General features: G+C 55.4%; 412 protein-coding genes, 7 tRNA genes, 3 rRNA genes, 6 pseudogenes, 1 riboswitch and 1 other annotated feature (1 of these 430 cut by a window edge). Of the genes and pseudogenes, 177 read left to right on the top strand and 251 right to left on the bottom strand.

Annotated features, from left to right (window positions below):
- Window positions 1–98 precede the first annotated feature (98 nt).
- The 4 genes from xseB (at window position 99) to FCN45_RS04700 (ending at window position 4191) form a co-directional block, all read left to right on the top strand.
- A complete protein-coding gene (xseB, locus tag FCN45_RS04715) occupies window positions 99–341 on the top strand; it encodes an exodeoxyribonuclease VII small subunit (protein ID WP_101762436.1) in 243 nt (80 codons plus the stop codon).
- The gene (gene ispA, locus FCN45_RS04710) at window positions 341–1240 is read left to right on the top strand and encodes a (2E,6E)-farnesyl diphosphate synthase (protein WP_137385265.1); all 900 of its coding nucleotides are present in this window, start codon (window positions 341–343) and stop codon (window positions 1238–1240) included. Before xseB ends, ispA begins: the two co-directional genes overlap by 1 nt.
- A gap of 19 nt (window positions 1241–1259) precedes the next feature.
- Window positions 1260–3125 carry a 1-deoxy-D-xylulose-5-phosphate synthase gene (gene dxs, locus FCN45_RS04705; RefSeq protein ID WP_137385264.1) on the top strand — a complete coding sequence of 622 codons (1866 nt, stop codon included), beginning with the start codon at window positions 1260–1262 and terminating at the stop codon, window positions 3123–3125.
- Between the two features lie 91 nt (window positions 3126–3216).
- A complete protein-coding gene (locus FCN45_RS04700; RefSeq protein WP_137385263.1) occupies window positions 3217–4191 on the top strand; it encodes an aldo/keto reductase in 975 nt (324 codons plus the stop codon).
- Between the two features lie 166 nt (window positions 4192–4357).
- On the opposite strand, the gene thiL is transcribed toward FCN45_RS04700, so the two are convergent.
- The 5 genes from thiL to nrdR all read right to left on the bottom strand — a co-directional run bounded on the left by thiL (window position 4358) and on the right by nrdR (window position 7938).
- Window positions 4358–5335: a thiamine-phosphate kinase gene (thiL, locus tag FCN45_RS04695; protein ID WP_137385262.1), complete on the bottom strand. Its 978-nt coding sequence runs from the start codon at window positions 5333–5335 to the stop codon at window positions 4358–4360.
- A 46-nt stretch (window positions 5336–5381) separates the two neighbouring features.
- Window positions 5382–5801, bottom strand: a complete 420-nt coding sequence (gene nusB / locus FCN45_RS04690; protein WP_007887007.1) for a transcription antitermination factor NusB — start codon at window positions 5799–5801, stop codon at window positions 5382–5384.
- A 19-nt stretch (window positions 5802–5820) separates the two neighbouring features.
- Window positions 5821–6291: a 6,7-dimethyl-8-ribityllumazine synthase gene (ribE, locus tag FCN45_RS04685; RefSeq protein WP_007887008.1), complete on the bottom strand. Its 471-nt coding sequence runs from the start codon at window positions 6289–6291 to the stop codon at window positions 5821–5823.
- A 90-nt stretch (window positions 6292–6381) separates the two neighbouring features.
- Complete coding sequence (gene ribD, locus FCN45_RS04680; protein ID WP_137385261.1) at window positions 6382–7485, bottom strand: bifunctional diaminohydroxyphosphoribosylaminopyrimidine deaminase/5-amino-6-(5-phosphoribosylamino)uracil reductase RibD; 1104 nt, start codon at window positions 7483–7485, stop codon at window positions 6382–6384.
- A 3-nt stretch (window positions 7486–7488) separates the two neighbouring features.
- Complete coding sequence (nrdR, locus tag FCN45_RS04675; RefSeq protein ID WP_008103978.1) at window positions 7489–7938, bottom strand: transcriptional regulator NrdR; 450 nt, start codon at window positions 7936–7938, stop codon at window positions 7489–7491.
- 205 nt (window positions 7939–8143) lie between these two features.
- On the opposite strand from nrdR, the gene lysM reads away from it, so the two are divergent.
- Both lysM and FCN45_RS04665 read left to right on the top strand, forming a co-directional pair.
- On the top strand, window positions 8144–8584 hold the full coding sequence (gene lysM, locus FCN45_RS04670; protein WP_101762442.1) for a peptidoglycan-binding protein LysM: 441 nt from the start codon (window positions 8144–8146) through the stop codon (window positions 8582–8584).
- A gap of 14 nt (window positions 8585–8598) precedes the next feature.
- Window positions 8599–9159: a DUF3251 domain-containing protein gene (locus FCN45_RS04665; RefSeq protein ID WP_137385260.1), complete on the top strand. Its 561-nt coding sequence runs from the start codon at window positions 8599–8601 to the stop codon at window positions 9157–9159.
- Window positions 9160–9217: 58 nt separating this feature from the next.
- Here FCN45_RS04665 and secF read toward each other — a convergent pair whose 3' ends face one another.
- From secF to queA, 5 genes are read right to left on the bottom strand one after another with little or no spacing between them, the layout of a single operon-like run.
- Window positions 9218–10186, bottom strand: coding sequence for a protein translocase subunit SecF (gene secF, locus FCN45_RS04660; protein ID WP_101762444.1), 969 nt, complete (start codon window positions 10184–10186; stop codon window positions 9218–9220).
- Window positions 10187–10196: 10 nt separating this feature from the next.
- Window positions 10197–12044 (bottom strand): protein translocase subunit SecD, encoded by a 1848-nt coding sequence (gene secD, locus FCN45_RS04655; RefSeq protein WP_101762445.1) that lies wholly within the window; start codon window positions 12042–12044, stop codon window positions 10197–10199.
- Window positions 12045–12069: 25 nt separating this feature from the next.
- Window positions 12070–12402: a preprotein translocase subunit YajC gene (gene yajC / locus FCN45_RS04650; RefSeq protein WP_008103990.1), complete on the bottom strand. Its 333-nt coding sequence runs from the start codon at window positions 12400–12402 to the stop codon at window positions 12070–12072.
- A gap of 24 nt (window positions 12403–12426) precedes the next feature.
- The gene (tgt, locus tag FCN45_RS04645; RefSeq protein WP_061717469.1) at window positions 12427–13551 is read right to left on the bottom strand and encodes a tRNA guanosine(34) transglycosylase Tgt; all 1125 of its coding nucleotides are present in this window, start codon (window positions 13549–13551) and stop codon (window positions 12427–12429) included.
- Between the two features lie 34 nt (window positions 13552–13585).
- Window positions 13586–14656 carry a tRNA preQ1(34) S-adenosylmethionine ribosyltransferase-isomerase QueA gene (gene queA, locus FCN45_RS04640; protein ID WP_137385259.1) on the bottom strand — a complete coding sequence of 357 codons (1071 nt, stop codon included), beginning with the start codon at window positions 14654–14656 and terminating at the stop codon, window positions 13586–13588.
- Window positions 14657–14839: 183 nt separating this feature from the next.
- On the opposite strand from queA, the gene FCN45_RS04635 reads away from it, so the two are divergent.
- The 3 genes from FCN45_RS04635 to FCN45_RS04625 all read left to right on the top strand — a co-directional run bounded on the left by FCN45_RS04635 (window position 14840) and on the right by FCN45_RS04625 (window position 17764).
- Window positions 14840–15421: an ACP phosphodiesterase gene (locus tag FCN45_RS04635; RefSeq protein WP_137385258.1), complete on the top strand. Its 582-nt coding sequence runs from the start codon at window positions 14840–14842 to the stop codon at window positions 15419–15421.
- A 92-nt stretch (window positions 15422–15513) separates the two neighbouring features.
- On the top strand, window positions 15514–16764 hold the full coding sequence (locus FCN45_RS04630; RefSeq protein ID WP_101762448.1) for a mechanosensitive ion channel family protein: 1251 nt from the start codon (window positions 15514–15516) through the stop codon (window positions 16762–16764).
- 190 nt (window positions 16765–16954) lie between these two features.
- On the top strand, window positions 16955–17764 hold the full coding sequence (locus FCN45_RS04625; RefSeq protein WP_137385257.1) for an inositol monophosphatase: 810 nt from the start codon (window positions 16955–16957) through the stop codon (window positions 17762–17764).
- Window positions 17765–18098: 334 nt separating this feature from the next.
- Here the strand turns inward: FCN45_RS04625 and proY are convergent, their stop codons facing one another.
- From proY to phoB, 6 genes are all read right to left on the bottom strand, one after another.
- Entirely contained in the window at window positions 18099–19454 is a 1356-nt protein-coding gene (gene proY, locus FCN45_RS04620) for a proline-specific permease ProY (protein WP_101762450.1), read from the bottom strand.
- A 67-nt stretch (window positions 19455–19521) separates the two neighbouring features.
- The gene (gene brnQ / locus FCN45_RS04615) at window positions 19522–20841 is read right to left on the bottom strand and encodes a branched-chain amino acid transporter carrier protein BrnQ (protein WP_101762451.1); all 1320 of its coding nucleotides are present in this window, start codon (window positions 20839–20841) and stop codon (window positions 19522–19524) included.
- Window positions 20842–21243: 402 nt separating this feature from the next.
- Window positions 21244–22347 carry a cobalamin-independent methionine synthase II family protein gene (locus FCN45_RS04610; protein WP_137385256.1) on the bottom strand — a complete coding sequence of 368 codons (1104 nt, stop codon included), beginning with the start codon at window positions 22345–22347 and terminating at the stop codon, window positions 21244–21246.
- Window positions 22348–22513: 166 nt separating this feature from the next.
- Window positions 22514–23440, bottom strand: a complete 927-nt coding sequence (locus FCN45_RS04605) for a PstS family phosphate ABC transporter substrate-binding protein (protein ID WP_137385255.1) — start codon at window positions 23438–23440, stop codon at window positions 22514–22516.
- A 657-nt stretch (window positions 23441–24097) separates the two neighbouring features.
- Complete coding sequence (gene phoR / locus FCN45_RS04595; protein WP_137385254.1) at window positions 24098–25408, bottom strand: phosphate regulon sensor histidine kinase PhoR; 1311 nt, start codon at window positions 25406–25408, stop codon at window positions 24098–24100.
- Window positions 25409–25428: 20 nt separating this feature from the next.
- Window positions 25429–26118, bottom strand: a complete 690-nt coding sequence (gene phoB / locus FCN45_RS04590; RefSeq protein ID WP_007887040.1) for a phosphate response regulator transcription factor PhoB — start codon at window positions 26116–26118, stop codon at window positions 25429–25431.
- Between the two features lie 197 nt (window positions 26119–26315).
- On the opposite strand from phoB, the gene sbcD reads away from it, so the two are divergent.
- Together sbcD and FCN45_RS04580 are read left to right on the top strand one after the other, a co-directional pair.
- Entirely contained in the window at window positions 26316–27533 is a 1218-nt protein-coding gene (sbcD, locus tag FCN45_RS04585) for an exonuclease subunit SbcD (protein WP_110867760.1), read from the top strand.
- The gene (locus tag FCN45_RS04580; RefSeq protein WP_137385253.1) at window positions 27530–31213 is read left to right on the top strand and encodes an AAA family ATPase; all 3684 of its coding nucleotides are present in this window, start codon (window positions 27530–27532) and stop codon (window positions 31211–31213) included. Before sbcD ends, FCN45_RS04580 begins: the two co-directional genes overlap by 4 nt.
- A gap of 57 nt (window positions 31214–31270) precedes the next feature.
- On the opposite strand, the gene FCN45_RS04575 is transcribed toward FCN45_RS04580, so the two are convergent.
- Genes FCN45_RS04575 through FCN45_RS04565 form a run of 3 tightly spaced genes read right to left on the bottom strand, consistent with a single transcriptional unit; the run spans window position 31271 to window position 32969 of the window.
- Window positions 31271–31924 (bottom strand): DUF799 domain-containing protein, encoded by a 654-nt coding sequence (locus FCN45_RS04575; RefSeq protein ID WP_137385252.1) that lies wholly within the window; start codon window positions 31922–31924, stop codon window positions 31271–31273.
- The gene (locus tag FCN45_RS04570) at window positions 31921–32280 is read right to left on the bottom strand and encodes a DUF4810 domain-containing protein (RefSeq protein WP_101762458.1); all 360 of its coding nucleotides are present in this window, start codon (window positions 32278–32280) and stop codon (window positions 31921–31923) included. The genes FCN45_RS04575 and FCN45_RS04570 overlap by 4 nt, the downstream gene beginning before the upstream one ends.
- A gap of 11 nt (window positions 32281–32291) precedes the next feature.
- Window positions 32292–32969, bottom strand: coding sequence for a CsgG/HfaB family protein (locus FCN45_RS04565; protein ID WP_101762459.1), 678 nt, complete (start codon window positions 32967–32969; stop codon window positions 32292–32294).
- Between the two features lie 154 nt (window positions 32970–33123).
- Between FCN45_RS04565 and FCN45_RS04560 the strand changes: the two genes are divergently transcribed.
- Window positions 33124–33543 (top strand): cell envelope integrity TolA C-terminal domain-containing protein, encoded by a 420-nt coding sequence (locus FCN45_RS04560; RefSeq protein WP_101762460.1) that lies wholly within the window; start codon window positions 33124–33126, stop codon window positions 33541–33543.
- On the opposite strand, the gene FCN45_RS04555 is transcribed toward FCN45_RS04560, so the two are convergent.
- Together FCN45_RS04555 and FCN45_RS04550 are read right to left on the bottom strand one after the other, a co-directional pair.
- Window positions 33473–34564 (bottom strand): AraC family transcriptional regulator, encoded by a 1092-nt coding sequence (locus tag FCN45_RS04555; protein WP_137385251.1) that lies wholly within the window; start codon window positions 34562–34564, stop codon window positions 33473–33475. The genes FCN45_RS04560 and FCN45_RS04555 overlap by 71 nt on opposite strands.
- Before the next feature lie 151 nt (window positions 34565–34715).
- Complete coding sequence (locus tag FCN45_RS04550; protein WP_137385250.1) at window positions 34716–35720, bottom strand: phosphotransferase enzyme family protein; 1005 nt, start codon at window positions 35718–35720, stop codon at window positions 34716–34718.
- Window positions 35721–35979: 259 nt separating this feature from the next.
- Here FCN45_RS04550 and eat point away from each other — a divergent pair, with 259 nt between their 5' ends.
- Complete coding sequence (gene eat / locus FCN45_RS04545; RefSeq protein WP_061717487.1) at window positions 35980–37344, top strand: ethanolamine permease; 1365 nt, start codon at window positions 35980–35982, stop codon at window positions 37342–37344.
- A 195-nt stretch (window positions 37345–37539) separates the two neighbouring features.
- On the opposite strand, the gene mak is transcribed toward eat, so the two are convergent.
- Window positions 37540–38451, bottom strand: a complete 912-nt coding sequence (gene mak / locus FCN45_RS04540; RefSeq protein ID WP_110867766.1) for a fructokinase — start codon at window positions 38449–38451, stop codon at window positions 37540–37542.
- A 145-nt stretch (window positions 38452–38596) separates the two neighbouring features.
- Between mak and rdgC the strand changes: the two genes are divergently transcribed.
- Window positions 38597–39508 carry a recombination-associated protein RdgC gene (rdgC, locus tag FCN45_RS04535; protein ID WP_008106069.1) on the top strand — a complete coding sequence of 304 codons (912 nt, stop codon included), beginning with the start codon at window positions 38597–38599 and terminating at the stop codon, window positions 39506–39508.
- A gap of 127 nt (window positions 39509–39635) precedes the next feature.
- Here rdgC and ppnP read toward each other — a convergent pair whose 3' ends face one another.
- The 7 genes from ppnP to aroL form a co-directional block, all read right to left on the bottom strand.
- A complete protein-coding gene (ppnP, locus tag FCN45_RS04530; protein ID WP_101762466.1) occupies window positions 39636–39920 on the bottom strand; it encodes a pyrimidine/purine nucleoside phosphorylase in 285 nt (94 codons plus the stop codon).
- A 104-nt stretch (window positions 39921–40024) separates the two neighbouring features.
- Window positions 40025–40702, bottom strand: a complete 678-nt coding sequence (locus FCN45_RS04525) for an AroM family protein (RefSeq protein WP_137386851.1) — start codon at window positions 40700–40702, stop codon at window positions 40025–40027.
- 2 nt (window positions 40703–40704) lie between these two features.
- Window positions 40705–41637, bottom strand: coding sequence for a DUF1177 domain-containing protein (locus FCN45_RS04520; protein ID WP_110867768.1), 933 nt, complete (start codon window positions 41635–41637; stop codon window positions 40705–40707).
- Window positions 41638–41652: 15 nt separating this feature from the next.
- The gene (locus FCN45_RS04515) at window positions 41653–43212 is read right to left on the bottom strand and encodes an OPT/YSL family transporter (RefSeq protein ID WP_137385249.1); all 1560 of its coding nucleotides are present in this window, start codon (window positions 43210–43212) and stop codon (window positions 41653–41655) included.
- 189 nt (window positions 43213–43401) lie between these two features.
- On the bottom strand, window positions 43402–44154 hold the full coding sequence (locus tag FCN45_RS04510) for an IclR family transcriptional regulator (protein WP_137385248.1): 753 nt from the start codon (window positions 44152–44154) through the stop codon (window positions 43402–43404).
- Between the two features lie 356 nt (window positions 44155–44510).
- The gene (locus tag FCN45_RS04505; protein WP_101762471.1) at window positions 44511–44702 is read right to left on the bottom strand and encodes a YaiA family protein; all 192 of its coding nucleotides are present in this window, start codon (window positions 44700–44702) and stop codon (window positions 44511–44513) included.
- Window positions 44703–44810: 108 nt separating this feature from the next.
- A complete protein-coding gene (gene aroL / locus FCN45_RS04500) occupies window positions 44811–45335 on the bottom strand; it encodes a shikimate kinase AroL (protein WP_137385247.1) in 525 nt (174 codons plus the stop codon).
- A gap of 283 nt (window positions 45336–45618) precedes the next feature.
- On the opposite strand from aroL, the gene FCN45_RS04495 reads away from it, so the two are divergent.
- The gene (locus FCN45_RS04495; RefSeq protein WP_137385246.1) at window positions 45619–46311 is read left to right on the top strand and encodes a DUF2076 domain-containing protein; all 693 of its coding nucleotides are present in this window, start codon (window positions 45619–45621) and stop codon (window positions 46309–46311) included.
- On the opposite strand, the gene FCN45_RS04490 is transcribed toward FCN45_RS04495, so the two are convergent.
- Window positions 46312–46755, bottom strand: a complete 444-nt coding sequence (locus FCN45_RS04490; protein ID WP_008106050.1) for a YaiI/YqxD family protein — start codon at window positions 46753–46755, stop codon at window positions 46312–46314.
- Between the two features lie 147 nt (window positions 46756–46902).
- Between FCN45_RS04490 and proC the strand changes: the two genes are divergently transcribed.
- A complete protein-coding gene (gene proC, locus FCN45_RS04485; protein ID WP_137386850.1) occupies window positions 46903–47715 on the top strand; it encodes a pyrroline-5-carboxylate reductase in 813 nt (270 codons plus the stop codon).
- Between the two features lie 195 nt (window positions 47716–47910).
- Here proC and FCN45_RS04475 read toward each other — a convergent pair whose 3' ends face one another.
- From FCN45_RS04475 to FCN45_RS23595, 7 genes are all read right to left on the bottom strand, one after another.
- Window positions 47911–49440: an FAD-dependent oxidoreductase gene (locus FCN45_RS04475; protein WP_137385245.1), complete on the bottom strand. Its 1530-nt coding sequence runs from the start codon at window positions 49438–49440 to the stop codon at window positions 47911–47913.
- Window positions 49441–49565: 125 nt separating this feature from the next.
- Window positions 49566–50735, bottom strand: coding sequence for an N-acetylglucosamine-6-phosphate deacetylase (locus FCN45_RS04470; RefSeq protein ID WP_137385244.1), 1170 nt, complete (start codon window positions 50733–50735; stop codon window positions 49566–49568).
- Complete coding sequence (locus FCN45_RS04465) at window positions 50728–51501, bottom strand: glucosamine-6-phosphate deaminase (RefSeq protein WP_137385243.1); 774 nt, start codon at window positions 51499–51501, stop codon at window positions 50728–50730. The genes FCN45_RS04470 and FCN45_RS04465 overlap by 8 nt, the downstream gene beginning before the upstream one ends.
- A gap of 1 nt (window position 51502) precedes the next feature.
- Complete coding sequence (locus tag FCN45_RS04460) at window positions 51503–53026, bottom strand: sodium:solute symporter family protein (protein ID WP_101762478.1); 1524 nt, start codon at window positions 53024–53026, stop codon at window positions 51503–51505.
- A 288-nt stretch (window positions 53027–53314) separates the two neighbouring features.
- Window positions 53315–53617 (bottom strand): PsiF family protein, encoded by a 303-nt coding sequence (locus FCN45_RS04455; RefSeq protein ID WP_101762479.1) that lies wholly within the window; start codon window positions 53615–53617, stop codon window positions 53315–53317.
- Window positions 53618–53719: 102 nt separating this feature from the next.
- Window positions 53720–53974 carry an anti-adapter protein IraP gene (gene iraP / locus FCN45_RS04450; protein ID WP_101762480.1) on the bottom strand — a complete coding sequence of 85 codons (255 nt, stop codon included), beginning with the start codon at window positions 53972–53974 and terminating at the stop codon, window positions 53720–53722.
- Window positions 53975–54185: 211 nt separating this feature from the next.
- The gene (locus FCN45_RS23595; protein ID WP_168197446.1) at window positions 54186–54329 is read right to left on the bottom strand and encodes a hypothetical protein; all 144 of its coding nucleotides are present in this window, start codon (window positions 54327–54329) and stop codon (window positions 54186–54188) included.
- A 253-nt stretch (window positions 54330–54582) separates the two neighbouring features.
- On the opposite strand from FCN45_RS23595, the gene FCN45_RS04445 reads away from it, so the two are divergent.
- Window positions 54583–57663, top strand: coding sequence for a beta-galactosidase (locus FCN45_RS04445; RefSeq protein WP_137385242.1), 3081 nt, complete (start codon window positions 54583–54585; stop codon window positions 57661–57663).
- On the opposite strand, the gene FCN45_RS04440 is transcribed toward FCN45_RS04445, so the two are convergent.
- On the bottom strand, window positions 57602–58906 hold the full coding sequence (locus FCN45_RS04440; RefSeq protein ID WP_137385241.1) for a multidrug efflux MFS transporter: 1305 nt from the start codon (window positions 58904–58906) through the stop codon (window positions 57602–57604). The genes FCN45_RS04445 and FCN45_RS04440 overlap by 62 nt on opposite strands.
- Window positions 58907–59298: 392 nt before the next feature.
- On the opposite strand from FCN45_RS04440, the gene FCN45_RS04435 reads away from it, so the two are divergent.
- Window positions 59299–59550 (top strand): biofilm development regulator YmgB/AriR family protein, encoded by a 252-nt coding sequence (locus FCN45_RS04435; RefSeq protein WP_101762483.1) that lies wholly within the window; start codon window positions 59299–59301, stop codon window positions 59548–59550.
- Window positions 59551–59562: 12 nt separating this feature from the next.
- On the opposite strand, the gene FCN45_RS04430 is transcribed toward FCN45_RS04435, so the two are convergent.
- The 3 genes from FCN45_RS04430 to FCN45_RS04420 all read right to left on the bottom strand — a co-directional run bounded on the left by FCN45_RS04430 (window position 59563) and on the right by FCN45_RS04420 (window position 63287).
- Window positions 59563–59880 (bottom strand): hypothetical protein, encoded by a 318-nt coding sequence (locus FCN45_RS04430; protein WP_137386849.1) that lies wholly within the window; start codon window positions 59878–59880, stop codon window positions 59563–59565.
- Between the two features lie 171 nt (window positions 59881–60051).
- On the bottom strand, window positions 60052–60351 hold the full coding sequence (locus FCN45_RS04425) for an I78 family peptidase inhibitor (protein WP_101762485.1): 300 nt from the start codon (window positions 60349–60351) through the stop codon (window positions 60052–60054).
- Window positions 60352–60698: 347 nt separating this feature from the next.
- Window positions 60699–63287, bottom strand: a complete 2589-nt coding sequence (locus FCN45_RS04420; RefSeq protein ID WP_137385240.1) for an EAL domain-containing protein — start codon at window positions 63285–63287, stop codon at window positions 60699–60701.
- A 219-nt stretch (window positions 63288–63506) separates the two neighbouring features.
- On the opposite strand from FCN45_RS04420, the gene FCN45_RS04415 reads away from it, so the two are divergent.
- Window positions 63507–64154: a CPBP family intramembrane glutamic endopeptidase gene (locus tag FCN45_RS04415; RefSeq protein ID WP_101762487.1), complete on the top strand. Its 648-nt coding sequence runs from the start codon at window positions 63507–63509 to the stop codon at window positions 64152–64154.
- A 41-nt stretch (window positions 64155–64195) separates the two neighbouring features.
- Here the strand turns inward: FCN45_RS04415 and FCN45_RS04410 are convergent, their stop codons facing one another.
- The gene (locus tag FCN45_RS04410; RefSeq protein ID WP_137385239.1) at window positions 64196–64927 is read right to left on the bottom strand and encodes an SDR family NAD(P)-dependent oxidoreductase; all 732 of its coding nucleotides are present in this window, start codon (window positions 64925–64927) and stop codon (window positions 64196–64198) included.
- Between the two features lie 99 nt (window positions 64928–65026).
- Between FCN45_RS04410 and FCN45_RS04405 the strand changes: the two genes are divergently transcribed.
- Complete coding sequence (locus FCN45_RS04405; RefSeq protein WP_137385238.1) at window positions 65027–65407, top strand: helix-turn-helix domain-containing protein; 381 nt, start codon at window positions 65027–65029, stop codon at window positions 65405–65407.
- Window positions 65408–65440: 33 nt separating this feature from the next.
- Here FCN45_RS04405 and FCN45_RS23590 read toward each other — a convergent pair whose 3' ends face one another.
- Window positions 65441–65608: a hypothetical protein gene (locus FCN45_RS23590; RefSeq protein WP_168197444.1), complete on the bottom strand. Its 168-nt coding sequence runs from the start codon at window positions 65606–65608 to the stop codon at window positions 65441–65443.
- A gap of 212 nt (window positions 65609–65820) precedes the next feature.
- Here FCN45_RS23590 and FCN45_RS23585 point away from each other — a divergent pair, with 212 nt between their 5' ends.
- Together FCN45_RS23585 and FCN45_RS04400 are read left to right on the top strand one after the other, a co-directional pair.
- Window positions 65821–65991, top strand: a complete 171-nt coding sequence (locus tag FCN45_RS23585) for a hypothetical protein (RefSeq protein WP_007887091.1) — start codon at window positions 65821–65823, stop codon at window positions 65989–65991.
- Window positions 65992–66102: 111 nt separating this feature from the next.
- Complete coding sequence (locus tag FCN45_RS04400) at window positions 66103–66336, top strand: hypothetical protein (protein WP_110867781.1); 234 nt, start codon at window positions 66103–66105, stop codon at window positions 66334–66336.
- Between the two features lie 114 nt (window positions 66337–66450).
- Here the strand turns inward: FCN45_RS04400 and yniD are convergent, their stop codons facing one another.
- The 5 genes from yniD to FCN45_RS04380 form a co-directional block, all read right to left on the bottom strand.
- Window positions 66451–66558, bottom strand: coding sequence for a small membrane protein YniD (gene yniD / locus FCN45_RS23710; RefSeq protein WP_021507251.1), 108 nt, complete (start codon window positions 66556–66558; stop codon window positions 66451–66453).
- Between the two features lie 79 nt (window positions 66559–66637).
- On the bottom strand, window positions 66638–67066 hold the full coding sequence (locus FCN45_RS04395) for an OsmC family protein (RefSeq protein WP_101762490.1): 429 nt from the start codon (window positions 67064–67066) through the stop codon (window positions 66638–66640).
- 62 nt (window positions 67067–67128) lie between these two features.
- Window positions 67129–68319, bottom strand: coding sequence for an FMN-dependent L-lactate dehydrogenase LldD (gene lldD / locus FCN45_RS04390; RefSeq protein ID WP_137385237.1), 1191 nt, complete (start codon window positions 68317–68319; stop codon window positions 67129–67131).
- Complete coding sequence (gene lldR / locus FCN45_RS04385; protein ID WP_101762492.1) at window positions 68316–69083, bottom strand: transcriptional regulator LldR; 768 nt, start codon at window positions 69081–69083, stop codon at window positions 68316–68318. Before lldR ends, lldD begins: the two co-directional genes overlap by 4 nt.
- Window positions 69084–69259: 176 nt before the next feature.
- The gene (locus FCN45_RS04380) at window positions 69260–70432 is read right to left on the bottom strand and encodes a cyanate transporter (protein WP_137385236.1); all 1173 of its coding nucleotides are present in this window, start codon (window positions 70430–70432) and stop codon (window positions 69260–69262) included.
- An 87-nt stretch (window positions 70433–70519) separates the two neighbouring features.
- Between FCN45_RS04380 and FCN45_RS04375 the strand changes: the two genes are divergently transcribed.
- Window positions 70520–71380, top strand: a complete 861-nt coding sequence (locus tag FCN45_RS04375) for a LysR family transcriptional regulator (protein WP_137386848.1) — start codon at window positions 70520–70522, stop codon at window positions 71378–71380.
- Between the two features lie 88 nt (window positions 71381–71468).
- Entirely contained in the window at window positions 71469–72830 is a 1362-nt protein-coding gene (locus FCN45_RS04370; RefSeq protein ID WP_137385235.1) for an amidohydrolase family protein, read from the top strand.
- A gap of 123 nt (window positions 72831–72953) precedes the next feature.
- Here the strand turns inward: FCN45_RS04370 and FCN45_RS04365 are convergent, their stop codons facing one another.
- Window positions 72954–73151, bottom strand: coding sequence for a hypothetical protein (locus tag FCN45_RS04365; protein ID WP_137385234.1), 198 nt, complete (start codon window positions 73149–73151; stop codon window positions 72954–72956).
- A 402-nt stretch (window positions 73152–73553) separates the two neighbouring features.
- Here FCN45_RS04365 and dbpA point away from each other — a divergent pair, with 402 nt between their 5' ends.
- From dbpA to FCN45_RS04350, 3 genes are all read left to right on the top strand, one after another.
- A complete protein-coding gene (dbpA, locus tag FCN45_RS04360) occupies window positions 73554–74933 on the top strand; it encodes an ATP-dependent RNA helicase DbpA (RefSeq protein ID WP_101762496.1) in 1380 nt (459 codons plus the stop codon).
- A gap of 141 nt (window positions 74934–75074) precedes the next feature.
- Window positions 75075–76037: a chemotaxis protein gene (locus tag FCN45_RS04355; RefSeq protein WP_008105989.1), complete on the top strand. Its 963-nt coding sequence runs from the start codon at window positions 75075–75077 to the stop codon at window positions 76035–76037.
- Window positions 76038–76478: 441 nt separating this feature from the next.
- Entirely contained in the window at window positions 76479–78035 is a 1557-nt protein-coding gene (locus FCN45_RS04350) for a methyl-accepting chemotaxis protein (RefSeq protein WP_110867787.1), read from the top strand.
- 45 nt (window positions 78036–78080) lie between these two features.
- On the opposite strand, the gene FCN45_RS04345 is transcribed toward FCN45_RS04350, so the two are convergent.
- From FCN45_RS04345 to FCN45_RS04330, 4 genes are all read right to left on the bottom strand, one after another.
- Window positions 78081–79370 (bottom strand): HAAAP family serine/threonine permease, encoded by a 1290-nt coding sequence (locus tag FCN45_RS04345; protein WP_110867788.1) that lies wholly within the window; start codon window positions 79368–79370, stop codon window positions 78081–78083.
- Between the two features lie 380 nt (window positions 79371–79750).
- Window positions 79751–80746: a glycosyltransferase family A protein gene (locus FCN45_RS04340; RefSeq protein WP_101762499.1), complete on the bottom strand. Its 996-nt coding sequence runs from the start codon at window positions 80744–80746 to the stop codon at window positions 79751–79753.
- Window positions 80743–82050 carry an oligosaccharide flippase family protein gene (locus tag FCN45_RS04335; protein ID WP_137385233.1) on the bottom strand — a complete coding sequence of 436 codons (1308 nt, stop codon included), beginning with the start codon at window positions 82048–82050 and terminating at the stop codon, window positions 80743–80745. Before FCN45_RS04335 ends, FCN45_RS04340 begins: the two co-directional genes overlap by 4 nt.
- 16 nt (window positions 82051–82066) lie before the next feature.
- The gene (locus FCN45_RS04330) at window positions 82067–83044 is read right to left on the bottom strand and encodes a glycosyltransferase (protein ID WP_137385232.1); all 978 of its coding nucleotides are present in this window, start codon (window positions 83042–83044) and stop codon (window positions 82067–82069) included.
- 1025 nt (window positions 83045–84069) lie between these two features.
- Here FCN45_RS04330 and FCN45_RS04325 point away from each other — a divergent pair.
- The 6 genes from FCN45_RS04325 to FCN45_RS04300 all read left to right on the top strand — a co-directional run bounded on the left by FCN45_RS04325 (window position 84070) and on the right by FCN45_RS04300 (window position 94375).
- Window positions 84070–85710 carry a sensor histidine kinase gene (locus tag FCN45_RS04325; RefSeq protein WP_137385231.1) on the top strand — a complete coding sequence of 547 codons (1641 nt, stop codon included), beginning with the start codon at window positions 84070–84072 and terminating at the stop codon, window positions 85708–85710.
- Window positions 85703–86395, top strand: coding sequence for a response regulator (locus FCN45_RS04320; RefSeq protein WP_110867792.1), 693 nt, complete (start codon window positions 85703–85705; stop codon window positions 86393–86395). Before FCN45_RS04325 ends, FCN45_RS04320 begins: the two co-directional genes overlap by 8 nt.
- Window positions 86396–86565: 170 nt before the next feature.
- Entirely contained in the window at window positions 86566–87654 is a 1089-nt protein-coding gene (locus FCN45_RS04315) for an ABC transporter substrate-binding protein (protein ID WP_137385230.1), read from the top strand.
- Window positions 87655–87727: 73 nt separating this feature from the next.
- Window positions 87728–89497, top strand: a complete 1770-nt coding sequence (locus tag FCN45_RS04310) for an iron ABC transporter permease (RefSeq protein ID WP_110867794.1) — start codon at window positions 87728–87730, stop codon at window positions 89495–89497.
- Window positions 89490–90560, top strand: coding sequence for an ABC transporter ATP-binding protein (locus FCN45_RS04305; RefSeq protein ID WP_137385229.1), 1071 nt, complete (start codon window positions 89490–89492; stop codon window positions 90558–90560). Before FCN45_RS04310 ends, FCN45_RS04305 begins: the two co-directional genes overlap by 8 nt.
- Window positions 90561–90847: 287 nt before the next feature.
- Window positions 90848–94375: an autotransporter outer membrane beta-barrel domain-containing protein gene (locus FCN45_RS04300; RefSeq protein WP_168197473.1), complete on the top strand. Its 3528-nt coding sequence runs from the start codon at window positions 90848–90850 to the stop codon at window positions 94373–94375.
- 126 nt (window positions 94376–94501) lie between these two features.
- Here FCN45_RS04300 and FCN45_RS04295 read toward each other — a convergent pair whose 3' ends face one another.
- The 8 genes from FCN45_RS04295 to proB all read right to left on the bottom strand — a co-directional run bounded on the left by FCN45_RS04295 (window position 94502) and on the right by proB (window position 101881).
- Window positions 94502–96247, bottom strand: coding sequence for a glycosyl hydrolase family 28-related protein (locus FCN45_RS04295; RefSeq protein WP_101762507.1), 1746 nt, complete (start codon window positions 96245–96247; stop codon window positions 94502–94504).
- Window positions 96248–96449: 202 nt separating this feature from the next.
- A complete protein-coding gene (locus FCN45_RS04285; RefSeq protein WP_137385227.1) occupies window positions 96450–96743 on the bottom strand; it encodes a hypothetical protein in 294 nt (97 codons plus the stop codon).
- Entirely contained in the window at window positions 96740–97090 is a 351-nt protein-coding gene (locus FCN45_RS04280; RefSeq protein WP_101762510.1) for a hypothetical protein, read from the bottom strand. The genes FCN45_RS04285 and FCN45_RS04280 overlap by 4 nt, the downstream gene beginning before the upstream one ends.
- Window positions 97087–97554, bottom strand: a complete 468-nt coding sequence (locus tag FCN45_RS04275) for a glycoside hydrolase family protein (protein WP_101762511.1) — start codon at window positions 97552–97554, stop codon at window positions 97087–97089. Before FCN45_RS04275 ends, FCN45_RS04280 begins: the two co-directional genes overlap by 4 nt.
- Before the next feature lie 183 nt (window positions 97555–97737).
- Window positions 97738–98013, bottom strand: a complete 276-nt coding sequence (locus FCN45_RS04270; protein WP_110867800.1) for a hypothetical protein — start codon at window positions 98011–98013, stop codon at window positions 97738–97740.
- A gap of 415 nt (window positions 98014–98428) precedes the next feature.
- Window positions 98429–99160: a S24 family peptidase gene (locus FCN45_RS04265; RefSeq protein WP_137385226.1), complete on the bottom strand. Its 732-nt coding sequence runs from the start codon at window positions 99158–99160 to the stop codon at window positions 98429–98431.
- Between the two features lie 353 nt (window positions 99161–99513).
- Window positions 99514–100767 carry a glutamate-5-semialdehyde dehydrogenase gene (proA, locus tag FCN45_RS04260; RefSeq protein ID WP_137385225.1) on the bottom strand — a complete coding sequence of 418 codons (1254 nt, stop codon included), beginning with the start codon at window positions 100765–100767 and terminating at the stop codon, window positions 99514–99516.
- Window positions 100768–100777: 10 nt separating this feature from the next.
- Window positions 100778–101881, bottom strand: coding sequence for a glutamate 5-kinase (gene proB / locus FCN45_RS04255; RefSeq protein WP_101762515.1), 1104 nt, complete (start codon window positions 101879–101881; stop codon window positions 100778–100780).
- A gap of 245 nt (window positions 101882–102126) precedes the next feature.
- Here proB and ompC point away from each other — a divergent pair, with 245 nt between their 5' ends.
- Window positions 102127–103218, top strand: coding sequence for a porin OmpC (gene ompC, locus FCN45_RS04250; protein WP_101762516.1), 1092 nt, complete (start codon window positions 102127–102129; stop codon window positions 103216–103218).
- Window positions 103219–103299: 81 nt separating this feature from the next.
- On the opposite strand, the gene crl is transcribed toward ompC, so the two are convergent.
- The 3 genes from crl to gpt form a co-directional block, all read right to left on the bottom strand.
- Window positions 103300–103701 (bottom strand): sigma factor-binding protein Crl, encoded by a 402-nt coding sequence (gene crl / locus FCN45_RS04245; RefSeq protein ID WP_008108946.1) that lies wholly within the window; start codon window positions 103699–103701, stop codon window positions 103300–103302.
- 102 nt (window positions 103702–103803) lie between these two features.
- Window positions 103804–105051, bottom strand: coding sequence for an esterase FrsA (gene frsA / locus FCN45_RS04240; protein ID WP_110867802.1), 1248 nt, complete (start codon window positions 105049–105051; stop codon window positions 103804–103806).
- A gap of 121 nt (window positions 105052–105172) precedes the next feature.
- The gene (gene gpt / locus FCN45_RS04235; protein WP_007887137.1) at window positions 105173–105631 is read right to left on the bottom strand and encodes a xanthine phosphoribosyltransferase; all 459 of its coding nucleotides are present in this window, start codon (window positions 105629–105631) and stop codon (window positions 105173–105175) included.
- A 255-nt stretch (window positions 105632–105886) separates the two neighbouring features.
- On the opposite strand from gpt, the gene pepD reads away from it, so the two are divergent.
- The 4 genes from pepD (at window position 105887) to FCN45_RS04215 (ending at window position 111299) form a co-directional block, all read left to right on the top strand.
- Window positions 105887–107347, top strand: a complete 1461-nt coding sequence (gene pepD / locus FCN45_RS04230; protein ID WP_167391190.1) for a beta-Ala-His dipeptidase — start codon at window positions 105887–105889, stop codon at window positions 107345–107347.
- A gap of 359 nt (window positions 107348–107706) precedes the next feature.
- Complete coding sequence (locus tag FCN45_RS04225; protein WP_137385224.1) at window positions 107707–109212, top strand: sugar ABC transporter ATP-binding protein; 1506 nt, start codon at window positions 107707–107709, stop codon at window positions 109210–109212.
- The gene (locus tag FCN45_RS04220; protein ID WP_101762520.1) at window positions 109209–110207 is read left to right on the top strand and encodes an ABC transporter permease; all 999 of its coding nucleotides are present in this window, start codon (window positions 109209–109211) and stop codon (window positions 110205–110207) included. The genes FCN45_RS04225 and FCN45_RS04220 overlap by 4 nt, the downstream gene beginning before the upstream one ends.
- A 27-nt stretch (window positions 110208–110234) precedes the next feature.
- Window positions 110235–111299 (top strand): sugar ABC transporter substrate-binding protein, encoded by a 1065-nt coding sequence (locus FCN45_RS04215; RefSeq protein ID WP_137385223.1) that lies wholly within the window; start codon window positions 110235–110237, stop codon window positions 111297–111299.
- A 117-nt stretch (window positions 111300–111416) separates the two neighbouring features.
- Here the strand turns inward: FCN45_RS04215 and dinB are convergent, their stop codons facing one another.
- A complete protein-coding gene (gene dinB / locus FCN45_RS04210; RefSeq protein WP_101762522.1) occupies window positions 111417–112472 on the bottom strand; it encodes a DNA polymerase IV in 1056 nt (351 codons plus the stop codon).
- Between the two features lie 244 nt (window positions 112473–112716).
- Between dinB and dpaA the strand changes: the two genes are divergently transcribed.
- Window positions 112717–113460, top strand: a complete 744-nt coding sequence (gene dpaA / locus FCN45_RS04205; protein WP_101762523.1) for a peptidoglycan meso-diaminopimelic acid protein amidase — start codon at window positions 112717–112719, stop codon at window positions 113458–113460.
- Here dpaA and FCN45_RS04200 read toward each other — a convergent pair.
- The gene (locus tag FCN45_RS04200; RefSeq protein WP_008108933.1) at window positions 113431–114198 is read right to left on the bottom strand and encodes a class II glutamine amidotransferase; all 768 of its coding nucleotides are present in this window, start codon (window positions 114196–114198) and stop codon (window positions 113431–113433) included. The genes dpaA and FCN45_RS04200 overlap by 30 nt on opposite strands.
- A gap of 48 nt (window positions 114199–114246) precedes the next feature.
- Window positions 114247–114828, bottom strand: coding sequence for a D-sedoheptulose 7-phosphate isomerase (gene lpcA, locus FCN45_RS04195; RefSeq protein WP_064740353.1), 582 nt, complete (start codon window positions 114826–114828; stop codon window positions 114247–114249).
- A 243-nt stretch (window positions 114829–115071) separates the two neighbouring features.
- Here lpcA and fadE point away from each other — a divergent pair, with 243 nt between their 5' ends.
- Window positions 115072–117516 carry an acyl-CoA dehydrogenase FadE gene (fadE, locus tag FCN45_RS04190; RefSeq protein WP_137385222.1) on the top strand — a complete coding sequence of 815 codons (2445 nt, stop codon included), beginning with the start codon at window positions 115072–115074 and terminating at the stop codon, window positions 117514–117516.
- 37 nt (window positions 117517–117553) lie between these two features.
- Here fadE and FCN45_RS23705 read toward each other — a convergent pair.
- Together FCN45_RS23705 and FCN45_RS23580 are read right to left on the bottom strand one after the other, a co-directional pair.
- A pseudogene (locus tag FCN45_RS23705) lies at window positions 117554–117727 on the bottom strand (hypothetical protein); the annotation flags it as partial.
- The gene (locus FCN45_RS23580; protein WP_158238605.1) at window positions 117679–117819 is read right to left on the bottom strand and encodes a hypothetical protein; all 141 of its coding nucleotides are present in this window, start codon (window positions 117817–117819) and stop codon (window positions 117679–117681) included. The pseudogene FCN45_RS23705 and the gene FCN45_RS23580, both read right to left, overlap by 49 nt.
- A 217-nt stretch (window positions 117820–118036) precedes the next feature.
- Between FCN45_RS23580 and FCN45_RS04185 the strand changes: the two genes are divergently transcribed.
- From FCN45_RS04185 to FCN45_RS04175, 3 genes are read left to right on the top strand one after another with little or no spacing between them, the layout of a single operon-like run.
- The gene (locus tag FCN45_RS04185) at window positions 118037–118558 is read left to right on the top strand and encodes a DUF2778 domain-containing protein (protein ID WP_137385221.1); all 522 of its coding nucleotides are present in this window, start codon (window positions 118037–118039) and stop codon (window positions 118556–118558) included.
- Complete coding sequence (locus FCN45_RS04180; RefSeq protein WP_246862551.1) at window positions 118533–118805, top strand: hypothetical protein; 273 nt, start codon at window positions 118533–118535, stop codon at window positions 118803–118805. The genes FCN45_RS04185 and FCN45_RS04180 overlap by 26 nt, the downstream gene beginning before the upstream one ends.
- Window positions 118806–119297 (top strand): type VI secretion system tube protein TssD, encoded by a 492-nt coding sequence (locus FCN45_RS04175; protein WP_101762526.1) that lies wholly within the window; start codon window positions 118806–118808, stop codon window positions 119295–119297.
- A gap of 316 nt (window positions 119298–119613) precedes the next feature.
- Here FCN45_RS04175 and FCN45_RS23700 read toward each other — a convergent pair.
- Both FCN45_RS23700 and mtnK read right to left on the bottom strand, forming a co-directional pair.
- A pseudogene (locus FCN45_RS23700) lies at window positions 119614–119733 on the bottom strand (hypothetical protein); the annotation flags it as partial.
- 52 nt (window positions 119734–119785) lie between these two features.
- Window positions 119786–120985, bottom strand: coding sequence for an S-methyl-5-thioribose kinase (gene mtnK / locus FCN45_RS04170; protein WP_137385220.1), 1200 nt, complete (start codon window positions 120983–120985; stop codon window positions 119786–119788).
- Window positions 120986–121090: 105 nt separating this feature from the next.
- Here mtnK and mtnA point away from each other — a divergent pair, with 105 nt between their 5' ends.
- Window positions 121091–122110, top strand: a complete 1020-nt coding sequence (gene mtnA, locus FCN45_RS04165) for an S-methyl-5-thioribose-1-phosphate isomerase (RefSeq protein ID WP_137385219.1) — start codon at window positions 121091–121093, stop codon at window positions 122108–122110.
- 128 nt (window positions 122111–122238) lie between these two features.
- Here mtnA and FCN45_RS04160 read toward each other — a convergent pair whose 3' ends face one another.
- The 3 genes from FCN45_RS04160 to FCN45_RS04150 are packed head-to-tail and all read right to left on the bottom strand — an operon-like array spanning window position 122239 to window position 124077.
- Window positions 122239–122781: an acireductone dioxygenase gene (locus tag FCN45_RS04160; RefSeq protein WP_101762530.1), complete on the bottom strand. Its 543-nt coding sequence runs from the start codon at window positions 122779–122781 to the stop codon at window positions 122239–122241.
- Window position 122782: 1 nt separating this feature from the next.
- Entirely contained in the window at window positions 122783–123466 is a 684-nt protein-coding gene (gene mtnC / locus FCN45_RS04155; protein WP_137385218.1) for an acireductone synthase, read from the bottom strand.
- Window positions 123463–124077, bottom strand: a complete 615-nt coding sequence (locus FCN45_RS04150; protein ID WP_101762532.1) for a methylthioribulose 1-phosphate dehydratase — start codon at window positions 124075–124077, stop codon at window positions 123463–123465. Before FCN45_RS04150 ends, mtnC begins: the two co-directional genes overlap by 4 nt.
- A 131-nt stretch (window positions 124078–124208) precedes the next feature.
- Here FCN45_RS04150 and FCN45_RS04145 point away from each other — a divergent pair, with 131 nt between their 5' ends.
- The 4 genes from FCN45_RS04145 (at window position 124209) to FCN45_RS04130 (ending at window position 126984) form a co-directional block, all read left to right on the top strand.
- Window positions 124209–125369, top strand: a complete 1161-nt coding sequence (locus tag FCN45_RS04145; protein ID WP_101762533.1) for a pyridoxal phosphate-dependent aminotransferase — start codon at window positions 124209–124211, stop codon at window positions 125367–125369.
- A complete protein-coding gene (locus tag FCN45_RS04140) occupies window positions 125357–126127 on the top strand; it encodes an amidohydrolase (RefSeq protein WP_137385217.1) in 771 nt (256 codons plus the stop codon). Before FCN45_RS04145 ends, FCN45_RS04140 begins: the two co-directional genes overlap by 13 nt.
- Before the next feature lie 132 nt (window positions 126128–126259).
- A complete protein-coding gene (locus tag FCN45_RS04135; protein ID WP_101762563.1) occupies window positions 126260–126571 on the top strand; it encodes a type II toxin-antitoxin system HigB family toxin in 312 nt (103 codons plus the stop codon).
- On the top strand, window positions 126568–126984 hold the full coding sequence (locus tag FCN45_RS04130; protein ID WP_137386846.1) for a type II toxin-antitoxin system HigA family antitoxin: 417 nt from the start codon (window positions 126568–126570) through the stop codon (window positions 126982–126984). The genes FCN45_RS04135 and FCN45_RS04130 overlap by 4 nt, the downstream gene beginning before the upstream one ends.
- Before the next feature lie 43 nt (window positions 126985–127027).
- Here FCN45_RS04130 and katG read toward each other — a convergent pair whose 3' ends face one another.
- The 10 genes from katG to hpxU all read right to left on the bottom strand — a co-directional run bounded on the left by katG (window position 127028) and on the right by hpxU (window position 136569).
- Window positions 127028–129226 carry a catalase/peroxidase HPI gene (katG, locus tag FCN45_RS04125; protein ID WP_137385216.1) on the bottom strand — a complete coding sequence of 733 codons (2199 nt, stop codon included), beginning with the start codon at window positions 129224–129226 and terminating at the stop codon, window positions 127028–127030.
- Window positions 129227–129368: 142 nt separating this feature from the next.
- Window positions 129369–129704 (bottom strand): hydroxyisourate hydrolase, encoded by a 336-nt coding sequence (gene uraH, locus FCN45_RS04120; RefSeq protein ID WP_101762537.1) that lies wholly within the window; start codon window positions 129702–129704, stop codon window positions 129369–129371.
- Window positions 129701–130195, bottom strand: a complete 495-nt coding sequence (uraD, locus tag FCN45_RS04115) for a 2-oxo-4-hydroxy-4-carboxy-5-ureidoimidazoline decarboxylase (RefSeq protein WP_137385215.1) — start codon at window positions 130193–130195, stop codon at window positions 129701–129703. Before uraD ends, uraH begins: the two co-directional genes overlap by 4 nt.
- 9 nt (window positions 130196–130204) lie before the next feature.
- A complete protein-coding gene (hpxK, locus tag FCN45_RS04110) occupies window positions 130205–131461 on the bottom strand; it encodes an allantoate amidohydrolase (RefSeq protein ID WP_137385214.1) in 1257 nt (418 codons plus the stop codon).
- Entirely contained in the window at window positions 131458–132693 is a 1236-nt protein-coding gene (locus FCN45_RS04105; RefSeq protein WP_137385213.1) for an alanine--glyoxylate aminotransferase family protein, read from the bottom strand. The genes hpxK and FCN45_RS04105 overlap by 4 nt, the downstream gene beginning before the upstream one ends.
- A 21-nt stretch (window positions 132694–132714) precedes the next feature.
- Window positions 132715–133446 carry an amino acid ABC transporter ATP-binding protein gene (locus FCN45_RS04100; protein WP_101762541.1) on the bottom strand — a complete coding sequence of 244 codons (732 nt, stop codon included), beginning with the start codon at window positions 133444–133446 and terminating at the stop codon, window positions 132715–132717.
- Window positions 133427–134083 (bottom strand): amino acid ABC transporter permease, encoded by a 657-nt coding sequence (locus tag FCN45_RS04095; protein ID WP_097097590.1) that lies wholly within the window; start codon window positions 134081–134083, stop codon window positions 133427–133429. The genes FCN45_RS04100 and FCN45_RS04095 overlap by 20 nt, the downstream gene beginning before the upstream one ends.
- Window positions 134083–134748: an amino acid ABC transporter permease gene (locus FCN45_RS04090; RefSeq protein WP_061717544.1), complete on the bottom strand. Its 666-nt coding sequence runs from the start codon at window positions 134746–134748 to the stop codon at window positions 134083–134085. The genes FCN45_RS04095 and FCN45_RS04090 overlap by 1 nt, the downstream gene beginning before the upstream one ends.
- A gap of 3 nt (window positions 134749–134751) precedes the next feature.
- Entirely contained in the window at window positions 134752–135537 is a 786-nt protein-coding gene (locus FCN45_RS04085; protein WP_097094836.1) for a transporter substrate-binding domain-containing protein, read from the bottom strand.
- Window positions 135538–135729: 192 nt separating this feature from the next.
- Complete coding sequence (hpxU, locus tag FCN45_RS04080) at window positions 135730–136569, bottom strand: MurR/RpiR family transcriptional regulator HpxU (protein WP_101762543.1); 840 nt, start codon at window positions 136567–136569, stop codon at window positions 135730–135732.
- 121 nt (window positions 136570–136690) lie between these two features.
- Here hpxU and FCN45_RS04075 point away from each other — a divergent pair, with 121 nt between their 5' ends.
- Genes FCN45_RS04075 through hpxZ form a run of 4 tightly spaced genes read left to right on the top strand, consistent with a single transcriptional unit; the run spans window position 136691 to window position 140252 of the window.
- Window positions 136691–138277, top strand: coding sequence for a gamma-glutamyltransferase family protein (locus FCN45_RS04075; RefSeq protein WP_137385212.1), 1587 nt, complete (start codon window positions 136691–136693; stop codon window positions 138275–138277).
- Between the two features lie 12 nt (window positions 138278–138289).
- Entirely contained in the window at window positions 138290–138475 is a 186-nt protein-coding gene (gene hpxX, locus FCN45_RS04070) for an oxalurate catabolism protein HpxX (RefSeq protein ID WP_061723592.1), read from the top strand.
- Window positions 138472–139866, top strand: a complete 1395-nt coding sequence (locus FCN45_RS04065) for an AtzE family amidohydrolase (RefSeq protein WP_137385211.1) — start codon at window positions 138472–138474, stop codon at window positions 139864–139866. The genes hpxX and FCN45_RS04065 overlap by 4 nt, the downstream gene beginning before the upstream one ends.
- A 2-nt stretch (window positions 139867–139868) precedes the next feature.
- The gene (hpxZ, locus tag FCN45_RS04060) at window positions 139869–140252 is read left to right on the top strand and encodes an oxalurate catabolism protein HpxZ (protein WP_137385210.1); all 384 of its coding nucleotides are present in this window, start codon (window positions 139869–139871) and stop codon (window positions 140250–140252) included.
- A gap of 130 nt (window positions 140253–140382) precedes the next feature.
- Here hpxZ and puuE read toward each other — a convergent pair whose 3' ends face one another.
- Genes puuE through FCN45_RS04045 form a run of 3 tightly spaced genes read right to left on the bottom strand, consistent with a single transcriptional unit; the run spans window position 140383 to window position 142822 of the window.
- Window positions 140383–141342: an allantoinase PuuE gene (gene puuE, locus FCN45_RS04055; protein WP_137385209.1), complete on the bottom strand. Its 960-nt coding sequence runs from the start codon at window positions 141340–141342 to the stop codon at window positions 140383–140385.
- A gap of 29 nt (window positions 141343–141371) precedes the next feature.
- Window positions 141372–142103 carry an allantoin racemase gene (gene hpxA / locus FCN45_RS04050; protein WP_101762548.1) on the bottom strand — a complete coding sequence of 244 codons (732 nt, stop codon included), beginning with the start codon at window positions 142101–142103 and terminating at the stop codon, window positions 141372–141374.
- Window positions 142100–142822 carry a GntR family transcriptional regulator gene (locus FCN45_RS04045; RefSeq protein WP_137385208.1) on the bottom strand — a complete coding sequence of 241 codons (723 nt, stop codon included), beginning with the start codon at window positions 142820–142822 and terminating at the stop codon, window positions 142100–142102. The genes hpxA and FCN45_RS04045 overlap by 4 nt, the downstream gene beginning before the upstream one ends.
- Window positions 142823–142967: 145 nt before the next feature.
- Here FCN45_RS04045 and FCN45_RS04040 point away from each other — a divergent pair, with 145 nt between their 5' ends.
- Window positions 142968–144461, top strand: coding sequence for an NCS1 family nucleobase:cation symporter-1 (locus FCN45_RS04040; RefSeq protein WP_137385207.1), 1494 nt, complete (start codon window positions 142968–142970; stop codon window positions 144459–144461).
- 194 nt (window positions 144462–144655) lie between these two features.
- On the opposite strand, the gene FCN45_RS04035 is transcribed toward FCN45_RS04040, so the two are convergent.
- Together FCN45_RS04035 and dnaQ are read right to left on the bottom strand one after the other, a co-directional pair.
- Window positions 144656–144732, bottom strand: a tRNA-Asp gene (locus FCN45_RS04035).
- 134 nt (window positions 144733–144866) lie between these two features.
- Entirely contained in the window at window positions 144867–145598 is a 732-nt protein-coding gene (dnaQ, locus tag FCN45_RS04030; RefSeq protein WP_137385206.1) for a DNA polymerase III subunit epsilon, read from the bottom strand.
- Here dnaQ and rnhA point away from each other — a divergent pair.
- Window positions 145552–146119, top strand: a pseudogene (rnhA, locus tag FCN45_RS04025) (ribonuclease HI). The gene dnaQ and the pseudogene rnhA overlap by 47 nt on opposite strands.
- Here the strand turns inward: rnhA and FCN45_RS04020 are convergent.
- A complete protein-coding gene (locus FCN45_RS04020; protein ID WP_137385205.1) occupies window positions 146104–146838 on the bottom strand; it encodes a class I SAM-dependent methyltransferase in 735 nt (244 codons plus the stop codon). The pseudogene rnhA and the gene FCN45_RS04020 overlap by 16 nt on opposite strands.
- Window positions 146839–146878: 40 nt before the next feature.
- On the opposite strand from FCN45_RS04020, the gene gloB reads away from it, so the two are divergent.
- Both gloB and mltD read left to right on the top strand, forming a co-directional pair.
- On the top strand, window positions 146879–147634 hold the full coding sequence (gene gloB, locus FCN45_RS04015) for a hydroxyacylglutathione hydrolase (protein WP_137385204.1): 756 nt from the start codon (window positions 146879–146881) through the stop codon (window positions 147632–147634).
- Window positions 147635–147705: 71 nt separating this feature from the next.
- Window positions 147706–149079, top strand: a complete 1374-nt coding sequence (gene mltD, locus FCN45_RS04010) for a murein transglycosylase D (protein WP_137385203.1) — start codon at window positions 147706–147708, stop codon at window positions 149077–149079.
- A 150-nt stretch (window positions 149080–149229) separates the two neighbouring features.
- On the opposite strand, the gene FCN45_RS04005 is transcribed toward mltD, so the two are convergent.
- Together FCN45_RS04005 and FCN45_RS23695 are read right to left on the bottom strand one after the other, a co-directional pair.
- Window positions 149230–150033, bottom strand: a complete 804-nt coding sequence (locus FCN45_RS04005) for an endonuclease/exonuclease/phosphatase family protein (protein WP_008105211.1) — start codon at window positions 150031–150033, stop codon at window positions 149230–149232.
- Window positions 150034–150323: 290 nt separating this feature from the next.
- Window positions 150324–150446 (bottom strand): annotated as a pseudogene (locus FCN45_RS23695) (hypothetical protein); the annotation flags it as partial.
- Window positions 150447–150543: 97 nt separating this feature from the next.
- Here FCN45_RS23695 and yafC point away from each other — a divergent pair.
- On the top strand, window positions 150544–151452 hold the full coding sequence (gene yafC / locus FCN45_RS03990; RefSeq protein ID WP_137385202.1) for a DNA-binding transcriptional regulator YafC: 909 nt from the start codon (window positions 150544–150546) through the stop codon (window positions 151450–151452).
- Window positions 151453–151467: 15 nt separating this feature from the next.
- On the opposite strand, the gene dkgB is transcribed toward yafC, so the two are convergent.
- The 7 genes from dkgB to gmhB form a co-directional block, all read right to left on the bottom strand.
- Window positions 151468–152271 (bottom strand): 2,5-didehydrogluconate reductase DkgB, encoded by an 804-nt coding sequence (gene dkgB / locus FCN45_RS03985; protein WP_137385201.1) that lies wholly within the window; start codon window positions 152269–152271, stop codon window positions 151468–151470.
- Window positions 152272–152441: 170 nt separating this feature from the next.
- A tRNA-Asp gene (locus FCN45_RS03980) sits at window positions 152442–152518 on the bottom strand.
- A gap of 102 nt (window positions 152519–152620) precedes the next feature.
- Window positions 152621–152736 (bottom strand): 5S ribosomal RNA (rrf, locus tag FCN45_RS03975).
- 106 nt (window positions 152737–152842) lie between these two features.
- Window positions 152843–155748, bottom strand: a 23S ribosomal RNA gene (locus tag FCN45_RS03970).
- 215 nt (window positions 155749–155963) lie between these two features.
- Window positions 155964–156038: transfer RNA gene (locus FCN45_RS03965), tRNA-Glu, on the bottom strand.
- Between the two features lie 88 nt (window positions 156039–156126).
- Window positions 156127–157665, bottom strand: a 16S ribosomal RNA gene (locus tag FCN45_RS03960).
- The 16S, 23S and 5S rRNA genes sit together here with 2 tRNA genes alongside, the layout of an rRNA operon.
- A 410-nt stretch (window positions 157666–158075) precedes the next feature.
- Complete coding sequence (gene gmhB / locus FCN45_RS03955) at window positions 158076–158636, bottom strand: D-glycero-beta-D-manno-heptose 1,7-bisphosphate 7-phosphatase (RefSeq protein ID WP_137385200.1); 561 nt, start codon at window positions 158634–158636, stop codon at window positions 158076–158078.
- Window positions 158637–158823: 187 nt separating this feature from the next.
- Between gmhB and metN the strand changes: the two genes are divergently transcribed.
- The 6 genes from metN to proS all read left to right on the top strand — a co-directional run bounded on the left by metN (window position 158824) and on the right by proS (window position 164397).
- Entirely contained in the window at window positions 158824–159855 is a 1032-nt protein-coding gene (gene metN, locus FCN45_RS03950) for a methionine ABC transporter ATP-binding protein MetN (protein WP_101762027.1), read from the top strand.
- Window positions 159848–160501 (top strand): methionine ABC transporter permease MetI, encoded by a 654-nt coding sequence (locus tag FCN45_RS03945; RefSeq protein ID WP_101762028.1) that lies wholly within the window; start codon window positions 159848–159850, stop codon window positions 160499–160501. Before metN ends, FCN45_RS03945 begins: the two co-directional genes overlap by 8 nt.
- Before the next feature lie 37 nt (window positions 160502–160538).
- On the top strand, window positions 160539–161354 hold the full coding sequence (locus FCN45_RS03940) for a MetQ/NlpA family lipoprotein (RefSeq protein ID WP_110867582.1): 816 nt from the start codon (window positions 160539–160541) through the stop codon (window positions 161352–161354).
- Between the two features lie 129 nt (window positions 161355–161483).
- Window positions 161484–161885: an Rcs stress response system protein RcsF gene (gene rcsF, locus FCN45_RS03935; RefSeq protein ID WP_101762030.1), complete on the top strand. Its 402-nt coding sequence runs from the start codon at window positions 161484–161486 to the stop codon at window positions 161883–161885.
- On the top strand, window positions 161882–162589 hold the full coding sequence (gene tsaA / locus FCN45_RS03930; RefSeq protein WP_137385199.1) for a tRNA (N6-threonylcarbamoyladenosine(37)-N6)-methyltransferase TrmO: 708 nt from the start codon (window positions 161882–161884) through the stop codon (window positions 162587–162589). Before rcsF ends, tsaA begins: the two co-directional genes overlap by 4 nt.
- An 89-nt stretch (window positions 162590–162678) precedes the next feature.
- Window positions 162679–164397 carry a proline--tRNA ligase gene (proS, locus tag FCN45_RS03925; RefSeq protein ID WP_110867580.1) on the top strand — a complete coding sequence of 573 codons (1719 nt, stop codon included), beginning with the start codon at window positions 162679–162681 and terminating at the stop codon, window positions 164395–164397.
- Window positions 164398–164427: 30 nt separating this feature from the next.
- Here the strand turns inward: proS and arfB are convergent, their stop codons facing one another.
- Window positions 164428–164838, bottom strand: coding sequence for an alternative ribosome rescue aminoacyl-tRNA hydrolase ArfB (gene arfB, locus FCN45_RS03920; RefSeq protein WP_137385198.1), 411 nt, complete (start codon window positions 164836–164838; stop codon window positions 164428–164430).
- 214 nt (window positions 164839–165052) lie between these two features.
- Here arfB and FCN45_RS03915 point away from each other — a divergent pair, with 214 nt between their 5' ends.
- Complete coding sequence (locus tag FCN45_RS03915; protein ID WP_036622231.1) at window positions 165053–165253, top strand: YaeP family protein; 201 nt, start codon at window positions 165053–165055, stop codon at window positions 165251–165253.
- Window positions 165240–165503, top strand: coding sequence for a Rho-binding antiterminator (gene rof, locus FCN45_RS03910; protein WP_101762034.1), 264 nt, complete (start codon window positions 165240–165242; stop codon window positions 165501–165503). The genes FCN45_RS03915 and rof overlap by 14 nt, the downstream gene beginning before the upstream one ends.
- A gap of 39 nt (window positions 165504–165542) precedes the next feature.
- Here the strand turns inward: rof and FCN45_RS03905 are convergent, their stop codons facing one another.
- The 21 genes from FCN45_RS03905 to rpsB form a co-directional block, all read right to left on the bottom strand.
- Window positions 165543–165851 carry a cytochrome c gene (locus tag FCN45_RS03905; RefSeq protein ID WP_101762035.1) on the bottom strand — a complete coding sequence of 103 codons (309 nt, stop codon included), beginning with the start codon at window positions 165849–165851 and terminating at the stop codon, window positions 165543–165545.
- Between the two features lie 14 nt (window positions 165852–165865).
- A complete protein-coding gene (tilS, locus tag FCN45_RS03900) occupies window positions 165866–167167 on the bottom strand; it encodes a tRNA lysidine(34) synthetase TilS (protein WP_137385197.1) in 1302 nt (433 codons plus the stop codon).
- 54 nt (window positions 167168–167221) lie between these two features.
- The gene (locus FCN45_RS03895) at window positions 167222–167611 is read right to left on the bottom strand and encodes a VOC family protein (protein ID WP_008108470.1); all 390 of its coding nucleotides are present in this window, start codon (window positions 167609–167611) and stop codon (window positions 167222–167224) included.
- 75 nt (window positions 167612–167686) lie between these two features.
- Window positions 167687–169837 (bottom strand): lysine decarboxylase LdcC, encoded by a 2151-nt coding sequence (locus tag FCN45_RS03890; protein ID WP_137385196.1) that lies wholly within the window; start codon window positions 169835–169837, stop codon window positions 167687–167689.
- Between the two features lie 375 nt (window positions 169838–170212).
- Window positions 170213–171172, bottom strand: coding sequence for an acetyl-CoA carboxylase carboxyl transferase subunit alpha (gene accA, locus FCN45_RS03885; protein WP_101762038.1), 960 nt, complete (start codon window positions 171170–171172; stop codon window positions 170213–170215).
- A gap of 12 nt (window positions 171173–171184) precedes the next feature.
- Complete coding sequence (gene dnaE / locus FCN45_RS03880) at window positions 171185–174667, bottom strand: DNA polymerase III subunit alpha (RefSeq protein ID WP_137385195.1); 3483 nt, start codon at window positions 174665–174667, stop codon at window positions 171185–171187.
- A 31-nt stretch (window positions 174668–174698) separates the two neighbouring features.
- Window positions 174699–175325 (bottom strand): ribonuclease HII, encoded by a 627-nt coding sequence (gene rnhB, locus FCN45_RS03875; RefSeq protein WP_137385194.1) that lies wholly within the window; start codon window positions 175323–175325, stop codon window positions 174699–174701.
- Window positions 175318–176466 (bottom strand): lipid-A-disaccharide synthase, encoded by a 1149-nt coding sequence (gene lpxB, locus FCN45_RS03870; protein ID WP_101762041.1) that lies wholly within the window; start codon window positions 176464–176466, stop codon window positions 175318–175320. Before lpxB ends, rnhB begins: the two co-directional genes overlap by 8 nt.
- 3 nt (window positions 176467–176469) lie before the next feature.
- A complete protein-coding gene (gene lpxA / locus FCN45_RS03865) occupies window positions 176470–177258 on the bottom strand; it encodes an acyl-ACP--UDP-N-acetylglucosamine O-acyltransferase (RefSeq protein WP_101762042.1) in 789 nt (262 codons plus the stop codon).
- 3 nt (window positions 177259–177261) lie between these two features.
- Window positions 177262–177717: a 3-hydroxyacyl-ACP dehydratase FabZ gene (fabZ, locus tag FCN45_RS03860; RefSeq protein WP_007893924.1), complete on the bottom strand. Its 456-nt coding sequence runs from the start codon at window positions 177715–177717 to the stop codon at window positions 177262–177264.
- A gap of 189 nt (window positions 177718–177906) precedes the next feature.
- The gene (gene lpxD, locus FCN45_RS03855; protein ID WP_137385193.1) at window positions 177907–178932 is read right to left on the bottom strand and encodes a UDP-3-O-(3-hydroxymyristoyl)glucosamine N-acyltransferase; all 1026 of its coding nucleotides are present in this window, start codon (window positions 178930–178932) and stop codon (window positions 177907–177909) included.
- A 3-nt stretch (window positions 178933–178935) separates the two neighbouring features.
- Complete coding sequence (locus FCN45_RS03850; protein WP_007893920.1) at window positions 178936–179436, bottom strand: OmpH family outer membrane protein; 501 nt, start codon at window positions 179434–179436, stop codon at window positions 178936–178938.
- A gap of 95 nt (window positions 179437–179531) precedes the next feature.
- A complete protein-coding gene (gene bamA, locus FCN45_RS03845) occupies window positions 179532–181943 on the bottom strand; it encodes an outer membrane protein assembly factor BamA (RefSeq protein WP_137386845.1) in 2412 nt (803 codons plus the stop codon).
- Between the two features lie 51 nt (window positions 181944–181994).
- The gene (gene rseP, locus FCN45_RS03840) at window positions 181995–183344 is read right to left on the bottom strand and encodes a sigma E protease regulator RseP (protein WP_137385192.1); all 1350 of its coding nucleotides are present in this window, start codon (window positions 183342–183344) and stop codon (window positions 181995–181997) included.
- Between the two features lie 12 nt (window positions 183345–183356).
- A complete protein-coding gene (cdsA, locus tag FCN45_RS03835; RefSeq protein ID WP_101762046.1) occupies window positions 183357–184214 on the bottom strand; it encodes a phosphatidate cytidylyltransferase in 858 nt (285 codons plus the stop codon).
- A gap of 18 nt (window positions 184215–184232) precedes the next feature.
- Window positions 184233–184985, bottom strand: a complete 753-nt coding sequence (gene ispU, locus FCN45_RS03830; RefSeq protein WP_007893909.1) for a (2E,6E)-farnesyl-diphosphate-specific ditrans,polycis-undecaprenyl-diphosphate synthase — start codon at window positions 184983–184985, stop codon at window positions 184233–184235.
- 165 nt (window positions 184986–185150) lie between these two features.
- Entirely contained in the window at window positions 185151–186353 is a 1203-nt protein-coding gene (gene ispC, locus FCN45_RS03825) for a 1-deoxy-D-xylulose-5-phosphate reductoisomerase (protein ID WP_206098209.1), read from the bottom strand.
- 114 nt (window positions 186354–186467) lie between these two features.
- Window positions 186468–187025, bottom strand: coding sequence for a ribosome recycling factor (frr, locus tag FCN45_RS03820; RefSeq protein ID WP_036649587.1), 558 nt, complete (start codon window positions 187023–187025; stop codon window positions 186468–186470).
- 142 nt (window positions 187026–187167) lie between these two features.
- Complete coding sequence (gene pyrH, locus FCN45_RS03815; RefSeq protein ID WP_007893903.1) at window positions 187168–187893, bottom strand: UMP kinase; 726 nt, start codon at window positions 187891–187893, stop codon at window positions 187168–187170.
- Between the two features lie 154 nt (window positions 187894–188047).
- Window positions 188048–188899, bottom strand: a complete 852-nt coding sequence (gene tsf / locus FCN45_RS03810; protein WP_101762048.1) for a translation elongation factor Ts — start codon at window positions 188897–188899, stop codon at window positions 188048–188050.
- 182 nt (window positions 188900–189081) lie between these two features.
- Window positions 189082–189801: a 30S ribosomal protein S2 gene (gene rpsB, locus FCN45_RS03805; RefSeq protein ID WP_007893898.1), complete on the bottom strand. Its 720-nt coding sequence runs from the start codon at window positions 189799–189801 to the stop codon at window positions 189082–189084.
- A gap of 318 nt (window positions 189802–190119) precedes the next feature.
- On the opposite strand from rpsB, the gene map reads away from it, so the two are divergent.
- The 4 genes from map (at window position 190120) to FCN45_RS03785 (ending at window position 195226) form a co-directional block, all read left to right on the top strand.
- Window positions 190120–190914 (top strand): type I methionyl aminopeptidase, encoded by a 795-nt coding sequence (gene map / locus FCN45_RS03800; protein WP_008108487.1) that lies wholly within the window; start codon window positions 190120–190122, stop codon window positions 190912–190914.
- Between the two features lie 70 nt (window positions 190915–190984).
- A complete protein-coding gene (gene glnD / locus FCN45_RS03795; protein ID WP_137386844.1) occupies window positions 190985–193639 on the top strand; it encodes a bifunctional uridylyltransferase/uridylyl-removing protein GlnD in 2655 nt (884 codons plus the stop codon).
- Between the two features lie 76 nt (window positions 193640–193715).
- On the top strand, window positions 193716–194540 hold the full coding sequence (dapD, locus tag FCN45_RS03790) for a 2,3,4,5-tetrahydropyridine-2,6-dicarboxylate N-succinyltransferase (protein ID WP_008108489.1): 825 nt from the start codon (window positions 193716–193718) through the stop codon (window positions 194538–194540).
- Between the two features lie 293 nt (window positions 194541–194833).
- Window positions 194834–195226, top strand: coding sequence for a DUF3461 family protein (locus FCN45_RS03785; RefSeq protein WP_007893894.1), 393 nt, complete (start codon window positions 194834–194836; stop codon window positions 195224–195226).
- A 42-nt stretch (window positions 195227–195268) separates the two neighbouring features.
- On the opposite strand, the gene FCN45_RS03780 is transcribed toward FCN45_RS03785, so the two are convergent.
- The 4 genes from FCN45_RS03780 to dgt form a co-directional block, all read right to left on the bottom strand.
- Window positions 195269–196495 carry an alginate lyase family protein gene (locus FCN45_RS03780; RefSeq protein WP_137385191.1) on the bottom strand — a complete coding sequence of 409 codons (1227 nt, stop codon included), beginning with the start codon at window positions 196493–196495 and terminating at the stop codon, window positions 195269–195271.
- The gene (locus FCN45_RS03775; RefSeq protein ID WP_061718082.1) at window positions 196495–197652 is read right to left on the bottom strand and encodes a CdaR family transcriptional regulator; all 1158 of its coding nucleotides are present in this window, start codon (window positions 197650–197652) and stop codon (window positions 196495–196497) included. The genes FCN45_RS03780 and FCN45_RS03775 overlap by 1 nt, the downstream gene beginning before the upstream one ends.
- A gap of 184 nt (window positions 197653–197836) precedes the next feature.
- Window positions 197837–199279 (bottom strand): serine endoprotease DegP, encoded by a 1443-nt coding sequence (gene degP, locus FCN45_RS03770; RefSeq protein WP_137385190.1) that lies wholly within the window; start codon window positions 199277–199279, stop codon window positions 197837–197839.
- 136 nt (window positions 199280–199415) lie between these two features.
- Complete coding sequence (dgt, locus tag FCN45_RS03765) at window positions 199416–200909, bottom strand: dGTPase (RefSeq protein WP_137385189.1); 1494 nt, start codon at window positions 200907–200909, stop codon at window positions 199416–199418.
- 97 nt (window positions 200910–201006) lie between these two features.
- Here dgt and mtnN point away from each other — a divergent pair, with 97 nt between their 5' ends.
- The 3 genes from mtnN (at window position 201007) to FCN45_RS03750 (ending at window position 202867) form a co-directional block, all read left to right on the top strand.
- The gene (gene mtnN, locus FCN45_RS03760; protein ID WP_137385188.1) at window positions 201007–201705 is read left to right on the top strand and encodes a 5'-methylthioadenosine/S-adenosylhomocysteine nucleosidase; all 699 of its coding nucleotides are present in this window, start codon (window positions 201007–201009) and stop codon (window positions 201703–201705) included.
- Window positions 201698–202501, top strand: coding sequence for a vitamin B12 ABC transporter substrate-binding protein BtuF (btuF, locus tag FCN45_RS03755; protein ID WP_137385187.1), 804 nt, complete (start codon window positions 201698–201700; stop codon window positions 202499–202501). The genes mtnN and btuF overlap by 8 nt, the downstream gene beginning before the upstream one ends.
- A gap of 114 nt (window positions 202502–202615) precedes the next feature.
- Complete coding sequence (locus tag FCN45_RS03750) at window positions 202616–202867, top strand: hypothetical protein (protein WP_101762055.1); 252 nt, start codon at window positions 202616–202618, stop codon at window positions 202865–202867.
- A gap of 35 nt (window positions 202868–202902) precedes the next feature.
- On the opposite strand, the gene erpA is transcribed toward FCN45_RS03750, so the two are convergent.
- Window positions 202903–203250, bottom strand: a complete 348-nt coding sequence (erpA, locus tag FCN45_RS03745; RefSeq protein WP_007893884.1) for an iron-sulfur cluster insertion protein ErpA — start codon at window positions 203248–203250, stop codon at window positions 202903–202905.
- Window positions 203251–203450: 200 nt separating this feature from the next.
- Between erpA and hemL the strand changes: the two genes are divergently transcribed.
- Window positions 203451–204731, top strand: coding sequence for a glutamate-1-semialdehyde 2,1-aminomutase (hemL, locus tag FCN45_RS03740; protein WP_008108498.1), 1281 nt, complete (start codon window positions 203451–203453; stop codon window positions 204729–204731).
- Between the two features lie 59 nt (window positions 204732–204790).
- Here hemL and fhuB read toward each other — a convergent pair whose 3' ends face one another.
- The 4 genes from fhuB to fhuA are packed head-to-tail and all read right to left on the bottom strand — an operon-like array spanning window position 204791 to window position 210702.
- On the bottom strand, window positions 204791–206767 hold the full coding sequence (fhuB, locus tag FCN45_RS03735; protein WP_137385186.1) for a Fe(3+)-hydroxamate ABC transporter permease FhuB: 1977 nt from the start codon (window positions 206765–206767) through the stop codon (window positions 204791–204793).
- On the bottom strand, window positions 206767–207645 hold the full coding sequence (gene fhuD, locus FCN45_RS03730; protein WP_137385185.1) for a Fe(3+)-hydroxamate ABC transporter substrate-binding protein FhuD: 879 nt from the start codon (window positions 207643–207645) through the stop codon (window positions 206767–206769). The genes fhuB and fhuD overlap by 1 nt, the downstream gene beginning before the upstream one ends.
- A gap of 9 nt (window positions 207646–207654) precedes the next feature.
- On the bottom strand, window positions 207655–208449 hold the full coding sequence (fhuC, locus tag FCN45_RS03725) for a Fe3+-hydroxamate ABC transporter ATP-binding protein FhuC (RefSeq protein WP_007888799.1): 795 nt from the start codon (window positions 208447–208449) through the stop codon (window positions 207655–207657).
- Between the two features lie 54 nt (window positions 208450–208503).
- The gene (gene fhuA, locus FCN45_RS03720; RefSeq protein ID WP_137385184.1) at window positions 208504–210702 is read right to left on the bottom strand and encodes a ferrichrome porin FhuA; all 2199 of its coding nucleotides are present in this window, start codon (window positions 210700–210702) and stop codon (window positions 208504–208506) included.
- 335 nt (window positions 210703–211037) lie between these two features.
- Here fhuA and FCN45_RS03715 point away from each other — a divergent pair, with 335 nt between their 5' ends.
- A complete protein-coding gene (locus FCN45_RS03715) occupies window positions 211038–212864 on the top strand; it encodes a glycosyltransferase family 25 protein (protein WP_137385183.1) in 1827 nt (608 codons plus the stop codon).
- Between the two features lie 43 nt (window positions 212865–212907).
- On the opposite strand, the gene mrcB is transcribed toward FCN45_RS03715, so the two are convergent.
- Both mrcB and hrpB read right to left on the bottom strand, forming a co-directional pair.
- Window positions 212908–215451: a bifunctional glycosyl transferase/transpeptidase gene (mrcB, locus tag FCN45_RS03710; protein ID WP_137385182.1), complete on the bottom strand. Its 2544-nt coding sequence runs from the start codon at window positions 215449–215451 to the stop codon at window positions 212908–212910.
- Between the two features lie 98 nt (window positions 215452–215549).
- Entirely contained in the window at window positions 215550–218024 is a 2475-nt protein-coding gene (hrpB, locus tag FCN45_RS03705) for an ATP-dependent helicase HrpB (protein WP_137385181.1), read from the bottom strand.
- Window positions 218025–218060: 36 nt separating this feature from the next.
- Between hrpB and thpR the strand changes: the two genes are divergently transcribed.
- The 9 genes from thpR (at window position 218061) to panD (ending at window position 225070) form a co-directional block, all read left to right on the top strand.
- Complete coding sequence (thpR, locus tag FCN45_RS03700; RefSeq protein ID WP_137385180.1) at window positions 218061–218600, top strand: RNA 2',3'-cyclic phosphodiesterase; 540 nt, start codon at window positions 218061–218063, stop codon at window positions 218598–218600.
- Window positions 218601–219305, top strand: coding sequence for a DNA/RNA nuclease SfsA (gene sfsA / locus FCN45_RS03695; protein ID WP_101762065.1), 705 nt, complete (start codon window positions 218601–218603; stop codon window positions 219303–219305).
- A 247-nt stretch (window positions 219306–219552) separates the two neighbouring features.
- A complete protein-coding gene (dksA, locus tag FCN45_RS03685) occupies window positions 219553–220008 on the top strand; it encodes an RNA polymerase-binding protein DksA (protein WP_007888770.1) in 456 nt (151 codons plus the stop codon).
- A gap of 70 nt (window positions 220009–220078) precedes the next feature.
- Complete coding sequence (gene gluQRS / locus FCN45_RS03680) at window positions 220079–221008, top strand: tRNA glutamyl-Q(34) synthetase GluQRS (protein WP_137385179.1); 930 nt, start codon at window positions 220079–220081, stop codon at window positions 221006–221008.
- 38 nt (window positions 221009–221046) lie between these two features.
- A complete protein-coding gene (gene pcnB, locus FCN45_RS03675; RefSeq protein ID WP_206098210.1) occupies window positions 221047–222459 on the top strand; it encodes a polynucleotide adenylyltransferase PcnB in 1413 nt (470 codons plus the stop codon).
- The gene (gene folK, locus FCN45_RS03670) at window positions 222456–222941 is read left to right on the top strand and encodes a 2-amino-4-hydroxy-6-hydroxymethyldihydropteridine diphosphokinase (RefSeq protein ID WP_137385178.1); all 486 of its coding nucleotides are present in this window, start codon (window positions 222456–222458) and stop codon (window positions 222939–222941) included. Before pcnB ends, folK begins: the two co-directional genes overlap by 4 nt.
- Before the next feature lie 42 nt (window positions 222942–222983).
- Window positions 222984–223778: a 3-methyl-2-oxobutanoate hydroxymethyltransferase gene (panB, locus tag FCN45_RS03665; RefSeq protein ID WP_137385177.1), complete on the top strand. Its 795-nt coding sequence runs from the start codon at window positions 222984–222986 to the stop codon at window positions 223776–223778.
- 15 nt (window positions 223779–223793) lie between these two features.
- Entirely contained in the window at window positions 223794–224648 is an 855-nt protein-coding gene (gene panC / locus FCN45_RS03660; RefSeq protein WP_137385176.1) for a pantoate--beta-alanine ligase, read from the top strand.
- 41 nt (window positions 224649–224689) lie between these two features.
- On the top strand, window positions 224690–225070 hold the full coding sequence (gene panD, locus FCN45_RS03655; RefSeq protein WP_137385175.1) for an aspartate 1-decarboxylase: 381 nt from the start codon (window positions 224690–224692) through the stop codon (window positions 225068–225070).
- 54 nt (window positions 225071–225124) lie between these two features.
- Here panD and FCN45_RS03650 read toward each other — a convergent pair whose 3' ends face one another.
- From FCN45_RS03650 to hpt, 7 genes are all read right to left on the bottom strand, one after another.
- Window positions 225125–226210 (bottom strand): CfaE/CblD family pilus tip adhesin, encoded by a 1086-nt coding sequence (locus FCN45_RS03650; protein WP_168197443.1) that lies wholly within the window; start codon window positions 226208–226210, stop codon window positions 225125–225127.
- Between the two features lie 88 nt (window positions 226211–226298).
- On the bottom strand, window positions 226299–228926 hold the full coding sequence (locus tag FCN45_RS03645) for a TcfC E-set like domain-containing protein (protein WP_137385173.1): 2628 nt from the start codon (window positions 228924–228926) through the stop codon (window positions 226299–226301).
- Window positions 228927–228970: 44 nt separating this feature from the next.
- A complete protein-coding gene (locus FCN45_RS03640; RefSeq protein WP_137385172.1) occupies window positions 228971–229462 on the bottom strand; it encodes a CS1 type fimbrial major subunit in 492 nt (163 codons plus the stop codon).
- Window positions 229463–229521: 59 nt separating this feature from the next.
- On the bottom strand, window positions 229522–230241 hold the full coding sequence (locus tag FCN45_RS03635) for a fimbrial protein TcfA (protein WP_137385171.1): 720 nt from the start codon (window positions 230239–230241) through the stop codon (window positions 229522–229524).
- Between the two features lie 348 nt (window positions 230242–230589).
- Complete coding sequence (locus FCN45_RS03630) at window positions 230590–231360, bottom strand: ABC transporter permease (RefSeq protein WP_101762076.1); 771 nt, start codon at window positions 231358–231360, stop codon at window positions 230590–230592.
- Window positions 231357–232283 (bottom strand): ABC transporter ATP-binding protein, encoded by a 927-nt coding sequence (locus tag FCN45_RS03625; RefSeq protein WP_101762077.1) that lies wholly within the window; start codon window positions 232281–232283, stop codon window positions 231357–231359. The genes FCN45_RS03630 and FCN45_RS03625 overlap by 4 nt, the downstream gene beginning before the upstream one ends.
- Before the next feature lie 192 nt (window positions 232284–232475).
- Window positions 232476–233012 (bottom strand): hypoxanthine phosphoribosyltransferase, encoded by a 537-nt coding sequence (gene hpt, locus FCN45_RS03620; RefSeq protein WP_110867551.1) that lies wholly within the window; start codon window positions 233010–233012, stop codon window positions 232476–232478.
- Between the two features lie 165 nt (window positions 233013–233177).
- On the opposite strand from hpt, the gene FCN45_RS03615 reads away from it, so the two are divergent.
- On the top strand, window positions 233178–234467 hold the full coding sequence (locus FCN45_RS03615) for a cystathionine gamma-synthase family protein (protein ID WP_137385170.1): 1290 nt from the start codon (window positions 233178–233180) through the stop codon (window positions 234465–234467).
- Here the strand turns inward: FCN45_RS03615 and cueO are convergent.
- Window positions 234460–236049, bottom strand: a complete 1590-nt coding sequence (gene cueO / locus FCN45_RS03610; RefSeq protein WP_101762080.1) for a multicopper oxidase CueO — start codon at window positions 236047–236049, stop codon at window positions 234460–234462. The two genes, FCN45_RS03615 and cueO, sit on opposite strands and share 8 nt — an antisense overlap.
- Window positions 236050–236226: 177 nt before the next feature.
- Here cueO and FCN45_RS03605 point away from each other — a divergent pair, with 177 nt between their 5' ends.
- A complete protein-coding gene (locus tag FCN45_RS03605; protein ID WP_007888732.1) occupies window positions 236227–236574 on the top strand; it encodes a YacC family pilotin-like protein in 348 nt (115 codons plus the stop codon).
- Between the two features lie 291 nt (window positions 236575–236865).
- On the opposite strand, the gene FCN45_RS03600 is transcribed toward FCN45_RS03605, so the two are convergent.
- The 3 genes from FCN45_RS03600 to FCN45_RS03590 are packed head-to-tail and all read right to left on the bottom strand — an operon-like array spanning window position 236866 to window position 239878.
- A complete protein-coding gene (locus tag FCN45_RS03600; protein WP_101762081.1) occupies window positions 236866–237627 on the bottom strand; it encodes a DeoR/GlpR family DNA-binding transcription regulator in 762 nt (253 codons plus the stop codon).
- A 6-nt stretch (window positions 237628–237633) separates the two neighbouring features.
- On the bottom strand, window positions 237634–238614 hold the full coding sequence (locus FCN45_RS03595) for a D-threonate 4-phosphate dehydrogenase (protein WP_137385169.1): 981 nt from the start codon (window positions 238612–238614) through the stop codon (window positions 237634–237636).
- Complete coding sequence (locus FCN45_RS03590) at window positions 238607–239878, bottom strand: four-carbon acid sugar kinase family protein (RefSeq protein ID WP_137385168.1); 1272 nt, start codon at window positions 239876–239878, stop codon at window positions 238607–238609. The genes FCN45_RS03595 and FCN45_RS03590 overlap by 8 nt, the downstream gene beginning before the upstream one ends.
- 182 nt (window positions 239879–240060) lie before the next feature.
- Here FCN45_RS03590 and FCN45_RS03585 point away from each other — a divergent pair, with 182 nt between their 5' ends.
- The 4 genes and pseudogenes from FCN45_RS03585 to FCN45_RS03570 all read left to right on the top strand — a co-directional run.
- Entirely contained in the window at window positions 240061–241209 is a 1149-nt protein-coding gene (locus FCN45_RS03585) for an iron-containing alcohol dehydrogenase (protein ID WP_137385167.1), read from the top strand.
- A 17-nt stretch (window positions 241210–241226) separates the two neighbouring features.
- The gene (locus FCN45_RS03580) at window positions 241227–242111 is read left to right on the top strand and encodes a dihydrodipicolinate synthase family protein (protein ID WP_137385166.1); all 885 of its coding nucleotides are present in this window, start codon (window positions 241227–241229) and stop codon (window positions 242109–242111) included.
- 86 nt (window positions 242112–242197) lie between these two features.
- Window positions 242198–243151 carry a phosphoglycerate dehydrogenase gene (locus tag FCN45_RS03575; protein ID WP_137385165.1) on the top strand — a complete coding sequence of 318 codons (954 nt, stop codon included), beginning with the start codon at window positions 242198–242200 and terminating at the stop codon, window positions 243149–243151.
- A 43-nt stretch (window positions 243152–243194) separates the two neighbouring features.
- Window positions 243195–244502: pseudogene (locus FCN45_RS03570) on the top strand (MFS transporter); the annotation flags it as partial.
- Between the two features lie 61 nt (window positions 244503–244563).
- On the opposite strand, the gene yacL reads toward FCN45_RS03570, so the two are convergent.
- From yacL to FCN45_RS03555, 3 genes are all read right to left on the bottom strand, one after another.
- On the bottom strand, window positions 244564–244926 hold the full coding sequence (yacL, locus tag FCN45_RS03565) for a protein YacL (RefSeq protein WP_101762088.1): 363 nt from the start codon (window positions 244924–244926) through the stop codon (window positions 244564–244566).
- 170 nt (window positions 244927–245096) lie between these two features.
- On the bottom strand, window positions 245097–247694 hold the full coding sequence (gene acnB / locus FCN45_RS03560) for a bifunctional aconitate hydratase 2/2-methylisocitrate dehydratase (RefSeq protein ID WP_101762089.1): 2598 nt from the start codon (window positions 247692–247694) through the stop codon (window positions 245097–245099).
- Between the two features lie 238 nt (window positions 247695–247932).
- The gene (locus FCN45_RS03555; RefSeq protein ID WP_246862548.1) at window positions 247933–248190 is read right to left on the bottom strand and encodes an aldo/keto reductase; all 258 of its coding nucleotides are present in this window, start codon (window positions 248188–248190) and stop codon (window positions 247933–247935) included.
- Window positions 248191–248202: 12 nt separating this feature from the next.
- Between FCN45_RS03555 and FCN45_RS03550 the strand changes: the two genes are divergently transcribed.
- Both FCN45_RS03550 and FCN45_RS23870 read left to right on the top strand, forming a co-directional pair.
- Window positions 248203–248445 carry a LysR substrate-binding domain-containing protein gene (locus FCN45_RS03550; protein ID WP_246862547.1) on the top strand — a complete coding sequence of 81 codons (243 nt, stop codon included), beginning with the start codon at window positions 248203–248205 and terminating at the stop codon, window positions 248443–248445.
- Between the two features lie 280 nt (window positions 248446–248725).
- The gene (locus tag FCN45_RS23870) at window positions 248726–248872 is read left to right on the top strand and encodes a Hok/Gef family protein (protein ID WP_137385164.1); all 147 of its coding nucleotides are present in this window, start codon (window positions 248726–248728) and stop codon (window positions 248870–248872) included.
- 144 nt (window positions 248873–249016) lie between these two features.
- On the opposite strand, the gene lpdA is transcribed toward FCN45_RS23870, so the two are convergent.
- The 4 genes from lpdA to pdhR all read right to left on the bottom strand — a co-directional run bounded on the left by lpdA (window position 249017) and on the right by pdhR (window position 256083).
- Window positions 249017–250441: a dihydrolipoyl dehydrogenase gene (gene lpdA / locus FCN45_RS03540; protein ID WP_008108560.1), complete on the bottom strand. Its 1425-nt coding sequence runs from the start codon at window positions 250439–250441 to the stop codon at window positions 249017–249019.
- Between the two features lie 173 nt (window positions 250442–250614).
- The gene (gene aceF, locus FCN45_RS03535) at window positions 250615–252510 is read right to left on the bottom strand and encodes a pyruvate dehydrogenase complex dihydrolipoyllysine-residue acetyltransferase (protein ID WP_137385163.1); all 1896 of its coding nucleotides are present in this window, start codon (window positions 252508–252510) and stop codon (window positions 250615–250617) included.
- A 14-nt stretch (window positions 252511–252524) separates the two neighbouring features.
- Entirely contained in the window at window positions 252525–255191 is a 2667-nt protein-coding gene (gene aceE / locus FCN45_RS03530; RefSeq protein WP_101762093.1) for a pyruvate dehydrogenase (acetyl-transferring), homodimeric type, read from the bottom strand.
- Between the two features lie 127 nt (window positions 255192–255318).
- Window positions 255319–256083 (bottom strand): pyruvate dehydrogenase complex transcriptional repressor PdhR, encoded by a 765-nt coding sequence (pdhR, locus tag FCN45_RS03525; RefSeq protein WP_008108566.1) that lies wholly within the window; start codon window positions 256081–256083, stop codon window positions 255319–255321.
- Between the two features lie 513 nt (window positions 256084–256596).
- Here pdhR and aroP point away from each other — a divergent pair.
- The 3 genes from aroP (at window position 256597) to FCN45_RS03510 (ending at window position 260471) form a co-directional block, all read left to right on the top strand.
- Entirely contained in the window at window positions 256597–257952 is a 1356-nt protein-coding gene (gene aroP, locus FCN45_RS03520) for an aromatic amino acid transporter AroP (RefSeq protein ID WP_137385162.1), read from the top strand.
- A 162-nt stretch (window positions 257953–258114) separates the two neighbouring features.
- Window positions 258115–259521 carry a glycoside-pentoside-hexuronide (GPH):cation symporter gene (locus FCN45_RS03515; RefSeq protein WP_137385161.1) on the top strand — a complete coding sequence of 469 codons (1407 nt, stop codon included), beginning with the start codon at window positions 258115–258117 and terminating at the stop codon, window positions 259519–259521.
- A complete protein-coding gene (locus FCN45_RS03510; RefSeq protein WP_101762097.1) occupies window positions 259518–260471 on the top strand; it encodes a family 43 glycosylhydrolase in 954 nt (317 codons plus the stop codon). Before FCN45_RS03515 ends, FCN45_RS03510 begins: the two co-directional genes overlap by 4 nt.
- Here the strand turns inward: FCN45_RS03510 and ampE are convergent.
- Window positions 260453–261307: a beta-lactamase regulator AmpE gene (gene ampE, locus FCN45_RS03505; protein ID WP_101762098.1), complete on the bottom strand. Its 855-nt coding sequence runs from the start codon at window positions 261305–261307 to the stop codon at window positions 260453–260455. The genes FCN45_RS03510 and ampE overlap by 19 nt on opposite strands.
- A 16-nt stretch (window positions 261308–261323) precedes the next feature.
- Window positions 261324–261875, bottom strand: coding sequence for a 1,6-anhydro-N-acetylmuramyl-L-alanine amidase AmpD (gene ampD / locus FCN45_RS03500; protein ID WP_137385160.1), 552 nt, complete (start codon window positions 261873–261875; stop codon window positions 261324–261326).
- A 181-nt stretch (window positions 261876–262056) separates the two neighbouring features.
- Between ampD and nadC the strand changes: the two genes are divergently transcribed.
- The 4 genes from nadC (at window position 262057) to hofC (ending at window position 266154) form a co-directional block, all read left to right on the top strand.
- On the top strand, window positions 262057–262953 hold the full coding sequence (gene nadC / locus FCN45_RS03495; protein WP_137385159.1) for a carboxylating nicotinate-nucleotide diphosphorylase: 897 nt from the start codon (window positions 262057–262059) through the stop codon (window positions 262951–262953).
- 177 nt (window positions 262954–263130) lie between these two features.
- Window positions 263131–263574, top strand: coding sequence for a prepilin peptidase-dependent pilin (ppdD, locus tag FCN45_RS03490; protein WP_101762101.1), 444 nt, complete (start codon window positions 263131–263133; stop codon window positions 263572–263574).
- The gene (gene gspE / locus FCN45_RS03485) at window positions 263574–264962 is read left to right on the top strand and encodes a type II secretion system protein GspE (RefSeq protein WP_101762102.1); all 1389 of its coding nucleotides are present in this window, start codon (window positions 263574–263576) and stop codon (window positions 264960–264962) included. Before ppdD ends, gspE begins: the two co-directional genes overlap by 1 nt.
- A complete protein-coding gene (gene hofC / locus FCN45_RS03480) occupies window positions 264955–266154 on the top strand; it encodes a protein transport protein HofC (protein ID WP_137385158.1) in 1200 nt (399 codons plus the stop codon). The genes gspE and hofC overlap by 8 nt, the downstream gene beginning before the upstream one ends.
- A gap of 33 nt (window positions 266155–266187) precedes the next feature.
- On the opposite strand, the gene FCN45_RS03475 is transcribed toward hofC, so the two are convergent.
- Window positions 266188–267228, bottom strand: a complete 1041-nt coding sequence (locus FCN45_RS03475; RefSeq protein WP_137385157.1) for a GMP reductase — start codon at window positions 267226–267228, stop codon at window positions 266188–266190.
- A 218-nt stretch (window positions 267229–267446) separates the two neighbouring features.
- Here FCN45_RS03475 and coaE point away from each other — a divergent pair, with 218 nt between their 5' ends.
- Genes coaE through yacG form a run of 3 tightly spaced genes read left to right on the top strand, consistent with a single transcriptional unit; the run spans window position 267447 to window position 269009 of the window.
- A complete protein-coding gene (gene coaE, locus FCN45_RS03470; RefSeq protein WP_101762105.1) occupies window positions 267447–268055 on the top strand; it encodes a dephospho-CoA kinase in 609 nt (202 codons plus the stop codon).
- Window positions 268056–268059: 4 nt separating this feature from the next.
- On the top strand, window positions 268060–268803 hold the full coding sequence (gene zapD, locus FCN45_RS03465) for a cell division protein ZapD (RefSeq protein ID WP_101762106.1): 744 nt from the start codon (window positions 268060–268062) through the stop codon (window positions 268801–268803).
- Window positions 268804–268811: 8 nt separating this feature from the next.
- Entirely contained in the window at window positions 268812–269009 is a 198-nt protein-coding gene (gene yacG / locus FCN45_RS03460) for a DNA gyrase inhibitor YacG (protein WP_061718119.1), read from the top strand.
- 27 nt (window positions 269010–269036) lie between these two features.
- Here yacG and mutT read toward each other — a convergent pair whose 3' ends face one another.
- Window positions 269037–269432 carry an 8-oxo-dGTP diphosphatase MutT gene (gene mutT, locus FCN45_RS03455; RefSeq protein WP_101762107.1) on the bottom strand — a complete coding sequence of 132 codons (396 nt, stop codon included), beginning with the start codon at window positions 269430–269432 and terminating at the stop codon, window positions 269037–269039.
- Window positions 269433–269620: 188 nt separating this feature from the next.
- On the opposite strand from mutT, the gene FCN45_RS03450 reads away from it, so the two are divergent.
- Complete coding sequence (locus tag FCN45_RS03450; RefSeq protein ID WP_101762108.1) at window positions 269621–270007, top strand: response regulator; 387 nt, start codon at window positions 269621–269623, stop codon at window positions 270005–270007.
- Window positions 270008–270049: 42 nt separating this feature from the next.
- Here the strand turns inward: FCN45_RS03450 and secA are convergent, their stop codons facing one another.
- The 21 genes from secA to ilvI all read right to left on the bottom strand — a co-directional run bounded on the left by secA (window position 270050) and on the right by ilvI (window position 295320).
- Window positions 270050–272755: a preprotein translocase subunit SecA gene (gene secA / locus FCN45_RS03445; RefSeq protein WP_101762109.1), complete on the bottom strand. Its 2706-nt coding sequence runs from the start codon at window positions 272753–272755 to the stop codon at window positions 270050–270052.
- Between the two features lie 76 nt (window positions 272756–272831).
- The gene (secM, locus tag FCN45_RS03440; RefSeq protein WP_222185270.1) at window positions 272832–273332 is read right to left on the bottom strand and encodes a secA translation cis-regulator SecM; all 501 of its coding nucleotides are present in this window, start codon (window positions 273330–273332) and stop codon (window positions 272832–272834) included.
- 274 nt (window positions 273333–273606) lie between these two features.
- On the bottom strand, window positions 273607–274524 hold the full coding sequence (gene lpxC / locus FCN45_RS03435; protein ID WP_097094933.1) for a UDP-3-O-acyl-N-acetylglucosamine deacetylase: 918 nt from the start codon (window positions 274522–274524) through the stop codon (window positions 273607–273609).
- A gap of 101 nt (window positions 274525–274625) precedes the next feature.
- Entirely contained in the window at window positions 274626–275780 is a 1155-nt protein-coding gene (ftsZ, locus tag FCN45_RS03430; protein WP_008108602.1) for a cell division protein FtsZ, read from the bottom strand.
- A 71-nt stretch (window positions 275781–275851) separates the two neighbouring features.
- Window positions 275852–277108 (bottom strand): cell division protein FtsA, encoded by a 1257-nt coding sequence (gene ftsA / locus FCN45_RS03425; protein WP_007888634.1) that lies wholly within the window; start codon window positions 277106–277108, stop codon window positions 275852–275854.
- The gene (gene ftsQ / locus FCN45_RS03420) at window positions 277105–277944 is read right to left on the bottom strand and encodes a cell division protein FtsQ (protein ID WP_101762111.1); all 840 of its coding nucleotides are present in this window, start codon (window positions 277942–277944) and stop codon (window positions 277105–277107) included. The genes ftsA and ftsQ overlap by 4 nt, the downstream gene beginning before the upstream one ends.
- A 1-nt stretch (window position 277945) precedes the next feature.
- Window positions 277946–278866, bottom strand: coding sequence for a D-alanine--D-alanine ligase (locus FCN45_RS03415; protein ID WP_137385156.1), 921 nt, complete (start codon window positions 278864–278866; stop codon window positions 277946–277948).
- Window positions 278859–280334, bottom strand: coding sequence for a UDP-N-acetylmuramate--L-alanine ligase (murC, locus tag FCN45_RS03410; protein WP_101762113.1), 1476 nt, complete (start codon window positions 280332–280334; stop codon window positions 278859–278861). The genes FCN45_RS03415 and murC overlap by 8 nt, the downstream gene beginning before the upstream one ends.
- A gap of 71 nt (window positions 280335–280405) precedes the next feature.
- Window positions 280406–281464, bottom strand: coding sequence for an undecaprenyldiphospho-muramoylpentapeptide beta-N-acetylglucosaminyltransferase (murG, locus tag FCN45_RS03405; RefSeq protein WP_137385155.1), 1059 nt, complete (start codon window positions 281462–281464; stop codon window positions 280406–280408).
- Entirely contained in the window at window positions 281461–282675 is a 1215-nt protein-coding gene (gene ftsW / locus FCN45_RS03400; RefSeq protein ID WP_101762115.1) for a cell division protein FtsW, read from the bottom strand. The genes murG and ftsW overlap by 4 nt, the downstream gene beginning before the upstream one ends.
- Window positions 282675–283991, bottom strand: coding sequence for a UDP-N-acetylmuramoyl-L-alanine--D-glutamate ligase (gene murD, locus FCN45_RS03395; protein WP_137385154.1), 1317 nt, complete (start codon window positions 283989–283991; stop codon window positions 282675–282677). Before murD ends, ftsW begins: the two co-directional genes overlap by 1 nt.
- Window positions 283992–283993: 2 nt before the next feature.
- Complete coding sequence (mraY, locus tag FCN45_RS03390) at window positions 283994–285076, bottom strand: phospho-N-acetylmuramoyl-pentapeptide-transferase (RefSeq protein WP_007888613.1); 1083 nt, start codon at window positions 285074–285076, stop codon at window positions 283994–283996.
- Window positions 285070–286431: a UDP-N-acetylmuramoyl-tripeptide--D-alanyl-D-alanine ligase gene (gene murF / locus FCN45_RS03385; protein WP_137385153.1), complete on the bottom strand. Its 1362-nt coding sequence runs from the start codon at window positions 286429–286431 to the stop codon at window positions 285070–285072. The genes mraY and murF overlap by 7 nt, the downstream gene beginning before the upstream one ends.
- A complete protein-coding gene (gene murE, locus FCN45_RS03380; protein WP_137385152.1) occupies window positions 286428–287915 on the bottom strand; it encodes a UDP-N-acetylmuramoyl-L-alanyl-D-glutamate--2,6-diaminopimelate ligase in 1488 nt (495 codons plus the stop codon). The genes murF and murE overlap by 4 nt, the downstream gene beginning before the upstream one ends.
- Window positions 287902–289668: a peptidoglycan glycosyltransferase FtsI gene (locus tag FCN45_RS03375; RefSeq protein WP_137385151.1), complete on the bottom strand. Its 1767-nt coding sequence runs from the start codon at window positions 289666–289668 to the stop codon at window positions 287902–287904. The genes murE and FCN45_RS03375 overlap by 14 nt, the downstream gene beginning before the upstream one ends.
- Window positions 289669–289684: 16 nt before the next feature.
- Window positions 289685–290005: a cell division protein FtsL gene (ftsL, locus tag FCN45_RS03370; protein WP_101762119.1), complete on the bottom strand. Its 321-nt coding sequence runs from the start codon at window positions 290003–290005 to the stop codon at window positions 289685–289687.
- Window positions 290002–290943 (bottom strand): 16S rRNA (cytosine(1402)-N(4))-methyltransferase RsmH, encoded by a 942-nt coding sequence (gene rsmH / locus FCN45_RS03365; RefSeq protein WP_101762120.1) that lies wholly within the window; start codon window positions 290941–290943, stop codon window positions 290002–290004. The genes ftsL and rsmH overlap by 4 nt, the downstream gene beginning before the upstream one ends.
- Window positions 290944–290945: 2 nt before the next feature.
- Complete coding sequence (mraZ, locus tag FCN45_RS03360) at window positions 290946–291404, bottom strand: division/cell wall cluster transcriptional repressor MraZ (protein ID WP_007885013.1); 459 nt, start codon at window positions 291402–291404, stop codon at window positions 290946–290948.
- A 489-nt stretch (window positions 291405–291893) separates the two neighbouring features.
- Entirely contained in the window at window positions 291894–292904 is a 1011-nt protein-coding gene (gene cra, locus FCN45_RS03355) for a catabolite repressor/activator (protein WP_101762121.1), read from the bottom strand.
- Window positions 292905–293101: 197 nt separating this feature from the next.
- The gene (gene ilvN, locus FCN45_RS03350; protein ID WP_007885011.1) at window positions 293102–293593 is read right to left on the bottom strand and encodes an acetolactate synthase small subunit; all 492 of its coding nucleotides are present in this window, start codon (window positions 293591–293593) and stop codon (window positions 293102–293104) included.
- Window positions 293594–293595: 2 nt separating this feature from the next.
- Window positions 293596–295320, bottom strand: coding sequence for an acetolactate synthase 3 large subunit (gene ilvI / locus FCN45_RS03345; RefSeq protein ID WP_137385150.1), 1725 nt, complete (start codon window positions 295318–295320; stop codon window positions 293596–293598).
- 732 nt (window positions 295321–296052) lie between these two features.
- Between ilvI and leuL the strand changes: the two genes are divergently transcribed.
- From leuL to leuD, 5 genes are all read left to right on the top strand, one after another.
- Complete coding sequence (gene leuL, locus FCN45_RS23865; RefSeq protein WP_099686952.1) at window positions 296053–296136, top strand: leu operon leader peptide; 84 nt, start codon at window positions 296053–296055, stop codon at window positions 296134–296136.
- A 93-nt stretch (window positions 296137–296229) separates the two neighbouring features.
- Window positions 296230–297792, top strand: a complete 1563-nt coding sequence (gene leuA, locus FCN45_RS03335) for a 2-isopropylmalate synthase (protein ID WP_101762123.1) — start codon at window positions 296230–296232, stop codon at window positions 297790–297792.
- 2 nt (window positions 297793–297794) lie between these two features.
- The gene (gene leuB, locus FCN45_RS03330) at window positions 297795–298886 is read left to right on the top strand and encodes a 3-isopropylmalate dehydrogenase (protein WP_137385149.1); all 1092 of its coding nucleotides are present in this window, start codon (window positions 297795–297797) and stop codon (window positions 298884–298886) included.
- A gap of 4 nt (window positions 298887–298890) precedes the next feature.
- The gene (gene leuC, locus FCN45_RS03325) at window positions 298891–300297 is read left to right on the top strand and encodes a 3-isopropylmalate dehydratase large subunit (protein WP_101762125.1); all 1407 of its coding nucleotides are present in this window, start codon (window positions 298891–298893) and stop codon (window positions 300295–300297) included.
- Window positions 300298–300300: 3 nt separating this feature from the next.
- Window positions 300301–300906, top strand: a complete 606-nt coding sequence (gene leuD / locus FCN45_RS03320) for a 3-isopropylmalate dehydratase small subunit (RefSeq protein WP_101762126.1) — start codon at window positions 300301–300303, stop codon at window positions 300904–300906.
- Window positions 300907–300942: 36 nt separating this feature from the next.
- Here the strand turns inward: leuD and FCN45_RS03315 are convergent, their stop codons facing one another.
- Window positions 300943–302130 (bottom strand): MFS transporter, encoded by a 1188-nt coding sequence (locus FCN45_RS03315; RefSeq protein ID WP_137385148.1) that lies wholly within the window; start codon window positions 302128–302130, stop codon window positions 300943–300945.
- 254 nt (window positions 302131–302384) lie between these two features.
- On the opposite strand from FCN45_RS03315, the gene sgrR reads away from it, so the two are divergent.
- From sgrR to thiQ, 4 genes are all read left to right on the top strand, one after another.
- A complete protein-coding gene (sgrR, locus tag FCN45_RS03310; protein ID WP_137385147.1) occupies window positions 302385–304046 on the top strand; it encodes an HTH-type transcriptional regulator SgrR in 1662 nt (553 codons plus the stop codon).
- Between the two features lie 35 nt (window positions 304047–304081).
- Window positions 304082–304177, top strand: a riboswitch (TPP riboswitch).
- Between the two features lie 46 nt (window positions 304178–304223).
- Window positions 304224–305210: a thiamine ABC transporter substrate binding subunit gene (thiB, locus tag FCN45_RS03305; protein ID WP_137385146.1), complete on the top strand. Its 987-nt coding sequence runs from the start codon at window positions 304224–304226 to the stop codon at window positions 305208–305210.
- Window positions 305210–306796 carry a thiamine/thiamine pyrophosphate ABC transporter permease ThiP gene (gene thiP, locus FCN45_RS03300; protein ID WP_137385145.1) on the top strand — a complete coding sequence of 529 codons (1587 nt, stop codon included), beginning with the start codon at window positions 305210–305212 and terminating at the stop codon, window positions 306794–306796. The genes thiB and thiP overlap by 1 nt, the downstream gene beginning before the upstream one ends.
- Window positions 306780–307481 carry a thiamine ABC transporter ATP-binding protein ThiQ gene (gene thiQ, locus FCN45_RS03295; protein ID WP_137385144.1) on the top strand — a complete coding sequence of 234 codons (702 nt, stop codon included), beginning with the start codon at window positions 306780–306782 and terminating at the stop codon, window positions 307479–307481. Before thiP ends, thiQ begins: the two co-directional genes overlap by 17 nt.
- On the opposite strand, the gene FCN45_RS03290 is transcribed toward thiQ, so the two are convergent.
- Window positions 307478–308242 (bottom strand): DedA family protein, encoded by a 765-nt coding sequence (locus FCN45_RS03290; RefSeq protein WP_137385143.1) that lies wholly within the window; start codon window positions 308240–308242, stop codon window positions 307478–307480. The genes thiQ and FCN45_RS03290 overlap by 4 nt on opposite strands.
- A 164-nt stretch (window positions 308243–308406) precedes the next feature.
- Between FCN45_RS03290 and polB the strand changes: the two genes are divergently transcribed.
- The 3 genes from polB (at window position 308407) to rluA (ending at window position 314505) form a co-directional block, all read left to right on the top strand.
- On the top strand, window positions 308407–310767 hold the full coding sequence (gene polB / locus FCN45_RS03285; protein ID WP_137385142.1) for a DNA polymerase II: 2361 nt from the start codon (window positions 308407–308409) through the stop codon (window positions 310765–310767).
- 152 nt (window positions 310768–310919) lie between these two features.
- The gene (gene rapA, locus FCN45_RS03280; protein ID WP_110867512.1) at window positions 310920–313826 is read left to right on the top strand and encodes an RNA polymerase-associated protein RapA; all 2907 of its coding nucleotides are present in this window, start codon (window positions 310920–310922) and stop codon (window positions 313824–313826) included.
- A 19-nt stretch (window positions 313827–313845) separates the two neighbouring features.
- A complete protein-coding gene (gene rluA, locus FCN45_RS03275) occupies window positions 313846–314505 on the top strand; it encodes a bifunctional tRNA pseudouridine(32) synthase/23S rRNA pseudouridine(746) synthase RluA (RefSeq protein ID WP_137385141.1) in 660 nt (219 codons plus the stop codon).
- A gap of 194 nt (window positions 314506–314699) precedes the next feature.
- Here rluA and djlA read toward each other — a convergent pair whose 3' ends face one another.
- Complete coding sequence (djlA, locus tag FCN45_RS03265) at window positions 314700–315512, bottom strand: co-chaperone DjlA (protein WP_061718138.1); 813 nt, start codon at window positions 315510–315512, stop codon at window positions 314700–314702.
- 182 nt (window positions 315513–315694) lie between these two features.
- Between djlA and lptD the strand changes: the two genes are divergently transcribed.
- Genes lptD through apaH form a run of 6 tightly spaced genes read left to right on the top strand, consistent with a single transcriptional unit; the run spans window position 315695 to window position 322514 of the window.
- A complete protein-coding gene (gene lptD / locus FCN45_RS03260) occupies window positions 315695–318064 on the top strand; it encodes an LPS assembly protein LptD (RefSeq protein ID WP_225614463.1) in 2370 nt (789 codons plus the stop codon).
- Between the two features lie 54 nt (window positions 318065–318118).
- The gene (surA, locus tag FCN45_RS03255) at window positions 318119–319414 is read left to right on the top strand and encodes a peptidylprolyl isomerase SurA (protein WP_137385140.1); all 1296 of its coding nucleotides are present in this window, start codon (window positions 318119–318121) and stop codon (window positions 319412–319414) included.
- On the top strand, window positions 319404–320396 hold the full coding sequence (gene pdxA / locus FCN45_RS03250) for a 4-hydroxythreonine-4-phosphate dehydrogenase PdxA (protein WP_137385139.1): 993 nt from the start codon (window positions 319404–319406) through the stop codon (window positions 320394–320396). Before surA ends, pdxA begins: the two co-directional genes overlap by 11 nt.
- Window positions 320389–321213, top strand: coding sequence for a 16S rRNA (adenine(1518)-N(6)/adenine(1519)-N(6))-dimethyltransferase RsmA (rsmA, locus tag FCN45_RS03245; protein ID WP_008108647.1), 825 nt, complete (start codon window positions 320389–320391; stop codon window positions 321211–321213). The genes pdxA and rsmA overlap by 8 nt, the downstream gene beginning before the upstream one ends.
- A 4-nt stretch (window positions 321214–321217) precedes the next feature.
- On the top strand, window positions 321218–321595 hold the full coding sequence (apaG, locus tag FCN45_RS03240; protein WP_101762139.1) for a Co2+/Mg2+ efflux protein ApaG: 378 nt from the start codon (window positions 321218–321220) through the stop codon (window positions 321593–321595).
- A 49-nt stretch (window positions 321596–321644) separates the two neighbouring features.
- Entirely contained in the window at window positions 321645–322514 is an 870-nt protein-coding gene (gene apaH, locus FCN45_RS03235) for a bis(5'-nucleosyl)-tetraphosphatase (symmetrical) ApaH (protein ID WP_137385138.1), read from the top strand.
- Window positions 322515–322567: 53 nt separating this feature from the next.
- On the opposite strand, the gene folA is transcribed toward apaH, so the two are convergent.
- From folA to ribF, 10 genes are all read right to left on the bottom strand, one after another.
- Window positions 322568–323050 carry a type 3 dihydrofolate reductase gene (folA, locus tag FCN45_RS03230; RefSeq protein ID WP_137385137.1) on the bottom strand — a complete coding sequence of 161 codons (483 nt, stop codon included), beginning with the start codon at window positions 323048–323050 and terminating at the stop codon, window positions 322568–322570.
- 285 nt (window positions 323051–323335) lie between these two features.
- Complete coding sequence (locus FCN45_RS03225; protein WP_137385136.1) at window positions 323336–324478, bottom strand: porin; 1143 nt, start codon at window positions 324476–324478, stop codon at window positions 323336–323338.
- A 237-nt stretch (window positions 324479–324715) separates the two neighbouring features.
- A complete protein-coding gene (gene carB / locus FCN45_RS03220; protein WP_101762143.1) occupies window positions 324716–327940 on the bottom strand; it encodes a carbamoyl-phosphate synthase large subunit in 3225 nt (1074 codons plus the stop codon).
- Window positions 327941–327953: 13 nt separating this feature from the next.
- Entirely contained in the window at window positions 327954–329102 is a 1149-nt protein-coding gene (gene carA, locus FCN45_RS03215; protein ID WP_137385135.1) for a glutamine-hydrolyzing carbamoyl-phosphate synthase small subunit, read from the bottom strand.
- Between the two features lie 469 nt (window positions 329103–329571).
- Complete coding sequence (gene dapB, locus FCN45_RS03210; RefSeq protein WP_137385134.1) at window positions 329572–330387, bottom strand: 4-hydroxy-tetrahydrodipicolinate reductase; 816 nt, start codon at window positions 330385–330387, stop codon at window positions 329572–329574.
- 221 nt (window positions 330388–330608) lie between these two features.
- Window positions 330609–331562 (bottom strand): 4-hydroxy-3-methylbut-2-enyl diphosphate reductase, encoded by a 954-nt coding sequence (gene ispH, locus FCN45_RS03205; RefSeq protein ID WP_064737614.1) that lies wholly within the window; start codon window positions 331560–331562, stop codon window positions 330609–330611.
- Window positions 331543–332013 (bottom strand): FKBP-type peptidyl-prolyl cis-trans isomerase, encoded by a 471-nt coding sequence (fkpB, locus tag FCN45_RS03200; RefSeq protein ID WP_101762146.1) that lies wholly within the window; start codon window positions 332011–332013, stop codon window positions 331543–331545. The genes ispH and fkpB overlap by 20 nt, the downstream gene beginning before the upstream one ends.
- A gap of 3 nt (window positions 332014–332016) precedes the next feature.
- Window positions 332017–332523: a signal peptidase II gene (gene lspA, locus FCN45_RS03195; RefSeq protein WP_101762147.1), complete on the bottom strand. Its 507-nt coding sequence runs from the start codon at window positions 332521–332523 to the stop codon at window positions 332017–332019.
- Entirely contained in the window at window positions 332523–335342 is a 2820-nt protein-coding gene (ileS, locus tag FCN45_RS03190; RefSeq protein ID WP_137385133.1) for an isoleucine--tRNA ligase, read from the bottom strand. Before ileS ends, lspA begins: the two co-directional genes overlap by 1 nt.
- 27 nt (window positions 335343–335369) lie before the next feature.
- Window positions 335370–336308, bottom strand: a complete 939-nt coding sequence (gene ribF, locus FCN45_RS03185; protein WP_101762149.1) for a bifunctional riboflavin kinase/FAD synthetase — start codon at window positions 336306–336308, stop codon at window positions 335370–335372.
- A 318-nt stretch (window positions 336309–336626) separates the two neighbouring features.
- Between ribF and rpsT the strand changes: the two genes are divergently transcribed.
- Window positions 336627–336890: a 30S ribosomal protein S20 gene (rpsT, locus tag FCN45_RS03180; RefSeq protein ID WP_036619798.1), complete on the top strand. Its 264-nt coding sequence runs from the start codon at window positions 336627–336629 to the stop codon at window positions 336888–336890.
- Between the two features lie 53 nt (window positions 336891–336943).
- On the opposite strand, the gene nhaR is transcribed toward rpsT, so the two are convergent.
- The 4 genes from nhaR to dnaK form a co-directional block, all read right to left on the bottom strand.
- On the bottom strand, window positions 336944–337846 hold the full coding sequence (gene nhaR / locus FCN45_RS03175) for a transcriptional activator NhaR (RefSeq protein WP_137385132.1): 903 nt from the start codon (window positions 337844–337846) through the stop codon (window positions 336944–336946).
- Window positions 337847–337881: 35 nt separating this feature from the next.
- On the bottom strand, window positions 337882–339060 hold the full coding sequence (gene nhaA, locus FCN45_RS03170; RefSeq protein ID WP_137385131.1) for a Na+/H+ antiporter NhaA: 1179 nt from the start codon (window positions 339058–339060) through the stop codon (window positions 337882–337884).
- A gap of 231 nt (window positions 339061–339291) precedes the next feature.
- A complete protein-coding gene (gene dnaJ / locus FCN45_RS03165) occupies window positions 339292–340425 on the bottom strand; it encodes a molecular chaperone DnaJ (RefSeq protein WP_101762152.1) in 1134 nt (377 codons plus the stop codon).
- Window positions 340426–340529: 104 nt separating this feature from the next.
- Complete coding sequence (gene dnaK, locus FCN45_RS03160) at window positions 340530–342434, bottom strand: molecular chaperone DnaK (RefSeq protein ID WP_101762153.1); 1905 nt, start codon at window positions 342432–342434, stop codon at window positions 340530–340532.
- 300 nt (window positions 342435–342734) lie between these two features.
- Between dnaK and satP the strand changes: the two genes are divergently transcribed.
- The gene (gene satP, locus FCN45_RS03155; protein WP_101762154.1) at window positions 342735–343295 is read left to right on the top strand and encodes an acetate uptake transporter; all 561 of its coding nucleotides are present in this window, start codon (window positions 342735–342737) and stop codon (window positions 343293–343295) included.
- Window positions 343296–343333: 38 nt separating this feature from the next.
- Here the strand turns inward: satP and FCN45_RS03150 are convergent, their stop codons facing one another.
- The 3 genes from FCN45_RS03150 to tal form a co-directional block, all read right to left on the bottom strand.
- Complete coding sequence (locus tag FCN45_RS03150; protein ID WP_137385130.1) at window positions 343334–344644, bottom strand: MFS transporter; 1311 nt, start codon at window positions 344642–344644, stop codon at window positions 343334–343336.
- Between the two features lie 110 nt (window positions 344645–344754).
- The gene (gene mog / locus FCN45_RS03145; protein ID WP_101762156.1) at window positions 344755–345342 is read right to left on the bottom strand and encodes a molybdopterin adenylyltransferase; all 588 of its coding nucleotides are present in this window, start codon (window positions 345340–345342) and stop codon (window positions 344755–344757) included.
- A 120-nt stretch (window positions 345343–345462) separates the two neighbouring features.
- Window positions 345463–346416 carry a transaldolase gene (gene tal / locus FCN45_RS03140; protein ID WP_137385129.1) on the bottom strand — a complete coding sequence of 318 codons (954 nt, stop codon included), beginning with the start codon at window positions 346414–346416 and terminating at the stop codon, window positions 345463–345465.
- 212 nt (window positions 346417–346628) lie between these two features.
- Between tal and yaaA the strand changes: the two genes are divergently transcribed.
- Window positions 346629–347405, top strand: coding sequence for a peroxide stress protein YaaA (gene yaaA, locus FCN45_RS03135; protein WP_137385128.1), 777 nt, complete (start codon window positions 346629–346631; stop codon window positions 347403–347405).
- A gap of 230 nt (window positions 347406–347635) precedes the next feature.
- Here the strand turns inward: yaaA and thrC are convergent, their stop codons facing one another.
- From thrC to FCN45_RS03110, 5 genes are all read right to left on the bottom strand, one after another.
- Window positions 347636–348919 carry a threonine synthase gene (thrC, locus tag FCN45_RS03130; protein ID WP_008108676.1) on the bottom strand — a complete coding sequence of 428 codons (1284 nt, stop codon included), beginning with the start codon at window positions 348917–348919 and terminating at the stop codon, window positions 347636–347638.
- Window positions 348920–348922: 3 nt separating this feature from the next.
- Window positions 348923–349852, bottom strand: a complete 930-nt coding sequence (gene thrB / locus FCN45_RS03125; RefSeq protein ID WP_137386843.1) for a homoserine kinase — start codon at window positions 349850–349852, stop codon at window positions 348923–348925.
- A gap of 2 nt (window positions 349853–349854) precedes the next feature.
- Window positions 349855–352317 carry a bifunctional aspartate kinase/homoserine dehydrogenase I gene (thrA, locus tag FCN45_RS03120; RefSeq protein WP_110867500.1) on the bottom strand — a complete coding sequence of 821 codons (2463 nt, stop codon included), beginning with the start codon at window positions 352315–352317 and terminating at the stop codon, window positions 349855–349857.
- A gap of 27 nt (window positions 352318–352344) precedes the next feature.
- Window positions 352345–352464, bottom strand: a sequence feature (Thr leader region).
- Window positions 352403–352471, bottom strand: coding sequence for a thr operon leader peptide (thrL, locus tag FCN45_RS03115; RefSeq protein WP_137386842.1), 69 nt, complete (start codon window positions 352469–352471; stop codon window positions 352403–352405). (Overlaps the previous feature by 62 nt.)
- 189 nt (window positions 352472–352660) lie before the next feature.
- A complete protein-coding gene (locus FCN45_RS03110) occupies window positions 352661–353365 on the bottom strand; it encodes a tRNA/rRNA methyltransferase (protein ID WP_101762160.1) in 705 nt (234 codons plus the stop codon).
- A 589-nt stretch (window positions 353366–353954) separates the two neighbouring features.
- On the opposite strand from FCN45_RS03110, the gene arcA reads away from it, so the two are divergent.
- The gene (gene arcA, locus FCN45_RS03105; protein ID WP_137385127.1) at window positions 353955–354671 is read left to right on the top strand and encodes a two-component system response regulator ArcA; all 717 of its coding nucleotides are present in this window, start codon (window positions 353955–353957) and stop codon (window positions 354669–354671) included.
- Window positions 354672–354717: 46 nt separating this feature from the next.
- Here arcA and creA read toward each other — a convergent pair whose 3' ends face one another.
- Entirely contained in the window at window positions 354718–355191 is a 474-nt protein-coding gene (creA, locus tag FCN45_RS03100) for a protein CreA (protein WP_101762161.1), read from the bottom strand.
- 194 nt (window positions 355192–355385) lie between these two features.
- Here creA and robA point away from each other — a divergent pair, with 194 nt between their 5' ends.
- On the top strand, window positions 355386–356264 hold the full coding sequence (gene robA, locus FCN45_RS03095) for an MDR efflux pump AcrAB transcriptional activator RobA (RefSeq protein WP_101762162.1): 879 nt from the start codon (window positions 355386–355388) through the stop codon (window positions 356262–356264).
- 37 nt (window positions 356265–356301) lie between these two features.
- On the opposite strand, the gene gpmB is transcribed toward robA, so the two are convergent.
- Entirely contained in the window at window positions 356302–356949 is a 648-nt protein-coding gene (gpmB, locus tag FCN45_RS03090) for a 2,3-diphosphoglycerate-dependent phosphoglycerate mutase GpmB (protein WP_101762163.1), read from the bottom strand.
- 51 nt (window positions 356950–357000) lie between these two features.
- Here gpmB and yjjX point away from each other — a divergent pair, with 51 nt between their 5' ends.
- A complete protein-coding gene (yjjX, locus tag FCN45_RS03085; protein ID WP_101762164.1) occupies window positions 357001–357522 on the top strand; it encodes an inosine/xanthosine triphosphatase in 522 nt (173 codons plus the stop codon).
- Here the strand turns inward: yjjX and trpR are convergent.
- Together trpR and sltY are read right to left on the bottom strand one after the other, a co-directional pair.
- A complete protein-coding gene (gene trpR, locus FCN45_RS03080; RefSeq protein ID WP_101762165.1) occupies window positions 357519–357842 on the bottom strand; it encodes a trp operon repressor in 324 nt (107 codons plus the stop codon). The genes yjjX and trpR overlap by 4 nt on opposite strands.
- 44 nt (window positions 357843–357886) lie before the next feature.
- Window positions 357887–359806, bottom strand: coding sequence for a murein transglycosylase (sltY, locus tag FCN45_RS03075; RefSeq protein ID WP_137385126.1), 1920 nt, complete (start codon window positions 359804–359806; stop codon window positions 357887–357889).
- Between the two features lie 258 nt (window positions 359807–360064).
- On the opposite strand from sltY, the gene atzF reads away from it, so the two are divergent.
- The 8 genes from atzF to urtE all read left to right on the top strand — a co-directional run bounded on the left by atzF (window position 360065) and on the right by urtE (window position 371797).
- Window positions 360065–361861 carry an allophanate hydrolase gene (gene atzF / locus FCN45_RS03070; protein WP_137385125.1) on the top strand — a complete coding sequence of 599 codons (1797 nt, stop codon included), beginning with the start codon at window positions 360065–360067 and terminating at the stop codon, window positions 361859–361861.
- Window positions 361862–361863: 2 nt separating this feature from the next.
- Entirely contained in the window at window positions 361864–365481 is a 3618-nt protein-coding gene (gene uca / locus FCN45_RS03065) for an urea carboxylase (protein ID WP_137385124.1), read from the top strand.
- A gap of 9 nt (window positions 365482–365490) precedes the next feature.
- On the top strand, window positions 365491–366189 hold the full coding sequence (locus tag FCN45_RS03060; RefSeq protein ID WP_110867493.1) for a GntR family transcriptional regulator: 699 nt from the start codon (window positions 365491–365493) through the stop codon (window positions 366187–366189).
- A gap of 28 nt (window positions 366190–366217) precedes the next feature.
- The gene (gene urtA / locus FCN45_RS03055; RefSeq protein ID WP_110867492.1) at window positions 366218–367486 is read left to right on the top strand and encodes an urea ABC transporter substrate-binding protein; all 1269 of its coding nucleotides are present in this window, start codon (window positions 366218–366220) and stop codon (window positions 367484–367486) included.
- A gap of 185 nt (window positions 367487–367671) precedes the next feature.
- The gene (gene urtB, locus FCN45_RS03050; protein WP_137385123.1) at window positions 367672–369237 is read left to right on the top strand and encodes an urea ABC transporter permease subunit UrtB; all 1566 of its coding nucleotides are present in this window, start codon (window positions 367672–367674) and stop codon (window positions 369235–369237) included.
- Window positions 369237–370313: an urea ABC transporter permease subunit UrtC gene (urtC, locus tag FCN45_RS03045; RefSeq protein WP_137385122.1), complete on the top strand. Its 1077-nt coding sequence runs from the start codon at window positions 369237–369239 to the stop codon at window positions 370311–370313. Before urtB ends, urtC begins: the two co-directional genes overlap by 1 nt.
- Window positions 370306–371097, top strand: a complete 792-nt coding sequence (gene urtD, locus FCN45_RS03040; RefSeq protein ID WP_137385121.1) for an urea ABC transporter ATP-binding protein UrtD — start codon at window positions 370306–370308, stop codon at window positions 371095–371097. The genes urtC and urtD overlap by 8 nt, the downstream gene beginning before the upstream one ends.
- A 1-nt stretch (window position 371098) precedes the next feature.
- Window positions 371099–371797, top strand: coding sequence for an urea ABC transporter ATP-binding subunit UrtE (gene urtE / locus FCN45_RS03035; RefSeq protein ID WP_137385120.1), 699 nt, complete (start codon window positions 371099–371101; stop codon window positions 371795–371797).
- An 85-nt stretch (window positions 371798–371882) separates the two neighbouring features.
- Here urtE and FCN45_RS03030 read toward each other — a convergent pair whose 3' ends face one another.
- From FCN45_RS03030 to rbsK, 5 genes are all read right to left on the bottom strand, one after another.
- Window positions 371883–372284, bottom strand: a complete 402-nt coding sequence (locus FCN45_RS03030; RefSeq protein ID WP_137385119.1) for a hypothetical protein — start codon at window positions 372282–372284, stop codon at window positions 371883–371885.
- Window positions 372262–372648: a polymorphic toxin type 44 domain-containing protein gene (locus FCN45_RS03025; RefSeq protein WP_137385118.1), complete on the bottom strand. Its 387-nt coding sequence runs from the start codon at window positions 372646–372648 to the stop codon at window positions 372262–372264. Before FCN45_RS03025 ends, FCN45_RS03030 begins: the two co-directional genes overlap by 23 nt.
- Before the next feature lie 197 nt (window positions 372649–372845).
- On the bottom strand, window positions 372846–373859 hold the full coding sequence (locus FCN45_RS03020) for an aldose 1-epimerase family protein (protein WP_137385117.1): 1014 nt from the start codon (window positions 373857–373859) through the stop codon (window positions 372846–372848).
- Complete coding sequence (gene fucP / locus FCN45_RS03015) at window positions 373856–375181, bottom strand: L-fucose:H+ symporter permease (protein WP_137385116.1); 1326 nt, start codon at window positions 375179–375181, stop codon at window positions 373856–373858. Before fucP ends, FCN45_RS03020 begins: the two co-directional genes overlap by 4 nt.
- 9 nt (window positions 375182–375190) lie before the next feature.
- Complete coding sequence (gene rbsK, locus FCN45_RS03010; RefSeq protein WP_137385115.1) at window positions 375191–376108, bottom strand: ribokinase; 918 nt, start codon at window positions 376106–376108, stop codon at window positions 375191–375193.
- Between the two features lie 360 nt (window positions 376109–376468).
- Between rbsK and deoR the strand changes: the two genes are divergently transcribed.
- Both deoR and ettA read left to right on the top strand, forming a co-directional pair.
- On the top strand, window positions 376469–377239 hold the full coding sequence (gene deoR, locus FCN45_RS03005) for a DNA-binding transcriptional repressor DeoR (RefSeq protein ID WP_101762370.1): 771 nt from the start codon (window positions 376469–376471) through the stop codon (window positions 377237–377239).
- 255 nt (window positions 377240–377494) lie between these two features.
- Window positions 377495–379162: an energy-dependent translational throttle protein EttA gene (gene ettA / locus FCN45_RS03000; RefSeq protein WP_097095007.1), complete on the top strand. Its 1668-nt coding sequence runs from the start codon at window positions 377495–377497 to the stop codon at window positions 379160–379162.
- A gap of 50 nt (window positions 379163–379212) precedes the next feature.
- On the opposite strand, the gene nadR is transcribed toward ettA, so the two are convergent.
- The 3 genes from nadR to serB all read right to left on the bottom strand — a co-directional run bounded on the left by nadR (window position 379213) and on the right by serB (window position 382942).
- Complete coding sequence (gene nadR / locus FCN45_RS02995; RefSeq protein WP_110867484.1) at window positions 379213–380439, bottom strand: multifunctional transcriptional regulator/nicotinamide-nucleotide adenylyltransferase/ribosylnicotinamide kinase NadR; 1227 nt, start codon at window positions 380437–380439, stop codon at window positions 379213–379215.
- A 126-nt stretch (window positions 380440–380565) separates the two neighbouring features.
- A complete protein-coding gene (gene radA, locus FCN45_RS02990; protein WP_007886867.1) occupies window positions 380566–381951 on the bottom strand; it encodes a DNA repair protein RadA in 1386 nt (461 codons plus the stop codon).
- Between the two features lie 13 nt (window positions 381952–381964).
- Window positions 381965–382942, bottom strand: a complete 978-nt coding sequence (gene serB, locus FCN45_RS02985) for a phosphoserine phosphatase (RefSeq protein ID WP_137385114.1) — start codon at window positions 382940–382942, stop codon at window positions 381965–381967.
- Between the two features lie 107 nt (window positions 382943–383049).
- On the opposite strand from serB, the gene FCN45_RS02980 reads away from it, so the two are divergent.
- A complete protein-coding gene (locus FCN45_RS02980; RefSeq protein ID WP_110867483.1) occupies window positions 383050–383730 on the top strand; it encodes a YtjB family periplasmic protein in 681 nt (226 codons plus the stop codon).
- On the opposite strand, the gene yjjJ is transcribed toward FCN45_RS02980, so the two are convergent.
- The 4 genes from yjjJ to FCN45_RS02960 form a co-directional block, all read right to left on the bottom strand.
- The gene (gene yjjJ / locus FCN45_RS02975; protein ID WP_137385113.1) at window positions 383727–385049 is read right to left on the bottom strand and encodes a type II toxin-antitoxin system HipA family toxin YjjJ; all 1323 of its coding nucleotides are present in this window, start codon (window positions 385047–385049) and stop codon (window positions 383727–383729) included. The genes FCN45_RS02980 and yjjJ overlap by 4 nt on opposite strands.
- A gap of 121 nt (window positions 385050–385170) precedes the next feature.
- Window positions 385171–385854, bottom strand: coding sequence for a pyrimidine 5'-nucleotidase (yjjG, locus tag FCN45_RS02970; protein WP_137385112.1), 684 nt, complete (start codon window positions 385852–385854; stop codon window positions 385171–385173).
- Window positions 385855–385862: 8 nt separating this feature from the next.
- Entirely contained in the window at window positions 385863–386303 is a 441-nt protein-coding gene (gene rimI, locus FCN45_RS02965) for a ribosomal protein S18-alanine N-acetyltransferase (protein ID WP_101762185.1), read from the bottom strand.
- The gene (locus FCN45_RS02960; RefSeq protein ID WP_137385111.1) at window positions 386275–386685 is read right to left on the bottom strand and encodes a DNA polymerase III subunit psi; all 411 of its coding nucleotides are present in this window, start codon (window positions 386683–386685) and stop codon (window positions 386275–386277) included. The genes rimI and FCN45_RS02960 overlap by 29 nt, the downstream gene beginning before the upstream one ends.
- Window positions 386686–386917: 232 nt before the next feature.
- Between FCN45_RS02960 and rsmC the strand changes: the two genes are divergently transcribed.
- The 4 genes from rsmC (at window position 386918) to FCN45_RS02940 (ending at window position 388405) form a co-directional block, all read left to right on the top strand.
- Window positions 386918–387949: a 16S rRNA (guanine(1207)-N(2))-methyltransferase RsmC gene (gene rsmC / locus FCN45_RS02955; protein ID WP_101762187.1), complete on the top strand. Its 1032-nt coding sequence runs from the start codon at window positions 386918–386920 to the stop codon at window positions 387947–387949.
- 132 nt (window positions 387950–388081) lie between these two features.
- Window positions 388082–388168, top strand: a tRNA-Leu gene (locus FCN45_RS02950).
- Window positions 388169–388202: 34 nt separating this feature from the next.
- A tRNA-Leu gene (locus tag FCN45_RS02945) sits at window positions 388203–388289 on the top strand.
- Between the two features lie 29 nt (window positions 388290–388318).
- Window positions 388319–388405, top strand: a tRNA-Leu gene (locus tag FCN45_RS02940).
- Between the two features lie 93 nt (window positions 388406–388498).
- On the opposite strand, the gene FCN45_RS02935 is transcribed toward FCN45_RS02940, so the two are convergent.
- Window positions 388499–388783 (bottom strand): DUF1435 domain-containing protein, encoded by a 285-nt coding sequence (locus FCN45_RS02935; RefSeq protein ID WP_137385110.1) that lies wholly within the window; start codon window positions 388781–388783, stop codon window positions 388499–388501.
- Between the two features lie 227 nt (window positions 388784–389010).
- Here FCN45_RS02935 and FCN45_RS02930 point away from each other — a divergent pair, with 227 nt between their 5' ends.
- From FCN45_RS02930 to FCN45_RS02920, 3 genes are all read left to right on the top strand, one after another.
- Window positions 389011–390105 (top strand): diguanylate cyclase, encoded by a 1095-nt coding sequence (locus tag FCN45_RS02930; protein WP_137385109.1) that lies wholly within the window; start codon window positions 389011–389013, stop codon window positions 390103–390105.
- A gap of 167 nt (window positions 390106–390272) precedes the next feature.
- Window positions 390273–391067 (top strand): siderophore-iron reductase FhuF, encoded by a 795-nt coding sequence (fhuF, locus tag FCN45_RS02925; RefSeq protein WP_137385108.1) that lies wholly within the window; start codon window positions 390273–390275, stop codon window positions 391065–391067.
- Window positions 391068–391162: 95 nt separating this feature from the next.
- Window positions 391163–391627, top strand: a complete 465-nt coding sequence (locus FCN45_RS02920) for a YbaK/EbsC family protein (RefSeq protein WP_008107722.1) — start codon at window positions 391163–391165, stop codon at window positions 391625–391627.
- On the opposite strand, the gene FCN45_RS02915 is transcribed toward FCN45_RS02920, so the two are convergent.
- The 4 genes from FCN45_RS02915 to FCN45_RS02900 form a co-directional block, all read right to left on the bottom strand.
- Entirely contained in the window at window positions 391624–392844 is a 1221-nt protein-coding gene (locus FCN45_RS02915; protein WP_101762192.1) for an MFS transporter, read from the bottom strand. The two genes, FCN45_RS02920 and FCN45_RS02915, sit on opposite strands and share 4 nt — an antisense overlap.
- Before the next feature lie 241 nt (window positions 392845–393085).
- Window positions 393086–394063: a nucleoside hydrolase gene (locus FCN45_RS02910; RefSeq protein WP_137385107.1), complete on the bottom strand. Its 978-nt coding sequence runs from the start codon at window positions 394061–394063 to the stop codon at window positions 393086–393088.
- A 12-nt stretch (window positions 394064–394075) separates the two neighbouring features.
- Window positions 394076–395098, bottom strand: a complete 1023-nt coding sequence (locus tag FCN45_RS02905; RefSeq protein ID WP_101762194.1) for a LacI family DNA-binding transcriptional regulator — start codon at window positions 395096–395098, stop codon at window positions 394076–394078.
- Window positions 395099–395173: 75 nt separating this feature from the next.
- Window positions 395174–396556, bottom strand: a complete 1383-nt coding sequence (locus FCN45_RS02900; RefSeq protein ID WP_101762195.1) for an MFS transporter — start codon at window positions 396554–396556, stop codon at window positions 395174–395176.
- A 584-nt stretch (window positions 396557–397140) separates the two neighbouring features.
- Here FCN45_RS02900 and FCN45_RS02895 point away from each other — a divergent pair.
- Window positions 397141–397695, top strand: a complete 555-nt coding sequence (locus FCN45_RS02895; RefSeq protein ID WP_137385106.1) for a histidine phosphatase family protein — start codon at window positions 397141–397143, stop codon at window positions 397693–397695.
- Here the strand turns inward: FCN45_RS02895 and FCN45_RS02890 are convergent.
- Window positions 397692–398645 (bottom strand): YncE family protein, encoded by a 954-nt coding sequence (locus tag FCN45_RS02890; protein WP_137385105.1) that lies wholly within the window; start codon window positions 398643–398645, stop codon window positions 397692–397694. The genes FCN45_RS02895 and FCN45_RS02890 overlap by 4 nt on opposite strands.
- Window positions 398646–399059: 414 nt before the next feature.
- On the opposite strand from FCN45_RS02890, the gene FCN45_RS02885 reads away from it, so the two are divergent.
- Complete coding sequence (locus FCN45_RS02885; RefSeq protein ID WP_137385104.1) at window positions 399060–400073, top strand: glycosyltransferase family 32 protein; 1014 nt, start codon at window positions 399060–399062, stop codon at window positions 400071–400073.
- Here FCN45_RS02885 and FCN45_RS02880 read toward each other — a convergent pair.
- Window positions 400047–400970, bottom strand: coding sequence for a LysR family transcriptional regulator (locus FCN45_RS02880; RefSeq protein WP_137385103.1), 924 nt, complete (start codon window positions 400968–400970; stop codon window positions 400047–400049). The two genes, FCN45_RS02885 and FCN45_RS02880, sit on opposite strands and share 27 nt — an antisense overlap.
- A 120-nt stretch (window positions 400971–401090) precedes the next feature.
- Here FCN45_RS02880 and FCN45_RS02875 point away from each other — a divergent pair, with 120 nt between their 5' ends.
- A complete protein-coding gene (locus FCN45_RS02875; RefSeq protein ID WP_101762200.1) occupies window positions 401091–401480 on the top strand; it encodes a tautomerase family protein in 390 nt (129 codons plus the stop codon).
- Window positions 401481–401693: 213 nt separating this feature from the next.
- The gene (opgB, locus tag FCN45_RS02870; protein WP_101762201.1) at window positions 401694–403985 is read left to right on the top strand and encodes a phosphatidylglycerol--membrane-oligosaccharide glycerophosphotransferase; all 2292 of its coding nucleotides are present in this window, start codon (window positions 401694–401696) and stop codon (window positions 403983–403985) included.
- Here the strand turns inward: opgB and FCN45_RS02865 are convergent.
- A complete protein-coding gene (locus tag FCN45_RS02865) occupies window positions 403982–404695 on the bottom strand; it encodes a GNAT family N-acetyltransferase (RefSeq protein WP_137385102.1) in 714 nt (237 codons plus the stop codon). The genes opgB and FCN45_RS02865 overlap by 4 nt on opposite strands.
- Window positions 404696–404802: 107 nt before the next feature.
- Here FCN45_RS02865 and FCN45_RS02860 point away from each other — a divergent pair, with 107 nt between their 5' ends.
- The gene (locus FCN45_RS02860) at window positions 404803–406251 is read left to right on the top strand and encodes a PLP-dependent aminotransferase family protein (RefSeq protein ID WP_137385101.1); all 1449 of its coding nucleotides are present in this window, start codon (window positions 404803–404805) and stop codon (window positions 406249–406251) included.
- On the opposite strand, the gene FCN45_RS02855 is transcribed toward FCN45_RS02860, so the two are convergent.
- The 4 genes from FCN45_RS02855 to FCN45_RS02840 form a co-directional block, all read right to left on the bottom strand.
- Window positions 406248–406760: an RcnB family protein gene (locus tag FCN45_RS02855; RefSeq protein WP_137385100.1), complete on the bottom strand. Its 513-nt coding sequence runs from the start codon at window positions 406758–406760 to the stop codon at window positions 406248–406250. The genes FCN45_RS02860 and FCN45_RS02855 overlap by 4 nt on opposite strands.
- Window positions 406761–406916: 156 nt before the next feature.
- Window positions 406917–408062, bottom strand: a complete 1146-nt coding sequence (locus FCN45_RS02850; RefSeq protein WP_246862546.1) for a serine hydrolase — start codon at window positions 408060–408062, stop codon at window positions 406917–406919.
- 183 nt (window positions 408063–408245) lie between these two features.
- Window positions 408246–409028 (bottom strand): MetQ/NlpA family ABC transporter substrate-binding protein, encoded by a 783-nt coding sequence (locus FCN45_RS02845; RefSeq protein WP_101762205.1) that lies wholly within the window; start codon window positions 409026–409028, stop codon window positions 408246–408248.
- Between the two features lie 17 nt (window positions 409029–409045).
- Window positions 409046–410062 carry an isopenicillin N synthase family oxygenase gene (locus FCN45_RS02840; RefSeq protein ID WP_137385099.1) on the bottom strand — a complete coding sequence of 339 codons (1017 nt, stop codon included), beginning with the start codon at window positions 410060–410062 and terminating at the stop codon, window positions 409046–409048.
- 214 nt (window positions 410063–410276) lie between these two features.
- Between FCN45_RS02840 and FCN45_RS02835 the strand changes: the two genes are divergently transcribed.
- On the top strand, window positions 410277–410954 hold the full coding sequence (locus FCN45_RS02835; RefSeq protein ID WP_137385098.1) for a YecA family protein: 678 nt from the start codon (window positions 410277–410279) through the stop codon (window positions 410952–410954).
- A gap of 82 nt (window positions 410955–411036) precedes the next feature.
- Here the strand turns inward: FCN45_RS02835 and FCN45_RS02830 are convergent, their stop codons facing one another.
- Window positions 411037–412086, bottom strand: coding sequence for a DUF1176 domain-containing protein (locus tag FCN45_RS02830; RefSeq protein WP_137385097.1), 1050 nt, complete (start codon window positions 412084–412086; stop codon window positions 411037–411039).
- Between the two features lie 214 nt (window positions 412087–412300).
- Between FCN45_RS02830 and FCN45_RS02825 the strand changes: the two genes are divergently transcribed.
- Together FCN45_RS02825 and FCN45_RS02820 are read left to right on the top strand one after the other, a co-directional pair.
- Entirely contained in the window at window positions 412301–413446 is a 1146-nt protein-coding gene (locus FCN45_RS02825; RefSeq protein WP_137385096.1) for an ImmA/IrrE family metallo-endopeptidase, read from the top strand.
- On the top strand, window positions 413443–413934 hold the full coding sequence (locus tag FCN45_RS02820) for a DUF4411 family protein (protein ID WP_137385095.1): 492 nt from the start codon (window positions 413443–413445) through the stop codon (window positions 413932–413934). Before FCN45_RS02825 ends, FCN45_RS02820 begins: the two co-directional genes overlap by 4 nt.
- Before the next feature lie 24 nt (window positions 413935–413958).
- On the opposite strand, the gene FCN45_RS02815 is transcribed toward FCN45_RS02820, so the two are convergent.
- Complete coding sequence (locus FCN45_RS02815) at window positions 413959–414852, bottom strand: LysR family transcriptional regulator (protein ID WP_137385094.1); 894 nt, start codon at window positions 414850–414852, stop codon at window positions 413959–413961.
- 88 nt (window positions 414853–414940) lie between these two features.
- Here FCN45_RS02815 and FCN45_RS02810 point away from each other — a divergent pair, with 88 nt between their 5' ends.
- A complete protein-coding gene (locus tag FCN45_RS02810) occupies window positions 414941–415720 on the top strand; it encodes an NAD(P)H-dependent oxidoreductase (RefSeq protein WP_137385093.1) in 780 nt (259 codons plus the stop codon).
- Window positions 415721–415750: 30 nt separating this feature from the next.
- Here FCN45_RS02810 and FCN45_RS02805 read toward each other — a convergent pair whose 3' ends face one another.
- From FCN45_RS02805 to FCN45_RS02780, 6 genes and pseudogenes are all read right to left on the bottom strand, one after another.
- The gene (locus FCN45_RS02805) at window positions 415751–416080 is read right to left on the bottom strand and encodes a DUF1493 family protein (protein WP_008107769.1); all 330 of its coding nucleotides are present in this window, start codon (window positions 416078–416080) and stop codon (window positions 415751–415753) included.
- Window positions 416081–416207: 127 nt separating this feature from the next.
- Window positions 416208–416594, bottom strand: a complete 387-nt coding sequence (locus FCN45_RS02800; RefSeq protein ID WP_101762211.1) for a DUF1090 domain-containing protein — start codon at window positions 416592–416594, stop codon at window positions 416208–416210.
- A 94-nt stretch (window positions 416595–416688) separates the two neighbouring features.
- On the bottom strand, window positions 416689–417117 hold the full coding sequence (locus FCN45_RS02795) for a hypothetical protein (protein WP_137385092.1): 429 nt from the start codon (window positions 417115–417117) through the stop codon (window positions 416689–416691).
- Window positions 417095–417511 (bottom strand): polymorphic toxin type 44 domain-containing protein, encoded by a 417-nt coding sequence (locus tag FCN45_RS02790; protein ID WP_137385091.1) that lies wholly within the window; start codon window positions 417509–417511, stop codon window positions 417095–417097. The genes FCN45_RS02795 and FCN45_RS02790 overlap by 23 nt, the downstream gene beginning before the upstream one ends.
- A gap of 3 nt (window positions 417512–417514) precedes the next feature.
- Window positions 417515–418000 (bottom strand): annotated as a pseudogene (locus FCN45_RS02785) (Hcp family type VI secretion system effector).
- 480 nt (window positions 418001–418480) lie between these two features.
- Window positions 418481–419191, bottom strand: a complete 711-nt coding sequence (locus tag FCN45_RS02780) for an IclR family transcriptional regulator (protein ID WP_110867461.1) — start codon at window positions 419189–419191, stop codon at window positions 418481–418483.
- A gap of 171 nt (window positions 419192–419362) precedes the next feature.
- Between FCN45_RS02780 and FCN45_RS02775 the strand changes: the two genes are divergently transcribed.
- Complete coding sequence (locus FCN45_RS02775; protein ID WP_137385090.1) at window positions 419363–420055, top strand: RraA family protein; 693 nt, start codon at window positions 419363–419365, stop codon at window positions 420053–420055.
- Complete coding sequence (locus tag FCN45_RS02770) at window positions 420055–421005, top strand: NAD(P)-dependent oxidoreductase (protein ID WP_137385089.1); 951 nt, start codon at window positions 420055–420057, stop codon at window positions 421003–421005. Before FCN45_RS02775 ends, FCN45_RS02770 begins: the two co-directional genes overlap by 1 nt.
- Window positions 421006–421314: 309 nt before the next feature.
- Here FCN45_RS02770 and FCN45_RS02765 read toward each other — a convergent pair whose 3' ends face one another.
- Both FCN45_RS02765 and FCN45_RS02760 read right to left on the bottom strand, forming a co-directional pair.
- On the bottom strand, window positions 421315–422655 hold the full coding sequence (locus tag FCN45_RS02765; protein ID WP_110867458.1) for an MFS transporter: 1341 nt from the start codon (window positions 422653–422655) through the stop codon (window positions 421315–421317).
- 601 nt (window positions 422656–423256) lie between these two features.
- A tRNA-Leu gene (locus tag FCN45_RS02760) sits at window positions 423257–423341 on the bottom strand.
- A gap of 273 nt (window positions 423342–423614) precedes the next feature.
- On the opposite strand from FCN45_RS02760, the gene FCN45_RS02755 reads away from it, so the two are divergent.
- Entirely contained in the window at window positions 423615–424124 is a 510-nt protein-coding gene (locus tag FCN45_RS02755; protein WP_137385088.1) for a DUF2501 domain-containing protein, read from the top strand.
- A 45-nt stretch (window positions 424125–424169) separates the two neighbouring features.
- Here FCN45_RS02755 and FCN45_RS02750 read toward each other — a convergent pair whose 3' ends face one another.
- On the bottom strand, window positions 424170–425546 hold the full coding sequence (locus tag FCN45_RS02750; RefSeq protein WP_137385087.1) for a PLP-dependent aminotransferase family protein: 1377 nt from the start codon (window positions 425544–425546) through the stop codon (window positions 424170–424172).
- Window positions 425547–425656: 110 nt separating this feature from the next.
- Between FCN45_RS02750 and FCN45_RS02745 the strand changes: the two genes are divergently transcribed.
- The 3 genes from FCN45_RS02745 (at window position 425657) to FCN45_RS02735 (ending at window position 427678) form a co-directional block, all read left to right on the top strand.
- Window positions 425657–426136 carry a carboxymuconolactone decarboxylase family protein gene (locus tag FCN45_RS02745; protein ID WP_137385086.1) on the top strand — a complete coding sequence of 160 codons (480 nt, stop codon included), beginning with the start codon at window positions 425657–425659 and terminating at the stop codon, window positions 426134–426136.
- A gap of 95 nt (window positions 426137–426231) precedes the next feature.
- Window positions 426232–426867, top strand: coding sequence for a hypothetical protein (locus FCN45_RS02740; RefSeq protein WP_137385085.1), 636 nt, complete (start codon window positions 426232–426234; stop codon window positions 426865–426867).
- A 133-nt stretch (window positions 426868–427000) separates the two neighbouring features.
- On the top strand, window positions 427001–427678 hold the full coding sequence (locus FCN45_RS02735) for a MarC family NAAT transporter (protein ID WP_110868046.1): 678 nt from the start codon (window positions 427001–427003) through the stop codon (window positions 427676–427678).
- Window positions 427679–427768: 90 nt separating this feature from the next.
- On the opposite strand, the gene FCN45_RS02730 is transcribed toward FCN45_RS02735, so the two are convergent.
- Genes FCN45_RS02730 through FCN45_RS02720 form a run of 3 tightly spaced genes read right to left on the bottom strand, consistent with a single transcriptional unit; the run spans window position 427769 to window position 431568 of the window.
- Window positions 427769–429025, bottom strand: a complete 1257-nt coding sequence (locus FCN45_RS02730; protein WP_137385084.1) for a cytochrome c — start codon at window positions 429023–429025, stop codon at window positions 427769–427771.
- A 4-nt stretch (window positions 429026–429029) separates the two neighbouring features.
- A complete protein-coding gene (locus tag FCN45_RS02725; RefSeq protein ID WP_110868048.1) occupies window positions 429030–430799 on the bottom strand; it encodes a GMC family oxidoreductase in 1770 nt (589 codons plus the stop codon).
- Between the two features lie 37 nt (window positions 430800–430836).
- Window positions 430837–431568 (bottom strand): gluconate 2-dehydrogenase subunit 3 family protein, encoded by a 732-nt coding sequence (locus tag FCN45_RS02720; RefSeq protein ID WP_110868049.1) that lies wholly within the window; start codon window positions 431566–431568, stop codon window positions 430837–430839.
- Window positions 431569–432100: 532 nt separating this feature from the next.
- Here FCN45_RS02720 and FCN45_RS02715 point away from each other — a divergent pair.
- The 3 genes from FCN45_RS02715 to FCN45_RS02705 all read left to right on the top strand — a co-directional run bounded on the left by FCN45_RS02715 (window position 432101) and on the right by FCN45_RS02705 (window position 436850).
- On the top strand, window positions 432101–433669 hold the full coding sequence (locus FCN45_RS02715; RefSeq protein ID WP_137385083.1) for an ABC transporter substrate-binding protein: 1569 nt from the start codon (window positions 432101–432103) through the stop codon (window positions 433667–433669).
- A 320-nt stretch (window positions 433670–433989) separates the two neighbouring features.
- Window positions 433990–435492 carry a helicase HerA-like C-terminal domain-containing protein gene (locus tag FCN45_RS02710; RefSeq protein WP_137385082.1) on the top strand — a complete coding sequence of 501 codons (1503 nt, stop codon included), beginning with the start codon at window positions 433990–433992 and terminating at the stop codon, window positions 435490–435492.
- An 80-nt stretch (window positions 435493–435572) separates the two neighbouring features.
- Complete coding sequence (locus FCN45_RS02705) at window positions 435573–436850, top strand: DUF445 domain-containing protein (protein WP_137385081.1); 1278 nt, start codon at window positions 435573–435575, stop codon at window positions 436848–436850.
- 32 nt (window positions 436851–436882) lie between these two features.
- Here the strand turns inward: FCN45_RS02705 and lptG are convergent, their stop codons facing one another.
- A complete protein-coding gene (gene lptG / locus FCN45_RS02700; protein WP_137385080.1) occupies window positions 436883–437959 on the bottom strand; it encodes an LPS export ABC transporter permease LptG in 1077 nt (358 codons plus the stop codon).
- Entirely contained in the window at window positions 437959–439059 is a 1101-nt protein-coding gene (gene lptF / locus FCN45_RS02695) for an LPS export ABC transporter permease LptF (RefSeq protein ID WP_110868051.1), read from the bottom strand. The genes lptG and lptF overlap by 1 nt, the downstream gene beginning before the upstream one ends.
- A gap of 269 nt (window positions 439060–439328) precedes the next feature.
- Between lptF and pepA the strand changes: the two genes are divergently transcribed.
- The 4 genes from pepA to FCN45_RS02670 all read left to right on the top strand — a co-directional run bounded on the left by pepA (window position 439329) and on the right by FCN45_RS02670 (window position 444904).
- Complete coding sequence (gene pepA / locus FCN45_RS02690; RefSeq protein WP_101762227.1) at window positions 439329–440840, top strand: leucyl aminopeptidase; 1512 nt, start codon at window positions 439329–439331, stop codon at window positions 440838–440840.
- 174 nt (window positions 440841–441014) lie between these two features.
- Window positions 441015–441476: a DNA polymerase III subunit chi gene (locus FCN45_RS02680; protein ID WP_061718226.1), complete on the top strand. Its 462-nt coding sequence runs from the start codon at window positions 441015–441017 to the stop codon at window positions 441474–441476.
- Window positions 441477–441478: 2 nt separating this feature from the next.
- Window positions 441479–444334 carry a valine--tRNA ligase gene (locus FCN45_RS02675; RefSeq protein WP_137385079.1) on the top strand — a complete coding sequence of 952 codons (2856 nt, stop codon included), beginning with the start codon at window positions 441479–441481 and terminating at the stop codon, window positions 444332–444334.
- 66 nt (window positions 444335–444400) lie between these two features.
- On the top strand, window positions 444401–444904 hold the full coding sequence (locus FCN45_RS02670) for a GNAT family N-acetyltransferase (RefSeq protein ID WP_137386840.1): 504 nt from the start codon (window positions 444401–444403) through the stop codon (window positions 444902–444904).
- A 183-nt stretch (window positions 444905–445087) separates the two neighbouring features.
- Here FCN45_RS02670 and FCN45_RS02660 read toward each other — a convergent pair whose 3' ends face one another.
- Window positions 445088–445849: a tRNA-(ms[2]io[6]A)-hydroxylase gene (locus tag FCN45_RS02660; protein ID WP_101762230.1), complete on the bottom strand. Its 762-nt coding sequence runs from the start codon at window positions 445847–445849 to the stop codon at window positions 445088–445090.
- Window positions 445850–445909: 60 nt separating this feature from the next.
- The gene (rraB, locus tag FCN45_RS02655) at window positions 445910–446332 is read right to left on the bottom strand and encodes a ribonuclease E inhibitor RraB (RefSeq protein ID WP_008104254.1); all 423 of its coding nucleotides are present in this window, start codon (window positions 446330–446332) and stop codon (window positions 445910–445912) included.
- A 161-nt stretch (window positions 446333–446493) separates the two neighbouring features.
- Between rraB and argF the strand changes: the two genes are divergently transcribed.
- The 4 genes from argF to ridA all read left to right on the top strand — a co-directional run bounded on the left by argF (window position 446494) and on the right by ridA (window position 449620).
- Entirely contained in the window at window positions 446494–447501 is a 1008-nt protein-coding gene (gene argF, locus FCN45_RS02650) for an ornithine carbamoyltransferase (protein ID WP_137385078.1), read from the top strand.
- A gap of 243 nt (window positions 447502–447744) precedes the next feature.
- Window positions 447745–448680, top strand: a complete 936-nt coding sequence (gene pyrB / locus FCN45_RS02645; protein ID WP_137385077.1) for an aspartate carbamoyltransferase — start codon at window positions 447745–447747, stop codon at window positions 448678–448680.
- A gap of 10 nt (window positions 448681–448690) precedes the next feature.
- Window positions 448691–449155: an aspartate carbamoyltransferase regulatory subunit gene (gene pyrI, locus FCN45_RS02640; protein WP_007886734.1), complete on the top strand. Its 465-nt coding sequence runs from the start codon at window positions 448691–448693 to the stop codon at window positions 449153–449155.
- A gap of 78 nt (window positions 449156–449233) precedes the next feature.
- On the top strand, window positions 449234–449620 hold the full coding sequence (gene ridA / locus FCN45_RS02635) for a 2-iminobutanoate/2-iminopropanoate deaminase (protein ID WP_137385076.1): 387 nt from the start codon (window positions 449234–449236) through the stop codon (window positions 449618–449620).
- A gap of 153 nt (window positions 449621–449773) precedes the next feature.
- Here ridA and FCN45_RS02630 read toward each other — a convergent pair whose 3' ends face one another.
- A complete protein-coding gene (locus FCN45_RS02630; RefSeq protein ID WP_137385075.1) occupies window positions 449774–452158 on the bottom strand; it encodes a beta-N-acetylhexosaminidase in 2385 nt (794 codons plus the stop codon).
- A 263-nt stretch (window positions 452159–452421) separates the two neighbouring features.
- Between FCN45_RS02630 and nrdD the strand changes: the two genes are divergently transcribed.
- On the top strand, window positions 452422–454560 hold the full coding sequence (nrdD, locus tag FCN45_RS02625; RefSeq protein WP_137385074.1) for an anaerobic ribonucleoside-triphosphate reductase: 2139 nt from the start codon (window positions 452422–452424) through the stop codon (window positions 454558–454560).
- Complete coding sequence (nrdG, locus tag FCN45_RS02620; RefSeq protein ID WP_137385073.1) at window positions 454557–455123, top strand: anaerobic ribonucleoside-triphosphate reductase-activating protein; 567 nt, start codon at window positions 454557–454559, stop codon at window positions 455121–455123. The genes nrdD and nrdG overlap by 4 nt, the downstream gene beginning before the upstream one ends.
- Here nrdG and FCN45_RS02615 read toward each other — a convergent pair.
- Window positions 455016–456050 (bottom strand): permease, encoded by a 1035-nt coding sequence (locus FCN45_RS02615; protein WP_137385072.1) that lies wholly within the window; start codon window positions 456048–456050, stop codon window positions 455016–455018. The genes nrdG and FCN45_RS02615 overlap by 108 nt on opposite strands.
- A 238-nt stretch (window positions 456051–456288) precedes the next feature.
- On the opposite strand from FCN45_RS02615, the gene FCN45_RS02610 reads away from it, so the two are divergent.
- Complete coding sequence (locus tag FCN45_RS02610) at window positions 456289–456810, top strand: type 1 glutamine amidotransferase domain-containing protein (protein WP_137385071.1); 522 nt, start codon at window positions 456289–456291, stop codon at window positions 456808–456810.
- A 38-nt stretch (window positions 456811–456848) separates the two neighbouring features.
- Here the strand turns inward: FCN45_RS02610 and FCN45_RS02605 are convergent, their stop codons facing one another.
- Window positions 456849–457274 (bottom strand): YhbP family protein, encoded by a 426-nt coding sequence (locus FCN45_RS02605; protein ID WP_137385070.1) that lies wholly within the window; start codon window positions 457272–457274, stop codon window positions 456849–456851.
- Window positions 457275–457354: 80 nt separating this feature from the next.
- On the opposite strand from FCN45_RS02605, the gene FCN45_RS02600 reads away from it, so the two are divergent.
- Window positions 457355–457642, top strand: coding sequence for a GIY-YIG nuclease family protein (locus FCN45_RS02600; RefSeq protein WP_101762240.1), 288 nt, complete (start codon window positions 457355–457357; stop codon window positions 457640–457642).
- Here FCN45_RS02600 and FCN45_RS02595 read toward each other — a convergent pair.
- Window positions 457626–458132, bottom strand: a complete 507-nt coding sequence (locus FCN45_RS02595) for a GNAT family N-acetyltransferase (RefSeq protein ID WP_137385069.1) — start codon at window positions 458130–458132, stop codon at window positions 457626–457628. The two genes, FCN45_RS02600 and FCN45_RS02595, sit on opposite strands and share 17 nt — an antisense overlap.
- Complete coding sequence (locus tag FCN45_RS02590; RefSeq protein WP_137386839.1) at window positions 458126–458650, bottom strand: SCP2 domain-containing protein; 525 nt, start codon at window positions 458648–458650, stop codon at window positions 458126–458128. The genes FCN45_RS02595 and FCN45_RS02590 overlap by 7 nt, the downstream gene beginning before the upstream one ends.
- A 203-nt stretch (window positions 458651–458853) precedes the next feature.
- Here FCN45_RS02590 and FCN45_RS02585 point away from each other — a divergent pair, with 203 nt between their 5' ends.
- From FCN45_RS02585 to FCN45_RS02575, 3 genes are all read left to right on the top strand, one after another.
- Entirely contained in the window at window positions 458854–459849 is a 996-nt protein-coding gene (locus tag FCN45_RS02585) for a peptidase U32 family protein (protein WP_137385068.1), read from the top strand.
- Window positions 459850–459858: 9 nt separating this feature from the next.
- Window positions 459859–460743: a U32 family peptidase gene (locus FCN45_RS02580; protein ID WP_137385067.1), complete on the top strand. Its 885-nt coding sequence runs from the start codon at window positions 459859–459861 to the stop codon at window positions 460741–460743.
- A 117-nt stretch (window positions 460744–460860) separates the two neighbouring features.
- Window positions 460861–461373: the 5' portion of a luciferase-like monooxygenase gene (locus FCN45_RS02575; RefSeq protein WP_137385066.1), read on the top strand. 498 nt of this gene lie beyond the right edge of the window; 513 of the gene's 1011 nt are visible here — the first part of the coding sequence; its start codon is at window positions 460861–460863; its stop codon lies beyond the right edge, outside the window.

The following is a 461373-nucleotide window of genomic DNA, read 5'->3' as shown; positions in this document are numbered from 1 at the left end:
AGCAACCTTCATCACATTCATTATTTTGCTAATTAATCCTCGTCAGCTACCATGACCGATTGCAAGATGATCTCCTAACCTGTGAGTCGACACTGATTATGCCGAAAAAAGCCGAAGCGCCTGCCAGTTTTGAAAGCGCATTAGAGCAGCTGGAACAGATTGTCAGCCGCCTGGAAAGTGGCGAGCTGCCGTTAGAGCAGGCGCTGAACGAATTTGAACGCGGCGTACAATTGGCACGTACCGGTCAGCAAACCCTGCAGCAGGCAGAGCAGCGTGTGCAAATTCTGCTTAGCGATGAGAAAGATGCCGCCCTCGCCCCTTTTACCCCGGAAAATGAGTAATGGATTTCGCTAAACTGCTGAGCGCTTACCATCAACGCGTTAACCAGGCATTGACGCGCTTAATAGATCCACTTCCTTTTCAGAGTTCTCCTCTGGTGAATGCCATGGAGTATGGGGCATTATTAGGCGGTAAGCGTCTGCGTCCCTTTCTGGTGTACGCAACAGGCGAAATGCTAAAGGCCGATGCCGCCAGCCTCGATGTGCCGGCTGCGGCCGTGGAATGCATCCATGCTTATTCCCTGATACATGACGATCTGCCGGCGATGGACGACGATGCGTTACGCCGCGGGCAGCTAACCTGCCATATTAAATATGGTGAAGACACGGCGATTCTCGCCGGCGATGCTCTGCAAACTTTGGCCTTTTCGATTCTGGCCGATCAGCCGATGCCCGGCGTCAGCGCCGACGCGCGTATTGCGATGATTTCCGAACTGGCGCAGGCCAGCGGCGTAGCAGGCATGTGCGGCGGTCAGGCACTGGATTTGGCGGCGGAAGGCAAAAGCATCGATCTGGCGCAGCTGGAACAGATTCACCGCCATAAAACCGGCGCGTTAATTCGCGCCGCGGTACGTCTTGGCGCATTAGCCGCCGGCGATCGTGGCCGCGCCGCGATGCCGCTGCTGGATACCTACGCCAATGCCATCGGACTGGCGTTTCAGGTGCAGGATGACATCCTCGATGTGGTCGGCGATACCGCCGTGTTAGGAAAAACACAGGGCGCGGATCAGGCATTGGGTAAAAGCACCTATCCTTCATTGATGGGGCTGGAAAATGCCCGCAGTAAAGCCTGGGATCTTTATCAAGAGGCGCTCGGCGCGCTCGATATTCTGGCGGCACAGTCTTACAACACACTCGCCTTACAAGCGCTGGCAAGCTTCATAATTGAACGCGATAAATAACTTTCATAATGAGTCTCTGATGAGTTTTGATATTGCAAAATACCCGACACTGGCGTTAGCCAACACGGTTCAGGAATTACGTTTATTACCGAAAGAAAAACTTCCGGAGCTGTGTGACGAACTACGTCAGTATCTGCTGGATAGCGTGAGCCGATCTTCCGGCCACTTTGCATCGGGTCTGGGCGTCGTCGAGCTAACAGTGGCGCTGCATTATGTTTATAACACCCCCTTTGATCATCTGGTGTGGGACGTGGGCCATCAGGCCTATCCGCACAAAATTCTGACCGGACGCCGCGATCGCATCGGCACCATCCGCCAGAAAAATGGCCTGCATCCGTTCCCGTGGCGCGGTGAGAGTGAGTACGACGTGCTGAGCGTAGGTCACTCCTCCACCTCGATCAGCGCCGGGCTCGGCATGGCGGTTGCCGCCGAACGTGAAGGCAAAGGCCGTCGCACCGCCTGTATTATTGGCGATGGCGCGATCACCGCTGGCATGGCGTTTGAAGCCATGAACCACGCCGGTGACATCAAGCCGGATATGCTGGTGATCCTCAACGACAACGAGATGTCGATCTCCGAGAACGTGGGCGCACTCAACAATCGTCTGGCACAGATTCTCTCCGGGAAAACCTATTCACGCCTGCGCGAAGGCGGCAAGCGTGTATTGGGCGGTTTGCCGCCGATTAAAGAGCTGGTGAAGCGCACAGAAGAGCACCTGAAAGGCATGGTGGTGCCGGGTACGCTGTTTGAAGAGCTGGGCTTTAACTACATCGGCCCGGTAGATGGTCACGACGTGCTGACGCTGGTGAGCACGCTGAAGAACATGCGCGATCTTAAAGGTCCGCAGTTCCTGCACATCATGACCAAAAAGGGCAAAGGTTATGCCCCGGCGGAAGAAGATCCGATTACCTGGCATGCGGTACCGAAGTTCGATCCCGCCAGCTTAGCGCTGCCGAAAAGCGTGCCAGGCTTACCAAGCTACTCGAAGATTTTCGGCAACTGGCTGAGCGAAATGGCGGCTGACGATCCGCGCCTGATGGCGGTCACGCCAGCGATGCGCGAAGGATCGGGCATGGTGAGCTACTCACGCGACTATCCGCAGCAATATTTTGATGTGGCGATTGCCGAGCAGCACGCGGTAACGTTCGCGGCGGGTATGGCGATTGGTGGTTACAAACCGGTTGTGGCGATCTACTCGACCTTCCTGCAGCGCGCCTACGATCAGCTGATCCACGATGTCGCCATCCAGAAATTGCCGGTGCTGTTTGCTATCGATCGCGGCGGCATTGTCGGCGCGGATGGTCAAACTCATCAGGGCGCATTTGATATCGCGTTCTTACGCTGCGTGCCAGAGATGGTGATCATGACGCCAAGCGATGAAAACGAATGTCGTCTGATGCTTTATACCGGATATCACTATCAGGATGGCCCGAGTGCGGTGCGTTACCCGCGCGGTACCGGCACCGGCGCAACGCTGGAACCGCTGGCGAGCTTGCCGCTGGGCAAAGGTATTGTGAAGCGTCGCGGCGAAAAGCTGGCGATCCTTAACTTCGGTACTTTGCTGCCAGAAGCCGCTGCCGCTGCGGAAGCGCTGAATGCCACGCTGGTGGATATGCGTTTTGTGAAGCCACTCGATGAAGGACTGATTGCCGAGCTGGCGGCCAGCCACGATTCGCTGGTTACGCTGGAAGAAGGCGCCATCAAAGGCGGCGCCGGCAGCGGCGTCAATGAGTACGTGATGGCAAAACGCCTGCGCGTGCCGGTGCTTAACCTCGGCCTGCCGGATGAGTTCATCCCGCAAGGTACGCAGGAAGAAGTACGTCAGGATTATCAGCTGGATGCCGCCGGTATTCAGCAGAAAATCACTGACTGGCTCGCCCAGTAATCTGCCCGACTCGCTCACCGCCCGGTGAGCGAGCCTGCTGCTATGCTTAGGGAACGATTTCCCTCAAGCATAAGAGCAGGAGCCCAAATAGATGAAAATTATTCCCCTAGGCCAAACCGACTTACAGGTTTCACGTCTCTGTTTAGGCTGCATGACTTACGGCGATCCCACGCGCGGCAATCACGCGTGGACGCTGCCTGAAGAGAGCAGCCGACCGTTGATCAAGCAGGCGCTGGAAGCCGGCATCAACTTCTTCGATACCGCTAACAGCTATTCCGATGGCAGCAGCGAAGAGATTGTGGGCCGGGCGCTGAAAGATTTTGCCCGTCGCGATCAGGTTGTGGTCGCCACCAAGGTCTATTTCCCGCTGAGTAATCTGTCACAAGGCTTGTCGCGTCAGAATATCCTGCAATCGATTGATGACAGCCTGACGCGCCTTGGTATGGAGTATGTCGATCTGCTGCAGATTCACCGCTGGGATTACGCCACGCCGATTGAAGAGACGCTGGAAGCGCTGCATGAAGTGGTGAAATCCGGCAAGGCGCGTTACATCGGCGCATCATCAATGCACGCATCGCAGTTTGCTCAGGCGCTGGATCTGCAAGAGCAAAATAACTGGGCACGCTTTGTCAGCATGCAGGATCAGTACAACCTGATTCAGCGTGAGGAAGAGAATGACATGCATCCGCTGTGTCAGCGCGAAGGGATCGCGGTGCTGCCGTGGAGCCCGCTGGCGCGCGGTAAACTCACGCGTCCATGGGGCGAAACCACCGCACGTTCGGTATCGGATAATGTGATGGAGAAGCTGTATACCGGCACCGAAGAGAACGATGCGGCAATTGCCGAGCGTCTGGCTAATGTAGCCGCCGATAAAGGCGTGACGCGCGCGCAGGTGGCGCTGGCGTGGCTATTACATAAACCGGCGGTCACCGCGCCGATCATTGGCGCTTCGCGCGAGCAACAGTTCGCCGAGCTGGTGAAAGCGGTGGATGTTGAATTAAGTGAGAATGAGATTGCCGAGCTGGAAACGGTATATCAACCGCATCCGGTGGTAGGGTTTGAGTAAGGTAGACCATTCCCCTCACCCCAGCCCTCTCCCGCAAGCGGGCGAGGGAGCAGAACGTGCAGTACCCACCTAATTGTCCCCTCTCCCACTTGTTGGAGCAGAACGAGCAGTCCCTACCTAATCGTCCCCTCTCCCGCTTGTGGGAGAGGGTTAGGGTGAGGGCAATTTACTTCGCGCCGAAGTGATCAAACCCTTTCACATCTACACTGCGCGGCTTGCCGTTCTCCAGCAAACTCAGCCCTTCCGATTCGGGTGCAATCTGCCCAATACAAGTATAAGGCACACCAAAATGGCCGAGCGCCACGTCAATCGCGCCACGGTTCACTTCTGGCACGGTAAAGCACAGCTCGTAATCTTCGCCGCCGCTCAACGCCCATTTCAGCACCAGTTCAGGCTCGAAGTGATCGCGCAGGGCAGCTGAAAGCGGTAACGCGTCGAGATTGATGCGAGCGCCAACGCGGCTGGCGGCCAGCACATGGCCGAGATCGGAAATCAGGCCATCAGAGATATCGATCGCCGAGGTTGCCAGACCGCGCAGCGCCTGGCCTTGCAGCACGCGCGGCATTGGACGCAAATGGCGTTTGATCAACGCTTCGTGCACCGCCGGATCGTTCAGGCGATGGCGATGCTGCAGCAACGACAAACCGGCCGCGCTGTCACCCAAGGTGCCGGTGACAAAGATCCAGTCGCCTGGCTTCGCGCCCGAACGTTTCAGCGCCCTTCCCACTGGCACTAAACCGTGAATGCCGAGCGTCATGCTCAGCGGTCCGCGCGTGGTATCGCCACCAATCAGCTGCATATCGTAATAATCCAGCAGCTCAAACAGGCTGTCGCTAAAGGCCGCCACCCACGGTTCATCAATTTCAGGCAGCGTTAATGCCAGCGTCAGCCAGGCCGGATCGGCGCCCATGGCGGCTAAATCGCTGAGATTAACGGCGACGGCTTTGTAGCCGAGATCGGCGGGATGGATATCACGTAAGAAGTGGACGCCTGCAACCAGCGTGTCGGTGCTGATGGCAAGTGTCTGTTTTTCTGGCACGTTAAGTAACGCGCAGTCGTCACCAATTCCTTTCTCCACATCGCGGCGGGAGCTGGTGACGCGGTTAAAGTAACGTGCAATCAGTTCGAATTCACCACAAGACATAAGTCAGGTCTCAATGAGAAAAAGGCCGGATAACCGGCCTTTAACGCTATTTTTTGTTTGGTCGAATTTGCGGGGCAGCTTTGTCGAGCACACCGTTGACGAATTTGTGGCTGTCTTCAGCACCAAACACTTTTGCCAACTCGATGCCTTCGTTGATGGCCACTTTATACGGCACATCAGAACGCTTGCTCAGCTCATACAGCGAAATACGCAGGATGGCTTTTTCTACCTGGCCCAGCTCTTCCAGCTGACGCGACAGGTAAGGCTTCATCAGACCGTCCAGGTACGCGCTGTTAGTCGCCACACCGGCCAGCAATTCGCGGAAATAGCTAATATCGACGTCTTTGACGTCTTGTTCCGCCAGAAACTGGTATTCCACATCGGCAATGTCGTTCTTAGACAGCTGCCAGGAGTAAAGCGCCTGGACAGCGCACTCACGGGCGCGACGACGAGCAGCAGGTTTCACAAAATTCCCCTTACAAAAATCAGGCTTTGATGGCTTTCAATACGTTGATCATTTCGAGTGCAGTCAGGGCCGCTTCGGCACCTTTATTACCTGCTTTCGTGCCGGCGCGTTCAATCGCCTGCTCGATATTTTCAGTGGTCAACACGCCGAAGGTCACCGGGATTTCGCTGGTCATCGCGACGTGCGCAATGCCCGAGCTGGCTTCACCGGCCACATATTCGAAATGTGCGGTGCCGCCACGGATGACAGTGCCCAACGCAACAATGGCGTCGTGCTTACCGGCTTTCGCCAGTGCGCGTGCTGCCAGCGGCAGTTCGTATGCACCTGGAACCCAGACAACGGTGATGTTATCTGCTTTCACCTGGCCGATGCGCTTAAGTGCGTCAATCGCGCCGTCCAGCAGGCTGTCATTAATGAAGTTGTTAAAACGCGCAATTACGATGGCAATGTTTGCATCAGGCGTGGCAACAGGAGCTTCGATAACTTTCATACATATCCTTTGGGTTGTTTTATGGCCCCGCAGAAGGGGGCGGATTCTATCATACTCTTTGGCGACGCGCTCAGGCTTTTCCGCGCGCTTTCAGCGCGGCGTCAGCGTCAGGCGCAGATCATCGCCAACCAGGCGCACATCGCTAAAATTCAGGGCCGGCGCATCGGCCAGCTGTTCCAGTCCGGGCAGCGTGCACAGGCCGCGTGCGGCATTTCCTAACAGCTTTGGCGCCATGTAAACAATCAGCTCATCCACCAGGCCCGCTTGCAGCAAAGCACCCGCTAATCCGGCACCCGCTTCCACCCACACGCTGTTGATCTGGCGCTGGCCGAGCAACATCATCATCGCGACCAAATCAAGCTGTTCACCACGCTGGGGCACCGCAATCTGGGTCACGCTGGCGGGCCACGCGTGTTGATCGGGCTCGCAGCGCATCAGCCAGGTTTCGCCTGGCTGATCAATCAGTCGGTGTTGCGGCGTGACGCGCTGTTGGCTGTCAATCACCACGCGCACCGGCTGACGCAGCTGGCTTTCATCAAGCTGCGCACGCACCTCTTCATTCAATTCCCTCCAGCGTACCGTGAGCGACGGATTGTCAGCCAACACCGTGGCGCTGGTGCTAAGAATAGCTGAACTCTGGGCGCGTAAACGTTGCACATCGCGCCTTGCGGCCGCGGAGGTGATCCACTGACTTTCGCCACTCGCCATGGCGGTGCGGCCATCAAGGGATGCGCCGAGTTTCAGCTGGATCCACGGGAATCCGGTCCGCATACGTTTGAGAAAACCCCGGTTCAGCGCTTCCGCTTCGTTCATCATCAGGCCATGACTGACGTCGATGCCCGCCTGCTGTAAACGGTAGAGTCCACGTCCTGCCACCTGCGGATTGGGATCCTGCATCGCGGCGACCACGCGCGTCACGCCTGCGGCAATCAGCGCATCGCAGCACGGCGGCGTGCGTCCATGGTGGCTACAAGGTTCCAGCGTGACATACGCGGTTGCGCCAGCAGCTCGTTCGCCCGCCATACGCAGCGCATGCACTTCGGCATGCGGTTCGCCGGCGCGCTGATGCCAGCCTTCGCCGACAATCTCGCCCTCGCGCACAATCACGCAGCCGACGTTGGGGTTAGGTGTGGTGGTAAAGCGTCCGCGCCGCGCCAGTTCCAGCGCGCGCGCCATATAGCGTTCGTCAGTCATGGATTAGTCCTGTAGGCGGGCGATCTCTTCACCAAAATCGCGAATATCTTCGAAGCTGCGATAGACCGAGGCAAAGCGAATGTAGGCCACTTTATCGAGCTTTTTCAGCTCATCCATCACCAGATTGCCGATCAGTGCGCTTGGCACTTCGCGTTCACCGGTGGCACGCAGCTGAGTTTTAATATGATTGACCGCGCTTTCAACCGCATCGGCGCTGACGGGGCGTTTTTCCAGCGCCTTAATCATGCCGCTGCTGAGCTTGTCTTCATTGAAGGGTTCACGCACATCGTTGCTTTTTACCACGCGCGGCATCACCAACTCTGCCACTTCAAAGGTGGTAAAACGCTCATGACACACCAGACACTGACGACGGCGACGCACCGACGATCCTTCACTAACCAGACGAGAATCAATCACTTTGGTGTCCACAGCGGAGCAGAATGGGCAATGCATGAGGCTTCCTGATGCGAGATAAATAGGCCACACAGTGTAGCGCGATCGCGCCACAAAATGTATGTGTGTGGCACATAATGTGTGAATCCCCGTTTGTGACGTTAAGCCAAATGCAAGACATCACCTACATGACCACAGGCAAAAAACCACTACGCTTAAAGAGCCGCCAGCAAGGCGGCCAACATCATAAAAATCTGGAGGATGTATGGGTCTATTTGATTTCGTGAAAGATGCTGGAGAAAAACTGTGGGATGCCGTCAGTGGCGGCGGCGACGATGCCAGCAAGAAATTGCAGGATCACATCAACAAACTCGGTTTGCCCGACAGCGATAAGGTCAAGGTGGATGTCAAAGGCGATACCGTTACTGTGACTGGTGATGGCATCTCTCAGGAGTTAAAAGAGAAGATTCTGGTGGCCGCCGGTAACGTCGCGGGCATCACCAAGGTGGATGACAAGGTCACCGCCAGCGATGCCGCTACGCCCGCGAAATTCTATACCGTGAAAAAAGGCGATACCTTGAGTGCGGTATCGAAAGAGGTCTACGGAAATCCTAATGAATACAACAAGATTTTCGAAGCGAACAAGCCAATGCTGACGCATCCTGATAAGATCTACCCTGGCCAGGTTTTACGAATTCCCGAATAAAGAAAGGACATTGCATGACGATCAGGACGTTTTGGGCTCCGGCAGCACTCTCTTTGCTGGTTCTCAGTGGTTGCAGTTCAACGCCGGTTTCACCGCAGGTCAAAGAGTTGCATCAGGAGGTGAGTCAGCTTAATCAGCAGATGCGCAAGCTGACCAATCAGGCAACGGCGCTGGAGATTCAGGGACAGCTGAACAGCCAATCCACCCAGGGCGCGTCGCTGTTGCCGCAAGCCAATACGCCGGTGGAGTTACAGACGCAGCTAGGTAAATTGCGTTTGTCACTCTCGCAGGTGGCGGGTGAAGCCAGCGGCAGTCGCGCCAATCTGAATATCCGCTCGACCGATGATCAGCCGATTCCGGCACTGCGCGCGACCGTGGTATGGGGCGAAATGGATCCGACCAGCGGCAAACCGCTTAACGCGGGCAGCCTGAGCCAGACCATCGAGGTTCCTGCACAGTTAATGCCGCGCAGTTCCGTTAGCGTACCGCTGCGACTCAGCGGGTTAACCCCGGAGCAACTCGGCTACGTGCGCGTGCACGAGGTTGAGCCTCCAGCGGCGAAAACCACGCCCTGATCGACAGGCATAAAAAAACGGGCTGCCAATGGCAGCCCGTTTACTTTCTGACTCCGCGTTACGGCAGAATCGAAGGCTGATCTGCGCCCTCTTTTTCCACTTTCTGCACCAGCATATGTTCACGCTTCATGCCGAGTTTCAGCGCCAGCGCTGAAGAGACATAAATCGATGAAATGGTACCGATGGTGACACCGATCAGCATGGTCAGTGAGAAGCCTTTCAGCAACGCACCACCAAACACGAACAGGATCATGATCATCGCCAGCGTGGTGATGGAGGTGATCAAGGTACGGCTCAGCGTCTGGGTCAGCGACACGTTAGTGATGTCGTAAGAAGAACCGCGGCGAATCTTGCGGAAGTTCTCACGAATACGGTCGGATACCACGATCTTATCGTTAAGCGAGTAGCCAATTACCGACATCAATGAGGCGACAATCGTCAGGTCGATTTCGACGTGCGCCAGCGACAAAATGCCACAGGTGATGATCACATCGTGCGCCAGCGCCAGAACGGTGCCGAGCGCTAAACGCCACTCAAAGCGGAAGCCGATGTAGATCAAAATCGCAATCAGCGCTGACAATAGCGCCATCGCACCGGCCTGCGCCAGATCGCTACCCACGCTTGGGCCAACGAACTCGATACGTTTCACGGTAGCGTTCTGCTGCGTGGTCTGGCTGATAGACGCCAGCACTTTATTGCCCAGTTCGGTGCCGGCATTGCCGGTGGCCGGAGGCATACGCACCATCACATCACGGCTGCTACCAAAGTTCTGCACCAGCGGCTCTTCAAAGCCCGCTTTCACCAAACCTTCACGCAGCGCGTCGAGATCCGCCGGTTTTTCCAGGTTAATCTCAATCACCGTTCCGCCGGTAAAGTCGAGGCCCCAGTTGAAGCCTCGCACACCGACAATGACGATAGATGCCACAATCAGCAGACCGGAGATGATGAAAGCCAGCTTATCCCAGCGCATAAAGTCGACGACTTTACGCCCGTGGTTTAGCTGCTCAATACTATATTCCTGTGCCACAACGCACTCCTCAGATAGACAGCTTGTTGATGCGTTTGCCGCCGTACACCAGGTTAACGATGGCACGGGTGCCGACGATAGCGGTAAACATTGAGGTTGCGATACCGATAGCAGTAGTAATCGCAAAACCTTTGATTGAACCGGTACCGACCGCATAAAGAATGATCACTTTGATAAGCGTAGTGACGTTGGCATCGACGATACTGGAGAAGGCGCCTTTATAGCCTTCATGAATCGCCTGCTGTACCGAGCGTCCGTTACGCAACTCTTCTTTAATACGTTCGTTAATCAACACGTTAGCATCGACCGCAACCGCCAGCGTCAGCACGATACCGGCAATACCCGGCATGGTGAGCGTCGCGCCTGGCAGCAGTGACATGATGCCGACAATCAGCACCAGGTTACACAGCAGCGCGCTGGTAGCGATAAGACCAAACTTCTTGTAGAACACCACCATGAACAGGATCGACGCAATCAAACCCCACAGGCAGGCTTCGAGGCCTTGTGTGATGTTCTGCTGACCCATGGTTGGGCCGATAGTACGCTCTTCTACAATCTGGATTGGCGCAATCAACGCACCCGCGCGCAGCAGCAGCGACAGCTGACGTGCTTCGTTTGCATTATTGATACCGGTGATACGGAAGCTGTTACCGAGGCGCGACTGAATGTTCGCCACGTTAATCACTTCTTCCTGTTTCACCAGAATCGACCGGCCGTTGGCATCTTTCTTACCGCTGTCTTTGTACTCCACAAACAGGGTCGCCATCGGCTTACCGATGTTGTCCTTGGTGAAGTTGGACATCATGTTGCCGCCCGCGCCATCCAGTGAAATGTTCACCTGCGGCTGGTTATACTCATCCATGCTCGACGTGGAATCAGTGATGTGATCACCGGTCAGAATCACACGCTTGTACAGCACCACTGGCTGCCCGTCGCGGGTTTTCTTCACTTCCGAATCGCCGGGCACACGGCCGCTGGCCGCTGCGGTTGGATCCACGCTGGTGTTCACCAGACGGAATTCCAGCGTGGCAGTTGCGCCCAGAATCTCTTTGGCGCGCGCGGTGTCCTGAATACCCGGCAGTTCCACCACGATGCGGTCAGAACCCTGACGCTGCACCAGCGGTTCGGCAACGCCGAGCTGGTTCACACGGTTACGCAGAATGGTGATGTTTTGCTGCACCGCATATTCACGCGCTTCGCTCAGACGCGCATCACTCATCACCGCACGCAGCGCATCGCTGCCCTGGCTTGAGATCACCAGATCACGGTGGCGAGTAGACAAGTAGCTGATTGCCGCATCACGGCTGGCGCCGTCACGGAAACGCACTTCTACGCCATAGTTCGCGATTTTATTAACGGTGGTATACGGAATGCTTTTGTCGCGCAGATCGCTGCGCAGGCTGTCGGCGTTCTGCTCTTGCAGTTTGCCCAGAGCCGTATCCATATCCACTTCCATCAGGAAGTGAACGCCGCCGCGCAGATCAAGACCGAGTTTCATCGGTTCCGCGGACAGCATGCTCAGCCAGCGAGGCGTTGCCGGCGCAAGGTTAAGGGCCACAATGTAGTCTTCGCCCAGCGCGCTGGTGAGTGCATCACGCGCGCGCAGCTGTCCATCCTGCGTTGCAAAGCGGGCCAGAATGGCACCATTTTCCAGAGCGAGGGATTTGCTCTCGATATTGTCTTGTTTTAATACGGTCTGGATCTGATCCAACGTTTGCTCACTGGCGGCGCCACCGCGCGCACCAGTGATCTGAACGGCCGGATCCTCACCATAAAGGTTAGGAAGCGCATAGAGCAGGCCGACGAGAATCACGACGACCAGCATGATGTACTTCCACAAAGGATAACGGTTTAACACGGCAGTTCCCTTCGGGAAGAAAAAATTACAGCGCCTTCAAAGTACCTTTCGGCAGAACGGCGGCCACGAAATCACGTTTAACAACTACTTCAGTGGTGTCGTTCAGGGCAATAGAAACATAGCCAGTTTCTGCCACTTTTGTCACACGGCCAACTAAACCACCGCTGGTCAGCACTTCATCACCTTTAGAGATGGAATCCATCAGTTTCTTGTGATCTTTAGTACGCTTCTGCTGTGGACGCAGAATCATGAAGTAGAAGATCAGACCAAATACCACCAGCATGATCACCAGAGAATACGGACTTCCCTGAGACGGTGCGCCTGCTGCGGCTACGGCGTCAGAAATGAAAAAGCTCATTAAATTTCCCTCATTGATGAATTATCAGACGTTCAGCGGAGGAACCGCCTTCCCCGTCCGTTGGTAGAACTCGCTAACAAAGTGCTCTAATTTACCCTCTTCGATAGCCTTACGTAAACCGGCCATCAAACGCTGGTAATAGCGCAGATTGTGAATCGTATTCAGGCGTGCGCCCAGTATTTCGTTACAGCGATCAAGATGATGCAAGTAGGCGCGGCTATAATTGCGACAGGTGTAACAATCACACTCTGCATCCAGCGTTGCGGTGTCATCTTTATACCGGGCATTACGAATTTTCACCACGCCATCGGTAACAAACAGATGACCATTGCGCGCATTGCGCGTTGGCATAACGCAGTCAAACATATCGATACCGCGGCGAACGCCTTCCACCAGATCTTCTGGCTTGCCGACGCCCATCAAATAACGCGGTTTGTCTTGCGGAATTTGCGGACAGACGTGCTCCAGGATTCGGTGCATGTCCTCTTTAGGTTCACCCACCGCCAGGCCGCCCACAGCGTACCCATCAAAGCCAATCTCTACCAGACCTTTAACCGAGACATCTCGTAAATCTTCGTAAACACCGCCCTGAATAATGCCGAATAATGCATTTTTATTGCCGAGTGAATCGAAGCGATCGCGGCTGCGTTGTGCCCAGCGCAACGACATCTCCATCGAACGTTTGGCGTAATCCCAATCCGCCGGATATGGCGTACATTCGTCGAAGATCATCACCACGTCAGAACCGAGATCGAACTGAATCTCCATCGACTTTTCCGGATCGAGGAAAATCGGATCGCCGTTGATCGGGTTACGGAAGTGCACGCCCGCTTCGGTGATCTTACGGATATCGCCAAGGCTAAACACCTGGAAGCCGCCGGAATCGGTAAGGATCGGTCCTTGCCAGTTCATGAAATCGTGCAGGTCGCCGTGCAGTTTCATGATCTCCTGACCTGGGCGCAGCCACAGGTGGAAGGTGTTGCCGAGCAGGATTTGCGCGCCGGTCTCTTTCACTTCCTCCGGCGTCATGCCTTTCACCGTGCCGTAAGTGCCCACGGGCATAAATGCTGGGGTTTCAACAACGCCACGATCAAAGACCAGACGTCCACGGCGCGCGCGCCCGTCGGTAGTATCTAATTCAAATTTCACATTAACCTCTGATCAGAGAAACAGTCTGATTCAATTATGCGCCGACGCTTTCGTCAGGCGCTTGTGGATTACGGGTGATGTACATCGCATCCCCGTAGCTAAAGAAACGGTACTGCTCTGCCACCGCGCTGTGATAAGCCGCCATGGTGTGCTGATAACCAGCAAAGGCCGAAACCAGCATAATCAGGGTCGATTCCGGCAGATGGAAGTTGGTGATCAGCGCATCGATCACCTGATAGTGATAGCCGGGATAGATGAAAATCTGTGTGTCATCGAAGAAGGGTGCAATCAGCGCATCCTGGCTGGCCTTCGCGGCGCTCTCCAGCGAACGTACTGAGGTGGTGCCCACGGCGACCACTTTGTTGCCGCGTGCTTTACACGCCAGCACCGCATCCACCACATCCTGCGGCACTTCCGCGTATTCGGCATGCATAATGTGATCTTCGATGGTTTCAACGCGCACCGGCTGGAAAGTCCCGGCACCGACGTGCAGCGTGACAAACGCCATCTCGACGCCTTTAGCTTTCAGCGCTTCCAGCAGCGGCTCGTCAAAGTGCAAACCGGCGGTCGGTGCGGCAACGGCGCCGGGACGCACGCCGTACACGGTCTGGTACAGCTCACGGTCAGCATCTTGATCCGGACGATCAATATACGGCGGCAGCGGCATATGGCCGACGCTGTTAAGAATATCCAGCACCGCGCGATCGTCTTCGAAGGCGATCTCAAACAGTGTGTCATGGCGCGCCACCATCGTGGCTTTGACACTTTCGTCATCGCCCAGCAGCAGCGCTGCGCCCGGCTTGGGCGCTTTGGAGGCGCGCACGTGCGCCAGCACGCGCTTATCGTCCAGCATGCGCTCAACCAGCATCTCGATTTTGCCGCCGCTGGCTTTACGCCCAAAGACGCGCGCCGGAATCACGCGGGTGTTGTTGAACACCAGCAGATCGCCCGGATTGAGCTTATCCATCACGTCTGTAAATACGCCGTGGCTTAACGCGCCGCTTGGACCATCCAGCGACAGCAAGCGGCAACCGCTTCGCTGCGCCTGCGGATAGTGGGCGATTAAGGATTCTGGCAACTCAAAGGTAAAATCGGCTACGCGCATGCTTCACTTCTTCAGGACTTAAAATCAGGCGGCATAGTCTAGCGGAAAAGCGGCAAATTCTGAACAACTGGCTGAGTTTCTGTGATTCTGCGAATACACAAAATAATTCGAGGTGCAGGCAGGCGGCAAACGAGAGCAGCTCACGCACCTGTAACTTGAAGTATGACGTGTATATAATGCGCCATGAACTTTCTCGCTCACCTTCACCTGGCGCAGCTGGCTAACAGCTCTCTGCTGGGCAATCTCATGGCCGATTTCGTGCGCGGCAACGTGCAATCACAATGGCCTGCATCGGTGGTGGATGGCATTGCCATGCATCGTCGCCTCGACGTCCTGACCGATAACCTGCCCGAAGTGCGGATGGCGCGTGCGCTGTTTCGTCCGGAAACGCGCCGCGTGGCCCCCATCACGCTCGACGTGATTTGGGACCACTTCCTCGCGCTACACTGGGATAAATTCCACCCAACGCAGTCGCTGGTGGCATTTACCGCGGCGGCTGAACAAAACATCGTGCCGCAGCTGGCGGGCACGCCGGAAGGTTTCATCGAGCTGAACGCCGTGATGTGGCGCGAACGCTGGTTTGAGCACTATGCCGAACCAACGCGGCTGGCACGCGTGCTCAACGGCATGGCGCATCGCCGTCCGCGCTTAGCCGCGCTGCGCGACTCCTATCAGGATTTTGTTGATCACTACGAGCAACTTAAGCCGCTGTTCTTCCAGTTTTATCCGCGCTTAATGGCCGCCGCGCGCGCGCAGGAATTGTAATATTAGGTAATTCAAGACCCGTCTGTTGGACGGGAAATTTCCCATCACCTACCCTGCGTGACCTTAATCTTCGTCACACTCAGGGAAATCTCATGCAGCATCTTATTGCCAACCGGCTCGCAGAAGCCGGTCTTAGCTACACGCACATCCTGGCGTTGGGGATAGTGATTGCCATTATCTTTGCCATCTCACTGCTTACTCACGCCATTCTGCACCGCGCTATCTTGCCGCTGCTGCGTCGCTACACCGAGAAAAGTAGCCGTCAGTGGCCAAAAGCGCTGATTAACAGTCGCCTGTTTAGCCGCAGCGTCTGGCTGATGCAAGGTGTGCTATTCAAATTACAGACTGAACTCTTCCTGCACGACAGTGCTCAGATCTACGCAGCGCTGCTGATTTTCGCCCAGCTGTGGATGATGGTCTTCGCCCTGCTGATGTTGTTCTCCTTGCTGGATTTACTGCAGCAGCTCAGCGCGAACAGCATGCTGGCACAGCAATTACCGCTGCGCGGTATTATCCAGAGCGTGAAATTGATCGCCGCCATTTTAATGGTAATCATGATTATTTCGCTGCTGTTGGGTAAATCGCCCGGCGTATTGATCACCGGACTCGGTGCCATGACCGCGGTGCTGATGCTGGTATTTAAAGATCCAATTCTGGGTCTGGTGGCCGGTATTCAGTTGGCGGCCAATAATATGCTGAAAATGAATGACTGGCTGGAAATGCCGAAATATGGCGCGGACGGTGCGGTCATCGATATTTCTTTAACCACGGTAAAAGTGCGCAACTGGGATAACACCATTGTAACCATTCCCGCTTACGCCTTAATTTCAGACTCCTTTAAAAACTGGCGCGGTATGTCGGAATCCGGTGGGCGTCGCATTAAGCGCAGCATTCATATTGATACCACCAGTATTGGCTTCCTTGATGATGCCATGATGCAGCAGCTGAAAAGTGCGCATCTGCTGGCACCGTATCTGGATAGCAAAAGCGAAGAAGTGGCCGCATGGAATGCGCAACTGGGCTGTGATTTAGATTCGCCACTCAACGGTCGCCGCCTGACGAATATCGGTACCTTCCGCGTCTGGCTGCAGAGCTGGCTGGAGCAGCATCCGCGTATTCACAAAGAGATGACGTTAATGGTGCGGCAGTTAGCACCAGGTGAAAACGGTTTGCCGCTGGAAGTGTATGTATTCACCAACACCACGGTGTGGAAAGAGTACGAGAATATTCAAGCGGATATCTTTGACCATATTTACGCGGTGCTACCTACTTTTGGTCTGCGCGTCCATCAATCGCCAACCGGTAATGACATGCGTCAAATTGGCGTAAGAACCCGCCACTAAGGCTTCATCCCGAATTACCCGCCAGTAAGAAGAAAAATTTCACTGGCGGGCTTTTCCCCCTCTTGTCACGCGCAGCCATCTGCGGCTTAATGAAGCCTTTCTTAACTTTTGTTAACTTCGTCACACAGCCAATACGCCATTTTTGGCGTCTGTCGTTGCTTCGCCAGCCTGAAAATCATAAGAGGGAAAGATGTCATCAGCTTCGCTTACCGAACTCGACGCACGTTATCATTTCGCCTGTGATGTTGCCAAAACCGCCGCCAGCCGGGCTCTATCCTGGTATCAGCAACGTCATCAATTAGTGGTTGAGCATAAGAAAGATCTGCAGGATGTGGTCAGCGAAGCCGATCGCAACGTTGAGGCCTTGGTCAAGCATCTGATCCACGAACGCTTTCCTGACGATGCGGTGTTGGGTGAAGAGAGCGGCGGCAATACTGCTGGCGCACGCTTTATCTGGGTGCTCGATCCGATTGATGGCACCAGCAGCTTTCTTAACGGCTTGCACAACTGGTGCGTATCGCTGGCGATCGTTTGTGAAAACGAAGCGGTGATTGGCGTGGTGTGCGATCCCAATCATCATGAAACCTTTCACGCCTGCCGCGGCAAAGGTGCTTGGGTTAATGATAAGCGCATTCAGGCGCACAGCGCGCAGCAGCTCGATCAGGGATTGCTTGGTCTGAGCAGCTCCAACAGCCAACCGATTGAACCGCTGACCACTTTTATCAGCGCATTACTGGCGCAGGGCGGCATGTTTATCCGCAACGGCTCGGGGGCGTTGATGAGTGCATGGGCGGCGGCCGGTCGCTTAATTGGTTACTACGAAGCGCATATGAATCCGTGGGATGGCTTGCCGGGCATTGTGCTGATGCGCGAAGCGGGCGGCATTACCAACGATTATCTGGCTAATCACGGCTTGCAGAACGGCAATCCGGTGCTGCTGGCTAATGCGGTGATTTATCCGCAGCTGAAAGCGCTGCTGCCTGGGCATTTACCGTTATAATTTCCGTAATCGGTTAAGTTCGTTAATTTATGCGAACTTAACCTTCATGCAAAATTACTTAAGCGCGCTGTAAGTAATATTCTATTCCGAAGTGAGAATTTTCTCTTTTTTTCTTAAACATCCCGGCATCAATAAAAATACGATATGCTGCGCAAGTCAAACATCCCTTAGTAATACTTATTTTCTCCTTTTTTGTTGTTCTTTTTCGGCGCCAGGATGCGCCGAGATATTTTTCGGCATTTTATTATTTCGGGATGGCGTGATTATTTTTTAATATTATTTTTAATCGTCATCGATAAAAAAGGTCGCCATCAATGGCGACCTTACAATATCATCAGCTTTTACGCTTTTTCACTAGCGGCCACGCCAGTAATAGCAGCGCAATCCACGCAAAACCAACGTACAGCGACACGCGCGTATCCGGGAAGTAACCAATCAGCCCAATAATGAAGGCCAGGAACAGCACGCCGAACCATGCGGTAGCGCTACCGCCCGGCATGGCAAAATCCAGCTTACCGGCTTGCTCTTTGCCAATCTTGCGGCGGAAGGCGATCTGCGACAGCAGAATCATGATCCACACCCAAACGGTAGCAAAGGTCGCCAGCGAGGCGATCACCAGGAACACTTTCTCTGGCATCAGGTAGTTGAGATACACCGCAATCAGCATCGCCAGCATCATCACCAAAACGGTCACCCACGGAATTCCGCGATTCGAAACCTTCTGGAATACCTTCGGTGCGTGGCCCTGTTGCGCCATGCCGTGCAGCATACGCCCCACGCCAAACACATCGCTGTTAATCGCCGACAGCGACGCCGTCAGCACCACGAAGTTAAGAATTGATGCCGCCGCCGCAATCCCCAAATGCTGGAAGGTCAGCACGAACGGACTGCCAGAAGTGCCCACCTGATTCCACGGATAAATCGACATGATGACGAACAGCGTACCAACGTAGAACACCAGAATACGCATCGGTACGGAGTTGATGGCGCGTGGAATCGATGTCTTCGGATCTTCCGCTTCACCGGCAGTAATCCCGATAATCTCAATGCCGCCGTAGGCAAACATCACCATCTGCAGTGACAGCAGCATGCCGACAATGCCGTGCGCGAAGAAGCCGCCGTTGGTCCACAGATTGTGAATGCCGGTCGGCTGGCCGCCGTTGCCGATGCCCCAGAAAATCATGCCGAAGCCGGCGAGAATCATGATGATGATGGTGGCGACTTTGAAAAAGGAGAACCAGAACTCCACTTCGCCAAAGACTTTCACGCTCATCAGGTTGATGGCGCCGATAATCAGCACCACGCTCAGCACCCAAATCCAGTGCGGCACATCGGGGAACCACACGCCCATGTAGATACCAAAAGCCGTTACGTCGGCAATCGCCACAATCAGGATTTCAAAACAGTAGGTCCAGCCGGTGATGTATCCGGCCAGCGGGCCGAGATAATCCTGCGCATAGCGCGAGAATGAGCTGGCCTGCGGATTGTTGACCGACATTTCCCCCAACGCACGCATGATGATGTACGCCACCGCACCGCCGATGATGTACGCCAGCAGCACGCTTGGGCCTGCCATTTTGATAGCATCTGCCGAGCCGTAAAACAGCCCGGTGCCAATCGCCGATCCCAGCGCCATAAAGCGAATGTGGCGCGTGCTCAGTCCGCGTTTGAGCTTATTGGTTTCTTGCATAACACTCAGTACCTTGAAAATGAAAAACCACGGGCAAGCCCGTGGTTGGAATTAACAGCAATGTCGCTTACTGATGAACCGCGACCTGCTCACGTCCTTTTGCCCGATCAACTACCGCGGCAATCACCAGCATCGCCAGCGATGGTGGCAACCAGGAAAGTCCCTGATCGGCCAGCGGCAGATGCTGACTGAACAGCGGCAACACATCTTTAAAGCTGGTGGTTTTGATGGCATCAACGATACCGAACAGCAGGCTTACCAGCATGGTCGGCGCGATAATACGCGAACTTTTGTTCCAGAACTTCAGCGTGAAGCTCAGCACCACCAGCACGATGCATGGCGGATAAATCGCCGTCAGCACCGGAATCGAGATCTGAATCAGATGGCTCAGACCGAGATTCGACACCACCATCGAGAACAGGCCCAGAATAAATACCAGCGTTTTATACGACAGCGGAACATATTGCGCAAAGAATTCTGCACAGGCGCACGTCAGGCCCACCGCCGTCACCATGCAAGCGACGAAGATCAGTGCCGCAAGGAAGAAGCTGCCCATGCCGCCGAAAGTCTGCTGCACATAAGCATGCAGAATTTCAGCACCGTTCGCGCTTTGCGCCACTAATGCGCCGCTATCGTTACCGAGTTTGAACAGCGTCAGGTAAATCAGCGTCAAACCGATACCGGCGATGATGCCCGCCAGCATGGTGTAGCGCGTCAGCAGTTTGGCATCTTCAACACCGCGTGAGCGCGCCGCATTGACGATGACGATACCGAACACCAGCGCTCCCAGCGTATCCATGGTCAGATAACCATTAACGAAACCGCTGGAGAAGGCGGCACGCTGATACTCTTCGGTGCCCGGCGAAACGCCACCTGCCGGCCAGATCAGCACGGCAACGCCGAGCACAATCAGCGCCAGAATTTTCAGCGGAGCGAGGAAGTGGCCGACGGTATCCAGCAGTTTGCCCGGATACAGTGAGATGCCAATCACCAGCGCGAAGTAAATCAGGCTGTAAATGAACAGCGGCAGCGTGCCGTCGCCGGTCAGCGGTGCAATACCTACGGCAAAGGAAACGGTGGCGGTACGCGGCGTGGCAAACAGCGGGCCAACAGCCAGGTAACACACGGTCGCCAGCAGCAAGCCTGCGGCTTTACCAATCGGCGAGCTCAGCGCATCAATGCCGCCGCCCACACGCGCCAGCGCGATGACGGTGATCACCGGTAAGCCAACAGCCGTAATCAGGAAGCCGAAAGCCGCAATCCAAACGTGTTCGCCAGACTGAATCCCCACCATCGGTGGGAAGATGATATTTCCTGCGCCAACGAACAGGGCAAACGTCATGAAGCCCAGCGCCAGGATATCCTTGGAGGTTAAACGATGTGTCATAAACTTCTGTACTGCCTGTAGCTGATGTTGCGGTGGAAGTTGAGTTCGTGTTGTCCTCTGGATGCGCTAAAACAAGGGCTTATCAGGCAAGACCAGCGTGTTATGCGGGACTAATCGTTAAAGCGCAGGTGATTTAATCTACTTTTCTTCTGTTCGCAGAGGGATAAATCGACAACGGCGCAAATTAGAACGTTTATAGCGAAGAAAGGCAATACAGGATCGAAAAACCAGAAGGATATAACAAGATAGTGGTAGAAAGCAGTGAATCACGGTGGAATAGCGGCAAAACACCTCAGATGATTTGCTAAATGTTTCCTCGATGCGAGAGATCTCTTTGCATAAATCAGCCTGCAGATGCACAAAAGGCGCGATTTACGCGCCTGTTTGGCTAACTTTACAGCATTACCAGACTGTTCTTGCTATATCGACCACCAGACGAATCTTCTGCCACTGCTGCTCTTCGCTCAGGCTGTTGCCCTCTTCGGTTGAGGCAAAGCCACACTGCGGGCTGAGGCAGATTTGATCAAGACTCACGAACTGTGCTGCTTCCTGCAAACGCGCTTTCACCTGCTGCGCATCCTCCAGCTCGCCGGTTTTGGTGGTGATCAAACCCAGCACCACTTGCTGATGACCCGGCTTGAGGAAGCGTAGCGGCTCGAAACCACCTGAACGTTCGTTGTCATACTCAAGGTAGAAAGCATCGATATTCACGCCGCCAAACAGCACTTCGGCGACCGGCTCATAGCCACCTTCGGAAATCCAGGTTGAGCGGAAGTTGCCGCGACACACATGCAGCCCAACGGTCAGATCCTCTGGCTTACCTTCCAGTGCAGTATTCAGCACTTCAGCATAGATGCGCGCCAGTTCCTGTGGATCTTCACCACGCTCGCGGATCTGCTGCTGCTGTTCGGTTGAGCACAGATAGGCCCACACCGTGTCATCCAGCTGCAGATAACGGCAACCAGCCGCATAAAACGCTTTGATGGCGTCTTTGTAGGTCTGCGCCAGATCGGCGAAGTACTCTTTCAGATCGGGATACACCGTGGCATCGATCACCTTACGGCCACCGCGGAAGTGCAGCACGCTTGGGCTGGGAATGGTCATCTTGGCAACCGCATCGCCCGCCACGCTTTGCAGGAAGCGGAAGTGCTCCAGCATCGGGTGTTGAGGATTAAAAGCCACTTTACCGGTGACTTTCACGCCGTGCGCTTTGGTCTGCACGCCGTTGAACTGAATGCCCTGCTCCGCTTCGAACAGCTCGACGCCATGCAAATCGCCGAAGAAATCGAAGTGCCACCAAGCGCGACGGAATTCACCATCGGTAACGATCTGCAGGCCGTTGGCACGCTGCTGCTCCACAACATGGCGGATTTCGCGATCTTCAACCTGACGCAGTTGATCAGCGTTGATTTCGCCATTGGCAAACTGCACACGCGCCTGCTTGATGGCTGCGGGACGCAGAAAACTGCCGACGGTATCGGCGCGGAACGGGTTATGACGTGGCATTTTATCTCCTGGCTGAGCGCATAGTTGCGTCAGGGTATAATTTCGCTGGGTTATTTCAGCCATCTGGACGGCTATATGTCCACGAAGAATGCCACGCTGTTACCCTTTCGGCAACGGAAGAAAATTCAGCTTACATGAAACTATTTCATGTTCAGATGCACGTTCTTCAATTTCCCTCAATTGCCGCTCGCGCTTGCGCCATCTGGCTATCTGATAATGGCAGATAACCCGCTTCGCTCACCCGACGCTGACCTTGTGGCGATAACACCTGATGCAGAAAGGCATTCACCAGCGGCGGCAGCGGTTTGCCGGGTGCTTTGTTGACGTAGATATAAAGCGGGCGCGACCACGGATAGCGGCCGTTGCGAATCGATTCGGCATCCGGCATCACGCTGTCGCCGTTCGCCGTGACCACCGGTAGCATTTTCACGCCGCTGAGATGAAAGCCAAAACTGGCATAACCGATGCTGTTGGGCGTGGCGGCAACGGCTTGTACCACCGCCGCAGAGCCGGGGAATTCAGCGACATCAGCACGGAAATCACCTTTGCACAGCGCCTGCTGCTTAAAGAAGCCCCACGTTCCCGACGCCGAGTTGCGGCCATAGCGCTGGATGCTGCGCGTGGCCCACTGGCCTTCGCTCAGGCCGAGATCGCCCCAGCGCTGCGGCACCTGTTGCCCGCCGCACAGACGCGTGATGGAGAACAGCGCATCGAGTTGTTGCGGCGCGATGCGCGACAGCGGATTGTCCTGATTAACCACTACCACCAGCGCATCCATCGCCACCGGCACCGCCAGCGGCGGATAGCCGTAGCGCGCGGTAAAAAGTTGACGTTCGTCGATCTGCATCGGCCGGCTCATCGCGCCCAGCTGGGCAGCACCAGCCGCCAGCGCGGTCGGCGCAGTAGAAGATCCCGCCGCCTGCACCTGAACGTTGACGCCCGGCGACTGGCGGCTGAAATCCTCGCCCCATAATGTCATCAGATAACCCAGCGTATCCGATCCAACGCTGCTCAGATTGCCGGTTAGCATGGTTTGTTGGCCGTGTACCAAAGCAGAGCAAAGCAGCAAGAGGGAGATCAACAGCGATTTCATTGGCGATTCCGCAATTCAGTAAGACGCCTATTCTGGAGCGGCGCGATTTATCACGCAATACATTGCGTATGGGTTGTTAATGAGGCGGGAATTGGTCTCCATGAATGGCGTAATGCTTGTCAGTTAAACCAACGACGAGTGCGCAGGCCGGGGGCACTTTTGGTCCGGCGGTCCTCGCGCCGCTTACGCGGTACCTTCACTTCGCTCGTCTGCCTGACGGACCGGCGGAGACGGGACTTCCTTGTCCCGGCTCCGCCTTTCGCCCGCGTCCTGCGGGCTCTCCTGGCTTCCTCGCTTCGTTCAGCGCTGCGGATTGCCGGGCCAAAAGTGCCCCCGGCCTGCTCATAAGCTTCAGTGCGTGTTGTTGAAAAGGACTCATTCGCTTCAGGCGCTGGCGCGTCTGCTGCGGCAAAAGGGCCATTCGCAGCGCTGAGGCTTTTACGTTGGGCCAGGAGCCTCGCGCATGGATGCGCGAGGCAGTTCGGGGTCGGCCAGGGAAGGCCGATCCGCGAACGGTCCGTCGGCACAACGTGGAAGCCGAAGGTACCGCGCTAGCGGCGCGAGGACGGCCCGTGACGCAGCAGATGTGTCAGCGCCCGCACCAAAAAGGCTTTATTAACTGATAAGTATGGCGCCATGAATAGCGATCCTACGACCTTAATTAACCCGCTCTTGCATCACGTTAGCCACAATCAAGCGTGGCGGCAGCAGGAAGCTGAAACAGGTTTCCTGATGCGGCACGCTGGTGATCTCCAGCCGCGCGTTGTGATGTCCCAACGCATGCTTCACGATCGCCAGCCCCAATCCGCTTCCGCCGGTGGCGCGCGAACGCGCTTTATCCACGCGATAGAAACGCTCGGTGAGGCGTGGCAGATGCTGCTCGCTAATGCCCGGCCCGTCATCACACACCTTAAACTGCGCGCCTTGTTTGGTGCGCAGCCAGCTGATGTCGATGCGCGTGCCATCGGGCGTGTGATTCACCGCGTTGTAGACCAGATTGGAAATGGCGCTACGTAGCTGCTCATCATTGCCGAACACTTTCAGATGCGGATCGGTATGGAAATGGATGGTGTGACGTCCCTGACTCAGCGTTTCCGCTTCACGCTGCAATAGCATCAGCATGCCCGGCACATCCACCGTCTCTTTGAGATCGATGGCCGGCGCCGCTTCGATACGCGACAAGGTCAACAACTGCTTCACCAGGCTGTCCATGCGGCGTGTCTGCTCTTGCATGGTATGCAACGCCTTGCTGCGCGTGCGCTCGTTCATCACCGAGTCGTCCATCATTTCCAGATAACCCTGCAATACCGTTAACGGCGTGCGCAGTTCATGACTGACGTTAGCAAAGAAGTTGCGTCGCGCGCCTTCCAGCTGGTGCATCTGGGTGACATCACGCGCCACCATCAGCCACTGACCTTCGCTGTAAGGCATCACGCGGAATTCCATATGATGCTGATTATTAAGGATCTGCGTCAGCGGCATGTCGAACTTGCGCTGGCGGATATAGCGGGAAAATTCAGGATAACGCAGCAAATTGAGGATGTTCTGGCCGTTATCTTCCGGCCAGCGCAAGCCAAGGTGCTGCTGCGCCAGGCCGTTGCACCAGAAAATAGTGCCCTCTTCGGTGGTCAGCACCACCGCATCCGGCAGCGATTCTGCTCCGCTGCGGAAACGTTTGATCAGATTGCCCAGCTCGCGCCGCCGCCGCCGGTTGCGCAATTGCATCTGGTACAGGCCATAAAACAGCGGTTCCCAGCTGCCGCGTCCGGTGGGCGGCGTCATTGAACGATCGACCCACAGCCAGTGCGACAGACGCATCAGATTTCTGAAGTGCCAGAACATCACGCCGGTCACCGCAATCAGCAGCAGCCACGGCAGATATCCGAACAACAGACCCAACACCAGCGCAGGTAAACAGACCAGCGCCAGCTCGGTCAACAATCTCTTCCAGGAGAGTCGTTCCAGCACGGTAAACACTCCGTTTACGTTTAATAGCGGGCAGAGAAACGATACCCTGTTCCGCGCACGGTTTGAACCATGCGATCGTGGCCGGTTAATTCCAGTGCTTTACGTAAACGGCGAATATGCACATCGACGGTGCGATCTTCGACATACACATTGGTGCCCCAAACATGGTTCAGCAGCTGTTCGCGGCTGTACACGCGTTCCGGGTGGGTCATAAAGAAGTGCAGCAGTTTGTACTCGGTCGGTCCCATCTCCAGCGGCGTGGTTTCCGACATCACACGATGTGAGGAAGGATCAAGGCTCAGGCCCTGCATCTCAATCACCTCTTCCACCGCCATCGGTGAAATACGGCGCATCACCGCTTTGATACGCGCCATCAGCTCTTTCGGTGAGAATGGCTTGGTGATGTAATCATCCGCGCCCACTTCCAGACCGCGCACGCGATCTTCCTCTTCACCGCGCGCCGTCAGCATCATCACCGGAATGTCGCGCGTCATGGCTTCGCGCTTCAAATGCTTAATAAACTGAATCCCGCTGCCGCCGGGCAACATCCAGTCCAGCAGAATCAAATCAGGCCAGGGTTCGATCAGCTTACCAATCGCGCTGTCATAATCTTCCGCCTCAATAGGCTGGTAATCATTCTGTTCCAGCACGAAACATAACATTTCACGGATGGGAGCTTCGTCTTCCACAACCAAAATGCGCTTAGCCATTGTAACTCCTGCTAGTGTGACACCGTGTCACTGGGATTTGCGGCGCCATTATGCGTCAGTTTTGTGACACTTTTATGAAAACACCGCCCTAAGATAGATAGATAAAAAACAGAAATGTCACAATAAAATTCTGCTTTTTTTCTTTGTGATCTTAAGTGGTTATAATTCGCCTTCGCTAAACAGAGCACGGAGCAAACATGCGCATCATTCACACCGCTGACTGGCATCTCGGTCAGTTCTTTTACAGCAAAAGTCGCGCGCGGGAACATCAGGCGTTTCTCGACTGGCTGCTGGATCAGATTGTGCAGCATCAGGTGGATGCGCTGATTATCGCCGGCGATCTGTTTGATACCGGTTCGCCGCCGAGCTACGCGCGTGAAATGTTTAACCGATTTGTGGTGGCGCTGCAGCCAAGCGGCTGCCAATTGGTGGTGCTGGCGGGCAATCACGACTCGGTGGCGACGCTGAATGAATCGCGCGAGCTGCTGGCCTGCCTGAATACGCAGGTGATCACCAGCGCCACGCCGCAGGGCGAACAGCAGGTGTTAACCCTGAAGCAGCGTGATGGCGCGCCGGGTGCGCTGCTGTGCGCCATTCCTTATCTGCGTCCGCGCGACATTCTGCGCAGCCAGGCCGGCCAATCCGGCCGCGAGAAGCAGATCTCGCTGCTGGAGGCGATCGAGCAGCATTATCAGCACTGTTTTGCCGCCGCGCAGGCGCAGCGCGATGCGCAGGACGTTACGCTGCCGATCATCGCCACCGGCCATCTCACCACCGTTGGCGTGACTAAAAGCGATTCAGTGCGCGACATCTATATCGGCACGCTGGATGCCTTCCCGGCGCAGGCGTTTCCGCCCGCCGATTACATCGCGCTCGGTCACATCCATCGCGCCCAGCGCATCGCCAACAGCGAGCACATTCGTTACAGCGGCTCGCCGATTCCGCTCAGTTTTGATGAGCTTGGCCGCGAGAAAAGCGTCTTCCTGCTGGAATTCAGCACCACGCTCGATACCGTTACGCCGCTAACCATCCCGCACTTCCAGCCGATGCAGATGCTGAAAGGCTCGATGGCGGAGATTGAACATCAGCTGGCGCAGTTCAGCGCGAGCGCCAGCGAACAGCCAGTCTGGCTGGATATTGAGATCACCACGCAGGAATATCTCAGCGATCTGCAACGTCGCATTGAAGCGCTCACCGAAAATCTGCCGGTCGAAGTGCTGCTGGTGCGCCGCAGCCGCGAACAGCGGCAGCGCAGCCTCGAACGGCTGGAGAACGAAACCCTGAGCGAACTAAAAGTGGAAGACGTGTTTGCTCGCCGACTGGCGCAGGAAGATCAGCTGGATGCCGGGCAGGCCGAGCAGTTAACGCAGCTGTTCCGCACCCAGCTTGCCGCGCTGGAGAATCCATCCGCATGAAAATTTTGACGCTACGTTTTAAGAACCTCAATGCGCTGCGCGGCGAATGGTTTATCGATTTCCGTCGTGAGCCCTTTGCCAGCAACGGCTTGTTTGCCATTACCGGCGCCACTGGCGCGGGCAAAACCACCTTACTCGATGCGATTTGCCTGGCGCTCTATCACCAGACGCCGCGCCTCGGCACGCTGTCGCAAACCCAGAACGAGCTGATCACCCGCGACACCGCCGAGTGTCTGGCGGAGGTGGAGTTTGAGATCAAAGGCGAAGCCTGGCGCGCCTTCTGGAGCCAGAACCGCGCGCGCGGCCAAGCCGACGGTAAGCTGCAGGCACCGCGCGTCGAGCTGGCGCGTGTGGCCGATAATCAGATCATCGCCGATAAAGTTGGCGACAAGCTGAAAGCGATTGAGACCCTGTCGGGGCTCGATTTCGCCCGTTTTACCCGCTCAATGATGCTGTCGCAAGGCCAGTTTGCCGCCTTCCTGAATGCCAAACCCGGCGAACGCGCCGAGCTGCTGGAAGAGCTGACCGGCACCGAAATCTACGGACAAATCTCGGTGCAGATCTACGAGCGCTGGCGCACCGCGCGCAGCGAGCTGGATACGCTGCGCGCCCGCGCCGGCGGCATGTCGCTGCTCGATGAAGCGCGCCGGGCAGAATTGACGCAGCAGCTGGCGGAACTTGGCACGCAGGAGAAAATCCTGAGCGAACAGCTAACGCTGGCGCAGCATCAGCAGCAATGGCTGGTGCAGCAGCAACAGCTAACGCAAGAGCAGCAGCAGGCCGAACAGACGCTGCTTGCCGCGCAACAGGCCTGGCAGCAGGCGGATGGCGATCTTCAGCGGCTGGCGCGCGCCGAACCGGCAGAAAAACTGCGCGAGAAGTTGCAGCAGCGCGAACAGTTGCAGGGCGATCTCCGTGCGCTGGAACAGCAATCGCAGCAGCTGCAAGCGCAACGGCAGCAAGCCAAAACCGCGCTGCAACAGGGCGAAAACCATTATCAGGCTGCGCAGCAGGCGCGCGAACAGGCGTTACAGCAACAGCAGCAGCTTGAAACGCTGCTCACCGAGCAGGTTATCCCGCTCGATCAACGCATCACCACCCTCTCGCAGCAGCTGGATGAACAGCAGCGATTGCATCTGCAGCAGCAACAGGCGCTGCAATCCAGCCAAACCGCACTCAGCCAGCAACAGCAGGTAAGTGAACGTTTACAACAACAGCTGGCGCAGCAGCAGGAATTCCGCACTCGCGAAGCCGCTGTCGCCCATTGGGGCGCGGAGTTAACGCGCTGGCAGGCGGAGATTACCCGACTGGATGAGCGCGAGCAGACGCTGACGCAGCTGATCGCACAGCACCAACAGCAGCGCAGCCAGCTGGAGCAGCATCAACAGGCGCAGGCTCAGCGTGAACAGGCGGCGCAACCGTTGCAGCAAGCCGAAGCGCAGGCCGCGCAGCAGCGCCTGCAAGCGGAGCAAGCACTGACTTCACTTGAGGCGGAGATCGGCAGCGCGCAACTGCGCGACGCCCTGACGCAGCATCAAACCCAACGCCCTGCGCGCCAGCAACTTAACCAGCTCGCCGCGCAGTGGCGCGCGCTGCAACCGCAGCGGTTGCAGCGTCAGCAGAAACTGGCGCAGCTCCAGCAGCAGCATCAGGACGCGGAACAGGCGTTACAGGCGCTGCGCGAGGAGTACAAACGGGAACATCAGGCGCTGCTCGATGTGCGCAAAATCTGCGAGCTGGAGCGCACCATCGCCCAGCTGGCCGACGAGCGCGCTAAACTGCAGCCGGATCAGCCCTGCCCGCTGTGCGGCTCGTGCCAGCATCCGGCGATTGCGCAATATCAGCAGCTTGAGCCCGGTGCCAATCAGCAGCGTTTAATCGCGCTGGAAACGTGCGTGGCGCAGCTAAAAGAGTCCGGCACCGCCAAAGGCGAGCAGCAGAAACTGTCGCTGCAACAGCAGCAGGCGTTGCAGCAGGAGATCAGCGATTACGATCAGCAACTGGCGACGGTGAACACCCAATGGCAAGCGCTGAGCGGTGAGCTGGCACTTACCTGCACGCTGGAGCAGCAGGACGATTTTGCGCAATGGCAACAGCAGCAGGATGCGCAGGAACAGCTGCAGCAACAGCAGCTGCAGACGCGGGAAAACGCCGCGCGTGCGCTGCAGCAGGCGAAGGATGCGCATCTGCAACAGCAGCAGCTGTGGCAGCAGCATCAGAATCAGCAGCAGCTGGCGCAGCAGCAGATCGCCAGCACGCAGCAGACGCTGGATGAAATCAGCCAGCGCGAGGCCAGCGAACGCAGCGCCATGCAGCAACTGGCGCAGCAGCTGGAACAGCAGCTGACGCAGCATCAACTCGTCCTGCCAGATGTCGCTGAGCGGGAAAGCTGGCTGCGCACCCTACAACAACGCTGGATCGCATGGCAGGAAAATGAACGGTTACACGGCGAGTTGCAGCCACAGCTGGCGAAAGCCGAAAGCGAGCGCAGCAGCCTGCAGCAGAATCTGGCGCGTGAACAGCAGCGGCTGGATGAGCTGCAGCAGACGCTCAGCGCTTTGCAGCAGCAGCGCCAGCAGCAGCAACAACAGCGTCAACAGCTGTTTGGCGATCGTCAGGTGGCAGAAGCCCGGCAGCAGCAGCATGTTGCGCTGCAACAGTGTGAACAGGCGCTGGCGCAGCAGCTTCAGCAGTGGCAACAGGCGCAAAGCTTGCTGCACGGCCTGAATGGCCAGTGCGAGCAGATCGCGGCGCAGCAACACACCTTACGTGAGCGCGCTGCCGCCGCAGAAAGCGCCTTCCTCGCCGCGCTGCAGCAGAGTGATTTTGCGGATGAAAGCGCGCTACGTGCCGCTCTGCTGGAGGAGCGCGAGGTGCAGCAGCTGCGCCAGCAGTTGCAGACGCTCGATCAACAGCGCCAGCAGCAGCTCACCCTCAGCGAACAGCTTATGCAGCGCTGGACGGCGCATCAGCAGCAGCGGCCTTTGGAACTTAGCGACGAGATCGCCGCCACGATTCAGCAGCAGCTGGAACAGCTGCGCGTGACGTTACGTGACAATGCCCGTCAACAGGGCGAAGCGCAGCAGCAGTTACACAGCGATGCACAACAGCGTTTGCAGCAGCAATCGTTGCTGACGCAAATCGCCACCGATGAAGTGGAACTGGCGCAGCTGGGCCGTCTGAACGATCTGGTGGGTTCGGCCAAAGGCGATAAATTCCGCCGCTTCGCACAAGGTCTGACGCTCGACCATCTGGTGTGGCTGGCGAACCGTCAGCTCGATCGCCTGCACGGTCGCTATCTGCTGCAGCGCCGCATCAGTGAAGAGCTGGAGCTGGAAGTGGTTGATACCTGGCAAGCTGACGCCACGCGCGATACGCGCACGCTATCGGGCGGCGAGAGTTTTCTCGTCAGCCTGGCGCTGGCGTTAGCGCTGTCAGATTTGGTGAGTCATAAAACGCGCATCGAATCGCTGTTCCTCGACGAAGGCTTCGGCACGCTGGATGCCGAGACGCTGGATACCGCGCTGGATGCGCTCGATGCCCTCAACGCCAGCGGCAAAACCATCGGCGTGATCAGCCATGTCGGAGCGATGAAAGAGCGTATTCCGGTGCAGATCCGTGTCCGCAAGATGAATGGCCTGGGTTACAGCAAGCTGGAGTTGCCGGGCGATCTCGCTTAAAAACGCACCATTGGTAGCGGCGCGATAAATCGCGCCGCTACGATTCACTGCATTCTTTTATCGCGTACTCACCAACTTATAACGGGGGCCGGCCAGCAAACCGCCCTGCTCGTTCTGCGCCAGCAGACGGGCGCTGGTCACACCGGCGATGGTGTGTGCCTTATCCGATACATTGCTGGCGATCTGCTTGATTGCCGCTGACACCAACATGCCAATGATACCGCCATTATTGTTGTTGCCATCTTCCGCGTCGCTGGCGGTGGCAATGCCTTGCCACAGCTCTTTACCGCTGCGCAAATCCACCAGACGCGCCGTCGCCGACACCCTGGTCACGCTCTGGATCACCTGATAGCTGCTGCCGTAATCGGTCACTGAAATGTACAGCGCGCTGTCGGCGTGGAAGATGTCATGCAGACGCTGCGGGCTGACAGCCTGAATTTCATGGCCGTTGGTCAATCCGTTCTGCTGGAAGGTTTCATCCACCACCGCCACCGGGAACACGTAATAGCCCGCTTCCGCCAGCGGACGCGTCACCAGCGAGGTGAAGCTGTTCGCCGCGTTCACATCCGGCGCGCGGTTATCCGCAGGCAGCACCAGAATTGAGGCCGGCTTGCTGGCGCGGAAGGCGCTGTAATCGTATGGTTTTTTATGCGCGCAGCCGGTCAATAGCAGCGTGGCCAGCACGCCTAAAGACACAATCAGCTTTTTCACTGGGCAACTCCTTGTTTTTTCTTCATCAGAAAGTCCATATAGGGCGCCGATTCCGGGAACAGCTGCTTCTCGGTGGCAAACTGGCCGAAGGCTTTATCGGTAGCACCGGTTTTGGCGTACAGCAGGCCGAGCTGCGCGTGCAGGCCCGGCGCAACCGGTTTGTTGACCGATTTGGCTTTTTCAATATCCAGATTCAACGCTTCGATCTGCTTCTGCGGATCGCTATCTTTTTTGTAATAGCTATAGATCTGCTGCTGGTAATCGCCCCAGTAATAGATCGGTTCCGGCCCTTTTGGCGCACAGCCAGCCAGCACACCCGCAGCGATCAGCGCCGCACTCAGTTGCAACCCTTTCATGCTCAATATCCTTATTTCGCCGGACGCCATGCGCCGCTGTTAATGCCATCCACTAAATGATCTACCGCTTCACGAATCGCCAGATCCATCACTTTGCCGTTGAGAGTGGAGTCATAGCTGGCGGTGCCGCCGAAACCGACGATCTCACGCGCTGACAGCTTGAATTCACCCGCGCCCTGCGCGCTGTACACCACTTCTGAGGTGGTGACATCCACCACATTCAGGTTGACTTTGGCATAGGCGATCTGGTTCTTACCGCGCCCCAAAATGCCCCACAGCTGTTGATCGCCCACTTCTTTGCGACCAAATTCGGTGATATCGCCGGTGATGATGTAAGTCGCACCTTTGATGTTCTGCTCGCTCTTCTTAAAGCCGGCTTCCTGCTGCAACTCTTTCAGGTTGCTGCGATCCAGCACGTTGAAGCGATTGGTCTGCTGCAGGTGCGTGACCAAAATGGTTTTCGACTGATTGCCAAGACGATCCACGCCATCGGAGAAGATGCCGTTCATGTACGAGGAGCGATTATCAAACTGGCCAACCGCAATCGGGCTGCGCACGCCCTGATACGCGGGCTGGCTGGCCGCACGCACCTGTGGCGCTTCAATGGCGCGTGACGATTCGGTCGCACAGCCGCTGAGCAGCGTGGCGCTTAACAAGGAGAGTGCCGCAAGGGCATATTTTTTCTGCATTTCTAATCCATGAATCAAAAGGAGATAAAGCCGCAAGGCTGCGGCAAATTCTGGTTCTGCCGATAGTCAGAGTAATGCCATAGCATTGGTTGAGTCGGTCTGTAGACTGTCGGCAGTGAGGGAGAGGAACTTTAGTGAAAACACAGGCATATTAATGAATTTAATTAATCGAATGGCGGGATTATTGGGCGGGTTAATGATTATTGCGACGCTCAGCGCTTGTCAGCATTCTCAGCCAAAGCAACAGGATAGCATCGCCAACCTGTGTCAGCCGCAGAGCGCACCGGGCAGCGCATCCTGCAAATGGACTGATGAGATGCAGCATCAGCTCAACCAGCATTTCCGCGATGCGCGCCGTTATGCCGGTCAGCAATGTCTGGTGCGGCTTGAGTGGCAAAACAGCGGGCGCTACGCGGTGACGCAGACGCAAGGCGACGAAACGCTGTGCCTGCGCGCCTGGCAGTTGATTGGTCAAAGCAAAGATTTACCGCCGCCGCCGGACGCTAGCCAGCCAGCGTGGTTCGGTTTTGCCCCGGCAACGCCGAGCCATCCTGGCGCCACTGGCGCGGGCTGATGCCAAACCAGCGGCGGAAGGCGCGGGAGAAAGCGCTGACTTCGGAATAGCCGAGCAGCAGCGCCATCTCTGAGATCGGCAGCTGCTTCTGTTGCAGATAGTGCGTCGCCATCTCGCAGCGCACCTTGTCCACCAGCGCCGTGAAACTGCTGCCCTCCTCACGCAGCCGCCGTTGCAGCGACCAGCTCGACAAGCCCATTTTTTCGGCAATCTCTTCCAGCACCGGTTCGCCCTGCATCAGCGACAGATTGACCTGCGATCGCGCCTGCTCCACCACGCTTTGCAGGCTGGCACAACTGTTCAGGCGGCGGATAGCATCCTGCATCACCATCAGCAACATCGGATCTTGTTCCGGCATGCTGCGCAGCAGATCGCGTTTCGGGATCAGTAATGAGTTGAACGGTTGATCAAACCACACCGGCGCATCAAATACTTTGCAGTGCTCGTGCCACTGCTCCGGGCGCGGATGTTCGAAGTGCACTTCACGCGGTGCCCAGTTTTTGCCGGCAACGTGGCGGATCAAGTTGAGAAACATGCCGAGCGTCAGCTCCGCATCCTGACGTCTGGAGAGGATCGCGCCGTGGCGCACCTGATAATCGAGCCGCCAGCACTCGCCTTTATCCACCAGCCGCGTCAGCGTGTCGTGCTGATGCCACGGAAAGGCATTTACCACGTTGTGCAGCGCCTGCTCCAGCGTGGGCGAACAGAGGCCGATATACCCAATCAAGCCTAATGACTGCGGTTTGAACTGCTTACCGTAATGCAAACCGAAGTTATCAAAACCGGAATGACGCGCTGCCTCTTCCATCACGCGGCAGTAGTTCACCAAACCCAGGCTTAGCGTGGGGCTCGCCAGCAGTTCGGAGTTGATGCCGCTGATGCCAAAAATACGATCGACATCGCCGCCTTTGTCAGTGATAAACCCGCTCAGTCCGGTGGCCGCCGCCGCCAAAACGCCGCGGTTGCTGGCGCTGACGGACAAGGCGCTCAAGGCTTCAGTGGGTGTTATGAGTGATTGCATCGGAACCTCTGCGTGTGGCGCGAGTGAAACAGGTTGAGGATTCCAGCAATATTCGTACCAGGCGGATGATTTGCGGATTTTGTCGCAGGGTCGCCATGAATGGCGACCTTTGCTGCGCCGCGACAGCGCAAAGCTGCTCACTGCTGGTGCATCAAACGCCAACCGGCAGCTGATTGGTTTCCAGATAACGTCGGCAGAGGCGCACCGAGTGATCGGCCCAGCGCGGCCCAAGGCTCAGTGCCATTTCCGTTTCCGCGTGTGATCCCATCCACGCGGTCATCTGAATGCGGCGCTGGATCAGCAGCGTCGGCACCAGCGCCATCTCGTCATCACTGATGTGCGCCACTTTTTCGTAACCGAGGATCCAGTTATCCACCCATTCGGCGGCGCGCGGATGGTGCTCAACAAAACTGATCGCCGCCGCCAGATCGTGCAGATACCAGCCGAGTCCGCAGTCATCAAAGTCGATCACCCGCGTTTCGCCTTTATGCAGCAGCAGGTTGGTCAGACGCAGATCGGCGTGGATCAAACCATAACGATCCGCCCCTTTGCCAAAGCCCTGTAGCTCCTGCCCGACGCGCGCTACCGCTTCGGCGACGATACCGTGATCGGCCGGATTGAGGTTCGGCGCATCCTGCCAGCGTCCCCAATGGCTATGATCGCTGACCATGGTGTGATGATCCCAGATGATGCGCTGAAAACCCGCCGGTTTCTGCCAGCTGCGGCTGTGCTGATGCAAGCGCGCGGTGATGTGACCCAGCTGCTGAAACGCTTTGGGATCGACATCGGTGGTGGGCATGTCACCCTCAATCCAGTGGAACAACACGGCGTAGCGCTGGGCGCCGTTTGCCATCGGCAGCGTCAGCACGGTCTCACCCTCGCTGGCCGGGATCGCCTGCGGCACCATGATGCCAATGCCACGCAGCGCATCCAGCCACAGCAGCTCGCTCTGAATGTCCGCTTTGCTGTGATAGTTAGGACGATGCAGACGCAGCGCGTAGCGTTTGCCCGCCGCCTGCAACAGGAAGGTGGCATTTTCCGAGCGGCACAGCAGCTTGAGTTCGCCGCGCAGTGCCGCGGGATAACGGGCCAGCGCCTGATGCGCCAGCAAGGTGATTTCAGTATCGGTTAAGGTATCGGACTGTTCGGCACTCATTCATCAATCTCCAGCATCAAGCAAGTGGTATCAGCATGGGATGACGTCGTCCTGACTGCTTGACCGCAGACAACCCAAAGTTGACCGCAGCGTGCATCTGGCACTTTTCTTGCCTTAGAGTTGACCGTGGAGGACAAAACTCACTGCGCCCGCGTCAAGTTTTCCCGCGTCCGGCAGCGGCATTATCACTTCACTGTAGCGCAAAGATAAAAAAGCGCGGTGAAGCTGCCGCACCAACAATGACGACGGGGAGAAGATGATGACGAATAAGCTCAAACCCACGCTGGGCACCCTGCATTTGTGGGGCATTGCGGTTGGACTGGTGATTTCCGGGGAATATTTTGGCTGGAGTTACGGCTGGGGCGTGGCGGGCACGCTAGGGTTTCTGATCACCACCGCGATGATCGCCACCATGTATACCTGCTTCATTTTCAGCTTTACCGAACTGACCACCGCGATTCCGCATGCGGGCGGTCCGTTTGCTTATAGCCGCCGCGCGTTCGGTGAAACCGGCGGCTTGATCGCGGGCCTCGCCACGCTGATTGAGTTCGTGTTCGCACCGCCGGCGATCGCCATGGCGATTGGCGCTTACCTCAACGTGCAATATCCCGATCTCAATCCGAAAACCGCCGCGGTCGGCGCCTATATCGTCTTCATGACGCTGAACATTCTCGGCGTTAAGCTGGCGGCGATGTTCGAATTGGTGGTCACCGTGCTGGCGGTTCTGGAGCTGCTGGTGTTTATGGGCGTGGTGTCGCCGGGCTTCAGCATCGCCAACTTTGCCGCTAACGGCTGGGCGGGCAGCGATCACTTCGGCATGCCGGCGATGTCTGGCATCTTTGCCGCGATTCCGTTCGCCATCTGGTTCTTCCTGGCGATTGAAGGCGCGGCGATGGCGGCCGAAGAGGCCAAAGATCCCAAACGCACCATTCCCAAAGCCTATATCACCGGCATTCTGACGCTGGTGGTGCTGGCGATTGGCGTGATGCTGCTGGCCGGTGGTGCTGGCGACTGGCGCAAGCTGTCGGACATCAACGATCCGCTGCCGCAGGCAATGAAGATGATTGTGGGTGAAAACTCCAACTGGATGCACATGCTGGTGTGGATTGGTCTGTTTGGCCTGATTGCCAGCTTCCACGGCATTATTCTCGGCTATTCGCGCCAGTTCTTCGCCCTCGCCCGCGCCGGTTATCTGCCGCAAAGTCTGGCGAAGCTGTCACGCTTTCAGACGCCGCACCGCGCGATTATCGCCGGCGGTTTGATTGGCATCGCCGCGATCTACAGCGATGGTTTCATTAATCTGCAAGGCATGACGCTGACCGCTGCGATGATCACCATGGCGGTGTTCGGCGCGATTGTGATGTATCTGATGAGTATGCTGAGCCTGTTCAAACTGCGTCGCACTGCGCCAGAGATGGAACGCAGCTTCCGTGCGCCTGGCTATCCGATTGTGCCGGGCATTGCGCTGGTGCTGTCGCTGGTGTGTCTGGTGGCGATGCTGTGGTTCAACCCGGTGATTGGCGGCCTGTTTGTGGCGATTATGGCGGTGGGATATGTCTACTTCCTGGCGACGAAAGCCCAGCGCGATAACGCGCCGCAGGATTCGATGTTAGTGGGTGAGTGAGTGGGTTCGTGCTGGCTGTCCCCCATCCCGGCCTTCCCCCGCAAGCGGGGGAAGGAGACGCTGCCACATGCAGCTTCAGCACTAACATGTGGCAGCATCTTCCTCCCCCATTTATGGGGGAGGACCGAGGAGGGGGAAAGCGAGCACAAACCGAGGAGGGGGAAAGCGAGCACATACAGAGGTGCGTAACAGAAACTACCCTTTCAACGGCCACAACCATGCCGCCCCGCGCACGCCGCTTGAATCGCCATGTACCGCCTTCAGCACTGGCGTTTCACACTCGCGGCCAAACACCCACTGCTTCATCAGCGCCGGCACGGTTTGGTACAGGCGATCGTTGTTACTCATGCCGCCGCCCAACACAATCACATCGGGATCCAGCAGATTCACGACCTGCGCCAGTGATTTCGCCAGACGCATTTCGTAGCGATTCATCGCCAGTTCCGCCACCGGATCCTGCTGCTCAATCAGCTTGATGATCTCCGCGCCTTTCAGCGCTTTACCGCTCAGACGCTGATAATCGATAGCGAAGCCGGTACCCGATACAAAGGTCTCAATGCAGCCCTGCAATCCACAATAACAGGGCACTTCCGCACGATGGCGCAATTCATCCTCATCCATCCACGGCAGCGGATTGTGGCCCCACTCACCAGCATTGCCGTTACCGCCAATGCGCGACTCACCGCCAATCGCTACGCCCGCGCCCGATCCGGTGCCGATAATCACCGCAAACACCAGCGGCTGACCCGCGCCCGCGCCATCTACCGCTTCGGAAACCGCCAGACAATTCGCGTCGTTGGCAATACGCACGTCACGATTCAGCGCCTGCGCTAAATCCTTATCCAGCGGCTGACCGTTCAGCCAGGTGGAGTTGGCGTTTTTCACCCGCTGCGTGTAGGGCGAAATCGTGCCGGGAATGCCGATGCCGACCGTGCCCTGCTGGCCGGTTTTCTCCTCCGCCAGCAGCACTAAATCGACAATCGCCTGAACCGTGGCAGCGTAGTCGTCACGCGGGGTGTTAACGCGATGACGGAACAGCTCCTGACCCTGATCAGATAGTGCAATCACTTCAATTTTGGTCCCGCCTAAATCAATCCCGATGCGCACGATTTATTCCTCATTATTCGTTCTGGTGACCAATACAGTAGAAGGCTGAATCGGGAAAGGCAATGAAACCAATCCGATGTTTCGCTATCATGCGCGCTGACTTTGAGACTTGTGCGCCCGATCGCACCCACGGTAAGGAATCCCGATGTTGTGGTTTAAAAATATGATGGTTTATCGTCTGAATCGTGACATTCCGCTGTCCGCAGACGATCTGGAAAAACAGCTCGACGCCTTTACCTTTTCGCCATGCGGCAGCCAGGATATGGCGAAAACCGGCTGGGTTTCACCGATGGGCAACCGCAGCGAAGCGCTGACGCACGAAATCAACGGTCAGATGGTGATTTGTGCACGCACCGAGCAGAAGATTCTGCCGTCGCCGGTAGTGAAGCAGGCGCTGGAAGCCAAAATCGACAAGCTGGAGGCGGAACAGAGCCGCAAGCTGAAGAAGACCGAGAAAGATTCGCTGAAAGATGAAGTGCTGCACAGCTTGCTGCCACGCGCGTTTAGCCGTTTCAGCCAGACGTATATGTGGATCGACACCGTTAATAACCTGATCATCGTCGATTGCGCCAGCGCCAAGAAAGCCGAAGATACGCTGGCGCTGCTGCGTAAAAGCCTCGGTTCGCTGCCGGTGGTGCCGCTGACGCTGGAAAATCCGATCGAACTGACGCTGACCGAATGGGTGCGTTCGGGTGAACTGCCCGCCGGTTTTGCCCTGATGGATGAAGCCGAACTGAAAGCGATGCTGGAAGATGGCGGCGTGATCCGCTGTAAGAAGCAGGATCTGATTTCCGACGAAATCGCTACACACATTGAAGCCGGTAAAGTGGTCACTAAACTGGCGCTTGACTGGCAGGAACGCATTCAGTTTGTTATCGCCGATGATGCTTCAGTGAAGCGTTTGAAGTTCAGCGACACGCTGCGTGAGCAAAATGATGACATCGACCGCGATGATTTCGCCCAGCGTTTCGATGCCGATTTCATTCTGATGACCAGCGAACTGGCCGCACTGATCAGCAATCTGGTCGAAGCGTTAGGCGGCGAAGCGAAGCGTTAATCCTCTCGATCCTGGTCGCCATTAAGGGTGACCCCACGACAAACCAGCAGGATTTTCGTGGGGTGCGCAATAAAAAAACCTGCGCTTCAACAGAAGTCGCAGGTTTAAGATGTTCTAAAGCTTGAGTTTAGAGGTAGCGGCACAGATAAGAAGAAGGCTCTGCCACCTGCAGATGGAATTCGCTTTGGCCTGGCACGTTGAAGCTGGTGCCAGCTTCGTACCATTTCCACTCGGTTTCGCCCGGCAGCAGCACTTTCAGCGCGCCGCTCACCACCGTCATCTCTTCCGGTTGATTGGTGCCGAAGGTGTATTCACCTTCGGCCATCACGCCAACGCTGGCACGGCCAATGGTCACGCTGTCGAAACCAATGGATTTCACTTTTCCGTCGAAATACTCACTTGTATTGAGCATATTACTTCCTCACAGCACATTATCGTGACTGGCAGATTACTAAGGAACTCACTGATCTGTCACGCGAATTAGCGCCACAGATCGCAACTTGTGATCTCCCTGCGTTAGACGATCAATTCTGCCGCCAGCTTGGCCACCAGCACGTTCGACAGCAGTACCGGAATGCCCAGCATTTTCTGCAGGAAATCGCGGTGCTGCTGGTGATAGCCGATGCAATCCAGCACCACCACATCCGCGCCCTGCTCCTGCAGCGACAAGCCCGCTTCCACCAAATCGGCCTGCTCCGCCAGATACGGACTGGCGACGGCAAAACACGGCGGAGTGGTCAGATTGCGCCACTTGTTGGCTTGCTCGGCAATCTGCTCTTCCACCGGCACCACAATCCCGACTTTATGATCTTGCACAATCGCGCTTACCAGCGGCGGGATGATGCGATCGGGCTCCAGCAGCAAGGCGGATTGGGTTTTCAGCGCGCCAAACTCGCCGGTGCACAGCAGCAAAATGGTGTCATAGCCCTGCTGCTCCAGCGCGTTGATCTTACGTTGCAGTCCCTGCTCCACTTTTGCTACGGACAGGCGCACCTGCTCGCCGCTGGTCATACGCGATACCAGCACCTTGTCGCCCGGCGCGGGCGCATACTGCAGCTCAACTTCGGCTAGCGTCAGGCCGTCAAGTAAACCGGCATGCGCTACCTGCTCGGCGGGCAGATGTTCCAGCAGCAGCGGCAGAATGTCGCTACGCGGTGATTGACCAATCGTCAGTGTGACCAGGGAGATGTTCATCATCAGGCTTTCCGGGTGCGCAGATGGCTGAGACTACCATACAAAGAGAGCAGCAGCGCGTACTCTTGTGGGTCGTAGAAGTGACAGGTTTCACGCCCGAACTCTTTCGCCACTTCCACCGCAAACTTCACGGCTAAAGCGATATCCACTTCGTGGCTGGCGCCGGTGCCGCAGCCCGGCACCACCGATTCGGCACAGATCGCCACGCCGACCACCGGCACATCCGTCGCGGTGGAAGGTTGCAAAATACTGTTGAGGTGATAAACCCCGTTGCCGTATGGCGTGATGTCCTGCGTGGTGATCGGGAAGGTAACCGCCGGTTTGCCGCTGGTCATCTCCATGATGCGTAACAGATCTTCTGACACGCGCAGGATGTAGCCCTCTTTCACCGTCGGCGACAGCGCGTAGCCTTTGTGATTGAGAATGCGGTTACCTTTGGTGGTATCGATCGACAGAATCGCATCAACACCAGCGATCACTTCGTTGTCATTCATGGTGATGTCGTCGCACGGCGAATCCATGAAATCGACTGGCTCGTGCGGACGGGTTGGCGCATCCGGGCAGATGTGGGTGGTGATAATCACATCACCGGCCAGCACGTCGCCTTTGGTCTGCATCTGCGCCAGCTTCAACGCACTGCTCACCGCTGCGACGGCGCCATCGGCATCCGACACCATACCAATGCGCGTTGGACGCGCACCGATACCGCCGAGACGGCCAATGATGCCGAGCGTTGGCGCACTGCCGCCGTTGCTTTTGCCCTGCGCGCCGGGGATATCGATGCGGACGAAATCGGTCCGCCCTTTTGGCCCGCTAACGCGTTTCGTGCTGGCGGTGACGCCCGGATAGGCCGCGAACAGATCGACCACCTGTTGGCCATCGATGTAAGCGCTATCGAGTAACTCAAAGACCTGCAGTGTCTGCTGTAAACTCATCATCAATTTCCTGGATTATTTTTTGCTGCCGCTGGCAAAAAGTGAATGGAAGAAGCTGTAGAGCGCGTCGCCCGCGATAAATCCGGCGGCCATCACCTCCATCGGTGAACGTCCACGCTCGCCCCACACGCGCAGGATGATAATGCGCAGCGCGATGCCCACCATCACCGCCCAACCTGCCGCGGCGTTGTTGATTAACAAGCCGGTCGCCAGCAGGACGCCAAGCTGACGTTTTGGTCCGCCGATCAACTGAATAATCGCGCCCGGAATCGCCCACATCAGCAGGTTGCCGGCTATCCCCGGTTCGGCACCGGCCTGAATGGTTTTGGCATAGACGCGCGCCACCGGCGGCAGCAGATTCTCGGCAAAGAAAATGGTGTGCGCGTACCACACCACGGGAATACAGATCACAAAGGCAATCATCGCGGCGATCAGCTGGATACGGCGACCCCACAGCTCTTGCTGCACATCGGCACCGTTACCGCGCAGGATAAAGCCGGCTTTCAGGTCATAACCCATATCGGCAAACGCCGGACCGGTAGCGGCGGTAAAACCACACAGCAGGCACAAGGCCAGCGGCGGGAAGCCGAGCAGAATACCGAGAATCAGGGTGATCAGCGCCACCGCAAAGGCCGGGAACCAGCCAGAGTGCATGGCAGCGATACCAACAATCAATTCATGCATGAAGGCAGCAAAGGCAGCGTAAAGGATAAACAGCACCAGCATCGGCAGGCCCATCTGACTCCACAGACCGCCCGCCAGCGCCAGCAGCGTGGAGATGACGATGTAACCGACGGTGCCGAAACCCAGCGAACGTTTGACTTCGCTGTCGCTACGGCTGACGTTGACCTGATCATTGCGGCGGCTGCGAATCACCTGCACCACCTGAATTAACGCCACCAAACCGGCACCGACCATCACGCCGTGCGGAATATAGAGTGCGTTGATATCAATGCCAGCAACCGGTTGCGCGTAGGCGCGCAGCAGGAAACCCATACCGAGCATGCTGAGCGCCCAGATATTACCGATAAACGCGGTACCAAATGCCGACATCGGGATCTTCAGCATCGAACCCACGATGCCGCCAACAATCCCCACCACCAGCAGCCAAGCCTGACGACCGCCTTTGTCACCGGCTTTGATCGCTTCGGCTGCCGCCACGCCCGGCGGCCACGCATTGCTGGCCGGGAAGACGCGGGTATCAAATAGACGATAGAGTAAATAAGCATCGAGCAGCATCGCCGCGCTGACGCCTACAAACAGCGGCAGCACCAGTTGCGGCTCACCCAGCGCCCACGGCACCGCAATCGGCATCAACAGGCTGTTGGCCGCACCGAAGGTGGCAGAGGAGATGGCGGTTTGCGCGAGGTTTTGTACTTCAATGGAGCGATAGCGACGAAACCATTGCAGCGGAATACGCGCCAGCAGCATGGCAAACAGCGCGCCGATAATAGAGGTATTGGGTGTTACCCCAATGGTGGTAATAAGCTGAACCCCAATGATGGCGCCGGCAACGGACAGCAGAACCAGCATTAAGGCAACGCCAACGCTTTTTATTGGATTATTTTGACGCATGAGATCCCCGTATTTTCACCCTGTAGAAAACGCTTTAATTCGCAGTGCCCGACACGCGGGACATCAACGTTTTTATATTAATCGTTCCCTGATTATTGAAATAAGCAGGTCCGAGGACCTGCTATTTCCCTGGTGTGGCGCGAATAAACGCCTTCAAAACTAAAATAGGGTTTCCTGTTTTGGACAGGATTATGCGCCGTATTTTTCGGCCATCAGTGCAGCCGTTGCGCGTAGTTCGCTGAGCAGCCTCTCCGGATATCCGGGCGCCGCTTCTTGCGATAAAAACGAGAGACACAGCGCGGCACTTTCACCGCGATGTTTATTGGTTACCGCGACCGCCAGCGAACTGATGCCCGGCAGCGTCTCATTGCGCGCCAGTGCCCAGCCTTGCTGGCGAATTACCGCTAACTCTTTGCATAACGCATCGACGCTCAGCGGCGAGTTCATCGAAGCCGCCTGCCAGTTGCTGGCAAAACGTTCGCGAACCTCGTCATCACTGAGCTGCGCCAGTAGCACGCGTCCGGTCGAAGTGCCGGTTAATGAAACGCGCGAGCCCGGCGGCGTCACCAACTGGGTGAAGAAGCGGCCGTGATACATGCGCATCACCAGCACATCGTCGCCATCCAACACCGAGATATAACCCATGCAACCGCTGCTGGCCGCCAGGCGCGCCATCGGCGCCGACGCGCTATCCACCAGCGGCGTCGACAGATAGTGACCCGCCACCGACAGCAGCACGCGACCAATCTGGAAGCAGCGGCTCTCTCCATCACGCTCAAGTAAGCCTTCACTTTCCATGGTCGCCAACAGGCGCGAGACCGTGCTTTTCGGCATGCCTAACGCATCCACCACCTCGGTAAAGGTCAAGCCGGGATGGCCCTGCGTCACGCCAAAGCGCTGAAACAGCTTCAGTACAGCGGAGGCATTTTCGAGTGTGGTCATGGCGTTGGTTTCACTATATGGAACACAGTTCCTCTTTCAATAACCAGAAAGTAAAGCGCGATGCTTTGACGGTCAAGCGCAAATTTTAAGCCGGACGTTTCTGAGGGAATTTAAGGCAGAATAAAATACGGCGTGAAGTGGGAAATAAATGACGTAATCAGGTGAGTTAAATATTCCGCAGGAAAGTGTGTAACTTTTTTGGAATATTGCAGTTTTTCGGCTGAGATTCTTTACCCTAAATAATTCAAGTTGCAGGGAGGCGGCAAATGGGTGAAACCCAGGAGCTTACTTAGGTAAGTGACTGGGGTGAACACATGCAGCCAACGCACCTGCAGCTTGAAATATGACGGGTAAACTTAATCTTTTTCAGCGTCTTCGTAGCGCTCTTTGGCATCTTGCGCTTCGGTTTCGCTTTTGTGTTCGCTTATTAATGTATCGGGTTTGGGATGGTCGGCACGCAATTCATACCAGGTGACGGTTTGATCCGCCGAACCTTTTTCAACGGCGACAATACGCGCGACGCGCGGATAGGGTGGTTTCGTTGGCATTGTTTTCCCTCTTCTATCAGTTGTCCACAGACAGCGGTGATCCTCTGCCTAACGCTAAGTATAGACAACTGAGGATCGCTGCAAAGAAACAGAGAGAAATCTGAGGGTTTAGCTGGCGCGCGCTAAAGAGAGCGATTGCAGAATTTGCTCTACTACGCGATCGGGCGATTGCATCGCGTTGACTTCATGATGCGCGGTTTGGCGATACAAATGAGCACGCTCACGCAAAATATCGCCCATCTCTTCGGCAATCGGGCGGCCGGTTAAGGTGGGACGCTGCGCGGCTTCCGGCTGATGTTCCAGACGATCGGCCAGCACGTCTGCAGGCGCGTTCAGCCAAATCACCTGGCCGTGTTCGCGCATAAAGCGACAATTCACTTCCGCCAACACCATGCCGCCGCCGGTGGCGATGACCGTATTCGGAGCGGTGACCGCGCGCAGCGATTCCGTTTCGCGGGCGCGGAAGCTATCCCACCCTTCAGATGCCACAATCTCCGCCACGCTGCGTTGCGTAGTGAGTTGCAAATAGTGATCGGTATCGTTAAAGGCATAGCCCAGCGCTTGCGACAGCGCCTGGCCAACCGTGGTTTTACCGCAACCGCGTGCGCCGATCAGATAGATGGGTAATGACATCCGGGCTCATCCTCCGCCGTAATGTGCCGCACGGGCAACGTCATCAGGTCAATAATGCGTCGCATAATACCTGGATTTTATTTTATCAGCCACCCGCGAGGCACGATTTACGCGTATTTCAGTCACATCCTAAGCTAGTCCTTTGATTAAGCTGCAAAAAACAATGCATGAATCGTGCATCGGGCCAAATGTAACAGCGGCCAACATTTCCTTACCAGGCCGCTGATTTACTTTCTTTGGTCGCGCCCTCATATATGAGGCATACCTTAACGGAGGGTTCCCCATGCAAAGCGAAGAACAACAACTTATTGAAAACCTGTTCAGCCGACTGAAACAGGCTGAGACGCAAAGCGGCCCGCGTGATGCTGGCGCAGAGCAGTTAATCAAACAGCATTTACAGAATCAGCCCGGCGCGCCTTACTACATGTCACAGGCGATCCTGATTCAGGAAGCGGCGCTGAAAAAGCTTAATGCGCAGGTTACGGATCTGGAAAATCGTCTGGCGCAGGCGCAGCAGCAACAGGCACCGCAGCAGAGCAGCGGCGGTTTTCTCTCCAGCCTGTTTGGTGGCGGATCGCGCCCGGCGGCACAGCAGCAGCCAGCGTGGGTGAATCCACCGCCGCAGCCACAACAGCAATATGCGCCACCACAGCAGCAATCTGCTGCGCCGGCGGCACGCGGCACCGGCTTCCTCGGCGGCGCATTGCAGACGGCCGTTGGCGTGGCGGGCGGCGTGGTGATGGCGGATATGCTGACCAGCATGTTCCACCATTCGCAGCCGGAAGAGATCGTTAACATCATCAACGAACCGGCGCTGCCGCAGGTCGATAACAGCCTCGACACCTTTAACGGCAACGACAGCAACAATGCGTTCCTGAATGATAACTCGGGCTGGGATAACAACCTGGCGGACAACAATGATTTCGGTGACTTTGGCAGCGGCGGCGACTTTGACGACGATGATAGCTTCGTCTGATCAGCGCTGACGTAACCACTTATCTAGTTCATTGGCGAACAGTTGGCGGTCGCGTTGGCTTAAGGTCGACGGGCCGCCACTCTGAATCCCGCTGGCGCGCATCGTTTCCATAAAGTCACGCATGGTTAAGCGCTGACGAATGGTGTCTGTTGAATAACGCTCTCCGCGCGGATTCAGCGCCGCAGCGCCCTTCTCCAGTACTTCTGCCGCCAGCGGAATATCGCCGGTGATCACCAGCTCGCCGGGCTGCACCCGTTTCACAATCTCGTTATCCGCCACGTCAAACCCGGCAGCAACCTGCAGCGTTTTCAGCCACGGCGACGGCGGTACGCGCAGCGGTTGGTTGGCGACAAAGGTCACGGTAACTTTGGTGCGCTCAGCCGCGCGGTACAGCACTTCTTTGATGACATTGGGACAGGCATCGGCATCAACCCAAATCGACATGATGACTCCTTTTTCACAGACAATGAGGCTGATCTTGCCGTGCTACGGCAGAATGGCAACTGTTTTTGCTGGCCGCCCGCCTTGTTATTAATCCTCGCTGACGTAAGCTTACCCCCACAGAAAATGAACCACTTAGAGGATAAAGCGATGCTGGAGAAGAAAATCGGGTTTGTCGGCTGCGGCAATATGGCGAAAGCCATCATTAGCGGACTGGTCAACAGCGGGCAGATCGCCCCCGCCAATATCTGGGTGTTCGACCGTAAGCCCGCCACCAATCAGGCGATGGCGCAGCAATATGGCGTCACCGCCGCAGACAGCGTGGAAAGTCTGGCGCGCGAAGTGGATATCCTGTTTGGCGCGGTGAAACCCAATGTGATTCTCAAAGTACTGAAAGATCTTGCCGGCCAGCTGAAGAAAGATGTGCTGGTGGTCTCGATCGCCGCAGGCGTGACGCTGGATTCTCTGGCATCGGTGCTCGGCCACGATCGCAAAATCATCCGCGTGATGCCCAATACGCCATCACTGGTGAACGAAGGTATGACCTCGGTGACGCCAAACGTGCTGGTGGAAGCGCATGAAGTGGATGAAGTGGTGGGGATTTTCGAAAGCTTCGGCAAAGCGGCGGTGGTAAATGAATACCTGATTCACGCGGTGGTTGGCGTGAGCGGCTCAGCGCCAGCCTATGTGTTTATGTTTATCGAAGCGATGGCCGATGCGGCGGTGCTCGGCGGCATGCCGCGTGCGCAGGCATATCAGTTTGCGGCACAGGCGGTCAAAGGTTCGGCGCAGATGGTGCTGGAAACCGGCAAGCATCCCGGCGAGCTGAAAGATATGGTGTGCTCGCCAGGCGGCACCACCATCGAAGCGGTGAAAGTGCTGGAAGAGAAAGGCTTCCGCGCCGCGGTGATGAATGCGATGCAGCAGTGTATGGCGAAGTCTGAGGCATTGAGTAAGCAGTGATCGGTGCGCTTTGCCCCTCACCCTAACCCTCTCCCGCAAGCGGGAGAGGGAACTGATCGAGCATGTGGCAAACTCCCGCAAGCGGGAGAGGGAACGGATCGAGCATGTGGCGAACTCGCGCAAGCGGGAGAGGGGTCCGATCGGGCATGTGGCTGCGTCTCCCTCTCCCTGTGGGAGATGGCCGGGGTGAGGGCATCAGGCCGCTGCGTACGCCTCATACAGCGCAATACCCTGCGCCAGCGTCATGGGCTGCTGCATCTCCTGCACCAGCGCTGCTGTCAGCGTATATAACCCGGCAGAACACACCGCCGCAATCATCCCCTCCTGACAATAGAAAGCGATAAACTGCTTATTCTGCAGCGATCCCAGCAGCCGGTAATCGTCCCACTCTTCCGCATGCCCCAGATACTCATAGCGGGTACCGTAATGCGCGGTCCAGAAGAACGGCACGCGGTCATACAGGATCTTTTTCCCTAACATATTCAGCGCCGCGATGCGCCCTTGCTGGTGCGCAACGCGATAGTGCTCAATGCGTTGTGGGCCCTGCACTGACGGATAACTGGCGATATCACCGGCCACCCAGATGTTATCGGCCACGCGCAGCTGGCTGTCGGTAAGCAAGCTGCCATCGTCCTCCAGCGGCAGGTCGTGGATGAATGAGGTCGCCGGCACCACGCCCGTGCCAAACAGCACCAGGCTGGCATCGACTTTTTTGCCACTCTTCAGGCGCACGGCAGTGACTTTGCCCTCGCCTTCCAGCGCCACGGGATCGCCTTCGACAAACTTCACGCCGTTGCTGCGATGCAGATCGTAAAAGTGGCGGCCAATCTCTTCGCCAAACTGTTTAGCAAACGGCAGCGGATGGCGCGCAATCACCGTGACATCAACATCACGATTACGCAGCGAACCTGCCATCTCCATACCGATAAAGCTGTTGCCGATAATCACCAGCTGCTCGGTTTTATCCACCTCTTTGAGTAACTCATCGGCTTGATTAAGCGATCGCAGCAGATGCACGCCGTCGAGATCGTTACCCGGTATATCGAGCGGTTGCGGCACGCCGCCGCTGGCAATGAGCAGTTGGTCAAACTTCACTTGCTGACCGCCTTTAAGGATCAGCGTTTGCTCAAGCGCTTTGAGCTGCTCGACATCGCCCTGAATCCGCTCCACCGTACCCAGCACATCCTGCTGCAGCAGCTTAGGTACATCCTCAATCGCCATTTTGCCGGACGGCACGAATTTGCTCAGTGCGGTGCGATCGTAAGGTGCGGCCGATTCCCGCTCGATCAACACAATATGCCCTTTAAAACCTTCATCGCGTAGCGTCCAGATTGCCGCACTCCCCGCCGCGCCCGAACCGAGAATCACGCATACCGGTGACTCACCTTGTGCGGAGGGCGCACTGGCGGGCGACATCGCCTGTGGGCTGACCAGCACTTTGCCTTGTTCGATGCGCACCGGATAACGCTTAAGATTCGCCAGCGCCAGCGGCTCGCACATCTGCCCATCCTGCAGCTGAAACACCGCTTTGTGCCACGGACAGATCAGCTTGTCGCCACACACCGCGCCCTGCTCTAACGGCGCCCCGGCGTGCGGGCATTTGGCCTGAAACGCCTGCACCCGCTCATCGTCACGAATCAGTACCACATCGGTGTCGCCGACGGTAAATTTGGTGGGTTTGCGCTGTGCCAGCGACTTGAGTTCCACGACAGTTTGATAGCTCACGTTAGGCCTCCTTTCTTGTGGTTTTTGAGGTAATCAGCAAATCCCTACAAAGAGTAAGCCTGGCAAAGCATGGTGATTTGTCCGCATCGACAACGCGTTACGGTAGGTAAGTTATTGTTTATTCGCTAAAGATAATCTTCACCATACCGCCACACGACAGCGCCTTGCTTCACACAGCCGCGTAAAGCCACGCCGCCGTCCGCCTGAGCAGCCAGCAGCAGCACATCGGCGGGTGCGCCGCAGGCCAAACCTTGTTGCTGCGGCAGATTGAGCTGCCGCGCCGGACGAACAGACGCCATCTCAATCGCCTGCGCCAGCGTCGCCAGCTGATGGCGCAGCAGGAAGTTCACGCCCTCCAGCAAACCACGCGCCGATCCCGCCAGCAGCTGCGGCGCATCGGCGATGCTCAGGCGTCCGCTAGCGCTAAGCTGCACGCGGCCGCCAATCGCGGTGTCGTAGATGCCCGGCGGCTGCCCAGCGAACGAGGTGACGTCACTGACCAGCAGCGCCTGCTCGCCTTTGGCACGCAGGAACACTTTCAGCACGTCCGCCGGCAGGTGATCGCCATCGGCAATCAACGTGGCCGTCAGCGCATCTTCCGCCAGCTGCTGCCAGATGTAATTGGGATGACGCGGCAGTTGCAGATGCGCGCCGTTGCCGAGATGGGTGGAGAGCGTCGCACCCGCGTCAACCGCCGCGTGAATTTGCGCTGGCGTGGCGGACGTATGCCCAATGGCGACGCGCACCTGCTGCGCCACACAATGTTTGATCAGCGCATCGCTGTGCGGCCATTCCGGTGACAGCGTGAGCAGGCGAATATGCTGCTGCGCGGCTTGCTGCCAGCTGTCGAACAGTGCGATATCCGGTGCGCGAATCGCCTCGCGCGGATGCGCACCGCGCGGCCCATCTTCAGGCGACAAAAAAGGTCCTTCCAGATGAAACCCCGGAACGGCGCGTGCCACGTCAGGATACTGCTGGCGGGCGCTGGCGAGTCGCTGCATCGCCTGCGCAATTTCCTCCGGCATGGCGGTGATCACCGTTGGCAGAAAGCTGGTGACGCCCTGCTGCCACAGCGCGCACGTGGCGTTTAGCACATCCTCTTCGCTAAAAGGAAAGTGGTTGAAATCGACGCCCTGAAAGCCGTTGACCTGCAGATCGACCAAGCCCGGCGCGAGGATAATCTCCTCTTCCAGTTTATTCAGCGCGCGCACATCACTGATGGTGCCGTGCTCAATCTCCAGCTCAATCGGTCGCATCGTGCGGTAATCGCGACCGCGCAAAATGAGGTTAGTCAAAGGTCACCTCCGGGCAGGCATCGCTGTCGGTATAGAGCGTGCAATCGGCATGCTGGCGCAGGCACGTCGCCGGACACGCGGTCGAGATCGCATCCTCAAGCGTTGCGCGCACCGCCGCGCGTTTGCTCGCACCCGGCACCATGCAGAACAGCCGCGCACCACTCATCAGGGTGGGAATGGTGAGCGTCACGGCATGCGTCGGTACCGCCTCGAAACTGGCGAAACAGCCATCGTTAACCTGCTGCTGGCGGCAGGCATTATCCAGTTGCACCACCTTAACGGTGAAAGGATCGTTGAAGTCGGCCACCGGCGGATCGTTGAAGGCTAAATGGCCGTTCTCGCCAATACCCAGGCACACTGCATCAATCGGTGCAGCGGTAAGTTTTGGCGCGTAATCCGCACAGATCACGGCAGGATCGCCGCAAGATGGGATCAAGTGAACTTCGCCAGGCTGCACCACATCAAACAGCTTCTGGCGTAAAAAGTGGCTGAAACGCTGCGGCGCATCCGTCTCCAGCCCGATGTACTCGTCCATATGGAAAGCGTGAATACGCGACCAGTCGATATCCTTTGCCGCAATCAGCGCGGCGAGAAACTCGTTTTGCGAGGGCGCGGCGGCAAACACCATGCGCACCACATGCTGTTCACTCAGCCGTTGACGCAGAAACGCGGCCACATCCTGCGCCGCAGCAGCACCTAATGCCGCGCGGCTGGCGAAGCGTTTGATCCGTAAGCGATCTCGGGTTCCCTGTTGTAAGAGCGTCATGTTATCCCTCCTGAGAGACGTTACTTTTATGCGCCCAGCGCTGTGCGGCTGGCGCATCCTGATCCTGATTGAGTGCGTTCAGCAGCTGATCTACTTCCGGGCGCACCGGCGCGCGGCGTAACCAGCCCATCACCACAAACAGCACCAGCGAGGACATCACCGGCGCAGCCACCACGGTGGCGGTGCTGACATCGGTAAAGACAAATTTCACGCAGAAGAAAGTGCCGACGCCGATCGCCCAACTCACCAGCGCGGCGGCGCTGCCGCTGCGACGAAATGCCGGCAGCAAACCCAGCAGCATGGGAATGGAGATCGGGCCGACTAAGCCGCCAAACCAGATGATCAGCAGCGACAGCACGCCGCCGAAGTGGCTGGCGTTCATGGCAATCACCAGCGTGGTGATAATGAAGATAAAAGCGGTGAGCCGCGCCACCAGCAGCGAGCTTTTACCGCGCTGAAAGTGTTTCGGCAGCATGCCGGGCAGGATATCGCGCGTCACCACCGCCGTAATGGCGTTGGCATCCGACGAGGTCATCGACAGCGTGTGAGTAAACATCGCCACCAGCACCAAACCCACTAGACCATTCGGCAGCAGCTCCATCGCCATCATCGAATAAGAGCGCGACGGATCGCTGAGATTGGGAAACAGCAGCGGCGCTGCCCACATCGGCCAGAACAGAATCAGCGGCCAGATGAGATAGAGCGCGGCGGAGAGGCGCGCCGCTTTGCGTGCATCGCGGCCGGCGGGCGCGGCTATAAAGCGCTGCGCCAGATTCCAGGTGCCGCCGTTGTAGCTCAGCGTGTAGATGACGAAATAGGCGAGAATAAAGCCGATGCTGTACGGCTCCTGAATAATCTGGGTATGGGTTGGCGGCAAACGCTGCCAGATGGTGAACAGTTCAGCAAATCCGCCGAGATGCACCGCCACCGCGACCACCATCACAATCGCGGCCACAAATTGCACCACGAACTGGCCGAAGTCGTTGCAGGCATCCGCCCACAATCCGCCCATCACGGTGTAAAACAAACTCAGCGCGCCGGAAACGCAGATGCCAATCAGCGGATCGAGTCCGGTGAAGACGTTGATGATGACCGCAATTGCCGCCCACTTCGCGCCGACGTCAAAAGTTTTCAGCAGCACCCCGCTCCACGCCAGCACCATTTGCGTTGGCAGGTTGTAGCGCGTGGCGAGATATTCCATCGGCGATTCGATGTTCATATAGATGCGCAAGCGCGCCCAGCGCGGCGCAAACAGGCGTGAACCTATCAACACCGCAATCGCGATGGGAAACGCCCACCAAAAATAGATGGTGATGCCCATGTTGTAAGCCACCGCCGCATAGGCGACAAACACCGCCGCGCTGTAGCCTGACATATGATGCGACACGCCCGACAGCCACCACGGCATTTTGCCGCCAGCCGCAAAGAAATCACGCGTGCTGCCTACCTTGCGCATCGCCCACAAGGTTATAGCCACAATCATCAGCGCATAAAGCGCCATCACAGCATAATCAAGCACATTCATAGCAGACTCCACAGGTAAAGGCTGCCCAACGAACGCTCTGGCTTCGCGGGGATTGAGCGGATGGAATAATTAGTCATTATTTAGGACTAAAGCATCCTGGCAGCGTTATTGGTGCGGTTTTGTGATGAGGATCCTGATATGAGTTTTTCCTCTGACGTGATAAGTAAAATTGAATATGTTTGCGCCGCAGCTTACAGCAATAAAAAAAGGGTTCACGCTAAACATGAACCCTTATTCCTTTTCACGCATGAGTGATTTAAAAACGGCGACGATTTATCGCTAATTAAATCAGCTTTTCTTCAGGCACGAACTCATAAACGTTTTACGTGCATCGCCGGTGAGCTTTTTATCGCTCGCATCAGCATTACAGGTTTTCATCTTCATTTGTTGCGGCGTCATACTGCCTATTTTGCTGTCTTTTTTCAGACAGTCACTCATAAAGCTTTTACGCGCATCGCCTTTCAGATTTTGTGTACCGGCGCTCTGGTTACACTGGGTCATTTTTTCCTGCTGTGCGGTTTTCTCTGCCGCACTCGCTCCGCCTGCAATCAGCAAGCCTGCTGTCATTATTGCCAAAAGACACGATTTCATTACCGGATTCTCCGTAGCATTATTGCTCTCTAAGCATGGCACGGAATAAGCAAATACGAGAAATCGATAATGACAATTGCCTGCAAAAACAGGCGATAGCCATTATACGCGCGGATGATGCAGCAACTTCTCTACGTAATTACGCAACATGGTGGTATCGGGCGTTTCAGCCGCGGGAGCGACGGGCGGCATGGCTAATTTAATAGCGGCCTCAATGTCGTGGAATTGATCGGGATTCAGTTTGCGCAGCATCGCGGTTAACACGATTTCTAATGCCTCGACCTGAGCCACTAATTCTTTAGACTCTTCTTCTTTTTCAGCCAGCTTTAGAAGGAGTTCCGCAATCAGGTTTTTCATGCGACAAGCTCAATGAGAGAAGAAAAACAGACGTTAGCATTGCGCTGAATAAAACAACAAGGATTTTTAAGCCGTTTTAGAGAAAAAACAGCCAAACGGCAGAATAAAAAAAACCGGCTAGATTTCAATAGTTAATAGCGAAACGTTTCTCTGAACGCTTAATGGTGAATTGAAACGTTTCGCTTATTCTATTAATTAACGCCGGTGCTAATTAGCGGGGCCCCATAAAGCCGCGACCCGGACCGCCGCCACCATGACCGCCGCCCCAACCGCCGCCACCCGGAGGTGGGAAAATACAACCGCTCAGCGCGGTGACCAATGCCACAACTGCGGCGATTTTAATCATACGGACCATAATTACCTCGGAATGGTGAAATCGGGCTGAGTGTATGAGGCCGCACCGGGCACGACAATACAGAATTCTCCGCAACCCGGCGCTATTCATCTCTGCTCACCACGCTTAACAATTTACTGGCACTAAAGCGGCAAAAACATTGCACGGGTGACATAGATTGCTGCCAACGCGCTGCGCAAAATCGTGGTTGATCGCTTTACAGCCGGTGCGATTTCACGCAATGTGAGCGCATTACAATAAATGAGATCTCATCATGAGCTTATCTGCTGTCTCCCTGAGTGAAATTCTGGCGCGCCGTGACTGGGAAAATCCGGTGATCACCAGCCTTAATCGACTGGATGCGCATCCGCCGTTTGCCAGCTGGCGCGACGAAATCAGCGCGCGCGACGATCGCCCTTCGCCTTCACGCCAGCTATTGAACGGCCAATGGAGCTTCAGCTACTTCACGCAGCCGGAAGCGGTACCGCAAAGCTGGCTGCTGCAGGATTTGCCTGGCGCCGATGCGCTGCCGGTGCCCGCAAACTGGCAGCTGCACGGCTTTGACGCGCCAATTTATACCAATGTGCAGTATCCAATTCCGGTAACGCCACCTTTGGTGCCGCAACAGAATCCTACTGGATGCTACTCGCTCACATTCAAAGTGGATGCTAGCTGGCTGCAACAGGGCCAGACGCGCATTATCTTCGACGGCGTAAATTCGGCCTTCTTCCTGTGGTGTAACGGCCAGTGGATCGGCTATTCGCAGGACAGCCGCCTGCCCGCCGAGTTTGATCTCACTCACGCTTTGCAGCCCGGCCAGAACCGCTTAGCCGTGATGGTGCTGCGCTGGTGCGATGGCAGCTATCTGGAAGATCAGGATATGTGGCGCATGAGCGGCATCTTCCGTGATGTCAGCTTGCTGCATAAGCCGGAGACGCAGCTGGCCGATGTGCAGATTGAAACCGCGCTGAGCCCGGAATACCTGCGCGGCGATCTGCGTGTCAGCGTCAAGATCCACGCCGGCGATCGTCAGCCCGCGCAGTGCCGTCTGCGCGTCAGTTTGTGGCGCGGCGACAGCTGCATTGGTGAGCAGGAACAGGCACCCGGCAGTGCGATTATCGACGAGCGCGGACATTATCCCGAACGCGCCCTGCTGATCTTGCCGGTCAACCAGCCGCAGCTGTGGAGCGCCGAAACGCCGCATCTCTATCGCGCGGTGGTGACGCTGATGGATGAAAACGGTGCCGTGCTCGAAGCCGAAGCTTACGACGTCGGTTTCCGCCGCGTCAGCATTGAACAGGGCCAATTGTGCCTCAACGGCAAGCCGCTGCTGATTCGTGGTGTGAACCGCCATGAACATCACCCGGAAAACGGTCAGGTGGTGGATGAAGCCAGCATGCGCCGCGACATCGAGCTGATGAAGCGCCACAACTTTAACGCGGTACGCTGCGCGCACTATCCTAATCATCCGCTGTGGTATCGCCTGTGCGATCAATACGGCTTGTATGTGGTGGATGAGGCGAATATCGAAACGCACGGTATGCAGCCCATGAATCGCCTCTCCAGCGATCCGCGCTGGTTCGCCGCCTACAGCGAGCGCGTCACGCGCATGGTGCAGCGCGACCGCAATCATGCCTGCATTATTATCTGGTCGCTGGGCAACGAATCAGGTCACGGCAGCACGCACGATGCGCTCTATCACTGGGTGAAAAGCAGCGATCCGACGCGTCCGGTGCAGTACGAAGGTGGCGGCGCCAACACCGCCGCCACCGATATCGTCTGCCCGATGTACGCGCGCGTCGATCAGGATCAGCCTTTTCCGGCGGTGCCAAAGTGGTCGCTGAAAAAGTGGATTGGTTTGCCGGGCGAGACGCGGCCATTGATTCTGTGTGAATACGCCCACGCGATGGGCAACAGCTTTGGCGGTTTCGCTAAATACTGGCAAGCCTTCCGCCAGTTCCCGCGCTTGCAGGGCGGCTTTGTCTGGGATTGGGTCGATCAAAGCCTGACGCGCTACGACGACAACGGTGAAGCCTGGCAAGCCTACGGCGGGGATTTTGGCGATACGCCAAACGATCGCCAGTTCTGCATGAACGGGCTGTTTTTTGCCGACCGCTCACCGCATCCGGCGCTGTTTGAAGCCCAGCGCGCGCAGCAGTTCTTTCAGTTTCAGCGGGATGCTAACGAGCCGTATCGCTTTACCGTCAGCAGCGAATATCTGTTCCGCCGCAGCGATAACGAAGTGCTGCGCTGGTCAATCGAGCAGGATGGCGTTGCCATCGCCAGCGGTGAATTGCCGCTCGATCTCGCCGCTCAAGGCAGCCAGACCTTTACGCTGCCCGCCAGTGAAGATTTGCAGGGCAACGCGTGGCTGAATCTGGCGGTGCATCAAATCAACGCCACGCCGTGGTCCGAAGCGGATGCGCGCGTCGCCTGGGATCAGTGGCCGCTGCCCGCTGCGCTGCCGGTGCGCGTTGTGGAGATCGGTGCCACCGCGCCGGAACTGATCGCCAATCACGATTTGGTGGCGGTGGTTGTGCCGCAGCAGCGCTGGCACTTCTCGCGCCGCAGTGGCGAGCTGGTGCAATGGTTTGTTGATGATGAAGAAACGCTGATCACGCCGCTGCAGGAGTGCTTTATTCGTGCGCCGATTGATAACGATATCGGCACCAGCGAAGCTGCCAATGTTGATCCCAATGCGTGGGTCGAGCGCTGGAAACGTGCGGGCTACGATGAGTTGCAAGCGGTGCTGGTGGATATGCAAGTCGATAGCCTGAAACACAGCGTGCTGATTGAAACCTGGCATCAGTGGCTGGCCAACGGTCAGCTGGCTTTCACCAGCCATAAACGCTATCAAATTAATGCTAACGGTGAGTTGTCCATTAGCGTCAATGTGGAACAGGCGCCCGGTCTGCCGCCGCCGGCACGCATCGGGCTGCGCTGCCAACTGGCGAAGTCGCCGCAGCAGGCGAGCTGGCTCGGTTTAGGCCCGCACGAGAACTATCCGGATCGCCAACTGGCGGCGCAGTTCTCGCGCTGGCAGCTGCCGCTGGCAGCGCTCAGCACCGCGTATGTGTTCCCCGGTGAAAATGGTTTGCGCTGCGGCACGCGTCAGTTACAGAGCAATGGCTTGCAGGTGAGCGGCGACTTCGCCTTTTCGCTCAGTCGCTTCAGCCTTGAACAGCTGCGTGCCACCTCGCATCGCCACTTATTGCAGCAAGAGGAGGGCTGCTGGCTGCACCTCGACGGCTTCCACATGGGCGTCGGCGGTGATGATTCATGGAGCCCAAGCGTTAGCCCGGAGTTTTTGCTTTCTCAGCAGCGCTGGCACTACGCGCTGACGTTGCGTCAGTAGGTTTTTCTGCGGTTTCACGCTGGCTCAAAGGTGGAGTCAGCGTGGTTTTCGGCCGACGATAGAAGCGGCGCAGGAAGATCACGTTAACCATCACCACCATCGCCGTGGCGAAGAACACCCAGCGATAGCCGGTTGCCGCCGATACCGCCGCGCCCAGCAGCGGACCCGCCACGTTACCCAAGTACATAAACGATTGGTTGTAGCCGAAAATGCGCCCGGTGACGTTATCGCGTGAATGCCGCACCAGCAGCGTTTGCACCGCCGGCATCATGGCGCCATCGGCAAATCCCAACAGGAAACGCAACACGCCCAACTGCGTCGCGCTGGTGACAAACGACATCGCCACCAGCAGCAATAATGACACCATCATGGTGGCGAGCAGAATGCGTTGCGTGCCAATACGATCGCCGAGTTTACCCAGCCGTGGCGCGGAGATCAGCGCCGATACGCCCGGCAGCGCGGCGATCACCCCGCTGAGAAACGCGATGTTCTGCGCATTCGGTGCCAGCTCACGCACGAACAGCGTCAGGATGGGGTTCACCGAGCCGTTGCACATCTGAATCACCATGGTGGTGAAGAACAGGCAGATCATTAAGCGCGGATTATCGAGGGTGCGAAACACGTCGCGCCCGCTCAGCTTGTCCTGCTTGCTAACCGGCGTATAACCGGTCTCTTTTATCAGAAACAAAGTGACGAGAAAGCTCACCATCAGCAGCACGGCGGTGACGATAAACACCATGCGTAAACCGAGCCAGTCCGCCAGCAAACCGCCAATCATCGGCCCGAGAATGACGCCGCTGATTTGCCCGGTGGAAACACAGCTCAGCGCCCAGCCGCTGCGTTCGCGCGGTACCTGCGCCGCCACCAGCGCCATCGCATTGGGAATGTAGCCGGACGTAAGGCCCATCAGCGCGCGCAGCAGCAACAGCTGCCACGCCTGAGTGACAAACGCCTGCAGCAGAATCACCGCGCCCATGCCGAAAGAGGCGCGCAGCAGCATTAGCTTGCGCCCTTTACGGTCAGCAAGGCTGCCCCACAACGGCGCGACGGCGGCAGAAACAATGAAGGTGACGCTGAAAGTGAGTCCAGACCAGACGCTGAGCGCGTTAGCGCCACGAATCCCGAGTTCTTCCACATACAGCGGCAGGAAGGGAATGATCTGACTGATAGCAAGGCCGGTAAAAAAGCAGCCAAACCAAACGGATATCAGATTAACTTTCCAGGACTCGATGGAGCGTAACATGGGCGTGGGCATCAGCAGAATGAAACGAGAGTTCAGTCTAACAATCTCATAACATTACCGGACGGCAAAACATGGCATGGGCGAAAAAACGCAGTTTTACACTGTCGAGCGTGATTTTGCTCACAGCAAATCATGTCTGAAAGCCGTTTTTTAGTGTCTTTATGTGCTGAAACCCTGCCTGCCGCAAGATAAGCGCATCGCAATGGCAGGCAAACGTGAAAAAATATGTCTACACGTTACTGACAATATTCCACACCGCATCTATGTTTAAAAAACCACCAGTTATCACTGGCGACGCGCTGTCTGTTCTGGGCAGTCCGCATGATTAAACCCAATTTCCCCATGCTGCCATTATCCGGCGGTGGGCATCGTTGTCTCTGCGGAGGTCAGCTATGAGAACCCAGCCAAACAGCGCCAGTCGGGCGATTACCGACTACTTCAATAGCCCAGCCTGGCATGCACCGCATGAGAGCGACATGTTAGCGGCGATCATGCGCGAACTGATGGATGACGGACAGCCTGCCACCAGCAAAGCGATTATTGCGCGCGTGATTGATAAGCTGGAATTTGAAGGGGATGAACAGCAGTTGCAGAGCTACCGCAACTTACTGGCAAAACTGCTGGAATCGGGGCCGCAGAAATAGCGGCCCACGCCACTATTTTACCGCACGCAGATGGTCGGCTTCGCTGACAAATGCCTTGCCGCTTTGACGCTGGTACAGGCAGAGTTCGCGTCCGACCTGATTTTTCATGTGCTTTTGCGGATAGCGACCTTCCAGCAGCAGCGCATCAAAGCCCACGCTATCATCATACGGAATCGGCTTACCCACCAATTTCGCTGTCTTCAGGCCGCTGGCCTTGAGACAGCTTTGCTGCATATTTTTGTCGTTCTGCTGCCATGCGGCTTCGCTCGACGCCTGCGCCAGCGGACTCAACAACATCGTTAACAGCAGCAATTTTCCACGCGTTCTCATCATCACTCCTCCATCAGCCTTGCAGGCCGAAAGATAAAAAAATTCCCGCCGCAGCGGGAAGAAATAAGACGAACATTGCATATTCGAGAGTGACGAGGAAATCTCCGTAGTGCGCAGTTATCCTCGCCCGGCGCTGTGACAGCCATATGACAATGCAATGTCGTTTTTTTGTTATCCGCAGTACACCCGGGAAATTTTACCGCTTTGATCCGCCGCGAAATTTATCCGACGCAGATTGAAATCCATCGTTACCGCTGAATTCCACGGAATAGCACGCACGGGCACCGCGAAGCGTTTGTTGTCGAGCGTCGATAATGGCTGACCAACGTAGTTTTGGTATTGCGATGCGCCGCACTGATCGGTTTCCGGATCGTGGCTGGCAGCCGCGCTGGCGTCAGGTTTGCTGGCTGACTGGCAAGCGGTCAGGGCAAAAAAGGCCGTTACCAGTAGCGCTTTTCCATAATGGGTCACAAGTTTCTCCTCCTGGATAAATAGACAACCGGTTTTTGAGAGTAGCAAAGCGTGACCGTGAAACGGAAATTTTTACAGCAGATTGGTCGCACTAATCAGCTCAAAAGGGCGATCTTCCTCTCAAAAGTTAGGATTAATCGCACGCACTGTCTAAAAATCAATCCGCCAGCCACTACAATTAACTAAGAATTTTCTTAGCGAGGAGGCAATGATGGAACTGGTGATTTTTGTTGGCTTCGCCGCTCTGATGACGTTTGTTGCGATCAGAGTGCGTTAAAAGGCCGCGCACATTTCGTAGCGGCGCGATTTATCACGCAATGCATTGCGCCGCTACAATGTGTGCAAAATCAATTAACGGTTTCCTCTTCCTGTAACCGCGCATTAAAGGCTGCCAGCGACATGGGTCGGCCAAGGACATATCCCTGCCCTTCTTCACATGACAGCGCTTTCAGCGCCTTTAGCTGTGCTTCGGTTTCAATCCCTTCTGCGGTAATGGTCAGCGCAAACGCGCGAGCCAGACCGACAATCCCCGCCACCACCGATTGCGCCTGCTGCGATTCCGGGAACTCCTTCATCCATGAACGATCGATCTTCAAGCCGTTGAATGGGAAGGTTTTCAGATAGCCCAACGCCGCATAGCCGGTACCAAAATCATCCACCGTCAGCCGCACGCCGAGCGCGCGCAGGCCTTGCATGATCTCCAATGCGCGATCCGGATTTTCAAAAGTGACGTTTTCGGTGATCTCCAGCTCCAGCCGTGTGGCCGGTAATCCACTCACCTCCAGCGCATGCGCCACGCGCTGCACCAGATCGTTATTACGAAACTCCACCGGCGAAATATTCACAGAAACATAGCGCTGTTCGCCCCAGTCGCGGGCGTCCGCGCATGCGCGCATCAGCACCCAATCGCTGATCGCAGCGATCAGGCCGTTCTCTTCCGCTAATGGAATAAAGCGATCGGGTGTGATCCATTGGTCGTCAGCTATCTGCCAGCGAATCAGCGCTTCCGCGCCAGCCAGCTGCCCGCTTTGCAGCTGATAGCGCGGCTGGTAATGCAGCGTGAAGGCGTGATTGTGCAGCGCGCCCTCAATCGCCTGCACCATGTCGCGTTTTGACTGCAGATGGTTCGCCATATCGGTGGAGTACCAAACCCACCGATCGCGTCCGGCACTGCGCGCCTGAGCCAGCGCAATATCGGCCAGGCGTAACAGCGCTTCCGGCTGAGCCGCATCCTGCGGTGCTGATACGATGCCCATGCTGGCGGTGAGGCTAATTTGATGCGATCCGCTGATGATCGGTTGATGCACCATGCGCTGCAGCGCACGACAGCGATATTCCACACCCGCCCGCGTGCTTTCGCGCAGCAGCAAAATAAAGGCATCGCCGCCGAGCCGGGCCGCCAGTTCATTCGGCGCCAGCAAGCTTTTCAGCCGTGTCGAGATCTCATTCAGAACGTCATCACCGACTGCGTGGCCCCACGTATCGTTGATCGGTTTGAACTGATCGAGATCGAAACTGATGACAAACAGCGGATCATCCGCGCTGACGCACTCCAGATACGCGGTTAAATACTCCTGCAGCTGCATGCGGTTCGCGAGGCCGGTCAGCATGTCATGACGTGACAGAAACTGAATGCGCGCTTCGGCGTCCACTTCATGAGTGATATCCGACACCGTGCCGCGAAAACCCGAGCGCAAGCCGTTACGCCGAATGGCTTTCGCCATTAACTGCCCAATGCGGCGCTCGCCGTTGGCCGACATAAACTGGCAGCGCAGCGGCACAGGTTTCACCTCTTCGCCTTGACGCATCAGCCAGGAGACCAGCGAATGGCTGGGATGGCTCAGCAGTTGATCGAGCGGACGTCCAATCCAGCTTTTCACTTCATGGCCGGTCACCGCAGCAAAGCGCGACGAGAGATAACAGAGGCGGCCCTGTGCGTCGACTTCCCAAATCCAGTCCGACGCGGCTTCCGCCAGATCGCGAAAACGCTCTTCGCTGTTGGCCAACTCACGCTGACTGATCGCCAGCATTTCAAAGCGACGATCGGAGATCACCGCGTTGTGCAGTGCATGCCGCAGCACGCGACGCGTAACCAGCGCCACCGCCAGCGCGGTGAACAGCAGCAGCGGCATCATCAGCCACATCACGCCGAAGCCGGGATTTTTCGGCTGCCAGCGCAGCACCAGGGGTTCGCCCTGCAGCACCGGCTCCACCAGCCGTGGCTCAAACCGCGCATCGTTTAGATCGCTGGCGATGCGCGGTTCAATCACATTCAGGGCTTTGCCCAGCGTTTGCAGTTTTTGTGGCGTGAAAGTGTTAACGAACACCATGACCGAAGCGGGGCCGGGCATCGTCGGCAAATCCTGTCCTTTGCCCGGCGTAATCGGCGCGGCCACGACAATCGCCGGGTTACTCTCCACCAGCGCATTGCCTGCAACGGCGTCATGCCGTGAGCGCGCCGCGCTTAGCAGTACGTTGCTTTGTGCGCCTAACAAGCTCTCAATCGAAGCATCCGATAATTCACCGTTAATCACCGCATAGCGGGTTTTCCCATTGCCATCGACCACGAACACGCCGTCGTAGTGATACTCCTTGTAAAGCCCCGGACCAAAGTTCTCTTCGTCCCACGCCCAAACCTTATTGACCGTCAGATGCAGGTTCTTCCAGCCTTCGCCCCAGTTAGCATAATCGCGCGCATCGACGAGCATCTGTTGCTGCTGTTGCTGCCACGCCTGACGCATCAGATTGGCATCCTGCTGGATTGAGTCGATGTTTTGTCGATGGGCGATAACCAGCACCATCACCACAGAGAGAAGTAGCACGCCAAACAGCAGCGAGGATAAGGTGCGCAGAATGCGCCGCGTCAGCCTTACCGTGTGTGCTTCCATATTGGTCCTGGCGGCCAGTGCCGTGTGCCGGTGAAACTCAGAATTCATGCGCATTGCTCGTAGAATACAGGCAGCAAAAAAAGGCGGATGACAACGCAGACTGCGCACATCTCCACCCTGTAAGGGTTTGATCGGTTATCGGCCCCAAGCGCCGCAGATTTAGTCTTGTTGGTGGAATATTTGAGCAGCGCAAATGTGCAGCACGCCACCTCGACAGGGATGATCGGCGTTGCTACTATGCGCTCTCCTCTGCTCGCTGAGTCGCCTATGGACACCCAATCCGACAAAGTTACGTTAACGCTGTTCTACGTGGGTAGCTTTGTGGTCTATTACCTTGTGACCATGCTGGTTACGCTGTTTCCCAATTACGGGATGCTGCGTACCAACGGCTTGCTGATGCCGGTGCTATGCCTGGTGGAGTTTGCGGTGATCTATCCGCTGTACCGTTTTTACTGTCAGCGTCGCAGCGACATTCCGCTGGGCTTTGTGCGTCCAATGCAGGCGCTGCTGTTTATCGGTTTGCTGTTTGCTTTGATGGTGGCGCAGACGCAGTTTCTGCAACCCGAAGGCTGGCTGATTGCGCAATCGCAGCAGGGACGCAGCTCGATGTTGATTCTGCTGCTCACCGCCGTGCTGCTGGCGCCGGTGTTTGAAGAAGTGCTGTTCCGGGGATTTTTACTGCAAGGTTTTCTGTTGTGGGCGCCGAGAAGCCGTTTTGCCTGCATGCTGCTCACCTCCCTGCTGTTCGCCGCGATGCATACCCAATATGTGCACTGGGAAACGCTGGTTGCCTTAACGCTGTTTTCCATGCTGCTGTGCTACGCGCGCCTGCGCAGCAACAGCCTGGCGCTACCGATTTTCCTGCACACGCTGAACAATTTAATCGCTATCCTGCCCGCCTGGTATTTCGCCTGACCAAAGCAAAACAGCCATCCTGAGATGGCTATGTATGATGCTTACACCTGTGTCAAACCGCCATCCACACAGATTTCTGCGCCCGCGATGTAACTGCTCTCGTCACTGGCGAGGAACAGCGCGACGTTGGCCACCTCTTCGGGCTTGCCCATTCTGCTGAGCGGAATAGTGCTGGTGATGCCGTTGCGCACCTCTTCAGAAGCCGCCCGCATCATATCGGTATCGATCGGGCCGGGCGCCACCACGTTAATGCGGATACCGCGCGCAGAGAGCTCGCGCGTCCAGGTACGGGCAAAGGATCGCAGCGCGGCTTTACTGGCGCTGTAAACGCCGTATCCTTCGGTGCCAATCACATCGGCAATAGAACCAATCAATACCACGCTGGCGCCGGGCTTCAGCAGCGGCAACGCGGCCTGCAGGGCAAACACCGGCGAGCGCACATTGAGGCCGAAGATGTGATCAAAATGCTCAGCGCTAATCTCATCAATGGTGGCGTACTCCGCCATCCCAGCGTTGATCACCAACACATCCAGCTGGCCGGATTCACGCGTGATCGTTTCAATAATGCGCGTCAATTCACTCTGCTGGCTCACATCGGCACGCAGCGGATGCGCGTTGCCGCTGATGCTGCTGCTGGCGGTCTGTAACTCCTCGTCACGGCGCGAGGTAAACCAGGTGGTAGCGCCCTCACTGGCAAAACGCTGGCTGATTGCCAGACCAATTCCTTTTGCGCCGCCCAGTACCACTGCCACTTTGTTATCCAGTCTGCTCATCTGCTCTCTCCTGTTTGGGTAGAAAGCTGATGGTATATATTTTATATTTAATAACAATTACGCACTTCATTTATACCAGATATCGCGGAGTATATCGCCATGGCAGAGATCGACGGTAACAGCTTGAGAGATGTAGGAAAAACCCGGCCGGTGCTGGAGCACATCACCAATAAATGGTCGATTTTAATTCTCACCGTGCTTTGTACTAAGCCGTCGCGTTTTAACGAGATTCGTCGTCGGCTGGATGGCATCACTCACAAAGCGTTGGCGGATGCGTTAAAGCGGCTGGAGCGTAATGGGCTGGTGAATCGCGAAGTGCTGAACACCGCGCCAATCGGTGTGGAATACAGCCTGACGCCGCTGGCGCAGACGCTGCAACAACCGTTTATCGCGTTGTATGACTGGGCGCTGGAGCACGGTCCATCACTGGAACGCGCGCAGGAAGAGTACGACCGCACCCACACGGATGAGATCGCCTAGGGCCGCCATTCATGGCGACCGCTGGCACAAAAATTACTCTTTTTCCGCTTCGAAATGGGTTTTGAACTGTTCGTAGATAGAAATCATGTTGGAAGCATCACCGTGCAGCGGGCTCAGTTTTCCCGCGCGCACCAGTTCAATCACCAGTTGCAAGGCGGCTTGTTTTGGGCTGCTGGCTGGTTGGGCAATTTCGTTCGACATGTTAACTCACTCATCGTTTTTATCAGGGCCGCATAGTTTATCCCAGATTGAGCTACGGTTGCGCACTGCGATGCGTATAATCTTGCGAGCCGGACAAGAAAGCCGCTCAGGGTGATAATTGACTCTCAACGCGTTTAGCTATACTGGATCAAAAAAGGGAACGACCAGCCACACATTCCGTACCAGCGAGAAGGTGTTAAAGGAGTCTGATTATGCTGATTGGTTTTGTTTTATTAGTGAGCGCGTGTGGGCATGATGCCTGTGATGCCTTACCGGTTTCGGAGCGTATCTATCCGACCAAAGTGGCCTGTGAGCAGATGGCCGATCGCATCCATAAAGTGCGGCCAAATGTGGTCTTACTTTGTGGCGAAGTGCACCGTTAATTCGGTGCCAGCTTGATTAAAGTTGCGCAAATAGTAGCCAAACGGCATTGCAAGAATGGGTTGTAGCGTTCAAAATATAAGCTGCTTTTCACTATCATCGTTGTGAATCCAATGAAAACATCTCGCCCCCGTCGTCCAAACGGACGCTGGGTTTATTACATTTTGTATGATGGCATTCTCTGGCCCTGCCCCGTACGTTGGGAATGGGAAAGCGGCTTCGGTGGCTGGCTGCCATTCTATTTCTCGCCCACGTTTGAGTTCGTGGCGGGCGATCCACGCAAGGCGTATCGCATTGCGCGCAGCAGTGCGCGTAACGTACGCCAGACAGACGGTGAGTACGCCTGATTGATTAGCCAATCTGCCATGGGAACCATGACGCCGTGAGCAGGTAGTGCAGTAACTCCAGCACCAAAATCACCATCACCAACACGCCAAGCTTGTGGCTGCTGATCCACTCTTTCATCCCCATATCATCGCCGCCCAGCGAATCAGCATCAGCGCCCCGCAGATGCACAACAGCACCACGATCATTTTCCAGTGTTTGGTTGCAGCCAGTTTTTTTGCCACGCATCCTCCAGACGACAGAAAGCAACGGTGCGCCCTAAGGCGCACCGTTGATTCTAACGCTGGTCACCCATTTGGGCGATTATTTATTCAGCGTGTAGTCGAGCGTGATTTCAGCATTCAGTACCTGAGAAACCGGGCAGCCCGCTTTGGCTTTCTGGATGATCTCATCAAACTTCGCGTCATCAATGCCCGGTAAGACGATGGCGCTGGTCAGCGCGATTTTGGTGATGGCAAAACCGTCACCCTTTTTATCCAGCGACACATCCGCGGTGGTATCAATGCTTGTTGGCGGATGCCCTTCATTGCCCAACATCAATGACAACGCCATTGAGAAGCAAGCAGCGTGCGCAGCACCAATCAGCTCTTCCGGGTTAGTGCCCTTCTGGCCTTCAAAACGGGTATTGAAACCGTACGGTTGATTGCTCAACACGCCGCTTTCGGTACTTACCGTACCTTTGCCTTTAATATCGCCTTCCCAATGGGCCGATCCTTTCTTATGAATGGTCATGTCATTCCTCCTGTTGTGTTCGACAGCTATTGAGTATAGACAACATGACTCATTCTGCTGGATTAGCTCACCGCGCGTGGACGCGCCGGACTCAAGCCCGCCTCGCTCAACAGCGCGTTAGCCTGCACCAGCGAAGCCTGCGTAATCTCTTTGATCGATTTCGCGCCGGTCAGCGTCATCGCCACTTTCATCTCTTTCTCAATCAGGTTGAGCAGATTTTCAACGCCGCGCTGACCTTGCGTTGCCAGCGCATAGACAAACGCGCGTCCCAGCAGCACGCTGTCGGCTCCGAGGGCGATCATCCGCACCACATCCAACCCGCTGCGAATCCCGCTGTCGGCGAGAAGGGTAATATCGCCTTTCACCGCATCGGCAATTGCCGGCAACGCGCGCGCCGACGACAGCACGCCGTCCAGCTGACGCCCGCCGTGATTCGACACCACAATGCCATCGGCACCAAATCGCACCGCATCGCGCGCATCTTCCGCGTCGAGAATGCCTTTAATCACCATCGGGCCATCCCAGAATTCACGAATCCACTCCAGATCTTTCCAGGAAATCGACGGATCGAAATTGTTCGCCAGCCAGCCGATGTAATCTTCCAGCCCGGTCGGTTTACCAAGATAAGTGGAGATGTTGCCGAGGTCGTGCGGACGGCCATGTAAACCGACATCCCACGCCCATTGCGGATGGGTTGCCGCCTGCCAGTAACGACGCAGCGGCGCATTGGGGCCGCTCATGCCGGAGTGCGCATTACGATAACGTGCGCCCGGCGTCGGCATATCGACAGTGAACACCAGCGTGGTACAGCCGGCGGCTTTGGCGCGCTCCAGCGCGTTGCGCATAAAGCCGCGATCGCGCAGCACATAGAGCTGGAACCACATCGGACGATTAATGGCCGGCGCCACTTCTTCAATGGGGCAAACCGACACGGTTGAGAGCGTAAACGGAATGCCTTTCAGCGCCGCCGCGCGCGCCGCCTGCACTTCACCGCGTCGCGCATACATGCCACACAAGCCGACCGGCGCCAGCGCCACCGGCATCGACAGGGTTTCGTTGAACAGCTTGGTTTCGAGGCTCAACTCCGACATGTTTTTCAGCACGCGCTGGCGCAGCGCCACGTCGGAGAGATCGGCGACATTGCGCTTCAGCGTGTGCTCGGCGTAAGCGCCGCCATCCAGATAGTGAAACAAGAACGGTGGCAAGATGCGTTGCGCCGCGGCGCGATAGTCACTGGCAGCAGAAATGATCATCCGTTATTTTCCTTGTGCTGAGGTTGGTGGCCCGGCAGACGCGTAATGCGCGCCTGGCGCGCCTCATCTTCATGCAGGGTTTTCATAGTGGTGTGAACAAAGCCGAGATGATCCATCGCCGCCTGGCGCGCCGTTTCCGCATCACCGGCCATCACCGCATCAAACATCGCCTGATGCTGTTCGTTAAGACGATTAAAAATCACCGGATGGGTATACATGCGCTGACGGCTGTGCAGCACCGAGGATTGCAGCAGATCGAAAAAGCCGCGCATGGTCTGCAGCAGCACCACATTGTGCGAGGCTTCGGCGATGGCGAGATGAAAACGCAGATCGGCCTGCGCCGCGAGATCGGCATCGTCGCTCTGCTTAATCTTCAGCAGCGCATCAAAGGCGTAAGCCAGCCGCTCTTTATCGGCTTCGGTGGCGCGCAACGCCGCATGCCACGCCGTGCTGGCCTCTATTGCGTGACGCGCTTCAAGGATGTCGTAGCGATAATCGGGATCTTCAGCCAGCAGTTGACGAATCGGCTCTACGATGCGCTGTTCCGACCATGGCTGCTGCGGCTGACGCAGCCAGGTGCCGCCACCGCGTTTACTGATTAACACGCCGCTGCTGATCAGTTGCTGGATCGCCTCGCGCAGTGACGATCGCGATGAACCAAACTCGGCCGCCAGCGCGCGTTCGGACGGCAGCCGCATGCCCGGCTCCAGCTGATGCTCGGTAATCCAGGCGCAGAGCCGCGCCCGCAGCGTATTTTCGGTCATCGCATTATCCTGAGAAAGGCTCCCCCACGATGCTGCATTGGTAGGACCAAAATGCAGCAGGGCGGGCTTGATGGAGGAGAATGGTTAATGCTTTGTTATTTCGATGCAACGAAACAGGCGGGATTTTTCATGTTATGTGACGACGCGGCCACATTTGAATCTTTTGGTAGGACCAATTACGCCGCAGTCCGGCCAAAGGCCCGATCATAACTGCGCGGATGAAAGCGCAGGTTCAGCAAAATCAGCCCGACCGTCACCGCCGCCTGCATCAGCCAGACGCTGGAAAAACTGTGGGTTAATGCCTGCAGCTGACCGGCGATAAACGGCATGCAGCCGGCGATGATAAAGCCCGCGCCCTGCATAAACGCCACCAGCCGTGCACCGGCCTGCGGATGCGGCAGGTGATCAAGCGCCAGCACCATCGCCAGCGGGAATGCCGCGCCCAGACCAAATCCGGCAATCGCAGCCCACAGCCACGGCGCGAACAGCGGAGCAAACAGAAAGCCGCTCATGCCGATCAGCTGACAAACCAGGCTGATAATCAGCTGCGGACGCCGATCCGCCTTACGCGCCAGCAGCGGCATCAATAGCGCGCCCGCAACCTGACACAGAATCATTGCGCCGAGCAGCGATCCGCCGGCCTGCGCCGACCAGCCAAGATGATGATAGGCATCCGGTAGCCACGCAACACAGGTAGCGTAACCACCGTTCACCAGGCCAAAACTGATTGCCAGCGTCCAGGCGCGCGGCGTGCGCCACAGCGACGGCAGCGCAACGTTTTCCGTACTGGCGGCGGTTGGTACGCGCACGTAAAGCCACAGTGCAATCGCCAGCAGCACCGGCAGCGCCCAGCCGCTCAGCGCCAGCGGCTCGCCCAAATGATCGCTGAGCCACGGCGATAACGCCGCCCCCAAACCGCCGCCGCCCATCAGCGCACCGGCCCACAATCCGGTGACCGGCGCGCTGCGCTGCGCAAAGCGCTGACGAATCAGGCCCGGCATCGCCATCTGTACCACGCCCACGCCAAGGCCGCCAAACAGCGCGCTGACCACCAGCCAACTGCCGTCGTGGATCACGCCACGCGCCGCCAGCGCCAGCAGCAGCAGCGTCAATCCGGCCAGCAGCAAGCGTTGCAGCGGCACGCGCTGCATCAGCGAAGCGCTCAGTAGCGCGACCGCGCCCATCATCACCATCGGTACCGCAGGCAGCAGCGAAGCCGCCAGTGAAGAGAGTCCCATCGTCTGCCGAAGCTGGCCGAGTAACGGACTAAGAGAAGTGAGTAACGGTCGCATATTCAGCCCAGCCACTACCAAAGCGGCGAGCGTTAATCCGTTGAAATGTCGATTCATACACAATCCAGCTGCAAAGAGGTTGTCAGCATCGCAGCAGTCGTTACTATTTGGAAATGAAATAACACCATAATGACCAGTGGAAAAATGAATCGTCAGCCGATGTTTACCCCGCAGCAACTGCTGAGTTTTGTCGCGGTGTGTGAAACCGCCAGCTTCACCCGCGCCGCCGAGCGCGTGCATCTGTCGCAATCCACCGTGAGCCAGCAGGTGCGTCGGCTGGAAGAGATGATCGGTAAACCGCTGTTGCAGCGCACGTCGCATCAGGTGGCGCTCACCGAAGAGGGCGAGAAGCTGCTGGGCTATGCGCGCCGCATCATCGCGCTAAACGGCGAAGCGCACGACGTGCTGAGCGATAAATGGCGCGACGGCGTGCTGCGCCTTGGCGTGCCGGAAGATTTCGCCGCGCCGACCGCCGGTTTGCTGGCGGAGTTCAGCCGCGATCATCCGCAACTGCGCCTTGATGTGATGAGCGGCATGTATGTCGATTTGCATCGCGCCTGGCAGCGTGAGGAGCTGGATATCATGCTGATCAAACAGCCGGGCGGTGAACGTCCGCTGGCTGCGCGCCCCGAGCCGCTGCTGTGGCTGGACAGCGCCGCACATCCCTGCTTTGAGCAAACGCCGGTACCGCTGGTGGTGTTCCCGCAGCTCGGTTTATATCGCGAGGAGATGGCGCAGACGCTGGATAGCCTCGGCCGCAGCTGGCGCATCAGCTACAGCAGCGCCAGTTTGGTGGCGCTCGCCAGCGCCAGCGCCGCCGGATTGGGCTTAACGCTGCTGCCCGCCAGCTGCCGCTTGCCTGAGCATCGCGTATTAGGGGAAGCCGATGGTTTACCCACCATCAACCATTTTGAACTGGCGCTATTTTGCCGTGCGCCGCAGGACGAACTGCAGCAGGCGCTGGCCGCCGCGCTGGTGACCTTTTGTCAGCTGCAGTGGCAGTGATTTTTCCACTGCTAACCAGTGGCAAATATCGCAGCGCGCTGCGTAGAGTTTTGCCAGATTAAGCATTTCTCATTTGATGGAACCTCTGATGCAACTGACCTCTCCCACCCGTCGTGAATTTCTTAGTCTGACCGCCGCCGGAAGCCTGCTGGCCGCCGGCATCAGCTACGCTGCACCCACTTCACCGCTGCTCGCTAACAGCACACAGCCGCACACGCCGCCACCGCGCGTTGCGCACTACCAGCTGCTCAATGTCCGCCTCGAAGAGGGCTTTGAGCGCGACGGTAAAGAGGTGATCGCCACGCGCACCGCGCTGTACGACATCACTATCAAAGACGGCACTTTCGCGGCGATTGATGCCGCAGGCAAAGCGCGCAACGCCGCCCTGCCTCAGTGGGATGCCAACGGCGCCCTGCTGCTGCCGCGCACCCGCGATATGCATATCCATCTCGACAAAACCTTTTACGGTGGTCCGTGGGAAGCGCCGCGTCCGCGTCAGGGCAAAACCATCATGGATATGATTGCGCGCGAACAGGTGCTGATCCCGCAACTGCTGCCAACGTCGCAGGCGCGTGCTGAAGCGATCATTGGTTTGCTGCACAGCAAAGGCACCACCGAAGCGCGCAGTCACTGCAATATCGATCCGGTTAGCGGCCTGAAAAGCCTTGAGCATCTCAAGCTGGCGCTGGCGAATCATGCGGAATTCCCGTGTGAAATCGTTGCCTTCCCGCAGCACGGTTTACTGCACTCGAAGGTTGATGGCTTGATGCGCGAAGCGATGCAGATGGGCGTGCAGTTTGTCGGCGGGCTGGATCCGACCAACGTGGATGGCGCGATGCAGGCGTCGCTGGATGCGATGTTCCAGATCGCCCTCGATTTCCAGCGCGGCGTGGATATCCATCTGCACGAAACCTCGCCATCCGGCGTGGCGGCCATTCAGTACATGATCGACACCATCGCGAAAAACCCGCAGCTGAAGGGCAAAGTGACGCTGAGCCACGGTTTTGCGCTCGGCACGCTGGAAGGCAAAGCGCTGGATCAGATGATTACGGGCATGGCCGAGCAGCAGATGAGCGTGGCGTCGACCATTCCGATTGGCAAGCTGACCATGCCGCTGCCGCAGTTGCAGGCGGCGGGCATCACGGTGATGACCGGCACGGACAGCGTGATCGATCACTGGTCACCGTTTGGCACCGGCAGCATGCTGGAGAAAGCCAATTTGTACGCGCAGCTGTATCGCGGTTCCGATGAGTTCGGTTTGAGCCGCGCGCTGCATATCGCCACTGGCGGGATTTTGCCGCTGTCGAATCAGGGCGAACGTCAGTGGCCGAAGGTCGACGATGAAGCCAGCATGATGCTGGTCGAGGCCAGCTGCTCCGCCGAAGCCGTCGCCCGCATCTCCCCGGTCCGCGCCACCTTCCACCGCGGATTGCCAGTGTTCAGTGCGTAAGCCAAAAATCGCACATTCCCGTAGCGGCGCGTGGTTGAAGGCACCCAACAAAAAAGCCTCCGCAAGGAGGCTTTACGTACGACATAAACAGGCAGCATGCGCACACCCGGTGAGTGCTGGATTTTACGAAAGCATCTGAATCGCCAGCGCATACAGCCGCTGGTTTTCATCGTCGCTGACAGGCTCTTCTTCCGCGTAACAGGCAATCATAGAGCTGACTTTATCCGAAGATAAGGTTTCCCCATGCAGATGCAGCGTTAACACGGCGCGGCCGACGATTTTCAGAATGCCTTCGTTTTGTCCCTGGACATAATGACTCAATGAAATGACCTCTGAAATATTATGGGTATTTACTGATTAGCCAAACGGCGGGGTAAATATAAAGCAAATCGGCCATTCGTTTTAATCAGAATTTTACCTAAGCGAAGCCATTCATTAGCACAATACTTATAAGTAAGCATTAACAAACCCTGATAATGCTTGTTTAATAACGCTAATTCTCCTTTTTCGTTGCATATGCCGAGGTTTAGCGCCTTCATTGCAGAATAAAATCAACCTCAAAAGCATTAGAACTTCGCAACAGTATGCGTATAAAAACGAGACAAGCCTGCTATAACGCTAACGGTTTTCAGGCAGGCAGCAGAAGCGCTTTTGCCATTGCCGATCACGCCCCTTTCTGCCAGACTGACCGCCGCCATCCTACCCGCAATTAGAGACTTTCCCGTGACTGCTTTTTCTACCCTGACGCAACTGCCCGCCAGCCAACTCGATAACCTGCGCGAGATGGGTTTCGACGCCATGACGCCGATTCAGGCCGCTTCCCTGCCCGCGATTCTGGAAGGGCGCGACGTGCGTGCGCAGGCGAAAACCGGCAGTGGCAAAACCGCCGCCTTTGGCGTGGGTTTGCTGAACCGCATCGATAACAGCCAGTTCCACACTCAGGCGCTGATTCTGTGCCCGACGCGTGAACTGGCCGATCAGGTCAGCAACGTGCTGCGTCAGCTGGCGCGTTTTACCCGCAACATCAAAATTCTGACGCTGTGCGGCGGCCAGCCGATGAGCGCGCAACGTGATTCTTTAGTGCATGCGCCACATATCGTGGTGGGCACGCCGGGCCGTTTGCTCGATCACCTGAAGCGCGACAACCTTGATCTCAGCCAGCTGCAAACGCTGGTGCTGGATGAAGCCGATCGCATGCTGGAGATGGGCTTCCGCGACGACATGGAAGCGATCATCGGCTTTACGCCAGAAACGCGCCAGACGCTGCTGTTTTCTGCCACCTGGCCGGATACCATCGCCAGTCTCAGCCAGCGTTTTCAGCGCGATGCGCTGGCAGTCGCCACCGAAGATAAAACCGAGTTACCGACCATCGAGCAGCAGTTTATTGAAGCCAGCGCCAAAGAGCGCCACAGCCTGCTCGGCGCGCTGCTCAGCCAGCAACAACCGGCCTCCTGCGTGGTGTTCTGTAACACCAAGCGCGAATGTGACGACGTTGCTGCCGCGCTGAACGAGCGTGATATCAGTGCGTTAGCGCTGCATGGCGATCTGGAGCAGCGCGATCGTGAGCGCGTGCTGATTCGCTTCGCCAACGGCAGCATCCGCGTGTTGATCGCCACCGACGTCGCTGCACGCGGTCTGGATATTAAATCGCTGGCGCTGGTGGTGAATTTCCAGCTGGCGTGGGATCCGGAAGTGCACATTCATCGCATCGGCCGTACCGGCCGCGCCGGTGAGAAAGGGTTGGCGGTAAGCTTTGTTGCCCCCGACGAAATGGTGCGCGCCAATGCGCTGGAAGAGTATCTGCAGCAGAAGCTCAATTGGGTTTCCTCCAGCTCGCTGAAAGGCACCAGCGCCAAATCGCTGCCGGCGACCAAAATGACGCTGTGCATTGATGGCGGCCGCAAAGCCAAAATCCGTCCGGGCGATATTCTCGGCGCGCTGACCGGTGAAGCCGGATTCAGCGGCGACCAGATCGGCAAGATCGATATGACCGCCACCCACGCCTATGTTGCCATCGACGCCGCTCAGGCGAAGAAAGCGCTGATCAAGCTGAAAGAGGGCAAGATCAAAGGCAAAAGCGTGCGCGCCATTCTGCTGAAGTAAAGAGTACACGCGTGAGGGCGATCGCTCTCACGCTAAAATTTCCGCTATCTCCCCCTTCATTTTTTTTCTCTTCTGCCGATAAGTTAATCATGGCGATATTGCCCTGCCCTTTACTCAGCCCAGATCTGCTCCGAGGCCATGATGGATAATTTTCAGAAAGAGATCGATGAACGCGCCAACCTTGCGCTTTCCAATAAATTCGAACTGCTGTTGTTCCGACTGGGTTCCGATCAGCTGAAAGGCAAATCTGAGCTGTACGGCATCAACGTGTTTAAACTGCGTGAAATCGTGCCGATGCCCACCATCACCCGCGCCGCTGGCATGCAATCGCCGCTGCTTGGCATGGCGAGTATTCGCGGCCAGTTTATTCCGGTTATCGATCTGCCCGCCGTCACCGGCTGCAAACCAGAAACCGGCCTTAACCTGCTGCTGGTGACCGAATATGCGCGCAGCACTCAGGCGTTTGCGGTGGAATCGGTGGAGAACATTGTGCGTCTCGACTGGAGCCAGGTGCACACGGCGGAAGCGGGCATCGGTAGCCGCAACATCACCAGCATCGCCTGTCTGGATACCGACGGCCAAAGTAATAATCTGGCGATGGTGCTGGACGTTGAGCAGATTCTGTATGACATCATTCCTTCAGTGCGCGGCGTTGAGCCAAGCGCAGAGACCGCCAAAGACTTCAATCTGAAGCCGGGCCAGGTGGCGATTGTGGCGGAAGATTCCAAAGTGGCGCGTCAGCTGCTGGAGCAAGGCCTGAAAAGCATGGGCATCCCGGCGATTATGCACAACACCGGTCTGGAAGCCTGGATCAAAATTAACGAGATGCAGAAAGAAGCGGCTGCTAATGGTGAGTCGATCCACGACAAGATCGCGCTGGTGCTGACCGATCTCGAAATGCCGGAAATGGATGGCTTTACCTTAACGCGCAACATCAAACGCGATAACAACCTGCGCCAGATTCCGGTGGTGATCCACTCTTCACTCTCCGGTAGCGCCAACGAAGATCACGTGCGTAAAGTCGGTGCCGATGGTTACGTGGCGAAGTTCGAAATTAACGAGCTGTCGAATGTGATCCACGGCGTGTTGAAAAAGCCGCGTTAATGATCGTAACGCCACCGTTCATAGCGTAATGCTTGTCAGTTAAGACCTGAAACCCTTAATTACCGAGAGCACACCTTGTAGCGGCGCAATTCATTGCGCGATAAATCGCGCCGCTACGGAATGTGCGGTGATTTGATAAGGTGCTTAACTGATCGGCATTACGCCATTCCTGGCGACTCTTCAACCAGGATCCTCCCGCCTCACTTTCCCATCCAGTCAAAAATCAAGGTTAACGTCATTAATCAAACCGTGACGCATCTCTAAAAAATTAAAGTTAAAACATTAACAACCGATAACTGATAGCGCTTGCGCTGGTGCTGCCATACCAGATTTGTCACGCTGCGTAACCATTTTTACCTTAGAAAACATCAACCTGATGCGGGCGCCTTGCCTGCTTTTCCGTCTTGAAAACATCAATTTTTGGCATTACGGGGAGAACCAATGTTGAGCTTAAAGAATATGAAGGTCGGCGTCCGTTTGGGCATCGCCTTTGGTTTAGTGGTGGCACTGTTAGTCATTGTCGGCATCACGTCGATTACCAAAATTAACAACATCAAAACCGGTATTACGTCGATTGTGGAAGACCGTTACGTAAAAGTGCGTCTCGGTTTTGACGTCCGTGACGGTGTTAACGATCAAATTAAATATCTGCGTGGCATCGTGATTGATACCACGCGTCCGGAAAATAACGTTAAACGTTATCAGCAACTCGCCGAAGCCACTGAGCATACCAACAACGCGATGAATAAAATCAAAGCGATACAGGTTACCGAAGTGGGTAAAAAGAAAATCGCCGGGCTGCTGGCGGCCAGTGACAAATTCGAGGCCGAGAAACATCAGCTGATTGAGCTGGTACGCGCTGGCGATGCAGACGCCGCCAGCACCTATGTACTGAAATCCATTACCGATACGCAAAACGCTTTCCTGGCGAGCGCGGTGGCGTTTGCCGATTCGCAATCGCAGCAGTTACAGCAAGAAGGCGCGAAGATTATTGATAACGGATCATCTGCTATTGAGATGACGCTAATCTTCTCTGCTCTCGCCATTGCGGCCTCCATCGTATTAGGCTTTATGCTGACGCGTTCAATTGTGCGTCCGCTGAATGAAGCGGTGGAAATCGCCGGGAAAGTCGCGGCAGGCGATCTCAGTTCGCACATTGAAATCAGCGGTAAAGATGAAACCGCCGTGCTGATGCAGGCGCTGCAGGCGATGAACGACAATCTGCTCACTATCGTTTCCGATGTGCGCGCCGGTTCCGATACCATTGCTGTCGCCTCGAATCAAATCTCCAGCGGTAATATCGATCTCTCATCACGCACCGAACAGCAGGCCAGCTCGCTGGAAGAGACCGCATCGGCGATGGAACAGATGACCGCCACCGTCAAGCACAACGCCGAAAACGCGCGGGAAGCCAATCAGCTGGTGGCCAACACCTCCAACGTGGCGAAGCAAGGCGGCGTGGTGATGGAACAGGTGATCGAGAAGATGGAAGCCATTACGCTCTCTTCGAAGAAGATCGTCGATATTATCAGCGTGATCGACTCCATCGCCTTCCAGACCAACATACTTTCCCTTAACGCCGCAGTCGAAGCCGCACGCGCCGGTGAGCAAGGCCGTGGTTTCGCCGTGGTAGCCACCGAAGTACGTAATCTGGCGGCGCGTTCGGCATCTGCCGCGAAAGAGATCAAGGTGTTGATTGAGGATTCGGTCGCGCAGGTGGATGAAGGTAGCCGTCTGGTGACGCACGCCGGTTCAACGATTGGTGAAGTGGTCAACAGCGTGAAGAGCGTGGCGGATATTATGAGCGAAATCACCATTGCCAGCAGCGAGCAAAGTAGCGGGATTAGCGAGATCAACTCAGCGATTACGCAGATGGAGGCGGTGACGCAGCAGAATGCCGCGTTGGTGCAGGAAGCCTCAGCGGCGTCGCAGGCGTTGCAGGAACAGGCGGATCGCCTGGCGCAGTCGATGAGTGTGTTTAAAACGGCTGCGGTGTAATGATGATAAGGTCGCCATGCCTGGCGACCTTTCTGATATGTATGCTTAACTGACCAGCGAATAAGCAATCGACGAAATCGCCAGCACGCCAACGATCACCACAAACACGTTACTGATTTTTCCGCTGTACTGACGCATCGCCGGCACTTTCTGAATGGCATACATCGGCATCAGGAACAGAATCATCGCAATAATCGGCCCACCCAGCGTTTCGATCATGCCCAGAATACTGGGGTTCAGCGTCGCCACCAGCCAGGTGGTCAGCAGCATAAACGTGGTGGTCAGGCGATTCAGACGCTGCGGCGTGACGGTTTTACCGCGGCTGCGCAGAGACTTCACCACCATGCCGTTAAACCCTTCACGCGCCCCCAGATAATGCCCGAGAAACGACTTCGTGATCGCCACCATCGCCACAATCGGCCCCATCCACGCAATCATCGGTACATTAAAGTGGTTGGCTAAATAGGACAGAATAGTGATGTTCTGATCTTTCGCCGCCTGCAGATCGGCGGGCGACAGGCTCAGCACGCAGCTGAACACAAAGAACATCACCGTCACGACCATAAGCAGATGGGCGTTCGCCAGGATGCGCGAACATTTCTTCTCCGCGCCTGCGCCGTACTCATCGCGTTTGGCAACGGCAAAAGAGGAGATAATCGGCGAATGATTAAAGGAGAACACCATCACCGGAATCGCCAGCCACAGCGTCATCAGAATGCCGTGGCCGCTTACATTCGCATCTAACGACAACGTTTCCAGCGCTGCACCATGCCAGTGCGGCACCAGATAAGCCGCCAGCAGCATCAGCACCGCCACAAACGGGAACACCAGTATGCTCATCGCTTTCACAATCATCTGCTCGCCAAAGCGCACCACCGTCATCATGCCGATGATCAGAATCAGCGACAGCAGCGCACGCGGCGGCGAAACCAGCCCCAGCTGATGCACGATAAAGCTATCAACGGTATTGGTGATCGCCACGCTGTACATCAGCAGGATCGGATAGATAGCAAAGAAGTAGAGCAAGGTGATGATCTTGCCAGCGCCCACGCCAAAGTGCTCTTCCACCACTTCGGTAATGTCTTCGCCGGGATTTTTACCGGAGAGCACAAAGCGCGTTAACGCGCGGTGCGCGTAATAGGTCATCGGGAAGGCAAGAATCGCCATGATAATTAGCGGAATCAGCCCGCCTGCACCGGCGTTAATCGGCAGGAAAAGCACGCCCGCACCAATCGCCGTACCGTACAGACCCAGCATCCACACGGTATCACTCTTACGCCAGCCCTTAGCCGCCGTTTCTACGGTGCCAAGCGTACCGGTTTGTGAGTTGTCCATCTGTCTCTCCAGAATTACAAGCTTTATCAACATGCAGCCACAAAGATGGCTACCCATCATGGCGTGGGCTGCTCCGCCCGGCCGGAACGCAAAGGATGACGCTTCATGAGATGAAATTCACGCATCCTGATGTTTTGCGCCGCAGTAAATGCACGAAACATGCGCGCAATCGATTGCATGGGGCGCTATTTGACATGAGACGCGGAATGAGTGCAAGAAGGAGTAACGGGGAGTCAGCAGAAAGGCGTGAGGAAAGTGGAAAGGTGTGGCAACGCTGGGCTGTTACCACGGGTAGTACAGATGACATAAAGAGCAACTCCCCCGGCCACTAGCCTCTGATACAGCAAATGCGTCCAGAGGCTAACGCCGGGAGAATTTAATTAGAATGCGCGCATTCTGTAGAGTGCATAAAGAAAATAGTACGCTGTGAGTGTATTCAAATTCATAATCATGTACTTCAATTTTTCATTTTTATTCAGCAGGATGAAAATACCTTTTGAGTATTTACCCCGCTTTATTTGATCAATTTCCTGGGCAATATCCGCAGGTGAAAACGATGAGTGATACATTGCGGTCACGATTTGCATATCCAGCGCCAGTACACGTTTGGAGATGCCTTTAAGAAAATAGTCGAGATCGCTGGCCTGATATTTACTGATGATCGAATCATACAGTGCGGTGAGAAACTGTTTACGTACTTTCAGTTCACTGTATTGCACTTTACGCTTCGATAATGAACCCGCCACGTCTTCATAATGATAAGCCGCACCCGGCGTGACCAGAAAATTGCTAATGCAGCTGAAGAATTTAAGGTTAAATAGCAAATCTTCGCTCATGGAGATACCTTCCAAAAAGCGCAGGTTCAACTCCTCAATAATCTGACGGCGATAACATTTGTTATGCAGATAACCGATGTTATCACTCATCTCCAACTCACCGAGCACATAAGGAATGTCCTCCTGACTGAAGAAGCCCGCCTGCGACACTTTGCCCACGCGGTTGTCGTTGAGGTTGCCCACCATCAAATCGACAGATTCCGCTGGCCAGGCATCGAGATTCTGTTTGAAGATCATCAGGAAGTTATCATCCACCCAATCATCCGCATCGAGGAATAACACATATTCACCGCTGGCTTGCTGCATTCCGCTATTTCGAGCGGCGCTGACACCGGCATTAATTTGGTGAATTACCGTGACCTGCGAATAAGCACTGAACTCCTGCAGAATATTCGCGGTTGAATCGCTGCTGCCATCATTAACCACAATCACTTCGTAACTGCTGAACGTCTGTTTAAGCACGCTCAGTAAGGTACGTTTAATGGTTTTTTGTGAGTTATAGACGGGAATGATAAGACTAAACAGGGGTTTTTCATTCATGATAAACTCTCTTTACTGTCTGAGGTTTTGATATTGTTAAATAACAGCCATAGTTTCCTGGGATTGATAAAAATTTGATGAATACGCATTACGGGTTGAGCAGGGAAAAAGTAATTAAGCAGGGAGAAAGATAAAAACTCGGTTAATACCACGCTCATGGCCGCGCCATTTAAACCGAAATAAGGAACCAACAATAAAGAGGAGGCCACGCAAATTAATAACACCACGAAGGTTTTCTTCACTAAATAGCGATATCCGTTGTACTTAATAATGAAACGATCCATCACGCTGCTTAGCACCGCGCACATCGCACCCACGCTGAGTAACAGCGTTGGCGCTACCGCATCGAGATACTCCGCACCGTAAAAGTCACGGATAAACCATCCGGACAATAACCAAATCGCCAGAATCACCAACGACGAGACACCTATCACCAGCAGATGTAATTTCTGCGCTTTGATAATCGATTGCCGATCGTCACGTTCGGCAAAGAACGCCGGGAAAAAGGAAGCCAGCAAGGCATTGGGTAAAAATACCCACGCGGTGGCGAGCGTCAGCGCGACAGAGAAAATCCCCGCCTCTTTCACGCCAAGGAAATACGACACGCTGATTTGGTTAACGCGGGTATAAATCGCCACCGCAATCACGGAAAACACCAGAGAAATACCGGACGCCACCATATAGCGTGAATATTTCTTCATCTGGCGCAGTGCCGGAATCGGTACCTGACGATGGTATTTCAGGAATATCGTCAGTTTGATGGCAAAAGGAATAAAGGTCGCCAGTACGATGGGAATCGACAACAGTTGCGGATCCAGACCGTAATACGAAATAAAGAAGCGCACGGTTAAACTGATCGCCAGCCCCGCCAGATTGGCGATGACATTCAGGCGCGCATTGAGCATCGCCTCATTGTAGATATTGACCAGATCGAGTGAAGAAAACAGACAGGCAATCGCCGCTGCGCAGACAAATACCCGCGCTTCAGCACTCCACTCTTCGCCCATAATCAGCATGCCGCTGGCTGCCAGAACGCCGTAAATCACTAACACCAGCAGAAAGGTCGCCATCATTAAGCGCATGCCGGAGTGATGATTTTGCGATAAGCGTTTCAGCAGAATCACATCGCTGCCCATCAGCGCGATGCTTTGGATGAACTGAAAGACCAGCATCGAAATCGAGATAATGCCGAAGGTGGTGGGCCCCACATATTTCGCCACATATGAGGTGACAAATATCAGGCCGAACACCGCAATCAGCTTTTCAGCGATCATCCACATGGAGTTTTTTAATTTATCTTTCACAACTCAACCTCAGCGTTTATTTCTGTGCCAGGCGGCGCAGACGCGATACCAGTCGTGGACTGACAAAAAACAGCGCAAAGTACAGGCTCCACGGATTGAGCATCAATCCTGATGTGAAATAGGACTTAAAGCTGCGACGGTAGAGCGAAATATATTCATCAATAAAGGCGCGGCTGAATCCGTCGCTGTGCAGCGCTTTATAGATATAAGACGAGGTCACTTTTAAATAGAGATGGTAATAACAGCGGCTATGCTGCGCGGATAAAAACGCCTGCATGCCATTAAACGAACGCGCAAAGGAGAAATGCTTTTCGCGTAACGCCGATCGTGTGGCGGAGTTGGTGGATTCCACATAGTGATAAACCACCTGCTGGGTGAAGATCACCTGACGATCCTGTTGCAGGTGCAGGTAATTGACCACAAACAGCAGATCTTCGAAGTTATAAATCTCTTCGTTAAAGGTGAGCTGATGCTGACGAATCACATCACCACGAAACACCTTGTCGCAGATGCCGTGACGCGGATTGAAATAGAGCAGATCGTTAATCGCCGCCGAAGCGGTCAGCTGGCGCACGTCACTGCTGTTGGCCGGGAAATCGAGCGGATCGCCTTGAGGCGTGAAGTGCTGCGATTCCCCACCCACCATGGCGATGTTGTTTTGCATCAGCCGCACATAGGTGGCAAATGCGCTGGCCGGCAGAAAATCATCGGCGTCTAAGAAGCACAGCAGTTTGCCGCGCGATGCGTGAATGCCCTGATTGCGCGCCGACGAAACGCCGCCGTTGGTTTTATCGATGATATGAAAATGCGGGTAATGGGCGTAATTCTGCAATATCGCGAGCGAGTTATCGCTGGAACCGTCATTAATAAAGATCGCTTCAAAACGGCTTTCTTCCTGCTGTAGCAGGCTATCAATGCATCGCTCCAGATACGCCGCGGCGTTATACACCGGCACGATGACGCTGATTAAAACGTCGTTAACGGGATTTTGCATATAACCTCTGGACTCTGTCGGAGTAAAAGTTGCGGGCGGAAAAAAAATTTGCTGAACATTGCAGTGATTAACAGTGCACGTTGCTTGCGCCCGGCTTAACATTTATTGCCTGTCTATTTCAGAGTTTCCTCAGGTCAAATAAAACTGGCCTTTAATTCTCTGTAAAAAAATCGCTAAATAAGATAATCGCCAAATAAACCGTGCAGATTTATTCTGCTTTCGTCAGGTAAAACAGGCAGGCTACCGCCCCAGGCTTGCAGCTACCTGTTTACTGACTACGCATAAACCCATTTTTCAGGCATAAAAAGGCTGCGCTGCGCTCGTAAGAGTTCAGTTAATTTTCAGCCAGTTACGTTTTATCTTGTGGTGATTTGGCTTAATAGCGTCACCACGTCATTCACGGCGAACTTAAATTAAATTTTTATCTGTCTGGTAATGAGCGTAAAAAAACGCTGGCGTTTTTATCGCGCTCATCACCAAAAACAAGAAATGCCGACCGGGGCTGAGTAGGTGCATCAACAGACGGGCCTTCTCAACGAACGTCACGACATTAACGATATTTGCTGTGTGCCCTGCACTTTTATTACTTCGGCGCGTCTTTTTGCGTTCCGATGAGTGCAAGTGGCGTTAATTCAGTGCGACGCTTGCGGTCGCACTGCAACGGGCTTAATGCCCAAAATTTGCGATCTAATTCAAAACTTTTCCCGGCATTCTCACCACTCCGGGTTATAAGGTCAATGGTTGCCAGGCCAAACCGGAATTTACTCAGAGAAAGGCTGGATTAAACAACGGCGCATAGATTAGCCGTGGTGAATTGATTTTTTGCCGATTGATTAGCGCCACAGCAGGCGAATACCAGGAATAAGATGGGAATATCGCTGACATGGTGCCAACAGTAACCAGCGCCTAAGCCGCGCCGGGATTGAAGCCAGCTCACAACTCTGAAGATAGCGTGTCACGGCACGCATTTTCGCGTGCTAGTCTCCAGCCATGCCTCTCTCCAGTTTCTCTTTACTGCAGGTTGTATGAAACGCAGATTATCTTTCCAGGTAAAACTCTTCCTGTCGCTGGTGCTGTTTTCCTGCCTGCTACTCGCCTTGCTGGGCACCATTCTGTTTCATTTTATCGATCGCCAACTGCATCACGATTTGGGACAGCGCGCGCGGGTGCAGGCCAGTGAGATTGCGCTGATGCCCGGCCTGGCGGAGAAAGTAGCGCGCCGTGATATCGCTGGCATCGCCGCGCTGATTCAGCCGCTGCGCAACCAAAGCGATGCCAGCTATATCGTGATTGGCGACACGCAAGAACACCATCTCTACCACTCGGAATCACCGGAGCGCCTCAATCTACCGATGATTGGCGGCGACAATGCCGAGGTGCTGCAGGGCAAAACCATTATTTCGGTGCGCAAAGGCGGTATCGGCGTGTCGCTGCGCAGCAAGGCGCCAATCTTAAATGCCCAGCATCAGGTGATTGGCATTGTCTCGGTGGGTTATCTCACTTCCTATATTGCCAATATCAACGTTAGCCTGCTGTGGCAGGCCAGTTTGTATGGCGTGGCGCTGCTGTTGCTGCTGTTTATTTTTTCCTGGATGTTTAGTCGCAACCTGAAAAAACAGATGTTCTGGCTGGAGCCAAAGGATATCGCCCTGCTGGTGCTGCAACAAAAGGCGCTGCTGGAAGCGATGTATGAAGGCGTGTTTGCGGTCAACGCGGAGCGGCAGCTGATTCTCATCAACCGCGCCGCACGCGAGTTGCTGGATATTCAGCAGAGTGAAAGTGAACTGCTGGGGAAACCGCTGGATGCGGTGTTGCAGATTCCTGCAGCGTTTTTGCGCCAGCATGAGGTGAAAACTCACGATCACGTTACCGTGCTCAATCAGCGTCAGGTGATCGTTAACCGGGTGGCGATCGAGCTGGAACCCGGCGAGCCTGGCGGTTGGGTATGCAGCTTCCGTGATAAAAACGACATCAATACGTTGAGCAGCCAGCTGAGCCAGGTGAAACGCTATGCGGATAATTTACGCATCATGCGTCATGAACAGCTGAACTGGACCGCCACGCTGGTCGGCCTGTTACAGATGCAGCGTTACGACGACGCGATGCGCTACATCCACGCGCAATCAGCTGGCGCGCAGCAGGTGCTGGATTTTGTCTCGGCGCGCTTCACCTCACCCGCGCTCTGTGGGCTGCTGCTGGGGAAATATGTCAGTGCGCGGGAAAAAGGCGTGGAGCTGAAATTTGATCCGGCCTGCCAGCTGAGCCGCATTCCTGCCGCACTGAGTGAAACGGCGTTGATGTCAGTGATTGGTAATCTGCTGGATAACGCCGTCGACGCCACGCTCAATGCCACAACGCCCGCCGCCCCGATAGAATTGTATATTTCTGGCCGTAATCAGGAGCTGTTAATTGAAGTGGCCGATCAGGGTTGCGGCATCGATGACAGCATTAAACCGCATCTGTTTGAGCAAGGCGTCACCAGCAAGCCGTCCAGCGAAGACGATATGTTCGGTGCAGAGCATGGCATCGGCCTCTATCTGGCGGCAGGTTATGTACAGCAGGCGGGCGGCAGCATTGAGATCAGCGACAACTCACCGCAGGGAACCATCTTCTCGGTGTTTATTCCGTTCCAGCCCGCCGCATTAACAGGACTTTCCCATGAATAATGCTAAGCCGCTTGATGTGGTGATTGTGGAAGATGAGCCGCATCTGGCCGATCTGCATCGTGAATATATTGAGCAGAACTTTCATCTGCGCGTGGTCGGCATTGCCGCGACGCTGGCGCAGGCGCGCGCGCTGATTGCTGCGCATCAGCCACGCCTGCTGCTGCTCGACAACTATTTACCGGATGGTCAGGGCGTAACCTTGATTGATGACCCGCTGCTGAAGCGTTTTGAGTGTTCGGTGATTTTCATCACCGCCGCCAGCGACATGCAAACCTGCAGCCACGCGATGCGCAGCGGTGCCTTTGACTACCTGCTGAAACCGGTGTTTTTCCATCGCCTGCGCGCGTCGCTGGAGCGCTTCATGCTGCTGGTGCAGACCCTGCGTCAGATGAAGAATGTCGATCAACAGGCGCTGGATAAGTTGTTCAACCTGCCAGCCAGTGACGCGCCTGCCGCGCCATCCACCAAAGGCATTGAGTCGATTACGCTGGAACGGGTTAAAGGCTTTTTTAACGCAGCACCGCACAGCAGCTGGTCGGTTGAACAGGTGGTAGAAAACATCGGCATCAGCAAAACCACCGGCCGCCGCTACCTCGAATATTGCGTAGAGATCGGATTTATTGGCGTCGAGATGCAGTACGGCAATATCGGCCACCCGCGACGGCTGTACCGCAAAATCCTGTGATCTTGCGCAAATCCCGCGCGCGGCCACTTGTGGTTTTTATGGTGTTAATTGCCTAAACGACGCCAACAATCACACTTCGTGAAGATAACAATCCGTCACCTCTTGTGTGGAAAAGGCGATCGGCTATGTTGACCTTTAGTTCCTCAAATGTAACTAAAAGGTTAATTATAATGTCGAACACTTTTCCTCTGTCTCTGATTGCCGCCACTGTGTTTGTTTCCATGTCAGCCGTAGCGGCTCCGCCGCAAGGTTACCCTTCGGACTACCAAAGCGTGATTGATGCCGCCACCAAAGAGGGCAAAGTGGTGGTCTACTCCACCACCGACATCAAAGCAGCTGGGCCGCTGGTCAAAGGCTTTGAGGCCACTTATCCCGGCATCAAAGTTGAATATAACGATATGAACAGCACCGAGCTGTACAACCGTTTTATCAGTGAACAAGCTTCGGGTGGCACCAGCGGCGATGTGGTGTGGAGCTCCTCAATGGATACCGGGCTGAAGCTGGCGACCGACTACGCGCAGGAGTACAAATCCCCTGAACTGGCGCAGCTGCCGAAGTGGGCGGTGTGGAATAACAAGGCGTACGGCACCACCTACGAACCGGTGGTCTTTATCTACAACAAGCGCATGATCCCGGCCGGTGACGTGCCCGATTCGCACGCTGCGTTAGCCAAGCTGATCGCCAGCCAGACCGACAAATTCAAGAGCAAAGTCACTACCTACGATATTGAGAAATCGGGCCTCGGCTTCATGCTCTCAGTACAGGATGCCAAAGCCGACCCCAACTACTTCAAAACCCTGGCCGACGTGGCGAAAGGCGGTTTAGCCGTGCAGTCTTCCACCGGCACCATGATGGAAAGGGTTTCATCCGGCGAAAACCTGATTGGCTTTAACATTCTGGGTTCTTACGCCGAAGCGCGCGCCAAAACCGATCCGTCGCTGGGCATCGCTTATCCGAAGGATTACACGCTGGTGCTGTCACGCGTCTCGTTCATCAGCCAGCAAGCGCAACACAGCCATGCGGCTAAGCTGTGGCTCGATTACGTGCTGTCTGAAAAAGGGCAAAGCATTCTGGCCAATCAAGCCGACATCCCTTCCCTGCGCAACGATATTGAAGGCAAAAATGACATTGATGGCTTGACCAAAATGTTAGGTAACGCGCTGAAACCGATCCCGGTTGATGAAAGCCTGCTGGAATATCTGCAACCGAAAAAACGTCTGGATTACATCAAACAGTGGCGCACAGCCGCCGGTAAATAACGGCAGTACCGAAGCGCGGCCGCTGCGTCGCGCTTCTCTTTCTGTTATCTGATTCGCCATTCAGGGTCTCAATATGCGTGCATTGCAGAGAAAGTGGCAAAGCCTGCCGCGCGGCGTTGTGGTGCTGATAACCGCGCTGGTTATCTACGTTCCGCTGTCGTTTATCGTGATACAAAGTTTCTTGTCCGCCCCGTTCTTTTCGCCGTCGAAAGCGTGGAGCCTCGAGTCGTTTGAATTTATTTTCACCGATCCCGACTTCTATAAAGCGCTGCGCAGCGGATTTATTCTCGCCTTCGGGCTGGTGATCATCGCCATTCCGCTGGGCGGTATTCTGGCGTTTCTGATGGTGCGCACCGATCTGCCCGGCCGACGCATCATTGAGCCGCTGATCCTCGTGCCAATTTTTGTCTCGCCGATGGTACTCGGCTTTGGTTACGTGGTGGCGGCGGGCCCGGTGGGATTCTTCTCGCTGTGGGCGCAATCGCTGTTCGGTTTTGTGCCGTGGAATATCTACGACATGTCGAGCATTGTGGTGATCGCCGGGCTAACGCACGTCCCGCACGCCTATCTGTATATCTCTTCTGCGCTGCGCAGCGTGGGATCGGATGTGGAAGAAGCGGCGCGTATTGCGGGTGCGACACCGCTGCAGGTGATGACGGCGGTGAGCTTGCCGATGGTGCGTCCTTCAATGCTGTATGCCACCGTGCTGCTGTTCTTCCTCGGGCTGGAGGTGTTCGGCCTGATGCTGGTGCTGGGCGATCCCGAAGGCAACATGGTGTTGGCCACCTATCTCTATCAGCTGACTAACAAACTCGGCACGCCTTCTTATCATCTGATGGCTGCCGTGGCGGTGGTGCTGATCTGTATCACCATTCCGCTGGTGATGCTGCAACGCCGCCTGATGCGCACCGCCAATCGCTTTGTCACCGTAAAAGGTAAAGCCTCACAGGCGCGTGCGCTGCCGCTGGGCAAATGGCGCTGGGTGGCCGGTGCAGTTGTCGCCTTCTGGCTGACGGTGACCATTGGCGTGCCGCTGCTGGGCGTGGTGCTGCGTGCGTTTATCTCAAACTGGGGCGTTGGCGTCTCGCTCTGGGATGAGCTGTCGATCAAAACTTTTCAGACTATCTGGGCGCAGCCTAACCTGCTGCGCGCCATCGTCAACTCGATGGCGATTGGGGTGATTGGCGGCGCGCTGGCGGTGGTGTGTTATCTGTTTATCGGTATCGCTATGCACCGCAAACCCGATAACACCACGCGCTTTCTCGACTACAGCGTGCTGGTGCCGCGTGCGGTGCCGGGCTTGCTGGCCGGCCTGGCGTTTCTCTGGGTGTTCCTGTTCCTGCCGATGTGGCTGGATAACTCGCTCAAATCGGGCTGGCTGTCTGATTTCGTCTGGTCGCAGTGGCTGCGCGATAACCTGATCGTCTGGCTGCGGTCACTGCGCAGCACCATCTTCAGCGTCTGGCTGGCGTATACCGTGGTGTGGATGGCGTATGGCCTGCGTCTGATCTCGTCCACGCTGCTGCAGGTCGGGCCGGAACTGGAAGAGGCGGCGCGCAGCACCGGCGCCACGCGCGGACAGATCACGCGTCACGTCACCATTCCGTTATCCCGTTACGGCCTGATTGGCTCATGGCTGCTGATGTTCCTGATTTTCGAGCGCGAATATTCCACCGGCGTGTACCTGCTTTCGCCCGGCACGGAAACCATCGGCTCCATGCTGGTTTCCCTGTGGGCGGCGGGCGCGATAGATATCGTCGCCGCACTCTCGTTTATTAACATCCTGCTGGTCGTGGTCGGTTTGGGTATTGCCTTGCGATTTGGAGTCAAATTACATGATTGAATTATCGGTCGAGAACCTGCACTTAACTTACGGCGACAATCCGGTGCTGAAAGGCGTGTCGATGAACTTGCAGCGCGGCGAAGTGGTTTCTCTGCTTGGTCCGTCCGGTAGCGGCAAAACCACGCTGCTGCGCGCGGTCGCCGGGCTGGAGAAGCCAACGCAAGGCACGATTGTGATTGGCAACAACACGGTTTACGCCGGCACGCCGCGCAGTGAGATCCCAGCGGAAGAACGTAATCTGGGGTTAGTGTTCCAGTCCTACGCCTTGTGGCCGCACAAAACCGTGTTCGAGAACGTGGCGTATCCGTTAAAGCTGCGCAAAGTGGCGGCGGCGGAGATCACCCAACGCGTGCAGGATGTGTTGGCGCAATTGGGTTTAGGCCACCTTGGTAAACGCCATCCGCACCAGCTTTCTGGCGGTCAGCAGCAGCGCGTGGCAATTGGTCGTGCCCTGGTCTACAACCCGCCGGTGATCCTGCTGGATGAGCCGTTGTCGAATCTGGATGCCAAGCTGCGCGAAGAGGCACGCGTGTTCCTGCGTGAGCTGATCATCAAACTGGGCTTGTCGGCGCTGATGGTGACACACGACCAGAATGAGGCGATGGCGATTTCCGACCGTATTTTGCTGCTCAATAACGGCAAAATCGAACAGCAAGGCACGCCGCAGGAGATGTACGGCTCACCGAAAACCCTGTTCACCGCCGAGTTCATGGGCAGCAACAACCGGCTACACGGCAAAATCACCGAGCTGCGCGACGGCAAAGCGCGCATTGAGGGCAAAGGCTGGGCGTTGTGGGGATTGGCGGGCACAGGCGTGCAAAACGGCCAGGAAGCGACGGCGGTGATCCGCGTCGAGCGGGTGAAACTGGTCGAGGGGCCGGGCGAAAATCAGCTGGAACTGCCGCTGCTCACCAGCATGTATCTGGGCGATCGCTGGGAATATTTGTTCCGCACCCAGGGCGATGATTTTGTCATTCGTGCTTATGGCAGCGAGGTGCGCGATCCGCAGCACTGCCATCTGGCATTGCCGGAAAACCATGTGTGGATTTTCCCGAAATCCTGATGTTTAAGGGGGCGGCCAGCCGCCTCCTTTCTTCACTGATAATCCTCATCAAAAATAATTTTTTTAAAAACAGAATAAACAGCGACACATCACCTCCTGCTATTAAATACGCCGCTCAATAATTAAATTCTTTCTGTACTTATCTTATTCAAGACATGTCTTACCCGGATTTTTACCGCACCTTTCATATTCTCTCTGCCATCAAGTTATATCCATCCCTTAATCATCCCGCGCGCGAATCAACGTTTTATTTCGGCGTGAGATACTTTTACAGGCAGAGAGTCAAAATGAATAAAAACTATCGGGTTATCTGGAACCACAGCCAGGGTAATTATGTTGTCACCTCCGAACTGGCACGCGGCAAAGTGAAATCATCCCGTTCCAGCACAGCACGTCGCCTCACCGCAGGCTGCGTGGCGACGGCCTTTATGGCGCTTGCCAGCGTCGGGATTATCCAGCCCGCGCTGGCCGACCCCGCCTATGGCGAATATGCTTCTGGCGCGGGCAATATTATTAATATTCAGGATAAGGACGTGGCTACCAGCGATGACAGCGCACACGCCTTATTTGTTGAAAAAGGCGCCACCGCGCACAGCAATAATATGAACTTCACGACCAGCGGTAAAAAAGCGTTCGGGGTTAATGTTGATGGTGCGGGATCGAGTATTGACATAAGAGGCGGTACGATTACCACTACAGGCGCACAGGGATATGGTTTAGTGGCTGGCAATGGCGGCAAGTTAATGGCCAGCGATGTTACCTTGAATACTTCCAGCGTGGGCGTTTACGCCGATAAATCCAAAATTCTGGCCAGGAACCTGAGCGTACAGGCTAACGGCTATGGCATTTACGGCATTAATCAAGGCGCTAAGATTGTAATTGCTGACAGCAATGTAAATGTAAGCGGTAATGACGCTTACGCGTTACTGGCTGAAGATGGCGGCAACGTTACCAGTACCAACAGCCATTACACTACATCAGGCAAAAACGTTTACGGCGCATGGGTCAACAAGGGATCTGAACTCACTATTATCGGTGGCAGCATCACAAATACTGGTAATGGTAGCACCGGCATTCTGGCTAAAAGCGGTGGACGTTTAAATGTTGATGGAGTGACAGTGGTATCTACCAGCCAGGGCATCAACAGCTATAGCTCAGCCGTGGCGAATGTGGCAAACAGTCACGTCACCGTGACGGGTAAAGAGGCCTACGGATTGCTGGCTGAAAACGGTGGAAAGATGACCAGCACAGATAGCCATTATATTACCACAGGCGACAATGCCTACGGCACGTGGGTAAATACCGGATCGGAACTGAATATTTTCGGTGGCAGCATCACAACCACCGGTAAAGCCGGTTATGGGATGTTTGCTAAAAATGGCGGTATTCTGAATGCTGAAAATGTCTCAATTGATTCGCAGGGCGTGGGCGTTCAGGCATCTAATAAATCTACCATTTCGCTCAAAGATGTTCAGGTGAAATCGGTAGGACACGGCATTTATGCTAATCAATCCATGACTGATGCTGAAAATATGCAGATTGATGCAGGAGGATATGGTGTCTGGGCCAAAAGTGAGGGCGCCCGGATAAATATCAATAACAGCACAATTTCTTCAGCGGCAACTTTAGGTGGTGCAATTACCGCCAGTAGCAAAGGATTAGCCAACGTTCGTAATAGTAAACTAATTGCCTTGGATAGTGATTCTGCTGGTATCTATGCCAATTATTCAGGACAAGTCGATGCTGAAGGTGTAGATATTGAGATCATGAATAGCGGGAATGGTGCACAATCAACTTATAGTGGAGTAATAAACATAATCAATTCAAAAATAGAAAGCCATAGCGGCGGCAATGTATTTCAAGCTGAAAGTGGCTCCGTGTTAACGGCTGACAATGTTTTTGCAGAAATGGATAATAATAACAACCCAGAAGAAATAGTTACTGCTATACATATCGCTAACGCTTATGTAAGCTCCGCTGACCCTACGGCTAACATTAATAATTCATTTTTACATATCAAAGGAAATAACGCCGCTGGAATTGTGACTTCATATACTAAAGGTGAAATCAACCTGAATAACACAATATTGACGGTAGATAATGGGCCTGCAATCGTCGCTTATAACCAGGCCTTAACGACGGTGAATCTTGATAACAGCCTGTTGTCCGGCACAACGCTGCTCGAAACCGGGCTCAACCCGTACGGCGGTGATGCAGGAGCGGACGTGCGCGGTATTACGGTTAACGCCAGCAATCATTCTCAACTGCAGGGCGATGCCAATATTGATCGCAGCAAAACGCAGGCCAGCAGCGTCAGCCTGGATTCCGGTTCACGCTGGCAGGGTGCCGCGCATGATTTGCAGGATCTGAGCTTAGCGGGCAGCAGCCAGTGGAATATGACCGGCAGCTCCACCGTCGACAGCCTGACGGCCAAAGACAGCACCATCATCTTCGATCACAGTGCAGGCGATTTCCACACCTTAACCGTTAAGGGCGATTACCACGCTGACAACGCCAAACTGGTGATGAACCTTGCGCTGGCGGGTGACGATGCGGCTAGCGATAAACTGCATATTGCCGGCAACGCCAGCGGCACCACCAAAGTTCAGGTGCACAATGCGGGCGGTAAAGGTGCTGCCACGCTGGAGGGCATTGAGTTGATTCGCGTTGAGGGCACGCAAAACGGTGAGTTCCTGCAGGATGGTCGCATTGTCGGCGGCGCGTGGGATTATGCGTTGGTGCAGGATAAAAATGGTAAGTGGCGCCTGGTTAGCGATCCGATTCCCGTTGATCCAACGCCTGTCGATCCCATTAAAGACGAGGGCGGCGATACGGGCACCGTCATTGCACCGGAGGTGCCGCAACCGAAACGTACCCCGCGTGCCCGTCCGGAAGTCGGCAGCTATATTGCCAACCTTGCGGCGGCCAGCAAGCTGTTTACCCTGAGCGCAGCCGACCGTCCGGGCGTGACAGAATACCGTGATGCGCTGACCGGCAAAGTGGAAAAAACCACGCTGTGGCTGCGCAACGAAGGCGCGCACGGACGCTTCAGTGACAGCACCGCGCAGCTGAAAAGCATCACCAACAGCTACATGACGCAGCTGGGTGGCGACATCGCACAATGGAGTTTGAATGGCAGCGACCGTTTCAGCCTCGGCGTGATGGCAGGTTACGGCAATGCCAAAAGCAATACGCTGTCGAAAACCACCGGCTACAGCGCCAAAGGCCAGGTTAACGGCTACAGCGGCGGTATCTATGCCGGCTGGCAGCAGGACAGCCAGACGCGCAGCGGCGCCTTTGTCGACAGCTGGCTGGCCTACAACACCTTCAATAACAGCGTAAAAGGTGAAGGTCTCGGTCAGGAAAGCTACAAGTCGAAGGGGATGACAGCGTCACTGGAAGGCGGCTACAGCTTCGCCTTCGGCGAGCAGCAGCAGTATCGCCTGCAGCCGAAAGCGCAGGCGGTGTGGATGGGCGTAAAAACCGGCGATTACACCGAGCAGAACGGCACCCGCGTCAGCGCCACCGGCAACAATAACGTGCAAACCCGCACTGGCGTTCGGGCAACCATGCACACCGCCACCGCGCAGCCTTACGCTGAAGTGAACTGGCTGCATAACACGCAGCGCTTCGGCAGCAAACTGGATGGCGTGAAGATTGAGCAGGCGGGTGCGCGCAATATCGGCGAAGTGAAACTGGGTCTGGAAGTGAATCCGAGTCAGCACGTCGGCATCTGGGGCGGCATCGCGCAACAGGTTGGCGGCAAAGGCTTCAGCGATTCCAGCGCCGCGCTGGGCGTCAAAGTCAGTTTTTGATAGCGCAATCGGCCTCTTTTGATCAGAGCATCGCTGGAAACAGCGGTGCTTTTTTTATGGCCAGTGCGCTTTCCCCACAAACAAAAAAAGGCGAGGCCGAAGCCTCGCCAAAAAAGGTGCTGGACCTCAATCGTAATAAGGAAGTTTACGATCGACACCGTTAATGTTGACCAGCACAAAGCCCGTAGGCGCGGTTTTGTTGGTCGGCGTACCGGCCGCCGTCGCGACCGTCAGCACCCCTTTCTCGTTCGCGCCAATGCCGGCCAAACCGTTGTGCAGCCCGAAACGCGCCGCCGGTTTGAAACCGCCCAGTTTGGTGGTATCGGTCACGACCGAGAAGTCCTGCTGGAACAGCGAGCAGGAACCGGTATCGAAACGCGTTGGACCGGTGCATTTCAGGTTCATCATGGTGTCACCGCTGTTGGCGCGCAGTTTTACCCACACCGCCGCATAGGTGGTGCCGACGCGGCTGTAGCGGATATCCAGCACCGCAGGTTGTCCCATGTGATAGGCATCAGCCCACACCGTTTCCAGACGCTGCAGATTGACCCAGGTTTTGCCGGTCGCCGCCACGTTGACCGGTGAACCGGCAGTGCCCGTTGGCTGAGTGGCATCCGCTTTACCAATAAACTCCATTACCCACTGCTGGTTAGCGTTCGGGAAGAACAGCTGCCCAACGCGATACCAGTTATCGGTATCGGTGTTATTAGTAATTTTGTAGCCGCTGAAGTAGCCCGCGCGCAGCGATCCGGTCATAAAGGTGCCGTAGTTCTCGTCGCGACGGTAGCCATACTCAAAGGTGGATAACCAACGTCCAGCCGCCGCATCCAGGCTGAGTTTTGCGCCGGATTGCAGATTGAGCTGACGGATCACCACGCGCGCATTGTTGAGATTCAACGGCGTACCGCAATCCTCAATGTTCAGCGTATCCACCGTCCAGCCGCCGTCGGAGAGATCGCCCGGATTACGCGTGTGCTCAATCCACACGTTGCGAATAATCCCCTGCGTCACGCGCGGCATGTAGAGCGTGGCATCGCCATAACCGGTCTGGAAGTTACAGTTACACAGCTCAATCGCCGTGGAGTGATCCCACGCGCCTTTTGGCGAGTTTGACCAGCCGACATCAAACACGCGTCCGTAGGTATACAGGGTGTAAATCTGGTCGAATTTACTGTCGAGGGTATCCAGCACTTTGATCACCGTACCGCCGTTATTCTGCGCGCGGAAACAGTAGATATTGACGGTGGTGCCTTCGATACAGGTGTTTTCGAAGAACGGCTGCACGTTGCTGCACATGTCGGCAGTGATGGTGCTTTTGTTGGTGGTGATATCGGCGGATGCCTGGCCGTTCCACGCAATACCGCGGATTGAGGTACGACGCGCCTTCACCTTGAACACCGTGTTGGCGCTTTTGTCGGAAATGATGGTGGTGCGCGGCAGCGAACCCAGCTCAACATCATCCCCCTGCAAACCGAAGAAGGCGCGCTCGGTACCGCTGATGTCGATGGGGCTAATCAGGAATCGACCGCCTGGAAAACGCACCGGTAATGCGGTGATGTTGCCTGAGTAGCTTTGCGTCCACGCCAGCATACGGTTAAACGCCTCGGTATCGTTGGCGTAACCGTCGCCTTTGGCACCGAAGTGATAAACGTTGATTTCGGTGGGATCGTTAATCACGCGTTTCCAGTAAAAACCGTTACCGATCACCAGCGTACCGCCATCTTCTACCGCCGTGGTGGTGCCGATAAAACCGGTAAAATCACCGCCACCGTGGAAGGTGGAGTCCGCGTTGTAACGACGTAAGAATGCCAAATCGCCGTTTTTGGCCGGTACAGTGGTGCGCAGTTCTGCATAAGAGTTAACTTCGATCATCATAGCCTCCTCGGCTTTTCGGGTAGGTAATGCAAATGCATGAGAGCAGCGTTACTGAGCCGGCTGGCCGCAGTGCTGATCCCAAAGATCGTTGTGGTTGTTGATGGCGCGCACGGTGCGAACGTCCATGCGCTCGGCGTCATTGCCGTGGGTATAAATCGGGGAAAACAGGGTGCAGGCTGAGTCGATGACGACGGGAGATTCAGGGCTGGTGATACTTCGATTGCTGCAACTTGTCACGAGCAGCAGCGTCATCAAGATTAAGGTTGCTGGCTTCCACACGTTTGGCCTCCTCGCGCAGCAGTTGCTGCTGTTGGTTAACCGCTACCGCTTGCGCCGCGGCTTTATCGGCGCGCTCGACGGCGGCCTGGGATGCTTGCTGCACCTTGCCGATTTTCTTGCCACCGAAGTAGCTGGCAACCAGCGCAGCGATGACGCCCGCCAGCGCGGCAATCCAGTGCCAGCTGCCGCCGAACAATGTCATGAGCAATGTCATACTTTTTCCTCCATCGCATTTTTCTGCTGGTTGAGGCCTTTCTGGCGGATGAATTGGGCAATCACGCCCATCGCCACCATAAAGGCGCCAATCAGCCCCAGATAGTTGTGCGGCAGAATCGCTTTCACGTCGGGCGGCATGCTGTTCCAGGCATCAAGCGCAGCGGTGGGAAATGATTGCACCCACGCGCTGAGCATCGAACCGAGCGACGCCAGCCATACCGACCAGGTTTTGAATAACAGCCGCGCATGTTTCACGAACTCCAGCGTGGTGAAGCGCTGCATCACCAACACCACCACAATCACTGCCAGCACCGCGGTGACAAAAATCAGCAGTTTCAAATTCATAGCAGCCCCCGATAGATGTCGTAGGTGCCGCTGCGCATCACTTCGGCATGGCGCCGTGCGCGACCCGACGTTTGTCTTGCCCACAGGCTGTCGAGCATGGCGTTGGCCGCGCTGTTGAAATCGCCCTGCGTAATGGCGGTGAGCATGCCGCGAAACATCGCCAGCCCATCCACCCCCAGCTGATATCCCATGCTGATCAGCACATCGCTGCGCGCCTCATTGCATTTGGCCAGCGCCTGCTGCACCAGCGCACGCTGATGCATCTGCTGCACCTTGCCCTCGACAATGCACTGCTTCCACACATCGCCGACGGGACGCGGCACCTGGAAGATGTAGTTGCTAAGCGATGCCCCTTTGGGGCCGATGCGAATGCCGCCAGCGACCGTGGGGAAACCCAGCGAGTCGAGGTAAGGCGCTTCGCGGTAACCCTCTTCGAAATTCAGGATGGCAATAATCTGGCTCATAGAAATTCCTCTTTGACGGGGCGCAACAGCCTGAAAATGGCTGCGCAAAACGGCAAAAAACATAAATCCTGCTGATCGTTTACGACATTGAGCGCGTTTTCATATAAGCGAAACGCTCAAGAATGGTTAAACAGTGAGCAACAATGGAACGTTCCGTTTAAAACTGGGGAAAGTGATGCAGGGTTAACGCACGGCATACAAATAGACGTGGGGCAGACAGCAGTTATCAAAGCTGGGTTGTGCCTGCTGAACACGAACGGGCGCTAGCACGGCGCTGTCAACGCGCGACAGCGTCTGGCGCTGGCAGATGCGTTCAGCGGTGCGCAAGGTGACGTTTTCGTATTCGATGCCGAGTGCGCTATCGATGCTGCGCTTAAGGCTGAGGGACTGCCGTCGCCGATGGCGGCGCGTGCGTGCATTGCCTGAAAATACTGACTTTCCGTACTGGATAATCGCCATAACTCCTCCTGTTAATGAGTCTTTGGCGATGGGGTGGCAGGCACGGCAATTCGGCTGAGGCCGACGCGTTCGTTATTCCTCTGGAAAATACCCGACGTCAACTTACCCGGCTGCTTTCGCGGCCAGGGTGAAGTAGAGGAGAGTGAAAATCAGAGGGCAACTGACAACGCTGCAAAGTGCGTATCCACCCCATCCCAAAGTTCACTAACTTTGGATGGTATGTATCGCGCTTGTGCAGCGCCTCAATTGTTTAAGAGCGGGCTCATCCGTGAGCAGGTATGTTGTCCATCCATGCTCAAATTATTAACAGGTTCTAATGCATTGGCAAACACCAATGGTTAATTTTTTATTTACCGTCAGTTAAATTAATGATTTCAGCCAAAATATTTTTTTGCCGCAATCTGACGTTTTGTGATCAGCCCAGGATTTGGTAATCCCGCGCCTGGCTCATGATCACCCGCGCCACCACTTGCAGCGTCCTGGCTTCTTCCAGCGTGAGGTACCAGGTTTCATAGCGCTTGTTATCGGAGATTACCGCGACCTTTTTGTGCTGAAGTTGCAGGCGTTTGAGATAGAGCTGATCGTCAAGCGTGAACAGGTAAATGCCATCGCCATCGAAGCGATGCACGCTGATATCGACAAACAGCTGATCGCGCGGCGCAAAAGTGCCGGCCATCGAATCGCTGTTCAGCGCGATGAGGCGAATATTTTCCGCCGGGCGGCCATTAAACAGCACCCGCGCCTCTTCCAGCCCATATTCAATGGCTTGAATGGTTTCCACCAGTTCATCGCGCGAAGAGCCGCTGCGCGCACCGTGCTGGCCGATATCCAGACTCTCCACGCGAAACAGATGTTTTGGGTTCACCAGACTGCGCTGCGTCAGCAAGGCGGCCGGTTTTTCCATGCCAAATTGCAGCCACTCCACGCGCACGTCGAGTAACTGGCTGAGCGCCAGTAGATTATTATCATCGGGGATCGATTGCCCGTTAAACCATTTCCACACCCCCGGCGTTGAGATCTTGCATCCCCTCTCTTGCAGAGCCAGCGCAACCTGTTTATTCCGTCCATGTCCGACAATTCCCGCGCTTTCGCATGCGGCAATCAGCCTGGCAGTGAATGCTTGTCTCGTACTTTCTTTTTTAACCATCAGTTAATAATCTGCCTTCAGTAAAAGACTGAATGTTATTTTCATTTTTGCTACCAGTTCATTTTATATTACCGGCAGTTTACTACCCAACCGCTTTTATCAATGAAGCTGGACAATCATTATCCCCTTCGGTTAGGGCGAAACCAGTGTTCAGTGCCATATCGCTTGTTCTGACAGGGGTTTTCAGGATTGTTCTGTCGCAATAAGACCAGCATCTAAAGGAAAAAATGGGTGAAAAGCCGCGAGCCCGCCATAGATGACAGAAATAAATCAAAAAGCTCTTGGAATAACTGGATCGAAAACGAAAAAAATGGGCACCGTTTTCGGTGCCCATTGTCATGCAGGAGCGAACATTAGCGACGTAGCGTATCGTCGCCCCACCCTATCCATTTGTAGGTGGTCAGCGCTTCAAGTCCCATTGGACCACGCGCATGCAGCTTCTGCGTACTGACCGCCACTTCGGCACCGAGGCCAAACTGGCCGCCGTCAGTGAAGCGTGTGCTGGCATTAACGTATACCGCCGATGAGTCAACCTGGTTGACGAAGCGATTGGCATTGCCAATGCTGCGCGTCAGAATGCCATCAGAGTGCTGCGTGCCGTGCTCACGGATATGCGCGATGGCTTCATCAATATCCGCCACCAGCTTGACGTTCAGATCGTTGGACAACCATTCGTCATCATAATTTTCCGCTTGCACCGCCACCACCTCGGCAGCACCGTTTTGCAGCAGCGCCAGCACATTTTCGTCGGCGTGCAGCGCAATCTTCTCTTGCGCCATACGTTGCAGGAATGCCGGAATGAATGTGTCCGCCTGATCGCGATGGATCAGCAGCGTTTCCAGCGAGTTGCAGGCGCTTGGCCGCTGCTTCTTGGCATTGACGATCACCTCCAGCGCGGCCTCGGTCTCCATGGTTTCATCGAGATAGAGATGGCACACGCCGATGCCGCCGGTAATCACCGGAATGGTGGAGTTTTCACGGCACAGCTTGTGCAAACCTGCTCCGCCGCGCGGGATCAGCATATCGACGTAGCGATCGAGCTTCAGCAGCTGATTCACCAGTTCACGATCCGGGTTTTCAATCGCCTGCACCGCGCCTGCTGGTAAACCGTGCTGGGTCAGCGCATTTTGGATCACGCGCACGGTGGCGGCGTTGGTGCGATAAGTCTCTTTGCCGCCGCGCAGAATCGCCGCGTTGCCGGTTTTCAGGCACAGCGATGCCACATCAACAGTGACATTAGGACGCGCTTCATAAATCACGCCAACCACACCCAGCGGCACGCGACGACGTTCAATGCGCAGGCCGCTATCAAGCTGGCCGCCATCCATCAATTGCCCCACCGGATCGGCCAGGCGACACACCTGACGCACATCATCGGCAATGCCTTTCAGACGCTGCGGGTTGAGCGTCAGGCGATCGAGCAGCGCTTCGCTCATGCCATTTTGGCGTGCATCCGCCAAATCCTGCTCGTTCGCCGCCAGGATGTCCGCGCTTTCCGCTTCCAGACGATCGGCGATGGTGAGCAGCACCTGATTTTTTTGTTCGGTGGAGAGTTCTGCCAGTTTGTACGACGCAGCGCGCGCCGCTTTACCCATCTCTTCTAACATTATCTGCTCCTTAACTGACGATCATATCGTCGCGGTGCACCGCTACCGGGCCATATTCGTAACCGAGGATCTCGCCGATTTCCTGGCTGTGATGACCGGCAATCATGCGCATGGCATCGCTGTTATAGCGCGTGACGCCGTGGGCGATATCGCGCCCTTGCAGATTGCGAATGCGGATCACTTCACCGCGCGAGAAGTTGCCCTGCACGTCACGGATGCCTTTTGGCAGCAGCGAACTGCCGCGCTCCAGCATCGCGGCCAGCGCACCATCATCGATGGTGATTTCGCCCGCCGGCGGTGCGCCAAAGATCCAGCGCTTGCGGTTTTCCAGTGGCGACTGCTGCGCGTGGAAACGCGTACCGACCGGTTTGCCATACAGCACATCGCTAATCACATCCGGACGACTGCCGGCGGCGATGATCACATCGATCCCCGCGCGACAAGCGACGTCCGCCGCCTGCAGCTTGGTCGCCATGCCGCCGGTTCCCAGGCCCGACACGCTGCCGCCCGCGAGGGTGCGTAACGCATCATCGATCTGGTGCACGTCGCTGATCAGCTCCGCTTCCGGATTGGTACGCGGATCGGCGGTGAACAACCCTTGCTGATCGGTCAGCAGCAGCAGTTTATCCGCGCCGCCCAGCATCGCCGCCAGCGCCGACAGATTGTCGTTGTCGCCCACTTTAATTTCAGCAGTGGCCACCGCATCGTTCTCGTTAATCACCGGCACGATGTGGTTGTCGAGCAGCGCGCGCAGCATGTCTCGCGCATAAAGGAAACGTTCACGGTCTTCCATATCAGCGCGCGTCAACAGCATCTGCCCGATGTGAATGCCATAAATCGAGAACAGTTGTTCCCACAGCTGGATCAAACGGCTCTGCCCCACCGCAGCCAACAGCTGCTTTGAGGCGATGGTAGGCGGCAGTTCGGGGTAACCAAGGTGTTCGCGTCCGGCGGCAATGGCGCCAGAGGTAACGATAACAATGCGATGGCCCGCGGCGTGCAACTGCGCACACTGACGAACCAACTCCACCATGTGCGCCCGATTCAACCGGCGTGAACCGCCGGTGAGGACGCTAGTACCCAACTTGACCACAAGGGTCTGACTGCCACTCATGTTTTTCCTGCCATGTAAGAAAAAAATCTGCGAAGGGACGTTTTATCAGGAGTGAGCAAGGAAGCCAACAACAGCAAGGGGAAAAGCACAAAAATCCCCTGACAATGCGGTAGACCAAAAGTTCGCGATTAACAAGAAAGCCGAAAAACTGTCATAAAACGTTCATCACCAACCGGTAAAAAGTCGGTGTTTTACAAAACCTTTCACGGGTACAACAAATTTTACTCATTGGGATTGATAGCAAAATGAAGAAGAGCACACTGGCATTAGTTGTATCAGCGCTGGCACTGGCTTCCACCGCAAACGCCGCAGAAGTGTATAACAAAGACGGTAATAAACTGGACTTCTACGGCCGTGTTAAAGCTGAACACTACTTCAGCGATAACGCGTCAAGCGACGGTGACAAATCTTACGTGCGTATCGGTTTCAAAGGCCAGACGCAGATTAATGACCTGATGACCGGTTATGGTCAGTGGGAATATCAGTACAACGCGAATAATTCTGAAGGTTCTGATGCCAACGCAGGCAACAAAACCCGTCTGGGCTTTGCTGGTCTGAAATTCGGCCAATACGGTTCATTCGACTATGGTCGTAACTATGGCGTGTTGTATGACGTCGAGGCCTGGACTGACGTATTCCCAGAGTTCGGCGGTGACGGTACCGCGCGTACCGATAACTTCATGACTGCGCGTGCAACTGGCGTAGCCACTTACCGCAACAGCAACTTCTTTGGCCTGGTTGATGGCCTGCGCTTCGCGCTGCAATATCAGGGCAAAAACGACGCCACCAGCGCTAACGCCCGTGGCAGCATCACCGATACTTCTCGTCAGAACGGCGACGGTTACGGTGCGTCACTGGGTTACACCATTGCTGACACCGGTATCAGCCTGATGTCGGCCATCACCTCTTCTGACCGTACTAACCAGCAGCAGCTGCAGGCGCTGGGAAGCGGTGATAAAGCGGAATCATGGGGCGCCGGTATCAAGTATGATGCGAACAGCATCTACCTGGCTTCAATCTACACCGAAACCCGCAACATGACGCCAATCGGCACCCGCGGTTTTGCTAACAAAGCGCAGAACTTCGAAGTGGTAGCGCAGTATCAGTTCGACTTCGGCCTGCGTCCGTCCCTCGGCTATATCCAGACCAAAGGCAAAGACATTGAAGGGATCGGTGACGAGGATCTGGTTAAATACATTGATGTGGGCATGACTTACTATTTCAACAAAAACATGTCGACCTTTGTGGATTACAAAATCAACCAGTTGGATGACAACAACAAGCTGAACCTGAACAACGATGACGTTGTAGCCGTTGGCTTAACTTACCAATTCTGATTGAGCTGTACCCTCGTTGTGTCTATAAAAAAAGAGCCGGCTCATCACCGGCTCTTTCCTTTTTAAACCCTTAAAAGTCTATCAGGCGCTCAGTTTCACTGGCTCTTCTTTAAAGCCTTCCGCCGGGCGCAGATCGAGTTTCTGTTCCAGCAGCATCGCTTTCAGACGCTCATGGAAATTACGCAACGTGCTTTCCACTTTGGCATTGTTCTCTTTGCCTTTGATGGTCGCAGCGCCCCAATCACCCGCTTTATCAAACAGGCCAAAATGATATTCGTATGTGAAGTGATCTTCATAGGCTTCCAGCGTCATCCACCAGCCCCAAAACTCACGCAGCTCAGGTGCAGGCTTGACGTTGACACACGCTGCCAGGCAATCGAAGAAGAAGCGTGTCTCTTCACATTTGCCTTCACGGATATACGGCCCCAATTCGGTGAAGCGCTTAAGCAGGCGACTACGGGGGTGACCACTCGGTAATGTCATCTCTTTTCCCTTAACCCTTTAAATTGCACTTCCAGCTTTCCATTAACATAAAAATGGAAAATCCCGGATATAAGTAGTAGCAGAGTTCAGAGATTTCGCCAGTTAGCCTTTCAACTGTTTTTCCAGCCAGTCACAAATTTGATTGAGCGCTTTGTCAAAACTGGCAAAAACCGGCTTGGCGGGAATCGCCAGCGTCTTGCCCTGCGACGAGGAGTTGGCGATCAACTGCGCGTCTGTTTCCGGACCGAAAATATCATCCGGCCAATAAGCCGCCAGCATCGGCGTTGGCGTGCGGCGGCCGAGTAAGCCTTGCACCTTCAACGAGTAGCGGTTGAGTTCAGTACGCAGATTGCTGTCGGAGGTTGAGGACATACCGAGACGGCTCGCCAGCATATCCATGTACATATCTGGTAGCTGTTGCTGCTGTTGCGCATCCACAAACACGCTGTGCACCATGGCTCCCAGCGTCGCTACCGCGCGTACTCGCGGCACTTCCAGATAGGCCAGACGTGTCGCCACGTTAGCACCGAAGCGGTAGCCCAGCAGCGCCACACGGGTGTGATCGATCCATGGCACATTGCTCAGTTCACGCAGCACCTGCTGATGCACCTGGCTGGTGTCCTGATTCAGCATCCATTTGCTGCTGAAGCCTACCGATGGCATATCCAGCGTCAGCATGGCGATGCCGCGCGGCGCGAGATAGTCGTGGAACAGGCGATAGTGATCGCTCTGCAGCGAATCAAGGCCGCCGCACAGCAGCACGGTGGGATACGGCGCTTCGGCTTGCGCGGGCATATGCAGGAACCCCGTCACCGGACTGCCGCCGCTCATCGGAAAAGTCAGGGATTTAAGTTCGCCCGGCAGACGCTGCGTGGCCTCTTCGTAGGCGCGATTGGCCAGCACCTGCGCCTGATCGGCCAGCTCGTCGCCTTTGATGTAAGGGTAAGCCGCGAGGCTGAAAAGATTGGCGGCGTGCAGCCAATGCTGACCTGCATCGTCATGGTTTTCGCTCTCTAACGCGCGCTGCTGCCAGATCGCCGCCTGCTTCGACCACTCATAATTCCAGTTGCCGCCGCGATAGCCAATCACGGTATCGAGCAAGGCTTCATTGGTGCGTTCGAACTCGCTCACCGCGATACGCGCCAGCACTTCGCTGATCTCCTGCGGCGACAGACCGCGCCACGTCCACAGCAGCTTGTTCAGCATGCGATACCAGCCGCGCTGCGTATCGCCTTCGAGGGCGTTATGCACCTGCACGGCGGCGTGATGCTGGCGGTGCACTAATGAGGAGGTTTCCGGGTGTTTAAAACGGGGTTTGAACAGTTCTTCGCTCAGGTTTTTATCAGACATCTCAGCTATTCTCCTGCCAACAACGTGGCGATGGCTAAGAGTGTACTGCACCCGCCATACGCGCGCGAGGCGCAGAAAGCACAACGCCCGGCATAACCGGGCGTTGTTTGCGATGCATCAATTAGCTTTTGACGATTGGCGGGATGTAGACCACGCCCATGTCCCAGGGCTGCTCGATCCAGGTGTTCTGCGGGATATCGACAATGTAGTCGTCCACCAGCGCACGGCCAGCTGGCTTAGCGAAGATGGTGCAGAAACGCGCTTTTGGATACATGTCGCGGATCGCCTGCGCGGTGCCGCCGGTATCCACCAGGTCATCAATCACGATGAAGCCTTCACCGTCGCCTTCGGCACGCTTCAGCACTTTCATTTCGCGCTGATGATCGTGATCGTAGCTGGAGATGCACACGGTATCGACGTAGCGAATACCGAGTTCACGCGCCAGCAGCGATGCCGGAACCAGACCACCACGGCTCACCGCGATGATACCTTTCCACTGTTCCACAGGAAGCAGGCGCTGGGCCAGTTTACGGGCATGGATTTGCAACATGTCCCAGGTTACGACGTATTTTTCGCTCATATAAAGGAATCCCGGCCAAGAAACTTGGCTTAAAAAATATGCAAGGGGGAAAAGGTTGCGCGAGATTATAAGGATCTGACGCCTTAAAAACCAGCATCTGTCTTACTGGTTGCAGGTTTTTAGCGCGGCTGATTACGCACCCGGCGAGAAACAGTGATATTCTCAGGCCCATCACGTCAGATCTTCTGACGACGATTTTTACTGGAAACCCGCGTGCGTGCGGTATGTCCGCCACGCTGACACAGGAGATGCATGGTGTCTGAATTGTCGCAACTTTCACCCCAACCGCTGTGGGATATTTTTGCCAAAATCTGTTCCATTCCGCACCCTTCTTACCACGAAGAAGCACTGGCCGAACACGTTGTCGGCTGGGCAAAAGAGCAAGGTTTGTGGGTTGAGCGCGATCAGGTTGGCAACATCCTGATTCGTAAACCCGCTACCGCCGGTATGGAAAAACGCACGCCGGTGGCGCTGCAGGCGCACCTCGATATGGTGCCGCAGAAGAACAATGACACGGTGCACGACTTCACCAAAGATCCGATTCAGCCGTATGTTGATGGCGAATGGGTGAAAGCGCGCGGCACCACGCTGGGCGCGGATAACGGCATTGGTATGGCGTCTGCGCTGGCGGTGCTGGCTGACAACAGCCTGATCCACGGTCCGCTGGAAGTGCTGCTGACCATGACCGAAGAGTCCGGTATGGACGGCGCCTTTGGTTTACAGCCGAACTGGCTGCAGGCCGACATTCTGATCAACACCGACTCGGAAGAGGAAGGTGAGATCTACATGGGTTGCGCCGGTGGTATCGACTTCATCACCACCCTGCCGCTGACGCGTGAAGCGATTCCTGCGGGCTATGAAACCCTGAAGCTCACGCTGAAAGGCCTGAAAGGCGGTCACTCCGGTGCCGACATTCATCATGGTCTCGGCAACGCCAACAAACTGCTGGCACGCTTCCTGGCGCTGCACGCGCGTGAACTCGATGTTCGTCTGATCGAATTCACCGGCGGTACACTGCGTAACGCCATCCCGCGTGAAGCTTTTGCTACGTTGGCGATCGACAGCCATAAGGTTGATGCACTGAAATCTGCTGCGGCACATTTCCAGGCGACGCTGCTGAACGAGTTGGGCATTAAAGAGAAGAACATCGCCGTGGTCACCGAGTCGCTGGCGCATCAAGGCCAGGCGCTGAACGCTGACAGCCGCGATCGTTTCCTTAATTTGCTAAACGCTACGCCAAACGGCGTGATTCGTAACTCTGACGTGGCAAAAGGCGTGGTGGAAACCTCGCTGAACGTCGGCGTGGTTACGATGGATCAGGACAATGCCGAAATCATCTGCCTGATTCGTTCACTGATCGATACCGGTAAAGATTGGGTGGTTGAAGTGCTGACCTCGCTGGCCGATCTGGCCGGGGCGAAAAGCGCACCTAAAGGCGGCTATCCGGGCTGGCAGCCTGATGCCGATTCACCGGTGATGGCGCTAACGCGCAAAACTTATGAAGCGCTGTTTGGTAAAACGCCGAACATTCAGGTGATTCACGCCGGTCTGGAGTGTGGTTTGTTCAAGAAGCCGTATCCAAACATGGATATGGTGTCGATTGGCCCAACCATAACCGGCCCGCATTCGCCGGATGAGCAGGTTCACATCGAAAGCGTGGGCTTGTACTGGAAACTGCTGACCGCGCTGCTCAGCGTGGTGCCAGAAAAAGCGTAAGATTGCGCTTTCGCGATGAACCCGACTTCGGTCGGGTTTTTTTATGCCTGCGAAGGATTGCGCAATAAATTGCGCCGCTACAAAAGTGACGTGTGAAAGGTGTGGAAATAAAACGCTGTAAATACCGTAGCGGCGCAATTTATTGCGCAAATCTACAAACAGCACATCCCGCTGAATAAATACGATTACACCTCTCGGTTAACCCAAATCTTTCCATCAAACCAGATTTAGCCGCCATAACGTCCAGATGTCTGGATGGCTAATAAGATTTCGTGCTAGCTTATGCCCTTTCGTTCGTTGCCGAGAGTGATGGTTCAGGAAAAAATGCCCCCAACTCAACTAATTAAAGGCCCGGTTCAATGAGTGCGATCAACCGCCTGGAGATGCGTAATATCTCCATTGCCTTTGGCGGTTTCGCCGCGCTCGCGCAGGTGGATTTTCTGACTGAAGGCGGCTCGGTGCATGCGTTGACGGGCGCTAACGGCGCCGGAAAATCTACGCTGATGGCGGTGCTGGCTGGCGCACACGATCATTACAGCGGTGAGATTCTGCTGGATGATGTGCCGGTCACTATTCGCTCACCGCGCGATGCCAAAAAGCTCGGCATTCATCTGGTGCAGCAGGAAGTGGATGTGGCGCTGGTGCCACAGCTCAGCTTGGCCGAAAACATTCTGCTCGATCGTTTAGCTGAACCGGGCCACGCCTACAGCTGGCGTGAGATTCGCCGCCAGGCGCGTACGTTACTGGCGCAGCTGGAAGTGAACATCGACGTCAACCGTTTGGTGGAGCGCTGCTCGCTGGCAGAGAAGCAGCAAATCCTGCTGGCGCGCGCCCTGTCCCATCACTGCCGCTTTCTGATCCTGGATGAACCCACCGCCCCGCTCGATCAGCATGAGAGCGAGCGCCTGTTTACCGTGGTGCGCCGCTTGCAGTCCAGCGGCATTGGCGTGGTGTTTATCTCGCACCGCATTCACGAACTGAAAGCGATTTGCGACCGCTTAACGGTGTTGCGCGATGGTCGTCTGATCGAAAGCAGCCCGATGGCGGCGCTAAACGGTGAGCAGATCGTGGAAAAAATGCTCGGACATCGGCTCGATGATGTTTTTCCGCCGCGTCGCGCGCGTGCAACTCAGCCGCTGCTGCTGTCGGTGGAAGGCTTACACGACGATCGGCTACTGCAGGATATTTCGCTGCGTCTGCACAAAGGGGAGATTCTGGGCATTGCTGGTCTGGCGGGTGCCGGTAAAACCGAGCTGTGTAAAGCGCTGTTTGGTGCCAGCAAAAGCTGCGTGATAAAGGGCGAACTGCACGGCAAACCGTGGCGACCGCGTTCACCACATGATTCAGTAGAAAACCGCATGGCGCTGGTGCCGGAAGAGCGCCGCAAAGAGGGCATTTTCATCGATGAACCGGTGAGCATGAATCTGAGCATCAGCGCCGATAACAGCTTCTCGCGCTGGAGCCTGTTTGGTCATCGCCAGGCGTGGCGTTGGGCGGAAGCGGTGATTCAGCGCCTGAATGTGCGCACCACCGGACCTGGGCAAATCCTGCGTCGTTTGTCGGGCGGCAATCAGCAAAAAGTGGCGATTGGCAAGTGGCTGCGCAACAACGCCGATGTGCTGATTTTTGATGAGCCGACGAAAGGCGTCGATATCAAAGCCAAAACCGATCTGTTCACGCTGATCGATGGCTTAGCGCGTGAGGGCAAAGGCATCATTTATGCCTCGGGCGAGTTTTCTGAATTGGTCGGTCTGTGCGACCGCATTTGTGTGCTCTGGGATGGGCGCATTGTGGCAGAGATGGAGGGCAACACCGCCACAGAAGAGGCACTTTTGCTTTATTCCACCGGAGGAACACCTGCGTGAGCAGCAAAGAACTATCCCTAAACTCGCAGCCTTCTCTGCGCCATCAGCTGTTTGATTTCCTCTATAAGTGGGGCATGTTGCTGACCGTGGTGATTTTGATTGCCGCATTTGGTCTTGCTTCGGACAGCTTCCTCGAACCGACCAACATCATTAACATCCTGCGCTCGATTGCCATCGTCACGGTGATTGCGATTGGCGTGTCGATTTCGCTGACCATTGGCGGCTTTGACCTGTCGGTGGGATCCACCGCTTCGCTGGCCAATGCGCTGGTGATTTCGCTATTCGTCTGGCACGGCTTTGGCACCACCGAAGCCATCATTATTACGCTGCTGCTGTGTACGCTGGTTGGCTTGTTCAACAGCTTCCTGATTGTGGTGCTACGTATTCCCGACATGCTCGCCACCCTCGCCACGCTGTTTGTGATTCAGGGCGTGGCGATGACCTACAGCTTTGGTGGTTCCATTACCGAGAATATGGTGCTGCCGAGCGGCGACATGGCCGAAGGCACCATTCCTGCGGCCTTTGGCCTGCTCGGCCAGGTGCCGACTATCGTGATTATCATGCTGGTGGTCACCATTGTGGCGCAGCTGGCGCTGTCGCTGACTAAGCATGGCCGTCGTATGTATGCGCTGGGCGGCAATCCTGAAGCGGCGCGTCTCTCCGGTATTCGTACCACGCGCTATCGCGTGCTGGCGTATGTGCTTGCCTCGCTGCTGGCTGGCTTGGGCGGCATTTTGCTGGCATCACGCATCGGCTCTTCGCAGGTGAATGCCGGCGGCGGTTATCTGATGGATGCCGTTGCCGCGGCGTGGATCGGCTTCTCGCTGGCCGGTTCGGGCAAACCGAATGCGCTGGGTACCTTGGTGGGCGCCATCATTCTTGGTGTGTTGCAGAACGGGCTGGTGATGTTGTCGGTGCCCTATTACGCGATGGACATTATTAAAGGCCTGGTACTGGCGCTGGCGCTGGCGATGACTTACATCCAGCGCCGTTAAGGCGCGTTTAATCAGAAAGAGACCATAATGAAAAAAATTACCCTTTCGCTGCTGGCGGTTAGCCTGCTCAACGCCAGCGCCGCCTTCGCCGATGCCGCAGTGCCTGCGGTTATCGCTAACCATGAAGGCCCGGTACGCATCGCCATCATCCGCAACCTGGGTTCGGACGATAACACCACGCAGTTTGTCGCCGGTGCGATTCAGCAAGGCCGCCAGCTGGGCTTTAAGGTCAGCACTTTCCTCAGCAATGGCGACGATGCGCGCTTCCAGGATTTCGTGAACCAGGCGATTAGCCAGAAATATGACGGCATTATCCTGTCGCACGGTAAAGATCCCTACTCGACGGCGCTGGTGCAGCGTATTGCCGCAGCGGGCATTAAGCTGTCGGTGTTTGATACGCCGGTTAATACGCCGGTAGAGGGCGTCACCGTGACGGCGCAGAATGATGCTTCGCTGGCACAGGAATCGCTCGGCAGCTTAATCAAAGACTTCAACGGCAAGGCGAATATCGTCAAGCTGTGGGTGGCCGGTTTCCCGGCGATGGATCGTCGTCAGGTGGTGTATGAGAAGCTGCTGAAAGAGAATCCGGACATTCATCAGCTGGAGTCGATTGGCGCGGTTTCATCTGATGTACAGGGCGATACCGCCAACAAGATTGGCGCGATTCTGGCGAAATACCCGAAAGGCAAGATCGATGCGATCTGGGGTTCGTGGGATGCCTTCAGTCAGGGCGCGTATAAAGCCCTGCAGGAGAATGGTCGTACCGAGATCAAACTGTATAGCATCGACGTATCCAATCAGGATCTGCAGTTGATGCATGAAAAGAACAGTCCTTGGGTACAAACCGTAGCGGTGGATCCAAAAACCATTGGCGCGGTGAATATGCGTCTGGTGGCGAACAAGATTGCAGGCGAAACCACACCGGCGACTTACGAGTTTAAAGCGTCATCGATTTCTCAGCAGCAGTTGAACAGCCAGCAAGGCGCGGTCAACGTGGCGTCGCTGAATAAGATCATTCCAGGCTGGGGCGAAAATAACGATTTCATCGCGCCATGGTTTGCAACGCTGGAAGCGAAGTACGGTAAGAAGTAGTTTTCCCTCACCCTAACCCTCTCCCACATGTGGGAGAGGGAACCGATTAGCGCGGTTTGTTTTACTCCTTCTCCCGCTGGCGGGAGAAGGCCGGGATGAGGGGCAGCGCGCACAATCTCACAACCCCAACACCAACTGCCGCTCCAACTGCGGATCCACCATCGTGACATGCAATCCCACCAGCCGCACGCCGCGCCCTGCTCTGCGTTCATCCCACGCCTGACGCGCCACCGCGATCATGTCATCTTTATTCAGCACCGGCCAAACGTGCTCCTGCGTGGTTTGCTGGAAATCATTGAACTTCAGTTTCACGCCTTGCCGGGCGATCTGCTTATCCGGCTTGATGGCGGTTAAGCGGCGATCCAACTCCGCATAGAGAAAATCAATAATCTCCAGACACTGCTCCCAGCTGTGAATATCTTCCATCAGGGTACGTTCAACGCCGAGCGATTTGCGTTCGCGCTCAACCACCACATTGCGCTCATCCACGCCGTTGCTGCGTTCCCACAAGATGCGGCCAAACTTGCCAAAGCGTTTAAGCAGCAGCGCCAGATCGGCGCGCTGCACATCCGCGCAGGTGCGCAAGCCCATCTCTTCCAGCTTTTTAGTCGCCACTTTACCCACGCCAGGAATTTTACTGAGCGGCAGCGTCAGTAGAAAATCGGACATCGCGTCCGGCGTAATCACATATTGCCCGTTGGGTTTGTTGAGATCGGAAGCGATCTTGGCGAGAAACTTGATCGGCGCGATGCCGGCGGAAGCGGTCAATCCGGTTTCACGCAGGATATCGGCACGAATCGCCTGCGCCATTAATGTCGCCGAGCCATGGCAATGCAGGCTGTCGGTCACATCCAGATAGGCTTCATCCAGCGACAGCGGTTCAATCAGCGAGGTGTAACGTGAGAAGATGTCGCGGATCTGGCGGGAGGCTTCTTTATAGGCATCAAAGCGGCCGGGCAGCAGCCGCAGATGCGGGCAGAGTTTCAGCGCCATGCCGGTCGGCATCGCGCTGCGCACGCCATATTTACGTGCCGGATAGTTCGCGGTGCTGATCACGCCACGTTGCACGCGGCTGCCGCCAATGGCGATAGGAATATCACGTAAAGAGGGATCGTCGCGCATCTCAACCGCTGCATAAAAGCAGTCCATATCGACATGAATAATTTTGCGCATACGCCCTCCCAGATACTGGATAAGTATACAGCAGCGAAAAATATCGGCAATATTTGTTGAGAGCGAGATTAAAGTTTACAAATTAGTGGTCGTATTCCTTTTAGGAACGCGCCATTTTCTCGGACACTGGCTTGATTAAAAGCCAGACAATGTTAATGTTGCGCTGCGATAGCGGATATTTCCGATAATGCAATACCCGGACGCACAGCGTCATCGTCTCTCTCCACATCAAGGTATCTACAGAATGGGCAGAATCGCATTAACGCTTGCGATGATTCTTATGCCGCTCCTTAGCTGGGCAATGAACCCCGAGCCTACGCAACCGCTGGCTCCGGTGAGCAAAGAGTTAAAGAAACAACTAATTGGCACCCCCGTTTTTATTCAGATTTTCAAGGAAGAGCGTACGCTGGAACTGTACGGCAAAATCGGGAATGAATATCGTCTGCTGGACAGCTATCGCATCTGTAATTTCTCTGGCGGTTTAGGACCTAAACGTCGTCAGGGCGATTTCAAAAGTCCGGAAGGCTTTTATAACGTTAAGCTGAACCAGTTAAAACCGGATAGCCGTTTTTATCGCGCTATTAATACCGGTTTTCCCAATCAGTACGATCGCGCTAAAGGCTATAACGGTAACTATTTAATGATTCACGGAGATTGCGTGTCAGTGGGCTGCTACGCAATGACGGATGCATCGATGGATGAGATCTTCGCCTACACCAACGCCGCGCTACGTAATGGTCAGCAGGAGATTCAGGTCAATATCTATCCGTTCCGCATGACAGACAGCAATATGCAGCGTCATAAATACTCGACGTACATTAACTTCTGGCGTGAACTGCAGCCGGGCTATGCGTACTTCGCTAAGTACCGTGTGCCGCCTACCGTGAACGTGACGGCCACCGGCCAATATGCGGTGAACAGCACGCCGGTGATCGCTACACCGGATGCTGCCTCGAAATCATTCCTGGCGCTCACCCAGGCAAAATAGTGCCCACTCGCCTGGCACTATCCGGTGCCAGGTTTCATTGCCCGTCAGCGGTTGCGTAGCAATCACCGTTACCACATCTTGCGGCGTCGTCTGCTGCTGAAAATCAATTTCCACATCCTGATCGAGCAACGTCGCTTTGCCAAACGGCGCACGGCGCGTAATCCAGTAGAGATTGGTCGAACAGAACGCCATCAGATAGCGCCCATCCGATAACAGCATGTTGAAGACACCCTTCTCACGCATTTCTGCTGCCAGCTCGGCAATGTAGCGGAACACCGCTGGCCAGTTGCCCGGCGTGCGCGGATAACGCTCGGTCAGTTTGTGCAGCATCCAGCAAAATGCTTTCTCGCTGTCGGTTTCACCAATCGGACGAAATGGCCCGGTATCCAGCTGACGATAACCTTTGAGCTGACCATTGTGTGCGTAGGTCCAGTTGCGGCCCCACAGCTCACGCGTGAACGGATGGGTATTTTCCAGCGACACTTCACCGCGATTCGCCTGGCGGATATGCGCCACCACCGAATGCGATTTGATCGGGTATTCCTGCACCAAACGGGCTATCGGCGAGTTAAAGCTCGGCTGCGGATCTTTGAAGGTGCGGCACCCTTTTCCTTCATAGAACGTGATGCCCCAACCATCTTTGTGCGGCCCGGTTCCACCGCCACGCTGCACCAGACCGGTAAAACTGAAACAGATGTCCGTGGGGACATTGGCGCTCATCCCGAGCAATTCGCACATAGCAACCGCCTTAAGTTAGATCCTCTCGCGCGCGGCGAGAGGAACGCATCATGACTTAACCATCTCTTTTTCAATCAACAGCATCAGAATATGGATCACTTTGATGTGGATCTCCTGAATGCGGTCGGCATAGCCAAAGTGCGGCACACGAATTTCGATATCCGCGGAACCTGCCATCTTGCCGCCATCTTTGCCGGTCAGAGTAATCACTTTCATGCCTTTCGCGCGCGCAGCTTCCACGGCTTTGATGATGTTGGCAGAGTTACCGGACGTAGAAAGACCCAGCAGCACATCGCCTTCACGGCCTACCGCTTCGATATAGCGCGAGAACACATAGTCATAACCAAAATCGTTACTGACGCACGACAGATGGCTGACATCAGAAATGGCAATCGCCGGGTAGCCAGGACGGTTTTCACGGTAGCGTCCAGTCAGCTCTTCAGCAAAATGCATCGCATCGCAGTGCGAGCCGCCGTTACCGCAGGAGAGCACCTTGCCGCCCGCTTTAAAGCTATCGGCCAGCAGAACTGCGGCGCGCTGAATGGCGTGAATGTTGGCTTCGTCACTCAGGAACGTGTTGAGCGTATCGGCTGCTTCATTGAGTTCTGAGCGAATAATGTCCTGATACATAGAGATGTCCTTTAGAGGAAAGATTGACCCGGCAAGTTTAACGGAATGGGGCTAAGCCGCAAAGCGCCTGCCTTAAGGAAAAGCGCGGCGTCTCGAGCAAGTTTGGCCGTTGTTGCGCATCGTGCAACGAATTTGTGAGATGTGTTGTAATTGCGATGTAAACAGATTGATAAATTTTGCCCCATATTCTAAACCTACACCCATAACAGGTCAGACCTCTTACTACTTATGGAGTGGTTCATTATGTTGGTTGCCTCAATCGTTGCGACGCTAATCCTGCTTAGCGTGTTGTTCTACCACCAAATTTCGCTTCAGCTGAGCAGCGTAATTCTGCTGCTGTGGACCGGCGCACTGGCGGCCGCTGACCTATGGACGCCATGGATGCTGCTGCCGCTGGCGATTATTCTGCTGCCATTTAACCTGCCGGTGATGCGTCGCAGCCTGTTCTCGAAACCGGCGCTGCACAGCTTCCAGAAAGTGATGCCGCCGATGTCGCGCACTGAAAAAGAGGCGATCGATGCCGGCACCACATGGTGGGAAGGCGACCTGTTCCGCGGCAAACCGGACTGGCAGAAGCTGCACAACTATCCGCAGCCGCGCCTGACCGAAGAGGAGCAGGCCTTTATCGATGGTCCGGTCGAAGAAGCGTGCCGCATGGCGAACGACTTCGAAATCACCCATGAAATGGCCGATCTGCCGCCGGAGTTGTGGGCGTATCTGAAACAGCATCGCTTCTTCGCCATGATCATTAAGAAAGAGTATGGCGGCCTGGAATTCTCCGCCTATGCGCAGGCGCGCGTGCTGCAGAAACTGGCGGGCGTCTCCGGCATTCTGGCGATCACCGTTGGCGTACCGAACTCACTCGGCCCCGGCGAACTGCTGCAACATTACGGTACCGATGAGCAGAAAGATCATTACCTGCCGCGCCTGGCACGCGGTGATGAGATCCCGTGCTTTGCACTGACCAGCCCGGAAGCGGGTTCGGATGCCGGCGCAATTCCCGATACCGGCGTGGTGTGCATGGGCGAGTGGCAAGGTCAGCAAGTGCTGGGCATGCGTCTCACCTGGAACAAGCGCTATATCACGCTGGCACCGATTGCCACTGTATTGGGCCTGGCGTTTAAACTCTCCGATCCGGATCACCTGTTGGGCGATACCGCAGAGCTCGGCATCACTTGCGCACTGATCCCAACGCACACGCCTGGCGTAGAAATCGGCCAACGTCACTTCCCGCTTAACGTGCCGTTCCAGAACGGTCCGACGCGCGGTAAAGACATTTTCGTACCCATCGACTACATCATCGGCGGCCCATCCATGGCCGGCCAGGGCTGGCGCATGCTGGTGGAGTGTCTTTCAGTCGGTCGCGGCATCACACTACCTTCGAACTCAACCGGCAGCCTGAAAAGCATTGCGCTGGCGACCGGTGCCTATGCGCATATCCGTCGCCAGTTCAAAGTCTCTATCGGCAAGATGGAAGGTATCGAAGAGCCGCTGGCGCGCATTGCTGGTAACGCCTACGTGATGGATGCTGCCGCGACACTGATCACCAGCGGCATTATGCTCGGTGAAAAACCGGCGGTGCTATCGGCGATTGTGAAGTATCACTGCACCCATCGCGGTCAGCGCGCGATTATCGACGCGATGGATATCGCTGGCGGTAAAGGCATTATGCTGGGCGAAAACAACTTCCTGGCGCGGGCTTATCAGGGCGCACCGATCGCCATCACCGTGGAAGGCGCTAACATTCTGACGCGCAGCATGATCATCTTCGGCCAGGGCGCGATCCGCTGCCATCCGTGGGTGCTGGAAGAGATGAACGCCGCAGCGAAAAACGATCTGGTGACCTTTGACCGCGCGCTGTTCAGCCATATTGGCCACGTAGGTAGTAATAAAGTACGCAGCCTGTGGCTGGGCTTAACCGGCGGCCGCACTAGCGCCACACCAACCCGCGACGCCACGCGCCGCTACTATCAGCACCTTAACCGTTTGAGCGCCAACCTCGCGCTGCTGTCAGATGTATCGATGGCGGTGCTGGGCGGCAGCCTGAAACGTCGTGAACGTATCTCGGCGCGTCTCGGCGATGTGCTGAGCCAGATGTATCTGGCCTCCGCCACCCTGAAGCGCTATGACGATGAAGGCCGCAACGAAGCTGATCTGCCGCTGGTACATTGGGGCGTGCAGGATGCGCTGCATCAGGCCGAAGTGGCGATGGATGATTTGCTGCGTAACTTCCCGAACCGCATGGTGGCCGGTGCGCTGCGACTGGTGATCTTCGCCGGTGGTCATCACTGCCCGGCACCGTCCGATAAACTGGACCACAAGCTGGCGAAACTGTTGCAGCTGCCTTCTGCGACCCGTACCCGTTTGGGCCGTGGTCAATATCTGGCACCAAGCGCACATAATCCTGCAGGTCAGCTGGAGCAGGCGCTGCAGGATGTGATGGCCGCCGAAGTGATTCACGATCGTTTATGCAAGCAGCAGAAAAAACATCTGTCATTTACCCGACTGGATGCGCTGGCACAAGAGGGCCTGAAAGCGGGCTGGATTGATGAGAGCGAAGCGCAGGTCTTGATCCGTGCTGAAGCCAGCCGCCTGAAAGCGATTAACGTCGATGATTTTGCGCCGGAAGCGCTGGCGGTGCCAAAGCCGCAGACGAAATCCAACCCGCGGGCCAGTGAAGCCGCTTAAAAACAAAAAAGCCTCTGCAGGGAGTAATGCCAGTCAGTTAAGCCTGACTGGCATTTTTTCTTTTGCCTGTCGGATACTTCCAGGGCCTCTCTTTCTCCACTCTCGGCAATGACCTCTCCCGTCGCCCCGCAGTTTGACTATCTGGTTTTTTGCTGCGCAGCGTCAGCCGGTTATTCTGCAGCCCCTGCTTGATTTCCCGATACCGGAGCTCATTACTTCGGCGACGGCGCGCACGGCGGCTTCACTGCAGCTGAGTTTGGTGGCGGCGTTCTTAAAATCCTGATCGGTCAGCGTCTGCGACATAACGAATATCCTGTTTGTGTCGCACGTCTTGCGCGAAAGGGGGGGGGGGTTGTTCGTTGAGATTCTCTATCTCTCGTTGTTGTTTTACAACGCCAATAGCAAAGCGTGATCGTAAAAGCTTTATTGATTACCAACTCTAATTATTTCTGGTCCTGACAATCTGAGGGATGTAACGTAAACATCAGTTACTACATGGATTAAAGGTTAGGGATTAACGATGCCAATTATCGGTAAGATGATTTTGAACGGCGCAGATTTCGTGCCGTTGAATCTGTATGGCGTGGGCGTCTTCATGGCGTTTTCCGGAAAAGGTGCCTACAGAAATATTCCTGCATGTATGGCCGTCCCAAACGTTGGGCCTATCCCACCGGGTAAATACTGGATTGTTGAGCGTGGGAGGGGTGGCCTGCTGTCATGGGCTAAGGCAAAGTCACAGGATTTATATAACCGCGTTTTTAACGGTGCTGAATTTGATCGCGACGAATGGTTTGCTTTATATCGTGACGATCTGAGCATTGATGATGAAACGTGGATTAATGACGTCAAACGCGGATTATTTCGCCTTCATCCCGGCCGCGTATCTGAAGGATGTATAACTCTCCACCTTAATTCAGACTATGCGCTAATTCGTAATGCCCTTCTGAGAACAGCGCCGATCCCGGTTCCTTGCATGAAAAATTTAATGGCGCGCGGATACATTGAGGTGGTTGCCGGTGGTTATTCAAACACTTGCCCGTAGAGCGGTCAAAGTCGCTTTTTTTCTCGCGCTGATGCTCGTTGTCGCCCGTACTCTGGGCCCGCCAGAGTTATGGTTTAACGAACAATTAGCCTTGAAAATCGGCCAAATGATCTACGGGAATGAAGAGATTGGAGCGGATCGTTTTTACGACATCTATTTCTACATGTCCGTATGCACAGTGATTCCCATCACGGTTGTTATTTACATTTTAACAATGAAGTTAATCAAAAAAATAAGGAGCAAATAAATGCCAATTCCTCCGTATATGTGGCTTAAAGACGATGGTGGCGCGGATATTAGAGGTTCTGTCGATGTTCACGAACGTGAAGGCAGCATTGAAATTATCGGCCTGAGCCACGGTATTAACCTGCCGGTAGACACCGCTAACGGCAAAATAACCGGCACGCGCCAGCATTCATCAATGATGATCGAGAAAGAGGTGGATAGCTCAACGCCTTATCTCTATAAAGCAGCGGCCACCGGCCAGACGTTGAAAAGCGCCGAAATTCGTTTCTACAACATCAGCGATGCGGGCCAAGAGGTGTGCTATTACACCGTGCTGATGGAAAACGTGAAAGTCACCGGCGTTAACTGCGGCGTGGCCAACACAAAACTGTCGGGCAATGACAAGCTGAACCACACGGAAAGCGTCAGCCTGCAGTATGAAAAAATCACCTGGCGTATTGTGGATGGTAATATCCAGTACACGGACGCATGGAACGAACGTCCTTCTGCGTAATCCGTTAGTAATTAACTTTCACTCAGCAAATAAAGCTTTTCCAAAGAACTTCGAAGAATTTTAAGCCTTGCCACAGTCTGAACGTGACAAAATGATCGCAAGCGCTGATGTTTTTAGCATCGACTTAAACGTTCACACCGATAAGATTGTGCGTGGCCGTCTGGATGACATCAACGCAGGGAAAATTACTGTCATTGAATCGTCCCTTCAGCTGTTACCGAATGAGCCGGGTGTTAAACACATCGTTATGAAGCTAAAAAATCCAGCTTAAACGTGAAATAAAAAAAGCCCCGGAAACGGGGCTAATGCCAGTCAGTTAAGCCTGACTGGCATTTTTTCTTTTGGCTGTCGGGTACTTCCAGGGCCTCTCTTTCTCCACTCTCAGGAACGACCTCTCCCGTCGCCCCGGCAGTTTGACTATCTGGTTTTTTGCTGCGCAGCGTCAGCCGGTTATTCTGCAGCCCCTGCTTGATTTCCCGACACCAGCATTAACCCGCCTGACGAATCCGCGCAATCAGCGCATCCACATCAGCAACATGATCGGCAGCCAGAATCAGCGTGCGTCCCAGCGTGATACAGCTGCGAATACACTCGGTGCGCATGGTCTGATCTTCAATCTGTTTGAAATCCGCAACGTGAGACATTCCCACCGTGCGGCGGATCAACTCGGTACCGCAATAACCCAAGGTATCGCGCCATACTTTGCGCAGGAAAGATTCGGCGTAACCGGGATAGGCCAGCGCCACATCGCGGGTTTTCTCTTTCGCCAATTCCAGGAAGCGGCTGGCAAACTGATTACAAATATCCTGCACGTCACTCAGACGACGTTCTCGCCCTTCTGCCGCCTCACGCGGTGCCAGCAAGCCCGGCAGGCAGCAGTAGTTGATCAGCAAGTTGCCAATCGCGCTGCCGACATCAAAACCTATCGGCCCAAAGTAACCAAACTCCGCATCAATCACTTTCAGGCTGCCATCGGCGACAAAGATGGAACCGCTGTGTACATCGCCATGCAGCAAGGCTTCCGCATCGGCGAAGAAACGGTGTTTGAGACCGGCCACGGCGATTTTTAGCGCATCGTCGCTGCGCAGGCTGACCACCAGCGATTCCAGTGCCGCAGGATATTTGTTGCGCTCATGGTCAATAAACGGATCGTTGAAGAATAAATCTTCGGTGATTTCGCACATTTCCGGATTAATGAAACGCGCCACTTCGGCTTTTTTCTTATGCGGATGCAGGAAGAAATCGGAGGTATGGAACAGCGTCTGCGCTAGATATTCGCCAACCTGACGACCGGCCTGCGGATAATACGCACCCTTCACCAATTCGCTCCGCCAGATACGATGACTGGAGAGATCCTCCATCACCATCACCGCCAATTCGGCATCGTAATGAGTGACGTTGACGGTGTGCTGCGGGCAATGTTTGTAGTGCTCAATCAACGTCTGCGCTTCGAGACGCGCACGATCCAGCGTGAGCGGCCAGGATTCACCGACACAACGCACATAGGGCAGCGCCTGTTTTACCACCACGCGGCTGCGGCCTTGATTATCGAAAATTTTAAACACCAGGTTGAGATTGCCATCCCCGATCTCCTCGGCGCTCACCAGCGCTGACGGATCGTCCACGCCGCCAAATTGTTGAGCATATTCCACAGCATCGGCAGCATTGAACGTACGGTATTGCGACATTGCCTGTTCCTCGATTATCGATAGTAATAAGCCGTTCAGACGTCTATACATCCGTTACGCATGTTGGCACAATAGCCAGCATTAACGCAACAGGGATTTCACACCATGCAAACACTTCGTACCACCAGCCTTGAGGTCCGCGATAATCAATTATGGATCCTTGACCAGCAGGCGCTGCCACAACAACAAAACTGGCTGCCCGCGCACAGCGTCACGCAGTTGGTCGAACATATTCATGCCTTGCGCGTGCGCGGTGCGCCGCTGATTGGCCTCTCAGCCAGTCTGCTGCTGGCGCTGCTGGGTGAGCAAGGCGCAGCGCGCACGGAATTAGCGACGGCGCTTGAGGTGCTGCGCGCGGCGCGCCCAACGGCGGTGAACCTGATGAATAACCTTGATCGCATGAAAACTGCGTTGGCCGAGAGTGATTTCGTCACGGCGCTGAGCCGCGAAGCGCTGCGTCTGGTGGCCGAAGATAAGCAACTGTGTGACAACATCGCCCGCGCCGGCAGCACGCTGGTAAAACCGGGCAGCCAGCTGCTGACGCACTGCAATACCGGCGGGCTGGCGACTGCGGGCGTCGGCACGGCGCTCGGCGTTATCGCTTATGCCCACCAGCAAGGTTTGGTGAAAAATGTCTGGGTGGATGAGACGCGACCGCTGCTGCAAGGTGGCCGTTTAACCGCGTGGGAGCTGGGTGAGCTAAACATTCCTTATCAGCTGATTACCGACTCGATGGCCGCCAGTCTAATGGCGCGCGGCGTGGTCGATGCTATTTGGGTCGGCGCGGATCGTATCGCAGCGAATGGTGATGTCGCGAACAAGATTGGCACCTATAGCCTGGCCGTGCTGGCGCACTATCACGGTATTCCGTTCTACGTCGCCGCACCGCACACCACGCTGGATCGTCAATGTCCAAACGGCGACGCCATCCCTATCGAGCAGCGCGCCGCCAGCGAAGTGACCGGCGTTGCAGGCAGTTTTGGTAGCGTGCAGTGGGCACCGGAAAGTGCGGCAGTCTATAACCCGGCCTTTGATGTGACGCCAGCGGCGTTGATTAGCGGTTGGGTGCTGGATACGGGTGTGGTAACGCCTGCGCAGGTAGAGGAAGGGATATTTTTGCCGTAAATAGGCGCGATTTTCCCCTCACCCTAACCCTCTCCCACAACTGGGAGAGGGAACCGAGCGAGCAAATCTGCACGCTTGGTTTTCTCCCTCGCCCGCTTGCGGTAGAGGGCCGGGGTGAGGGCAAAAAATCACGCCAAACGCGGATACGCATCAGCAATCTTATCGCCGGTGAAATTCGCGACCCAGCCTTCCTGATTATCGAAAATGCGGATCGCGGTAAAGTGCGGCTCAGAACCCATATCAAACCAGTGCGCCGTGCCAGCGGGCACCGAGATCAGATCATTCTTCTCACACAAAATCTGATACACCTCGCCCTCCAGATGCAGACAGAACAGCCCTGAACCTTCAACAAAGAAGCGTACTTCATCTTCGCTATGCGTATGTTCGTTAAGGAACTTGGTGCGCAGCACCTCTTTCTGCGGATTATCCGCACGCATGCTCAGCACATCCCAGCTCTGATAGCCCTTCTCGGCCACCAGACGATCAATCGCATGTTGATAGGCGTTAATCACCGTCTCTGCATCAGGATCCGCACCCAAATCGCGATCGGCTTCCCAGCGTTCAAAGCGCACGTTTTTCGCGTTAAGACGCTCGCGAATCGCCTCGGCATCGGTGCTGTGCCACACCGGTTGCTGGGCTTCGGTATCGGTAAAAATGGTCAATGCACTCATGTTAAATCGACTCCGGTTTAATCTGGGAAAAATCGTTGACCTGGTGATGACGACTGGCGTTATCCGCCGCGCCACGAATTAACTGCACGGTATGCCAGCCCGCATCCGCTGCCGCATCCAGCTCCTGATGAATATCCGAGAGGAACAGCAATGACGCAGGCGCAAGGCCGATTTTTTCGGCGATATTGCGATACGATTGCGCTTCACGTTTCGCGCCGACGCCGGTATCAAAATAGCCGCTGAACAGCGAGGTTAAATCACCTTCATCGCTGTAGCCAAATAACAGTTTTTGCGCGGCCACCGATCCCGAGGAATAAACATATAGACCAATCCCCTGCTGCTGCCAGCGCGCAAAAGCCGGCAGCACGTCGGGATAAAGGTGGCCGGTGAACTGGCCTTCAACGTAGCCGGCGCGCCAAATCATGCCCTGCAGGGCTTTGAGGCCCGGTGATTTGCGATCCTCATCGATATAATTCGTGAGTGTGGTAATCAGCTCCTCCAGCGTGACCTGAGGCGCAGCGGACTCTGCACGCACCGCGTTGAGTGCGGCGGCGACGTTTTCATCGGTATGATTTTCCCGCACGTACGCCGCTAAATGCTGACGCGCATAAGGAAACAATACCTGATGCACAAACTGGATATCGCTGGTGGTGCCTTCAATATCGGTAACAATGGCGCGGATCATTTGGCCTCCAGCAGGCGACGTTGCAGTTCACATTCAAACAGAAATTCCAGACCTTCCAGATGGCGACGCGCTTCGTTCACGTCCTTGCCCCAGCAGGTCAAACCGTGGCCGCGCAGCAGAAAACCATATTGCAGCGGCGTAGCGGCGGCAAAAGCTTCAATGCGCTGCGCCAGCGCCGTCATGTCCTGATCGTTATCGAACAAGGGAATGGCGATGGTGTTCAGATGCGTCTGCTGCCCGGCCAGCGTTTTCTGCATCTCATAACCACTGAGCAGCAGCGCATCGCCCTTCTCCACCCGCGACAGCACCGTCGAGTTGACCGTGTGCGTATGCAGCACCGCACCCGCCTGCGGAAACAGGCGATAAATCAAGGTATGCAGACCGGTCTCCGCCGAAGGCGTGCGGCCCGATGGCACAGCGTTGGTAGCAATTTCAACCTGGATAAAATCATCGCGCGTCAGGCTGCCTTTATCTTTGCCGGACGCACTCAGCAGACAATACTCCGCGTCCTGCCGCACCGACATATTACCGCCGGTCGCAGGTGCCCAGCCTTTGCCACCAATCCAGTGGCAGGCAGCCACTAAATGTTCCAGTGGAAGAAAATCCGTCATAGCGATATACCGACTCCGCAGGTTAGTTTAGACGTCTAAGCGTCTCGATTGCCAAATGTTAACATCCTGTTTATAGTGGCAGCAACACAGGGTTTCTCCGCAACGACATTCGCGCTTAAGGCCACAAAACAATGACGCAGCACAACCTGATCCCCGAGAGCAAATTACCGGCGCTCGGCACCACCATCTTTACGCAAATGAGTGCGTTAGCTCAGCAGCACAACGCCATCAACCTGTCGCAAGGCTTCCCCGATTTTGACGGTCCGCGCTATTTGCAGGAGCGCCTGGCGCATCACGTGAGTCAGGGCGCCAACCAATATGCACCGATGATCGGCGTACTGCCACTGCGTGAGGCGATTGTTGAGAAAACCGCCGCGCTTTACGGCCACACGCCTGACGTCAACAGCGATATCACCGTGACGACGGGCGCGACAGAAGCGTTGTACGCAGCGATCACCGCGCTGGTGCGTCAAGGTGATGAAGTGATCTGCTTTGACCCAAGCTACGACAGCTACGCGCCTGCGGTGCAATTGGCGGGCGGCGTGTTAAAACGCATCGCCCTGCAGCCGCCGGGTTTCCGCGTTGACTGGCGCGAATTCCGCGGCCTGCTGAGCAGCAAAACCCGCTTAGTGATCCTGAACACGCCGCATAATCCGTCCGCCACCGTGTGGCGCAAAAGCGATTATGCCGAGCTGTGGCAGGCGATTGCGGAGCAGGAAATCTATGTGCTGAGCGACGAAGTGTATGAGCACATCTGTTTCACTGAAGAGGGCCACGCCAGCGTGTTAGCGCATGCTGAACTACGTCAGCGATCCATCGCGGTGTCATCTTTTGGTAAAACCTTCCACATGACCGGCTGGAAAGTGGGTTACTGCATTGCCCCGGCGGCGATCAGCGCTGAAATCCGCAAGGTGCATCAATATCTGACCTTCTCGGTGAATACGCCGGCACAGCTGGCGATTGCCGACATGCTGCGTCAGGCGCCTGAGCACTATCGCGAATTGCCGGAGTTCTACCGCGCGCGCCGCGATCGCTTTATCCAGGCGCTATCCGCCAGCCGTTTCAAGCTGCTGCCGTGTGAAGGCACTTACTTCCTGCTGGTCGATTACAGCGCCATTTCCGATCTGGATGACGTGAGCTTCTGCCAGCTGCTGACCAAGGAAGTCGGCGTGGCGGCGATTCCGCTGTCGGTGTTCTGCGCCGAACCTTTCCCGCACAAGCTGATTCGCCTGTGCTTTGCCAAACAGGAAGCGACGCTTGACGCCGCTGCGGAGCGCTTATGTCAACTTTGAAAATTACCGTTCTGCAGGAAACCCTGAGCTGGATGGATGGCGCGGCTAACCTGCGTCATTTCGACGGTGTGCTGAAAGGCATTACAGGCCGCGACATCATTCTGCTGCCGGAAATGTTCACTACCGGTTTTGCTATGGAAGCTGCCGAAAGTTCGCTGCCGCAGGATGACGTCGTGGCGTGGCTGCACGCGCACGCGCAAACCAGCAATGCGTTAGTCGGCGGCAGCGCGGCAATCCAGACGGAAAAAGGCGCGGTGAACCGCTTCTTGCTGGTCGAGCCAGACGGCACGCTGCATCAGTACGATAAACGTCACTTGTTCCGCATGGCCAATGAACATCAGCACTATGTGGCGGGTGAAACGCGTGAAGTATTTGAGTGGCGCGGCTGGCGGATTCTGCCGCAAATTTGCTACGACCTGCGCTTCCCGGTTTTTTCGCGTAACCACAACGATTACGATTTGGCGCTGTATGTCGCCAACTGGCCGGCTCCGCGTGCGCTGCACTGGCAATCGCTGCTGTTAGCCCGTGCAATTGAAAACCAGGCTTATGTCGCCGGTTGTAACCGCGTCGGCAGCGATGGCAATCAGCATCAATACAGTGGCGACAGTCGAATCATTTCACCGCTGGGTGAGATTCTGGCGAGTGGAGAGCCCTTTGCGCGTGCGCGTCTTGATGCGGAGCTTTCGCTGGAGGAGCTGCAAGCCTACCGCGAACGCTTCCCGGCTTGGCGTGATGCGGATGGGTATACGCTGAAGTAACCTCTTTGCCGCGTGGACGCTGCGCGGCACATTTTCCCCTCTCTTAAAAACCCGCTAAAATTTTGTTTCCTGCTTGGAAACATGGCATTGTTGCGCTACGATGTTTCCATGTTGGAACATGTCGAGGGAATGATGCATGTTATCTCAAGGAAAGTGTTTACAGAAGCGACACGGAGTTTTCCAAATGATGCAGCAGCATTGGATGCAACTTATCGAACTTTAAATGGCAACGATTTTGCCGATCCAGATGCGCTCAGAGCCTTTTTTCCAAGTCTTGACCGAATGAAATACCGGGCGAAATGGTGGGTGATTAACGTGGGTGGAAATAATCTCAGAGTGATGTTTTTTGCTGATTTTATAGCCCAACGAATCTTCATTAAACACGTTGTAACGCATGCCGAGTATGACAAATGGGTAAAGCATTATCGGGAGAACAAAGAATGATCGCCGAAGCCATCCAGGCCAGCAACAATCTGATTAAAGCCGTCCCGCTGCTGGGCGGAAGTAACGCGAAAGCTGATTATGAGCAGGCGTTAGAACTGGTGGAGTATCTGATTGAACATCAACCTGATCATCCGCTGATTGAAATGCTCACCGATAAAGTGGCGAAATATGAAGATAGTGCGCCGGAATTTGCCGCGTTCAACGCGCGTGTCACTGCATTACCTGGCGGTGTCGCGTTACTGCGGGTGTTGATGGATCAACATAATCTCAATCAGTCATCCTTCGTGAATGAAATTGGTCAGCGTTCTTATGTAAACCGAATTTTGAAAGGAGAACGTTCGTTGACAGACAAACACAAAGCCGCGCTGGCTAAACGTTTTAACCTGCCTTTCGAAGCATTTCGCGAAGATTAAAAGAGGAAGCCGCAGCAGAGAAATCCGCTGCGGCTTTTTAAGCTTACAGCTCGAAGCGATCCAGATTCATCACTTTTGTCCATGCGGCAACGAAGTCGGTCACGAACTTCTGCTTCGCATCGCTGCTGGCGTAAACCTCGGCCAGCGCGCGCAAGATAGCATTCGATCCAAACACTAAGTCGGCACGTGTCGCAGTGAACTTCACTTCGCCGCTCAGACGATCGCGACCTTCAAACAGCTCTTCGCTCTCATCGGTGGCTTTCCACGCGGTACGCATGTCGAGCAGATTAACAAAGAAATCATTGCTCAGCACACCAACGCGATCGGTGAATACGCCGTGCTGGCCGCCGTCGAAGTTGGTGCCCAATACGCGCAGGCCACCGAGCAACACCGTCAATTCTGGCGCGCTCAGCGTCAGCTGTTGGGCTTTATCCAGCAGCAGCGTTTCGGTTGAAGAACCTTTGGCGCTGCGGCGATAGTTACGGAAACCATCGGCCAACGGCTGCAGGAAGTTGAACGACTCAACGTCGGTTTGATCCTGACGCGCATCCACCCGGCCCGGCGTAAACGGCACTTGCGTTGCCACGCCAGCGGCTGAAGCGGCCAGTTCGATACCCACGCTACCTGCCAGCACAATGACATCGGCCAACGATGCTTTGCCTGATTCCTGCTGAATCTTTTGCAGGATTGGCAGCACATCATTGATTACGCTGGCATTCACCGCCCAATCTTTCTGCGGCGCTAACGCCAGACGCGCACCGTTGGCTCCGCCACGTTTGTCACCGCCACGGAAGGTGGAGGCTGAAGCCCAGGCCACTGAAACCAGCTGGCTGACGCTCAGACCTGAAGCCGCAATGCGCGCTTTAATCTCGCTGATATCAGCCGGCGTTGGCTGATGAATCGCCTGCGGTAATGGATCCTGCCACAGCAGATCTTCCTTCGGCACTTCCGGGCCGATGTAACGCGCTTTTGGTCCCATATCGCGGTGCGTCAGTTTGAACCAGGCGCGGGCAAAGGCTTCGTTGAACGCCTGCGGATCGTTGAGGAAGCGGCGCGAAATCTTGCCGAACTCTTCATCGAAACGCAGCGTCAGATCGGTCACCAGCATAGTCGGTTTACGTTTTTTCTCTGGATCAAACGGATCCGGGATAATCGCTTCGGCATCAACCGCTTCGAACTGGATGGCGCCCGCTGGGCTGCGTGTCTGTACCCATTCGTATTTGAACAGGTTCTCGAAGAAGTAGTTGCTCCACTGCGTGGGAGTTTGCGTCCACACCACTTCCAGACCTGAAGTGATGGCATCTTTACCCACGCCGCTGCCATAGCTGCTGGTCCAGCCAAGGCCCTGCGCTTCAATCGGTGACTCTTCAGGGTCAACGCCAACATGGCTGGCTTCTGCCGCGCCGTGGGTTTTACCCAAGGTATGACCGCCAGCAATCAGCGCCACGATCTCTTCATCGTTCATGCCCATGTTGCCGAAGGTGGCACGAATCGCCGGCGCCGCTGATTTTGGATCGCCGCTGGCTTCCGGTCCTTCCGGGTTGACGTAGATCAGGCCCATTTCGGTGGCGCCCAACGGTGCATTGGCCAGCGCTTCTGGATGGCGATGCGCCAGCCATTCGGTTTCATGGCCCCAATCCACATCCATATCCGGTTCCCACACGTCTTCACGACCGGCACCAAAGCCGAAGGTGCGGAAGCCGGCGTTTTCCAGCGAGACGTTACCTGCCAGAATGTAGAGATCGGCCCAGGAAATTTTTTGACCATATTTCTGTTTTACCGGCCACAACAGGCGACGCGCTTTATCGAGGCTGACGTTGTCCGGCCATGAGTTCAGCGGCGCAAAACGTTGCTGACCGCGACCTGAACCGCCACGACCATCAATGGTGCGATAAGTACCCGCGCTGTGCCACGCCATGCGAATGAACAGCCCAATATAGCTGCCCCAGTCGGCTGGCCACCAGGATTGCGAATCGGTGAGAAGTGCGCGGATATCGGCTTTTAACGCGGAGTAATCCAGTTTGCTGAATTCGTCGCGGTAGTTGAAGGTGTCACTAAGCGGGTTGGAACGGTTGGAGTGCTGGTTTAACAGATCGACGCGTAACATATTGGGCCACCAGTCGCGGTTGGATGTCCCGCCACCGGCGCCGCGCGCCAGAACACTCTTCTCTTCAGACGCCCCGTGATGAAAGGGGCACTTGCCTGCGGCTGCTGCATTATCGTTATTGTCGTACGTGCTCATGTTTATCGGCTCCATTGGCTTCATATTGCTTTCTACTATGCGACTAAGATTAGCCGCACTTGCGCCAGGAATATATTTGGATGAACCGAAGGTTTTGATAGTTACTGGCTTTCAAGCGCAGCGCGTGAAGTGGCGCACATTATCAGCTGCCGCGATAAGTCGACCATGACCACGGCGAGATGAGAAACGGCAGATGATAATGGCTGCCTGTGGCGCCAATCACGAAATCAATCTGCGCACTCACGTAGAGCGCATCGCGCCCTTCGGCAGCAAAGTAGTCGCCAATTTCCGCCGTCAAACGGTAATGACCTGGCGCCAGCGGTTCGGGCGTCAGATCTTTAATGCGTCCGTCGCTGTCGGTGTTGCCTTCCACCAGCGGCAGCCAGCCTTCCGGGCTATTTTGCTCGAGCGAAACCGCCACGCCAATCGCCGGTTTGCCCAGCGCGGTATCGAGAATATGCGTCGTAATGGTGCTCATGTGATGCTCTCCTTTAGCCGCAACAGGGTAATTTCACGCAGCTGCGCCAGCGCTTCACGCTGTTCACTCGCTGCATCATTGTTAAGCCGACGCTGCAATTCCGCCAGCATCTCTTCGCCGCTGCGCCCTTTGGCACGAATCAGAAACACCCGGCCAAAGCGCTGCTCATAGGTTTGATTGCCCGCCAGCATCGACAATTGCAGCGCGCCGTCCGCCTGCTGCATCGCCGACTGCTCACTGCGCGACAGCGTGGCCTCTTTGTCCGCGCCCGCCACGTTGTCGCCAATGCGTGGATGGGCACTCAGCGCCTGCTCAAGATCAGCGGCTTGCCACAACTGCGCCAAACGATCGGCTTCGGCCTGTAAAGCCGCAACGTCGGCGAAAGGTCGCGCCGCCACCAGCGCCTGCTGCCAGGCGGGAATCGCCACGCAGTGCGCAATCGCCGTCTGCGCAGCTTGAGGTGAAAGCTGATTAAAGTTGACCAAATCCATCTTTATTCCTTAGCGCGCAATATCGCAAACCGCTTGCAGATACGCCTGTACGCCCAGCGCCACATCAGCGGTTTGTACCGATTCCGCCGGATGATGGCTGATGCCGCGATGGTTGCGCACAAACAGCATGCCCACCGGCCAGCGCTCGGCGATAGCAATTGCATCGTGTCCGGCGCCGCTCGGCAGCGACAGGCTGCGCCCTTGCACGGTTTCTACCGCGTGGCTCAGCGCCTGCTGCAACCGCGCATCACAGGCGGTAGCGGCAATGTGGTAATACTCGTTGGCGCTGAAGGTTAAGCCGCGACGCAGCGCAATCGCCTGCGCCTGCGTCAGCAGCGTGGAGAGTAAACGCTCCAGCGGCTCATCCTGCGGACCGCGCACGTCGAGCGACAGCTGCACTTCACCGGGGATGACGTTGACCGCGCCCGGCAAGCAGCTCAGCGTGCCGACGGTCGCCACCAGCTGCGGATCGTGCTCTTGCGTGGTGTGCTCAATAAACACCATCCATTCAGCGGCAGCGGCCAGCGCATCTTTGCGATGCGTCATCGGCACAGTGCCCGCGTGACCCGCTTCACCGATAAAGCTGCAGTTCAGACGACGCGCGCCGTTGATCGCCGTGACCACGCCAAGCGCCAAATCTTCCTGCTCAAGACACGGACCTTGCTCGATATGCAGTTCCAGATAGGCGGCAATGTCATTGACCTGACGCGCCGCGTCGTGAATCTTCGCCGCATCGAAACCGACATCCTGCATCGCTTCCGCCACGGTGATGCCGTTGCCATCCGGGTGCGTCACCCAGCTTTCCGGCCAGCTGCCGGTAATACCACGGCTGCCGAGCAGCGTAATGCCGAAGCGCGTGCCCTCTTCGTCGCCGAAGCCGACAATCTCAATCGCCAGCGGCAAACGCTGCTGCCGATCGTGCAGCCACTGCACGGTTTCAATGGCGCTTAACACGCCGAGCATACCGTCGTAGCGACCGGCATTGCGCACCGTATCCAGGTGCGAACCGAGCAGCAGCGCCTGCGCGCCCGCCTGCGCCGCTTCGTAGCGACCGCAAATGTTGCCCACCGCATCCTGCCACGTCGTCATGCCCGCGGCCTGCATCCATTCGCCGACGCGCGCGCTAGCACGCAGCTGTTCCGGCGACAGATAAACGCGCGTCAGGCCATCTTCGCTTTCGCTGATCTCAGCCAGCGCATCACAGCGCGCCATGACGCGAGCGGCGGCGATCTGCGCCTCGCTGGCGGTCATCAGGCTTTTATTCATGCGCGGCTCCCGTAAAGATCCCACGCCGCCTGCATCCCCGCGCCTTGCGTGGTGCGGAAGCCAACATGATTCAGCACCGCTTCCAGCGCGCTCAGGGTTTGCATCACGCAATCTTTACGCGCGTTGTAGCCCATGGTGCCGATGCGCCACACTTTGCCATGCAGCGGACCAAACGAAGTGCCGATTTCGATACCGAAATCTTCCAGCACCAGCTTGCGCACCTGATCGCCATTCACGCCCTGCGGGATCACCACGCCGAGCACGTTATTCATTTTGTTTTTTAAATCGCCAAAGGTTTCGAGGCCCATGCCCTGAATGCCTTTCAGCAGCGCATCGCCGTGCAGCTTGTGGCGCGCGATGCCGTTATCTAATCCCTCTTCCATTATCAGACGCGCACATTCACGCGCGCCAAACAGCGCGGTGGTGGCTTCGGTGTGGTGATTGAGGCGCTCCGGGCCCCAGTAATCCATGATCATGCCGAGATCAAAATAGTTGGAGTAGATCATCTCGTCGTCACCATCCTGATGATCGGCAGTGCGGATGCCCTCTTCCACGCATTTGCGCTTGCGGATCACCGCTTCCATCTGCGGGCTCAGCGTGATTGGCGACGTACCGGATGGACCGCCAAGGCACTTCTGCATCCCGGCGGAGACCGCATCCAGGCCCCACGCATCGGTTTCAAGCGCGTTACCGCCGAGCGACGCGGTGGCATCGGTGTAGAACAGCACGCCATACTTCCGGCAAATCGCGCCCAACGCTTCCAGCGGCTGCAGCATGGTGGTGGACGTATCGCCCTGCACCGTCAGCAGCAGGCGCGGCTGCACTTTTTTGATCGCGTCTTCGATCTGATCCGGCGTAAACACTTCACCCCACGGCACTTCAATGGTGTGCACTTCCGCGCGGCAGCGGCGGGCAATTTCACACAGCAGATGACCGAAACGGCCAAACACCGGCACCAGCACTTTGTCGCCCGGACGGATCGCCGACAGCAGGATCGCTTCGATACCGGCGCGTGACGTGCCGTCGATCAGCATCGTCCAGCGGTTTTCAGTGCGGAATACGCCACGGTACAGCGCCATCACTTCGTTCATGTAGTGCGTCATCGCCGGATCGTACTGGCCGATCAGCTGGCTCGACATGGCGCGCAGCACGCGCGGATCGGCATTGATCGGGCCCGGTCCCATCAACAGACGCTGTGGCGGATTGATTTGCGAAAATTGGCTGATATCCATGTTGTATTCCTTAAAGAAAGCTTAGAGGCGCACGGTAGAGATAAACTGCTTCAGCTCCGCGGTTTGCGGATTGGCGAACAGCGTTTTGCTGTCGCCCTGCTCCCAGACGCGCCCCTGATGCATAAAGACCACGCGATCGCCCACGTCGCGGGCGAAGTTCATTTCATGGGTGACAAGAATCAACGTCATGCCTTCGGCGGCCAGCTGCTCCAGCACTTTCAGCACTTCGCCCACCAGCTCGGGATCGAGCGCGGAGGTGATCTCATCACAGAGTAAAACTTTGGGCTGCATCGCCAGCGCACGGGCAATCGCCACGCGCTGCTGCTGACCGCCCGACAAATTGGCCGGATAGTAATTGATGCGCTCACCGAGGCCGACTTTCTCCAGCATCTGCGTTGCCAGCGCACGGCATTCGGCTTCACTTTTCTTCAGCACACGGCGCGGCGCCAGCATCACGTTTTCCAGCGCCGTCATGTGCGGGAACAGATTGAAGTTCTGGAACACCATGCCGACCGAACGGCTAATTTCACGCGCCTGCGATTCGCGGTCGGTAATTGTCATACCGCCGAGTTTGATGCTGCCTTCCTGATAACCTTCCAGCCCGTTCATGCAGCGCAGCAGGGTACTTTTACCCGATCCGCTGCGGCCGATAATCGAGATCACTTCACCGTGATCGACATCGAGATCGACACCTTTCAAGACGTGGTTATCGCCGTAGTACTTCTGTACCTGATTAATGGTGATGAGCGGCATTGAATTTTTTCTCCAGGTACTGGCTGTAACGCGACAGCGGATAACACATCAGGAAGTAACCGAGCGCTACCAGGCCAAACACCTTGAACGGCTCATACGTCACGTTATTCAAAATGGTGCCGGCTTTGGTCAGCTCGACGAAACCGATAATCGAGGCCAGCGCGGTGCCTTTAATCACCTGCACGGCAAACCCAACCGTAGGCGCGATGGCGATACGAATCGCCTGCGGCGCGACCACGCGAAACAGCGTTTGACCAAAGGTCAGGCCGAGACAGCGCGACGCTTCCCACTGCCCTTTTGGCAGGGCACGAATGCTGCCGTACCAGATATCCACCAGAAACGCGCTGGTGTAGAGCGTTAAGGCCAGCGAGGCGGCGGTCCATGGCGCGACATCGATGCCGAACAAGCCGACACCGAAGAAGGCGAGGAATAGCTGCATCAGCAGCGGCGTGCCCTGAAACAGCTCGGTGTAGGCGCGCACCAGGCGCATCGGCCATTTACGTTTCAGCAGGCGCATAAACAGCAGCGGCAAGGTCACCAGCGTGCCGCCAAAAAACGCCACCAGCGAAAGTAAAATTGTCCAGCGCGCTGCCAGCAGCAGGTTGCGCAGGATGTCCCAGTCGGTAAATTGCGTCATCATGCCGGCTGCGCTCCCAACCATTTACGTCCCAGCGCCAGCAGCAGTTGGCGCATGGCAATCGACAACGCCAGATAGATCAGCGTGGTCACGAAATAGACTTCAAAACTCAAAAAGGTGCGCGACTGAATCAGGTTGGCGGCGAAGGTCAACTCTTCGTACGACACCTGCGACACCACCGACGAGCCGAGCATCACAATGATGCATTGGCTGACCAGCGCCGGATAAATACGCTGCAGCGACGGCGGCAACACCACGCGAATAAAGGTTTGCGTGCGGGTCAATCCCAGCACGCGCCCCGCTTCCCACTGGCCGCGCGGCGTCACCTGAATCCCGGCGCGAATAATTTCGGTGCTGTACGCGCCAAGGTTAATCAACATCGCCAGCAGCGCGGCTTCACCCGCCGTGAGTTTCAGACCCAGATTGGGCAAACCAAAGACGATGAAAAACAGCTGCACCACAAACGGCGTATTACGAATCAGCTCGACGTACAGGCCCCAGATGCGGCTCGCCCAGCTCGGTTTGCCGCTGCGCAGCGCCGCGCCGAGAATACCGAGGCTGACACCGCCCACGGTGGCGAGCACGGTGATCTGAATCGTGACCCACAGTCCGGCCAGCAACTCTGGCCAGTGCGGCCAGAGATCGGCGAAGTTAAGTTGCGCCATACTTTATGCGCCGAGGTTCGCTGGCAGCGGCGCTTTCAGCCACTCTTCCGACAGCTTGTTCAGCGTGCCGTCTTTGATTCCCTGCTCAATCAGCGCATTCACTTTCTCTTTCAGCGCCGGCTCATCTTTTTTCAGGCCGATGTAGCACGGTGAATCTTTCAGCATAAACTGGGCAACCGGCGCTTTTTCGGCGTTCTGGCGCGCAATCGCCGCCACCACCAGGTTGCCCGTCGCAACGTACTGCACTTGTCCGGAAAGGTAGGCCGACAGCGTGGTGTTGTTATCTTCATAACGCTTCACCTGCGCCTCTTTCGGGGCGATATCGCTTAACACCATATCTTCCACTGCACCGCGCGTGACGCCGATCGATTTGCCGCTCAGCGCTGCCGCATCTTTCAGCGTTTCGCCTTTCGGACCAAATACGCCGAGGAAGAACGGCGCGTAAGCGCGGGTGAAATCGATCACTTTTTCACGCTCGGCGTTTTTACCCATGCTGGAGATCACCAGATCGACTTTATCGGTCTGCAGATACGGCACGCGGTTGGCACTGGAAACGGGCACCAGCTGCAACTTCAGTTTCATCTGTTTGGCGAGATACTTCGCCATGTCGATATCGTAGCCCTGCGGCTGCAGGTCAGTACCCACGGAACCGAACGGCGGGAAGTCTTGCGGAACCGCCACGCGGATCACGCCGCGCTTTTGGATATCCTGCAGCTGATCGGCCATCGCACTCCCGACCTGCGCCATCAGCAATGCCGCGCCCGCTACCGCTAATAATACTTTTTTCATTTTGCACCCCGGTGAGTTTACGTGAAACAAAAGATTCTTGATGAATCATTCTGCAACTAATGTGCCAACCGCAGTGCCGGGAGAAGAAAGGAGAAAAAACGGGGTTTTACCGCGTTGAAGGCAACAAAAACGGGCATCGCGCCCGTTGGAATTAACGATCAAAAACAGTGCAATGCACCACAATGGCGCCCGTTAACGGTGTTCCAGCTCGTCGAGATGCTGATAAAGATCGGCAATTTGATGGATGCGCTGACGGCCCTGCGACAACATTTCATGCAGCAACGCATTCGCCAGCAGGTTAATCAGACTCATGGCGGAGGCGTAGCTATCAAAAGCGGAAACGCTGTCGAGCGGCGCGCAAAGCTGCCAGCGCGCCAGCGTGATAATGCCCTGCGCCTGCGGCTCACACAGCGCCAGCACCGGAATGTTGCTCTGCTGCAGCTGCTGCATCAGCGGACGAATGATGCGTGGACGGCGGCGAAACGCCATCACCACCACGATATCGTCGGGCGTGATATCCACCAGCTCTTCGCCCAACGTCTGGCCCGGCTGCGGCAGCACATGCACCTGCGGACGCGCCTGCATCAGCTGCTGACGCAGGTGCAGCGCCACCGGATAGGCGTTACGCATGCCGATGATAAATACCCGTTTTGCCGCGCCCAGCGCGCTAATCACCTCGCCAAACTGCTGTGGATCGATGCTGTTGACCCACTGCGTCAGGTTGGCCATCTCCTGCTTATAGTGGCGTGACAGCAAGGTGTTGCCCTGCACCGCATCGCGGTTATCGGTGAGCGGCATGCCGCTCTGGCGCAGGATGCGCAGCTCGTCGCGCATGTCCTTATATTTCTCGTAACCGAGACGCTTGAATAAACGGCTGACCGTGGCCTTCGACACACCGCTCAGCCGCGCCAGCTCGGCGCTGTTGTAGCTGATCAGGTCATCAAAGTGGTCAAACACGAAGTCGGCAATGCGCTGCTCTTGCGGCGACAGTTGCGGATAGTGACTACGAAGGCGTTCATCAAGTTGTTTCATCATCGGTCCTGTAACTTTCGTTTCATCACAAGCTAGCATAAATCGATCCAGATTGATGTCCGTTCAAAACTGGAACAGCTCTTGCTTCCCATTAACCACGTACCCAGAAAAAGAGTTCTTTATGATACAGAGCAACATGGCGCCGTTAGGCATGGCCGTTACGCCGCACCATCTCGCCAGCGAAAGCGCGTTAGCGGTGCTGCGCGAAGGCGGCAATGCGCTGGAAGCAATGGTGGCGGCCGCAGCCACCATCGCCGTGGTTTACCCGCACATGAACGGTTTGGGCGGCGACGGCTTCTGGCTGGTGGTGCCGCCAAACGGCGATCCCATCGCCATTGACGCCAGCGGCGCAGCCGGTTCGCTGGCACACCTTGATTTCTACCATGGCGAAACGCAGATTCCGCATCGCGGCCCCAAAGCCGCCTTAACCGTGGCGGGTACCGTCAGCGGCTGGCAGGAAGCGTTAACGCTGGCGCAGGAACTTGGCGCGACGCCGCTGCCGTTAACCCGCCTGCTGCGCGATGCAATTCGCTATGCCGCCGACGGCATTCCGGTCACCGCCTCGCAAGCCGCAGCCACCGCCGCCAAACAGCACGAGTTGCAGCATCAACCTGGTTTTGCCGCCACCTTTTTACCGGACGGCAGCGTGCCGCTTGCCGGCAGTCGCTTTACCCAGCCGGCGCTGGCGAATACGCTGAGCATGCTGTGCGATCACGGGCTGGAAAGTTTCTATCGCGGTGAACTGGCGCACCATCTGGCGCGCGAAATGACTGCGCTGGGGATGCCGATCACGCTGGAGGATTTGCAGACGCACCAAGCCCGGCGCTGCACGCCGCTGCATCTGGCACACAGTGAAGGCGATATCTGGAACATGACGCCGCCAACGCAGGGTTTGGTGTCGCTGGCGATCCTCGGCATTACCGATCGGCTCAATATGGCTGACGCCGATGAAGCGCAAACCGTGCACCGCATCGTCGAAGCCACTAAAAAAGCCTTTGCGCTGCGCGACAAGCACATCACCGATCCGCGCCACATCGACATTGATGTGCAGCTTCTGCTGGATGAGGAACACCTCAGCACGCTGGCGGCGCAGGTGGACGATCAACAAGCCGCTGCGTGGGGCACCGGGCGCGGGCCGGGCGATACCGTGTGGATGGGCGTGATGGACAGCAGCGGATTAGCGGTTTCGTTTATCCAGAGCGTTTATCACGAATTCGGCAGCGGCGTGGTGCTGCCCGGCACCGGCATCACCTGGCAAAACCGGGGTGCCGCCTTCAGCCTGCAACCCGATCATCTGCTGGCGCTGCAGCCGGGCAAACAGCCGTTCCACACCCTCAATCCCGCTGCCGCGCGTCTCAAAGATGGCCGCACCATGGTGTACGGTTCGATGGGCGGCGACGGCCAACCGCAAACCCAGGCGGCGATTTTCACCCGTCACGTGATTCAGGGACATCCGCTACAGCAGGCGGTGAGCGCGCCGCGCTGGCTGCTGGGTCGTACGTGGGGACAATCATCCGATTCGCTCAAGCTCGAAGCGCGCATCGCGCCGGAAACAGTGCAGCAGTTGCGTGCGCTCGGCCATGAGGTTGAACTGCTACCCGATTTCAGTGAAGTGGTCGGCCATGCGGGCGCGATCGTCAGACACAACAACGGCATGCTGGAAGGCGCGTTCGATCCGCGCAGCAACGGCAGCGCCGCCGGTTTCTAACGGAGATTATTGATGAGTTCACAACCGGACTGGGCCACCTATATCGCCCAAATGGAGCAGATTCTGGCGCTGGAGCTGGATGATGCGCGCCGCGCCGAGCTGCTGACGCAGTTCAACCGCATCGCCGCCATGGCCGAGCCGCTGATGGCGCTGCCGCTCGACGATCGCCTGGAAGTGGCGGGAGTGTTTCATCCATGAAACTGTCGTCATTATCGATTAATGCCCTGCAGCAGGCGCTGAGTCAGGGCGAGATCAGCGCCCGCGATATCGCGCAAAACACGCTGGCGGCGATTGAACAGCATAAGGCGATCAACGCCTGGACCGAAGTCACCGGCCAGCGCATGCTGCGCGAAGCCGATCAGATCGATCTGCAGCGCCAGCGCGGTGAAGCTTTGCCGCCGTTAGCCGGCATTCCTTACGCGGTGAAAAACCTGTTTGATGTCGCCGGACACAGCACCTTAGCCGGTGCCAGCCTGTTCAGCGCACGCGCGGCGGCACGCGAGGATGCGTGGGCGGTGAGCAAACTGCGCCAGTCTGGCGCGCTGCTCTCCGGCATGCTGAATATGGATGCCTATGCTTATGGTTTTACCACGGAAAACACCCATTACGGCGCAACGCGCAACCCGCGCGATTTAACCCGCGTGGCGGGCGGATCGTCCGGCGGTTCAGCGGCAGCGGTGGCAGCGGGTTTGGTGCACTTCTCGCTCGGTACCGACACTAATGGCTCGATCCGCGTGCCCGCTTCACTGTGCGGCATCTTTGGCCTGAAGCCGACCTTTGGCCGCCTGTCGCGCAGCGGCAGCCATCCGTTTGTCGCCAGCCTCGATCACATCGGCCCGTTTGCCCGTTCGGTTGAAGATTTGAGCCTGGTGTACGACACCTTGCAAGGTGCCGATGCCAGCGATGCCTTCCAGGCCGCGCAGCCCGCCTCGCCAGCTAGCGCAGGGCTCAGCAAGGGCGCAGAAGGCGTGCGCAGCGCGGTACTCGGCGGGTTCTTCTCAACCTGGTGCAGCGATGAAGCGCGTGCCGCCGTGGCGGTGGCAGCTAAAGCGCTGCAGGCAATCGACGAAGTGACCTTGCCGAATGCGGAGATCGCACGCTCGGCGGCCTTTATCATGACCGCCGCAGAAGGCGGCAATCACTACCTGCCGATGCTGCGCACGCAACCGGAGCAGTTCGAGCCCAACTCGCGTGAGCGCCTGCTGGCCGGTGCAATGCTGCCTTCGGCGTGGTACGTGCAGGCCCAGCGTTTCCGCCGCCACTTCCAGCAGCAGGTGCTGCCGCTGTTTGAGCAATTTGACGTGCTGATTGCGCCCGCCACGCCCTGCACCGCCACCACCATCGGCCAGGAAACCATTCATATCAACGGCCAGCATTTGCCGACGCGCGCCAGCATGGGCATGCTAACCCAGCCGATTTCGTTCCTCGGCTTACCGGTCTGTACCGTGCCGCTGCAAACCGCCAGCGGCTTGCCGATAGGCTTGCAGCTGATCGCTGCGCCGTTTAAAGAACATCTGGCACTGCGCGCTGCCTGGGCGCTGCAACAGCAAGGGCTGACGCTGCCACAAACCACATTAATGGATGCCTGAAGATGACACCTGAACATATCGATCGCCCGGCAATTCTCGCCGAAGTCACCGCCGCCTTTTACCGCTATGAGCAAGCGCTGATCGGCAATGATGTGGAGGTGCTGGATGAGCTGTTCTGGCACGACAAACGTACCGTGCGTTTGGGCGCGGGTGAGAATTTGTATGGCATTGATGAGATCCGCGCTTTTCGCGCGGCGCGGCCGTCAAAAGGGTTGGAACGCGAGTTACGTAATACGGTGATCACCACTTTTGGCGATGACTATGCGGTGTGCAGTACGGAGTTTACGCGTGAAGGTGTAGAGAAGATCGGACGCCAGCAGCAGACGTGGGTGCGATTACCGTGCGGCTGGCGGATTGTCGCGGCGCAGGTGAGTTTGATGAGTTGAGTTGGGTGGTTTTTCCCTCACCCTAACCCTCTCCCGCACGCGGGAGAGGGATGATTAGGTGGAGTGATCTGATACATCGCGGCGGGATCGGCTCCTTCTCCCGCTGGCGGGAGAAGGTTGGGATGAGGGGCTAAGCGCTCGGTGCCGGATGCGTCGCGATCCAGTGATCGGCGATTTGCTGCCGCGTACACACCCACACATCCTCATGCTGCTGAATGTGATCAAGGAAGCGCTGCAAACCACGGAATTTCCCCGGACGTCCCAGTAAACGACAGTGCATGCCAATCGACATCATCTTCGGTGCCGTTTCGCCCTCTTCGTACAGCACATCAAAGGTGTCGCGCAAATAGGTAAAGAACTGCTCCGCCGTGTTGAAGCCCTGCGGCGAGGCGAAGCGCATATCGTTGCACTCCAGCGTGTAAGGGATGACCAGATGCGGTTTAACCGTGCCGTCCTGACAGGTGACCTGCGTCCAGAACGGTAAATCGTCGCCGTAATAGTCGCTGTCATAGCTAAAGCCGCCCTGCTCGACCACCAAACGTCGGGTGTTGGGGCTGTCGCGGCCGGTGTACCAGCCGGTTGGCGCTTTGCCAAACAGGTCGGTTAACACGTCCACCGCCTGCTGCATGTGCTGGCGCTCGGTTTTGGCATCCATCGCCTGATAGTGAATCCAGCGCCAGCCGTGGCTCACTATGTCGTAATCCGCCGCTTTGATCGCCTCAACGATGTCCGGATGACGCGCCAGCGCCATCGCCACGCCAAACACCGTCAGCGGCAAACCGCGCTTTTGAAACTCATTGTGGATGCGCCAGAAACCGGCGCGCGATCCGTATTCATACAGCGAATCCATCGACATATGGCGATCGGCGTAGCTGGCCGCGCCGATGATATCGGAAAGAAACTGCTCGGAACCGGCGTCGCCATGCAACACGTTGTTCTCGGCGCCCTCTTCGTAATTAAGGACAAACTGCACCGCGACGCGCGCTTTGCCCGGCCACTGCGCATGCGGCGGGTTGCCAGCGTAGCCGATCAGATCGCGGGGATAGTTTTTGTTGAAGCTGTACTCTTTCTTGCCAGATACATCATTCATTCTGTAAGTTCCTGTCGCTCAACCAGTGGTTAGTTTAGGTGCTGAAAGGCTCCGCTGAGCGGTTTTTCGCGTGGATAATCGAGATCGCCATGCTTGCTGGTACCAAAGCCTAGCGCCACCAGCGACTCCACCATTTTTACCGCAGCGCTGACCCCGTCGATTACCGGCATGCCCAGTTCTTTGGTGAGATCCTGCGCCAGCGTAGCCATACCGCCACAGCCCAGCACAATCGCGCCGCTGCCATCTTCGCGTTTGGCCTGCATGCAGCGCTGACGCACTTTCTCCTGCGCCACGCCGCTGCCGTCTTCCAGCGCCAGCACCGGCAGATCGATGGCGTGCAGCGCGGCACAATGGTGTGTGAAGCCATATTGCTGCAGCAGATGGCGCGCAATCACCAGCGTGCGCGGCAAGGTGGTGACAATCGAAAAGCGCGTCGCTACCAGCGTGGCGGTGTGCATGGCCGCTTCCGCAATGCCAATTACTGGGCCGCTTGCCAGTTCACGCGCCGCCAGCAATCCCGGATCGCCGAAGCAGGCAATGATATGGCCGCTCACGCCCTGCTCTTTGCCGCGTTTCACCTGCTCCAACACACCAATCGCCGCGATGGCCTCATCAAAATGACCTTCAATCGACTCGACGCCGTGAGTCGGGCACACCGCCAGAATCTCGGTGCCCGGCGCGGCGACGGCGCGCGCGGCAGTACCCATGGTTTCCGTCATCGCTAAGCTGGTGTTGGGATTGATGACCTGAATCAGGCTCATGATGCCGCTCCTTTGTTACCGGCAAATAACCGGGTGAAATCAGGCAAGGTTTCGCCGCTGCGCTCAAAGTGCAGGCTGGCAACAATATGTTCGAAGTGATGCTGCAGCGCCGCCGTCAACCCCGGCAGATCTTTTTGCCGCAGCAGATCCACCAGCCGATCATGATGATCGCATCGGCAGCCGCGCTGCCACGGTGCACCGTAAGCGGCAATCACCAGCGACGAACGCTGCGTCAGGCGCGTCACCATATCGGTGAGCACTGCGTTACCGGAGATCGCCTGCAGCTGAATATGAAAGGCGGCGGAGAGACGAATCGCCGCGGCACCATCGTGCTGGTCATGTGCCTGCTGCTCTTCTTCAATCAGCACGCCGAGTGCCGCTAAGTGCGGTGCCTGCACGTGGCTCAGCACCGCTGGCAGATTGGCGCACTCTAATAAACTGCGGGTGGCAAAGATGTCGCGGGCTTCATCCACGCCCGGCGTCGCCACCTGTGCACCACGCCTGGGCGACAAGGTGATCATTTGCACCGCGGCGAGGCGTTGCAGCACCTTACGAATGCCGGTGCGGCTCACGCCGAAGACTTCCGATAAGGCTTCTTCCGGCAATTTACTGCCCGGCGGCAGTTGATGCTCAACGATGGCGGTAAGCAGCGCCTGATAGATAGGTTCATCGCGATCGTTCAGATCGGCAGCCGTTTTCTGGCCTGTTTCACTCTTCATTACCTGCTCCGGTAAGTGACTGCGTGCTGCACATCGTATACGTGAAATTAATTTTTTGTATACAAGAAATCATTTCTGGCCTGGATCCTGCAATACCGTTTCACGCTGTGATTATTTTTCCATGATGTAGAGAGGAGCAGGTTTCATGCCAAATCATTCTGAAGTGACCTCGCGGGTGGCCTCTGAAGCCAACGCACAATACAGTCCACGTCTGTGTAATGACGATCTGGCGCCGACGCGCGACCAGAACTGGTCGTGGTACAACATCTTTTCGTTCTGGATGTCGGACGTGCACAGCATGGGCGGCTACGTGGTGGCCGCCAGCTTCTTTACCCTCGGGCTGGCGAGCTGGCAGGTGCTGCTGTGCTTGTTAGTGGGCATCTGCATTGTGCAGCTGTGCGCCAATCTGGTGGCCAAACCGAGCCAGATGGCGGGCGTACCGTACGCAGTGATTTCGCGTCAGGCGTTTGGCGTGTTTGGCGCTAACATCCCGGCGATTATTCGCGGGCTGATCGCTTTTGCGTGGTACGGCATCCAGACTTATCTTGCGGCTAACGCGCTAATGCTGGTGCTGCTGAAGTTCTTCCCCACCCTGAGCAGCATGACGCAAAGCAGCTGGCTCGGCTTATCTCAGCTGGGCTGGTGTTGTTTCGGTGTGATGTGGTTACTGCAGGCGATGGTGTTCTGGCACGGCATGAACGCGATTAAACGCTTTATTGATGTCGCCGGTCCGGCGGTGTACGTGGTGATGGTGGCGCTGGCGGGCTGGATTGTATACAAAACCGGTTTCGATGGTATCTCCTTTACGCTGGCCAGCAAGCAGTTGAGCACCGGCGAGCAAACCTGGCAGATGATTACCGCCACCGCGCTGGTGGTCTCCTACTTCTCCGGTCCGCTGCTGAATTTTGGTGACTTCTCGCGTTATGGCAAAAGCATGGGCGAAATTCGTCGCGGCAACCGCTGGGGCTTACCGTTCAACTTCCTGCTGTTCTCGATTGTCACCGTGGTGATTGTCTCCGGTACGCAATCGCTGTTCGGCAGAATGATCACCGATCCGATTGAAACTGTCAGCATGGTGGGTAACGACGTGGCGGTGGCGATTGGCCTGCTGACCATGATTATCGCTACCATCGGCATTAATATCGTGGCGAACTTTGTTTCGCCGGCATTCGACTTCTCTAACTGTTCACCGCAGAAAATCAGCTTCCGCACCGGTGGCATGATTGCCGCAGTTGGTTCGGTGTTACTGACGCCGTGGAACCTGTTCCAGTCGCCAGAACTGATTCACTACACGCTGGATGTGCTGGGCTCGTTTATTGGGCCGCTGTTTGGCATCCTGGTGGCCGATTTCTATCTGATTAAACGCAGCAAAGTCTACGTGGATGACCTGTTTGATGACACGCCGAAAGGCCGTTACTGGTATCGCGGCGGCTTCAACCCGAAAGCAATTGCCGCGCTGCTGCCGTCGGTGGGCATTTGTCTGGTGATCAGCTTTATTCCTTCACTGCATGCGGTGGCGAACTTTAGCTGGTTTATCGGCGTGGCGTTGGGTGCGGGCTGCTATCGCTGGCTGGCGCGCGCTGACCGCGACGAGTCGGTGGCGGCGTATCGCGCGACGGTGGCGGTACAGAAGGATTAAGTTGCGTGCGCGCTGGCCCTCATTCCATCCTTCGCCCGCTTGCGAGAGAAGGGGCAGCTCGCTGCGAGGGTTAACATCGAGCGCGATCAGCGCCTTCGCCCAGTTGCGTGAGAAGGCGGGGGATGAGGGAAAATGACACCATTTAGAAAAAGCAAAAAGCCGATGCATTTCTGCATCGGCTTCTTTAAATAGATTGGCGGAACGGACGGGGCTCGAACCCGCGACCCCCTGCGTGACAGGCAGGTATTCTAACCAACTGAACTACCGCTCCGCGCTTTGTTCCCCGTCGAGAACGAGGCGCATATTAATAGCAGCTTTCACACCCGTCAACGCTTTTTCTGTGGGAATGTTTCGTTTGACGTTTTTTTCAGCTTAACGTCGATTTTGCACGCAAAATCAGCCGTTTTACACGCGCCACAAGCAGCTACCACCCTTCTTCTGCACCAAATCCAGACGACCTTCGTGCGCAGCAATCTCTTCATCGCTGGCGCTGACCACGCGCAGACCTGAAGTCGGACGCACAATGCGCTGAATGTTCTCCGCGCCGCCCTGATTGTTCTGCTCGCCGTCCAGAGAAAATGCCAGCGAGGTTTGACCGCCGGTCATCATCAGGAATACTTCGGCCAGAATCTCGGCATCGAGCAGTGCGCCGTGCAGCGTACGCTTGCTGTTGTCTATCTCATAACGGTTGCACAATGCATCGAGGCTGTTGCGCTTGCCGGGATACATCTTACGCGCCATCGCCAGGCTATCGGTGATCTGGCAGAAGGTTTCGGTTTTGCCAATATCCCGCTTCAGCATGCCGAATTCATAATCCATAAAGCCGATATCGAACGATGCGTTATGGATCACCAGCTCTGCGCCACGGATGTAATCAAGGAATTCGTCAGCGATATCCGCAAACATCGGCTTATCAGCAAGGAATTCATCGGCGATACCGTGAACGCCGAACGCTTCCGGATCCACCAGCCGATCGGGCTTCAGATACATATGGAAGTTGTTGCCGGTCAGGCGACGGTTGATCACTTCAACCGCACCAATTTCAATGATGCGATGTCCTTCATAATGCACACCGATCATGTTCATGCCGGTGGTTTCAGTATCGAGGACGATCTGGCGGTTATTTGCAGTGCTCATAAGACTCGTTTTATGTCAGACTTGGCGTTTTTTCAGAAGGAAGTCTACCAGAGATGCGCAAACAGGTAGAAATATTCACCGATGGATCTTGCCTGGGCAATCCCGGTCCCGGCGGTTATGGCGCCATATTACGTTATGGCGCGCATGAAAAAGAGTTCAGTACAGGTTATCGCCTCACCACCAACAATCGCATGGAAATGATGGCGGCTATCGTGGCGCTTGAAGCGTTAAAACAGCCGTGTGAGGTGGTGATCAGCACCGACAGCCAATATGTTCGTCAGGGTATCACCAGTTGGATCCACAACTGGAAGAAGCGCGGCTGGAAAACCGCCGATAAAAAACCGGTGAAAAATGTCGATCTATGGAAACGTCTCGATGTGGCGCTCAGCAACCATGAAATTAAGTGGGAATGGGTAAAAGGCCACGCGGGGCATCCGGAGAACGAACGCTGCGACGAACTGGCACGCAGCGCGGCGGGAAAGCCCACTCAGGATGATATCGGTTATCAGGTTGAATCCTGATCCTTCACTTCACGAAACTGGCGCGTGACGTTAACCGTTTGCCGTAGCTGGCTTTGACTCAGATTCTTCTTCATTTTGGTGGGCGTTAGCGGGAACGTACGTTTACGTGCCACCACAAAGTTCAAACAACCGAGCGCCGGTAAATGCGCGCTGATCACCCTGCCGCCCTGCCGATGCCACGGCACCACCTGAAAACGGGTGCGGTAAACCACCTCATAATTCAGCAGGCCCAGCCAGTCGAGCAATCGTACCTGGCTGAACATCCGTCCACTCCACGGCGCGCGCGAGTGCAAACCCGGAATGCCTTTGCTAATCCCTAATAAACTGAAAGGGTTGAAGCCACTGATGATCATCCAGCCATCATCGATTAATACCCGATCCACTTCACGCAGTACGCGGTGCGGATCCTGACTCCACGCCAGCGTGTGCGCCAGTAAACAGGCATCAACGGATTTAGATTCAAAGGGTAATTGCGTGTTATTGGCGATAACCTGTAATTCATCGCCCTCAATGCCCACATTCACCTGATGCGATATGGCACACTGGCTGGTGTTGATTTCTGCGCTGAGGCTGCCAATTTTAAGCATATGAAAGCCATACAGCTTGCCGAGATAAGGCTGCAGTTGCTGAGTGAGCGCGTCGCGAAAATAGTCTCCCATTGGCATATCGCGCCAGGAGCGCGGTGCAGTCAGGATTTGGCGTGTTTTAGCCGGCTTCATGCTCTACCATTTTCCTTTTTCTACGACCTGAGAGGTGTTTATGAATCTTACCAGCATTCCCGCATTGCAGGATAACTACATCTGGACACTGACGGACGATGACAACAGGTGTTTGATAGTCGATCCTGGGGAAGCACAGCCGGTGCTGGATAAAATCAGCGCCAATCATTGGCAACCCGTGGCGATTTTGCTGACACATCATCATCACGATCACGTCGGCGGTGTGGATGAGCTGCTGCAGCACTATCCCGATGTGGCCGTTTTCGGTCCAGAGGAAACGGCAGATAAAGGGGCGAAGCGTATTGTGGCCGAAGGTGATGAATTTACCCTGCTTGGGCTGAATTTCCGTGTCATCGCAACACCCGGTCACACTTTAGGACATATCTCATATTTCAGCTCCCCTTATCTTTTCTGTGGTGACACGATGTTTTCTGGCGGCTGCGGGCGATTATTTGAAGGCACTGCAGAGCAAATGTTCGAATCATTTCAAAAACTTAATCAGCTCCCTGAAGATACTCTCGTTTGCTGCGCGCATGAGTACACTTTATCCAATATGAAGTTTGCTGCGGCTATTCTGCCCCACGACCCTAAAATTTTGGCAAGGTATCAGCAAATTAAGGACTTACGCGCAGAAAACCGCATCACTTTACCAACAAAACTGGCCTTAGAGCGGGAAATAAATTTATTTTTACGCACGCAAGAGGCTGATTTACAACAGGCTTTAGGCACTAATGTCTCATCATCAGCGTTATGGCAAACTTTCGCCGATCTACGCGAGAAGAAAGACCGCTTTTGATATTTGAGGTTGTGTTGTGGTGGACCGTCACGTATAGTTGCTCGTCTTTTAAGCGAACTATTGACACACACATGAAGGCTAAAGCGATCTTACTCGCCTCGGTCTTGCTGGTAGGATGTCAGGCATCAAGGAATGACGCCAATATCCCCGTACAGCATGCCCAGAGTCTGTCTTCAGCTGGTCAAGGTGAAAATGGAAAGTACGGAGATCGATTGTTGTCGCCGCGATGGCAGGATGATGGAACAAGCCTCGCAGAAGATACTGATCTCTGGAATCACATTAGTGACGAGTTGAAGATGGGGATTCCGGAAAACAGCCGGATCCGCGAACAAAAAACAAAATTTTTAAAAAATAAGAGCTATCTCCACGATGTAACATTACGGGCAGAGCCGTACATGTACTGGATTGTCGAGCAGATACAGAAACGTAAAATGCCGATGGAACTGGTACTGCTACCCATAGTGGAGAGCGCTTTTGACCCACACGCAACATCTTCTGCGAATGCCGCCGGCATCTGGCAGATTGTTGCACAAACGGGCAAAAACTATGGTTTGAAACAGAACCAATGGTACGACGGACGCCGCGATGTGGTGGCCTCGACCAAAGTAGCGCTGGATATGATGCAGCGTCTGAACGGTATGTTTGACGGCGACTGGTTACTGACCATCGCCGCCTATAACAGCGGTGAAGGACGTGTGCTGAAGGCGATGAAACAGAATAAGGCGCGCGGTAAGCCGACTGACTTCTGGAGTTTATCGCTGCCCCGCGAGACCACGGTTTACGTACCTAAAATGTTGGCCTTGAGTGAGATTCTCAAGAACAACAAGCGTTACGGTATCAAACTGCCGACCCCGAACGAGAGCCGTGCTTTAGCTCGCGTAGAGGTGGGACAGCAGATTGAACTGACGCAGGCCGCCGATATGGCCGGAATGTCTCTCAGCAAGTTGAAGACATTTAATGCCGGTTATAAAAACGGTGCCACTGCGCCAAATGGACCGCACTACATTATGGTGCCGAAGTCCAACGTTGCTAAGTTGCGCGATTCACTGGCTTCCGGTGATATCGCTTCCGTGCAGCCTACCGAGATGGCGAAAGTCAGTGCGGCAGGAAACAGCTATACGGTACGCAAAGGCGACACCTTGTCTGGCATTGCCAACAAGCTTGGCGTAAGCGTCAGTGCACTGAAACAGCAGAACAATCTGCGCAGCGCTTCAGTTCGTACCGGTCAGACTCTGACCGTGAGCGGCAAAGCGAGCACGCAATTGGCTGATAACGGCAACAGCATCACCTACCGTGTACGTAAGGGTGATTCTTTTGCCAGTATTGCTAAACGCCACGGTGTGAACACCAAAGACGTTATGCGCTGGAACAGTGACGCTAAAGACATTCAGCCGGGCGACAAGCTCACGCTGTTTGTGAATAATAGCGCAACACCTGATACCTAATGCCCCGAAAAGGCTGACTTTTGTCAGCCTTTTTCATTTTCTGCTTTTGCTAAATTCTGCATATCGCCTGTTCAGGCTCTGACTCGCCCTTCCCTGTATTATTTCAGCTGAACATTAACTGTTGCGAGACGTGAGTTCGAGCGTATTAGCTTAACGCTCGATACCGTAGAGAGAGTTGAACTCAACCAGCAGCGGATTGTGATCTGATGCGCGCGTCACCAGTACAGAAGCTTCACTGACCTTCATATCGCGGTAGAAGACGAAATCCAGTGGGCGCCCAAAGGCTTTTCGGCGATGGTCATCGGTGAAGTTCACCTCACGCAAAGACATCTCCCGCGCAAAGCGATACAGCGCATTCATGCGCTGGCGGCTCCAGGCGTTGAAATCCCCCGCCATGATCACCGGCCCACGATGATGTTGAATCTGTTCGCCAATCGGCCCCAACTGTTTGCTGTAGACATCGACACCGAGACTGAAATTGACCGCGTGGATATTCACCACCATCAGCATTTCGCCCGTGGGTAATGGATACGCCGTGACCAGCGCAGATTTGGCCAAACGCAGCAGCGGCTCACGTTCCCTTAGTGGGCAACAGTACACAGGGTGCGCAGACGCCAACGTCATGACGCCGGAAGGATGTTGCGGTAAGACAAAGGCTGGCACCTGATCGGCCGCGAGATAGTTACTGGTGGCGAATTTGACCAGTTCAGGCGTGGCCTGCGCCTCCTGCAGCAGAACAAGGTGGGCATCTTTGCCAAAACCCTGGAGCACAGACATCCAGTCTGCACGCTGTTGCTTGAAGATATTCCAGACTAAAACTCGCAGTGTGGGATCAGCTGGCAAAGGTGCGCCAGGCGGTAATGCCTGCCCAAGATGCAGCATTGCCCCCGGCGGAAAAATCCGTTCTGCTGGCTGACCTGCTACATAACGCATTGAATAAGTTTTTTTCCGCACTTTCCCGCCCAACTGGTTTACGACTCGTACTTCTCCTGACTGTTATAGGGATTTTAGCGCGGGGTTTCAATTGGTGTTCTTGATTGTCGGAATTCGCCTCACAGCTTACCAATGTAAAAGCCTGCCAGCTGGCAGGCTTTCGTGCGGGTTATTCCATCGCTATCGCAGTCTGAGCTTTATCGAGTTGGCCACTCAATCGCACTAGCAGCAGCGTGCCAGGTACATACACCGTACCGATCCACGGGGTTTGCGCCAGTCCATAATATTCAACAATGCAGAATCACACTCACTGCGGCAGGCAGCGTAGTACGGAGTTGTTCAGCGATGGTTGGGCTCAGAACGACAATAACAAATTCTGTCGTTCCGATCGCACAGGCACTGGTCGTCAGCGGCCAAAGTGCAGTTGGCGTGATTAACTCCCATTAAGGTTTTGATGGGCGTTGATGTTGCCGCATGCTTTAATGACAATAAGATGCAAAGTGAGAGTGGACTTTTGCTTTTGGAGGGATAATGAAAGCATCGTCAGATGAGCTTAAAGTGTTTATCGCTGTAGTGGAGAGCGGCAGCTTTAGTCGCGCTGCAGAACAGTTGCAGATGGCCAATTCAGCGGTGAGTCGCACGGTTAAAAAACTGGAGAATAAGCTGGGTGTCGCGCTCTTAACGCGTACTACGCGTCAGCTAGCGCTCACTCATGAGGGCGAGCATTATTTTCGCCGCGTGCAAAAGTTGATGCAGGAGATGTCAACCGCCGAGAGCGAGTTGATTGAGCGTCAGATGGCGCCTCAGGGCGTACTGCGTATTGATGCTGCTACACCCGTAATTCTGCATCTGTTGCTACCGATGATTAAACCCTTTCGTGAGCGCTATCCCAATGTCACACTATCGCTCATATCTTCAGAGAGCTTTATTAACCTCATCGAACGTAAAGTCGATGTGGCGATTCGCGCTGGCAATTTGACGGATTCTACACTGCGCGCTCGTTTGCTCTTTATAAGCTATCGCAAATTAGTGGCGACGCCGGCTTATCTGGCGAAATATGGTGTCCCTGCATCAACAGCTGATTTGGCTCAGCATGAATGCCTTGGCTTCGTTGAAACGCCACGCTTAAATCGCTGGCCAGTCGCAGATGAAGGTGGCGATCTTTATGACATCACTCCAGGAATGTCATCTAACAGCGGCGAAACGCTTAAACAGCTAGTGCTAGGCGACCAAGGTATCGCGTGTTTATCAGATTTTATGGTAGATAAAGAGATAGCCGATGGTACTTTTATTGAACTGCTTGCTGAACAGCGTATCCCAGTTGAGATGCCTTTTAATGCAGTCTATTACAGTGACTTAGGAGTTAGCCAACGCGTTAGGGCGTTTATCGATTTTCTGAGTGAATGGGTTAAAGCTCAGCCCTGGCGAGTGCAGGGCTGAAAAGGGATGCAGCGATTAATCCCAGTCTGGCGCCAAACCTTCTGGACCCACTAAGCGCTGATGACGATCCAGCGCGGCAATATTTGCCATATCTTGATCGTCTAGCTGCAGATCAACCGCTGTCATGTTGCTCGCCAGGTTTTCACGTTTGGTTGATGACGGGATCACCGCGTAACCTAACTTCATCGCCCATGCCAAAACAACCTGTGCCGGAGTAGCTTTGTGCTTCTGTGCAATGGTATTAATTACCTCATCCTTCAGCGCTTCTCCATAAGCTAACGTCATGTAAGAAGTGATGTGAAGACCATTCTTTTTAGCAAAATCAACCACCTGCCGATTCTGCAGAAAGGGATGCAGCTCAATCTGGTTAGTCGCTATATTTTCCAGGCCAACCGCGTCAATCGCCTCTTTCATCAAAGCAATTGGGAAGTTTGAGATACCAATTTGCCGCGTCAGGCCTGCTTCTTTTGCTGCCATCAATGCCAACATGCTCTCTTTTACCGATACCGCCGATCCGGGAGAAGGCCAGTGGATTAAAGTGAGATCGACATAATCGGTGCGCAGTTTCGCCAGACTTTCTTTCAAGCTGGGAATCAACTTCTCAGCCGAAAGATTCTCAATCCAGATTTTGGTGGTAATAAACAAGTCGCCACGTACTACACCACTCTCAGCGATCGCCAGGCCCACAGCCGCTTCATTTTCATAGATTTGCGCAGTATCAATTGTGCGATAGCCAAGTTCCAACGCAGTTTTAACTGAATGGATTACAACGTCATCTTGCAGGCGGAAAGTACCTAAACCAAAGGCGGGGATTGTCATGATTTCCTCATCGTATAGCGTTATGTTTCGATGGGAATTATTTTGGCAGGTTTATTGTTGCTGAAAAATCCGTTTATAAGCAGAAGAATTTTGATTTTTTATCAACAATAATGAAAAAAATTGCAGATATGAAAAAGCCCTGACTTTTCAGTCAGGGCTTATCAATTAAGTGGCGGAACGGACGGGGCTCGAACCCGCGACCCCCTGCGTGACAGGCAGGTATTCTAACCAACTGAACTACCGCTCCACCGATTCTGTACTGATATCAGACAATCGTTCTGATTCCAGGTGTTTCGCCCTTCCCGCGTCACAGGGAAGGTCACGACCCGGTAACGGGTCTTAAATTGATGCCTGGCAGTTCCCTACTCTCGCATGGGGAGGCCCCACACTACCATCGGCGCTACGGCGTTTCACTTCTGAGTTCGGCATGGGGTCAGGTGGGACCACCGCGCTAAAGCCGCCAGGCAAATTCTTTGTGCAAAAACGAATAACATTCGCCTCCGCTGATTCTTTAATCCGTAAACAAGCTGAAAATATCCGGTCTCTCAGACCAAAACGCCTCTGGCGTTGTAAGGTTAAGCCTCACGGGTCATTAGTACCGGTTAGCTCAACGCATCGCTGCGCTTACACACCCGGCCTATCAACGTCGTAGTCTTCAACGTCCCTTCAGGACCCTCAAGGGGTCAGGGAGAACTCATCTCGGGGCAAGTTTCGTGCTTAGATGCTTTCAGCACTTATCTTTTCCGCACTTAGCTACCGGGCAGTGCCATTGGCATGACAACCCGAACACCAGTGGTGCGTTCACTCCGGTCCTCTCGTACTAGGAGCAACCCCCCTCAATTCTCCAGCGCCCACGGCAGATAGGGACCGAACTGTCTCACGACGTTCTAAACCCAGCTCGCGTACCACTTTAAACGGCGAACAGCCGTACCCTTGGGACCTACTTCAGCCCCAGGATGTGATGAGCCGACATCGAGGTGCCAAACACCGCCGTCGATATGAACTCTTGGGCGGTATCAGCCTGTTATCCCCGGAGTACCTTTTATCCGTTGAGCGATGGCCCTTCCATTCAGAACCACCGGATCACTATGACCTGCTTTCGCACCTGCTCGAGCCGTCACTCTCGCAGTCAAGCTGGCTTATGCCATTGCACTAACCTCCTGATGTCCGACCAGGATTAGCCAACCTTCGTGCTCCTCCGTTACTCTTTGGGAGGAGACCGCCCCAGTCAAACTACCCACCAGACACTGTCCGCAGCCCGGATTACGGGCCTACGTTAGAACATCAAACATTAAAGGGTGGTATTTCAAGGTTGGCTCCACGCAGACTGGCGTCCACGCTTCAAAGCCTCCCACCTATCCTACACATCAAGGCTCAATGTTCAGTGTCAAGCTATAGTAAAGGTTCACGGGGTCTTTCCGTCTTGCCGCGGGTACACTGCATCTTCACAGCGATTTCAATTTCACTGAGTCTCGGGTGGAGACAGCCTGGCCATCATTACGCCATTCGTGCAGGTCGGAACTTACCCGACAAGGAATTTCGCTACCTTAGGACCGTTATAGTTACGGCCGCCGTTTACCGGGGCTTCGATCAAGAGCTTCTCCTTGCGGATAACCCCATCAATTAACCTTCCGGCACCGGGCAGGCGTCACACCGTATACGTCCACTTTCGTGTTTGCACAGTGCTGTGTTTTTAATAAACAGTTGCAGCCAGCTGGTATCTTCGACTGCCTTCAGCTCCATCCGCGAGGGACTTCACCTGATGACAGCGTGCCTTCTCCCGAAGTTACGGCACCATTTTGCCTAGTTCCTTCACCCGAGTTCTCTCAAGCGCCTTGGTATTCTCTACCTGACCACCTGTGTCGGTTTGGGGTACGATTTCGTGTTACCTGGAGCTTAGAGGCTTTTCCTGGAAGCAGGGCATCAGTTACTTCACCACCGTGGTGGCTCGTCGTCACGCCTCAGCGTTAATAAGAGTCCGGATTTACCTGAACTCTCCGCCTACACGCTTAAACCGGGACAACCGTCGCCCGGATAACCTAGCCTTCTCCGTCCCCCCTTCGCAGTAACACCAAGTGCAGGAATATTAACCTGCTTCCCATCGACTACGCTTTTCAGCCTCGCCTTAGGGGTCGACTCACCCTGCTCCGATTAACGTTGAACAGGAACCCTTGGTCTTCCGGCGAGCGGGCTTTTCACCCGCTTTATCGTTACTTATGTCAGCATTCGCACTTCTGATACCTCCAGCATGCCTCACAGCACACCTTCAACGGCTTACAGAACGCTCCCCTACCCAACAACGCATACGCGTCGCTGCCGCAGCTTCGGTGCATGGTTTAGCCCCGTTACATCTTCCGCGCAGGCCGACTCGACCAGTGAGCTATTACGCTTTCTTTAAATGATGGCTGCTTCTAAGCCAACATCCTGGCTGTCTGTGCCTTCCCACATCGTTTCCCACTTAACCATGACTTTGGGACCTTAGCTGGCGGTCTGGGTTGTTTCCCTCTTCACGACGGACGTTAGCACCCGCCGTGTGTCTCCCGTGATAACATTCTCCGGTATTCGCAGTTTGCATCGGGTTGGTAAGCCGGGATGGCCCCCTAGCCGAAACAGTGCTCTACCCCCGGAGATGAGTTCACGAGGCGCTACCTAAATAGCTTTCGGGGAGAACCAGCTATCTCCCGGTTTGATTGGCCTTTCACCCCCAGCCACAAGTCATCCGCTAATTTTTCAACATTAGTCGGTTCGGTCCTCCAGTTAGTGTTACCCAACCTTCAACCTGCCCATGGCTAGATCACCGGGTTTCGGGTCTATACCCTGCAACTTAACGCCCAGTTAAGACTCGGTTTCCCTGCGGCTCCCCTATACGGTTAACCTTGCTACAGAATATAAGTCGCTGACCCATTATACAAAAGGTACGCAGTCACCCCATAAAGAGGCTCCCACTGCTTGTACGTACACGGTTTCAGGTTCTGTTTCACTCCCCTCGCCGGGGTTCTTTTCGCCTTTCCCTCACGGTACTGGTTCACTATCGGTCAGTCAGGAGTATTTAGCCTTGGAGGATGGTCCCCCCATATTCAGACAGGATACCACGTGTCCCGCCCTACTCTTCGAACTCACAATCTGTGCACTTTCGTGTACGGGGCTGTCACCCGGTATCGCGCGACTTTCCAGACGCTTCCACTAACGCACAAACTGATTCAGGTTCTGGGCTGTTCCCCGTTCGCTCGCCGCTACTGGGGGAATCTCGGTTGATTTCTTTTCCTCCGGGTACTTAGATGTTTCAGTTCCCCGGGTTCGCCTCGCAACACTATGTATTCATGTTGCGATGATGCACTGGGTGCACCGGGTTTCCCCATTCGGACATCGTCGGCTGTAGCGGTTCATATCACCTTACCGACGCTTTACGCAGATTAGCACGTCCTTCATCGCCTCTGACTGCCAGGGCATCCACCGTGTACGCTTAGTCGCTTAACCTCACAACCCACAGGCGTTTTGCAACGCGCGCAGACTGCAAGCATTTGAGAGACTCGAACATATCGCCGCTTCATTCTTATTACGGAGAATGAAGACGATACGTCGTTTCAATTTTCAGCTTGTTCCGGATTGTTAAAGAGCAGTATCTCAGACGCAGCTCGTAAGCTTCGTTTGAGATACGTCGTGGAGACACCTTTCACCTGTCACCAAGCAAGTGGCGTCCCCTAGGGGATTCGAACCCCTGTTGCCGCCGTGAAAGGGCGGAGTCCTAACCGCTAGACGAAGGGGACACGATAGTGTCACGACTTCGCAGCCGTCTTGCTCATTACTTTCTATCAGACAATCTGTGTGAGCACTTCGCGGGAAGGTATCTTCAGGTAAGGAGGTGATCCAACCGCAGGTTCCCCTACGGTTACCTTGTTACGACTTCACCCCAGTCATGAATCACAAAGTGGTAAGCGCCCTCCCGAAGGTTAAGCTACCTACTTCTTTTGCAACCCACTCCCATGGTGTGACGGGCGGTGTGTACAAGGCCCGGGAACGTATTCACCGTAGCATTCTGATCTACGATTACTAGCGATTCCGACTTCACGGAGTCGAGTTGCAGACTCCGATCCGGACTACGACGCACTTTATGAGGTCCGCTTGCTCTCGCGAGGTCGCTTCTCTTTGTATGCGCCATTGTAGCACGTGTGTAGCCCTACTCGTAAGGGCCATGATGACTTGACGTCATCCCCACCTTCCTCCAGTTTATCACTGGCAGTCTCCTTTGAGTTCCCGGCCGAACCGCTGGCAACAAAGGATAAGGGTTGCGCTCGTTGCGGGACTTAACCCAACATTTCACAACACGAGCTGACGACAGCCATGCAGCACCTGTCTCAGAGTTCCCGAAGGCACCAAAGCATCTCTGCTAAGTTCTCTGGATGTCAAGAGTAGGTAAGGTTCTTCGCGTTGCATCGAATTAAACCACATGCTCCACCGCTTGTGCGGGCCCCCGTCAATTCATTTGAGTTTTAACCTTGCGGCCGTACTCCCCAGGCGGTCGACTTAACGCGTTAGCTCCGGAAGCCACTCCTCAAGGGAACAACCTCCAAGTCGACATCGTTTACGGCGTGGACTACCAGGGTATCTAATCCTGTTTGCTCCCCACGCTTTCGCACCTGAGCGTCAGTCTTTGTCCAGGGGGCCGCCTTCGCCACCGGTATTCCTCCAGATCTCTACGCATTTCACCGCTACACCTGGAATTCTACCCCCTCTACAAGACTCCAGCCTGCCAGTTTCGAATGCAGTTCCCAGGTTAAGCCCGGGGATTTCACATCCGACTTGACAGACCGCCTGCGTGCGCTTTACGCCCAGTAATTCCGATTAACGCTTGCACCCTCCGTATTACCGCGGCTGCTGGCACGGAGTTAGCCGGTGCTTCTTCTGCGGGTAACGTCAATCGGTGAAGCTATTAACTTCACCGCCTTCCTCCCCGCTGAAAGTACTTTACAACCCGAAGGCCTTCTTCATACACGCGGCATGGCTGCATCAGGCTTGCGCCCATTGTGCAATATTCCCCACTGCTGCCTCCCGTAGGAGTCTGGACCGTGTCTCAGTTCCAGTGTGGCTGGTCATCCTCTCAGACCAGCTAGGGATCGTCGCCTAGGTGAGCCATTACCCCACCTACTAGCTAATCCCATCTGGGCACATCCGATGGTGTGAGGCCCGAAGGTCCCCCACTTTGGTCTTGCGACGTTATGCGGTATTAGCTACCGTTTCCAGTAGTTATCCCCCTCCATCGGGCAGTTTCCCAGACGTTACTCACCCGTCCGCCACTCGTCACCCGAGAGCAAGCTCTCTGTGCTACCGTTCGACTTGCATGTGTTAGGCCTGCCGCCAGCGTTCAATCTGAGCCATGATCAAACTCTTCAATTTAAGTTTGATTTGCTGAAACCAGTTCAGCGGTGCTCATCTGTAAAACGTCATAATGAATTTCATTATGTGTTCACTCGTGAGGCTTTGATATTTTTTTTGCGTCCGGAGACGCTGATATCAATCCTGCGAGTGCCCACACAGATTGTCTGATAAATTGTTAAAGAGCGTTGCGAACAGCGGCTGAACCGTCTGTCGCGAGGTGGCGTATACTACGCTACTCTCCTTCGGAGTCAAACACTTTTTTCAGCGCTTTCATCCGGCGGGATGAATTTCTTCACTCCCTGCCAAGCCGTCTGCGTTGCCGCTTTGCCGTCTCAGTGGTGGCGCATTATAGGGAGTTATTCGGAGCTGACAAGTGCAAATTTCAAGTTTTTTGCTGTTCGCTTGAAATTTGCGCAAAAGACCCGTTTTCAGGCCTTTTTGATGCGTGCTGGCAGCTCTGCCAGACTGTTAATCACCCAATCCGCCACTGCTTCCCCTTCTGCCGTTACCGGCTTGCCACTACGCACCAGCACTTTGGTACCCACACCCGCTGCTAACGCCGCCTGCATATCTTCTATTTTGTCGCCTACCATATAAGAAGAAGCCATATCGATATCCAGATGCTGCTGCGCGGAGAGCAACATGCCCGGCTGCGGCTTACGGCAATCACACTGCTGGCGATACGCTTCTACCGTGGCATCTGGCAAATGCGGACAGAAATAGATGCCATCCAAATCAACATCACGATCGGCCAGCGACCAATCCATCCATTCTGTGAGTTGCATAAACTGGTCTTCGGTAAACATGCCACGCGCAATGCCCGACTGGTTAGTCACCAGTACCAGCGCATAGCCCATCTTCTTTAACGCCTGTAGCGCTTCGATGGTGCCATTAATGAATTCGAAATTATCGATTTCATGAACATAGCCGTGATCAACATTCAATGTGCCATCACGATCAAGAAAAATAGCCGGGACTTTGTTCGCCACGTAGAAACTCCTGCTGAAAATGTGTCGCTAAGTATCGCATGATTGCGTATAGCGAGAGAATGGCAGTTTGAATGACTTCCATTGATTTAGCCGTCTGGATGCCTTAACATCCATCCAAATTTCGCACAGCCCTGCTGAGTGAAGCCCGATACACCACGGATTATGCAACACGATAATAAATAAACTAATGATTAAACTCGAAAATATCACCAAAGTGTTCCAGCAAGGCTCACGCACCATTCAGGCGCTATCCAACGTCAGCCTGCATGTGCCTGCTGGACAGATCTATGGCGTCATCGGTTCCTCCGGTGCCGGTAAAAGTACCCTGATTCGCTGCGTCAATCTGCTGGAGCGCCCAACCTCCGGACGCGTGCTGGTTGATGGCCAGGAATTAACCACCCTTTCTTCTGGCCAATTGACGCTGGCACGCCGCCAGATTGGCATGATTTTCCAGCACTTTAATCTGATGAACTCCCGCACCGTCTCCGGTAACGTGGCGCTGCCATTAGAGTTAGGCAATCTTTCGCGCGAACAGATAAAGAAGCGCGTTAGCGAATTGCTGGATCTGGTGGGATTATCAGACAAGCATGATAGCTGGCCAGCGAATCTCTCTGGCGGACAAAAGCAGCGTGTTGCGATTGCCCGCGCACTGGCGAGCAATCCTAAGGTGCTGCTGTGTGATGAAGCCACCAGCGCACTGGATCCTGCAACCACGCGTTCGATTCTGGAGCTGCTTAAGGACATTAACCGTCGTCTGGGCATTACCATTCTATTGATCACCCATGAAATGGATGTGGTGAAACGCATCTGCGATCAGGTTGCGGTGATCAGCAATGGTGAGTTAATTGAAAAAGACAGCGTGAGCGAAGTGTTTTCGCATCCGAAAACGCCGCTGGCGCAACAATTTATTCAATCGACGCTGCATCTGGATATCCCCGACGACTACCAGCAACGCATGGCGCCACAGCCAACAGCTGATAGCGTGCCGCTGCTGCGTCTGGAGTTCACCGGCAAATCGGTGGATGCTCCGCTACTGTCAGAATCGGCTCGACGCTTTAACGTTAATAACAACATCATCAGTGCGCAGATGGATTACGCCGGCGGCGTGAAGTTCGGCATCATGCTGGCTGAGATGGATGGCAGTGAAACAGATACACAAGCCGCGATTGCCTGGCTGAAAGAAAATCATGTGAAAGTAGAGGTGTTGGGTTATGTCTGAAGCGATGATGTGGTTACTGACGCGTGGCGTCTGGGAAACGCTGATGATGACCTTCGTCTCTGGTTTCTTTGGTTTTGTCCTCGGTCTTCCGATTGGCGTGCTGCTGTATGTGACGCGTCCCGGCCAGATTCTGGCCAACAACGCGCTTTATCGCGTGCTGTCGGCGCTGGTGAATATCTTCCGTTCGATTCCGTTCATTATCCTGCTGGTATGGATGATTCCGTTCACCCGCGCCATAGTCGGCACCTCGATTGGCTTGCAAGCCGCGATTGTGCCGCTAACCGTCGGCGCCGCGCCGTTTATTGCACGTATGGTGGAAAACGCCCTGCTGGAACTGCCAACCGGATTGATCGAAGCATCTCGCGCCATGGGCGCCACCCCGCTGCAGATCGTGCGTAAAGTCCTGCTGCCGGAAGCGCTGCCAGGTCTGGTGAATGCCGCTACAATTACCCTGATTACGCTGGTTGGCTACTCCGCAATGGGCGGAGCGGTTGGCGCAGGCGGTTTGGGCCAGATTGGCTATCAATACGGTTACATTGGCTATAACGCCACCGTAATGAACACCGTGCTGGTTTTGCTGGTTGTGCTGGTCTATTTAATCCAATTCTGTGGCGACCGCATTGTACGTGCTGTGTCCCATAAGTAAGCAAGCAACATCAATAGTCCTCTATTAAGGAAAGGATATGTCTTTTACATTTAAAAAGATTGCCGCTGTGGGTGCTCTGATTGGCGCAATTGCGCTGGCAGGATGCGATCAGAAAGCAAAAGATCCAAACCACATTAAAGTGGGTGTGATTGTCGGCGCTGAACAGCAGGTTGCTGAAACTGCAGTGAAAGTGGCGAAAGAGAAATATGGCCTCGATGTTGAGCTAGTGACCTTTAACGATTACGTGCTGCCAAACGAAGCGCTGAGCAAAGGTGATATTGACGTTAACGCCTTCCAGCATAAGCCGTATCTGGATCAGCAGATCAAAGATCGCGGTTACAAGCTGGCCATTGTGGCGAACACCTTCGTTTACCCAATCGCCGGCTACTCGAAGAAAATCAAATCACTGGATGAACTGCAGGACGGTTCACAGGTTGCTATCCCGAACGATCCAACCAACCTGGGACGTTCACTGTTGCTGCTGCAGAAAGTCGGCCTGATCAAACTGAAAGATGGCGTTGGCCTGCTGCCAACCTCACTGGATATCACTGAGAACCCGAAAAAGCTGAAGATCGTTGAGCTGGAAGCGCCGCAGCTGCCACGTTCACTTGACGATCAGCAGATCGCACTGGCGGTGATCAACACCACGTACGCCAGCCAGATTGGTCTGACGCCAGCGAAAGATGGCATCTTCGTGGAAGACAAAGATTCACCTTACGTGAACCTGATTGTCAGCCGCGAAGACAACAAAGACGCTGAGAACGTGAAGAAGTTTGTGCAGGCTTACCAATCAGACGAAGTGTCTGAAGCGGCCAACAAGATCTTCAACGGCGGCGCAGTGAAAGGCTGGTAATGTTCACCTTTCATGCCTTGCAGGGCGGCTTCGGCCGCCCTTTCTTTTGCCATAAATTGCACCTGACTTGTTATTTATTGTCGTCCTTGTTTCAATAACGCCACTTTTTTATTACTTGAGGATGTTGCCATGCGTTTTTTACCGCTCTGCTTGTTAGCATTGATGCTAACCGGGTGTGTGCGTGAATATCACCCGATAAGCAGTGCTCCTTCTCGTCCGCAACAGGCATCCAGCGAACCACAACGTAAACCGACTCCACGTCCCGCGCCGGTGAAGATCTACACCGATGCGACCGATCTGGTCAGCAACCCGTTCCGCGATTTGGGCGAAGTCTCTGCTGAAGATTGCCAGAGCAGCAGCCAGGATTCGCCTCCTAACATCAACACCGCGCGCAAGCGCCTGCAGATTCGCGCAGCCGGCATGAAAGCCAACGCCGTCCTGCTGCATAAGTGCGAAATTGTCACCAGCACGCCGGGATGCTATCGCCAGGCCATTTGCCAGGGCTCCGCACTGAAAGTATCAAATCAATGAGTGAGTTTGCCTTTGCGCAAATCGGCGTAATTCGTTCGCCGTGGAAAGAGAAGTTTGCCGTCCCGCGCCAGCCCGGTCTGGTGCAGGATGGCGGCGGCGAGCTGCATCTGCTACCACCTTACAATCAGCCGGAAGCGGTGCGCGGGCTGGAAGCGTTTAGTCATTTGTGGGTGCTGTTTGTGTTCCACCAAACGATGGAAGGTGGCTGGCGTCCGACCGTGCGTCCCCCGCGCCTCGGTGGCAATGCGCGTATGGGCGTGTTTGCCACCCGTTCAACCTTCCGCCCCAATCCTATCGGCATGTCGCTGGTTGAGTTAAAAGGCATTCGCTGCGAGAAGCAGCAGGTGATCTTGCAGCTCGGCAGCCTCGATTTAGTCGATGGCACGCCGGTGGTGGATATCAAACCTTATCTGCCGTTCGCCGAAGCGCTGCCTGATGCGCGCGCCGGGTTTGCGCAGGCGGCGCCTGATGCCACCATGCCGGTGTGCTTTTCGCCGCTGGCGCAGAGCCAGCTTCAGCTGCAGCAGAAAACCCATCCGCAGCTAGCGCGTTTCATTAGCGAAGTGCTGGCACAGGATCCGCGCCCGGCTTACCGTAAAGGTGAGACGGAAGATCGTGAATATGCCGCCTGGCTACTCGACTTTAACGTGCGCTGGCGCATTGATGAGGCAGGAACCGAGGTGATCGCCCTCGATCCCCGTTAAAACCCGCTTTTGAGTGATTGATCTCGCTGGTACACTAGCCGCCAGAAAAATTTTGTCAGTTTCCTTCCGTATAACTGGAATCGTAATCAATGCGTACTACTCAATATCTGCTCTCCACTCTGAAGGAGACACCTTCCGATGCAGAAGTGATCAGCCACCAGCTGATGCTGCGCGCCGGCATGATCCGCAAACTGGCTTCCGGTCTCTACACCTGGTTGCCGACCGGGATTCGCGTGCTGCGAAAAGTTGAAAACATCGTGCGTGAAGAGATGAACAACGCCGGTGCGATTGAGATCTCCATGCCGGTGGTTCAGCCTGCCGATCTGTGGGAAGAGAGCGGCCGTTGGGAGCAATACGGCCCGGAACTGCTGCGCATTAAAGATCGTCACGAACGTCCCTTCGTGCTGGGTCCAACCCACGAAGAAGTGGTCACCGATTTGATTCGCAACGAGCTGAGCTCTTATAAACAGCTGCCGCTCAATCTGTATCAGATCCAGACCAAATTCCGCGATGAAGTGCGCCCGCGTTTTGGTGTGATGCGTTCACGCGAGTTCATCATGAAAGATGCTTACTCGTTCCACACCACGCAGGAATCGCTGCAGGAAACCTACGACGCGATGTACCGCGCCTACAGCCAGAGCTTCAGCCGTATGGGCCTGGATTTCCGCGCCGTACAAGCTGACACCGGTTCTATCGGCGGCAGCGCATCACATGAATTCCAGGTGCTGGCGCTGAGCGGTGAAGATGACGTGATCTTCTCCAGCGAATCCGATTACGCGGCCAACATTGAAAAAGCCGAGGCCTTAGCGCCGGCTGGCGAGCGTCCGCAGGCCACAGAAGCCATGACGCAGTTCGATACGCCAAACGCCAAGACTATCGCCGAGCTGGTTGAGCAACATCAGTTGCCGATTGAGAAAACCGTTAAGACGCTGTTCGTCAAAGCCACCGAAGAGAGCGGCCACACGCTGGTTGCCCTGCTGCTGCGCGGCGATCATCAGCTGAACGAAATTAAAGCGGAGAAGCTGGATATCGTCGCTGAACCGCTGGAGATGGCGAGCGAAGAACAGATTCGCGCGCTGCTGGGTGCCGGTCCAGGCTCGCTCGGCCCGGTCGGTTTGACCATGCCAGTGATCGCCGATCGTACTGTGGCAAAAACAGCTGACTTCTGCGCGGGTGCCAACATTGATGGCAAACACCTGAGCGGCATCAACTGGGGCCGCGATCTGCCAGAACCGCGCGTGGAAGATATCCGTAACGTGGTGGAAGGCGATCCAAGCCCAGACGGCAAAGGTACGCTGCTGATTAAACGCGGTATCGAAGTGGGCCACATCTTCCAGCTGGGTACCAAGTACTCCGAAGCGATGAAAGCAGCGGTTCAGGGCGAAGATGGTCGTAACCAGGTGATGACCATGGGCTGCTACGGCATCGGTATCACGCGCGTTGTGGCGGCGGCAATTGAGCAGAACAACGACGAGCGTGGCATCATCTGGCCTGCGGCATTGGCACCGTTTGAAGTGGCCATTCTGCCAATGAATATGCACAAATCTTTCCGTGTGCAGCAGTTGGCTGAAGAGCTGTACAACACGCTGCGTGCCAAAGGCATTGACGTGATTCTGGATGACCGTAAAGAGCGTCCAGGCGTGATGTTCGCGGATATGGAGCTGATTGGCGTGCCGCACACCATCGTAATTGGCGATCGTAATCTCGATAACGAAGAGATTGAGTACAAGGCGCGTACCGCCAGCGAGAAGCAGATGATTAAGCAACATGACATCGTCGACTTCCTGGTGAAAGCACTCAACAAGTAACGCTAAAACGCCTCCAGCCGGAGGCGTTTTTTATTTCACCTTTCCACGCATCGCCTTCACGTTACTGCGCCGCGTTTTACCTTCCAGCCGCCTCACTTTAGAGCCGTGCGTCGGTTTGGTCGCACGCCGCACTTTTTCCACCGTGGTTAACTCCCGAATCAGATTTATCAGCCGCTGCACGGCCGCTTCCCGATTCATTTCCTGGCTGCGATGTTCCTGTGCTTTGATGATCACCACGCCTTCCGCGGTAATCAAATGATGGCTCGCCGCCAGCAGTCGCTCTTTATAAAACGGCGGCAGCGATGAGGCATGAATATCAAATCGCAGGTGAATCGCCGTCGACGTTTTATTCACATGCTGGCCACCGGCACCTTGCGCACGGATGGCACTGAGTTCCACTTCATTATCTGCAAGTGAAAGCGATCGAGACAGCACAATCATCTGTCACCTACCGTTTGGCTCGACGTTGCGTCGCGTAATAACCTGTTCATCAACTTAACCTTTTGTGCGCACGCTGAATGCATAAGACCAGCGCGAAATGTCACTTTTGCCCATTTGCTTGCATCATTCCCGTGACGACCGGGCTGATTTCGATGAAATTCCTGTGATATAGTCGCCTATCATCCAGAGTATCAACTCTGCTGAGGAGGTGTATGTGCAAAAGTATTGTGAGTTAGTTCGCCAGAAGTATGCCGAAATTGGTAGCGGCGACCTTGGGTATGTGCCAGACGCCATAGGTTGTGCGTTGAAGGCTCTCAACGATATTGCCGCTGATTCTGCGCTAAACTCTTCTCTCAGGGAACAAGCAGCGTATGCCGCTGCAAACTTATTGGTGAGCGACTATGTTGACGAATGAAGCCTACAAACCCATCAACTGCGATGATTACGACAACCTTGAACTCGCCTGCCAAAAACATTGGACGCTGTCGTTAGAGTTAAAAAACGGCGATCAGCTCAAGGCCAAAGCCGTGGACATGGTCTCACGTAAAAACGTCGAGTACCTTGCCGTCGATCTTTCAGGCGAGACCCGCGAAGTGCGGCTCGACCACATCGCCAGCTTCACACATCCGGAGCTGGGCACCGTCGTCGTCAGCGAAGACGAGTAAAACCTCTCTCGGGCGGGAATCACATCCCGCCCACCTCGCTTAAGGTTTTAACGAACTGTAATACGCCGATAAATCTGCCATATCCTGATCGCTCAATCCCGCTACAAACGCTTTCATCACTTCCGCCTGGCCGCCGCTCCGCTCGCCTTTTTTATAGGCTTGCAGTGAATGCAGCAGATAAGGCGCATGTTGCCCGGCCAGATTGGGATAAAGCGGCACCGCGCTTTTGCCCTCCGCACCGTGACACGCCATACAGCTTGCCGCTTTTTGCGCCCCCGCATTCACATCGCCGTCGGCCAACGCCGGCAGCGCCGCAGCGAATAACGCCGCGGCCATCCAAAGTTTCATCATTGCTCTCCATTTTATTGTTGTGGTGACCAGATCGCCTGCCAGCCTTGCTCGTTGCTGGCTGCGCCTTCGCGGGTAATAAACAGCCCCGGCGCGCTAATTAACGTCTGGTTAAAATAAATCAACGGAATACGTTCGCGCTGCCAGGGCGCAACGCCCAGCTCTTGCCACAGCTTCTTCATCTCGCGGCCACCTGCGCGCCCCTGTATATGATAATAACCCTGCGCCTGGAAGCGGATCGTGATCGCTTCATCCGCTGCAGGCTGGCGCAGCTCGGCAATCCACGCATTCGCGTGCAGCGAACCTAAACCAGCGGGTAAATTAAGCGGCTGCGTGCGGTCTTGCCAGGTTAGCAAGTGCTGACTAAGTGAAGGCTGCGGCGGTAACCAATAGAGTTGCTGGCGATAGCGGCGCAGCTCAAAAGCGCCGAAACGCAAACAAGGTTTGGCGTCTTCACGGCTGTTGATGACTTCATCGGTGATGCGTTTCAATGCCTCGCGCGAAGGCATCGCGCCGCCCTGTTGAGCAATCCAGCGGCGTAAAAGCGCATGACGCCGCGCTTCGCTCATGTTCATTAACGGCGGGAAGTGCAGTGCGCCCTGCGCATCGCTAAGCTGCGCCAGCTGTTCCGCCAGCAACTCGTCGAGCAGTTGCTCCTGCTCGCCACAGAGCGCGGCGCTGCGTGCACTGGCGGCACTGAAGTGCGGCCAGCGCGCCTGCAGCTGCGGCAGAATCTGCTGACGCAGGAAGTTGCGGTCATAGCGGCTATCGGCGTTGCTTTCATCTTCAATCCAGCGCAGTTGATGCTCGGTAGCATAGTTTTCCAGCTGCTGACGGCTAACGTCGAGCAACGGACGCAGATGCCGATGTTCACCCATGCTGCGCTGCAGCGGCATCGCGGCCAAACCCGCCGGTCCGCTGCCGCGTTTTAACGCCAGCAGCAACGTTTCCGCCTGATCGTCAAGGTGCTGAGCGGTAAGTAAGTGTTCACCGGGTTGCAGATGCTGAAACAGCGCCTGATAGCGTGCTTCGCGGGCAGCCGCTTCAATGCCGTTGGCGCGGCCATCAACCTGCACATGCAGCACTTCACAGGGAATCTGCCACTGCTGGCAAACTTGCTGGCAATGCAGCGCCCAGCTATCGGCATTCGGGCTAAGACCATGATGGACGTGTAACGCGCGCACGCGTAGCGCTGGCTGCTGACGTTGCCAGCAGACCAATTGATGCAGTAGCACGGTGGAATCAAGTCCGCCGCTGAACGCCAGCACATAGCCAGCGTCGGGTGTCAGCAGCGAAGCAAGATGAGATAAAGACATGAGCGCGTTCCGTCCGGGCGAGCCACCGAATTGCGGCTCGCGGCGGACGCTAGTTTACGCCTGATACAGCTCCAGCGGCAAACCATCCGGATCGGGGAAGAAGGTGCAGGCTTTACCGGTTAACGCATCGATACGAATCGGCTCACACGTCACGCCCTTCTCCGCCAGCGCCGCTATGGACTGCTCAACATCCTCAACGCAAAACGCCAGATGACGCAGGCCGCAGGCTTCCGGTCCACTAACGCGTGGCGGCGGCGAGGGGAAAGAGAACAGTTCGATGGTATAAACCCCGTTCAGGCCAAGATCGCCTTTCCACGAGTCACGCTCGGCGCGGTAATATTCACCCAACAATTCAAAGCCCAGCACATCACAATAAAACGCCTTACTGCGCTGATAATCGGTGGCAATAATGGCGATGTGATGGATCTGTTTAATCTGCAGCATAGCGACTCCGGTTTTCACATAAGCCGCTTACCCTACGTGGCAAATGCGACGATGAAAAGAGGTGATTGTCCTAAGTTAGCCTTCATCATCTTCACGCAATACGCGCACCAGATAGCGCCCATCGTCCGTCAACGTCGCACCGTGAATGTCGGTCTCGAAGCCGGGATAGTGCCGGCCGATGGTGCAGAGCATCAGCAGAAAATCGAGTACGGAACGGCTCTCTTCGGTGATCATCTCGCCCGGCATCACCACCGGCACGCCAGGCGGATACGGCAGAATCATGTTGGCGGAAATGCGCCCCACCAGTTCGCGAATATCCACCGTTTCCACCTGACCTTTTACCTGGCGCTGAAATGCCTGATGCGGCGTCATCTTCATCTCCGGCAGTACGTCGAACGCTTTCAACATCAGGCGAGGCAGATCATGTTGCAGGATCAATTGATGAATACCCTGCGCCAGCGTTTGAATGCGCATGTTGCGGTAGAAGTCGGGATCTTCAGCGTAGAGATCCGGCAACATGTTTTTCACGCGCAGGTTGAGATCGTATGCACGCTTAAACTCCGTCAGCCCACGCAGCACGCTCATCGCTTTGGTTTTATCGATGCCGATGCTGAACAGGAACAGCAGATTGTATGGCCCGGTTTTCTCCACCACGATGCCGCGCTGATCGAGGAACTTCGCCACCAGCGCGGCTGGAATGCCCTCTTCCGCCATGTTACCCAGCTCGCTCATGCCCGGCGTCAGAATGGTGACTTTGATCGGATCGAGATACATATGATCGCGATCGGCATGGGTGAAACCGTGCCAATCCTCCTCGCCCGGCTGGATCGGCCAGCATTCGGCCTGATCGACCTGCTCCGGCTGCCAGATATCAAAGAACCAGCCGTCAGACTCTTCCCGCAAGCGTTGAATCTCACGACGGAAATGGAGCGCACGTTCAACCGAGCGGTTGATCAGTCGCTTACCCGGATTGCCGCGCAGCATCGCCGCCGCGGTTTCAATCGACGAGACAATCGCGTAGCTCGGCGAGGTGGTGGTGTGCATCATGTAGGCTTCGTTGAAGGTGTGCTCGTCGTAATCGCCTTTGATGTGAATCAGCGAAGCCTGCGAGAACGCCGCTAACAGTTTGTGCGTCGATTGCGTTTCATAAATCACTTTGCCGGGAATACGATCGCCGCTCATGCCGCTTTTACCGGCATAGATCGGATGGAAATTGGTGTACGGCACCCACGCAGAATCAAAGTGGATCGATGGCACATCCAACGTCTGTTTGATGAACTGCGTGTTGTACAGCAGGCCATCGTAGGTTGAGTTGGTGATTACCGCATGCACCGGCCAGCTGGCACGCGGCGTGGCGTTGACCTTTTGCTGGATGCTGTCACGCGTAAACTCGCGCTGCGGAATGCCGCCCAGAATGCCCAGCGCGTTGCGCGTCGGTTTGAGCCAGATTGGGATGATGTCGCTCATCATCAGCAAATGGGTCAGCGATTTATGGCAGTTGCGGTCAATCAGCACCGTGCTACCCACAGGCGCCGCATACATGCCGACGATTTTGTTCGAGGTCGAGGTGCCGTTGGTCACCATGTAGCTTTGCTCAGCGCCAAAGGTGCGCGCAACGTACTCCTCCGCTTCCAGATGCGGGCCGGTGTGATCGAGCAATGAACCCAATTCCGTGACCGAGATCGAGACATCCGCTTTTAAGGTGTTCGAGCCAAAGAAGTCATAAAACAGGCTGCCCACCGGGCTTTTCTGGAAGGCGCTGCCGCCCATGTGACCCGGCGTGCAGAAGGTGTATTTGCCCTCTTTGACGTAGGTGAACAACGCTTTAGTTAGCGGCGGCGTGATGTTATCGATGTACTCATCGGTGTACTGACGAATATGCAGCGCGATGTCATCGGCAGCGCTCAGGGCATACTCGAAGAAGTGCAGCGCCATGCGCATCTCGTTGATGCTGACATCCATCTGCGAATGGGTGTTGATGAAGGCATAGAGCGGCAGATATTCATTAAGCTGATTGATGTCGCTACACAGCGCCAGACTGTAATCGTCCCAGTCAAAAATCACACCGCAGATACGCGGATTGTGTTCAATCAACTTCAGCAGGTCGCTGGCATTATTGGGGTAAACGGTTTGGAAGCCTTGCAGCTTGAGGGCAGCATCCAGTTCGCGAATAGGCTCATCTTTGTAGAAAGCGCCGTGCGGTCCCATGATCGCAATAATATTCAATGCTCACCTCCTGTGGTGTTGTGGCACTGAATAAGGATAGCGAAAACCGCGCGCGGATAAACCTGGAATGCTCTGCTGTTGAGTGATTGCAACCGAATGCTAATGCACCAGAAAAGCCACGATCAAGCCAAAGGGGACAGGAAAGACCAGCCCGAAGAGCAAAGCGTCCGAGCCATGGATGGCGAGGCCGATCTGCATGGATGCAGTTATTCTTTGCGATCGGGCTGGTCTTTTCTGGACCTTGCACCGGAGTCACAGCGAAATCGTCGAACCAGTTAGCCATGGATGGCTACCCTACGGATGGCTGATCAGAATGGTGTTCGTTCGACATAAAAAAAGCGGACCAAGGTCCGCTTCTTGCTTAGATCTGATGTATCAAGCGTAGCCGTAGTTCATCAGGCGCTGATAGCGACGGTTGAGCAACTCTTCGGTGCTCAGCACATCGAGATCGGCCAGATCCGCCAGCAGTTGCTGCTTAAGAGAAGCCGCCATATCTACCGGTTGACGATGCGCGCCGCCCAGCGGTTCAGGAATGATGGAATCGATCAGCTTCAGCTCTTTCAGACGCTCAGCTGTGATACCCATCGCTTCCGCAGCCAGCGGAGCTTTATCGGCGCTTTTCCACAGGATCGACGCACAACCTTCCGGTGAAATCACCGAATAGGTGCTGTACTGCAGCATGTTGACTTTATCACCCACGCCGATTGCCAGCGCACCACCGGAACCGCCTTCGCCGATTACGGTACAAATCACCGGAATTTTCAGGCCAGACATTTCACGCAGGTTGCGTGCGATCGCTTCTGACTGACCGCGCTCTTCTGCACCCACGCCCGGATAAGCTCCCGGCGTATCGATGAAGGTGATCAGCGGCATCTTAAAGCGTTCAGCCATTTCCATCAGACGCAGCGCTTTGCGATAGCCTTCTGGTGCCGGCATACCGAAGTTACGACGAATTTTCTCTTTGGTTTCGCGACCTTTCTGATGACCAATGATCATCACTGGACGACCGTCAAGACGGGCAATACCGCCGACAATCGCTTTATCATCGGCATAAGCACGATCGCCAGCCAGTTCGTCGAAATCATCAAACGCGTTGCGGATATAGTCCAGTGTGTAAGGACGCAGCGGATGACGCGCGAGTTGCGCCACTTGCCATGCGCCTAAATCGGAGAAGATTTTACGGGTCAGCTCAACGCTTTTTTCGCGTAAACGCTGCACTTCCTCATCCAAATTAATATCGTGTTTCTCATCCGAACGGCCAATCGATTTTAACGAGTCGATTTTCGCTTCAAGCTCTGCGATTGGCTGTTCAAAATCCAGGTAATTAAGACTCATAATGTTCCTGTTTTAGTCAAACTCCAGTTCCACCTGCTCCGATCCTACTAACGACCGCAAATCGTTGAGTAAACGATCGCTGGGCGAAATACGCCACGCTGCACCAAAGCGTAGCTTCGCTCGCGCATCGGCTCTCTGATAGTAAAGATGCACCGGAATGGTCCCGGAACGATGAGGCTCCAGAGACTGGCGGAGACGGTTTAAAAGCTGGTCATCAATTTGCCTGTCCGTCAGCGAGATAGCAAGTCCGCGCGCGTATTTTTCCCGCGCTTCGTCGATGTCCATCACTTCTCGAGCGGTCATTTTAAGGCCACCGCTAAAGTCATCAAAGCTGACCTGTCCACTGACGATCAGGATACGGTCCTTCTCCAGCAACTGCTGGTATTTATCTAACGCATCGGTAAATAACATCACTTCAAGACGACCAGAACGATCGTCAATGGTACAAATACCAATTCGGTTACCGCGTTTAGTGACCATCACACGGGCGGCGATCACCAGCCCCGCCGCGACGGTTACTTTACCACGATCTGTCGGATGCATGTCTTTCAGCCGCATGCCGCCGACGTAACGCTCAATTTCTTTCAGATACTGGTTAATCGGATGTCCGGTAAGATAGAGACCTAAAGTCTCACGTTCGCCATCCAGTTGAATTTGTTCCGGCCACGGCGTGATGCTGGCGTACGATTTCTCTACCTGCTCTGGCTCTTCGGCCAGCACGCCAAACATATCGGCCTGGCCGATGGCTTCAGCTTTAGCATGCTGATCGGCCGCTTTTAATGCATCGCCGAGTGCACTCATCAAAGCCGCGCGATGCGGGCCGAGACGATCGAATGCGCCCGACATGATCAGTTTTTCCATTACGCGACGGTTGATCTTTTTGGTGTCGGTGCGCGCACAGAGATCAAACAGCTCTTTGAAGTAGCCGCCTTCATTACGCGCATCAATGATCGCTTCGATCGGGCCCTCACCCACGCCTTTGATCGCGCCGATGCCGTAAACGATCTCGCCTTCGTCATTGACGTGGAACGGATACAAACCGGCGTTGATGTCTGGCGGCAGCACTTTAAGGCCCATGCGCCAGCATTCGTCGACCAGGCCAACCACTTTCTCGGTGTTATCCATATCAGCGGTCATTACGGCCGCCATAAATTCTGCCGGATAGTGCGCTTTCAGCCACAGCGTTTGATAAGAAACCAGCGCGTAAGCGGCGGAGTGCGACTTGTTAAAGCCATAACCGGCAAATTTTTCTACCAGATCGAAGATTTTCATCGACAGCTCACCGTCGACGCCCATCTTCTCCGCACCGTCCCGGAACACCGAACGCTGCTTCGCCATCTCTTCGGGTTTCTTTTTACCCATCGCACGACGCAGCATGTCCGCGCCGCCCAGCGTATAGCCAGACAGCACCTGCGCAATCTGCATCACCTGTTCCTGATACAGAATGATGCCGTAGGTCGGCTCCAGCACCGGCTTCAGGGTTTCGTGCTGCCACTGAATATCCGGATAAGAGATCTCTTCGCGACCGTGCTTACGGTCAATGAAGTTATCTACCATGCCCGATTGCAGCGGTCCCGGACGGAATAGCGCCACCAGTGCGATCATATCTTCGAAGCAGTCAGGCTTCAGACGTTTGATCAGATCTTTCATGCCGCGCGATTCAAGCTGGAACACCGCCGTGGTTTCCGAGCGCTGCAGCATATCAAAGCTTTTCTTGTCATCCAGCGGAATGGCGGCGATATCAATCGGTGGCAAACCCTGCTTTTCACGGCGCGGGTTAATCATCTTCAGCGCCCAGTCGATGATGGTAAGCGTACGCAGGCCAAGGAAGTCAAACTTCACCAGCCCGGCATATTCCACGTCATTCTTATCAAACTGGGTAACCGGGAATTGCCCGTTTTCATCGCAGTAGAGCGGCGCAAAATCGGTGATTTTGGTCGGCGAGATCACCACACCACCGGCATGTTTACCGGCGTTACGCGTGACACCTTCCAGTTTGCGCGCCATGTCGATCAGCGCTTTCACCTCTTCATCAGCCTCGTAGATCTCCGGCAGCTGCGGTTCAGCCAGGAAGGCTTTCTCCAGCGTCATGCCCGGATCCGGCGGGATCAGTTTCGAGATACGATCAACAAAACCGTACGGATGACCGAGTACGCGTCCCACATCGCGGATGACCGCTTTCGCCGCCATGGTACCGAAGGTGATGATCTGCGATACCGCATCGCGTCCATACATATCGGCCACGTGATCGATCACCTGATCGCGCTTCTCCATGCAGAAGTCAACGTCAAAGTCAGGCATCGACACACGTTCCGGGTTCAGGAAACGTTCGAACAGCAGGTCAAACTCCAGCGGATCGATATCGGTGATTTTCAGCGCATACGCCACCAATGAACCGGCACCCGAACCGCGGCCTGGGCCGACGGGAATGCCGTTGTCCTTCGACCACTGAATAAACTCCATCACGATCAGGAAGTAGCCCGGGAAGCCCATCTGGTTGATAACAGTGAGTTCAATCTCCAGACGTTCATCATATTCCACGCGTTTTTCTGCGCGCACCGCCGGATCCGGGAAGAGGAATTCCATACGCTCTTCCAGGCCTTCACGTGACTTCGCCACGAGGAAGTCTTCAGTGCTCATGTCACCGGTGGGGAACTGCGGCAGGAAATATTCGCCGAGGCGCACCGTCACGTTACAGCGCTTAGCAATCTCTACGCTATTTTCCAGCGCTTCCGGAATGTCCGAGAACAGCTCGCACATCTCCTCTTCACTGCGCATATATTGCTGAGGACTGTAGTTGCGTGGACGCTTGGGATCGTCCAGCGTATAGCCGTCATGAATTGCGACGCGGATTTCATGCGCATCAAAATCTTCTTCATTCAGGAAGCACACTTCGTTGGTGGCAACGACGGGAATGCCTTCGGCCACCGCCAGCTCGACGGCGGCATGCAGATATGCTTCTTCATCGGCGCGACCGGTGCGCATTAATTCCAGGTAATAACGATTCGGGAAGTGTTCCTGATAAAAGCTTAAACACTGCGCCACCATTGCGCTATTGCCGCGCAGCAGACTGCGGCCCACGTCGCCGCGACGTCCGCCAGACAGCAGAATCAGGCCTTCGCCCAGCTCCAGCAGCCAGTCGCGATCGATGATTGGGCCCGCAATGCCGTAACCGCGCTGATATGCACGTGAAATCAGCAAGGTCAGGTTTTGATAACCGGTGTTATTGGCCGCCAGCAGCGTTAACTGTGTCAGCTCATCGCCCATCAATTCGCTGGCAACCTGGAAGTCAGCACCAATAATCGGCTTGATCCCCGCGCCGTGTGCGCTACCGTAAAAACGCACCAGCCCGCACAGGTTGATGTAATCGGTAATGGCAATCGCCGGCATGCCCAGCGCAGCCGCCTTCTTGACTAAGGGTCCGGTTTTCGCCAGACCATCAACCATGGAGTAATCACTGTGGACGCGCAGATGTATAAAACGAGGTTCAGCCATATCAGTTTCCGGTTAAAACAGCGTCAGGCTATTAAAGCGTAGTTGGCTGGCGGGCTGCCAGCACGTCGGCATCAATCAAGGCGTTACGCACCGGCGCAAAGCTGCGACGATGATGAGGTGTGGCGCCGTGCTGCGTCAGCTTTTCCATGTGCAGCGCGGTTGGATAGCCTTTGTGTTGCGCAAAGCCATATTGCGGGAACAGCAGATCCAGTTCGGTCATTTCACGATCGCGCGTGACTTTTGCGATGATCGAGGCGGCACTGATCGCTTGCACCAGGCTATCACCCTTCACCACCGCCTGCGAGGGCATCGGCAGCGCCGGGCAACGGTTGCCATCGATCAGTACGAAGTCCGGTGCAATGTGCAAACCCGCGACCGCGCGCTGCATCGCCAGCATGGTGGCGTGCAGAATATTGAGCTGATCGATCTCCTCTGGCTCGGCACGACCAAGGCTCCAGGCCAGCGCCTTCTCTGTGATCTCGTCATACAGCGCCAGACGACGCTTCTCGGAGAGCTTTTTCGAGTCGGCCAGTCCGGCAATCGGGTTGGCGGGATCGAGGATCACCGCCGCCGTGACCACGGCGCCAACCAGCGGGCCGCGCCCTACTTCATCAACGCCAGCAATCCGCTGCGCGTTGGGATAGATAAATTCAGCCATTGATAATCTCCAGTACCGCATCCGCCGCCTGCTCATCGGCATTCCAGCGAATCTGTTGATGCAGTTCGGTGAAGGTTTTCAGTAGCGCTTCGCGCTCCGGGCCAGCGTGCAGTAACGGCTCCAGCGCCGCGGCGAGCGCGTCGGGCTGGCATTCGTCCTGCAGCAACTCTTTCACCAGCTCGCGACCGGCCAGCAGATTTGGCAGGGAAACGTACGGTGTTTTTACCAGACGTTTTGCCAGCCAAAAAGTAGACGGCTTCATGCGATAACCGACCACCATCGGGCATTTCGCCAGCATGCACTCCAGCGCGGCGGTGCCAGACGCAAGAATAGCGGCATCGCTGGCCAGCATCGCCTGACGGCCTTTGCCATCCAGCAAATGCATCGGCAGTTCTGGCGCAACTTGCGCTTTGATCTGCTCAAACTGCGCGCGGCGTTTGGCGTTCACCAGCGGCACCACGATTTCCAGCGTGGGATAGCGCTGACGCAGCAGCTGCGCGGCGCGCAGGAAATCGGCGCTGAGCATTTCCACTTCGGCACCGCGACTGCCCGGCAACAAGCCAAGGCAAATCGCCTCGTCAGCAATGCCTAACTCCCGGCGCGCTGCCAGCTTATCGGGCTGCAGCGGCATCGCATCAGCCATAGTGTGGCCGATAAAGCGGCACGGCACGTTAAAACGATCGTAGAACGCTTTTTCAAACGGCAGAAATGCCAGCACCAGATTGGTGTTGCGGCCGATTTTGAAAACGCGCTTTTGACGCCACGCCCAAACCGAAGGGCTGACGTAATGAATAGTGCGAATGCCTGCGCGCTTGAGGCGACCTTCCAGCGTGATGTTGAAATCCGGCGCATCAATGCCCACGAACACATCCGGCTTGAGTTCGGTGAAGCGCTGCGTCAGGTCACGACGAATTTTCAGCAGACGCCGCAGGCGTCCCAGCACTTCGACGATGCCCATCACCGCCAGCTCTTCCATCTCATACCAGGCTTCGCAGCCTTCGGCCTGCATCAGCGGACCGGCCACGCCAACAAAGCGCGCATCAGGATGGCGCGCTTTTAACGCACGGATGAGACCTGCACCAAGAATATCGCCGGAGGTTTCTCCGGCGACCAGGGCAATCGTTAGGGGACGCGCTGACATGGATTAACGAATCAATCCACGCGTTGAACGGGCAAAGAAGTCATAGAAAGGCTGCACTTCACTGTGTTGTTTCGCCAGCTCTTCAATCTCTGGTTTCACTTCATCCAGCGTTTTGCCGCTGCGGTACAGCAGTTTGTACGCGTTGCGAATGGCATGCAGCGCTTCTTTGCTAAAGCCGCGACGCTTCAGACCTTCGATGTTGATACCGTATGGCGTTGCGTGGTTGCCCTGCGCAATGACATAAGGCGGCACATCCTGCGCGACGCCTGAACAACCGCCAACCATCACGTGAGCACCAATGGTGCACCACTGATGTACCGCCGTCATGCCGCCGATAATCGCAAAATCATCAACGGTGACGTGACCGCCCAGCGTGGCATTGTTAGCAAAGATGCAGCGATTGCCGATCACGCAGTCATGCGCGATGTGAGCATTCACCATCAGCAGGTTATCGCTGCCGACTTTAGTCACATTGCCGCCCTGTGTGGTGCCACGATGAATGGTGACGCTCTCGCGGATGCGGTTACGATCGCCAATTTCAACGCGCGTCGGTTCGCCCGCATATTTCAGGTCCTGATTCACTTCACCGATGGAAGCGAACTGGTAGATCTGATTGTCTTTGCCGATACGCGTGTGGCCGTTCACCACCACGTGCGATTTGAGTACGGTTCCTTCACCAATTTCCACATTAGCGCCGATAAAGCAGAACGGGCCGATATGAACATTGGCGCCGATGACGGCACCCTCTTCAATGACAGAACTGGGATGGATATTGGCGGTTGAATCAATCACTTATTATGCCTCCCGGCTACGGGCACACATCATGGTCGCTTCACAGACAATTTTGCCGTCCACGGTCGCCACGCCTTTAAAGCGTGTCAGACCACGACGGGTTTTCTCGAAGGTCACTTCCATGATCATCTGATCGCCCGGCACAACCGGACGTTTGAAACGGGCTTCATCGATACCAGCGAAGTAATAGAGTTCGCCTGGTTCCAGTTTCCCAACGCTTTTGAACGCCAGAATACCGGTCGCTTGCGCCATCGCTTCCAGGATCAGAACGCCTGGGAAAATCGGCTTACCAGGGAAGTGTCCCTGGAAAAACGGTTCGTTAACAGAAACGTTCTTCACCGCGCGCAGATATTTATGCTCTTCAAAATCCAGCACGCGATCAACCAGCAAGAAAGGATAGCGGTGTGGCAGCAGTTCTAAAATCTCTTCAATTTTCAGAGTATGCGTTTCAGTAGTCAAAATACTCTTCCTGTCCTAAAAATCTGATGGCATCAATAACACGGCCTGCACCGATCAAAATGATCTTCCGCAGGCCGCAAATTAGTTCGGGGCGTTTCGCTTTCTTACGATACCTGCTGCCATTCTCGGGTTACCGAAGGTGGAAGAAAGTACACTTCTTGTTATGAAAGCAAGTAGCGTGGGATGCGTTTAGTCGTCTTTACCGACCTTACGTTCGATGGCTTTTAAGCGTTTGCTTATTTCATCGATGTTCATCACCAGCGCTGCTGTTTTACGCCAGGTTTTGTTGGGTTGCAGTGGAATACCCGACGAATATACGCCTGGCTCTGTGATCGGGCGCATTACCATGCCCATGCCCGTTACGGTCACTTTGTCACAGATTTCCATATGGCCGTTAATGACGCTGGCGCCGCCAATCATACAGTAACGTCCAATCTTCAGACTACCCGCCATGATCACACCACCCGCAACAGCGGTGTTATCACCAATCACGACGTTGTGCGCAATCTGACACTGGTTATCTATGATAACACCATTGCCGATCAGAGTGTTATCCAGCGCGCCGCGATCGATGGTAGTACAGGCACCAATTTCAACCCGATCACCAATCACGACGGTACCCAGCTGCGGGATTTTCACCCAATTGCCGCGATCGTTAGCATACCCGAAACCATCAGCACCAATGACGGTGCCGGACTGAATCAGACAATCCTGACCAATCTGGATTTCGTGATAAATCGTGACGTTAGCCCACAAACGTGAGCCGCGACCGATACGCGTCTGCTTACCAACAAAACATCCTGCGCCAATAACGACGTCGTCACCCAGCTCTACGCCAGACTCGATCACCGCATTTGCGCCTACCGAAACGTTGTTACCCAGCTTAGCCGTTACATCGATCACCGCGCTGGGCGCGATATTCTGCGCGGGCTGCGGCGTGGTGTCCAGCAGTTGTGCCATGCGGGCATAAGTCAGGTAAGGATTTTTCACCACCAGGGCGGCCGTTTTACACCACTCCAGATCCGCTTCCGTCAGCACCACGGCTGAAGCCTGGATAGTAGCGAGCTGCTCGCGGTAGCGGCTGTTTGCAAGAAAAGTGATTTGGCCAGTTGTGGCGGATTGCATAGAAGCAATGCCGGAGATGACGATATCGCCATCTCCGTGCAATTCTGCATCCAACTGCTGGGCTAAATCAGCCAGTCGAATTGATGACATCAATTATTTAACCTGTTTTACAACGTCAGCAGTGATGTCTTTAGCATCAGAAGAAGAGTACAGCACGGCCTGAGAGTCCAGAACCAGATCGTAACCTTCGCTTTTCGCTACAGACTGAACAGCGGTCTGGATTTTAGCCAGCAGCTTGTTACGCTCCTGCATCTGACGAGTTTGGTTGTCTTTGTCAAAAGCCTGTGCTTTTTGTTCAAAGGCAGCACGCTCAGAAGAGATTTGCTTCTCTTTCTTGGTGCGGTCGCTCGCTTTCATGGTCGATGCATTACGCTGCAGATCCTGAATTTCTTGCTGGATCTTCTGCTGCTGAGATTGGAGGTCAGAGGCGCGGCTCTGGAATTCACCTTCAAGCTGTTTAGCAACAGCGGCACGCTGCGGAGACTGCTGGAAAACCTGGCTCAGGTTTACGACGGCAACTTTATCAGCCGCTTGGGCACCCGCAGAAGCAGCTAATGCAACACCCAGAGCAGCAGCACAGAACAACTTTTTCACTATAAACTCCTTACCTCAACGTGTGTGTTTGCAGCGTGCCACATTATCAGGCAGCACGCATGCAAGACGGTATTTTCACTTCCCTGCTCAGAGCCTTACCAGGTTTTACCAATGTTAAACTGGAATTGCTCTGACTTGTCTCCCTCGACTTTCTTCATCGGCTGGGCGTATGAGAAGACCAGCGGCCCTAACGGTGACATCCACTGCAGTGCCACACCGGCAGAGACGCGAATGTTGTTAGGATCGCTGTAATCTGGCACACCCGCCGCGCGTGTTTCCGCAGTGTTCTGCCATTTGGTATCCCAAACGGTACCGGCATCCATAAACACCGAGGTACGCACGGAATTCGCATACTTCTCGCTCAGGAACGGCGTTGGTGTAATCAGCTCCAGGCTGGCAATCGCCATGGCGTTACCACCAACCGCATCGTCCGACTTACAGACGCCGTTTGGATCAGAGATCTTACAGTTTGACGAGCCATCGTTCAGGTACGCAGCTTTAGGACCAATGGTGTTGGACTGGAAGCCACGAACCGTGCTCGAGCCACCGCCGTAGAAGTTCTCATAGAACGGCATCTCTTTTCCATTAAGTCCGTCACCATATCCTACACGGCCACGGCCTAACACCACCCACGTACCATCGCGGTTCAGCGGCACATATTGCTGGCTATCCAATGTCGCTTTATAGAACGCATTATCAGAGCCTGGAATCGTCACTTTACCGTTCAGGTTGGTACGGTTACCGCGCGTAGGGAAGAAGCCGCGGTCTAAAGTGTTATAGGTCCAACCGTAGTTGAAGGTGAAATCATCTGCAGAGAAATCACCGTCATCGTTTAAGCCCTGATGGCGACCGACCGAATCCAGATAACGCCACATCGCAACCTGAGGACGCATGTTGGACAGGTCGTTATGCACATAACCTAAACCAACACGCAGGGTGTTATTTTCATTGACCGGGAAGCCCAGCGTACCGTCGAGACCATAACTTTTGTTGGTATAGTCAGACAGGTCGGCGTTATCGGCTTTGAAGTCGTTATAGAACAAACGACCGCCAAGGCTCACGCCGTCGACCGTGAAGTACGGATCGGTCAGTGAGAACTCAGCATAGGTCTGGTAATCGTTTTTGGTACCGCTGATGCCTACAGTGTTACCGGTGCCGAGCCAGTTTTCCTGGGTCACGCCCACCTGGAAGCTGACGCCACTTTCAGTACCGTAACCGACACCAAAGTTGAAAGTACCGGTGTTACGCTCTTTCACCTTGTAGACCACATCAACCTGATCCGGCGCACCCGGAACACGTTGCGTATCCACATCCACGGTTTCGAAGTAACCGGTACGATTCAGACGCTCTTTACCCTGATCGACGAGGTCGCTGCCCAACCAGGCACCTTCCATCTGACGCATTTCACGGCGCAGTACGGAATCTTTTGAGGTGTCGTTACCTTCAAAGCGCACTTTACGCACGTAGTAACGGTTGCCCGCATCCACGTTGATATGCAGCTTGACGGTTTTATCAGCATCGTTGATTTCTGGCTGCGTCATTACGCGCGGATAGGCGTAACCGTAGCGACCCAGCAATTTCTTGATGTCATCTTCCATCTGGGTGACTTTGGTGCCGTTATACAGCTCACCCGCTGGAATCCTGGTCATCTTTTCGATTTCAGCAGAATGGCCCGCCATGCTGCCGTTCACGATCACGCCGGCAATCTTGTACTGATCGCCTTCGTTAATGTTCACGGTGATGTAGATGCCTTTCTTATCTGGCGTCAGGCTCACCTGCGTGGAATCGATGTTGAAACGCGCATAACCGCGATCCAGATAGAAGCTGCGCAGGGTTTCGAGATCGCCCGCTAACTTCTGTTTCTGGTATTTACGATCGCCCACCACGTTCCACCATGGCACTTCGTCACGCAGTGAGAAGCGCGAGATCAGTTCGTCAGAGGTAAATGCTTTATTACCGACGATGTTGATCTGCTGGATCTGCGCTGAAACGCCTTCCTGGAAGACGAATTTTAGATCCACGCGGTTGCGCGGCAGCGGCGTAGCTATCGCTTTGACGCTGGCGGTGTATTTACCGACGCTGTAGTAGAAGTCTTCCAGCCCCTTCTCGATTGAAGAGAGCGTGGTGCGGTCCAGCGCTTCGCCAACGCGCACGCCAGACGCTTCGAGGTTCTGTTTCAGCTGATCTTCTTTCACCGCTTTGTTGCCGGAGAAAGTGATGTTGGCAATGGTTGGACGCTCTTTCACCTGAACAATCAGGGTTGTACCGTCACGCAGAACCTGCACATCTTCAAAGTTACCGGTGGCGAACAGTGAGCGAATGGTGTTTCTAACATCATCGTCATTCACCGTATCACCGACACGTACCGGCATGCTGAGCAGAGCCGCGCCGACGGCGACTCGCTGGAGACCTTCGAAATGAATGTCCTTCACTACGAAATCGTCTGCACCGTAAACGGTGGCGCTGCTGAACAGCAGCGACGCTATGAGCAACTTTTTCATCGCCATCGTTGTTATGCGTTTTCCTAACACATCCCGCGCCTGTATGCGTTCCAGCTATTACAGACGTGAGAAATCATTGAAAAGTGCAAGCCCCATTAACAGCACTAGCAATATTGAGCCAATGCGATAACTAAAGTCCTGAACTCGCTCGGACACCGGTCCACCTTTGATCTTTTCGATCGCCAGAAAGAACAGATGACCACCATCTAAAACCGGCAGAGGGAACAGGTTAATGATGCCCAGGTTGACGCTGATCAGCGCCAGGAACATCAGGTAATAAATCACCCCGTACTCAGCTGATAACCCTGCACCCTGCGCGATCGAAATCGGCCCGCTCAGGTTATTCAGCTTCACATCCCCGATTATCAACTTGCCCAGCATGGAGACTGTTAGCTTCATCAACTGCCAGGTTTTTACACTGGCTTCGCCGATCGCCGCAAAAGGTCCATACTGCCTTACCGTTTTGTACTCATCAGGCAGCGGAATCACACGCGGAATGACACCCGCGAAGCCTTCCGCTTCATTGCCCGGTTTCGCTTCCGGCGTTAACGTCAACGCCACAGGTTCGCCGTTGCGCTCGATATCTAGCGCCATGTTTTTGCCCGGATTGTCCCGCACCTGTGCCGCAAAAGCCTGCCACTGTGATAATGGCTGACCATCGACTTTAACGATCCTATCGCCCGCTTGCAAACCAGCATTGCTTGCCGGTGAGTTTGCCTGAACTTCGGCTAAGGTCGTTTCAATCTGCGGCCCACGTGGACGAATACCTAAAGCGACCACCGGATCCTGTTTATCAGGCTCAAATTGCCAATCGCGCAAATTTAATTGCTTTTGCTGCGTGGCTTCTTCGCCAAATAGCGAGACGGTAAGCGTGGCATCGCTGTCGCCGATTTTACCGATCAGCGCCATACGCACAGCATCCCAATCAGGCGTTTCGATACCATCTACCGCTTTAAGTTCCATGCCGGAGGTAATTTGCGCTTCGGCAGCGACCGAACCGTTCAGAATTTCACCAACCACAGGACGCACACCTGGTACGCCGTGGATAAACACGACCCAGTAAGCAAAGATGGCGAAGATGAAGTTGGCGATAGGACCGGCTGCGATAATCGAAGCACGCTGCAGCACGGTTTTGTTGTTGAAGGCTTGATGACGCAGCTCGGCGGGAACGCTTTCAACGCGTTCGTCGAGCATTTTGACGTAGCCGCCAAGAGGGATCAGCGCGATGACATATTCGGTGCCCTGACGATCGCTGCGACGCCACAGCGCTTTACCAAAGCCAATCGAGAAACGTTCAACTTTAACACCGCAGCGGCGCGCCACCCAGAAATGGCCAAACTCGTGCACGGTAATTAGCACGCCAAGGGCCACGATAAAGGCGGCAAAACTCCAGAGTATACTCAACATCGCCAGCTATCCTCAGAGGGTGCGAAACACCAACAGCAGCAGGCAGGCAAACACCGGCACCGCAGCAGTCAGGCTATCAATACGATCGAGAATACCACCGTGCCCCGGAATCAAGTTACCACTGTCTTTAATGCCCGCTTCACGCTTGAACATACTTTCTGTCAGGTCGCCCAATACCGATGCCAGCGTCGCAATCACCGCACAGATAATGAGCGTGCCCGGCGCCACCGAAAGCGGTGCCAGCAGAGCAAACAGCCAGGCGATGATGGCAGATGACAATAGGCCACCGAAGAAACCTTCCCAGGTTTTACCCGGAGAGACTTTCGGTGCCAGCTTGTGTTTGCCAAACAGGCGACCAAACATGTAAGCACCGGAATCTGCGCCCCAGACAAGGAACATCACGAACAGCAGCCACCATGCGCCAGCGAAATGGTCAGTATCATAATGATACTGACGCAGCGCCATCATGCCCCAGAAGAACGGAATCAAGGTAAGCACGCCAAACAGTAGGCGCAGCGTACGTGAGTGACGCCACAATGCGGCAGAAGCGGGATAGAACAGTACTAAGATGAGCGCGACAATCCACCACAACAGCGATGCCCAGAGCGAGCCTTCCATCTGGAATTGGTGCAGATTGCGTTGATAGGGTTCAAGGGTAAAGAGCATCGCGGACAGCAACAGGCCGCAAAGCACGGCCAGCCAGATACGTTGCTGACGCGTTTTCATGCCAGCAAACTGCCCCCATTCCCAGGCGGCAAGCATGCAGATGATGATAGTGATAATCGCAAAACCGGACAGGGGTAACCAGAACAGTGCAGCGATCACCAGCGGAATCAAAATTAACGCGGTAATCAGACGAGACTTCAGCAAAGGTTACCCCCAAATTGCTTAGGCGCCGCCTGGTGCAGTACCGCCATAGCGTCGCTCCCGCGTAGAGAATGCATTCAGTGCACCTTCAAAAACGTTTTCATCAAAATCAGGCCAAAGAACATCGGTAAACCAAAACTCAGCATAGGCGATTTGCCACAGCAGGAAGTTGCTAATCCGATGCTCTCCCCCGGTCCTTATCACTAAATCCACTGGCGCCAGCTCCTGCATACACAGATACGGAGCCAGGCTTTCTTCGGTAATCTGGTCAGGACGCAGTAAACCTTCCTGAACCTGTTCGGCCAATTTTCTGGCACCCTGGATAATATCCCAACGGCCGCCATAGTTGGCAGCAATGTTTAGGGTCAGTCCATTATTTTGCTGAGTCAGTTCCTCGGCGCGGCGAATGCGTTCCTGAATTCGGTTATTGAAACGACTGATATCGCCAATAATGCGCAGACGCACATTGTGTTTGTGCAGGCTTTTGACTTCGCTGTCGAGCGCCCAGACAAACAACTCCATTAACGCTGTCACTTCCTGAATCGGACGGCTCCAGTTTTCACTGCTGAACGCATAAAGCGTGAGCGCTTCCAGTTTATGGCTAACCGCAAAGCTGACAGCCCGGCGTACTGATTTTACCCCGGCTTTGTGGCCTGAAATACGCAGTTTGCCCTGATTTTTTGCCCAGCGACCATTACCATCCATAATGATGGCCACGTGACGTGGCGTGCAGTACGACTCGTCATCGATTGTGTTGTGATTGTTGGACGACATAACGCGTAATAATTCCTTTCATCAGAAATGCTGTGGTTTCTGAATACATTGCGCCTGCAGCAAACTCCGGCAAACACGCCAGATGACATCGAAACAATGTCGGCTGTGAAACGCGAGCGAGCGACTATACCATTTTCACCCAGAGCGAACAAATAGCGGGAACTATCAACCTGCTAAACGAAAGCGCGGTAACAATTCATTGGCACGCACGCGCGCTAACCGATCGATCTCCATCACCTCGTCAATGCTGCCCGGCTCCTGACAACTCAGGGACGCCAGCACTTCGCTGTTGATGGCGGCGATATCGGTAAAGCGAATCTGGTGCTGCAGAAAAGCTGCCACCGCCACTTCATTCGCTGCATTCAGCGATGTCGTAGCGGCCTGACCTGTGGCACAGGCATCAATCGCAAGCTTCAGGCAAGGATAGCGCTCGTAGTCCGGCTCGGAAAACGTCAACGACTTCATGCGCGTGAAGTCGAGCGGCGTTACGCCCGCAGAAATACGTGCTGGCCACGCCATGCTGTGCGCAATAGGCGTCCGCATATCCGGAGAGCCCAGTTGCGCCAGCACGCTGCCGTCGCAATAACGCACCATCGAATGGATAACCGACTGCGGATGCAGGATCACCTCCATCTGCGCGTCAGTCGCATTAAACAGCCAGCGGGCTTCAATGTATTCAAGACCTTTATTCATCATGGTGGCCGAATCAACGGAGATTTTACGCCCCATTGACCAGTTCGGATGCGCACAAGCCTGATCCGGCGACATACCGGCTAAATCCGCTAATGGCGTGTCACGAAAAGGACCACCCGATCCCGTAAGGAGAATCGACTCGATGCCGTTTCCCCGCAGATCAGCGTACCCCAACTGATGCTGTATGGAAGCGGGTAAACTCTGAAAAATGGCGTTGTGCTCGCTATCGACCGGCAGCAATTGCACCTGATGTTGGCGTACCGCCTCCATAAACAGACGGCCGCATGTGACAAGCGACTCTTTGTTGGCCAGCAGCACGGTTTTACCGGCGCGAATCGCCGCCATGGTGGGCTGTAAACCTGAGGCGCCAACAATCGCCGCCATCACCTGATCCACGTCATCCAGCGCGGCCAATTCGCAGGCTGCCTGAACGCCGGAGAGCACTTCGGTATTAACGTTGAGTGCTTTCAGTCGCTCACGCAGCGCTTGTGCGGAAATCTCGTCGGACATCGCGGCATAGCGCGGTTGGAATTGCAGGCATTGTTCAGCCATCAACGCCACATTCTGGCCAGCCACCAGCGCGGTCACCTGATAAAGTTCAGGATTTGCGGCAATCACCGCCAGCGTGCTGGTACCAATGGAGCCGGTCGATCCCAGCAGAGTTAATCGCTTCATCATGCTATCCCTGTGAAGTCGTGGAGAGTGTCCGCAAAAGCGCCAGACACAATGTAAAACGCCGCCAGAGTCGAACACGTCTCTGAACGGCGTTTTGAAAAGCAGTTGATGGAATCAGAAGTCCATCAGTTCCTTTTCTTTATCGGCCAATGCGGCATCAACACTCTTGATGTGCGCATCGGTCATTTTCTGGATCTCGTCCTGCGTACGACGTTCGTCGTCTTCGCTGATCTCTTTGTCTTTCAGCAGCGCTTTGATCTTATCGTTGGCGTCACGGCGGACATTACGCACAGAAACACGGCCCTGCTCTGCTTCGCCACGTACGATCTTGATCAGGTCTTTACGACGCTCTTCGGTCAGCGCTGGCAGCGGCACACGAATATCGCTACCGGCTGAGCTTGGGTTCAGACCCAAATCAGACGTCATAATCGCTTTCTCAACCGCAGCGCTCAGCGAGCGATCAAATACGTTGATTTTCAACGTACGTGAATCCTCAACCGTCACGCTAGCCAGCTGGCGCAGCGGCGTTGGCGTACCGTAATAAGGAACCACAATGCCGTCGAGCAGTGAAGGCGAAGCGCGGCCGGTGCGGATTTTGCTGATGTTGTTTTTAAATGCATCCACACATTTTTCCATGCGCGTGTCTGCATCTTTTTTAATGTCGTTAATCACGTTGAAACCCTTGAATTCGGTTGACCTGGCCATTTCCGGGCTAACCGGAAGCGGTATCGATAAACATCGATCATCCTAATTGCTGCGCGATGTCAGAGCATCGCGGCAAAAGAATATACCTTATTTTAACGCGCGTCGGGTATTAATGCGTAATCAGGGTGCCTTCTTTTTCACCCATCACGACGCGACGCAATGCGCCAGGCTTGTTCATGTTGAAGACGCGGATAGGCAGCTTGTGGTCACGCGCCAGCGTAAAGGCGGCGAGATCCATCACTTTAAGCTCTTTATCCAACACTTCTGCATAGCTCAGTTGGTCATACAGCGTGGCATCCGGGTTTTTCACCGGATCTTCAGAGTAGACGCCGTCTACTTTGGTGGCTTTCAGTACCACGTCGGCTTCGATTTCGATGCCGCGCAGGCAGGCTGCAGAGTCAGTGGTAAAGAACGGGTTGCCGGTACCGGCCGCGAAGATCACGACGCGGTTGTTACGCAGCAGGCTGATCGCTTCTGCCCAGCTGTAGTTATCACACACGCCGTTCAGCGGAATCGCTGACATCAAGCGCGCATTGACATACGCACGGTGCAGCGCGTCACGCATTGCCAGGCCATTCATTACTGTTGCCAGCATGCCCATATGGTCGCCGACCACACGGTTCATGCCCGCCTGGGCCAGACCTGCGCCGCGGAACAGGTTACCGCCACCAATAACCACACCCACCTGAATGCCCAGCTCAACCAGCTCTTTCACCTCTTGCGCCATGCGGTCAAGCACGCTCGCGTCGATGCCAAAACCTTCGGCACCTTGCAGTGCTTCGCCACTCAGTTTTAGCAGGATACGTTGATATACAGGTTTTGCGTTGGTCGCCATGGTCAGTTCTTCCTGGAAGATATGATGAAAAGGAGAAGTAAAATCTGGTCGATCATCCGCAAAGCCCGCGAGAAAAGCTATTGGGATGAGACTGAAAGTGCTGCACTAAATCGCAGACAAAAAAGAACCGCCTTGTGGCGGTTCTTTCGGACCATTAAGACTGTTTGGACATTGCAGCAACTTCTGCTGCGAAGTCAGCTTCAACTTTCTCAATGCCTTCGCCCACTTCGAAGCGGATGAAGTTGATGACGTCAGCGTTTTTCTCTTTCAACGCCTGGCCAACGGTTTTGCTTGGGTCGATAACGAAAGCCTGACCGGTCAGAGAAACTTCGCCGGTGAATTTCTTCATGCGGCCTTCAACCATTTTCTCTGCGATTTCTTTTGGCTTGCCAGACTGCATGGCGATATCCAGCTGAACCTGGTACTCTTTCTCAACCACGTCTGCAGACACGTCTTCTGGCTTAACGAATTCTGGCTTGCTCGCAGCGATGTGCATAGCAACTTGCTTGCTCAGTTCTTCGTCAGCACCGGTGGTAGAAACAACCACACCGATACGTGCGCCATGCTGATAGCTGTTCAGCTCAGCGCCTTCCAGGATAGCAATACGACGGATGTTGATGTTCTCACCGATTTTCGTAACCAGCGCTACGCGTTCTTCTTCGAACTGCGCTTTCAGAACTTCCACATCGGTAACTTTGCCAGCGACAGCTGCATCCAGAACCTTGTCAGCAAACGCCTGGAAACCGCCATCTTTTGCAACGAAGTCGGTCTGGCAGTTTACTTCCAGGATCGCCGCGAAGCCGTCAGCGATTTTGGTTTTGATCACGCCATCAGCAGCAACGTTGCCTGCTTTCTTAGCCGCTTTGATTGCGCCAGATTTGCGCATGTTCTCAATCGCCAGCTCGATGTCGCCGTTCGCTTCGGTCAGCGCTTTTTTGCAGTCCATCATGCCTGCGCCAGTACGCTCACGCAGTTCTTTTACCAATGCAGCGGTAATATCAGCCATTCCAGAATCCTCGATTCGTCTCTGTGTGCTCACACACTGTCAGAAACTTGTTGCGGAAAATTTACTCTGCCCCGCTCGCTCTGTAGTGAGCGTGACAGACTTAGATAAAATAAAGGGGCCTGAACGGCCCCCTTAACAGATAACATCTGATGTCTAAGGGCTCTTAGAAAGAGCGAACCTTATTAAGCTTCAGCAGCTTCTTCAGCCTGCTCAGCCAGATCCTGTGAACGGCCTTCGCGCACGGTAGTGGCAACGGCAGTCAGGTACAGGCTTACAGCACGGATCGCATCGTCGTTACCTGGGATAACGAAGTCAACGCCGTCTGGATCAGAGTTGGTATCAACGATAGCAAATACTGGGATACCCAGGTTGTTTGCTTCTTTGATAGCGATGTGCTCGTGATCAGCGTCAACAACGAACAGTGCATCCGGCAGACCGCCCATATCTTTGATACCGCCCAGGCTGTTTTCCAGCTTGGCCAGTTCGCGAGTGCGCATCAGCGCTTCTTTCTTGGTCAGTTTGTCGAAAGTACCGTCCTGAGACTGAGACTCAAGATCTTTCAGGCGTTTGATTGACTGACGAACGGTTTTCCAGTTAGTCAGCATGCCACCCAACCAGCGGTGGTTTACGAAGAACTGGTCGCAGCTCAGAGCTGACTCTTTTACCGCTTCGGCAGCAGCGCGCTTAGTACCAACGATCAGGATCTTACCTTTACGGGAAGAGATCTTTTTCAACTCAGCCAGAGCGTCGTTGAACATTGGCACAGTCTGCTCGAGGTTGATGATGTGAACCTTGTTACGTGCGCCGAAGATGAATGGCTTCATTTTCGGGTTCCAGTAACGGGTCTGGTGACCAAAGTGAACACCAGCCTTGAGCATGTCGCGCATTGAAACAGTTGCCATGATTACCTCTAAAGTTTGATTTGGGGTTGGGCCTCCATGTATCCCATACGACCGACCTCTTTCAAGGCACCCCGGCGTATGTGTCGATACATGTGTGTTTTAGTACACATAATGAGTTTTATGCGTTTCCTGCCAGCCAAACGTCGGTGACAGAGAATCGTCGGCGCGCTTTATACCACAATGCGCAGGAATACGCCAATAGTAGTTGAGCGCCGCAGGCGCAGACAATCGCCATTTGGCAGCCCTTTTGCTGGCTGCTAACATGACTGCCACAGAACTCATTATTGTCGAAAATTTCGACGATTGCGGATTAATTTAATGGCTATTTCAATTAAAACCCCTGAAGAAATCGAAAAAATGCGCGTGGCGGGCCGCCTTGCCGCTGAAGTGCTGGAGATGATTGCCCCGCACGTGGTGCCTGGCGTCACCACCGGTGAACTGGATCGTCTCTGTCACGAACACATCACGCAGAAGCAGCAGGCGATTTCCGCCTGCCTCGGCTATCACGGCTTCCCGAAATCGGTGTGTATTTCGGTGAATGAAGTGGTATGTCACGGTATTCCGAGCGACGATCGCGTGCTGAAGGATGGCGACGTGGTTAACGTCGATGTCACGGTGATCAAAGATGAGTATCACGGCGATACCTCAAAAATGTTCATCGTCGGTAAAGCCACCATTCAGGGCGAGCGCCTGTGTCGCGTTACTCAGGAAAGTCTCTATATCGCGCTGCGTCTGGTGAAACCGGGTATTCGTCTGCGTGAACTGGGCCGCGCGATTCAGCAGTATGTCGAAGCACAGGATTTTTCGGTGGTGCGCGAGTATTGCGGTCACGGCATCGGCAAAGGCTTCCACGAAGAGCCGCAGGTACTGCATTACGACGCGGATGATAGCGGCGTGGTGTTGCAAGCAGGCATGACCTTCACCATTGAACCGATGGTCAATGCCGGTGATTACCGCATCCGCACCATGAAGGATGGCTGGACCGTGAAAACCAAAGATCGCAGCTTGTCCGCGCAGTATGAGCATACTATTGTGGTGACAGAAAACGGCTGTGAGATTCTGACGCTGCGTGAAGACGACACCATTCCAGCGGTGCTTGAAAACGTCGCGTAATCATCTCGCTAACAGTACCAGGCCGGCTTATCGCTGGCCTTTTTTATGTGCGTAATGAAGAGGCATGTTGATGAGTGGTAGCGTGACCGAAGCAGTACACAAAGGCCTGACCGATTCCCCCGCCAGCTGGCCCGATGACGCCCTGACGCGCGACAAGCTCAAACACTATCTTGAGCAATTCCAGCAGCACCTGGGCATTGCATTTGATGCGGGCACCGATATTGAATCTCTGATTGATGCCCGCACGCTGTTTATAGATCGCTTATTGCGTCGTCTGTGGCGCTTCTTTGGTTTTGACCAGATGAAGGAGATCGCACTGGTTGCCGTTGGCGGTTATGGTCGCGGCGAACTGCATCCGCTCTCCGATATTGATGTGCTGATCCTCAGCCGCCAGCCGCTGGACGACACAGCCGCGCAGCGCACCAGCGAGCTGCTAACGCTGATGTGGGATTTGAAGCTGGAAGTTGGTCACAGCGTACGTACGCTGGAAGAGTGCCTGCTGGAAGGCTTATCCGATCTCACGGTCGCCACCAACCTGATTGAATCGCGCATGCTCACCGGCGATGTGGCGCTGTTTCTCGAACTGCAAAAGAACATCTTCAGCGATGGTTTCTGGCCGTCTTCACGCTTCTTCGCCGCCAAAATTGAAGAGCAACAGGAGCGCCACCAGCGCTATCACGGCACCAGCTACAACCTTGAACCGGATATCAAAAGCAGCCCCGGCGGCCTGCGCGACATACACACGCTGCAATGGGTGGCGCGTCGTCACTTTGGCGCCACCACCATGGATGAGATGGTTGGTTTCGGCTTTATCACCGAAGCGGAACGCAATGAAATCAACGAGTGTCAGGAATTTTTGTGGCGCATTCGCTTTGCGCTGCACTTAACGCTGCCACGCTATGACAATCGTCTGCTGTTTGATCGACAACTCACCGTCGCTCAACGCCTCAACTATCTGGGCGAAATCAATGAGCCGGTTGAGCGCATGATGAAGGACTTCTACCGCGTCACGCGCCGTATCGGCGAACTCAATCAGATGCTGCTGCAGCTGTTCGATGAAGCGATTCTGGCGCTGTCGACCACTGAAAAACCGCGCAACATTGATGACGATTTCCAGATTCGCGGTGACCTCATCGACCTGCGCGATCTCACGCTGTTTGAGCGTGAGCCGCAAGCCATCCTGCGCATGTTCTACGTGATGGTGCGTAACGAAAACATCAAAGGTATTTACTCCACCACGCTGCGGCAGTTGCGCTATGCGCGCCGCCATTTGAAGCAGCCGCTGTGTCAAATTCCTGAAGCGCGTGAAACCTTTATGGCGATTCTGCGTCATCCTGGCGCGGTTAAGCGTGCGCTGGTGCCGATGCATCGTCACAGCGTGTTATGGGCCTATACGCCGCTGTGGGGCAACATCGTCGGTCAGATGCAGTTCGATCTGTTCCACGCTTACACGGTGGATGAGCACACCATCCGCGTGCTGCAGAAGCTGGAGAGTTTTGCCGACGAAGCCACGCGCCCGATGCATCCGCTGTGCGTTGAACTCTGGCCGCGCCTGCCACAGCCGGAACTGTTGCTGATGGCTGCGCTGCTGCACGATATCGCCAAAGGCCGCAACGGCGATCACTCCATTCTCGGCGCGCAGGATGCGCTCGACTTTGCCGAACTACACGGACTGAACTCCCGCGAAACGCAGCTGGTTGCCTGGCTGGTACGCCATCATTTATTGATGTCAGTCACCGCGCAGCGCCGCGATATTCAGGATCCCACCGTGATTCAGCAATTCGCCGAAGTGATGCAGAACGAAAATCGCTTACGCTATCTTGCGTGCCTGACGGTTTCCGATATCTGCGCCACCAATGAAAGCTTGTGGAACAGCTGGAAGCAGAGCCTGTTGCGCGAGCTGTTCTTCGCGACCGAAAAACAGCTGCGCCGCGGCATGGAAAACAGCCCGGATCTGCGCGAGCGCGTGCGCCATCATCGTCTGCAAGCGCTGGCGCTGCTGCGGATGGAAAACCTCGACGAAGAGCGTTTGCACCATATCTGGAGTCGCTGCCGCGCCGACTATTTCCTGCGCCACACACCGAATCAGCTCGCCTGGCATGCGCGTCATTTAATTCATCACGATCTCAACAAACCGCTGGTGCTGGTCAGCCCGCAGGCCACCCGCGGCGGTACCGAGATCTTTATCTGGAGCCCGGATCGTCCGCACCTGTTTGCTGCGGTGGCCGGCGAGTTGGATCGCCGCAATCTCAGCGTGCATGATGCGCAGATCTTTACCAGTCGCGATGGCATGGCAATGGACACCTTTATTGTGCTGGAGCCGGATGGCAGCCCGCTGGCCGCTGATCGCCATCCGCTGATCATTCAGGCGCTGGAACAAGCCATCACGCAAAACGAATGGGTTCCGCCGCGTACGCGTCGCCAGTCTGCGCGCCTCAAGCATTTCAGTGTCGATACCGAAGTCAATTTCCTGCCGACGCACACCGACCGCCGCAGTTATCTGGAATTGGTCGCGCTCGATCAGCCCGGCTTGCTGGCGCGCGTGGGTGAAGTGTTCGCCGATTTGGGCGTGTCGCTGCACGGCGCACGCATCAGTACGATTGGTGAACGGGTTGAGGATCTTTTCATCCTCGCCGATAGCGAGCGGCGTGCGCTTGGGGTGGAAATGCGCAATGTGTTGCAACAGAGGTTGACAGAGGCCCTTAATCCAAACGATAAAGTGTGACCGCAATCGATTAATCAAATTTATTTACCGTGCCAGTGCGATGCTGGCACCCGTATTACAGACTTAGGAAATCATTATGCAACAGTTACAGAGCGTTATCGAATCTGCCTTTGAGCGCCGCGCCGACATCACGCCATCTAGCGTAGACAGCGCGACCCGCGATGCTATCACTCAGGTTATTGGCCTGCTGGATAGCGGTGAACTGCGCGTGTCTGAAAAGATCAACGGTGAGTGGGTAACGCATCAGTGGCTGAAGAAAGCAGTGCTGTTGTCGTTCCGCATCAACGACAATCAGGTCATGGAAGGGTCGGAAACCCGCTTCTACGACAAAGTGCCAATGAAGTTTGCTGGCTGGGATGAAGCGCGTTTCAAAAACGCCGGTTTCCGCGTTGTGCCACCCGCTGCCGTGCGTCAGGGCGCATTCATCGCACGTAATACCGTGCTGATGCCTTCCTACGTCAACATCGGCGCTTACGTTGATGAAGGCACCATGGTTGATACCTGGGCGACCGTGGGTTCTTGCGCGCAGATCGGTAAAAACGTCCACCTGTCAGGCGGCGTGGGCATCGGTGGCGTGCTGGAGCCGCTGCAGGCTAACCCAACCATCATCGAAGATAACTGCTTCATTGGCGCACGTTCAGAAATCGTGGAAGGCGTGATCGTCGAAGAAGGTTCCGTGATTTCCATGGGCGTTTACATCGGCCAGAGCACCAAAATCTTTGACCGCGAAACCGGCGAAGTGCATTACGGTCGCGTTCCGGCGGGTTCCGTGGTGGTTTCCGGTAACCTGCCGTCTAAAGATGGTAGCTACAGCCTGTACTGCGCGGTAATTGTGAAGAAAGTTGACGCTAAAACGCTCAGCAAAACAGGCATTAACGAACTGCTGCGCAGCATCGACTGAGCTTCTCCTGCCTGAAGATCTTCCCGACGGGCCTGCCTACAGGCCCGTAATTATTTGTTTACACTCCCGCCAGAATTACCTGTTTCGCGCCGCGAATTAACACGTGCGTTTATTTTTCAAACAGTTCATAATCCGCGCCAAGTTAACTCCGGTCGCGCACTGTTTATCCCGGTTTTTGTGTCTACAGTTGATTAAGTATGCCGTAAGCGTTCCGGTTGCCGCGTTTCTGCTGCATCCCGAATGATGATGATAGTCCTGCGCGCTCACCCACTCTTAGATGGAATATAAACGCTATGTACGACAACCTGAAAAGCTTAGGTATCAGCAACCCTGACGACATCGACCGTTACAGCCTGCGTCAGGAAGCTAACAACGACATTCTTAAAATCTACTTCCGCAAAGACAAAGGTGAATTCTTTGCTAAAAGCGTGAAATTCAAATATCCACGTCAGCGCAAAACCGTTGTCGCCGATCACACCAGCCAGGGTTACAAAGAAGTGCAGGAAATCAGCCCGAACCTGCGTTATGTGATCGATGAGCTGGACCAGATTTGCCAGCGCGACCAGGTTGAAGTGGATCTGAAGCGCAAAATTCTGGCGGATCTGCGCCATCTGGAAAGCGTGGTCTCGAACAAGATCGCTGAAATCGAATCAGACCTTGATCAGCTGACCCGCAACAACCGTTAATTTCGCGCTTTAAATAACAGGCCAGCCGATGCTGGCCTTTTTTTATGGCTGCTGATAAGGCAGCGAAAGCAGCCAGGTATCACGCTGTGCCTGCCTCACCGCCCCACTCTTTTGATCTTTCCATTGCGTCTGCATGATCCACTGTTGATAACGCGGCTGCTGCAGGCTGTTATCGGCCATTGAAAGCAGCGGAATGATGCGCTGGCTCACGCGATCACGATTTTTCCACGGCCAGAGTTTAGTGGCATCGCTGTACGGCGCCATCATGTCGAGCGCAGCCAGCAACGATCCGCCCGGCTGCTGGCTATGCCATAAATCGCCTAACCCTGCTTTACCGGCTAGCTGCGCCAATGCGCTAAGCGCTTGCAGATTGAAGTAGCTGTAATGGAAGGATCGCGTGCGCGCTAACTCTGCGGGCTGGCTGCCATCGGCACGAATTTGCAGCGCTATTTTATTGCGCGCCAACTCTACCATCGCTGTGACTGTCTCGCGATCGCCCAGATACCACGCGATTCCCGCCACCTGCGTGCAATACCAACTACCATGATTATTCACCGCCGCCGCTTCTTGCAGTGCTAGCGGATTGTGCCGCAGCCAGTGCAGATACTCGCTAAACCACTGCTGCATCGCTTGCTGATCGGCAGGCTGCCAACCGGGCGCATTGCGTAGCAAAGTCAGCGCATCCACCACGCGCGTGGCAAAGTAGCGCCCATCGAGCACGCCATCATGGCGGCCCGCGGATCGGCCCGGAATGCCTTGAGCAAAGTTAAGATTAGGGTGCATACGGCTGGTGGGATTGATGAACCAGTGACGCATCATCGCCAGCGCTTTGTCGGCATAACGTTGATCGCCAGAAAAATACCAGGCCAGCGTCAGCGCCTGAAAATCAGCGGTAAAGCGCGCCAGCCGCACGCCATCACTTTGATCATTCTTACTGGCAGGATTCACTTCGCCATCACGACGCTGCCACGGCAGGCCGTCGGCGCTGCTGGCGTCCGGCCACCAATAGGCGCTCAGGCTTAAATAATCCTGCTTCGAGCCGCTCGGCGGCAACATACCTTTATCGGTGACGCTGGGATTGGGGTGTTGCAGCGCGTTATCCGCTTGCTGTTTAAGCTGATGCCAGGCGTCGAGCGTTGGCGGCGCGGCCTGATGATGTGCCAGCTGCTGCTTAACTTTCTGCAGATCGTTTAACGAGAGAAAGGCCGGATCGTTAGCCACACTTAGCGCGCTATACAGCCACAGCAGCGCAATCCACAGGTTCCTCATTAACTTTGCTCATCCAGTTGAAGCGCCACGTACAGCAGTAAGCGATCGTCAAAATTGCCCAGATCGAGCCCGGTAAGCTCGGAAATACGGTTGAGGCGATACTCCAGCGTGTTGCGATGAATGAACAGCGCGCGTGCCGTGGCGCTGGGTTGCACGTTGTGGCTGAACCACGCCACCAGCGTGCGTCGCAGCAAGCCATTGTTATCCATGCTTTTCAGCTTTGCCAGCGGGCGCGCCAGTTCGTTGGCCTGCCAGCCGCCGCGTAAACTGTCGAGCAGCACCGGCAGCACCAGATCCTGATAAAAATAGCTGCGCTGTTCCGGCATGCGCTGTTTGCCCACCATCATGGTGGTACGCGCGGTGCGGTACGAACGTGCGATGCTGCCGGGACCGGTAAAGTAGTTGCCGAGCGCGATGCGCATTCGCACCTGGCCGCTCTCCTTCATGCGTTGCAGCAGTTGATCCACGCGGCGGCGATGATCGTCCTGATCGTAGCGGCCATGCGCATTCAGTGCCGGTTTCAGCACCACCATTTCGGTGAGTGAAACAATCGCAATCAGGTTGTCGCGTTCCGGCGTGGTCAGCAGCGTTTGCAGCTGTTGCAGCTCGGACATGGCGCTATCAACGCCGAGCTGGCCGCTGTCCACTTCCACCACCGCCACCACGCGCGGTTGATTGAGATCGATGCCGAGCCGCTGCGCCCATTCGCTGAGCGCTGGCGATAAGGTTTCGCTGCGCACCAGATTCAGCACCAGCTCTTCTCGCAAGCGGCTATCTTGCGCCAGCATGTGTAACAAACGCGCCTGTTCCAGCATCATTTCGGCGGTCATACACACCAATTCGCCGTAGTGACGCAGCGTTGCCGGTTGGCCGGTCAAACCGATCACGCCGACGATATCGCCATCAATACGCAGCGGCAAATTGATGCCAGGACGCACGCCGTGCAGATGTTTTGCCACCGCTTCGTCGATGTCTACCACACGCCCTTGTGACAGCACCAAAAGCGCGCCTTCGTGCAATTCGCCAATGCGCTCACGATCGCCACTGCCGATGATGCGACCACGTGCATCCATCACGTTGACATTGCTATCAATAATTTGCATGGTGCGGGCAACAATATCCTGAGCCAGTCGCGCATCGAGATGATAGGTGGCCATCAAACACTCCGGAGATAAGGACGAACAGACAGAATACGCATCCGTTACGGCGCTGACATTGTGCAACTGCACATAGCCAGCGGGATTATGCGGGATTTGCGGTAAGCGTCACATTCAGTACCGGACATTTGCACAGACACAAAAAAGGCGAGCCAAAGCTCGCCTGTTATCAACAACCTGAAACTTACTGCATCAGCAGATACAGGCTGCTGTCACCGCGCTGCACGTTAAGTGCCAGCACCGAAGGTTTGGTGTCGAGCACTTTACGCAGCTCGCCAAGATTAGCTACGGCTTGCTGGTTGACACCCAGAATCACGTCACCTTTCTTCAAGCCAATTCGCGCCGCTGCGCTGCCAGGCTTGACGCTATCGACGCGCACGCCTTTCTGGCCGTTGGTATCAATATTGCTGAGATCGGCACCTTCAATACCGGTGTAAATGGTGGCGGACTGCACTTTATCCTGCGAGCTCTGCTGCAGTTCAACGCTGACGTTCACCGGTTTGCCTTCGCGCAGCAGGCCCAGCTGCAGCTTGGTACCGACCGGCAGCGAGCCGACTTCGGCACGCAGCGCTGCAAAGCTGGTCAGCGCTTTACCGTTCATCGACACCACCACGTCACCCGCTTTCACGCCGGCTTTCGCCGCAGCAGAGTTCGGCAATACCTGGCTAACAAAGGCGCCGCGCTGCGCATCGACTTTCATCGCTTTCGCCAGCTCTGAGTTCAGCTCGGTGCCCATAATGCCCAGCTCGCCGCGTTTCACCTGACCGTACTCCACCATCTGCGCGGTAAGGTTTTTCACCATTGAGCTAGGGATCGCAAAGCCGATACCGATGTTGCCGCCGTCCGGCGCCAGAATCGCGGTGTTAATCCCGATCAGCTCGCCGTTAAGGTTTACCAATGCGCCACCGGAGTTACCACGGTTAATCGCCGCATCGGTCTGGATGAAGTTTTCGTAATTTTCAACGTTCAGGCCGCTGCGGCCCAGCGCCGAAACAATCCCCGAGGTCACCGTTTCGCCAAGGCCGTACGGGTTACCAATCGCCACGGTGTAATCGCCGACGCGCAGGTTGTCGGAGTCGGCAATCTTAATTGCGGTGAGGTTTTTCGCATCCTGCAGCTGAATCAGCGCGATATCTGATTGTGGATCTTTACCGATCACTTTGGCGTCGTAACGACGTCCATCGCTGAGCTGCACCTGGATTTTGGTCGCGTTATCCACCACGTGGTTGTTGGTCACCACATAGCCTTTATCCGCGTTAATTACCACACCGGAACCCAGCGCACGGAACTGCTGTTTCTGCGCGTTAGCACCGCCATCCGCGCCGCCGTCACCACCGCCGTTTTGACACATGGGTGAGCTTTGGAACGGTGAACCGTCCTGGCAGAACGGAGAATTATCACCAAAGAATTGCTGGAACTGCTGCGGCATACGCGGCGTTTTAACCGTCGTCGAGCCTTCCACACTGATACTCACCACGGAAGGCATGACTTTTTCCAGCATGGGTGCCAGGCTTGGCAATTGCTGGCTGGAAGAAGAAGCGGTCTCTGCGGCAAATGCACTCACAGGGCTCAACGTCGCCGCGCCGAAACTCAGCGCCAACGCCAGCATAATTGTGTTTTTTTTCATTTATCTGTGTCTCTCTAAGAATTACGGCCAGACCATTGCTGTGGTCGTGATGGTGAGATTAAGTTTTTAGCGCGAAGTTCCTAATAAAGTTTTAGGTAAAGGTAAAAAATTGTTCTTCATCTTTACAATTGTGCGCTTATTCAACCGCCATTAAACGACGATATTCATCCCAGGCATAATTGTCCGTCATCCCACTAATGTAGTCCTGAATCAGACGCGCACGATAATAACGTTCCCACAACAAGCGCTGATATTTATGCTCAACAATTAATGAGCGCATGTGTTGTTGATAGGCCTTTCGATGTTTGCCGGAAAGCTTATGAAACAAGCGGGTTTCAATCGGATGCTTTGCCAGAAAGTCTTCGTTCATCAAGGTGGTAAATTGCTCGTAATCCAGCAACAGCAGTGACTGATATATTTCGAGCAAACCTTTAATTACCCGATAACCCTGCAATTCCAGTTGTTCAACTTCCGGATGATTAAACACCTGCTGACGCGCAACCGTTTTAAATAGTTTTAGCAAGCGACCTTCTTCACCATCATCTTCCAGTAAAGCGTGATTAAAATCACCTTCGAAAATAGCCGGTAAGTTGTCGATGAAACGCTTAACCGCATGGCTAACCAGCACGTTTTGCACGTTAACCCTCAATGACATAAAGAATTGATCGCTGATACTGCGGCGTTTTTTCTGATTAGCCTCTTTCCAGGCATCACCGATAGTGCGGCTGAAAACATCGCCGTTTTTTACCGCGCCCCAGGCATCCAATAAATGCTTATACAACGTTTCAACATGGAAGATGTCTTTTTCTACGGCGTCATCCAAATCGGCAATGCAATAAGAGATATCGTCGGCGGCTTCCATTATCCAGGTAAGCGGGAAACGATGGTGCTGTTTAATATTGGTCGCTTCACGCAACTCAGCCACATATTCTCGCTCAGATAAATAGAAGCCCGGCTTTTTCATTAATACGCTAAATTCAGCCGGTTTATCGCCTTGCCACCATGCGGGCGCGGTATATTTCAAAATACAGGCGACCTGCGCATAGCTGAGATTGAGTTGCAGCAGCGTATGCACCAGGCGAATCGCCTGCGCGTTACCCTCGAAATGGCATAAATCTTGACGAATCATTGCATTCAACTGGTCAAAAGCGGCGCGCTCAGCCTCATCGGCAACGCCCGCCACCAGCGGATCGACCAGCTCGGCAGGCAGATTTTCGTCGAACCAGTCATTGATCGCCGCCTCGCCAAAATGACCAAACGGCGGATTGCCGACATCGTGCAGTAAACAGGCCATCTCAATCAGGCTTTCGAAGGCACCTTCAAACTCATCCAGCCCATAATTCGCCAGCCCGCCGCCCTGGGTTTTCAGCGCTTGCAGAATCTCTTTGGTGATATATCGCCCGGTTTGCTGCACTTCCAGCGAGTGCGTTAGACGCGAACGCACCGCCGCATTGCGCTCGAGAGGGAATACCTGGGTTTTCTGTTGCAGACGACGAATCGCCGCGGAGTTAATAATACGTCCGCGATCGCTTTCAAAGTGGCGGGTAATAAAGTATTCCTCTTCGGGATCTTTGCGGCTGGTATAAGGGCGGGTGAAACTGATCTTCTTCCTGAAATTGATCGTCGCCATAATTACCCCTTATTTTTTCGTGAATTCTTCCTCAATCAGCCATGTTAGACTATGCCTCACTTTTGCGGGTTACATCCATTAAATTAGCGAGATTCTTATGAAAGTAGGCATTATTGGCGCGATGGAGCAGGAAGTTACACTGCTGCGTGACAAAATCGAAAACCGCCAGACACTGACGCTGGCCGGCTGCGAAATTTACACCGGCACGCTGAATAGTGTTGAGGTGGCGCTGCTGAAATCAGGCATCGGCAAAGTGGCTGCCGCGCTCGGCACCACCTTGCTGCTTCAGCTGTGCAAGCCGGATGTGGTAATCAACACCGGTTCTGCCGGCGGATTGGCGCCAACGCTGAAAGTGGGCGATATCGTGGTGTCGGATGAAGTGCGCTATCACGATGCCGACGTCACCGCCTTCGGTTACGAGCCAGGCCAGATGGCCAGCTGCCCCGCCGCTTTCGTGGCGGATGACAAACTGATTGCCGCCGCCGAAATGGTTATCAAGCAGCTCGACCTCAACGCGGTACGCGGTTTGGTAGTGAGCGGCGATGCGTTTATCAACGGCGCTGCACCGCTGGAACACATCCGCACCACCTTCCCGCAGGCGATTGCGGTGGAGATGGAAGCGACCGCAATTGGTCACGTTTGCCATCAGTTCAAGGTGCCATTTGTGGTGGTGCGCGCCATTTCTGACGTCGCCGATCAGGAATCACACCTCAGCTTCGATGAGTTCCTCAGTGTTGCGGCAAGACAATCTTCTTTGATGGTAGAAAACCTGCTGGTTCAGCTGGCGCGTGGCTAAAAACCTGCTGCTTGGGCTGTTGCTGCTGTGCAACAGCCTGTTCGCTGCCGCGCCGCGCGTCATCACCCTTTCGCCGCATCTGACGGAACTGGCCTTCGCCGCAGGCATTACGCCGCTCGCCGTCAGCGCCTTCTCCGATTATCCCGCGCAGGCCAACGCGCTGGAACAGGTGGCGAACTGGCAAGGCATTAAAGTGGAACGCATTCTGCAACTGAAGCCGGATGTGGTGCTGGCGTGGCGCGGCGGTAATCCACAGCGGCAAATTGAACAGCTGCAGCGTTTCGGGGTTAAGGTTGAGTGGATCGATCCGCAAACCATTGACCAAATGATCGATGCGCTGGCGGCGTTACAGCGCTGGAGTCCGCAGCCGCAGCAAGCCATCGATGCGGCGCAGGCATTACGCGCGCAGGAAGCGGCGCTGCGCAAGCAGTATCAGCAAAGTACGCCGCTGCCGCTGTTTTTGCAGTATGGTCAGCAGCCGCTGTTTACGGCTTCGCGTAACACCATGCAAAACCAGGTCATTGAGCTGTGCGGCGGCAGGAATATTTTTGCCGATAGCAGCGTTAGCTGGCCGCAGGTGAGCCGCGAACAGGTGCTGATGCGCCATCCGCAGGCGATTGTCATCGGGGGTGATGCCGCTCGGGCCGCCAGCATCGCGCAATATTGGCAGCCGCAATTGGATGTGCCGGTGATCGCTATCAATGACGACTGGCTGAGCCGTCCGGGGCCTCGCATGCTGCTGGCAGCGAAACAGCTGTGTGCAGATTTACATCCGACGAAAAAAAGCACTAATTAAGATTAAAGATTCGGCATAAATTGTCGTAAATCATAATACAAGGCACAGCGGCCACGTATGCTCTGTGCCCATTTTTAGCGCTAAGCGCAATTTTGTCTTCACCAGGAACTATTCATGACCAGAGCACTGCTGCTGGCCATAGGGCTCGTGATCGCTGCACCTCTGAGTGCGGCCACGTCGACCGGCTCTATCGCCGCTACCTTAACGTTATTCTCGCGTTGCGATATCTCACGCCAGAGTGAACACTCTCTGCCAAAAGTAGATTGTGGACGTCACTTTAGCGCGCAGCCGCGCATTACCGAACGAGTATTAAAACGCGATGCTAAACGCCGTGAATCTGCGCGTTTAGTGACTATTGAATGGTAGGAATCTGGCTACCAGAACGGCAGCCAGAAGCAGCATTAGATGCTGAAGGAAGAACCACAACCGCAGGTGGTTTTGGCATTCGGGTTGGTCACGATAAAACGTGAACCTTCCAGGCCTTCGGTGTAATCCACGGAACCGCCCACCAGATATTGCAGGCTCATCGGATCCACCACCAGCGCCACGCCTTGTTTCTCGATGGTCATGTCACCGTCATTCATTTGATCGTCAAACGTGAAGCCGTACTGGAAACCGCTGCAACCGCCGCCGGTAATATAAACGCGCAATTTCAGCTCGGGATTCTCTTCATCAGAAATCAGGTTTTTTACTTTTTTTGCTGCTGCATCAGTGAATTGCAAAGGCAGCGCTGCTAAGTCGTCACTCATCTTTTACTCCGGGTAAACGTCGAGGTCAGAAAACGACCTTAATCTCGCTATTATCTGCCAGCCGTCCAGTGCAATCAAGTCTCACGCTTGACACTGCGTGCCGCCGCATGCGCAGGAAAGTATATACCCTAAACTTTAGCGCAAGCCGTTATTCCCGTAGAATGGCGCCAGATTTTTTCCCGAACAGCAGGAGCAGAACAATGAGTAAGTCAGAAAACCTGTATGCCGCAGCGCAACGCCTGATCCCCGGCGGTGTGAACTCCCCGGTACGTGCATTTACCGGTGTGGGCGGTGTGCCGCTGTTCATCGAACGCGCTGACGGTGCGTATCTGTATGACGCCGACGGCAAAGGCTATATCGATTATGTCGGTTCGTGGGGCCCGATGGTGCTGGGTCATAACAACGCCAACATCCGTAACGCGGTGATTGAAGCGGCTGCGCGCGGTCTGAGCTTCGGCGCGCCAACCGAGATGGAAGTGAAAATGGCCGAGCTGGTGTGCGAGCTGGTGCCCAGCATGGACATGGTCCGCATGGTTAACTCCGGCACCGAAGCCACCATGAGCGCCATTCGCCTGGCGCGCGGCTTCACCCATCGCGACAAAATCATCAAGTTCGAAGGCTGCTATCACGGCCACGCCGACTGCCTGCTGGTGAAAGCCGGCTCCGGCGCGCTGACGCTCGGCCAGCCAAACTCGCCGGGCGTACCGGCCGATTTCGCTAAGCACACGCTGACCTGCACCTATAACGATCTCAGCACCGTGCGTGCGGCTTTCGAACAGTATCCTGAGGATATTGCATGCATCATCGTTGAGCCGGTAGCGGGCAACATGAACTGCATTCCACCGCAGCCAGACTTCCTGCCAGGCCTGCGTGCGCTGTGTGACGAATTCGGTGCGCTGCTGATTATCGACGAAGTGATGACCGGCTTCCGTGTTGCATTAGGCGGTGCTCAGGCCTATTACGACGTGACGCCAGACCTGACCTGTCTCGGTAAAATCATCGGCGGCGGCATGCCGGTCGGTGCCTTTGGTGGTCGTCGTGATGTGATGGATGCGCTGGCACCAACCGGTCCGGTTTATCAGGCCGGTACCTTGTCCGGTAACCCGATTGCCATGGCGGCGGGCTTCGCGTGTCTGTCGCAAATTGCGCAGCCTGGCACCCACAGCACGTTGACCGATCTGACCACGCAGTTAGCACAAGGCCTGCTGGCCGCAGCGAAAGCCGAAAATATTCCGCTGGTGATCAACCACGTGGGCGGTATGTTCGGGATTTTCTTCACTGATGCCGATGAAGTGACCTGCTATCAGGACGTCACTCAGTGTGACGTTGAACGCTTTAAGCGTTTCTTCCACCTTATGCTGGAAGAAGGCGTTTACCTTGCGCCATCTGCTTTTGAAGCGGGCTTTATGTCGCTGGCGCACAGTAAAGAAGATATTCAACGCACCATCGATGCGGCACGCCGCAGCTTCGCGAAACTTTAAAACCGCCTGAATGGCGCACTCTGCCGTCGTTGTGGAGTCGCCATTCAGGGTTACCCTGATTACGCCCGCCGCAACAGCCAGATAAAATACGGCGCACCAAAGAAGGTCGCCATCAACCCGGCTGGAATTTGATCCGGAAACGCCAGCATCCTGCCGCACCAGTCGGCGAAAATCATCAAGCCGCCGCCCAACAAACCGGCCATCAACACCTGTGGTAACGCACGGCGGAACCCGAGCATGCGCACAATATGCGGCGCCATCAGCCCGATAAAGCTCAGCGGCCCGATAGTTAACGTGGCCGTGGCAGTCAATGCCGCCGCCAGCAGCAGCAGGCTGAGGCGCGAGGTAGTGAGCGCCATGCCCGCCGAACGTGCGGTGGTGCTGCCGAGTGGTAACAGCGTTAACCAGCGACTTGCCAGCGGAGCCAGCGAAATCAGCACTACACCCATCACCGCGCTTTGCACGGCCTGCTGCATATTGATGTTGTAGGTTGAACCGGAAATCCAGCTCAACAAGCCCGCCATGCGCGGATCGCCGCTGGCCAGCAGCACCATCAAAAGTGTGACAAACGCGCTGTTAAGCGCCATGCCCGCCAGCAACATGCGTTCTGGCGAAAAGCCGCCGCGACTCGCCACCAGCATAATAATCAACAGCGTCAACGCCGCACCCAGCGCACCGGCAGGTAACAGCCACGCCACCGCATCGCCCGGTACGAAGAACATCATCACCACCACGCCGCACGCTGCGCCCGAACTGATGCCCAACACTTCCGGGCTCGCCATCGGATTACCGGTGAGCCGCTGGATCAGCGCCCCCGCCACGCCGAGCATCATGCCCACAATCAGCGCGGCCAATACGCGCGGTGCGCGCCACGGCAGCAGCTGCTGCAGCATATCGCCGCCCACCCACGCAAAGCCGTGCGCATCGCGGCCAAAGGTAATGCCAACCCAACTCAATACGGCCAGAATCAGTAATCCGATCAAACACCAGCGCAAGACCTTCTGCCGCTCAGCCGGCACGCTATCGCCCTGATTTAGCGCTGGCGGCACCGATCCGGTACGCAGGCACGGCAGCAACCAAAGCAGAATCGGCACGCCGATTAGCGCGGTCGCCGTGCCGGTAGACACTTCACGCCAGTGGCTGGTCAGCCATAGCACGCACTGATCGGCCAGCCACAGCAGCAGCGCACCGATCAGCGGCGCCAACATCATGCGGCTCATCAGGCGACGCCCGCCGAGCATCTTCGCCAGCAGCGGCGCGAACAGGCCAATAAAGCCGATGATGCCTGCAACATTGACCAGTTGCGCGCTAAGTAAAATCGCCAGCGCCAGCGCAGCAATACGTGCTGCCGACAGCGCCAGACCGAGGTTTTTTGCTACGCCATCGTCGAGCCCCATCAGCGTCAGCGGACGCAGCAGCGCCAGCGCCACCACAAACGCCAGCAGCAGACGCGGCCACAGCTGCGCCACATTGTGTCCATCCAGCTGGTTGAGCGCGCCGGTGCTCCACAGGAACATGTTCTGCAATTGATCGTGATTGAAGATCGCGAAGATTTGATTCACCGAACCGGCGTACAAACTCAGCACCAGCCCAGCCAGAATCAGTGTCACCGGCGACAGACGTTTGCCCCAGGCCACGCCGAATACCAGAATACCGACAATTACCGCGCCGCCCATCGCCGCAAACTGCTGCGTGAACTCGCCACCCGGCAAATGCCATAGCGTCGCGACGGTAATCCCCAGCTGAGCGCCCGACGACACGCCAAGCGTGGTGGGTTCCGCCAGCGGATTGCGCAGCACCTGTTGAAACAGCAAACCGGCCAGGCCAAGGCCCGCGCCAACCAGCAGCGACAGCGCCAGTCGCGACAGCAAACTGTGATGAAACACCACTTGCTGGATGTTGTTGACGTCAGGCGCAAAAAACGCCTGCGACCATTGATCGATCGGCAGTGCCTGGCGCAGATTGATCACGGTTAAGGCCAGCGCCAGCAGAAACACCGTACTCAATAGCGCGACGGGAAAAAGACGATTGCGCATCAGTGCGACTCCAGCGCGTGTTCCAGCACGCGGACAAATTTCAGCGCCGAAGAGGTCGCGCCGTAATACCATACCGCCGGCACGCGCTGGAAATGCTGCGCGCGCACAAACGGCAGCGCCTGCCACAGCGCGGTGGCCATCACCTGCTGCATATCGCGATCGTTATCGTGATCGAAGCAGATCACCTGCACATCACCCACTTCCGCCAGCCGCTCCAGCCCAACGACTGCACTGCCCCAGAAGTTGGTTTCGCCCTGCCAGGCATTGCTCAAGCCAAGGATCTCCATCACCTCAAGGAACAAACTGTTTTTACCGAAGGTAATCGCGTGGCGGCTGTCCATCAGCGACATCAGCAGCACCGGACGATCGGCCCACGGCCTGAGGCGTTCACGCGCCGCCGCCAGCTGTTCATCCACATACTGCAGATGCTGCACGGCCTGCGCTTCACGGCCAAGACGTGCGCCGAGCGCCTGCAATGAGTGACGCGCGGTGCTGAGCGGTTTGCCGTCGCCGCTGTTGAGGTCAAAACCCATGGTTGGCGCGATGCGCCGCAGCTTATCCAGCGCCGGACCATAACCATTGGAGTGCAGGATGAGTGAAGGTTCGAGCTGCGTCATCAGCTCCAGATTGGGTTCGGTGCGTAAGCCAAGATCGATAACGCTGGATGGCAGCTGCGGATCGCCGACCCAAATGTTGTAGTTGTGCATGTCGGCCACCCCGAGTGGCGTCACGCCGAGCGCCATCAGCAGCTCCACCGGCAGCCACTCCAGCGCCAGAATGCGCTGCGCATCCGGCACGGCGGCACGCAGCGGCAACGCAGACATCAACGGGGAAAGCGCCAGCGCCGTCAGCAGGCGGCGGCGAGAAATGTAGAACATGGCGAGGCCTTAATAAACGAAACTGACGGGCGCGCCGCCCAGCGGATGCGGCAAAATGCCCATCGGAATACCGTAAATGTTGCCCAGCACATCGGCCTGCATGATCACCTCGGGGCCTCCTTCGGCAATCACTTCGCCACCGCGCAATGCCACCAGACGATCGCAATAGCGCGCCGCCATGTTGAGATCGTGCAGCACCGCAATCACCGTTAGCCCACGTTCGCGGCTGAGACGCTGAATCAGCGCCAGCACATCAACCTGATGGGCGATATCCAGCGCCGAGGTCGGTTCATCCAGCAACAGGCAGCGACTGTTCTGCGCCACCAGCATCGCCAGCCAGGCACGCTGGCGCTCGCCGCCAGAAAGGCTATCCACCAGACGCCCGGCAAAAGGCTTTAATCCCACTAGCGTAATCGCCTCTTCCACCCGATCGCGATCTTCCTGACCATAGCGGCCCAGCGCGCCGTGCCACGGATAGCGGCCAATCGCCACCAGCTCGCGCACCGTCATGCCTTCCGCCGCGGGCAGTTGCTGCGGCAGATACGCCACCTGACGCGCAAAATCTTTGCTGCCCCAGTTATCTACCGCGTCCTCATTCAACAACACGCGCCCTTCACTCGCCGCATGGTGACGACCGAGCATTTTCAGCAGCGTGGATTTGCCAGAACCATTGTGACCAATCAGCGCGGTGACTTTGCCCGGTGCAAAGGTAAGAGACAGCGGATGCAGCAGCGTGCGGCCTGGCACACGAAAACTGACGTTATCCAGCCTGAAGGTGGTTTCTGCGTGGTGCGGATGCTGCATGATAATCCCTGGTTAATCTGTAGGTCGCCATTGATGGCGACCTGCGTAACACGATCAGAAACGGAAAGTCGCAGTACCGACAATCTGACGCTCAGCGCCCCAGTAGCAGGCGTAGTCGCGGTAGCAGCTGGCGACGTATTCACGATCGAAGAGGTTATTGACGTTAACGCCGATGGTGGAGCCCGGCATGCCAAAGCGTGCAAGATCGTATTTCAGTGCGGCATCAACGGTGGTGTAACCGGCTACGTCGAAGTTTTGGTTCACATCGTCGCCGCTGGCGTACAACCCTTTGCTCTCGCCCACATAACGCACACCCGCACCCACCGTCACGCCCGACAGCGCCGTTTCATGGAAGGTGTAATCACTCCACAGCGATGCCATATGCTTCGGCACCTGCACCGGCGTTTTGCCTTTCAGGTTAGTGTCTTCGGTGTATTCCGCATCAGTGTAGGTATAAGACGCGGTCATATTGATGTTGGCATTCAGCGCTGCTTTGGCTTCCAGCTCCACGCCACGCGAGCGGATTTCACCACTCTGAATGCTGGCATTTGGGTGGTTAAGGGTATCCGGATCGGCCGTCAGGTTTTTGGTTTTGGTCAGCTGATACACCGCCGCCGTCAACACCACCGGACGATCTTTAGGAACGTATTTCACGCCGGCTTCATACTGCTTCGCGCGGGAAGGATCAAAGGCTTGACCATCATAAGTTGAACCTGAGTTCGGAATGAAGGCTTCGCTGTAGCTGAAGTAAGGTGCGATACCGTTATCAAACACATAGTTCAGCCCGCCACGCCAGGTGAAAGCCTGATCGTTCTGGCGATCAACGCTACTGGCTACGCGATCATAGACCGAGTTCATCGCGTAATCATAACGACCGCCGAGGGTTAACACCCAGCGGTTCCACTCCATCTGATCCTGCGCGTATAAACCGGTTTGGCGCTGCTTATTGAGGTGCTGATAAGGATTAGGGAACGGCGTCACGCTGTCGTCGCCATATTGTGGATTAACGGCATTCAGCGGTGATGCGGTACCAAATTGCGCATCAATATCATTACGCGTGCGCTGGAAATCGACACCCAGCAACAGTGTGTGATCAATTTGACTGGTGGTGAATTTGGCCTGCGCCTGGTTATCGACTGCAAACTGGTTGAGCTTTTCATCAGAAACCGCTGAACCGCGGGTGATTTGCTGTGTTGCGGCATTAAAACCATTGCCATAAATGCTGCGATAATCCGTTCTCAGATCCGCATAGCGCAAATTCTGCCGCACCGTCCAGGTGTCGTTGAAGCTGTGCTCGAAGTTGTAGCCCACCATCCTGGTGTTGCGCGAAATCTTGTTGCTGTCTTCGCCTTCATCAAAGTTAGTTGGCAGCTTGTAACTGCTGCCGTCAGGACGCGTGATGCCCACCACAGTGCCCTGACGCGGCAACCAGCCGTAATAGCCGGTTTCCGGTTCGTTCTGGAAGTAGGTCAGCAAATCGAAACGCGTATTCTCATTCGGACGCCAGCTGAATGATGGCGCAATGGTGTAGCGCTTCTCTTTGTTCATATCCTGCTGCGCATCGGCGCTGCGCGCGAGACCGGTCAGGCGATAGCTGTAAACGCCGTCATCATCCAGCGAGCCGCTGAAATCGAAACCCGTGGAGAACTCATTGTTTGTGCCCATCTGGAACTGCACTTCACGCAGCGTCTCCTGCGTCGGACGCTTACTCACCAGCGACACCACGCCGCCCGGATTGCTCTTGCCGTACAGCACCGAAACCGGACCGCGCAACAGTTCGGCGCGTTCAAGGAAATAAGGATCGATAGCAAACTCAGAGTAGTTATCACCCTGCAGTTTCAGGCCATCAAGATATTGGTTGGTGTTGGTTTCGCTGAAGCCGCGAATAGAGAGCGCATCGATGACATTGGAGCTACCGCGGTTACCGGTCAACACGCCTGGCGTGTAGTTGAAAGCCCCTTTCACGCTGGTGACGTTTTTCATCGCCATCTCTTCCTGCGTGACTACCGAGATTGACTGCGGATTCTTCTCAATCGGCGTATCGGTTTTGGTGCCGGTGGCGCTGCGTTTGGCCGCAATGGTTGGCGACGGGCCCCACGCTTTCTCTTGTTCGACACCGCTGCTGCCATCGGCGCTAACCACCACGGTATCTTCTGCCAACGCCTGCACGCTGAACGTACCCATAGTCAGTGAAATAAACCAAGCCAGCGAACGCGGGCGTAAGAAACAAGGATTGGTGTTTCGCGTATTCATAAGTGAGGTCTCTCGAAAAAAGTCGATGCAGGCGAATACAAACGAGAATGATTATTATGACGCACAGATTTTAGGCGAAATAGCGTCATATTCGCAACGATTAATGCCTGTAAGCGCGGCGTTTACAGCCAGATCGCGCATATTCATGATCGCAAATAATAAATGAGCAATAAAAGGAGCGGAGGCCGGCAATCGGGAAATTGCATTGCCGCACAGAGGAAGTTTATTTCATCCCGACAGAGCATCAAACCAACGATAACGAGTAAAATCATAAAGTTAAAAAAATGGCCCGCTAATTGCTTATCTCCTGCATTCTCCTTCCTGCAGACACAGTCATGACCGCTATAAACTGGAACATTGTTGATCGCGTTATCTTCATCAATTTGAAGAAACGCAAAGACCGATTAAGCCGCATTACTAAACAACTTAAAAAGCTGGGTTTAACCGCTGAAAAAATCGTTCGCCTGGACGCGATCAAGCATGAAAAGGGCTACATCGGCTGCACGCAATCGCATATCGCCGCGCTGGAGATGGCACGCGATAACGGCTGGGAGCGCGTGCTGATTCTGGAGGATGATTTTAGCTTCAATGAAAGCCAGAAGAACTACGACAATCTCAACCGCTACTTTGCCGCCCTGCCGCAAATCAACTGGCAAGTGGCTTTTCTGGCGGCCAATTACCGCCGCGTCACGCCGTTAAAAAGTGTGGACTATATCGTGCGCGCTAACTTCGCGTGGTGTGCATGCGCCTATATCGTAAATCACCGCTATTACACCACGCTGATTAAAAACTATCGCGAGGCGCTGCAGGCGCAATTGCAAGGTGGTGCGCAGGCACAATATGCCCTTGATGTGCACTGGAATAGCCTGATGCAGCAGGATCTTTGGCTGGGCGTATTCCCCAACGCCGGTGCACAACGGCTCGATAAAAGCGATATCGAAAATCGAACGGTAGATTACCGCGCACTCTTCAGAAAACCGTTGAGTCAAATCGTTGCGCCCGCCAAATTCACACCCTCCACTTCAGGCCCCATTAAAGTCGACTTTTACTTCCAGTGGCCACCGGGTTGGACGAACTTTGAATCGGTGATTGAGGCGATGCAGGCCAATCCCGCGTTCGATTGCCGCATCGTGGTGGTGCCTTACCTGAACTGGAAGGCGAGCGATGTTAACGGCGATATTCAGCGTGAGATTCTGCGTGAAAGAGGGCTGGATTACACAGGATTTGAAGACTATCAGTTGGAGCAGCGTCAGCCCGATGTGGTGTTCTTGCAAAACCCTTACGACGAAGCACGCCCCGAAGCCTTTCGCAGCGACTACCTGCATGAGCGCGGCGTGAAAATCGCTTACATCCCTTATGCGCTCGATAGCGGCATCAGTGAAGAGGTCCAACTCTATCAATTTAATTTGCTGTGCCAAAATCTGGCGACGTGGATTTTTTCTCGCTCGGAGCGACATAAAGCGGAGTTTGGTATTCAGTGCGACGCGGGCAACAACCACGTCTATGTTACGGGTCACCCCAAGTTTGACCACTATCAGCGCCGCTTTCATCTGCCCGACGAAAAGCCACCCACAAAGATCAAAACGTTGCTTTGGACGCCGCATTTTGTGCTGCCTGACGGACGCAAAATGTCTACCACTTTTACGCTCTACGGCGCCGCTTTTTTAAAGCTGATTGAGCGTGCGGATATCCATTTGATCATTCGCCCTCACCCGCTACTGAGTCAGTGGATAGGGGAAGCCAGCGCAACCGCGCGCAGCCTGTATCAGCAACTGTTTGATGCCGCAAAACATCATTCAAATGTGGAGTGGGATAGCGGACATGATTACAAACAGACGTTTGCTCGTTCGGATGCGCTGCTCGCTGACGCGGGTTCATTCTTATTCGAATATTTGCCGTCAAAAAAACCGATTCTCTACCTGACTCATGAAAGCTGTTATGGCCTGAATCGCACCGCTGACTTCATCTATAACGCCTACGACGTGGCCTGGCAGGAGGAGGATATTTTTACTTTTGTCGACAATATCGTCGCCGGACGCGATCCGATGAAAGCCACTCGGGAACGGGTTTTGAGGGAAGAACTGCAAATTGAGGAGAGAACAGCAGGCGAAAAAATCGCTGAAATTATTTGTGCCTCGCTAAGATCCCTCAACCAATCCTAAGCATAAAAAAGGGCGCCGCAGCGCCCTGTGTTTTCTCAGCAACTTATTTGCTGCCGAACATATCTTTAATCCAACCCGCCACGCCGTCAGAATCTTTCTGCTCATTCTGTGGCTGCTGCTGTTGTTGCTGCTGTTGCTGTTGCTGCTCTTGTTGCTGCTGCAACTGCTGCTGTTGTTGCTGAACCTGCTCTTGCTGCTGCTGACACAGCGCGTTCGGATCCAGCGACCACACCGGCAGCGAACGCCATGTGCTGCTGCCCGTACCGCAGATAAAGTTACCGGCAGAATCGATATTCATCTGCGTGATATCTTCCGGCGGCGTCAGCACCAGCGGCATTGGCGCCTGGTTGTCGAGATAGCGACGATAAAGCTGCATTGCACCGCTGGCACCGTACAGCTTCGAGGTTTGGTTGTTATCGCGGCCAACCCAGGTAATCGCCACTTCTTTGCCATCAATACCGGCGAACCAGCTATCGATCAGGTCATTGGTGGTACCGGTTTTGCCAGCCAGATGCGCTTTAGGATAACGCGCACCCAGCGCACGCGCGGTACCGTGATCGGCGACCTGCTGCATGGTGTAGAGCGTCAGATACGCCGCCTGCGCCGGTTCAACACGCTGCGCCTGCGGATAGCTCTGATACAGCACCGCGCCATCTTCCGCAATCACCGAACGCACCGCCGACAGCTCAGCGCGGTTACCGCCGCTGGCAATCGACTGGAACGCCTGCGCCACTTCAATCGGCGTCAGGTTCAGCGCACCGAGCAGCATTGACGGCACCGGATGCAGCTGATCTTTCGGCACGCCGAGCTTGTTCCAGGTATCGACCACCGCATCCAGTCCCAGCGTCATACCGAGGTTGACGGTTGGCACGTTCATCGAGTTGGTCAGCGCATCCACCAGCATCACTTTGCCGCTGAAACGACGATCGTCATTCATCGGTTTCCAGATGGTTCCATTCGGCTGTTTCAGCGCAATCGGTTCATCGGCGATCCAGCTGTTGAGGCGATAGCTGTTCGGCTGGCTCAGCGCGGTGAGATAGGTGGCCGGTTTTGCCAGCGAGCCAATCGAACGACGTGCCTGCAGCGCGCGGTTGTAACCGGCGAACTGCGGATCGGCACCGCCGACCATGGCGCGCACTTCACCGCTGAAGCGGTCCACTACCACCATCGCGGTTTCCAGATCTTTCAGGCCACGCTGTTTTTTCAGCGTTGGGATGCCTTCAATCACCGCTTTCTCTGCGGCATCCTGCGAAATCGCATCCAGCGTGGTGAAAATCTTCACGCCGGAGAGATCTTTCATTTTGTCGCCGAGCTTAGCCTGCAGCTCGTTACGCACCATCTGCATAAATGCCGGCTGAGGCGTGATCACGCCGCCTTTTGGCTGCACGCCAAGCGGACGCGCCGACAGCATGTCATACAGTTCCTGATCGATGACGTTCTGCTGCTGCAACAAACGCAGCACCAGATTACGTCGCTCCAGCGCCAGTTTCGGGTTACGCCACGGATTGTACAGCGACGCGCCTTTCACCATGCCGACCAGCATCGCCTGCTGATCGAGGCTCAGCTCATCCACCGGACGACCGAAGTAGTAAAGGCTCGCCAGCGGGAAACCGCGGATCTGGTCATTACCGGTCTGGCCGAGATACACCTCGTTGAGATACAGCTCGAGGATGCGATCTTTGCTGTAGCGCGCATCCATGATCACCGCCATATAAGCTTCACGCGCTTTACGCCACAGCGAACGCTCGTTGGTGAGGAACAGGTTTTTCACCAGCTGCTGCGTCAGCGTACTACCGCCCTGCACCGCTTTACCGGCGGTGATGTTGGCGAGGAACGCACGACCAATCGAATACGGGCTAATGCCGTCGTGCTCGTAGAAGTGGCGGTCTTCAGTGGCGATCAAGGTGCTCACCAGCAGATCCGGGAAACCGGCGCGCGGCACGAACAGACGCTGTTCACCGTTCGGCGACTGCAACATGGTGATCAGGCGCGGATCGAGGCGGAAGAAGCCAAAATCGCGGCCGGTATCGAGGTTTTTAATCTCGCTCAGCTCATTGTTGCTAAAGGTCAGGCGCGCGTTGATCTGCCCCTCTTTGCTGTCCGGGAAATCAAACGGACGGCGCAGCAGATCAATGGTGTTGCCTTTGACGCTAAACTCGCCCGGACGGGTAATGCGCGACACTTCGCGATACTGCGTGCCTTCCAGCAGCGCAATCATCTCTTTTTTGTCGTACGACATGCCCGGTTCGAGGCTGACCATGCGGCCATAAACGGCAGCAGGCAGTTGCCACACTTTACCGTCGATGCGGCTGCGGATTTCCGAGTCGAGATAGACGCCCCAGGCGGCCATCACCACCACAAAGACCAGGAAGAGTTTAATCAACCAGCCCAACCAGCGACGTTTACCGCGTGGCGGACGTTTTTTACTTTTTGGTGGCACCGGTCCACTCTCCTCATCTTCTTCGTCAAAATCGTCCTGATCGATATCATCATCAAGTTCCCTGCGGCGACCCCGACGCGCAGTGCTGCGCGGCGGCTTTGGCGCTTTTCCTTTGCGCCCGATAGGTTCGCGATCGTTCCCAGACATGCTTTTATTCTCCAGGTATTGCTACGGCGGCGGCCGTTACTCTAACTGCTTTCTCATGCGACGCATGGCAGAACCCTCTGAATTCGATCCACAGCGTTTCACGATGAAAATTTCTTGGTCCGCCTTGTGGGTAAGGCGTTGGCCGGATCGTCCGGCCACGGATGCTTTGGATAGCGCCCTTTCATCTCTTTCTGCACTTCGGGATACGCACCACGCCAGAACGCCGCGAGGTCACGGGTGATCTGCAGCGGACGGTGCGCGGGCGAGAGCAGCTCTAACACCAGCGGTACGCGGCCATCGGCCACCGCCGGATTCTGTGCTTCGCCAAACATCTCCTGAATCCGCACCGCCAGCGCGGGTGGCTTCTCTGCATCGTAGCGGATCGGCAGGCGGCTTCCGGTCGGCACAGTGTAATGAGTTGGCAGCACAGTATCCAGCCGCTGACGTTGTGACCATGTCAGCAAATGTAATAATGCGCTGACAAGGTTGATGCTCTGCAATCCTTTCAGATCGCGTACCGCGCTCATCTCCGGCAGCAGCCAGCTTTCAAGCGTATCGAGCAGGCTTTCATCGTCCAGCGCCGGCCACGCCTCTTCCGGCAGCCACTGCGCGGCACAGTGCACCCGCAAGCGTAGCTGTTCGGCGTCTTCTTTCCAGCCCAGCACCGACAATCCTTTTTCGCGGATCCAGCGCAGCATCGCCGGATGCAATATTTCCGCCTCCGGGCGTGCCTGCGGCTGCGCTTTTAGGACCAGCGCGCCGATCAGTTCGCGTTTCCAGGCACGTAAAGTGCCTTTATCTTCGTCCCACTCCACGTCGGTACGCTGCTCAATTAAGGTGGGGCATTCGCGGCGCAGCGCGTCGATATCCACCGGCAGCGCCAGTAACATGCGCGCTTCGGCGGCGCTGGCGCCCTGCAGCAGCATCGGTGCAATCAGCCACTCGTAGCGGCTCAAACCATCCTGCTCGTTGAGCATCGCGCCAATGCCGTTCGCCAGCTGATAGCGCGCGCTGTCGCCACGACGCTGCGCCAGACGATCGGCAAAACCGGCGGCCAGCAGCTGCGGGAACAGGTCGGGATTAATGGTGCCGCCGCTGGCGTTGAGGCGCTTCTGCCACTGACACGCGCGGCGCTGCCAGTGCGACTGCGGATGGTTAAGCGCATCACGCAGATCGGCGCTGCCGCTGCGTGGCGGATCTTCCAGAATCGCCACCAGCAGCGCGGCGCTGGCGATGGCATCGTTGTTTTGCCCGGCAGCCACCAGAATCGCGCTCAGGCGCGGATCGCTGCCCAACGCGGCCATTTTTCGACCGCGCGCGTTGAGCTGGTGATTCTCCAGCGCGCCTAGCTGGGTTAACCGCTCGCACGCCGCACGCACGTTGCGCGGCGGCGGCGCGTCAAGCCACATAAGCTGCGACGCATTCTGACATCCCCATTGCAGCAGATCGATCTGCAGCGAGGTCAAATCGCTATTGAGAATTTCGGGTTCACTCTGCGCCGCCGCACGCAGCGCCTGCTCTTGTGGCAGTAAGTGCAGGCAGATGCCAGGTTCCAGACGACCAGCACGACCGGCGCGCTGCGTCATCGACGCCTGGCTGATACGCTGCGTTTGCAGCCGCGTCACGCCGCTGCGCACGTCAAACTGCGCCGAGCGCTCCAGCGCGCTATCGACCACTAAGCGGATACCTTCGATGGTCAAGCTGGTTTCGGCGATGTTGGTCGCCAGCACCACTTTGCGGCGGTCCGCCGGAGACGGCAGGATGGCGCGGCGTTGCGCCTCCAGCGACAGCGCGCCATATAAAGGAGAAAGATCCACCTCGTCACTGACCCGCGCTTCCAGCTCGCGCTTAACCCGTTCGATCTCCGCCACGCCGGGCAGGAACAGCAGCAGCGATCCTGACTCTTCGCGCAGCAGTTGCGCCACCTCGCGCGCTACCGCTTCTTCAAAACGTTGCTGACTGTTGAGTGAGGCATAGCGGCGCGTGACCGGGAAGCTGCGGCCCTCAGAGACCACAAAGGGCGCATCCGGCAGCAGCTGACGCAAACGCTGATTATCGAGCGTGGCCGACATCAGCAGAATTTTCAGATCGTCGCGCAATCCTTGCTGCACATCGAGCAGCAGCGCCAGCGCGAGATCGGCCTGCAGGCTGCGTTCATGGAATTCATCGAGGATCACCAGCGAGACGCCTTCCAGCATCGGATCGCGCTGCAACATGCGCGTCAAAATGCCTTCGGTGACCACTTCGAGGCGCGTGTTGGCACCGCAGCAGTTTTCACCGCGCATGCGATAGCCAACGGTGCCGCCCGGCTGCTCGCCAAGCTGTTCTGCCAGACGCTGCGCCACGTTGCGTGCCGCCAGTCGGCGCGGCTCCAGCATGATGATGCGGCCGGGCAATGGGGTGTGTTGCAGCAGTTGTAATGGCAGCCAGGTTGATTTACCTGCGCCGGTCGGCGCCGCCAGCAACACCTGCGGCGACTGCGCCAGCGCGTCCAGCAACGCAGGCAGCACCTCGCTTACCGGTAACTCACTCAAACTCAACTCCCAAAATGCCTGTGCTAAGATGGCGCGCATTGTAGCACTCTGAGGCGCGGATTACCGGAGGCCAACCTGGCAACGCAACGTCTGTTTTTTGCTCTTGAACTGCCCGCTCCGCTCCAGCAACAGTTGGTGCAGTGGCGCGCGGATAATTTTGCTGCCGAAGCCGGGAAACCGGTGGCGGCGGCCAACCTGCACCTGACGCTGGCGTTTCTCGGCGAGGTCAGCGATGAGACGTCTCGCAAGCTGCAGCGGCTGGCCTCACGCATCGAACAGCCCGGTTTTGCCCTCGATTTGGATGACGCCGGTCACTGGCCGCGTCCCGGCGTGGTGTGGCTCGGTTGTCAGCGGGCGCCGCGCGGATTACTGCAGCTCGCCAGCCTACTGCGCGCACAAGCCGCACGTCATGGCTGCGCACAGAGCCCGCAGCCGTTTCATCCGCACGTCACGCTGTTGCGCCAAGCAGCGTCACAGATCGCGCTGCCGCCGCGCGGTTTTCACTGGCGCACCGATATCCGCCATTTTGCGCTGTTCGCTTCGAACGTGACGCGCGGCCGCACACGTTATCAGGCGCTGGCCCGCTGGCCGCTACTATCATCCACAGGAGAGTAAATGGAATTCGATCCGCCGCTTAAACCCGCCCGTTTGATCGCCCGTTACAAACGCTTTTTAGCCGATGTGGTTACGCCAGAAGGTGAAACGCTGACCATTCACTGCGCCAATACCGGCGCGATGACCGGCTGCGCCACGCCGGGCGATACCGTGTGGTATTCGACATCCAGCAGTGCCACGCGGAAATATCCGCACAGTTGGGAACTCACCGAGACCCAACAAGGCCACTGGATCTGCGTGAATACGCTGCGCGCCAATCAGCTGGTGCGCGAGGCGCTGACGCTCGACACGATTCCGGAATTATCCGCTTACAGCCGCTGCCAGCCTGAAGTGAAATACGGCACGGAAAAAAGCCGAATTGACTTCCTGCTGCAAGCGGATGGCCGATCCAACTGCTATATTGAAGTCAAGTCCGTCACCCTTTTACAAGCAGGTAAAGGCTATTTTCCGGATGCGGTGACGGCTCGTGGACAGAAACATCTGCGCGAATTGAGCACCATCGTGGCAGAAGGTCATCGAGCCGTTTTGTTGTTCGCAGTTCTGCATACGGGGATTGAGGACGTTTCCCCGGCACGCCATATCGACGTGCACTACGCAGAACTACTGGAACAGGCGCAGCGTGGTGGTGTGGAAGTTTTGGCGTATCAAGCGCAAATTTCACCGTTAAAGATATTACTTACGCAACCGATTAACGTAGCGTTGTAATATTTAAAGCAATTTGGTGTGGTAGGAATGTTCTGGGCGAGGCGCTGAATACGCGATTGTTCAGAGGCTTGTCAAGTAGTGGTCAGGAATAATTGCCAACCTTGATGGCTTCTGCTATTTATAGCGGCCTGTTTTTTTCCCTTTATGGGAATCGATAAGCCCTAAATCGTTTAGGTTGCAGGCACACAGTCAACGCACATGCAACTTGACGTATCTAGGGAAGTGCGTGTTATCCAGGAGAAACAACATGCAAGAAGGGCAAAACCGTAAAACATCGTCCCTGAGTATCCTCGCCATCGCTGGAGTGGAGCCGTATCAGGTGAAACCGGGCGAAGAGTATATGAACGACGCCCAGCTAGGCCATTTCCGTAAGATTCTGGAAGCCTGGCGCAACCAACTTCGGGATGAAGTAGATCGCACTGTGTCACATATGCAGGACGAAGCTGCCAACTTCCCGGATCCGGTCGACCGTGCTGCGCAGGAAGAAGAGTTCAGCCTGGAATTGCGTAACCGCGATCGTGAGCGCAAACTCATTAAAAAGATTGAGAAAACGCTCAAGAAAGTGGATGACGACGATTTCGGTTACTGCGACTCCTGCGGTGTAGAAATTGGTATTCGCCGCCTTGAAGCGCGTCCGACTGCCGATCTCTGCATTGACTGCAAAACGCTGGCAGAAATCCGCGAGAAGCAGATGGCTGGCTAATGGCCGTAAGCAAATTGCTACCGCACAGCCGGGAAAATCCCTGTTTTCCCGACGTGCGGTACACTTCGTTATGAATTCTTCAAATTGCATTGGGCGTTTCGCTCCCTCCCCTTCTGGTGACCTCCATTTTGGTTCGCTGATTGCTGCATTAGGCAGTTACCTGAGTGCGCGCGCGCAACAGGGACGCTGGCTGGTGCGCATCGAAGATATCGATCCCCCGCGTGAAGTTCCCGGTGCCGCAACGCGTATTTTGCAGCAGCTGGAACATTATGGTCTTTACTGGGATGGCGACGTTTTATGGCAGTCACAGCGCCACGATGCCTATCGCGCCGCGCTAAGCTGGCTGCAAACGCATCGACAAAGTTACTTCTGCACCTGCACGCGTAGCCGCATCCAGCAGCTGGGCGGTTTTTACGATGGTCACTGCCGCGATTTGCAGCTGCCGCCGCACAACGCCGCGCTGCGCCTGCGTCAGCATGCGCCGGTTAACGGCTTTGACGATCGCCTGCGTGGCCAGTTGCCGGCTGAAGCGCAGCTGGCGCAGGAAGATTTTATTATCCATCGCCGTGATGGGCTGTTTGCCTACAATCTCGCGGTGGTGGTTGATGACCATTTTCAGGGCGTGACGGAAATCGTGCGCGGCGCAGATTTGATTGAGCCCACGGTGCGCCAGATTGCGCTGTATCAGCAGTTTGCCTGGCCAGTGCCGGATTACCTGCATTTGCCGCTGGCGGTCAATCGCGATGGCAACAAGCTTTCCAAGCAGAATCATGCGCCCGCGTTGCCCGCTGGCGATGCGCGGCCGCTGCTGGTGCAGGCTTTACGCTTTCTTGGTCAGCCGGTTTCGGCTGGCTGGCAGGATGAATCGCTGGAAAGCCTGTTGAAACAGGCCGTCGCGCAGTGGAATATCCGCCTGATTCCGTTGCAGAACGGTCTTAAAGAGGATGAAACGACATCACCATTCCTAAATGGTTCTCAACAGGCTATGATTAGCCGCTGATTTTATTAACACCCTTTTTCTCACTGTCGAGGTGTCCCATTTTTACCCGAGTCGCTAATTTTTGCCGGAGAGTCCTCAAGCGTGATGAGGAGGCGCCTGAAGAGGTGGAAGCTGAAAGTCCTGGTCAGATGACTGTCATTCCACGAGAAAGCCACAACATCTCACGCAAAGATATCAGCGAAAACGCCCTCAAAGTGCTCTATCGTCTGAACAAAGCCGGATTCGAAGCCTACCTGGTTGGCGGCGGCGTGCGCGATTTGCTGCTCGGCAGCAAGCCGAAAGACTTTGATATCACCACCAACGCCACGCCTGAACAGATGCGTAAGCTGTTCCGCAACTGCCGTTTGGTGGGTCGTCGTTTTCGTCTGGCACATGTGATGTTCGGTCCGGAAGTGATCGAAGTCGCCACCTTCCGTGGTCATCATCATGAAGAGAGCGAAGAAGATCGCAACAGCTCGCAGCGCGGCCAGAACGGCATGCTGCTGCGCGACAATATTTTCGGCAGCATTGAAGACGATGCCCAACGCCGCGATCTCACCATCAACAGCCTCTATTACAGTGTGGCCGATTTCACCGTACGTGATTACGTCGGTGGCTTGCACGATCTGCACGAAGGCATCATTCGCATGATTGGCGATCCGGAAACGCGCTACCGCGAAGATCCGGTGCGCATGCTGCGTGTGGTGCGCTTCGCCGCCAAGCTGCAGATGCGTATCGCGGCAGAAACGGCCGAGCCGATTCCGCGTCTGGCAACGCTGCTGAATGACATTCCGCCGGCGCGCATGTTTGAAGAGTCGCTCAAGCTGCTGCAGGCCGGTTACGGCTACCGCACCTATCAGATGATGCGTGAATATCAGCTGTTCCAGCCGCTGTTCCCGATGCTGACGCGCGGTTTCACCGCCGAAAGCGACAGCCTGATGGAGCGTATGCTGGCGCAGGTTCTGAAAAATACGGATACCCGCCTGCAAAATGATATGCGCGTCAATCCGGCTTTCCTGTTTGCCGCGATGTTCTGGTATCCGCAGTTGGAATCCGCCGAACGCATTGCGCAGGAAAGCGGCCTGACCTATTACGATGCTTTCGCCTTGTCGATGAACGAAACGCTGGATGAAGCCTGCCGCGCGCTGGCGATTCCCAAGCGTATCACCACACTGATTCGTGATATCTGGCAGCTGCAGCTGCGCATGTCGCGTCGTCACGGCAAACGTGCATGGAAGCTGATGGAGCATCCTAAGTTCCGTGCCGCTTACGATTTGATGGCGCTGCGTGCCGACGTGGAAAACAATCCTGAGCTGCAAAAGCTGACGCATTGGTGGGGCGAGTTCCAGGCGGCGGCACCGGTGCAGCAGAAAACCATGATGACCACGCTGGGCGACGATCCGGCCCCGCGCCGTAAACCGCGCCGTCCGCGTCGCCGTCCAACCGGGCCTCGCACAAACAGTCCGCAATGACCCGCGTTTACCTCGCTTTAGGCAGTAATCTGGCCGATCCGCTGCATCAGGTTGATGCAGCGTTGGCCGCGCTCGATGCCATTCCGCATACCTCGCGCATCGCCACATCTTCCCTGTATCGCACGCCGCCGTACGGCCCGCCGGATCAACCTGATTACCTCAATACGGTGGTGGCGCTGGAAACCGCGCTGGACGCTGAGGCGCTGCTCGATCATACCCAGCGTATTGAGCTGGAACAGGGTCGCGTGCGCAAAGCCGAACGCTGGGGACCGCGCACGCTGGATCTCGATATCATGCTGTTTGGCAACCAGACCATTAACACGCCGCGCCTGACCGTGCCGCACTACGACATGCACAATCGCGCTTTTATGCTGGTGCCGCTGCTGGAAATTGCCCCGCAATTGTCGCTGCCGAATGGACAAGCCTTATCTGTGATTCTTGCCACCCTGGATCGCAGCGCTATCCGTTTGTGGTCTGAGTAAGCCGTAGTACACTGCGCGCATCAGAAAACTCTGGAGCGTGTGATGAAACCAACAACCCTCTCCCATTTACGCCAACTTAAAACCAGCGGGCGCAAATTTGCCACGCTGACGGCGTACGACTTCAGTTTTGCCCGCCTGTTTGCCGATGAAGGCATTCAGGTAATGCTGATTGGCGATTCGCTCGGCATGACCGTGCAGGGCCATGAATCGACCTTGCCGGTCACCGTGGACGATATCGCCTATCACACCGCCGCCGTGCGCCGTGGCGCACCGCTGGCGCTGCTGATGGCCGATCTGCCGTTTATGAGTTACCCCACGCCAGAACAGACGTTTACTAACGCCGCACAGCTGATGCGCGCCGGCGCCAATATGGTGAAGCTGGAAGGCGGCGAGTGGCTGGCGGAAACCGTGCGTATGCTAACCGAGCGCGCCGTGCCGGTGTGCGGCCATTTGGGCCTGACGCCGCAGTCGGTGAACATCTTCGGTGGCTATAAAGTGCAGGGCCGCGATGAAGCCGCCGCTGAACGTCTGCTGGCCGATGCGCTGGCGCTGGAAGCCGCCGGTATGCAGCTGCTGGTGCTGGAATGTGTGCCGGTGGCGCTGGCGGAACGCGTTACGAAAGCGCTGTCGGTGCCGGTGATCGGCATCGGCGCGGGCAACGTCACTGACGGCCAGATTCTGGTGATGCACGACGCCTTTGGCATTACCGGCGGTCACATTCCCAAATTTGCCAAAAATTTCCTCGCAGAAACCGGCGACATTCGCGCGGCGATTCGCCAATATATCGCCGACGTTGAAGCGGGCCTCTATCCAGCCGCTGAACACAGTTTCCAGTAAATCAGGAGATTTGCAGTGCTGATCATTGAAACACTGCCGATGCTGCGTCGTGAGATTCGTCGCTGGCGTCAGGCAGGTAAACGTATCGCGCTGGTGCCCACCATGGGCAACCTGCACGACGGTCATCTGACGTTGGTCGATGAAGCGCGCGAGCGCGCTGATGTTGTGGTGGTCTCGATTTTCGTCAATCCGATGCAGTTTGATCGTCCCGACGATTTAGCGCGCTATCCGCGCACGCTGCAGGACGACTGCGAGAAGCTGAATCGTCATAGCGTGGATCTGGTGTTTGCGCCCGCGCCCGCCGATGTCTATCCCAAAGGCCTGGATAGCCAAACCTTTGTGGAAGTGCCGGGTTTATCATCGCTGCTGGAAGGCGCCAGCCGTCCGGGACACTTCCGCGGCGTCTCCACCATCGTCTGCAAACTGTTTAATCTGGTGCAGCCAGACATCGCCTGCTTCGGCGAGAAGGATTTCCAGCAGTTGGCGATTATCCGCAAGATGGTGGCGGATATGGGCTTCGATATCGAGATTGTGGGCGTGCCAACGGTACGCGCAAAAGATGGTCTGGCGCTGAGTTCGCGCAATGGCTATCTCACCGCCGACGAGCGTAACATCGCGTCCGGTCTTAGCCAGGTGATGAACAGCATGGCCGAACGTCTGAGCAACGGCGAGCGCCATGTTGAAGAGATTATCGGGCAAGCGGAAGTGGCGTTGCGTGAGAAGGGTTTCCGTCCGGATGGACTGGCGATTTGCGATGCCGAAACTTTACAAGCGCTGAACGTGGATAGCCAGCGCGCGGTGATTTTGATGGCCGCATGGCTCGGCAATGCGCGTCTGATTGATAATCAGCAAGTGGATCTGACGGAGTAGTTTTCCGTTGTTTATTGGCAGCTTAACAAGGTTAGACAGTTATGATTCGCACCGTACTTCAAAGCAAACTGCATCGCGTTAAAGTCACTCAGGCAGATTTGCATTACGAAGGTTCCTGCGCCATTGACCAGGATTTCCTCGACGCCTCCGGCATTCTGCAATACGAAGCCATCGACATTTACAACGTCACCAACGGCCAGCGTTTTTCCACCTACGCGATTGCCGCTGAACGTGGCTCGAAGATCATCTCAGTCAACGGTGCCGCCGCACGCTGCGCCTGCGCCGGTGACATCATGATCATCTGCTCTTACGTGCAGGTCGAAGATGAAGTCGCACGCAGCTGGCAGCCGAAAGTTGCCTACTTCGAAGGCGATAACGAAATGAAGCGCCTCGCTAAGGCGTTGCCGGTTCAGGTGGCCTAAACTCAGGGGCGCCCAAAGCGGCGCCCTTTTTCGATTCCCAAAACCCGCAGCCTGCTACGGAATGCCGGTTTCGACTTTAAATTCCAGCCTCAGCGTGCCTGAGTACTGACCCGCCGCCTTAGTCGCGTGATCAAAGGCTGGCGTCGATAAGCGTAATCGTCCCAGCGTACAGGCCACCGGAACATTGATTCCCGGCAACATCACTAAGCGGTAGTCACCGTAGTCGTTACGGGGAATGATCAGCGCGGACTGGTTAGTGAATTGACGCGTCATGCCATTCCACTCCACGAATGCTTGAAAATCGATACGCTGGCTTTTATCCGTGTTCAAAGCGCCTTGTTTAATAATCGTGAAATCGGTACTGCTGCGATCGGGCAACATTACGCCATCAGAGAGCGTTAATTGCAGAGATTGACTGTTGGCGCCATAACCATCATACATGCACATATCCAGATAGCTTTGGCCTGCGCCCGCCATATTTTTTCCCGTATCGCGCAAGTTAAGGGCTATACGCGGCGTAGCGGTATGAAACGCGGGGAAATAGAGTTGCGCCGCATTGTCATCAACATTCAATTGAATATGCACGCGCCATTCCGCCGCTTTTTGAAACGGCTCTCCCTGCATCACATTTATTTTTAAATCGGCTTCCCATATGCCGCCGCTGGGCAACAGCGCGAGCTGAGCTGTGCTGATATATACGCTCAGGCCTGATCCCTGCCGCAAATAGCCGATGCAGTTTGGCGTGAACCGATCGTTAATAGCATAGTGTTCATTGGTAAAAAAACCGCCACTACAGCGTGCTGCCTCACCACGTCCATAAGCCTGCCGGTAAGCGCCCAATTTCAGATTGACGCTATTTTTCGTTTTACGCTCGGTGAAAGTTAATACGATTTCAGATTCAGCTTCGCCGCCAGAGTATTTCGTGCTGGTTTCACAGGCCCCGTGCTGCGGATCAGTAGATGAATCACATAAATAGGTGCCATAGCCCCAGCGCCGTGGTTCATCTCCCTTCCAGCCAGCAATTTCACGTACAAAAATATCAATTTTGGCCGGTAGTTTTTGTTTGGATAGAGCGGCGGTGACAATTTTATTAATATCACTCGCTTCCTGATCGGCATGGGCCACCGGCGCGATTAACATCGTGCCGCACATTATTATGCCTACCCACTTATATATGCGTGAGCTAAGGGTTAAAAAGTGCATTATTAGTCACTCGCTTTCGAAGCCATTAGGGGTTATTTAACGCAGCGAGGCTTAAATTGTTGCGCATCGCGTCTGGTAGCGCCGCCACATCTATAAGCGGACACATCACTTCACCAATAAACTGCACAGCATTTTTACGCTGCTTCACACGTAGCGCGCAGGCGTATATCTGCATCGACTCCTGCAGATAAAGCGTGGTGATGCGCTGTGTGCTATCAAATAACATGCCGCCGTCGCTATCTAATTGCGCCGGTGTATTTATCACCCTGGCGTCGCGCAATGGCATTCCATTTTCTTTGAGCGCCCGTCCGACATAGGTTAAATTCAGCCGCGCTTTTACCTTGCGCTGCACAATTTTACCCGGCAGCAAAAACAATGATTGTTCACTGCCACCGGTACTGAGCGTGGCGGCCTGCTGATTATCACTCGATGTGCTTTCACGAATGCGATGCGTGCCCGATTGGTATCCCACCGCCGGAAGAAAAGCACTGTCGCCAAAATTGAGCGCGTAAGTATGGCCATTGGCCATGACTTCTGCCGCTGGACCCGATAACGCGCTGTCAGCATCCACGCTTACCACCACACCCGCCGGAGAATCCGTGCTGCCTGCGCTGCTGCCCAACCAAAATCCCTGAGGCGTGGCGGCGAAGGCCGAGTTATAGCTTCCGGTTAAACTGGTTCCACCCTGGTTATGGGATAAGGTTCCGTAGACGTTGCCATGCATCCCATCACGTCGCCCCGAGAGCTGAGAATACATTTCGCCTCCCTGGCTGCCCGTCGCGGTCACGCTTAATTCACGATATTCCGGCGCAAACCATGAAACCGCATGTGAAGCCTGCCACCCCATTTCAGCTCCCTGGCTGTGTTGGCGGCGATACTCGCCTCCAATCTGCGAAGTGTGACGCCGTTCCGAAGCGGCTTCCTCGCGCGGCACATAGGACAGGGAAATACCGATATATCCACCGCGATCGGGTTCCTGACCGCTACTTATGCTACGAAAGATGCCCGCGCGCGCGGACACTAATAGCGTGTTAAGTGTGAAACTGCGGCTCATATCCAGCTGCCAGCGCGTCTGCTTGCTGGCCTGCTGATCTGCGTGGCGCGGATATGAAGGCGCGGGATCAACCCTAACGTCAGGCGTTATTGAGGCGCGGCTCTTGCTGTATCCCAGCGACACCGCGTTGCCCGCAAGCTGGCCAGAAAGCGTTGCATTCAGGCTTTGTGAACAACGATATTGCCCTGCGTGCGTGGCCGATATGCAGGTTTTACCTTGCTGCTGATAACGATATAAGTAAAGCGTTGCGCCTTTAGTCATCGTAAGCTGCTGAATATTGCCAGCCAGCCCATCTTTGCTCGCCATTGCCCCCATCCCGAGATTGACTATTCCGAGTGATGAGACGTTTTGCCAATCCAGACGGGTTTCATTAAAGCTTTCTCCTGCCAGCACTGAAACGGCGCTGGTGATCGTCAGCGGTTCGGCAAGACGCGTTCTGAAGCCACTCTGCAAAGCAAAAGGGTGAGGATTTTTAACGTCTGGCGCCGAATTAACGGCCTCAGCCACCTTCCCCAGCTGCGTGAACCATTGAAAATCTGCCGGACCCTGCTGCAGCGTCGTTTTGCTAAACGGGTATTGTTGTACGCGGCTTAACGTGCCCTCTTCATAGAATTTCAACGTTAAAAGATAACGTCCCTGGGGAAATGCCTGACTATTTAGTTTCACCACGCCTGCGGGCAGGTATTGCGTACCCAACAGTTCATCATCGCGATAAACATCCACCCGCGTGGTTCGCGATAATAATAAGGTGATAGGTGTTGTTGTTTCGCTCTCTTCACTGTTATTAACGTAACTTTGGGTGGTGCCCAGCCGTACTCCATAAAATTTAGGCAGCGGTAATAACGATAAATTAAAATTGCCGCCGAGCGCGCCATAAAGATTGCGCTTATCCATTTCGCCAACCTGAACATAGCGGCGTGTGCCAATATCATGACGAACATACAGATCATCATGGCGAAATGTTTTTTCCGTGTAATGTGATTGTTGATTGGACAATGCTTGCCAGCTACTGGAGAGATAACTTTTTTCGCCCAATCCCAATGCACCATTTCCCATAATGCTGATATTTTTAGTTGTGTCAGACGTAGCGAGATTGATTTGCTGCTGATGGATAAGTGCATTGTGCGCATTCAGCGCAGGTGCGTAATAGCCGGCCCCCGCAGGGGCTAGTGGCAGCCATGTGACGTTAATAAACAGATCAACATCATTGCGGCTTTCATTGTAAATTAGCGCAGCACTTTCGGTATCCAATTGCCCACAACGTATTGAGGAAACATCATTTAAACAGGCTTTATGCCCATTACGTGCGAGTGGCTGACGCAAAGCAGTTGTTAGCTTTTTTTCATGTTCTTCACTTAAACCATAAATTTCTTTGATTCGCTGAACCAATTTTTCTGGTTGCGAAAACTGGATTTCATCAGGTTTTACCAGCGCATCATAAAGCCCTAAGTCATGGCTGGCTAAACGTACCGACAGTAATTCATGCTGACCCAGTAATAACTCTTCAAAACCTGAAGGCACGTTCTCCTGGCTCTGCGCCACGCAGGGATAAATCGCTGCGCCGACCAAAAATAGAATTAACCAGGAGAACGTCTTCACAATTAAAATCTCAAGCCAGAAATATTACGATTGTCACAACTGCACTAAGGTGCCTGCACTACTGCCAGTCTTACCAGACCGGTATAAAAACCTGCTGCAGGCGTGACATTGCCGCTGGAGATTTCCAATGGAATTGAACGCGACGCACCAGCACCTTTCGCCGCTGAAAACAGGCTGGCCGCGGTAAAAGTAGTGTTAGCCGTCGTCAACGCTTTACCATCAAATTTCACCGTCAGCGGAATGGTGTTTGCTGGCGTCAGGGTGTGCGTCAATTGCGCTGCGTTATACAATTTGATGTTGAGGTCTTTTTCAACATCATTAGTGTGCACGCGGGTGTTAATAATTTTAGGCGCCAATTTATTCATATCGGCCAGATACTTCATTTCAATTGCTGAGGGCAGATTTGAGCCATCTTCCATCATTAATGTCATAATGGGGTCAATGGATGCCGTGACGGTAATATCCTGATCAAACGCATAGGCATTGAAGGCCATGCTCCCCATTAAAGCCATTGACGCGAGTAATTTCACTTTCATTTTCTATTCCTTTATTCACTTTTATTGAATTGGCTACTGTTAGCCGTTACACAGGACAATCAAGGGAAGACGCTTATTTTCTCCTGATTCTCTCCTTGTACTTTAAATACCAGCCTGAAAGTGCCGTTCTGAGGCTTAGTTTTCAGCGTGTAATGTTCACCGGGATAAACACTGCGTTGATCCTGAATCCACTGGCATGCATTCTCTTTTATCTCTTTTTTGCAATAACTGTAACGTTGCAGAATCACGCGAACATTACCGCGATTATGCAACTGCTGTTTATGGCGATCATATTCCATGGCAGGCTGAGCAATTAATGGTTGCTGGCGCACCAGCACGCCCCAAATTAAGCTCATGCCAATCGAAGCATTGATCTTATTGGTCACAGCCGGTGCATCACTGTCTAAAGCGGCAACCGGCTCAAAGTAAATACGGTAAACGTGCTCATGACTCACCGGCTGCAGCGCTATAATCCGCACGAGTTTATTCGCTCCGGCAGGCAAAGCGAACTTAACAGGGGATACCACAATATTTTTACCCTGCCAGCTTTTTACTTCGCGTTCCTGTTCCTCTGGCGTTGCAGGATGAATAACCTCTTTAACCACCACTCGTACATATTGGGTATTTTCGCTTTTAGAGGTAATTTGAATGGGCGTGTTTTCATTACGCTTTTCATCCAGGTTTATTACCATGGGATAAACGCTCATATTGGCGATCGCGGCATGAATCCCCAATAAAACCAAAAGAATGGCGCTCAATACTGCTGTTAACTGCTTCATAATGCCTAAACGTCTTATGCTGTTCCGATAGCCTTTTATGACGACAACCTATTGTGGAAATTAAGTCACATTCGGGAAGACGTTTCGGGATAAGACAGCGAGGGGAAAAGCGGATGCGGTTAAAATTTTAATAAGACCAGTTTCTTCAATATTTTAAGTCCAACTTATAAAAGGTATTGGCTGTTAGCAAAAGTTTTAAGCGTCAAGACAGGGCAGCGTTTGAGACATATCTCAATCTCAACCTGACCCGCTAAAGAAGGTTTAATGCCACAGACGACACATTCAGGACGAAAAAAAAGGCCATAAAATGGCCTTCACAAAGGAGGGGACAGATGTGCTATGCCAGCCTTAGGTACGCAGCCCGCGCCCACGCTGAATCAACGAATACACCAGCACATAAAACACCACGATAAAGGCGATCAGCACCGATAGCGTGAACACCAGCGGCACATCGTTGATGCCGAGGAAACCGTAACGGAAGCCGCTGATCATATACACCACCGGATTCAGCTTCGACACCGCTTGCCAGAACGGCGGCAGCAGCGTCAGCGAATAGAACACGCCGCCGAGATAGGTTAACGGCGTCAGCACGAAGGTGGGAATCAGGCTGATATCGTCAAAAGTGCGCGCGAATACCGCATTCAGCAGGCCCGCCAGTGAGAACAGAATCGCCGTCAGCAACAGCGTCAACGCCACCATCGACCACGAATGCACGTGGAACGGCACGAAGAACAACGAAATCGCGGTAACCAAAATCCCCACGCACACGCCGCGCGCCACGCCGCCGCCGACATAACCGGCGATAATGATGTGCGTTGGCACCGGTGCCACCAGCAGCTCTTCAATGTTGCGCTGGAATTTGGCGCTAAAGAACGACGATGCCACGTTGGCATAAGCGTTAGTGATCACCGCCATCATGATCAGGCCCGGCACGATAAACTGCATGTAGCTGAAACCGTGCATATCGCCGATGCGTGAACCGATCAGATTGCCGAAGATGATGAAGTAGAGCGTCATGGTGATCACCGGCGGCACCAGCGTCTGAATCCAGATGCGGGCGAAGCGGTTGATCTCTTTGCTCCAGATGCTCTTGAGCGCCACCCAATACAAGTGCGTCATGCTTTCACTCCTGTTTTTCCCTGTGTCAGGCTGACGAACAGCTCCTCAAGGCGGTTAGCTTTGTTACGCATGCTCAGCACCTGCACGCCCTGCGTGCTCAGCTGGCTGAACACGCTGTTCAGACCTTGCTCACGCATCACTTCCACTTCCAGCGTCGAGGTATCGACCAGTCGATACTGGAAGCCCTCCAGCTGCGGCAGCGGGCTACGCGGCGCCAGATCGAGGATAAAGGTTTCGGATTGCAGCTTGGAGAGCAACCCTTTCATCGAGGTGTTCTCCACCAGCTCGCCGCTCTGAATAATACCGATATTGCGGCACAGCATTTCCGCCTCTTCCAAATAGTGCGTGGTGAGGATGATGGTGGTGCCTTTAATATTCAGCTCTTTCAGGAAACTCCACATCGAACGACGCAGTTCGATATCTACGCCGGCGGTCGGTTCATCGAGGATCAGCAGCTTCGGCTCATGCATCAGCGCACGCGCGATCATCAGGCGGCGCTTCATACCGCCCGAAAGCATGCGCGCACGTTCGTTGCGTTTGCCCCACAGGTCGAGCTGATTGAGGTATTTTTCCGCGCGTTTATTAGCTTCAGCGCGTTCAACGCCGTAATAACCAGCCTGATTGACCACAATCTGCATTACGGTTTCAAACGGGTTGAAGTTGAACTCCTGCGGCACCAGCCCAAGCTGGCGCTTGGCGTTGACCACATCTTTTTGCAGGTCATAGCCAAACACGCGCACGCTGCCGCCGGTTTTATTCACTAACGAGCTGATAATACCGATGGTGGTGGATTTACCGGCGCCGTTTGGCCCCAGCAAGGCGTAAAAGTCGCCCGCTTCCACGTTGAGATCGAGTCCTTTCAGCGCCTGTACGCCGCCGGGATAGGTTTTGGTCAGCCCGGAAATTTCCAGTGCATATGTCATTGCGAATCCATACCTTGTTGTAGAGACATCAAAGGCCTATGAAAATGGTAATGCGCACGAGCGATGTCGCGGTCATTAACATTAAGAAATCAATGGAGTTTAGCAGAGAGTCGAGCCAGCCCATAAACCGTTGGCTTACGGGCTGCGCAGTGTATCGCAGGCGGGGAAGTTTAGCCTTGGACGATTGTGCGGTTATTCACCGGTCGGGATAACTTTGCCGATATACGGCAGATGGCGATAGCGCTGGGCGTAATCGATACCAAAGCCGACCACGAACTCATCGGGAATGGTAAAGCCAACGTATTCAACCGTGACGTCCACTTCGCGACGCTCTGGCTTATCCAGCAAGGTACAAATCGCCAGTGACTTTGGCTCGCGCAGGCGCAGGATTTCACGCACTTTGCTCAGCGTGTTGCCGGAATCGATGATGTCTTCCACGATCAGCACATCCTTGCCGCGAATATCTTCATCAAGATCTTTGAGGATTTTCACATCGCGGCTGCTCGACATGCCGCTGCCGTAGCTTGACGCCGTCATAAAGTCGACTTCATGCGGCACGTCGATGGCGCGGCACAGATCGGCCATAAACATAAAGGAGCCGCGCAGCAAACCCACCAGCACCATTTCGCTGCCGCTGTTGCGGTAGTGCTCGTTGATCTGCTTGCCCAGTTCGGCAATTCGGGTTGCGATCTCTTGCTCGGAGATCATCACGTCGACGGTATGTTTCATTGCATGCGTCCAGTTACGGTTTTTGGAAAGCCACGAAGTCTATCATAGACGAGCCAGCGTCTTACGCCGCGCACAGAACGCAAACGATTCCGTGGCGAAATTTATCGCACTGGCGTTAACTGTAGGAACACGTCCGCCCCTTTACCGCCGAGTTCTGGAGTTCCTATGACCGCTTCATCCAGTAAAAAAAACAAAATTGGTACGCGCGATCTGCACCCGGAAACGCAGATGCTGAATTACGGTTACGATCCGCAGTTATCGGAAGGCGCGGTGAAACCGCCGGTGTTTCTTACCTCCACCTTCGTGTTTAACAGCGCCGAAGAGGGGCAGGACTTTTTCGATTTCGTCGCCGGGCGCAAGCAGCCGCCGGAGGGCAAAACTGGCGGGCTGGTCTATTCACGCTTCAACCACCCCAACAGCGAAATCGTAGAAGATCGGCTGGCGGTGTATGAAGGCGCGGAAAGCGCGGCGCTGTTCTCTTCCGGCATGTCGGCGATTGCCACCACGCTGCTGACGTTTGCGCGTCCGGGTGAAGTGATTCTGCATTCCCAGCCGCTGTACGGCGGCACCGAAACGCTGCTGAGCAAAACGCTGCACGATTTGGAGATTAAAGCGGTGGGTTTCAGCGATGGCACCGATGAAGATAAGGTGCATGAAGCGGCGAAGCTGGCGTGGCAGCGCGGACGCGTAGCGCTGATTCTGATTGAAACGCCCGCCAATCCCACCAACAGCCTGGTGGATATCCAGTTGATGCAGCAGGTGGCGGATGTGATTGCGCAGCAGCAAGGTTCACGGCCGATTCTCGCCTGCGATAACACGCTGCTCGGGCCGGTGTTTCAACAGCCGTTGCAGCATGGCGCAGATTTGTCGCTCTATTCACTGACCAAATATGTCGGCGGCCACTCGGACTTGATTGCCGGTGCGGTGCTGGGTAGCAAAGCGTTGATTGGCAAGGTGCGTTCGCTGCGCAGCGCCATCGGCACGCAGCTGGATCCGCACTCCAGCTGGATGATTGGCCGCTCGCTGGAAACGCTGTCGCTGCGTATGGAGAAAGCCACCAGCAATGCCGAAAACGTGGCGGCGTTTTTACGCGATCATCCGCAGGTGGAGAAACTGCATTGGCTGCCGTATCTGGCGGCAGAAAGTCCGGCGGGCAAAACGTATCAGCGCCAATGTAGCGGCGCGGGTTCAACCTTCTCGTTTGATATTCGTGGCGGGCAAGCGGCAGCGTTCCGTTTCCTTAATACGCTGGAACTGTTCAAGCTGGCGGTGAGCCTCGGCGGCACCGAATCGCTTGCCAGCCATCCTGCCAGCACCACCCATTCGGGCGTGCCGCAGGATGTGCGACAGCGTATTGGCATCACCGATGCGACCGTGCGCTTGTCGATTGGTATCGAACATCCTGACGACCTGATCGAGGATATTCGCCTGGCACTGGAGGCTTCGGTTAACTGACGCTAAAACCGAGCATCATGCCGGTATCTTCATGCTCCAGCAGATGGCAATGCGCCATGTACGCATTGTCGGCGTTAGCGACATAGTTGAAGCGCACCAGCACTTCGCTGCGCCAGCCGTTAACGTTGACGATGTCCTTCCAGCCTGCGCGATGCGCCGCAGGCGGCTTGCCGTTTTCTGACAGGATGCGGAACTGCGTGCCGTGAATGTGGAACGGATGCAGCATGTGATCGCCTTCACCGGAAATCGTCCACTTCTCCACTTTGCCCAATTCCACGTTGAACATCGGCTTGGTCATATTAAATGCCTGACCGTTGATCTTGTTGCCATTATGGAAATCATAGGCGGCAGTTTTGCCGTGGCTGCCGTGATCCATCGCCATATCGCCATGATCCATCGGCTTCGCGCTATCACTCATCGCCATGTTGCCATGATCCATTTTCATGCCGCCCATGGCTTTATCGCCGTAACGATCCATCAGCGCCTGCATACCTTGCTGATCAAGCTGCGGATCCATCATCAGCTGCAGCCAGCGGCTTTGCAGGCCTTCGGTGGCGGGAATGGGCGGCAGATCCACCAGCTTGTCCGGCAGCGTACCGCTGGCCATCACGCGCAGCGGCAGAATGTTGACCAGCGGCAGCGGTTGGTCAAACGGTGCCAGCGTCATGCCCATTTGCGTCACCGGCAACGTTACCACGTCGAAGGCTTTGCCATCTGACGTATCCACCAGCACTTCAAAACGCTCGCCCGGCAGCAGCGGCAAGCTATCGACTTTCACCGGCTCGGCCAGCAACCCACCGTCGCTGCCAATTACGTACAGCGGACGTTGATCGCTGGTGGCGATATGCAGCGAACGCGCGTTACAGCCGTTAAGCAAACGCAGACGCAGCCAGCCGCGTGGCACCGCATGCTGCGGATATTGCACGCCGTTGGTGAGCATCATGTCGCCAAACCAGCCGACGGCGGCACGCATGATATCGAGCTGATAATCGATTTGCGTTCCCGCTTTATTCAGCTGCTTATCCTGGAAAATCAGCGGCACATCGTCTTCGCCCCACTGCATCGGCAAACGCAGCTTGCCGGACGCTTCATCTTCCAGCAGCACCAAACCCGCCAGACCTTGCGCCACCTGATAACCGGTTTTGCCGTGGTGATGCGGATGGAACCAGCAGGTCGCTGCGGGTTGATCAGGGGTGAAACTGACCTGACGCGTCGCGCCGGGCGCAATAATCCCTTGCGGGCCGCCATCAACATCGCCGGGGATCTCCAGCCCGTGCCAGTGCAAGGTGGTGGCTTCCGGCAGTTGATTATGGATATTCACCGTGACGGCTTTTTCGCGTTGCAGACGCAGCGCGGGTCCGAGCAATCCACCGTTGTATCCCCAGGTAGGCACCGCTTTGCCATTCCATTGGCTGCTACCGGTCATGGCGGTCAAGGTGTATTGCCCGCGGGCATCAGGCTGCAAAATGGAGGGAATCGGTAATAATGGGCGCGTGGCGGCCATTAGTGAGCGGCTCCACAGCGGCAGCGCACCGGCGGCGCTGAGTGCGGCAGTCAACTTTAGAAAATGACGACGTTGCATATTCTTATCCTTGTCGTGAATAAGGGCACAGCGTAAACCTTTACCCTGCGGGAGGGTCAAGACCTGAAACAGATTGCACTGATAAAAAGGGTGGGAATGGCCCGAAAGGGCAAATTTAGCAGAATAGCGGCAATAACTGTGCTAACGTCAATAAATTGTCCCTTGTTGAGAATGATTATGACGAAAAGCATCAAGATCCTGCTGCTGGCGGGACTCCTTGGCTTCTCCTCCACCAGTTTTGCCCTGAGCGAATCCGAAGCAGAAGATCTGGCCGACCTCACCGCCGTGTTCGTTTATCTCAAGAACGATTGTGGCTATCAGGATTTGCCGGACGCACAGATTCGTAAAGCGCTGGTGTTTTTCGCCCAACAGAACCGTTGGGATTTAAGCAACTACAGCAATTACAACATGAAGTCGCTGGGCGAAGAGAGCTACAAGGATTTGAGCGGTATCGCCATTACCAACGACAAGAAGTGTAAGTCGCTGGCGCGCGATTCGCTGAGTTTGCTGGCTTACGTTAAGTAATCATTGCCCGCTGGTTGGTGCTGGCTGTCCTCCTCGGTTGGTGCTTGCTGCCCCCCTCCTTGGTTGGTGCTCGCTGTCCCCCTCCTCGGTTGGTGCTGGCTGTCCCCCTCCTCGGTTGGTGCTTGCTGTCCCCCTCCTCGGTTGGTGCTTGCTGTCCCCCTCCTCGGTCCTCCCCCACTAGTGGGGGAGGAAGATGCTGCAATATGCAGCTCCGAGGTTGCATGTGGCAGCGTCTCCTTCCCCCGCAGGCGGGGGAAGGCCGGGATGGGGGACAGCCAGCACAATCTCAATCTAAACCGTCAACTCCAATCCAATACCCCGCTCGCGCAGGTCGCGGCACACCGCTTCATCCAGACGTGCATCCGTCACCACATCAGTCAGGCTATCAATCGGCGCGGCGCAATACAGCGACCATGAACCGTATTTACTGCTGTCAGCCAGCAGAACGCGGCGGCGCGCGTTGGCCAGCAGATCCATCTTCAATCCGGCTTTCTCTTCGGTTGGCGTGGTAATCCCGCGTTCGATGCTCCACGAGTTGCAGCTGACAAAGGCAATATCAGGATTGATGCTGCGCAGCAAACGGCGACCGTGTTCGCCAATGCACGACTGGCTGGAATCGTCGATGCGTCCACCAATAATGGTGGTTTCGATTTGCTTAAACTCCGACAGAAACAGCGCGATATGCAGATCGGCGGTGATGACCCGCAGCTTGAGGTGCGTCAGCTGGCGCGCCAGCTCCAGCATGGTGGTGCCGGCATCCAGCACCACCGCATCACCCGACTGCACGTAGCTGGCGGCAAACTGCGCGATGGCCTGCTTCTCGGCGAGATTACGCTGCATCTTCTCCAGCGTGGTCGGCTGATTGGGGATAAAGCGATTCAGCGTAACGCCGCCGTGGCTGCGGCTGATAACGCCTTCTTTATCCAGCTTGATCAGATCGCGGCGGATCGTCGCTGGCGAGGCAGAAATCGCGCTCACCAGTTGTTCAACAGTGACCAAATTATGGCTCTTCAGATAATCCATAATCTGGTCGAGACGGCTTTGTCCCTTCATATTTCCCTATGCAAGCTGCATCGCGAGTTTAATGGAGATCGCCATGCTCGCAGAGTTCGCTTTACCTGTCCAGGCGATATCAAACGCGGTGCCGTGGTCCGCCGAGGTGCGGATAAACGGCAGGCCCGCAGTGATGTTAACACCATCGTAAAAGCCTAGTAATTTCAGCGGGATATGGCCTTGATCGTGGTACATCGCTACCACCATATCGTACTGTCCTTCCTGACACTGCAGGAACACGGTATCGGGCGGACACGGGCCGCTGACATCAATGCCCTGCGCTTTCATGGCGTTAATGGCAGGCGCGACGATGGTGATCTCTTCATCACCAAACAGACCGTTTTCACCGGCATGCGGATTAACGCCTGCCACCGCGATGCGCGGCTGGTCGAAACCGACGCGGCGCAGGAAGCTGTCGGCCATGCCGATCACCGTTTGAATGCGCTCGCCGTTTAAGGTATCGAGGAACTTACGCAGCGCGATATGCGTGGTGACGTGAATCACTTTCAGCTTATCGGTATAGAGCACCATGGCGTAATTTTTGGTGTTGGTCAGTTGCGCCAGCAGTTCGGTGTGGCCGGGATAGATATGCCCCGCTGAGTGCAGCGCCTCTTTATTTAACGGTGCGGTGGCGATCGCCTGCACGTCGCCAGCCAGCGCCAGTTCGGTGGCGCGTTTAACGCAACGCCAGGCCAAATCACCCGCTGCTTTCTGCACCACGCCAGGCTGCAGCGCGGCGGCATCTGCCAGCGGCTCATCAATCACGTTGATCATGCCGGGCGCGAAATGCGCATCCTTGACCTGGTCGAGCACGCGCAGTTCAGCCTGCGGCGTAACATTTAAACCCATCACCCGACGCAGCGTGTTAGCGCAACCGACCACCACGGCAGGCACGCCCGCTAACTCACCTTCTGCCAGCGCTTTAATGATGATCTCCGGGCCGATGCCCGCCGGATCGCCCATGGTAATCGCAATAATTTTACTCACTCGACTTCTCCTCAATAAAACGAATGGCTTCTACCAGGGTGTTTTCATCACCAAAGCCACCTGCTTTGGTCATCACCGGCAGGTGTAATTCACTGTTAAGCAAAACCCCGTGCGGCACGCAGCCCGCCACAAGGCCCTGAATCTGAAAACCGCGGGCACCTGATGCCTGTGCCACGGCAATCGCCACATCGCCGCCAGAGAGATAAAGCCCAGCAGGCTGCACCTCGCGGCACACGCGGCGGGTTAACTGCGCGAGAAACTGGCAGATGCGTTCGCCCAATAGCTGACGAGAAACCTGATGCTGTTGGCACAACTGCGCAATCTCATGACGCTGCCCGGCATGTTGGGTAGTGCGTACCACGCAATGCGCGCCGTCGTGCAGCGCCTGCTGCATCTCTTGCTGCCACCGTTCAGCCTGCGGCCAGGCCGGTTGGGCAAACAGCTGACGGATATCAATGTCGATAATGCGGATGTCACGCTGGCTAGCGAGGCGTGTAATCTGCTGCTGCGCAATGGCGCTCATCGAACCGACCACCGCCAGCACCGGACGCGACTGACGTGCCGCCAGCAACGCGCCGAGCGCATCGCTGAGCCCGGACGCTCCGGCCAACAACGGACGCGTCTCCAGCGTGGCTGCCGCGGCCATCAACAAGGCAATGTCGGCGTCCTGCTCGATATCCACCACCAGCAAACCTTGCTTGCTGGCCAGCACCTGCGCCAGTTGATGGCTGCGCAGCGTGGCGAGATCGAGGGTTTCACCCGGCAATGTGCTCTGCATCTGCAGACACGTCAGCACATGGCCGCTGGTGACCGGCGTTTTGGGATCGCTGGCGAATTCGCTGTCGATCAAACGCTGCTGATGGATCCACACGTCACCCGCACGCGTGGTGCGTCCCAGCTTCGGCACCGCCGGCACCACTAAGGCTAATGTTTTACCGCTGGCTTGCATCGCGGCTTCGATCTCCGCGCCGGGATTGCCGCGCAGCGTGGAATCGATCTTCTTAAATAACCAACCGTCGTTAGCGATGGCCTGATGTTGCTCAATGGCAGCTCGCGTGCGCCGGGCCGCTTCTTGTGCGCTGGTTGCACGGCTATCGGTGCTGATCACCAGCACATCAGCAGCACCAGCGTCGTGTGGCGTGCTGCTCTCAAACAGCACATGCACACGCGCTCCGGCTTGTGCCAGCCCGCTGCCCGCGTCATTAGCGCCGGTAAAGTCATCGGCAATCACTAAGACTGGCGTTTTCCATGGCTGTGAAGTCATGCTTTCTCCTCTTCCGGCCGCTGCCGGGCTGCAATGATTATATTCAATCATGATTGATTATATGTGAGCAAGATCAAATTAATCGAAATCAATTTGCCCTATAAAATTAGGCACTGCAGTGATGAAACTCGCGCCGATTGAGCAAAATCAATCATTCAGCGCAAAAAACGTAAGGGTAAGAGATGAATATCAACAGCACCGTGATCAGTGGCTTTCAGGCGCTTAATGACCTCAGCTATTTACTGCAAGGTAAAGACAAAGCGCTGCTGGTGACCGATAAAAATATTGAAGGCATTCCGGCGGTACAAAAGCTGATCGCCCAGCTCACCCAGCAGATTGCCAGCCTGAGCATCGTCAACACGGTGCCGCCAGAGCCTAGCCAGCACGATGTGGCGGCCATTGTCGCCGCGCTGCCGAGCACCGATGTGGATCTGGTGATTGGCATCGGCGGTGGTAGCGTACTGGATGTCGCTAAGCTGCTGTCGATTCTGTGTGTCGAAGATGCGCCGACGCTGGAGGCGTTACTGGCTGGTGAGAAGCCGCACACGCGCACCACTTCGCTGCTGATTCCGACCACCGCAGGTACTGGCTCGGAAGCCACGCCCAACGCGATTCTGGCGATTCCCGAGAAAGAGACCAAAGTCGGCATTATCACGCCGGTGATGCTGCCAGATTATGTCGCGCTGGTGCCAGAACTCACCACCAGCATGCCACCGCACATCGCCTCTTCCACCGGTATCGATGCGCTGTGCCATTTGATTGAGTGCTTTACCGCGACCGTGGCGAACCTGGTGAGCGATAACTATGCGCTGATCGGCATGAAAAAGCTGTTTGCCAGCCTCGAAACCACTATCGCCGAACCCGACAATCTCGAAGCGCGCCTGAATATGCTGTGGGCATCTTATTACGGTGGTGCATCGATTGCGCATGCCGGTACGCATCTGGTGCACGCCATGTCTTATCCGCTGGGCGGCAAATATCACCTGCCGCACGGTGTCGCCAACGCCATTCTCCTTGCGCCCTGCATGCGCTTTGTACGACCGGCGGCGGTGAGCAAATTCGCTCAGGTTTACGATCTGCTGCCGGATGCCGACATCACGCTGGACGACGAAGCCAAATCCCACGCGCTGGTGACGTATTTTGCCGCACTGGTGAAGCGCCTGAAGCTGCCCGCCAGCCTGGAAGAGCTGGGTATCGGCCCGGATCATCTGCCGTATCTGGTGGAAGCCGCGCTCGACGTGCAGCGCCTGATGAAGAATGTACCGATGAAAGTGGGCGCCGATGACGTACGAAACGTCTACCTGACGCTGTTTCCGGCTTTGAATCACTAAGGATTATCGAGGACAACATGAGTAAGAAAATTCAGGGCGTATTAACCGCCATCGTCACCACCTTCGATCGCGACGGCGCATTCAACCCAGCCGCCCAGCGCGAGCAGGTACAACGCCAGTTAAGCGCCGGCAACGGTATCTTTTGCGGCGGCACCAACGGCGAATTCTTCGTGCTGAACGAACAGGAGAAGCTGGCGGTAACGCAGACCTGCGTTGATGAAGTGAACGGCAGCGCACCGGTGGTGGCGCACATTGGCGAGATCTCCACGCGTGAAACCATTCGCCTTGGGAAACAAGTGGCGAAGCTGGGCGTGGATGCGGTTTCGGTCATCACACCCTATTTCGTGCCGCTAAAGCAGGAAGAGCTGATTGCCCATTATCGCGCGGTGGCTGACGCCATCGACGTGCCGCTGTTCCTTTACAACATTCCGGCGCGCACCGGCAACACGCTGCAACCGGAAACCGCACGCACGCTGGCCGCACACCCAAACATCATCGGTATCAAAGACAGCGCCGGCAGCTATGAGAGCCTGAGCGGCTTTCTGCAAGCGGCTGCAGGCATCAACAGTTTTGATGTGCTGAACGGCCCGGATTCGCTGATCCATCAGGGCTTTGTCGACGGCTGCTCGGCCTGCATTTCTGGCCTTGCTAACGTGGCGCCTAAAGAGATCAACGCGATTTGGGCGCGCTTCCATGCCGGCGATATCGAAGGTTCGCGCCTGGCGCAAGAGAATGTGACCGGTCTGCGCACCGATCTGTATAGCGTCGGCTTCTCTCCCGCCGCAGTGAAAAAAGCAGTGACGCTGCTTGGTTTTGAGGTTGGTGACAGCCGCTACGCGGTGAGTTTCTCAGCCGAAGAAGAGCAGAAGATCCGCCAGATTGTGAATCAGTATTTGCAGTAATTTTCAGGTGAGCAGCCAGCCAGATCGCCATCAATGGCGACCCTGGCATCGGCTGTTATCTGTTTTTTTCAACATCGGGAAGAATTATGAAAGTCATCTGTACCTCACCGTCGTTTGCGAAATATGACGCGACGCCGATAACCACGCTGCAACAGCACGGTTTTGAGCTGATCACGCTGCCCGCCGATGCGCCGCTGAGCGCACTCCAGCCGCATCTGGCGGACACCGTGGCGCTGATCGTGGCTTTTACCGACATCAACGAAGAGCTGCTGGCGTTAGCACCGCAGCTGAAAATCGTCTGTAAGCACGGCGTTGGCGTCGACAACATCAATCTGGATGCTACGCGTGCACGCGGGATTTACGTCACCAACGTGCCGGATGCCAATAAACATGCTGTCGCTGATTTCGCCTTTGCTTTGATCCTTAACAGCGCGCGTCAGATCACCCAAGCCGCCATCGAAACCCGAGCGGGCAGCTGGCCGCGTATTTTTGCCACCGACGTGTACGGTAAAACACTGGGTATCATCGGGCTGGGTAATATTGGCAAGCAGGTCGCGCTGCGCGCCAGAGGTTTCGACATGCGGGTGATCGCGTTTGATTTTTATCCTGATGAGCCGTTTGCTGCTGAACACGGCATCGACTTCGTCACGCTGGATCAGCTGACCGAAACCAGCGATTTCATCACTCTGCACATGCCGCTTACCGATAAAACGCAGAATCTGTTTGATGCCGCGCGCCTGAAACGCATGAAGAAAAATGCCTTCCTGATTAATGCCTCACGCGGCGGCGTGGTGAATGAGCAGGATCTTTATCAGGCGCTGCTGGATAACGTGATCGCCGGAGCAGCGGCTGACGTGTTTGTGCAGGAACCGCTGACCGAGCATCCGCTGTTCACGCTCAGCAACTTCATTCCCACTTCGCATATCGCCGGTTACACCGATGGTGCGATCAGCGCGATTGGTGAACGCTGCGTGACGCAAATTGTGCAGTGCATCCAACAGGGCAAACGCCCAATCAACGTGATGAACGGGCTGGAATAACACGCCGCCTTTCTCTGTAAACTTTTTCGAGTGGATAATTACTATGATTAACTCTGCGCGCTCGAGTCGTATCCGTTGGTGGATTGCTGGCCTGATGTGGCTGGCCATCGCCATTAACTACATTGACCGCACCGTTCTCTCGGCAGCGGCTCCGCATCTGATCAAAGAACTCGATATCAATCCTGAAATGATGGGCTTCATCATGGCGGCGTTCTTCTGGTCTTATGCGCTGTTGCAGATCCCAGCGGGCTGGTTTGCCGATCGCTTCGGCCAGAAAAAAGGGCTTGGTATCGCCGTCGGCTGGTGGTCGATCGCCACCATGGCGATGGGACTGGCGACCGGCTTTAAATCGCTGCTGGCGCTGCGTTTAGCGCTCGGCGTCGGTGAAGCCGCCGCCTATCCCAGCAACGCGGGCATTACCGCGCGCTGGTTCCCGGATCGCGAACGCGCCACGGTTTCTGGCCTGTTCGACAGTGCCTCCAAATTTGGTGGTGCGGTGGCCATGCCGCTGATCGTCTTTATGATCGCCCTGTTCGACTGGCGTCTGACCTTCCTCGCTATAGGTGCGCTGGGCTTGTTCTGGGTGATTGCCTGGTACTTTATCTACGCTGAAAATCCGGAAGATCATAAGTCGATAAGCCAGCAAGAAGTGCGCTTCATCCGTAATGGCCAGACGCAAAAGCACGGTGACAAAAGCGTGCGGCCGATGAAGTGGTACAAGCTGCTGCGCTACCGCAATATCTGGGCAATGTGCATCGGCTTCTTCACCATCAACTACACCTCCTATTTCTTTATTACCTGGTTGCCGACCTATCTGGTGAAAGATAAAGGCATGGATTTCCTCAAAATGGGGATGGTGGCTGCGCTGCCGCTGATCTGTGGCATGGTGATTGAAGTGCTGGCGGGTTGGGCATCGGATCGCATGGTGCATAACAAAGTGCTGTCGCTGACCGCTACACGCAAACTGTTTCTCACCATCGGCCTGCTGATGGCGCTGTGTATCGGACTTGCCCCGTTTACCGATTCGGTGTTTATGACCGTGCTGCTGCTGTGTATCGCCAAATCCGGTACCACCGTGGCGGCATCACAAGTGTGGGCCTTGCCGGGCGATGTGGCACCGCAAAACAGCGTGTCGATTGTGGCGGGGCTGCAGAATACTGTTTCAAACATGGGCGGCGCGGTGGGTCCAATCATAACCGGCGCGATTGTTGGCGCAACCGGTCACTTTACCTGGGCGCTGGTGTTCTCGGCGGTGTTGGTGGTAATTGGTATTCTTAACTATCTGTTCCTGATGGGTAAAGTTGAACCTATCGTCGATGAGGAACAGGTGACGAATGCGCATTCCGTGGCAAGTGGCGCGGCGCGGCGCGGTAATCGTCTGGGTCGCCATCAATGGCGACCTTACTGTTTAGCTATTTACCGGCAATAAACAGCCGATAAGCGGCAATCACTGCGAGAAAATCGTCGACGCCACAGAAAGAGAGGCTCTCTTCGTCGTAATAAGTCATGCCCTCTTCCATGCCGTCATCTTCCAGCGCCAGCTGGTTGGCACGAATCATCACCTCTTCATCATCCAGCCACAGCGTGTATTCATGCCCGACACGCTGCCACTGATTGATGGTGCCTTTCACCTGTTGGGCGGCGGCCTCAACCTCATCCAGCAACGGCAGATTGTCTTTGACCTCTTCGTTGAACCAGTGCCCCACCGCTTCGTGGTCCATCGACATACGCACTTTGACCTGACCGGTCAAATCACGCAGAAATTCATATTCCATGATTGCCTCATACTGATGACGCGCTGTGCAGCACAGTGTTAGTGCATTTTGTGCGCAGCACGCTGAATAAAGTGGGATCGCGCTCGCATTATGCCTGGAGATGTCAGCGGAAAAAAGGGCATAAAAAAAGGGACGATTTTCATCGTCCCCTTGTTCATCCCGATAACCGATTAAACGGCAGTCTGGAAGATCACTGTGTCGGCTTTGTCAGTGTATTGTCCCAGCTGATCAAAGTTGAGGTAGCGATACGTGTCAGCCGCGGTCTTATCAACCTGCAGCATGAACTGCTGATACTCGTCCGGCGTTGGCAGCTTGCCAAGCAGCGAAGCGACCGCCGCCAGCTCTGCTGACGCCAGGAAGACGTTCGCGCCGGTACCCAGACGGTTCGGGAAGTTACGGGTTGAGGTGGAAACCACCGTCGCGCCGTCAGCCACACGCGCCTGGTTACCCATGCACAGTGAACAGCCCGGAATCTCGATACGCGCACCGCTCTTACCAAAGACGCTGTAATAGCCCTCTTCGGTCAGCTGTGCGGCGTCCATTTTGGTTGGCGGCGCAACCCACAGACGGGTTGGCAGCTGGCCTTTATGGGCATCCAGCAGCTTACCGGCCGCGCGGAAGTGACCGATGTTGGTCATGCACGAACCGATGAACACTTCGTCAATCTTCTCGCCCTGCACGTCAGACAACCAACGCGCGTCGTCTGGATCGTTCGGTGCGCACAGAATTGGCTCTTTGATCTCGGCCAGATCGATATCGATCACCGCCGCGTACTCAGCATCCGCATCGCCTTCCAGCAGTTGCGGATCGGCCAGCCATTTCTGCATGCCTTCAATGCGGCGCTCCAGCGTACGACGATCGCCGTAGCCTTCCGAGATCATCCACTTCAGCAGCACGATGTTCGAGTTGAGATACTCGATGATCGGCTCTTTATCCAGCTTGATGGTACAGCCGGCAGCAGAACGCTCAGCCGAGGCATCGGTCAGCTCAAATGCCTGCTCAACTTTCAGTTTCGGTAGACCTTCGATTTCCAGCACGCGGCCAGAGAAGATGTTTTTCTTCCCTTTCTTCTCAACGGTCAGCAGGCCAGCTTTGATCGCATACAGCGGAATGGCGTGTACCAGATCGCGCAGGGTGATACCCGGCTGCATTTCGCCTTTGAAGCGCACCAGCACCGATTCCGGCATATCCAGCGGCATCACGCCCGTCGCAGCAGCAAACGCCACCAGACCAGAACCTGCCGGGAAGGAAATACCGATTGGGAAACGGGTGTGTGAGTCACCGCCGGTACCAACGGTATCTGGCAGCAGCATACGGTTCAGCCAGCTGTGGATAACGCCATCGCCCGGACGCAGCGACACGCCGCCACGGTTCATGATGAAGTCTGGCAGCGTATGGTGCGTGGTCACGTCGACCGGCTTCGGATAGGCGGCGGTGTGGCAGAATGACTGCATCACCAGGTCAGCGGAGAAGCCGAGGCACGCCAGGTCTTTCAGTTCATCACGGGTCATTGGACCGGTGGTGTCCTGAGAACCCACTGAGGTCATTTTTGGTTCGCAGTATGAGCCCGGACGGACACCCTCTACGCCGCACGCACGGCCGACCATTTTCTGCGCCAGCGAGTAACCGCGGGTGCTAACAGCCACATCTTTGGCTTGTACGAACACATCGCTATGCGGCAGACCCAGCGATTCGCGCGCTTTGGTGGTCAGGCCGCGACCGATGATCAGCGGAATACGACCGCCAGCACGGACTTCGTCCAGCAGCACGTCGGTTTTCAGCTCAAAGGTCGCCAACAATTCGTCGGTTTCGTGATTGCGCACTTCGCCTTTGTACGGGTAAACGTCAATGACATCGCCCATGTTCAGACGATCAACGTCGAGCTCGATCGGCAAGGCGCCCGCATCTTCCATGGTGTTGAAGAAGATTGGAGCAATTTTACCGCCGAGGCACAGACCGCCGCCCTTTTTGTTTGGCACGTAAGGGATATCATCGCCCATAAACCACAGCACCGAGTTGGTGGCGGATTTACGTGAAGAACCGGTACCGACCACGTCACCGACGTAGGTTAGCGGGAAGCCTTTAGTCTGCAGTGCTTCGATCTGTTTGATCGGGCCAATGTTACCCGCATCGTCGGGTTCGATGCCTTCACGGGCGTTCTTCAGCATTGCCAGCGCGTGCAGTGGAATATCCGGACGTGACCATGCATCCGGCGCCGGAGAGAGGTCGTCGGTGTTGGTTTCGCCGGTCACTTTGAACACGGTGGTGGTGATTTTTTCAGCCAGTTTTGGACGCTTCAGGAACCATTCGGCATCGGCCCATGACTGGATAATTTTTTTCGCGTGTGGGTTACCCGCTTTGGCTTTCTCTTCGACATCGTAGAAGTTATCGAACATCAGCAGCGTGTGAGACAGGGCTTCGGCAGCAATTGGTGCTAAGGCTTCATCTTCTAACGCTTCAATCAGCGCATGGATGTTATAACCGCCCTGCATGGTGCCCAGCAGCTCAACGGCTTTTTCGCGAGTAACCAGAGGAGAGTGGGCTTCGCCCTTAGTGACAGCTGCCAGGAAACCGGCTTTTACGTACGCCGCTTCATCAACACCTGGTGGGACACGGTTGACCAACAGGTCGGTCAGGAATTCTTCTTCACCCGCTGGCGGGTTTTTCAGCAGTTCAACCAGCGCGGCCATTTGGGAAGCATCTAACGGCTTAGGTACGATTCCCTGGGCAGCACGCTCGGCAACGTGCTTACGGTATTCTTCTAGCACGACGTTCTCCTCGCTCTCATTGTATAGCTTTCCGGTGCACCCCTTGATGCTGTCGAACAGTAGGGTGAGGTGCCCGGTTCCGCGTGGGGCAGCATAGCAGCATTTCGCCTGATTGTTAATCTGTTTACAAAAAAGCAACATTCGTGCGTTTTTTAGCAGCTTCATCTGCAAATTGAGCGGGATCACATAAAAAAGTAGGCTATGAAAGCCTGCTTGTTCTTATGTACGGAGAAGAGTGTTAACGATCAACCAGCACGAATTCGCTGTCGTTATAGCGTTCGCCCAGAATATTTTTCTCGCTAAACCACTCGTCCAGCGTGGCGACATCCGCATGACGTAATGCTAAATCGGCGGCGGCGCAGTTCTGTTCCAGATGGGCGATTTTGCTGGCACCGGGAATCGGCACAATAAACTCGCCTTTTGCCAGCACCCACGCTAACGCTAGCTGAGCGGCTGTTGCATCATAACCTCTAGCCATCTCGTTAAGTTGATTCACTAACTTCTGGTTATGAGCCTGCGCATCCTGCAGGGTAGTAATGAGCGGATATTACAGGCAGCCCGTGCGGGCGTAGGCATTGCCTTTCTGCATGAGGCTACGGTGCGGGAAGATTTAATTCGCGTTGAGTTAGTGGAAATACTGGCGGACTTCACTCAGGTAGAAGAAGGATTCTGGCTCTACTATCCGAGCCGGAAATATCTACCCGTGCCACCAAGTCATTTTATTGATCGGCTTAAAGAAATTAACTTTTAATTAAAAACATCCATTATGCGATCTATTTAAATGATTAGATAATATAAAAATCCATTAATTATAAATAATTTAAAATATTAGATGAAATAAAAGAAGTTTGGCGTAGACTGCCTGCGGGCGCTTGAGGCAACTTGCTTCAAGCTGAAAAGATTGGGGTGGGTTGTGGAGCGTAAAACCGTGCAGTTAACTTTCATTAACCGCACGGGCAAGCAACATACCCTAACACCTGAGAAATGTCAGGGTAGTCGCTTGCTCGTGCTAAATCAAGAGGAACGTGACTATGAAGTCTATATTCAGCAAGCTGATTATCAGCGGGCTCATTCTATTAGGATTGTGTCTGGTTAATCGCAGTTCACTCTGTGAATTACGATTACGGATATTCACTGCTGAATTATCGGCTGTTATGGCTTACGAAGCACAACAGTAAAACTTCACTAGCGGGAGTTCGCTCCCGCTATTCCGGCATTGCGCATGTGTTAGCTCTCGCGCCTTTTTTATCTCTTTATTTAAATAGAACCACTAATAAAAAACGGCTCCTTAAAGGAGCCGTTGATTTATTCAAAGCGCAAACTTATTTCTTTTTCGCTTTTGGGTTCGGCAGGTCCGTGATGCTACCTTCGAACACTTCGGCAGCTAGGCCGACAGACTCATGCAGCGTTGGGTGCGCGTGAATGGTCAGAGCGATATCTTCGGCATCACAGCCCATTTCAATCGCCAGACCGATTTCACCCAGCAGCTCGCCGCCGTTGGTGCCGACAATCGCACCACCGATAACACGGTGAGTCTCTTTGTCGAAGATCAGTTTAGTCATGCCGTCTGCACAATCAGACGCGATAGCACGGCCTGAAGCGGCCCACGGGAAGGTGGACACTTCGTAGCTGATGCCTTTCTCTTTGGCTTCTTTCTCGGTCAGACCAACCCAGGCAACTTCTGGCTCGGTGTAAGCAATGGATGGGATCACTTTCGGGTCGAAGTAGTGCTTCAGACCCGAGATCACTTCCGCCGCTACGTGGCCTTCGTGCACACCTTTGTGCGCCAGCATTGGCTGACCCACGATGTCACCGATAGCGTAGATGTGCGGTACGTTGGTGCGCATCTGCTTGTCGACGCGGATAAAGCCGCGATCGTCCACTTCCACGCCTGCTTTACCCGCATCAAGGCCTTTACCGTTCGGTACGCGACCAATCGCCACCAGCACCGCATCATAACGCTGTGCGTCAGCTGGCGCTTTTTTGCCTTCCATCGATACGTAGATACCGTCGTCTTTCGCTTCAACAGCGGTCACTTTGGTTTCCAGCATCAGGTTGAATTTCTTGCTGATACGCTTGGTAAAGACTTTCACTACGTCTTTATCGGCAGCCGGGATCACCTGGTCGAACATCTCAACCACGTCGATCTCTGAACCCAGCGCTTTATAAACGGTGGCCATTTCCAGACCGATGATGCCGCCGCCCATAACCAGCAGACGCTTCGGCACTTCTTTCAGTTCCAGCGCATCGGTTGAGTCCCACACGCGCGGATCATTGTGCGGAATGAATGGCAGTTCGATTGGACGAGAACCGGCCGCGATGATCGCGTTATCGAAGTTAATGGTGGTTGCGCCACCTTCACCTTCGACCACCAGCGTGTTAGCACCGGTGAATTTGCCGAGGCCAGTCACCACTTTCACTTTACGACCTTTCGCCATACCCGCGAGGCCGCCAGTGAGCTGGTTGATCACCTTCTCTTTCCACGAACGAATTTTGTCGATGTCAGTTTGCGGCTGGCCAAACACGATACCGTGCTCTTCCAGGGCTTTTGCTTCGTCGATCACTTTGGCGACGTGCAGCAGCGCTTTTGACGGGATACAGCCTACGTTCAGACAAACACCGCCGAGGGTGCTGTAACGCTCAACGATTACGGTTTCCAGACCTAAATCAGCGCAACGGAAGGCTGCAGAGTAACCTGCAGGACCTGCCCCAAGTACCACGACTTGAGTTTTAATCTCTGTACTCATCATGACCTCTTGTTTGATTACCGGCAGTCAGGAAAAAGCTTTTCCCAAGCTCTAATGCCCTATATCCGCCGGGACATTTCACCGCGAGAGTTTACAGAATTGTTAACAAACTGCCAACCGCGGCAACATTGAATGCTTACAACAAGGCCGGCTTTCGCCGGCCTTGATTAACTTCACATCACCAGACGGCGAATGTCGGACAGTGTGTTGTTGATGATGGTGATAAAGCGCGCACCATCAGCACCGTCGATCACGCGGTGGTCGAAGGAGAGTGAGATCGGCATCATCAGACGCGGCTCAAACTCTTTACCGTTCCACACCGGTTCCATCGCTGACTTGGAAACACCGAGGATAGCCACTTCCGGCGCGTTGACGATTGGCGCGAAGTGCGTGGTGCCCAGGCCGCCAAGGCTGGAGATGGTGAAGCAACCGCCCTGCATGTCGCCGGCGGTCAGCTTGCCATCACGCGCTTTCTTCGAAATCGCCATCAGCTCGCGGGACAGTTCAGTGATGCCTTTCTTGTTCACATCTTTGAACACTGGAACCACCAGACCGTTTGGCGTATCCACCGCCACACCGATGTTGATGTATTTCTTCAGCGTCAGTTTCTGTGCATCTTCAGACAGTGAACTGTTGAAGCGTGGCATCTGCTCAAGAGCAGCGGCAACGGCTTTCATGATGAACACCACTGGCGTGAATTTCACATCCAGTTTGCGTTTCTCTGCTTCGGCATTCTGCTGTTTGCGGAACGCTTCCAGATCGGTGATATCGGTTTTGTCGAAGTGTGTAACGTGCGGGATCACCACCCAGTTACGGCTCAGGTTGGCACCGGAGATTTTCTGGATACGGCCCAGTTCAACTTCTTCGATTTCGCCGAACTTGCTGAAGTCCACTTTCGGCCAAGGCAACAGACCTGGCAGGCTTCCGCCGCTGGCTGCTGCAGCCGGAGCCGCTTCAGCGCGTTTCACCGCGTCTTTGACGTAAGTCTGCACGTCTTCTTTCAGGATGCGACCTTTACGGCCGGTGCCTTTGACTTTCGCCAGGTTAACACCGAACTCGCGCGCCAGACGACGAATCACCGGCGTCGCGTGTACGTAAGCATCGTTCTCAGCGAACTCGCCTTTCGCATCCGCTTTCGCTGCTGCTGGGGCCGCTGCCGGTTTCGCGGCTTCTGCCGCTGGAGCCGCTTCCTGCTTAGCCGCAGGCGCCGCAGCCGGTGCCGCGCCTTCCACTTCGAACACCATGATCAGTTTACCGGTGCTGACTTTATCGCCAGTCGACACTTTCAACTCTTTCACGGTACCGGCGAACGGTGCAGGCACTTCCATTGAGGCTTTGTCGCCTTCAACCACGATCAGGGATTGCTCAGCAGCGACTTTGTCGCCCACTTTCACCAGGATCTCGGTGACTTCAACTTCGTCGCCACCAATGTCTGGGACGTTGACGTCTTTAGCGCCAGAAGCCGCAGGTGCTGCTGCTGGAGCCGCTTCCTGTTTAGCTGCTGGAGCAGCCGCCGGCGCTGCGCCTTCTGCTTCGAACACCATGATCAGTGAACCGGTGTTCACTTTGTCGCCGGTGGAGATTTTGATCTCTTTCACCACGCCCGCGAACGGTGCCGGGACTTCCATTGAGGCTTTGTCGCCTTCAACGGTGATCAACGACTGCTCAGCCGTTACGGTGTCGCCCACTTTCACCAGGATCTCAGTGACTTCAACTTCGTCGCCGCCGATGTCCGGTACGTTGACTTCTTTGCTGACCGCAGCAGCGGCAGCAGCTGGAGCAGGAGCGGCTTCCGCTTTCTTCTCTTCTGCTGGCGCTGGCGCCGCTTCTGCGGCACCTTCTGCGTCAAAAATCATAATCAGCGAGCCGGTTTCTACTTTGTCGCCGGTCGAGATTTTGATCTCTTTAACCACGCCCGCCTGCGGCGAAGGCACTTCCATGGAGGCTTTATCGCCTTCCACGGTGATCAGCGACTGTTCAGCTTCAACTTTGTCGCCCACCTTTACCAGGATTTCGGTGACTTCAACTTCGTCTGCCCCGATGTCCGGTACGTTAATTTCGATAGCCATTACTCTCTTACCTCTTATGCCAGACGCGGGTTAACTTTATCGGCGTCGATATTGAATTTGGTGATGGCTTCTGCCACCACTTTCTTATCGATTTCACCGCGTTTAGCCAGCTCACCCAGCGCAGCCACAACCACATACGATGCATCCACTTCGAAGTGGTGACGCAGGTTTTCACGGCTGTCAGAACGACCGAAGCCATCGGTACCCAACACGCGATAATCGCTGGAAGGCACGTAGCTGCGAACTTGTTCTGCGAACAGCTTCATGTAGTCGGTCGATGCGACGGCCGGTGCTTCGTTCATCACTTGCGCGATGTAAGGTACGCGTGGCTCATCGGTTGGGTGCAGCATGTTCCAGCGCTCACAATCCTGACCATCACGCGCCAGCTCGGTGAACGAGGTTACGCTGTAGACGTCAGAAGCGATGCCGTAATCTTTCGCCAGGATCTGCGCGGCTTCACGCACGTGACGCAGAATTGAACCTGAACCCAGCAGCTGCACTTTGCCTTTGCTACCTTCTACGGTTTCCAGCTTGTAGATACCCTTACGGATACCCTCTTCCGCACCCTGCGGCATCGCAGGCATGTGGTAGTTTTCGTTCAGCGTGGTGATGTAGTAGTAGATGTTTTCCTGCGCTTCGCCGTACATACGCACCAGGCCATCTTGCATGATAACCGCGATTTCGTACGCGTAAGACGGATCGTAAGAGATACAGTTCGGGATAGTCAGCGACTGAATGTGGCTGTGACCATCTTCGTGCTGCAAGCCTTCGCCGTTCAGCGTAGTACGACCTGAAGTACCGCCCACCAGGAAGCCGCGTGCCTGCATATCGCCGGCCAGCCACATCAGATCGCCGATGCGCTGGAAGCCGAACATCGAGTAATAGATGTAGAACGGAATCATCGGCAGGTTGTTGGTGCTGTAAGAGGTCGCCGCCGCCAGCCAGGATGAACCCGCGCCCAGCTCGTTGATCCCTTCCTGCAGAATCTGACCTTTCTCGTCTTCTTTATAGTACGCAACCTGCTCGCGGTCCTGCGGGGTGTACTGCTGACCGTTCGGGCTGTAGATACCAATCTGACGGAACAGACCTTCCATACCGAAGGTACGGGCTTCGTCGGCAAGGATTGGAACCAGACGATCTTTGATCGACTTGTTCTTCAGCATCACGTTCAATGCACGCACAAAGGCGATGGTGGTGGAGATCTCTTTATTCTGCTCTTCCAGCAGTGGACGGAACTCTTCCAGCGTTGGCATTTCCAGCTTCTCGCTGAACTCAGCCTGACGCGTTGGCAGGTAGCCGCCCAACTTCTCACGCTGACCGTGCAGATAGTTGTACTCTTCAGAGCCTTTTTCGAAGGTGACGTATGGCAGCTCTTCGATTTTGTCATCGGCCACCGGCACATTGAAGCGATCGCGGATGTAGCGAACGCCATCCATGTTCATCTTCTTAACCTGGTGGGCGATGTTTTTACCTTCAGCAGTGTCACCCATGCCATAACCTTTGATGGTATGGGCCAGAATCAGCGTTGGCTGACCTTTGGTTTCCTGCGCTTTTTTCAGTGCAGCGTAGACTTTCTTCGGATCGTGGCCGCCGCGGTTCAGCGCGAAGATCTCTTCGTCTGACCAGTCTTTCACCAGAGCTGCGGTTTCCGGATATTTACCGAAGAAGTGCTCACGCACGTATGCGCCGTTACGGGATTTGAAGGTCTGGTAATCGCCATCAACGGTTTCGTTCATCAGCTGAATCAGCTTGCCGCTGGTGTCCTGACGCAGCAGTTCATCCCAACGACCGCCCCAAATCACTTTGATCACGTTCCAGCCAGCGCCGGCAAAAATGCCTTCCAGCTCGTTGATGATCTTACCGTTACCGGTGACCGGGCCGTCCAGACGCTGCAGGTTACAGTTGATGATGAACACCAGGTTGTCCAGCTTCTCGCGGGTGGCGATGGTGATCGCACCTTTGGATTCCGGCTCATCCATCTCGCCATCACCGAGGAAGGCGTAAACGGTTTGTGCTGAGGTGTCTTTAAGACCGCGGTGTTCCAGATACTTCAGGAATTTCGCCTGATAGATCGCGTTCAACGGACCCAGGCCCATTGATACGGTAGGGAACTGCCAGAAGTCCGGCATCAGTTTCGGGTGCGGGTAAGAAGAGAGACCTTTGCCCTGCACTTCCTGACGGAAGTTGTTCATTTGGTCTTCGCTCAAGCGGCCTTCAAGGAAGGCGCGGGCGTAGATACCTGGAGAAATGTGACCCTGGAAGAAAACCAGATCGCCGCCGTCTTTGTCGCTACGCGCGCGGAAGAAGTGGTTAAAGCACACTTCATAAATGGTCGCGGAAGACTGGAAGGAGGACATATGGCCACCCAACTCCAGATCTTTCTTCGACGCACGCAGCACCGACATGATGGCGTTCCAACGAATTGCGGAACGGATACGACGTTCAAGAGAGGTGTTGCCCGGATAGTCCGGCTCATCTTCAACAGCAATAGAGTTAATGTAGTTGCTGATTGCAGAGGAACCTGCGGCAACTTTCACGCCACCTTTGCGTGCTGCACTCATTACCTGATCAATCAGATACTGCGCGCGCTCAACACCTTCTTCACGGATGACCGATTCGATCGCTTGTAGCCAATCACGAGTTTCGATCGGATCCACGTCATTCTGTAAACGTTCTGACATGGGGTGTATTCCTTATCTGTGTCTAATACGTTGAAATTATCAGGAGCCTGTCTTCTTGTGCTTTGCTTCTGGTTCACAGCACAAGAAGACAGGCCCGTCGTGTTTTCCGCACGTTCGTTGCCGTGCGTTATTCCTTACGTTGCTGTAAACGACGCAGGGAGCGTTCACGACGACTCTGCTCCCGACTTCTATCCAGCAAGATTTCCTCAATGAACGCCAGGTGACGATGAGATGCCTCGCGTGCTTGTTCTGGCTCACGAGCCACAATCGCCTCGTAGATACTGGCGCGGTGACCGCTCACTTTCGCCAGCATTTCCCGACGAGCGTAGAGCAATTCAAAATTCTGACGGACGTTTTGTTCCAGCATAGGGCCCATGGAACGCAGCAGATGCAGCAACACCACATTATGGGCGGCTTCTGTGACAGCGATCTGATACTTCATCACTGCATCCGCTTCGGCGTCGAGATCGCCGCTGTCCTGTGCCTGCTGAATATGAACATGGCAGTCGCGGATGCGCTGCAAATCTTCATCGGTTCCCCGCAGTGCCGCGTAATAGGCAGCCACGCCTTCCAGCGCGTGGCGGGTTTCCAGCAGGTCAAACTGAGATTCTGGATGTTCGGCAAGCAGACCGACCAGCGGGTCGCTCAGGCTTTGCCAGAGATTTTTTTGGACGAAGGTGCCGCCGCCCTGACGACGTAGCAGCAGGCCTTTGGCTTCCAGGCTCTGAATCGCTTCGCGCAGGGATGGACGTGAGACATCAAACTGTTTCGCCAGTTCACGCTCGGGGAGCAGTTTTTCACCCGGCTGGAGCGTCCCTTCCATAATGAGGGATTCCAGCTGTTGCTCGATCGCATCGGAGAGCTTGGGTTGGCGAATTTTACTGTAGGCCATCTTCCCTTCTTATCAGCCAAACGTCCGGAGTAAATTGGTAATACCAATTGAAAAATGGTGCCGGTAAAGTAACAAAGTATTCACCTTGTGTCTATATGGGTGCGGTCACACTTCATGTGATGATCGCAGCGCTGGTGCGCTAACCTACCGGCATCAAGCGAGAAATCCTCCGCACGCGGCAAATGTTAATGAATTGCACTTTTACCTAACCTTACACTGAGTTAGCGCCCAGAAAACGGCTCAACCATAAGGGAAACCTATTCGTGTTCACCCTTTTTTCATGGCAGAAATACTGCGACGGGCGCGCAGAGGATGCTGCTGCTTTTTCAGTCATCTCTCAGCACAAAAAGCAAAAGCAGGTGCAAACTGACGCGCTTATCACTATTCTGAACGCCGTGGTAGCTCATGCATGCACACAGCACGCCAGATACCGTAAAGAAAAGAATACATTAAGGTAAACAGCCTTACAGTGCGCGCACTGCAGGTGCACAATAACAACATCACGAGGTTTGTATGGAACAACAGCATGGCGACACGCTGCACCGCGGCTTAAAGAATCGCCATATTCAGCTGATTGCGCTGGGCGGAGCCGTAGGTACTGGCCTGTTTCTGGGTAGCGCATCAGTGATTCAATCGGCCGGTCCGGCCGTGATTCTGGGATATGCGATTGCCGGTTTTATTGCCTTTCTGATCATGCGCCAACTCGGCGAGATGGTGGTTGAAGAGCCGGTTGCCGGCAGCTTCAGTCACTTCGCCTATAAATATTGGGGCAACTTCGCCGGTTTCGCCTCGGGCTGGAACTACTGGGTGCTGTATGTGCTGGTTGCCATGGCCGAGCTCACCGCTGTGGGCAAGTACGTACAATTCTGGTGGCCGGATTTCCCTACCTGGGCCACCGCCGCCATCTTCTTTGTATTGATCAACGCCATTAACCTGACCAACGTCAAAGTGTTCGGTGAGATGGAGTTCTGGTTCGCGATTATCAAAGTGGTCGCTGTCATCGGCATGATTCTGTTCGGTGGCTGGTTGCTGTTGAGCGGCAACGGCGGCCCGCAGGCGAGCGTCAGCAACCTGTGGAATCAGGGCGGCTTCCTGCCCCACGGCATGACCGGATTGGTGATGATGATGGCGATCATCATGTTCTCCTTTGGTGGTCTGGAGCTGGTGGGCATCACCGCTGCAGAGGCCGATAACCCACAAGAGAGCATCCCGAAAGCCACCAATCAGGTGCTGTGGCGTATCCTGATTTTCTATATTGGCTCACTGGCGGTGCTGCTGTCGCTGTTGCCTTGGACGCGTGTCACTGCCGATACCAGCCCGTTCGTGCTGATCTTCCATGAGCTGGGCGATGCCTTTGTGGCCAACGCGCTGAACGTGGTAATCCTGACGGCGGCGCTGTCGGTCTACAACAGCTGCGTTTACTGCAACAGCCGCATGCTGTTTGGTCTCGCGCAACAAGGCAACGCGCCGAAAGCGCTGCTGAAAGTGGATAGCCGTGGCGTGCCGGTCGCGACCATTCTGGTCTCAGCCGTAGCAACCCTGCTATGTGTACTGATCAACTACCTGATGCCAGGCGAAGCCTTTGGCCTGCTGATGGCGCTGGTGGTTTCCGCACTGGTGATCAACTGGGCGATGATCAGCCTCGCGCATCTGAAATTCCGTAAAAAGAAAGATCAGCAAGGTGTCACCACGCGCTTCAAAGCGGTGCTCTATCCGCTGGGTAACTGGATTTGCCTGGTGTTCCTCGCCGGTGTGTTGGTCATTATGCTGATGACGCCAGGCATGGCGATATCGGTATGGTTGATTCCGGTATGGCTGGTGATTCTGGCTATCGGTTACACCATCAAGAACAAACTACAGAAAGCGTAATGTTGTTCCCTGCCCGGCACGCTGATGCCGGGCAGCACTTCTGATCTGGCTCACACTTTTCCCCGCCCGCGCGTTTTGTCCATCTACCCGACCATTTGCTCCCCAGCAGATTACTGATTTTGCACAGATAATTCCTGCTCATCATATCGCTGGAGACGATCAATGAAAGGAGCAGCCCTCTCGTTCAGAGAGAAACTGGGATATGGCATGGGCGATGCCGGATGCAACATGATTGGCGGTGCCATCATGCTGTTCCTCAATTATTTCTACACTGATGTGTTTGGTTTAGCCCCGGCGCTGGTCGGAACGCTATTACTGTCGGTACGCGTACTTGATGCGGTAACCGATCCGATCATGGGCGCCATTGCCGATCGTACGCAAAGTCGCTGGGGCCGCTTCCGTCCGTGGCTGCTGTGGGTTTCCGTGCCTTACGTGCTGTTTAGCGTGCTGATGTTCACCACGCCGGAGTGGAGCTATGACAACAAGGTTATCTGGGCGTTTGTCACTTACTTCCTGATGTCACTCACTTACACCGCCATCAACATTCCTTACTGCTCGCTGGGCGGTGTGATCACCAACGATCCGGGTGAGCGCGTGTCATGCCAGTCCTATCGCTTTGTGATGGTGGGCATTGCCACGCTGATCCTCTCACTTTCGCTGTTACCGATGGCTGAATGGTTTGGCGGCGACAACAAAGCGCGCGGTTACCAAATGGCTATGGGCGTGCTAGCGCTGATCGGTTTGGCAATGTTCCTGTTCTGTTTTGCCAATGTGCGTGAACGCATTCATCCTGCGACGCCAAGCAACGATGATTTGAAACAAGATCTGCGCGACGTGTGGAAAAACGATCAGTGGGTGCGCATTCTGCTGCTCACCTTCTGCAACGTCTGCCCCGGTTTTATCCGCATGGCCGCCACCATGTACTACGTCACCTGGGTGATGGGGCAATCAACGCACTTTGCCACGCTGTTTATCAGCCTGGGCGTCATCGGCATGATGTTCGGCAGCACACTGGCGAAAATCCTCACCGATCGCTGGTGCAAGCTCAAGGTGTTCTTCTGGACCAACATCGCGCTGGCGCTGTTCTCCTGCGGCTTCTACTGGATTGATCCGCACGCCACCGTCACGGTAGTCATCGCCTACTTCCTGCTGAATATCCTGCACCAGATTCCCTCGCCGCTGCACTGGTCGCTGATGGCCGACGTGGATGATTACGGCGAATGGAAAACCGGCAAACGCATCACTGGTATGAGCTTCTCCGGCAACCTGTTCTTCCTCAAAGTGGGGCTGGCGGTTGCGGGGGCGATGGTCGGTTTCCTGCTGTCGATTTATGGCTACGATGCCGGCGCAAAACAGCAGGCTCCCAACGCGATTAACGGCATCATGCTGCTGTTCACGGTGATTCCGGGCGTGGGATATCTGATCACTGCCGGCGTGGTGCGTTTAATGAAAGTGGATCGCAACTTAATGCGTACGATTCAGGCCGATCTGGCGCTGCGCCGTGCCCATTCACACCACGAATCCCCTATCGCGTCCTCTGCGACCGCGCAACCTGGAGAGATCAAATGAGCTGGCCCAATCCTTTTATTACGCAACGCGCCGATCCCTTTATTCTGCGCCATGCCGATGGCTACTATTTTATCGCCTCGGTGCCGGAATATGACCGACTGGAGATTCGCTATGCCTCAACGCTGGCTGGCCTGATTGAGGCAGAAGCGGTAACGGTGTGGCACAAACCGGATACCGGCCCGTTTAGCGCGCTGATCTGGGCGCCAGAACTGCATCACATCAACGGGCAATGGGTGATCTATTTCGCCGCCGCACCGACACGGGCGATAAAAGATGGCCTGTTCCAGCACCGCATGTATGCGCTGGTGTGTAATGATGCCGATCCGCTGAGCGGTAACTGGCAGCCCTGCCGCCGCGTACATACGCCCATCGACTCCTTCTCACTGGACGCCACCTACTTCCACCATCAAGGTAAACACTGGTATCTGTGGGCGCAAAAAGATCCGGCGATTCCCGGAAACTCTAACCTGTATCTCGCCGAGTTGCTCAATCCGTGGACGCTAAAAAGCGCCCCGCTGATGCTGAGCCGACCGGAGTATGAATGGGAGTGCGCAGGATTTAGCGTTAATGAAGGACCGGCGGTGATTCAGCATGGCGACCAGCTGTTTGTCACCTATTCCGCCAGCGCGACCGATGAAAATTACTGTCTGGGGATATTAAGCATTGATGTGTTGGCCGATCCGCTCAACATCAACGCCTGGCGTAAATCCGCGCGGCCGGTATTTGCCACCAGCTGGGATAATCAGCAATACGGACCGGGACACAATAGCTTTACGGTGGATGAAGCGGGAAGAGCGGTGCTGGTGTATCACGCACGCAATTACACCGAAATTGAGGGCGATCCGCTGTGGGATCCGAATCGCCATACGCGCTTGAAATATTTCGACTGGCGTGAAGACGGCACACCGGATTTTGGCGTGCCGCCAGCCGATCACACCAGCGTGCCGTAGATCGTCAACAGCGCGACCACCACCACCAGCACCAGAGAAATACGTTTCGCCAACGCCACTGCAACACGTGGCGTTTCAACTTTATCCATGTGCGGATCGCGCGCCAGCGAGAACTGCGCCAGGCTGGTCAGCACCTGATATTGCGGGCGATGCAGATCGCCCAGCGCGGCAAACCACGCTGGCAGCGCACGTTCGCCGTGGCCGAGCAACGCGTAAGCCACGCCGGCCAAACGCACGGGGATCCAGTCCAAAACGTGCAGCAGACGATCAACGCCAGACTGCGAGCGCGCCAGCGGCGACTGATGCTTCGCCAGCCAGCTCTGCCAGGCGCGCAGAAACGCATAACCCACCAGCAGCACCGGGCCGTAAGGTCCACCGACCACAAACCAGAACAGCGGCGCAAGATAGAAGCGGAAGTTAATCCAAATCAGCGCGTTCTGCAGTTCACGCAGGAACTCGCGCTCGCTGCACTCAACCGGCACGCCGTGAATCAGCGTCAGTTCAGCCGCCATCGCCTGATGCGCCGCTTCATCGTCATGGCTCGCGGCTTTGAGATAGCTGTGATAATGCAGTCGCACCGAACCCGCGCCGATACACAGCAATCCCACCAAAATCCAGAACAGCAGTTGCGCCACGCCAAACAAGATGCCTTTCAGGCTCCACACCACCAGCCAGACGATCAGCATCGCTATCACTGTCATCATCAGCGTGCGCAGCAGGGAAAAACGCTGGCGGCCACGAAACAGCGGCTCCAGCCGATGGTCCAGTTGCCAATGCTCACCCAACTTAAACAGGCGTTCCCAACCTAAAACCAATAACAAGCTAAACAACGTCATACCCGCTCCTGCTGTCTCAGGGATTCTCCTGCCTGATGGATTCTTTATAGCGCAACCAGTCAAAAGAGGAACCGGGATCGGTTTTCCGCTCTGGTGCGATATTGCTATGGCCGGTGATGCGCGCTGGCGTCAACGGATAGTGCTGCAGCAGGAGTTGAGTCACCTGTTGCAAAGTCGCGTACTGGGCATCGGTATAGGGCAGCGTATCAGTGCCTTCCAGTTCAATGCCCATGGAAAAATCGTTGCAGCTTTCACGTCCTTCAAACTGCGACACGCCGGCGTGCCAGGCGCGCTGATCGAAAGAGACGTATTGCACCAGCTCGCCGTCGCGACGGATTAAACAGTGCGCCGCCACGCGTAAATGGGCGATGTCCGCAAAATAGGGATGCGCATCGGCAGGCAACGTGCCGGTAAATAAGCGATCAATCCACGGCCCGCCAAACTCACCGGGCGGTAAGCTGATGTTGTGAATCACCAACAGCGAGGGCACTTCATCATTTGGACGCTGATTGAAGTGTGGTGAAGGTACTTTACGCGCGCTGGTAATCCAGCCCTCTTCCAGTTTCATGCTGCTAAATCCTAAGCAAAATCAGGCTGAGAATAACATGTTTCACCCTGCAGACTTGCGACTTAATGCGCCGACGCTGGTGAGTTCAGGATACTAAACATTTCACCGCTAGTAACTGGCAATGGCCGATAAATCAGGCTAAGGTGAGCGCACGAAATTTCGTCTTGTGAAGGGGCAAACCATGGCAACGCGTCGTTACGATCCCGATCATCGCCGTCAGGAACTGATTAAACGTATAGAACAGGATATCCCGGAAGCCGTTGCCCGGGCGCTTCAGGAGGATTTAGGTGGCGAAGTGGATGCGGATCGCGATATCACCGCGTTGCTGCTGCCAGCAGAAAAGCAGGCGGTGGCAAAAGTCATCACCCGTGAAGCCGGTGTTTTTTGTGGTAAACGCTGGGTAGAGGAAGTCTTTATCCAGCTCGGTAATAAAGTCACTCTTAACTGGCATGTAGAAGATGGACAAGCGCTGGTTGCCGATCAGCTTCTGTTCGAGCTTACCGGCCCGGCGCGCCTGCTGTTAACCGCAGAACGCACCGCACTCAACTTCGTGCAGACGCTCTCTGGCGTGGCCACCGAGGTTAGCCGTTATGTCGCCCTGCTGGCAGGCAGCGAAACCCAGTTGCTTGATACACGCAAGACCTTGCCAGGCCTGCGTACCGCGCTGAAATATGCGGTGCTGTGCGGTGGCGGTAATAACCACCGTTTAGGCCTGTCGGATGCTTTCCTGATTAAAGAAAACCACATTATCGCCAGCGGCTCGGTGCGTAACGCCGTAGAAAAAGCGCTGTGGCTGTCGCCGGATGTGCCGGTAGAAGTTGAAGTTGAATCGCTGGCGGAACTGCAGGATGCCATCGATGCCGGAGCGGACATCATCATGCTCGACAACTTCAGCCTTGAGATGATGCATGAAGCGGTTGCGCTAACCCACAAACGCGCGCTGCTGGAAGTCTCTGGCAACGTAACCGAAACCACGCTGTCTCAAATTGCCCAGACCGGCGTTGATTATGTCTCTGTTGGTGCGCTGACCAAACATGTACGCGCGCTGGATCTGTCGATGCGTTTCCGAGAGCTTTAATGCCCCGTTCTGCCGCGTGTTAGTGCGGCAGATATGCGAGCTGGCTTCCAAAATGCTGTTATCTCCGCTGTAAATCTGACGATTCCCTGCGCGATGCTTTCCAGCCTCGCGCAGCCATGACTTCCGCTTTCCCTCGCCCTTTTCTACCGTAGCGGCTCCACAACAAGGAGCATCATTATGGACAGACAACGCGGTTTTACCCTTATCGAATTAATGATTGTGATTGGCATCGTCGCCATTCTCAGCGCCATCGGTTTACCGGCCTATCAAAACTACCTGCAACGCGCAGCGCTCACCGACATGCTGCAAACCATGGTGCCGTACAAAACAGCAGTAGAACTCTGTGCCATTGAGCGCGGCGGACCGGCGCAGTGTCAGGCAGGAGAACGCGGCATTCCGGTGGCCAAAGGTTCACGCTATGTGGCAACGCTGAGCGTGGTCAACGGAACCATCAACCTGACCGGCCAGGAAAGTCTCAGCGGATTAACGGTTGAAATGCTGCCGATTTGGAGCGCAACGGATGGCACGTTGAGCTGGCAACGCACTTGTACCAGCGATAACAGCAGCCTGCGCGATAGTTGCCTTGAGCAGTTCCGCTTTGCCGACAAGGATGCCAACTGATGGACAACCCTAATAGTGCGCTGCACACGTTGTGCGCCCGTTACCAGGCGGTGATTCTGCACCATGACGCCACGCTACTGCGCGTAGCGGTAGCCGACACACCCGATCCGCTGCTGCTGGAAGCGCTACAGTTCGCCAGCCAGTGCAAGGTGGAGGTCGAGTGCTGGCCTGCGGCACGGCTTGAGCAGTTGCTGCACGAGCCGGATGCCGCTGCAGCACCACGTGAACAGGCCAGCGCTGAGTCAGCGATTAACGCGGTCGATCAGATTTTGCGCCAGGCCATTCAGCGGCGCGCCTCAGATGTGCATTTTGAACCGCAGCGCCATGGACTGCGGGTGCGTCTGCGCATCGATGGCGTGTTGCACAAACTACCTCAGCCTTCTGAAGCACAACCCGCGGCGATTCTGGCGCGCCTGAAAATTCTTGGAGGATTGGATATCGCCGAACGGCGTCTGCCGCAGGACGGACAGTTTACGCTGGAAATAGAGGACAAACTGGCGGCGTTTCGTCTCTCAACGCTACCGGTAAGCCAGGGCGAAAAAGCCGTGGTGCGGCTGCTACAAAGTGAAAACAGCGCCATCACCCTCGATAAACTCGGCATGCCCGCAGCACAGCTGCGTTTACTGAAAAACGCGCTGGCGAAACCGCAGGGTTTGATTCTGGTCACCGGACCGACCGGCAGCGGTAAAACCTTCACGCTCTATAGCGGGTTAAGCGCGCTTAATGTGCCAGAGAAGAACGTTTGTAGCGTGGAAGATCCGGTTGAGATCCCGCTGGATGGTATTAATCAAACGCAGATCCAGCCGCGTAGCGGGCTCGATTTCAATCGTGTGCTGCGCGCACTACTGCGCCAGGATCCCGATGTGATTATGGTGGGGGAAATCCGTGATGCCGAAACGGCCAGCATCGCCGTCAAAGCAGCGCAGACCGGCCATCTGGTGCTTTCCACACTGCATACTAACTCGACTGCTGAAACCCTGACGCGCCTGCGCCAGATGGATATTCCCGGTTATCTGCTGGGCCCCGCTTTGCAGTTGGTGGTGGCGCAGCGTCTGGTCAGACGCTTGTGCGTGCATTGCCGTCAGCCGGGACAAGCCATCGCCCATCTGCCGGCCGAACTCTGGCCGGGCACACTGCAAACCTGGCGAGCGCCGGGCTGTGATCACTGCTTCTCCGGCTATTACGGGCGGCTGGCGCTGTTTGAAGTCTTGCCGCTAACCAGCAAATTGCAGAATGCTATCTCGGCAGATATGCCGCTGGAACATCTGCTAACGCTGGCAAATGAACAGGGAATGAAAACATTGCTAGCTGCGGGGCTGGAAGCAGTAAGTCGTGGCGATACTTCTTTCGAAGAGATGCAGCGCGTGGTGGGACTGGGCGATGGCTAATCTCTATCATTTCTGCTGGCAGGCTCTTGATACCATGGGTGTGCTGCAGGAGGGCGAATCACTTAATGCCAGCCAGGATGCGTTGCTCAATCAACTCTCCGATCGCGGCATGCTGCCGGTGAACTGGCAGCGTGGAAAATGCTGGCGTTCGCGCGACTGGAAGTGGCAGCAAAAAATCGATTTGGTGCGGCAACTGGCGACGCTGCTAAAGGCCGGCTTACCGCTGGCGGAAAGTCTGATTCTGCTGGCAGAAGGCCATCCTCATGCCGGTTGGCGGGTATTACTGAAAGGATTGCAGCGCCGCGTCATCGCCGGTGAGCCCTTCTCGCAAGCCTTGCAGGAGTGGCCGCAAATCTTTCCCCCGCTGTTTCCCGCTTTGATGCAAGTGGGTGAATTAACCGGCCAACTCGATGAGTGCTGTCGCCAGCTGGCGCAGCAGCAAAGCAAGCAGCAATACTTACGGCAAAAAGTGGTGAAGGCGCTGCGCTATCCCCTGTTTATCTTGCTGGTAGCGCTCGCGGTCAGTGCTGGCATGCTGCTGTTTGTTTTGCCAGAATTTGTCTCTGTCTATGCCAGTTTTGATGCGCCGCTGCCCGCTTTTACTGCTGCGGTGATGTCGCTGTCAGAACTGCTGCAGAAGGCCGCGCTGCCGCTGTCGCTAGTAGGTGCCGTATCAGTGATGATTGTGCATCAGACTTATCGACGTTCGGTACCGTGGCAAAAGCGCGTACATCAATGGTTACTGCGTATGCCACTGTTATCTCCGCTGTGGCGCGGCGGGCAGCTCAGCCAGATATACGCCATCCTGCAACTTACACAACAATCCGGTTTGACCTTATTGCAAAGCCTGCAGGCGGTTGAAGTGACTTTGGTATCGCGATTGTGGCGCGATGCCATCATTCAGTTGCAGCAACACATTGCTGCGGGTGCGCCGCTGCATCAGGCGCTGCAACAGCATCTGCTGTTTACACCCCTGTGTGCCCAACTCATCCGAGTGGGTGAAGAAGCAGGTGCGTTAGATGTGATGCTGGCACGGCTGGCGGAGTGGCACGAGGCGCAAACATTAGCGCGCGCTGATGCTCTGGCGGCATCGCTGGAACCGATGATGATGGTGGTAATCGGCGGGATTGTTGGCACCTTAGTGATTGCAATGTATCTGCCGGTATTTGGTCTTGGCGATGCCATTCGATGACGGGCACGCGCGATGCGCGCCCGTTGGCAGAGATTAACGAGTGAACACGCGGTTCTCTTGTTCAGCGACGCGGATAAAGGTGGTGCGTTTCGTCAGCTCTTTCAATCGTTCAGCACCGACGTAGGTACAGGCCGAACGTAAACCGCCGAGGATATCTTTAACCGTCTCCTCAACCGGGCCGCGCACTGGTAACCGCACGGTTTTGCCTTCCGCCGCACGGTATTGTGCGACACCGCCAACGTGGCGTTTCATCGCCGATTCGGAGCTCATGCCGTAGAACAGCATAAATTTCTCACCCTGTTCTTCAACGATGGTTCCTTCACACTCGTCATGTGCCGCAAGCATGCCGCCGAGCATGGTGAAATCTGCACCGCCCCCGAAAGCTTTGGCAATGTCACCTGGAACCGAGCAGCCGCCGTCGCTGACGATCTGTCCGCCTAAACCGTGTGCCGCATCTGCGCACTCGATAACGGCAGAAAGCTGAGGATAACCAACGCCGGTCTTCACGCGTGTGGTGCACACTGAGCCGGGGCCAATACCCACTTTGACGATGTCTGCGCCAGACAAAATCAGTTCTTCCACCATTTCACCGGTAACCACGTTGCCTGCGCAGATGGTTTTACCAGGGAAGCTTTCACGCACGCGCAGCAGGAACTGAACGAAGTGCTCAGAGTAGCCGTTAGCAACGTCGATACAGATAAAGTTGAGCTGCGGTGATAACGCCAGAATGGCGGATAACTTCGTTAGATCTGATTCTGAGGTACCGGATGAGACCATCACATGACTCAGCACCGCCGCTGGCGCGCGCTGCACAAACGCCTGCCACTCTTGCACGCTGTAATGTTTATGCACTGCGGTCAGTACGTTAAAACTCGCCAGGGCTTCAGCCATCGTGAAAGTACCGACGGTATCCATGTTGGCGGCAATAATCGGTATGCCACTCCAGTTCAAGCCTGAGTGTTTAAAGGTGAAGGTGCGTTCCAGCTCAACCTCGGAACGGCTTTTCAAAGTGGAACGTTTTGGGCGGATCAAAACATCTTTAAAGCCCAGTTTTAGATCTTCTTCAATGCGCATAGCTGTTTATCCTGGTTAGTGACGACGAACCGCGGTTCGGGTAGCGCTCACGGCTCCAGTGTCGTTATCATACGCGCCATTCGTTCCGCGACAAGACTGCGAATTTCACTTTATTTAGGCTACAATCCCTTAAATTTAGCTGAGAAAATTGATTGTGATCATGCTCTCATCTTGCTGTGGTTAATCGCCGCTCACGATATAAATTTTGCGAGAACGCTATGCCTTATACCGTTGCGCTCACCGGCGGCATTGGCAGTGGTAAAACCACTATTGCCAACGCTTTCGCAGCGCTAGGCGTTGATATTATTGACGCTGACGTCATTGCCAGAGAAGTTGTTGAGCCCGGAACGCCTGCCCTAAAGGCGATTGCTCAGCGTCATGGAGATACCATTTTGACGGCAGAAGGCACGCTCTATCGTGCGCGGCTTCGTGAAATTATTTTCCAACAGCCACAAGAGAAAAACTGGCTCAATCAGCTGCTTCATCCACTCATCAACGCCCGCACGCAACAATTAAAATTATTGGCCACCTCACCTTATGTGCTTTGGGTGGTGCCGCTGTTGGTCGAAAACGGCTTACAGCATCAGGCCGATCGCGTGTTGGTCGTGGATGTGGATACCGCCACGCAGTTGCAACGCACCCAACAGCGAGATGGTATTTCGCTAAGTCAGGCGAAAAATATTCTTGCCGCACAGGCTAGTCGTGAACAGCGTCGGGCCTGTGCGGATGACATCATTGATAACAGTGGTACGCCTGAACAGGTGCTACCGCGCGTTGCTGAGCTTCACCAGCGCTATCTACGCCTGGCAGCAACCGGAAAGGATTAACATCATGAGCACAATTGTTCTTTTTGAACACCCTTTGAATGAGAAGATGCGCACCTGGCTGCGCGTCGAATATCTAATTGATCAGCTGCATGAAACGGTGCCGGTTAACGGTTCGGTATCAGCACTTGGCGTTTTCCGTATTCTTAGCGATTTACTGGATATTTTTGAGCGCGGAGATATGCGCACTGAATTGTTAAAAGAACTGGAGCGCCAGCAACAAAAATTACGCGCCTGGCTGGATGTGCCAGGCATTGATGAACTGCGCGTGAATGATCTGCGTCAGCAGCTGAAGCAATGCTCAAGCGAACTCATGGCGGCACCGCGCATGGGCCAACAGTTACGTGAAGATCGCCTGGTTGCTCTGGTACGTCAGCGTTTGAGCATTCCCGGCGGCTGCTGCAGTTTCGATCTACCCAGCCTGCACATCTGGCTGCATCAGGAGCAAGCGGTGCGAGATGTTCAGGTGAATGGCTGGCTGGCATCACTGAATCCGCTGCGTAATAGTTTGACGATGATCCTCGATTTGGTGCGTCAGTCTGGCATATTTCGTCATCAAACCAGCCTCAACGGTTTTTATCAGGATAACGCCGAAGGATCCGATTTACTGCGCCTGCAATTAACTCTGGAAGACGCGCTGTACCCACAAGTCTCGGGTCACAAAAGCCGTTATGCGATTCGTTTCCTGCCATTAGACAGCGAACGTGGAGAAGTACCAGCCCGACTGAATTTTGAATTAGCTTGTTGTTAGAGGAAGTTATGCCGGAAGAGATAATTACCGTACCTTGCCCCAATTGTCGTCGCGATGTGATTTGGGATGAGTTGAGCCCGTGGCGGCCATTCTGCAGCAAACGTTGCCAGCTGATTGATTTAGGTGAATGGGCAGCAGAAGAGAAACGTATTCCCAGCAGCGGTGACCAGATGGACAGCGATGACTGGAGCGAAGAACAGCAGTAAAAAGTAAGGGGCTTAGCGCCCCTTCACTTAAATCTCGCCAGCCACTAATCGGCTGATCAATTCATGGTTCGCAGGCGGAAATTCATCCGCGACCAAATCCTGCTGTTCGACCCAACGCTGTGGCTGACCTTCACGACCATAAGGTTCGCCGTTCCAGCCTTCAACCAGGAAGAAATGCAGCGTAACGCGCAGATCTTCATAACTGTGATCGGCCTGACCAATCGCGCTTGCCGACGTGACTTCAATACCGGTTTCTTCCATCAGCTCACGCTTGAGCGCCTGCTCGGCAGATTCATCTTGTTCAATTTTTCCGCCGGGAAACTCCCACTTATTCGCCATGTAGGAGCTTGCCGCACGCTGGGCAAGGAAGATTTGACGTTCTGTATTGCGAATAATGCCCACCGCAACCTGCAGGTGTTTCATAAGCTGGATTCCGCTTTTTTAATAAAATGAGCGCTGAGTGTAAATCAGACATCGAGTGATGTTAACCGTTGAGCGGAAAGTGACGTACCACGCCCTACAAAAGCCAGTGATTAAGACATGTCGTAAGGATCGCAACCGGGAATGTTGGGAATACTCGCAGCACTTTCTTCTGTTAAACCCGACTACCTATGGAATTCAAAGAAACAACGTTTCTGGCGCAAACTACGCCGGAACAATTACATGCCCTACGCCATCTGGTATTTCATGACATCCTGACGTTAGACAGCGCAAAGAACACCTTAACATGGTGGCCTGAACACAAAGTTATTTCGTTGAATGAAGCGCAAAAACGATTCTTCTCTTGTCTGTTGCTGCGGATTACCTCGAAGCGTCAGATTATTGCCACCGTTTGGAATGAGAGCTATCCGAGCATTAGCGATAACAATTACCATCAGCTACTGTTCCAAAGCCGGGCGCTGTTGAAGCGAGCTGGCTTACCGGATGGTTTACTGGTCACGCTGCCGTATCATGGCGTGCGCCTAAATGAAGAGAAACTCATGGCGATAACACGCTAAATCGTCAGCAAAAAAAAAGGAGCCCGAAGGCTCCTTTTTTTATCAGGCCAGACGGCCGTGGCACTGCTTGTATTTTTTGCCGGAACCACATGGGCAGAGATCATTACGGCCCACTTTACGCTCCCCGCCTTGTGCGGCTAACGCTTCGGCTGCTGCGGTGGCATCATCAACATGGCTCAGCTGCTGCTGTTGCGCTAAACGCTCCGCTTCTTCACGACGCTGCTGCTCCATCGCTTCCACTTCTTCTGGCATGCGTACCTGAACTTTGCTCAGGGTGCTAATCACTTCGTACTTCAGTGATTCAAGCATCGCCGCAAACATAGAGAAGGATTCACGCTTGTATTCCTGCTTCGGATCTTTCTGGGCATAACCGCGCAGGTGGATGCCCTGACGCAGGTAATCCATCGCTGCCAGATGCTCTTTCCACAACGAATCCAGCGTTTGCAGCATCACGCCTTTCTCAAAGTTGCGCATCATCTCTTCGCCAACCACTTCTTCTTTAGCAGCATAGCTTTCCGCGGCGTGGGTCATGATACGTTCGCGCAGCGTCTCTTCGTGAAGATCGGGCTCTTTATCCAACCACTCAGCAATAGGCAAGTTCAGATCGAAGTCGTTACGCAGACGCTCTTCCAGGCCGGCAACATCCCACATCTCTTCCAGTGACTGCGGCGGAATGTAGGTATCAATGGTAGTTTTGTAGACATCTTCACGGATGCTATTGATGGTTTCAGACACATCAGACACATCCAGCAGTTCGTTACGCTGGCTGTAGATGGCGCGACGCTGATCGTTGGCAACGTCATCGTATTCCAGCAGCTGTTTACGAATATCGAAGTTGCGGCTCTCCACTTTACGCTGCGCGTTGGCAATCGCTTTAGTCACCCATGGATGCTCGATTGCTTCGCCTGGCTTCATGCCCAGTTTACGCATCATGTTCGATACGCGATCTGAAGCGAAGATACGCATCAATGCATCTTCCATCGACAGGTAGAAGCGTGAAGAACCGGCATCACCCTGACGACCCGCACGACCACGCAGCTGGTTATCGATACGGCGAGATTCGTGACGCTCAGTACCAATAATGTGCAGACCGCCTGCAGCCAGCACCGCATCGTGACGCAGTTTCCACGCTTCTTTCATCGCCTGAATCTGCTCTTCGGTTGGCTCGTCCATTGCGGCGAGTTCAGCCTGCCAGCTCCCGCCCAGCACGATATCGGTACCACGACCGGCCATGTTGGTTGCGATAGTAACCGCTGCAGGCTGACCCGCCTGAGCAACGATATCCGCTTCGCTGGCATGGAATTTGGCATTCAGTACGCTGTGTTTAATGCCCGCGCGCGTCAGTTCATTGGAAACGACTTCAGATTTCTCAATCGAAATTGTACCCACTAACACCGGCTGCCCTTTAGCAGTGCAGGCACGGATGTCTTCGATAATGGCGTCAATCTTCTCTTTCTCGGTCATGTAGACCAGATCGGCCATATCTTTACGCACCATCGGACGGTTGGTTGGCACCACGATCGTGTCGAGTTTATAGATGGAGCTGAATTCGAATGCTTCGGTATCTGCGGTACCGGTCATACCGGCCAGTTTCTCGTAGATACGGAAGTAGTTCTGGAAGGTAATGGAAGCCAGCGTCTGGTTTTCATTCTGGATTTCCACGCCTTCTTTCGCTTCAACCGCCTGATGCAGACCATCTGACCAGCGGCGACCTTGCATGGTACGGCCGGTGTGCTCATCAACGATGACCACTTCGCCATCTTTAACGATGTAATCAACATCGCGGGTGAAGAGTGCATGAGCACGCAGCGCCGCAGTAACATGGTGCATCAGCATGATGTTGGTCGGGGAGTAGAGTGACTCGCCCTCTACCATGATGTTTTGGCTAACCAGCAGCTCTTCAACTTTTACCAGGCCGCGCTCGCTCATGTGTGCCTGGCGCGCTTTTTCATCAACCCAGAAATCGCCTTCGCCCTGGAAGGTTTCAGAGTCTTCTTTTTCCTGACGCACCAGATGCGGGATGATCTTGTTAACTTTGGTATAAAGCTCAGAACTGTCTTCCGCCGGACCAGAGATGATCAGTGGCGTACGTGCTTCATCGATCAGGATTGAGTCGACTTCATCCACCAATGCGTAATGCAGCTTACGCTGCACGCGCTCTTCCGGACTGAACGCCATGTTGTCGCGCAGGTAGTCGAAGCCGTATTCGTTGTTGGTGCCGTAGGTGATGTCAGCGGCATAAGCTGCACGCTTAGCCACGGCTGGCATGTTTGGCAGGTTAATGCCGATGGTCAGGCCAAGGAATTCAAACAGTGCACGGTTATTTTCGGCATCACGCTGCGCCAGATAGTCATTGACGGTAACAACGTGCACGCCTTTGCCGCTCAGCGCGTTCAGGTAAGCGGGCAGAGTCGCGGTCAGGGTTTTACCTTCACCGGTGCGCATCTCTGCGATGCAACGTTCGTTGAGCACCATGCCGCCAATCAGCTGCACATCAAAGTGACGCATACCGAAGACGCGCTTACTTGCTTCACGTACGGTGGCAAAGGCCTCAGGAATCAGGCTCTCAAGGCTTTCGCCTTTTTTCAGGCGCTCGCGGAACAGGTCAGTTTTCGCTTTCAGTTCATCGTCAGAGAGCTTTACGAAATCCGGCTCCATCTTATTGATGACGTCGACGATTTTGCGCATACGGCGCAGAGTACGATCATTGCTGCTGCCGAATACTTTAGTTAATAATTTGATTAACATGATAAATTTTTCTCAATTCAGCCGTGATTTCACGGGCTGCAAAATCTGATTCAGGATGTGGAAAAAACGTTAGCAGTTAAGCAATGAAAGGCCCGGCGCGGATGCCATGAATAGCAGCTTGCCAATCAGCAGAGGAAAGGATTTGTGGTTCGTTGTGACGCAGGTTTTGTTGCGGCTCAACAACAGTCAGCGATTGCGCCGGAGAAGTCAGCAACGCCTGAAGCGAACCTATCAACGCCAGCTTTTGTGCCGTTAGCGGCACAGCTTGATCGGCTTCCGCCTGAGCGGGCGGCGTCATACTAAAGGAAAGGTGGCGAATAACGGTGCGAATCGCATGCTGGTGCCAGTAATCGACGTTGAAATTCGGTCGACGCGCGCTTTCCTGCAGACGAATTAGATGGTCAAAATGGACAACATTGCCGACAAACAGGCTGCTGATCGGCGAATCATTTGCTTTCGGCTCAGAACTTTGCGCACAGGCAGGCAAACCTAAACTGGCCGCCACCATCCCCAACAGGAGATGTGGCCAGAAATAGCGTCTGCCTAATTGTCGCCAGCGTGAGAAAATCCCGATCACAATCCGTCCACAATGCATTGAATAAAGTAATAAAGCGGTAGCAAAAATCTGCGTTACCCAGCTTATGTGAGCGCCAGATGATAGCACTTATGTGGGGCTTCGACACCAGTGATTAAAGGGGCTTCGGCGGAATTCACGTTTTTTTGTACAGGGTTTCGCCAGTTGCTACAGCGAATTGAGATCGGCTTGGCAGGAATAAAAATGAGGCAATAAAAAACGGCAGGTTCAACTGACCGGAGAGGGTGTCAGCGAAACCTGCCGTTTTATGTCTGACTTACGCCAGAACTAAATTTGGTGCTTTGAATGCCAGTGGCAGTTCAGCTTCATCTTCGAAGGTCGCCCATTCCCAGGCTTCCTGCTTAGCCAGAACCGCTTGTAGCAACTTGTTGTTCAACGCATGGCCCGATTTAAAGGCGGTAAACGCGCCAATAACATTATGGCCGCACATGAACAGGTCGCCGATTGCATCGAGCATTTTATGACGAACAAATTCGTCTTCAAAGCGCAGACCGTCTTCGTTTAATACGCGGAAATCATCAAGGCCAATCGCACAATCTAAACTACCGCCCAGGCACAGGCCTTTAGACTGCAGATATTCGATTTCACGCATAAAGCCAAAGGTGCGCGCACGGCTGATTTGGCGAACAAAGTTCTCAGCCGAGAAGTTGAGCTGGTAACGCTGCGAGCTTGAGTCGATCGCTGGATGTTTGAAGTCGATAGTAAAGTCGAGTGAGAAACCGTTATACGGCTTGATCTCGGCCCACTTATCGCCATCTTCCACACGCACCGTTTGCTTAACGCGTACGAATTTCTTCGCGCTGCTTAGCTCTTCGATGCCAGCGTCCATCAGCAAATAGACAAAAGGCGCGGCACTGCCATCCATGATCGGGATTTCCGGTGCATCAACTTCAACAATAATGTTGTCGATGCCCAAGCCCGCCAATGCGGCGTTCAGGTGTTCAACGGTTGAAATACGTACGCCTTCATCGTTCACCAGGCAAGTACTCAGCATGGTGTCGCGCACATATTTTGCATCAGCCGGGAAATCTACCGGTGGATTCAAGTCAGTGCGACGATAGATGACCCCGGTGTTAGCCGACGCAGGGCGTAACGTCAGTGTGACTTTCTTGCCGGTATGCAAACCGACACCAGTCGCCTGAACAATACGTTTTAATGTCCTTTGTTTGATCATCGCTTTATCTCGCAATATTACCTGTCCGACCGCCAGTATAAATTACCAGCGGGCGAATACTTTAGCACAAAGAGCGGAGAATCCCAATTCTCGGGATATTCTTAATCAGCCTGCTTACGCAAGAAGGCTGGAATATCAAGGTAATCGGGTTCTTTGCTGGATGCCGCCGGTTGGTCATTCACCACTTTCGCAGCCGGTTTCTGCTCCTGCGGCAGCGGCGCCATGCCGTGCTGCTGGTAGCGATGATCCATCACTGGCTGAGTGGCCGGCTTGTTGGTCACCAGCGTGATTTCCGGACGCTTATCCATGCCGATGCCGGTTGCAACTACGGTAACACGCAGTTCGTCGTTCATCTCTGGATCCAGAGAAGTACCGATAACCACGGTTGCGTTGTCAGAAGCGAAGGCGCGGATGGTGTTACCCACGGTTTCAAACTCATCAAGACGCAGGTCGAAGCCCGCAGTAATGTTGACCAGTACGCCGCGCGCGCCGGACAGATCGATGTCTTCCAACAGCGGAGAAGAGATAGCCATTTCTGCCGCTTCTTCCGCACGATCTTCACCACATGCCACGCCTGAACCCATCATGGCGTAACCCATTTCTGACATCACGGTACGTACGTCCGCAAAGTCAACGTTCATCAGGCCAGGACGGGTAATCAGTTCGGCGATACCCTGTACAGCGCCTTTTAATACGTCGTTGGCTGCGCCAAACGCATCCAACAGAGAAATACCGCGCCCCAGAACTTTCAGCAGCTTGTCGTTTGGAATAGTAATCAGTGAATCGACATGCTTAGACAGTTCAGCGATACCTTGCTCGGCAAAAGCCATACGCTTTTTGCCTTCAAAGTTGAACGGCTTAGTTACCACCGCAACGGTCAGGATACCCAAATCTTTTGCCACTTCAGCCACAACTGGCGCTGCACCAGTACCGGTACCGCCGCCCATGCCAGCTGCGATGAACACCATGTCTGCACCATCCAGCGCAGCACGCAGTGCTTCGCGATCCTCTTCTGCAGAGTTGCGGCCCACTTCTGGGTTCGCACCTGCACCAAGACCTTTGGTGATATTGGTCCCGATCTGGATCGTCTGGCCGACCGCTGTCTTACGCAACGCTTGCGCGTCGGTGTTCACAGCGAAGAATTCCACACCTTCGATACGCTCGCGTACCATGTGCTCTACGGCGTTGCCACCGCCACCGCCGACGCCGATGACTTTAATCACCGCGTCATTGGTTAATTCCATAGGTTCAAACATGATTTCTCTCCGTTATGTGCCTGTCGCCTGGAGATCATAAACATTGCCAGCATGATCTCCTTTTTCAAAAATTAAAACTCTTTCTTCAGCCAGCTGTTGATTCGCTTGAACCAGTTGCCCACTGAAGCACGTTTTTCCGTTTCTGCATCACCGTTCATGTGTGACTCTTTGCCGTAATGCAGCAGGCCAACCGCCGTAGAGTAATACGGCTCCTGCGCATAGTCCGTCAGGCCGGTGATGTTAAGCGGCTGTCCGATGCGCACTTGCGTGTGGAACACGCGCTGTGCGCAGGCTGCCAAACCTTCAATCTGCGCCGCACCACCGGTCAGCACGATACCGGCCGCCAGATGGTGTTTCACGCCTTGCTGGCGCAGCTGCTCCTGTAATTGCAGAATCTCGTCGTTGACCAGATTCAACAGTTCGGTGTAACGCGGCTCGATGACTTCAGCCAGCGTTTGACGCTGCAGGCTACGTGGTGGACGTCCACCTACGCTCGGCACTTCAACATTTTCGTCTTTGCCGACAATCGAGCCCAATGCACAACCGTGACGCACTTTAATCGCTTCTGCGTCGGTCGGCGGTGTACCAAAAGCGTAAGCGATATCGCTGGTTACCACGTTCCCGGCATACGGGATCACTTTGGTGTGACGCAGTGCACCGCCAGTATAGACAGCGATATCCATTGTACCGCCACCGATATCAACAACACAGACGCCCAGCTCACGTTCATCTTCCGTCAGTACGGAGAAACTGGATGCCAACCCGGCAAAAATCAGTTGGTCAACTTTCAGGCCGCAACGTTCAACGGCTTTGACAATATTTTTTGCCATATCATTGTGGCACGTGATCAAATGTACTTTCGCCTGCATACGTACGCCAGAAAGTCCCACTGGATTCTTAATGCCTTCCTGATAATCGATGGCATATTCCTGCGGGATAACATGCAGAATACGATGCTCATCACGTACGCGAACGGATTTCGCCGTATGCACCACGTTCTCTACATCATCCTGAGTCACTTCCTCTTCCGAAATCGGAACCATCCCGATTTCGTTCTGGCAACTGATATGTTTGCCCGATAAAGCAAGGTAGACCGAGGAAATCTGGCAGTCCGCCATCAATTCAGCCTGATCGATGGCGCGCTGTACGCATTTCACCACCGATTCCAGATCGTTTACGCCGCCTTTATCCATGCCGCGAGACGGGCAACTGCCCACCCCAATAATATTGACCATACCATCGGGCAGAATTTCCCCAACCAGGGCGGACACCTTCGCGGTGCCAATTTCGAGTCCTACTACCAGTTTTCTGTCCGTTGCCTTGATCATTGTGGTTTAGCCTGTGCCTGGTTCTGTTGCTGATTACTGTCCTGTGGCTCTATCGGTGCAGCGGCCCAACCAACTGCGGCGCCCGAATCGTAGCGCAAATCAACGTACGTGATGCGCTGGTTCTGACTCTGGCCCTGCTGCTGCAAATCCGGATAAAGCTCAATAAAACGGTTCAGACGCTTCATGGTATCGCTACGACCTAATTCGATGCGCACATCGTCACTGGTCACTAATTGCCACGAGCGCCGCGCCGTCATCGACGCGACCTTCAGGGTAAACTTGTTAGCCTTTAATACATCACTCATGGTGTGATAGCCGGCTAACACCTCGTTTTCACTGCCTTCCGGACCGTACAGCATCGGCAACGTTTCTTTGCCAACGTGACTGGCCGGAACGCTGAAGGAAACGCCAGCGGCGTCCACCATATGTGAGTCATTCCAGCGTGCAACCGGAACATACTCCACCAGATTTATCTTCAGCTCATCAGGCCACTGCTTGCGCACACTGACCTGCTTAATCCAGGGTAAACGCTCAATCTGCTGCTGGATGATATCCACGTTCTGCGACATGAAGGTTCCCGGCGCGCCAAGCGATAAAATGGCCTGACGAATATCATCATGCGTGGTGTAGTGGGTTTGCCCGGTCACCACCAGCTTCGATAACGGCAAGCGTGACGCGTCATTCATCCACTTCAGCACCACGAGGCCACCCGCCACCATAATGCCCAACACAATCAACAGGAACACCATGCCAAACAGTCGCGCACCGTTGCTGCGCCCGGAGCGTGTCCGCTCCTGAGGTTCGCGATTGCGTACTCGTATCGCTGCCTGAGACATATCAGTCAGCCAGCTCCAGAATACGCGCCACCAGCTGCGGGAAGCTGTATCCCGCTTGCTTCGCGGCCATCGGCACTAAACTGTGGCTGGTCATGCCGGGCGAAGTATTCACTTCCAGCAGCTGGAAGTTGCCCTCACCGTCAGCCATCACGTCCACGCGACCCCAGCCGCTGCAACCCAATGCGCGCCAGGCTGACCACACCAACGTCTGCAATTCTGCTTCCTGCTCGGCGCTTAATCCGCTCGGGCAGAAGTATTCAGTATCGTCAGAAATGTATTTAGCTTCATAGTCATAGAACTCGCTGGCGGTTTTAATTCTGATAGAAGGCAGAATTTGCTCACCCACGATGCCCACGGTGTATTCCGCGCCGCTCAGAAAAGCTTCGATCAGCACGTCATCATCATGACGAAAGGCTTCTTCAAGCGCTGCGGGTAATGCATCCGCATGGTTCACGCGGCTGATACCGACGCTAGAACCTTCGCAGCTTGGCTTGACAAACAGCGGTAAACCCAGCGCCTCAATGGCTTTGGTAGTATCCGCGTTTAAACCTTGTTCATGCTGCTGACGCGTCAGCCAGACAAATTTGCCTGAAGGTAATCCCCTGCCCTGCCACAGCAATTTGCTGCGCAGCTTATCCATGGTGATGGCGGAAGCCATCACACCGCTGCCGGTATAGGGCAGTTGCAGAAACTCCAGCACCGCTTGCAGCGTGCCGTCTTCGCCACCACGACCGTGCAAAGCAATAAACGCTTTAGCGAAGCCTTGCTGTTTCAGGTCAAGCACCGACACATCACGCGTATCGACTGCATGCGCATCAATGCCCATTTCACGCAGTCCGGCCAGCACTGCCGCACCGGACATCAGCGACACATCACGCTCGGCCGAGGTGCCGCCCATCAATACTGCAACCTTCTCAGTCATGGCGCGCCTCCGACTTAACGGCAGGCTGTAATTCGTTTTCGGCCAGCTTGCGGGCAATCTTGCCGATGTTGCCTGCACCCTGCACGATCACCAGATCGTCGCCCGACAGCAACGGTGCCAGCGCATCTGGCAGCGCGTCATGCTCAGAGACCAGAATCGGATCAACTTTGCCACGGTTACGAATCGCGCGGCACAGCGAGCGGCTATCAGCGCCAGGAATCGCCGCTTCACCCGCCGGATAGACATCCAGCATCAGCAACACATCCACCTGCGACAGCACATTCGCGAAATCATCAAACAGGTCACGCGTACGCGTGTAGCGATGCGGCTGGAACACCATCACCAGCTTCTTGTCAGGCCAGCCCGCACGTGCGGCTTTGATGGTGACATCCACTTCGGTGGGATGGTGGCCGTAATCGTCGACCAGCATCGCACTGCCTGGATTACCATTGACGGCGGCGGTATCGAACTCGCCCAGCACGTCAAAGCGTCGTCCGGTGCCCTGGAAGCTCTCCAGCGCGGCCAGAATCGCGTTATCTTCAATCCCCTCTTCGCTGGCAACAGCTACCGCGGCGGCTGCGTTCAGCGCGTTATGACGGCCAGGCGCATTCAGCGTCACTTTCAGCACCGGCTTATCCTGACGAATAATGGTGAAGTGGCCTTGTGCGCCACGCTGCTCGTAATTCTCGATACGCACATCCGCGTCATCGCTGAAGCCGTAGGTGGTTACCTGGCGGCCTACGCGTGGGATCAGGTCACGAATCACTGCATCATCCACGCACATTACCGCGCGTCCATAGAATGGCAGGTTGTGCAGGAAGTTAATGAACGTCTGCTTCAGGTTCTCGAAATCGCCCTGATAAGTGTCCATGTGATCCGCTTCGATGTTGGTGACAATTGCCACCATCGGTTGCAGATGCAGGAAGGACGCATCACTTTCATCTGCTTCAGCAATCAGATAACGGCTGCTGCCCAGGCGCGCATGCGTGCCTGCGGCTTTAACCAAGCCACCGTTAACGAAGGTGGGATCCAGCCCGCCTTCCGCGTAAATGCTGGTCACCATCGCGGTGGTGGTGGTTTTACCGTGCGTGCCCGCAACGGCGATGCCGTGACGGAAACGCATCAGTTCAGCCAACATCTCAGCACGACGAATCACGGGAATACGCTGCTCACGGGCGGCAACCAGTTCAGGGTTATCCTGCGCTACGGCCGTCGACACCACGACAACGCTGGCATCGGTGACGTTTTCCGGACGATGGTTGAAATAAATCGTCGCACCCAGCGCAGCCAGATGCTGTGTCACCGCGTTCGGCGCCAGATCGGAACCGCTGATGTGATAGCCTTCGTTCGCCAACACCTCGGCAATACCGCCCATGCCAGCACCACCGATGCCGACAAAGTGAATGTGCCGGACGCGACGCATCTCGGGCACAATAGAACGCAGTTTTGCCAATTGTTGTGTATTCATCTGTTTCAATTACCTGTTTTTCCCGTTTGTACCTGCTAAAAGGTACGGGCCAAATCAACTGGCCGATTAATTTACTTCGCGACGCGCGCCACTTCATTTGCAACCCGCTCGGTTGCATCGGGAATCGCGACCTGACGGGCTTTTTCTGCCATCGCCAACAATGTGGTGCGATCCCAGTGACGCAGCGTGTCCGCTACCACAGCCGCGGTGAACTGCGGCTGCTCGAAAATTTTGGCTGCGCCCGCTTTTTCCAGCGGCAACGCATTCCAGTACTGCTGACGATCTTTGTGCTGAAACGGTACGAAAATTGCCGGTAAACCTGCGGCCGCCACTTCACTTACCGTCAATGCGCCCGAACGGCACACTACGACATCGGCCCAGGCGTAAGCTTCGGCCATGTCATCGATAAACTCGGTGACTTTGTGCTGCGGCTGGCCCGCTGCGCGGTAAGCCTGCTGCACGGTTTCCAGTCCGCCTTTACCGGTTTGATGCCAAACCGTAATGGCTTCGCCCAACGCTGCGGCCACTTGCGGCACGGTCTGGTTGAGGATGCGCGCGCCCTGGCTGCCGCCAACCACCAGCACGCGAATCGGGCCGAAACGTGCACTCAGTCGCTCTGCCGGTAACGGCAGCGCTAACACATCGGTACGCACCGGATTGCCAACCACTTCAGCATTTGGAAACGCCCCCGGAAACGCCTGCATCACTTTGGTGGCGATCTTCGCCAGCCACTTGTTGGTCAGTCCGGCAATGCCGTTCTGCTCATGCAGCACCACCGGAATACCGCAGCTCCACGCCGCTAAGCCGCCAGGGCCCGAAACGTAGCCACCCATTCCCAGCACTACATCCGGCTGCCAGCTCTTCATGATGCGACGCGCCTGGCGCCATGCATTGAAGATGCGTACCGGTGCCAGCAACTGCGCTTTTACACCTTTACCGCGTAAGCCGCTGATGCGGATAAAATCAATTTCAATGCCGTGTTTCGGCACCAAATCCGCTTCCATTCGGTCAGCGGTTCCCAGCCAGCGCACCTGCCAGCCTTGTTCCATCAGGTGATGGGCAACGGCCAGACCGGGGAACACATGTCCGCCAGTACCGCCTGCCATGACCATCAACCGTTTGCCACTCATCGTGCACCTCGGGTAAACGCCTGCGCTTTTGCCAAACGCGTTTCATAATCTATGCGCAATAAAAATACGATGGCGGTCGACATGATGATCAGACTCGAACCACCGTAACTGATCAGCGGCAGCGTCAGACCTTTCGTCGGCAGCATGCCAGCAGCTGCACCCACGTTAACCAGCGCCTGGAAGCTAAACCACACGCCAATTGAGCAAGCGAGGAAGCCTGAGAAGCGCTGATCGATCTCCAGAGCACGGCGACCAATCGACATCGCGCGAAAAGCGACGAAGAATACCATCAACAGCGCTAAAACCACACCGACATAACCCAACTCTTCACCGATGATGGAGAAGATGAAGTCAGTATGTGCTTCCGGCAGATATTCCAGTTTCTGCACCGAGTTGCCTAAGCCCTGCCCCCAGAACTCACCGCGCCCAAACGCCATCAACGATTGCGTCAGCTGGTAGCCGCTGCCGAAGGGATCTTCCCACGGGTTCCAGAAGGAGGTCACACGGCGCATACGGTATGGTTCGGCAATGATCAGCAGCACCACGGCGAAAATGCCGGAGCCGATGATCGCCAGGAACTGCCACATTTTCGCCCCGGCGAGGAACAGCATCGCCAGCGTGGTAACAAACAGCACAACGACGGTACCGAGATCCGGCTGCGCCAGCAGTAGCACGGCCAGCACCACCATCACGCCCATCGGCTTACAGAAGCCCCAGAAGTTGTTACGCACCTCTTCGACTTTGCGCACCAGATAGCTGGCGAGATAGCAGAACAGCGTCAACTTCGAAAGCTCGGCTGGCTGAATACGCAGCGGGCCAAGGGCAATCCAGCGCGATGCACCGTTTACCGAGCTACCGACGACCAATACGATCAGCAGCATCACCACGGAAACCATCAGCATCACGTTGCTGTAGCGCTGCCAGAAATCCATCGGGATGCGCAAGGTCACCAGCGCCATACCAAACGCCAAAGCGATATAAAACGCATCACGCTTGGCAAAGTAGAACGGATCTTCGTTCAGACGTTGACCAACCGGCATCGACGCCGACGTCACCATCACAAAACCAATCAGCGCCAGCCCAAAGGTCAGCCACAGCAACGTGCGATCGTACAGCACCACCGGCGCATCATCACTGTCGCGCGCGCCCATCACCCACTCACGCAGGCGCAACGACAGATAGTTGGCGATACCGGCTCCAGGAATGCGCATCAGCTCAACTCCTTCGCCAGTTGCGCGAACTGATCGCCGCGCTGTTCAAAATTACGGAACTGGTCAAGGCTGGCGCAGGCCGGTGATAACAGCACCATATCGCCGGCTTTAACCTGGGCGGCAATCTGCGTCATCGCCTGCTGCATGGTTTCAGTGCGCGTGGCGATCTCCGGACGCAATGCCGCTAACGCATCACCATCTCGACCAAAACAGAACAGCTTCACGTTGTCGCCCTGCAGATAGCGCGCCAGCGGGCTGAAATCAGCCGACTTGCCGTCGCCGCCCAGCAGCAGCCACAAGGTACCTTTCACCTGCAAGCCATTCAGCGCCGCTTCGGTGCTGCCAACATTGGTGGCTTTGGAATCGTTAATCCAGCGCACACCGTGGGCTTCATGCACCAGTTGGAAGCGGTGCGCCAGGCCGGTAAAGGTGGTTAAGGCTTTCAGGCTGGAAGCGCGTGGAATATTCACCGCGTCGGCCAATGCTAGCGCTGCCAGCGCGTTGGTGTAATTGTGTTGGCCGACCAGCGTCATCTCATCGGTGTTCAGGACTTTCTCGCCCTTTGCCCGCAGCCAGGTGCTGCCCTGCTGCTGATTGAGATGATAATCGCCGAGGTTGATACCGAAGCTTACGCAGCGCTGATCAACACCGCGCACCGGCATGGTCATGCCATCGTCAGCATTCACCACGCAGACGCTAGCGTTTTCGTAAATGCGCAGCTTGGCGGCACGATACTGCTGCATGCCGAGCGGGTAGCGATCCATGTGATCCTCGGTGAGATTGAGGATCGTCGCCGCAGCCGCTTTCAGGCTATGCGTGGTTTCCAGCTGGAAGCTGGAGAGTTCGAGTACATAAAGCTGTGCTGGCGATTTCAACAGCGTCAGCGCCGGCAAACCGATGTTGCCGCCCACGCCCACCTGCCAACCTGCAGCACGCGCCATTTCGCCTACCAGCGTCGTCACGGTGCTTTTGCCGTTCGAACCGGTGATTGCCACAATCGGAGCCTGCGCTTCACGGCAGAACAGCTCAATATCGCCGATGATTTCAATTCCGGCATCGGCGGCTTCGCTCAATGCAGGATGCGCCAGCGCGATGCCGGGGCTGGCGATAATCAGATCGGAGGCCAGCAACCAATCACTATTCATACCGCCAACATAGCGCTCCACCGAAGCTGGCAGTTTGTCCAGCCCCGGCGGCGAGACACGGGTATCCATCACGCGTGGCGTTACGCCTTGCGCGAGGAAGAAATCAACACAGGAGAGGCCAGTAATGCCTAATCCAATGATGACGACTTTTCTGCCCCGATAGTCAGCCATGATTAACGTACCTTCAGCGTTGCCAGGCCAATCAGCACCAGCATCAGCGAAATAATCCAGAAGCGCACGATGACGCGCGGCTCCGGCCAGCCTTTCAATTCATAGTGATGGTGAATCGGTGCCATGCGGAAAATACGTTGACCGCGCAGCTTGAACGATCCCACCTGCAGAATCACCGACAGCGTTTCGACCACAAACACGCCGCCCATGATTAACAGCAAGAATTCCTGACGCAGCAGTACGGCGATGGTGCCGAGCGCGCCACCCAGCGCCAGGGAGCCGACATCGCCCATGAACACTTGCGCTGGATAGGTGTTGAACCACAAAAATCCGAGTCCGGCTCCGACAATCGCGGTGCAGACAATCACTAATTCGCCCGCGTGCCGTAAATAAGGAATGTGCAGATATTCGGCAAACTTGACGTTACCGGTCGCCCACGCCACCAGCGCAAAGCCTGCTGCCACGAACACCGTTGGCATAATGGCTAAGCCATCAAGACCATCCGTTAAGTTAACCGCGTTGCCGGTACCGACAATCACGAAGTAGGCCAGCACCACGTAGAACAGGCCCAGCTGCGGCATCACGTCTTTAAAGAACGGCACCACCAGCTGCGTTGCAGGCGTATCTTTACCGGCGATAAACAGCGCGAACGCAACCGCCAGCGAAATTACTGACATCCAGAAATATTTCCAGCGCGCGATCAGGCCTTTGGTGTCTTTGCGCACCACCTTACGATAGTCATCCACAAAGCCGATGATGCCAAAACCGACCAGCACCACCAGTACGCACCAGACGTATGGATTAGACGGATAGGCCCACATCAGTACCGAAATGGTGATGGAGGTGAGGATCATCACGCCGCCCATGGTTGGCGTGCCGCGTTTGCTGAAGTGTGACTCTGGACCGTCGTTACGCACCACCTGGCCGATCTGCAGCTTCTGCAGCCAGGCAATCAGGCGCGGGCCCATCCACAGAGAAATGAACAAGGCGGTCAGCAGGCTGACAATGGCGCGAAACGTCAGATACGAAAAGACGTTAAAGCCGGAATAAAATGCGACCAGATGTTCGGCCAGCCAGACTAGCATGTTCCTTTCTCCTGTAAGCTCTGTACTACCTGCTCCATGGCGGCACTACGTGAACCTTTAACCAAAATAGTGATGTCCTGATGTTCGGACAGCAATGTGCGTAAACGTTCAGTTAGCGCGGTTTTTGTGGCGAAATGCTCGCCTTTACCGCTGTTTTCGCCAATCAGCTGGCTCAGAGTCCCAATGCTCAGCACGCGATCGACACCGGCCGCTTTGGCCGCATCGCCGACCTGGCGATGACACAGTTCGGCTTCATCACCCAATTCAGCCATATCGCCCACTACCATCACGCGGTAGCCCGGCATATCGCCTAGCACCTGTGCGGCGGCAGTCATAGAACCGACATTGGCGTTGTAGCTGTCATCCAGCAGCAGTTGATTGGCCGCCAGGCGAATCGGGAACAGTCGACCAGGAACAGGCTGCAAGGTTTTAAGGCCAGCTTGAATCGCCGACAGCGGCGCATCTACTGACAATGCCAACGCTGCAGCGGCTAACGCATTCGAGATGTTATGACGGCCCGGCAGCGGCAGCTCCACGGCGATATCACCACGTGGCGTATGCAGCGTGAACAGCGTGGCATCGGCTCGCAGCACGATTTCGCTGGCGCGGAACTCTGCATCAGCCATCGGCTGCGGCGAGAAGCGCCACAAGGTTTTATCTGCAAACTGTGATTTCCAGTTGGCCAGATCGTTGCTGTCAGCGTTGACGATCGCGGTGCCGTGTACCGGCAAGCCGCCAAAAATTTCGCCTTTGGCTTTCGCCACGCCCGCCAGCGAGCCAAAGCCTTCCAGATGGGCGGCAGCAAGGTTATTCACCAGCGCAGTTTCCGGACGCACCAGATCGGTGGTGTAAGCAATTTCACCCTGATGGTTGGCACCTAACTCGATCACCGCGTAAGCATGCTCTTTGGTGAGACGCAGCAGCGTCATCGGTACACCGAAGTCGTTGTTCAGGTTGCCGGCCGTGTAAAGCGTTTCGCCACACTGACGCAAAATCGCGGCGGTCATCTCTTTGACCGAGGTTTTGCCAGATGAACCGGTCAGCGCAACCACGCGAGCGTTCGCCTGTTGGCGTACCCACGCGGCGAGTTGCCCAAAAGCAATCCGCGTATCAGCCACAACCACCTGCGGGACAGAAACCGGCAGCAGTTGACTGACCAGCAGCGCCTGCGCGCCGTTGGCAATGGCATCGTTAGCGAAATCGTGAGCATCAAAACGTTCACCCACCAGCGCCACAAACAGGCTGCCGGCGGTAACTTTGCGAGTATCGGTGGTGACATCGGCAAGGGTTAAATCAGCGCCGTGCAGTTGACCGCCGCTGATTTCGGCCAGCGTATTGAGAGAAACGGGAATCATGCCATCACCCCCAACAAACGGGCGACGGTGTCGCGGTCGGAGTAATCCAAACGGCGGTTGCCAATGATTTGATAATCTTCGTGGCCTTTTCCGGCCACCAACACGATGTCGTCGGCGCCGGCTTGCATCACGGCGTTGGTGACCGCCTGCGCACGACCGGAAACCACGCGTGCGCGGCCCGGATCGAGCAAGCCGGTGAGAATGTCATTCACAATCGCCATCGGCTCTTCGCTGCGTGGATTATCGTCGGTGATCACGACGATGTCGGAGAATTGCTCAGCAATCGCGCCCATTAGCGGACGTTTGCCTTTGTCACGATCGCCACCGCAGCCAAACACGCACCACAGCTGGCCTTTACAGTGCAGACGCGCCGCTTCCAGCGCTTTTTCCAGTGCATCAGGCGTGTGAGCGTAATCGACAACCACCGTAGGTTTGTCTGGCGCAGTGAATACTTCCATGCGACCACACACCGGCTGCAGCTGCGGTGCAGTGGCAACCAGCGCATCAAGCGGGTAATCCAGCGCCAGCAGCGTACCCAGCGCCAGCAATAGGTTGCTCACGTTGAAAGCGCCCATCAGGCGGCTATCAAACTCGCCGTTACCCCAGCTGGAGCTGAACTGAATATGCGCACCGCCGTCGTGATAATCCACCGCCGTGGCTTTCAGCCAGCGGCCATGACAGCCCGATTGCAGATTGTCTTCCATGGTGACTGCTACCGCATCCGGCAATTTCGCCAGCCAGCGACGGCCCACTTCATCATCAGCATTGATGATGGCTTCAGCGACCTGATGCTCAGAGAACAGTAACCATTTAGCGGATTCATAACTCTGCATATCACCGTGATAATCGAGGTGATCACGGCTCAGGTTAGTAAATACCGCGGCCGCAAACGGCAAGGCGGCAACGCGATGCTGCACCAAGCCGTGTGACGAGACTTCCATTGCCGTCAGGGTTGCGCCCTGCCCGACTAAATCATTCAGCACATGCTGCACATCCACCGCAGAACCGGTGGTGTTTTCGGTTGCCACCAGTTGACCGTAAAGGCCATTGCCTACCGTGCCCATCACTGCGCCGGTTTCACCGAGCAGATTGGCCCACTGCGCCATCAGTTGCGTGGTGGTGGTTTTGCCGTTAGTGCCAGTAACACCAATCAATTTCAGTTTGCTTGCAGGCTGCTGATAAAAGCGTCCGGCCAGTGCAGAGAGACGCTGCTGCAACTGCGCCAGATAAATAACCGGGACGCCATGCATCTCGCGGATATCTCCATCGCTGGCTTCGCCTTCGGCTTCGGCAATCACTGCCGCTACGCCTTGTGCAATAGCCTGCGGAATAAAACGACGTCCATCAGCATGATGGCCCGCCACGGCGATAAACAGATCGCCAGAAGCCGCCGCGCGGCTATCTAGTGTCATGTCACGGAGTGGACGCGCCGGCGCACCCGGCACCCACGGAGCCAGTAAGTCGCGCAGGTTACGATCTGTCACTTGATTCCTCACTTCTATTCTTCACCAACTCGTTCTTATCAACTGTTGGCAGCGCATCAGGTTCGATATTCATGGTACGCAATACGCCGCCCATGATGGCGCCAAACACCGGTGCTGAAACCGCACCACCATAATATTTACCGGCTTGGGGATCGTTGATCACCACCACCAGCGCAAAACGAGGACGGCTGGCAGGCGCAACGCCTGCGGTATAAGCAATGTATTTGTTGACGTAACGTCCATCCGGTCCAACTTTCTTAGCGGTACCGGTTTTGATGGCAATGCGATAGCCCTTGATGGCGGCTTTAACCCCACCACCGCCAGGCAACGCAACGCTTTCCATCATGTGCATCACCGTTTTCACCAGGTCTTCCTGGAAAACGCGTTCACCCGCCACTGGCGGGTCAACTTTGGTGATCGACAGCGGGCGATTGATGCCGTAGCTGCCAATGGTTGCGTAGACTCGCGCTAACTGTAACGGCGTTACCATTAGCCCGTAGCCGAAAGAGAAGGTGGCCCTCTCTATGTCAGACCACCGTTGTTTTTGAGGGTATAAGCCACTACTTTCCCCGACCAGCCCCAAATTGGTCGGTTTACCCAGTCCAAAGCGCGCGTAAGTATCTACAAGTGCTGAGGAGGGCATCGCTAACGCCAAACGTGAAACCCCGACGTTACTCGACTTCTGTAAAACCCCGGTAAGGGTCAATTCGTTGTAGCGCGCCACGTCTTTGATCTCATGACCATTGACGCGGTACGGCACGGTATTCAGTACGCTGTTCTCTTTCACCACACCGCGCTGCAAAGCCGTCATCACCACCATCGGTTTCACGGTGGAACCTGGCTCGAAGATGTCGGTAATAGCGCGGTTACGCATCACGTCTTTCGGCGTGTTGCTGAGATTATTCGGGTTGTAAGCGGGGCTGTTCGCCATCGCCAGCACTTCGCCAGTGTTTACATCCACCAGCACCGCGGTGCCTGATTCGGCTTTATTAAACGCCACGGCATTATTCAGTTCGCGGTACACCAGCGCCTGCAGACGTTCATCAATACTTAGCGTCAGGTTATGCGCGGCGCGGCTGTCTACCGAGGAGATATCTTCAATGACGCGGCCGTTGCGGTCTTTACGCACCGTACGTTCACCCGGTGCGCCAGTCAGCCATTTGTCGAAGCTCTTTTCGATGCCTTCAATGCCCTGGCCATCAATGTTGGTGAAACCAATCAGGTGCGCGGTCACCTGGCCCGCCGGATAGTAGCGGCGCGACTCTTCACGCAGATAGATGCCCGGCAGCTTAAGCTTTTTCACATATTCGCCAATCGCTGGATTCACCTGACGCGCCAGATAGACAAAGCGCCCTTTCGGGTTGGCATTGATACGTGCAGCAAGCTGATCGAGCGGAATCGATAACGCATCCGACAGCGCTTTCCAGCGACTATCCAGCGAGACGCCGCCGTGTTCGGTCAGCTCTTTCGGATCGGCCCAGATCGCATTCACCGGCACGCTCACCGCTAATGGACGACCGGCACGATCGCTGATCATACCGCGCGCGGTTGGCACCGCTTGCACACGCAGCGAACGCAAATCGCCCTCTTTCACCAGCTTGTCAGGGTTGATCACCTGTAGCCACGCTACGCGCGACAGCAGTCCGCCCAGCGCCAGTAAAATGCACCCGCACAGTAACGCAAAGCGCCAGCTTACAAAGCTGGCCTTATCTTCTTGTTTTTTTAACTTCAGCGTTTTGCCTGCGCCACTCATTGAGTTCTGCGATTCCTTATTTCTGCACCACAATATTTTCCTGCGAAGGATCTACATGCTGCATTTGCAGTTTATCGGTTGCTATCCGCTCTACACGGCTGTGATCGCCCAGTGCGTTCTCTTCAAGAATCAGGTTGCGCCATTCGATATCGAGCGCATCACGCTCTAGCACCAGCTGTTCACGCTGCGCCGTTAACAGGCGCGTCTTATGCGTGGTGGTCACGACCATTACCGAGGACACCAGCACCGCGATCAACAGCAACAGCGGGATCTTGCCAAATCGCAGCAAGTCCCCACCAATGACACCGGGTAAGCTGTGGCGCTCGTTGCCAATCATGAGGCCGTTCGCTCCGCGATACGCAATACCGAACTGCGCGCACGTGGGTTTTCGTTCACTTCGGCTTCGCCAGGAATCAATTTGCCCAGCGTTTTCAGCTCACGACCGCCTAAGGCTTTAAGCTGCGACTCCGTCATCGGAATGCCTGCTGGCACCTGAGGACCACGGCTCTGATCGCGCATAAAACGCTTCACTAAGCGATCTTCCAGTGAGTGGAAGCTGATGATCGACAACCTGCCGCCTGGCGCAAGAACCGACAAGGCCCCTTTCAGCGCGGTATCGATCTCTTCCAGCTCACTGTTGATCCAGATACGAATCGCCTGGAAAGTACGCGTTGCCGGGTGCTTAAATTTGTCTTTGACGGGCATGGCGGCGGCAATCACCGTCGCCAGCTCTTTGGTGCGCGTCATCGGCTGGTCGCGGTTACGCTCTACGATGGCGCGCGCAATCCGTTTACCGAAACGCTCTTCACCGTAGGTCTTGATCACGAAAGCGATATCCGCCTCCTCTGCGCTCATCAGCCATTCGGCGGCCGATTGCCCGCGTGTTGGATCCATACGCATATCCAGTGGCCCATCACGCATAAAGGAGAAGCCACGTTCGGCATCATCCAGTTGCGGAGAAGAGACGCCCAGATCGAGCAGAACGCCATCGATCTTGCCGGTCAGCCCGCGCTCTTCAACGTATTCTGCCAAAGCCGAAAACGGCCCGTGGACGATCGAGAAGCGCGGATCGTTTATCTCAGCGGCTGCGGCTATCGCTTGCGGATCGCGATCAATCGCTATCAGTTGCCCTTTCTCACCAAGCTGCGAAAGGATTAAGCGCGAGTGACCGCCGCGACCAAAAGTGCCATCAATATAAATGCCGTCTTCCCTGATATTGAGGCCGTTTACCGCCTCATCCAGCAGCACTGTGGTGTGTTTGAAATTTTCCTGCATAGCTATAGCGACAAGTCCTGCAACCGCTCAGATAAAGGCTCCTGAGCCGACTGTTCTGTGTCAATATCATCCTTAACTTGTTGATACCAGGTCTGTTCATCCCACAGCTCAAACTTATTGAACTGTCCAACCAGCATCACTTCTTTGGTCAGGCCGGCATGTTGACGTAACGTGTTCGCCAACAACAAACGACCCGCATTATCCATCTGGCATTCACTGGCATGTCCCAACAGCAGTCGCTGTACGCGACGCTCGGCAGGATTCATGCTGGATAAGCGAGACAGCTTTTTCTCAATGATTTCCCATTCGGGCAGGGTATAAAGCAGCAGGCATGGCTGGTGGAGGTCAATGGTGCATACCATTTGCCCCTGAGACTCTGCGACAAGCAATTCTCGATAGCGCGTTGGTACTGCTAATCGTCCTTTGCTGTCGAGATTGACTAACGTTGCTCCACGGAACATGCCAGCCTTACCCCTCAATCACCCGTTTTCACCACTTTATCCCACTTTTTACCACGAAACGAGTTTACGGAGCCGATGAAATCCTTGTCAAGCCGCAACGGCAAGTGAATATCACTATTTACATCGGGTAAAATTAATCAATGAGGGAATTAATCGACATGGATTCGTAAAATAAAAAATTAACCTGATGAATAATTGAATAAAAATTTCTGCACGAGGAAAAATGGTGAAAAATAAAGCGCTCCAGCGCAAAAATATAATTGCCCCGCAATCTGCGACAGCGGCGGCATTTTAGGGGATTTCTGAAAGGAAGCCCAGCATCATCGCGCCAGCTCTGCCGCGCCTCACTGGTGAACATGTAAACAATTAAGAAAAGTCAGCAAGGTTAAATTGTTAGCTGGAGTGGCGATTATTTACGCTTATTTACGCCCTAAGGTTTCAAAATATCGACAGGATTAATAAATGCTGGGCAGCGAACTGCCCAGCATTTCATTTAGAGCGGCGACTTAATTGTCCGCGGCGGAATAAATTGCGACGGATACGGGTTAAACCAGGCTTGGGTTTACGTGGTTCATCTAGCGAGGCTAACACCAGTTCCAGCACGCGCTCAGCGACGTCGCGATGACGTTGCCCCACCGCCAGCACCGGGCACTCGAGGAAATCCAGCAATTCATGGTCGCCAAAGGTGGCGATCGCTAAATCTGTCGGCAGGCGCCCATCACGCTTCAGCGTAATGTCCATTACGCCCTGCAGCAGCCCAAACGACGTGGTGAACAGTGCCTCCGGCATCGGATGATCTTCGAGGTACTTCTCAAACAGCGCGGCAGCGGCGGCCCGATCGAAACTGTTGCAGTAGATGTAATCAATTGGCCGCTCATCATCTTTCCACGCATCGCGGAAACCTAACTCACGCAGGAAGCTGACCGACAACTCAGGCAGCGCGCCGAGGAACAGCACATTTTTCACCGGTAGCTGACGCAATTCAGCCGCCAGCGCCTGCGCATCATCCTGATCGGCACCCACTACGCTGGTAAAGTGTTCACGATCCAGCGCACGGTCCAGCGCGATAATCGGTAGCGGATCGTTGATCCAACGCTGATAGAACGGATGCTCTGGTGGCAGTGAAGTTGAAACAATGATGGCATCAACCTGGCGCTGCAACAGATGCTCGATGCAGCGCATTTCGTTGTCTGGCTGATCTTCTGAGCAGGCAATCAGCAGCTGATAGCCGCGCTGACGCGCCTGACGCTCCAGATAATTCGCAATGCGCGTGTAACTGGTGTTTTCCAGATCGGGGATCACGAGGCCAATCGAACGTGTGCGCCCGGCGCGCAGCCCAGCCGCAACGGCATTGGGGTGATAGTTGTGTTCACGCACCACCGCCATCACTTTTTCGACGGTTTTTTCGCTGACACGATACTGCCGCGCTTTGCCATTAATTACATAGCTGGCCGTGGTGCGCGACACGCCTGCCAGGCGCGCAATTTCATCCAGTTTCACGGTGACACCTTAATTCTGATAAGCCAGCGCTGACGAAAATATCCGCAGAGTAGCTATGGGTAAAACATTTGTAACATCTAACCGCAGAACACTACGCCGAGCAACCGCTTTTCTCTCGCATCCTGGTTAAGCGCATAAAATAAAAAAACCCGGCATTTCGCCGGGTTAGAATCAGATGAAATCGTTACTTTGGGTGATTAACGCATCACGCGATCGCCGCGCGACACACCCACAATTCCTGAGCGCGCCACTTCGACAATTTCTGCCACGTCACGCACGGTGTTGAGAAACGCATCGAGTTTATCGCTGGTGCCTGCCAGCTGAACCGTGTAAAGCGTTGGCGTGACATCGATAATCTGCCCACGGAAAATTTCCGCGCTGCGCTTCACTTCTTCACGGCCGTAACCGCTGGCCTGGATTTTCACCAGCATGATCTCACGCTCAACGTAAGCGCCCTGACCGAGCTCGCTGACACGTAACACGTCCACCAGCTTGTGCAGCTGCTTCTCAATCTGCTCCAGCACTTTCGCGTCGCCGACCGTTTGAATGGTCATGCGTGATAAGGTGGGATCATCGGTCGGTGCCACAGTCAGGCTTTCGATGTTATAGCCACGTTGAGAGAACAGCCCCACTACGCGGGACAATGCGCCGGATTCGTTTTCCAGCAGAACCGATAAAATACGACGCATAATTAAGTCCTCTCCGTTTTGCTCAGCCACATCTCATCCATCGAACCACCACGAATTTGCATCGGGTAAACGTGCTCGCTGCCGTCAATGTTTACATCGACAAACACCAGACGGCCTTTCGCCAGCGTATCCAGTGCCAGCTGCAGCTTCTCTTCCAGCTCCGCCGGATGCGCAATGGAAATGCCCACATGCCCATACGCTTCGGCCAGACGCACGAAGTCAGGCAGCGATTGCATGTAGGACTGCGAGTGGCGGCCCGAGTAAATCATGTCCTGCCACTGCTTAACCATGCCGAGGAAGCCGTTGTTGAGGTTTAATACCAGCACCGGTAAATCGTACTGCAGTGCGGTCGACAGCTCCTGAATGTTCATCTGGATACTGCCATCGCCGGTCACGCAGATAACCGTCTCATCCGGCAGCGCCATCTTCACGCCTAACGCTGCAGGCAAGCCGAAGCCCATGGTGCCTAAGCCGCCGGAGTTGATCCAGCGACGCGGCTTGTCGAACTGGTAGTAAAGTGCGGCAAACATCTGATGCTGACCAACGTCAGACGTCACGTAAGCTTCGCCTTTGGTTAAACGACAGATGGTCTCGATGACTGCCTGCGGTTTGATTTTGTCGCTGGTACGATCGAATTCCAGGCACTTGCGACCGCGCCAGCCTTCAATGGTCTGCCACCAGTCGCGCAGGCTATCAAGTTCCTGCTTCGCATCGCTTTGCGCCAGCAGCTCTAACATCTGTGCCAGCGTCTGCTTCGCATCGCCAACGATTGGAATGTCGGCGCTGACCGTTTTGGAGATCGACGTCGGATCGACATCGATATGCATGATGGTGGCGTTCGGGCAGTACTTCGCCAGATTGTTGGTGGTGCGGTCGTCGAAGCGCACGCCAATACCGAAAATCAGATCGGCATTGTGCATGGTCATGTTGGCTTCGTAAGTGCCGTGCATCCCCAGCATGCCGACACACTGACGATGTGTGCCAGGGAACACGCCCAAGCCCATCAGCGAGGTCGTTACCGGAATATTCAGTTGCTCTGCCAGCTGCAGCAGCTCGGCTTCGCAGCCCGACATAATCGCGCCGCCGCCGGCGTAAATCACCGGCTTGTGTGCTGCCAGTAATGTTTGCAGCGCGCGCTTAATCTGTCCTTTATGGCCCTGAATGGTCGGATTGTATGAGCGCATGCTCACTGTTTCCGGCCAGACGTACGGCAGCTTGTTGGCGGGATTCAGGATATCTTTTGGCAGATCGATCACCACCGGTCCCGGCCGACCGCTTGCTGCCAGCCAGAAGGCCTTTTTCAACACGGTTGGGATCTCTTCGGCGTTTTTCACCAGGAAGCTGTGCTTCACCACCGGGCGGGAGATGCCGACCATGTCGCACTCCTGGAACGCATCGTAACCAATCAGTGACGAAGGCACCTGACCCGAAAGAATTACCATCGGGATCGAATCCATATAGGCGGTTGCAATACCGGTAATCGCGTTGGTGGCGCCCGGACCGGAAGTCACTAGCACCACGCCCACTTCACCGGTCGCACGCGCAAGGCCATCGGCCATGTGCACCGCGCCTTGTTCATGACGGACTAATACGTGGTCAATACCACCGACCGTTTGCAGCGCATCGTAAATATCGAGCACCGCTCCGCCCGGATAACCGAATACCTGCTTAACGCCCTGATCGATTAACGAACGGACGACCATTTCGGCTCCTGACAACATCTCCATTTTCTGCCTCCAGGCTTGAGGGACTGAATCCACTGACGTTCGCGTTTCCCGCACGCCACTGATATCCGGCCCCCGATCGCCAATTAAGATCAAAACCTTATGTTTATGCTCAGAAGGCGGCGTTCTGTCCGCCTTCCAGGTACAGGGAATCTACTTGAGTTAATTATATGAGAGTAGGTCGATTACCATAACCGCAGACAACCCGCCCTGCAAACGCCAGGACGCCACGTCGCGCCCGATCCGGCAATAAAGGCACTGATGCGTGATTATTGCCTGCGAGGATTAAACTAATGCTTCGTCATAACCACAGAGGAAAATGCTGGTTTATAGATTATTTGCAGCGTGTTCTAAGAAATATGATTTTCATATTGCCTGACCACTCAGTCCACAATCTTTTGTGATAATTACTTTCTGGCGTGATTATCTATAAAACGGCCCGTTCACATCATATTCTTCTTAACAACAAGCCTAATCTTGTTTTATCAGCAATGCGCATTAGCAACTTAAGATGTTAATTATCAAATATTTAAAATAAATTCCATTTTCTAAACGATTTTTTAAATGGATGGATTCACTGATTCTGTTGCTAATTAATGTCATTGCTCTGCGCAGCCGAAAAATCACAGCACATCGCCCTTCTGACTTCATGGAAATACCCTTGTACTTAAGGTTGACTTCACACGTCAATTCCAGTACCAATATGTGCAGCACTCAATTTACGAGGTTTGACTCATGTTTCATTCTTTCCGCCTACTCGGTCTACTACTAAACGCATCCAGTTTGCGCGGTAGACTCGTGGGCGGAATCAATAACTGATTCGAACCTGCAGAAGTTTAAGAAACCCGCGCCAATGCGCGGGTTTTTTTATGCTCGTAGCACCGGCAAAGTTAATGCATAAGGAAGATTACGATGAGCCAGCAAGTTATTATTTTCGATACCACTCTGCGTGATGGCGAACAGGCTTTACAGGCCAGCCTGAGTGTTAAAGAAAAACTGCAAATCGCTCTGGCGTTGGAACGTATGGGCGTGGATGTAATGGAAGTGGGCTTCCCCGTTTCCTCTCCAGGCGATTTTGAATCCGTACAAACCATCGCTCGTACCATTAAAAACAGCCGCGTCTGCGGACTGGCACGCTGCGTTGAGAAGGACATTGACGCCGCATACGAATCACTGCGTGTGGCTGAAGCGTTCCGTATTCACACCTTCATCGCGACTTCGCCGATGCACATCGCCACCAAACTGCGCAGCACGCTGCCAGAAGTGATTGAACGCGCAGTGCACATGATCAAACGCGCCCGCAACTACACCGACGACGTTGAGTTTTCCTGTGAAGATGGCGGGCGTACACCAATCGACGATTTGTGCCGCATGGTTGAAGCCGCGATCAATGCCGGTGCAACCACCATCAACATTCCGGACACCGTCGGCTACACCTTGCCAGGCGAATACGCCAACATCATTGGCCAACTGGTGGCACGCGTTCCAAATATCGATAAAGCCATCTTGTCGGTTCACACCCACGACGATTTAGGTATGGCGACCGGCAACGCCATCGCTGCGGTATTGGCCGGTGCGCGTCAGGTTGAAGGTACGCTGAACGGTTTAGGCGAACGCGCCGGTAACTGTGCGCTGGAAGAAGTGATTATGGCGATCAAAACCCGCCAGCAGATCATGAACGTCCACACCAACATCAATCATCAGGAAATCTACCGCACCAGCCAAACCGTGAGCCAAATCTGCAACATGCCGATTCCAGCCAACAAAGCGGTGGTCGGTTCTAACGCCTTCGCCCACTCTTCCGGTATTCACCAGGACGGCGTGCTGAAGAATCGCGAAAACTACGAAATTCTGACGCCAGAATCTATCGGCCTGCACAAAATCCAGCTGAACCTGACTTCCCGTTCTGGCCGCGCTGCGGTGAAACACCGCATGGAAGAGATGGGTTACAAAGAGTCCGATTACAACCTCGACACGTTGTACGACGCCTTCCTGAAGCTGGCCGACAAGAAAGGTCAGGTGTTCGATTACGACCTGGAAGCGTTGGCCTTTATCAACAAGCAGAACGAAGAGCCAGAATATTTCGAGCTCAACGAATTCAACGTGCAGACCGGCTCCAGCGTAACCGCAACGGCCTCCGTGCAGTTGGGCTGCGGTGAAGAGACCAAAGCCGACGCCGCAACCGGTAACGGTCCGGTTGATGCGGTCTATCAGGCGATCAACCGTATTACCGGCTTTGAAGCCGAGCTGATTAACTACAAGCTGACGGCGAAAGGCCACGGCGAGAACGCGCTGGGTCAGGTCGATATCGTGGTCAACTACAACGGTCGTAAATTCCACGGCGTTGGCCTGGCGACCGATATCGTCGAATCATCGGCGAAAGCGATGGTGAACGCGTTGAACAATATTTGGCGTGCTAAGCAGGTGGAAAAAGAACTGCAGCGTAAATTTAAAGATCAGAAGGAAACGGTGTAATTATGTCTAAGTCTTCTCATATCGCGGTATTGCCAGGCGACGGAATTGGTCCGGAAGTGATGGCGCAGGCCATGAAAGTTCTCGATGCAATTCGTACGCGTTTCGACATGCGTATCACCACCAGCGAATATGATGTTGGCGGTATCGCCATCGATCGTCACGGTGAACCGCTGCCACCGGCTACCGTTGCCGGCGCAGAGCAGGCAGATGCGATTCTGTTTGGCTCCGTAGGTGGCCCGAAATGGGAACATCTGCCACCTGCGCAGCAACCCGAGCGCGGTGCGCTGTTGCCGCTGCGTAAGCACTTCAAGCTGTTCAGCAACCTGCGCCCTGCTGCGCTGTATAAAGGTCTGGAAGCGTTCTGCCCGCTGCGTAGCGATATCGCCGAACGCGGTTTCGACATCCTGTGCGTGCGTGAACTGACCGGCGGCATCTACTTCGGTCAGCCAAAAGGCCGCGAAGGCAGCGGCCCGCATGAGCGCGCTTTTGATACTGAGGTTTATCACCGTTTCGAAATCGAGCGCATCGCGCGTATCGCGTTTGAATCCGCACGTAAGCGCCGCAACATCGTCACCTCAATTGACAAAGCCAACGTTTTGCAGACTTCCGTCATGTGGCGCGAAATTGTGAACGAAGTGGCAAAAGATTATCCTGATGTGCAGTTGAGCCACATGTACATCGATAACGCCACCATGCAGCTGATTAAAGATCCATCACAGTTTGACGTGCTGCTGTGTTCTAACCTGTTTGGCGACATCCTGTCAGATGAATGCGCGATGATTACCGGTTCAATGGGCTTGCTGCCTTCCGCCAGCCTGAATGAAGAAGGTTTTGGCCTGTTTGAGCCAGCGGGCGGTTCCGCACCGGATATCGCCGGTCAGAACATCGCTAACCCGATTGCGCAGATTCTGTCGCTGTCACTGCTGTTGCGTTACAGCCTGAATGCGGATGAAGCCGCCGCAAGCATTGAACGCGCCGTGAGCCGTGCGCTGGTAGCGGGTTATCGCACCCGTGATTTGGCCGGTGACGGCAAAGCCGTGAGCACAGATGAGATGGGCAGCATCATTGCCGGTTTCATCGCCGAGGAAAAATAATAAAATGAAAAGCTTATATCAGAAGTTATTTGATGCACATGTCGTTAACGAAACCCCGAACGAAACGCCGTTACTTTATATCGATCGCCATCTGATCCATGAAGTGACGTCGCCGCAGGCCTTTGATGGTCTGCGTGCGCACGGGCGAAAAGTGCGTCAGCCGTCGAAAACCTTCGCTACCATGGATCACAACGTTTCGACGCAGACCAAAGACATCAATGCGTCTGGCGAGATGGCGCGTATTCAGATGCAAGAGCTGATGAAAAACTGTGCTGAGTTCGGCATTCAGCTGTATGACCTGAATCACCCGTTCCAGGGCATCGTGCACGTCATTGGGCCAGAGCAAGGTATGACGTTGCCGGGCATGACCATCGTCTGCGGTGATTCCCACACCGCAACGCACGGCGCGTTCGGTTCGCTGGCATTCGGTATCGGTACTTCCGAAGTTGAGCATGTGTTTGCCACGCAAACCCTGAAACAGGGCCGCGCGAAAACCATGAAGATTGAAGTGCTGGGCGAAGCGGCGCCAGGCATTACCGCCAAAGACATTGTGTTGGCCATTATCGGTAAAACCGGCAGCGCTGGCGGTACCGGTCACGTTGTCGAATTCTGTGGCCCAGCGATCGAAGCGCTGAGCATGGAAGGCCGCATGACGCTGTGTAACATGGCGATTGAAATGGGCGCCAAAGCGGGCCTGGTCGCGCCAGACGACACCACTTTCAATTATCTGAAAGACAAGCAGTTCTCGCCGAAGGGCGAGCAGTGGGAACAAGCGGTCGCTTACTGGCGCACGCTGAAGTCTGACAGCGATGCCAAATTCGACAGCATCGTCACGCTGCACGCGGAAGATATCGCTCCGCAAGTGACCTGGGGCACCAATCCAGGCCAGGTAATGGCGGTAGATCAAGCGATTCCGAATCCACAATCCTTTGCCGATCCGGTTGAGCGCGCCTCAGCAGAGAAAGCGCTGGCTTACATGGATCTGCAGCCAGGCATCAAACTGACTGACGTGGCGATCGATAAAGTGTTTATCGGTTCCTGCACCAACTCACGTATTGAAGATTTGCGCGCCGCTGCTGCAATTGCCAAAGGCCGTAAAGTGGCGCCGGGCGTGGTGGCGATGGTGGTGCCAGGTTCGGGTCCGGTAAAAGCACAAGCCGAAGCCGAAGGTCTGGACAAAATCTTCCTCGAAGCCGGTTTTGAATGGCGTTTACCGGGTTGCTCCATGTGTCTGGCCATGAACAACGACCGCCTCAATCCAGGCGAACGTTGCGCATCAACCAGCAACCGTAACTTTGAAGGCCGTCAGGGCCGCGGTGGTCGTACTCATCTGGTGAGCCCGGCGATGGCCGCTGCCGCTGCCGTAACCGGTCGCTTTGCCGACATTCGTGAATTGACTCAGGGAGCGTAAGCCATGGCGAACAAATTTACTCAACACACCGGCATTGTGGCGCCATTGGATGCGGCCAACGTCGATACTGATGCCATTATTCCAAAGCAGTTCCTGCAGAAAGTGACGCGCACCGGTTTTGGCGCGCATCTGTTCCACGACTGGCGTTTTGAAGATGATGCGGGCACCGTGCCAACCGCCAGCTTTGTCCTGAACAAACCGGAGTTCAAAGGCACCAGCATTTTGCTGGCGCGTGAGAACTTTGGCTGTGGTTCATCGCGTGAGCACGCGCCGTGGGCGCTGACCGACTTCGGCTTCCATGTGGTGATTGCGCCAAGCTTCGCCGACATTTTCTACGGCAACAGCTTTAACAACCAGCTGCTGCCGGTGAAGCTGAGCGATGAAGAAGTGGATGAGATGTTCAAACTGGTTGCTGCGCAGCCGGGCATCACCTTCACCGTGGATCTGGAAGCGCAAACTGTAACCGCAGGCGATAAGACTTATAGCTTCGAAATCGACAGCTTCCGCCGTCACTGCATGATCAACGGCCTCGACAGCATTGGCCTGACGCTGCAACACGAAGCGTCTATCTCCAGCTACGAGACCAATCAGCCCGCGTTCTTACGCTGAGGCAACAAGGGCGACATCCTGTCGCCCTTCTCTTTGCTAGCTATCAACCACATCCCGCACGCGCGACGCCAATCCCAACGCCAGCACCGCCAGCCCCAACGCCAGCCAGTAAACCGACTCATGACCAAAGCGTTCGCTCATGGTGCCCTGAATGATGCCAGCGATAATCATGCCGGTGGAAATTGAGGTGGTGAACAGCGTCGTCGCCGCACCTGCGCGGCCCGGCATTAAATCCTGGAACCACAACATGCCAATTCCGGCGATGATGCCAACAAACGCGGCATTAAACAGTTGCAGCACCATCAACGCTGTCCGCGACTGGAACATCACCAATCCGAGATAAAACACAATCGCCGCCACCAGCGCCAGCAGCATCAGGTTGCGTTTGCCGGTGCGCCGCGCGTAATGCCCGGCCAGCAGCATAATAGGAATCTCCAGCCCGGCGGCGGTGCCCATCAGCAAGCCCGCCAGCTTCTCCGGCAGGCCAAGCGTGGTACTGATATACAGCGGCATATCAATGATATACATGGTGTTGCACGCCCACATGGTGACGGAGGCGATAAACAGCAACCGCACCTGACTGTCCTTCCACGGGCTCAGCTGCGTCAGCACCTCTTCAGGCGAGACCACCACGCGCGGCACCGAGGGCAAGGTGCGCCAGACCAGCAGCATGCTTAGCAGGAAAATCCCCGCCGCCACGCAAAACAGCGTCACAAAACCGTAATTAAGCGCCAGCGCAAACGACAGCGGTGGCCCGATCACCCACGCCAGCGACAGCTGCGCACGCATCACTGAGCTGAACATCACCACTTCACGCGCCGACTGATCGGCATATTCCCGCGCGAGGGCGAACACCTGCGGAATCGACACGCTGGCCAGCGCCGACAAAAACACGCCCAGCGTCACCAGCGTTAAATAGTGGCGATTAAAGGCAAACAGCAGCGCATTCAGCGTCGCCATCAGGCAGCAAAACAGAATCAGGTTGCGGCGATCGCCCTGATTATCGGAGCGTTTCGCCATTAGCAGGCTGACCACAATCCCCGCGATCGCATTGATGGTAAAGAACAAGCCGACCCAGAACGGACTTACCTGTACTTCGCGCGTCAGAAACAGGCTCAGCGTCGGCGCCTGCAGCGCACCGGCCACGCCGGTCATAAACGACACCGCCATAAACGAGAGGTAGACCGGATTGATGCGACGTTGACGCGTTAACAGCGATTTCATGCAGAAATCCCTTTGCGAATAAAAAAGGTAGAGAAATGAGGGTAGAAGATTCTACAGCAAAACGAAAAAAGCCAGCAGATAAAGCGCTGCTGGCGGTGAAAATGCACCCTACTCAGAAAGGGGTTCCACGTCGGCGGAACCGCTGGCAGAGCGCCATTCATTACTGAATGCCTCCCGCTCTTCCATTGCCGGGCAGTATGCCTCTAATATGAGGCAGGAAAAACTGAGCGATTCTGACAAGGAGTTCCCCTTTTATGTCCTCTTCACGTCTGCAGCAGCAATTTATCCGCCTATGGCAAAGCTGTCAGGGGCAGGATCAGGAAACCACGCTCAGCGAGCTGGCCGATCTGCTGCACTGCTCGCGTCGCCATATGCGTAACCTGCTCAACGCCATGCAGAGCGAAGGCTGGCTGATTTGGCAGGCAGAAGCGGGACGCGGCAAGCGCTCAATGCTGAGTTTTTGCTACACCGGCTTGGCGCTCCAGCAGCAGCGCGCCGAGGATCTGCTGGAACAAGATCGCATCGAACAGTTAGTGCAGCTGGTGGGCGATAAAAACCAGGTGCGCCAGATGATTGCGGCGCATTTAGGCCGCAGCTTCCGCCAGGGTAAACACATCCTGCGCGTGCTCTATTATCGCCCGCTGCCCAATCTGCTACCCGGTTCGCCGCTGCGCCGCTCGGAAACCCATCTGGCGCGACAAATTTTCAACGGCCTGATGCGCATAAATGAGGAAAAGGGGGAAATCGAACCCGATATCGCCCATCACTGGCAGCAAACCTCGCCGCTGCAGTGGCGTTTCTTCCTGCGCCCGGCGATTCGTTTTCATCATGGCCGTGAACTGGAAATGGCGGATGTGATTGCTTCGCTGGAGCGCGTGCGCAGCCAGCCGCTGTTTTCTCACATCAGTAAACTGGATTCGCCCGCGCCCTGGACGCTGGATATTCATCTGAGCCAGCCGGACGATTGGTTGCCGTGGCTGCTGGCCAGCGTCAGCGCGATGATCCTGCCGCGCGAATGGCCCACGTTACGCCAGTTTGCCCGCCAGCCGCTTGGCACCGGTCCGTACAGCGTGGTGCGCAATCAGCAAACGCAGCTGAAGATCGCCGCCTTTGATGATTACTTTGGCTATCGCGCGCTGATTGACGATGTGTCGATTTGGGTGCTGCCGGAGATCAGCGACGAGCTGGTGTATGCCGGAGTCAAGTTGCAGGGCGAAACCGCCGATGAAAAATCGGAAGAGAGTCGTCTGGAAGAAGGCTGCTACTTCTTGCTGTACGATCAGCGCTCCGAGTTGGGTCGCGATGCGCATTTCCGCCGCTGGGTAAGCTATCTGTTTAATCCCATCGCCTTACTGAATCATGCAGGCGTCGGCTATCAGCGTTACTGGTTCCCGGCTTATGGCTTGCTGCCGCGCTGGCACCATCGCCGCGATCTCACCTCCGCCGATAAACCGGCAGGCTTAACTCAGCTGACGCTGAGCTGGTACAGCCATCACGTTGAGCATGAAGGTATCGCTAACGCGCTACGACCGCTGCTGGCGCAGCAAGGTGTCGAGCTAATTACTCGTGTCGTGAGCTACGAAGCGTGGTTCGAGGGCGAAGGTGAAAGTGATATCTGGCTTGGCAGCGTCAACTTTACCCTGCCGCTGGAGTACGCGCTGTTCGCGCAACTGTTCGAGCTGCCGTTGATGCATCACTGCATCCCGATTGACTGGCAAGCCGATGCCGCGCGCTGGCGGCAGAAAGCGTTACCGCTGGCGGAATGGAGCAAACAGCTGATCGACCGCGACTATCTGCATCCGCTGTTCCATCACTGGCTGCTACTGGAAGGGCAACGCAGTATGCGCGGCGTGCGGCTGAATACGCTCGGCTGGTTTGACTTCAAATCAGCCTGGTTTGCACCACCGGAGCTGTGATCCTTTCGCGCTGTCATATAAATGTCTAGAATGAGCCGTTCTCAACGGGGTGCCTTGATATCAGGGCTGAGAGAAACCCGTCGAACCTGATCCGGCTAATACCGGCGTAGGGATTTGAGATGCCTCACTCCTCAGATCCTTTGCGACTCAACATCTCTTCTCCTCAAGGAGCGCAAAGTGTTAAACAAAGTTCTGCCTATGTTGCTGCTGGTTACGGCACCGGCTTTCGCTGCCAAACCGGTTCTGACTGTTTACACCTACGATTCGTTCTCTGCCGATTGGGGCCCCGGCCCGGCGGTAAAAAAAGCCTTTGAAGCGCAGTGCGACTGCGAGCTGAAGTATGTGGCGCTAGAAGATGGCGTATCGCTGCTCAATCGCGTGCGCATGGAAGGCAAAAACAGCAAAGCCGATGTGGTGCTCGGGCTGGATAACAATCTGGTGCAGGCAGCGGAGAAAACCGGCTTGTTTGCCGAAAGCAGCATCGATACCCGCAGCTTAAAACTGCCGGATGGCTGGAACAATCAAACCTTTATCCCGTTCGATTATGGCTACTTCGCTTTCGTCTACGATAAAAACAAACTGAAGAACCCGCCGAAAAGCCTGAAAGAGCTGGTCGAAAGCCCGGAAAAATGGCGCGTGATTTATGAAGATCCGCGTACCAGCACGCCGGGTCTTGGCCTGCTGCTGTGGATGCAAAAAGTGTATGGCGATAACGCAGCTGATGCGTGGCAGAAGCTGGCGCAAAAAACCGTTACCGTCACTAAAGGCTGGAGCGAAGCTTACGGCCTGTTCCTGAAAGGCGAAAGCGATCTGGTGTTGAGCTACACCACGTCTCCGGCTTATCACATTATCGAAGAGAAGAAAGAGAACTACGCCGCGGCCGAATTCAGCGAAGGCCACTATTTACAGGTGGAAGTCGCCGCGCAGCTCGCCAGTAGCAAACAGCCTAAGCTGGCGCAGCAGTTCATGCAGTTTATGGTTTCTCCGGCCTTCCAGCAGACCATTCCTACCGGCAACTGGATGTATCCGGTGATCAAAAGCGATCTGCCAGCCGGTTATCAAACGTTGCAGGTGCCCGCGAAGGCGTTGCAATTCACGCCAGCCGAAGTCGCCGACCATCGCGCCGCGTGGATCAGCGCATGGCAAAGCGCCGTTAGCCGTTAATGCCCGGCTGGTTGATTCCCGGCAGCGCCATCGCGCTGATGCTGTGCGCGGTGGCGCTGCTGGCGTTTGGCGCATTGGTGGTGGTCGCTCCGGCCACCGACTGGCGCGCGCTACTCGACGACAGCTATTTGCATCATGTGCTGCTGTTCTCGTTTGAGCAGGCGCTGCTGTCGGCGCTGCTGTCGGTGCTGCCCGCGATCCTGCTGGCGCGCGCGCTCTATCGCCGCCGTTTTCCGGGACGCAATCTGTTGCTGCGCCTGTGCGCCATGACGCTGGTGCTGCCGGTGCTGGTGGCGGTGTTTGGCTTGCTCAGCGTGTACGGTCGCAGCGGCTGGCTGGCACAACTGTGCGCGACCATCGGCTTTGACTACCACTTTTCGCCGTATGGCCTGCAGGGCATTCTATTGGCGCACGTCTTCTTTAACCTGCCGCTGGCGACGCGCCTGCTGTTACAGGCATTGGAGAACATTCCCGGCGAGCAGCGGCAAGTCGCCGCCCAGCTTGGCCTGCGCGGCTGGAATCTGTTTCGCTTGCTGGAGTGGCCGTGGCTGCGCCGTCAGATTCTGCCGACGGCGGCACTGATCTTTATGCTCTGTTTCGCCAGCTTCGCCACGGTGCTGGCGCTGGGCGGCGGACCACAAGCGACCACGCTGGAACTGGCGATCTATCAGGCGCTGAATTTCGATTACGATCCGGGCCGCGCGGCGCTGCTGGCGCTGTTACAGCTCGCTTGCTGTTTGCTGCTGGTGCTGCTGAGCCAGCGCTTTAGCAAAGCCATTCCCACCGGCAGCCAGAGCATTCGCGGCTGGCGCGATCCGCAGGATTCATGGCAGGCGCGCATCAGCGATACGGTGCTGATTGGCCTGGCGCTGCTGCTGCTGTTACCGCCGCTGGCGGCAGTAATCGTCGATGGTTTGCGCGGCGGCGTTGCCGGTGCGCTGCAACAAGCGGCGCTGTGGCAAGCCACCTTTACCTCGCTGCGTATTGCCGTGGGCGCCGGCGTGCTCTGCGTGGTGCTGACCATGATGCTGCTGTGGAGCAGCCGCGAACTGCGGCAGCGCCAGAACAGAGTCGCCGCGCAGGCGATGGAGATGAGCGGCATGCTGATTCTGGCTATGCCGGGCATTGTGCTGGCGAGCGGTTTCTTTCTGCTGTTCAACGCCACCGTGGGGTTGCCGCAGCGCGCCGATGGTTTGGTGATCTTCACTAACGCCCTGATCGCCATTCCTTATGCGATGAAAGTGCTGGAGAATCCGATGCGCGATATCAGCGCCCGTTACAGCCAGCTCTGCGCTTCACTCGGCATCTCCGGTTTCAACCGCTTGCGGCTGATTGAGCTGCGCGCGCTGAAACGCCCGATTGCTCAGGCGCTGGCGTTTGCCTGCGTGCTGTCGATTGGCGATTTTGGCGTCGTCGCGCTGTTCGGCAGCGCCGATTTCCGCACGCTGCCCTTCTATCTGTTCCAGCAGATTGGCGCCTATCGCGGTGCGGACGGTGCCGTCACCGCACTCCTGCTGCTGCTGCTCTGCTTACTACTTTTTACTCTGATGGAAAAATTACCGGGTCGCCATGCTGACACTGAATAACCTCACTTACTTTTATCAGCATCTGCCGATGCGCTTCAGTTTTGCGGCGCAGGCGGGTGAACGTCTGGCGATCCTCGGTCCGAGCGGCGCGGGGAAAAGTACTTTACTGAGTCTGATTGGCGGCTTTTTGCCGATCAATCAAGGCGCGCTGGTGATGAACGGCGTTGATCATACCCACAGCGTGCCGTCGGCGCGCCCGGTTTCCATGCTGTTCCAGGAGAACAATCTGTTTCCGCATCTCACGGTGCAGCAAAACATGGCGTTGGGCCTACATCCGGGCCTGAAATTGACGCGCGAACAGCAGCAGCAAGTGGTGGATATCGCCGAGCAAACCGGCTTGCAGGCGATGCTCACGCGTTTGCCTGGTCAGCTTTCCGGTGGACAGCGTCAGCGCGTGGCATTGGCGCGCTGCCTGCTGCGCAATCAACCGATTTTGCTGCTGGATGAACCCTTCTCAGCGCTGGATCCGGCGCTGCGCAACGAGATGCTGCAGCTGGTACGTTCGGTATGCGAAAACCGCAACATCACCTTGTTGATGGTGTCGCACAGCCTGGAAGATGCTCAGCAGATTGCGCCGCGCAGTTTGGTGATCGTCGACGGGCGCATCTATTGGGATGGCAGTACAGAGAGTTTGGTGCGCGGTGAAAGTGCCGCGGCCGCCATCCTTGGCGTGACAGCGCGTTAAGCGAAGAAAACTTTCCACAGCAGGTGGCGGAAGATTGGCATCATCGGATGGAACTGGATTGCGATAAACGCGCCCAGGCCAATCGCCGCCATCAACGGTGCCAACCAGCGCAGACGCGATGCAGGCAGATACTTTGTCGCCCAATCCATCGTTTTACCGCTGCGCGACCAGCGCCACAGCAACCAGCCACCGACCCACAGCAGCAGCGCCACCAGCAACAGCAGCCATTTAAAGCTGCCGCCCTGCGCGGCCTGCGGTACATCAATCGCCACGCCCGCCAGAATGCCCGGCATCAAATACGCGGGCGGCCAGAGGATGCAGCCAATCAGGTTAGGCGGCAGGAATTTGCGCACCGGCAACTCCAGCATGCCCGCTGCCAGCGGAATCAGCGGACGCGTCGGGCCGACAAATCGCCCCACCAGAATGGTGAACATGCTGTGTTGATGCAGCGCATGCTCGGTTTTATCCAGCAAACCCTTGTACTTTTTCAGATATTTCCAGCGATGCAGCGGCCCCTGAAACTTCCAGCCGATGCCGTAAGAGACCCAATCGCCGATTAAACAGCCAACGAATCCGGCCGCCCACGCAGGGTAAAGACCAATTTGTCCGCTTCCGACCAGCGCCCCAAGGCTGGCCATTAATACCGTGCCCGGCAACAGCAATCCCACGAAGGCCAGCGACTCAAGAAAGGTCACCAGCGCCACAGCGATCAGCGCGTACTCCAGCGATTGCGAAAACAGGTGTTGAATCCAGGCTTCCATAAATATCCTCTGCGGAATATAGAGGCTGGATTGTCCAGAGCATGCAGGTAGCCGTCAAGGCAAGAATTGTAGAACGATGTTGACAAAGTGGTGACAATTTCGCCTGCAGGACACTGTATAAACATCCATGTTATACTCAATGCAATTCATTCTCTGGAGTTCACGTGACCGATCCGCGCGCAGGTTTTCTGCTTACCCGACATTGGCGAGATACGCCGACCGGCAGCGAAGTGGTGCTGTGGCTGGCCACCGACAGCGGCCCGCAGCGGCTGGTGCTGCCTGCCCAGGAATCCGTGGCGTTTGTGCCTGAAGAGTTTCGCACGCCAACCGAAGCGCTGATCCGCGACGAACGCCATACGCGCCTGCAAACGCTGGAGCTGAAGGATTTCCGCCGCCGCCCGGTGTTTGGCCTCTATTGCCGCAGCAATCGTCAGCTACAAAATCTGGAAAAGCGCCTGCGTGAAAACGGCATTCCGGTCTATGAAGCGGATATTCGGCCACCCGAACGCTATTTGATGGAGCGCTTTATCACCGCGCCGGTGTGGTTTAGCGGTGAAACACGCGGTGACAGCGTGGTCAACGCGCGTCTGAAACCGCATCCTGATTACCGTCCGCAGCTGAAATGGGTATCGCTGGATATCGAAACCACGCAGCACGGTGAGCTCTACTGCATCGGGCTGGAAGGCTGCGGTCAGCGCCAGGTTTACATGCTCGGTCCGCCCAACGGCGATGCCAGCACGCTCGATTTTGAACTGATCTATGTTGATAGCCGCCCGCAGCTGCTTGAGCAGCTCAACGCATGGTTCGAGCGGCATGAACCGGATGTGATTATTGGCTGGAATGTAGTGCAGTTCGATCTACGCGTACTGCAGAAACACGCCGATCGCTACGGCATTCCGCTGCGTTTAGGGCGTCAGAAGCAGGCGCTGGAGTGGCGCGAGCACGGCTTCAAACCTGGTGTGTTCTTCGCGCAGGCAACGGGCCGCTTAATTATTGATGGTATCGACGCGCTCAAATCCGCGTTTTGGGATTTCCCGTCATTCAGCCTCGAAGCGGTCTCTCGCCAGCTGCTCGGTGAAGGCAAGGCCATCAATAATCCGTGGGATCGCATGGAAGAGATCAACTGGCGTTTTGCCAACGATAAACCGGCGCTGGCGAAATATAATCTCAAGGATTGCGAGCTGGTGACGCGCATTTTCCAGCACACCGCCATCATGCCGTTCCTGCTGGAACGCGCCACGGTAAATGGTTTAGCGGTGGATCGTCACGGCGGTTCGGTGGCGGCCTTTGGTCATCTCTATATCCCGCGCATGCACCGCGCCGGTTTCGTGGCGCCGAATCTCGGCGAAGTGGCGCCGGAAGCCAGCCCCGGCGGCTACGTGATGGATTCGCGGCCCGGCCTGTACGATTCGGTGCTGGTGCTGGATTACAAAAGCCTCTATCCCTCAATTATTCGCACCTTCCTTATCGATCCGGTGGGTTTGGTGGAAGGCCTGGCGCACCCGGATGACGCCGATTCCGTGCCCGGCTTCCGCAATGCGCGCTTTTCCCGTGAGACCCACTGTTTACCGGCGATTGTCGAGCAGATTTGGCAAGGGCGTGAGGCCGCCAAGCGCGACAACAATAAACCGCTGTCGCAGGCGCTGAAAATTATCATGAATGCTTTTTATGGCGTGCTCGGCACCAGCGCCTGCCGCTTCTTCGATCCGCGCCTCGCGTCATCCATCACCCTACGCGGCCACGCCATCATGCAGCAAACGCGCGAGCTGATTGAAGCGGAAGGCTTTGATGTGATTTACGGCGATACCGATTCCACCTTCGTCTGGCTGAAAGGCGCGCACAGTGAAGCGGAGGCGACGGCGATTGGTCGTCATCTCGCTGAACAGGTGAACGGCTGGTGGCGGCAGCATCTGCAATCGACTTATGGGCTGGAGAGCGCGCTGGAGCTGGAGTATGAAACGCACTTCAGCCGTTTCCTGATGCCTACCATTCGCGGCGCCGAACAGGGCAGCAAAAAGCGCTATGCCGGCATGATTCGCAACGAGGGCGGCGAGCGGCTGGTGTTTAAAGGCCTCGAATCAGTGCGCACCGACTGGACGCCGCTGGCGCAGCAGTTCCAGCAAAATCTGTATGGCCGTATTTTCCGTGGCGAGCCGTGGCAGGATTACATTCGCGAAACGGTGGCGCAGCTGCTGGCCGGTGAACTCGACGATCAGCTGGTGTATAAAAAACGCCTGCGGCGCGCGCTGAAAGATTACGAGCGCAATGTGCCGCCACATGTGCGCGCTGCGCGTCTCGCCGATGAGCAAAACCGCAAGCTGCAGCGCCCGCTGCAGTATCAAAACGGTGGCTCGATCCGCTATGTGATGGCCACGGCCGGACCGGAACCGCTCGAGGCGCGTAATACGCCCCTTGACTACGATCATTACGTCACCAAACAGCTGCAGCCGGTGGCTGACGGCATTTTGCCGTTCGTCGGTGACGACTTTGCTACACTCATTACTGGGCAGCTGGGGCTTTTTTGACAGGTGACGAATGCCTTGCCATCCAGTACCATAGCGCCCTTCCTGATTCTCACCGCACTCACAATCTGACCAAACACCCGTTTGGCGGTTGGGTATTGCCTGAGTACAGGTGAACTTCTTTATGGCATGTCAGAGAGTCGAGCAAAAAATATATGGTTTTTACACTGGGTCAGCGCTGGATTAGTGATACGGAAAGTGAACTGGGATTGGGCACGGTGGTCGCGCTCGATACGCGCATGATCACCATGCTTTTTCCGGCAACCGGCGAAAACCGCCTGTATGCCAGAAACGATTCTCCGGTCACTCGTGTGATTTTCAATCCGGGTGACACCATCACCAGCCACGAAGGCTGGCAGATGACCGTCGATGAAGTCCGCAACGAAAACGATTTAATGACTTACATCGGCACCCGTCTCGACACCGAAGAAGCGGGCGTCGTCATGCGCGAAGTGATGCTGGACAGCAAGCTGGTGTTCAGCAAGCCGCAGGATCGCCTGTTCGCCGGTCAGCTCGACCGCATGGACCGCTTTGCGCTGCGTTTCCGCGCACGCAAATACCACAGCGAGCAATACCGCCTGCCGATCAGCGGCCTGCGCGGGATGCGCACCAACCTGATTCCGCATCAGCTGCATATCGCTCACGATGTCGGCCGTCGCCACGCCCCGCGCGTGCTGCTGGCGGATGAAGTGGGCTTGGGTAAAACCATTGAAGCCGGGATGATCATCCAGCAACAGCTGCTGGCCGGTCGTGCCGAGCGCGTGCTGATTGTGGTGCCGGAAACGCTGCAACATCAGTGGCTGGTGGAAATGCTGCGTCGCTTTAACCTGCGCTTTGCGCTGTTTGATGACGATCGCTACACCGAAGCGCAGCACGACAGCGACAATGCCTTTGAAACCGAGCAGCTGATTATCTGTTCGCTCGATTTTGTACGCCGTAACAAGCAGCGTCTTGAGCTGCTGGCCGATGCCGAGTGGGATCTGCTGGTGGTTGATGAAGCGCACCATCTGGCATGGAGCGAAGACGCACCGAGCCGCGAATATCAGGTTATCGAGCAGCTGGCAGAGAAAACCGCTGGCGTACTGTTGCTGACTGCCACGCCAGAACAGCTGGGCTTAGAGAGCCACTTTGCGCGTCTGCGTCTGCTCGACCCAAATCGTTTCCACGATTTCGGCCAGTTTGTCGAAGAGCAGCAGCATTATCGTCCGGTGGCCGATGCGGTGAGCTCGCTGCTGGCCGACCACGCCATCAGCAAAGATGAGATGAACCTGATTAACGATCTGATCGGTGAACAGGATATCGAACCGCTGCTGCAAGTGGCGAACAGCGATCGCGATGGCAAAGAAGACGCGCGTAAAGAGCTGGTCTCGATGCTAATGGATCGCCACGGCACCAGCCGCGTGCTGTTCCGTAACACCCGTAACGGCGTGAAAGGCTTCCCGAAACGCGAGCTGCACCAGATTCGTCTGCCGCTGCCGGCGCAGTATCAAACCGCGATTAAAGTCTCCGGCATCATGGGCACGCGCAAAAGCGCAGAAGAGCGCGCGCGTGACATGCTGTATCCCGAGCAGATTTATCAGGAATTTGAAGGCGATAGCGGCACATGGTGGAACTTCGATCCGCGCGTTGAGTGGCTGATGGGTTACCTCACCAGCAACCGCAAAGAGAAAGTGCTGGTGATCTGCGCCAAAGCCGCCACCGCGCTGCAGCTGGAGCAGGTGCTGCGTGAGCGCGAAGGCATCCGTGCCGCCGTGTTCCACGAAGGCCTATCGATTATCGAACGCGACCGCGCAGCAGCCTTCTTCGCCTCCGAAGAGGATGGCGCGCAGGTGTTGCTGTGTTCCGAAATCGGTTCTGAAGGCCGTAACTTCCAGTTCGCCAGCCGTTTGGTGATGTTCGATTTGCCGTTCAACCCGGATCTGCTGGAGCAGCGTATCGGTCGTCTCGATCGTATCGGCCAGATGCATGACATCCAGATTCTGGTGCCGTGGCTGGAAAAAACCGCGCAGGCGGTGCTGCTGCGCTGGTATCACGAAGGGTTGGATGCGTTTGAACACACCTGCCCAACTGGCCGCGCCATTTATGACAACGAGTATAATCAGCTGATTGAATATCTTGCCGCGCCGGAAAATCCGCAGGGACTCGATGAGTTCATCAGCGCAAGCCGCAAGCAGCACGATGCGCTGAAAGCACAGCTGGAACAGGGACGCGATCGCTTACTGGAACTGAACTCCAACGGCGGTGAAGCCGCTCAGGAGCTGGCAAATGCCATCGGCGAGCAGGACAACGATACCGATCTGGTTAACTTTGCGCTGAACCTGTTCGATATCGTCGGCATCAATCAGGAAGACCGCAGCGATAGCCTGATCGTGCTGACGCCGTCCGATCACATGCTGGTGCCTGATTTCCCTGGCCTGCCGGAAGAGGGTTGCACCGTGACCTTTAACCGTAACCAGGCGCTGTCGCGCGAAGATACCCAGTTTATTACCTGGGAACATCCGCTGATCCTCAACGGCCTCGACCTGATCCTTTCGGGCGATACCGGTAGCTGTGCGCTGTCACTGCTGAAGAACAAGGCGCTGCCGGTCGGGACGCTGCTGGTCGAGATGATCTATGTGGTTGAAGCGCAAGCGCCAAAAAGTCTGCAGCTCACCCGCTTCCTGCCGCCAACGCCGGTGCGTTTGCTGATGGATCGCGCCGGGAACAATCTGGCGGGCAAAGTGGAGTTTGAAAGCTTTAACCGTCAGCTGAATGCGGTGAATCGCCATACCGGCAGCAAGCTAGTGAATGCGGTGCAGCAAGACGTGCACGAGATTCTGACCCAGGCCGAAAAAGCGATCGTTCCGGAAGCGCAGGCGATTATCGCGGCAGCGAAAGTGGAAGCCGAAGAGAAACTCGGTGCTGAGCTGTCACGTCTCGAAGCGCTGCGCGCGGTTAACCCCAACATCCGTGATGACGAGGTTGAAGCGCTGGAGAGCAATCGCGAACAGGTGTTGGAAAGCCTGGGCGATGCAGGCTGGCGTCTCGATGCGCTACGTCTGATCGTGGTCACGCACCAATAATGTTCAGGACCGCGACATCATGCTGATGGAAGCTTACAACCCGCCGCTCGAACCCTGGCTGCATATTCTGTATCAGGACGAGCACATTATGGTGGTGAATAAACCGAGCGGGTTGCTGTCGGTGCCGGGCCGTCTCGAAGAGCACAAGGATAGCGTGATGACGCGCATCCAGCGTGATTTCCCACAGGCGGAATCGGTGCACCGTCTCGATATGGCTACCAGCGGCGTGATCGTCGTGGCCCTGAATAAAGCGGCTGAGCGTGAGCTCAAGCGCCAGTTCCGTGAGCGCGAGCCTTCCAAATACTATGTGGCGCGCGTGTGGGGCCATCCAGCGGCAGAAGAGGGTTTGATCGATCTGCCGCTGATTTGCGACTGGCCGAATCGGCCGAAGCAGATGGTGTGTTTCGAGAACGGCAAAGCGGCGCAGACCGAGTATCAGGTGCTGGAGTATGAAGCCACGAACAGTGCGCGCGTCAAGCTTAAGCCAATTACCGGACGCTCACACCAGCTGCGTGTGCATCTGCTGGCGCTGGGGCATCCGATTCTTGGCGACCGCTTTTATGCACATGATGAGGCGCTGGCGATGGCGCCCCGTTTGCAGTTGCATGCGGAGTCGCTGACGATCACCCATCCGGCGTTTGGCAATAGCATGACGTTCAGGCAGCCGGCGGGATTTTAGTGTTGGAGATGCTGCCCCTCCTCGGTCCGTGCTTGCAGTCCCCCTCCTCGTTCCGTGCTTGCTGCCCCCCACCTCGGTCCTCCCCCATGGATGGGGGAGGAAGATGTTGCTACATGTTAGTGATGAAGCTGCATGGGGCAGCATCTCCTTCCCCCGCTTGCGGGGGAAGGCCGGGATGGGGGACAGCAATAAAATTACTTAAACCCCTTCTCCTTACGAATCAGATCGTAAGCCGCCTGAATCTCCTGCGCCTTCTGCTTCGCCATCTCCATCATTTCCGGCGGTAAACCTTTCGCCACCAGCTTGTCAGGATGATGTTCGCTCATCAGCTTACGGTACGCGCGCTTGATGGTGGTGCCATCATCGCTGCTTTTCACGCCCAGCACGCTGCAGGCATCTTCCAGCGTAGGACCGCGTTGCGCCTGCTGATAGGCGCCGCCGCGGGAAGAACCGCCGCCGCCAAACTGCTGACCGCCTTCCATCATGCGCAGGAACTGATCGAACTGTGCGCGTGAAATACCCAGCTCTTCGGCAATCACATATAGCACCTGACGTTCGTTGGGATGCAGTGAACCATCGGCGAAGGCAGCCTGGATTTGGATTTCCAGAAACATCCGAATCAGATCAAACCGGCCAAAGCAGGCGCTGCGGAGCTCGCGCAGTTTACTGCGCAGCGGATAATCGCTCTGTTTACCTTCACGGAACGCACGCTGCGCGGCAGTGCGCGCATCGCCATGCAGCTGCATGCGATCCATAAATAAGGAAGCAATCTGGATATCCGCTTCGGTGACGCGCCCTTTTGATTTGGTCAAATGGCCCATCACCTGGAATGTGGTACTGAAAAACAGCGTCTGACGCGCCTGGTTATTGGCGAAATAGCCCTGTCCTTTTACGCTGCGCACTTTGTCAAACATGTGACCAATGATCAGACCCAGTACAATGCCCCAAAAGCCTGCCCCGGAAAATATCCCGAGCGCCAGACCAATTACTTTTCCCCAGTAGCGCATAAACTCCTCAATTCGCCATGCTTGCGGCTGAAAATTGCATTATCATACCTGTCATTTATCTCAGCGCCTAACGGCAACGCGGACAGACAAGGATTAACACTGGCGCAACGCCGGGCAGTAAGTTAGTCTCTGACCGGATTGTCGGCATGATGCCAGTTTTCATGGAATTATCGAAACCGCGTATGAAAAAACGTATACCTACCTTGCTGGCTACCATGATTGGTGCAGCGCTTTATAGCCAGTCATCACTCGCCGACGATCTGATGTCGCAGTGCATGCTGGGCGTGCCGAGTTACAACCGCCCGCTGGTCAATGGCGACACCAACTCGCTGCCGGTCACCATCCATTCTGATTCCGCCAAAGGCAACTATCCGGATGATGCGGTGTTCACCGGTAACGTCGACGTGCAGCAAGGCAATAGCCGCCTGCGTTCCGACGAGGTGCAGCTGCATCAACGTCAGCAGGAAGGACAAACCACGCCGGTTCGTACCGTGGATGCGCTGGGTAATGTGCACTATGACGATAATCAGGTCATCCTCAAAGGTCCGAAAGCCTGGTCAAATCTGAACACCAAAGACACCAACGTGTGGAACGGTGATTATCAGATGGTTGGCCGTCAGGGCCGCGGCGATGCCGATCAGATGAAACTGCGCGGTAACAATCGCTACACCATTCTGGAAAACGGCAGCTTTACCTCTTGTTTGCCGGGTTCCAACAGCTGGAGCGTGGTCGGTTCCGAAGTGATTCAGGACCGCGAAGAAGAAGTCGCGGAAATCTGGAACGCCCGCTTTAAGCTCGGCAATGTGCCGGTCTTTTACAGCCCTTATTTACAGCTACCGATTGGCGATCGCCGCCGCTCCGGTTTCCTGATCCCGAATGCGAAATACGGCAGTAATAACGGCTTCGAATTCATGCTGCCGTATTACTGGAACATCGCGCCGCAGGCCGATGCCACCATCACGCCGCACTATATGGAAAAACGCGGTCTGCAGCTGCAGAACGAATTCCGCTATTTGACGGTGTTTGGCGCAGGCTTGATGGAGCTGGATTATCTGCAGTCAGATAAGCAGTACGACAATGACAAAGCAGTGCGTGGTATCGCGCAGGACGATAGCTCCGATCGCTGGCTGTTCTACTGGCGCCATTCGGGGGTATACGACCAGCACTGGCGCTTCAACGCTGACTACACCAAAGTAAGCGATCCCTATTACTTCAACGATCTTGAGTCGAAGTACTACAGCTCCACCGATGGTTACGCCACGCAGAAATTCAGCCTTGGCTACGCGGATACCAACTGGGACGCGACGCTGTCGACCAAAGACTTCCAGGTGTTTGGTAACACCAGCAACAGCAACGTCTATCGTGCGATGCCGCAGCTCGATCTGAACTTCTATCAGAACGATATGGGGCCGTTTGATGGTCGAATCTTTGCGCAGGCGGTGAAATTTACCAACGTGAATAGCCAGATGCCTGAAACCACGCGTCTGCATGTTGAGCCAACGTTGAATTTACCGCTGTCAAACGGCTGGGCGAGTCTCGATACCGAAGCGAAATTCCTGGCAACCCATTATCAGCAGGATGACGTTGAGTATTACAACACCTCGGTTAATACCGCTCGTGATAATCAGCTGGAAAACTCCGTCAACCGCACGCTGCCCCAGTTCAAAGTGGATGGTCGCCTGGTGTTTGATCGCGATATGGACTGGGAACCAGGCTATACACAAACGCTGGAACCGCGTGTTCAGTACCTTTACGTCCCCTATCGTAACCAGAGCAATATCTATCCGTACGACTCGACGTTGCTGCAAACCGACTACACCGGCCTGTTCCGCGATCGTACCTATAGCGGCCTGGATCGCATCGCTTCAGCAAATGAAGTGGCGACCGGCGTAACCACGCGTATTTATGATAACGATCTGGTTGAACGTTTTAACGTTTCTGTGGGTCAAATCTACTCGTTTACCCCGTCTCGTACCGGCGTAAACCAGACGAACCAGGAAGATGACACCGGCAGCCTGGTTTGGGCCGGCGATACATACTGGAAAATCAGCGATCGCTGGGGCGCGCGTGGCGGTCTGCAATATGACACCCGCCTCGATAACGTCGCGCAGGGCAATGCGGTAGTTGAGTATCGTCAGGATGCCGATCGTATGGTGCAGCTGAGCTATCGCTACAGCAGCCCGGAATATGTGGCGCAGGCGCTGAATAATTCAAGCCTGGTGACTAACCCGATCTATAAAAACGGGATTTCACAGGTGGGCGGCACTGCCAGCTGGCCGATTGCGGATGCCTGGTCACTGGTGGGCGGTTATTACTACGATACCCGCAATAGTCGTCCGGCTGAACAGCTGGTCGGCCTGCAGTACAGCTCGTGCTGCTATGCCATTCGTCTGGGTTACGAACGCAAGATCAACGGTTGGGAAAACAACGACAGTAAGTATGACAACCAAATCTCATTCAACATTGAGCTGCGTGGTCTGAGTTCTAACTATGGCTTAGGCACCAACGAAATGCTGCGTCAGGGCATCATCCCTTACCAGCGCGCTTTCTGATGTTGTGATGTTTGACAGGCTATCCCGCAGTGCGGAAACAACAATGGATAAAGTATGAAGAACTGGAGAATGCTGATTCTTGGTGTAGCGATTACCGCTAACACTGCGTTCGCAGCCCCACAAGTGGTTGATAAAGTTGCCGCAGTCGTGAACAACGGCGTGGTACTGGAAAGTGACGTTGATAATATGATGCGCACCGTGAAATCACAGGCGCAGCAGGCAAACCAGCAACTCCCTGATGACAAAACCTTGCGTCATCAGATCCTTGAACGCCAGGTCATGGATGCCATCATTCTGCAAATGGGTGAAAGAGCGGGCGTGCAGATTACCGATCAGCAGCTGGATCAGGCAATTCTGAACATTGCCGCCCAAAACCGCATGAGCCTCGATCAGCTGCGTAGCCGTCTGGCCTACGACGGCATGAACTACAACGATTACCGTGCGCAGATCCGCAAAGAGATGCTGATTTCAGAAGTGCGTAACAACGAAGTGCGTCGCCGCGTCACTATCCTGCCGCAGGAAGTGGATACGCTGGCTACGCAGGTGGGTGCGCAGAATACGCAAGGTACTGAGCTGAATATCAGCCAGATTCTGCTGCCGCTGTCAGAAAACCCGACGCAGCAGCAGGTTGACGATCAGGAAACGCTGGCGCGCCAATTGGTTGCTCAGCTGAAAGGCGGTGCCGACTTCGGCAAGCTGGCCGTGACTTACTCAGCCGATCCGCAGGCGCTGAAAGGCGGCAACATGGGTTGGGGCAAAATTGAAGAGCTGCCAACGCTGTTCTCGCAGGCGCTGAGCACCGCGAAGAAAGGCGATATCGTCGGTCCAATCCGTTCAGGTGTTGGTTTCCACATCCTGAAGGTGAATGACCTGCGTGGCGAAAGCAAAAGCATCTCTGTGACTGAGGTGCATGCGCGTCACATTCTGCTGAAGCCTTCACCGATCCTGACCGACGCTCAGGCGCAGGCCAAAATCGAACAGATTGCAGCGGATATTAAAAGCGGTAAAACCACCTTCGCCGCAGCGGCCAAACAGTTCTCCGACGATCCGGGTTCGGCTAACCAGGGCGGCGATCTCGGCTGGGCATCTCCAGAGATTTACGATCCGGCATTCCGCGATGCATTGCTGAAGTTGCAGAAAGGCCAGGTCAGCCAGCCGGTTCACTCCTCATTTGGCTGGCACTTGATTCAGTTGCTGGATACGCGTCAGGTTGATAAGACCGATGCCGCGCAGAAAGAGCGCGCCTATCGCATGCTGTTCAACCGTAAATTCGCGGAAGAAGCGCAAACCTGGATGCAGGAACAGCGCGCCAGTGCTTACGTGAAAATTCTGGATAACAATGGTCAGTAATTATCGTGTGGTGATCACGCCCGGCGAACCCGCCGGGATTGGTCCCGACCTCACCCTGCAACTGGCGCAGCAAAACTGGCCGGTTGAATTGGTGGTCTGCTGCGACGGCGAGCTTTTGCGCCGTCGCGCTGCTTTATTGGGTTTGCCGCTGACGCTGCGTGACTATCAACCTGGCGTTGCCGCACAACCGCAGCAGGCCGGCACGCTTACGCTGCTGCAGGTCGATACCGCTCAGCCAGTGACCGCCGGAGAACTCTGCGTCGCAAACAGTCACTACGTGCTGGAAACCCTGATGCGCGCCTGTGACGGTTGTCTGAATGGCGAATTTGCCGCGCTGATTACCGGTCCGGTACACAAAGGCGTGATCAACGATGCGGGCATTCCGTTTACCGGTCATACCGAATTTTTTGCCGATCGCGCCGGTGGCGATTTAGTGGTGATGATGCTGGCAACAGAAGAGTTGCGTGTGGCATTGGCTACCACACATCTGCCGCTGAAAGATGTTTCTGCCGCAATTACCCGCGACACGCTGCATGAAGTGATCACCATTCTGCATCGGGATCTGCAGCAGAAGTTTGGTTTACCGCATCCTCATATCTTCGTCTGCGGCCTTAATCCGCATGCCGGCGAGAGCGGCCATATGGGCCGCGAAGAGATTGATACCATTATTCCGGCCCTCAACGAACTGCGCCAGCAAGGCATCCAACTTACCGGACCTCTGCCAGCCGATACGCTGTTCCAGCCGAAATACCTGCAACATGCCGATGCAGTTCTGGCGATGTATCACGACCAGGGCTTGCCGGTGCTAAAATTTCAGGGGTTTGGCCGCGCGGTGAATATCACACTTGGCCTGCCCTTTATCCGGACTTCTGTCGATCACGGCACCGCGCTTGAATTAGCCGGTCTCGGTCAGGCAGAACCGGGCAGCTTTATCACGGCGCTTAATCTCGCCATCACTATGATCAAGAGCAGTAATGAATAATCGCGTCCATCAGGGGCATTACGCCCGTAAACGTTTCGGGCAGAACTTCCTGAACGATCAGTACATTATCGATAGCATTGTTTCCGCCATTCACCCGCAAAAAGGTGAAGCTATCGTGGAAATCGGCCCCGGCCTGGGTGCATTAACCGAGCCGGTAGGCGAACGTCTGGATGAGCTGACCGTGGTCGAGCTGGACCGCGACCTTGCTGCGCGTCTGCAAACGCACCCGTTCCTCGGTCCTAAGCTGACCATTTTCCAGCAGGATGCCATGACCTTTGATTTCTCTGCGCTGGCGCAAGAGAAAGGTCAGCCGCTGCGCGTGTTCGGCAACCTGCCGTACAACATCTCGACGCCGCTGATGTTCCACCTTTTCAGCTATACTGGTTCGATTAAAGATATGCACTTCATGCTGCAGAAAGAAGTGGTGAATCGTTTAGTCGCCGGTCCGGGCAGCAAAGCTTACGGTCGTTTGAGCGTGATGGCGCAATACTATTGCCAGGTTATTCCTGTGCTCGAAGTGCCACCAGAATCCTTCACGCCGGCACCGAAAGTGGAATCGGCCGTGGTGCGTTTAGTGCCGTACATGCAGCCACAGTATCCGGTCAGCGATATTCGTCTGCTGAGCCGTATCACCACGGAAGCCTTTGGTAAACGCCGTAAAACGCTGCGCAACAGCCTTGCTCATATGTTTGCGGCTGGTGCGCTGGATCAATTAGAAATCGATGCCTCGCTGCGTGCAGAGAACGTCTCTGTGGCGCAATATTGCCAACTGGCAAACTGGTTGAGCAAGCATCAGGCAGAAACTCCGGAGAGTTGAGTGCATGAGTGATTTGGCCCGCGTCTGTATCCATGTGCATAGTCAGTATGTGGAGTCGCAATCCTTGCCCGACGAGGATCGCTACGTGTTTGCCTACACCATCACCATTCGCAATTTGGGGCGCAGCAACGTCCAGCTGCGTAGCCGCTATTGGCTGATCACCAACGGCAACGGTCGCGAGACTGAAGTGCAAGGTGAAGGCGTGGTCGGCGAACAGCCGCACATTGCGGCCGGCGGCGAGTATCAGTACACCAGCGGCGCGATTCTGGAGACGCCGATGGGCACCATGCAAGGCCACTATGTGATGATCGACGATGCGGGCGAAGAGTTCCACGTCGAGATTCCGGTGTTCCGACTCGCGGTGCAAACCCACATTCACTAATCCTCCTCCGCCCGGCCCGTCCGGGCGGCGCGTTTTAATCGGACTGACAATGAGTACATACCTGATTGGCGATGTTCATGGCTGTTATGACGAGCTTCGTGCGCTGTTGGCGCAGGTTGACTTCGATCCGCAGCAGGACACCTTATGGCTTACCGGCGATTTGGTGGCGCGCGGCCCCGGTTCGCTCGATGTGCTGCGCTATGTAAAATCGCTGGGAAATTGCGTGCGCCTGGTGCTGGGTAATCACGACCTGCATTTGCTGGCGGTGTATGCCGGTATCAGCCGTAACAAGCCGAAAGATCGCCTGACGCCGCTGCTGGAAGCCGATGATGCCGATGAGTTGATTAACTGGTTACGTCGTCAGCCACTGTTGCAGGTAGATGAAGAGAAGAAGCTGTTGATGGCGCATGCGGGCATTACGCCGCAATGGGATTTAGAGACGGCGCAGCTGTGCGCGCGTGAAGTGGAAGCGGTGCTCTCCAGCGACAGCTATCCGCTGTTTCTGGATGCGATGTATGGCGACATGCCAAACAACTGGACGCCGGAACTCAGCGGTCTGGCGCGACTGCGCTTTAGCACTAATGCGCTGACGCGCATGCGCTTCTGCTTCCCGAACGGCCAGCTGGATATGATCTGCAAAGAGTCGCCTGAATCAGCGCCGCCGCCGCTCAAGCCGTGGTTTAAGGTGCCGGGCAAAATCGACAGCGACTATACGCAGATCTTTGGTCACTGGGCATCGCTGGAAGGTAAAGGCACACCGGAACATGTGATTGGTCTGGATACCGGCTGCTGCTGGGGTGGAACATTGACGCTGCTGCATTGGGAAACCAAACAGTATTACGTACAGGCATCCAATCGCGAACAGGCAATGGCCGTAAGCGCGGTGAGTGCGCATCCACCGTTAAGTGATACGCCGTAAATAAAAAACCCCGCATAAGCGGGGTTTTTTATGGGTCGCCATCACTGGCAACGTTACGTGCGGCGATCCAGGATCTCGAAGCAGTAGCTGTGCGAGTTCTGCTCATCGGCGTCATGGAATTCGCTGAAGGTTGACTGCCACTCGTCCGGTTCGTAATCCGGGAACTGCGTATCCCCTTCCACTTCCGCATCGATATGGGTCAGGTAGAGGCGATCCGCGCGAGCCAGCATCTGCTCGTAAACGCGCCCACCACCAATCACCATCATCTCTTCGACATCACCCGCCGCTTTTACCGCCTCTTCCAGCGATGTCACCCAAGTGACGCCTTCATGGTTGCCCGGCTGGCTGCTGACCACAATGTTCAGGCGTCCAGGAAGCGGGCGGCCTATCGATTCAAAGGTCAGACGACCCATAATCACCGGCTTATTCAAGGTATTACGTTTGAACCATGCCAAATCTGCTGGCAGGTTCCATGGCATGGCGTTTTCCATACCAATAATGCGATCCGCTGCCAGTGCCGCGATCAGACTAATCATGTTAAAAGACCTACTGGAAAAAATTGGCGCCATCATACGTAAAGGCGAAACTTTCGTCGATAGGCCGCCCCCGCTATTTGCGTAAAGCTCCGATGCCACCGCACTTTTGTTATTGGACAGAGTTTTACACCGACTTTCCCGGCAATTGCGGGGCGAGGAGCCAGAAATTGCTGACGAGGCGGCACAACTCCGCGCGAAACGTCGCGTTATTGGTATCGCAGTGTAAAGAAAAGCGCACTCTGTGCAAAAAAAGAAAACGGCTCCCGCAGGAGCCGTTGAAACGCTTTAGAAATCGTAGCGTAGACGCACCAGGTTCACGTTGCCCAGTGACTTGTCGGTGCTGGAGGTGATGACATATTCGTAGTCGACACGGAAGCCGTAATCCAGCTGGGCACTCACGCCAACGCCGTTATCAATACGCTTGTAGTCACGTCCGTTGACGAACTCCAGACGGTCGCCCATGAAGTAAGGCTGAATAGATTTCACCGCATACTGACCAATTGGGAATTTGTAGCCAGCAAAGTATTCGATGCCCCACGCGTCATCCGCGAAGTAATTGTTAACGGTATTACGTTTGGTTGGGGAGAAGTTCTCATACCAACCCGCACCGGCTGACAGCGTCCAGTTATCCGGCGTCCAGCTCAGAGCGGTACCGTAGATATTCTGGTCATAGCGCTTGCTGACGCCATTGACTGGATTGCGAATATCGGCGCGGGTGTAGTTCCACGCGGTTCCCCATGCCAGATCTTTGGTGATGTGGTAGTTCACACCCAGCGAGCCGCCGCCTTTACGCTTATAGCGCAGGCCGTTGCCTGGCAGGAACTCATTATCTTCAAACAGGTACGACGCATACACATCCGCATCGCCGAAGGTATTTTTGTACTTCAGCATTTTGCGCGAACGGTAAGAACCATCGTAATCACCATTGATGCCATTGCCTGGCGCCTGCGCCAGCATGTCGTAATCCCAGATATCGGTCTTCGCTCCTACGACATCGTAGTAAACGCTGTTCTGCTGACCAAAGTAGAGCTCACCCAAGGTGGCGCTTTTGAAGCCAGTATAAAGTTGGCGGCGCGAGGTGTTATTCGCACCATCTGCATGATGATTGTCCCAACCCCACCAGGCCGGGAAGTTAACGCCCAGCTCGTAGTAACCGACCCAGCTTACGTCGTCAAACAGGTAATAATTGGCGCTGAAGCGAAAGCGTGAGCCACCGTCGTAGCCATTACGTTTGTACGATTTGTCGTTCACGCCATTCTGATGTTGGAACTGCGGACGAATACTGCCGCCCACTTTGAAGTCGAGACGGCTTAGCGCATCGCCCGCCTGTGGATCCTGCTTGAGTAAAGTAATTTCCGCCTGGCTGGCGAGTGGCGCCGCTGCGAGTAACGCAGCAATAGCGCTGAGAGTGAAAGCACGCATTTGCATTTTTTATATCCCAGTTAAGGTGAGCGCTCTATTGGTGAGCGGGCGAAATAGTACGGTGCGCTAACTGGGATCTTATTTATAATTTTGTGCGGATATTCCGAGGTGTAACGCTTTCCGCATCAACTGATAAAACATATGTCAAATCAATAGGATTTTTACAGATAAGGAAATGCGGGCATTGGTAAAAGGATAAAAAAACGGCCCCCGCAGGAGCCGTTAATTGGTAGCCAGTTGGAATCAGCCTTTAATTTGCGCGTGCATTTCCTGCACCGAAATTACCTGCTCTGTCGGATCCGCGTTCAGCGCCATCGCTGTGGCAAAACCGCCGTTCAGCGTGGTGTCGTAATGCACTTTGTACTGCAGCGCGCTACGACGAATCAGCTTGGAGTCTTCAATCGCCTGACGTCCCGCCGTGGTGTTGACGATGTAGGTATATTCGCCATTCTTCAGGCGATCCTGAATGTGCGGACGACCTTCATGCACCTTGTTCACCAGACGTGGATTAATGCCCGCTTCGCCCAGCACCACTGCGGTACCGTGTGTCGCATCCAGCTCGAAACCAAACTTCTGCAGTTTTGCCGCCAGGTCGACGATACGTTTCTTATCGCCTTCACGCACTGACAGCAACGCGCGACCGGTTTTCTTCATGTTGCTCTGCGCACCCAGCATCGCTTTGGCGAAGGCTTCAGCGAAGGTGCGACCGACGCCCATCACTTCACCGGTAGAGCGCATTTCTGGGCCGAGAATCGGGTCAACGCCTGGGAACTTGTTGAACGGCAGCACCACTTCTTTCACCGAGTAATACGGTGGAATCACTTCTTTGGTGACGCCCTGTTCAGCCAGCGTTTTACCTGCCATCACGCGCGCGGCAACCTTCGCTAGCGCCACGCCAGTGGCTTTCGACACGAACGGCACGGTACGCGCGGCACGTGGATTCACCTCAATCAGGTAAACTTCATTGTCCTTCACCGCGAACTGCACGTTCATCAGGCCACGTACGTTCAGCTCGAAGGCCAGTTTTTCCACCTGCTGACGCATCACGTTCTGGATTTCAGTGCTCAGCGTGTAGGCCGGCAGTGAACACGCGGAGTCACCGGAGTGCACGCCCGCCTGCTCGATGTGCTCCATGATGCCGCCAATCAGCACGCGCTCGCCGTCGCAAATCGCATCGACATCCACTTCAACCGCATCATCGAGGAAGCGATCCAGCAGCACTGGCGCATCGTTAGAGACCGACACCGCCGTCTGGAAGTAACGCTTCAGGTCGATTTCGTCGTAAACGATCTCCATCGCGCGGCCGCCCAGCACATAAGAAGGACGCACCACCAGCGGATAACCGATCCCAGCTGCTTTCTCAACGGCCTGTTCCAGCGTGGCAACGGTGGCGTTAGCCGGCTGCTTCAGGCTCAGGCGATCAACCGCCTGCTGGAAACGCTCACGGTCTTCTGCACGGTCAATCGAGTCCGGGCTGGTACCAATCACCGGCACGCCAGCCGCTTCCAGCGCGCGTGCCAGTTTCAGCGGCGTCTGGCCGCCGTACTGTACGATGACGCCTTTCGGCTTCTCGATACGCACGATTTCCAGCACATCTTCCAGCGTGACCGGCTCGAAGTAGAGGCGATCCGAGGTGTCATAATCGGTTGAGACGGTTTCCGGGTTACAGTTGACCATGATGGTCTCGTAACCGTCTTCACGCAGCGCCAGCGCCGCATGCACGCAGCAGTAATCAAACTCGATTCCCTGGCCGATACGGTTTGGACCGCCGCCCAGAATCATGATTTTTTCACGATCCTGGTTTGGATTGGCTTCGCACTCTTCCTCGTAGGTTGAGTACATATAGGCGGTGTCGGTGGCGAATTCAGCGGCGCAGGTATCAACGCGTTTATAAACCGGGTGCAGGTTAAATTGCTGACGCAGCTTACGGATTTCGCCCTCAGATACGCCCGCCAGCGCGGCCAGACGGACATCAGCAAAGCCTTTACGCTTCAGCGCGCGCAGGAACTCCGCGTTCAGCGAGTTCACACCTTCGCGTTCAACCTGCTCTTCCAGACGCACCAGCTCTTCAATCTGCACCAGGAACCAGCGATCAATGTTGGTGAGGTTGAACACACCATCAACTGACATGCCGGCGCGGAACGCATCGGCGATGTACCAGATACGGTCAGAACCGGCATCTTTCAGTTCGCGGCGAATGCGCGTTAACGCTTCTGGATCGTCGAGGCTGACTTTCGGGTCGAAACCGTTGGCACCGACTTCCAGACCGCGCAGCGCTTTCTGCATCGATTCCTGGAACGTGCGGCCAATCGCCATCACTTCACCGACCGATTTCATCTGCGTGGTCAGACGATCGTTGGCACCGGCGAACTTCTCGAAGTTGAAGCGAGGAATCTTGGTAACGACGTAGTCGATAGAGGGTTCGAACGACGCAGGCGTTAAGCCGCCGGTGATGTCGTTCATCAGCTCATCAAGGGTAAAGCCCACCGCCAGTTTCGCCGCCACTTTGGCAATCGGGAAGCCGGTCGCTTTTGAAGCCAGCGCTGACGAACGCGATACGCGCGGGTTCATTTCGATGACGATCATACGGCCATCTTTCGGGTTCACCGAGAACTGGACGTTCGAACCACCGGTTTCGACACCGATTTCACGCAGTACCGCCAGCGAGGCGTTACGCATGATTTGATACTCTTTGTCGGTCAGAGTTTGCGCGGGCGCCACGGTGATAGAGTCACCGGTGTGGATGCCCATTGCATCGAAGTTTTCGATCGAGCAGACGATGATACAGTTGTCGTTTTTATCACGTACCACTTCCATCTCGTACTCTTTCCAGCCAATCAGCGACTCATCAATCAGCAGCTCATTGGTTGGCGACAAGTCCAGACCGCGTTCGCAAATCTCTTCGAACTCTTCGCGGTTATAGGCGATACCGCCGCCGGTGCCGCCCATCGTAAAGGAAGGGCGGATGATGCACGGGAAGCCAACGTCTTCGGCCACCGCCAGCGCTTCTTCCATGGTATGCGCGATACCGGAACGTGCGGTGCCCAGACCAATGCTCTTCATCGCCACGTCGAAGCGACGACGATCTTCGGCTTTATCAATGGCATCGGCAGTCGCACCAATCATGGTGACGCCGAACTCAGCCAGCACGCCCTGACGCTCCAGCTCCAGCGCACAGTTGAGCGCTGTCTGGCCGCCCATGGTTGGCAGCACCGCATCCGGACGCTCTTTTTCGATGATCTTGCGTACCACTTCCCAGTGAATCGGCTCGATATAGGTCGCATCAGCCATTTCCGGGTCGGTCATAATGGTTGCCGGGTTCGAGTTCACCAGAATGACGCGGTAGCCCTCTTCACGCAGCGCTTTACACGCCTGCGCACCGGAGTAGTCAAATTCACATGCCTGGCCGATAACGATCGGGCCAGCACCAAGAATCAGGATGGATTTTATGTCTGTACGTTTTGGCATCGTGGGCTCCTGATTACTTCGCGTTAGAACGGTATGCTTTGATCAGTTCGATGAAGTGATCGAACAGTGGCGCCGCATCATGCGGGCCTGGGCTCGCTTCCGGGTGTCCCTGGAAGCTGAAGGCCGGTTTGTCAGTGCGATGAATGCCCTGCACGGTTTGGTCGAACAGCGACACATGCGTCACGCGCAGATTGGCCGGTAATTGGCTGTCATCAACCGCGAAGCCGTGGTTCTGTGCGGTGATCATCACGGTGTTGTTATCAAGCTCCTTCACCGGATGGTTGCCGCCGTGGTGGCCGAGTTTCATCTTGATGGTTTTGGCACCGCTCGCCAGCGCTAACAGCTGGTGCCCAAGGCAGATACCGAATACCGGAACATCGGTTTTCAGGAACGCCTGAATGGCGTTAATGGCGTAGTCGCATGGCTCCGGGTCGCCAGGACCGTTCGACAGGAAAATACCGTCTGGATTAAGTGCCAGAACCTCTTCTGCCGAAGTTTGCGCCGGCACGACCGTCAGGCGGCAGCCGCGATCCACCAGCATACGCAGGATGTTGCGCTTAGCGCCGTAATCGTACGCCACCACATGGAACGGCAGCTCTTCCGCCGTTTTCTGCTCCGGCAGGTCACCTTCCAGTGTCCAGCTACCTTGCTGCCACGCGTAGGTTTCCGCGGTGGTCACTTCTTTCGCCAGATCCATGCCTTTCAAGCCTGGGAACGCCTGCGCTTTCTGCAGCGCCAGTGCGGCATCCGGATTATCACCCGCAATAATGCAGCCGCTCTGTGCACCCTTCTCGCGCAGCAAACGGGTCAGTTTGCGCGTGTCGATATCGGCGATGCCAACGATGTTATTGCGCTGCAGGTAAGCTGCCAGACTTTCTTCACTGCGGAAGTTGCTGGTAATCAGCGGCAGATCGCGAATAACGAGGCCTTGAGCATGGATTTGGCTGGATTCTTCATCGGCGGCGTTAACGCCAACATTGCCGATATGGGGATAAGTGAGGGTAACGATTTGGCGGGAATAGGAAGGATCAGTGAGGATTTCTTGATAACCGGTCATTGAAGTGTTGAAAACAACTTCCCCCACTGCCGACCCCGTAGCCCCGATGGCCCGACCGTGGAATTGGGTTCCGTCTTCCAGAACCAAGAGCGCTGACTTAATCAAAACATCCTCCAGGGAATAAACAGTCACAATATTTGCATATTAATTCAAAAGCAGTGCCAGAATCAATGCAAAACCCGCCTGAGTACTCGAATTTTGGCAAATTGCGCGCATTCTAATGATCGCCCCGCACCTTGTCTACAACATGTGGTTATTTTTTTGTATATTTCGGGCAACTGAATGTTAAAAACGGTGAAAGGCGATAAAAGAGTGAGATAACTCAGAAAAATAATCGGTTGCCTGACGGCGATAATGGCAAAGTGGTGCTAGCGCGCATAAATTTTTGACCAAACGGTCAAAATTAGCCATCGCAAGCCTGATAATCACTCGTTAACTACGATAAATAATCATTTCGAACCCATAACATAGCAAAACGGTCATTTACAGATAAAATAAAGGGCAATGATCACATTGCCCTCGTCAATCAAGGTCTTACCGATTGAAATAACCACATCACGATGGTTCACAACACTCACAACATCGATAAATCCAGCACATCTCGCATGTCGTAAAGGCCAGATTTCTTGTTCTTTAACCAGCTTGCCGCTTTAACTGCACCATTTGCAAAGGTCATACGGCTGGAAGCCTTGTGGGTAATCTCTACGCGCTCACCAATATCTGCAAACATCGCGGTGTGTTCACCGACGATATCACCAGCGCGCACGGTAGCAAATCCGATGGTTTGCGCTTTACGCTCACCGGTATGACCTTCACGGGCATACACCGCGTGCTCATCCAGATTCCACTTCATGGCATCGGCAATCGCTTCGCCCATCGCCAGCGCAGTACCTGATGGTGCATCAACTTTGTGACGATGGTGCGCTTCAACGATTTCAATGTCCGCGTAGTCGCCCATCACCTTCGCTGCCTGCTGCAGCAGATTCAGCACCAGGTTGACGCCCACGCTGAAGTTAGCGGCGAACACGATGCCAATCTCTTCAGCAGCCGCGCGAATCGCCGCTTTGCCGGCTTCATCAAAACCGGTGGTACCGATCACCATCGCTTTGCTGTGCTGTCGGCAAAACGCCAGATACTCCAGCGTGCCTTCCGGACGGGTGAAGTCGATCAGGACATCGAAGTCGTTAACCACCTTTTGCAGGTCGTCAGAGACGATCACGCCCGTTTTGCCGATGCCCGCCAGTTCGCCAGCATCTACGCCCAGCAATGACGAACCGCTACGCGCCAGTGCTGCGCCTAGCGCAACACCTTCCGCCTGCTGTACGGCCTGAATCAAATTGCGTCCCATGCGGCCCGGCGCACCAACGATAGCAATGCGGATTTCACTCATAATTATTCATTCCTGATACAAATCTATGCATGTAAAGCGTAAACAGGTTAACGGTCAGATAACAGTCACGCCACAACAATAAAGGGATATAAGAATTTTATGCCAGCCGCGAAACATTATCAGTAAAAGCAATCCCGCATGCTGGAAGCAGGATTTTCTACAGCGACAGGCAAAGAAAAGGCCGAACAATGTCGGCCTGATTTTACTGCGGTGTAAACCGCTTACTGCACGTTTCGCACGTCGACGCGCAGCTCTTTTGGTACTTCAAACACGATGTTCTCTTCACGGCCAATCAGCTCAATCGCCGCTTCACCGCCGAGCTCACGCAGACGTTGAATCACCTGTTGCACCAGAATATCAGGAGCAGAAGCGCCCGCTGTTACGCCGATGACCTGCTTGTCTTTGACCCACTCTTCCTGGATGTCATCAGCCGAATCAATCAGCTTCGCCAGCTTACCAGCACGCTGCGCCAGTTCGGCCAGACGGTTCGAGTTAGAGGAGTTTTTCGATCCCACTACCAGCACCACTTCAGCATCACGCGCTAAGACGCGTACCGCTTCCTGACGGTTGGTGGTGGCGTAGCAGATGTCATCTTTGCGTGGACCGATAATCGCCGGGAAGCGCTGACGCAGTGCATCAATCACGTCCGAAGTATCATCGACTGAAAGTGTGGTCTGCGTCATAAAGCACAGGTTGCTCTCATCTTTGACGTTCAGCTTGAACACATCTTCCGGCGATTCCACCAGATACATGCCACCGTTAGGATTGCTGTACTGGCCCATGGTGCCTTCCACTTCCGGATGCCCCGCGTGACCAATAAGAATCGCTTCAACACCTTTACGGCTAGCGCGCGCCACTTCCATATGAACTTTGGTCACCAGCGGACAGGTCGCATCAAACAGCATGGTGAGGTTACGCGCTTTGGCTTCGGCGCGAACCGCTTGCGATACGCCGTGCGCGGAGAAGATCAGAATGGCGTTATCCGGCACTTCAGCGATCTCTTCAATGAAGATCGCCCCACGTTCGCGTAAGCTACTCACCACGTAGCGGTTATGCACCACTTCGTGACGCACGTAGATGGGCGCGCCGTACATCTCCAGCGCGCGCTCAACGATGCTGATGGCGCGATCAACGCCTGCGCAGAAACCGCGTGGGTTAGCTAACAGGATTTGCATCGTTGGCCTCCAGCGCCGGATCAATCTCCAGCACTTCAATGTCAAACTGAATGCGCTGGCCCGCCAGCGGATGGTTGAAGTCTACGGTGATCGAGTCACCGGAAACTTCACGGATCACGCCAGGCATTTCGCTGCCGCCGCGGCCGCTGAACAGCATAATGGCACCCACTTCCGGCTCGCCCGCATCGTTAAAGTCACGACGTGAGAAGTACTGAACCAGATCCGGGCTGGTGCCGCCAAACGCATCTTCCGGCTCCAGCGTAAAGGCATGCTTATCGCCCACTTTACGTCCGAGTAGCTGCTGTTCCAGCGCGCCCGACAGGCTGCCATCACCCAGACGGAACAGCGCAGGTTTGCCGTTGGCGCGCGTGGATTCGGCCGTCGAGCCATCCTCCAGCTTCAGCGTAAAATGCACCAGCAACGCGCTATCGCGCTGAACTAAGTCTGTCATCAGTTACCCTTTCTGTTTAGCCGGTTTGCCGTTCGGGCTGAGAAAACCTTCCAGCACTACCAGCGCCGCGCCGATGCAGATGGCACAGTCGGCGATGTTAAAGGTCGCGAAGTGCCAGTCACCGACATAGAAGTCGATAAAATCGACCACAAAGCCGTGATACGAACGGTCAAACAGGTTACCCAACGCCCCGCCGATAATCAGCGCGTAGGCAATATTGGTTAATTTGTTGCTGGCAGCGTTGCGATACATCATCACCAACAGCGCCACCACGATAGCAATGGCGATGCCGGCGAAGAACCAGCGCTGCCAACCGCCTTTGTCGGCCAGGAAGCTGAACGCCGCGCCATAATTATGCGCGTAGAACAGGTTCAGGAACGGCATCAGCGGCTGCGTTTCATGCAGCATCATGTTGTTGATGACCCACATCTTGCTGCCAAAATCGATGGCAATCACCACCAGCACCAGCCAAAGCCAGCGCAAACCGGTTGAAGAGAGCGCTTTACTCATCAGGCAAATTTCCGCTGTTCGCCATTGCCGGCGACGTTGGTGTAGCAACGACCACACACCGCAGCATGCTCCGGATTCTGGCCAACGTCAGTAGTGTAATGCCAGCAGCGCGGACATTTCTCGCCTTCTGCTTTATGCAGCGCGATTTTCAGACCTTTGAACAGCTCGCTCTGCTGCGCTTCATCGCTGGCAGTGGCGTAATCCGCCACGGTCGCGCCTGAAGTTAACAGCACGAAACGCAGCTCATCACCCAGCGCCTGCAGCTTGGCTGCCAGCTCGGCATCCGCATACAGCGTCACCGTCGCTTCCAGCGCGCCACCGATGCGTTTGTCGCTACGCGCTTGCTCAATCACCTTGTTCACTTCACCGCGGACTTTCAGTACATCATCCCAATAGGCATCGTTCAGCGTTTCGTTATCTGCCAGACCAAACAGATCCTGATACCACTCTTCGGTGAACACGTACTTCGCGCGATCGCCCGGCAGGTAGCCCCAGATTTCGTCTGCGGTGAAGGACATGATTGGCGCCATCCAGCGCACCAGCGCTTCAACGATGTGCCACAGCGCGGTTTGGCAGCTGCGACGCGCCAGGCTGTCGCCTTTTGCGGTGTACTGACGATCTTTGATCACATCGAGATAGAACGAGCCCATTTCGATTGAGCAGAAGTGCATCAGACGCTGCACCACTTCGTGGAAATCATAGTTTTCGTAGGAGTGCACGATATCCTGCTGCGCTGCCAGCGCACGGCCAACCGCCCAGCGATCCACCACCACCATCTCTTCCGGTTTGACGCAATCGGTCGCCGGGTTGAAGCCAGCGAGGTTTGCCAGCAGGAAACGCGCGGTGTTACGGATACGACGATAGCTGTCTGCGGCACGCTTCAGGATTTCGTCGGAGACCGCCATCTCACCGGAATAATCGGTAGAAGCGACCCACAGACGCAGAATGTCCGCACCCAGCTTATCCATCACATCCTGCGGCGCCACGGTGTTGCCGATCGATTTCGACATCTTGCGGCCCTGACCATCCACGGTGAAACCGTGCGTCAGTACCTGACGATAAGGCGCTTTGCCTTTCATCGCCGTGGAGATCATCAGAGAAGACATGAACCAGCCGCGATGCTGATCCGAACCTTCCAGGTACATATCTGGCGTATGGCCACCGAATTCAGGACGCGCATCCACCACCGCGTAGCTGGTTGATCCGGAGTCGAACCAGACATCTAAGGTGTCAGGCACTTTAACGTAGAGGTCAGCGTCGTCGCCCATCAGGTCGCGCGGATCGAGATCCCACCACGCCTGAATGCCGTCCTGCTCAACCCGTTTCGCGACTTTCTCCATCAGCTCCAGCGTATCCGGATGCAGCTGCTCGCTCTCTTTATGCACGAACAGCGCCATCGGCACACCCCACGTACGCTGACGTGAGATACACCAGTCCGGACGGTTCGCTACCATCGCTTCGATACGCGCCTGGCCCCAATCTGGGATCCACTGCACGCCTTTGATCTCTTTCAGCGACTGCGCACGCAGGCCTTTCTGATCCATGCTGATGAACCATTGTGGCGTGGCACGGAAGATGATTGGCGTTTTATGACGCCAGCAGTGCGGGTAGCTGTGCAGCAGTTTCTCAACGTGCAGCAGCGCGCCCTTCTCTTTCAGCAGCTCAACGATCATGTCGTTGGCTTTAAAGACGTTTACGCCATCCAGCGTCGGGTAGGTGCCTGGCAGATACGCGCCATCCGGCCCCACCGGATTGGCGGTTTCCAGACCGTATTTCTGACCGATAACATAGTCATCCGGGCCATGGCCTGGTGCGGTATGTACCGCACCGGTACCGGCTTCCAGCGTCACGTGCTCACCCAATACCACTTTCGATTGGATCTGCTCGAGGAACGGATGCTGGAACAGCTGCAGCTCCAGCGCCGCGCCGTTGCATTCGCCCAGCACGGTCCAGTCGCTGATACCCGCGCGCTTCATCACGCTCTCAACCATCTCTTTGGCGAGAATCAGGCTGCGACCGTCGATCTGCAGTAGCTGGTATTCAAATTCTGGATGCAGCGAGATACCGCGGTTAGCTGGCATGGTCCACGGCGTGGTGGTCCAGATCACCAGTGAAACCGGGCCTTCTGAAGCAGCGACGCCAAACTTCGCGCGCACCGCATCGGCATCCACGGCATTGAACATCACATCGATGGATGGCGAAGTTTTGTCGTAATACTCCACTTCCGCTTCAGCCAGCGCCGAACGGCAATCCATGCACCAGTGCACCGGCTTAGCGCCTTTGTGCAGATGGCCGTTGCCGATGATTTTACCCAGCGCACGGATGATGTTGGCTTCGGTCTGGAAATTCATCGTCAGATAAGGACGATCCCAGTCACCGAGCACGCCGAGGCGGATGAAGTCATTTTTCTGGCCTTCAACCTGCTCTGCCGCATATTGGCGGCAAGCGGCACGGAATTCAGCCGCGCTCACTTTTTCGCCCGGCTTACCAATCATCTGTTCAACTTTGTGCTCAATCGGCAAGCCGTGGCAGTCCCAACCTGGAACGTACGGCGAGTCGTAGCCCGCCATGCCTTTCGACTTAACGATAATGTCTTTCAGAATCTTGTTAACTGAGTGACCAATATGAATGCTGCCGTTCGCATAAGGAGGGCCATCGTGCAAAATAAAGGTTTTTTTCCCTTTTTTGGCTTCGCGGATGATGCCGTACAGGTTGTCATCATACCAACGTTGCAGCATTCCCGGTTCACGCTTGGCCAGATCGCCACGCATCGGGAACCCCGTTTCCGGCAAATTCAGGGTAGATTTATAGTCACTCATCAGATTCTCGATTCCGTATTTCGGTCATTAAACCGGTGTTTTTAGCCCAAAGAATTGGCGGGCTGTCACCACATCTTTCGCAATTTGTTCTTTCAGCGCGTCCAGCGAAGCGAAACGCTGTTCATCGCGAATCTTCTGTTTCAGCACCACTTCAATGTGACGCCCATAGAGATTCATATGTGTGTCGAGCAGATGAACTTCAAGCTGCTGACGTAAACCTTTTACCGTTGGGCGCGTACCAATATTGGCCACGCCGGGCAGCGGCTGATCGCCAAGGCCCAACACTGCCACCGCAAACACGCCTTTAACCGGCGTAACGGTGCGACGCAAAGGGAGATTAGCCGTTGGAAAACCGATGGTGCGCCCGAGTGCATCGCCGTGCACTACGCGGCCTGAGATGCTGAACGGATGGCCCAGCAGCGCTTCGGCTTGCGCAAAATCATCCTGCGCCAGCGCCTGACGAACGGCGGTGCTGCTGATGCGCTTGCCGCTGTCACAATAGGTCTGGGTGCTGATAACCTCAAAGCCATACTCCGCACCGGCTTTCTGTAATAACAGGAAATCCCCCTGGCGACCAGCGCCGAAGCGGAAATCATCGCCGACGGCCAGGAACTTGACGTTGAGCTTGTCTACCAGCAATTCAGAAATAAAACTCTGCGCCGAATGCGCAGCGAAGCGACGATCAAAACGTACGCAGAGTACGGCATCAACACCCGCTTGTTCGAGGTACTTCAGCTTTTCACGCAAACGCGTAAGGCGCGCCGGGGCTTTGTCGCCGGCAAACAGCTCAAGCGGTTGTGGCTCAAATACCATCACCACCACCGGCAGATTGCGTTTTCGTCCTTCGGCAATCAGCTGCGCCATCAAAGCCTGGTGGCCGCGATGTACGCCGTCGAAATTGCCAATGGTCAGGACGCAGCCGCGATGCTGCTCTTTCAGATTATAAATACCGCGGATAAACTTCATGGCTGACTCAAACCGGTGGAAATCGGCGGATTATACCCTTGAATGGCGTTTAGGTTAACCCGTATACGTGCCTTTCCTGCTTCTGGAGCGGCTTATTCCACGCGTGGGCAATTGCTTAGCAAGGATCTGAAGATTTTTGCTGCGAAATACTGTATTCAACGCCGCGTTGCTGGTAGAATCCTGCGCCATCAATTACGTAATCGAGTGTTGTTTTTAAAACGACGCTTATTTGCACAAATCCATTGACATAAGAAGGCGCAAAAGGCATAGTCCTCGGCCTTTGATTTGTCCATATAGATCACATTTGGGAGTTGGACCTTGGCTAATATCAAATCAGCTAAGAAACGCGCCGTAACATCTGAGAAACGTCGCAAGCATAACGCAAGCAACCGTTCAATGATGCGTACTTTCATCAAGAAAGTATACGCGGCTATCGCAACAGGCGACAAAGCTGCTGCGCAGAACGCATTCAACGAAATGCAACCACTCGTGGACCGTCAGGCTGCTAAAGGCCTGATCCACAAAAACAAAGCTGCACGTCATAAAGCAAACCTGACTGCTCAGATCAACAAACTGGCTTAATCGCCCGTCTGTTAATCGCTTTGTAAAAAAGAACCGGCGTTTAGCCGGTTTTTTTATGCCTGCAATTCAGGGGTAAACAGCGCACTAAAGTCGCGATGGCAGATCCGCTGTACCGCCGGATGCTGAATCATCCGTTCGGCAAAGATCACGTGATACTCCTCCATTACCGCATCCAACCGCCCAATCTCTTTGATGGCGTCATCCCGATAAATCTCGTCGCCATACAGCGTCGGAGCCACAAATATCGCGTTGTTAAGCGCACCAAAAGCTTTCATTAATGCCGCATCATCAAACTCGCCCAGAATCTCCACCTGCAATCCCTGGCTGTGAATCCAGTTCAGCAGTTTGCGACCCAGCATCGAGCGACGCCCCGGAATCAGCAAACGCCGCTCTTCCAGGCTGGCAGGAAACGGCAGCGTCGGTAACGGTGTGTTGCACCAGAAGCTGATCGGACACTCGCCCAGCTTGACCGAAAACAGCCCTTCCTGCTGAGTCGAATCAATTGGGCAATCGGAAAGAATCATATCCAGCTTGTGCTGGCTTAACTGTTCCAGCAGCATCTCGTGCGTCGATTCAAAGCAGCGCAGATGGATTCTCTCTTCAGCCACCACCGCAGCCTCTAGCACCTTGCTCACCAGTTGCTTAGACAACGCATCCGCCACGCCAACGTCAAACAGCAGATGCGACTCTTTGCGGTAGTTAACGATATCGAGCATCTCCTGGCTCAGCATGAACATGCGGTCGGCATAGCGAAACACCAGTTGGCCAAGTTCCGTCGGCACTAAACCGCGTCCCTGACGACGAAACAGCACACCGCCGAGTTGCTCTTCCAGCGATTTAATCTGACCGGTAACGGTCTGTGGTGCCAGGCACAGCACATCCGCCGCGCGCACCACCGAACCAGTTTTACACACCTGCCAGAAGTAGTAGAGATGATTAAAGTTGAGCTGATTCATCGGCAAAAAAAGGAGGCTTTCGCCTCCTTCCTCTTTTAACGCAATTTGATGCGCAGCAGCGTGTAACCAATCACCGCTGAGAGCAGCGAGCCACTGAGAATCCCCAGCTTGGAGAAGGTCACCAGTTGCTCATGGGCGGCATCAAACGCCAGCGAACTGATAAAGATCGACATGGTGAAGCCGATACCGCACAGCACACCAATCGCCATGATATCGCGTATCGTGGTGCCCGCCGGCAACACCGCCAGCCGCCACTTCACCGCCAGCCAGCAGAACAGCGTGATACCCAACGGTTTACCAATCAGCAAGCCGAGAATGATGCCCAGCGGTTCTGGTGACAGCGTATCCATAAAGGTAATGCCGCTCAGCGAGATGCCAGCGTTGGCAAAAGCGAACAGCGGCAGAATCAGCCAGTTTACCCACGGCATTAAACCATGCGCCAGATGCTCGGCTGGAGAATGGCCGTTCTTCTCTTCCAGCGGCACGAAGAAGCCAACAATCACGCCCGCTAACGTTGCGTGCACACCCGATTTGAGCACCGCCGTCCACAGCACAATGCCGACCAACATATAGATGGCAATGTTACGCACGCCACAACGATTGAGAATCGCCAGCAGCACAATCGCACCTGCCGCCACGCTCAGCGACAGCATGGAGAGATCGCTGGTGTAGAACAGCGCGATAATGACGATAGCGCCGAGATCATCAATAATCGCCAGCGCCATCAGGAACACTTTCAGCGCGGTTGGCACGCGGCTGCCCAGCAGTGCCAGCACGCCCAAAGCAAAGGCGATATCAGTAGCAGTAGGAATTGCCCAGCCGTTACGTGCAATAGGATCGCCATGATTAAGCATCAGGAAAATCAGTCCCGGCATAACCATGCCGCCAATTGCCGCAATCACCGGGAAAATGGCGCGATCGCGGCTGGCGAGTTCACCGGTGATCAGTTCACGTTTCACTTCCAAACCAATTAACAGGAAAAACAGCGCCATCATGGCATCGTTGATCCACAGCAGCAGGTTTTTGCTGATGTCTAATGCACCGAAGCGAATCTGCACCGGCTCGGCGAGAAACGATTGATAAGCTTGAGCGGTTTCCGCGCTGTTAGCCAAAATTATTGCCGCGACGGCCGCCAGAATCAGCACCATGCCGTTGCTGGCATCGCTGGCAATAAAGCTTTTCAGTAAGCTTCGAAGAGAACGGGGTTTGTTCACAACTCCTCCTGAGTAGAGACATTTAGGCTGAGAAGTGTAACGACTCAAACACCTCGTTAAAAGCAGCTTATGTCTCGTTAACGACTCGATAATACCGATGCATTACGAGAGGGTTTCTGCTTTTATCTCACGCCAGGCAGATTGAGCTTATATCAGGAGCGACGCGTTGGCGGGAAAACATAAAAAAAGCGGAGAGTTTCCTCTCCGCTTTATTAAGCATGCCAGACGGGATTAACGTGTTAAATCGTCAAAAAACTTCTTCACGCCGTCGAGGAAGCTTTTGGAGCGCGGGCTGTTTTTCTCGCCGCTCGGGCCGCCAAAACTCTCTTCCAGTTCACGCAGTAACGCTTTCTGTTTGTCATTGAGGCTGACTGGCGTTTCCACCACCACACGACACAGCAAATCGCCTACCGCACCACCACGCACCGATTTCACGCCTTTACCGCGCATGCGGAACAGCTTGCCAGTTTGCGTTTCAGAAGGCACTTTCAGGTTCACACGTCCATCAAGCGTCGGCACTTCAATCTCGCCACCTAATGCTGCCATCGCAAAGTTAATCGGCACTTCGCAATATAGGTTGTTATCTTCACGCTCGAAGATCGGGTGCTTTTTCACCGAAACCTGAACGTACAGATCGCCCGCTGGTGCGCCCTGTTCGCCCGCTTCACCTTCGCCGGTCAGACGAATGCGATCGCCGGTATCCACGCCTGCTGGAATTTTCACCGACAGGGTTTTACTGCGCTCAACGCGACCGTGACCATGACAAGCATTGCACGGATCTTTGATCACTGAACCGCGACCGTGACAGGTCGGACACGCCTGCTGCACAGTGAAGAAGCCCTGACGCATCTGCACCTGGCCTGCACCGTGACAGGTATGACAGGTCTGCGGTTTGGTCCCCGCTTTCGCGCCGCTGCCGTGGCAGACATCGCACTCTTCCAGTGTTGGAATGCGGATCTCTTTGGTCACGCCGCGTACCGCTTCTTCCAGCGTTAGCTCCATGTTGTAGCGTAAATCGGCGCCACGTGCGGCACGCTGACGGCGGCCACCACCAAAAATATCGCCAAATACGTCGCCAAAGATATCGCTGAAGTCGGCGCCGCCGCCGCCGAAGCCACCACCGCCGCCCATGCCGCCTTGTTCAAAGGCTGCGTGACCATATTGGTCGTAGGCCGCACGCTTCTGTGCGTCGGTCAGAATTTCGTAGGCTTCCTTAATTTCTTTAAACTTCGCTTCGGCTTCTTTATTGTCCGGATTACGGTCCGGATGGTATTTCATCGCCAGGCGCTTATAAGCCTTTTTGATTTCACGCTCATCTGCGGATTTAGAGACGCCTAAGATCTCGTATAAATCACTCTTAGCCATATTTGTTCTGCCCTTAACATGATCGCACGGGCGTGGAGAGATCTCCTACGCCCGTGCTGGTTTCAACGGCTGTCAGGCCAGCCGTCGCGCCCGGTCAGGGGCAATTATTTTTTGTCTTTAACTTCTTCGAACTCAGCGTCGACAACGTCGTCTTCTTTCTGTGCAGAAGCATCGCCTGCATCAGCTGCCTGACCCTGCTGCTGTGCCAGCTCCATCAGTTTGCTGGACACTTCCATCAATGCCTGCATTTTGGCTTCGATTTCTGCTTTGTCTTCGCCTTTCAGCGCGGTGTTCAGCTCGGTCAACGCAGCTTCGATTGGCGCTTTGTCGTCAGCAGACAGTTTGTCGCCCGCTTCGTCCAGCTGCTTACGGGTGCTGTGCGAAATCTGATCGCCCTGGTTACGGGTCTGAACCAGCTCTTCGAACTTGCGGTCAGACTCGGCGTTCGCTTCCGCGTCACGCACCATTTTTTCGATCTCTTCTTCATTCAGACCAGAAGAAGCCTTGATGGTGATCTTCTGCTCTTTACCGCTGTTTTTGTCTTTCGCAGACACGTGCAGGATACCATCCGCATCGATATCGAAGGTGACTTCGATCTGCGGCATACCGCGCGGTGCAGCCTGGATACCGTCGAGGTTGAACTGGCCCAGGGATTTGTTATCGCCTGAACGCTTGCGCTCACCCTGCAGCACGTGAATGGTCACGGCAGACTGATTGTCTTCAGCGGTAGAGAACACCTGGCTGTGCTTGGTTGGGATGGTGGTGTTCTTGCTAATCAGCGAAGTCATCACGCCGCCCATGGTTTCGATACCCAGCGACAGCGGAGTCACGTCCAGCAGCAGAACGTCTTTCACTTCACCCGCCAACACGCCGCCCTGAACCGCAGCACCCACGGCGACCGCTTCATCCGGGTTCACATCTTTACGTGGCTCTTTACCAAAGAACTCAGTCACTTTGGCCTGAACCATTGGCATACGCGTTTGACCGCCCACCAGGATCACGTCGTTGATGTCTGAAACAGACAGACCCGCATCCTGCAGAGCCACTTTCAACGGCTCGATAGAGCGAGAAACCAGGTCTTCAACCAGTGATTCCAGTTTCGCACGTGTTACTTTGATGTTCAGGTGCTTAGGACCGGTCGCATCCGCCGTGATGTACGGCAGGTTAACGTCGGTCTGCTGTGCTGAAGACAGCTCGATCTTGGCTTTCTCTGCCGCTTCTTTCAGACGCTGCATGGCCAGCGGATCGTTGTGCAGATCGATGCCCTGATCTTTCTTAAATTCAGCCACCAGATAGTTAATCAGACGGCTATCGAAGTCTTCACCACCCAGGTGGGTATCACCGTTGGTTGCCAGAACTTCAAAGGTTTTCTCGCCATCAACGTCATCGATCTCAATGATTGAGATATCGAAAGTACCACCGCCCAGGTCGTATACCGCGATGGTGCGGTTGCCCTGACCTTTATCCAGGCCGTAAGCCAGTGCAGCTGCGGTTGGTTCGTTGATGATACGTTTTACTTCCAGACCCGCGATACGGCCGGCGTCTTTGGTCGCCTGACGCTGCGCATCGTTGAAGTAAGCTGGAACGGTAATAACCGCTTCAGTGACGGCTTCACCGAGGAAATCTTCCGCGGTTTTCTTCATCTTTTTCAGCACTTCAGCAGAAATCTGCGGCGGTGCCATTTTCTGGCCTTTTACGTCCAGCCATGCGTCGCCGTTATCTGCGCCGATGATTTTGTACGGCATAATTTTAATATCACGCTGTACTTCTTCGTCCTGGAAGCGACGGCCAATCAGGCGCTTGATCGCAAACAGGGTGTTCTGCGGGTTGGTCACAGACTGACGTTTAGCCGGTTGACCCACCAGAGTTTCGCCATCCTGTGCATACGCAATGATCGACGGCGTGGTGCGATCGCCTTCGGCGTTTTCCAGTACGCGTGCTTTACCACCATCCATAACTGCAACACATGAGTTGGTTGTACCCAAGTCAATACCAATAATCTTGCCCATCTAAACGTCTCCTACTTAAATTCTTTGCCAATTTGGGTTGTGAAACAGAGATGCGGTCAAACTGACCACTTTCAACTGCTGAAGCAGGCTTTTTTTGCTGCCTCACAACGCTCGATGACAAGTAAATGGGGCCGGTTCGATGCGCATCAAGGGTTAAAACTAAAAAAAATTTCATTCTCTCGTCGATTCAGATCAAAGTTGGGCAAAAAGAGGCCGCTTATTATGCAGCGCCTCGCGCCCCCAGCGGTTTGCGCGGGTGTAAAACACGAACAACATCTTCAACGCTGCTTCTGAGGAATTATGAGCAATACCACGCTGGCGAATCCCGCCCCGTTGGGCCTGATGGGATTCGGTATGACCACCATCCTGCTCAACTTACACAACACCGGCCTGTTTGCGATGGATGTGATCATCCTGGCGATGGGGATTTTCTACGGCGGCATCGCGCAAATTTTTGCCGGGCTGCTGGAATATAAGAAAGGCAACACCTTCGGGCTGACCGCCTTTACCTCTTACGGCAGCTTCTGGTTAACGTTGGTGGCAATTCTGCTGCTGCCGAAACTGGGGCTGGCAGAGGCGGCCGACGGCCACTTCCTTGGCGCGTATCTCGCGCTGTGGGGCGTGTTCACTGCATTCCTATTTTTCGGCACGCTGAAGTCACCGAAAATGCTGCAGTTCATCTTCGCCAGCCTGACGCTGCTGTTTGCGCTGCTGGCTATCGGCCACCTGACCGACAACGCGGGGTTGCTGCGCGTTGCCGGCTGGATTGGCATTATTTGCGGTTCGAGTGCGTTCTATCTGGCGATGGGCGAAGTGCTGAACGAGAAGTTTGGTCGTACGGTATTGCCGATTGGCGAGTGACAAATGAATAGCGGAGCTGTTTGGCTCCGCTTTTTGCATTATGACGAGTGCAGCGACATATCTAACTGCGCATACTGCTGACGGCTATCGCGCCACAGCCAGATTCCCACCATAAAGCCAATTATCGCCAGCGCCAGCACATACCAGGCAGGCGCCATTGGCGTCAGGCTCATCATCAGCGTTACGCTAATCGGCGTCAGACCACCGAAAATCGCGTAAGCAACATTGTACGAGAATGAGATGCCGGTAAAGCGCACCGCCGCCGGGAATGCGCGCACCATCACAAACGGCACTACACCGACGACCCCCACGCTCAGGCCCGCTAAACCGTACCAAACAAACAGCATTTCCGGCGTGCTACTTAACTGATGGAAGAAGTTCCAGCTGCCGATCGCCAGCAGTATTGAACCGACCATCAGCGAACGCGCCGCGCCGAAGCGATCCACCAGCCATCCGGCGATAACACAACCCAGCAGCAGCATAATGGTGGCGAAGCTGTTGGCCTGCAGACTGAGCGCGGCGGGAATGCCATGCTGTTTTTGCATCAGCGTCGGCGCCATCAAAATCACCACCACAATGCAAGCCGACAGAAGCCAGGTGAGCAGCATCGAAATTACGATGCCGCGCTTATGGCTGGCAAAAATGGTTTGCAGCGGCATTTTTTCTGCCAGCGCTTTACGCTGCTGCATCTGCTGGAACACCGGGGTTTCATGCAGCCAGCGACGCAGATACATCGCCAGCAAGCCAAACACACCGCCGAGGAAGAAAGGAATGCGCCAGCCATGATCGCGCATCGCAGCCGGTGACAGCGTGGTGTTCAGCACCGTTGCCACCAGCGAACCGAGCAGAATCCCTGCGGTTAAGCCTGCGGTCAGCGTGCCGCAGGCAAAACCAATGCGTTTTTCAGGCACATGTTCGGCGACAAACACCCACGCGCCAGGCACTTCACCGCCGATAGCCGCGCCTTGCAGCACGCGCATTAGCAGCATCAATAACGGCGCAGCGATGCCAATGCTGGCATAAGTGGGCAATGCGCCCATCGCCAACGTCGGCAGCGCCATCAGCAGAATACTGAGGCTGAACATCTTCTTACGCCCCACTTTGTCACCAAAGTGCGCCATGATAATGCCGCCTAACGGACGCGCCAGATAACCCGCAGCAAAGATGGCGAAAGTCTGCACCTGACGCAACCATTCAGGAATGTCAGGTGGGAAGAACAGTTCGCCAATCACGGCGGCAAAGAAGACGAAGATAATGAAATCGTAGAATTCCAGCGCCCCACCAAGGGCGGCCAGCGACAGGGTTTTGTAATCCTGTCCGTTGAGTCGACGCGTTGCGTGCGTATCCATAATCCAGCGGTATCCAGAGGCAAAACAACTTATGTAAAGATTGAATTACTATACCGTCAATATTTTGCCACACCAGTGCGGCTGGATTTTATGCCTGAAAATGCCGATTTTTAGTCATTTGTCTCACGACGGGCGCTTTTGGGGCGAAAAGCTGCTACCACATCGGCATGAGTTTCCACATACGGCCCTTCCAGTAGCTGTAAACAATAAGGTACAGCGGCAAAAATCCCCGGCACTTTTACCGTTCCATCTTCCGCTTTCAGCCCTTCCAGCGTCTCTTTAATGGATTTTGGCTGGCCCGGCAGATTGAGGATCAGCGACTGCTTGCGGATCACGCCAACCTGGCGAGATAAAATAGCGGTCGGCACAAATTGCAGGCTAATTTGGCGCATCTGCTCGCCGAAGCCCGGCATTTCACGGTCGGCAACCGCCAATGTGGCATCTGGCGTCACATCACGCCGCGCCGGTCCGGTGCCGCCGGTGGTGAGGACCAAATTGCAGAACAGCTCATCGACCAGCTCGCAAATCGCCTGCTCAATCATTGGCTGCTCATCCGGCACCAGACGCGTTTCGATTTCAAACGGCGTAGCCAGCGCGGCGGTGAGCCAGCTCTCTAACGCCGGAATGCCTTGATCCTGATAGATGCCGTTAGCAGCACGATCGGAAACGGAAATTAATCCAATTCGTAAAGTATCCATAGAGTTATCGCTGTGGTTAGCTGCATGGCAGCAAATGACGTGAGTAGTTAGAAGGATAATACAAGAAGCGGGGGAAAAAACGTAAAACCGTGGCAGCGGTTGCCGCCACGGCCAATCACCTTACAGCAGCTCGGCGATCATCTTCTCAAGTTTGCCCTGATCGATGGCAAAGTTGCGGATACCTTCAGCCAGTTTGGTAACGGCCATTGGATCCTGGTTGTGCTGCCAGAAGAACTCAGCTTCGGTCATCTTCGCTGGACGCGCTTTCACTTCGCCGGTGTAGCTCAGTTTACGCTCAACGGTGCCTTCGCTTTCAGCCAGCTCTTTCAGCAGGCCCGGAGAGATGGTCAGACGGTCGCAGCCAGCCAGCTCAATGATTTCACCAACGTTACGGAAGCTTGCGCCCATTACCACGGTTTCATAACCGTGCTGCTTGTAGTAGCTGTAGATTTCAGCCACAGACACCACGCCTGGATCTTCGTGAGCTGCATACTCTTTCTTATCGGTGTTCTGCTTGTACCAGTCGAGGATACGGCCAACGAATGGAGAGATCAGGAACACGCCCGCTTCGGCACAGGCACGCGCCTGCGCGAAGGAGAACAGCAGCGTCAGGTTACAGTTGATGCCTTCTTTTTCCAGCTGCTCAGCAGCACGAATGCCCTGCCAGGTTGACGCCAGTTTGATCAGGATACGGTCATTGCTGATGCCCGCATCGTTGTACAGTTTGATCAGGCTACGCGCTTTAGCGATGCTCGCTTCAGTGTCGTAAGAGAGGCGCGCATCGACTTCAGTCGAGATGCGACCAGGGATCAGTTTGAGAATTTCCAGACCAATGTTGACGGCCAGCTTGTCAGAAACCAGCGCCAGCTGATCTTCTTTGTTGCTGCTCTGCTGACGTGCCCAGGTAATGGCTTCGTCAATCAGTTTGCGGTATTCGGGGATTTGAGCGGCGTTGAGAATCAAAGAAGGGTTCGTGGTCGCGTCCTGCGGCTGGTAAAGTTTCATCGCCGCGATATCACCGGTGTCGGCGACCACAGTAGTCAGCTGACGCAAGGAAGTAAGTTTGTCCGTCATGGTTCTCTTTCTCTTAGGTTGACTGTCAGGGTGTAAAAGGCTGTTGCGATAATATCACGCACAAGTTACGGCGCAACACCACGAAGTGCCCTTTACGATAGCGCTAACAAATGGGAGCGATTTGCCGATCCATGCCGCTTTTTTGCTACACTCGTTGCGACATTTTCCCTTCAATTCCCTGATAAACCTGCGGGTCAAAGAGGACGTACACGATGCTGATGGTTATCTCACCAGCGAAGACACTGGACTATGAAAGCCCGCTGGCGACACAACGTTTTACCCAACCGGCGCTGTTAGAAAAATCACACCAATTAATTGACGTTGCGCGCGATCTTTCACCGGCGCAAATCAGCTCACTGATGGGCATCAGCGACAAGCTGGCGCACCTGAATGCCGATCGTTTTAACCAATGGCAGCCGCCCTTCTCGCTGGAGAATGCGCGTCAGGCGATCCTGGCGTTCAAAGGCGATGTGTATACCGGTTTGCAGGCCGAAACTTTTAGCGACGACGATTTTGACTTTGCCCAGCAGCACCTGCGCATGTTGTCGGGTCTTTACGGCCTGCTGCGCCCACTCGATTTGATGCAGCCTTATCGCCTGGAGATGGGCATCAAGCTGGCGAATCCGGCCGGGAAAGATCTTTACGGCTTCTGGGGCGATTTGCTGACTGAGAAGTTAAACGAGGCGATTGCTGAGCAAGGCGATGACGTGCTGATCAATCTGGCATCCGATGAGTATTTCAAAGCCATCAAGCCGAAGAAACTCAACGCCGAGTTGATCAAGCCGGTGTTCCTCGATGAGAAGAATGGCAAATTTAAAGTCATCAGCTTCTACGCCAAGAAAGCGCGCGGTTTGATGAGCCGCTATGTGATTCAGAATCGCCTGACCAACCCTGCGCAGCTGAAGAAGTTCGATGTGGATGGGTATTTTCTGGATGGTGCAGAAAGCAGCGAGAACGAACTGGTGTTTAAGCGCCGCGAGCAGAAATAGTTCAGCAAGCGCTGCAATGGATTGTGCTCGCTGCCCCCCTCCTTGGTTCGTGCTCGCTGTCCCCCTCCTCGGTCCGTGCTTGCTGCCCCCCTCCTCGGTCCTCCCCCATAAATGGGGGAGGAAGATGCTGCAATATGATAGTTGGGGAGCTGCATGTGGCAGCATCTCCTTCCCCCGCTTGCGGGGGAAGGCCGGGATGGGGGAAAGCGAGCACTTACCCCAGTCAGCACTTACTTCAATAAGAACGCCCGCAGCTCCGCGAAATCGCCTTTCAGGTTGTGCGACAGCAGCGGCAAATCGGCGCGCTCGGCCAGCTCTTTTGGCAGCGGCAGATCCTGACCCAGAATCTCATCCACGCTCTCTTTGAACTTCGCCGGATGCGCAGTCCCGAGGAACAGGCCATATTCGCCCTCCTGCAGGTTGTCGCGCAGCAAACGGTAAGCAATCGCCGCATGCGGTTCAGAGATATAGCCAATCTCTGCCAGCTCGCGCATGGTGGATTTGGTGGTTTCATCGGTTACCGCGCCGTACGCCAGATCAGTCAAACGCCAGGTTTTGCGGCGGAACAGCTCTTCCACGCGCGGCCAGTTGTTCGGCTGGCTGACATCCATGGCGTTCGACAGCGTTGCTACCGTGGCGTTTGGCTGCCATGCGCCGTTGCCGAGGAAACGCGGCACGGTATCGTTAGCATTGGTCGCAGCGATAAAGCGCTTGATCGGCAGACCCAATGATTTCGCCAGCAGGCCAGCCGTTAAGTCACCGAAGTTACCGCTCGGCACCGACACCACCAGCTGATTGCGCTTCTCTTGTGGCAGCTGCGCTACCGCTTCGAAGTAGTAGCAAATCTGCGCCAGCAGACGGCTGATGTTGATGGAGTTCGCCGAGTTCAGGCCAATCGCCTTTTTCAGCTCTTCATCATCAAACGCCTGTTTCACCAACGCCTGACACGCATCGAAATCGCCTTCAACCGCGATGGTTTCGATGTTGCCGCCCAGCGTACAGAACAGTTTCTCCTGCAGCGGGCTGATTTTGCCCTGCGGATAGAGAATCACCACGCGCACGTTTTCCATGCCGTAAAAGGCATGCGCCACGGCGGCGCCGGTATCGCCGGAAGTGGCGGTCAGAATGGTGATCTGCTCATCCGCACCGCTCACATAGGAAAGCATCTGCGCCATAAAGCGGCCGCCGAAGTCTTTGAACGCCAGCGTTGGACCGTGGAACAGCTCGAGGCAAGCCACATCATCGCTGACCTTCGCCACAGGCGCCGGGAAAGCAAAGGCGTTTTTCACGCGCTCGGCCAGCTGATGCGCCGCAATTTCATCGCCAATGTAGGCAGAGAGAATTTTGCTGCTGCGGCTGACGAAATCCATCTCCAGCATGGCATCGATATCGGTCAGTTCGAATTCCGGCAGTTCGAGCGGGAAAAACAGCCCTTGCTGCGAGCCGAGGCCCTGTTTAACGGCCTGAGCAAAACTAACCTGCTCGTTGTGATCCTTAAGGTTGTAGAGTTTCATGCGTTATCCCAATTTACGTGCGCCAGCCGTATCAAGACGGCAGATGTGGACGAAACCTTCTTCATTCTGCAGATAGTGCTGGCTCAGCCAGTCTGCCATCCGCTGTGCCGTTGCCATCTCGTTGCAAACGGCGAAAAGTGTCGGGCCGGAGCCCGAAATGCCGCACGCCAGCGCGCCAATATCCTGCGCCGCTTTACGCGCATCGGCGAAGCCTGGCAGCAGTTTAGTGCGATACGGCTCGGCGATAACATCCTGCATAAGTTTAGCCGCCAGCCCAGGCTGCCGCGTATGACAAGCGTGAATAAAGCCTGCCAGCAGGCGACCATGCTTGATGGCATCCTCTTTGCGGTACTGTGCCGGCAGAATGGCGCGCGCTTCGGCGGTGGAGACTTTAATCCCCGGATACGCCATCACCCACAGCCATTCGTCAAAGCACGGCACCTCCTGACTGATGATGCCGTTCTCTTCAATCATCAGCTGCACGCCGCCAAGGAAGCACGGCGCAACGTTATCAAAGTGTACGCTGCCGGAAATACGCCCTTCCAGCTCGCCCATCAGCGCCAGCAGTTCGGTGTCATTGAGCGGTTTGCCGCAGAATTCGTTCATCGCCATCAAACCGGCAACCACCGAACAGGCACTTGAGCCGAGTCCGGAACCAATCGGCATATTCTTTTCCAGCGTCATCGCCACCGGAACTTGTTTACCAATCGCCTGGCAAAAACGCTCCCAGCACTGATAAACGATGTTCTCCTGCGGATTGGTCGGCAGTTTGCTGACAAAACGCCCGGAGTTCACCAGGCTAAAGCTGTCGGCGGCTTCCACGGAAACGCAGTCACCCAGCAAGGTGCCATCCACCGGCGAAACCGCCGCGCCAAGCACATCAAAGCCGACGCTGACGTTACCTATCGAGGCCGGTGCATAAATTTTTACCATCATCAAACTCCCAACTTCCACGACAGCGTACGCAGCAGGTCAGCAAATACGCCCGCTGCTGTGACATCATTCCCTGCACCATATCCACGCAAAACCAGCGGGATTGGCTGATAGTAGCGGCTGTAGAATGCCAGCGCATTCTCACCGTTCTTCACTTTGTACAGCGGATCGTTGCCGTCCACCGCGTCAATCTTCACTTTGCAGACGCCACCCTCTTCTATCGCGCCGACGAAGCGTAATACTTTACCTTCGTCACGCGCTTTGGCAACGCGCGCGGCAAAGGCGTTATCCAGCTCCGGCAGACGTTGCATAAACTGCTCAACGTCGGCGATCTCCGTCAGGCTGGCGGGCAGCAGCGGTTCGATATCGATATCGCTAAGCTCCAGCTGATGCCCCGCTTCACGCGCCAGAATCAGCAGCTTACGCGCCACATCGGTGCCAGAAAGATCGTCACGCGGATCCGGCTCGGTAAAGCCCATCTCACGCGCCATTTTGGTCGCTTCCGACAGCGAAACGCCCTCATCAAGCTTGCCGAAGATAAAGGAGAGCGAGCCAGAGAGAATACCGGAGAACTTGATCAGTTCATCCCCGGCATTCATCAGGTTTTGCAGGTTTTCGATCACCGGCAAACCGGCACCGACGTTGGTGTCGTATAGGAACTTACGGCGCGATTTTGCTGCCGCTGCACGCATCTGCTGGTAATAATTCCACGACGACGTGTTGGCCTTTTTGTTCGGCGTGACGACATGGAAACCTTCGGCGAGGAAATCGGCATATTGATCGGCAACCGCCTGGCTGGAGGTACAATCGACGATCACCGGGTTTAGCAGATGATACTCTTTCACCAAACGCATCAGGCGACCGAGATTGAACGGCTCTTTGGCTTCGTTCAGTTCTGCCTTCCAGTTGCTGAGATCGATACCGTGTACGTTGGTCAACAGCGCCCGCGAGTTAGCGATGCCGCACACGCGCAGATCGATATGCTTCTGTTTCAGCCACGTCTGCTGGCGATGCAGCTGATCCAGCAACGCTGCGCCCACACCGCCAACGCCGACCACGAACACTTCAATGACCTGATCGGTAGCGAACAGCATCTGATGCACCACACGCACGCCGGTGGTGACTTCATCGTTGCTCACTACCACCGAGATGGAACGCTCAGACGAGCCCTGCGCAATCGCCACGATATTGATATTGGCACGCGCCAGCGCCGAGAAGAATTTGGCCGAGATGCCGCGCAGCGTGCGCATGCCATCACCGACCACCGAGATCACCGCCAGCTGTTCCAGCACGTCCAGCGGATCGAGTAAGCCATCTTTCAACTCCAGATAGAACTCCTCCTCCAGCACGCGACGCGCACGCGCCTGCTCGCTTTGCGGTACGCAGAAGCTGATGCTGTATTCCGAAGAGGATTGGGTGATCAGCACCACGGAGATGCCGGTGCGTGACATCGCGGCGAAAACGCGCGCCGCCATGCCGACCATGCCTTTCATGCCCGGACCTGACACGTTGAACATCGCCATGTTATTCAGGTTAGTAATGCCTTTCACCGGATTTTCATCCAACTCGCCTTCGCCACCAATTAAGGTGCCCGGCGCTTGCGGGTTAGCGGTGTTTTTGATCAGGCAAGGAATCTGGAACTGGGCGATGGGCGCGATGGTACGCGGATGCAAGACTTTGGCGCCGAAGTAGGAGAGCTCCATTGCTTCCTGATACGACATCGATTTCAGTAAGCGCGCATCGGGCACCTGGCGCGGGTCGCAGGTATATACGCCGTCAACATCGGTCCAGATTTCACAGCAATCAGCGCGCAAACACGCAGCCAACACGGCGGCGGAGTAGTCAGAACCGTTGCGGCCCAGCACCACCAGTTCGCCCTTCTCATTACCGGCGGTGAAACCGGCCATCAGGATAAAGTGATCGGCTGGGATCTGGCTGGCGGCGATGCGACGCGTGGATTCGGCGATATCAACGGTGGATTCAAGGTAATGACCAATCGCCAGCAACTTCTCCACCGGATCGATAACGGTAACTTTGTGGCCGCGCGCCTGCAGCAGCGCTTCCATAATAGCAATCGACAGCTTTTCGCCACGGCAGATAATGGCGGCATTCACAGCGTCCGGACATTGGCCCAGCAGGCTGATGCCGTGCAGCACTTGTTTCAGCTGTGCAAATTCCAGTTCAACGCGGGTTTTCAGTCCGTCATAATCAAAGCCCGGCTGCGCATCACGCAAGCCTTGCAACAGATCGGCAAAAATACGTTCGGCATCGCTGATATTCGGCAACGTGTCCAGGCCGCTGATGGTTTTCTCAATCATCGCCACCAGATGATTGGTAATTTTTGCTGGTGCAGAGAGTACGGTCGCAACCTGTCCCTGTTGTGCATTGCTTTCCAGAATATCCGCCACACGGAGAAAACGTTCCGCATTGGCTACTGAGGTTCCGCCGAATTTCAGCACTCGCATATTTGAAGCTCTCCTGAATTTTTGCCGAAAAAAAAAGCCCGCACTGTTTAGGTGCGGGCTTTTTTCTTTGTTTTTCCTGTATGCGTCAGCCCGCACCGTTACCTGTGGTAATGGTGGTGGTAATAATTGTGGTGTTCAGGCTGAGTTTACGCATTTAGATTTTTTTCTGTCTGTCTTTATCTTGTCCGTCTGCCTTCCAGAAGTAAAGCAAAGCGCACGTTAAGTCAACGAATTTGTCTTAGCCGCGCCGTCCCTGGCGTTGCGCAGTGCTGCGCTTGCTGAGGCAAAAATTATCGCGATCGTTCAGGAGATGCGGCGGATTGCCGCATCAGTCACTAGCATCTCAGGATTTATCCGAGCAATTATCTATAAGTTTTTTTTCTACGTCGTGTAACAAACGATGCAGCATGGCGCTGTCACGTTGTTCCAGCAGGCCGATACGCTGATCAATCCAGTCCGCCATTTTGACGTCATCACTCACATCCAGCTTGACCAGTAACTGATGAAAGCGCTGGCGCAATGCCTGCAACTGCTGCTCATTCGCCACTTCTGCGGTCTCAGCCGCAATCTGATTGAGCGCCGACAGCTGATAGCAATACACCATCACCGCCTGACCGAGATTCAGCGACGGATAATCATTGGCCATCGGAATACCGGTTAACAGATCGACCTGCTCCAGCTCTTCATTGGTTAAGCCGCTGTCTTCACGGCCAAACACCAACGCGATGCGGCTCAGCCATTGGCGCTTCTCCTGCAGGATGTTTTCAACCTGGCTGGGCGTAGCGTAATAGCGGAATTTCGCGCGGCTACGTGCGGTGGTCGCTACGGAAAAATCGACATCCTTGAGCGCCTCGCTCAGCGTGGCGTAGGTTTTGACGTTATCGAGGATCTCACCGGCGCCGTGCGCCACTCGACGTGCTGCGGGATCTTGCCAGGCATCGCTGGCGACAATGCGCAGCTCGCTAAATCCCATGGTTTTCATAGCGCGAGCAGCCGCACCGATATTTTCCGGACGGGCGGGAGAGACAAGGATTAAGGGGAAATGCATGATTTTTCCATCGAACTGTTAACAACTCGCATTATGTTGGCATGCAGGAGAGAAAATACCAACTGCGGCTAGAGGAGAAAATAAGATGTTAACGATGTTAAAAGAGGGATAAATCCAGCTGTAGTGGAAATTAGCGGGCATAAGCAAAATTATCGGACCTATTGAATATAAAACCCTTTTCTTTCATATCATTGAAATATAATTTCCTGCGTGTTTTAGTTTTGGTTATATAAGGACGAAATGTAGCAAAAATGCTGCATTTTGTGAGCTAAACTAGCAATCCTGGAGAAGTTTTTCATAAAAGTGTTAACGTGCTACACTTGCATTTGATATAAGTCAACGAAGCGTTGTTTTTATGCTTATCGGTTGTTGTTGGTGCTGTTAGGTTGCTGTTAATACGGTTAGGATGAGCGCCTGTCCGAGATCCTCGGGGCGTGCAAATATCCATCCTGACTGGCTGAGCTAACACTGAAGTTGACGTAGATGGATGGTGTATTCCGAAGATTATTTCGTATACCGGTTGCAGCACATTAGCGTAACCGACGTACGCCCTGTTTTCGATTTGTTGGCAAATTTTAGGTAGCGAAACATGCAGACCCCGCACATTCTTATCGTTGAAGACGAACTGGTCACGCGTAACACCCTCAAAAGTATCTTTGAGGCAGAAGGTTACGTGGTCTATGAAGCCACCGACGGCGCCGAGATGCATCAGGTTTTGACGGACAATGACGTCAATCTGGTGATTATGGATATCAACCTGCCAGGTAAAAACGGTTTGCTGTTGGCGCGCGAACTGCGTGAGCAAGCAAACGTCGCGCTGATGTTCCTTACCGGCCGTGATAATGAAGTGGATAAAATCCTCGGTCTGGAAATCGGTGCCGATGATTACATCACCAAACCGTTCAACCCGCGTGAGTTGACGATTCGTGCACGCAATTTGCTGTCGCGCACCATGAATCTGGCGATGCCAAGTGAAGAACGCCGTACCGTTGAAAGCTATCGCTTCAACGGTTGGGAGCTGGATATCAACAGCCGCTCACTGATTAGTCCGAACGGCGACCAGTACAAGCTGCCGCGCAGTGAATTCCGCGCCATGCTGCACTTCTGTGAGAACCCAGGCAAAATCCAGACGCGTGGTGACTTGCTGAAGAAGATGACCGGCCGCGAGCTGAAGCCGCATGACCGTACCGTGGATGTCACCATCCGCCGCATTCGTAAGCATTTCGAATCCACGCCAGACACGCCAGAAATCATCGCCACCATTCACGGCGAAGGTTACCGCTTCTGCGGCGAACTGCAGGATTAAGCGTTGAAAGAAAAAACGCCCGTCAGGGCGTTTTTTTATGCCTGCATTAATGCCACGGCATAATCGGCACGGCGCTCAGCGCATTCTTCGGCGATCCATCCACCACCTTGTCGGAATAGCTTAGGTACACCAGCGCATGACGTTTCTGGTCAAAGAAGCGCACCACCTGCAGCTTCTTAAACACCAGTGATGTGCGTTTTTTGAACACCACTTCACCTTGCGCCTTGCCTTGTGCGATTTTCTCGCTAAGCTCTACCGGTCCCACCTGTTGACAGGAGATGGCCGCGTCGGACGTGTCTTCCGCCAAACCTAATCCCCCTTTAATACCGCCGGTTTTTGCCCGGCTGATATAACAGGTTACATTTTTTACGTCGGGGTCATCGAAGGCTTCTACCACGATCTTATGATCGGGGCCAAATATCTTGAATACCGTGTCAACTGAGCCGATCTCTTCGGCCTGAACGCCAGCACTGAATACATATGTTGCCAACGTGATTATAAGAATACGAGCTATTGTCATTGAGTTACCATTGCCAATCGAATAGATGAGAATGTAATGTACTGTCAATCGAACACAGAACCAAACCTAAAAGGGTTTTAACCCGCTTTGACTTAGCACACTCGATTAGCAAACCGCCCCCACGCTTTTGTGCATTTCGTGCTATTATTCGACGACTTCATAGTTGCGCCACCAGAGAGTTATGAGGATGTTTTATGGACCAAGCCGGTATCATTCGCGATTTGCTTGTCTGGCTGGAGAGCCATCTGGATCAACCGCTTTCATTAGATAACGTTGCGCAGAAAGCAGGCTACTCCAAGTGGCATCTACAGCGGATGTTCAAGGAAGTAACCAGCCACGCGATTGGTGCGTACATTCGCGCGCGTCGGCTGTCGAAAGCCGCGGTGGCGCTTCGCCTGACCAGCCGCCCCATCCTCGACATCGCGTTACAATATCGCTTCGATTCGCAGCAGACCTTTACCCGTGCGTTTAAAAAGCAATTCAACCAAACGCCTGCCTGGTATCGTCGCTCATCGGAGTGGAACTCGTTTGGCATTCGCCCGCCAATTCGTCTCGACGATAACAGCATGCCGGAAGCGCAGTTTGTCACGCTGCCAGAAACGGTGCTGGTCGGCCAGACGCAGAGTTACTCCTGTACGCTGGAGCAGATTTCCAGCTACCGCGATGAGATGCGCCTGCATTTCTGGAAGCAGTTCCTGCTGGAAACCGACACGGTGCCGCCGGTGCTGTATGGCTTGCATCAGGTGCGCGCCAGCCATGAAAAAGATGATGAGCAGGAGATTCTCTACACCACTGCGGTGCCTGCCGATCAGCTGGCAAAAAGCATGCAGTCGAATCAGAGCGTGATTGTGGAAGCCGGTGATTACGTGCAGTTCACCTACAACGGTGCGCGCAGCGCGCTGGGTGAATTTATCCTGCTGCTGTACGGCACTTGTATGCCAACGCTGGGATTAGTGCGTCGTCAGGGACAGGACATCGAGCGTTTCTACACGCACGGGGGTAAAAAACGTAGCGAGCCGCCAACGGAAATCCGCTGCGAATACCTGATTCCGATTCGCCAACAGAATAACTAATAAAAAATGCCGTCATCGCGACGGCATTTTTTTTGGCTTAGCGTTGAAGCTCGTCTAACGCTGGCGCATCCAGATGCGACACATCGCCCGCCGTCTCAACCACCCAACCGGCCGCCAGCCACGCGCTCTGCTGATGATCCACACGCGAGATCGAGCAATTCCGCAAACGCAAACGACGTTCCGCATGCGCAGGCAAACCGAGAATGGTACTGACCAACACGCCCAGCGCCATCCCGTGGCTGACAATCAGCGGACGGCTACCGGCAGGCAACTCCAGCAGTGCATTCAGCGCTTCGTGCATCCGCGTCGCCATCTCCGCCATCGATTCGCCACCCGGAATACGTCCAGCAGTGGTGCCATCCACCAGCGTTTTCCGCCAGTGTTCCTCTTCTTCGGTTAAGCCATCGAGTGGACGTTGTTCCAGGCAGCCCATATTGAGCTCGCGCAGACGCGCATCGAGCGTCACGGTGCAGCCACACGCATCGGCGATAATCTCTGCCGTACGCCGCGTCCGTCCCAAATCGCTGGCAATCACATGGGTAATGCCCAGCGATTTAACTCGCTCGCCCACTTGCTGAGCCTGCTGCTCACCTTTTTCCGTTAACGGGCTGTCAGACTGCCCCTGAATGCGCCGAGCCGCATTCCATACCGTTTCACCGTGACGAACAAGATAGACCTGTAGCATGCTTAATTTCCGTTATACTGCGACAAATTTGCCTCGAGGGTTTAAACAATTATGTACCATGTTGTCGCAGCCACCATCAACCCGGCAAAAATTCGCGCGATTGCTCAGGCGTTCAACGACGTTTTCGGCGAAGGATCCTGCCACATCGAAGGGGTTGAGGTCGAGAGCGGCGTCGCAGCCCAGCCACTTAGTGATGTTGAAACGCGAACTGGCGCACGTCAGCGGGTTGAGAACGCGCGTCAAACGCGTCCACGGGCCGATTACTGGGTGGCGATCGAAGCGGGCATTGAAGGCGATTGCGCCTTTGCGTGGATGGTGATTGAAAACGCGCAGCAGCGCGGAGAATCACGTTCGGCCAGCTTTACGCTGCCGCCGATTGTCGTGGCAGGCTTGGCTGCCGGGCATGAACTGGGTGATGAGATGGCACGCTTAACCGGCGTGGAGAATATCAAACACAAAGGTGGCGCGATTGGTGCCCTTACCCACGGCCTGCTGAGCCGCTCCAGCGTCTACCATCAGGCGCTGATTCTGGCGCTGTGTCCGTTCACCCATCCGCTCTACAGCCAGCGTTAACCGCGGCCAAGACGCGCTTCCAGCCAGCGTTTTAGCTCTGGCGGCGCCTCTTTCAGACTATTAGAACCGCGCGTAATGGTGGCGATGCCGACGCCCAACTCATTCTTCAGTTCACGCTGGCTCATATCGCCGTTCATCAGCTCTTCAATAATGCGCAAACGCGTCCCGTAGGATTCACGTTCATCCGGCGTCATCATCAGTTGTAATAACGGCAGCGCCACGCCATCGGCAAAGGCATTTTGCATCAGTTCGATAAATCGCAGCCAGTTATCTTCAACAGGCTGAGCCGATTCCGGCTGGGAAGAAAGGGGTTGGCTCATGAAGGGCTTCCGTACTCATTAACGAGTACGGAAGCATAGCATAGTCAATACTGGCGATTCCACTCACTGTCGGCGAGAATCTTGTCCGGCCTGCCCATGAAGTAGCGGTAATAGGCATCGTAGGCCAGCACGTTTTTCACGTAGCCACGCGTTTCTGAGAACGGGATGGTTTCGATAAACGCCACCGCATCCAGATTACCGCCGCTGGTTTTCTGCCAGCTGCGCACGCGTCCCGGACCGGCATTATAGGCGGCCGAAGAGAAGATGCGGTTCTGACCAAACTGCTGATAGACATACTCCAGATACTGCGTACCGATCTGAATATTGGTCTGCGGATCCAGCAGCTGGCTGCTGTTCACATAGCCGGGAATGTTATACATCTTCACGGTATGCGTCGCCGTAGCGGGCATCACCTGCATCAATCCGCTGGCGCCCACCGGTGAACGCGCTTTTGGGTTCCACGCGCTCTCCTGACGCGAAATCGCCATCGCATAACTCTGCGGAATGCCTTTGTCGCTGGTGTATTGCTGGTAAAGGTTTTGCCATGCCAGCGGGAAGCGCTCTTTCAGGCTATCCCACATTTTCGCGGTGATGGTGGCCTGCACGCTGAGATCCCACCAATCCTGCTCGTTAGCGTAACGCGCTAGCATCTGCTGCTGCGAACGGGTTTTGCTGGAGATCAGATTGGCCCACTCGCTGCGTGCCAGGTTATCCAGCCCCCAATACATCAGCTCACGCACGCGCGCCATTTCCGCACCTTGCGTCACGCTGCTGTCGGCTGCCGGAGCCTTGTCGACCTGCAACGGGTACTCCACGCCCAAACGCTGCGCCGCGACCATCGGATAGAAGCCGCGCGCCTGCATCAGCTTCCGCAGAATATCATTGGCTTCCTCTTTACGGCCCTGCGAAATCAGCAAATCCGCCTGCCAGTATTGCCACTCATCTTTCTCTTTGGCTTCCACCGGCAAACGCGCGATCCAGGTATTGAGACCACGACGATCGTTCTGGCTCAGCGCCAGGCGTACGCGGCGCTCCACCAGCGCGGTAGATTCGCTGTTCATCACCACCGCATCACGCCAGCGCGCCTGCTCGCTGGTGAGATCCGCGCCCATCATGCGCCACACCACGGTCTCTTTCAGATCCTGCTCATCGGCCTGGCTCATCTTCTGCGCCTGCACCAGCTGCGGGATCATCATGCGCGCGTTATCCATATCCTCACGCGCCACGCGGGCGAAGGCGTAGCTGGTCGCCATGCGGGTGAAATCGGTGGGTCCCATGCTGCTGGCAAAGGTGGTGACGGTTTGCGGATTCTGCTGCAGCGCAATCAGCGCGCTGGCGGTGGTTTGATAATCCGCCGGCAGCATTTTCGCCAGGTAATTCACCAGGCTGTCGTTACCGGCTTTCATCGCCAGACGAATACGCTCGAGAATGGTGATCGGCGAGAGTTGCCCGCTGGCTTGCCATACCGAAAACAGCTTGTCGCAGTCGTTCGGCAACGCGGTGCCGCGCAGCCAAATCTCTTTCGCACCGGCAAACGCCGCCTGCTGCTGGCCGGTCGCCCACTTAGCGTAGTGCCAGTTACAGCGCGCCTGCACCGGTTTCGGTTCATCCGGGCTGAAGCTGAGTACGCCCTGCCAATCCTGACGGTTCGCCAGCACATTCACAAAGCGCGTTGAGAGCGAGCGCGCCGGTGGCAGCGTAGGATACTGTTGAATAAAGTTCTTCACCGCCAGCGGCGTCTCTTGATCGAGATCCTGCGCCAGCAGGCGATATTGCAGATACGGGTAGAGCGGATAATCCTGCAGCGTCGGCATCAGCTGCGTCACCTGGTCCATCTGTTTGTTATCCCAGGCTTGCTTGATTTGCGCATAGCGCTGTCGCTGCTGATCCAGCGAATCGGCCCATACGCTGCTGGCCGTGCTGACCAGACAGATCCCTAGCATCCAGTAACGCCACTTCTCCATTACGCTCTCCTCTCAGTGCTGCGATCCAGCTCATGCCAGACTTCTTTCATGCTAACCAGGCCAACCGTCTCTTGCCATGTTCTTCACAAAATTTACGCTCGCGCACCGCCATTGCGCAGCGTTTGCGCCGCCGTTGTGCAATTTATCATCAGAAAAACGTATTACACATCAATTAACTACGCGGTTTCATCGGCTTACAAAAATGGCACGCGCTTTGCTCTGTTGAATTCCATCTTGTATACCAGTTGGAATTCACTCATGGCATTGACCTTTGGCTTTACGCTCCAGGATTGGCAACGCAGTTACCAACAGGATCCACAACAGATTACCGCCTTGCTGGCGGCCCATCTCGACGCCATCGACGCGCAGGATAACGCGTGGCTCTATCTTGCCACGCCCGCGCAGCTGCAGGCACAGATTGAACCGCTGCTGGCGAGCTATCAGCGCAACCCGGCGGCGCTGCCGCTGTTTGGTGTGCCGTTTGCGGTAAAAGATAATATTGATGTCGCTGGCTGGCCGACCAGCGCCGCCTGCCCGGCCTTCACCTACACCGCCGAAGCCGATGCCTTTGTTGTCGCGCAGCTCAAAGCAGCAGGTGCGGTGGTGATTGGCAAAACCAACCTCGACCAATACGCCACCGGCTTAGTCGGCACGCGTTCGCCGTTTGGTGCCGTGAGCAACACCTTCAATCCTGATTACGTCAGCGGCGGCTCCAGCTCCGGTTCTGCGTCGGTGCTGGCGCGCGGTCTGGTGGGCTTCTCGCTCGGCACCGACACCGCCGGTTCGGGCCGCGTGCCCGCCGGTTTCAACAACATCGTTGGCCTCAAGCCGACCAAAGGTTGGTTCTCTGCCAGCGGCGTGGTGCCGGCTTGCCGCCTCAATGACACCATTTCCGTGTTCGCGTTAACCGTCGAAGATGCCTTCGCGGTGGCCACCGCAGCGGGCGGCTATGACGCGGGCGATGCCTATTCGCGCAGCAATCCGCACACCGCGCCAGCCAGCTTCAAAGCGCAGCCCGATTTCGCCATTCCCGCCACGCCCGAGTTCTTCGGCGACAAACAGGCAGAAGCGGCTTGGCTTGCGGCGCTGGAGCAATTGCAGGCCGGCGGCGCCACGCTGCATCCGATCGATTTTTCTCTGTTCCATCAACTCGCCGAACAGCTCTATAACGGTCCGTGGGTTGCCGAGCGCACCGTGGCGGTGGGCGAGATGATCCATCGCCCGGAAGAGATGGATCCGGTGGTGTACGGCATCGTCAACAGCGGCCTGAAATACACGGCGGTGGAAGCCTATCAGGCGGAATACCTACGCGCCGAACTGACGCGCCAGATTCAGCAAACGCTGGCGCAGTTCGATGCGCTGGTGGTGCCCACCTCGCCAACCATCCATACGCTGGACGAAATGCAGCAGGAGCCGGTGCATTACAACTCGCAGTTCGGCACCTACACCAATTTCACCAACCTCGCCGATCTCAGCGCGCTGGCGCTGCCTGCGCCGTTCCGCGCCGATGGATTGCCTGCCGGCATCACGCTGATTGCGCCTGCGTGGCACGATCGCGCGCTGGCTGGTTTTGGCCTGCGCTGGCAGCAGCAGATGGCGCTGCCGCTCGGTGCTACTGGCAAGGCGCAGCCTACTCAGCAAGGCGCATTGCCGGTTTCCGCCGATCACGTCCGCGTGGCGGTGGTGGGTGCGCATCTCACCGGCATGCCGCTCAACTTCCAGCTTACCACGCGCCAGGCGGTGCTGGTCGAAGAGACGCAAACCGCCAGCCATTACCGTCTGTTCGCCCTGCTCGATGGCCCGATTAAGAAGCCAGGCCTGCTGCGTGGCGAGAGCGGTGCGGCGATCACCGTCGAACTGTGGGATATCCCGCTGGCGCGCTTTGGCGAGTTCGTGGCGGAAATCCCGGCCCCGCTCGGCATTGGCTCGCTGACGCTGGCCGACGGACGCATCGTCAAAGGCTTTATCTGTGAACCGGCGGAGCTGTCGCAGGCGCTGGAAATTACCGAATTTGGCGGCTGGCGCAACTGGCTGGCCTCTCTGGGGAGTAAATAAGCATGTTCAGCACCGTTCTGATTGCTAACCGTGGCGAAATCGCCTGCCGCGCCATTCGCACCTTAAAACGCCTCGGCGTGAAAAGCGTCGCCGTCTATTCCGATGCTGACCGCAACGCGCGCCACGTCAAAGAAGCCGACGTCGCCATCGCCCTCGGCGGCGACAAAGCCAGCGACAGCTATTTACGCATCGATAAAATCCTCGCCGCCGCGCAGGAAACCGGCGCGCAAGCCATCTGGCCGGGCTACGGTTTCCTGTCAGAAAGCCTGCCGTTTGCCGATGCCTGTGAAAAAGCCGGCATCGCCTTTGTCGGCCCCACCGCGCAGCAGATTGGCGAGTTTGGCCTGAAACACCGCGCACGTGAGCTCGCCGCCAGCGCAGGCGTGCCGATGACGCCGGGCACACCGCTGCTGAGTTCGCTGGAAGAAGCCTTAAGCGCCGCCGACACCATCGGCTATCCGGTGATGCTGAAAAGCACCGCGGGCGGTGGCGGCATTGGCCTGACGCGCTGCGCCGACGCCGATGCGCTGCGCAATGCGTGGGAGAGCGTGCGCCGCCTTGGCGAGCAGTTCTTCAGCGATGCGGGCGTGTTTTTAGAACGCTGCATCGATCGCGCGCGCCACGTTGAAGTGCAGATTTTTGGCGACGGCAGCGGCAAAGTGATCGCGCTCGGCGAACGCGACTGTTCGCTGCAGCGCCGCAACCAGAAAGTGGTGGAAGAGACGCCTGCACCGAATCTGCCGCAGGCAACGCGTGAAGCGCTGCTCTCTTCTGCGGTGCGCCTTGGCGAGCTGGTGAATTATCGCAGCGCCGGTACGGTGGAATACATCTACGACGCCGAACAAGATGCCTTCTACTTCCTCGAAGTGAACACCCGCCTGCAGGTTGAACATCCGGTCACCGAATGCGTCACCGGCCTCGATCTGGTTGAGTGCATGCTGAAAGTCGCCGCTGGCGATGCCATCGACTGGGCGCGCCTGCAGCAAGCGCCCGCTGGCGCATCGATTGAAGTGCGTATCTACGCCGAAGATCCGCTGAAAAACTTCCAGCCCAGCCCCGGCGTGCTGACCCACGTCAGTTTCCCGGATGACGTGCGCGTTGATGGCTGGATCGCTACCGGCACCGAAGTCTCGGCGTTTTACGATCCGATGGTCGCCAAACTGATCGTGCATGCCGAGACGCGCGCAGCGGCGCTGGCGAAGATGCAGCAGGCGCTCGACGCCACGCAGCTGCACGGCATCGCCAGCAATCTCGATTATCTGCGCCAGATCGTCGCCACCGACGCCTTCCGCAGCGGCAACGTGTGGACGCGCTTCCTCGATAGCTTCACACCAGCCGCCAGCGTGATTGAAGTGCTGCAACCCGGCACCTTCAGCAGTATTCAGGATTTCCCTGGCCGCCTCGGTTATTGGGATATCGGCGTGCCGCCATCCGGCCCAATGGACGATTTCTCCTTCCGCCTGGCCAACCGCATTGTCGGCAACCACGACAGCGCCGCCGGTCTGGAATTCACTCTGCAAGGCCCGACGCTGCGCTTCCACAGCGATGCGGTAATCGCCTTAACTGGCGCCGATTGCCCAGCCGATGTTGATGGCGAAAGCATCGCGTACTGGCAGCCCGTCAGCGTCAAAGCAGGACAAACGCTGACGCTGGGCCGCGCGCAGAGCGGCTGTCGCACCTACTTAGCGGTGCGCAACGGGTTCGACGTGCCGGAATATCTCGGCAGCCGATCCACCTTCTCGCTCGGCCAGTTTGGCGGCCACGCCGGACGCACTCTGCGCGTCGCCGATATGCTGCCAATTTCTCAGCCGCAGCTCGCTGCCTGCACCACGCCCGCGCCGGTTAGCGCACCGCAGGCGCTCGATCATGCGCTGGTGCCGCACTACGGCACTGAATGGCGCATCGGCGTATTGTATGGACCGCACGGCGCACCGGATTTCTTCACTCAGGCGGCGATTGATGAGTTCTTTGCCAGCGACTGGCAGGTGCACTACAACTCCAACCGCCTCGGCGTGCGTTTGGTTGGCCCGAAACCGACGTGGATGCGCGCCAACGGCGGCGAAGCCGGCCTGCATCCGTCCAACGTGCATGACTGCGAATACGCCATCGGCGCGGTGAACTTCACCGGCGACTTCCCGGTGATCCTGACGCACGACGGTCCCAGCCTCGGCGGCTTCGTCTGCCCGGTGACCATCGCCAAAGCCGAACTGTGGAAAGTCGGCCAGGTGAAACCGGGCGATAAAATCCGTTTCCATCCGATCGGCGCCGACGAAGCGGTGGCGCTGGAAAAAGCGCAGGCGCATAGCGTGGCCACGCTGCGCAGCAGCCACGCGCCGGCCTTTGCGGTGCCCTCTTTAGCAGCCAGCGCTATCGGTTCCGCCACCTTGCTGGCGGCGCTCCCCGCCACGGCAACCACGCCAGCGGCGGTTTATCGCCAGGCGGGCGACAAATATGTGCTGATTGAGTACGGCGATAACGTGCTGGATCTGGCGCTGCGTCTGCGCGTGCATCTGCTGATGAATGCGCTGCGTGAACGCGCGGTGCCGGGCGTGGAAGAGCTGTCGCCGGGCGTGCGCTCTCTGCAGGTACGCTACGACAGCCTGATTCTCAGCCAGAAACAGCTGATGCAGCTGCTGCTGGAACTGGAAGCCGGGCTCGGCGATGTCAGCCAGCTGAAAGTGCCGTCGCGCATTGTCTGGATGCCGATGGCCTTCGAAGACAGCGCCACACTCGGCGCGGTCGAACGTTATCAGGAAACTGTGCGTGCCAGCGCGCCGTGGCTGCCAAATAACGTCGATTTTATCCAGCGTATTAATGGCCTGGCGAGCCGCGAAGCGGTGCGCGACACCCTTTTTGATGCCAGCTACCTGATTCTCGGCCTCGGCGATGTCTATCTCGGCGCGCCGTGCGCGGTACCGATCGATCCACGCCATCGCCTGCTGAGCTCCAAATACAGCCCGGCGCGCACCTTTACCGCCGAAGGCACGGTCGGCATTGGCGGCATGTACATGTGCATCTACGGCATGGATTCACCCGGCGGCTATCAGCTGGTAGGCCGCACGCTGCCAATCTGGAACAAATTCCTGAAAAACGATCAGTTCGCGGCCGACGAGCCGTGGCTGCTGCACTTCTTCGATCAGGTGCGCTTCTATCCGGTAACGGAAGACGAACTGACGCAGCTGCGCGATGACTTCCGCGAAGGCCGCGCCACGGTGCGCATCGAAGAAACGGTCTTCGACTTCGCCGCCCATCATCAATTCCTGGCGGAAAATGCCGCGTCGATCAGCGATTTCCGCCAGCGTCAGTCCGCCGCTTTCGAACAGGAAGTGACGCTGTGGGCGCAGGAAGAGCAGAACGCGCCGCTCACCACCGAGGAGACGCTGGCTGTGGTCGAAGTCGACGACGATGCGCTGGCGGTATGCGCCGATATGAACGGCAACATCTGGAAAGTGCTGGTGCAGCCGGGCGACGCGGTGGAAGCCGGTCAAACGCTGATCATCGTGGAAGCGATGAAAATGGAACTGGCGATTGTCGCGCCGCAGGCCGGCACGGTGAAACGCATTGCCTGCCAGGCAGGACGTCCGGTGAGTCCGGGCGATGCCCTGCTGTGGCTGGAATAAGGAGTCGGCATGAATACGAGCCCTCGTAGCAAAGGTCGTCCGGAAGCGCTGGCCGAAAAGGTTTATCAGGCGCTGAAACAGGACATTTTTGAGTTCCGACTGATGCCGGGCGATCGCTTCAGCGAAAACGAAATCGCCGATCGGCTGGAAGTGAGCCGCACGCCGGTGCGTCAGGCGCTGTTCTGGCTGGAGCGCGAGGGCTACGTCGAAGTGTGGTTCCGCAGCGGCTGGCAGGTGAAGCCGTTTGACTTTGAATATTTCGAAGAGCTGTACGACTTTCGCACCGTGCTGGAGTGCGAAGCGGTGCGCCGCTTGTGCGCACTGCCCGCACCGCAGTGCATCGACATGCTCACCGCGCTGAAAAGCTTCTGGATGGATGCACCGCTGCTGGCCGATGGCAAAGCGGTTTCGGCGCAGGATGAAGCCTTTCACATGGCGCTGGTGGCCGCCGCTGGCAATCAGGAGATGGCGCGCATCCACGCCGAACTGACCGAAAAAATCCGCATCATTCGCCGTCTCGATTTTACCCGAGACGACCGAATGGAGGCGACATACCGCGAGCACGCTCAGATTTTACGGGCGATTTTCCAGCAACAAACTGAGGAGGCGCAGCGCATTTTAACCGACCACATTGCCGTCAGTAAGGCAGAGGTCAGAAAGATCACATTGCATATGTTACAGCAGGCTCGACTTCAACCCATTGAATAACAATACAAACATCGTGAGGGGTTTACTGATGAAAAGACGTTCGTTGCTCAAGGCTTTCGCGCTCTCTGCCTCTGTGGCCAGCATGGGCTTTGCCTTTGCGGCGCAGGCTGCTGACACCATCAAGGTGGGCATTATGTCCTCGCTCTCCGGCACCATGGCGATCTCCGAAACGCCGCTGAAGGATGTGGCGCTGATGACTATCGATGAGATCAACGCCAAAGGCGGCGTGCTGGGCAAAAAGCTGGAACCGGTGGTGGTCGATCCGGCCTCCAACTGGCCGCTGTTTGCCGAAAAAGCGCGTCAGCTGCTGACGCAGGACAAAGTGGCGGCAGTGTTTGGCTGCTGGACCTCGGTATCGCGCAAATCGGTGCTGCCGGTGTTTGAGGAGCTGAACGGCCTGCTGTTTTATCCCGTGCAGTACGAAGGCGAAGAGATGTCGCCGAACGTGTTCTACACCGGCGCCGCGCCGAACCAACAGGCGATTCCGGCGGTGGAATACCTGATGAGTGAAGATGGCGGCAGCGCGAAACGCTTCTTCCTGCTGGGCACCGACTACGTCTATCCGCGCACCACCAACAAGATACTGCGCGCCTTCCTGCACACCAAAGGGGTACAGGATAAAGACATCGAAGAGGTCTATACGCCGTTTGGTTACAGCGATTATCAGACCATCGTCTCCAACATTAAGAAGTTCTCTGCCGGTGGCAAAACCGCGGTGATCTCCACCATCAACGGCGACTCCAACGTGCCGTTCTACAAAGAGCTGGCCAATCAGGGCATCAAAGCCACGGATATCCCGGTGATCGCCTTCTCCGTCGGCGAGGAAGAGTTGCGCGGCATTGATACCAAACCGCTGGTCGGTCAGCTAGCGGCGTGGAACTACTTCGAGTCGGTGGATAACCCAACTAACCAGAAGTTCGTCGCAGATTACCGCGCCTACGCTAAGGCGCACAACCTGCCGAACGCCAACACCGTGGTGACGAATGACCCGATGGAAGCGACCTACGTTGGCCTGCACATGTGGGCGCAGGCGGTAGAGAAAGCGGGCACCACCGATGTGGATAAAGTGCGCGCGGCGATGGCGGGACAGACCTTTAAAGCCCCGGACGGTTTCACCCTGACCATGGATAAAACCAACCATCACCTGCATAAGCCAGTGATGATTGGTGAAGTGGAAGAGAACGGTCAGTTCAACGTGGTGTGGCAGACCGAGCAACCGGTACGCGCCCAGCCGTGGAGCCCGTACATCGCCGGTAACGATAAGAAGCCGGACCATCCGGTGAAATCAACGCAGTAGGGGTTGTACTGGTTGTCCCCCATCCCGGCCTTCCCCCATAAATGGGGGAAGGAGACGCTGCCACATGCATGTTCATTGCTGGCATTGGGCAACGTCTTCCTCCCCCATTTATGGGGGAGGACCGAGGAGGGGGACAGCCACACCAATCCAAACCAAAACAACTTCTCACCATCAGGGCCAGAACCATGACAATCCGCCGTTATCTCTGCTGTCTGCTGTTACTGCTGCCCTGGCTCGCCCAGGCGGGCGATGGCGCAGACTTCGCGGCCGCCAGCCGCGCGCAACAAGCCACGCTGCTCCAGCAGTGGGCCGCCGCACCGCAGGCCAGTCGCTTGCCGCTGCTGCAGGCGCTGCGCAATGAAACCGTGGTCATCGACCAAAAACAGCAGCCGTTCAGCAAACAAGGCGAAGCGTTGCAGCCGCTCGACAGCGCGCAACAGCCCGACGGCGACACCAAAAAGCTGTTCATGAACAACCGCCTGCGCGTATTGATTGCCAGCGCCCTCGCCGCCCATCAGCTGGTGAGCGATGATGCCGCGATCCGTTTACATGCCGCACAACAACTACAAAACGATGGCGTCGCCGATATGCTGCCGCTGATTGAGCAGCGTCTCGCGCTGGAAAAAGACACGAAAGTGCACGACGTACTGCTGATGGCAGCGGCCAACCTGCAGCTCGCCAGCCCGGATGCCGCGCTGCGCCTTAAGGCTGTCAAACTGCTCGGCGAATCCAGCGATCCCAACATGCAGGCCAGCCTCACGCGCTTAACCCAGTCCAGCAATGAACCCGATGCCAGCGTGCGTGATGCCGCCGCCACCAGCCTGAAGCAGATTAAACAGCGCCTGATGTGGGGCGATCTGCTCGGTCAGGCGTTTACCGGCCTGTCGCTCGGTTCGATTCTGCTGCTGGCCGCGCTCGGTCTGGCGATCACCTACGGCCTGCTGGGCGTAATCAACATGGCGCACGGCGAAATGCTGATGCTGGGTGCCTACGCCACCTGGTTTGTGCAAAGCCTGTTCCAGCAGTTCGCACCGCAGTGGCTGGCGTGGTATCCGCTGCTGGCGCTGCCGGTGGCCTTTCTGGTCACCGCCTGCATGGGCATGCTGCTGGAGCGCACCATCATCCGCCATCTGTACGGACGTCCGCTGGAAACGCTGCTCGCCACCTGGGGTATCAGCCTGATGCTGATTCAACTGGTGCGCATGCTGTTTGGCGCGCAGAACCTGGAAGTGGCTAACCCAAGCTGGCTCTCCGGCGGGCTGCAGCTGTTACCGAATCTGGTGCTGCCGTACAACCGTATCGCGGTGATCCTATTCGTATTTGCCGTGCTGGCCCTCACCTGGCTGCTGCTGAATAAAACCCGTCTCGGGCTGAGCGTGCGCGCCGTGACGCAGAACCGCGCAATGGCCGACTGCTGCGGCGTGCCGACCGGACGCATCGATATGCTGGCGTTTGGCCTCGGTTCTGGCATCGCCGGACTCGGCGGCGTGGCGCTGTCGCAGCTCGGCAACGTCGGGCCGGAGCTCGGTCAGGGCTACATCATCGACTCCTTCCTCGTGGTGGTGCTGGGTGGCGTCGGCCAACTGGCGGGCACCGTGGTCGCGGCCTTTGGTCTCGGCATTCTTAATAAAGTGCTGGAGCCGCAGATTGGCGCGGTGCTGGGAAAAATCCTCATCCTCGTGCTGATCGTGCTGTTTATTCAGAAACGTCCGCAGGGCCTGTTTGCCTTCAAAGGGAGGGTGATTGACTGATGAGCCAGCCAATGACGTTAACTATTGCGCGCAAAGCGCCACGCCTGACGCTCAGCCTCGGCGTGGTGATCGCTGCGCTGCTGCTGGCGCTGCCGTTCTGCGCCCTGCTGCCCGCCACCCATCCGCTGGCGATCTCCACCTACACGCTAACGCTGGTCGGCAAGATTCTCTGTTACGCCGTGGTCGCGGTGGCGCTCGATTTAGTGTGGGGTTACGCCGGGCTGCTGTCGCTCGGTCACGGCCTGTTCTTCGCGCTTGGCGGCTATGCGATGGGCATGTATTTGATGCGTCAGGCCTCCGGCGACGGCCTGCCCGCGTTCATGTCTTTTCTTTCATGGAGTGAGCTGCCGTGGTTTTGGGCGGGCACGCAACATTTTGCCTGGGCGCTGTGCCTGATCATGCTGGTGCCGGGTTTACTGGCGCTGGTGTTTGGCTTCTTCGCCTTCCGCTCGAAAATCAAAGGCGTTTACTTCTCAATCATGACGCAGGCGCTGACCTACGCCGGCATGCTGCTGTTTTTCCGCAACGAAACCGGCTTCGGCGGTAATAACGGCTTTACCGGCTTCACCACATTGCTCGGCTTTAACGTCACCGCTACCGGCACGCGTATTGGGCTGTTTGTCGCCACGGTGCTGCTGCTGCTGGTCAGCCTCGGCATTGGCTTCGCGCTGGCACGCAGCAAGTTTGGCCGCGTGTTGACCGCGGTGCGCGATGCGGAGAACCGCCTGATGTTCATCGGATACGATCCCAAAGGCTTCAAGCTGTTTGTCTGGACGCTTTCGGCGGTGCTGTGCGGGCTGGCGGGCGCGCTCTATGTGCCGCAGGTCGGCATTATCAATCCCAGCGAGATGTCGCCGACCAACTCGATTGAGGCGGCGATTTGGGTGGCGCTGGGCGGACGCGGCACCTTGATTGGTCCGCTGCTCGGTGCCGCCATCGTCAACGGTGCCAAAAGCTGGTTTACCGTCGCCTTCCCGGAATATTGGCTGTTCTTCCTTGGCCTGATGTTTATCCTGGTCACGCTGTTCCTGCCGCGTGGCGTGATTGGCCTGCTGCGCCGGAGGCGTGATGACTGAACAACTGTTTACCCAACCTCATCCCTCGGATCGTCATCGTGAACAAACCGATCCGGTATTGCAGCTGGAGAAGATCAACGTATCGTTCGACGGCTTCCGCGCGCTAACCGATCTCTCGCTGAAGATCGGCGTGGGCGAACTGCGTTGCGTGATCGGCCCCAACGGCGCGGGAAAAACTACGCTGATGGATGTAATCACCGGTAAAACCCGGCCGGATAATGGCCAGGTGATCTACGACCAGGATACCGATCTCAGCAAAATGTCGCCGGTGGAGATCGCGCGCGCCGGTATTGGGCGCAAGTTCCAGAAACCCACGGTATTCGAAGCGCTGACGGTATTTGAGAATCTGGAAATCGCGCTGAAAAACGACAAATCGGTGTGGGCCAGCCTGCGCGCGCGGTTGAACAGCGAGCAGCAGGATCGCATTGATGAGGTGCTAAAACTGTTGCGATTGGGCGGCGAGCGTCAGCGCAAAGCCGGTTTGCTGTCGCACGGTCAGAAGCAGTTTCTGGAAATCGGCATGCTGCTGGTACAGGACCCGCATCTGCTGCTGCTGGATGAACCGGCGGCCGGCATGACCGATGCCGAAACCGAGTACACCGCTGAGCTGTTTCGCAGCCTCGCCGGGAAGCATTCGCTGATGGTGGTCGAGCACGACATGGGCTTTGTTGAAACCATTGCCGATCACGTCACCGTGCTGCATCAGGGCCAGGTTTTGGCCGAGGGATCGTTACGCGAAGTGCAGGCGGACGATCGGGTTATCGACGTTTATCTGGGGCGTTAACATGCTGCAAGTCGCGGAACTGAATCAATATTACGGCGGCAGTCACATCCTGCGCGGGCTGTCGTTTGAAGCGAAACCGGGCGAAATTACCTGCCTGCTGGGACGTAACGGCGTGGGTAAAACCACGCTGTTGAAATGTTTGATGGGGCTGATTCCGGCCAAATCCGGCGAAATTCGCTGGCAGGATAATGTGATCAACAGCCGCAAACCGCACCAGCGCGTGCAGGCGGGTATCGCTTATGTGCCGCAGGGGCGCGAAATTTTCCCGCGCCTGACGGTGGAAGAGAATCTGCTGATGGGGCTGGCGCGTTTTTCTGGCGCACAGGCCAAAGCGGTGCCGGAGGAGATCTATCAACTTTTCCCGGTGCTACGTGAGATGAAAGCACGCCGTGGCGGCGATCTGTCAGGCGGACAACAGCAGCAATTGGCGATTGGCCGCGCCCTCGCCTGTTCACCGAAGCTGTTGATCCTTGATGAGCCAACCGAAGGGATCCAGCCGTCGGTGATCAAGGAGATCGGTGCGGTAATCCGTCAGCTGGCACAGCGCGGTGATATGGCGATCCTGCTGGTCGAGCAGTTTTACGATTTCGCCGCCGAACTGGCCGACAGCTATCTGGTGATGTCGCGCGGCGAGATCGTGCAGCGCGGCGCCGGATCCGCCATGGAAGCCGACGGCGTACGCGGATTAGTGGCGATTTAGTTGAGCTTGATAACTAAAAAGGGCGGCCTAACGGCCGCGTCTACAAGCAGGAGGCACGTCGTTTAGAGCATTTTAAATATTTTATTTAATTTTTAAATTCAAAATCTGCCATGCCAACTTTACTGCTCACTGACACTATTTTTCCACTCCATCCAAAGTTGATATGCCCATTAGCTGATATATTAATTGAGCGGATGCTTCCTACACCTTCAATGAGAGGTTCCAACGTTTTAAGTTTATTTAAAACTTGTTTTTCGCTGCCGGTAATCTCACTGGTTAAATAATATCGATAAATAACTGGAACAGTGGCACCGCCAGCACTGTATTCAGTCATATATAGCCAGGAAGATTGATTGATTTTTTGACTGCGCTTCAACACATCATTATCACGTGAGCTTTCATTACCGATGACTAAAAAACCAATAATAATCAGCAAAAGAAGAGTCAGTATCAAATGAAATCGCTTAATAACCGTGCTGTTTAGCATACTCAATTCCTTCGCGTATATTGCGTTGGTCTGTGGGATCATCTCCATAGGGAGGAACATCATACCACTTTCCCCAGCGAGGTTTTGATGTGCCAGCGAGTGTTTGAGCAAATCCCGCGCCCATCAGCAAAATGTCATCGGGTATGCCAGCCGCTCTGCCTGTAGCGGCAAAATTGAAGTTTCCAAAAGCAGCCCAGTTGAAGTCGAATTGTTTGTAATCCCAAGGGCCGCGATTGCGTACTTTTTGATAAAACCAGTAATAGGTTGCCGGTGTCGCCATACCTCTCGACATACCATTACATCTGGCTTCACGCATATTATTCTGAATAATTAATGCACCAGGTCCTATCGGTACAGATGCCATAATCCTTCCCTGAACGTAAATTTAAATCAGTTAACTATAATGCACATCCTCTTATTTAATAATTTGATCTAAATCATTAGGTCATTGCAATTAACCGAGGAGATATAGGGGTATATTTGATATTTTTTAAATGATTTTTAATATCAACATCCGCTGTTGATATTAATTTTAAATGGCGATCAAAAGACCGCCATTGATTACAAAATCCCGGTCTCAACGCTGAAATGGCGCTGTTCGCCGGGGGCCAGCTCAATCAGCGTGCCGGCGCGCTGTGCGGCTTTGAAACCCTCCGGGCGGCAGGTTGACGGCAGCACATAGGCGGCGACCTGCTGATCGCGGTTATGCAGCATCCAGCGCGTGGCGTGCGGGAACTGTTGGCTGGAGAAGCGTGTCATCAGGGCAAACCCTTGCGGTGAGTGCAGCTCGAACTGCATCTCATCGCCGTACTGCTGGAGATCGTCGGCGAAAAACACGATCTCCGGATCGCACATCTGCGGCTGATCCAGCTGCTGAAACGCCTGCGGATCGCGCGCCAGTTGATCGGTATATGCGCGCCACTGTGGGGTAGGCTTGACGTGCGCCGGGATCGAGCTGCGCAGCTGGAACGCATCGGTCGGGATCGACTGCTGGAAACGCCCTTGATCCAGCCAGGCGCTGTTCAGATGACACATATACTGCAGCGGCATCGGCGCGCCTGCCAGGTTAGTGACGTTCATCTCAATGTGCAGGCGCGCAGCATTGGCCTCAAGGCGCACCGCCGGTGCGGCAAGATAGTGATGGCCAAAGCCCTTCACATACTCGGTTTCGCCCTCCAGCGACAGGCGATCGTCCTCCAGTACCATCCACGCGCTGTCCATGCGCGCGCAGGCCATTTCGCCATGCAGCGGATGATCGTCATCCTCTGCCGGACAGCCGTTGGCCAGCAGCCCGGAGTGGAAAGCGAAACAGCCGTAGGTATCAATGATCGAACTGCCGGGCAGCGGCTGCTTAAAGCTGTGGCCCATGGTCAGCGAATGGCCGTCAAAGTTAGCGTCCCACACCATCTGACCGTAAAACGGCAGTACGATCACCGTGCCGCGTGGATTGCTGATGCGCACCGCTTCCACGCCCGCGGGATAGCGAAACAGCTCGACGTGGAACGTCTCGTTGCACAGCAGCGTGGCTGGCGTTTCATGAAACTGCTCACGACGTAACGGTATACGGGTTTTCATGGCATCTCCTCTACTAAACGACCGGCTGCTTCCGCCTGCTTTTTATGGCGCAGCTCGCCCCAGAAGAAGTAACCCACCCAAGCGAAGCACAGCAGCGAAACGCCGAACGCCAGCTGCATCGAGCCCAGATGATCGGAGACGAAGCCCTGAATCGCAGGAATAAAGGCAGCACCGACAATCGACATCACGATAAACGCGCCCGCCACTTCGGTGTATTTGTTATCGACGGTAGCCAGCGTTCCAGCGTAGATCGTCGCCCAGCATGGACCAAACAGCGCACTGACAAAGATGGCGGCATACACGGCGGTAAAGTTTGGCACAAACATCACATACGCCAGTGCCAGAACACCCAGCAACGAGTAGGCGATCAGCACTTTTTCTGCACGGAAGCGCGTCATCAGGAAGTTGGCGATAAATTTACCGATAAAGAAACCAATAAAGCTATAAATCATGAAGTTAGAAGCATGACGCTCATTGATCGCGCCAAGCGTCAGCGCCAGACGAATGGTGAATGACCACACCGCCACCTGCATGCCGACATACAGGAACTGCGCCAGAATCCCGCGTTTAAAGTGACGATTCGCCGCCAGATAGCGGAAAGTCTCGCCGAGCGACGGCAACGATTTTTCACTGCTTTCCGGTTTGCAGCGCGGATAGCGGGTGAACAGGAACAGCAGCATTACTACCACCAAAACCATCACCAGATATTTATACGGCTCAAGCGTGTGCTCCAGCATGGTGAGACGGAACGCATGCGCCTGTTCCGCGTTCATGCCCGCCAGCTGACTTTCCAGACTGTCGCCCTCCTGAAACACCAGATATTTGCCCAGCACGATGCCCATCAGTGCGCCCACCGGATAGAAAGTCTGGCTGATATTCAGGCGCAGCGTGGCGTGATCGCGATGACCAATCATCGAGCTGTAGGTGTTGGCGGCGGTTTCGAGGAAGCTCAAACCGATGGCGATGGCGAAAATCGCCGCCAGGAACATGGTGTAGGTTGCCATGTGCGACGCAGGATAGAACAGCACGCAGCCCACGATATACAGCGCCAGTCCCAATAAAATCGCCAGCTTATAGGTGGCTTTGCGGATCACCAGCGAGGCCGGAATAGCGATCAGGAAGTAGCCGCCGTAGAACGCGCTCTGCACCAGCGCGCTGGCGAAATCGCTTAACGCGAACACGCTTTTGAACTGGGTGATCAGGATGTCGTTCAGACTCGCCGCACAGCCCCACAACGGGAACAGGCACGAGAGCAAAATGAACTGGAACAGCGGCGTTTTATTCAGATAGCCATCAGATTGCTGAACAATGTTCGGTTGCATAACTCGACCTCAGTGAACGTTGAGAAAACGCTGGAAGGTTTCCGCGTCGGGATAGGAGCGCTGCGTGCCGCGACCGGTCACGCTGCAGGCGGCATAAGCCGAGGCTTGCGTCATCGCGGCCGGGATATCGCCGCTTTTCACCAACTCGTGGGCGAAGCAGCCGATAAAGGCATCGCCCGCGCCGCTGGTGTCCACCGCTTTTACTGCGGTGGGTGCAACCTGATGCACGCTGTCGCCAGACATCCACAGCGAACCGCGCCCGCCCAGCGTGATGATCAGGTTTTTCAGCCCGCGTTTGAGCAGCGATTGCCCCGCCAGCTTCACCTCTTCATCCGTGGTGACCGGCATGCCGGTGAGGATCTCCAGCTCGGTTTCATTCGGCATGAAAAAGTCGCATTTGCAGGCGTAGTCGATATTGAGATCCGCCACAGCCGGTGCCGGATTGAGGATCACTTTGATGTCATGCTGACGGGCAAAATCAATGGCGTAATAAACGGTCTCCAGCGGGATCTCCAGCTGCAGGATGATCAACTGGCAGCTTTTCAACGCGTCAGCGGCGGCATCGATATCGGCTGGCTTCAACTGTTGGTTGGCACCTTTAATAATCAGAATGCGGTTCTGCGACTCATCGTCGACGAAGATAGGTGCCACGCCGCTGGAGGTGCCTGGCGCGGTGGTGACGAAGCGGGTATCAACGCCTTGCTGCTGCAGATTGGCCACGGTATTCGGCGCGAACAGATCGTCGCCGACTTTACTCACCATCATCACGCTGCCGCCCATCTTCGCCGCTGCCACAGCCTGATTGGCACCTTTACCCCCGCAGCCGATGGCAAAATCGGGTGCTTCCAGCGTTTCGCCCGCTTTAGGCAGCTGATTGGTATAGGTAATGAGGTCCACCATATTTGACCCAATAACCGCAATATCCATTGTTTTCTCCCGGTGAATTTTTAGCTTTATAATGTTATTAAAATAACAATATCAGGTTAATAAAGTTAATTATGTGATAAATTTCACACCTCGACATCCTGATAAAAAGCCGATAAACAGCCCTTCATTCGTAGAAATGAATGTTATTATTCTAACAATGGAACAACATTGAGAATCAGAGCGAAGCGGCTTGAGAGCAACACGTTGGCGGCATTGCATGAGGTTTGCGGGCCGATCTCATTACAGGTAAGATTGAAAACTGGCCTGCTGGATACGTCGCAAATCATTAAAATATGTGAGATTTATCGTGATTTTTGACCAGGCCACTTCGACTTCAGGATTAATTACGCAGAGATGATCATGGAAACCCGGCGCGACGAACGTATTCACAAGTTGGCTCAGGCGCTGAAACGCACCGATAAACTGCACCTGAAAGACGCGGCGCAGCTGCTGGGTGTGTCGGAAATGACCATCCGCCGCGATCTCACCGAACCGGCTTCAACCGTGGTGCTGCTGGGCGGCTATATCGTCAGCGATCCGAAAAGCCACGCCGGACACTACTTCATCTCCGATCAGCACGGTCAAAACGCCGCACGCAAACAGCGCCTGGCGCAGGCTGCTGCGGATCTGATCAGTGAAAATGACACGGTATTTTTTGATTGCGGCACCACGCTGCCGTACATCGTAGATGCGATTCCTGACACCTTGCCGTTCACCGCCATCTGCTGCGCGATGAACACTTTCCTGGCGTTGAAAGAGAAACCGGCCTGCAACGTGATCCTCAGCGGCGGTGAGTTCCACGCCGATAACGCGCTGTTCACGCCGATTGGCGCGCATTCGATCCTCGACGATCTCTGCCCGACGCTGGCCTTTATTTCGGCGGCAGGTATCGATCAGGAACAGGGCGCCACCTGCTACAACATTAACGAGCTGGCGATGAAGCACCACGCGATGCTGCGCGCACGTCAGCGCGTGCTGGTGGCGGACAGCAGTAAATTTGGCAAAGTGCTGCCCGCGCGTATCGGTGAATTGCGCCGTTTTGATTTGCTGGTCAGCGATAGCGCACCCGAACCGGCGCTGAAGAGCTGGCTGGCACAACAGAATATACCGCTGCGATTGCCTAAAGCTTAGAATTCCTCTGTTTCTATTACCGGGAAACAAAACCAGACCCTAAATAATTCGAGTCCCCTCAGGGGGCCTACTTTTGGTGCAGGAAGGCGGCAAGTGGGTTCATCCCCAGGAGCATACATTAGTATGTGACTGGGGTGGACACACGCAGCCAACGCACCTGCAGCGCGAAGTATGACGGGTATGAATAAAGGGTGAAAACAGCTAAACTTCTGTACCTAAAGTTCATAACTCACAGACCAAAAGGCTCAATACAACGTGGCTCAATTCGTCTATAGCATGCATCGCGTCGGCAAGGTCGTTCCGCCGAAGCGTCACATCCTGAAGAATATTTCTCTTAGCTTCTTCCCTGGAGCAAAAATCGGTGTACTCGGCCTGAACGGCTCGGGTAAATCGACGCTGCTGCGCATCATGGCCGGTATCGATACCGATATCGAAGGGGAAGCACGCCCACAGCCGGGCATCAATGTGGGTTATCTGCCGCAGGAACCGCAGTTGAACCCGGAGCACACCGTGCGTGAATCCGTTGAAGAAGCGGTTTCAGAAGTGGTGGGCGCGCTGAAGCGCCTCGACGAAGTGTATGCGCTGTATGCCGATCCCGATGCGGATTTCGACAAGCTGGCCGCTGAACAGGGCCGTCTGGAAGAAGTGATCCAGGCGCACGATGGTCACAACCTCGATACCCAGCTGAACCGTGCCGCCGACGCGATGCGTCTGCCAGACTGGGACGCCAAAATCGCTACCCTTTCCGGTGGTGAGCGCCGCCGCGTTGCGCTGTGCCGTCTGCTGCTGGAAAAGCCAGACATGCTGCTGCTCGATGAACCGACCAACCACCTGGATGCCGAATCCGTGGCGTGGCTCGAGCGCTTCCTGCACGACTTCGAAGGCACCGTTGTGGCGATCACGCATGACCGTTACTTCCTGGATAACGTGGCTGGCTGGATTCTGGAACTGGACCGCGGTGAAGGTATTCCGTGGGAAGGTAACTACTCTTCCTGGCTGGAGCAAAAAGATCAGCGTCTGGCGCAGGAAGCTTCTTCTGAAGCGGCGCGTCGCAAATCTATCGAGAAAGAGCTGGAGTGGGTGCGTCAAGGCGCGAAAGGCCGTCAGTCGAAGGGCAAAGCCCGTCTGGCACGCTTTGAAGAGCTGAACAACACCGATTACCAGAAGCGTAACGAAACCAACGAACTCTTCATTCCACCTGGCGCTCGCCTCGGCGACAAAGTGCTGGAAGTGACCAACCTGAAGAAATCGTATGGCGATCGCGTGCTGATCGACGATCTGACCTTCTCTGTACCGAAAGGCGCGATTGTTGGCATCATCGGCCCGAACGGCGCGGGTAAATCTACGCTGTTCCGCATGATGTCAGGTCAGGAGCAACCGGATTCCGGCACCATCGAGCTGGGCGAAACCGTCAAGCTGGCGTCGGTTGATCAGTTCCGTGACGCGATGGACAATTCCAAAACCGTGTTTGAAGAAGTGTCTGGCGGTCAGGACATTATGCGCGTTGGCAACACCGAGATGCCAAGCCGTGCTTACGTTGGTCGCTTCAACTTCAAAGGCACCGATCAGGGCAAACGCGTGGGTGAGCTGTCAGGGGGTGAGCGCGGTCGTCTGCACCTCGCCAAGCTGCTGCAAGTCGGCGGCAACCTGCTGCTGCTTGATGAACCAACCAACGACCTCGACATCGAAACTCTGCGCGCGCTGGAAAACGCCCTGCTGGAATTCCCGGGCTGTGCCATGGTGATCTCGCATGACCGTTGGTTCCTGGACCGTATCGCCACCCACATCATCGATTATCAGGATGAAGGCAAGGTGGAGTTCTTCGAAGGTAACTTTACCGAGTACGAAGAGTACAAGAAACGCACCCTCGGCGCCGATGCGCTCGAGCCGAAGCGTATCAAGTACAAGCGTATGGCGAAGTAAGTCTGTTGCTGTGAAAAAGGCGCCATTAGGCGCCTTTTTTTATGGCTGAATCAGCTGCCCAGCATCTGCTTTACTAACTCGACGCAACGCAGGAAGCGCGTGTCATAGTCATCTTCTTTAACGTGCACAAACTCAATATTGTTTTCACGCAGCATGGTGATCAGCATGGTTTGGAACTCGCGACGATCCATTGAGCTGCCGAGGCTGCGCAATCCATCCGCCACCCAGGGCACGTTGTTTTCCAGCAAAATCACCAGGTCGAAACGGTATTCATCAATTAACGCCTGCACAAACGGGTGCTCGCGACCTTCGTACTTGAGGCAAAACGCCTGCGTAGTGATGAAATCGGTATCGATAAAGGCGACTTTACTGGCGTACTTCACCGCGAAGTCGATGTACTGGGCCTGACCGAGCGCGATTTTGTCGTAGTCGGAATATTGCAGCGCCATCTCGTCGCCACCGAGGTGCGAGAAGACATAATCGCGGCCATATTCCCATGCGCTGGTGGTGTTGAAGATGTTCGCCAGCTTGTTCACCAGCGTTGATTTGCCGCTAGACTCGCCGCCCAGCACCGCCACGGTGCGCACGAAGAATGGCTTCACTTCGGTCGGGATGTATTCCCAGTAGCGGAACGGATCCTGACGAATCTGCCCGCCGCTGATGTTCATAAAGGATCGATTGGGATCGATCACCACCGCCGGAATGCCGAGGTGCTGCTCATACATCGCGGCATCCGGCTCTTCACTGGTGTAGATACAATTCGGCTCAATGCCCTGCTCAGCCAGAAAGGTTTTGACGCCGCCGCTCCACACATCCCAGCCGTGCGGATAAGGTTCAATGCCCTCTTCATCAAACGAATGGATGCGGATATTTTTCTGGTATTTGAAGGTTTGCAGCAACCAGCGTAGTCGATCGCTGATGGTCGGCTGCTGCGACATGGCGCTGTTTTCAAACAGTTCACGATCGCGCGGCTCGTCGTGGCCCATGATGATATGCAGCTCATCCACCTGACTGCAGGCGCGCTGGATTAAATAGATGTGGCCGGTATGCAGCGGATAAAATTTCCCGAACACCACGCCAACGGTTTTATCGCGGCGCGGAAATTCCAGGCCAAGAAAACGGTGCAGCGCTTCCAGCTTCTGCGCACTCGGGCTTTTAATTTTGGCGTTGAGCAGCTGGCTTAAGTAGCCTTTGGTCATTCCGCTGGCGTCGGCAACCTGCTGCAGCGTGTGGCCTTGCTGGCGAATGGCTGTTTTCAGGTAGTCAAACGATGACATTTAGTGCCTCCTGCGTGGAATAAAATGGGGTGTGGTTGCCCTCACCCCGGCCCTTTCCCGGAGGGGGAGGGAGAAAAGATAAACAGCGCCGATCGGTTCCCTCTCCCTTTGGGAGAGGGAAAAACCTTACAACTCATCCAGAATCGCTAACGCATCCGCCAGCTTCTTCGCGCTGTACACCTTCATCCCTTCGACCGGTTTCTTCGGTGCATTACCGGCCGGGACGATGGCGCGCTTAAAGCCGTGTTTCGCCGCTTCGGAAATGCGCTCCTGGCCGCTCGGCACCGGGCGAATTTCGCCGGCAAGGCCCACTTCGCCAAAGATCACCAGATCCTGCGGCAGCGGACGATCGCGGAAGCTCGATACCATCGCCATCAGCAGCGCCAGATCGACGCTGGTTTCGGTGACTTTTACGCCGCCGACCACGTTAACAAACACATCCTGATCCGCCATCTGCAACCCGCCGTGGCGATGCAGCACCGCCAACAGGATCGCCAGGCGATTCTGCTCCAGACCTACCGCAACGCGGCGTGGATTACCCATCATCGAATGGTCCACCAGCGCCTGAATCTCGACCAGCAGCGGACGCGTACCTTCCCATAGCACCATCACCGAACTGCCCGAGGTGATCTCATCACCGCGTGACAGGAAGATGGCCGATGGATTGCTGACTTCGCGCATGCCTTGTTCGGTCATGGCGAACACGCCCAGCTCATTCACCGCGCCAAAGCGGTTTTTATGGCTGCGTAAGGTGCGGAAACGGGAATCAGCGTCGCCATCCAGCATCACCGAACAGTCGATACAGTGTTCCAGCACTTTCGGGCCGGCCAGCGAACCGTCTTTGGTGACGTGACCGACCATGATGATCGCCACGCCGCGCGTTTTGGCGAAGCGTGTCAGGTAGGCGGCCGTTTCACGCACCTGCGCTACGCTGCCCGGCGAGGATTGGATCTCCGCCATGTGCATAACCTGAATCGAGTCGATCACCATCAATTTCGGCTGCTCCTGCTCGGCGATCAGGCAGATCTGCTCGATGCTGGTTTCCGACAACATATTGAGGTTTTCGGTCGGTAATCCCAGACGATGGGCGCGCATCGCCACCTGTTGCAGTGACTCTTCGCCGGTGACATACAGGGTTTTCATCCCTTCTGCCAGCTTGCACATCACCTGCAGCAGCAGCGTCGATTTACCGGCACCCGGATTACCACCAATTAAGATGGCGCTGCCCGGCACCACGCCGCCGCCCAATACGCGATCGAACTCTTTGAAACTGGTTGAGAAACGCGGCAGGGCTTCGAGGCTGATCTCCGACAGCTTCTGCACGCGGCTAACGCCCGCGTTGCCGCCGGCATAACCGCTCAGGCGCTCATTACGCGCCGCCGCAGGCGAGGCGGCAATGCGCACCTCGGTGATGGTGTTCCACGCATGGCAGGCGCTGCATTGCCCCTGCCAGCGCGGATAATCAGCGCCGCATTCGTTACAAACGAAGGCGCGTTTTGCCGCTTTGGCCAAATCAAATCCTCAGTTAACGCTCTTCGTGAATCAGGCTGCCGGTCAGGATGCAGAACACACCCATCAGGTCAGCATGACGGATGATGATTTCCGTCTGCTCATTCACTTTAGGTTTAGCATGATAGGCGATACCCAGCGCCGCGGTTTTAATCATCGGCAGATCATTGGCACCATCGCCAATCGCCACGGTTTGTTCCGGAGCAATTTCAAAGCGCTGTGCCAGATCGTTCAGGGTATCGGCTTTAAATTGGGCGTCGACAATTTGTCCCAGCACCTGGCCGGTTAACTTACCGTCGCGAATTTCCAGCTCGTTGGCCACCGCCGCGGCTAAATGCAGCGTCTGGCGCAAATAGTCGGCATAGAAGGTAAAGCCGCCCGAGGCGATCGCCACCTGCCAGCCCAGCGCCTGCAGCTTCTGCACCAGCGTGGTTAAGCCTGGCATCAGCGGCAGCGCATCGCGCACTTGCATCAGGATATTGGCATCGGCGCCCGCCAGGGTGCCGACGCGCTCGCGCAGGCTGGCTTTGAAATCCAGCTCGCCGCGCATCGCGCGCTCGGTGACTTCCGCCACCTGCTCGCCGCAACCCGCCAGTTTGGCGATCTCATCGATGCACTCAATCTGGATCGCGGTGGAATCCATGTCCATCACCAGCAAACCTGGCGTTTTCAGATGCGGGATTTTGCCGAGCGGTGCCACATCAAAACCGGCTTCATGCGCCAGTTTGCTGGCGCGCGGCGTCAGCGAGCCTGCCAGACGTATCACCTGATACTCATCGACATTCCAGGCGCTGACGATCACCATCGCCGCCCCCAGCTTATGCTGATAATCGGTGAGTTTTTGTTTATCGAGCCCACGCCCATACAGCAACCAGCCAGTCCGACCAGCACGGTAATCCAGCGGCATCACTTCATCACCGCTGAGGGAAAGGGGTAAAACCGGCCAAAGTGAAACATCGGCGGGCAGATCGCACCAGGTAAGACGATTTGGCATTACAGCTCCTGTAGGGACAACAAAACCACGCAAGAGGCTACCTTGTCTGCGCGGGTTCTGGCAACATAATTGCCAGCCTTTCTGCTGTTACATCACACGGGTTTCTGATGGTTAAAACCGCACTGAAATTTCGCCTGCATCGCACGGTGATTGTTCTTATCTCGCTGGCTCTGTTAGTGGTTCTGATGCAAGGCGCATCCTGGTTTAGCCTCGGCCATCAAATGGCTCGCTCTGAACAAGTGGAAGAACTGGCGCGCACGCTGACCAAACAGGTGGCGTTTAGCCTTAAACCGTTGATGGATAACAGCGACGATAACCGCACGCAGATTGCCGCCATCCTCAATCAGATGACCGACAACAGCCGCATTCTTGATGCTTCCGTCTACGCCGATGATGGCAGCCTGGTGGCGCACAGCGGCGAAAGCATTAATGTGCGTGATCGGCTGTCGCTGGATGGCAAACGCGCTGGTAGCTACTTCAACCATCAAATTGTGCAGCCGCTGGAAGGCAAAGATGGCCCGCAAGGTTTCCTGCGCGTCACGCTGGATACTCACGTGCTGGTGACGGAATCACGTCAGGTGGATAACACCACCAACATCCTGCGCCTGATGATGTTACTGGCGCTGGCCATCGGCATTATCCTGACGCGCACCCTGCTGCGCGACCGTCGCACCCGCTGGCAGCAATCGCCGTTCCTGCTAACGGCGAGCCGCACGGTGAAAGAGGATAAAGAGAAAGAGCAAGAAGAGGCGGCGGCGGCAGCCACTGAGAATGAAAAAGAGCGTTAAGCCATTTTATGCATTGTTACTTCCATCGCTTCCAGTTGCTGTAATGCCTGCCCGGCAATGCTGCGGAAGTTCGCGCTAAACGCAGCATCCTCTGCAATCGCTTGCCAGTAGATTTTCGCCATAGCGCTGGCAGCGCGCCACACGGCGCCTGGCAGCGCGAAATCCAGCGTCAGTTTGACTTCATCGCGCATGTGCCCCTGAGAATTGGGCGCCAGCGCCATCGGCAGCATGTCGTAAGCCGGTGTCAGGCTGAAACGTTCTTCATCAGTAAAGAAAGACAGATTGCCCGCGTGCATGTCGCTATTGGCAATCAGTCGTCCAAACGCCCACTGCAAAGTCCCGCGTTCAACCGCTACCGCATCAACACGTTGCTGACGCTGCAACTCACGCAGCGCATCCGGCCAGTGTTGTTGATGGCCGATAAACTCTGCGCTTACCGCTTCTAATGAACTCATGCAGCGTCGACCACGTTGATGAATGCGATCAAAACGCTGCACTTCGAGGAACAATTGTCCTTCACTATCAATCAGCTGGCTATGTGCGGCAGGCAATCCCGCCGCCAGTAAATGTTGCAACGCCAGATGCTCCGCGCGTAACAAATCACGCCAGCGCTCAGCATTATCACTTTGACGGGCGACGGTAAATTTCACCAGACAATGACGATCGCCATTCGCCGTTGCGGCATAGCACAGGAATTTCGGTTGTTCGCCGCCAGCCGATGAGCCCGGTTCATCGCCGCTCAGCGCCTGTTGTGCCATCAGCGGATAACGCGCGATTTTTTGCGCCTCGCTGATGGCTTGCGGTGCGGGCTGTTGCAGCCAACGCTGGTATGTCATGTCGCCAACAATAAAAGCGCCCGGCATATCGATGCCGCCGCTTGCCAGCGCCATCAGGCACTGCTCATCACTCCAGAGACGAATATCATCCGTCAGCCCGAGCTGTGGCGCGTATTCACGGCCCCATTGTCGGCCCAGAAAACCTTGCGGACGCATCTCCTGCAGGAACCACGGTAAGCCGTCATAAAAGCGGCCTTGATCGTGCTGGTCCAGATGCAGACAACTGCCCTGTGGCCAGGTTGGCAAAAGGATGCCAGCGGGCGATGCCTGACCTTCAGCAGAAATACGATACAGCGGGAAGCGGCTTTCACCCCGGATGGGCCGCAGCAACGCATAACGCGTCGCGCGCGCTTTGCCCCATTTGATAATCTGCGGCTGCTGACGCAGTTGGCGTGAAAGCGTGGCCTGGCTGATATGCAATCGAGCCAGCAGATCCGCCGCGCTAAGCGGTCCTTCCAGCAGCAAACTTTGTAGCTCAGCCATTGCCGCCACCTTACCTGATGAATAGATTGATGAATAGATTCATGCATAGATAATAACATAAAAAAAGCCCGCACAGCGGGCTTCTCAGCATCATCACGATGGTAACGATGAATAGATACTTTTAACCTTCAGTCAAAATCGCTTCCAGCTCGGCCAGCGTTTTCACCTGCCAGGTTGGCGTGATGTGATCGGGTAACGGACGCGTGCCGTGATCGATCCAGCAGGTCTTCAGGCCGGCATTCATGCCGCCGAGAATATCTGATTCTGGCGTATCGCCGACCATCAGCACGCGGCTGCGATCTGGGTTGCCCAGCAAGGCCAGCGTGTGATCAAAAATCGCCACGTCAGGTTTCGGTACGCCAACTTCTTCAGAAATCACCAGCGCATCAAACACATCGAGGAATCCGGTACGCTCAAGTCGCGCCTGCTGTAACGCAGTAAAACCGTTAGTGATGATGGCGATTTTCACTTTGCCTTTCAGCGTTGATAACAGATGGGCTGCGCCTTCCAGCGGCAGGCAGATATCGGCCATTGCGCTGAGGAAATCACTGTTGAGTACTTCGGGTGCGACGCTCAGCTTTTCGCCCCACAAGGTGAAGCGGCGCGTTTGCAGCTGCAGTGCGGAAATGGTGCCGTTCTGGTAATCGACCCACAGCGGCTTGTTGATCGCCTGATAATCGGTGTAATCCTGCGCAGAAAATTGCACGTCATAGCGGGCAAACATGCGCTGCAAACCAGCGTAAGCATCGAAATGGAAAAGCGTTTCGTCTGCATCAAACAGGATGCAGTCCCAATCGTTTAGCATGGTGCTCCTTAAAGCGTTAGCGCCATAATGATGGCATCTTCTCGTCCGCTGGCAGTGGGATAATAGTTGGGGCGTACGCTCACCTGATGGAAATCCAGCTGCTCATACAACGCAATCGCCGGCATATTTGAGGCGCGCACTTCCAGCCACAGCGTCATCACGTCGCGCTGCTCGAGCTCAGCAATCAGATGCTGCAACAGCTGGCGCGCCAGGCCGCGGCGCTGGAAGTCGGGATCCACCGCAATATTGAACAGCGACGCTTCATCCAGCACCACTTGGGTGATGGCGAATCCGGCCAGCTTACCTTCAACTTCAATGCGGATATTAACGAAACGTTCGCCTTGATTGCTGCTAAACGTCTGCTCGCTCCACGGAAAAGCATGTGCGCGGCGCTCAATCGCCAGCAGCTGCGGCTGGTCTTCAGGGGTGACTAAAGAGATGGCTGTCATGGTTACACATCTGTTGCCACAGGGCGCGTTTTGCTGCGCCGCTGCTGATCAGTTCATTGAAAACGGCGGTGTTGAAGGTAATGCCGTTAAAGGGATGTTCGCTCTCGACGCCCAGCAGCCAGCCGGCGCAATCGACCTGCTCCGGCAGCATTTGCAGCTGGTCTGGCGTTAACGACATGACCTGCGCGGGTTGAATGTTCAGCGCGCGCAGCACGTCGCGAATCAGCGGTTCTTGTAGCGTGGGTGCCTGTTCGGCCACCAAAACCAAACGCGTGTCGGGCAAAAGCGTGACGGCAATTTCCCCTTGCAGCACGCGCGGACGCCGCAGCTGATACTGCGTAATCCCCATTTGCTGTAGAAGCCAGTCGCGCCTTGTGCTCATGCTATTACCCGTTATGCTGCCAGAATGCGACGCTATGCTAGCAAACCCATCGAACATGCGCCAACAAAGCACCCTACACAAAATAATTCGAGTTAGAGGAAGGCGGCAAACGAGTGAAGCCCGATGAGCTTACTTCAGGTAAGTGATTCGGGTGAGCGAGAGCAGCCAACGCACCTGTAACTTGAAGTATGACGTGTATATAATCGTCGCTCTGATTTAACAGGAGTGCTCCATGTCTGCTTTTACCCCGGCCAGCGAAGTGATTCTGCGCCACAGTGATGAATTTACCGCCCGCAACGTTCTGTTTGCTGGCGACCTGCAGGATGACCTGCCCGCCCAGCTAGAAACCGCGTCGAGCCGCGTGCATACCCAGCAATATCATCACTGGCAGAACCTTAGCCATCGCCTTGGTGAACGTGCGGTTTACAGCATGGTTGCAACCGCTGCCGATGTTGAAGGCTGCGATACGCTGGTTTATTACTGGTCGAAGAACAAACCCGAAGCGCAGTACCAGCTGCAAAACCTGCTCTCTTTGCTGCCGGTAGGCTGCGATATCTTCGTGGTGGGTGAAAACCGCAGCGGCGTGCGCAGCGCCGAAGGCATGCTGGAAGCGTGGGCGACGCTGGAGAAAGTTGATAGCGCGCGTCGTTGTGGCCTGTATCACGGTCGTCTCGATAAGCAGCCAACCTTTGATGCCAGCAGCTACGGCCATACTTATCAGCTCGAGGATCTCACCATCCATACCTTGCCGGGCGTGTTCAGCCGTGATGGTCTGGATATCGGCAGCGATCTGCTGCTCTCCACGCTGACGCCGCATTTCCGTGGCAAAGTGCTGGATATCGGTTGTGGCAGCGGTGTGCTGGCAACGGTGATGGCGAAAGTGTCGCCGCGCGTGCGTCTGTGGCTGTGCGATGTGCATGCTGCTGCGATTGAAGCGAGTAAAGCCACGCTGGCCGCCAATGAACTGGAGGGTGAAGTGTTTGCCAGTAACGTTTTCTCTGACGTTACCGGCCGTTTCGATATGATCATCTCCAACCCGCCGTTCCACGATGGCCTGCAAACCAGCCTTGAAGCGGCTAACACGCTGATTCGCGGTGCGCTTAAGCATCTGAACAGCGGCGGCGAACTGCGTATCGTGGCTAACGCCTTCCTGCCGTATCCACAGATTCTGGATGAAACCTTTGGCAATCACGAAGTGCTGGCACAAACCGGACGCTTCAAAGTCTATCGCGCCGTATACGGTCGCGGTGCCAAAACGCGTTAACAGCAGCGCGGCGGCAGAAACGTTGCTTTTTACAGCGATCGTTTTGCCGTCGCGAAATATGTGTTGACGCAATGAGTAAAATCTCTAAAATGCGCCTCCGTGGTTAGCAATACTTTAGGGTGTTGTTAGTTTGCGATGGTGGCGGAATTGGTAGACGCGCTAGCTTCAGGTGTTAGTGTCCTTACGGACGTGAGGGTTCAAGTCCCTCCCTTCGCACCAAACTAAAATCACACAGTTTATATCTGCGCACTGAGCGATGGTGGCGGAATTGGTAGACGCGCTAGCTTCAGGTGTTAGTGTTCTTACGGACGTGAGGGTTCAAGTCCCTCCCTTCGCACCAATGCGACGATATAAACAGACAACTAAGATGCGATGGTGGCGGAATTGGTAGACGCGCTAGCTTCAGGTGTTAGTGTTCTTACGGACGTGAGGGTTCAAGTCCCTCCCTTCGCACCAACAGTTGTCACTCCTTTCGAGCAGTAAATCCCCCGAAAGATTTTTCAACGAACTTCACGCTCTCAGCGTGATGTTGTCGTTTCTGCGATTTGATCAGATAACGTGGAAATTGACCGACACCGCCGCTAAGCCGCCCGCCAATGCCAGACAAGATGGCAGCAACAGATAGTGACGCAGGCGATGGTGAAACAGCATCACCACGGTCAGCAGCAACGCCACAATCATCACTACTCGCCATTGACTGAAACTCGGTTCCCATAACGCGAAAACCGGCATCGCCGCGCAGGGTAATAACACGCCCCAGCCGCTATCCAGACGTTTACCCATTACCCAGCTCACGCCCCATAGTCCGCAGGCGGCCATTATCGCCATGATCATCGCGCAACCCTCAAATGATAAACATTCGCATTATCATATGACAATATTTCTCATCTTGCAGCGAATTTTTGTCGCAAGCCATGCCGGATGACAGAATTACTGGAAAATGTTAAATTGCCGCCGATAACAATATCGCTAACACAACAATAACGTGCTCTCTATCCGGGTAGGTAAACTATTACTTGCGGGTAGCGCTTTGATATATCAGGGCTGTCACGAGAATAATAATGAAATTACAATCTTATGATGAGTTGAAACAGAGTAAATATCGGCTGTCGCTGATGCTATTTCTGTTTCTTAATGTCGCCGTTTCGCTTTTTTGCCTGCTGCCGATTTTAGGCAGCGATAGCCCAATACGCTCGCTGCCGGTGGACGTTGTAGCGGGCTTCAGCTCCACGCTGCTGGTTATTTGCTTAATGGCGTCAAAACAAAAATTACCGCTATTAAATCCTGTGGCTTTTATTTTGGGTGCGCTGTGGGCGTGGCATATTAACCACAGATATCATCTGGTTTACTATTTTGATGGCAGCTTTTTAATTATCAGCCTGTTAAGCGTGTTCTTTATCAGTGCCATTGCGCTGAGTGATTATTTGATTGCATTCTGTTTACACATCACACCGCCGGTATTAACCGTGCTGTTATTGGATGATGGTCAGCATTTAATGATGATCTTGTTCACCATTACGCTGCCATTAATCGGCTTTTCACTGCACCATTTAATGCGTCGTCGCTTCGATACTTTTACCCGTCGGCTGGTGAGCCAGCTGTACGAGGAAAAAGAGAGCTTCAGCGATTTGAGCATGCTCGATCCGCTTACCGGCCTGTACAACCGCCGTGGATTGAAGAATCGCCTTGATACCATTCTGGAAAACCACGCCGGCAGCCACTTTGTGCTGCTGCTGGATATCGACCACTTCAAAGCCTACAACGACAATTACGGCCATGCGATGGGCGATCAGGCGCTGGCGCGCGTGTCCGTGGCGATCCGCGACGCGGTACGTTCGCGCGATGTGGTCACACGCTACGGCGGCGAAGAGTTTCTCGTGCTGATGACCAATGTAAACGCCTCAATCGCAATGAAACTGGCTGAACGCATTCGTCAGTACGTGGTGGATTTAGAAATTCCGCACCGCTTCAATGAGAAAGTCTCGACGCACGTCACCATCAGCGCTGGCATCGCGCCCATCTTTGCTGACGATTTTGACCAGGCAGTCGCTAATGCTGACCGCGCGCTGTATGTGGCGAAAAATCAGGGACGTAACACTATTCTGGCGTGGGAAGATTTGCCGAAATTGACGCAGGCGAGTAATGAACTGATATAAAGCCTCGTCATTACCCAACGCACACCTCGTCGCGGCGCAATTTATTGCGCGATAAATCGTGTCGCGACGAAAATGTGCGTTAACAGATGCATGTGCAGAAATGTTGTTCAAAATGCTGGGAACGATTATCATTTGTCTCTCGATTCCCGTTATCACTCAGGACCGGCATGACCATCATCACGCGTCAGGATCATCGCTTCAGCGAGCATCCACTGATCTTTATGCAGAGCGATCGCAGTTTAGCGAGCGCGCTGGAAGATCTGATGCGCGATCAACGCAGCTACATGCTGGATAACCTCAAGCTTGGCCAGCCGGCACCCGCCGGGACGTTAACCCTGGCCGAGTGGTCTAATCCGCTTCACTATCGCCGCCTGACGCAGCGCTACAGCGACTATCTCTATCGCGATCATCCTGATGTGCAGCAGGAAGCTAAGCCGCTGCAGTCGCTATGGGCGCAGTGGTATTTTGGCCTGCTGCTGCCACCGCTAATGATGGCGTTATTGCAGGAACCGCGTGCGCTGAACTGCTCGCCGCATCTGATTCACGTTGAGTTTCACGAAAACGGCCATCCGTGCGCTTTCTGGCTGGATATGCAGGAAGATGAGGATGCGCGCTACCTCCATGCCCAGCAGCGTATCGATCGCCTGATTCAGCAATGCCTGATTCCGGCGGTTAACGGCATGACGCAGCATGGTGATATCAATGCGAAGCTTATCTGGAACAACATGGGCTTTTCGTTTTACTGGTTCCTTGGTGAATTGAAAAACCAGTTGCCAGAAGAGACGATTTTGCAGCTGGAACAGGCGCTATTTTTCAGCAAATCCCTGCTCGATGGCAGCGATAATCCGCTGTATCGCACCATGATCCCACGTAATGGCGAAATGGAACGACGCAGCTGCTGCCAGCGCTATCGTATCCCCGATGTAGAACGTTGCGGTAACTGCACGTTAAAAGCGGTGTAGCACCCGCGCATTCTGTTACAGATTCTCCTTTTCTCCCGTTTACACTTTTCCAGGCTTATGGCATTTTTTCGGCTCTGTTTTTACCGGAGATAACAATGAGCCTGGAGTCGGTACGGCACTTCTTTGCCGAACATGCACCGGATATCGACATCATCGAGATGCCGGAAAGCACCGCCACCGTTGAGCTGGCCGCACGCGTTCATGGCGTTCAGCCTGGGCAAATCGCCAAAACCCTGTCGCTGAAAGTGAAAGATGCCATCGTGCTGATCGTTACGCGCGGCGATGCGCGTCTCGACAACCGCAAGCTGAAAGCTGCGCTCGGCGCTAAGGCGCGCATGTTAAGCGTGGATGAGGTGGTGAACTGGACCGGACATCCGGTCGGCGGCGTTTGCCCGTTCGGGCTGGAAAATCCGCTTACCGTCTATTGCGATGTGTCGCTGCGCAGCTTTGATGAAGTGCTGCCCGCAGCCGGATCGATTCATAGCGCGGTGCGCATTTCGCCGCAGCGCATGGCGGAACTCACCGCGGCGAAATGGGTTGACGTCTGCGAGGCGCTTTAAGACGACTCGCGCGCGGCAGCACCGGAGATTTCGATGCCGCGCGTCTCGCGACCAAAGGCCACTAACACGCAAATCAGCACCGCCACCGTTCCGGCGACAATCGCCATACCCAAACCATAATTGCCGCCGTGCGCCTCGGCGATACGCGACTGCAGCGTTGCATTCACGGAGGCGATCAGATTCCCCAGCTGATAGACAAAGCCCGGCAGCACCGCGCGCGCATTGGCGGGCACCAGTTCGGTAAGATAGGTCGGCACCACGCCCCACGCGCCCTGCACCATAAACTGCATCAGAAACGCGCCGATACCGATCATCCATGAACCGCTGGAGAAGGCCCACAGCGGCAACACCGGCAGCGCGAGGAATGACGCCAGAATAATCGCGCGCTTGCGGCCAATGCGCTCGGACAATGCACCAAAGGTAATGCCGCCCAGCATCGCCGCGATGTTGTAGCTGATGGCAATGATGCTGACGGTGTGCGGATCAAACTGATGCTGCACTTTCAGGAAGGTGGGATAGAGATCCTGCGTACCGTGGCTGAAGAAGTTAAAGCAGGCCATCAGCAGCACCATATAGATACAGATTTTCCAGTGCTGGCGGATAATCGGCAGCAGCGCATTGCTCTCTTTCCGCTCGCGCGCCGCCAGCCACACCGGCGATTCCGGCACTTTGAAGTAGATAAACGGCAGCAGCAGAATCGGCAACGCGCCAATCAGGAACATGCCGCGCCAGCCGACCGTTTCGAAGAACAAACCAAAAATCACCGACGCCAGCAGATAGCCGCACGGATAACCAGCCTGGAAGATGCCGGACATCAAGCCGCGCGAGCGATCCGGAATGGTTTCCAGCGCCAGCGACGACGCCACGCCCCAAATCCCCCCCATCGCCACGCCGTAAATCACGCGGAAACCGAGGAACGCCGTGAAGGTGGGCGACCACGCCGACAGCAGCTCAAACGCCGAGAACATCACGATATTGAGCATCAAAATCGGTCGGCGGCCATACTTCTCCGCCAGCCGACCAAACAACAGCGCGCCGATCGGACGCACGGCGAGCGTGAGCATGATGGCGAGGGAAACATCGGAGACGCTGGTATGGAAATACTGGGCAAGATCGCTGAGGACAAACACTAAGATGAAGAAGTCGAACGCATCCAGCGTCCAGCTCGCGAAACTGGCAAAAGCCACGTTGCGCTGGGTCGCAGTCCAGTTGAACATGTTGGTATCCTGTCTGATGAGCTTCCGGTTCGTTGGCCGGATTTATAGTAGAAGTTACCGCGCGAATAATTTCACGGGTTACTAATTTGTTAACTATTTGTATATAGCATGTCAGAAAGGCGGACTGTGGCGGGAATTGTCAGCGAGTGATGCGCGGTGTAAAAAAACGTGTCATTGATGGAGGCAATATCCTGTAACGGCACGTTTTATCGCGCCGTTACGGCAGGTGCAGTCAAGGGTTTTATAACTGATTAAATGCCTTTTCGATCATCTCGAGCAGCAGCGCATTATTAACGGTTTGAATCACATGCACCAAGGCGCCGGTCTGCGGTGGCACGCCAATATCCAGCCGCAGCGGCGTGCGATAACGCCAGCTTTTGCCGCGCGTGGCGCCAGGTCGCAGCTCAATATCCACATGATAATCCACGCCGTCGGCGACACGCTGATTCAGCAGCCACGCCACCACCAGCGCATCATGTATCCAGCAACCTGGCAGATGACGGGTGCGGATCGAATAATCGATCCACGGCCGTAACGTCTCGCGCACAAACTGCGGCAACGGATGATCGTTAGCGGTCAGCCGCGTGAGATCCTGCTGCGTCATCAGGGTTTGCGTGGTGGCGTCCATCGGTACCAGCGTGATGGCAGCACCGCTGTGCAGCACCTGATGCGCGGCTTCCGGATCGAGGCCAAAATTGGTGTCTTTGATGTAATCATCCAGCGCGAACACGCCGCCCATAATCACAATCTCTGCCACCGATTCAGCCATCTCTGGATAACGCTGCAGTGCCAGCGCCACATTGGTCAACGGGCCAATGGCTACCAGCGTAAACTCGCCGGGATTGTCACAAATCAGTTGGCCCATTACGCCAGCCGCATCATGTCCATCCGCCGGAATACGCTGCGGTTGACGAACGCCGCGCCACAGTTCACCGAGCTTTTCATCAGCAACGTTATCAAGACGCGCACGCCACGGCGCAGGATCTTCACGCAGCGCCTGCAGCGCGCCCTGCACCACAGGAATGTTGCGTCCCAGCCGCTGCAGCAGATCTTTCGCAACCTGCGCACCCACCGCGCTCGGCGTGTTGCCGGTCACAGTGGTAATCAGTTCCAGCGACAGCGACCTGGAGGCCAATGCTAACGCCAGCGCGAGGCCATCGTCGGTGTTGGCGCCCGCTATACCGTTTCCCGGATCACAATCAATAATCAATCTTTTCATAGTGTTATAATTTTATTCTTGTTGAGTAAGCTGGCAGCCACAGGACTCACCGATTTCTAAATGGTGAGGAAATTCCGCCAGCTTCGCGTCGCCATCCCAGTTTTTGAGCATAGCAATCGCACTGCGCGCCATATCGCGCAGCGGCTGACGTACGGTGGTGAGCGTCGGCACATGAAACGCCGACTGATCGGTACCGTTAAAACACACCAGCGCGACATCCTGCGGCACGCGCAGTCCATGCTCCGACAGCGCCCGAATGCAGCCAATCGCCTGGCCTTCATTACTGGTAAACAGCGCGCGCGGCACACGACCGCTGGCCACCATGCGCTGCGCGGCGTCGTAACCGCCCTGCCGCGTGTAGCTGGCAGGGAAAATCATTGCCTCATCGGCCAGCAACCCTTTCTGCGCCAGCGCATCGCGCCAGCCGTGAATACGGTCCTGCGCGTTAAGCATGTCCAGTGGACCGCTGATCATGCCCACCTGCTGATAACCGTGGCTGAGCAGATGCGCGGTCACCTGGCACGCCGCTTCGCGCTCATTGACGCGCAGCATGCCAACGCCTGGACGCGGCTCAATGCGATCCAGCATTACCAGCGGCGTACCGCTGGCCTGAATCACATCGATGTAGGGATGGCGATCGACGCTGTTGTAAAACAGGCCATCAACCTGACGATTTAACAGGCCCTGAATAATCTCCAACTCGCGTTTGCGATCGTCACCGGCATCCCCCAACAGCATGACGTGGCCGTGATTCATCGACTCCTGCAACAGCATGTGCGCCATCGAGGCAACAAAGGGATTGCCGATATTTGGCACCACTAAACCAAAGGTTTTAGTGCTGCCCGAAGCCAGCGCGCGCGCCACCGCGTTGGGGCGATAGCCGGTCTGTTTGATCGCCTCCAGCACGCGCTGACGCGTGGCTTCTGCCACCGGACGCGGGCCGTTATTGATCACGTAACTGACCACCGCCACCGAGGTGCCGGCGATTTTTGCCACGTCCGTGCGCGTTACGTTTCCGGTTGGAGATTTCGCCATTCCTTTGCCCCTGCGTAAATGCCATTGGCCGGAATATCCGGCCAATGGGGGTTGTGATTTACGCGATCCTGCTGGTCAGATGGCATCTTCCGGCAGATTGAGATCGCGTCCGCGCGTTTCCGGCGCCACGAAAGTGGTGAGAAAACCGATGCTGGCCATCGCCGTGAAGTAAACCGCGATCGGCCACCAGTGTCCGGTAAACGACAGCAGCGCCGCCGCCACTAATGGTGCGGTGCCTCCTGAAAGGATAGACCCCAGCTCTTTCGCTACCGCCATCTTGGTGTAACGACGCTTCACGCCAAACATCTCGACGCCCCACGCTGCCTGCACGCCGAAAATACCCAGCGATGCCAGCGCCATGCCGACCACAATCACCGCGATGACAATCGTCGGGTCGCGGCTGTCCATCAGGCTAAAGGCGGGCCAGGCGTAGAACATCAGCAATAAGCAGAAGCAACGATAGGTTATACGGCGACCGAAGCGATCCGACAGCCAACCGGCAAACGGAATAATCACGAAGCCAAGTAACGAGGCGATGAACACCGCAGTGGTGGGCACCGACTTATCGATCATTAGCACTTTGGCGACGTAACCGACGATAAAGCCCTGCGCCAGATAAGAAGGGCCGTTTTCGCCGATGCGTAAACCCACCATGGTCCAGAAGGCCCGGGTGCGACGCCAGAAACTGCGCGTATCCACTTCTGCTTTCGCCTGCGCCAGCGTGGCGTTTCGTTCGGCCTGCAATTCCGCCTGCTGGCGTTCAAACACCGGCGTTTCTCGCAGATGACGACGAATCCACAACGCCACCACCGCAATCAACACGCTGCTGAGGAACGGAATACGCCAGCCCCACGCCAGCAAGCTCTCTTTGTCCATCTGGATCACCGCCAGCCAAACCAGCGAGGCGATCAGCGTGCCGCTGTTCGAGCCCAGCGCAATCACCGATGAGACCAAACCACGACGCTCAACCGGCGCGTATTCGCCCAGCATCACTGTGCCGCCGGACAACTCTGCGCCCGCCCCCAAACCCTGGGTAAAGCGCAGCAGCACCAGACACGCCGGTGCCCAAACGCCAATGCTGGCATAGGAGGGAATCAAACCGATTAATGTTGTGGAGGCGCCCATCAGAATGATGGTCGAGATCATCACCGTTTTGCGGCCTTTACGATCGCCGATCCAGCCGAAAAGCAAGGCACCAATCGGGCGGGCAATAAAGCCAACCGACCAGGTGGCAAAACTCGAGAGCAAGGCGATAGTCGGCGTGGCTTCGGGGAAGAAGACATCACCAAAGATAATGCCGGCAGCGAGGCCATACAGCGCAAAATCCGCATATTCCATCGCGGTGCCGAGCCAGCACGAGAACGTGGCGCGCCAGAAATCTTTGCGGCCGGATGATGTTTCAAGCCGCGCGTCGGCAGCTGAGGAGGATGTCAGTGAGCTTTGTTGCGAAACCGTCATAACCCAATCCCTGAATGAGGTAAAAACAGCAAACGCCCTTCCGTGGGTCAGTTCCCTTGCAACAAGCGGAACTCCCCGGTGGCGACGTTCAGTAGGCAAACCTGGATGAAAAATCAGTAATGAATTCCCTGGTGTTGGAATCCGCTTCTTCGCCTGTTCCCGCCGATGTAATTTTCATCGATCGCATTAGTAAGGCAAATGTAACTGGGTCATCTCAAGGCCAACTTCGTCTCTGGCACCGTGAGTTATCACTATGGGCATAGTCTATCTACGCGCGTAGATAAATCAAGCAAAAATAGTGACATTTATTAGATAAACTTCACTATAACTCATGAGCACAAGATAAAAGAGGCGTTAATTCATGACATTACATCTAATGCGCGTATGCAAGAAATGTCTGATTACAACGTAATTAACGATTATTGCTTACCATTTAACGGCGCAGACTGAATCTTCATCGCGCTGTTTTTCGCACAGTTCAGTTAAAGTTTAATGACACACCCGCAATATTCTTAAATGCCGTCACCGGTGCGCGACTGACTCAGCATCTGCATTACACTGGAGAAAGTTCACTCAGGAGCGCTATGACCATTATTCTTATGCGACACGGTAAACCCAATCATCCGGTCACGGGGCGCTTCACGGCTCGGGCGCTGGCCGACTGGTGTGAAGGTTACGATCAGGCTGATATTTGCGACTCCCCGCCGCCGCGCAGTCAGACCATTGCGCGCCTCGCGAGTGTGATCGCCACCAGCCCGCTGCCGCGCGCCCGTTCGTCATTAACGCGTCTCGGTTTACAGCCAAACGCGGTGGATGAGGTGTTCAGCGAAGTGGCGATACCGACGTTGCCGTTTGAGCGTTTACATCTGCCGCTCAACGTCTGGCTGGCGCTATTACGCTTGTTGTGGCTGTGCGGCTATGCCGGCCATGTCGAATCGGTGCAGCATGCGCGAGAACGTGCCCGTCTGGCGGCGGATAAACTAGTGGTGCTGTCGCAGCAAGGCACGGTGTTATTGGTTGGGCACGGCATCATGAATAAGCTGATTGCACGCGAGTTACGCAAGCGCGGCTGGCAAGCCGAAAAACATGCCAGCAGCCGCCACTGGAGCAGTGCGATTTATCATCGCCCGTTTATTTAATATTTGAGCTGAAAGTAACTCAGCACTTCGCAACCGGTACCGGCCTGCGGCGTGGCAATCACTTTCATCTGCTGCAGATCAATCAGGCTGAGCGAACCGTCGCCCTCATTAGCAATCAGCAAGCTGTGATTATCCTCACTGAAGCAGCCATCCATCGGCTTGTTGCCGACATGAATATCGCCGAGCGGATTGAGCAGCTCGTCAAACAGCGTCACCACCGGCTCCTGATCGCCAATCGCCACCAGCCGCTCGCCGTTGGCACTGAAGCGCACCACCTGACACGGTTGCTGGTGGCCCGGCAACGTCAGGCGCTGGCGGATACGATGGCTTTGCCGATCCACCACATACAGCAGCGGCGCATCGGCGGCGCTCGCAACCAGATAAGGATGTTTCGGCGAGGCGGCGATGCCAGAAATCGGGCCGGGCATCAGAATATTGTCAATAATCCGCCCTTCCGCCTCACACAGATCCACTACGGTAATGCTGGCGTCCTCTTCATTCTCGGTGAACAACTTGCGACCGCTGGGCGACAAAGTGAGTCGGTGCGCATTGTGCGAAGGCAGCTGAATGGTTTTCTCCACGCGATCGCTAACGGGATCAATCACCGCCACCACCGCGCTGTTTTCACAGCAGAGATAAACTTTACCGTCTCGTCCCAGCTGGCCGCTGTGCGGTGCTTTTAACGGCGACAGATCGATAAAACCACTGATCTGCCGCAGGCGCAGATCGATGATCGCCACTTTGTGGCCGGGATGCGGATTGTCGCCGTGAATGCCGTCGCCGTAGATCGGCACGTAAGCTTTCTCCAGCTGCGGCAGCATCAGAAGCTCGTGTGGACGCGGCGGAAAGGCATTTAACTCTTGTTCAACGGCAAAGGTTTCGGGATTGAGAAACAGCACGCGATTGCCCTGCTTATCGACCGCCAGTAATCCACGGTTGTGTCGCTGCATAGTGTCTCCTTTTGTTCGTCACCTCCTTTAAGCGTAGCCAACCCGCAATCAGGAGGGGATTTTCGCGGCAGGCCAGCGAAAAATGCAGCGAGGTTAACACGTGATCTCACACGCAATTTTTAATCCGCCCCGCGACTTACGCCACGCTATTGTTATTTTATTAGGAATAGTCTTAATGAGATAAAATAGAATAATCAACAATCCACGCGGTTATTTATCGTTAATTTAAAGCTTAACGGATCCTTGATTTTCCGGTTTATCTGAAAGGATCAAAAAGTGATAGCCGCGCCGCACAGAATGTTTTATTAAGCATAGGAGAGTACTTTTTTACACACAGCCTAAAGGACAATCAAGAGCGCTCAGCGCCGCGATCAGGGACGCCTTGCCACCATAATCACAATAATCAGGTGCATCATGAATAAAAAACGCCTTCAGCCAGCGTTAACCCTCTGGCATAACTGGAAAAGACTCGCTTTTACCAGCCAGACTTTCCTGCAGAAAAAACAGCATAATGCGTTCTGTGCGCCGGAATACGATCCCAGCCAGGAGGACAATATCGTGTTACTTTCTGGCGAAAAAGATCTGCCAGAGATTCCAAAGAAAGTCTGGATGTATTGGGATAATGAATATTTACCGAAATCAATGGCGTTAAATATTAAAAAGATTCGTCAGGATAATCCCGATCATGAAATTCATTTATTAAATCGTTTAACGATAAAAGAAGTTTTACCGGATTTTATCTTTACCTCGACCCAATTAACCGCCCAACAACGCAGCGAAGTGATTCGTCTGGAATTACTGTTGCGTTATGGCGGCATTGCCATTGATTGCAGCACTTTATTATTTGAAGATCTCTCCTGGGTACATCGCGCGCATCAGGAACGTCGCATGGATGTGATTGGTTATTATCACGAAAACGCCACCGTCAACTATCTCGCGCCGGTGATTGAGAGCTGGTTCCTGGCGGCAACCGCCAATAATCCCTTTATCCGCGAGTGGCAAAAACATTACGCGCCGATCAAACATCTCGGCGAACAGAATTACTTCAGTGAATTGACCAAGCGCGATGATTATTCCCTGCTGACGCAGAAAATTGCGCAGCCGCAGCAGCAATTAGGTTCTCTGGCGCAGCAGATCGCCATGCGTGAACATCGCCGGGTGAATCTCTATCTGCGTAAATGCGAGGCGAACGCTTATTACTATCAGCGTTTAAGCGGCTGGAAAAGCGAGGCGTTTGCCCACGCGGTGCTGTTTCACCAGCGTCCACTCACGCCGCCACCGGTGATTAAACTCAGCGGCAATGAGCAGTTGCATCTCGACTTCAACCTGCGGCTCGGCAACTACAACCGCGGCAGTTTGTTGGGTCAGATGATGCAAACGCCTGCGCCGATCGCGCTGGCATCACCCATCAACAAAGCGCGCGCGTAACCAGTGAATTAAGGTGGTCACCGCCCGTGGTACCTGTGCGGCATACGGGCGCACCACCCACAACCGGTCGGCGAACGCATCCACCGCTTGCCACTGCGGCAGCACCTGCTGCAGCGTGCCGCTGGCGAGTGCCGCGCTGGCACTGAAATCCGGCAGCATCGCAATGCCCAAACCCTGCAATGCGGCATCGCGGATCGACTCGCTGTTGTTGGTGGCAAAGTTGCCCTGAATCTTCACCTGCACGGTTTCACTGCCGCCGTCCGCTAATTGAAAGCGCCACTGCGGCGATTCGAGTCCGCGCGGATAATAAAGACAATTATGCTGCTGCAACGCCAGCGGTGAATCCGGCAGGCCGTTTTGCGCCAGATATGCCGGCGACGCCACCAGCAGCGCGCGGGTTTCACACAGCGGCAGCGCAACATGGGTTTCCGGCAGGCTATCACTGTGGCGAATCGCCAGATCAAAGCCTTCACTGCCGAGCGACACCAGACGATCGGTGACATCCAGCTGCAAGCGCACCTGCGGATAGTCGCGCAGGAAATCGCCAATGATCGGCACCAGTTGCTGACGCGCAAACGCCACCGGCGCTGTGACGCGCACCATGCCACGCACCGGACCGGCTTCATCGCGCACGCTGAAAAAGCTCTGCGCGATACGCGCGAAGGGATCGCGCAGCTCATCCACCAGCTTTTCACCGGCGGAAGTCAGTCGCACGCTGCGCGTGGTGCGCTGTACCAACGCCACGCCCGCCATCTTTTCCAGCTCTTTAATCTTCTGACTCATCGCCGCTTTGCTGACGTCTAATCGTTCCGCCGCGCGCGTAAAACTGCCGAGCTCAGCCAGCACGGTTAACCAGTGCAAATGGACCCAAAGGCTATCGGTTTTAATTTCTTTCATATCGATTGTTCAAAATAATAAATAATCATTTCAACCAGCGCGCTTTTTCTTTCCGGCAGCAAGCGGCAGCATAGCGCCACATCCTACTCTTTTCATGTGAGCAAAAACGAGGTTTTATTTATGCCGTTACTGACATTCGACGTTATTCAGGGCCGTTCAGAATCAGAAATCCGCACATTGCTGGATGCCGCACACCGTGCGGTCTTAACCGCCTTCAAAGTCCCGGCGCGCGATCGTTATCAGATTGTTCACGAAAACAAAGGTTATCAGATGGTCTTTCAGGATACCGGCTTGGGCTTTGCGCGAACCGACAATCTGGTCATGGTGCGCGTATATACCAGCCCGAGAAGTGAAGAACAGAAGTGCCTGTTTATGGCAGAGTTAGCACGCGAGCTGCTGGAAAATTGTGGCGTACAGGGCACGGATTTGATGATTAGTTTTATCACCAACAGTAAAGGCGACTGGAGCTTTGCCGACGGCGAAGCGCAATACCTCACTGGAAAACTCTGATTCCCTTCTCTGCCCTCACTGGCAGCAGCCCGTCCGTTGCTGCCAGGCTAAACCACAGTCAGCCTGAACCCGCCTTAAACGAATCGGAATGCATCGCACAAATCTGGTTGGATGTGTTGCAGCCATGTGACACCCAATATAGATTGTCGCAAAATCCCCGCAGAGGGTCGTTGGCGCAAGGATTGCGTATTCATTCAAAATGAGGATCTGACGTTGTCCGAATTGGTTTCGGTTGTACTCTTTTTGGCTGCGATTGCAGTCTACTCCTTCAAAGCCGGGCGAAATAAATTTTGGTTTAGTCTGATCCTGCTGCTGCTCACGCTGTTTATCGTGCTTAACGTCACGCTGGTCGCCAGCAACTATTTTACCGGCGATGGCATTAATGACGCGGTGCTGTATACCCTGACCAACAGCCTGACCGGCGCGGGCGTGAGCAAATATGTGGTGCCCGCCATCGGACTGATCATCGCGTTGTTCTCGCTATTTTGCCTGCTTTCATGGTTACTGCGCCGCCGTAAGCGGCCGCATCACCTCGGCTGGAGTTTGCTGGCGATTGCCTGTGCTGCGGGTTCGGTACAAACCACGCCTGCGTTCCGCCAGGTGAAAGAGCTGATCGCCTCACATTCGCGCCTCGCCGATTCGGACTTTGAAACCTATTACAAAACGCCTAATAAGGTGATCGCCGAGCCAAAGCTCAACCTGGTCTACATTTATGGCGAAAGTCTTGAACGCACCTACTTCGATCAGCAGGCATTTCCCGGTCTGGCCCCGGAACTCAGCCGCGAAAAAGATAACAGCATCGATTTCAGCCAAACCGAACAACTGCCTGGCACTGATTACACCATCGCGGGCATGGTGGCTTCACAGTGCGGCATCCCGCTGTTTGCGCCTTTTGATGGCAACGCCTCGGCCTCGCTCTCCAGCTTCTATCCGCAGAATATTTGTCTGGGCGACATCCTGAAAAACTCTGGCTATGAGAACTGGTTTATTCAGGGCGCCGATTTACGCTTCGCCGGTAAAGACACTTTTCTGCTGTCACATGGCTTTGATGCGGCCAATATGTATGGCTCGCAGGAGCTGAAAAGTCGCGTCGCCGATCCCGGCTATCGTAATAACTGGGGCTACTACGATGACACGGTGATGGACGAGGTTTTTGAGAAATATGAAGAGCTATCGCGCGCGCAAAAACGCTTCGCATTGTTCACTCTCACCGTCGACACCCATCACCCGGATGGTTTTATCTCGCGCAGCTGCCAGCGCAAAAGCTACAGCTATGATGGCAAACCAAACCAATCCTTTAGCGCGGTCGCCTGCTCGCAGGAGCATGTGGCGCGTCTGATTGAACGCATCAAAGCGTCGCCGTGGTTTAAAAACACCATCATCGTGGTGACCTCCGATCATCTGGCAATGAATAACACCGCGCATCAATACCTGATCAAGCAGCCGCGCCGTGACCTGTTTATGGTGATTCGTGGCGATCAGCCACAGGCGGAAGTGCTCGACGCCAAACGCAGTACGCTGGATAACGGCGCCACGGTGCTGGATATTCTCGGCGGGGATAACGCGATTGGACTTGGTCGCAGCGGCCTCTCTTCCACCTCGCTGTCAACCGAGTTTGAAGACATGGCGAAGCGCGTCACGGCGTGGAAAGCGGATATCATTCAACTGTGGAATTTCCCCAGTAAGATGGACAGCTTTACCGTCGATCAACAAAAAAACACCTTCACCTTCTCCGGCGCAACCTTCAAATTGCCGATTCTGTTCCGCGTCTCCGATAAGCATGTTGAACCGCTGCCCGAAGGCGAATACGCGGAGCCACTGCGTTATCAGCTGGCTAAATTTGCTGCCGACGACAAATTCGTTTGGGTCGATCGCTGCTTTAAAATGGCGCGCCTGTGGCAGCCAGATTTAGCTCTGTCGAACGATTTGTGTGTTTCGATGGGACAGATGGGCGCCAAACCGAGCGTTACCCGCATTGATAAACCGCAGTGGAAAGCGAAAGTCAGCTTCCCCAAAGCCGAAGTGAGTGCGGCAACCTTCCAGCTTAACGAGCAGCAGATTCGGATTGAAGACAACGCGATTCGCTACAACGCGGACCGCTTCCTGTTATCAGTGCCTGGCGCGCCAACCAGCGTCAAAAGTTTTAAGGGGATATCTCGCCCGGAAGAGTGGGGACGCTGGTCAAATGCCAATCTGGCCCCGGAAGTGAATATTGAGTACACCGATCCGCTGCCAGAACGCTTTGACGTGGTGATCACCGCGCGGGCGTTCGGTCCGAATGCGCACCGTCCGATTCCGGTGCGCGTTGGCGATGAAGAGCAGCAACTGAATTTAGGTGAGGATTTCTCTACCACCACGCTGCATTTCACCAATCCAACCGGCAGCCGCAATTTGATCATTGCGCCACCGGAGCCGCAGGAGTCGAATGTCGGCAATATCATCGGCCAGGATCCCCGCAAACTGGGGATCGGCATGGTGGATATAAAAATAATTCCGCAAAACTAACGTAGGGTGCGCAGCGCCTCCAGCTTTTCGCGTTGCGTCCCCTCCGCCGTAAAGTTCTCTGCCGCCAGCCAGCGTTCGAAGCCCTGTTTCACCTGCGGCCAATCGCTATCAATAATCGAGAACCAGCAGGTATCCCGGCTGCGGCCTTTGTAGACAATCGCTTGACGGAAAGTCCCTTCGAACTGAAACCCTAAACGCTGTGCCGCGTTTCGTGATGGCTGGTTGCAGCTGTCGCACTTCCACTCATAGCGCCGGTAGCCCAGTTGCTCAAAAGCGTAGCGCATCAGCAGATAGTGCGCTTCAGTGGCCATGCGCGTTTGTTTGAGCAACGGCGAGAAGGCGACGTGGCCGATCTCCACCGATCCGTTTGTCGCATCGATGCGCATTAACGCCAGGCTACCGACCGCGCGGTTGCTAACGGGATCGATCACCGCGAAATGCATCGGATCACGTCCGTTTTCCAGCTGACGCGCATAGGCAATATAGGCCGCTTCATCGGCAAAAGGTTCGGCGAACATATAGGTCCAGTCACGGCCATCTTCAGCCAGCGCATAGGCAGCATAGAGTTCGCGGCCATGACGCTCGGCATTCAGCGGTTCAAGGCGGCAATAGTCACCGGTGAAGGTTTCATAGCTCGGCCAGGCGCGGGGTTGCCAATCTGGCAGCGGAAATCCTACCGGTTGTCCGTAATCATTCGTGTGTTGCGACATAGCTTAATTCCTTTATCAATCAGGGCCAGAAACGCAGAGTGCCACTTTGCTGGTGTGTTAAAAAGCGCCACAATGGTTGAAATTGATGGATCCACGGAACCGCGTAAATGAGTGATATTGCACTGCATCGATTATTGTTGGCCCCGCTAGAGACCAACGGCGAGCTGACGCTGCAACAGCAGCTGTTCCAGCGTATCAAGCAGGCGATTCTGAGCGGCAAACTCGCTGCCGGTACGCGTTTGCCCGCAACACGCCAGCTGGCGCTGGATCTCGCGGTTTCACGCAATACGGTGATCGCCGTCTGGGCGCAACTGCAGGCTGAAGGATTTTTGCTGAGCGATCGCCAGGGCAGTCGCATCAGCAATATGGCGCAGCTACCGCAGGAAACTCAGCCGGCCGCCAGCAGCGAAATTGCCTTGTCACCGCGCATCGCTCAGTTGCGATCCAGCCATCGCACATTGAGTCAGGAGATGGCGCTGCGGCCCGGCGTTCCTTCGTTAGCACATTTCCCGTTGGCTCAGTGGCGACGGGCGCTGAACCGCGTGATGCTGCATCAGCCGCAGCAACTGCTGGGCTATGGCGATCCGCTCGGCGAACGCACGCTACGCGCCGCGCTGGCGCAGCATCTGGCATTAGCGCGCGGCGTGCGCTGTACGCCCGAACAAATCGTAATTACCGAAGGCGCGCAGCAGGCATTAACGCTGTGCGTGGCGCTGCTCAGCAGCCCCGGCGACATCGGTTGGGTGGAGGAGCCGGGATATCGCGGGGCGAAAGCGGCGATGCGGCTGGGAGATATGCGTATTGAACCGATAGCGGTCGATGCACAAGGTCTGGCGCCGCAGCCGCAGGACTGGCAGCAGCGTCCGCCGCGCCTGATTTACACCACGCCAACGCACCAATATCCCACCGGCGCAATCATGAGCGCACCGCGTCGTCTGGCGCTGCTGGCGGCCGCGCGGCAACAGCAAACGTGGATTATCGAAGATGATTACGACAGCGATTTTCGTTACAGCGGCGAGCCAATCGCCGCCATGCAAGGCATGACGCAGCCAACGCCGGTGATCTACGTCGGCTCGTTCAGCAAAACGCTGTTTCCGGCGCTACGGCTCGGGTTTATGGTGTTGCCGCCGCAGCTGGTCGCGCCGCTGCGCCCTGCGCTGCATGAACTGCTGCGCGGTGGTAATCGTCCTGAGCAGCAGGCGCTGGCGCTGTTTTTACGCAGCGGTGATTTTAGCCGTCATTTGAGCAAAATGCGCCGTCTGTACCGCCAACGGCAGGCGACGTTGCGACAGGCATTACAGCAAACGTTTGGCGCACAGGTCCCATTGCTGGGCGGCGAATGCGGCATGCATCTGGTGTTATCACTGGCTGCGGATCAAAACGATATGGCGTTGGTGGATCGGCTGATCCAAAGTGGCTACGCGCCGGGCGCGCTGTCGGGATTTTATCTCGGTGAGCAGAAGCAACAAGGGCTGGTGCTGGGTTACGGTAACACCAGCACCAGCCAGATTACGGCGGGCGTTGCGCAGTTAGCGCGTCTGCTGCGCGGGAATTAACCGCGGAAGAAGATTTCGCCTGATTTGCCCATCACGATCTTACCGGTGTCATCGGTGATCAGGATGTAGTTGGCATTGATGTACGCCCAGTGCGTGCCTGGCTGCGGCGCTGGCAGATGGCGTGGCTTCCACTCAACAATGGTGTACTGTTTTTTACGGTACTCATCTGGCACCACATCGCCCACTTTGTACTCTTTGTAGTCGATGATGATGGTGTTCAGATCGTAGTTGTTTGGCGCCGTCGCATTGCCGCTTTGCGGTGGACGAATCGGCGCGACATCGCCGCTGGATTCAGCCGGTTCATTGCTGACAGGCGCATCGGCGGCCGGCGCCTGAGCGGGTGCATCAGCGGCGGGTGCCTGGGTTTGCGCGTCGGGTGCGGTTTGCTGCACCTGTGGCGGCATGGGTACGGCGTCTGTTTGCTCGCCTTCCGCCAGCGCGGCCGGAGCAAGGCTTAAAGCGCCCAGAAAAATTCCTGCAGAAAGAAGATTGACGTGTGTCCTGCGCATGGGTGATTTCCACTCTGGTTAATTATTAACTGTCCATTTAACTGACACGTTAAGCACGCAGAAGGTTCCCCCGGCGCGCTTAGCGCGTCAAATTTCGCTGCTCAGCATACCTCAGCTCAGGCGCTTTTTGACGCAGTAAAATTGCAAGCAACCATGTTAGTTTTTGTCGTGCGCTTTATTTGCCAGATCCCTCAATAACGCGATGCCCAGATAGTTACTCCAGTTAAACGCGTTCTGCAGCACCACAATCGCATTGCCGTTCTGTTTATCAAAGCCAATAAAGCTGGAGTAACCGCCGATATAGCCAACCTGATAGGTAATCTGCTGATCGCCGTAGGTATCCGTAACCCAGGCGATATTTTGTGACTGATTGCCGTGCTGTTCGTAGCCGTGATTGACCTGCGCAAAAGCCGCATTGAGCGAAGCACCCGCGCCGTCATGCAGGTGCGCATCCAGATAGCGAATCAAATCGCGCGCGTTGCTGTAGAGGCTGGCGGCCGCCACCATATTGTTGTTAAACGCCCAGTCCGGCGTGATTTGCCCGCGAGGAATCAGCTTAGGCTGATCGCCGGCATGACCGAGCGCACGCCACGGATAGCCGCGCAGGCTCTGCGGCTTGAAGCTGATGCTGGTCATGCCCAGCGGCTGGAACAGATTACGCTGCGCCAGCGTTTCGATGTCCTGATGGAAGCGATATTTAAGGATGTAGCCCAGCAGCGCATAGCCGAGATTGGAATAGCGCGCGCCGGGATGCGCGGGCGCGTCAAAGTCGACCAGATAATCCAGCACGGCATCGCTGTCGAGGTTGCCATAAAAGTTCTCGCCGCTACGCAGATAGCCCATAAATTTCATGAACATCGGCAAATCCATATCCTGACGCGGCAAGCCCGAGGTGTGCGTCACCAGCTGCAACAGCGTGATGCGTTTGGCATCGGCGCTGAGCGGCACGTTGGGCGGCAAAAGCGTCGCTAAGGTGTCGTTCCAGTGCAGTTCACCGCGATCCACCAGCTCAATAATCACCTCCGCGGTGATGCCTTTACTCAGCGAGCCGAGCGCAAATAAAGTGTCTGGCGTAATGGGATAACGGTGCAGCGCATCGGTGACACCAAAACTGTAAAATTCAGGCTGGCTGCGTTGATGGATAATGGCGATGCTGATGCCAGAAACCTGCTTTTGCTGCATGTAATGGCGCACGATGTCATCGACGTTTTCATTAAAAGTCGCGTGTGAAAGATAGACTTTATCGCTGACGGGCGCGGAAGTTTGCGACAAGGTGCCGCAGGCGCTGAGCAATACGCTCATGCCCAGCACAATGATGCATATGGTTAAACGATGGCACAGCACCCGTTTATTCCTGGCGAAGGTAATCATGGCAATGGATTGAGCGAATTTTTATGTTTTATAAAGGGTGCGACGGGTGTTGGTGGCGAAATATAGCACAGAAGAAAGTTAGCGCCACCTGCCAAAAACAGGTGGCGGCGGGGATTATTGATTAACAGGAATAACCGATCCTTTATAGTGCTGGTTAATAAATTCAGCAGTTTGCTTTGACTCCAGATCTTTCGCTAGTTCCAGAATACGCGGATCGTGCGCCAGTTTCGGCGTGGTGACCAGCACGTTGGCATATGGATTATCTTTCGCCTGTTCCAGCGCCAGCGCATCCTTCGACGGCACTAAACCGGCCTGCAACGCGTAGTTGCCATTGATGATCGCCAACTGCGCATCATCCAGCGCGCGCGGCAGCTGCGGCGCTTCCACTTCGATAATCTTCAGATGGTGCGGGTTGTCAGTAATGTCTGCGGAAGTCACCAGCGTGTTGGCGCTGCTGCTCTTCAGTTTAATCAAACCATTGGCCTGCAACAGATAAAGTGCACGGCTCAGATTGGTGACATTATTCGGTACCGCCACCTGCGCGCCATCAGGCAGATCTTTCAGTGATTTCACTTTGTGCGAGTAGATGCCAAGTGGCTCAATATGCACGGTGGCGACCACAGAAAATTTCTCGCCCAGCGCTTTTTCCTGATCGCGCAGATAAGGCACATGCTGGAAGTAGTTGGCATCCACGTCACCGCGCGCCAGCAGTTCGTTGGCGTTGAGGTTGCCGTTGAGTTCAATCACTTTGAGATCGAGTTTCTTGTCGCTCTGTTTGATGTGGTTGAGGATTTCGCTGTGCGGTACGGCATCGGCCGCCACGCGCAGCGCGGCCGCCGAAGCGTAAGTGCTGAACACCGAAACCATCGCCAACGCGGCTATCACCTTTTTATTCATCTGCTTCCCTTAGTTTCTTATGATTTAACGCGATTGAGAGTGTCAGCGTAATAACGCTGCGCCACGTCGCGATGCGATCGCAAACGCCCTTTGAGATAGTTCCAGCCCACTTCACGCAGCAGCGGATTGCTGGGATCGCTGGTCGGTCCGCGTGCTTCTGCCGCCAGCTGCGGCGGTAATTGATACAGCGGCACTTCGGCGTCGAGCTGCGCGCCGAGGAAGAAAGCGATGGAGATGCGCTGCTGTTTTGCCGGCGGCGACACCACGCGATGCACGGTGGCGCGCAGATAACCGTTGGTGGCGATCTCCAGCAGTTCGCCGATGTTCACCACAAAAGCGCCCGGTTTCGGCAGCGCATCGATCCACTGATCTGGCGTGACTTCAACCTGCAATCCAGGCTGTTCGTCCTGCAACAGAAAGGTCAGAAAACCAGAATCCTTATGCGCGCCGACACCTTGCTGGCTGGCAGCGGCATCCTGACCCGGATAACGAATCAGCTTCACATGTTCGTTGGGGTGCGTGCCGTACAGCGCGTCAAAAGCGTCCGGCGGCAGCGACAGAGATTTGGCGAAGGCGCGCAGTAAACGCAGCGCCACGTCAGTCATCGCCTGCTGCCACGCGTGGATCACCGGACGCAGCTGCGGTAGCGCCTGCGGCCACAAATTGGGTCCTTGCAGCTGCTTCCACGCCGGATCGTCTGGTTGCAACGTCAGGGCGGCCCGTTCTGCACCGATATCAAACTGCTCACGCTGATCGCGCTGCTCACGGGTGTATTCCACGCCCGCGCGGTTGTAGCCACGAAAATGCGGTGAATGGATCATCGAAACGCGCTGCTTCTCTTCATCCGGCAAGGCAAAGAACGCGCGCGTGATGCTTTGCACGTTCTTTAACAGCTGCGGATTGATGCCATGATTCACCAGATAGAAGAAGCCGACGTCTCGCGCGGTTTCGCGCAGCTCGGCGAGGTATTGCGCCTGTTCCGCATCCGGCAGTTCCAGCAGGGCTAAATCCAGTACCGGCAATGTGCTGGCCATACTTTTGCATCCTTCGTGCAGAAAAATTCTGCCTTACGCTGCCATCTGCTGACAAATGCAGCCAATACTGTTGCGCGATAAGTTATGGCGAATCATTTTTAGGAGAGGTTCAGCAATCGATATGCAAAAAGCGATAAATCGTGCCCGCTTCCCGCTATAATCGCCGCCAATTAACTTTGGGCATGGCCCATCAATGAACAGCAGGAGACGCCGTATGAACCAGGGTCCGTTAACCGAAAAAGAGCTCAACTGGCTTGAAGATATGCTGGAGAAATACGGCAATGAAAACTCGGTGGTGGATACCGCTGAGCTGGACGGCATGCTGACGGCGTTGCTCTCAGGCCCGAACGACATCGAACCGAGCGAATGGCTGGTGGCGATGTGGGGCGGCAAAAAGCACATTCCAAAGTGGTCGAATGAGCGCGAGATGGATCGCTTTATGACGCTGACCTTCCAGCATCTGAACGACATCGCCGAGCGTCTGGCCGAGTTCCCGGAGCAGTTTGATCCGCTGTTTGGCACCCAAGAGATGGAAGGCCAGGAATTCACCGTGGTGGAAGATTGGTGCTATGGTTATTTGCGCGGCGTGGCGCTGGATGCGGACTGGTCGCTGCTGCCAGAATCACTGCAGCCGATGATGGATACGATTGCCTTGCACGGCAGCGAAGATCATCTGGCGAAGCGCGAAGCCTTCACGCCGGAAGAGTTTGAAGCCAGCATCGAGGCGATTCGCCCCGCGGCGCTGGAGCTGCATGAATACTGGCAGGAACAGCGCATGGCGCAGCCCGATCCTGAACCTCAACTGCCGCACTTTGCCGGCGAGAAAACCGGCCGTAACGATCCTTGCCCGTGCGGCAGCGGTAAAAAATATAAGCAGTGCTGCGGTAAATAATATTTGCGCCTTCCGTAGCGGCGCAATTTATTGCGCGTCCCTGGCCTTTAAATCGCGCCGCTACCGATATGTGCGGTTTTTATCAGGGAGCCGGTTTCACCTCGGTCACCCAGGTTGGCAACTGCCATGCGCCGCCCGCACGAATCGCGCGGCACATGCCGGTGGTGGCATCGCTGCTCTGCTCAAACGCTTTGCCATCCCACACCCACGCCGCTGTACTCCAGCAATCGCCGATGCCGCGCCCTTTCTGCGCTTCTGAGATCACACCTTCACTGTAATCAGAGCCGGAATCCGTCACCAGCTGCGGCGTGCCCTGCAATGCTTTATCGATCAGCCAATAGCCATAACCTTCGTTATACGCTCCGCGCCAGCACAGCGCGGCGATCAGCACATGCGCATCATCAACCGGCGTTAAGGTCAGCGGCTCCGCGCCCTCTTCCGGCTGATCGTCGGACGGAGCCAGATTGTCGCAGCTGTCGTCGTCGGTGAGTGAGGCAATCAGCTTTGGCTTCAACAGCGCCAGCTCATCGGCCGTCAACGGACGCGCATCGGCCTTAGCCACTTTTACCTGCTGAATCACCGGCATCGCCATCGCTGCCGGTACGCTGCTTTCCGGCTTGTTGCCTTTGCGCACCAACGCGCCCGGCGTACTAAGACGACCTTGCGCATCATCCATCTTCAGCAGCACCGCAAATGCGCCATTGCTGGAGAGATCGAAAGGCTCTTCACCACCGCGAAACTCCACTTTGCCGCTGCCTTTAATGCCGTTAATTAGCGCCTGGGTTTGTTCATCCGTCAGCGTCCATTCGTCGTTATCGGCTTTCGCCACGTCGCCCAGCGCACGATCATCAATCCACAACGCTAAGTTGTTCACCACTTTAGAATCATCATCGCCGGTATCGGCCAGCACCACGCGACCATGCGTCACCGCATTGGGACCGCCCGCGCGCACCAGCAACACCGAGCCGCCCGCGCCCTCTTCGGCGCTGTAACCGGCGGCACGACAGGTCAGCGTGTTATCGCAGGCCAGTTCCCAGTCTTTGTGGCTAAAGGAGACGCCGTCTTGATCTGCCAACAGCGGCGCACTCAGGCTGGCAAGTAGCGACATCGCCAGCAGCAATCGGGTAATCATGCCATCTCTCCATAATGGTAAAGGTGGCTAGTGTGATGATTTTTGTGACGCGGGAGAAGTGAATTTTTTGCGGCGATGCTGATTTCATTATCGCGCTTTGTCGAAACATCAATCATGAAGAAACCTCTTCAAATTTCACGTTAACTGGTCAGCTATTGAACGGTTCAGGGCTTAAGCACATACTTCGGCCAGACCCAATAAAATTAGGTAATCCATGACAACTGCCAATATCAATCCAGCGATGCTCAGATGGTCCCGTGAACGGGCCGGCATCGCTGTGGAAAAATTTGCGCAGAAGTGTAACGTCACATTCGAGCGTCTGCAGGAATGGGAAAATGGGCAACATCCTCTGACATTTAACCAGGCGATGGCCTTTGCTGAAAAAGCACATGTCCCTTTTGGTTATCTTTTTTTGACGACGCCGCCGCAAGAACTGTTGCCCATTCCTGACTTACGCACATTGGATGGAAAAGCACCTCAGCGTCCGAGCGCAGAATTGATCGATTTATTAAAGATCATGCTGATGCGCCAGGAATGGTATCGCGATTATTTACAGCAGCAGATGGTGACGCCACTGGAAATGAGTGGCCGTTTCACCTCGCGGAGCTCAATTGACGCGATCGTGAATGACATGCGCCTCAAGCTACATGTGCCTACACATCCGATACGCGGAAGCTGGGAATATTACTACAGCGATTTGGTAAAACGCATTGAAGACATGGGTATTCTGGTGATGCGCTCTCCTTATCTCCATCACCACACTCGTCCCTTCAGCGTTGATGAATTTAGAGGCTTTGCCATTGCGGATGACCTCGCGCCAATCATCTTTGTAAACCATGCGGATGCTCCCGGTGCACGCTTGTTCACCCTGGTTCACGAACTCTGTCATATCTGGATTGGACAGTCAGGCGTCTCTGACGGCGGCGCAATTTCGCATCGCCATGAAGAAGTACTTTGCAATGCAGTCGCCGCTGAATTTTTGGTACCTGCAGATGAGTTTTTACCTTTATGGGATCTTGATGCTGAAAACTGGCGTGAAAATCTTGCTCCGCTGGAAAGTCATTTTCACGTTAGTAGTTGGGTGCTGGCACGTCGCGCTTTAACAATGAATTTGATCAGCAGAGAAGATTATCAGCATTTTATTCATGAGCAGAAACTCGCTCATCAGCAACGCACCAAAAAAGAGAGCGGCGGCCCAAGTTATTTCAGGACTAAGAAAGCGCAAATCAGCGTCTCCTTCTCTCGTGCCGTGTTGAGTCAAGCTCTGAGCGGCCAAATGCTATTACGTGAAGCCAGTGATTTACTGGATGGAATACAGCCATCCAGGTTGTCGAAATTTGCAGAGGAGTTAGGGCTTTGAAATATTTGCTGGATGCAAACACTTATATCATGGCGAAAAATTTCTATTATGGGATGGATATCTGTCCGGGATATTGGCAATGGCTGGATGTTCAATTCGCATCAAATGTTGTCGGCAGCGTCGACATGATTGCGCGAGAGTTGCGTGCAGGAAATGATGAACTATCCGAGTGGGTCAAAGCGCGGCCCACACATTTCATTGCTAATGACGACCAGGATACGCAGATAATTTTTCAGCAGATTGTTGAGTGCGTAATGATGGCTGATTTCAATGCCGGTTCCCGTGATACTTTTCTGGCAAAAGCCGATCCCTGGATTATTGCTAAGAGTAAGAGCATCGGCGCGACCGTGATTACACATGAACTTCCGCTGCCAGCAAATGCTCGCAAAGTCAAAGTCCCCAATATCTGTCACCAGTTTGATGTGCCATGTATGACGACATTCGAATTTTTAAGAAAGCTGAATGCGCGCTTCATTTTGGAGCAATAGCTGAAGAGCCATTCATTCTGTTATCTAGAGCGCCGCCACAATCTGCTGCCGCAACCACTGCTGGGCCGGATCGCGGTGCAGACGTTCATGCCACAGCAGCAAAATATCAAAGCCTGGCACCTCCAGCGGCAGATCGACAACCGCGAGGTGCGAATCGTGACGCACCAACCGCTCGGGCAGTACCGCCACTAAATCACTGCTCGCCAGCGTTTCCTGCATAAACAAGAAGTGCGGCACCGACAACACCACGCGGCGTGAACGCCCGAGCTTCGCCAGCGCATTATCGGTGGCGGCGCTAAAGCCACCGCCATCGGGCGATACCATGACAAATTCCAGCTGACAGAATTGATCCAGCGTCGGCAGACGTTGCAACTGCGGGTGATCGCACCGTCCCGCCAGCACGTAGCGCTCGCTGAACAGTTTGCGTTGATGCAGCGTCGGCGGCGCGTTATCGCCCGTATGAAACACCACATCCAGCTCGCCTTTTTCCAACTGCTGCGCCACCAGCGGCGGATTCAGCGCCAATATCGCCATACGACTTTGCGGCGCAGCAGCGCGGATCAGGTTGAGCGCAGGCAGCACCAACGCTGACGAGGTGTAATCGGTGGCGGCGATGCGCCAGGTGTCATCGGCATTGGCCGGATTAAAGGCATCGGGCGGCGCGACCGCACGCTCAACCGCTTCCAGCGCCAGACGCAGCGGCTCACGCAGAGCTGCTGCGCGCGCCGTTGGCAGCATGCCACGCGGCCCCGGTAACAATAGCGGATCGTCAAAATGCCTACGCAATCGCGCCAACTGAGCGCTGACGGAAGGCTGCGAGAGATGCAAACGCTGCGCCGCGCGCGTGACGTTGAGTTCGCTTAGCAGCACGTTGAGCGTCTGCAGCAGATTCAAATCCAGCGAGTCGATATTCACTATGGCTATACCTGAGATATCAGCAATTGATTTCCACTATAGCCAGCGCCGACTTAATCTGCAGTGGTTTTCATCTCACAGGATTAAGCCCATGAATGTACTGATTGTGTATGCCCATCCGGAACCGCGTTCGCTGAGCGGTTCACTCAAAGACTTTGCCGTGCAGCATTTGCAGCATGCCGGACATCAGGTGCAGGTCTCTGATCTCTATGCGATGCAGTGGAAAGCGCCGCTCGACGCTGCCGACACGCGCGCCCCATTTGTGGGCGATCACTTCGATGCGACGGTGGATTCCCGCTTCGCCTACGATCATCAGCTACAGGCCGCCGATATCGCCGCGGTGCAGGAAAAATTGCGCTGGGCCGATACGGTGATTTTCCAATTTCCGCTGTGGTGGTTTTCGATGCCCGCCATCATGAAAGGCTGGTTTGACCGCGTTTACGCCAACGGTTTTGCTTACGGCGTGGGCGAGCACAACGAACAGCATTGGGGCGATCGTTACGGCGAAGGCAATCTTATCGGCAAACGTGCAATGCTGGTGGTGACGACCGGCGGATGGGAATCGCATTACAGCCCGCGCGGCATTAACGGCCCGATCAACGATCTGCTGTTTCCGATTCAGCACGGCATGCTGTTTTATCCCGGCTTTAGCGTGCTGCCGCCGCTGGTTTTCTATCGGGTACAAAAGTCAGCAGCAGAACGATTTGCTGGCTGGTGCGATGCGCTGGCTACAAGGCTAGATACGTTGGCGGAAACCGCGCCAATTGCCTACCGTCAGCAGAACGGCGGCGACTATGAGATTCCTGCGCTGACCTTAAAGGCGGAGTTTGTCCCGGAAGAGAGTGGCTTTGGCGTGCATGTGAAGCGGTGAAAGGTGGCAGACTCGGCGCTGAGCCTGCTGTTACTCGTACAGCCAGCGCCCCGCTTTTGCTGATTCAATCAACATTCCCAGCGTGAAATCGGGTACCACCGGCACTTCACGCTTATTGAATGGATTGAGAATCTGCGCCAGCGAGGGCTCATCGGGATAGTAGGTTTCAATGACGAATCCGCCGCGATCGACGCTGAACTCGCCGAAGAACTCATCCATCAGCGCAGCGGCTTCTTCACGCTCGAAGTTAAGATCGCTATCGATATCAATCTGCGGCGTCAGCGTTTTTTGCTTAAACAGGTAAACGCCATCGTAACGTCGCACCAGCTCGTAGATACGCTGCTCAATTTCAACTGTCATCGCTTCTGCACCTCCACTGATTTCACCGGAGCGCCATTCTGCCATGCAATCCCAACAGTTGGATGAAAAAAATCTCCGCGGGAGAATTTTGAGACAAAGAGCCAGTTTTCCGAGCGGGATGCCTGGTTTATTGCGTTAATGCATCCCGCGCTTCTTTCAACTCATCACGCGCGTCAGCCAGTTTACGCTGCTGTTTTTCAATTTTATCGCTGCGGCCTTTGGCCTGCGCTTCCCTTAGATCTTGTTCGCGCTCCTGCACTTTCAATTGCTTCTCGGCCACTTTCTGCTGGCGCGCTTTGAGCAAGCCGCTGTCGGTGCAGTTTGCATTGGTTTCGCGTAACGCCTTTTCGAGACCGGCGATGCGCGCAGCATTGCCATGCTCACGCGCCATCGCCAGCTCTTGCTGGATATCCTGCTTTTTAGCGGCGCAGCCGGTGGCTGGGTTGGCAGCCTGAACAGACGTCACGGTCAAAGCAGAGAAAAGAATCGAAAGGGAAATCAGGGTGTTTTTCATGGTGAACTCTTGGTTTACATTGATGGGCGCTATTATACGAAGAGTTCTTAACAAGATCTTAAGGACCACACATCAGCACTAACTTTGCAAAGAATCAGTATGGCTTTGCCGTGATAACGACGGGAATGGTATAAATGGAATTATTGTATTTATAAGCAGGGAGATTATTAAAAGAAAAAACCTTACCTTTCACATTCAAATAAATCACTCCATTTTCAATCTTATTTAGTGCTCTAGAATCAGAAGTAATGAGGAAGGGTAAATAATCATTACTTAAAGCCTTCTTGAATTCCTCAACGGTTTTACTTGAATCGTATAAGTAAAAACGATAGGAAAAATCCGTCGTAGCGCCTGCACTTGCCTCAGTTATGAAAACAGTAGCATGAGTATTAACCGCCTGCTCATGGACAATTGATTGTTCCAACGGAGATAATTTTGATAAAAAATAAGCACCTAAACAAATCATCATTATAATAAACATTATTAAGGCATGACGCATCTTAAAAGCCTGAGCGTTTAGCATATTCAATTCCTGCTCTTATCCAATACTGGTCTTCCGGATCGTCGCCAAATGGGCTAGAACCATACCAACTTCCAAATTCTATGTTGCTTGTTCCTGCGCGACTTTGCGCCCATCCTGCAGCTCTTAATAATACAGCCTCGGTAATTCCAGCCGCATGTCCAACAGCACCATAATTGAAGTTCCCAAAGTTGGCATACTGTTTACCGCTTTGACTTTTATAATCCCATGGGCCATGTCCTCTCACTTGACTATAAAACCACACATAGGTCATGGCTGACGGGCCTTTATGCAAACGAGCCAGCATCATATTGCTGAGGATTGAAACTGCCGGCGGGCTAAACGAGATAATATCAAATGGCGGCTGCGGCGATGCAGCCAAAGTCGGATAGCGCATTGATTATGCTCTCTCATTCCAGCTATCAGAGAACATAATATTGCCGTCATAATATTTCCATGTAATTTTTTCGTATGCAAACTCAACACATTCGAGGTGATTATGCTTCTCTTTTTCAGGGTCTTTTGTATTGTGCATCACTGGTGACACACCAATTGTCTTCACACCTTCGATCAGGATATTGAAATATTCGACTTCCTATCCAGCATCATTAATGTGATACCACTTAAATTCAGCTGATGCTAAGTTTTGACCTGTTGCTACAGCCTTGTAAAGATACGGTGAAGAAGCATCAAATTCTTTTTGAATGATTATAAGTGCATGCTTTCGTGTGCCTGTGGGTTTACCTGTTTGAGGATCAGTGGGGAGTCTAACGTTATGAGAAAATCCGGTAACTTCAATACTGCCCTCACGATTTTGCACATCAACGGAGCCACGAATATCAGCCCCGCCATCATCTTTTAGCCAGAGATTTGCTGGAATAGGCATTTTACATCGTCCTTTTTTTGTTCATCCTTTAAGCGAGGATACACAAAAAAACAATAACACACAGTTATTTCATGGTGTTTAGAGCAAATTTTGATTTAGATGCTGTATTGGAATCGATGTTTTAAAACTGATTGAAATGCGGAGGGAAACACCCTCATTTTAAATTAGGATTTCGCATAAAAGATTCCAACAATAATGTTGAAACGACGAACCATAGTTTTAACCTTTTAAATTCTTACTGATGGCGAATGTGTGATGAATTTTATTTTGGGCATTTTGCTACGGGGCCAGACAGAATTTCAGACACATAAAAAGCGCTCGTAAGCGACTTAATTAAGCTGGTAGCGATGCAGGATTGCTTTCGCTGTGCGATTCACCCGGTTATCTTCTTCATACCCAGGTGAAATAGTTAGCATTCATACTGCCGAAGTTAGCAATACTCGCGGCATATCATTTACAAAGCGAACCTATCCAGGCCAGCTAGAGCGAATAAAAATGATCACATTTGATCTTAGGGGCGCCGAGCTTCAGGGAGAGGCTGTAAGCCGTCTCTTTCATTATCTTGCCCACACCGCTGTCGCGCATCGATTGCGTTAAACGTGATGACGGACCTGTTAATGCCAGCGCCGCGAGCAGTTTATTTCCCTCACCAAAAACGGGAAGAGAGAATGCAGCAATGTGCGGATCACGCATGCCGGAGGTAAAGAGCGGTAATTCTGGGGCAGATTCAAGAAGCGGTTCATTGAGTCCCCAATGGCGAAGCACTTGCCCTATTGCTGAATTATCCAGCGGCAAAAAAGTACCGGGTAAGCGCGTTTCTCGTAATCCTTCGGAGGGCTCCGCTCTGAATAAGCAAAGCCTTTGACCGTTCTCAATCACATACCATGTGGCGCTTTCACCCGTCGCCGTCGCCAGCGCGTGCAGTTCAGGCTGGACAATACTGGCCAGATGAAATGACTGTTCATAGAGCTTGCCAAGATAAAGCAGTCTGGGACCCAATGTATAAACGCCGCTGTCGCGTCTGATAACGTAGTTCATGCGTTCAAGTGAGTTCATGAGACGGTAAACCGTCGTTTTATGGTAACCCGAAAATTGTGCCAGGGCGGTGAGCGTCAACGCCTCTTCGCCAGGCTTAAAACAATCCAGTAGTGCCAGCGCTTTCTCAACGGCAATTACGCCTTCATTCCCCATCGGTACGGTCTCCTGTTTGCGACGGTAAGAGTTTACCGTGCAATTTGTGATTCACATCGTATTTACATCACAAATGAAAGCTTAACGCTGGTGCGATCTGATTTAACATCGATATAGTAGTTTTACATAGTACAACATAGTTGTATCAGGTAAAACATGAAGAGGTGATTTATGCCACACGCAGAGAATACGTTCATCAAGCGCGACCTTACCCGTATAGCGCCCGAGCTGGTTAAACAGGCTGCTGAGTTTCAGGCAGCTATTCTTGCCGATGTTGCCGGACGCCGCGGTACGCTGCACGGTCGCGTAAAGCCCGTTTCACCCACCATGAAAGTTGCTGGCCCCGCCATCACGGTAGAGGTTCGGCCGGGCGATAACCTTGCCATTCACGCGGCGCTCGCCATCGCTCAGCCTGGCGATGTTATCGTCGTCGACGGTAAAGGCGATATCAGCTGTGCTTTGATTGGTGAAATCATGTCCACTCAGGCAGAAGCGTCGGGCATCGCAGGAATCATCATCGATGGTGCAGTTCGCGACGCCGACGCACTGTGCGAAAACGGCTTCCCGGTGTTTTCCGCAGGTCTGAATCCTTGTGGCCCGACCAAATCTGTCGCGGGCCGCGTTAACTATCCTGTTTCTGTTGCCGGAGCGACTATCCAGCCTGGTGATTTGATCATTGGTGATGTCGACGGCGTGGTCGTTCTGCCACGTGAAGATGTACCAGCGCTGATTGAGCTGGCACAGAAAAAACGGGATGCCGAGACCAAACGCATTGCCGCCATCCGTGAAGGCGATATTCGCGCTCCCTGGCTGGAAAAAGCCCTGCTTGCGGCTGGAATGTTGAATGAAGGGGAGGAATTGTAATGGCATCTTCTCATCCCGTAATTTTGGTAACCGGCAGCGATTTGGCGCAGGAAGCGTTAGGCCTGCTCAAGGGCTTTGATATCGTTTACGCAGGCATAAAGCCCAGCGAAGACGAATTGTGTCAGCTGTGTCACCAGCACGATCCGGTGGCGATTATTGTTCGATACGGCAAAATCAACGCCCGCATCATGGATGCCGCACCTCACCTGCGGGTTATTTCCAAGCACGGCAGCGGCATTGATGTTATCGATCAAAAAGCGGCGGCTGAGCGCCATATCAGCGTGCAGGCAGCGCCCGGTGCTAATGCAGCAGCGGTGGCTGAACATACATGGACGATGATATTGGCCTGCGCTAAAGCGGTTCTCCCACTGGATCGCCGAATGCGTCAGGGACATTGGGACAAGTCGACCCACAAGTCGGTTGAGCTTGAAGGCCGAACGCTGGGTCTGATTGGATTGGGTGCGATTGGCGGCCGGGTCGCTCGCATTGGCAAAGCGTTTGGTATGAAAGTCCTTGCCTATGACCCGTTCGCCAGGTCCTTTCCCGACGAGTGTGAATCCTCCACGCTTGAAGCTCTGCTACAACAGGCAGATGTGATTTCATTGCACTGCCCATTGACGGAACAGACACAGCACATGATCAACAGCGACAGGCTGAGTCAGTGTAAAAAAGGCGCGATTCTCGTCAATACCGCACGCGGTGGCCTGATCGATGATAACGCGCTTCTAGCGGCGCTGGGTGACGGCACCCTTAGCTGGGCTGCTCTGGATAGTTTTGCTGTTGAGCCGCTGACCGCACCACATGTCTGGCAGGCTGTTGATAACGTCATCCTGTCGCCGCACATTGGTGGCGTCAGTGACAACTCATACGTGAAAATGGGAACAGCTGCAGCGAGTAACGTTTTGAAGGTGCTGGCTGAACCGATTAAAAGTGAAAGTGCCCTGTCTTAATGCATTAACCTTCCCCACCATTTGTTAAACGACCTTACCAACTTGCCTGCTGGTAAGGTCGTTCATCAACCTCGGCTATCACTGCTAATCTCCGTCACTCCCTCAGCGTTGAACCTTCGATAAGACAGTTACGTCTTTCTAATCCACACTTGTCACTGAGATCTCACTGACGTTTAGCGGCTTGATAATGAGAAGTGCATAGCTTGGATGAGGCGGAACGTGAACTTCTTTTGGAGTGGATTGATGGTGGGAGGAATGGGAGAAAAGCCTCCCGCAGACGCTCAGATAAGCGCCCGCGGGAGGGTGACGTTATTTACTCACCGGCGACGCGGTGTTTTCGACTTCAATGTTTAACTCTTTTTTGCGGCCCATGATCAGCACGGCGATACCGCCGATACCACACAGAATCGCCAGCGGCACCATAGCCAGTGTGTGGCTGCCCGTGGCCTGGTTGATGATGCCGTAAACGTTGACCATCAATCCTCCGCCGATCAGGTTAGCCATGGCGCCAATCGCAGCCAGACCGGCAGCCGCGGTAGTGGAAGACATCCATCCCGATGCGAGCGCCCAGAACGGACCTTTCATTGAATACGCGCCTACCAGTACCAGCGACAGAATCACCACGCTGCCCGTCAAACTGTTGGTGATAAAGGCAGATAACAGACCACCCGCAATCAGGAAGAGGGTTAACGCGGTATGCCAGCGACGCTCGCCGCTGCGATCGGAGCTTCTGCCCCACACAATCATCAGGATAGATGCCAGACCGTAAGGGATGGCGTTCACCAAACCGGTGGTGAAGTTATCCAGGCCATAGGATTTAAGCAGTTGCGGCGACCAAACGCTCAGCGTTGAGCCTGCCGCAGAAGCGCCGGCATAAATCAGCGCCATCACCCAGATATGTTTATGGCGCAGCAGTTGCCATAAAGAGATGTGGCCGATCGCTTTCTTCTTCGCGTTCTCGGCTTCAAGCGTGCTATTCAGCCACGCTTTTTGTTCCTGATTTAACCAGCTGGCATCGCTTGGTCTGTTGCTCAGCATAAAGAAGGCGGCAATACCCAAAACCACCGCTGGAATGCCTTCCAGGATGAACAACCAATGCCAGCCGCGCATGCCGTACCAGCCATCAAGTGACAATATGGCCCCAGAAATGGGCGAGCCGATAAAATTCGCTGCGGGGATGGCAACCATAAAGGTGGCGATCACGCGGGCGCGATATTTACCCGGAATCCAGTAAGTCAGATAGAGAATCACGCCAGGGAAGAATCCGGCCTCAGCTGCACCCAGTAAAAAACGCAATACGTAAAGTGTATTGGCACTCTCAACGAAGGCGGTACAGACCGAGATAATGCCCCACGAGACCATGATGCGAGAGATCCAAATCTTCGCACCGATTTTCTGCATCGCAAGGTTGCTGGGTACTTCAAAAAGAAAGTAACCCACAAAGAACAGGCTACTGGCCAGACCAAAAACGGCTTTAGATAATCCCAAATCTTCATTCATCTGTAGCGAGGCCATACCGATGTTGCCACGGTCAATGATGGCAATCAGATAGCAGACGATGAGAAAGGGCAAAATGCGCCAAACCACCTTCTTAACGGTCTGCTGCTCTATATCGGCAGAGAAAGACGTGGTGTGCTTTTTCTCAGACATGATAATCCTCACAAGTTTGTCATGGCCTTACGCGATGATATGTTCGCAATGCCGATTGTTGTACTGTGTAAAACTTAGATGTACAGAGTACAATCATTATCTCGACAAACGCCCTTCTGTGCCTGAAGTTGTAATCAGGTTGTGTCTTTTGTCACAGAAAGGTATCTGATGATTTTCATTTTTGTGATGCTGGCGAGATTTCTTTTTCGCGCGCACCGCGGGTCTACTGAAAATCATAAGAAATGAGGTAAGTAAAACGGCAGGAATGGAAAAATTAACTGAGACTAATAAAGGAAATATAAATCAGCAATATCAATCAATTAAATGTATTCCCCAATTTCGCAGGATGGATATCATCAACAGGCGCTGCTATTAAAACTCACTGTGACGATACAAAGCGAAACCAATAAACAAAAAGTCATGTTTTGATCGGGTGGGCGTTGAATTGTACTTCAGGAGAAAAAGACAATAGAAGAGGAAGTGCCCCGTCGACCTTAGCATAACCACAATAAGGCTCGGACGGATTTGGACCAAAAAAAAAGCCTTTCGGCTTTAATTTTAGTAACTTGCGGACTGTTACGGAAGTTCTCGTATCTTTAAATGGTGCCGAAGGCCGGACTCGAACCGGCACGTATCTCTACGGTTGATTTTGAATCAACTGCGTCTACCGATTTCGCCACTTCGGCACTGAAGAGGATGCGGAAAACGTTGGGGATTATACCGTTACGAACAGCGTGCGCAACCGGAATCGTTAGGGATGTGCGCTAAGCGTTGAAAAAAACAGCACTTCGCGGATAACTGCTTGTTATACCATCGATCCCGCCAACCGACGTTCAAAAATTAAAATCCAGAACGGTCCCAATTTTCCCCAATCAGCCCGGTTAACTGGAACTTTCCGAATTCAAACCTCTCTTAACCAAAACTGACGCAGTCAGAACATAAAAGACAACGAGGTTGAGATGAAAGTACAACGCATGATTTGGGGATGGGGCATCGCGGCAGCCATGGTTGCGGGGAGCGCATCGGCGGCAAGCTGGCAGGATCAGCTGAGCAGCGCGGCATCGCAGCTGTCACAGCAAAACAACAGCACCAGCAACACCAGCACCACGCAGAATGGCGGCATGTCGCTCTCATCGCTTACCGGCCTGCTCAACGGCGGCGATAAAGCGGTGAGTTCCAACAGCATGACCAACGCTGCAGGAGTGATGTCCTACTGCGTGCAGCACAACGTGGTGGATAACAACGTGAAGTCGGTAAAAGATCAGGTGCTGAGCAAACTCGGCCTGAACAGCACCACCGCGCAAGCGCAGAAAACCGATTACCAGCAGGGTTTGCAAGGTTTGCTTAACACCGGCAACGGTCAGCAACTGAATTTGCAAAGCCTGAGCAACTCGCCGATGGGTGAGAAGCTGAAAACCAAAGCCTGCGATGTGGTTCTAAAGCAGGGCAAAAAATATATCGGCATGTAAGGACGCGCCGATATCAAGGCGCGAGCTGTCCCTCGCGCCTTTTCTTTAGTCCAGTAACGCTCGCGTCTCCAGCACCGTTCTCTGCAACAACTCCCGCGCCTGGTCCAGCGACCGAATGTTGGTATAGCCAATCACCAGGCCATAGCGTTTCTGTGTCTGCATATACCAGCCAGAAAGCGGCAATACGCGCAGCTGATGCCGCTGCCAAATCTCCGCCAGCGCCGTGTCCTGCGTGCCGCGCGCCAGGAAGGCGACAATGTGCATGCCGCCATCCGTCAGTTCAAAATCAAACACATCAGGGAAACATGCCTGCAAGGCATCCAGCATCATGCGGCGTCGCTGCTGATAAAGCGTGCGCATCTTTTTGATGTGGCGATAGAAATGCCCTTCGCTCAGGAACTGCGCCAGAATCTTTTGCGGCAGCAGCGACATACCGGTTTCAAGGATTTCCCCCAACTCGCTGAAGCGCGCGATGGTCTCTTTCGGCATCACCAGATAACCCACGCGCATCGCCGGCATCATGGTTTTGCTGAAGGTGCCGGTGTAAATCACCCGGTCGTGCACATCGAGGCTTTTCAGCGCCGGAATCACTTTGCGCGTGTAGTGAAACTCGCCGTCGTAATCATCTTCAATAATCCAGCTGTCATTGTGCTGTGCCCACTCCAGCAGTTGATGTTTGCGCGGCAGCGATAAGGTTACCGCCAGCGGGCTGTGATGCGTAGGCGTGACGATGGCGAAACGCGCATCGGCGTGATAGCGCAGCAGATAATCCACATCCATGCCTTGCCGATCGACCGGCACGTAATGCAGATTCGGCGCGATGCGCTTCAGCAGTTTTTGCCCGAAGAAATAGCCGGGATCTTCAAACAACACCTTGTCGCTTGGCTGCGCCAGCACCGCCAGAATCAGTCGCAGGTTGGCGCGATAGCCGCTGGTGATGAAAATCTGTTCCGGCTGGCAGTTAAGTCCACGCGAAATATTCAGGTAGCTGGCGATGGCTTCCCGCAGCGGCTGATAACCCATGACCGGCGGCAAAATCATCTCATCGGCGCGCAGGCTGCGCGCCGCTTTGCCGGAAATCAGCAGCCATTTTTTGTGCGGAAACGCATCCAGCGCCGGGATGCCAAGCCGCAGCTCGCCTTTGCTCTCACGCTGGGTTAACGCGCTCACTGGCGGCGCAGGCACTGCCGTTTTGCCGGTTGTTTCCGGCAGAATCAGTTCGGGATTAACGCGCGTGCCCTTCGCGCCCTGACTGACAAAATAGCCTTCGCCGATCAGGATTTCATAAGCGGCTTCCACCGTTTTTCGCGCCACTTGCAACTCACTCGCCAGCGTACGGATCGCCGGTACGCGCTCGCCCGGTTTCAGCTGCCCTGCAAGAATCTGCTGGCGATATCGCGCATAAATCTCTTTATAACCCACGCCATGCCCTACCTGTTTTCACGTTTTTTGACCCTTTTCACTCAGACATGGGAGTTTAAGATGCCCGCATCACCTTCGCATTGAAAAACGACTGACCTGAGGATAAAAACATGACTGCACGCGTTAACCACTTTAAAACCGTACCGACACTGGTCAAAGCCATGTCCGATCTCTCCATGAACGTCAGTAATGTTTCATTAGAAACCTCACTGAAGCATCTGGTCGATCTGCGCGCCTCGCAGCTCAATCAATGCGCGTTCTGCGTCGACATGCATGTGAAAGAGGCCAAACTGCACGGCGAGCGCGAGCTGCGCCTGCATCATGTGGCGATCTGGCGCGAATCCCCGCTGTTCACCGCCAAAGAGAAAGCGGCGCTGGCGCTGACCGAAGCGCTGACGCGTCTGGGCGATCACGGCATCGACGAAGCGCTGTACAGCGAGGTGCGCGCGCACTTCTCCGAAGTGGAGACCAGCGAGCTGACGTTCTGTATCGCGGTGATCAATACCTGGAATCGCCTGATGGTGCTGTCGCAGATGACGCCGGGCGCACTGGACAGCGCTTATGGGTTGGATCGTGCTGATTTACGTTAATTTTTACCGCCAGTCGCTCATGCTGCTGGCGGCACCATGTTCATCTGCGCTGCCTGAGGCTATAGTGAGATTTTGCACCACACAGGACAGCGCACATGAAAGGCATCAACATTGCGATTTACTTCGATCCCGACCAGATTCACATCTGCGTTCACCAGCAGGATGACAGCTATCTCAGCCAACACTTTATTTACGACGACAGCGTAATTGAAGAGATCTATCAGTGGCTGGAGCAGTTCACGCCTAATCGCACCCACATTTGCCTGATTGAGCACGATACCGCCGATATCCTTGCCGATGAGTTGGTGGATAACGGTTATCACGTCCATCAGGTGACGCAGCACGATCTCTTGACCTGGTTCGCCAACGAACCGCCTGCCGAACCCGATGGTTCACCGGTGCGCGCGCTGCTGCGTTATCTGGAGAACGAGCAGCCATCCGAATACCAGTCACGCACGCCGCAGATTGAAGCGTTGATGGATCTGCTGGATGAGCTGGACGATCTCGAAGGTGTGGATGAAGTTGAAGATGAAGACAATCTGCCGGATGACGTGCTGCGCCTGATGAAGCAGAAGAAGATCAATGCGCAAGACGCCGCCCAACGCCTGCTGCCGGATGTGAATGAGCGCATTCGCGAGCATTTAATCAATCATCCCGAATTGATGACGCCTGAGCTGCTGCAGGATTTCTTCCCTGAGCTGATCGAGGCACTGGATACGCCGAAGCACTAATCAATGAACGCACGCACCGCAGCGGCGCGATTTATCGCGCGGTTTTGACCGACTCTCCATCCTCTTAACGCGCAATACATTGCGCCGCTACGAGCCGTGCGATTATCGAATAATTTTTCAAATGGGACATTTCATGCTGGAGTTGTTTAAAGCCATCGGGCTGGGATTGGTGGTGATTTTGCCGCTCGCCAATCCGCTGACCACGGTGGCGCTGTTTCTCGGCCTGGCCGGAGAGATGAATTTCCAGGAACGTAATCGCCAGGCGATGCAGGCCTCGATCTACGTGTTCCTGATCATGATGGTGGCGTGGTATGCCGGCAGCGCGGTGTTGCACACCTTTGGCATTTCCATTCCCGGCCTGCGCATGGCGGGCGGATTGATTGTGGCGTTTATCGGTTTTCGCATGCTATTTCCGGCGAAACCGGTCGGGCATTCGGTCGAAGCCGAGCACAAGCAGGATGAACTGGATGCGACCGACAGCAACCGTGAAACCGTCAACATCGCATTTGTGCCGCTGGCGATGCCGAGCACCGCGGGACCGGGCACCATTGCGATGATCATCAGTTCCGCGTCGACGGTTAAATCGGGCGTAGATTTCCCGGCATGGGTGGTTGCCGTCGCCCCGGTGCTGACGTTTTTGGCCGTGTCGGTGATTTTGTGGATTTCGCTGCGCAGTTCCGGCGCCATCATGAAGCTGGTTGGTAAAGGTGGCATCGAAGCGATTTCACGTCTGATGGGCTTTTTGCTGGTGTGTATGGGCGTGCAGTTCGTGATTAACGGCGTGTTAGAAGTGATTCACAATTATCATTGAGACCACGTTAAATGACGCGCAATGAATTGCGCCGCTACGGTATTTGCGCCTATCCGTAGCGGCGCGGTTTATCGCGCAGTTTTAAACGATTTACTCGCCTTTCAACGTTTTACGCACTTCTGCTACCTGATCTTTCGTCACCGCTGGCGCACTGTTGCTCCAGCCCTGACGAATGAAGGTCGCCAGTTTAGCCACTTGATCATCATCCAGACGCTTAGCAAAACCTGGCATTGCCAGCGTTGATGGTGCTTTCTCGGTCGATGGCTGCTGCGCACCGGCCAGAATGGTGTGGATCAAACCACCAGGATCCCTGGCATTGACGATGGTCGCCTGATCCAGCTCCGGGAAGATCCCCGGCGCACCTTTACCGGTGACAAAGTGGCAGGCGCCGCAGTTGTCGATATACAGACGCTCACCTTCCGATAAGCCTTTCGCAGCGGTCAGTTTCGCTTCGGTTGCCTGCTGTTTCTTCACGTCATACGCCTGCAGCGCCGGGTTGCCGCCAAGGAACTTCAGATAGGAGGCAATCGCTTTCAGGTCAGCATCGGTCATGTGCGAGCTGGAGTGCTCAATCACTGACTTCATCTCACCGCCCACTGCTGCCTTATCGTTACGACCGGTTTGCAGGTAATCAACGATCTCCTGCTCGCTCCAGCGCGGCAGACCGCGCAGTGACGGGACATCCCAGCTGTTCAGGCTGCCACCGGCAAGGAACTGATCGTCGCCGCTATCCAGCGCTTTCTCGTTCATGCCGAGGCCGCGTGGCGTATGGCAGCTGCCGCAGTGACCCAGGCTTTCCACGATGTAAGCACCGCGATTAACCTCTTCTGACGCGCCGCCAATCGGCTGGAATGGCTTGTCAGAGGTGAACGCCCAGTTCCAGAAGCGCATGCCCCAGCGCTGGCTGAACGGGAAGCTCAGATCGGTTTCCGGCGGCTGCTCGCTGCTCGGCTTCACGCCTTTCATGAAATAGACGTAAAGCGCGTGCATATCGGCATCGGAGATTTTGGCGTAATCCGGGTACGGCATCGCCGGATAGAGACGCGACCCGTTCGGCAATACGCCTTTGCGCACCGCGTCGGAGAACTGCTGCTCGCTGTAGTTGCCGATGCCGTGCTCTTTGTCCGGCGTGATGTTGGTGGAGTAAATGGTGCCGAGATTCGACTCAATCGCCAAACCACCAGCGTAATCCCCTTTACCGGAAACGGTATGGCACGCCATACAGTCGCCTAGACGCGACAGGTATTCACCCTGCTTGATCAATTGAGCTTCATCTTCCGCGTGTGCCTGCAGTGCAAAGCTGCCCAGCAGCACGGCGTTGGCGATTAACAATGATTTTAATTTCATGCGCTTATGCCTGTACCAGTGGACCGGGATTTTTCAGATAATGTTCTTTAATGGCTTGTGCCGCCATCAAGGTGATCGCGCCGATGGTATCGGTCGGGTTCGCCTGGAAGTTTTGCGGGAAGGCGTTGCCGCCCGGTACAAACACGTTATGAACATCCCAGCTCTGCAGGTACTTGTTCAGTGCAGAAGTTTTCGGGTTATCGCCCATCACCGCGCCGCCCACGTTGTGGGTCGAAACGTATTTGGTGAGGTCAAAGTCCGCGCCCATTGGCAGGAAGCTCATGCTCATGCTGTCTGGGTTCAGCTCTTTGGCGATGTTGCCGACGATGCCTTTCAGGTGCTGTTGCAGCTTCAGTTCATTCTCTTTCCAGTTGAACGTCATGCGCAGCAACGGCTGACCGCGATGGTCGGTGTAATTCGGATCCAGATCCAGATAGATATCGCGATACGACTGGCAGGTAGTGGTGATGCTGATCTTCATGGAGTGGTTGTACCACTCCTCCAGACCTTCTTTGTAACCCATGCCCCACGATGGCGTGCCTTTCGGCAGCGCAGCAGCCATTGGCGTGCCGGTGGCTTGCGAGCTGTGGATCTTGGCGCCGCCAAGGAAGCCAAGGCCCGGACCGTCGAAGTTGCCTGGCGAGATGTCGTTGAACATCTGGCCGGTGGCGCCGGCGGTGGCGTAAGAGTTGAAGTTTTTGTCTTTGAAGAACAGGGTTGCGCCGCCGTTCGACAGGAACGCGTAGTTACGCCCCACCACACCCTCTTCGGTGATTGGGTTATACGGCTTGCCGATACCGGAGAGCAGCATCAGGCGTACGTTGTAGAGCTGGAAGCTGGAGAGCACCACGATCTTCGCCGGCTGGAACACTTCGTTGCCGTCCACATCGTAGTAAATCACGCCCTTGGCAGTTTTCTGGTCGTCATGCAGTACCACTTTCACCACTTCCGCATGCACTTCGTATGAGAAGTTCGGCATACGTTTCAACGCATCCATTACCGCCGTTTGTGGTGAGGCTTTAGAGTAGTTGAGGCACGGATATTTCGAGCAGTAGCCGCAGTAGTTACACGGTGCGATCTGGTTGCCGTACGGGTTTTTCCACGCGCGTGATACGCACGCAGATGGGTTCGGGAACGGATGATAGCCGAGTTTGGTGGCCGCCTCTTTGAACATCACGTTGTTCAGCGTATCTTCCAGTGCAGGCAACGGATAAGGTTCAGAACGCGGACCTTCAAACGGATCGCCGCCCGGCAGAATCTGGCCGCGCAGGTTGCCGGTGGTGCCGGATTGACCGCAGATCAGCTCAAACTTGTAGTAATACGGCTCGATCTCTTCCCAGGTGAACGGGAAGTCCATCACGCGCATATCTTCCTGCAGGATGCCCGGCTTGTAGGCCTCATCGACGTAGGTTTTCAACTTCAGGTCGGTTGGGGTTGGACGAATCAGCACCGCCGTCCAGTGCATGCCCGCGCCGCCCACGCCGGTACCCGGCGCAAACGCACCCCATTTACGGGTCGGCAACGCCGTCTGGCTGCTGTTGTAACGCACCGTGACCGCCACTTCTTTTGGCGTAGCGAACACTTTGTTACGCACGTTGTAGGCGTATTCATCAGCCGGTTTCGGATAAGCGAAATCCGGGTAATCACGCTCGCCACCACGCTCTAATGCGCGCACGTCGAGTCCCGCCATCGCCAGTTCAATACTCATCAACGAGCCGGCCCAGCCGAGGCCGCAAACGACGACGTCGACTTCTTTCTTTGTAATCTGTGCCATGTTAATCCTGTCTCACATACCAAAAACGGGGGTGTGCTTACGCGCTTTCACCCAGGAGGCTGACCGGTCCCAGCGGGTACGGCACGTTGTGCTGCTTCACCCATTCGGTAAAGCTGGCGCGTGCGCCCGGGAAGCCGATGGCAATCCAGGCTTTCATGCCTTTGTTGCCGCCGTACATTGGGTCAGCGAGGTAGCCATGTTTGGTATCTGAGAGCAGCTGGCCGAAGAACTGCGAGGCCTTCAGGTTCTCTTCGCCCAGGGCGGCGAAGTCAATGCCGTCGTTTTTGTTCACTTTGGTGAGCACCGCATCTTTCTCTTCCAGTGACAGCTCATGGAACGGTTTCTGGAAGTTGCTTTGCGTCCACTGATTCACCAGCTTGATACCGGTTTGGTACATCTGCTGTGGCGTGAACGGGATTTGATAACCCATGGTGGCAGGTGCATGCACGTTGAACGGACCCTGCATGTAGATCTCTGCCCCGAACTCCGGGCTGTGCAGCTGCTGATCGATAAAGATCGGCACGTTGGTTTCCAGTGCACCTGGCGCTTTACCTTTGCCGCCGGCTGGAATCAGGCGATCGGTTGCGGCCAGAATAAATTGCCACTCATCGGCACTGAAAAAGATCGGTTTATAGTCGGCGAGCTCGGGTGCTGCCATTTCCGCAGCTTGCGCCGCAGTTAATCCCTTAAATACCAGGTCACTTAGTGGCAAAGCCAAAAGCGACCCAAGTAAAAACTTACGTCTGGTGGTCGGTTTATTTAGAAGCATGGCGCGACGACTCTCACTTGCTAAGAAAGATAATTATTTTTGTTAATAGCTTTATAAATCGGTAAATAACCTGGCAATCTTAGGGATATAGGTATTTCAGAATGTAAAAATTCAATTATGGATGTGTTTTGATGAAATTCAGTCATCATGTTGAATTTAGGTTAAGGCATGGTAAAAGGCTTTCGAGGCGAAAAAACAGGGTTTAACCGTACATTTGATGGGAAAGTGGCACGAATCAGTGGGCATTTGACCAGGGATTATCGCGAAAAGAAATAATCGCAGAAATGAATCAATGAAAAAAAATCATACTTCCATACCAGAGAATTATTCTCATTTATAACATCTTATTTACTTTATTGACCAGCAGATGAACGATCTATTTAGCGGAAATGACAAGTCGCGCACAAAATAAACGCAATAATTCCCCCAGGTAATCAATTGTAATATTCCGGCACAGCTCAGAACAAACCGGCATTTTGCCAAAGCGACGGCAGAGATAGAGTGAATTTATCTATCACTCAGGACAATAATAATGCGCTCACTGATTTTGCTCGTCGCTTTATGGGGCAGCAGTTTTGCACTGCACGCCGCCACACCGAAAGATACCCTTGTCGTCGCCGTCCCGCTCGACGGCATTATTAGCTTCGATCCCGCTGAAAGCTTTGAAACCGTCAGTAACAGCGTGCAGCGCAACATCTACCAAACATTAGTGGAGGCGGATCGTCATGATCCGCAGAAGCTGGCACCGCTGTTGGCCACCCACTGGCAACAGGGCAGCACGCCGCACAGCTTAGTGTTCAACATCAAACCCAAGGCACACTTCTCCAGCGGCAATCCGGTGACGGCGCAGGATGTGATCTTCTCACTGACGCGCGCGGTGCAGCTGAACAAAGCGCCCTCTTTCATCCTCGCCGAATTTGGCTGGACCAATGAAAACATCGCCAGCCAGTTCAAAGTGCTGAATGACCATCAGCTGGAGATTCAGTGGCCAGCGCAGATTGGTCAGAACCTGGCGCTGCGCCTGCTGACCGCGCCGGTGGCCTCGGTGGTGGATAGCAAAACCGTGCAGCAACACGTCGCTAATAACGATCTCGGCAACGGCTGGCTGCATACCCATTCCGCCGGCAGCGGCGCATTTATCCTTCAGCAATATGTGCCGCAGCAGGCGCTGGTGCTGAGCGCCAACCAACAAGCGAATCCGCAGCCGAAGCTGAAACGCATTCTGCTGAAAGGCGTGGCGGATGCCAGTGCGCGTCGTCTGCTGATTCAGCAAGGCGATGTTGATGTGGCGTATCAGCTTGGCCCGGATCAGATTGATGCGCTGAAGAGCGACAAGAATCTGCGCATTGAAGCCTTCCCATCGAGCCTGGTTTACTACCTCGGTTTCAATACCAAGGACAAAGCGCAACCGGCATTAGGCAACCCGGCGCTGTGGCAAGCCGCGCGCTGGTTGGTAGACTACAACACCCTCTCGAAGGATTTGCTGAAAGGTCAGTACCGCATTCATCAGAGCTTCCTGCCGCAGGGTTTTGACGGCGCGCTGGACGATCAGCCGTTCCACTACGATGTGGCGAAAGCCAAAGAGATTTTAGCCAAAGGCGGCATCAAACCGGGGACGAAGTTTGCGCTGACGGTGATCAATCAGCCGCCCTATATTGACGTGGCGCAGGCGCTGCAGGCCAGCTTCGCCAAAGCGGATGTGCAGATTGAGTTACAGCCGGTGGCGGAATCGGAGTTGTGGAGCAAAATGCGCGGTCGCGATTTCCAGTCGATCTTCATTTACTGGGGCGCAGACTATGTCGATCCAAACACCAACGCCAGCGCCTTTGCCTATAACGTGCCGGGCGGTTCCAAAACCCTGGCGTGGCGCGTCGGCTGGGATATTCCGGATCTGAGTGCGAAAACCCGCGCAGCGGCCGGTGAAAGCGATGCGGTTAAGCGCCGTGCGCTCTATACCGATTTGCAGAAAACCGTGCAGCAGAACTCACCGTTCGTGGTGACGCTGCAGGGCGCGCAGCAGGTTGCGGTGCGGAATAACGTGAATCATGTGCAGCAAGGGATTGGTGTGAGTTTGCTGTTTTTTGATACGGTGCAGAAATAGTTTTAGATTGTGCTCGCTTTCCCCCTCCTCGGTCCTCCCACCAAAATTGTGCTCGCATTCCCCCTCCTCGGTCCTCCCCACCAAAATTGTGCTCGCTTTCCCCCTCCTCGGTCCTCCCCCATAAATGGGGGAGGAAGATGCTGCCATATGTCAGTGCTGAGGCTGCATGTGGCAGCATCTCCTTCCCCCGTTCACGGGGGAAGGCCGGGATGGGGGACAGCAGGCACATAATTACGCCTTTTTCGGCACAATCCTCCTCCCTCCTCGCGCGCCGCTTGCTATCCTTCTGGCATAACCTATTGCCTGAGAGCGAAAAAATCATGACCACTCCGTTACTGATTGCCCAAACGCCTGACGTTCAACTGCATCTTCTCTCCAACATGGCGAACCGCCACGGTTTGATCACCGGCGCTACCGGCACCGGCAAAACCGTTACGCTGCAAAAGCTGGCGGAATCCTTCTCCGATATCGGCGTGCCGGTGTTTATGGCCGATGTGAAAGGCGATCTCACCGGCATTTCCGCCGCAGGCGAAGGATCCGAGAAGCTGCTGGCGCGCCTGGCGAAGATTGGCGTCAGCGACTGGCAGGCGCAGAAAAATCCGGTGATGGTGTGGGATATTTTTGGTCAGCAAGGCCATCCGGTGCGCGCCACGGTATCCGATCTCGGCCCGCTGCTGCTGGCGCGGCTGCTCAACCTTAACGACGTGCAATCGGGCGTGCTGCAAATCATCTTCCGCATCGCCGACGATCAGGGCTTGTTGCTGCTGGATTTCAAAGATTTGCGCGCCATGACGCAATACATCGGCGACAACGCCAAAGCCTTCCAGACGCAATACGGCAACATCAACAGCGCGTCCGTTGGGGCGATTCAGCGCGGATTACTGGCGCTGGAGCAGCAAGGTGCCGAGCACTTCTTTGGCGAGCCGATGCTGGATATTCGCGACTGGATGCGCTGCGATAGCAACGGCAAAGGCTTTATCAACATCCTCTCGGCAGAAAAGCTTTATCAAATGCCGAAACTCTACGCCACCAGCCTGCTGTGGCTGCTGGCCGAGCTGTATGAGCACTTGCCCGAAGCCGGCGATCTCGATAAGCCGAAAATGGTGTTTTTCTTCGACGAAGCGCATCTGCTGTTTACCGACGCGCCGCCGGTGCTGCTGGAGAAAGTTGAGCAGGTGATTCGCCTGATCCGTTCGAAAGGCGTTGGCGTCTATTTCGTTACGCAGAATCCCGCTGATATTCCCGATAACGTGCTGGGCCAGCTCGGCAACCGCGTTCAGCATGCGCTCCGCGCCTTTACCCCAAAAGATCAGAAAGCGGTAAAAAGTGCCGCCGAAACCATGCGCGCCAATCCGGCGTTTGATACCGTCGAGGCGATTCAGGCGCTCGGTACCGGCGAAGCGCTGATCTCCTTTCTCGATGAAAAAGGCAGTCCATCGATGGTGCAGCGGGCGATGGTGATTGCGCCCGGCTCGCGCATGGGACCGGTTACGCAGGATGAACGCAATGGCCTGATCAACAATTCGCCGCTGTACGGTAAATACGATAGCGAAGTCGATCGCGAGTCGGCGTTCGAAATGCTGCAAAAAGACGTGCAGGCCACCACGCAGCAAGCCAATGCGCCGGAAGCCAAAGGCAACAAGGTTGCCGTTGATGACGGTATTCTCGGCGGCCTGAAGGACATTCTGTTTGGCACCACCGGCCCACGCGGCGGCAAGCGCGACGGCGTGGTGCAGAGCGTGGCGAAGAGTGCCGCGCGCCAGGTCACCAATCAGATCATTCGAGGTGTATTAGGAAGCCTTCTTGGCGGCCGCCGTCGCTAATACCCGGCATACTTCAAGCCGCAGGTGCGTTAGCTGTATGTCTTCCTGCAACTCGAATTATTTAGGGTATTTAAGGAACTATGGATAAATTCCAACAACTTAAGCGCAGCAAACGTCTGGCGCTGTCACTGCTGCTGATTGCTGCAGCCACCTTTATTGTGACGCTGTTTCTGCCAGCCAACTTTTGGGTGCTTGGGCTGAAGGCAATCGCAGAAGCGGCGATGGTCGGCGCATTAGCCGACTGGTTCGCCGTGGTGGCGCTGTTCCGGCGCGTGCCGGTGCCGTTTATCTCGCGTCATACAGCAATTATTCCGCGCAATAAAGATCGCATTGGCGAGAATCTGGGTCGCTTCGTGCAGGAGAAATTCCTCGATACCGATTCGCTGCTGGCGCTGATTCGCCGCCACGATCCGTCGCAGATGCTGGCGCAGTGGCTGAACACGCCGGGCAACGCCGATCGCATTGGTCGTCATCTGTTGCAGGTGATGCGCGGTTTTCTCGATCTCACCGATGATCAGCGCATTCAGCGCTTTCTGCGCCGTGCGGTGCATCGCGCGCTGGATAAGGTCGATCTCACCCAATCCAGCGCGCTGCTGCTGGATAGCCTGACGAAAAATAATCGCCATCAGGAGCTGCTGGATGCGGCGGTACAACAGCTGCTGCGCTTGCTGCACAAGCCCGGTACGCGCGAGTTTATCGCCGCGCAGATTGTGCGCTGGCTCAAGCGCGAACATCCGATCAAAGCCAAAATGCTGCCAACCGAATGGCTGGGCGAACACAGCGCCGATTTGGTTGCTAATGCGGTGGATTCGATACTCGATCAGGTCGCGCTCGATCAGGGGCATGAGTTGCGCCTGGGCTTCGACCGCGCGGTGCAGCGGCTGATTGAGCGGCTGAAAAGCGATCCTGAAATGGCGGAACGTGCTGAAAACATCAAGAGCTGGCTGAAGGAAGATGAGTCGTTCAATCGCTACATTGGCGAGCTGTGGCAGGATTTACGGGGCTGGCTGAAAGACGATCTAAATAGTGAGGATTCACGGGTGCAGGAGCGCGTCAGACTGGCCGCGCTGTGGCTGGGCGAGACGCTGGCGGCTGACGAAGCGCTGCGCGCCTCAATGAATCAGCATCTGGAAGATGCCGCACGCAGCGTGGCGCCGGAGTTTGCTGCCTTCCTGACGCGCCATATTAGCGATACGGTGAAAAGCTGGGATGCGCGCGATATGTCGCAGCAAATTGAGCTGAATATCGGCAGCGACCTGCAGTTTATCCGCATTAACGGCACGCTGGTTGGCGGGACGATTGGGCTGATTTTGTATGTGTTGTCGCAGGTGCCGGGTTGGATCGAGCGTATTCAGTAAAAAGGTCGCCATGAATGGCGACCTTACAAGGCTTAGCGGCGTTTCATCAGCAGGAACAAGCTGATGGCGAAGAATGCACCGCTCGGCAGAATCGCCCCCAGAATCGGCGGCAAACCGTATACCAGGCTTAGCGGACCAAAGATCTGGTCCAGCACGTAGAACAGGAAGCCAAAGCTAATCCCCGTCACCACGCGCACGCCCATCGATACGCTTCGCAGCGGACCAAAGATAAACGACAGCGCCATCAGCATCATCACCGCCACAGAGAGCGGCTGGAAGATTTTGCTCCACATATTCAGCTGGTAGCGCCCTGCAACCTGGCCGCTCTGCTTGAGGTATTTGCTGTAGTTATACAGGCCGGTGATCGAGAGCGCGTCCGGGTCCAGCGCCACTACGCCGAGCTTGTCAGGCGTCAGGTTGGTTTTCCATTCGCCGCTCAGGCTTTGCGAGCCGGTAATTTGTTTGGCATCTTGCAGATCCGATTCATCGACCTGCGACAGCGCCCAGACCTTTTTATCCGCATTCCAGGCGGCACTCGCCGCATAGCGTACGCTGAGTAAACGGCGCTGATCGCTGAACTTGTAGATGCTGACGCCATCAATCTCGTTATCGCCTTTGATGCGCTCGATGTAGATGAAGTCGTTGCCGTCCTTCGCCCACAGGCCGTTTTGCGTTGAAACCAGCGAGCCGCCGTACAGCTGCTGCGCACGATAGTTACGCGCCATCTGTTCACCCTGCGGTGCAACGAATTCGCCCACCGCCATGGTCAACAGCACCAGCGGAATCGCGGTTTTCATTACTGCCAGTGCCACCTGCATGCGGGTAAAGCCCGATGCCTGCATCACCACCAGTTCACTACGCTGCGCCAGCGTGCCCAAACCGAGCAGTGCGCCCAGTAGCGCCGCCATCGGGAAGAAGATTTCGATATCTTTCGGTACGCTGAGCAGCGTGTAATAACCGGCGTCCAGCGCGGTATAAGCGCCCTGCCCGGTTTTCCGCAGCTGATCGACGAATTTGATAATGCCCGACAGCGACACCAGCATGAACAGCGTCAGCATGATGGTGTTAAAGATGGTTTTGCCGATATAGCGGTCAAGAACCTTAAACATCAGACCGATCCTCCACGGCTAAAGCGCGCGCGGATGCGACGCATCGGCACGGTATCCCACATGTTCAGCAGCACCGCCAGCGCCAGATAGGAGAAGTTCACCACCCACATCCAGATGGCCGGATCGAAGCGGCCTTTCGCGGCGTTGGAACGCAGAGAACTTTGCAGTAAGAAGAAGATCAGATACAGCAGCATGGCAGGCAGCATCGACAGCACGCGGCCCTGACGCGGGTTCACCACGCTAAGCGGCACCACCATCAACGCCATAACCAGTACGGCAAAGATCAGCGTCAAGCGCCAGTGCAACTCCGCCTGGAACTGCGGGGTTTTAGTCTTGAGCAGCGTGCTAATATCCGCCTGATCGGCATCGTTCGGATCGAGCGTGGCTTCTTTGTAGCCTATCACCGCCTGATAGTTGACGAAGTCCGTGATACGGAAGTCACGCAGCAAGGCGGTGCCTTCAAAACGCGTGCCTTTATCCAGCGTCACCACCTGCGAGCCATCTTTGTGTTGCTCCATGTGGCCGCTATCAGCCAGCACCACCGAGGGACGCGCGTTGCCTTTCGGACGCAGCTGCGCCAGGAACACGTTGCCGAAGGTATTGCCCTTCACATCTTCAACAAACAGCACCGCATTGCCGTCGCTAGAGGTCTGGAACTGCCCAGCCGCCAGCGCCGCCGCGCCTGGGTTTGATTTGGCGTTTTGCGTCACTTCCTGCTGATAACGTGATGACCATGGCCCTAACCAAATGACGTTGACTGCCGCCACAAGCGAGGTGAACAGCATCAGGATCATCGCGGCTTTAATCAGCACACTTTTGCCCAGGCCGCAGGCATGCATCACCGTGATTTCACTTTCGGTGTACAGCCGCCCAAGGGTCATTAAAATCGCCAGAAACAGGCTTAGGGGCAGGATAAGTTGTGCCATTTCAGGCACGCCGAGTCCTAACAATGTCAGAACTAAGTTTGTTGGGATTTCGCCATCCACCGCAGCTCCCAAAATCCGCACTAACTTCTGACAAAAGAAGATCAGCAGCAGGATGAAGAGGATAGCCAGCTGGCTTTTGAGCGTTTCCCGAACCAGATATCTAATGATGATCACGCTTAGTACGCCTGTGATAACTTGTCTTTTTGCAGGAAAATCGCTAGTTTCAACGCTTATCAGCCATTTTTCTTCATCAATGGCCGTCATCGTAGCTAAAATAGTATGACGAACGCGTTAGTGTGGTGAAAAAACAACATACTTGTCACCACCACTCATTATGACTACCGGCGTTGAATTGTCATGGCGTCGCAACGAATTAATGAGTTACGAGCGCGCTACATTCTAACGACAGCCAAGGCCGTTGTCTTTAAGATTCAGGAGAGTGCATGGAGTTCAGTGTAAAAAGCGGTAGCCCGGAAAAACAGCGTAGCGCCTGCATTGTTGTTGGCGTTTTCGAACCGCGCCGTTTGTCACCCATTGCTGAGCAGCTGGATAAAATCAGCGATGGCTACATCAGCGCCCTGCTGCGCCGCGGTGAACTGGAAGGAAAAGTGGGCCAAACGCTACTGCTGCACCATGTGCCGAATATCCTCTCCGAACGCATCCTGCTGATCGGCTGCGGTAAAGAGCGCGAGCTTGATGAGCGCCAGTATAAGCAGGTCATTCAGAAGACAATCAATACTTTGAACGACACCGGCTCAATGGAAGCGGTGTGCTTCCTGACTGAACTGCACGTTAAAGGTCGCAATACTTACTGGAAAGTGCGTCAGGCGGTCGAAACCTCTAAAGAAGCGCTCTACAACTTTGATCAGCTGAAAAGCAACAAAGTCGAGCCGCGCCGTCCGCTGCGTAAACTGGTGTTCAACGTGCCGACCCGCCGTGAACTTACCAGCGGCGAGCGTGCCATTCAGCACGGTTTGGCCGTGGCTGCCGGTGTGAAAGCCGCCAAAGATCTCAGCAATATGCCGCCAAATATTTGTAACGCCGCGTATCTGGCGTCGCAGGCGCGTCAGCTGGCGGATGCGTACAGCAAAAATGTCACCACCCGCGTCATCGGCGAACAGCAGATGAAAGAGTTGGGGATGAACGCCTATCTGGCGGTCGGCGCAGGTTCGCACAATGAATCGCTGATGTCGGTGATTGAGTACAAAGGCAATCACGATCCGGAAGCGCGCCCCATCGTGCTAGTGGGTAAAGGCTTAACCTTTGATTCCGGCGGTATCTCGATCAAACCCGCCGATTCCATGGATGAGATGAAGTACGACATGTGCGGTGCGGCGTCCGTTTACGGCGTGATGCGCATGGTGGCGGAACTGAATTTACCGCTGAACGTGGTGGGCGTGCTGGTGGGCTGTGAAAACATGCCTGATGGCAAATCGATGCGTCCGGGCGACGTGCTGACCACTATGTCAGGTCAAACCGTTGAAGTGCTGAATACCGATGCCGAAGGCCGTCTGGTGCTGTGCGATGCGCTGACCTACGTTGAACGCTTCGAGCCAGAAGTGGTGATTGACGTGGCCACACTGACCGGCGCCTGCGTGATTGCGCTGGGTCATCACGTTAGCGGTTTGATGTCGAACCACAATCCGCTGGCGCACGAGCTGATCAGCGCATCTGAGCAGTCCGGCGACCGCGCCTGGCGTCTGCCGATGGCGGATGAGTATCAGGAGCAGCTGGAATCCAACTTTGCTGATATGGCGAACATTGGCGGCCGTCCTGGCGGTGCGATTACCGCCGCCTGCTTCCTCGCGCGCTTTGCGCGTAAGTTTAACTGGGCGCACCTGGATATCGCCGGTACCGCATGGCGTTCCGGTAAAGCCAAAGGCGCAACCGGCCGTCCGGTACCGCTGCTGTCGCAGTTCCTGCTAAATCGCGCAGGGTTGAACGGCGACGATTGATTTGGTGATGGCTGTCCCCCATCCCGGCCTTCCCCCACAAGTGGGGGAAGGAGACGCTGCTACATGCGAATTCACAACTAACATAGGGCAGCATCTTCCTCCCCCACTTGTGGGGGAGGACCGAGGTGGGGGACAGCAAGCACCAAGCCCCCCCCCTCTCATCCAAAGGTTCCCATGAAAAACGCCACTTTCTATGTGATGGAGTCTGAGAGCGCCGACGACGGCCTAACCGCCATCGAAGCGTTGGTGTGCTCTCTTGCCGAAACACGCTGGCGTGACGGCAAACGCATCCTGATTGCCTGCGAAAACGAAGAACAAGCCAATCGGCTGGATGAAGCGCTCTGGCAACTTCCGGCAAACGCCTTTGTGCCGCACAACCTGGCGGGAGAAGGCCCGCGCTACGGCGCTCCGGTTGAGCTGGCCTGGCCACAGCGTCGCGGTAGTTCACCGCGCGATCTGCTGATCAGCCTTCTGCCACAGTTCGCAGATTTTGCTACTGGTTTCCATGAAGTGATAGACTTCGTTCCTTATGAAGAATCTCTAAAACAACTGGCGCGCGATCGCTACAAAGCCTATCGCAGCGTTGGTTTCCAATTGAATACGGCGACGCCACCCTCGCCGCAAACGACAGTGTAGAAATGGAAAAGACATATAACCCGCAAGATATCGAGCAGCCGCTCTACGAGCACTGGGAACAGCAGGGCTACTTTAAACCGAATGGCGATACCAGCCAGGAAAGCTTTTGCATCATGATCCCGCCGCCGAACGTCACCGGCAGCTTGCATATGGGTCACGCTTTCCAGCAGACCATCATGGATACCATGATTCGCTACCAGCGCATGCAGGGTAAAAATACCTTGTGGCAGGCCGGTACCGATCACGCCGGTATCGCCACGCAGATGGTGGTAGAACGCAAAATCGCCGCTGAAGAGGGCAAAACGCGCCAGGATTATGGCCGCGATGCGTTCATCGACAAAATCTGGCAGTGGAAAGCGGAATCCGGCGGCACCATTACTCGCCAGATGCGTCGTCTCGGCAATTCGGTTGACTGGGATCGCGAGCGCTTCACCATGGACGAAGGTCTGTCCAACGCAGTGCGCGAAGTGTTTGTCCGCCTGTACAAAGAGAACCTGATTTACCGTGGCAAACGCCTGGTAAACTGGGATCCAAAACTGCGTACCGCAATCTCCGATCTGGAAGTGGAAAATCGCGAGAGCAAAGGCTCGATGTGGCACATCCGCTATCCGCTGGCTGATGGCGTGAAAACCGCTGAAGGCAAAGATTATCTGGTGGTGGCGACTACGCGTCCGGAAACCCTGCTGGGCGATACCGGCGTCGCGGTTAACCCGGAAGATCCGCGTTATAAAGATCTGATCGGAAAAGAGCTGATCCTGCCGCTGGTGAACCGTCGTATTCCGATCGTTGGCGATGAACACGCTGATATGGAAAAAGGCACCGGCTGCGTGAAGATCACGCCTGCGCATGACTTCAACGACTACGAAGTGGGTCGTCGTCATAAGCTGCCGATGATCAACATTCTGACCTTTGATGGCGACATCCGCGAGCGCGCGGAAGTGTTCGACACCAATGGCGAAGTTAGCGACGCGTGCGCAGACGACATCCCGGCACAGTTCCAGAAAATGGAGCGTTTCGCCGCGCGTAAAGCGATGGTTGCCGCCATTGATGAGATTGGCCTGCTGGAAGAGATCAAACCGCACGACCTCACCGTGCCTTACGGCGATCGCGGCGGCGTGGTCATCGAGCCAATGCTGACCGACCAATGGTATGTGCGCACCGCACCGCTGGCGAAAGTCGCGGTTGAAGCGGTAGAAAACGGCGATATCCAGTTCGTGCCGAAGCAGTACGAAAACATGTACTTCTCATGGATGCGTGACATTCAGGATTGGTGTATTTCACGTCAGCTGTGGTGGGGACACCGCATCCCAGCATGGTACGACAACGACGGCAACGTCTATGTTGGCCGCACCGAGGACGAAGTGCGTCAGGAAAACAATCTGGCTGCCGATGTGGCGCTGCGCCAGGACGACGACGTGCTGGATACCTGGTTCTCGTCCGGTCTGTGGACCTTCTCGACGCTGGGCTGGCCGGAGAATACCGAAGCGCTGCGTACCTTCCATCCAACCAGCGTGCTGGTGAGCGGCTTCGACATCATCTTCTTCTGGATTGCGCGCATGATCATGCTGACCATGCACTTTATCAAAGATGAAAACGGCAAGCCGCAGGTGCCGTTCAAAACCGTTTATATGACCGGTTTGATCCGCGATGAAGAAGGCCAGAAGATGTCCAAGTCGAAAGGTAACGTCATCGATCCGCTGGATATGATTGACGGCATTTCGTTGGAAGATCTGCTGGAGAAACGTACCGGCAACATGATGCAGCCGCAGCTGGCTGAGAAGATCCGCAAACGTACCGAAAAGCAGTTCCCGGACGGCATCGTGCCTTCAGGTACCGATGCGCTGCGCTTCACCCTTGCCGCGCTGGCTTCTACCGGTCGTGACATCAACTGGGATATGAAGCGCCTCGAAGGCTACCGCAACTTCTGCAACAAGTTGTGGAACGCCAGCCGCTTCGTGCTGATGAATACCGAAGAGCAGGATTGCGGACAAAATGGCGGCGAAATGAAGCTGTCGCTGGCGGATCGCTGGATTCTGAGCGAGTTCAACCGCAGCGTGAAAGCCTATCGTGAAGCGCTGGATAACTATCGCTTTGATATCGCGGCCAACATTCTGTACGACTTCACCTGGAACCAGTTCTGTGACTGGTATCTGGAGTTGACCAAGCCGGTGATGACCAGCGGTAGCGAAGCGGAACTGCGCGGTACGCGTAATACGCTGGTCACCGTGCTGGAAGCGCTGCTGCGTCTGGCGCATCCGATCATTCCTTACATCACCGAAACCATCTGGCAGCGTGTGAAAGGCCTGAAAAACATCAATCACGATACCATCATGCTGCAGCCGTTCCCGCAGTATGACGCGGCGAAAGAGGATGCCGAGGCGCAAGCCGATATCGAGTGGATGAAGCAGGCGATCGTCGCGGTACGTAATATCCGTGCTGAGATGAACATCGCACCAAGCAAGCCGCTCGACGTGCTGCTGCGTGACTGCTCTGCCGCCGCGCAGCGTCGCGTCGAAGAGAACCGCACCTTCCTGTCGCGTCTGGCGCGTCTGGAAAGCCTGACCATTCTGCCTGCAGGCGAGAAAGGCCCGGTTTCGGTCACCAAGATTGTTGAAGGCGCTGAGTTGCTGATTCCGATGGCGGATCTGGTCAACAAAGAAGCCGAGCTGGAGCGTCTGGCGAAAGAGCTGGTGAAACTTGATGTCGAAATCGAGAAGATCCAGACCAAGCTGGCGAACGAAGGCTTTGTCTCACGTGCGCCGGAAGCGGTTGTCGCCAAAGAGCGTGAGCGCGTGGCTGAGCTTGAGCAATCAAAAGCAAAACTGTTTGAACAGCAGGGCGTGATTGCGGCATTGTAAGCGCTTCAGTCCAACTGCTTAATCGAAGCCGGGCACTGCCCGGCTTTTTTATACCGGAAGATAATGATGACCACCGACGCTCCCATCAATTTAAAGGTGCGCCCCATTACAGCCGCCGATAACCCGCTGATTGCACAGGTGATCCGTGATGTGTCAGCCGAATTTGGCCTGACGGCGGATAAAGGCTACACCGTGTCCGATCCCCATCTCGATCGCCTGTTCGAACTCTATAGCGAAGCCAACAGCGCTTACTGGATTGTGGAACATGATGGTGTGGTGGTGGGCGGCGGCGGCGTTGCACCGCTGGCCTGTAGCGCGCCGGATATCTGTGAGCTGCAGAAAATGTATTTCCTGCCGCAGGTGCGCGGCTTAGGTCTGGCGCGCGATCTGGCGCTACGTGCCATGGAATTCGCCCGTCAGCAGGGCTTTCAGCGCTGCTATCTGGAAACCACCGGCAGTTTGACGCGTGCGATTAAGTTGTATGAGTCGCTGGGGTTCGAGCTGATTGATAGCGCGATGGGTTGTACCGGGCATGTGGATTGTGAAGTGCGGATGCTGAAGGTGTTGTGATTTGCTGGCTGTGTGTGCTCGCTGTGTGTGCTCGCTGTGTGTGCTCGCTGTCCCCCATCCCTGCCTTCCCCCGCAAGCGGGGGAAGGAGATGCTGCCACATGCAGCTTCATCACTGGCATGTGGCAGCATCTTCCTCCCCCATTTATGGGGGAGGATCGAGGAGGGGGACAGCGGGCACAAACCTAAACCGCCGGCACCCCACTATGAAACCGCAGTTCGCCATCCGGCTCGCTGATTAAGCGCGCTTCTGCCTCGCCAAACACCTGCACGCGCGGCGCAATCTCCTTCGGCGAAATCTGCTGCGCCAGCTTCAGGTAATCCTGATAGTGACGCGCTTCCGAGCGCAGCAGCGAAATATAGAACTTCTCCAGTTGCTCATCCAGATACGGCGCCAGGCTGGCGAAACGTTCGCAGGATCGCGCTTCGATGTACGCCCCGCAAATCAGCTTATCCACCAGCGCTTCCGGCTCGTATGTGCGAATCTCGCGAATCAAACCTTTGGCATAGCGGCTGGCAGTGATTTTGCGATACGGCAAACCGCGCGACTGCATGATTTCCCACACCTGATAGAAGTGGTGCAGCTCCTCTTTCACCAGCAGCACCATCATCTCCACCAAATCATCGGCCCACGGCAGCTCATTGCGCACGATAATGCTTTTGGTCAGATTCTTGTGGGCATTGATAAAGTTACCGTCCTGCTCGTCGCGGTAGATAAAATCTTCATACGGCTTGAGCCACGCCAGAATGGCATCACCACTTGGCTTATCCGCCACGTATTTACGGATGATGAACACCGCGGTTTGCGCGGCTTTCAATTCACAAACCATGTGATCGGTGAGCAGCAACGTCAGATTTTCCGGCTTGCGCGCTTCATCAATCCACGCTTGTGGCGTGCGGCAATGCAGGAATTGATAGATCGGTTCTAATAGCGGAGCGTAATTCATGGGCAGTCTTTTGTCTTACGGGGAAACGTGTTCAGGGCGGCGAGTGCCGCCCATTAATGCTTAGTGACGCACACCGTTGTCTTCTTCGTCGTCGATGAACTCGCCATCGTCGTCTTCATCTTCGGCATCAGGATCTTCAAAGTAGGTGCCCCACCCGTCGTAATCGACGTTGTAGCTGCCCGCCAGATTCACCAGTTGCTCAACCTGCGCATCAATCAGCTCTGGCTTCAACGCGCCTTCGCTCAGGATATCCACACACATTACGGTGGTGCCGTCTTCCAGCTCCAGCTCTTCTGGCTCGCTCACTTCGTAGCCCAGCTTGAAGGCATCAACCGCGACCTTCTCCAGCGAGTCGAAGTTGTTGCAGGAGAGATGATGCTCAATAGTGTAAAGCGCATCTGGATCGCTGCCGTCTTCCAGCAACTCTTCAATGATCAGTCGCGTCTCTTCGCGCTGTTCTTCCAGCAATGCTTCATATGCCATGGGTGTGTCCTCAAATATTCGGCTGAATTCAATTATTTTCCCACACTGCCTCGCGCGCCACTACACAAAACAACAAGTTTCTTAACGCCAGGGTTGAAAATGCATATTCATACGGTTAAATTGAATTTTAATTCATTTAATGTAGTCATCCGGAGCGCTGTATGAGTCAGCTACATCAAAGACATTTCCTGAGATTGCTGGATTTCACCCCAGCCGAAATCGATTCTCTGCTGAGTCTGGCAGGTGAATTAAAACACGCAAAGAAAAATGCCAGCGAAACGCAGTACCTGAAAGGCAAAAACATCGCGCTCATCTTCGAAAAAGACTCGACTCGTACCCGATGCTCTTTCGAAGTTGCCGCTTACGATCAGGGCGCTAACGTCACCTATCTCGGCCCAAGCGGCAGCCAAATCGGCCATAAAGAGTCGATGAAAGACACCGCGCGCGTGCTGGGACGCATGTATGACGGTATTCAGTATCGCGGCTACGGCCAGGAACTGGTGGAAACCTTAGCGGAATTCGCTGGCGTGCCAGTGTGGAACGGCCTGACCACCGAATTCCATCCCACGCAACTGCTGGCCGATCTGCTGACAATGCAGGAACATCTGCCGGGTAAATCGCTGAATGAAATGACGCTGGTTTACGTCGGCGATGCACGCAACAACATGGGCAACAGCATGCTGGAAGCCGCTGCGCTGGTCGGCCTCGATCTGCGTCTGGTGGCGCCAAAAGGCTGCTGGCCGGAAGCGGAACTGGTGGAGCAGTGCCGCGTGGCCGCACAGCAAACCGGTGGCAAAATCACCCTGACTGAAGATATAGCCGAAGGCGTGCAAGGTGCCGACTTCATCTACACGGATGTGTGGGTGTCGATGGGCGAAGCCAAATCGGTGTGGGAAGATCGCATCGCCCTGCTGCGTCCTTATCAGGTTAATAGCGCGATGCTGGCGCTGACCGGCAATCCGCAGGTGAAGTTCCTGCACTGCTTACCGGCCTTCCATGACGACAAAACCACGCTGGGCCGTCAAATGGCCGAGCAGCACGGTTTGCACGATGGCATGGAAGTGAGTAATGAGGTGTTTGAATCTGCGCACAGCATCGTGTTCGATCAGGCTGAAAACCGCATGCACACCATTAAAGCGGTGATGGTCGCGACGCTCGGCAAGCTATGATTGGTGGAGCCGCAAACGTTTACCTCGCGCGCGATATTTGCTTGATGCAAATCAGTGAATGCGTATAATGCGGCCCAATTTGCCGGAGGAAACATGCAACAGCGCAGCGCACAATTTGACGCTCAACGACGCCTGACAGCGGGCGGCGCATCTGTTTCTTTCCGTCATCAATCGATCGTAAAAAAAGCCCCTTAAGCAGGGGCTTTTTTTTGTCCGCAATCCGGCAGCGCAGAGGAGAACGCTATGGCCAACCCGCTATACCGCAAGCACATTATTTCCATCAACGATCTCAACCGCGACGAGCTGGAGCTGGTGCTGCATACCGCTGCCCAGCTGAAAGCCAATCCCCAGCCGGAGCTGCTGAAACACAATGTGATCGCCAGCTGCTTCTTTGAGGCTTCAACGCGTACGCGTTTGTCGTTTGAAACCGCGATGCATCGTCTCGGCGCGTCAGTGGTAGGCTTCGCCGACGGTAGCAACACCTCGCTCGGCAAGAAAGGCGAAACCCTCGCCGATACCATTTCGGTGATTGGGACTTACGTTGATGCCATCGTGATGCGTCATCCGCAGGAAGGCGCCGCGCGTCTGGCGACGGAATTCTCCGGCGGCATTCCAATCCTCAACGCCGGTGATGGCGCCAACCAGCATCCAACGCAAACGCTGCTCGATCTCTTCACCATCCGCGAAACGCAAAATCGCCTGGATAACCTGAATGTGGCAATGGTCGGCGACCTGAAATATGGCCGCACCGTGCATTCACTGACGCAGGCGCTGGCGAAGTTTGATGGCAACCGCTTCTTCTTTATCGCGCCGGATGCGCTGGCGATGCCTGCGTACATCACCGATATGCTGGATGAGCAGAACATTGCCTGGTCACGCCACGACACCATCGAAGAAGTGATGCCAGAACTCGATATTCTGTATATGACGCGCGTGCAGAAAGAGCGCCTCGATCCGTCGGAATACGCCAACGTTAAAGCACAGTTCATTCTGCGTGCCGCTGATTTAGCCGGCGCGCGCGACAACATGAAAGTGCTGCATCCGCTGCCGCGTATCGACGAGATCACCACCGACGTGGATAGCACGCCGCACGCCTGGTATTTTCAGCAGGCTGGAAATGGCATCTTCGCTCGCCAGGCGCTGCTGGCGCTGGTACTGAATCGCGAACTGGCACTGTAAGGAGAAAGCGATGACTCACGATAATAAATTGCAGGTTGAAGCCATCAAACGCGGCACGGTGATTGACCATATCCCGGCGCAGGTCGGCTTTAAGTTACTGTCGCTGTTTCGTCTGACCGAAACCGATCAGCGCATCACTATCGGCCTCAACTTGCCGTCGGGCGAGATGGGCCGTAAAGATCTGATCAAGATCGAAAATACCTTCCTGACCGACGATCAGATCAATCAGTTGGCGGTGTATGCGCCGCTCGCCACGGTAAACCGCATTGACGAATACGAAGTGGTGGCGAAGATCGCCCCCACCTTGCCGGATCGTATTGACCGCGTGCTGACCTGCCCGAACAGCAACTGTATCAGCCGTAACGAGCCGGTGTTCACCAGTTTTGCGGTGAAAAAGCGCGAAGATGATGTGCATCTGAAGTGCAAATATTGCGAGAAAGAGTTCGCGCGCCACGTGGTGCTCGGTCACTGGTAATCGCCCGCGTCGTCCCTATAATGGGACGATTCATTTCGCGGCGGACATCGGTCGGCCGCGCACTTTCAAGGAGAAACAATGTCTCGCGAAATCAGTACTTCAAACGCACCCGCAGCGATTGGCCCTTACGTGCAGGGCGTGGATCTCGGCAGCATGATCATCACTTCAGGCCAGATCCCGGTTGATCCGGTCACCGGCGCCGTTGCCGACGATGTCTCCGCGCAGGCACGTCAATCACTGGAAAATGTGAAGGCGATTGTCGAAGCCGCCGGCCTGAAAGTGGGCGATATCGTGAAAACCACCGTGTTTGTGAAGGATTTGAATGACTTCGCCACCGTGAACGCGACCTATGAAGCGTTCTTCACCGAGCACAACGCCAGCTTCCCGGCGCGTTCGTGCGTGGAAGTGGCGCGCCTGCCGAAAGATGTGAAGATTGAGATCGAGGCGATTGCGGTACGTCGTTGATTTGGTTAGTGCTGGCTGTCCCCCATCCCGGCCTTCCCCCGCAAGCGGGGGAAGGAGATGCTGCCACATGCAGCTTCATCACTGACATATGGCAGCCTCTTCCTCCCCCATTTATGGGGGAGGACCGAGGAGGGGGACAGCCCGCACATCCCCCTATTTAAACGATCGCAACAACTTCTCCAGCGGCCGCACCAGCGCCAGCACTGTCTCATCCTGTACCTGCGCTGCCGCATCCAGTTGTGAATGCATCTGCGCCACCTCACCTGCGCCATACGCCTGATTACGTTCCAGCGCATTGACCAAATCCAGTCCCATTCGGCTCAACTCTGCTACTTGCTGTACTTGCTGCTGCAGCGGCTTGAGCTGATAGCTGCCCAAAATCAGCGGCATCACCGCATCGCTGTTGTTCTGCCAGCGCTGCAATTGCTGACGGATGGCATGCGCCGCCGCATGATCGGCGCGATTGGCGATCAAGCGATCCACCTGCTTATCCAGCACACGCACCGCGTTGCTCTCGGCAGGCAACACATCCGCCAAACGATTGAGCGGTTCAAAGTAGTCGTAATGTCCCGCCTGAAATTTCAGATGCTGGCGCGTGTAGTACTGCGCTGGCTCCAGCACTTCGGCCAATATGCGCAGCGGCGTGATGTCGCTGCTGTTCGCCAGTCGCATCATCTGCACTTCAGCCTGCTGATGCTGCTGCAAGCCGACTGAAACAGTGCCCCAGCGATCCACCGCGCTCAGGCGCTGATACATGTTATCGCTGTCGGTGACATCCTGCGCCGACCATAACCGCTCCGCCACCACAAAGGCGCGCGGCCACAGGCGTGTATCGATTACCCGGCTGTTAACATTCTCCGCCCACAGCGCCGCTTCGCCGCCGATCAGGTTGTTCTGCATCTGTTGCGGCGTCGGCAGCGATGGCGCAATGCCGGTTGGCACCTGCGGCAACTTGCTGCCTTCTGCGGGATAGCGCACATTGCCCACCAGCATATAACCGGTCAGCTTGTCTTGCGTTAGCGTCACCATCGGCTGGAATGGCCCCATCCACGTATCGACGCTGAACGTCAGCTGTGTGGGCGACAGCCAGCGGATATCACTGACCATGCGACGCGCTTTGCCGCTGAAATCGATAAAGCCGCGCCAGCCGTTTTTCCCTTCTATCAGGGTAAAGCTGCCTTTCAGCGCGCTGCCTTTCAAACGCGGCATGGTGAATTGCCAGCTCTGCGCCTGCTCACCTGCCTGCACCTGATCCGCGCCGTTAAGCCCCTGCGGCCAGGGTTCATTGCGATAGTGATAGGCGGCGGTTTGCGGCTGATCGAGATAGAAACCGGTGGAGAGAATGCCGCGAAAGTCGTTTTTCGCCACCGTGCCCAACGCATCCTGTCCTTGCCACGATTGAATCAGAATGCTTTTAGGCAGATCAGGATGGTAAACCTCATCCCAGCCGATCATGCGGCGCTGATGCGCTTCAAGGATTTTCTCAACGCGCTGATTAAACCAGGCTTGCAGCGCATGCGTATCCTTTAAACCGTGGTCGCGCATAAACTGCTGAATGCGTGTGGAATCATTCCACTGGGTTGGATCAACCTCATCACCGCCAATGTGGATGTAGGGATCGGGGAAGATCGCCGTCACTTCGCCCATTAAGGTGTCGATAAAGCGAAATACTGCTTCGTTGCTGGGATCGAGCAGCGGCTTAAACACGCCCCAGCCGCGCTCCATCTGATACGGTCCCGGCGCGCTCATTAACTCCGGCATCGCTACTGCTATCGCCGACGCATGACCGGGCAGATCGATTTCCGGTACCACGCGTACGCCGCGCTGCGTGGCGTAGCGCACCACATCGCGCATCTGCTGCTGCGTGTAGTACAAGCCGTCGCTGGCTTTCTCCTGCAGCTGCGGATAGTGGCTGGAGGCAAATCGCCAACCTTGATCGTCGGTTAAGTGCCAGTGAAACACGTTCATACGCGCGGCGGCGATGCCGTCGATTTGTCGTTTCACGGCCTCAATTGGCAGGAAGTGGCGTGCCGAATCGATCAGCACGCCGCGCCACGGAAAGCGCGGTTTGTCGTCAATGGTGACGTAGGGAATTTCGGTGCCATTTTCGGTGTTTTCAATCAGCTGCAACACGGTTTCCATGCCGCGCATCGCGCCAAAGCGCGTGTTGGCTTTCAGCAAGACGCCATCGCTGTTAACCAGCAGATGATAACTTTCGTCGCTGTCTGGCTGGGGAAGCGGATCAACCGCCTGCGCGATTTGCACCTGAATGCTGGGATGATCGCTGGATGCGCTGGTCGGCAGCAGCGGCCAGCCGGTTTGCCGCGCAATGCGCGCGCGCCAGCGCGATTCAGCACCTTCCAGATGATCGCCCGAGATATGCAACGTGAGCTGAGGTGTTAACGCATACGCCCCGCCGCCGCCTGGCTGCACAACGCTCTGTGGCCACGGCATCAGCGGTAAATCTCCGGCCGGCGCGGCGAAGGCGGAAAAAGTCATGGATAAACAACAGGCAAGCAGAGTTCTTTGCAATGACATCTGGGCATCCTTGTAAATGAAACAACGGACCAAAATGGGCAAAAGGCCCATTAAACCTGTTTCGCTTTGCAAAGCAAGTGGCGACGGACTGAAATCAAGGCAGGTTAAAACTTTTAACGCCGTCGTCACCATTGCACGGCTTTCATTCCTGGTTGTGGCTTCTTTGCTGTAGGTCAAAGCGGGGGCGATTAATCTCAGCGCAAACACCACATATAGCGATTAAACTCCTTAAAATTATCTACATATAGTTTCATGGAGAAGAAATGGCGACGGTGGTGATTAAGCGTGACGGCTGCAGAGTGCCGTTTGATGCGCAGCGGATCGAGGCGGCAGTCAACGCGGCTGCAGCTGCGGTACAAATCGATGATACGGCGTGGTGCGCGCAAGTGGCGGCGCAGGTTAGTCAACAGCTGGCTGACAAGGCTGAAGTGGATATCCGCGACATTCAGTGTGCGGTGGAGGAGACGCTAATGAGCGGACGCTGGCCGCAGCTGGCGCGTGCCTACATCGAATATCGCCATGACCGCGATTTAGCACGCGAGCAGCGCGGTAAACTGCATCACGCTATTCGCGGTTTAGTGGAGCAAACCAACGCCGCGCTACTCAATGAAAACGCGAATAAAGACAGCAAAGTGATTCCCACCCAGCGCGATCTGCTGGCTGGCATCGTCGCCAAACATTACGCTCAGCAGCAACTCTTGCCACGCGATGTGGTGCTGGCGCATGAACGTGGTGACATCCACTATCACGATCTCGACTATTCTCCGTTCTTCCCGATGTTTAACTGCATGCTAATCGATCTGCACGGCATGCTGACCCACGGTTTTAAGATGGGCAACGCCGAGATCGAGCCGCCCAAATCAATCGCCACCGCCACGGCGGTGACCGCACAGATCATCGCGCAGGTCGCCAGCCACATTTACGGCGGCACCACCATCAATCGCATTGATGAAGTGCTGGCACCTTTCGTTACGCTCAGTCTGGAAAAACACCGCTCGGTGGCGCTGGAATGGCAGATTCCGGATGCCGAAGCCTATGCGCGCGTTCGCACCGAGAAAGAGTGCTACGACGCGTTTCAGTCGCTGGAATATGAAGTGAATACGCTGCACACCGCCAACGGCCAGACGCCGTTTGTCACCTTTGGCTTTGGTCTCGGCACCGACTGGGCCGCGCGCCTGATCCAGCAATCCATTCTGCGCAACCGCATTGCCGGATTGGGCAAAAATCATAAAACCGCAGTGTTCCCGAAACTGGTGTTTGCAATCCGCGAAGGCGTAAATCGTCGGCCTGGCGATGTTAATTACGATATCAAGCAGCTGGCGTTAGAGTGCGCCAGCAAGCGCATGTATCCGGATATCCTCAACTACGAAAAAGTGGTGGAAGTGACCGGCTCGTTTAAAACGCCGATGGGCTGCCGTAGCTTCCTTGGCGTCTACGAGGAGAACGGCGAGCAGATTCACGAAGGCCGCAACAATATTGGCGTCATTAGCCTCAATCTGCCACGTATCGCGCTGCAGGCCAAAGGCGATGAAGCGCAGTTCTGGCGCTTGCTCGATGAACGTCTGGCGCTGGCGAAACGTGCCTTAATGACGCGTATCGCCCGGTTGGAAAAAACCAAAGCGCGCGTAGCGCCGATTCTCTATATGGAAGGTGCCTGCGGCGTGCGCCTGAAAGCGGATGACGAAGTGGGCGCCATTTTCCGCAACGGCCGCGCCTCAATTTCCCTTGGCTACATCGGCTTGCATGAAACGCTGAATGCGCTGAGCGGCAACCAAGTGCATCCGTATGACGCCGATTACCTGCGGGAAAAAGGCGTGGCGATTGTCACGCACCTGCGCCGCGCGGTGGATGCGTGGAAAGCGGAAACCGGCTACGGCTTCAGCTTGTACAGCACGCCGAGCGAGAATCTGTGCGACCGCTTCTGTCGCCTCGATGCCGCCGAATTTGGCGTGGTGGCCGGCGTTACCGACAAAGGGTATTACACCAATAGCTTCCATCTCGACGTGGAGAAGAAGGTCAATCCGTACGACAAGATCGACTTTGAAGCGCCCTATCCCGCCATCGCTAACGGCGGATTCATCTGTTACGGCGAATATCCCAACATCCAGCACAACCTCAAGGCGCTCGAAGATGTCTGGGATTACAGCTATCACCGCGTGCCCTATTACGGCACCAATACGCCGATTGATGAGTGCTACGAATGCGGCTTTAGCGGCGAGTTCAGCTGCACCAGCAAAGGGTTTACCTGCCCATGCTGTGGTAATTACGATCCGGCGCGCGTGTCGGTGACGCGCCGCGTGTGCGGCTATCTCGGCAGCCCGGATGCGCGTCCGTTTAACGCCGGTAAGCAGCAAGAAGTACAGCGGCGCGTTAAACATCTGGAGACAGGAAAACTGGGATGATGCGCATCCACGGCTATTATCCGGTTGATATCGTTAACGGGCCCGGCACGCGCTGCACGCTGTTTGTCGCGGGCTGCGAACATCAATGTCGCGGCTGCTACAACCAAAGCACGTGGCGGCTGGATTCCGGCGTGCCGTTTACGCTGGAGATGGAAGAGCAGCTGATCGCCGATCTTAACGATCGGCGCATTGCGCGCCAGGGCTTGTCGCTGAGCGGCGGCGATCCGCTGCATCCGCACAACGTGCCGCATATACGTCGTCTGGTGAAACGCGTGCGGCGTGAGTGTCCGGATAAGGATATCTGGCTGTGGACCGGATATGAAATGACGGAACTCAGCGCGGCGCAGCGCGAAGTGGTGGAGGAAATTGATGTGCTGATTGATGGACGTTTTATCGAAGCGGAGAAAGATGCGCGGCTGCTGTGGCGTGGCAGCCGCAATCAGAAGATTTGGTGGTTACGCCAGCCACAAGGCGAGCACGCCGAGCAGCATGCCGCTGCCTGCCACGCCGATCAGCGCGATCCACAGCGCCCGTGCGGGAAAGGCGCGATGCAGCATCAATAACGACGGCACACTCACGGCGGGCAGCGTGACTAATAACGCCAGCGCGGGCGCAATGCCCATGCCCGCCAGCATCATGGTCTGCACAATCGGGATTTCCGCGGCGGTAGGAATCACAAACAGGCAGCCGGCGATTGCCATCAACATCACCCAAAACAGCGTATTACCCACCGCGCCATCCGCGTGCGGGAACAGCCACACGCGCGCGGCGCCGAGCAACAATACCGCGACGATATACAGCGGAATGGTGTTGCAGAACAGTCGCCACATCACCCGCAGCCAGCGTGACAGAAACGGCTGTTCATCGCGGGCCGGGATAACGGGCGCGGTAACGACCTGATCCGGCACGCTGCGCTGCACCAGCCACGCGATGCCCAACACCATCATCAAACCTGCCACCAGCCGAATCGCCGCAAAATGCCAGCCGAGCACAAAGCCCATAAAAATCAGCGTGGCAGGATTGAGCAGCGGATTCGCCAGCCAGAACGCCATCGCCGCACCGCTGGAAACCTGTGACTGACGTAAGCCAGCGGTTACCGGCGCCGCACAGCAGCTGCACATCATGCCCGGCAAACCTAATCCAGTGCCCATCAGCGTCGAGCCAAAGCGTGAGCTACCCATCAGACGCAGCAGCCAGGCGCGCGGAATCAGCACCTGCACCAACGATCCGAGGATCACCCCGAGCACGGCCGCTTTCCACACGGCGAGGAAATAGACCATGGCGTAATCGAGCGCCGCGCGCCACGGTGAGCCCGCCGCATTGGCCAGAATCGATTTACCGATCGAATGCGTTTCGGCAGCAGTAAAGGCTTTACCGTAATAAGGCTGCCATTTGACATACCACAGGCCGATTACTACCACGGCGAGGAACAGCAGCGGTTTCCACCAGGCGAAGCGTGTCGCCGGGGCATGAGAAGTGAGTTGGGTCATCACGGAATTCCGTATTCAACTGAATAACGATGCCGCGTTAGGATACGCGGCGGAAAGGCCTTAGTGTCATTCAGGTCATTTCATTGCGCCATGTGGAAATCGCCTAAACTTGATCCGGCGCGGAAATTTACCTCCCGGAAGAATTGCCGGCTGGCTTGCTTTTTGCGACATGGCTACCAGGCTTGTTGGGTTAGAAGTGCAACGAACATAAGGTTCGTGATCAACAAGGAGGAAAAAGATGAGCAAGAAAATAGCGGTACTGATTACCAATGAATTTGAAGACTCAGAGTTTACCTCACCGGCGGAGGCTTACACTCAGGCGGGCCATGAAGTGGTTACCATCGAGTTTAAGGCCGGCAACATCGTTAAAGGGAAGCAGGGTAAAGCTGAGGTCAACATCGACAAGGCTATTGATGATGTGAATGCAACCGAGTTCGATGCGCTGCTGCTGCCCGGTGGACACTCGCCCGATGCCCTGCGCGGTGACGATCGTTTCGTCAACTTCACCAGGGAGTTTGTCGCCAGCGGCAAGCCGGTGTTTGCCATTTGCCATGGCCCGCAGCTGCTGATCAGCGCGAACGGCGTGCGCGGCCGCAAAATGACCAGCGTAAAAGCCATCGCCATCGATCTGCGTAATGCCGGTGCGGATTTTTACGATAAAGAAGTGGTGGTGGATGATGACAAGTTAGTTACCAGCCGCACGCCTGAAGACCTGCCCGCGTTTAATCGCGAGTCGCTGCGGATTTTGAACGCGGCCTGATAGTTTTTCCTGCATTGGGGTCGCCGTGAATGGCGGCCCTAAGGCCGGGTCCAGATAATCTTTTTGCCAAAGCCCAGCGCATTGTCGGTCATCTTCACTTCGTCGAGCACGATTTCCCACAACGGTGCGGTGACTTTCTTTGCCACTGGAAAACGCTTCTGATAAGCGTGACGCGCCAGCACTTCCCTTTCTCCACTTAGCAGCTGAATCACGCCGCGATACTGCACGCCTTTAATCAGCAGCACACTTTTTGGCTGGCCATTCACCGTGCCCGCCACGCGCGGATTTGACTGGATTAATGCGCCATGGCGCGTGTCTGGTGCAGTCATCAGCCAGAACGCCATGTTCGCGGCATCAAATACATAAAAGCAGTTGGCACACCACAGATCGTCGCCATGGCTGGCAGATAACGACAGCACGTGCTGTTTTTTTAAGTAGCGAATCAGATGAGCATGGTCGGACAAAATTGGACTCCGTGCGGCGAATAGCGATGCGGCCTGAAGCGCGCTACACTGCCTGCCAGCTAATTTTCGGGATAAGTATGATGGAACAAGGCTGGCAGCTTTATCTGCTACAAACCGCCGCAGGGATGCTGTATACCGGCATCACCACCGATGTTAATCGTCGGCTGCAACAGCATCAGCAGGGACGCGGCGCGCGTTCGCTGCGTGGCAAGGGCCCGCTGACGCTGGTGTTTCACTGCGATGCGGGCGATCGGGCGGCGGCGTCACGCCTGGAATATCAGGTGAAGCAGCTGAGCCGCGCGCAAAAGCTGCTGCTGGTTGCACAGCAGCCGCCCTGCTTAGTGGCCTGGTTTAGTCGAAACGGTTAAACGGCAGCGCGAATTCGATCAGCCCTTCTACATCATCAAACGCATCGTCTGCCAGTTTGTAAACCTGAAAGGCCGCTTCACTGCCTAACCAGCGACAGTGCAAACCATGACGTGCCGCCGGTTCAAAGCCGAGTGGATTGTAGAACTCAGGATCGCCCAGCACCACCACGGCGCTGTAGCTGAACTCATTAAGTGAATCCAATCCTTCATACACCAGCCGTTTAGCAAGGCCCTGTTTGCGCACCGATTCATCCACGGCGAGCGGCGCCAAAGCGACCCAGTTGCGGTCTTCTCCCTGCAGGGTCACCGGACTGAAAGCGGCATAACCCAGAACCTGACCTTCATCATCCGTGGCAACTACACCGAGAGTCAGCAAGCCATCTTCGCGCAGTTGCTGTATCAGTTCCGCTTCGGCAGCGGTAGCAAAACTGCGCTTTAACAGGCTATCGATGCCTGCTGCATCAACGCCAATTTCAGTACGAATCAACATGAGATCCCCGCGCGCGCCTCAGTGGCCTTCGCGTCCTGTTTCATTCCTGTCTCAATAAAAGCAGCGAGCTGCTGCAATCCCGTGCGTAATGGCGTGGGCATGGCATCCAGTTCAATGGCATCCATTAGGTTTTTCACCTCAAGTCCCAGCTCAGTGTCACCTTCAATCACCAGACGGCGTTGAAAGAACAACATATCGGGATCCGCTTTGCGTGCTGCCACCAGCAACAGATCGTTGGCTTCACCGCGAAACCAGACATCAGCCTCAGTGTCGCGCGAAACGGTCAGGCGCCCTGCTTGCAGGGTGGTGATCCAGCGCAGATTCACATCGGCAACCTCAATCCCCAGATAACGCCCTTCCAGAAAGTCTAACTCACCTTCAGACAAAGCATGACGAAATTGCCAGTTTAGGAGTTGTTGCAGAATAGCTTTTTTTAGCGGGAAAGGGGTAATGGAAACAGGTAAAGCAAGGAATTCTGGCCCTTTTTCAACAATCAGACCGCGTAAGCGCGCAAACATCATCGTCATTCCCTTCAGAAAATTTCATCTATTTTGCCACATCTGACCGGCTTCGCCTCCACTGAGATCAAGGAAATCGCCGCCTGGCTGGACGAAAAACCTTCATTCCCGATCATCAATGCCGCTTTCACTGCCTTAAATCAACATTGCTGTCGGGTCAGTTATTTACACTCTTCGGCTTCAGAATCCGGGGAGGAAAATGTATGGAACTGCTGTGTCCGGCGGGGAATTTGCCTGCGCTGAAATCGGCGGTGGAGCATGGTGCTGACGCGGTGTATGTCGGCCTGAAAGACGATACCAATGCCCGCCACTTTGCTGGCCTCAATTTTACCGATAAGAAACTGGCTGAAGCCGCGCGCTATCTGCATCAGCATCGGCGCAAACTGCATGTGGCGATCAACACCTTCGCCCACCCTGATGGCATCAATCGCTGGCAAAGCGCGATTGATGTTGCCGCTCAGAACGGCGCGGATGCGTTGATTCTGGCGGATATTGCCACGCTGGAGTATGCGGCAAAACACTATCCGCAGGTTGAGCGTCACCTTTCGGTACAGGCCTCTGCCACCAATCTGCAGGCCATCCATTTTTACCATCGTCATTTTCAACTCAGCCGCGTGGTGCTGCCGCGCGTGCTGTCGATGCATCAGGTCAAACAGCTGGCGCGTGAAACGCCGGTCCCGCTGGAAGTGTTCGCTTTCGGTAGCCTGTGCATTATGGCTGAAGGCCGCTGCTACCTCTCTTCCTGGCTGACCGGCGAGTCGCCTAACAGTGCGGGAGCCTGCTCGCCGGCGAAATTTGTGCGTTGGCAGCAGACGCCAAAAGGCATGGAATCGCGCCTGAATGAGGTGCTGATTGACCGTTACGCACCCGACGAGAGCGCTGGCTATCCCACCTTGTGCAAAGGCCGTTATGAAGTGGATAACCAGCTCTATCACGTACTGGAGGAGCCCACCAGCCTGAACACCTTGTCGCTGCTGCCTGAACTGCTGCGCGCCAACATTGCCTCGGTGAAAATTGAAGGACGCCAGCGCAGTCCGGCCTATGTGGCGCAGGTAGCGAAAGTGTGGCGTCAGGCCATTGATCGCTGCATGGCATCGCCGGAACAGTATGCCGTGCAGGAACCCTGGATGCAGGCGTTGGGCGAGTTATCAGAAGGCAGCCAAACCACGCTCGGTGCTTATCACCGTGACTGGCAATAAGGAGATCGCATGAAATACGCCATCGGGCCGGTGCTGTGGTACTGGCCAACTGCAACGCTGGAAACCTTTTATCAACGCGCCGCCGAGAGCAGCGCGGAGATCATTTATCTCGGCGAAGCCGTCTGCAGTAAAAGACGCGCCACCTCGTTCCATCAATGGATGGACATCGCGCGCATGCTGGCGCTGCAGGGCAAGCAAGTGGTGCTGAGTACGTTGGCACTGCTGCAGTCGCCATCGGAAGTCAAAGAGCTGCGCCGCTATGTCGATAACGGTGAGTTCCTGCTGGAAGCCAATGATATCGGCACCGTGAATATGGCGGCGGAGCGCAAATTGCCGTTTGTCGCCGGCCCGACACTGAATGTGTATAACGCGCAGACGCTGCAACTGTTGCTGAAAGAAGGCATGACGCGCTGGTGCATTCCGGTGGAGATGTCCCGCGACTGGCTGATTCAACTGCTGCAACAGTGCGATGCGGCGGGTGTGCGCGAACAATTTGAGGTGGAAGTGCTTGGCTATGGTCATCTGCCGCTGGCGCTGTCAGCACGCTGCTTTACCGCACGCGCTGAGAATCGTGGCAAAGATGATTGCCAAACCTGCTGCATCAATTACCCAACCGGCCGCCGCGTGCTCTCGCAGGAAGGCCAGCAGGTGTTTGTGCTCAACGGCATTCAGACCATGAGCGGCTATTGCTACAACCTCGGCAATGACCTGAGCGGCATGCATAACTGGATCGACATTGTACGTTTGTCGCCCCAGGGCGAAAGTACACTCGCCGAAGTGGATCGCTTCCGCGCCAACGAAGCCGGTCAGGCACCGCTAATGATGGCGCGCGGCAGTGATTGTAATGGTTATTGGCGTCGCCTGGCGGGAATGGCACTGGAAGGCGGCAGGTAAAGGCACATTCCGGCTATATTCCTGCTGTTATTAGCAGTTTTAATATAGGTAACGATGAGTAATACTCACAAGCGCAGGTCCGAATAAACACCTGCGCCATCCCTATTTGGAGTGCCCATGTCTGAGAAAAAAACTGTTCGCCTGTCCGTGTTGGATCTGGCCCCTATTCCACAAGGTTCCACTGCACGCGACGCGTTCCATAATTCGCTGGCACTGGCCCGTCAATCCGAAGCATTGGGCTTTCACCGCTACTGGCTGGCGGAACACCATAATATGACGGGGATTGCCAGCGCCGCGACGTCAGTGCTGATTGGCTATTTAGCGGCTAATACCGAAACGCTGCGCCTTGGTTCAGGCGGCATTATGCTGCCCAATCACGCGCCGCTGGTGATCGCCGAACAGTTTGGTACCCTCGAGTCACTCTATCCTGGGCGCATCGATTTGGGACTGGGCCGCGCGCCGGGTTCCGACCAACGCACCATGCTGGCGTTGCGTCGTCATCTTTCCAGCGGCCAGGCAGATAGTTTTCCGGAAGATGTCTCTGAACTGATTCGCTGGTTTGACGCCGAAGAGGGAGAACATCCACCAGTACAACCGGTTCCAGGTTTAGGATTGAAAATTCCGGTGTGG

It is taken from the genome of Pantoea sp. SO10 (assembly GCF_005281435.1).
Classification (GTDB): Bacteria; Pseudomonadota; Gammaproteobacteria; order Enterobacterales; family Enterobacteriaceae; genus Pantoea; species Pantoea leporis.
Note: the sequence above shows the minus strand (reverse complement) of the source record. Positions and strands in the feature narration are given on the sequence as shown.

Excerpts from the sequence above, each read along its gene's own strand:
- xseB (WP_101762436.1), top strand. The coding sequence starts at position 99 with ATGCCGAAAAAAGCCGAAGCGCCTGCCAGTTTTGAAAGCGCATTAGAG.
- ispA (WP_137385265.1), top strand. The coding sequence starts at position 341 with ATGGATTTCGCTAAACTGCTGAGCGCTTACCATCAACGCGTTAACCAG.
- dxs (WP_137385264.1), top strand. The coding sequence starts at position 1,260 with ATGAGTTTTGATATTGCAAAATACCCGACACTGGCGTTAGCCAACACG.
- FCN45_RS04700 (WP_137385263.1), top strand. The coding sequence starts at position 3,217 with ATGAAAATTATTCCCCTAGGCCAAACCGACTTACAGGTTTCACGTCTC.
- thiL (WP_137385262.1), bottom strand. The coding sequence starts at position 5,335 with ATGTCTTGTGGTGAATTCGAACTGATTGCACGTTACTTTAACCGCGTC.
- ribE (WP_007887008.1), bottom strand. The coding sequence starts at position 6,291 with ATGAAAGTTATCGAAGCTCCTGTTGCCACGCCTGATGCAAACATTGCC.
- ribD (WP_137385261.1), bottom strand. The coding sequence starts at position 7,485 with ATGACTGACGAACGCTATATGGCGCGCGCGCTGGAACTGGCGCGGCGC.
- nrdR (WP_008103978.1), bottom strand. The coding sequence starts at position 7,938 with ATGCATTGCCCATTCTGCTCCGCTGTGGACACCAAAGTGATTGATTCT.
- lysM (WP_101762442.1), top strand. The coding sequence starts at position 8,144 with ATGGGTCTATTTGATTTCGTGAAAGATGCTGGAGAAAAACTGTGGGAT.
- FCN45_RS04665 (WP_137385260.1), top strand. The coding sequence starts at position 8,599 with ATGACGATCAGGACGTTTTGGGCTCCGGCAGCACTCTCTTTGCTGGTT.
- yajC (WP_008103990.1), bottom strand. The coding sequence starts at position 12,402 with ATGAGCTTTTTCATTTCTGACGCCGTAGCCGCAGCAGGCGCACCGTCT.
- queA (WP_137385259.1), bottom strand. The coding sequence starts at position 14,656 with ATGCGCGTAGCCGATTTTACCTTTGAGTTGCCAGAATCCTTAATCGCC.
- FCN45_RS04635 (WP_137385258.1), top strand. The coding sequence starts at position 14,840 with ATGAACTTTCTCGCTCACCTTCACCTGGCGCAGCTGGCTAACAGCTCT.
- FCN45_RS04630 (WP_101762448.1), top strand. The coding sequence starts at position 15,514 with ATGCAGCATCTTATTGCCAACCGGCTCGCAGAAGCCGGTCTTAGCTAC.
- FCN45_RS04625 (WP_137385257.1), top strand. The coding sequence starts at position 16,955 with ATGTCATCAGCTTCGCTTACCGAACTCGACGCACGTTATCATTTCGCC.
- proY (WP_101762450.1), bottom strand. The coding sequence starts at position 19,454 with ATGCAAGAAACCAATAAGCTCAAACGCGGACTGAGCACGCGCCACATT.
- brnQ (WP_101762451.1), bottom strand. The coding sequence starts at position 20,841 with ATGACACATCGTTTAACCTCCAAGGATATCCTGGCGCTGGGCTTCATG.
- FCN45_RS04610 (WP_137385256.1), bottom strand. The coding sequence starts at position 22,347 with ATGCCACGTCATAACCCGTTCCGCGCCGATACCGTCGGCAGTTTTCTG.
- FCN45_RS04605 (WP_137385255.1), bottom strand. The coding sequence starts at position 23,440 with ATGAAATCGCTGTTGATCTCCCTCTTGCTGCTTTGCTCTGCTTTGGTA.
- phoB (WP_007887040.1), bottom strand. The coding sequence starts at position 26,118 with ATGGCTAAGCGCATTTTGGTTGTGGAAGACGAAGCTCCCATCCGTGAA.
- sbcD (WP_110867760.1), top strand. The coding sequence starts at position 26,316 with ATGCGCATCATTCACACCGCTGACTGGCATCTCGGTCAGTTCTTTTAC.
- FCN45_RS04580 (WP_137385253.1), top strand. The coding sequence starts at position 27,530 with ATGAAAATTTTGACGCTACGTTTTAAGAACCTCAATGCGCTGCGCGGC.
- FCN45_RS04570 (WP_101762458.1), bottom strand. The coding sequence starts at position 32,280 with ATGAAAGGGTTGCAACTGAGTGCGGCGCTGATCGCTGCGGGTGTGCTG.
- FCN45_RS04565 (WP_101762459.1), bottom strand. The coding sequence starts at position 32,969 with ATGCAGAAAAAATATGCCCTTGCGGCACTCTCCTTGTTAAGCGCCACG.
- FCN45_RS04560 (WP_101762460.1), top strand. The coding sequence starts at position 33,124 with ATGAATTTAATTAATCGAATGGCGGGATTATTGGGCGGGTTAATGATT.
- FCN45_RS04555 (WP_137385251.1), bottom strand. The coding sequence starts at position 34,564 with ATGCAATCACTCATAACACCCACTGAAGCCTTGAGCGCCTTGTCCGTC.
- FCN45_RS04550 (WP_137385250.1), bottom strand. The coding sequence starts at position 35,720 with ATGAGTGCCGAACAGTCCGATACCTTAACCGATACTGAAATCACCTTG.
- eat (WP_061717487.1), top strand. The coding sequence starts at position 35,980 with ATGACGAATAAGCTCAAACCCACGCTGGGCACCCTGCATTTGTGGGGC.
- rdgC (WP_008106069.1), top strand. The coding sequence starts at position 38,597 with ATGTTGTGGTTTAAAAATATGATGGTTTATCGTCTGAATCGTGACATT.
- ppnP (WP_101762466.1), bottom strand. The coding sequence starts at position 39,920 with ATGCTCAATACAAGTGAGTATTTCGACGGAAAAGTGAAATCCATTGGT.
- FCN45_RS04525 (WP_137386851.1), bottom strand. The coding sequence starts at position 40,702 with ATGAACATCTCCCTGGTCACACTGACGATTGGTCAATCACCGCGTAGC.
- FCN45_RS04520 (WP_110867768.1), bottom strand. The coding sequence starts at position 41,637 with ATGAGTTTACAGCAGACACTGCAGGTCTTTGAGTTACTCGATAGCGCT.
- FCN45_RS04515 (WP_137385249.1), bottom strand. The coding sequence starts at position 43,212 with ATGCGTCAAAATAATCCAATAAAAAGCGTTGGCGTTGCCTTAATGCTG.
- FCN45_RS04510 (WP_137385248.1), bottom strand. The coding sequence starts at position 44,154 with ATGACCACACTCGAAAATGCCTCCGCTGTACTGAAGCTGTTTCAGCGC.
- FCN45_RS04505 (WP_101762471.1), bottom strand. The coding sequence starts at position 44,702 with ATGCCAACGAAACCACCCTATCCGCGCGTCGCGCGTATTGTCGCCGTT.
- aroL (WP_137385247.1), bottom strand. The coding sequence starts at position 45,335 with ATGTCATTACCCATCTATCTGATCGGCGCACGCGGTTGCGGTAAAACC.
- FCN45_RS04495 (WP_137385246.1), top strand. The coding sequence starts at position 45,619 with ATGCAAAGCGAAGAACAACAACTTATTGAAAACCTGTTCAGCCGACTG.
- FCN45_RS04490 (WP_008106050.1), bottom strand. The coding sequence starts at position 46,755 with ATGTCGATTTGGGTTGATGCCGATGCCTGTCCCAATGTCATCAAAGAA.
- proC (WP_137386850.1), top strand. The coding sequence starts at position 46,903 with ATGCTGGAGAAGAAAATCGGGTTTGTCGGCTGCGGCAATATGGCGAAA.
- FCN45_RS04465 (WP_137385243.1), bottom strand. The coding sequence starts at position 51,501 with ATGACGCTCTTACAACAGGGAACCCGAGATCGCTTACGGATCAAACGC.
- FCN45_RS04460 (WP_101762478.1), bottom strand. The coding sequence starts at position 53,026 with ATGAATGTGCTTGATTATGCTGTGATGGCGCTTTATGCGCTGATGATT.
- FCN45_RS04455 (WP_101762479.1), bottom strand. The coding sequence starts at position 53,617 with ATGAAATCGTGTCTTTTGGCAATAATGACAGCAGGCTTGCTGATTGCA.
- iraP (WP_101762480.1), bottom strand. The coding sequence starts at position 53,974 with ATGAAAAACCTGATTGCGGAACTCCTTCTAAAGCTGGCTGAAAAAGAA.
- FCN45_RS23595 (WP_168197446.1), bottom strand. The coding sequence starts at position 54,329 with ATGGTCCGTATGATTAAAATCGCCGCAGTTGTGGCATTGGTCACCGCG.
- FCN45_RS04445 (WP_137385242.1), top strand. The coding sequence starts at position 54,583 with ATGAGCTTATCTGCTGTCTCCCTGAGTGAAATTCTGGCGCGCCGTGAC.
- FCN45_RS04440 (WP_137385241.1), bottom strand. The coding sequence starts at position 58,906 with ATGTTACGCTCCATCGAGTCCTGGAAAGTTAATCTGATATCCGTTTGG.
- FCN45_RS04435 (WP_101762483.1), top strand. The coding sequence starts at position 59,299 with ATGAGAACCCAGCCAAACAGCGCCAGTCGGGCGATTACCGACTACTTC.
- FCN45_RS04430 (WP_137386849.1), bottom strand. The coding sequence starts at position 59,880 with ATGAGAACGCGTGGAAAATTGCTGCTGTTAACGATGTTGTTGAGTCCG.
- FCN45_RS04420 (WP_137385240.1), bottom strand. The coding sequence starts at position 63,287 with ATGAATTCTGAGTTTCACCGGCACACGGCACTGGCCGCCAGGACCAAT.
- FCN45_RS04415 (WP_101762487.1), top strand. The coding sequence starts at position 63,507 with ATGGACACCCAATCCGACAAAGTTACGTTAACGCTGTTCTACGTGGGT.
- FCN45_RS04410 (WP_137385239.1), bottom strand. The coding sequence starts at position 64,927 with ATGAGCAGACTGGATAACAAAGTGGCAGTGGTACTGGGCGGCGCAAAA.
- FCN45_RS04405 (WP_137385238.1), top strand. The coding sequence starts at position 65,027 with ATGGCAGAGATCGACGGTAACAGCTTGAGAGATGTAGGAAAAACCCGG.
- FCN45_RS23590 (WP_168197444.1), bottom strand. The coding sequence starts at position 65,608 with ATGTCGAACGAAATTGCCCAACCAGCCAGCAGCCCAAAACAAGCCGCC.
- FCN45_RS23585 (WP_007887091.1), top strand. The coding sequence starts at position 65,821 with ATGCTGATTGGTTTTGTTTTATTAGTGAGCGCGTGTGGGCATGATGCC.
- FCN45_RS04400 (WP_110867781.1), top strand. The coding sequence starts at position 66,103 with ATGAAAACATCTCGCCCCCGTCGTCCAAACGGACGCTGGGTTTATTAC.
- FCN45_RS04395 (WP_101762490.1), bottom strand. The coding sequence starts at position 67,066 with ATGACCATTCATAAGAAAGGATCGGCCCATTGGGAAGGCGATATTAAA.
- lldD (WP_137385237.1), bottom strand. The coding sequence starts at position 68,319 with ATGATCATTTCTGCTGCCAGTGACTATCGCGCCGCGGCGCAACGCATC.
- lldR (WP_101762492.1), bottom strand. The coding sequence starts at position 69,083 with ATGACCGAAAATACGCTGCGGGCGCGGCTCTGCGCCTGGATTACCGAG.
- FCN45_RS04380 (WP_137385236.1), bottom strand. The coding sequence starts at position 70,432 with ATGAATCGACATTTCAACGGATTAACGCTCGCCGCTTTGGTAGTGGCT.
- FCN45_RS04375 (WP_137386848.1), top strand. The coding sequence starts at position 70,520 with ATGAATCGTCAGCCGATGTTTACCCCGCAGCAACTGCTGAGTTTTGTC.
- FCN45_RS04370 (WP_137385235.1), top strand. The coding sequence starts at position 71,469 with ATGCAACTGACCTCTCCCACCCGTCGTGAATTTCTTAGTCTGACCGCC.
- FCN45_RS04355 (WP_008105989.1), top strand. The coding sequence starts at position 75,075 with ATGGATAATTTTCAGAAAGAGATCGATGAACGCGCCAACCTTGCGCTT.
- FCN45_RS04350 (WP_110867787.1), top strand. The coding sequence starts at position 76,479 with ATGTTGAGCTTAAAGAATATGAAGGTCGGCGTCCGTTTGGGCATCGCC.
- FCN45_RS04345 (WP_110867788.1), bottom strand. The coding sequence starts at position 79,370 with ATGGACAACTCACAAACCGGTACGCTTGGCACCGTAGAAACGGCGGCT.
- FCN45_RS04340 (WP_101762499.1), bottom strand. The coding sequence starts at position 80,746 with ATGAATGAAAAACCCCTGTTTAGTCTTATCATTCCCGTCTATAACTCA.
- FCN45_RS04330 (WP_137385232.1), bottom strand. The coding sequence starts at position 83,044 with ATGCAAAATCCCGTTAACGACGTTTTAATCAGCGTCATCGTGCCGGTG.
- FCN45_RS04325 (WP_137385231.1), top strand. The coding sequence starts at position 84,070 with ATGAAACGCAGATTATCTTTCCAGGTAAAACTCTTCCTGTCGCTGGTG.
- FCN45_RS04320 (WP_110867792.1), top strand. The coding sequence starts at position 85,703 with ATGAATAATGCTAAGCCGCTTGATGTGGTGATTGTGGAAGATGAGCCG.
- FCN45_RS04315 (WP_137385230.1), top strand. The coding sequence starts at position 86,566 with ATGTCGAACACTTTTCCTCTGTCTCTGATTGCCGCCACTGTGTTTGTT.
- FCN45_RS04310 (WP_110867794.1), top strand. The coding sequence starts at position 87,728 with ATGCGTGCATTGCAGAGAAAGTGGCAAAGCCTGCCGCGCGGCGTTGTG.
- FCN45_RS04305 (WP_137385229.1), top strand. The coding sequence starts at position 89,490 with ATGATTGAATTATCGGTCGAGAACCTGCACTTAACTTACGGCGACAAT.
- FCN45_RS04300 (WP_168197473.1), top strand. The coding sequence starts at position 90,848 with ATGAATAAAAACTATCGGGTTATCTGGAACCACAGCCAGGGTAATTAT.
- FCN45_RS04295 (WP_101762507.1), bottom strand. The coding sequence starts at position 96,247 with ATGATCGAAGTTAACTCTTATGCAGAACTGCGCACCACTGTACCGGCC.
- FCN45_RS04285 (WP_137385227.1), bottom strand. The coding sequence starts at position 96,743 with ATGACATTGCTCATGACATTGTTCGGCGGCAGCTGGCACTGGATTGCC.
- FCN45_RS04280 (WP_101762510.1), bottom strand. The coding sequence starts at position 97,090 with ATGAATTTGAAACTGCTGATTTTTGTCACCGCGGTGCTGGCAGTGATT.
- FCN45_RS04275 (WP_101762511.1), bottom strand. The coding sequence starts at position 97,554 with ATGAGCCAGATTATTGCCATCCTGAATTTCGAAGAGGGTTACCGCGAA.
- FCN45_RS04270 (WP_110867800.1), bottom strand. The coding sequence starts at position 98,013 with ATGGCGATTATCCAGTACGGAAAGTCAGTATTTTCAGGCAATGCACGC.
- FCN45_RS04265 (WP_137385226.1), bottom strand. The coding sequence starts at position 99,160 with ATGGTTAAAAAAGAAAGTACGAGACAAGCATTCACTGCCAGGCTGATT.
- proA (WP_137385225.1), bottom strand. The coding sequence starts at position 100,767 with ATGTTAGAAGAGATGGGTAAAGCGGCGCGCGCTGCGTCGTACAAACTG.
- proB (WP_101762515.1), bottom strand. The coding sequence starts at position 101,881 with ATGAGTGGCAGTCAGACCCTTGTGGTCAAGTTGGGTACTAGCGTCCTC.
- ompC (WP_101762516.1), top strand. The coding sequence starts at position 102,127 with ATGAAGAAGAGCACACTGGCATTAGTTGTATCAGCGCTGGCACTGGCT.
- crl (WP_008108946.1), bottom strand. The coding sequence starts at position 103,701 with ATGACATTACCGAGTGGTCACCCCCGTAGTCGCCTGCTTAAGCGCTTC.
- frsA (WP_110867802.1), bottom strand. The coding sequence starts at position 105,051 with ATGTCTGATAAAAACCTGAGCGAAGAACTGTTCAAACCCCGTTTTAAA.
- gpt (WP_007887137.1), bottom strand. The coding sequence starts at position 105,631 with ATGAGCGAAAAATACGTCGTAACCTGGGACATGTTGCAAATCCATGCC.
- FCN45_RS04225 (WP_137385224.1), top strand. The coding sequence starts at position 107,707 with ATGAGTGCGATCAACCGCCTGGAGATGCGTAATATCTCCATTGCCTTT.
- FCN45_RS04215 (WP_137385223.1), top strand. The coding sequence starts at position 110,235 with ATGAAAAAAATTACCCTTTCGCTGCTGGCGGTTAGCCTGCTCAACGCC.
- dinB (WP_101762522.1), bottom strand. The coding sequence starts at position 112,472 with ATGCGCAAAATTATTCATGTCGATATGGACTGCTTTTATGCAGCGGTT.
- dpaA (WP_101762523.1), top strand. The coding sequence starts at position 112,717 with ATGGGCAGAATCGCATTAACGCTTGCGATGATTCTTATGCCGCTCCTT.
- FCN45_RS04200 (WP_008108933.1), bottom strand. The coding sequence starts at position 114,198 with ATGTGCGAATTGCTCGGGATGAGCGCCAATGTCCCCACGGACATCTGT.
- lpcA (WP_064740353.1), bottom strand. The coding sequence starts at position 114,828 with ATGTATCAGGACATTATTCGCTCAGAACTCAATGAAGCAGCCGATACG.
- fadE (WP_137385222.1), top strand. The coding sequence starts at position 115,072 with ATGTTGGTTGCCTCAATCGTTGCGACGCTAATCCTGCTTAGCGTGTTG.
- FCN45_RS23580 (WP_158238605.1), bottom strand. The coding sequence starts at position 117,819 with ATGTCGCAGACGCTGACCGATCAGGATTTTAAGAACGCCGCCACCAAA.
- FCN45_RS04185 (WP_137385221.1), top strand. The coding sequence starts at position 118,037 with ATGCCAATTATCGGTAAGATGATTTTGAACGGCGCAGATTTCGTGCCG.
- FCN45_RS04175 (WP_101762526.1), top strand. The coding sequence starts at position 118,806 with ATGCCAATTCCTCCGTATATGTGGCTTAAAGACGATGGTGGCGCGGAT.
- mtnK (WP_137385220.1), bottom strand. The coding sequence starts at position 120,985 with ATGTCGCAATACCGTACGTTCAATGCTGCCGATGCTGTGGAATATGCT.
- mtnA (WP_137385219.1), top strand. The coding sequence starts at position 121,091 with ATGCAAACACTTCGTACCACCAGCCTTGAGGTCCGCGATAATCAATTA.
- FCN45_RS04160 (WP_101762530.1), bottom strand. The coding sequence starts at position 122,781 with ATGAGTGCATTGACCATTTTTACCGATACCGAAGCCCAGCAACCGGTG.
- mtnC (WP_137385218.1), bottom strand. The coding sequence starts at position 123,466 with ATGATCCGCGCCATTGTTACCGATATTGAAGGCACCACCAGCGATATC.
- FCN45_RS04150 (WP_101762532.1), bottom strand. The coding sequence starts at position 124,077 with ATGACGGATTTTCTTCCACTGGAACATTTAGTGGCTGCCTGCCACTGG.
- FCN45_RS04145 (WP_101762533.1), top strand. The coding sequence starts at position 124,209 with ATGACGCAGCACAACCTGATCCCCGAGAGCAAATTACCGGCGCTCGGC.
- FCN45_RS04140 (WP_137385217.1), top strand. The coding sequence starts at position 125,357 with ATGTCAACTTTGAAAATTACCGTTCTGCAGGAAACCCTGAGCTGGATG.
- FCN45_RS04135 (WP_101762563.1), top strand. The coding sequence starts at position 126,260 with ATGCATGTTATCTCAAGGAAAGTGTTTACAGAAGCGACACGGAGTTTT.
- FCN45_RS04130 (WP_137386846.1), top strand. The coding sequence starts at position 126,568 with ATGATCGCCGAAGCCATCCAGGCCAGCAACAATCTGATTAAAGCCGTC.
- katG (WP_137385216.1), bottom strand. The coding sequence starts at position 129,226 with ATGAGCACGTACGACAATAACGATAATGCAGCAGCCGCAGGCAAGTGC.
- uraH (WP_101762537.1), bottom strand. The coding sequence starts at position 129,704 with ATGAGCACCATTACGACGCATATTCTCGATACCGCGCTGGGCAAACCG.
- uraD (WP_137385215.1), bottom strand. The coding sequence starts at position 130,195 with ATGGATTTGGTCAACTTTAATCAGCTTTCACCTCAAGCTGCGCAGACG.
- hpxK (WP_137385214.1), bottom strand. The coding sequence starts at position 131,461 with ATGAATAAAAGCCTGATGACCGCCAGCGAGGCGCAGATCGCCGCCGCT.
- FCN45_RS04105 (WP_137385213.1), bottom strand. The coding sequence starts at position 132,693 with ATGGATATCAGCCAATTTTCGCAAATCAATCCGCCACAGCGTCTGTTG.
- FCN45_RS04100 (WP_101762541.1), bottom strand. The coding sequence starts at position 133,446 with ATGCCGCTCATCACCATTAATCAGGTACAGAAGTACTACGGCGATAAC.
- FCN45_RS04095 (WP_097097590.1), bottom strand. The coding sequence starts at position 134,083 with ATGACGCAATTTACCGACTGGGACATCCTGCGCAACCTGCTGCTGGCA.
- FCN45_RS04090 (WP_061717544.1), bottom strand. The coding sequence starts at position 134,748 with ATGGCGCAACTTAACTTCGCCGATCTCTGGCCGCACTGGCCAGAGTTG.
- FCN45_RS04085 (WP_097094836.1), bottom strand. The coding sequence starts at position 135,537 with ATGAAAAAAGTATTATTAGCGGTAGCGGGCGCGGCATTGCTGATGGCG.
- hpxU (WP_101762543.1), bottom strand. The coding sequence starts at position 136,569 with ATGAAACAACTTGATGAACGCCTTCGTAGTCACTATCCGCAACTGTCG.
- FCN45_RS04075 (WP_137385212.1), top strand. The coding sequence starts at position 136,691 with ATGATACAGAGCAACATGGCGCCGTTAGGCATGGCCGTTACGCCGCAC.
- hpxX (WP_061723592.1), top strand. The coding sequence starts at position 138,290 with ATGAGTTCACAACCGGACTGGGCCACCTATATCGCCCAAATGGAGCAG.
- FCN45_RS04065 (WP_137385211.1), top strand. The coding sequence starts at position 138,472 with ATGAAACTGTCGTCATTATCGATTAATGCCCTGCAGCAGGCGCTGAGT.
- hpxZ (WP_137385210.1), top strand. The coding sequence starts at position 139,869 with ATGACACCTGAACATATCGATCGCCCGGCAATTCTCGCCGAAGTCACC.
- puuE (WP_137385209.1), bottom strand. The coding sequence starts at position 141,342 with ATGAATGATGTATCTGGCAAGAAAGAGTACAGCTTCAACAAAAACTAT.
- hpxA (WP_101762548.1), bottom strand. The coding sequence starts at position 142,103 with ATGAGCCTGATTCAGGTCATCAATCCCAACACCAGCTTAGCGATGACG.
- FCN45_RS04045 (WP_137385208.1), bottom strand. The coding sequence starts at position 142,822 with ATGAAGAGTGAAACAGGCCAGAAAACGGCTGCCGATCTGAACGATCGC.
- FCN45_RS04040 (WP_137385207.1), top strand. The coding sequence starts at position 142,968 with ATGCCAAATCATTCTGAAGTGACCTCGCGGGTGGCCTCTGAAGCCAAC.
- dnaQ (WP_137385206.1), bottom strand. The coding sequence starts at position 145,598 with ATGAGCACTGCAAATAACCGCCAGATCGTCCTCGATACTGAAACCACC.
- FCN45_RS04020 (WP_137385205.1), bottom strand. The coding sequence starts at position 146,838 with ATGAAGCCGGCTAAAACACGCCAAATCCTGACTGCACCGCGCTCCTGG.
- gloB (WP_137385204.1), top strand. The coding sequence starts at position 146,879 with ATGAATCTTACCAGCATTCCCGCATTGCAGGATAACTACATCTGGACA.
- mltD (WP_137385203.1), top strand. The coding sequence starts at position 147,706 with ATGAAGGCTAAAGCGATCTTACTCGCCTCGGTCTTGCTGGTAGGATGT.
- yafC (WP_137385202.1), top strand. The coding sequence starts at position 150,544 with ATGAAAGCATCGTCAGATGAGCTTAAAGTGTTTATCGCTGTAGTGGAG.
- dkgB (WP_137385201.1), bottom strand. The coding sequence starts at position 152,271 with ATGACAATCCCCGCCTTTGGTTTAGGTACTTTCCGCCTGCAAGATGAC.
- metN (WP_101762027.1), top strand. The coding sequence starts at position 158,824 with ATGATTAAACTCGAAAATATCACCAAAGTGTTCCAGCAAGGCTCACGC.
- FCN45_RS03945 (WP_101762028.1), top strand. The coding sequence starts at position 159,848 with ATGTCTGAAGCGATGATGTGGTTACTGACGCGTGGCGTCTGGGAAACG.
- FCN45_RS03940 (WP_110867582.1), top strand. The coding sequence starts at position 160,539 with ATGTCTTTTACATTTAAAAAGATTGCCGCTGTGGGTGCTCTGATTGGC.
- rcsF (WP_101762030.1), top strand. The coding sequence starts at position 161,484 with ATGCGTTTTTTACCGCTCTGCTTGTTAGCATTGATGCTAACCGGGTGT.
- tsaA (WP_137385199.1), top strand. The coding sequence starts at position 161,882 with ATGAGTGAGTTTGCCTTTGCGCAAATCGGCGTAATTCGTTCGCCGTGG.
- proS (WP_110867580.1), top strand. The coding sequence starts at position 162,679 with ATGCGTACTACTCAATATCTGCTCTCCACTCTGAAGGAGACACCTTCC.
- arfB (WP_137385198.1), bottom strand. The coding sequence starts at position 164,838 with ATGATTGTGCTGTCTCGATCGCTTTCACTTGCAGATAATGAAGTGGAA.
- rof (WP_101762034.1), top strand. The coding sequence starts at position 165,240 with ATGTTGACGAATGAAGCCTACAAACCCATCAACTGCGATGATTACGAC.
- FCN45_RS03905 (WP_101762035.1), bottom strand. The coding sequence starts at position 165,851 with ATGAAACTTTGGATGGCCGCGGCGTTATTCGCTGCGGCGCTGCCGGCG.
- tilS (WP_137385197.1), bottom strand. The coding sequence starts at position 167,167 with ATGTCTTTATCTCATCTTGCTTCGCTGCTGACACCCGACGCTGGCTAT.
- FCN45_RS03895 (WP_008108470.1), bottom strand. The coding sequence starts at position 167,611 with ATGCTGCAGATTAAACAGATCCATCACATCGCCATTATTGCCACCGAT.
- accA (WP_101762038.1), bottom strand. The coding sequence starts at position 171,172 with ATGAGTCTTAATTACCTGGATTTTGAACAGCCAATCGCAGAGCTTGAA.
- dnaE (WP_137385195.1), bottom strand. The coding sequence starts at position 174,667 with ATGGCTGAACCTCGTTTTATACATCTGCGCGTCCACAGTGATTACTCC.
- rnhB (WP_137385194.1), bottom strand. The coding sequence starts at position 175,325 with ATGGCTGAATTTATCTATCCCAACGCGCAGCGGATTGCTGGCGTTGAT.
- lpxB (WP_101762041.1), bottom strand. The coding sequence starts at position 176,466 with ATGTCAGCGCGTCCCCTAACGATTGCCCTGGTCGCCGGAGAAACCTCC.
- lpxD (WP_137385193.1), bottom strand. The coding sequence starts at position 178,932 with ATGTCATCAATTCGACTGGCTGATTTAGCCCAGCAGTTGGATGCAGAA.
- bamA (WP_137386845.1), bottom strand. The coding sequence starts at position 181,943 with ATGGCGATGAAAAAGTTGCTCATAGCGTCGCTGCTGTTCAGCAGCGCC.
- rseP (WP_137385192.1), bottom strand. The coding sequence starts at position 183,344 with ATGTTGAGTATACTCTGGAGTTTTGCCGCCTTTATCGTGGCCCTTGGC.
- ispU (WP_007893909.1), bottom strand. The coding sequence starts at position 184,985 with ATGTCGTCCAACAATCACAACACAATCGATGACGAGTCGTACTGCACG.
- ispC (WP_206098209.1), bottom strand. The coding sequence starts at position 186,353 with ATGAAGCGATTAACTCTGCTGGGATCGACCGGCTCCATTGGTACCAGC.
- pyrH (WP_007893903.1), bottom strand. The coding sequence starts at position 187,893 with ATGGCGACCAACGCAAAACCTGTATATCAACGTATCCTGCTAAAACTG.
- tsf (WP_101762048.1), bottom strand. The coding sequence starts at position 188,899 with ATGGCTGATATTACCGCTGCATTGGTAAAAGAACTGCGTGAGCGTACT.
- rpsB (WP_007893898.1), bottom strand. The coding sequence starts at position 189,801 with ATGGCAACTGTTTCAATGCGCGACATGCTCAAGGCTGGTGTTCACTTT.
- map (WP_008108487.1), top strand. The coding sequence starts at position 190,120 with ATGGCTATTTCAATTAAAACCCCTGAAGAAATCGAAAAAATGCGCGTG.
- glnD (WP_137386844.1), top strand. The coding sequence starts at position 190,985 with ATGAGTGGTAGCGTGACCGAAGCAGTACACAAAGGCCTGACCGATTCC.
- dapD (WP_008108489.1), top strand. The coding sequence starts at position 193,716 with ATGCAACAGTTACAGAGCGTTATCGAATCTGCCTTTGAGCGCCGCGCC.
- FCN45_RS03785 (WP_007893894.1), top strand. The coding sequence starts at position 194,834 with ATGTACGACAACCTGAAAAGCTTAGGTATCAGCAACCCTGACGACATC.
- FCN45_RS03780 (WP_137385191.1), bottom strand. The coding sequence starts at position 196,495 with ATGAGGAACCTGTGGATTGCGCTGCTGTGGCTGTATAGCGCGCTAAGT.
- FCN45_RS03775 (WP_061718082.1), bottom strand. The coding sequence starts at position 197,652 with ATGGCCACCTATCATCTCGATGCGCGACTGGCTCAGGATATTGTTGCC.
- degP (WP_137385190.1), bottom strand. The coding sequence starts at position 199,279 with ATGAAAAAAAACACAATTATGCTGGCGTTGGCGCTGAGTTTCGGCGCG.
- dgt (WP_137385189.1), bottom strand. The coding sequence starts at position 200,909 with ATGGCGACGATCAATTTCAGGAAGAAGATCAGTTTCACCCGCCCTTAT.
- mtnN (WP_137385188.1), top strand. The coding sequence starts at position 201,007 with ATGAAAGTAGGCATTATTGGCGCGATGGAGCAGGAAGTTACACTGCTG.
- FCN45_RS03750 (WP_101762055.1), top strand. The coding sequence starts at position 202,616 with ATGACCAGAGCACTGCTGCTGGCCATAGGGCTCGTGATCGCTGCACCT.
- erpA (WP_007893884.1), bottom strand. The coding sequence starts at position 203,250 with ATGAGTGACGACTTAGCAGCGCTGCCTTTGCAATTCACTGATGCAGCA.
- hemL (WP_008108498.1), top strand. The coding sequence starts at position 203,451 with ATGAGTAAGTCAGAAAACCTGTATGCCGCAGCGCAACGCCTGATCCCC.
- fhuB (WP_137385186.1), bottom strand. The coding sequence starts at position 206,767 with ATGCGCAATCGTCTTTTTCCCGTCGCGCTATTGAGTACGGTGTTTCTG.
- fhuD (WP_137385185.1), bottom strand. The coding sequence starts at position 207,645 with ATGTTCTACATTTCTCGCCGCCGCCTGCTGACGGCGCTGGCGCTTTCC.
- fhuC (WP_007888799.1), bottom strand. The coding sequence starts at position 208,449 with ATGCAGCATCCGCACCACGCAGAAACCACCTTCAGGCTGGATAACGTC.
- fhuA (WP_137385184.1), bottom strand. The coding sequence starts at position 210,702 with ATGAATACGCGAAACACCAATCCTTGTTTCTTACGCCCGCGTTCGCTG.
- FCN45_RS03715 (WP_137385183.1), top strand. The coding sequence starts at position 211,038 with ATGACCGCTATAAACTGGAACATTGTTGATCGCGTTATCTTCATCAAT.
- mrcB (WP_137385182.1), bottom strand. The coding sequence starts at position 215,451 with ATGTCTGGGAACGATCGCGAACCTATCGGGCGCAAAGGAAAAGCGCCA.
- hrpB (WP_137385181.1), bottom strand. The coding sequence starts at position 218,024 with ATGCGCGCCATCTTAGCACAGGCATTTTGGGAGTTGAGTTTGAGTGAG.
- sfsA (WP_101762065.1), top strand. The coding sequence starts at position 218,601 with ATGGAATTCGATCCGCCGCTTAAACCCGCCCGTTTGATCGCCCGTTAC.
- dksA (WP_007888770.1), top strand. The coding sequence starts at position 219,553 with ATGCAAGAAGGGCAAAACCGTAAAACATCGTCCCTGAGTATCCTCGCC.
- gluQRS (WP_137385179.1), top strand. The coding sequence starts at position 220,079 with ATGAATTCTTCAAATTGCATTGGGCGTTTCGCTCCCTCCCCTTCTGGT.
- folK (WP_137385178.1), top strand. The coding sequence starts at position 222,456 with ATGACCCGCGTTTACCTCGCTTTAGGCAGTAATCTGGCCGATCCGCTG.
- panB (WP_137385177.1), top strand. The coding sequence starts at position 222,984 with ATGAAACCAACAACCCTCTCCCATTTACGCCAACTTAAAACCAGCGGG.
- panD (WP_137385175.1), top strand. The coding sequence starts at position 224,690 with ATGATTCGCACCGTACTTCAAAGCAAACTGCATCGCGTTAAAGTCACT.
- FCN45_RS03650 (WP_168197443.1), bottom strand. The coding sequence starts at position 226,210 with ATGTTAATCGCGCCGGTGGCCCATGCCGATCAGGAAGCGAGTGATATT.
- FCN45_RS03640 (WP_137385172.1), bottom strand. The coding sequence starts at position 229,462 with ATGAAAGTGAAATTACTCGCGTCAATGGCTTTAATGGGGAGCATGGCC.
- FCN45_RS03635 (WP_137385171.1), bottom strand. The coding sequence starts at position 230,241 with ATGAAGCAGTTAACAGCAGTATTGAGCGCCATTCTTTTGGTTTTATTG.
- FCN45_RS03630 (WP_101762076.1), bottom strand. The coding sequence starts at position 231,360 with ATGACGCACTTGTATTGGGTGGCGCTCAAGAGCATCTGGAGCAAAGAG.
- FCN45_RS03625 (WP_101762077.1), bottom strand. The coding sequence starts at position 232,283 with ATGACATATGCACTGGAAATTTCCGGGCTGACCAAAACCTATCCCGGC.
- hpt (WP_110867551.1), bottom strand. The coding sequence starts at position 233,012 with ATGAAACATACCGTCGACGTGATGATCTCCGAGCAAGAGATCGCAACC.
- FCN45_RS03615 (WP_137385170.1), top strand. The coding sequence starts at position 233,178 with ATGACCGCTTCATCCAGTAAAAAAAACAAAATTGGTACGCGCGATCTG.
- cueO (WP_101762080.1), bottom strand. The coding sequence starts at position 236,049 with ATGCAACGTCGTCATTTTCTAAAGTTGACTGCCGCACTCAGCGCCGCC.
- FCN45_RS03605 (WP_007888732.1), top strand. The coding sequence starts at position 236,227 with ATGACGAAAAGCATCAAGATCCTGCTGCTGGCGGGACTCCTTGGCTTC.
- FCN45_RS03600 (WP_101762081.1), bottom strand. The coding sequence starts at position 237,627 with ATGAAGGGACAAAGCCGTCTCGACCAGATTATGGATTATCTGAAGAGC.
- FCN45_RS03590 (WP_137385168.1), bottom strand. The coding sequence starts at position 239,878 with ATGACTTCACAGCCATGGAAAACGCCAGTCTTAGTGATTGCCGATGAC.
- FCN45_RS03585 (WP_137385167.1), top strand. The coding sequence starts at position 240,061 with ATGAATATCAACAGCACCGTGATCAGTGGCTTTCAGGCGCTTAATGAC.
- FCN45_RS03580 (WP_137385166.1), top strand. The coding sequence starts at position 241,227 with ATGAGTAAGAAAATTCAGGGCGTATTAACCGCCATCGTCACCACCTTC.
- FCN45_RS03575 (WP_137385165.1), top strand. The coding sequence starts at position 242,198 with ATGAAAGTCATCTGTACCTCACCGTCGTTTGCGAAATATGACGCGACG.
- yacL (WP_101762088.1), bottom strand. The coding sequence starts at position 244,926 with ATGGAATATGAATTTCTGCGTGATTTGACCGGTCAGGTCAAAGTGCGT.
- FCN45_RS03550 (WP_246862547.1), top strand. The coding sequence starts at position 248,203 with ATGAGCCTGCGCATCCTGCAGGGTAGTAATGAGCGGATATTACAGGCA.
- FCN45_RS23870 (WP_137385164.1), top strand. The coding sequence starts at position 248,726 with ATGAAGTCTATATTCAGCAAGCTGATTATCAGCGGGCTCATTCTATTA.
- lpdA (WP_008108560.1), bottom strand. The coding sequence starts at position 250,441 with ATGAGTACAGAGATTAAAACTCAAGTCGTGGTACTTGGGGCAGGTCCT.
- aceF (WP_137385163.1), bottom strand. The coding sequence starts at position 252,510 with ATGGCTATCGAAATTAACGTACCGGACATCGGGGCAGACGAAGTTGAA.
- aceE (WP_101762093.1), bottom strand. The coding sequence starts at position 255,191 with ATGTCAGAACGTTTACAGAATGACGTGGATCCGATCGAAACTCGTGAT.
- pdhR (WP_008108566.1), bottom strand. The coding sequence starts at position 256,083 with ATGGCCTACAGTAAAATTCGCCAACCCAAGCTCTCCGATGCGATCGAG.
- aroP (WP_137385162.1), top strand. The coding sequence starts at position 256,597 with ATGGAACAACAGCATGGCGACACGCTGCACCGCGGCTTAAAGAATCGC.
- FCN45_RS03515 (WP_137385161.1), top strand. The coding sequence starts at position 258,115 with ATGAAAGGAGCAGCCCTCTCGTTCAGAGAGAAACTGGGATATGGCATG.
- FCN45_RS03510 (WP_101762097.1), top strand. The coding sequence starts at position 259,518 with ATGAGCTGGCCCAATCCTTTTATTACGCAACGCGCCGATCCCTTTATT.
- ampE (WP_101762098.1), bottom strand. The coding sequence starts at position 261,307 with ATGACGTTGTTTAGCTTGTTATTGGTTTTAGGTTGGGAACGCCTGTTT.
- ampD (WP_137385160.1), bottom strand. The coding sequence starts at position 261,875 with ATGAAACTGGAAGAGGGCTGGATTACCAGCGCGCGTAAAGTACCTTCA.
- nadC (WP_137385159.1), top strand. The coding sequence starts at position 262,057 with ATGGCAACGCGTCGTTACGATCCCGATCATCGCCGTCAGGAACTGATT.
- ppdD (WP_101762101.1), top strand. The coding sequence starts at position 263,131 with ATGGACAGACAACGCGGTTTTACCCTTATCGAATTAATGATTGTGATT.
- gspE (WP_101762102.1), top strand. The coding sequence starts at position 263,574 with ATGGACAACCCTAATAGTGCGCTGCACACGTTGTGCGCCCGTTACCAG.
- hofC (WP_137385158.1), top strand. The coding sequence starts at position 264,955 with ATGGCTAATCTCTATCATTTCTGCTGGCAGGCTCTTGATACCATGGGT.
- FCN45_RS03475 (WP_137385157.1), bottom strand. The coding sequence starts at position 267,228 with ATGCGCATTGAAGAAGATCTAAAACTGGGCTTTAAAGATGTTTTGATC.
- coaE (WP_101762105.1), top strand. The coding sequence starts at position 267,447 with ATGCCTTATACCGTTGCGCTCACCGGCGGCATTGGCAGTGGTAAAACC.
- zapD (WP_101762106.1), top strand. The coding sequence starts at position 268,060 with ATGAGCACAATTGTTCTTTTTGAACACCCTTTGAATGAGAAGATGCGC.
- yacG (WP_061718119.1), top strand. The coding sequence starts at position 268,812 with ATGCCGGAAGAGATAATTACCGTACCTTGCCCCAATTGTCGTCGCGAT.
- mutT (WP_101762107.1), bottom strand. The coding sequence starts at position 269,432 with ATGAAACACCTGCAGGTTGCGGTGGGCATTATTCGCAATACAGAACGT.
- FCN45_RS03450 (WP_101762108.1), top strand. The coding sequence starts at position 269,621 with ATGGAATTCAAAGAAACAACGTTTCTGGCGCAAACTACGCCGGAACAA.
- secA (WP_101762109.1), bottom strand. The coding sequence starts at position 272,755 with ATGTTAATCAAATTATTAACTAAAGTATTCGGCAGCAGCAATGATCGT.
- lpxC (WP_097094933.1), bottom strand. The coding sequence starts at position 274,524 with ATGATCAAACAAAGGACATTAAAACGTATTGTTCAGGCGACTGGTGTC.
- ftsZ (WP_008108602.1), bottom strand. The coding sequence starts at position 275,780 with ATGTTTGAACCTATGGAATTAACCAATGACGCGGTGATTAAAGTCATC.
- ftsA (WP_007888634.1), bottom strand. The coding sequence starts at position 277,108 with ATGATCAAGGCAACGGACAGAAAACTGGTAGTAGGACTCGAAATTGGC.
- ftsQ (WP_101762111.1), bottom strand. The coding sequence starts at position 277,944 with ATGTCTCAGGCAGCGATACGAGTACGCAATCGCGAACCTCAGGAGCGG.
- FCN45_RS03415 (WP_137385156.1), bottom strand. The coding sequence starts at position 278,866 with ATGACTGAGAAGGTTGCAGTATTGATGGGCGGCACCTCGGCCGAGCGT.
- murC (WP_101762113.1), bottom strand. The coding sequence starts at position 280,334 with ATGAATACACAACAATTGGCAAAACTGCGTTCTATTGTGCCCGAGATG.
- murG (WP_137385155.1), bottom strand. The coding sequence starts at position 281,464 with ATGAGTGGCAAACGGTTGATGGTCATGGCAGGCGGTACTGGCGGACAT.
- ftsW (WP_101762115.1), bottom strand. The coding sequence starts at position 282,675 with ATGCGCATTCCTGGAGCCGGTATCGCCAACTATCTGTCGTTGCGCCTG.
- murD (WP_137385154.1), bottom strand. The coding sequence starts at position 283,991 with ATGGCTGACTATCGGGGCAGAAAAGTCGTCATCATTGGATTAGGCATT.
- mraY (WP_007888613.1), bottom strand. The coding sequence starts at position 285,076 with ATGCTAGTCTGGCTGGCCGAACATCTGGTCGCATTTTATTCCGGCTTT.
- murF (WP_137385153.1), bottom strand. The coding sequence starts at position 286,431 with ATGATTCCCGTTTCTCTCAATACGCTGGCCGAAATCAGCGGCGGTCAA.
- FCN45_RS03375 (WP_137385151.1), bottom strand. The coding sequence starts at position 289,668 with ATGAGTGGCGCAGGCAAAACGCTGAAGTTAAAAAAACAAGAAGATAAG.
- ftsL (WP_101762119.1), bottom strand. The coding sequence starts at position 290,005 with ATGATTGGCAACGAGCGCCACAGCTTACCCGGTGTCATTGGTGGGGAC.
- rsmH (WP_101762120.1), bottom strand. The coding sequence starts at position 290,943 with ATGCAGGAAAATTTCAAACACACCACAGTGCTGCTGGATGAGGCGGTA.
- mraZ (WP_007885013.1), bottom strand. The coding sequence starts at position 291,404 with ATGTTCCGTGGAGCAACGTTAGTCAATCTCGACAGCAAAGGACGATTA.
- ilvN (WP_007885011.1), bottom strand. The coding sequence starts at position 293,593 with ATGCGTCGTATTTTATCGGTTCTGCTGGAAAACGAATCCGGCGCATTG.
- ilvI (WP_137385150.1), bottom strand. The coding sequence starts at position 295,320 with ATGGAGATGTTGTCAGGAGCCGAAATGGTCGTCCGTTCGTTAATCGAT.
- leuL (WP_099686952.1), top strand. The coding sequence starts at position 296,053 with ATGTTTCATTCTTTCCGCCTACTCGGTCTACTACTAAACGCATCCAGT.
- leuA (WP_101762123.1), top strand. The coding sequence starts at position 296,230 with ATGAGCCAGCAAGTTATTATTTTCGATACCACTCTGCGTGATGGCGAA.
- leuB (WP_137385149.1), top strand. The coding sequence starts at position 297,795 with ATGTCTAAGTCTTCTCATATCGCGGTATTGCCAGGCGACGGAATTGGT.
- leuC (WP_101762125.1), top strand. The coding sequence starts at position 298,891 with ATGAAAAGCTTATATCAGAAGTTATTTGATGCACATGTCGTTAACGAA.
- leuD (WP_101762126.1), top strand. The coding sequence starts at position 300,301 with ATGGCGAACAAATTTACTCAACACACCGGCATTGTGGCGCCATTGGAT.
- FCN45_RS03315 (WP_137385148.1), bottom strand. The coding sequence starts at position 302,130 with ATGAAATCGCTGTTAACGCGTCAACGTCGCATCAATCCGGTCTACCTC.
- sgrR (WP_137385147.1), top strand. The coding sequence starts at position 302,385 with ATGTCCTCTTCACGTCTGCAGCAGCAATTTATCCGCCTATGGCAAAGC.
- thiP (WP_137385145.1), top strand. The coding sequence starts at position 305,210 with ATGCCCGGCTGGTTGATTCCCGGCAGCGCCATCGCGCTGATGCTGTGC.
- thiQ (WP_137385144.1), top strand. The coding sequence starts at position 306,780 with ATGCTGACACTGAATAACCTCACTTACTTTTATCAGCATCTGCCGATG.
- FCN45_RS03290 (WP_137385143.1), bottom strand. The coding sequence starts at position 308,242 with ATGGAAGCCTGGATTCAACACCTGTTTTCGCAATCGCTGGAGTACGCG.
- rapA (WP_110867512.1), top strand. The coding sequence starts at position 310,920 with ATGGTTTTTACACTGGGTCAGCGCTGGATTAGTGATACGGAAAGTGAA.
- rluA (WP_137385141.1), top strand. The coding sequence starts at position 313,846 with ATGCTGATGGAAGCTTACAACCCGCCGCTCGAACCCTGGCTGCATATT.
- djlA (WP_061718138.1), bottom strand. The coding sequence starts at position 315,512 with ATGCGCTACTGGGGAAAAGTAATTGGTCTGGCGCTCGGGATATTTTCC.
- lptD (WP_225614463.1), top strand. The coding sequence starts at position 315,695 with ATGAAAAAACGTATACCTACCTTGCTGGCTACCATGATTGGTGCAGCG.
- surA (WP_137385140.1), top strand. The coding sequence starts at position 318,119 with ATGAAGAACTGGAGAATGCTGATTCTTGGTGTAGCGATTACCGCTAAC.
- pdxA (WP_137385139.1), top strand. The coding sequence starts at position 319,404 with ATGGTCAGTAATTATCGTGTGGTGATCACGCCCGGCGAACCCGCCGGG.
- rsmA (WP_008108647.1), top strand. The coding sequence starts at position 320,389 with ATGAATAATCGCGTCCATCAGGGGCATTACGCCCGTAAACGTTTCGGG.
- apaG (WP_101762139.1), top strand. The coding sequence starts at position 321,218 with ATGAGTGATTTGGCCCGCGTCTGTATCCATGTGCATAGTCAGTATGTG.
- apaH (WP_137385138.1), top strand. The coding sequence starts at position 321,645 with ATGAGTACATACCTGATTGGCGATGTTCATGGCTGTTATGACGAGCTT.
- folA (WP_137385137.1), bottom strand. The coding sequence starts at position 323,050 with ATGATTAGTCTGATCGCGGCACTGGCAGCGGATCGCATTATTGGTATG.
- FCN45_RS03225 (WP_137385136.1), bottom strand. The coding sequence starts at position 324,478 with ATGCAAATGCGTGCTTTCACTCTCAGCGCTATTGCTGCGTTACTCGCA.
- carB (WP_101762143.1), bottom strand. The coding sequence starts at position 327,940 with ATGCCAAAACGTACAGACATAAAATCCATCCTGATTCTTGGTGCTGGC.
- dapB (WP_137385134.1), bottom strand. The coding sequence starts at position 330,387 with ATGAGTGAAATCCGCATTGCTATCGTTGGTGCGCCGGGCCGCATGGGA.
- ispH (WP_064737614.1), bottom strand. The coding sequence starts at position 331,562 with ATGCAAATCCTGTTAGCTAACCCACGCGGTTTCTGCGCAGGCGTTGAT.
- fkpB (WP_101762146.1), bottom strand. The coding sequence starts at position 332,013 with ATGACAGACTTAGTTCAGCGCGATAGCGCGTTGCTGGTGCATTTTACG.
- lspA (WP_101762147.1), bottom strand. The coding sequence starts at position 332,523 with ATGAGTAAAGCGCTCTCTTCAACCGGTTTGCGCTGGCTTTGGCTGGTG.
- ileS (WP_137385133.1), bottom strand. The coding sequence starts at position 335,342 with ATGAGTGACTATAAATCTACCCTGAATTTGCCGGAAACGGGGTTCCCG.
- ribF (WP_101762149.1), bottom strand. The coding sequence starts at position 336,308 with ATGAAGTTTATCCGCGGTATTTATAATCTGAAAGAGCAGCATCGCGGC.
- nhaR (WP_137385132.1), bottom strand. The coding sequence starts at position 337,846 with ATGAATCAGCTCAACTTTAATCATCTCTACTACTTCTGGCAGGTGTGT.
- dnaJ (WP_101762152.1), bottom strand. The coding sequence starts at position 340,425 with ATGGCTAAGAGTGATTTATACGAGATCTTAGGCGTCTCTAAATCCGCA.
- dnaK (WP_101762153.1), bottom strand. The coding sequence starts at position 342,434 with ATGGGCAAGATTATTGGTATTGACTTGGGTACAACCAACTCATGTGTT.
- satP (WP_101762154.1), top strand. The coding sequence starts at position 342,735 with ATGAGCAATACCACGCTGGCGAATCCCGCCCCGTTGGGCCTGATGGGA.
- FCN45_RS03150 (WP_137385130.1), bottom strand. The coding sequence starts at position 344,644 with ATGGATACGCACGCAACGCGTCGACTCAACGGACAGGATTACAAAACC.
- mog (WP_101762156.1), bottom strand. The coding sequence starts at position 345,342 with ATGGATACTTTACGAATTGGATTAATTTCCGTTTCCGATCGTGCTGCT.
- tal (WP_137385129.1), bottom strand. The coding sequence starts at position 346,416 with ATGACGGACAAACTTACTTCCTTGCGTCAGCTGACTACTGTGGTCGCC.
- yaaA (WP_137385128.1), top strand. The coding sequence starts at position 346,629 with ATGCTGATGGTTATCTCACCAGCGAAGACACTGGACTATGAAAGCCCG.
- thrC (WP_008108676.1), bottom strand. The coding sequence starts at position 348,919 with ATGAAACTCTACAACCTTAAGGATCACAACGAGCAGGTTAGTTTTGCT.
- thrB (WP_137386843.1), bottom strand. The coding sequence starts at position 349,852 with ATGGTAAAAATTTATGCACCGGCCTCGATAGGTAACGTCAGCGTCGGC.
- thrA (WP_110867500.1), bottom strand. The coding sequence starts at position 352,317 with ATGCGAGTGCTGAAATTCGGCGGAACCTCAGTAGCCAATGCGGAACGT.
- FCN45_RS03110 (WP_101762160.1), bottom strand. The coding sequence starts at position 353,365 with ATGCATTTCCCCTTAATCCTTGTCTCTCCCGCCCGTCCGGAAAATATC.
- arcA (WP_137385127.1), top strand. The coding sequence starts at position 353,955 with ATGCAGACCCCGCACATTCTTATCGTTGAAGACGAACTGGTCACGCGT.
- creA (WP_101762161.1), bottom strand. The coding sequence starts at position 355,191 with ATGACAATAGCTCGTATTCTTATAATCACGTTGGCAACATATGTATTC.
- robA (WP_101762162.1), top strand. The coding sequence starts at position 355,386 with ATGGACCAAGCCGGTATCATTCGCGATTTGCTTGTCTGGCTGGAGAGC.
- gpmB (WP_101762163.1), bottom strand. The coding sequence starts at position 356,949 with ATGCTACAGGTCTATCTTGTTCGTCACGGTGAAACGGTATGGAATGCG.
- yjjX (WP_101762164.1), top strand. The coding sequence starts at position 357,001 with ATGTACCATGTTGTCGCAGCCACCATCAACCCGGCAAAAATTCGCGCG.
- trpR (WP_101762165.1), bottom strand. The coding sequence starts at position 357,842 with ATGAGCCAACCCCTTTCTTCCCAGCCGGAATCGGCTCAGCCTGTTGAA.
- sltY (WP_137385126.1), bottom strand. The coding sequence starts at position 359,806 with ATGGAGAAGTGGCGTTACTGGATGCTAGGGATCTGTCTGGTCAGCACG.
- atzF (WP_137385125.1), top strand. The coding sequence starts at position 360,065 with ATGGCATTGACCTTTGGCTTTACGCTCCAGGATTGGCAACGCAGTTAC.
- uca (WP_137385124.1), top strand. The coding sequence starts at position 361,864 with ATGTTCAGCACCGTTCTGATTGCTAACCGTGGCGAAATCGCCTGCCGC.
- FCN45_RS03060 (WP_110867493.1), top strand. The coding sequence starts at position 365,491 with ATGAATACGAGCCCTCGTAGCAAAGGTCGTCCGGAAGCGCTGGCCGAA.
- urtA (WP_110867492.1), top strand. The coding sequence starts at position 366,218 with ATGAAAAGACGTTCGTTGCTCAAGGCTTTCGCGCTCTCTGCCTCTGTG.
- urtB (WP_137385123.1), top strand. The coding sequence starts at position 367,672 with ATGACAATCCGCCGTTATCTCTGCTGTCTGCTGTTACTGCTGCCCTGG.
- urtC (WP_137385122.1), top strand. The coding sequence starts at position 369,237 with ATGAGCCAGCCAATGACGTTAACTATTGCGCGCAAAGCGCCACGCCTG.
- urtD (WP_137385121.1), top strand. The coding sequence starts at position 370,306 with ATGACTGAACAACTGTTTACCCAACCTCATCCCTCGGATCGTCATCGT.
- urtE (WP_137385120.1), top strand. The coding sequence starts at position 371,099 with ATGCTGCAAGTCGCGGAACTGAATCAATATTACGGCGGCAGTCACATC.
- FCN45_RS03030 (WP_137385119.1), bottom strand. The coding sequence starts at position 372,284 with ATGCTAAACAGCACGGTTATTAAGCGATTTCATTTGATACTGACTCTT.
- FCN45_RS03025 (WP_137385118.1), bottom strand. The coding sequence starts at position 372,648 with ATGGCATCTGTACCGATAGGACCTGGTGCATTAATTATTCAGAATAAT.
- FCN45_RS03020 (WP_137385117.1), bottom strand. The coding sequence starts at position 373,859 with ATGAAAACCCGTATACCGTTACGTCGTGAGCAGTTTCATGAAACGCCA.
- fucP (WP_137385116.1), bottom strand. The coding sequence starts at position 375,181 with ATGCAACCGAACATTGTTCAGCAATCTGATGGCTATCTGAATAAAACG.
- rbsK (WP_137385115.1), bottom strand. The coding sequence starts at position 376,108 with ATGGATATTGCGGTTATTGGGTCAAATATGGTGGACCTCATTACCTAT.
- deoR (WP_101762370.1), top strand. The coding sequence starts at position 376,469 with ATGGAAACCCGGCGCGACGAACGTATTCACAAGTTGGCTCAGGCGCTG.
- nadR (WP_110867484.1), bottom strand. The coding sequence starts at position 380,439 with ATGTCATCGTTTGACTACCTGAAAACAGCCATTCGCCAGCAAGGCCAC.
- serB (WP_137385114.1), bottom strand. The coding sequence starts at position 382,942 with ATGCCAAATCGTCTTACCTGGTGCGATCTGCCCGCCGATGTTTCACTT.
- FCN45_RS02980 (WP_110867483.1), top strand. The coding sequence starts at position 383,050 with ATGGTTAAAACCGCACTGAAATTTCGCCTGCATCGCACGGTGATTGTT.
- yjjJ (WP_137385113.1), bottom strand. The coding sequence starts at position 385,049 with ATGGCTGAGCTACAAAGTTTGCTGCTGGAAGGACCGCTTAGCGCGGCG.
- yjjG (WP_137385112.1), bottom strand. The coding sequence starts at position 385,854 with ATGCTAAACGATTGGGACTGCATCCTGTTTGATGCAGACGAAACGCTT.
- rimI (WP_101762185.1), bottom strand. The coding sequence starts at position 386,303 with ATGACAGCCATCTCTTTAGTCACCCCTGAAGACCAGCCGCAGCTGCTG.
- FCN45_RS02960 (WP_137385111.1), bottom strand. The coding sequence starts at position 386,685 with ATGAGCACAAGGCGCGACTGGCTTCTACAGCAAATGGGGATTACGCAG.
- rsmC (WP_101762187.1), top strand. The coding sequence starts at position 386,918 with ATGTCTGCTTTTACCCCGGCCAGCGAAGTGATTCTGCGCCACAGTGAT.
- FCN45_RS02935 (WP_137385110.1), bottom strand. The coding sequence starts at position 388,783 with ATGATCATGGCGATAATGGCCGCCTGCGGACTATGGGGCGTGAGCTGG.
- FCN45_RS02930 (WP_137385109.1), top strand. The coding sequence starts at position 389,011 with ATGAAATTACAATCTTATGATGAGTTGAAACAGAGTAAATATCGGCTG.
- fhuF (WP_137385108.1), top strand. The coding sequence starts at position 390,273 with ATGACCATCATCACGCGTCAGGATCATCGCTTCAGCGAGCATCCACTG.
- FCN45_RS02920 (WP_008107722.1), top strand. The coding sequence starts at position 391,163 with ATGAGCCTGGAGTCGGTACGGCACTTCTTTGCCGAACATGCACCGGAT.
- FCN45_RS02915 (WP_101762192.1), bottom strand. The coding sequence starts at position 392,844 with ATGTTCAACTGGACTGCGACCCAGCGCAACGTGGCTTTTGCCAGTTTC.
- FCN45_RS02910 (WP_137385107.1), bottom strand. The coding sequence starts at position 394,063 with ATGAAAAGATTGATTATTGATTGTGATCCGGGAAACGGTATAGCGGGC.
- FCN45_RS02905 (WP_101762194.1), bottom strand. The coding sequence starts at position 395,098 with ATGGCGAAATCTCCAACCGGAAACGTAACGCGCACGGACGTGGCAAAA.
- FCN45_RS02900 (WP_101762195.1), bottom strand. The coding sequence starts at position 396,556 with ATGACGGTTTCGCAACAAAGCTCACTGACATCCTCCTCAGCTGCCGAC.
- FCN45_RS02895 (WP_137385106.1), top strand. The coding sequence starts at position 397,141 with ATGACCATTATTCTTATGCGACACGGTAAACCCAATCATCCGGTCACG.
- FCN45_RS02890 (WP_137385105.1), bottom strand. The coding sequence starts at position 398,645 with ATGCAGCGACACAACCGTGGATTACTGGCGGTCGATAAGCAGGGCAAT.
- FCN45_RS02885 (WP_137385104.1), top strand. The coding sequence starts at position 399,060 with ATGAATAAAAAACGCCTTCAGCCAGCGTTAACCCTCTGGCATAACTGG.
- FCN45_RS02880 (WP_137385103.1), bottom strand. The coding sequence starts at position 400,970 with ATGAAAGAAATTAAAACCGATAGCCTTTGGGTCCATTTGCACTGGTTA.
- FCN45_RS02875 (WP_101762200.1), top strand. The coding sequence starts at position 401,091 with ATGCCGTTACTGACATTCGACGTTATTCAGGGCCGTTCAGAATCAGAA.
- FCN45_RS02865 (WP_137385102.1), bottom strand. The coding sequence starts at position 404,695 with ATGTCGCAACACACGAATGATTACGGACAACCGGTAGGATTTCCGCTG.
- FCN45_RS02860 (WP_137385101.1), top strand. The coding sequence starts at position 404,803 with ATGAGTGATATTGCACTGCATCGATTATTGTTGGCCCCGCTAGAGACC.
- FCN45_RS02855 (WP_137385100.1), bottom strand. The coding sequence starts at position 406,760 with ATGCGCAGGACACACGTCAATCTTCTTTCTGCAGGAATTTTTCTGGGC.
- FCN45_RS02850 (WP_246862546.1), bottom strand. The coding sequence starts at position 408,062 with ATGAGCGTATTGCTCAGCGCCTGCGGCACCTTGTCGCAAACTTCCGCG.
- FCN45_RS02845 (WP_101762205.1), bottom strand. The coding sequence starts at position 409,028 with ATGAATAAAAAGGTGATAGCCGCGTTGGCGATGGTTTCGGTGTTCAGC.
- FCN45_RS02840 (WP_137385099.1), bottom strand. The coding sequence starts at position 410,062 with ATGGCCAGCACATTGCCGGTACTGGATTTAGCCCTGCTGGAACTGCCG.
- FCN45_RS02835 (WP_137385098.1), top strand. The coding sequence starts at position 410,277 with ATGAACCAGGGTCCGTTAACCGAAAAAGAGCTCAACTGGCTTGAAGAT.
- FCN45_RS02830 (WP_137385097.1), bottom strand. The coding sequence starts at position 412,086 with ATGATTACCCGATTGCTGCTGGCGATGTCGCTACTTGCCAGCCTGAGT.
- FCN45_RS02825 (WP_137385096.1), top strand. The coding sequence starts at position 412,301 with ATGACAACTGCCAATATCAATCCAGCGATGCTCAGATGGTCCCGTGAA.
- FCN45_RS02810 (WP_137385093.1), top strand. The coding sequence starts at position 414,941 with ATGAATGTACTGATTGTGTATGCCCATCCGGAACCGCGTTCGCTGAGC.
- FCN45_RS02805 (WP_008107769.1), bottom strand. The coding sequence starts at position 416,080 with ATGACAGTTGAAATTGAGCAGCGTATCTACGAGCTGGTGCGACGTTAC.
- FCN45_RS02800 (WP_101762211.1), bottom strand. The coding sequence starts at position 416,594 with ATGAAAAACACCCTGATTTCCCTTTCGATTCTTTTCTCTGCTTTGACC.
- FCN45_RS02795 (WP_137385092.1), bottom strand. The coding sequence starts at position 417,117 with ATGCTAAACGCTCAGGCTTTTAAGATGCGTCATGCCTTAATAATGTTT.
- FCN45_RS02790 (WP_137385091.1), bottom strand. The coding sequence starts at position 417,511 with ATGCGCTATCCGACTTTGGCTGCATCGCCGCAGCCGCCATTTGATATT.
- FCN45_RS02780 (WP_110867461.1), bottom strand. The coding sequence starts at position 419,191 with ATGGGGAATGAAGGCGTAATTGCCGTTGAGAAAGCGCTGGCACTACTG.
- FCN45_RS02775 (WP_137385090.1), top strand. The coding sequence starts at position 419,363 with ATGCCACACGCAGAGAATACGTTCATCAAGCGCGACCTTACCCGTATA.
- FCN45_RS02770 (WP_137385089.1), top strand. The coding sequence starts at position 420,055 with ATGGCATCTTCTCATCCCGTAATTTTGGTAACCGGCAGCGATTTGGCG.
- FCN45_RS02765 (WP_110867458.1), bottom strand. The coding sequence starts at position 422,655 with ATGTCTGAGAAAAAGCACACCACGTCTTTCTCTGCCGATATAGAGCAG.
- FCN45_RS02755 (WP_137385088.1), top strand. The coding sequence starts at position 423,615 with ATGAAAGTACAACGCATGATTTGGGGATGGGGCATCGCGGCAGCCATG.
- FCN45_RS02745 (WP_137385086.1), top strand. The coding sequence starts at position 425,657 with ATGACTGCACGCGTTAACCACTTTAAAACCGTACCGACACTGGTCAAA.
- FCN45_RS02740 (WP_137385085.1), top strand. The coding sequence starts at position 426,232 with ATGAAAGGCATCAACATTGCGATTTACTTCGATCCCGACCAGATTCAC.
- FCN45_RS02735 (WP_110868046.1), top strand. The coding sequence starts at position 427,001 with ATGCTGGAGTTGTTTAAAGCCATCGGGCTGGGATTGGTGGTGATTTTG.
- FCN45_RS02730 (WP_137385084.1), bottom strand. The coding sequence starts at position 429,025 with ATGAAATTAAAATCATTGTTAATCGCCAACGCCGTGCTGCTGGGCAGC.
- FCN45_RS02725 (WP_110868048.1), bottom strand. The coding sequence starts at position 430,799 with ATGGCACAGATTACAAAGAAAGAAGTCGACGTCGTCGTTTGCGGCCTC.
- FCN45_RS02720 (WP_110868049.1), bottom strand. The coding sequence starts at position 431,568 with ATGCTTCTAAATAAACCGACCACCAGACGTAAGTTTTTACTTGGGTCG.
- FCN45_RS02715 (WP_137385083.1), top strand. The coding sequence starts at position 432,101 with ATGCGCTCACTGATTTTGCTCGTCGCTTTATGGGGCAGCAGTTTTGCA.
- FCN45_RS02710 (WP_137385082.1), top strand. The coding sequence starts at position 433,990 with ATGACCACTCCGTTACTGATTGCCCAAACGCCTGACGTTCAACTGCAT.
- FCN45_RS02705 (WP_137385081.1), top strand. The coding sequence starts at position 435,573 with ATGGATAAATTCCAACAACTTAAGCGCAGCAAACGTCTGGCGCTGTCA.
- lptG (WP_137385080.1), bottom strand. The coding sequence starts at position 437,959 with ATGTTTAAGGTTCTTGACCGCTATATCGGCAAAACCATCTTTAACACC.
- pepA (WP_101762227.1), top strand. The coding sequence starts at position 439,329 with ATGGAGTTCAGTGTAAAAAGCGGTAGCCCGGAAAAACAGCGTAGCGCC.
- FCN45_RS02680 (WP_061718226.1), top strand. The coding sequence starts at position 441,015 with ATGAAAAACGCCACTTTCTATGTGATGGAGTCTGAGAGCGCCGACGAC.
- FCN45_RS02675 (WP_137385079.1), top strand. The coding sequence starts at position 441,479 with ATGGAAAAGACATATAACCCGCAAGATATCGAGCAGCCGCTCTACGAG.
- FCN45_RS02670 (WP_137386840.1), top strand. The coding sequence starts at position 444,401 with ATGACCACCGACGCTCCCATCAATTTAAAGGTGCGCCCCATTACAGCC.
- FCN45_RS02660 (WP_101762230.1), bottom strand. The coding sequence starts at position 445,849 with ATGAATTACGCTCCGCTATTAGAACCGATCTATCAATTCCTGCATTGC.
- rraB (WP_008104254.1), bottom strand. The coding sequence starts at position 446,332 with ATGGCATATGAAGCATTGCTGGAAGAACAGCGCGAAGAGACGCGACTG.
- argF (WP_137385078.1), top strand. The coding sequence starts at position 446,494 with ATGAGTCAGCTACATCAAAGACATTTCCTGAGATTGCTGGATTTCACC.
- pyrB (WP_137385077.1), top strand. The coding sequence starts at position 447,745 with ATGGCCAACCCGCTATACCGCAAGCACATTATTTCCATCAACGATCTC.
- pyrI (WP_007886734.1), top strand. The coding sequence starts at position 448,691 with ATGACTCACGATAATAAATTGCAGGTTGAAGCCATCAAACGCGGCACG.
- ridA (WP_137385076.1), top strand. The coding sequence starts at position 449,234 with ATGTCTCGCGAAATCAGTACTTCAAACGCACCCGCAGCGATTGGCCCT.
- FCN45_RS02630 (WP_137385075.1), bottom strand. The coding sequence starts at position 452,158 with ATGTCATTGCAAAGAACTCTGCTTGCCTGTTGTTTATCCATGACTTTT.
- nrdD (WP_137385074.1), top strand. The coding sequence starts at position 452,422 with ATGGCGACGGTGGTGATTAAGCGTGACGGCTGCAGAGTGCCGTTTGAT.
- nrdG (WP_137385073.1), top strand. The coding sequence starts at position 454,557 with ATGATGCGCATCCACGGCTATTATCCGGTTGATATCGTTAACGGGCCC.
- FCN45_RS02615 (WP_137385072.1), bottom strand. The coding sequence starts at position 456,050 with ATGACCCAACTCACTTCTCATGCCCCGGCGACACGCTTCGCCTGGTGG.
- FCN45_RS02610 (WP_137385071.1), top strand. The coding sequence starts at position 456,289 with ATGAGCAAGAAAATAGCGGTACTGATTACCAATGAATTTGAAGACTCA.
- FCN45_RS02600 (WP_101762240.1), top strand. The coding sequence starts at position 457,355 with ATGGAACAAGGCTGGCAGCTTTATCTGCTACAAACCGCCGCAGGGATG.
- FCN45_RS02595 (WP_137385069.1), bottom strand. The coding sequence starts at position 458,132 with ATGTTGATTCGTACTGAAATTGGCGTTGATGCAGCAGGCATCGATAGC.
- FCN45_RS02590 (WP_137386839.1), bottom strand. The coding sequence starts at position 458,650 with ATGTTTGCGCGCTTACGCGGTCTGATTGTTGAAAAAGGGCCAGAATTC.
- FCN45_RS02585 (WP_137385068.1), top strand. The coding sequence starts at position 458,854 with ATGGAACTGCTGTGTCCGGCGGGGAATTTGCCTGCGCTGAAATCGGCG.
- FCN45_RS02580 (WP_137385067.1), top strand. The coding sequence starts at position 459,859 with ATGAAATACGCCATCGGGCCGGTGCTGTGGTACTGGCCAACTGCAACG.